Raw genomic sequence first — 461,373 nt, 5'->3', positions numbered from 1 at the left:
GATGTGATCGGTGTGTGCCATCTGTGCCTGATGACAAAGGATATCCGCCGGTCCTATGACGCTGTGAAAGCAGCCGGAGGGCCGCTGGATTCAGAAATCAGGAGAGGGAACTCCAAATGCTGGATGTTCTGGACCCATGATCCGGACGGGACGGAGATCGAAGTGATGGAAATGCCTCCGGAATCCCTGCAGGCCCAGGCGGATAAGCGGCTAGAGAATGATGAAAGGCAGGAAGGAAAAACATGTTCAGACCCATGAGACGGATCAGACAGCAGATCAGCGAGGCGGAATGCATCCGGATTCTGCAGGAGGAAAAGCGAGGCATCCTTTCCATGTACGGGGAGGATGGCTATCCTTACGGCATTCCCATGAACCACTGGTACAACGCGGAGGACGGGAAGCTGTATTTCCACGGAGCCAAATGCGGGCATAAAATGGATGCGGTCACGAAGGACAACCGGGTGAGCTTCTGTGTGCATGACGCCGGATACAGAAAAGAAGGCGAATGGGCGTTGAATATCAGAAGCGTTGTCGTTTTCGGACGGATCAGCCCGGTTACCGACGAGGAAAAGGCGAAAGCGATCTGCGCCAGCCTGTGCAGAAAATTTACGGATGATGAGGAATATATCCGGAGAGAGCTGGAAAACGCGCTGCCCAGGGTGCAGTGCCTGGAGCTGACCATTGACCATATGACCGGAAAGCTTGTAAACGAATCCTGAGGACGCAGCTCACCACCGTATCCCGATACGGATGTCCGGCTGAGACGCAGACAGCAAAAAAGCACCTCCACGGAGGTGCTTTTTGCGTTCGATGCCGGGCGCGTTTACAACGCGGCGATCATTCCCGCAGCGGCAGGAAAGATTTACTGCCCCAACCGTCCTGACCCCGTATAAAGATATGCCGGGCAGGAATCGGGTCCGGTGCTGACATTCTCCTGCGACCGAAGAAATGCGGTATGCTGCAGGCTGCGGGGAATGTGCAAATATAGCTGTAAAGTGCGTACACCGATCCGCGTACGGCCGAAGAAATGCGACAGGCTGCAGGCCGGTGAAAGCAATCCGCAGATCGGTCCTCCACAGAATGAGAAAAAGCAACCGAACGGTTGCTTTTTTCATGCTTTCAGCCCTTTGGCCATGCGGATGCCCGGCGGTTTATCACGCGTCCAGCAGGGCAACGTATTCTTCAATGGTGATGGAGTCGATGTAGTTTTTAAGCGGATTTCCGTCTATCTTATACCGGCTGACCAGGTCATAGGTATCGGAATAGTGCTTTACCGAATTCTGGCGCTGCCTTTCTGAAATGGTGAGCCAGTCCTCTTCATCCCGGTCGATCTGAAACTTTCTTCCGCTGATGGCTATGACCATCCTGAAAGCGTCTTCGATTTTACTGATCAGTTCTCCCTTGCTCACGGTTCATCTTCCTTTCGATCTGCACCTTTGTGCACAACTGAACTTTATTCCCGTTTCGTGAAAAAACCGTGAACACACAGTGAATTCATTCTATCTTCTGTTTGAACATATATTCAAAAAGGGAAATTCATTAACAAAAGCCCTCCTCACGGAGAGCTTCTGATGTTGTATTTCAACGGGTTACGGTTATTTTTTCCTCTGGGTGTAGACCACGAGCTGGACAGTGGGTTCAATTTTCAGCTCAAAGAACACTTTTTTATTGGAATCAACCACTTCCACATAGACCGTGTCCCCATCTGTCAGGGACTTCTGTACCTTGAGCTTTCCGATCTTTTCGAGCAGGTCAGGGTTGACTTCCTTCAGGAAGGAATCCACTTTATCCTGGATTTTCTTCATGGTGTCCTTGTCCAGCTTGGGATTCTCTTCCGGGGAGCCTTCTGTTCCTGCGTTGCTGGCCAGGGAAAGGACAGCGCCTTTGGGGGAGACATCGGCACCATAGTTTTTGCCTTTTTTTGTTTCCAGGGTGATATGGTAATAATCATCCATGTACCGGATATTGATGCTGCGGACGTCTTTCCAGTAGTCTGTCTTGTAGCCCTCATTCTGCAGGAGTTTGCAGATCCGCTGCTCCATGGCATCGGTCTCATCTTCCTCCAGCGGGGGGACTTTTGCAAAGGCCGCAGAAACGGAAACCATACAGAGAATAACCGCCATCAGGAAAACCAACCATTTTGACTTGCGCATAATTTCCTCCTTTACAAACAGAAAATATGGTTTGGTATATACCAACCATATAACGCTGCAAACCTGCAAATTATTCCAAATAAATTACAAAATATTACAGAATATAAAACAGACGCAACGGGATACGTAACAAATTGGTTTACATGCTTATCCGGGCAATGGCAGGAAGGAGATCATTCTCCCTCATCCGGGTTATGCTCCCGGATAAAGCGGATAAAGTTCTCCTCAGCCAAAGGACGGGAGAAGAGGAAGCCCTGCATATAGTCGCAGTCGTTTTCCCGGAGCATCTGCTCCATTTCTTTTGTTTCCACGCCCTCGACCACGGCTCTTTTACCGATACCCTTGACCGCACTGAGGGAGGTTTTGAGGATGGTCATGGCGGAAGGCTCCGTCATGGCTTTCCAGAGAATATCCCGGTCAAACTTTACAATGTTCACCGGATAGGTCAGGAGCGTACCGATGGTGGCGAAGCCGGAGCCGTAATCATCCAGGCTGAAGGCAACACCCTCCTCGCGCATGCGCTCCATGAAGGAGACCACCTGTTCCTTTTCCGACCGGGTGATCTCGGCGGTTTCTGTGATCTCCAGGTTGATGGCATCCGTGGAAAGACCGTATTTCTGAAGCATACCCAGCAGGTCATCCGCGAGGGACGGTTCCCGCAGCTGGCGGGGGGACAGATTGACCTGGATGCAATTGATGCCCAGGCTCTTCGTATCCCGGTCCCGGATCATGCGGCATACTTCTTCAAAAACGAACAGGCCTACGGCGTTGATGCGCCCGTTTTTCTCCGCGACGCGGATCAGTTCCTCCGGGTTGACAAAGGATCCGTTGCCGTCCCGGAGACGGATCAAAGCCTCCGCACTGCGGTAGGTGCCGGAGGAAACCTCCAGGATCGGCTGGTAAAAGACTTTGAAAGTCCGGTTTTCCAGGGCCTTATCGATCATGTGAAGGATCTGCTGGTCATGACGCATGGACTCCAGGACGGTGTCCACCGTTTCGTCGGACAGGGCGGCGGAAGATGTGTTTTCCGTGCCGGTCAGGTAATCCAGGAGAGCGTAGCCGTCCGGGAAACGCTCCGTAACGCGGATCGTCCGGATCAGGGGTGAAATCCGCGTGGTTTCTGTTTTATCCTGCAGGGTGAGGACAAAGGGGGCGGAAAAGTATTCCTGTATCTTTTCCCGCGCGGACTGGCCCCATGACGGAGAGGCGTCCTCCTCAATAATCGCGAAGCACTCATTGGACAGGACGTAGACCTTCCCGGCAAAAGCGCTGTCAACCCGTTCCGCAAGGAGAATCGTCAGCTGGTCAATGGTGGAGGGACGGGAGGCAACGGCGGAAGTGCGGATATAATCCATGTTCAGGGCCATAATCTGATACGGTGTCCTGCGCTTCTGCAGGCGGCGGACCGTGGTGATAAACGCGTAGCGGTTATAGCACATTGTGGTCTGGAACAGGTAATACGCGTGATTCTCAAAAGCGATAAAGAGGAAAAACAGGCTCAGGGTCGTCATGAAATTGCCGATGACGTAACGGGGGAAAATGATCTGGAAGATCTGTGCGATGAAATTGACCACGGCATACCAGAAAACGGAGACCTTCTGGTAATGGTTAAAGCGCTTCCGGCAGGCGGCGTAGAAAAGCAGGCCGGCCAGGATCTCCGCGTAGGCAATGGCGTAAAGCAGAGGATGGAGAATCCCGTGACAGTACAGCAGGTTTTCGTCAAAGTAGGCGATCCACCTTGTGGTGGGGGAGGTAAAGATCAGGAAGGTTTCCAGGAGATGGACCGAAAAGAAGAAGATCCGGACAGGAGTCTTAATCTGCGGGATCTTGGTGACATTATCCGCGTACAGCATGAAAACGCCGGCCAGCAGGTTATACAGCCACAGGTAAGTAAGGTTGATTGCATCCCGGAAAAAGGGGGTATACTGTTCGGGGTGGGATATGCTGTCGATCGAAACGATATTCAGCGCGGAGGCAAGCAGGTTGATGACGACCATGCAGAAAAAGAGCCGGTTATGCGGCGTATCATAGTTCCGTTTCAGGAAATACAGCGCAAAAAGCACCGCAGTACCCATTACTGCTGCAATGCAGAACTCGCTTATATATTGCATGAAACTCCTAATCCCCCTGCTGTAAAAAAAGATGCTTTATCTATTTTATATTCGCCGGGGAAAAGAAAAAACCTTCTGCGGGCAGAAAGCATAAACCGGTCGGACAGCACAGCGGCTGTCCGGCCGGCAGGGCAGGAAATCATACTATTATTGATCAGCAACCCATTTCATATAAGATTCCGGGAGCAGCATACGGCCTTCGCTTTCATCATTCGGATTGGTCGCTTTTCCGGTCAACGCATCCACGATGATGGGCTTGTAATAATAAGCCTCCGTATAAAAGCCGGTTCCGTTCACCGCGTCTGTTTCCAGTTCTTCCGTGGAGTCATCCGCCCAGTCCACCCAAACAACCCATGCGGGAACCAGGACATATTCGTATTTGCTGCCTTCCGGGAGATCATACTGGGCGTAACCCCAATCGATATGGCGGACACAGCGGATGTTTCCGCTCATGATCATCTCTTCCAGCGCCGGTTTCACGGCCTCGAAGGGCAGGCACTGGTCCGGGGTGCCCAGTTCGGCAACGGTGTCCCAAAGGGTGTAGGAGTATTCGAAATTGTTCTGATCTGTCACGAGACCCCAGGCAGAACCGAAACCTGCGATGACTGCGTCATGCCGGGTCCGTTCGTGTCTGAATGCGTCATGGATACTTCCGGCTACAGGGATGCCATCCATCAGCTGCATGCATCCAAGCTCATACTGGCCTTTATCATCCAACTTTTTCCCGGATTTCCGGTACTTCGTACGGTCATAGAGGACGATGTCCTGAATTTTGTAGTCCACGGACGGGTATATGAGCTGAATGTTCTTTCGGACCAGATCCAGCGCCTCATTAACGGTGAGGTCATTATCCTCGGCATAGGCTTTGTCCGGGTCGTATTCCGGCAGCATATGTGCTGGCGTTGTCACCAGACCGGGATTGGACGCATCGGGATGGGATTTGTGATCAAAATATTGGATGTGGATTAGGTTGTAACGGCTCTGGAAACAATTCTTTCTTCCACCTTTTTCCAGAGCTTCAAAGTACTCCTTGTACTTTTTTATATCTTCCGTGGATAGTTCTTTCATTTCCTCCACAGCCAGGATCGGAAAGATTGTTTTCTCCGGAACGGTGATTTCCGTATCCACTTTGATGGTGCGGCCATAGGCTTGGTATTCGCCCTGCCACCGGTCCGGAACCGCTGCTTCCGCGCAGACGCCTGTGAACAGGCAGGTTCCGCAAAGGGCCAGACCGGCCAGGAATGAGCATAAACGCTTTGTCAGACTCATGGTATTCTTTCTCCTGTATTTTTATTCATTCATTCTCAATAAACAGTGAAAAGGCTTGTTACAGCGGGACTTCACCTCCTCCGTGGATTTGCTGCTTCACCTATAAGACGAATCAGAAGCGGATCAGGTTTTCGTTCCGGAAATCTTTTTTTCGCAAACAAAAAAACGCCGATGAAAACATCGGCGTGGTATGGCAGTCATCAGGGGAGGGAGAGGAGGCTGCCCGTGATCCCTTTGGCACGGAGCCTGCGGGCAATGTCCTCCGGGACATCAGCGAGGAACCGCTCAAGCTTTGGACGGGGGTAATACGTGAAGCCGGAGATATCCGGCACAGGGGCATTGTACTGGACGTTCAGCAGGTGTTTTTTGATCTTCGCGGTGTCTTCCGCTGTGAAATAGTCCGTGAGGCTTTCTTCCTCTGCCGCAGCGAGCAGGGAACGGATCTCTCCCGTATGGGCACTGGTATGGTAAAGCCATTTGTCGATGGCTTTCGCTTCAGTGTAGAATGTCTCCCTGAACTGGCCGGGATCCATGGGCGGAACGTACTCCCGCCGGGTGGCGGTCCAGATGCTGATATCATTCCAGTAATCGGTGATGCAGTGAGTGAGGATGCCGGCGACAAGCATCCTTCTGCGGGGATCCGACACCGCTTCCCCAAAGGTTTCCCAGAACCGGTCCATGTTCCGCAGCCATCTGTCGTTGTCCCGGGTTTCACCCCAGGGGCCGCAGCCCTCAAACAGATGGGAGTGGATCTTGCTTTCAACGGTATAATCCGCCCGCATATGGACGGCATCCGGGGCAACAGAACCCAGCATAAAGGCTTCCCGGCCTTCCGTGAGGCTGAGCTTTTCCATAACCCTGTAGGCGATCTCCATGTGGATCATCTGAAAGGACATTGATCGTTACTCCAATAAATCAGAAATATCAGAAGGAGACGGTGCTTCCGGCGGGAATGTGTACTTCCTTTTCACCGTACGCGAACCACAGGTCCCGTGCGGTGGGATTGACGCAGAGCGTCATGGCTGTGTTGAAAACCAGCTGGCTGAACGCCCGGCAGTAGTCATAAATCTCGATGTTGGCCGCGTACCAGATATCCTCTTTGCCGCTGACAGCCTGGGCAAAGCGCTCAATCACATCCCAGTTATCATTGGCCTCAAATTCATAACTGTGGCCCCAGAGGTAAAAGAGCATGGGATCCCACCAGTTCCGGGCTTTGACAAATTTTTCCGCGAGATTCATCAGTTCCGGATCATTATGGTGGCAGGTGGCCTGCAGGCGGAGCCAGTCCTTCGGCAGATGGAAATCACGGGTGGACTGCACGGTCCGCGCGTAGCAGATGCCGCAGCTTTTCAGGACCCCGACACTCTGGTCATCAAAGGCGCCGTAGGGATAGGCAAAGCCACGGATCACCGTGTCGAAGAGACTTTCCAGTTCTTTCCGGTCCCGGAGTACTTCCTCCGCCGCAATGTTGGCGGGAAGGCCCACGAGGGAGGCGTGGGTATAAGCGTGGGCAGCGATCTCCCAGCTGCTTTTTGCGTATACTTCTTTGAGCTGGTTCAGGGGCATACGCCGGTGGATGGTTCCGGGAGCATAGGTGGTCCCTTCCGGCGGGAAGCATCCGCTGTTGATGTTGAAGGTGCCCTTCAGCCCGTATTTCTCCGCGATGGCGATCAGCTTTTCATCCTGTTCCACACCGTCATCGTAGCTTAGGGTAAGCGCCTTGGGCAGGCCGCCCGGGAAACGCATGATCATATTGGCCATAAGAATTCTCCTTGTTTTCTGTTTTTGATTATTCTATCAAAGAGGAAAGCGGTGGTCAAAAGCAAACGGAAGGAAATGACCGCAGCCTTTATTTATACCAGAACCAGCCGGAATTGTTGGATTGGATATATGCCTGTTTCGGAACCTGCTTGAGAATGTAATGGACGTCCATATAATCCGGTGACGGGGAAAGCAGGCCAAAGGCGGCAGCCGCCCAGCAAATAGCCGAGGGGATCTTCCATGAAATGGGGAAAACGCAAAACAGGATAAGTGGAATGATCCCCAGTATTGCAGGGAGGAGTGACATGACAATCGCCCTTTTCCTGCTCATGGGATAATGACACACACAGAAGGCTGAGAATTTGTTCAGACTGATGCCGTAGTAAGCAACAGAATCCGGAGGACAACATACAGCGTGAAGCAGCTCATGAACGGGGATCAGACAGAACCCCAGGAGAATACCCACAAAGACGTATGGTTTATCAAAAGGAAATTCTCCATACAATGCCTTTTTCAGGTACAGGCAGGCCAGACAGAGCAGAAAGGGAAGGATTCCATATATAATCGAAACACGCATTTTGTTCGCAGGCATTTCGATCATCTGCGCTTGTCCGGGCAGATCAACTTCAGGATAATCCTTATTCCAATCCTGGTTTCCCATCCACTGAATACGGGGCATACAGAACCTGCTCCTTTCATATGGCTTTTCCTTAACGACGTTATCAGGATTATACCACAAGGAGCAGGTGATTGCTGTGTCTTCTGTTGTACTGGATTCGGAACAGGAATACCTGTTCTCCTCAAAAAAAAGGGACTGAGCTGTGCTCAGTCCGTTCTGTAGCTGTACTCCAGCACGGTGCTTTCACCGTTTTCGGTCCAGACTACATTGTTGCTTTCATCATAGGAGAAGGTGACGGTGAAGGGCTCATCCGGATCAAAGAAGCCTTCCGCGGTAATGGTATCGGAAGCGGGATCATAGCTGCCCTTCAGGATGGCGTCCGCCAGGATCTCGTCATTCCTTCCGTAGGTGAAGCAACGAATATCGTACTCGCCTTCATACCAGTCATAGAAGATAACTTCCGTGTCACCCTTCATCCACCGTCCGCCGTAGAAATTGCCGATGGGCTCGAATTCCAGGCCTTTTCCTGCATCTTCCTTCAGGTCATTCCAGAGGAGCTTTCCGTTTTCGTTGATGGTGAAAACAGCGTCTCCGTCCTCGTAATAGGTTTCGTCCCAATCGTAAGAGACGGTATCCTGCCGGTAATGAAGGCCGAAGGGAACCGCAGTGAGCGCTGTCATGTCAGGATTAAGGGCAGTGGCGTATTCCCAGATATCCTCTTTATTGTCACCCAGCCGGTGGACGATCATGGGCTTAATGCCGCCGTCCTCGGCGTACATCTCGATCCGCCAGTCACCGTCTTCTGCAATCCAGGTGTTCACATATACTTTAGATTCCGGATACTCATCCGGATAATAGCCGAATTCTTCTTCCGCAACCGCCGCCGCGGTAAGGACGAGGCAGAGCATCAGCATCAGCGCAAACAGTTTTTTCATAATGGGAACCTCCTTTGGTACATAATCCGTTTCACTCATGTTCTGTTGACATATATTGGTACGATACAAAAATCCTCATGGCAATCAAAATATGTATTTCTTTTTACGGACTTTTCTTTGAGCCCATCATACTCTAAAACAGGCACCAGGTCAACGGGAACCGGAAAACGTATGAACGATGCACTTGCGGCAGCGGGAGAAACCGTGATATGATCGGCAGCGGAAGACATGAACCTATCAAGACTGATACCGCAGGCAGGAGTGTATGAGATACAGGAACATTACCCGGGGCGTTTTCCTGGACCGGCCCAACCGTTTCATTGCCCACGCGGAGATTGAAGGACGCAGGGAAACGGTTCATGTGAAGAATACCGGGCGATGCAGGGAATTGCTGCTGCCCGGGGCGGAGGTCTGGCTGACAGCCCCCGGAACCGAAGGACGAAAAACGAAATATGACCTGGTGGCGGTGCGAAAAGACAGCGGCCTGCTGGTCAACATCGACAGCCAGGCGCCCAATGCCGTTGTGAAGGAATGGCTGGAAAAGCAGGAATATGACAGGGTTGTTCCGGAATATACCTATGGCGATTCCCGGATCGATTTTTACCTGGAGCGGGGAGAAGAGCGTACCCTGATGGAAGTGAAGGGCTGCACGCTGGAGATTGACGGGATCGGGTATTTCCCGGACGCTCCCACAGAACGGGGCGTCAAGCACCTGCGGGAGCTGGCGAAGGCCGTGAAGAAAGGATACCGGGCAGTGATCGCCTTCGCGATCCAGATGGACGGGATCACAGAGGTACGGCCCAATACCGGGACCCATCCGGAATTCGGGGATGCGATGCGGGAAGCCCGGGAAGCAGGCGTGGAAGTGCTTTTTCTTCCGTGCCAAGTGGAACCGGACGGGCTGACGGTCAAATAAACGGATTCTGTCTTGAAGAATCCTGTGATTATGATAAGATACACATGCTAAAAAGCTTGGGGGATAAAGCCCGGAAAGAGGATCCAGTGAGCATTCGGATTAACGAAAAGGAAAGACTGTTTTCCCTGGAAACAATCCATACAGAATACCAGATGAAGGCGGATGAGACGGGCGTACTGCTGCACGTATGGTACGGCCTGAAAACCGGATCGGACATGAGCAGCCGGATCCGTACGGCAAACCGCGGGTTCTGCGGCAATCCCTATGAGCAGCAGACACGGTTTGACTATTCCCTGGACACGCTGCCCCAGGAATACTCCACGGACGGGGTGGGTGACTTCCGCTCCGCCGCGGTAAAGGTAAAGCTGGAAAACGGCAGCCGAAGCGTAGACTGGCGCTATGCGGGATACCGCCTGCTGAAGGGCAAGGAAAAGCCGCAGGGCCTGCCGGGACTGCGGGGCAACGCGGAAACGGAAGGGCTGGAGATCTGCCTGGAGGACAAAGTCAGCGGTCTGAACGCGTTCCTGATATACTGGCTGTTTGAAGAGCAGGATGTGATCGTACGGAGCGTACGGCTTGAAAACCGCGGGACTGAAGTCATTACTCTGGGAAAAGCAGCTTCGGTCTGCATGGATTTTCCGTACGGCAAGAAGGAAGTCATGCATTTCCACGGACGGCATGCCATGGAAAGGGTGCCGGAGCGGATGGGGATCCCGCAGGGCGGCCGGCTGGCCTTTGAGTCCAGACGGGGTATGAGCAGCCACCAGAGCAATCCGTTTATCATTCTCTGCGATCCGGCTGCCACGGAACGGCAGGGAGAATGCTGGGGCTTTATGCTGATGTATTCCGGAAACCATCTGGAAGAGGTCAGCATGGACCAGACGGGAAGCGTGCGCGTGGTGAGCGGGATCCATCCGGAGGGATTTGAATGGAAGCTGGCGCCGGGAGAGAATTTCCAGACGCCGGAGGCAATCCTTTCCTTCAGTGCGGAAGGCCTGAACGTTCTGAGCCGGAACTATCACCGGGTGATCCGGAAAGAAGTGATCGCACCCCGGTGGAGAAACGCGAAAAAGCCCGTGCTGGTGAACAGCTGGGAAGCCTGCTATTTTGATTTTGACGCGGAGAAGCTGCTGGATCTGAGCAAGGCCGCGAAAGATCTGGGCATGGAAATGCTGGTCCTGGATGACGGCTGGTTCGGCAAGCGCAATGATGATACTACCAGCCTGGGTGACTGGGTATGCAATGAAGGTAAGCTGGGCTGCAGCCTGAAGGAACTGTCCGAACGGATCCACGAAACGGGATTGAAGTTCGGCCTGTGGGTGGAACCGGAGATGATCAGCCCGGATTCCGACCTGTACCGGGCTCATCCGGACTGGGCACTGCAGGATCCCGGAAGGCTGCCGATGGTTTCCAGACGCCAGCTGGTGCTGGACATGGGCAGGGAGGAAATCCAGGATTATCTGTTTAACAGGATCAGCGCGATATTGAATGACGCGCAGATTGAGTATATTAAATGGGACTTCAACCGGAGTGTGGCCAACTGCTGGTCCGGCGCGCTTCCCGCTGACAGGCAGGGAGAGGCGGCGCACCGGTTTATGCTGGGCACCTACCGGCTGCTGGAACGACTGACAGCAGCTTTTCCGGATGTGATGATCGAAGGCTGCTCCGGAGGCGGCGGACGGTTTGACGCAGGGATGCTCTATTACTGCCCGCAGATATGGTGTTCCGACAATACGGACGCCATTGAACGGCTGGAGATCCAGAAGGGCACCTCCTATGGCTATCCGGTGTGCGCCATGGGATCGCATGTATCCGCGTGCCCGAATCACCAGACAGGACGGACAGTACCGCTGGAGACACGGGGCGTTGTGGCACAGACGGGTACCTTCGGGTATGAGCTGAACCCGGCGAAGCTGACAGATGAAGAAAAGCAGACGGTGAAGCAGCAGATTGAGGCTTTCCACCGCTATGAGACCCTGATTGAAGGCGGAGACTATTACCGGCTGGATGAGGGCGAAGAGGACTATACGGCCTGGATGGTGGTAAGCCCGGAGAAAGACGAGGCACTGGTGAGCTTTGTGGCGACGCATGTGCGATCGAACGGAGCGTTCCCGCTGGTACGGCTGCAAGGGCTGGAGCCGGAAACTGTGTATCGGAGAGAAGACACGGGGGAGACGGTAACGGGAGCCGCACTGCTACAAGGAATTAGTTTCGGGCAGATGCATGGAGACTATCCGGCAGTACAGGTGCGGCTGAAAGAAATGAAGAATGAAAAATGAAGAATAGTGGAAAAACAGCTTCCGGAGAATCCGGAAGCTGTTTTGTTGAATGGATGGTTTGGGTAGTGGAGGTAATGGAAAGGAACGTGACAGAGGGGACAGACGAAATGTCACGCTTCGCATTACATTTCATCTGTCCCGCAGTCACATTCCCGCCAGGGGCGATGGCTGTTTGAAAGTATGTTTGTATAATTGCAAGGCAAATGAAAAAGCTTCCAGAGGGAGACTTTTCACCATGAATCAGGTTTCTGTTTCGGGAACGGAATAGTGCGGCATCATGATGCCTTCCCGGTCAAAACGGGCTTTGATCCGGGTGCGGATTTCCCGCTCTATGCGCCAGTGTTCACCCACGGGACAGACCACCGCCACCTGAAGCCGGACGGAGTTTTTGTCAAAGGCCACGATGCTCATGACATCCGGAACGGTCCTTATGCCTTCGACTTCCTTCGCGGCGATCTCCATCTCTTCCTTCACCATGCTGACCAGGCGCTCCTGACTTTCCTCATAGGGGCAGGGAACGTTGACGATGGCCCGCTTGAAACCGCGGCTCATGTTGGTGATGGTCCGGATATCGCCGTTGGGGATATTGTAGATATTCCCATTATAGTTCCGGATGGAAGTGGTGCGGATGGTGATGGACTCCACGGTGCCGTCAAGATCGTTGATGCTCACCAGGTCGCCCACGGCAATGGTGCCTTCACCCCAGATGAACAGACCGGCAAGCAGGTCCTTGACCAGCGTCTGGGCACCGAAGGCCAGCGCGATACCAACAACCCCGGCAGCGGCCAGCAGAGAGGTCACGTCCACACCAAAGATGTTCAGGATGATCGTGACCAGGATAAAGAACATGATGTAGCTGAAAATACTGGTGATGATCGACCGGAAGGTTTCAGAACGCTGAGAATTGACCTTGCTGTTTTTGCTGCGGCGGCGGGCCAGGCCGGCAATGATCTTTTTACCCAGCTTGATGATCACCAGGCCGATGACCAGCACAATCGCTGAGATCAGCAGATGGCTGAAAAACTCGGGGAATTTATCCAGGATGCTTTTGGCACCCTCAGTGGCTGCTTTCAGGTCAGTTTCAACCTGCTCACCCACGCCAGGGGCAGGTGTTACCTTGGCGGCTATCATTCTGGCAGGACTTAACATACTGTATCCTCCGTTTGGTCCGGTTCAGTGTCCTGCCTGCGGGCATGGCCGTAGAGGCCCGCCTTTTCAAGCAGAACGGTAATGACGCCCACAAACAGGAACAGGTAATAGGTAAAGAAACGCCAGATCAGCAGGGCAAGGCCCTTGGTTCCGCCGGGAAAGATGCCGTCGAAATAACGCATGAAACCGCCTTCCTGAGCGCCGCTGGCACCGGGGAGAGGCGTATAGCTCGCACTGACGAAGAGCAGCAGTCCCAGGGTCAGCAGGTGATACCAGGGGGTTCCGGAAAGCCCGAAAGCATAATAGACGAAGACGATGGAACCGGTCAGAGCCAGCATGCTCAAGGCGCTGCACAGGCACTGCAGGAGCAGCTGCGCAGGGGAGCGGAACAGATCATAAATGGCCGTATGATAGGTATCCAGCACTTCATAAGTTTTTTCCAGCGCAGCTTCCCGGTCTTTGACCAGGCGGATCCGGGCGGCCAGGCCGATCAGGCCGGAGGCAAGACGGCGCACCAGGCTGCGCCTGAAGGCGGCCAGGAGCACCAGGGGAACCACGCTGAAATTGATGATCCAGCCGATGCGGACGAACCACATGGCATCACTCAGCTGCTGATACACAAAAGCGCGGTTGAACAGCAGGAACAGCAGGCTGAGCAGGGACACCATAAACTGATTGGCGATGAGGCGGATGGTGACCGCCGTGGTGCCGTTGCCAACCGGGACACCGGCCTTGCGCAGGGAATTAACCTGCATGGGCTGGCCACCGCTGGCACCGGGCGTGATATTGCTGTAATAAAACCCGGTCAGCGTTACGCTGATCACGGTCCAGAGGCCGAGCCGGAACCCCTGCTTTCGCAGGCAAAACCATGTTCCAAGGGCGTCAAAGAAAGCGTATCCGGCCCAGCAGAGGAAAACAACGGCGATCCACCTGGCATCCAGGCTGAAGAGCGCGTCCCAGGCGTTACTCAGCTCCGGGTTGCCGAAGGCGATACAGAAGACGGCGGCAAAGGTTACGAGGATGAACAGCGCGCTGAGTATTTTTTTCAGTTTCGGGTTCATGCCGGCGCCTCCTTTCCCGTTGAAATACAACAACTTATTTTATCCGCTTTTGATCTTTCTGTCCAGCCAAAGGGGAGGAAGAATGCTTTTCAAACAAGGGGAAGCATGGTAAAATACCATAAAACCAGAAGGACAATGACAGGAGATGAAGCCCTTGATCCCTGAACAGGACGAGGCCATGGTCAGTGTGGTCATTCCGGCCTACAACGCGACAGGAACCCTGGAAAGGCTGTTTGCCTGCCTGCTGAACCAGACGTGGCAGAACCTGCAGATCATCCTGGTGAATGACGGTAGCAAAGACGGGACCGAAGAGATGGCCAGGAAGATCGCGGAGGAAGATTCCCGGCTGACGGTGGTATCCCAGGGTAACCTGGGCATATCCTATGCCCGGAACGCGGGCGTAGCCCTGTGCAAGGGGAAATACATCCGCTTTATCGACGCGGATGATACGCTTCCGCTTGATTCCATTGAGCGGATGGTCCGCCGGGCTGAAAAGGACGGTTCCGAGCTGGTGATCGGCGGATATGACCAGTATTTTGGGGAACGGAAGAGCTTTCACAACCTGGCGGGACGGGACGATACGGTTCCCTGCGATGACATGATGCGCCACCTGTGCGATCACGCCAACTCCTACTTCTACGGCGTGCTGTGGAACAAGCTGTTCCTGCGGGAGATCATTGAGGAGAACGGCTGCCGGTTCCAGGAAGACCTGACCTGGGGCGAGGACTTCGCCTTTGTGATGGACTATCTCGCTGGCGTGAAGCAGGTGTCCTTTATGAAAGATTCCCTGTATGACTACCGCCGCACGGCGGGCAGTACCTCAATCCAGCAGGTGATCGACTGCGTGAAACATCCGGCGGAGAACACCCGGATCAAAGGAGAACTGTACCGGCACCTAAAGGATATGTACCGCAAACGCGGACTGTATGAGAAGTATAAGAACAGGCTGTGGATGTATTTGTTCAGAGTCGGATTGGGCTGACGGGGTCAGACCAGGTCCAACCCTGAACAATTAACAATAAATAATTAACAATTAACAATGGCGGAAAAAACTCCTGCGAAAATCGCAGGAGTTTTCACTTTTTTTGGAATGACAGCATTTATGCGGGCAGTGGAGAGCGTGAATATGACAGAGGGGACAGACCAAGTGTCACAGCGTAATGGCTATGACACTTGATCTGTCCCGCAGTCACATTCCCGCTTTGCGTGTCGGGTGCTTTGGTTTATAAGTGATTGAGTGAAAAGTGCAGAGTGAAGAGTGAGAAGTTTTCACTATTGGAGTTGACAAAAACCCCGTCCCTCTGTCAACTTTGGCGCTGGCGGGTTCCAAACAAAGCTATAACAGTGCCGACAGCGCAGATGGCGACGGCGGTGAGCATGGTGGGCTTTACGCCCACGGAGTCAAACATCTGGCCGCCGATAAGGCTGGCCAGCACTGAACCGATGGTGGTCATGCTGAAGGCAAGGCTCTGGGCTTTGGCCGAATCCTTGCGGGCGACCTGGCTGTCCGCGTAGCCGACAATGAGGACGGTATAGAGCGCGTAGCTGGGAGCCTGGAAGACGCGGGAGGCGAAGAACAGGGGAATGTTCGGCGCCAGGGCGTAAGCCAGGGCTTTGAAGACAAAGAGGACAAGAGCCAGGCGGATATACTGCACCGTGGACCAGCGCTTCGGAAGCCTGGAGGCAAACATCATGATCGGCACTTCCGTGATGGCTGTGAAGGCCGCCACATAACCCATGATGGCGGTATCGCCGCCCAGGGCGCGGATCTCATTGATCAGGAAGTTGCCGTCCATGTTATGGGCGATGAAAATGATGATGGTACCGAAGAGCATGAGGCAGAACATCCTGTTTTCCCGGATAAAGACGGGGAGGGAGGAGGACTGTTCCCGCACCTCGTTTTCAGAGGGCGGCAGGACCGCTTCGAACTGACGCAGATCCCGGTCGATGATCCGGTTGCCGATGAACTGCAAAAGCACCACTGCCAGCCCGGCAAAGGGCAGGGACAGATGCCCCCATTGGGCTGTAATGACGCCCAGAAGGGTGCTCAGGATCACGAAGGAGAAACTGCCCATGGAACGGGCAAGGCCGAAGTTCAGCGGTGCTTTCGCCCGCTCCAGCCGGACGCAGAGGTCCAGGTTGACGGCGTTGACCGGCATCATGGCGGTCATATAGAGCACATAGCAGGCGGCGTTCAGCAGGTCATGGCGGGGATGAATCCGCAGGAGAACGAGCAGGACCACCTGGATGGCCAGAAGCACATTGACAACCGTGGCATGACGGAGGTTCCGGTTCCGGTCGATCCGCGCGCCAAGCACAGGGCTGAGCAGGGCTCCGCCCACGTTGCCCAGGGCCAGGATAAGGCCCAGTTCCGCATTGGAACACCCGACACCCTGCAGATAGACGGCGGCATAGGCAGTGACCACACAGAAGGCCATCCAGAACCCGCCGGTGATGATCATGTAATGAAAGGTGACGGGAGAAAGAGATTTCTTATAATTCATAATTCACAATTCTGCGATCGCCGTTACCAAAGTGCCTTTGGCACTTTGACGGCTGTAGCATGGCAGTTGTTACCCAAATCAAAGATTTGGACAACGGCTCAACAATTCATAATACAACCATCAGAAGCCGAGGGTGTCGTTGACAAGGATCACGTGGATTCGGCCGGTGTGGCGGCTGAACCGGGTGATCAGGAACTGGCAGCAGATGGTATCAGGGCTCTTGCAGTCCATGCACTTACCGGTCTTCGCACAGGGCGTGGACAGGCCGAAACGCTGGGCGTTGGTCGGCGCGGCCACGTTGCGGGCCCGTTTCATGGCGCTGTCCAGGTCACCGCAGATCTTGTTCATTCCCACGATGAAGAGGACCTGCTTCGGTCCCTGGCAGATGGCGGAAACACGGTTGGAGTTCCCGTCGATGTTGACGAGGATCCCGTCATCCGTCATGGCGTTTACGCTGGACAGGAACACATCCGCGTCATAGGCGGCGAGCATGGCGGCACGCTTGTCTTCCGCGGTATCCCGGTCGATGAAATGATAATTGCCGGACTTTACGGCATTGACCAGGCCGATCTCATGAGCGCTCATGGCGCCGCCCATGGTAACGGTGCTGTATTCCGGAATCAGGCTGAGGGCGAGCTTCAGTGCTTCTTCCTTTGAGGCGGCGTAATAACCGGTCATATTGCGGGATTCCAGTCCCTTGATGACCTTTTGCGCGAGGAGTTCATTCCGTTTGGTGATGTTCGGATTCATTTCCATCCTCCTGTTATCGTGTCTGCAAATCACTCTTTATTGCGATAATAACAAAAAAGGAAAGGACCTTCAAGCCTGCCGGGCAGGAAAGCAGAAAAACGACAGACGGATCCGTATGAATCAGTTTGTCAACTGTGAAGCGACAAATTTCCACGCAGACTTGGTTGTTTTCTCTCCGGATATCAGATAATATGTTTTCGGAAGATGAAACAAACGGACTGCCGGAGCAAACGCGCCGCGGTCCTGTCAGAAAGGGCGGAATGAATATGACGCTTGGCCGTAAGATCCAGGAGATCCGCGTATCCCGCGGCATGTCCCAGGAAGAATTCGGAGAGATGCTCGGTGCGACAAGGCAGACTGTTTCCAAGTGGGAACTGGACCAGGCTGTACCGGATATCCGGAAGATCGTCGCTATCAGCCGACTGTTTTGCGTGTCAACCGACGATTTGCTTGTCAATGTTACCAACTTCGAAAAGGAAGGTGTCCGCTTTGTCTGTGGCATCTACCGCAAAGGCTGCTGCGAGATCGTTGAGACGGAAAAGCTGCTCCTGGAGTATTACGGCCGGGACAAGCATACGATCGGCGCCAGGGTATACAAGGGAAACGGTTCTGTGAAGAAACTGACCGCCATCTGTGAGCGGGACTGCAGGATAAGCCGCGAAGAGCCCACGTTCTATGCCTATCAGTATAATGACACAGTTTATACCAATCACCCGGAATTTGAAGCCCTCATGGGCGAAGAATTCCGGCGGGAACGGCTGGATCAGATGGACCGGCTGGACAGCTTCCTGATCAATCACGGCGACAAGCCGCTTCATACGGTTTCGGAGGTCGGTATCCGCCGGGCACTGGAAGAGTGGCGGAAGGGTGTTGTTATGTCTGTTTCGGATGATTCCTTCAGAATCAGTTTGTGTACCGGAAACGTTGAGTATATTTTCAGCATTTATCCGCAGGATACCAACATCTATTGCGGCTGTAGCTACAATGCGCCGTTTGAACTGGGCCTGAAATCCTCCGGGCAGTATTTCCGGATGCGGAACTATAAGGATAATTCCGACTTTTTCTGCGGTTTTTTCTTCGACTTCGGCCGCCAGCTCCAGGAAGATAAGGACGGCACTGTTACGATCAGCTACGGCCAGGATCAGCCGGATGCCTGCGGAATGATGCAGTGGATCGTTAAACGTTACAGCGATGATGAAATCATCCTTCAGGGCTGCAACGGGGATGAATATCCGTTCCATAAAGACGAAACCAAATTTGAGTACTTCCTCTGAAACCAACAGGGAAAGAAAAATGTATTATTCGGTATGACCTAACATTTACGAAAAAGGACAGACTATATAAGTGAGAGCGTTGATCAACACTCACGGAGATATGAATGGTTAAAAGAGATTTGCTGAAAACAATCGATGACGGACTGCTTGATAAGCTGTACGGATTTTGCTATGCCCGAACGAATGACAGCTATGAAGCGGAGGAGCTTTGCTCAGATATCGTTTATGCCCTCCTGAAGGCGGCGGATACTGACGGAGAGATCGGGAACGTTTATCCGTTCATATGGAAAGTGGCGCGAAATGTTTATGCCGATTATTCCCAAAAACGCAGCAAACATTCGGCTGTGTTCTATGAGGGAGATCCGGAAAAGGCAATGCAGGACACTGAAGCAGCGGAAGAAGACGATGCTTCGGACGCACTGATCCTGATCTGCCGACGTATTGCTTTCCTGACAAAGGCATACCGCGAAGTCATGATCGCCTTTTACCTGGACGGACTATCCACAGCAGAGATCGCGAAAAAACTGGATGTCGGGGAAGGCACTGTCCGGCAGCGTTTGTTTTCGGCAAGGCAGAAGATCAGAGGTGAGATGGAAGAAATGAAAGAGATGGATCACAGACCTGTGGCGCTGGAGAATATTGATTTTGTGATATGGGGAACCGGACGGCCTTCCTGGGGAGATCCGCGGCAGGTATGCACGCGGCAGTTTTCCAGGCATATCGTATGGCTTTGCCATCAGAAACCGAGAAGCGCGTCGGAGATCGCTGAAGAACTCAATGTGCCGACGGTGTATGTGGAAGAGGAACTGGAAATCCTGACAAAAGGCATGAATGGTGAGTACGGCCTGCTGCGCCGCCTGGACAACGGCAGATACGCGATCAACTTTATTCTCCTTGATAAAGATGTGATTGAAAAAGCAATGGAGCTGTATACAGCCCGGGTGCCCCAAATCTGCGACATTATCACAGAGCATATTGAAAAGCATAAGGAAGAGTATCTCGCTTTTCCGTACCTGAACAAAAAGGTGGATCTGAACCTGATCCTCTGGCAGCAGATAAAGCATCTGGCATCTGTATATCCCGGTGCCGTTGCTTCGATCCTGGAGCAGAAGTACCTAAAGGATATCCAAAAAACAAACAGGCCCTTTACGGTATACGGATATGTGGATATCGGGAAGTATTTCGGCGGGGGCTGTGACGGAACCGACGCTGACAACCTTTGCGGATATTCCCGGATTTACATGGAGAATATCTATATCACACGCATCCGGAAACACTTCTGTGCTGAAGCTGATATCTCCAAAGATCCGCAGATTCAGCTGGCTATCCGCGCGATCAAAGGACTGAATGTGGCAGCGATTTCTGAAAAGGATAAGGAGCACGCGGCCAAAGCTATCGAGAGCGGGTATCTGTACCGTGACGGTGATATGCTGTATACGAAGATCCTGGTCAGTGAACAAAAGGACAGCCATCTGTTTGATCTCAGTTACCGCCTTGACAGCAGCAGCCTGAAGAGCGCGGCGGAAAGCACAGCGGATGAACTGGCGGCGCTTTACAGGAAAGCGATTCCCGACTACCTGATGGGTGAATGGACCTATGCCAATTATCTTGCCAGCATGCCGGTACTTGACGCCGTGGTGGAGTGCCTGATCGAAAAAGGCCTGCTGACCCCGCCGGAAAACGGACTTGGCGCGGAAGGATGCTACATGATTGTTGAAAAGTAAAAGTCAAATCACTGTGTGTGGGAGAAACGAAAATGCTGACCGATGAACAAAAAATCTATGAGCTTTCGCTGATCTGGAAAGAAGCGGAATATAACTTTGCGTTCTGGGACAAGGTAAAGATCGACTGGGACGGAGAATACAGGAAGGCCCTGCCCAGGGTTCTGGCGGCAAAGGACAGGTATGAATACTACCGGGAGCTTACGCGCTTCCTCGCTCTCCTGGGAGACGGTCATACGGATGTCAGTATGCCGATGGATCTGATGCAGGATCCGGAGTACTGTTCGATGCTTCCGGTCGTGCTGTATCAATTCGATGAAGGGATTGCCGTACTGAATGTGACGGAAGAATACAAGGACAGAATCAGCCTGTACAGCATCCTGAAGAAGATAGACGGAATGGATGCTTCCGAGTATGTGAGAGAAAAGGTCTATCCCTATATCTGGCATGCCCATGAGGAGGCATGCCGGGTCAACGCAATGAACGGCCTGATGATCGGCAGGGCAGGAAGCAGGCTGAACTGCACCTTTGAAAAGGACGGGGAGCAGTTTGACATTGAACTGACCCGGGAGAATCCCGTGAATCTGCACTGGTGCAACATGGAGTATCTGTTCAACGCCAACAATAAGAACAGAACCATCCTGAAGGGGGATTTCCTGAAGGGAGACAGCTGCAGCATTGAAATGACTGAGGACGATATCGCGGTGATAACGATCAGTTCCTTTATGGACAATGATATGCCCGGCAAAGTATATGCCTGCTTTGACGAGTTGAAAAAGGCAAGGGGATATATTATCAATGTCAGGGGGAACGGCGGCGGGAACAGCGGGAACGGTGACGCGATCGCGGCGATGTTCATAGACGGTGATTTTGAAAGCTGCGGCGCCGAGACACAGGTTTATGAGCCGACTTTCAGGGCCTGGGCAGCGTGCAGGGATGATTTCAGGAACGCGACCGCTGAAGAACTGGAGGCAAAGCACCTGGATGAGGAAAGCCTGAGGGCCTTCAGAATGAGCCGCCATATCTGCTATAAAAGGGAAATCGGCACAAAGAAGAACCAGGCTCCCGGAAAGCTGAACGGGCCGGTTGCTGTGCTGATGAACGAACTGACATTTTCAGCAGCGGAGGATTTTGTGGATGTGATGAAGGCACATACCAACGCGGTGTTTATCGGAGGCAATACAGGGGGCTCTTCGGGACAGCCCTTATTCTTCAAACTTGAAAGCGGGGGATCATTCCGGATCTGCACCAGGCGGTGCTATGCCCAGAACGGCGAGGATATATACAATAAGGGCTTCTCGCCCGATATAAGGCTTCCGTGGACAGTAAGGGACGTGATCGACCGCCGCGATGCGGGAATGGCAAAAGCACTGGAATACCTCAGGAGCAAATAACCGGGAAAAAAGACAAAAAAGAGGATATCTCCGGCAGCTGTTACAAGCTGACGGAGATTTTCTTTGGGAAAACATGGCAAGTATGATATGATCATAGCCAGGAACCAATCAGAGCTTCAGCAAAACCACAGGCTTACTGCCTGATCAAAACCGCAGGGAGGGTTCTGTCATGGAAAAAGGACGGATCATCTATCTGAACGGGGTCACCAGCTCCGGTAAAACATCCATTGTGGAAGCGCTGCAGGCACGCCGGGACGTTTTCTTCTATGTTGTGGCCAACGACCTGTTCCAGGAGATGATCGGAGAGGAATACCTGCAGGGAGATTACTGGAAATACCTTGGCGAAGTGATCATCATGATGTACCATACCGCGAAACTGTTTTCGGATATGGGGAAAAACGTGATCATAGACAGCATCCTGGTGGAGCGTGAAGGCGTTGCGCCCCATTACGAACGCATGAAAGAGATCCTGGGGAATAACCCGCTGGACATCGTAGAGGTATATTGCCCGCTGGATATCTGCAGGCAGCGCAATATTGACCGGGGAGACCGGTATGAATCGCAGTCGGATGAACAGGCGGAACTGATGGCGAAGGATATCCGGTACAGCATAAGGGTGGATACGAGCCTGCTTTCCCCGGAAGAATGCGCTGACAAAATTCTCCGGGAGCTGTTCTGACTACAGAGGGAAACGCATATGGACATCAAAACCCATTATGATCTGCTGATTGAGGAAAATAACGACCCTTTCCGTGACCCGCCGGTTTTGCAGAAATACATGGAATCATGGGACGGGCAGGCATTTCTTGACCTGATGGAACTGGATCCATCGAAAGACGTGCTGGAAATAGGCGTCGGGACAGGAAGGCTTGCGGCAAAAACAGCCGGGCAATGCGGGCATCTGACGGGGATAGACCTGTCGGCAAAAACCATTGAAAGAGCGAGGGAAAACCTCCGGCCGTACCCGAACATATCCCTGATCTGCGATGACTTCTTAACCTGCCAGTTTACAGGGACGTTCGACGTGGTCTATTCCTCGCTGACGATGATGCATTTCCGGGACAAGGGACGAGTGATCGGAAAAGTATACTCACTGCTGAATGACAACGGGCTTTTCTGTTTGTCCATAGACAAAAACCAGAGCGAATGGATCGATATGGGGAACAGAAAGATCCGCGTTTATCCGGACACACCGGATGAGATCATTTCGCTTGCGGAGCAGGCCGGCCTGAAAACAAAAAAGAAAGCTGAGACAGAAAACGCTTATCTCTTTGCGTTTGTAAAGTGACTCTGATAAACAAACCAGGATATACAGGAGGATAAGTATGCGGGTTACTTATAAGAATCCGGGGTTTGAGCATTCCGTTGACAGCATTATGCTTTTCCAGACGGATGAAACGGCTCCGAATTACTCTGACGCGCTGCCGTATTTCTATCCCCAGGTTGATTTGGCTGTGTTACGGAGCAAGCCGTTCAGTGCGAGAAAAGAGTACCTGATAAATGTGCTTTCAGACGTATATGCTGAACTGGAACCGGAATTAAACAGAAAAGTTCTTCTTTACAATGAACATTTCAGCAGATACGAAAACCAGATCAACGATGCCCTGTCAGATGCTTTTGAAACAGAAGTAAAGGGCATATTCAATGACCTGGCGGGGAATATCTGCCTGAACCCTGTGAGCCCAAGGTTTCTGCCTGAAAGATGCTTTGATGTGTTCTGCAAAAACAGTGAGAGAGGCGCACTGGGAATCTCCATCCATGAGGTGATCCACTTTATATGGTTTTATGTCTGGAATAAAACCTTTGGGGACAGCTATGATGAATATGAGATGCCTTCGATGAAGTGGATCCTGAGTGAGATGGTCGTTGAAAGCATCATGAGGGATGAACGGCTGAGTTCCATCAATCCGTATTTCCCGAGAGAACATGGCGGCTGTGTATACAGCTATTTCCAGGATATGACCGTTGACGGGAAATATATCCTTGATACCCTTGAGGAACTGTACCGGAAGAATAAAATGACGGATTTTATGGCGAAGTCGTATGACTACTGCATTGGACATGAAAAGGAGATCAGAAGGCATATACAGGAGGCAGAGAAAACCTTCTGATCCCGGAACAGGAATTTGAGGAGACGTAACTAATGATTCAGGAAATCCGGTCTTTTGAACAGTATGAGGGATTTATCAGCGAACTGGCAGAAGATCCCTTATACTCTGACCCGCATTTCATTTATGACAGGGACAACCTTTATGGTTCGATAAACAGGAAAGACGAATACGCCTTTGCCATAACGGAAAACGGGACCACAGAGGGGATCTTCGTCTGGCTTGTTATTCCCGATGAACAGTTCATCGAGATGCTCATCGGATTCACCAGGAAAGAAGACACCTTTGCTGAAATGCTTTCCTATATGGAAAAGAATTGGCCGGGATACCAGATGGATTTTGTTTTTAATCCGCAGAATCCGGCTGTTGCACGGGTGCTTGAAAGGAAAGGCGCGGCCTTTGAACCGGAACAGCAGAAAATGGTATTCACCGGACCGGCACCGGATGTATCGACGAACGGAGTCGAACTGCTTTCTGAAAAGTGGGAAAAGCAGTACTGCGGGCTCCACAGAACAGACGTTTACTGGACCGCCGAGCGCATCCTTTCGGCCCAGGATCGCTTCAGGACACTGGTGGCCATAAAGGACGGCCAGGTGCAGGGCTATATTGATGTCACATACAGTTATGACGAGAATGAGATATACGACCTGTTTGTGAAACCTGAAGCCGCGCAGGAGGACTATGGACTGGCACTGCTGGCGAAAGCAACTGAACTGAACGGGCCGCATCAGATGATGGTGCTGGTCGATGCGGACGCCGGAGAGGATATTGCATTATATACTGCCGCCGGGTTTGCAAAGGTTGAGGGACAGAACAGCGTCTTTGCACAGATCCCAAAGGTATAACAGAATTCAGCGAGGAAACAAAAGATGGTTTTATTGGTTATAGACATTCAAAAAGGCATCACGGATAACAGATTGTACGATTTTGAGGGCTTCATAAACAACACAAAACGGATTATAGCGGCGGCAAGAGAGCATAACGTTGAAGTCATCTATGTCCAGCATGATGACGGCCCTGGAACGGGCTTTTCTGTCGGTGATGAGGCTTATGAGATCGCGGACCAGGTCGCGCCTGAAAAAACAGATAAGGTTTACGTGAAGGATATAAACAGCTGCTTTGGCAATCCTGAATTATCCGCGTATTTGCAGGGACTGGATGACAGGCGCCTGATGATCGTGGGACTGCAGACGAATTTCTGCATAGACGCGTCAGTCAAATCCGCGTTTGAAAAAGGCTTCAGGGTGATCATTCCGGAAGGAACAAATTCGACCTTTGATAACGAATACATGGATGCCGGGACAACATACAGGTATTACAACGAAATGATGTGGCCGAAGAGATTCGCCGAGTGTGTTTCCGTGGACGAAGCTATTTCTATGATGAAGTGATCTGCAGCCATCCCGAATGAACTGCTTCGACAGATGAAATGATGACGGAAGGCAGAAAGGCAGGCTTTATGCGACTGTTTACAGGGATACGGCCATCGGATGGCTTCCGCGCGGCGCTGGCGGTGCTGCAGGACAGGTTTCGAGCCGCCGGAATCACCGGGCGGTATCTTGAACCATCCAATCTGCATATGACACTGGCGTTTATCGGAGAATGGCCGGAGGATATTACTCAGGTTCTGCCGCCGGTTGAGCATCCGTTCACGATCACGCTGGCGTCTCCCGGAATCTTTCCGGAAGCAAAGGTGCTGTGGGCGGGAGTAGAGACTTCAGAAGAACTGAACCGTCTGGCACAGTGTGCCCGGGACTGTCTGGCTGAACATGGAATCCCTTTTGATCCGAAGGGGTTCAATCCGCACATTACCCTGGCGCGAAAGCCGGTGATTCCGGATGGTGTGAATGTGGCAGGGCTCGAAATACCCCAGGCATCCATGATCGTGGATGAGGTATGCCTTTATCGCTCTGAACGCGGAGAGAACGGCATGGTGTACACCGTGATCGGAAGTACCGGGGACAGAAAATAATACAGGAGCATCAAAAAACGCCCTTCACGTTTTGTGAAGGGCATTCTTGGTGTTATGGATTACTTATTGCTGCAGGAATGCTTGGGCATTGAACTCTTTTTCACCCCAGTGAGAAAAATGATAAGTATGGTCTCCCGGAAGCCAGATGTCGGAATACAGGAACGTGATGATATCGCTATCATCAAAGAGATCATAAATCCAGTCATTATTTATTTTTTCATCTTTACGATCAAAGACAACATTGGCGTCTATAGATTCGATATATCCCGCAGTTTCATCGTTGCATAGATAGATGATTAGCTCTTCCAGGACACTGCGTGCCTCCATAGATGCTCCGTTGCCGGCTCTTTTTCGCATGTTGATCAGTTCGCATCTCATCTGCCAAAGGAAGTTATAATCATAGCTTATCAGGAATTGCTGGGGAAGGATATCGGCCAGCGGGGATACAACCTGTCCGAGATGTGTTCCGGCAGGCTTGGTTTTCAATCCTATCAGATCTTGCTCTATCTCTTCCAGCAGGAAGTCACTGCCGAACGCGAAAGAAAGCGCGGCCCAGCTGCCAAAATGCTCTTCGAGAGATGCGGACCATGCTTCATGGTCACGATAGTCTTTTACAGCCAGGGTGGTATCGTCCTGAGAGTTGTTTTTTGTAGTGGATTTCATAGTGTTTTCCTCCTCAATTGTTTTTTCTGATTCGTTGGGTTTGTTCCGGGATTTCATGTTTGGTTCTTTGCTTGATGGCGTTGGTTTGTGTGCCATGCTTTTTTACCTCCTTTCACTTGGTAAGAGCAAAAAAACATGGCTTTGTTACCCATCTTTTGAAAAAATGTTTTTTGTAATTCAAGGATATCCCTCCTTTTTAGCAGTATTGCCCGGATGATCACATGGATGTTTGTGCCCCTCTTTATTAGAACAAAAGCAGCAGGGCATTTTTACCCCATCCTGTGAATCTCCTGACAACCAGAACAAGCAAAAAAAGAACCGGTATTCGTACTTCTTAGGTGAAAAAATACATATATCAGGAAGATGTTTCGTTGCGCTGTGTTTGAACGGTATGGTAATATATATAAAATGTGTAAAGGCAAATAACAGGCGGTGAACGACATGACAGATGTTCAGCAGCGAGCGGCAGCAAAGCATTTTGCGGAATACTGGAAGGGTAAAGGCTATGAAAAGGGAGAGAGCCAGAAATTCTGGCTATCTCTGCTTTCAGATGTCTTTGGCGTTGAACATGTTGCTGAAACCATAGAGTTTGAGGATCAAGTAGGATAACATGATTTTACTTGCTCTTCAATATGATCAAGTTTTCTGGTTATTCTATTTGTGCAATCTATGAAAGAATATCGAAAAACACCCTTCACGCTTTGCGAAGGGTGTTTGCTTTCAACAGATAATTACTTATCAAAGGCTGGGGGAACGGGCTTGGTGATCTCCTGCAGGCGGCGCTGGCGGCGGGTGAGCATATCAGGAGATTTGGCCTGAATGTCACCGGCTTTGGTCAGGGCCCACTTGGTGAGGGAAGGACCAACCAGTTCATAGATCAGCACGGAGAACAGGACGATGTTCCGGATCAGGGAACCTTCGGCACCGCCGAGTACCCGGTAGGCAGTGCTGCACATTCCCAGGGCCACACCGGCCTGGGGCAGCAGGGTGATGCCCAGGTACTTCTTCACGGTTTCCGGGCTCTTTGCCAGGACGGAAGAGAAGTGGGCACCGATGATCTTTCCGAAGGAACGGAAGATAATATAGACGACACCGATGATGACCACGGACAGATCCGAGAAAACGGTGAAGTCCAGCGCGGCACCGCTGAGCACAAAGAACAGGGTGATGGCAGGGCCGGACCAGCGGTCCGCCTGCAGCATCAGGTCCTCGCTGAGCGGGCAGAAGTTGCAGAAGATGGTACCGAGCATCATGCAGACCAGCAGGGAGGAGAAACCGAAGGTGAAAGAACCGATCGGGATCTTCAGCTGGCTGACGGCGACGGTCAGGATCACGCTGCCGACGATCAGGGCGTTACGGTTGCGGTGGGAGTGGAAGAACCGCTCCAGCCAGGTGAGGCCCAGGCCGACCAGACCGCCGAAGACCACGGAAAGGAAAACTTCCATCAGAGGCTCAATGATCAGCGCGGCAATGTGGGTGGTTCCGTTTTTCATGGACTGGGCAATACCGAAGGATACGGCGAAGATCACCAGGCCTACGGCATCGTCCAGGGCGACAACGGGCAGCAGCACGTCAGTCACCGGACCCTTTGCCTTGTACTGACGGACGACCATCAGGGTGGCGGCGGGAGCGGTGGCGGCAGCTATGGCGCCGAGGGTAATGGCAACGGGCATCGGGAGCAGGTCGGGCATCATGAAATGCAGCACGACCAGGGCAATGTCCACGCAGACGGTGGCGACCACAGCCTGCAGGATACCGATGATGGTGGCCTGCTTACCGGTCTGCTTCAGGGCAGAAAGCCGGAACTCATGACCGATGGCGAAGGCGATGAAGCCCAGGGCCACATCGGAAATCATGGACAGGGAGTCCACCTGGTCCGAAGTGTTGAAGCCCAGGCAGGGTACGCCAAGACGTCCCAGTACGCAGGGCCCGATCAGGATACCGGCCACCAGATAGGCTGTAACGTCCGGCAGGCGGAATTTGACAAAAAGCCGGGTCATCAGAAGACCGGCGAAGAGCGCGATCGCAATGAGCAGAAGAGTCTGCATAAAAGGCACGCATCCTTTCAGAAATCCTTGGTGTGCTTATTACACACGCCGGAGATTGTAGCACTAAATCTGAAAAATCTCAATGATTTTTCGGATTTGGCGCTAAATGAACAATTAATAATGAACAATGAACAATTGTGGAGAAAACAGCACCGAAAGGTGCTGTTTTTGTGAATAAATGCGTCCTTCGGACGTAGTAAGGGATTCCTCCCGCAACCTCAATCGATGCACTTACCGCAATCTCAATGGTCGCAACTCCCCACTGGGGAGATAGCTCCCTTTCGATTGACCTCTCGGGGCTGCCGCCCGTTTTTCGCTGAGAAAGAGCCACTGGCTCTTTCTCCGGGCGCTCCAAACCCTCTGATGATATTTCTTCCCGCAACTTCAATGGTCATGGCTCCCCACTGGGGAGACCATTCCCTTTCAGTTGACCTCAGAATCGATGAGATTCCCTCCACTGGAGGTCATCGGTTCTTCGCCCACTGGCGGTCATCAGAGGTTCGCCCTGGAGCGCTTCGCATTGCTTGTTTCGGTAAGGAAACGCACACGCACCGCGGACGGAATCCCCGTCCCGCGCACCGCGCGCGTCAGGACTCCACCTCGTTTTCGCCTGTGGCGAATGACCCACTGGGTCACCACTCGGATCGTTCCCCACTTTGCTCGGAATGACATTTTGGGGCATGCCTGCGGACATAGTTGTTTCATTCTGAACCCGTAGGAGATCCTTCGACTACGCCTACGGCTCCGCTCAGGATGACACCTGGAACCGGCAAAAGGTATTCAATGAATGCAGGAAACAGTCAATGATAATGATTGTTCCGTTTGCGGGCTTGTGGTAAAATTACATCAGAATGAATCCGGGAGGAAAATATAAGATGAATGTGACAAAGGATATCCGCTATATCGGTGTAAACGATCATGAGATCGATCTGTTTGAAGGTATGTATATTGTGCCGGAAGGCATGGCTTATAATTCCTACGTGATCATGGATGAAAAGGTTGCCGTCATGGATACGGCTGACCGGCACTTTGTGCAGGAATGGATGGGCAACCTGGATGCGGCGCTGGAAGGCCGGAAACCGGATTACCTGATCGTGCAGCATATGGAGCCGGACCATTCCTCCGGTATCGACGCTTTCATGAAAGCTTATCCGGAGGCTAAAGTAGTAGCTACCGCCAAGGCGTTCACCATGATGAAGAACTTCACCGGTACGGATTATTCCGCCCGGGGCATCGTGGCGAAGGAAGGGGATAAGCTGGAACTGGGCAGCCACACGCTGAACTTTGTGACCGCTCCCATGGTGCACTGGCCTGAGGTGATGTTCACCTATGACAGTTCGGACAAGGTGCTGTTCTCTGCGGACGCCTTCGGCAAGTTCGGCGCCCTGGACGCGGAGGACGAGGAAGGCTGGGCCTGCGAAGCCCGCCGGTATTACTTCGGCATCGTGGGCAAATACGGCGCCCAGGTGCAGGCTGTGCTGAAGAAGGCTGCGACGCTGGACATTCAGATTATCTGCCCGCTGCACGGCCCGGTTCTGAACGAGAACCTTGGATACTACCTGGACCTGTACAACACCTGGTCCTCCTACGGCGTGGAAACCGAAGGGGTTGCCGTTTTCTACACCTCCGTTTACGGACATACGAAAGAAGCGGCGGAATACCTGGCTCAGAAGCTTCAGGAACTGGGCTGCCCGAAGGTAGCTGTCAGCGACCTGGCCCGGGATGACATGGCGGAAGCCGTGGAAGACGCCTTCCGGTACGGAAAGATCGTACTTGCCACCACCACCTACAACGCGGACATCTTCCCCTTCATGAAGGAGTTCATTGAACACCTGACGGAGCGGAACTTCCAGAACCGGAAGATCGGTTTCATTGAGAACGGCAGCTGGGCGCCGACCGCCGCCAAGGTGATGAAAGGTATGCTGGAGGGCTGCAAGAACACTGCCTTCGCGGAGACGGAAGTAAAGATCCTTTCCGCAATGACTGAGGAAAACAAAGCACAGATCGAACAGCTGGCGAGAGAGATGCTGTAAGCAGGAAAATACAACGACAGGAAGCCGGAAAACCGGCTTCCTTTTTTGTGCCGGTGCCGTTGACAACAGAATACGGCTTTCCTATACTGTGAACAAGTTCCCAAAGTGTAAAAACAGGAGACAGCAAAAAAATGACAGAGAAAAAAGGATACAGCCAATATATCCTCGGAGATATGCTGCTGCAATACAATCTGGATGAACGGAACCGGATGAGCATGACCCTGATCCCGGCAGCTATGAAAGACCGGGTAACGGACAAGATATACACACCGGAGCCGCTGGTCCAGATCCACGCGAAGGGTGATCAGCTGCCAAACGGTTATGGCAACGGGCATACCATGGCCTGTACCACAGCCACGGACGCGATGAAGTTTGCGGGCCAGAAGCAGGAAGGCAATACGATCATCACAACGCTGGCGGACGAGAACGGCCGGACCGTGCACCACCAAGTCCGCTGGGAAGAAGGACTGCAGGCGGTGGTGGTTTCCTGCATGTTTGAAAACCGCGGAGAAAAGCCGGTTACGCTGAACCTGCTGTCCAGCGCCAATCTGAGCGGGATTACCCCGTTCACAGAAGGAGACGCGTCAGGCGCCCTGCGGGTACACCGGATCGGCAGTGCATGGAGCGCGGAGGGCCGCGTGATCACCGAAAACGTTGAACAGCTGATGCTGGAGAGGTCCTGGACAGGCCATGCCCTCCGGGTTTTCCGGTTCGGTCAGCTGGGGTCCATGCCGGTTCGCGGGTATTTTCCCTTCATGGCAGTGGAGGACACAAAAGCCGGGGTTACCTGGGCGGTGCAGCTGGCCTGTCCTTCCTCCTGGCAGATGGAGATCCGCCGGAAGGATGACTGCCTGAACCTGATGGCTTCCCTGCCGGATGAAGATTTCGGCCAATGGGCAAAGACCGTGAAGCCGGGAGAATGCTTCGAGACACCGGAAGCGTATGTGACCGCGGGGAAAGGCGGCCTGGATGAGGTGTCCCAGCGGCTGCTGACTGTACAGCGCAGGAACATGCCCCGGCCGGATATGACCCTGCCGGTGATGTTCAATGAATACTGCATGACCTGGGGCAATCCGACGCATGAAAACCTGAAAGAAATCGTGAAAAGCCTGGAAGGCCGCGGAATGGAATTCCTGGTGATCGATGCCGGATGGTACGGAAAACCGGGGAAAAACTGGTATGAATGCGGAGGAGACTGGATTCCGGAAGAAACGAAGATATTCCCGGAAGGCCTGAAGGCAACCGCGGATATGATCCGTGCCGGCGGGATGAAGCCCGGTCTCTGGTTTGAACCGGAGACCTGTGCCAGGGACGCGGACATATTCCAGCGGGAGGATCTGCTTCTGACCCGGGACGGAGTTGTGATCGACACGGATAACCGGCGCTTCCTGGATATGCGAAAGGAAGAGACTCACGCTTTCCTGGAGGAGCGGGTGATCGGCCTGCTGAAGCGCTGCGGGTTTGAATATATCAAGATCGACTATAACGACTGCATCGGCATGGGCTGCGATGATCCGGACGGTCTTGGAGAAGGACTTCGGAAGAACATGCAGGGAACGCTGCGCTTTTTCCGTCGCATTCGGGAAGCAATCCCGGAGATATATATCGAAAACTGCGCTTCCGGCGGACACCGCCTGGAGCCGTCCCTGATGGCCCTGTCTGACATGGCATCCTTCTCAGATGCCCATGAATGCCTGGAGATCCCGATCATCGCGGCGGCGCTGCACAGGGTGATCCTGCCGGCCCAGAGCCAGATCTGGGCAGTGCTGCAGGCAAAGGACAGCATCAGGCGGATCAATTATTCCCTGATCAATACCTTCCTTGGCGTCATGTGCATCTCCGGAGACGTGGTCCACCTTTCCAAAGAACAATGGAACAAGGTGGAGGAAGGAACAGACTTCTACCGGCAGGTTCGCGGTATCATCCGGGACGGCGTAAGCACCTTCCACGGGGAAGTATCGGAAAGCTGGCGCCATCCGGAGGGCTGGCAGGCGGTGGTCCGGACTGCGGAAGAGGGAAGCCTGGCAGTGATCCATACCTTCGGCGGTACCCTGCCGGAAAAGATCACCCTTCCGGTGAAGGCAAAGAAGATTCTCCGGGTCATGAGCTCGGAAGATAACCGAGTCACGCTGGCAGACGGTGAGCTGACGGTGGAACTGAAGGCGCCTTTCGAGGCGATCGCGGTTCACCTGGCGTAAGAAAGACATCCGGAGCAATAATGAAGAGTGAGGTGCGTACTATGATCGCTGATACACCGCCCATGGGCTGGAACAGCTGGGATTGTTACGGAGCAGCCGTGACAGAGGAACAGGTTTTACAGAACGCCGAATATATGGCAAAGTACCTGAAACAATATGGCTGGGAATATATTGTTGTGGATATCCAGTGGTCGGCTCCGGACGCGGACAGCCACGAATATCATGCGTTTTCGGAGCTCCGGATGGACGGGTTCGGCCGGCTTATCCCCGCAGAAAACAGGTTTCCCAGCGCGGCCGGAGGACGGGGATTCAGGCCGCTGGCGGATAAAATCCACGAAATGGGCCTGAAATTCGGCATTCATATTATGCGGGGAATGCCCCGGATGGCGGCGCACCAGCACCTGCCCATCAAGGACAGCGACGCCACCTGTGATCAGGCGGCGAATCCCCATTCCATCTGCCTGTGGAATCCGGATATGTACGGTCTGAAATGCGATACGCCTCAGGCACGGGCATATTATGACAGCATTTTCAGGCTCTATGCCGAGTGGGGTGTGGACTTTGTAAAGTGTGATGACATTGCCCGGGAGTATCCGCACTGCGAAAAGGAGATTGAGGTGATCTCCGCCGCCTGCAGGAAATGCGGCCGGGATATGGTTCTGAGCCTGAGCCCCGGACCGGCGCCGCTGGACAGGGCAGAGCACCTGAAAACCTGGGCGAATATGTGGCGGATCACAGACGATTTCTGGGACAAATGGGAACTGCTGAAGGGCATGTTTGAGCGGGCGGAAAAGTGGTGTATCCATGCCGGACCGGGCCACTGGCCGGATGCGGATATGCTGCCGGTAGGCGCGCTGCGGCAGTGCTATGATCCGGATAACCGGACGCAGTTTACCCAGGCGGAACAGCGGACGATGATGACGCTTTGGTGCATGATGCGCTCACCCCTGATGATCGGCGGGGAAATGACGAAAAACGACGATTTTACCCTGAAACTGCTTACCAACGGGGAAGTGCTGGCTATTGAGAAAGAAAGCTGGTCGGCCCATCCGCTTTTCACCACGGAGAAGGAAAGCGCCTGGATCGCCCCGCGCAGGGACGGTACAGGCTATTACCTGGCGCTGTTCAACCTCAGCGATGAGGAACGGACTGTGACGGTTTCCGCAAAGCAACAGGGACTGGCGGATTCATCCGAAGCCACGGAACTGTGGACCGGACGGAAAACCGCGGAGACGGAAAGCTATTCCGCAACGCTTGCCGCCCATGACGCGGCGGTGTTTCGGTGCTTTTCGTGAGGCGAAAAGCAATGAAACACAATTCATAATTCACAATTCATAATGGCGGAAAAAACTGCTTCCGGTTGATCTGGAAGCAGTTTTTTGAATTGAAGTTGGTTTTATCTGCGCATGCGATCGTCGCAGCCACGCCGGCTTCGCATATGCTTGCCACCGATGGGCTCCTGTAGCATGGCAGGTGTTACCAGAATCAAAGATTCTGACACCTGCGCATGCGATCGTCGCAGCCACGCCGGCTTCGCATATGCTTGCCACCGATGGGCTCCTGTAGCATGGCAGGTGTTACCAGAATCAAAGATTCTGACACCTGCGCATCGAGTTGATATCCACCAGCTCGGTGTTCTGCAGAGTGAAGCGGGAACCGAGAATGTCCATCAGAGCGTTGGCGGTGTCCAGGGAGGTCATGCAGGGAATGCCCAGGACCATGGCCTTACGGTGGAGCACGGTATAGTCGCCCACGGTGTCATCCTTGACGGCGCCGGTGTAGATGATGTAGTTTACGGAGCCGTTTTCCATCAGACCGATGATCTCATCGCTGATCTTCGGGTCAGCCACAGGCGTCACATGGATGCCGACGGCGGAGATAGCCCGGGCGGTATCCTTTGTGGCGTAAACGCTGATGCCCTGGTCATAGCAGCGTTTGGCTACGGCGATGGCATCCGGGAAGTCCTCATCCTCAACGGACAGGAGGACGCCGGTGTGCTCCTTCTCACGGACGGTAGGCAGGTGGAAACCCGCAGCGGACAGGCCCTTGAAGAGCGCTTCCGCCTTGGTGATACCGATGCCAAGCACTTCACCGGTGGATTTCATTTCCGGGCCGAGAATGGAGTCGGCATCATTCAGCTTCTCGAAGGAGAAGACCGGCACCTTGATGGCGCAGTAGGGAGGAGCGGGATAGAGGCCTGTGCCGTACCCGAGATCCTTCAGGGGCTCATCCAGCATGACGCGGGAGGCGAGATCCACCATGGGCACGCCGGTGACCTTGGAAATATAAGGAATCGTCCGGGAGGCCCGGGGATTGACCTCAATGACATACAGTTCGTTGTCATAGATCAGGTACTGGATATTCACCAGTCCCTTGGTACCCAGCGCCAGAGCGAGCTTGGTGGAGATATCGCAGATCTTTTCCTGGAACTTTTCGGTGAGGTTGAAGGGCGGATAGACAGCGATGGAGTCGCCGCTGTGGACGCCGGCACGCTCAATGTGTTCCATGATGCCGGGGATCAGAACATCCCGCCCGTCGGAGATGACGTCCACCTCCAGCTCAATACCGGGAAGGTACTGGTCCACAAGCACCGGATTCTCAATGCCGCCGGAAAGGATCCGGGTCATATAGTCCACGGTGTGCTTCCGGTTACGGGAGATGGTCATGTTCTGACCGCCGATGACGTAGGAAGGACGCAGCAGTACGGGATAGCCCAGGCCTTCCGCTGCGGCAACGGCTTCTTCCATGGTGCGGACGCCCATGCCGCGGGGACGGCGGATGTTGAACTGCTCCAGCAGTTCGTCAAAACGCTCCCGGTCCTCAGCGATGTCGATGGATTCAGCGCTGGTGCCCAGGATACGGATGCCCTGGGAGTCCAGGAACTGGGTCAGCTTGATGGCAGTCTGGCCGCCGAAGGCCACCACAACGCCCACGGGATTCTCCACGGCGATGACGTTCATGACATCTTCAGGCGTGAGGGGCTCAAAATACAGCCGGTCCGCGGTGTCATAGTCCGTGGAGACGGTTTCCGGGTTGTTGTTGATGATGACCACGTCATAGCCGATACGGCGCAGGGTCCACACGCAGTGGACAGAGGAGTAGTCGAACTCGATACCCTGGCCGATGCGGATGGGGCCGGAACCCAGCACGATGACCACGGGACGGCCGGAACGCTTCAGGCTCCGGGACTCGCAGGCCTTGTCCGTGCAGGAGTAGAAGTAAGGCGTTTCCGCGGCAAACTCCGCACCGCAGGTATCCACCATCTTATAGCTCATCTGCCAGCCGGGAACTTCCTTCGCACCGGTGATGCGCATGATGGCCTTGTCCGGATAGCCCATTTTCTTGAAGGTTTCATAGTCGCCGGGCTGCAGGCCTTTGCCTTCGGTCCGCATTTCCAGCTCCGCCATGGCACGCAGGCGGTAGAGGAAGAAGCGGTCGATCTTTGTGATGTCAAAGATCTCGTCCACGGTGATGCCCTGCTTCAGGGCCTCGAAAACCGTGAAGAGACGACGGTCATCCTGGCGGGCCAGGCGGTCGCGGATAGGTTCATCCGTCAGGGCAGGGGCATTCAGCGTATCCAGGGAGATCTCAGCGCCGCGGACAGCCTTCATCAGGGCTTCCTCGAAACGCTGGCCGATAGCCATGACCTCACCGGTCGCCTTCATCTGGGTGCCCAGGCGGCGGGAGGAACCGTAGAATTTATCAAAGGGCCACTTCGGGAACTTAACCACCACATAGTCCACGGTGGGCTCGAAGCAGGCACAGGTTTTGCCGGTAATATCGTTGGCAATCTCATCCAGAGAGTAGCCCAGGGCGAGACGGGTGGTAATCTTGGCAATGGGGTAGCCGGTGGCCTTGCTGGCCAGGGCGGAGGAACGGCTGACGCGGGGATTGACTTCGATGACCGCATACTCGAAAGAATCCGGATTCAGGGCGAACTGGCAGTTGCAACCGCCGACGATGCCGATGGCACTGATGATATCCAGCGACGCGGTACGGAGCATCTGGTATTCCTTATCGGACAGGGTCAGGGCAGGAGCCACGACCACGCTGTCGCCGGTATGGATTCCCACGGGGTCCACGTTTTCCATGGAGCAGACGGCAATGACGTTGCCCTGCGCGTCCCGCATGGTTTCAAACTCGATCTCTTTCCAGCCGGAGATGCATTTTTCCACCAGAATCTGGGTGATGGGAGAGGCATCCAGGCCGGCACGGGCGATAACGCGCATTTCCTCCACATCGGCCGCGATACCGCCGCCGCTGCCGCCCAGAGTGTAGGCGGGACGCACGATGACCGGATAGCCGATCTTTTCTGCCCAGTCCAGGGCTTCCTCCAGGGTTTCCGCGATGCCGGAGGGCACGCAGGGCTGGCCGGCCTTCAGCATGGTTTCCCGGAACTTTTCCCGGTCTTCCGCTCGCTCGATGGCTTCAATGGGAGAACCCAGCAGGCGGACACCGAATTCCTCCAGGGTACCGTCTTTGCTCAGCTGCATGGCCAGGGTCAGACCGGTCTGGCCGCCGAGACCGGCGATCAGTCCGTCCGGACGTTCCTTTTCGATGACGCGGCGTACAGTGGCGGCATTCAGCGGCTCCAGGTAGATCTCATCCGCCAGGTGCTGGTCGGTCATGATGGTGGCGGGGTTGGAGTTCACCAGGACCACGTTGATGCCTTCCGCTTTCAGCACGCGGCAGGCCTGGGCACCGGCGTAGTCAAACTCGGCGGCCTGTCCGATGACGATGGGGCCGGAACCGATGACAAGAACCTTTTGAATCGAAGTATCTTTAGGCATGATCAGTTCCTCCCTCCTGCCATATTTTCAACAAACCGGTCAAACAGAACCGCGGTATCCCGGGGACCGGAGGCGGCTTCGGGATGGAACTGGACCGTGAAGCATTTCAGGTCCGGATAATCCATGCCTTCGCAGCTGCCGTCATTGGCGTTCCGGAAGGATTCCGTGCCGATCCCCTTCAGGGAGTCCGCGACAACCGCGTAGCCGTGGTTTTGGGATGTGATATAGGTACGGCCGGCTGCCAGATCCTTGACGGGCTGGTTGCCGCCGCGATGACCGTATTTCAGCTTGATGGTGTCACCACCCAGGGCAAGGGCTGTCAGCTGGTGACCGAGGCAGATTCCGAAAACCGGCAGCTTTCCGATCAGCTTTTTCAGCTGGGCTATGCATTCCTTGTTTTCTTTCGGATCTCCGGGGCCGTTGGACAGCATGATGCCGTCCGGATCAGACTCCAGGATAGTTTCGGCAGTGGTACTGGAAGGCCAGACTGTGACAGAACAGCCGCGCTTCTCCAGACTGCGGATGATGTTGTGTTTGGCGCCGTAGTCGATCAGAGCGACACGACACTTTTCCACGCCTTCTGCGGGGAAGAATTCCTTTATATTGGATGAAACAGACGCAACGGCATCCTTCACGGTGAAGCTGCGGATTGCGCTGAGGTCTGCAGGCACTTCATCGCAGATCATGGCGTTCATAACGCCCTCTTCGCGGGTGATCCGTACAATCTCGCGGGTATCCACACCGCACAGGCCGGGTATGCCTTTGGCCACCAGGTAATCGTTCAGGGGATAGGCGGAACGGAAGTTGGAAGGCGTGTCGCACAGCTCCCGGACAATGTAGCCGAAGAGTGTGCTGTTGCCTTCAAAGTCTTCCTCAATGACGCCGTAGTTGCCGATCATCGGGAAGGTCTGGGTGACAATCTGGCCGTAATAGCTGGGATCTGTCAGGGTTTCCAGGTAGCCTTCCATGCCGGTGGTGAAGACCAACTCACCGATCCGGTCGACAGGCGCGCCGATACGCTTGCCTTCGAAGATGGTACCGTTGGCGAGAACCAAGTATGCCATACATGTTCCTCCGATACAATAAATGGAATCGTAATTCAGAATTCTGCGATCGCTGTTACCAAAGTGCCCAAGGCACTTTGACAGCTGTAGCATGGCAGTTGTTACTCAAATCAAAGATTTGGACAACTGCTCAACAATTCATAATTCATAATTATGAGTTTGTTTATGCACAAGCCTGCTTGATGACTTCAGCGGCTTTGATGAGCAGGTCATCCGGGATGTTCAGGGCGGGGAGGAGGCGGACTTTGTCCTTTGCGGTGAGGCAGAGGACGCCGCTCTCCCGGCAGGCAGCCAGCACTTCCGCGGCGGGCTTCACGGTCTTGATGCCGATCATCAGGCCGAGGCCGGTTACGCTCTCGATCCCGGGAGCGCCTTCCAGCAGGCTCCGGATCAGTTTGCTTTTGCGGGTCACATCCGCCAGGAGATCATCCGTCAGCCGTTCCACCACGGAGATGGCCGCGGCAGCCGCCACAGGGTTGCCGCCGAAGGTGGATCCGTGATCGCCGTAGGAAAGGACGTTGCAGACCTTCTCGCTCATCAGGGTTGCCCCCATGGGCAGGCCGCCGGCCAGGCCTTTGGCGGTGGAAACCACATCGGGATGCAGACCGTACTGCATATAGGCATAAAGGGAACCGGTGCGGCCGTTGCCGGTCTGGACCTCATCGATCATGAGCAGGATGTTCTGCTCCTTCAGGTAAGCATCCAGTTCCTTCACAAAAGCAGGATCCAGCGGGATGACGCCGCCTTCGCCCTGAACCAGTTCGATCAGCACCGCTGCGACCGTTCCGTTTGCACACAGGGCCTTCAGCGCGTCCATATCCCCGACAGCAAAGGAAGCAAAGCCGGGGGTCAGGGGCTGGAACAGCTCATGGAAGTGATCCTGACCGGTGGCAGCCAGGGTGGTCAGTGTCCGGCCGTGGAAGCTGTTCTTCAGCGTAACGATGGTGGAGCAGGCGGGGCCTTTGTTTTCAGCCGCCCATTTCCGGGCTACCTTGATGGCACATTCATTGGCTTCGGCTCCGGAGTTGGAGAAGAAAACCTTGGACATGCCGGTTTTTTCGCACAGGAGCTTTGCCAGGTTGGCACAGGGTGCGGTGTAAAACAGGTTGGACATGTGCTGGACGCTGTGGATCTGCTTTTCCACGGCGGCGATCCAGAGTTCATCCGCCACACCGAAGGAGGAAACGGCGATGCCGGACCCCATATCGATGTATTCCTTACCGTTTGCGTCCTGAACCAGGGAACCTTTGCCGCTGACGATTTCAACGGGGAAACGCTTGTAGGTGGAAGCGACAAACTGTTGGTCTAGTTCGATAGTATTCATTAAAACCTCCGGATAGTTATCAGAATTAAGAATTCAGAATTAAGAATTCAGAATTAATGGTGTCGCCTGCGGGCGGGGAGATTCTTCAACTCCGCCTACGGCTTCGCTCAGAATGACAGCTTGCGCCTGGAAGATTCTAATGCTCACTCCCAGCGATCGTCGCGGCCGCTCTGCCTTCGCCTACGGCTCGTCAATCGCGGGTTCCTGTAGCTGTGGGTGGCGTTACCAAAATATCTTCATCCTGCGGATTTGATATTTTGACGCTCACTCCCACCCGCTTTGACGGTCGTCAGGGGTTTCGCCGTTGGAAACCATAGTGCCGGCACCTTCGTCGGTGAGGAGCTCCATGAGGATGGAGTGGGGAACACGGCCGTCCATGATGACCACGTTGCGGACACCGCGGGAAAGAGCCTTCGCGCAGCATTCCACCTTCGGGATCATGCCGCCGGAGATAATACCGCTGTCATACAGGGAAGGCAGCTCCGGCAGAGTGATCTGCGGGATCAGGGTGGAAGGATCGTTCTTATCCTTCAGCACACCGGCGATGTCAGTCATCATGATCAGCCTCTCAGCACCCAGGGCGCCGGCGATATAGGCCGCGGTGGTGTCACCGTTGATGTTGTAGGCGTTGCCGTTCTTGTCGCAGCCGACGGTGGAGACAACAGGAATGTAGCCGCGGTCCAGCAGGTCCGTAACCGGCTGGATGTGTACCTTCTGGATCTCGCCCACATAGCCCAGGCGTTCATCCTTCATGCTGCACTGCAGCAGGCGTCCGTCCATACCGGACAGGCCGACGGCCTTGCCGCCCTTCATCTCCAGCAGGTTGACCAGCGTTTTGTTGATCTTGCCGGCCAGCACCATCTGAACGATGTCCATGGTCTCCTTGTCAGTGACCCGCAGACCGTCCACGAATTCCGGCTTTTTGCCGAGACGATCCATCAGATCATTGATCTCAGGACCGCCGCCGTGTACCAGCACGATGCGCACACCGATGAGCCACAGCAGAACAATGTCCTCCATGACCTGCTGCTTGAGCTGATCATTGATCATGGCGTTGCCGCCGTACTTTACAACAACCACTTTGCCTGCATAACGGCGGATGTAGGGAAGGGCGGCGGTAAGCACTTCAGCCCGTTCCATATTTGTCAGATCACTGTGCATAAAAACCCTCCTGGTTTTTAATGCATAATGCATAATGCATAATGCATAATGATGATTGCCTGAAAGCCTTTGTGTCGACCATCAGGTGCGGTAGTCGCCGTTGATTTTGACGTAATCGTAGGTGAGGTCGCAGCCGAAGGCGGTGGCTTCCTCACTGCCCATATTCATATCGCAGTCAAAGTGGACATCATGCTCGGAAAGGATTGCCAGGGCTTTTTCCTCATCAAAGAGCTGCACGCAGCCGTCCTTATAGAAGCAGACGGAACCGCTTTCACCGGTCATGGTGATCGTGATATCGGCAGGGTTGAAATCGGGACCGGCATAGCCCAGCGCGCAGAGCACGCGGCCGCAGTTGGCGTCCTTCCCGTAGATCATGGCCTTGACCAGGCTGGAACCAACCACGGAACGGGCAAGGATCCGGGCGTTCTCTTTCGTATCGGCGTTGAAAACCCGGGTCTCGATCAGGTGGGTGGCGCCTTCGCCATCGGAGGCCATGAGCCTTGCCAGGTCGTGGCAGACGCTGAAGAGCGCGGCACAGAACAGCTCATAGGATTCATCCGCGGCGATGATCGGCTTGTTGCCGGCCAGGCCGCTGGACAGGAGCAGCAGCGTGTCGTTGGTGCTGGTATCGCCGTCCACAGTGATCATATTGAATGTATCCTTGATCACGGCGCTGAGGGCTTTCTGCAGCAGGGCGGGATCAATGGCGCAGTCTGTAGCCAGATAGCCCAGCATGGTGCACATGTTTGGATGAATCATGCCGGAACCTTTGCTCATGCCGCCGAGATGAACGGTGACCGTTCCTTCACCGGAAGCAGCGGGCAGGTCGAACTCCACAGCATATTCCTTGTTCACTGTATCCGTGGTCATGATCGCCTTGCTGGCCAGGGTGGCGGCTTCAGCGGAATCGGAAAGATTCTTTGCCATGACGGAAACACCGGCGGTGATCCGGTCCAGAGGCACATTCGGGCCGATGACACCGGTGGAACCCACCAGGACTTCGCTGGCGGAGATGCCCAGAATCTCAGCGGTGTGCTTCGCGGTTTCGCTGCACAGGCGCATGCCTTCCGCACCGGTACCGGCGTTGGCAATGCCGGTGTTAACCACCACCGCGCGAACCGGTTTTCCAGACTTCACAATGTCCATATCCCAGAGTACCGGAGCGGCCTTCACTTTATTGGAAGTAAAGGTGCCGGCCACGGCGCAGGGAACATCCGTGAAGAGCAGGGCCATGTCCCGGCGGTTCTGGTACTTGATGGCCGCCTCACAGCTGGCCGCTTTGAACCCCTTGGCGGCGGTGAACCCGCCCGCAATCTTACGAATCTTCATTGTCTTCTCCTTCGCTGCATCTGATCTGTTACCCAAATCAAAGATTTGGACAGATCAAGATATAAACCGTGTGATGTTCTTTTCGTTCAGCACGAAGTCGTAGTAGTACACATCCGCCCGCTGGTTCCAGCCAATCTGCTTCCAGAAGGCGTTGCCCACGTCGTTGGCGGTGAAAGCGATCAGGGCCACCTTGTTGATGCCCATGGCTTTCAGCTGATGCATGCAGAAGCCGACCATGTGGGTGCCGATGCCCCGCCGCCGGTATTCCTTGGCGACGCAGACGTGGTAGAGATAACCCTGACGGCCGTCGGAACCGCAGAGGATCGTTCCGATGATCCGGTTCCCGGCCTTTGCCACCACGCTGGTGGTGGGATTACGTTGAATGAAACGTTCGATATCTTCCCGGGAATCGTCCAGGGCCCGGATGCCGAAACCGCGGATGGTCATCCACAGGGCGCGGACGTCATCGTAATCCTCGGGCTTCATCGGCATGATGTCGATCTCGTTGATAATCTGCTGATCCATCCCTAACTCTCCATTGAGTCTGATGATTTCTTAAATGACCAGGCCCTCTGCTTCATTGAATCCGAGGGCGATGTTCATGTTCTGGATTGCCGCGCCTGAGGCACCTTTGCCCAGGTTGTCGAAGCGGGATACCAGCAGGATCCGTTCATCGTTTCCGTAAACAGAAACTTCCAGGTCATCCCGGCCGGCGAAGGCACCGGCGGAGAGGAATCCGCCCTCATCCGACGTGTCCGCGAAACGGATCAGGCCGGACTGGTAATAAGCTTTGTAAACTTCCTTAATCTCCTCAACGGAGGCGGAGGTTTCCGCCGGCGTCAGCGGAACGGTGACTTCCATGCCGGCGTAATACGGCGCGACAATGGGAGAGAACACCGGCGCGTGATCCAGGCCGCAGAGCTTTGCCATTTCCGGCAGATGCTTGTGGGTCTGGCCGAGGCCGTACTGACGGGGTGCCTGGTAAAGCGGATTCACTTCGGGAGTTTCGTATTCCGCGATCATCTTCTTGCCGCCGCCTGAGTACCCGGTGAGGGAAAAGCAGGACAGCCGGACATCTTTTTTCAGGAGCCCGGCCGCAACCAGCGGAGCCACCAGGGAGATGAAGCCTGTGGCATGGCAGCCGGGATTGGCGATCCGCTTTGCGGCTTTCAGCTTCTCCCGCTGGCCGGACAGCTCCGGCATACCGTAAACCCAGTCATCCGCAACCCGGTGCGCGGTGGAGGTATCGATGATCACCGCATCCGGGCTGGTTACAAAGGAAGCAGCTTCCACCGCCGCTGCATCCGGCAGGCAGAGGAAGGAAACGGCGGCGCTGTTCAGCGCGTCCGCCCGGGCGGCGGGATCCTTGCGGGTTTCCTCCGGAAGGATGATCAGTTCGAGATCCTTCCGGGCGGAGAGCCTTTCGCGGATCCGCAGGCCGGTGGTTCCGGCACTGCCGTCAATGAAAACCTTTATCATGAAAGTTCCTTTCATTCCAATTAACAATGAACAGTTAACAGTGAACAATTAATAGTTGAGCCTATGATATGAAACCATCCCGCCGGCCGTACGGAGGGCGGGAGTGGTTAAGAATCTATGGAAGATTACTTCTTCTGATTGGCGGCGTCCACCATGGCCTGAACTTTGGTGGGCAGGCCGAACAGGGTGATGAAGCCGGCAGAGTCTTTCTGGTCGTAGTCGCTGGCACCGAAGGTGGCGATATCCTCAGAATACAGGGAATAGTCGCTCCAGACACCGGCCTTGATAATGTTGCCCTTGTAGAGCTTGAGCTTCACTTTACCGGTGACCTTCTCCTGGGTCTTGTCCACGAAGGCGGACAGCGCTTCCCGCAGGGGAGAGAACCACAGGCCGTTGTAAACCAGCTCAGCGAAGGTGATGGACAGCTTCTGCTTTTCATGCATGGTCAGCTTGTCCAGGCAGATGGACTCGAGGGTCTCATGAGCCTTGTACAGGATGGTTCCGCCGGGGGTCTCATATACGCCGCGGCACTTCATGCCGACCAGCCGGTTCTCGACGATGTCGATGATACCGATGCCGTTGGCACCGCCCAGCTCATTCAGCTTCAGGATGATGTTCTTGGCGGACATCTTCTCGCCGTCCAGCGCCACCGGGATGCCCTTTTCGAACTCGATGGTCACATAGGTGGGCTTGTCAGGAGCGTCAATGGGGGAAACGCCCATTTCCAGGAAGCCGGGCTTTTCGTACTGCGGTTCGTTGCCGGTGTCTTCCAGGTCCATACCTTCATGGCTCAGATGCCAGAGGTTCTTGTCCTTGGAATAGTTGGTCTCCCGGTTGATCTTCAGCGGGATGTTGTGGGCTTCAGCGTAGTCAATCTCTTCATCCCGGGATACGATATCCCACTCACGCCAGGGAGCGATGATGGGCATATCCGGAGCGAAGTGCTTCACAGCCAGTTCAAACCGGACCTGGTCATTGCCCTTGCCGGTGCAGCCGTGGCAGATGGCGTCAGCTCCTTCTTTCTTGGCGATCTCCACCAGGCCCTTGGCGATGCAGGGACGGGCGTGGCTGGTGCCCAGGAGGTAATCCTCATATACGGCACCGGCCTTCATGGTGGGGATGATGTAGTCATCCACATATTCTTCCGTCAGGTCCAGCACGTACAGCTTGCTGGCACCGGTCTTGATAGCCTTTTCTTCCAGACCGTCCAGTTCAGTGCCCTGGCCCACGTCGCCGGAGACGGCGATGATCTCAGGATTGTTGTAATTCTCCTTCAGCCACGGGATGATGATGGATGTATCGAGACCGCCGGAGTAGGCGAGGACGACTTTCTTGATGTCAGCTTTATTCATTGGGGTGACCTCCTTCTGCATGATTATGCAGGCAATATACACCGCCACAAACCCGTTGTCAAGAGGAAAACAATAGAAAATCAAAAGATTTTTTCACAATGCATAAAAATGAATATATGCATAAATGAATGAATATTTGCTTTTATTCATGCATACAATGTGTCCTGACAGCTTGCCAGAAAAGGCTTTTCTATGGTATATATATTACATTATGAGTCCCGGAGGAGAAGACGAGAATGCATACCGGAAAACACTGGATCCTGACCCTGATCATCGCGGCGCTGCTGCTGAGCATCCTGGTCCCGGCGACGGCTGAAGTGAAGCCCATCGCGACGGACATGCTGGAGCACGGAACGCCTCCCGCCAAGGAAGGATGGATCACGCCGGGCAGGGAATACCAGGATGAATCCATTCATGCTACTTTATATGAAAGAAAGAACTACAAGACCAAGTCCAGTGCCGGTCCCACCACGATCCACTGGGTGGTGATCGAGATCAAGGATCCCTCCCAGATCCGTACGGTGCTGAGCTATGACAGCTTTGAAGCCAAGAAGGGTGCTAATCCCCCTGAACTGGTGAAGTATATCAACCCGGTTGTTTCCTTTAATGACGACTATGTCAAGATGAACAACTACAAGGGTTATGTGGTCCGCCAGGGCGTGTTCTGCTGCGACAGCCTGGACGAGTGGAAGGAAGAGATGAAGCAGGACGTGCTGGTGATCGACAGCCAGGGCGATTTCTCTGTGATCCAGAAAGCTTCCTCCGCAGACGTGCAGGCGTTCATCGCGGACCTGGAAGGCCAGGGCAAGGAAGCGACAAACGTATTCACTTTCGGACCGGCCCTGGTGCTGAACGGTGAGGTGCAGGAGATCAAGGGATCCGACAGCACCCACGAGGTGGCCCTTTCCGCGGCCCGCACGGCTATCTGCCAGCTGGATACGCTGACCTATGCCGTATTCGCGGTGGACGGCGGAGACGGCGTCGGAACAAACTGCACGGAACTGGCGAACTTCATCGCCAAGACATTCCCGGACTGCAAAGTGGCGTATAACCTGGACGGCGGCGGTTCCTCCAAGCTGTACATGGGACAGAAGAAGGTCAACAGCGCGAAGGGACGCCGGGAGATTTACGGCATGATCTATTTTGCTTCTGCCGTATCGGAGGAGTAATCAATGACATCCTTTGGACTGGTGATGCTCGGCGCGGCCGCGGCCGCGCTGCTGCTGATGTTTTTCCTGAGGGAAAAGCATGACCTGAGGAAGCGGACCGTATTTGTGTTCGGGGCCCTGGCCGCGGTGCTCTGCATCCTGCTGGGACGTGCGGCCTTCTGGCTCTGCTCCCTGGAGTGGATCCCGGACAGCGGACTTTCCTTCTGGGATTTCCTGGGAAGCGGATACAGCTATATGCTGTACGGTGCTGTTATCGGCGGATTTGCCGCCGCGTTCATATCCTCGAAGATTACAGGACAGGCTTTCGGCAGGATCGCCGATGCCGCCGCGGCACCCGCCGCGCTGCTGATCGCCGCAGGCCGTTTCGCGGAATACCTGATCGAAGCCGGCTTTGGTTCCTCAGTGGAAGAATGGTTCGATCCCTTTGAGGATTGGAGCATGATCGCCTGGGAGAATCCGGAACCGATCTGCCGTTTCCCCTTCGCGGTGCAGAACTATTACGGCACCTGGCGCTTCTCCATCAACCTGCTGGAAGGCCTGGCCGCCATCGTGTTCCTGGTCGTGCTGCTGCGGATGAAGAAGCGGAAGACCGGCGGAGCCGCGTCGCTCCTGCTTCTGATGTACGCTTCCTGCCAGATCCTGTTTGAATCCATGCGGAAGGACGAGGTCATTATCTGGGGCTTCGTGAAGGCAAATCAGCTGATCAGCGCGCTGCTGGTGCTGGGGATCCTGATCTTCTGCTGGCTGAAGCTGCCGAAGCAGCAGCGGAGCAAGCGGGAACTGACTTTCAGGCTGGTGATGATATTCCTGGCTGCGGGCATCGTCATGCTGATGGAATTCGCCCTGGACCAGAAGGTTTCTTTCCTGATGTGGATGCGCGCGGACCTGAGCTACATTGTGATGGCTGCCTGCTGCGTCTGGATGCTGGCTGCAGTCGTGCCGCTGTGGAAGAAAGCCTTTCCGCGGGAAGACTGACCGGATCCGCTAATCAATAGACTGAAACGCCCGGCTTTGTTATACAGAACCGGGCGTATTTTTTTTGAAAGAAATTTTGATGAAATCCGATATTATTTTTTCTTTTTCTGTCTAATCAGGTGTAGGAGGTGAGCGAAACGTGAGCAATGTGAAGGGCCCAGACAATGCTCCGGATCGCAATCAGAGACTGGAACAGCTGGTTGACCGGTATCAGGAACAGGTCATGCGGATGTGCTTTCTCTATCTGTGCGACAAAACGCTGGCGGAAGACGCCATGCAGGAGACATTCCTGAAAGTATACCGGGCTTTGGATACGTTCCGTGGGGAAGCCAGTGAGAAAACCTGGATCATGAGGATCGCCATCAGGACATGCTATGACATGAACCATTCCGGATGGTTCCGGGTGTTCAACCGGCAGGTGACGCCTGACATGGTTCCGGAGACGGCTGTTCCCTTTGAAGAGAGTGATGATGAACTGATGAACGCCGTGATCCGGCTGCCGATCCGGCTTCGGGAAGTGATCCTCCTGTATTACTATCAGCATATGAATGTAAATGAAACAGCTGAATCGCTTGGTATATCGCAGTCCTCTGTTTCCGGAAGGCTGAAACGGGGACGGGAGAGACTGAAGGCGATGATGGAGGGGAGTGAGTTCGATGAGTAAAAGATATACGAAAGATACTTTTTCCGAAGCTCTTGACCGTCGGCTCTCCGGCTTTCAGGCGGATCCATGGCTTGCCCGGCGTGTGATCGGCGCAAGTGAAGGAGAAAAACCTGTGAAGAAACTATCTGTAGGCGCGATCCTGGTCATCGTGCTGCTGTGCATTCTGATCACCGGCGCGGTGGCGGCAGCGACACAGGGACTGACGCTTGATGATTTCTGGAAATGGCTTGAGGCAGGTGGGGAGACAAAACTGCCGGACAACTATGAGGAAATGATCCGGGATGAAGTGGTTCAGAAGGACGAGATTGTCGTTGAGGATGAGCATGCTGTCTATACGATTCCCGGATACTATTGCGATGGGAAGACGCTGACCCTTGTCGTCAATGTGGCTCCGAAGGAGGATGTCCTTCCGGTATGGTATATGGATGATGAAGAGATGAATGAACCTATCCAGGACAGATACTACCGAACTGACGTTACAGAAGAAGCAACGCTGGGAGAATATGCCTGGAAACACCATAACGGGAATGTGGCAGAGTTTTGCTTTGGGGAAGCAGATGACGGAAATGTATTCTGCGGTTACAGTGAAGGGGTTGTACTGAACGGAGATGGTTCCATATCCATCATCCAGGACATGATGGTCGATGGGCCGGCACTGACGGAACGGGATGTACAGATGCAGATTAACTACAAAAAGGGGAAAGTGTCCCGGGGCGATGCCGGATGGCATGTCGAAGCACTGGAAGAGGACACCACCATAATCCCGATGACCATTCGCACGGTGAAAGCCAGGAAGTATGTGTGTAAAGACGGGTTTGACGTCCCGGATGTCGGGGTCAGGGTTACAGAAGTGAGAATGGAAGTCAATCCACTGGAGATCTGGTGCGAAATGGACTTCAAGGTAACAGACGCCGAACAGTTCGGAAAACAGTGGGTGGAACGCGAGGTGACGGTTTATTCAGGGTTTGGCGATGTGACGTATGAGTCCAGGGAAATGCAGAGGATGGACGCTCTTGACTACGAGTTTGTTTATCCGGAAGGAACAGGGGAAGAAAAGATGGGAAAGACTGTGCCGCAGGGACCGGCAGGATGTTACTCCGGAGGATGCACTTATTCTGAGCCGTTTAAGGGTGCCATGTTCCACGCGGCATTCCCGATCAGTCTGGACGCCTTTGGCCCCCGCTTTGCCATGCGGGCCCGTAATATGGAAACAGGTGAGCGGTTCGGGACGGTGGAATTCACCGTGGAGCCGGTGGAGGAATGAACACTGACAAGCAGTGCCCTGCGGAAGCAATTCCGCAGGGCTTTTTCTTGCCCGGAAATATGCTGCTGCCGATTCCGGAAAAGTATGGTAAAATCAGCATCGGCTGCGGTCCGGAAAGGACTGCTGAAAAAAATAAAAAAGTTTCAGAAAAAAATGAGCAAAACTGGATTCCATGCGCATCTTTAAAGTGTATCCCAAAACGAAAGCGAGGACGAAGACGATGGATCGAGCCAAAGAGCAGGTCTTTATCGATGCGGTGCGTGAAAGACGCCATCAGATGTACCGTGTCGCGCTGGGTTACCTGCATTCCGCCCAGGACGCGGAAGACGCAGTTTCCGACGCGGTGGAATCCACATGGAAGAGCCTGAAACATATCCGCAATGAGGAAGCCATTCCAGCCTACCTGATCCGATGCACAATCAATGCCGCGAAAAGTATGCTTCGAAAGAAGAAGCGGACAGAGCCGTTAGAGCCTTATCAGGAGACGCTGGCCGTGGGAGAATCCGGAGATCCTATCACCGATTATCTGTCGGGGATGAAGGAAAAGGATCAGCTGCTGCTGGTTCTCAAGTACCAGGAAAACCTGCGGGAGGCCGACATCGCATCCATCCTCAACATTCCGAGAGGAACGGTCTCGTCCCGTATCAACACGCTGCTGGGCAGGATCAGGGAACAGATGAGCAAGGAGGGATTAAGCTGTGATTGAGGAAAGAATGAAATCCGCAATGCAGAATAAACTGCCGGACGTTCCGGAAGGTTTTGACGCAAGAAGCGATATGCAGCTGCTTGAGCTGACTACACCGGTTAAGGAAAAGAGAATGAGACTGAGCATCGGCTGGGTGATGGCGCTGGTGCTGGTATGTGTCCTGGCTACGGGAGCCGTTGCCGCCACGCTGAACCTTTTCGGCCTGGGAGACTTCATTGCCCGGTACGCGAAGGATGCCGGGATCACTCTGCCGGAAAACATAGAGGAATCCTTCCTGAAGGAAGACGTTACCGTGGAATCGGAGCACATGGTCTACACTGTTCACGAAACATATTATGATGAAGCCTATATCCGGATTGCCGTAACAATGCATCCCAAAAACAATGAACTCCTGGTAAACGAGTTTGGCATCGATGCAGAAGGGGATATCTGGAGTGTCTATAACCAGATGGAACCGGAAACAAAAACGGTTGCGGAATACGCAAAGGAACATTATGACGGGCATGTGGCACAGATTGGGGCATATCTGAACGCATGGCCTGAAAAGGAAAAGGACTGGGATGGCTATCCCAATGAAATGACCGATTTCATGATGAATGAAGACGGTTCTGTGACAGCTTACTATCACTGGAAACTGGCGGACTATGGGGATCCGACACCGGAAGACACGATTCTGCTGTATATGGAGTATACTCCGGACACCGCCGAGGAAGACGCGGAATACTTCGATTTTAACCTTGATAATACAGAACGTATAGAGATTCCGCTGAGGGTGAAATTCACCGGTAATGAAAAGTGGGTCTGTGAAGACGAAATGGAATTCCCGAGTGTTGGCGTGAAGGTCACCAGGGTCCAGATGATTGTTACCCCCCTGGATGTCCGCTGTGAAGTACAGGCTGTTGTTACAGATGAAGAACTGTACAACGCCCAGGAGGAAGAAGGAATGCTCGCATTCCAGTTTGTAACCCCTGACAGCACGGAAACGGATGGGTATAAGACTGTTAAAGCAGGATTGGATGGCGGTGTTGAGAAGAGTACTCCGGGACCGGAAGAGGGAGAACCGACCACCTTCCAGGTGCACTTCTCAATCAGCCGGGAAGCCATCGGAGATCATTATGCCCTCAGGGCGTTCAACCGGCTCATACGCCAGAAATATGAAACTGTAGAATTCACGATGAAGCCTCTGGAAGAGGAAACGCAGCATGCGCAGGATGAATAAGCAGGCCTTCCGAATGGGGAACGTCTGCAGAAATTACCCTGTCCGGTAACAGAAAAACAATTCAAGATGCATCCGGCTGTGAGAACAGCCGGATGTTTTTGTACTGTGAATAGTTTTATTTCTGTTTCACAAATATGGGCGGAAAAAGTCCTTGCAAATTGATCCGGCCTATGCTATAATCCCTTTCGCTGACCGTTTGGGATTATAGCTCAGTTGGTTAGAGCACCACGTTGACATCGTGGGGGTCATAGGTTCGAGTCCTACTAATCCCACCAAGAAAAAACAGATCCTTCATGGATCTGTTTTTTCTTAGTTTTGGGTCAGTCGACTCGAACCTATGACTACGGGGCCCCACGATCGTGGGGGCAAACGAAGGAAGCGTCTCCACAGTGTGGAGTGCCGAAGGCAAGCGACCTGAGTTTGTTGGCGCGAAACGAGCGGCGAGCCTGCTCCAAAGGCGGGCAGCGACGATTGAGCGAACGGAACATATGGTTCGAGTCCTACTAATCCCACCAAAGCGAAAAAGGCCATCCGAAAGGATTGGCCTTTTTGTTTTCGATACAGTATCGGATCGTAGATTTTTTCAGCGATATATTATTTGCCTATATATAACATACGCCAATACGGCAAATACTATGGCAAGAAACACAAAGAAGACGCTGAGGAGTTTTTTGCCTGAATTCCATACCTGATATGAGAACCATAGCGACCCAAGACAAGCAGCTATCAGAAATAAACTGGGGGCATAAACAAAAACATATACATAGAAAATTGAAGCATAGAGTAATGCATATTCCAGCCAATTCATAGGGCCATGATCACTCCTATACCAGTCTTTTTTGCCTTATCCATTACAATCTGTTTACAGTAACAGCAGACTGAACACCTTGTTTCAGCTTCAAAAACAGATTTCACTGTCAGATGCCGAATACAATATTTTGCCGTCTCAATGGACAATAATATAACGCTTCACAATGCTTGCAGCATCCTGACAATAAAAAGAGTACATAGATTCCCGCACCAAAGGAGATGGATAATTATTGAGCATGAGGAACACAGGTTCGAGTCCTGTTAATCCTACAAACAGAAAAAGACATCACTGAAGCATTGCCAGAGTGATGTCCATAGGCCTATTTACTTCCGGTTTTCCTGTTAAACATTTGTTCCGTCAATTGGGGTTTGCCATTTCTGTAATTCCGGATTTTAACGGTTTAAAGACATTACATATACCTGGCATGGATTCCATTCATCCCACAAGAGGGGAAATACTTCCAGCTCTTTAAATCCGCAGCTGATGTAAAAATGATTTGTCTTATCATAATCGTCATAAACTCCCATTTTTACGGTCTTAACCTGCATGAATTCATAACCCTGAGCCCTTGCAATTTCTTTTGCTTTTTCAACGAGCTGACGTCCTATGCCACGTCTATGATAATCCTTCAGCACTCCCATCACAGCCAGTTCAACAGTAGCTTTTCCCGTTTCCTTTAAACACAGAAAACCCACTACATTATGATCATCTTTGGCTGCTAAAAAAGTCCAGTCAGCACTGTGTGAAATGTAATCTTCTCTGCTTTCCTCTATTCCGAACCAATCAGTCAGAGCCTCCAGCACATTTCTAGCAATAGCTTGTTTTTCAGCGGGATCAGTTATCTCTTTAATCATAATATTTCGCTCCACAAACAGTGTTCTTTGATGATGCCGTAATTGATATTATAGTACTTTCTGCATGACTACAGCATCTTTATACATCCCGTTAACATAAAAATACTTTTTATATAATCCTATGTCAACAAATCCCATTTTATGGTACAGGTTAATGCCCCTCGCATTATCAGAAATGACTTCCAGTTCTATAACGCTGAGCTTCATCTTCTTTGCCTGTTCGACAATTCTTTTCATCATTTCGGTTCCTATTCCCTGATTCCAGTAATCCTTTCTTACTGAAATCGAGAATTTAGCCCTATGACGAATTCTTGCCGGATAATATCCCTCTAATTCTGCTCTCGCAATAATCTGTTCGTTATCAAGAGCTATCAGAACGATACTATTCTCCGAGTCTTTACTCATGGCCAGTTTTCGTTTTACGCCTTCAACCGGAACAGTAAATTCATTATCACCATGCAGCAAATTATCAGATTCTCCACCTACCTGATTCAGGTAAATAATCATTTTCTCTGCATCATCCGGAACAGCCTCTCGAATGATATATGTATTATTCATCTTATTTCTTTAACCTCCTGTTCGGTTATTCATTCCTGTCTGATGTTGAACGCCCGTAATACGGAGAATCTCCGTAATACCGGTCTTTCAGCGTGCAGCCGGACCAGTATCTGCGAAAATAGAAATAATCGTCTGCGTACCGGCTTAAGCTATAATCATAGACTGTTCTCTTTTCAAAGAGACGGAACCCGCTCTTCTCGGCCGTTTTACGGGAGGCTGGATTATCCACGTCCATGACCGCAGTCAGATAGTCAAACTTATGACTCCGGCAGAAATCCTCCGCAAACGCCTCCGCCGCTTCGGATGCATAGCCTTTCCCGGCATACTCACTGATCATCATCCAGCCAAGATCAAATTCATGGAGCATATTCTGCTTACAGAAAGTAAGTGCACCCATCACTTCGCCGGTTTCTTTGTTTTCAATAGCATAGCACCGCCATGTGTCAGTGTCGCCGGCATCTTCAATTCTTTGAAAGCCATGGATATAGCTGAGCATATCTGTCCGTTTTGCATCAACATCCAGAAAATCCGGGCAGAATTTTATCACCTGCGGATCGGTTTTGATCCTGTACAGTGCGTCAGCGTCTTCCTCCCGGAACGGACGGATGATCAGCCTTTTTGTTTCAATGATCATTTTTTTTGCCTCTGTCGTTTCCGTGATTGTATTTCCCGGAAAAAGCTTCGATGTATTTCATGGTGAACGGTTTCAGTTCACAGTTTGAATTTACCAGGGATGCATCCTCCCCGTGAAGCCATGAAACAATGTCATTTAAACCCCATGTTGTGAAAACTTCGATATCGTATTGCTTTGCAACTTCCGGGAAATTAACAAATATAGATTCCTGAATCTCTTTTGTGCTGTGGTTGCTTACGTCAAATTCCGTGATCTGTACTTTCACGCCCATATTTGTACAGAACGAGAACATTTCATCCATATATGCCCGGGTTTCATCTTCAGATCCCCAGAAATGGCATTGCATTCCGAATCCGTCGATCAGCCGGATCCCGTGTTCCTGCTCATATGTTTTGATCCGGTCGATCACCGTTTTGAAAATAATCTGTTTCTCCCGGTTTCCCTCATTGTTGTCATTATAGAATAATTTGATCTGACTTCCAAACACTTCACGTGCCAACCGGAAAACCTGGATGTAATAATGCTTTCCCAACAACCTATACCAATCATCGATCCGGACACCCTCGTCATCGACGTCATATACGGGCTTTTCTTCTTCACGAAGGGCTCTGATTTCATCCGGATCGGCAGCGATCTCATTGATCAGATCCATACTGTAAGCGTTGGGATACCGTTCTTTCAGACACTGCATATAGGTTTTGATAAACTTGTATGTCAGTTTTTTCCGGTCTTCCGCGCTTCTGTTTTCCAGATACTCCGTTAACTGCCTTGGGACGTGACAGTACCATATGATCGTGTGAATCCTGAGGCTCAGTTCATTTTCCTGCGCGAAAGCATATACCTTGTCAGCGTATGAAAAATTGAACAGGCGCGTATTGACTTCATCATGGATAAACGCCGGCTGATCCTGATTGAAGAATATCTCCATCTTCATTTCGTTCTCAGGTGTCACACTATCCAGATACCGGTCAATAAACTGAACCATCTTCTCCATCCGGTGATAGTCCAGCTGGCGGTAATAGGAAGCATCCGGCGGGTTTTCCGCAGCCAGATACTTGTCCCTGTTTTCTGCGAAATCATGTTCATTGCTGGATTTCCAGATTCTGATCAGATCAATTGTCAGATAGCTGATGCCACTACCAAACTTTATCAAATCTGTACCTCCATTAATTCGTCCTGATATGTGCTCTGTGTATAAACAAATCCCATCAAGATTATCTTAACAAGCATGAAACGCCGAAGAGCAGCAGGCTGATCAATGCTGCCAGGGCAGGAATCCAGGCCACTACCAGATAGTTACTGTTCAGGTTGTTTACAAACTGCAGCTTGCTGATATACCAAAGGCTGTCCTTTTCCTCCAGGATACCTGTTATCCTGATCGGAATGCGGAAATGAACGTAATCCAGCTTAATCTTTCCCCGCAGAACAAAGTACAGGGCACTACCGGCACGGAGGAGCGAGGTTTGATCCACATCAAGCGCCAGTTGTCCCCAGTGTTTCCAGTCACCCTGCAGCAGCCATGTGGCTCCCTGACGGCCATAAAAGATCTCGTCAGGATTGGTTCCCAGGATCCGCATATTGTCCGGAAGCATCGTTTCATCAATGCAGGCGTCCACGTGTTCGGGATCACGTTTTGCATAGTATTTGTTCAACAGCTTCAGGGGACGAAGAGCAGCTTCCCGCAGTGCTTCCGGGAGCTCTTCACCGGCGATCTCATGGGGTTTGCTTTGCTCCCGTCTGCCTTCCAGCCAGATGTGAAAGAGGAGATAAAACAGAAGCAGCAAAAAGAACAGGAATAATCCGCCTGTGATGTATTGCATCATAAATCACTCCAACTTCAAAACGTTTGTTGCTCGAAGAAAAACCAAAGACAGCGGCCGGTATTAGTCTGCATACAGTTCCAGATATGACTGGATTTTGGCTTTACAATACAGTTCATCTGTAAGCCCAAACTCAGGATCATAGTATTTTCCATGATAATACAATATCCAATGACTATAGCGGGGGAGTAAAACCTTCAATATGCATACCGGCGGCAGCGGCGTGCTGTTATCTGCCTTTGTCATGGTTTTTGCCTGCCTGATCCCATAATGCTCCAACGCTTTCTCAATGTCTTTTTTCCCGGTTGCTTTATCATTATTCATTACCCGGATGACATCATCCACGGACACATTGGCAATCATTGCGACACATGCCTGACCGCACAGGTACTCTGTCGGCTGCTGAATATACTGTATTTCCTTCACATTTATCTCCTCAAAAAATTATCTCTATAAATCTCGTTTATATTTCCAAAGGACTTTTGTAATGCATTGAAATACAGGTTTCAGTGAATCCAAGGCTCTTCCAGAATCGCAAGCCTGCTTCATTCCAGGGCAATACATCAATATCGATGGTATCCACCTGAAGAAGCTTCAACAATTCATGAAAAGCTTTTTCCCCATAATGCTTCCGCCGATATGCCCTGTCGATATAAAACTGTCTGAGATAAAGCGGCGAACAGGTATGTCTGATTAAGGCATATCCGATAATCTCTTCCGCCTCTTTGAAAAAGTAAGCATTGTATTCACTGGCGAGGAACGTCGTCATTCTGTTCTCCAGCTCTTCCAGGCCCATGGGGTTGTTGCTTTTTTCATCTTCAATCAGGCTTTTGTTCAGAACTGCCAATGTATGTATATCCTGACTTGTACACTGAATAATCAGCATTTTCCTGCCTCCGCGAGTATGGCTCAACAACAGAATTTTCTCAGTTAATGTCCTTTTTCAGCAGGAACCTGTTTCCATCATTCCTGAAGACAGAATACCCGTACCGCTCATAAAAGCGCATCGCTGACGTGTTTGCTTTCTCTACATGCAGGAGGACCGCCTTGCTGCCAAGCTGTCCTGCGTATTCTTCCGCAGCACGGATCAATGCTGAACCGATTCCTTTGTTCCGGTAAGCCGCTGTGACTGAAAAGTCATCCAGGTAGATATGGTCCACCGGGTCATGATGGACCTCCACGGACAGGAATGCGATCACCTGGCCGTCTTCCGCGACATAGATCCGATCCGGGGTTTCACTCCAGAACCTGTCCAGGTCGCCCTCTCCGTAGCCTTTCACATCATCTGTGTGATATATCGTCCGCAGCATTTCCAGAAACAGTTCGCGGATCTTTTCTTCATCTTCCGGGACTGCGGTTCTTATCTTATATTCCATCTCTTTCCTCAGCTCCTGAGATTCTTATAGTATTCAGCCAGCATATCCTGCGTCACCGGAACGCTGCATCCGGCCAGCTCCTGATAAATCAGCTTTGTCAGGTTCAGAAGTATCGTCCACAGGCTAGCCGGATCTTCTTCAGTCACAAACGTGCTTCTGATCGCTGCCTTTTCCGTTTCCGGCAGTCTGTCAATTTCCCGGTTCAGACTGCTTTCCAGCCGATATCGGTCTCCCAACAGATCAATGTACTGCCTCCGGACAGTTTCCAGCTCACCCACTGCGCGGAAATACTGACCGCGGTGAATGGCCACGGCCGCATGCATCAGCCGGATCCATACAGACCGGCAGGTTGCGTCAATGTCCTTCCTCTGCTTCTCGCCGTATATCCTGTCATCCATCCATGCCCGGGAACTGACCATCTTTTCCTCCACCACGCCGGAGTGATCGTACAGAACCCGAAAGGCAGGCTTCCATGCGGCTGCGTGTTCATAAGTGCCGTATCCGATATCTATCTCCAGGAGATTGGACAAGAGAAAACACTGGAGATGCCTGGACTCATCCTGATTGAAAAACGGAAGCCGGTATTCCCCGGATATCTTCTGATGCATATAGGACATGACTTCCGCCATGGCATCACCCGAATCCAGTGCAATCACAAAATCCAGGTCCGACCATTCGTCGTGATACCCCTGCGCGCCGGATCCTACCTGAACCAGTGCAACAATCCTCTTGCACTCCCTGGCTGCTGACAGCACAAAGTTAAAGGCGTTTTCCCGATCCTGAACGCTGAATATCTTCTCCATCCTGAAATATCCTCTCCCGCAGACGACGCTGTGCTGACGCTTTTTTAGCCCGCACAATTGTTTTTCGCTCTGGCTTCGACCATTTTCGTAACCGGTTCTTTGGGAATCTCATGTGGCCGGGGGGACGTTTCCGGGCCCCCCGGCTGAATTTCACTGTTTGCCGTAAAAGTCTTACATTTCCGGGCTACGGTTTTTCCGACCCTGGATGATCATGGACAGCGGGTATCCGCTGTGATCAATCGCCTCAAACCCACCGCTGATATCGCTGTCAAACTCCTGAAGGCCGGTAATCACCATTCCGTTGCTGCACATTCCGGATATAATCTCGGACATCGAATGGGTGAAGTCGGTGAAGGTTTTGGAATGATAGTTTTTCTGCGTCATATAATACATGCCGCCGTTGCCGGTCCACTCGTGTTCGAAATAGGAAAACCGGCATTCCGTCCTGTGTTCCGGGTCGAACTCTTCATCGCCTTCAGAAGCAAGCATATTCGTGCAGGGATGCTGTTCATTGATCACAATGACAGCACCCGGTTTCATGCATTTTGCGACAACGGCAAAAAAACGGTTCAGGTCATCAAACCAGCAGAGCGCGCCGATCGTGATGATCACAATATCAAACTGTTCCTTATACCGGTCATCAATATCATATACGTTTACAGCTTCAAACACGCAGGGGAGACCCAGCTCCTTTGCTTTTTCATTGGCAAAGGCCACCTGGTTTTCAGCAATATCAAAACCGATTCCTTTCGCTGCTTTTCCGCTTTTCACCAGGGAAAGCAGTTCACGTCCGTTATTGCAGCAGAAATGACCGATCACCTTTCCCTCAGTGTGTATTTTCCTCAGGGCCGCCGCCGTTTCCTGGTTGAAAAAAGGGTAGTCTTCCTTCTGAATGCGGTCTGTTATATCGGCTCCCCAGGAAGCATGCCTCTGATCAAATGCTTCCTCCCATGCCGCTTTATTTCCTGCGATATATTTATCCATAAAGTATTCCTCTTTTCATTGTTTTATGATACTACTGTATATCCTTCAGAAGCCAAAACGGTCAGTGCCCGTTCATAGTTTTCCTCTTTCACAAGGATATAATCCGTGTTGTATGTTGATACGGCAAAGATGCCGATTTTATGAGCCGCGAGTATGCCGGACAGTTTTGACAGAATACCAATCAATGAAAAGTCGAGAACTCCCTAAATACGAAAGCCTCTCCATCCATCATCCCGCTCGATCGTGTTCTGCGGCGTATCCTCCGTTTTGCACACCAGCGACAATTCTTCATCCGTTTTTCCAATAAAGTAGAAATCTGCATCCATATTAATATCGGATGTCCCGAATACTTTACAAACAGTAAGCTTATGTTCGATTTTCTTCAGTTCCATCTGTCTTGTTTCCTCCACAAACTGGAATTGTCAGCACATCATTTAAACGCAAACACGATATCATCGGAGGCGGCATTACAGATTCCTCCTGCTTTCTCGTAACACCTGCAGGCGGAAACATTGTGCTTATTGGTAAGCAGAAACATTTTGCGGCAGCCCAGGACTTTCGAATGTTCGTGAACAAACCGGACAAGTTCCGTTCCGTAGCCTTGATTCTGCCATCCTTCCATAACGTCAATTGCGTGCAGATAGTATACTTTCTGCCCATCCGGCTCATTGAGAACATAGCCGTAAGCAAATCCGACGGCTTTTCTGTTATCTACAGCAATATAACCGTATGCGTTCTTTTCCTCCAAAAACGCTTTCAGCACGGCCTCATCGTATTTCGTGTTCTCATCATCAATAAAGTCAAGCATCAGCGCAAGGTTTTGTTCTGCTAACAGTTCACACTTCATATCAACCGACCTCAAATTACGATTTATCGTTGGTTCTCAGGCTGCTTTTCAGCACAAACACCTGATTCGGATAACCAAATTCTTCCGTCAGTTCACTTTCGCGGAAACCGTATTTTCTGTACAGGGCACGAGGCGCAACACCTTTTTCATCATCTTCCCGGAAGGTTGATACTGTAATGTCCCGGTTCCTGTCCAGTTCATCAAGAGCTTTTTCCAGCAGCTTTGACGCGATTCCTTTCCTGCGCTGTTCCGGGGAAACGGCCAGACAGCAGATCATGTTCCGGTTCCTGGAAAACAAAAGGACACCGGTGATCTCCTCACCGTTTTTCGTGCACAGTGCCTGCTTCTTTTCCATGAACTTCAACACAGTCTGCCGGTGATCCTCCAAAGCCTTTTCTGTTTCCAGTCCGGGGAAATTCCAGCTGACACGCCGGACAAGATTCATCCAGCTTTCAATATCATCGGGGCTGCCAAAGGATACCTGATTTCCTTCGCCGGGTTTCCTGTCCGCAAGCCATTCCACTCCGGAAGCCTGCTGATCAACACCGGGATTCCGGTTTGTCATGACGACAGCGATCTCTCCAGTACGGAAGTGCATTTTCAGCATACATTGCCCGCTTTCGCCCCAACCCCGGGAGATGAGCGTATTATCCTCTCCGATAAACAGACCAAGGCCAGTCCAGGGAAACTTTTCCACGGGTTTTGCCATTTCCTGCACCGTTTTTTGCCGCAGCAAGCGGCTTCTGCCCTCATATGCTTTCATGAATTCCTTTGCGATGATCAGGAGTTCTTTCGGTGTGCTCCACAACCCGGAGGCCGCGAGATCGGGCACAGCAGGGAATCTGCCCGGGATGGGCAGACCTTCTTCATCATAACCTGTCGCCATCCTGCTTTCAAAACAGGCTATGTTGCCGGGTGTTGCAAAGAAGGTATTGCATAAACCCAACGGATCCAGCAGAATATCCCAGACAATATCGTCAAAGGATTTATGCATCACATCCTGCAGCAGCTGCTGCAGGACACAGTAACCGGCATCGGAGTACTCAAAAGCTTCTCCCTGGGGTTTTTCTGCACGGACAGGACGGTTGTTGTAGGTGGTTTTTCCTTCGAGGATATCCACCAGGCTGATTTCCGGATCATTCCGGCGCAGTCCGTAAAAAGCATCTTCTCCATCCATAATCCCGGCAGTGTGGCACAGGATCGACCGGATGGACGTATTGCTTTCACTTCCATCCAATGTGCGCAGTTTCCATTGCTGCAAATAAGTATTGGCAGGATGATCGATATCAATGACACCCTGTTCATACAATTTCATGACGCATATTGCGGTAATGAATTTTGAAATGGAGAACGCCGGGAAAATGGTGTCACTGCTTACCGGTGTATTGCTTTCCCAATCGGCAACGCCGCAGTATTCAGATGTCGTTTTCCCGGCCGCGTTTGTCCAGGCACATCCGATTCCGGGAAAGACTTCCTGTATGTTTTTGTATTCCATAATTCAGTCCTTTTTACTTCAGGATATATATTCTTCCAATCAATCTTTGTTTCACAGTTCCTTTCTCATATACCCGCATGTGAAAGGAAAGAAGTCGAATTTATGGGTCCCCAGATGTATTGCTCCGTTTTCTTCATACCACTTACGAAGCTTTGTGTTTTCTTCCACAATTCCGATATTCATAAGCTTGCAATCCTTCTCGCGAGCCACAGAATATGCATGCTCCAGCAGCTGCTTTCCTATACCCTTATGGCGGTATTCCGGCAAAACGGCCAGGTTGTTCAATTCACACTCATTATTCTCCTGTATGAGCAATGAGTAATATCCGCATAAAACACCGGCTTCCTCATAAACATACATAGGCCTGTGTTCACCATCCATGTGCCAGAGAAGTCTCTCCTCGTTCGTTGCAAACGCAGTAAATCTCGGAGCGTTTTCTTCCGTAAAACCGAACTCGTCAGCCACGGTCTTAAAACTCTGTTTTATGATGTTTACACACGCCGGAATATCTTCGTGAAAGACTTCTCTGATCATTTATAAGCTCCTCCTTATACGCACAATCATTTTCTTTTCCTGATATATATCAGAAGAAAATTCAGAATGTCATACAGCCCCTTATCCAAAAACTCCTTGTCACGCAGTCCGAATTCATGCCCTGACTGGAACCATTCCTGCCATGCAATATCATAGCAATCAGCCTCAAGAACACTGATGTCGCACTGGTCTCCGCATTCGTCCTTCAACAGGGCGTCCCACCAGGAAGCCGTTTTGAACAGTTGTGAATCATCACCCTCGGCCCATGTTTCAAACAACTGTTTCAAATCACCCTGTGGCTGCTCCTTCAACCCCGGAATGGCAATCATGACATGACCGTTTTCTTTGACATAAGGCAGTATTTTCTCTGCGAATACACCCGGCTTACAGCCGAAGTAATGATAAGAGTCCACGCTGACAATGCTATCGAAATAATCCTGTGCAAATGGCATATCCATTGCGTCACCATGAATCGGTATAATCTTATCTGCAAGCCCATTAGCCGTTATTCTTGTATAGTTTTCAGTTGCAGGAACCCATAGGTCAAACGCATAAACGTGCTTCGCATCTGTTTCATTGGCAATAAAAAGTGATGTTAATGCATATCCGCATCCCAGATCCAAAGTGCGGTCAAATTTCACATCCTCGGGACATCTGCTGATCAATTCATCAAGCAGCCTGAAAGAATTTGGACCCATCAGGTACTCCTTAGTAAAGTATTTTTTATACTTTTCTATATTACTCATTCCAGCCTCCACAAACTCCGATTTGCTGCTTAATCAACTTCAAACCTGCCAGTGATTTTCCCGTGTCCGTTACAGTCTGTTTATTACACCCAGTAAACAGAATACTTAGTTTCAGCCTCAAAACCGAATTTCTCTGCCAGATGCCGGGAGACTTCATTTTGCGCGTCCCAATGGACAGTGATGCCGCGTCTCATACAATCCTGCAGCATCCAGGCAATGCAGGCAGATGCCAGCTTTTTTTCCCGATGAGTTTCTTTTGTGGATACGTCCAGTTCCACTTCCTTGTTTACGCTCAGGAAAGAGGAGGCGGCCGCTACGATCTCGCCGCCATAATAGACAACAGCGCCGGAGCCTTCCGCATGAAAAGCGGCGAAGCTGGAATAATTCTCCCCGTGAGAAAACGGATGCTGTTCAAAAGAAACTTTATCCATACCGGTCAGGAAGTATCCTTTCGGGAGCTCCGTGTTTTCCGGTATGGTAAAGCGGCATGCCGGTTTCATCATTGTCCGCCAGTATACTGCCGCATCAGGATACTGCGCCTTAATCTGTTCTTCCCAGGCACCTGTCATGCATACCAGCGGCCTGTTCCTGAAATGGGATTCCACCCGGGCGATAGATTCCGGTTCCGGTTCTCCGTCCAGATAAACAAACAACGCATCTGTGATACTGCTCCGGGTGAACTGCTCCTGTTTGCCGTAAACGTTCTGCATAGCCGCCTGGTATAAAAGTGGTTTATTCATGTTCTTTCTCTCAGTCCTGCATAAGGGATGTCATTGATCAGGCATTCCACTGCGTCTTCAATATCTTCCCAGTCCAGCACTTCACCTTCCCGGGCACAGCATTCCAGCTCATCCACGATATTTTCGATCAGCACCATGTCGATGAACAGCGGCAGCTTTTCCAGCATCTCCTCGGGAAGATCCGTTTCGGTTTTGTAGCCCTGCAGCTGGAGGTCGAAGCACTGCTGCATCAGCTCGAAGCGCCTGCCCGGATCGGGTTCCTGTCTTGTCCAGCCTTCGTTATGAGTCCAGAGATTGGCAAGGTCGAACATATACCAGCAGTTCATGCAGTTGTCAAAGTCGAACACCGTGACCGCGCCTGTATCCATGTCGATATGGTAGTTTCCGTCGCTGAAGTCAAAATGTACCAGACCATAGCAGCTTTTGTCCATCGGGAGGGTGCGGAAAGCCTCCAGACGTTTTGCAATGGCTGTTTTGAGTTCACTGTATTCATCCGGGATCAGGCGGCCCAGGTACGTCATGTTGTATTTGTCGAAGTAGTCCGGGCGGGGAGAGACGGGCACATACGCTTTGGACAGCCTGTGGATCGCACCCAGAGCCTTGCCGGCGTTAAAGAAGTATTCACTCAGCGGTGCGCCTTCCCGGTAACGGTAGCCGTTATCCGCAAGCAGCATTCCTTTGGCGCAGGCAAACAGGCTGACATATACAGCCTTGCCATCCGCCTCCACGCACTCCACCAGCCTGCCCTGAACAGACGAAATCACATCCGCCACAGGCGCTCCGTTTTCAGCCAGGAAGCGGATAAACTCTGTTTCAGCAAGATAGTCTTTTTCCGTTCTGTCTCCGAGGGTGGAGAATCGGAGAATATACTGGTTATTGCCGTTCCGGCTGACGATCACGATTTGGTTCCGTCCGCCTTCATGGCCGGATACCGGGATGAAGGTGCAGCCTTCCAGGGTATACAGATGTTTTGCCTGTTCAAGAATACGCTTCAATCAGATACCTCCTGTTATGACCTTGTTTATTCATTCGCAGCATTGATCTGCTTTTTCATTTCTTTGACGATGTTCCTGATGCTCTTATTGTCTGTGTCAATGACGATATCCCCAGGGCAGGGCGGCAGGTGCAGCCAGTAATAATTCGTTTCGCCCTTGTCGCCCCGCTTGTCATGACGCTTTTTCAGTGTCTCCTCAGAGCAGGTGAGCGTGAAGGCAATGACCTCGTAGTCTTTGGCTGTAATTCCCTTCAGGATCCCTTCGCGGATCTGCGGATCCGTCAGTACAACGGAGGTGAAAAACACATATTCGAAATCCGAATCCAGATAGTTGGAAAGGATAAAGGACATGCTTTTGTCCCCGTTGCGGAGCCGGCTGTCCGTGACGGAAAAGGGATGAACGCACCAGCACCAGTCCCCGTCCAGATATGCGCTGTTGTCAAAGCTTTCAAAAAGCCGGGTGCCTGCGGCTGTCTTGCCTACACAGGGGGAACCGCTGATGAGGATGAGTTTCTTTCGCATGCTGGTTTCTCCGGTTTTATCTTACTTCTGTTTCTTTTTCACTGCATCCATTTCCGCAATGAGTTCCTCCAGCGGGCGGTATTCTCCGCCCCACCATTCAAACACATGCATCCCTTCCTCTTCGAGCACGGATTCCGTAAGCGTCATCTGAATGCCCAGCTGTTTCAGCAGGCCTTCGCGATCCAACGCCTGATAATCAAAAGGCAGCAGCTTGCAAAACTCTTTATAAGAGACGCCGCATACGATCTGATGCACTCCAAGGGACGCGATGGCTGCCAGGCACCGTTCACAGGGAGCGCAGCTGGAATATACGACAGCATTCTCCAGAATTTCATCGGAATACTTGTTGGCGCATTTGTGCACCAGATTGAATTCCGCATGCCCGAAGATCCTGTGAACATAGTCTGACGTGTTTTCCGCTTCCTCCAGGATTTTCCCGTTATGCACAAGAACTGCGCCAAAGGTATCATAGCCCTTTTTCCCGGCACTTATCGCCAGTTCATAGCATCGTTTCATGTGTTTCACATGTTCGTCATCCACAGGTGTTCCCTCCTGATACAATCAGACACTTGCACAGAACCGGAACAGCGGATCGCCGTTTTCTTCCGTGCCATACTGCACCATGCCGCCCTTCTCCATGGCCCGGGCGGAGGCGATATTCTCCTTGTCACAGCCGCCGTGCACGCCGGAAAGCGCGTATTCTTCAGCGGCAACCCGAAGGAGTTCTTTCACGCATTGGGTTCCGTATCCCTTGTTTCGGTATTCTTCATCCAGCAGAATGAAGATTTCAGGCTCCGCATGATTCCTCGTGCCATCCAGTCCGCACCATCCCATGATGGTTCCGGGATGATCTTTCCCGCACACCGCGAGGCAAAGGTGGAAGATGCTGCCTTTCATATTCCGTTCGTAATTCCCGCGCATATAGGCGATGGCTTCCTGTGCCTCTCCGTCTGAAAGCGGATGATGATCTGCGGGCCATGTCCGGGCGACTTCCGGCATATCGTCTTCTGTGACAAAACGGAGAAGCAGTTGTTCGGTTTCAAAATCCGCGTGCTTCAGATAGGATGCAAGTTGATTCTTGCTTTCCGCTGTATTCAAAACGATCACTTCCTTATCCATACCTGTATTCGTCCGGAAATATGCTGCTGGCTGTTCAGCCTTCATGGCCGCGAACATCCGCCCAGAGTTTCCGGAGTTCAGGGGCTTTGCCGCGCAGGATATATTCCACAGCGTCCATGGCCGTTTTCCAGAGCGGATCATGGGCGTTGGTTATTTCCGATTCGCGGACGTATTTCACCTGGTTCGCCGCGCAGTCCGGAGCAGCATCAAAGGCAAGGGCCAGGGACTTTGCCTTCCTGAGACAATCTTCTGCTCCTTTCACATCGCCGGATTTATGCTGAAAGACTGCCAGGAAGGTGTTGAAAACCACGATCATCTTGTCTATAAAGTCCGGTTTATTTGTCTTTTTCAGCCCTTCCAGGGTGGGAATGATCCAGCGCATCATTTCCATGCCGGATGCGTTGTCATTCTTTACGTCAAACAGCATCGCATAGCCGATCACCGTCTGGATGAGTGAGGAGATCGTTCGCAGAAAACCATCCTCCAGGTAATCATTTGCTTCTTTCGGATCCCTTCCATGAGCGAGCAGCATGATCCCGATCCTGTCATCAAAAACCGCGCCGGGGTTGTGGGCTTTCAGCAGTTCCAGCGCCTTGTCCGTTTCACCCAGCATCTCATGCATCTCCGCGATCATGCCGCAGATCCAGGATTCGTTTACCCGGGAATCCGTGCACTGAGATACCAGCAGGCGCGCACTGCCCAGCAGTTCTATGGCACGCCGGAACCAGGGCTCCTTTTTTGTTCCCGCGGCAAAGGTATAGTAAAGGTTGGCGGCAGCAAAGACCACATCGAAGGAATGAGGGTATTTCCGAACCGCCTTTTCCGCCTCCGAAACCGCATCGTAATCAAGACTGTTTCCCGCCATCCACAGACGCTCCACCATGGCGTTCAGCCGGTTGTCATTCAGATGATAGCCCAGAAGCGCATCCACGGAGATATCAAAGAAATCCGCCATTTCCATGATAAGCCGCAGTTCGGGCAGGGAGGACCGGGATTCCCACTTATAGACCGCACCGACGGATACCCCCAGCACTTCCGCCAGCTGTTCCTGGGTCAGCCCGCGCTGTTTCCGGTAGGACCGAATGTTTTCCGCAATACGTGTCTCCATGCCGTCCTCCTCCTTTCTGGTTATTCAAATATTATATGACAGAAGTCAGTAATGAAAAAGAGATCAGCAATATAATTATTTGGGTGAATACCCATACCAATGGTAGGAGTTTGCCTTGAGCCTCATTACAACTGAGCGCTGAAGAGCGATACCTGAAGAAGCATGAGAGGGAAGACGAATGAAAGGTCTTTTTCCCTCGTTCGTTATAGTACGCTGCCCATATGTTTCGTCATTGTAAAGAATTGTTCAACATGATCCCTGATTGCTTTCTCACATTCATCAGCCCTGTCCGGTTCTCTGTCCCATATTCCCATATACATGATTACCGGGGCATAAAACATCGCGGCGAGCACCTTTGGATTTCCAGGCTTTATGACGCCCGCTTTCATCAGCTGTTCAAAGAGCTTTTCATCATATCCCAGCATAGCGTCAACATATCGTCTCGTATACGTTTCGCCCAGTTCTCTGCTCTGGAACTGTGATATGGTCAGCATACGGCGCACCTGCCCTGAATATTCATCACTCATGGAAAAGCGGACGAATGCCAGAACATTTTCACATAATCCTTCTGATGTGATGCCGCTGTAGACATCCACATCCTGTTTGTTCATTGCTTCATGACTGCCAGTCAGAAAATGAACCGACAGTTTTTCGAAAAAGGCTTTATACTTTACTTCCGACTCCGCTATGATCTCCTCAAAGATCTGCTGCTTGCTTTCAAAGTGCTTATACAGCGCCGCTTTCGATATCCCCAGCGGGCCGGCAATGTCACTCATGGATGTTCCGTCGAAGCCTTTTTGCGAAAACTGTCTGAGTGCCTCTTCAAGAATCAATTCTTTCGTGCTCATTTGTTTTCCTCCACAAACTCATCCAGTACATGATTGATCTCTTCGCTGTTGCCGGTCATGAGATGGCCTCCGCCTGAAAAGAAAACAGAAACGCAATCGGGTATTTCATTGCTCCAGTACTTCGCTTTCTCCGGATCTGCCAGCTTATCGTCTTCAGAATGAATAATAAGAACCGGTACTTTTATATTTCGTAAATCATAGTTCTCATAGTGATCAGTATGATCCTTATTCACAACTTCTCCATCAAAGACTATGCCTGCCCTGCGTTCTTTCATCGGCATAATCTGCTTTATCACACTGCTTTCCATTCCCATGACCGGTTTAAACAAAGGACTGATCATCCACATGGCAATGTCATTACACAACATTTCCGGAGGTCCTGACATTCCTGCAGCCGGTTTGGCCGGTTTCTCCGATGCCGGATATCCTGAACAGTACAGCACCAGACCTTTGCATCTTTCGGGATACATCAACGCGAATCTCTGCGCGACTGTTCCTCCGGCGCTGGTAGCCACGATAAAGGTTTTCTCTATGCCAAGCGCATTCAGAAATTCAATAAATGCGTCTACCTGCATATCTACTGTGGCGTTTTCCGGCATATCTGTTCCGGGATATCCGAACCTTGATGGTGCAATAACCCTGTAATCGTCTGTACGTCCGCTCAACACATCAAAACCCTGGTCATACCCTCCGGTAATTCCATGACAGACAAGAAAGGGCTCTCCCTCACCCTCGTCTATATAACTGATCTTTCCATAGGAACTATTTATGCTTTGGGCTTTCGCCTCATAGACTGCAAATCTGTCCAGCGCTGTTTTCCTGACCAGTATAAAATCTACCGCAAGAGCCAAGACGATAATCCCCAATATACATAGTGCTATCATTTTATTCTTTTTCTTTCTTTTCATCTTCATTCCTTATTTCAACACGATCTTCGTTATTCCCAAGCAAAATAAAATAGTGACCGACCGGTAACCTTATTTTAGTTACCGATCGGTCACTTGTCAACTCGGCTCCTGTAAGCTGCCGTGGTTTACAATGCTTAGGAACGATGCTGTCAAAACCCCTGCAAATACATGATTCTTTTTTTATTTCGAAAAAACCACAACTAACAGCCATCCTCTTATAACAAGCGTATATATATATGGCTGGCGGAAAAGCCGGTCGGAAACAGAATGAAAGAAGCCCAAAGGGCAAGGAGGATACGAAAATGAACAACAAGATTACAGGAGCAATTTTCTGCCTGATCGCCGCAATTCTGGCCGGTGCCCGGTACGTGGCCGCTGCCATCTTCATGAGCAACACTTCTTCCTGGAGCGCTGAGCTGTTCGGGAACAGCCTGAGCTACGTCGGCCCGAACCTGCTGATTGCCACTATCGCCGCGCTGGTCGTTGGTATTGGTTTCCTTGTCTGCGGACTGCTGAAAGACGGTAAAAAGACTGATAAGTAAAGCTTACTCCGTAGGAGTTAACAGACGGAAAAAGGTTGCAGTATACCTGCATAGACCCGAAAAAGGGAGCAGACACAGAGAAGTGCCTGCTCCCTTTTTTGAATTAACACAGAAGGTGCCAATCACTGCCACGGAACATAAAGACGCCGGATGATGACCGGCCAGCCTGCTGAACCTTTAATGCGCTACTTTTCCCGGGTCCAAGTATCTTCCGCTTTCCGGGTTATCATGCCTCTCTCTTGTATACCAACATCCCATTACCGTAAGGATCATCTTCAGCCCCATATTCCTCATTGACAAACATGTATCCTGCTTTTTCCAGCACCCTTGCCGATGCCGCGTTTCCATGGACAACGCGTCCGTAACTGATCGTCGCGTTAAGCCGGGCGAATGAGAATGCTGTCATGGCATTAAGGACTTCTGTTGCCAGTCCTTTTCCGTTATATTTTTCACAAATCTGATAGCCGATCTCCAATGCGTCCGGTTCTTCCTCAACTTCACTGACCCCTGTGTCACCGATCAGTTCTCCGGTTTCTTTCAGCTGAATCGCAAGGACAAAAGGCAAGCGATTTTGATCAACACAATCCCTGAAAAAAAGAATGGCTTCTTTGGCTTCATCAATATCAGCATAGCTTTCGTTCGGGAACCATTTCTTCACTTTCGCCTCTGCGTGATTTTCATATAATCTCGCAGCATCTTCCGGTTCGAGTTTTCTCGCCAGGATCCGTTCCGTTTCAAAGAAAACATCCATATGCATTCTCCTGATTATCAATAAGTATAAAAACTCTGATAGTGATCAATTGCTATTATATGACAGAAGCAGGGGACGGAAAAGAGATTATATGGGATTGCCGGATCCTCATAATCCTGCATTCTCAGCACATGAAATCCCCTAAAGTTATACATGAAGAAGCCAGTGAGAGAGGATTATGGCGTGAAAGGGAGAGTATCTCCAGCTCCAAGGGAAGATGAACGAACGGCATTATTCAGTATGATCTGGATAGTTCTTTTTCTTTTTTGTGGGATGTGCTATGATGTGCTACAGAATAACAATGATTATGTAAATATATGATGACCTCAGCTTTAAGACTTAAGCAGGAGAATATATATGAAACGTATTGTGGCTTTAATTGTAGTTATAGTCTTGTCATTAATATGTCTTTCGGGACAAGCGGGTGGAGAAACAGCTTATTCTTTTAGAGAAGATTATGAAAAAATAGATCTAGCAGCAAAATCTTTGTTTTATGTTGAAACATATGATAGTCAACATAGTATTATTTCAAGTGCAAGTGGCTTTGTAGCTTTTGATGAACATCTTTTTGTTACCAATCAGCATGTTATCAAAGATGCTTCATATCTTAAGGTATGGGATGATGACAATAATATGTATATGATTGATAAAGTGGTTATGTCTGATGAAGCACATGATATAGCAATTCTGTTGTTTCCGGAAGGCAAACAGTATAATTCTTTGGAATTGAATGGGGATGAAATATTAAAACGAGGTCAACCAGTGGTAACGATTGGTAGCCCAAAAGGATTTCAGAATACCGTGGCATATGGCAATATTGGTGCGTTCCCTAAGATGGATGATATAGAATATATTCAGTTTACTGCTCCTATATCTCATGGAAGTAGTGGCGGCTGCTTGTTTGATGATATAGGCAAGGTAATAGGTGTAACTTCTGCTGGTATTGAAGAAGGACAGAATTTGAATTTTGCTATACCAATCAAATATGTTCTGGAGATGTATGATCAGTGGGACAAAAACAACTATGAACAATTAGGATCTGCACGATCATGGGATATGGTTGGAGTAACGCCGCCACCACCTTTAGTAGACACTTTACCGGTAGATGAATTCCTTAATCGGTATGGGATAATCAATCGTTTGGTCAATTTCCGAAATGGACCGTCTACGAATTCTCCTAAAAATGGAAATCCGATAGCAGCTGGTGAATATGTATATCTCATCATGAATGTGATGAATGATGCTGGTGAAGTGTGGTCAAGAATAAACTATAACGGCAAAGTAGGCTATGTTAGAAGTGATTGTATAAATCTTATTGATGAAAATGATGGTAAAAAATATGATAACGCTCAGCCCACGCCTGCTCCGATTTATTCATCAACTGACAAGTTGCCTTCCGGCGTGACTATCAATCTATTTGGAATTATTAATCATCTTGTCAATTTCCGGACTGGCCCTTCTATCGATTCGGCTTTAGCTGGAGAACCGCTTCCCGTTGGCAAGCGTGTATTTGTTTTATCCAATGAAACAAACGAACAGGGAGAAATGTGGTCAAGGGTAAGCTATAATATGATAGAAGGATATATAAAAAGCGAATATATATATTTGATCAATCAAGGCCAATAGAATTAGTTAAGTAGTAGATTGAGACTGCACAAAGGAGGAATTCGTCATGAAAAAAACGGGCTTACTGTTTGTTAGACTTATACTACCTGCGTGTAACGAATAAACATGTGGAATTTGAGAATAAATGATGTGTGTGGAAGGAAAGAGTATAAGAAAAAGGGGAGTCTGCCTTGCAGGCTCCCTTTACTTCGGGTAATACGGTTATCTCAGTAAAGTCAGCACGGACGGGATCCAGGCTGCGGAACCGTCAATGCGGTACTTTTCTTCATCTTCGTCTTCCCGCACAGTGACGGGCAACTCGGAAAGGATCTTCTCCACATCGTCAGTATTCATTTTCAGGGATTCGGCAATTTCACCGGCAGAAACATACCGGTCTGAATCCCGCATAGTCAGATCCTGCAGCGTGAAGAAGACTTTCAGTACTTTTTCATCGGCAAACTGTTCCAGCATGCAGGCAAGCTTCCTGATTTCTGCTTTTTTCAGCCTGCTCCAGGCCCTGCTGTCGGTGAAAAGGATCAGATCGCCGTCCCTGACGGAACAGCCTTCCGCTTCGCTCCGGGCGGAAAGTCCCCAATGGCTCACGGGTTCTTTGGCGTAGTTCTTTTCCTTCCAGTGGACACTGTTCCTGTATCCGCTGCTCATAACGATTTCGTGCAGCTGTGCGGCCAGACGGTACGCGCTGTCAAAGCATTCTTTTTCAGGCAGTTCTGAAAAGTACTTCTTCAGCGACAGGCACAGGGCTTCCAGGCTGGAATTCGGGGTGTGCCCAAGCAGTTCATCGATTGAGACTCCGAAGTAGTCCGCGACCCGCGGAAGAAACTGGATGTCAGGACAGCATTGGCCCGATTCCCATTTGGAGATCGTCTGGTTTGTGACGCCCAGGTGTTTGGCAAGGGCTTCCTGGGTAATCCCCTTCTGACGCCGTAAAAAACTGATCTGCTCACAGATTTTTATCGCGTTCATTTGATCATCTCCCATACATGTTTTTCCGGCCGGTGCTGAAAGTATATGCTGTAAACATATGGAAATCAATAACGCATAAGGTGAATTTTGGAATATTATCCAACTGGAGGTTGGAAGAAAGCATACGGGACACAACACCCGCGGAAAACAGAAAGCATGTTGATTTGAAAGAATGAATATGCAAAAATAGGAAACAGCAGGCCGGTGGTTCCGGTATTCCCAAAACAAAAAGACTGTTCCCCGTGAACAGGAGAGGCAGGAGAGAAGACATATGTTCCGAACAAAAGGAAAGATGATCATTGCCCTGATGCTGGTGCTGGCTGTGCTGACGATCCAGGTGTGCGCCGCGGCTGAGATCAACCTTGACGTGACTTTTGACGAGAACGGTTTTATCAGTGACCCGGAAAGCTGGTATTATTTCGGATATACCTATGGCGGGGTCACGTTCGCAATTCCGACTGACAGTTATTCCTATCCGCTGGATGACGCGCAAAAGGAAGCCGGCATCATCTTTGTGGCTGCCAATGAAGACTATACCCTGCAGCTTCGCTGTTTTGAACCCGAGGTTATGACGTACAAAGACCTGAAGAAGCAGATGAAAAAGGAGATCACGGCGGAAGTCCATACGGAGGAACGCTACGGTAAGGAAGTGCTGTTCTACCGGAACAAATATCCGACCGAGGTTTCCGAACTGTACGGGATCGGCCTGGAAGGACTTGACGGCAAGCTGTACAAAATCAGCATATTTACCGGGGAAAAAGAAGAGTATAAAAAAGACGCCGTGGTATGGAAGATTGCCGATATTATTGCAAAGAGCGCCAGGAACAGGGACTTTTCCGAATGGGGTCTCCCTGACCAGCCTGAGGGTCAGGGAGACTAAGGAAAAGCGCCCTGTATCACACGGGCCAGAGCAGGTGTAGTTTCGCGTAGAAATCCCCCAGGAGGTACCGGCTGTCCATATCCCGGTAGACCAGGATCTTCCTGGCAACGGGGAGCGGTGAATAACTGGTGTCTTCATTCACATGGCAGACCGTTTGCCATTCTGTCCTGCCACAGGCAGGATGCAATACAGCGGCAACGGAGGGGGAGTCTCCCAGGGCCCAGCTTTCACCCTGTGTCCATGAAGCGGCGGGGGTAGCGTTGTAGGCTACCATCTGGTCAAAGAGATATTGACCGATCGCTCCGTAAGGCATAACCTGCTCCTGCAGTTCCGCAAGGCCGACACGGATGCTGCCATAGACATTGGAGGGAATCTGCCAGACAGGGGCTTCTGACTGCAGCACCTGATTGGCGGCATCCGGATCATTGCCGAAGTTGAATTCCTTCCAGGGAATCTCCTGCATATCATACGGATGTCCGCCGATGGTGACGATGGTTACTTTATCCGCAATATCCGGCGCTTCCGCCAGCGCACGGGCTATGTTGGTCAATGCGCCCATGCAGAGCAGGAAAAGGGGATGGATATCCGGTGTGCGGGCTTCCCGGATGATGAACTGAACCCCTTCAGAGGGCTCTCCGGTTTCCCCGGGGCCTTCCTCGCCGTGAAGCACCGGCACATCCGATTCCATGGCCCGGGTAACACGCAGGGCGGCTTCCCGGCTTTTTTCCATGGAACCCGGCTGGGCAAAATGCTCCGCCACAATGGCCCTGACGATGAGCTTGGGACTCATGAGTGCATAGGCGATGGCAAAAGGATCATCCGCCTCACAGGCGGTGTCGGAATCGATGATCACCCGTACTTTTTTGGAATCCACAACATCATATTTCAGCATGGTTTTTCTCCTGAAAATGTATATTATCCACTGGCTCTGATGAGTGTATTGTATCAGAACGCAACCCGTCATGCCAGCGTGAAACTGCATGGACAGCACCGGAGGGGTATGATAAAATTCCGTATTGTGGCGGCCTTGTGCCGCGGCAAAAACGAGAAGGGTTAAAAACGACATGATTCAAAACAAACGTGACCTTGGAGGAATGAAGACAAAAGACGGTAAAGTGATCCGCAACGGCATGCTGGTTCGTTCAGCAAAGCTTGCCGAGGCGGAGGAGAATGACCTGAAAGGGATCGCGACGATCATAGACCTGCGGACCGAGGCGGAACGGGAAGAAATGCCGGACCTGACCTGCGGAAGGGAATATCTTCCCGTGCCGGTTTTCAATAAGATGAATGAGGGAATCAGCCATGAGGAAGAAGCGGAAAACAAAGCGATTCCCGACATGGCAGTGCTGTACGGCATCCTGATGCGGGTGTATGCCGATAACTTCCGGAAGATCCTGAAAACCATCCTGGAGCATGACTACAGCAAAGGCGCGGTCCTGTGGCACTGCACGGAGGGCAAGGACCGCTGCGGGATGACCACGGCGCTGGTCCTGGAAGCCCTGGGCGTTGACCGGGAAACTATCCTGGAGGATTACCTGAAAACCAACCTGATCAACCTGCCAAAGGCTGCCAAAGTCCGCGAGAAGCTGCTGGAGACCCATGGCGAGGAAGTAGCCGAAGGCGCCTACCGGGCCTATATCGCGGATGAGAAGTATATCCGGGCAGCATGGGAGGAAATGGGCAGCGATTACATCCGCGGAAGGCTGGGCATCACAGACGGGGAACTGGAAGCCTTCCGGAAAAAGATCCTGGAGTGAACAATAAAGGTCCATCGGTTATTAGCCGATGGACCTTTTTCTTTTCAGATCCGGATCTGGAAACCATCAAATTCAAACAGTCCGTTTCCCTGCCGAAGCAGGCCCTGCTGCTCGATCTGAGTGAACCCGTCTTCCACCCGGCTGACCAGGGAGACAGGTATATCCAGCCGGTGATGGCCGGGCAGGATCCTGCTCACCTCATACTGACTGATCCGTTTCACGGATTTGTACATGAGAATCGGATCCGTGGTCGGATAAAACGCGTCCAGGCAGCCTTCATAGACCAGATCGCCGGTGTACATATACTGACGGTCCGGCTCATAAAAGCAGCAATGGCCGGGAGAATGGCCGGGCGTATGAACGACCCGTATTTCCCGTCCGCCGGGGTCCAGGCAGTCACCGTCACGCAGAATGATCTGCGGTTCACCCTGGAATATCCGGTAATCCTCCGGGTTGAATCCATCGGGGAAGTCGCAGGGACGCATGGTGAGACTGTTTTTGACCGCCTGAAGCGGGAGAGGGAAGCGGACAGCCAGCCAGTCCTTTTCCAGCTCATGGACGGCGATGGTATCAAAAAGCCCGTGGCCGCCGATGTGATCCCAGTGGACATGGGTGGTTACCACTGTGACAGGCAGGTCTGTTAACCCTTCCACAACTTTCCGAATGCCGGAGATCCCAAGGCCTGTATCAATGAGAATGGCCTTTTCACGGCCGCAAAGCAGGTAGCAGTGGGTTTCCTCCCAATGCCTGTATTCGCTGATGGCATAGGTTTGGGAATCGATCGTTTCAACGGTGAACCAGCTGTCCATCTCAGGGTTTCCTCTCCGCGTCCTCAGTTTTGTCAGCCAAGCTTTTTCAGGTAGAAGTATTCCGAGAAACCGTCCTCTTTGTTGTCATAGTGGCCGACGCATTCATAACCGAGGGTCTCGTAGAATTCTTTACCCTGCCAGTCGTAGGTATCCAGACGGATGTTGTTGACGCCCATGGCGGCAGCCCGCTTTTTCATTTCACGCATCAGCCGCGCGCCGAGGCCCTTCCGGCGGTACTCTTCATCCACAAACACAGTGGATACGTACAGGACCTTAAAGTTGGTGACGCAGGCATCCAGGCCGGCAACCAGTTTTCCGTCATCCTCAATGCCAATCCGGATCTCGCCGTCCATTTTGTAGGTGATGTAGCTTTCATCGAATGCTTCCAGCCGTTCTTCGATGTCCTCTGCCTGTTCCTCAGTCAGATCAATGATAGTCATACGTGTTTTCTCCTCTCTGGTATTTATCGTCTGCGGCCTTCACGGTGGAAGAAGTAGCCCAGGTTAATCCTGACTTCACGCCGCCCGATATCATTGTTTGTGTAACAGCAGGTGTCAAAGCCGATGAGTTCAAATCCCTGGCTGAGATAAAAAGCGATGGCTTTGGTGTTACAGGACTGGGTTTCCAGAATGACCGCCCGCCGTTTCTGGTTTACAGCGATTTCCTTGGCTTTATCCATCAGGCGTTTCCCGATGCCCTTGCGGCGGAGTCCTTCAGAAACCCACAGTTCGGTGACCATCAGCCTGTTGGACCATTCCTCGGGGCAGACCTCAATGCAGGCCAGCATTTCCCCGCCAGGTCCGACAATGCCGTAGGCTTCAGCTTTTTCCCAGTGGTCCTGGTACAGTCCGTCCGGGAAATCATATTCCTCAGGTGTGTGAACGATGTCCTGCTCCGCGGGTTTCCGGACAATAGATATGGTGCATCCGTCATGGCCCAGCGGGCTGATCTCAAAATCATAATAGCTGTCGTTCCGGGTTGCCATCGGAATCGGAGTTCCTTTCCACTGTTCCTTCGGCAGCGCAACGATCTCGTATTGATTGTTTTCCATTTTATTCTCATCCTTTTGCAAGTATTGTTTTCAGATCCTCATAAGATTCCCTGATCCACCGGTGGGGCATCAGCAGAAGATTGTGGTCAAACTGATAACTGATATAAAAGAAACAGGCTTCGTCCAGGGACTGTTCAGCCAGCTGTTTCAGCATGTCATAATACGGCGGCAGTCCTTCCTGATCCCAGGAGATCTTATCCGCGATAAAGATGACCTTGTCATACAGACCGGCATTCTTTTTCAGCGTTGTATGGCATTCAACCGCATCCAGGATATCCGGGTCATGAATACCAAACTGTTCCTCAGCCAGGATACGGGAGATCCTCTGGTGAAGCAGGAAATGATACTTTTCCTCGGCGGGATCCAAAGGCATCCTGCGGCTGACAGCCAGGTCATACATTGCCTGCGGCGTCATGACGGCGCTGATATCATGGAGCAGCGCGGCCAGACGGACCTTGTCCTGATCCAGGCCATGTATGACAGCAAGCTGAACGGCTGTTTCAGCCACCTCTTCCACATGCTTCAGCGTTTTTACTTTCTGATGATCCAGATAGGTGTTCCTGATGGAATCAATCATGCCATATCCTCCGCAGCCGGCTTATTTATCCCCGGGTTTCCAGGGCTTCGGCGTCAGGAGGGAAGTTTTGCCTATATCCGGAAGCACATCATAGATGGAGCAGCCCATCTCTTTCTCAAAGGCGTCCTTGATTGCAAAAGCGATCTCCCAGCCTTTGATATAGCCTTCCATGATCCCGTGGCGCCTGACAATATCCACAAAACGTTTTTCCAGGATGACAAAGCCATAGTCAGCGGCCAGGGAATCACACAGCTGGATCAGCCTGTCGTAATCATTCGCCCGGCAGTCCATGATATAGGCCTTGATGGCTTTTTCAGTTTCGGTTTCCGGATCATAGTCAAACTCATCCTGCATCCGAAGGTAGGAATGGGTCATGCAGATCCTGGCAGCCTCGTCCCAGCCTTTTTGCATACAGTACCGGTAACCTTCGAGCACATGCGTGGGAATATCCACAATGCCGACCCGACGGCCGATATCGTGGAGCAGTCCGACAATATAGGCTTTTTCAGGATCCAGCGACGGCAGCTTTTCAGCGATATTCCGCGCGGCGATACCGGTGTTGACCGAGTGCCTGATCCAAGGTCCCGGATTCAGTTCCCCGGCCAGTTTCAGTTCTTTCAGTGCTTCTTCCACTGTCGGTAACATATCAGTCTCCAATGCTTACAGAATTCCCCGGCGTTTTGCCTCTTCGATCATCTTCGGCTGGATGAGGGGATAGGTCCAGCTGTCGGTCAGTTCATCTGTCAGGACGATCTTTTCGATCTCGCTGTGCAGTTCTTCGTCAAAGCGCCGGATATCCGAATAGTAAAGCATGCCGAAGGTTTCCTGACCGTCAAAGTTGTCCGGCGCGGTTACAGAGTAAACGCAGACAGGCGTAAGGCTGAAATCCAGCGCACCTGTTTCCTCATACAGTTCCCGGCGGGCGGTCTCAATAATCGCTTCTTCGTTTTCCCTGTGGCCTCCCGGAATCTCATAGGTATTCCGTTTCTTATGCTTGCAGAAAACCCATTTGCCGTTACTCCTGGCAATGATGACGGCGAACTTCAGCAGCGCGTCATCCACATTATCATAAAACCGGACTTCAACCATTGCCTTTGCTTGTTTTCCTTTCCGTGTTTCAGGACTCCATGATCCTGCCCGCGATACGTTCGACAGACAGGCCGGCGGTGTCCATTGGGTTTTCCATACCGGCAAAGGCAGGAAGGGAAGCCAGGCTGACTTTCAGCCATTCATCTGTTCGCCATTCGCAATTATGATCGTTTTCCCAGCGCCGGATCAGGTTCTCCCGATCACAAACCAGGGTAACGCTTTTCACTTCCGCCTGCAGGGCGGCAAGCCCGTCAGTGATGGCCCGAAGGGCCCACGGGTCATCCATGAGCCAGACCAGCACGATCATTTTGCAGACGGAGCATTTCATGTAGTTGCCGATCATGTGCAGGATATTATCGACAGCCATGGATTTCGTTTCCCGGTTTCCGACAAAGGGATGGAGATCCAGGCACCAGTCTCCGTCAATAAAGGCGGTGCCGGGATAATGGTCCGCGATGTATTTGCCCACGGTGGTTTTGCCCACACCCATCGGGCCGTTAAGGATGATCACTTTCATACTGAGCTCCCTGTTGTATACCTGACCCGGTTCAGAACTGTGAAAGGAAGATACTGAGCACCATCCAGGCGGCCAGGGAATAGAAATTGCCATGCTTATCCCGGCCGGTCCGGAAAATCTCCTGCGCCTGTTTCCGGTCCAGCAGTTCAAAGCCGTTGAACAGTTCAGAACCTTCCGCACCGTTCTGGTTCAGGTCATCCAGATTATCCAGCGTGATCTCCGCACAGAGGAAGGCATTGCTCTCGTCCGTCATGCCGGGGGAGGAGAAAGCACAGGGATTCAGGACATAGACCTTATCGCTTTCCTTGACTGTGAGACCAGTTTCCTCCCGGATCTCGCGGATCGCGGCGCTTACCAGGGGATCATCGTTTTCCCGGTCATCCGGATCCAGCAGGCCGGCCACAGGACTCAGCAGGAACTGTCCGACAGGGTAGCGGTATTCATAGGACATCAGGAGACGGGTTTCATTTCCAGACAGATGCAGCACAACGGCGATCGTCACGGCGTCCGGCAGCATCTCCCGGAATTCCGCATCGCTCTTTTTCGCAGTGAGGTTCTCTTTTCCCCGGCGGGTAGCCACAAAATAATGCTTACCTTCCGCGTACTGCAGGTCATACATGTTCAGGAACCGTGCTTCATACAGTGCCTCAATATGATCCTTGTTGATTTTGCGGTTCATCTGAGGATGCTCCTTTCCGTTGTGTGTCTCCGGGATGACGGCTGAACTGCCGCCGGGACAGTGCTGTGCTGCACAAACGATCTTCCAGATTATATCATAACCCGATCCATAAGAACATGATTTCCCTTGCGGTTATCAGTCCAGAAGACGGGCGATGACCGAGTCATAATCCGAATCGATCAGGACTACCTGTTCGCCCGCGTTCTGATAGCCCATGATCAGTTTACGGTTGGATTCCTTCAGGCTTGCGGCGCTGCAGTCCGAGTCATCCATCCTGTCTTCTATTTCAGAAGCATGACCGGCAATCTGTTCAAAATGAGTGTCGATATACCCGTCCGTCATGACAAGGCAGATAAACCGGAGGGAGGGCAGGTATTCATCGTCAAAATCCTTCTGCCAGTCAAAGGGGATATAGCAGCCTTCGACGATCAGGTTCTGCCGGTTTTCAACGGCGGTTTTGATCATTTCCCGGACGATGGGCCAGAGATATTCTGTCAGGGCATCGTCATCATCCGGAGTCAGAAGGGTGTTTCCGCTGCGGATCAGGCCCATTTTCAGGTGGTCAATGGAAAGATAAGGGTAATGGTATTTCTCCAGCATCCGCTGGGCCAGCAGCGTTTTACCGGTATGGGACGCACCGGCGATCAGTATAACCATATTCATTCTCCATCCGTTTTTATATCAGAGATACTTTCCAGCCGACGAAAATCGCCAGCCATCTTTTCATAGATCCCCCGCACCCTTCCGGTGTCCGCACCGCGGAGGAACTGATACCAGAAGAGGAAGGAGGTGATCACGTTGGCAGCGGCAATATGGCCGGCAATGGCGGCCGTATCCACCGTACGGCCGGTCAGTTCCAGCACCGCGTCCGCATAGGACTGTAGGAGGAAAGCAGGATCAACAGAAACTCCGTCGGAACCCAGGCGGCTCATGAAGAAGCTCAGGTCGCCGGAGGCTCCGCCCAGGTTTACACCCTGCCAGTCACAGACCAGGATGTTTCCCTGTTCATCCGTCAGTAGGTTATCAAAGTGGAAATCCCCGTGGGACAGGACACGCTCTTCTGTGTCATGCCACTCAATGATCCGGTTGATCTTTTCCGCAATGGCTTTGAGCGGCGCTTCGTCAAAAGCTCCGGGATGCTCATCCAGGATGCTTTTCCACCCGTCAAGGCATTCCTTAATGCGCCCGGTGGAAAGGCGTTCCGCAGGGGCTTTATCAGCGTTCAGGAAAGCGGGCACTGTATCTATATGGATCCGGGCCAGGGTGTGTGTGATCCCGCGAAGCAGGGTATCGTCAAGGGCACTGCGGTCCGGACTGCCGTATTTCTTCAGAAGCAGGATGATCTCATCCTCCGAGATTTCCACGTTCAGCACCTGCGGTAGATAGTCCGCAGTGCCTGCCTTAGCCTGATAAAACAGCGCTTCCCGGGAATAGGTATCGAACCGGGAGGGCTCCAGCCGGCTGCGCTCTATATGCTTCAGAACGGTATCATTGCCGATCTCCCAGACATCCGCGCCGCTCTGGCCGGTCCTGATCTCTTTTATCCGGTTTCCCCTGAGGTAATCCTGCATGTTCATAAACTGCATCCTTTCTGACAACAGACTGATAATCCATTGTATTACTTTTCCAGGATGATATTTATGATCTTACTTGTGATACTTTCCAGGTCCTTTGATCCGTCAACCACGTAATCCGAGGAGGGAAGTACAGCGTCCAGCATCTGTACGTAGGCAATGCGGGCATATTTGAGGTAGACATCCATCTCTGTCCGGATCTCATCGGCGGAGGCATCTTTCATGTCCCGGAGCACCCTCCTGGCCATGGCGATATCCAGCGGGGTATCAATGAAAACGGCGCAGTCGATATAGCCCCTGATCTGCGTGTTCAGATACGCAAATGGGTAATCCAGCAGCAGGTAATCATACGCGTTGCTGTCCATGATCTTTTCGATGTCCGCCTTCAGGGGTGAAAGATCCCATACGTCATAATCCGCTCCGTCCAGGACCCACTGATGGAAATCTTCCACTTCACCCTCAAAGGAATAATCATCAAAGTGCAGGGAAGCGCAGCGGGGCAGATGCTTTTTGATCTCATTGACCACGGTGGTTTTCCCACCGGCTGTTACGGCGGCTATGACGATGATCTTCACAGGCTTCACACCTTCCAGTCATTTCTGTTATCAGCAGTTCTGAATACAGTCGTTCAGTTCCCGGATCTTATATCCCACGTCTTCCGGACAATGGGCGTCCGAAGAAGTGATTATTTTCACGTTGTGCTTCTTCAGGATGCGGAGCAGTTCCGGTTCCATGCCAAGGGAAGTGCCGGGGCATCTCCTTTCAGCCCCGCTGTTCTGATCCGCGTACATATTGTTTTTCGCAAGCGCGGCAGCCAGGTCTTCATAATATCCGGTCAGCGGGTAGGAAGGTTTATGACCAAAGAGCTTTATAGTATCCGGATGACCGATACCGTCAAACAATCCGCTTTCAGCCAGTGCAACCGAATCTTCATAATACCTGCGGAAGATCCTGTCCACATCAATCCCGGCCCAGTGTTCCGCTTTATGGTCAAAAGCAAAATCATCAACGAAATGCATGCTCCCGAGCAGGAAATCAAAGCCTTTGCCTTTGGACTGCTCAGCGATGAAGGATTCATGTTCCCTGAAATAGCATATTTCAAGACCGAATCGAATCGTTACGGGATACTGCTCATTCCGGACCTTCCTGATCAGCTCCAGGTAATCCGCCAGTTTCAGCACGCCGGCCTGGCTGTGGAACCATTTGTTTACATAGTCGCTGTATGCGCATACGGAATCGTACATCGGGACGAATTCCTCAAACCGGTAGCAGTGCTCCAGAAGCCGTATTTCGTCAAGCTGCATCTCAACGGCTTTTTTCACAAACTCATTGATCCATTCCAAAGTATAGGGTCCGCGTTCAATATGGATATGACCATCCGTCATATGAGTCATCTGTTATCTCCCTAGTCTGTAATATTGCTGAATTGGTCATTTGCCGGGTTCCACCGCGTAAGCGACACAGTCCAGGATGAAACGCCGGGTCATTTCCCCGAAATCCGCACCGCCCCACTCCCAGGCAGGACTGTCCGCACTGAGCGGATGACGGTCGGAAACCATGAGGATCACAGTATTCCGGATGCCGTAAAGATTGCTGATGTTTACCAGCGCGGAGGCTTCCATATCCACAGCCACACAGCCCATTTCCCGCCAGCGCTGTTCCTTGCTCCAGGTCTGCCTGTAGACGGCATCGGTGGTTACGGTGGATTTCCGGCACACCTGATATCCTTTTTCCATGAAAAAGGAAGCGATGCTGTCAAAGGGGGCAGGAGGAGTGACCTGCGCGAACCCGGGAGATTCCAGGTAGTGCAGGGAGGCGCCTTCTTCACTCCATATTTTTTCAGGCAGGAGGATATCGCCGACAGACAGGTTTTCACCGAATCCGCCGCAAAGCCCGACGAGTATCACTTCCTGGACGCCAAGGACGCGGAGGGTTTCTATTGTACAGGTGATCTGAGGGGCAGCGTAGCCGCCGTGAAGAAAGCAGACACCGGGAATGCCGTTAATGCCAAGCACCTCGGAATGGGTGATGAAGCCGGGGAGTTTTTCCATGATCTGAAAACAGGAATAATGCTCCTTCAGAACGGGAATCCCTTTCCCCAGGCAGAAGACAACAGCCCTGGCCGGAAGTACCGGAACCTGCATTCCGGGGTATTTGCTTTTTATCTGTGAGACAGGATCTATGACAGGGGCAGAATGATCATCCGGATTATACCAGGGCATGACTTTCAGCTCCTTCCGTGTTCACCGCAGAATCTGTGTGAGTTTTGCAGGCCAGCTTTCGTCATTATACCTGATTGTGGGTATATGGATCAAAACAGCCCTGCCGCCGAATTTGCGCAGCAGTTCCCAATAAGCTTCGTTGCACAGGTATTTTGTCGGGCGTTCTGAAACACAAGTTCTGATTCCGGAAGCTTCCAGCTGTTTCCGAAGGGCATCTGTATCGAGACAGGTTTCAAACCGGCTGCCTCCTTTTTCCGCGACCTTTTCGATCCGGAACGAATCCTTCAGGTTTTTATCAACACCAAAAAGATACACAGAACCACAGTCTGCTTTGAGCGCTTCAATATCTTTCTTGAGCCCTGTAAAAGAATTTGTGAGCAGGGAATGGTCAGGTGAGACTGACCGGACCAGAACGGCAGAGGCGTTGCTTTTCCCCTTAAAGCCTATGAAAAACGCACTGCCGGTACGGTCATACCGATATCCGTCCGGAATCCTGATATACGCCCGGATATGTTCGCCCAGCGGACGTTCCACAATCTGCGATATGTTGTCCTTATTACCTTCCGCTACGATGAGGGTGTTTCCGCGTTTCCGCAGAACAATGCCGATATGGTCATGCTCCTGATTGTTGAAGACCCGGTCATAAAGAACAATATCACCGGCTTCCGGCACAAAGGTATCCGTTCCTTTATGATAACCGATCCGGTCATCGCCAATCGCCCACTCTTCCCAGGCAATACATCCCGCCAGATGGCAGGACCTGCATTCGTCCGGCCGGATGGGGAGATCAAACCCTGCTTCCCTGCAACAGTAGTACACGAAGGCTGCACACCATACGCCGTCTGCTTCCTGCAGGGTCCACCCGGGGAAAAACCGGATAAGGGGCTCAAGATTGGATTCCTTGCCTTCAATATACCCATGAAAGGGAAGCCGGGCTTTTTCTTCTGCGATCGTTGCCAACGCTTTTCGGGTTGCTTTTTCCATGACTGTCCCAACCTTCTTTATGGCTTCCTGGCCAGCTGCAGATCAATGGTATCATCAATTGTGATGGAACCGCCATACCGGTTGACTGCCTCTTCTATCGCGTCATGGAAAGGTTCCCGGACGCTTTCCACGATGGCAATATGGTCCGAGTAAGTTCCGATCAGCGATCGGTATTCAGCGGCTGTCAGGATCCGCTGCCTGTGAAACAGGGCATACCGCGTATCGGTAAACCCGTATTTATCCGCAATTTTCGCTATCGCTGCTGCCCGGTCTTCCGTAAACCCGGCAGGTTTTGCCGGCTGCTTTTTGTAATAAGGATAATAGTACTGAGCATAGGCATGCTGTATGGCTTCGGACAACTCCGGATTATCCTTTGCCTGGTACGGATGATTGGCAAACCTTGCAAAGGCACCGCCCGGCTTCAGGACCCGGAAAACCTTCGGATATCCGGTTTCCTCCGGAATCCAGTGGAAGGCGGTTGCAGAGTATACCAGGTCAAACGCATTCTCCGGAAGGCAGGCGTCCTCAAATTTGCCGGTAATCACTGAAAAACGGGGATAATCACGGAACTTTTCCCTGCACACCTGTGCCAGCCGATCACCGTATTCCACCGCAGTCAGTGCACAGCCGGTTTTCAGGACGGGCGGTGCTGCCTGTCCCGTACCGATGCCGATTTCCAGGGCTGTGCAGGCGGGACCAAGCTGAACATATGCGAATACCGCCTGATACAATTCCTCCGGATAACCGGGACGGAGCTTTTCATAGACCTCCGGTACAGCGTTGAAGGTCCAGCCTTTTCCATTGTTTATCTGCATCTGTTTCAGTCTCCCCGTCACAGCATTCAATCTTTTTTGGTTATTGCTTCAGGTAGTAGTCGACCCGGATTACCGTGCCGTCCGGGTAAGTGTTCGTTCCGGATTTTACAAGCTCCGTAAAACCCCAATGGGCGTAGATCGATTGATTGACCGTTTCTTCGGGTTCCACACCGAGGAGAAACTTCGTGAATCCCCGCTGCTTCAGGTCCTCCAGCATAAAGGAAAAGAGCCTGGAAAAATACCCTCTGCCCCGCCAGGCTTCCACGGTCCGGAAGGCTCCGAGATAAGCGGTGTGTTCATCCATCACATCCCTGCAGTCCGGAAGCAGATCCTGCCGGATGAAGGCTGTTGCCTCGCAAATGATGTTTCCGTCCAGAATGCCGTAGTAGGGAAGGGAAACGCCTGAAAGGCGGCCGCTGATCGCTTCGGCCTTCCAGGTGATCCAGTTATCCCGGTCAGAGGGATTGCTTTCGATCTCATAATCCCATTTCCGATCCATTTCCTCCGGGGACGCGATCTTACAGATAAACTTCTCTTCCATGGAAATCTCCCCGCACTGCAGTTTATCAAACCGTTTCCTGAGGCTTTTTTGCCAGATACAGGACGTAGGTATCATTGAAAACGATCCTGTTACCGGCATCCAGCACAGCTTCCTTCAGACCATTGAAGAACAGGCTTTTGTAAGGTTCCGGGATCACGAGGGAAGTGCAGTGGGTTCCGCAGTATGAAACGTATTCATCCGCGGTAAAGACGCGTTTTCCATAATATTCACGCCGTTCAAAATCCACATAGCCGTAAGCGGGGGCGTTGGTGTAGGAGAAGGGAGCATGCATTTCTGTATAGCGTGCTTCCGGCTTGAAATAATTGGCATAGACTTCCTGAATCCGGTTATACAATGCTTCGTTCGGAGTCCTGTAATCATCGCTGGTCAGCATCATCGCGAGTGTTCCGCCCGGCTTCAGCAGGTCAAAGGTTTTTGAGAAGGCAACAGCTTCCGGGATCCACTGGATCGTTGCCGCGGAATAGATCATATCAAACTTCTGTGTTCCGTAATCATGGGTGATGAAATCATCATTCACGATATGGAAGTTGGAACGGCTGCCGTATTTTTCCTTCATTTTCTCATACAGGTGTTCGCCCAGCTCGATCGCATGATAATCGCAGCCGGTATCCAGGATCGGATCTGTTGCCTGGCCTGTTCCGGGACCGATCTCCAGTACCGGCACATCGGGGCCTATCCCGGCATAGCTGATCAGATCAGCAAAGAGTTCGGCGCTGTATCGGGGTCTGAATTTGTCAAACTGGTCGGGGATCTTATCAAACACTTTCCTGTATTCCATCGTTTTTATGCCTCCTTTTATTTTCAATTTACAGATGTTCCCTGAAAAAGGAACGGTATTCAAAGAGCTTCCGGATGATCTGCTCCCTGTTGGCTGCATAGAAGGCCATAATCGTATCGGCAGTCCGCTTTGCCAGTTCGACCTGTTCCTGTGTGACGGCACCGCCCGCAAACGAATCCTCCAGTTCTTCCATATCCAGAACGACCGGTTTTCCGTCCCGCAGGATGACAACGTCCAGGAGCAGGTCGGTGAATACGGCATTTCCGTCAGCAGACACTTCGTTCTCCAGGGTGATGTCAATATACTGTTCGAACAGCTCATCATCCCGGAACATGGCGGTCAAAGCCCAGTGACCGTTTTCTGGGACGAGCTCCAGCCACTGGTACCCCTTGTCCGCGATACACATTTCACCCCGGACGGAATTGACATATTCCGGCTTTGGGAGACCTGTGAAGGTCAGCAGCCCGACCGCACCGGCAAAGCAGTCATCCCGGTGATACATACAGGCAAATTCCCGATCGGTATCGGAATACCATTCCCGCCTGTCCAGGTGCTTCTGTTTCAGCTCTTTCACGATGTTCCGCTCCTTATTTCCGCACTCATTCCTTAATCGCAATGGCGGTGAATTCGCCCGGCAGCCTGTCATCTTCCCAGGAGGGATGTTCATCAAACTGCTTCAGGGTGAAGCCGCTGCGGATGATGGCGTTCAGGATCTCGCTGATGGTGTATTTCCTGAGGCTGCACTTCGGCATCTGACGGCGGATCTCATCCTCAAAGAACCGGGAATGGGCCATTTCAGCCTCAATGATATCAGTGGAGAAATAACTCATAACAGGCATTCCCATTTTCAGGCTGTCATTGATCTTTGTGAAGGGATGGAAATCACTGCAGATCATTTTTCCGCCGGGCTTCAGCAGGGAATACATGATCCTCATAAACTCATCGATGTCATGGAAGTAATGGAGAATCCCGCCTTCCATAAACACTACGTCAAAGGAACTGCCATACTTCTCCAGGTCAATCTCCAGGACATCACACACTACATAATGGAGACAAACATGCGCGGCTTCCGCCGTTTCCATGGCGTACTGCCTGTTCTGCTCGGAGATATCGAAAACTGTCACATCTGCCCCAAGCAGTGCCAAGGGGATGGCCTTCTTTCCGCAGGAGCCGCAGATATTGGCGATCCGGATGCCTTCATAACGGTCGAAGTAGCGCGCGTACTTCCTCAGCATCTTTTCGGGGGCGGCCATATCTTCCTTTGCCCGTTCAGCCGGGGTTCCGGCGTGCGTGACCCAGAAATCATAGGCGTTGTACTCCCAGGCTTTCTTGTGCTGCTTGCTGTACTCTTCCATAGTTCCGCTCCTTTATGATATTTTTGACGGTCAGAGAAAAGAATTGCCGAGGGGAAAGAATCAGTTGTTTGCTGCCTGCTGCAGCTTCTCCCATTCATCACGGGTGATGGCAAACGCGTATGAGACGGTGTTCTTCGGGTCCGGATATTCCTTGATCTTTTTCATTCCGTTGGCCAAGGCCGTGAACCAGGATCCTATGTTTGTGTACTTCATATAGGAATAGAAGGTGTCGTAATCCGTGTTACGGAAACCCCAGTCCCGGACAGCCCGGGCTGCTTCCTTCGCGAACCCGCGCCTCCAGTACTTTTTATGAATATGATAACCGATTTCCGGCAGGATTTCACCATCGATATTCTGGAGGGTGATGCCGCAATCCCCGATGAATTCACCGGTTTCCTTCAGGATAATCGCCCAGAGACCGAAACCGTATTTCTCATAATTGTCCAGGTTCCAGGTGATCCAGAGCCTGGTTTTCTCCTCATCATAGGGAGCTGGATAATGCTGCATGGTCTCCGGATCGGACAGGATCTCGTAGAGGGAAGGGAAATCATCGAGGGTGTACTCGCGGAGGAGAAGGCGGGGAGTTTCGATCATGGGGGCCTCCTTGTATGGGATTTCCGGCTGAGGCCGGAAATTACTTAAAACTTAAGACTTAAAAATGAATAATGAATAATGAATAATGGCGGAGGAAAGCGCGTGGAACGCGCTTTCTTTGAATGTAATTTACGGAGTATTGGGCAGGAGGGGAGAAAGGTCGCCTTTGTGCCAGATGGCCAGACGGTGCAGGGGACGGGTCATCATGACATACAGGATGCGGCAGAGAAATTCATCATCCGGGAAGTTTTCGGCGGAGGCATCGCAGATACCCACGCAGTCAAATTCCATGCCCTTGACAATGCTGGCCGGGAGGATGAGCACGCCTCCCCGGTATTCGGCATCCGTTTCCGAAAGCAGATGGGCATCCAGTTCCTGACCGATCTGCCGGTACAGCTTCTTTGCCTGTTCCGCTGTTTTTTCGATCAGGGCGATGCTGTGATAGCCTTCCTGCCGCCAGACACGCACCTGGTCACAGATCCGGGAAAGACGCTCTTTTTCACTCTCTGCCCGGATGATCTTCGGGGCTTCACCATGCCGCAGCACCGGCTTTGTTTCACAGATGCCCGGGATTGGATAACGGGCGGAAACGGTCTGGGCCAGGTTCATGATCTCCACTGTGTTCCGGTAGCTGACGGTCAGCTGTTTCAGATTCGCCTTGTTTTCAAAGATGGGCTCCTTCCATTCCTCCCAGCTGCGGATGCCCTCATCCGCCAGGATCCCCTGATAAAGGTCTCCGACCAGGGTGAAGGTGGCCGCGGGATTGGCCTGCTTCAGCAATTCAATCTGGAAGGGAGAGAAGTCCTGGCATTCGTCAATGACGATATGCTTCATCTGCTTTGTCTTCAGCCCGAAGACCGCTTTGCAGATCATTACCAGCATCGGCAGGTCTTCCTGCCGCAGGGCTTCCTCTTCGGTATAAGCTTCCGGCACACATTCCCGGAGGAAAGCCCGGTAGAGACCCGGCAGATCCGGAAGGGCAAATCTTTCCCGGTACCGGTTCATATATTCTTCCGCCCGGGCATCAATCTCCTTATACCGCTGATCCCGGACCGTGTACAGGTCCTTGATCTTCTGCTGCCGCAGGGCGCTTTCCCGCATGTTGGCCCGGATCTTCAGAACCATCTGCTCCGCATTGGCGTTGTACCGTTCTTTCAGGATGGCCGCGGCGGACTGGACACGCTTCCGGACGATCTTTTTCAGCTCGCTGACGCGCTGCTCCAGCGGGAAATAACGGAGATCCCGGAGGAAGATGTTTTCCAGTTCCTTTCGGTCCATGAGGGGAACGCCGGCCATTTTGAAACCGTTCTCCGGCAGCACGGAATCCTGCAGGCGATCCAGCCAGTTTTCCAGCTTCTTCATGACGGAAAGGGAACCTTTCAGACGGAGCAGCCGGCCGGCTTTTTCCCGTTCCGCTTCCGTGAGGGACAGGTTCTTTTCCAGCCTGCTTTCCCGCAGGATCTTCGGCATCCGCCGTCCCATGCCTTCCCGGCACCAGCTTTCAAAGGTGGTCTGGACAACCCGTTCCACGCCCAGATCCGGAAGGACCTGGGAGATATAGGAGAGGAAGAGCGGGTTGGGGGCCAGGATCATCATGTTTTCCGGCCGCAGGGTTTTCTGGAAGGTGTAGAGAAGGTAGGCGATCCGGTGAAGCGCGATGGTGGTTTTTCCGCTTCCGGCCGCTCCCTGCACCAGCAGGTTGGAGGAGAGGGGATAGCGGATCACAATGTTCTGTTCCGCCTGGATCGTTGTGACGATCTCCTTCAGGCGGTCCGAGGAAATGCTGCCCAGCACGCTCTGCAGGTATGCCTCCTGGGAGACGATCCCGCTGTCGAACAGGCTGATCAGTTCCCGTTCCCGTACTGTCAGCATGCGCTTTAGGGTCAGTTCTCCCTCCACGTGGCCGTCCGGGGCCTCGTAATCCATTTTCCCGATCTGGCCGGAGTAGTACAGGTTGGCAACGGGGGAACGCCAGTCCACCACAACAGGGGTCAGCGCAACAGGATCCAGGACACCCCAGCGGCCCAGGTACCAGGTTTCCGGAGAACTGCCGGCGGGAGTGAAGTCCAGCCGGGCGAAGTATGCCTGGCCGATGGCCATGGCGAGCTGCCGCAGTCGGTCCAGCTTGGATTTGAACAGCTGGAGGTATACCTCCTCCTGGTCATCGGGAATAATGTTCGCGTGAACGTCCATCTCTTCGCCGGCTTTTGCCCCGGTGAGGGCTTCCACTTCCCTGATCTCCCGGTCAATGGTATCACAGGCCTGCTGAAGATGAAGATATTCTTCCTTCGCGGATGGATGTTCGGGTAATGTGACTGATTCCATAATCGTCCTTTCCCGGCAAAAATATAAAAGCCTCTGCCGTATTTTTTCTACGCAGAGGCTTACGGATTCTATGTCCTGCAAGCGTGTGGAAGTGCATAATAACAGAACGAAACCGGTTTTGTCAAGGACGATTTGCACATTTTTGCACAATTTACATTTTTTACAAAACAGCGATGCTCTGAAAGCTTTTTACAGGGTTTCCTCAGATTCCGGAACGTACCTGGCCCGTTCACCGCCGACCAGCAGGGGACGGGTACGGGCAGCGGTGATCCGTGCTTCGCCGACCCGGGAGATGCTGAGACGCACGGGTACAGCCACACGGCGCAGATGCATACCGATCAGGGTCTGGCCGATATCCAGACCGGCATCCGCCTGGACAGCCAGAACTGCCACGGGGTCTTTAAACCGTTTCCAGGCAGCAGTGGCCAGGGAACCGCCGGCTTTGATCCGCGGTATAACCCAGACGATCTCATAACCATAGCGTTCCGCGGTTTCCCTTTCCATAATGAGCGCCCTGTTCAGGTGCTCACAGCACTGGAAAGCGGGTGCCACGCCGGCTTCACGACATACTTTCATCACGGCTTCCACCACTGCTTCTCCATATTCATAGGTGGAGTTATGGCCGATGGTGCCGCCGGCGATCTCACTGGAACTGCCGCCGATGACCAGCAGTTTTACCGGATTAAAATGCGGCCGGTTTTCCTGAAGCAAAGCGGTGACAGCCTGCTCCGCCTGCGCAGATACCTGTTCTGTGGTGATACCCATAACGGATCAATCCTTTCAGGTTTCCCGTGATCCATCCCAGATGGAAAACGGAAGAAGATCATACCGGATATTATACATCACCGGGCGGGCACTTCAAGCCCGCCCGGTGATAAAGAATATCAGACCCATTCCCTGTTGATCCGGATATAGATCACCTTCATGATTTGTGCCAGGACAGTGTAGACAACCATCAGGCCGGCCATCCAGGCCAGGAAGGTGAGCGGCATAACCGGCAGACTGAAGAGCACCGCAATTCCGGTGAAGCCAATCAGCAGCGTGATGATACAGACAAGCACGGTGGACAGTGTCAGCTGTTTTGAAGCACGGTCCTGGATGAAGGGAATCTTCGGTGTGCGGATTGTATGGATAACCATGGTCTGGGAGATAACGCCGAACATGAACCAGCCGCACTGGAAGTATCCCGCGAGGGAAGTGTTGTTGTATTTGAACACAAACCACAGAACCAGGAAGCAAAGTACATCCAGCACCGTACTGAGCAGACCGAAGAAGATCATAAACTTCTTGATGCCCGGAATATCCCAGCGCTTCGGTTTTTCGATATACCGGTCTTCCACATGGTCGAAGGGCATGCCCAGCTGGGCAAAGTCATTCAGCAGGTTCTGCACCAGGATGTGGATCGGAAGCATCGGCAGGAAGGGCAGGAAAATACTCGCGATCAGCACGGAGAACATGTTGCCGAAGTTGCCGCTGACGGTCATCTTCAGATACTTGGACATGTTCGCAAAGGTCCGGCGGCCTTCGATGACGCCCTCCTCCAGCACCTGCAGGTCCTTCTCCAGCAAAATGATATCCGCAACTTCCTTGGCGATATCCACGGCGGTATCCACGGAAATACCGACATCCGACTGCTTGAGGGGCAGGCTGTCGTTGATGCCGTCACCCATATAGCCGACGATGTGGCCGTTGGACTGGAAGGCTTTTACGACGCGCTGCTTCTGATAGGGAGAAAGCTTGGAGAAAATATGGCATTTCTCGCAGGCTTCCTTCAGCTCCTCATCGTTCATGGCCTCCACTTTGGCACCCGTGAGGGTATAGCCTGTGTCAATGCCCAGGCGTCCGCAGATGGCAACGGCAACGCCTTCGTTGTCGCCGGTCAGGACCACGGTACGGACGCCGTTCCTCTGCAGGGCGGCAATAGCTGTGCCGGCGGAAGGCTTCGGCGGATCAAGGAAGCCGACAAAGCCGATCAGCACCATGCTGCTCTCGTCCTGTACACCGAAGGTTTCCACGTCATGCACTTCGTTTTTCTGGGCTACGGCAATGACGCGAATGCCTTCCGCGTTGTTTTCATCCGCAATCTTCTGCGCGTTGGCGACCAATTCAGGCGTGATGGGCTTTACTTCGCCGTCGATCTCGATGAAGGAGCAGATGGAAAGCATTTCCTCAACGGCACCCTTGGTGATCAGCTGGCGCTTACCCTGCTTGTCCCGCAGCACAACGCTCATCCGGCGGCGGCTGAAGTCGAAGGGGATCTCATCCTCACGGTTGTAAGCTTCCTTCAGGAAGGAAAGGTCTTCTTTTTCCGCCCGGCTGATGATGGCCAGGTCCATCAGGTTTTTCAGGCCGGTCTGGAAATAACTGTTCAGGAAGGCATGACGGAGGATCCGTATGTCTTCGCGTCCCAGCACGTCCATATATTTTTCCAGGACGATCTCATCCTGGGTCAGGGTGCCGGTTTTATCCGTACAGAAGACATCCATTTCGCCGAAGGTCTGGATGGAACTGAGACGTTTGACGATGGTCTGCTTGCGGGACATATTGACAGCGCCCTTGGCCAGGGAGGATGTCATGATCACGGGGAGCATTTCCGGCATGATGCCGACGGCGATGGTGATGCCGAACATCAGGGATTCAAGCCAGTTGCCCTTGGTGATGAAGTTGGCAATGAAGATGATGGGCACCATGATCACCATGAAGCTGATAAGCAGGCGGCTGATGGAACTCAGGTTTTCCTCAAAGCTGCTCTTGTCCTTATAGGTGTTCAGGCTTTTGGCCATACTGCCGAAATAGGTACTGTTTCCGGTGGCCAGGATCACGCCCTTCGCGCTGCCTGAAACAATATTGCTGCCCATGAAGCCGATGTTGTCGATATCCGTCAGGCTGTCGCCGTCCGGATCGGGCCCGGCAAATTTTTCGACGGGATTGCTTTCACCGGTGAGCTGGGACTGGTCAATGAAGAGGTCTTTGGATTCAACAAAGCGTACATCACCGGGGATCATGTCTCCGGAAGCGAGCTTCACGATATCGCCGGGAACTGCCTCATCAATGTCAATCTCCATGACGCTGCCGTTGCGGATGACGTCGATCTTGTTGGCGATCATCTTCTGCAGCTTCTGGGCCGCGTTGTTGGATTTTTCGGACTGGACGAAGGAGATGATGCCGGAGATCAGAATGATCAGCACCAGCATGATAAAGGTGGCGGGATTCGGCTGATCCGCCAGGATGACATCCGTAATCAGCGTGACGATCGCAACGATCATCAGGACAATATTGAATGGATTGATCAGGGCTTCCCTGATCCGGCTGAGAAGACTGTTCTCACTGCTGACGTCAATGATGTTCCTGCCGTACTCCTCCAGACGTTCGGCAGCCTCCACCTGGTTCAGACCGTCAGGTTCTGTTTTGAGCCGCTCAAAAAGCTGATCATCATTCAGACGGCTGACAGCAAGCAGGTTCTGCTCCACTTCACGAGCCTTGTCATTTTTCTGCTCGGCCATATTTATCATCCTCCCGATCAGTAATATGCCTGTTTTCGCCTGGTAACAGTATAAACCAACTGAACAGGCTGTCAATAAAAAACACAGGGTAAAAACCCTGTGCCTGAGCATGCACGGAAATATATGCTCTGTAAAGCATGATGGCTATTCCTGCCGGGCAAACATCCGGTCCAGCAGCTGACGGAGATCATTTTCCTTCTCCCGGATATACCGGATGCGGCTGAGGGTGCTGCGGACTTCCGAGATGCCCATTTCACGCTCGTTTTCGTCCCGGCACTGACCCAGGGCGCGGGTAATGTTGTATTCCAGCCATTCAATCCAGGTATAGGCAAGGCCCAGGACGTTTCCGTAATCCCTGAAACCGTTATCCCAGGTTTCCAGGTATCCGTCAAGGAAGGCTTTGGTTTTTACCGGATCCAGATCGCAGGTGGTGATGCCGGACCACTGCAGCGAAAGCTGGATGACACTGGATACAGGGTTACCGTAATCCAGACACTCCAGATCGATCATTACCGGCCTGCCCTCATCCCACATAACGTTCTTGGGATCCATATCGTCATTGGTGATGCACCCGATGTCAGGCAACGCCTGCCGGGCGTTGTTCAACGCTTTCTGCGCATCGTTCAGCAGCTGTTCATTTTCTCTCAGCAGGGGAGCGATGACGCTGTCCAGCCTGCAGGCTTCCGCAATGTATTCCGACCAGTGAATGGCGCTCAGCTCGGGATCATGATGATCTGTATGGCGGGGCTGCAGCGCGTGAATCCGGGCCTGCAGGATCCCAGCCTGCCTGCACTGATCCGGAGTGATGTTGTTCCAGTCTGTGATACTGCCGTTCTGCCAGCGGAAAATATAGAAGTATTCTCCGTCCAGTTCCTGCATTTTCCGGCCGCTGATCGATAAGGCGGCTACGACCGGAATCCCGGCATCTTCGATTATCTGTTCCAGTTTTTCTGCCCTGCGGTAGTTATCCATGACGCCCGGACGCTTCATGATGCCGGGGTTCAGATGCTTTACGGCATAGGAATGATCCAGCGTGTTTACCCGGTACATTCTGTGCATCAAACCGCCGGATACGGGGGATACGGGAGGCAGGACTGTTCCCAGACCTGTCAGCTCAAACAGTCTGGCTATAGTGTTTTCAATCATTTTCAGTCTCCGAAATATCATCAATGCGGTTTACATATGTACGCTGAAATGATGGGATTCATCATGCATATCATAGATTGTGTTTCCGGTGTCGGCAATGAAACGCTGCTGCCATTTCAGCACAAGATCCCTGATCCGGAAAAGCTGTTCATTGCCGGGATCTCCGTATTTCGCGGCGAGCTCCGGCAGGGAAGGCATCTGTGAAAGATACCGGTCATCCAGGCCTTCCATGAAGGACAGGACCTCTTCCGCAGGCATGGCTTCAAACCGGGCTATGTTTTCCTGATCCAGTACCAGTGTCAGTGCCCGCTCATCAAAGGCCCGGGATCCGATGTCCGCGATCCACTCCGCTTCTGTCTGATGAGGGATCTTCACAAAGGTGTTTCGGATTTCTTCCGGCAGGGTGTCAAATTCCCTGCGGGTGATCCGCTGGTCCTGCAGGGTCCGGCCCCGGCCTTTACTGTGGGGAAGAAAAAAACTGAATCGGATGCCGGGATAAGCGGAAAGCAAAGCCCGGAGTTCTCTCATCTGATCCAGGTTGCTTCGCAGGAGCGGAATGCTGATGTTCACCGGCAGTTCTGCCTGAACGGCTGCTGACAGCATCCGCGTCATAAACCGATAATCGCCCTTCCGGCCGGCAAAGCGGTCATGATACTCCTCTGTACCATAGAAGGTCAGGTCGATGAGTTTTACGCCCTCAGCGCGGATCCGGCACATGAGGGCCAGCAGCTCCGGGTCATCCCGGAAAGCGAAACCGTTCATCTGGAGGAAACCGGCGCCGGGAGCGTCAAACTCCCCGGAAAAACGGATGTATTCCCAGAGGTCCGGCGTGTCCATGCAGTATCCAATGTAGAAAGAACTGCCGAGCTCCGGGCGGTTTTCCTTCAGTTCAGTTATTACACGGCGCGCGAAGGCCGTGCTTCGATGGAAATCCACACCGGAGACCTGACCGCAGGAAGAAAGCAGACAATGATGGCAATGTGCCTGACAGGGCACGCAGTAATTTGCAATTCCAAGATAAGTGGTTTTCATAATGGCTGCCTCACTTTATTGATGCGCAAGACCCGCAATATAGTAATCAAGCAGATCGTATATCCAGTCCCGCAGCCGGGAAAAACGGAAGCCAAGCGCTGTGGCTTTGTCTGTGTTGATACTGTATTCCGGTTCGCCGTTATACGGGGCGGGATCTCCGGAGGCTTCAATGATGGCTTTTTTCCCGGTTTTCTGTTCAACGAAGTCCAGAATCTCCCTGACGGAAACCGTGCCTTCCGAAGCGCCGTTTACGGCACCGCAGCAGTCTTTTTCTGCAAGAAAAGCCAGAAACTTTCCGGCTTCATCAGACCGGATGAAACTCATCTGATGATCCGCGTTATCAATGTGCATGGGCCTTGAATGGATGACATGATCTACATAGAAGAGCAGACGCCTGGTGTAGTCATCCCTGCCGATGACAAAGGGATAACGAACCGCAATCCAGTTCCGGTCAGGATACTTCTGCCACAGGGCACATTCTGCCTGGCGCTTGATCTCAGCATAGGGGAAATCCGGCCTGCCGCACCAGATCAGTTCCTTTGACAGGGCATCAAAATCAGATTCCACCGTGTTGATGTGCTTCGGTTCATATACGGCGGTGGTGGACATCTGGATATACTGATCAAAGTCCGCCGCGTCCATGACAGATTTTATATCATTGGAGCAGTAGGCCAGTTTGTCGATAATGACGTCGAAGCGCCTGCCGGACAACGCGTCCCGGACGCTTTGGGCATCAGTCCTGTCAAGAATGAGCCGTTTGACCCTGCTGCCGAAAGAATCGGCAGACAAGCCGCGTGTGGCGATCGTTACATCATGCCCGGATTTCAGAAGCTCCTCAATCATGGGAATCCCGAAGAATCGCGTACCGCCGATTACCAGAATATTCATAGGTGTGTCTCCATGATTTCCCGCAGGATGGGTTTAATCACCATAAAGCAGATCCTGGATGATGAAGTCCCGGGACAGGGGCGCCCAGTGGCCGGGAAGGCAGGTTTCAGGATTAACCCGGCGTATGGTTTCCGCCAGCTTGCCGGCCAGTTCCTGATCCACTTTCCAGCCGGGGAATGCCCCGCCTGTACAGTCGCCCAGGATCAGCATTTTTTCACCGGGTACCTCGACCAGGGTGGAATCGTCCGTGTGGGGCGCTTCAGCCTGGAAGATGCGGACAGGGCAGTTTCCGGGGTCCAGCGTCATCTCGCCCCGGAAAACCATATCCGGAAGGGTTACGATGACCGGTTTGTTATCCGCGTATTCACGCTGGATCGTATCATGCATGGAGAGGAAAAAACCGGATCCCTCTTTGGCCAGGCGGTCACGGATATCCCGCAGGTATTGAGTTGTCCGTTCATTGGCCAGGGTGAGCCCGTGAACCGCATGCATGCCGAAAGTGTGATCCCAGTGCCAGTGGGTCAGCACGGTAAGCTGCGGCAGGGGCAGGCCGGATTCTTCCAGTTCCCGATAAAACTCCCGTGTGTGTTCTTCAGAGTGGCCCGCGTCCACTGCCAGGCTCCAGCGGTCTCCGCGGATATAGCTGAGATTCGGGCGGTCCCTTTCTTCTTCAAAAGGATATACCCAAATCCTTTCTGTAATCTGATTCAGTCTCATATTTCATTATTCTCCTTGTTTTTGTTTCAGGTAAGCGCGAATCATCTCGATATCTTTCAGATCCTTTTCCCGGCCGAGTTTATGTTTCATCCCGATCAGGCCCTGAAGCGATACGACCTGATAACCTTCTATTGTTTCAACCTTGTCCTGAAGCCAGTTTTCGAAGATCTCAATGCTGTCTCCGATCTTAAACTGCCGGTTTCCGGATTCTGTGTACCGAAACGGGTAACCGTCCGCTGACAGACGATCAGCCAGCTTTGAACTGCAGCCCAGGTCTATGTCAGCGGTCTGCTTTTTGATCCCCCAGAGCACCATGGCGCTGCCGGCTATCACCCAGTACCCGTTTCTGTCATAGGGAAAGGATCGCAGCTGATCCAGGATCTCCTGTTTGTCCATAATGTCCTCCGTCAGCAGCTGAGCCGCATTTCCAGCATGTTGTTCTCAAAAAGACCGGTTTCCCTGAACCCCATGGATTCATACAGCCTTTTTGCGACAACATTACCGGGGATCACACCGGTATAGACCTCATTCACGTGGAAGCGTTCCTTCAGGAACGCGATCCCAAGCCTGAGGGCTTCCTTTCCGTATCCGCGGTGCTGGTGTTCCCGGCTGATCAGCAGCTTCCACAGCGTATAATAGTTTTTTGCCTCATAATAACCCATCATGATGAAACCGACGACTTCCTGATCGCTGTAAACAGCGAAAGGGAATGCGGCCTCCCTGTAAACATAGGCCTCGGCCAGGGATTCGGCCGTGGAAGAAACAAAGCCGGCCTGGCTGTCATAGATTTTCAGGCTGAGAACTTCATCCAGGTTTTCCTTTGTGACCGGCTGCAGATGTACCATTTTCTCCTCCGAAATTACAGATTCAGTTTACTGTGATCTGACAGATTAATCCAGTAACGGCGAATGGGTTCTTCATCAGTATCAACGCGAACCGTGTTTTCCAGGATGCCGCCGCAGTGCTCGACCGTCTTCCGGGAAGGAATGTTTCCTTCGTGGACGCCGATCAGGACTTTGTCGATCTTCTTTTCACGGGCCTGTTCCAGCGCCAGACGGAGGGCCTGAATCCCATATCCTTTCCCCCGTTCTTCCGGACGGATACCGTAGCCTATATGGCCCCAGGTCCGGAAACCTTCCACGGTCAGGTAATGCCGCAGGCTTACCGCTCCGATCAGCCTGCCGGATTCATCCACGACAAAATAAGAAGTTGTGGCGGCAAAGCGGGGATCCACGATCCCGTGTTCACAGTTATCCAGCATCCGGACCAACTGCGCATACTCCTCAAGGCTTGCAAAAGGAGCGTCCAGGAACCACGGCGCGATCTGTGTTTTGCTCTCACACCATTCTGTCATCATTTCGTTATATTGTTCATAATAAGCCAGGTCAGGCTTTACCAGATGCAGCTTCATCGGAATCACCTCTCATTTTGCCGGGCGGGGATAACTGATATCGTCTCCCCAGCTTTGAAGTTCATCAAAGAACCCCTCCACAGTCATCAGGCCGTACTGCCATAAAAAGGCACGATCCCTTTCAGGAATCTCACTGAGCTTCATCCAGAGAACTTCCTTCAGGGGCGGATCATCCGCCGACTCTTCCGGGTCATAACCGGTTACCGCTTCCTGATCCGCGAGAACGCTGACCTCGAAGGCGTATTCCGCACTGCTGCCTTTTTTGTACAGTAACACCAAAGGCCGGATAATCGTGCCGTCCAGCCCGCATTCTTCCTTCAGCTCCCGGATGACCGCCTGCTCAGGCGTTTCGCCTTCTTCAATACCGCCGCCGGGGAGGGTGTAGAATTCATGACCGAAATAGAAAACCCGCTCCATCAGGATCTTTCCGCCGCGGACAACAACGGCCACGCTGCGGCTGCGCCGGTATAGGTATTCCTGTTCCTTTTCCTGCATTATGCTTCCTCCCTGTAAAAGTCCATGAAGGCGGTTTTGATCCTTTCAGCTGTATCCGAAACTGTTTTCCAGGTGCTTTTGTCCGCATGCTCCTTTGCGTATTCAGAGATATCCCGTAAATACCGTATGCCGGTTCCAAAGCGTTCGATCATCCAATCATACATCGGGAAGAGCCAGATATGAAAGTGTTCAGAACGCTCTTCCTGGACCAGGGTGATCTCATTCACAATATGCAGTTCCTTCAGGGCTTTTTCAGCACAGTAAAGGATACTGCCGATCTCGATTCTTTCTTCCTTTGTCAGATCTGAGAAGGCGCGGATATGCCTTTTGGCAGTGATGATCAGGAAACCGGGAACGGGAACATCGGGATCAGCAGCCAGAATAGCGGCTTTACCGTCATGGATGACCCCGCCGGGGAGTTCCTTCTCTCCCTTGATAATGCGGCAGCCGTAGCAGCCGGAGGTTTGTTCGTTATCCATACAGGCCTCCTGTTTACAGCAGGGTGATCTTTTTCAGGACGGTGTAGCCTGTTTCTTCCACCCGGGAAAATTCAATCTCGCTGATCCGCGTTTCAAACGGAACAAAATGCTTCCGTATCTCCGCACAGACCGCGTTCAGATCCGCTTCGGGATCGCAGTACAGCGTTGTATGCGGATACCAGAGATCCCCGGCAGTCCATTGATCCAGGGATTCATTGTACTGATCAGCAATGCGTCTGTGCAGGGAGATGAGTTCCGGAGATTTTGACGGCGCGGCAATGACGATGTCGGAAAGCACTTCAATCTGTTCATAGCTGACGGTGAAGGATCGGGTGTCTTTGAACATTTTTTCACACGAGCGGATAAACGTATCGGTATCTTCCGGGAGATACGTGGCGAGTGTAATATGCGCGTGAAGGGGACGGGTAAACCGAACCCCGGGAAGAGCCGTTTCGCGAAGCAGGGTCAGGGACTGATCTGCTTCAGGGGACAGCAACGCAATGACACAGAGCATTTTGTTTCCCTCCGAAAAGGTATGAAAGGCAGGATTATTTTCCGATCGCTTTCAAGAACGGGGCCAGCCTGTCCTTGTCTGAAAGGACCGGATCTTCACAGGGTAGTTCCAGGGCAATTTCCGGATCTTTCCAGTTGATGCTTCCGGAATACCCGCGGACAAACTCCCGGTCCGCGGCAAAGTACTGGATGGTGTTTTCCTCGAGGGAAAGGAAGGCATGGCCGAACCCCGAAGGAATATACACAAAAACGGGATCGGCAGCGTCCAGTTCCAGGGCCTGCCATTGCGCACAGGTCGCGGAGCATTTCCTCAGGTCCACCACATAGTCCAGTCCCTTACCCTGCAGGACGGAAATGAGCTTTGCCTGGGGATAAGGTTCTTTCTGGAAATGGATGCCGAAGAAGGTATGCCGTTCAGGCATGGTATAGATCCGCTGAACTTTCCAGTCTGCCTGCGGAACAGCTTCCCGGATCTGATCGGGGGAAAGATCCGTCATGCTTCCGCAGATGTCTGTACGGACAGCTGGTTCCAGTACCAGAACCTCATCAAACAGGCACTGCCTGATCTTCATTTCTTTATCCTCCGCATTCAGCCTTTATATACGATCCTGCGGTCTTCCGGCTGATAGGGATGGGCTCTGAAGACCTGCCCGAAACATTCATAATCAATATCGTTTTCGGTGTTCCCGGCTTCCAGATCTTTCAGCGCGGCCAGCATGGTGTCGAACAGCTCAATGCCGCAGGGCGCCTGGCAGTGGCCGTGCAGGATGGTTTCAAACTGATCCTTCAGGGGGAGCAGGCGTTCCATGCTTTCGATCTGCGTTTTTACGGGCAGGGATTCCTCCAGCTGCAGCCACAGGTGCTGTACCATACCGTCTCCTGCAAAAAGAATGCGATCCTTCCGGTCCAGGAGGACGATTTCTCCGGCAGTATGCCCGGGAAAATGAATCGCTTCCAGTTCAACTCCGCCCAGATCAAAAACCTGCCCGTCTTCAATGTTTTCAAAGGGCGGGAAATTGATCCCGAACTGTTTCATGGCAGCCTGCATCTGGGGCATGTTGATGGTTTCTTCTGTCAGGGGCAGATCCGCCAGGTTCATATAAGCTTTTTCGAAAGCCCAGTTTCCGCCCATATGGTCTCCGTGGCCGTGGGTGTTGATGCAGATCAGGGGCAGGGAAGTCAGGGCTTCCGCAACCGCCCGGATATTGCTCATACCGAGGGATGTGTCGATAACGGCGGCCTGCTTTGTGCCGGCAACCACATAGCAGGTGGCCTGGTGATTATCATCCAGCAGCCAGATATGGTCATTGATCGGGATCACATTCGGGATTCTCAGCTGGGGTGCGTTTTCCATGGTTTCTTCCTCCTGTTGAATGGATGTATCCTATCCTGAAAAGATTCAGTGATTTCAAGGGGTTATTCTGTTCGGGCTTGACCACCGGATGCTTCATGGGGCAGGCGGCGGACCGGAACGCTGATAACGGTGCAAAGTTGATTGTACAATATCAGTTTGACTCCCGGCTGTCAATGTCAGACACCGGGAAACTATTCATCAGGAATCAAAGATCATATAATGATGAAAGTTAAACAATTAACGATAAACATTAAAAATATATTGACAAGCGTATAAACAAGGTTTAGTATAATGGCTGTGAGTGAAAGGGAAAGTCTTTGCGGATAATAAGAATACAAAGGAGGAATATGCCATGGAAACAACGGACATTATGGAAAGAACGCTGGCACAGGAAAAAGGCCGGTATGAAAAATTCTGCAAGATAATGCATATTTTCAGTACGCTTATGTGCGTCCTGTTCGCTGCCGCTGCTGTTTTCTGCCTTATCGTGCCGATTGTCCAGGCCATCCAGTACCGGAACAACGGGGGAAAAGCAGATATTCCTTCGGTACTGGTTTCAGTGATATATGTATTCCTGGTGCTGGGCGGCATTGCCCTGCTGTGGAATGCGGCACGACACATTTTCCGTCGGCTGAGAACCGCGGAAACACCCTTCTGCTACGATATCGCGGACAAGATCAAAGGCGCCGGGTTCCTTGCCATACTGCTCGGAATCATCAGTCTCGTTTACAGGACGGTTGTTGAACTGATCTCGAAAAACGGGGGAAACTTCGTGAAATCAGACGGATATATGGATCTGGGTTATCCGTTCATCTATTCCGTGCTTATCCTGGGTGTGGTGCTGATGATCATAGCCTATGTGTTCAACTATGGCTGCAAGCTGCAGCAGGAATCAGACGAGACGCTGTGAAGGCGGTGAGCATATGATTATTTTACGCCTGGACAGGGTAATGGCGGACAGGAAAATGTCGCTGAACGAGCTTTCCGAAAAGGTGGGCGTGGCAAACGTTAACCTGTCAAAGATGAAAACCGGAAAGATCAGCGCGGTGCGCTTTTCAACACTGAACGCGATCTGCAAGGTGCTGAAGTGCCAGCCGGGAGAAATTTTGGAATACGCGGATGATGAGGAAAGCTGAAACGTGAGCGTTTCATCCTCATCGACCGCGTATTCCCAATGAAATATCGCAGCCGTAAACGGCTGCGATGTGAAATATTGAGCCTACGGCTCAATGTGAAATATTTCCCTTCGGGAAATGTGAAATATTTTGCCTTCGGCAAAATGTGATAGTTACTGGGGACAAGGGAATGAAAAAGAGACGTTTCTTGTCAGTCAGGGTATTGAAAGGAAACAGTATATTGTAAGTGAAATATCCCGCTGCGCGGGATGTGAAATATCGCAGCCGTGCACGGCTGCGATGTGATAGTTACTGGAAACCTGGTATGGTGAAGATGAAGGAAAAATATACCGGACGGGTTTGACAGAAGCTGAAACGAATGGTAGGATGTAAATAACGATTGATGAGAGGGGCGGGAAGATGCGCAAATAACGGATTTTGATGTCAGAGGAAACCGCTGAACAGGCGGTTTATTTCGGGCGTCAAAATACCGGAGCGCAGCTTCCGGCTTTTTTTCGTGCCGATCTGTTTCCGGGTTTGACGCCTCACCGGAGGTGTTGTGTATGCTAACAGTTCGAAATCTATCCATTCTTCATAACAAAGACTTAAGACCGCTGATCAAAGATCTTTCCTTTACGCTGGCCGGCAATGAACGCCTTGCCGTGATCGGAGAGGAAGGGAACGGAAAATCCGCCCTGCTGCAGGCCATTGCCTGTCCGGACAGGCTGAGGCAGTGGGCGGAGATCAGCGGAAATATCCATTATCCGGGCGAAAAAATCGGCTACCTGGCCCAGGAAGCTCCGACGGAGTGGAATGACCTGCCGGCTTATACGCTCTGCATGGGAAACCCGGCGTTCACGGATACGGATCCCGGAGACCTGGCTGAGCTTTGCCGGAAACTGTCCATGGATCAGGAGCTTTGCTGGTCGGAAACCTGTTTTGGCCTGCTTTCCGGCGGGGAGAAGGTGAGACTGCGCCTACTGCTGCTCCTTTGTGAGCAGCCCACCATGCTGCTGCTGGATGAGCCGGGCAACGACCTGGACCTGGACGCGATCCTGGCGCTGGAACGTTTCCTGCTCTCCTGTGAACTGCCGGTACTGTATGTAAGCCATGACGAGGGGCTGCTGCAGGCGACCGCTACCCAGGTGCTTCACCTGGAATCCCTGCACGGCCGGGCTGAACCCAGATGGACCTGGACAAAGGAACCCTACGCGGTATACGTCCGGAACCGGCGGGACCAGCTGGACCGGCAGGAACAGCTTTGGAAAAACGATCAAAGGGAACGGCGGATCCGGGAGGAAAAATTCAGAAAGATCGAGGATGCCGTTACCAGGGCACAGGAGAATATCTCCCGCCAGGATCCCCATGGCGGCAGGCTGCTGAAAAAGAAGATGAAAGCGGTCAAAAGCCTGGAACACCGCTATGAACGGGAAGAGAAATCCGCCATTGAAAAACCGGCGGAGGAACTCTCCATGTACGCGCTGTTTTCCGATATCCAGCCGGTTCCGGGCGGAAAGCATGTGCTGGACCTGGACCTGGACCGGCTGTCCGTCGGGGAAAGGACACTGGCAGAGGATCTGCACCTGCAGATCCGGGGCTCCGAAAAGGTGCTGATCACCGGCAGCAACGGCACAGGCAAAACGACCCTGTTACGGCAGATCGAAGAGAAACTGAAGCAGGATTCCAGTTTGAAGACGGCCCTGATGCCCCAGCACTATGAGGAAGGACTGGACTTTTCCATGACGCCGGTGGAATACCTGAATACAGACGGCAGCAAGGAGCAGATGACTTCCATCCGGGCTTCCCTGATCGCCATGAAGTTTTCCCGGGACGAACTGGAACATCCGATCCGGTCCCTGTCCGGCGGGCAGAAAGCGAAAGTGCTCCTGCTCAAACTGATGATGGCGCATCCGGATGTGCTGCTGATGGATGAACCCACGCGGAATCTTTCCCCGCTTTCCGCACCGGTGATGCGGGATATGATCCGCAGCTTTCCGGGTGCCGTGATCTGTGTAACCCATGACCGGCTGCTGATCAGGGACTGGCCCGGCAGGGTACTCCGGCTGACGGAACAGGGACTGTCCGCTGCCCAAACAACGGAAGATGAAGGGAGGAACTGATATGTCAAAGTTTGCTGTAATGCTTTATCCGGATTTTTCACTGCAGGAGATCACCTGCCTCACCTCTGTGCTGAGCGTGTGGTTTGGGGAGAAGATTGACTTTATTTCGAGCGGCGCGCAGGAAGTAACCAGCGAGGAAGGCCTGAAGGCGCATCCTACAAAAACCACAGCGGAAGCCAAAGTGACGGATTATGACTGCGTGATCCTGCCGGGTACAGTGAATCCGCTCCCGGCACTGTTTGACGATGAACTGATCCGGTTCCTCGGGGAAGGCGCCGGCTCAGAGACCGTGTTCGCGGCCATTTCCTCCGCTCCGATCCTGCTGTCCAAAGCGGGGATCCTTCGCGGCAGAAAGTTCACGTCTGGCTATTTTATGCAGATGGCGGAAACCTTCGATTTTGTGGAGAAGGAGAATTTTATTCATAAAGGGATCATCGAGGACGGAAACGTCATTACGGGGATCGGAATGTTCTTCCGGGAGTTTGCGGAAGCTGTCCTGCGGAGGTTCGATTATGACATCGGGGAGGAGCTTATGCGGGACAAGCCGGAGGACTTTACAGAGGAAGACCTGACGTTCCGCTGGTCTGATGAGGATTACCGGGAGTTCCTGGAGGAACTGAAAGAATACACCGGGGAAGTCTGAGATCCGGCGTGGACAAAAGGAACCTGAAACGCTACAATATAAAACAGAATAAAGCTGAACGGCACAATCACAGAACGGTCCCCAGGACAATGAACGGGAGGATGCTCATTGATGAAGAAGTCCGCTGCCGTACTCATCCTTGTTTTGCTGCTGCTTGCGGGGGCCTGTTCCGCCTGCGCGCTTGAGCTGAAAACACAGGGGATCAGGTCCTTTGACGATAACATACTGACTGTGAACACGGAAACAGGCGGAACGCTGACCATTGAGGCTGTCAGCGGAACGGTTCCGCTGAAAAATCCGGTGACCGGCCTGGAAATTCCGGCGGGGAAAACAGAGATTCTGTGGGACGGGCTGACCTTTGGCGGGGAGCCCCTGCAGCAGGGAAAGCTGACGCTCCGGGCCATCCTGGAACACAGTGACGGCACCAGCGAGGAAACAAGCGTTACCACAGCGGCCGCAAGGCCGCGTTCCGCCGCTGTATGCTGCCTGCCGGCGGCTGAATCAGTTTACCTGGACGGGAAAACTCCGCTGCGGATTGAGGTAGGTGTATCCGGAACGGGCACCTGCGAACTGAGCATTGCGTCCAAAGAGAATCCGGAGGAAGAACTCTGGCATATGAAAGACGCGAACGGCCAGAAATATCCTGTGGTGTTCTGGTGGGACGGACGGAACAGGCATCACGGGATCTGTGAACCGGGTGTGTATATTCTTTCCGCTTACACAAGCGTCTGCAGGGAACGGGTGATCCAGGCGGAGGTGACACTGCTTGCCGAACCGGTACCGGAACCGGAACTGGCCGTGACCGGCAGCCTGATCCCGACGGACCTGTCAGATGACGCGGTGGTCTGGGAAGCCCTGACGGCGCCTGTGGCTGTCGGCGCGGGAGAGGAAGGAAACGGGCTGTATATTGTCAGCGAAAAAAGCGCGTCTTCCCCCAAGGCAGGGACATGCTCCTGCCGGACAGTCGGCGTGGCGGTGCTGGAAATCTGCGGGGACGGATGGGTGAAGGTCGGTGCCTGGCGCCAACCCGACGGCGCTTATATTGAAGGCTATGTTAAAGAAGACAAGCTGCGGATGATCCGGCCGAACACCCGTTACGGGATCCTGCTGGACAAGAAAGAGCAGATGATGACCGTCTATGAATACGGAAAGCCCATTGGCACCGTGCTGGTGTCCACCGGACTGGTGGATGAAAAGCATCCCAAGGCGGATACGCACAGCGGCGTTTACCTGCTGGGGACGCGGATGGCCGGGTTTGAGCGGGACGGACATAATTACCAGTACCCGATCCGGATTGACGGAAGCAACCTGATCCACCAGCTGGGTTATGCCGTTCATAACGGGGAACGGTCATTTGAGGAGGAAATGGCGCTGCTTGGCAGCAAAGCCAGCCACGGCTGCATCCGCGTGGACCCGCGAATCACGGAGGCGGGCAACGGTATCAACAGCTGGTGGATCTGGACCCACCTGCCGCATGACACCAAGATCATCATCACTCCGGACGACTGAGAAGGGGCCCTTGTTCATTGAGGATGGATTGGATATAATATACAGGATGGAATGAACTGAATAATGACGAATGGGGGCAGGAGAATGAATAAGAGCCATCAGCTTCAGAAAGACGGCATTTCTCTGAAGACCTTGCACATAGCCATGATTATATGCGCTGTGGTCATCTGTCTGCTCCTGGTTTTCTCCACTTATGAATCAGCCAGTGTGTTCTCCTCCCTGTCTAAGGCCACCGGCAGCTATATTGTCCGGCAGAAAGCCGCCCATGAGCTGATGGAGGCTTCCGATTACCTGACGGAAATGGCGCAGCGTTTTACCCTGGAGGGCGATACCCAGTTCCTGGACAATTATTTTGAGGAAGCGTTCGTATCCCGCCGCCGGGAAGAGTCCATCACCAGCATGTCCGAAGGCGAAACGGAATCGGACCTTATGAATCAGCTTCAGGAAGCCATGGACGAATCCACTTCGCTGATGTACCGTGAGTACTACGCGATGAAGCTGGTGATCGAAGCCAAAGAGATCAGGGATTATCCGGACACACTCCGCGGCATTGAACTGAAGGAAGAGGACTCCTTCCTTTCCGCGGATGAAAAGATGGACCTGGCCAAGAAAATGGTGATGGGTACCGAGTACTACAACCGGAAGGAAACCATCCGCACAAAACTGAAGGCGGGGCTGGAAAGCCTGGACAGGCGGATGAGTACTACGCGCCAGAATACGTCTGATGAGCTGAACAGCAGGCTCACCCTGGTTCGGGTTGTGATCGCCATCCTGACAGCTGCGATCCTCCTGCTGATCTGGCTGACAGCCCGTCTTGGGACGATCCCGCTGATGGAAGCCGGGAAAAAGGCGGAGGCAGGAGAAGCAATTCCGGTGACCGGCGCGAAGGAATTTCGCAGGCTGGCCGGGAAATATAATGAGATGCTGGAGAAACTCCACGAAAGCAAGGAGGCGGATTTGTGAGTTACCGGATTCAGACCCTGACGTCCAGGGATGGGTACGAGCTTTCCCTCCGGTTTTATGAAGCGGATGCTCCGAAAGCAGTGGTCAAGTTTATACACGGCATGGAAGAGTACCAGGACCGGTATGAATCTTTCGCCGAATACCTGCGGGAGGCAGGATACACCGTTGTGACAGCGGACCTGCGGGGACACGGCAAAAACGCGCCTGTGCTGAGCCATATCGCGGACAAGGAAGGCCACCTGCGGCTGCTGGAAGACGAGGAAGTGATCCTGGATGAAATCCACGGACGCTGGCCCGGCATGCCGGTGATCCTTTTCGGCCATTCCATGGGAACTATTATCGCCCGGGCTTTCCTGCAGAAGCACAGCGAAGAATTCCACAAGGTTGTGCTTTCCGGATATCCGAATCCGAACGGCGCGGCTGGTGCGGGAATTGTGCTGACTGAAATGATCGCCGCGGTGAAGGGCGGCAAAGGCTATTCAAAAATGGTGGACGGCATGGTGCTGGGACCGTTTGCCAAAGCTGTTCCGAACGCGGTGACACCGCAGGACTGGCTTTCCGTAAACCGGGAGAATGTACAGCGCTATATCGCGGATCCCCTGTGCGGCGTGCGGTTCACCCTGGGAAGCTATAACGCCCTGTTCCACCTGATCCGGATGATGGACAGCCCGGAAAACTATGAGGAGGTCCGGAAGGATCTGCCGATCCTGCTGATCTCCGGTAAGGAAGATCCCTGCACCGGCGGCGAAAAAGGCCGAGGGGATTCAGAAAACCGGCTGCGCAGGGCCGGATTCCGGAATCTTGAGATCGTGACGCTGGACGGAATGCGGCATGAGATTCTCAACGAGAACGGACGGGAAGACGTTTACCTCAGGATCCTGGATTTCATCGAAAAAGAATAAGAACCGCAGGCCGGTTCGGCAAAGTGCCGCGGAGACGGCAGAAGGAGAGAAAGACAATGAGCAAGAAACTGGAAGAGTATGTAGTCACTATCCCGGATTTTCCGGAACCGGGTATTATGTTCCGGGATATCACCTCGGTGATCCAGGATCCGGACGGACTGCGGTTGGCTGTGGACGGCCTGGCAGACCTGCTGAAGGATACGGATTTTGACCTGATCGTGGGACCGGAATCCCGGGGCTTTATTTTCGGCGTGCCGGTTGCCTACCTGAAGGGCAAGGGATTCATTCCCGTCCGTAAAAAGGGCAAGCTACCGCGGAAAACCGTGAGCCAGAAGTATGACCTGGAATACGGCCAGGCTGAAATCGAGATTCATGTGGACGCGATCAAACCCGGACAGAAGGTGGTCATCGTGGATGACCTGATCGCCACAGGCGGAAGCGCGGAGGCCGCGGCAAAGCTGGTGGAAAAACTGGGCGGCCAGGTTGTGAAGATGATTTTTGTCATGGAACTCGCTGGACTCAAGGGCAGGGAGAAACTGAAAGGCTACGACGTGGAATCGCTGATCGTGTACGAAGGGAAATAATAATCAATTAACAATTAACAATGAAAAATGAAGAATTAAATGTTAAACCCCGGAGATAATTCTCCGGGGTTTTCTCTATTTTATGTTTGCTGGTCGGATCAGAAAACCAGATACTGTAATTATTCCTGATTGATTCAGTTGCCTACGTCAAAACTGACGGAATTGATGATGGATTTGATGGAGCGCTGGACGGAGGATTCATCATCCGAGTCATAGGTGAATTCCATGGTCACACAGTTGCCGCGGTCCATCCAGGTGTAGGCGATAGTAATGCTGCCGTATTCCTCTGTGCGGGTATAGAGCATGCTTGTACCGTTGATGCTCACGGAACCGTAGTCTGTTTCATAACCGGTGAGCACCTGGAAAAGGTCTGAACCGGCGACTTCACCCTGGTAGGAGACGTAAGCCTGAACAGTGAGCATATTTCCATGCCAGTTGAAGCACAGGTCCGGATCTCCGAAGTTATAGGCTTCCTCGACAAAATGATCCGGCAGGTTGACCGAAAAACCGCCAACAGCACACTCCGCCCTTTGCGCCAGGGCAGCGCTTACAGAGAAAACCAGGATCAGAGCCAGTAAAACCCCGGGGAAACGCTTCATGGAAAAACCTCCTTCGGGAATACAACGGGGGATAAGGATCATTTCTTGCAACCGGCACAAAAAAATGTATGCATCCTTATCCACAAGTCATTGTAGCACAGGAGATTCAGAAAGAAAAACTTTTTTTCACGAGATACCTTGACAGGCGAGGTACATTCGTGTATGATTTATCTCGAAAGGGGGATGAAACCATGACAATTTCAGCAGACCTGCTGCGCGGATATACAGATACGATCATCATGCGGCAGCTGGCAGACACAGACGGTTACGGATACGGCATCAGCCGGGCTGTCGCGGAAAAGAGCGACGGAATGGTGCAGCTGAAGGAAGCCACACTGTATACGGCTTTCCGCCGGATGGAAGATAACGGATATATCACCTCCTACTGGGGAGATGAAGCCACGGGAGCCCGACGCCGTTACTACAGCCTGACAGAACCCGGACGGGAAAAACTGGCGGATGAGAAATCCGCCTGGGAAGAAACCCGGCGGGTGATGGACACGCTGTTGGGATAACGCCGGAGGCGTTATCCAATGAACAATTAACAATGAACAATGAACAATGAACAATTAATACTGAAGCCAAAAACAGAAAATGAAGATGCGGGATGCATTCTTCAGAGAGGGGAATAAAAATGAACCAGACGGTAAAGAGGATCGTGGATATCCTGTTCCAGGACACGGTAGAAAACGACGAGACCCGGGCACTGCATGAAGAACTGATGAACAACTGCCAGGAACACTACCAGGACCTGATCAGCCGCGGACTGAGCGAGGATGAGGCGGTCGCTGAGGTTGTGGAAAGCCTGAAAGGCATGAAGGACGTTATCGGCCAGTATCCGAAGAAGACCTCCGGACCTTCCTCCTTCTCCGAAGATCAGGAAGAGGACGAGGGAAAGTGCTTTGTTTTCAACGGAGCGGATATGCTGAAGGTGGAAACAAAGGATCAGGATATCACCGTGAATCCTTCAGCGGACGGCGCAATCCATGTCTGGTGTGATGACGCAGCAGGCGTGAAGGCTGAGCTGGTGGACGGCGAAGTCCGTGTTACCGGACAGAAGAGTGAAAAAGTATCCGCGGCTTTCCAGTTTCCTGAAGGCGAAGAAGTCAGTATCAGCGGTATCCTGAACATGGTGGGCAAAGCCATCCGGAATATGGTTCCAAATATCCAGGGCGGTCCCCCGATCACTATTGAGGTTCCGGACGGACAGATGAAGGAAATTGAGCTGAACAGCCGCAGCGGCGATATCGAGTGCTGCTGCGCCATGGCCCGGAAGATGACGGTCCGTTCCACCAGCGGCGACGTGACCCTGCAGCCGGAAACTGAAAAGACCGCCGAGAAGATGATCGTGAGCACGGTCAGCGGTGAAGCGGAGGTTCACGGTTCCGCGCTGGAGGCTGAAGTCAGCAGCATGAGTGGTGACGTGACAGTGGACGGTGTGTTTGAAACGCTGGAGATGAAGAGCACGAGCGGCGAAGTGGAGTTCAACGGTTCCGTTATGGAAGTGAACGCCAGCGCCATCAGCGGAGATGTCAGCCTGACGATTGAAAACACAACGGTGAAGCAGATCGCCGGCAAAAGCACCAGCGGCGATGTGGAGATCTACCTGCCCCGCGGCCTGCGCAGCGTACACGCGGAATGCGCAACTGTCAGCGGTGACTGCTGCTCCCGGGTTTCCGATGCCGGTATGAACGCTGAAGTGCAGATCCGCGCGAAGAGCATCAGCGGCGACGTAACCGTGGAATAAAAGAGCATCTACAAAGATGTAACCATGAAATATTAAAAGTACAGAAAAAATGTAACTTAAAAATAGAAAATCATGGAAATGAAAAGGAATACCTGTTATAATGCATACAGATATTCCTTTTTTCATTTTTTGTTTATACACGGCGGCGACTGCAGGCGGGGGAGAAGCCTATGAAAAGACAGTATTTCCGCGCGCTGATTGGACTGGTCACAGGGCTGGCCCTTTGTTTTAGCGCTGCCGTTTATCCCGCCTCTTCCGAAATGTATTACGTTGAGAACGAATGGAATTATGTGGACGGTTCCATGGACGCGAAGCATGGCATCCCGGAGAATGCCACCGGGGTATTGGAGCGGATCCGCCGCAAGGGTGTGCTTCGTGTGGCTACGGAACCGTATTACGCGCCGCAGGAGTTTATCGATCCGGACCTGCTGGGACAAAACCGGTTTGTCGGCGCCGATATGGAACTGGCCAGGCTGATCGCGAAACGCATGGGTGTGGAGCTGCAGATCGTTCCCATGGAATTTACCCAGGTTCTGCCCGCACTGACAGACAACCAGGTGGACCTGACGATCTCCGCTATTTCCTTTACGCCCGGCAGGGCTTCTTCCTATACGATGTCCAAGGGCTACTATTTCTCTGAAGGCACAGCGACCACGGCCTTTGTGATCCGGGAAGCGGACAAAGACCAGTACACCTCCATGGAAGACCTGGCGGACAAGATCCTGGTTGCCCAAAGCAGTTCCCTGCAGGAGGCGCTGGTGGCGAAACATGTGCACAGTTACCGCGAGTTCCGGCGGCTTTCTTCCCTCCAGACGGTCTATGAGGCGGTCCGGCAGGGGAAGGCAGACGCCGGCGTGGTTGACAAGGAGACCGCTGAAACCTATATCCGCAATAATCCCACTGCGGGGCTGGCCCTGGCTGAAGACCTGTATTTTGTCCTGGAAGAGCAGTATCTCGGTGACCGCGTGGCTGCCAAAAAGGGAGAGGCACAGCTGATCTATTTTGTAAACGGCGTCATAGACGAGGTGCTTGCGGACGGTACTTACCTGAAATGGATTGAGGAAGCGCAGAAACGGGCGGACGAACTGGGAATGTAAGTTAACCGGGAGAATATGACAGACTGCGAAAGGAGGAACGCTTATGAAGAATAAGAAGATCTTCATACCTGTTTTCTGCCTGCAGATCGTGTTCTGTCTTTTCCTGGACTGGGGCGGAGACCTCCTGGCCACCCGCCTGAACTGGCCGGTCTGGCTGGATTCTCTCGGAACAGCACTGGCTGCTTACCTGCTGGGCCCCTGGCCGGGCGCTGTGGTCGGCGCGACATACAATATCGGAACGTTTATCCTTTACGGCAATCCCTGGTACTACGCGTTTGTCAGCATCCTGATCGCGGTTATTACCGGATACGCTGTCCGCAGGAAGCATATGGAGACCCTGCTCGGTACGCTGACCACCGGCGCGATCCTGAGCTTTGCCACTGCGGTCTGCGCCTATCCGATCAACCTGATCCTGAACGGCGGAAGCACCGGCAATGCCTGGGGCGACGCGGTGATCGGTTTCCTCGGGGAGGCGGGGATCTCCACCTGGTCAGGCCTCTTTATCGGTGAACTGTATGTGGAGATGCTGGACAAGCTGCTTGTGCTTGTGATCCTGTACATTATCTCCCTGATCCTTAAACGGTTCGGGTTTGTAAGGCCGGAAGAGAAAGAAAAAGGAAAAGAAAAGAAAGACATCAGTACTGCCGCGACGCGGGCGCTGATCCTGCTGCTTGCCGCGGGACTGTGCCTTTCCGGCGCGGGCGGGTTTGTGCCGCAGGCACAGGCGGAAGCCGCGGAGAATGCCGGCGATATCAATTACAATGACTACGTCCAGACCATCTATTCAAGCACCAACGGGCTGCCCTGCGGTGAGGCCAACGATATCAACATCACCAGGGACGGCATTATCTGGATCGGCACCTATGCCGGCCTGTACCGGTACAACGGACGGGAATTCCGCTGGATGGACGGTTTCGATTCGGTTCGGAATGTGAACTGCCTGTATGTGGATGAAGAGGGACGCCTCTGGATCGGCACCAATGACAACGGCCTTTCCATCGTCATTAACGAACAGGTGGTCAACGTCATTGACCAGAGCCAGGGCCTTCCGGCTAACTCTGTCAAATCCATCATCCGGAGTTCGGATGGCTACTACTATATAGGTACCACGGGCAGCATGCAGATCCTGACGCTGAACTGCGGCCTGAAGAAGCTGAATACCCTTTCCGAGGTGGCATACGCGGAACAGCTGACCGCGGACGACTGCGGAAACGTGGCTGCTGTCACCAATGAAGGAACGCTGTTCCTGCTGCAGCAGGGACGGATCGTATCGTCCAGGCAGCTTCCGGAACGCCAGACGGTGTTCAAGAGCTGCGCGTTTGATCCGGACGGATACCTGCTTGCCGCCACATCCGGCAATGAGATATTCCGTTTTGATATCAGCAAAGGCTGGTTTGACCTGCGCGGCACAACGGAATATCCCGGCCTTGTAAGCATCAAGAACATGCATTACATGGATAACGGCGGGATGTTCATCTGCGCGGACAATGGCATCGCCTATCTTTCCGCCGGCGGTGAATACGAAAGGATCAACACCAACAATTTCAACAATTCCATTGACAACATGCTGGTGGACTATCAGGGAAACCTGTGGTTCACATCCTCCCGGCTTGGCCTGCTGCGCCTTGCGGCTTCAGACTTCCGGGATATCTATTCCACTGCCGGTATGGAAAAACGGGTGGTCAATACCGTGGCCCAGTGGAACGGCGTATATTACATCGGCACGGACAAGGGCATGGACGCGGTGGACCAACGGGGAATGAACCGGGTCCAGGACAAGATCACCGAGCGGTTCAGTGGAGTCCGGATCCGCTGCATGACAGTGGATGACCAGAGCCACCTGTGGGTCTGCACCTATGGCGACGGCCTTGCAGAGTTTGATCCGGACGGAACGGAATATGTGTATAACCGGGATAACGGCGCGTTCGGAAACCGGGCGAGGGTGGTGGCCCAGCTGCGGGATGGTACGATCCTCGCGGCCGGCGATACGGGACTGAGCTATATCCGGGACCACAGGATCGAACACACCATCGTTTACGCGGAAGACCGGATCAGCAGCATGGTGCTGACCATTACGGAACTTCCGGACGGAAAGATCCTGGCCGGTACGGACGGAAACGGCCTGGCAGTGATTGAGAACGGCGACGTGGTCAGGATGCTGACCCGGGTCGACGGCCTGAGCAGTGAGGTGATCCTCCGGACGGTGCCGGACACCAAGACCGGCGGCGTCTTTGTGGTGACAAGCAACGGCCTTTGCTACATGAACACGGATGAAACCATCCGCAAGCTGGACAACTTCCCTTATTTCAACAACTATGATATCTGGATCAAGGGAACGGACAGCTTGTTTGTGCTGAGCAGCGCCGGTATCTATACCGTGGACCGGAATGAGCTGCTCAGCGGCAAGGATGAAATCTCCTATGACCTGCTGGATTCCCGGCGCGGGCTGAACAGCAGCCTGACCGCCAACTCCTGGACCTGGTTCAACGCTGAGAACGGCGACCTGTACCTGCCCTGCGACACCGGCGTGTTTGTGATCAACACCAACAGCTTTGCCTCCGGGGCCAAGGTGTACCGGATGAGCGTTCCCACCATCAAAATGGACGGTACGGTCCACCGGGTGGATCGCAGCGTGACCCAGAAGATCCCGCGGGGCGTCAGCCGCCTGGAGATCCTGCCGGAAGTGATCAACTACACGATCCAGGATCCGAACGTCGGCTATATGCTGGATGGCTTCGACACGAACTGGACCATTGTTCCGCAGAACTCCCTGGGTTCCATTTCCTATACCAACCTGCCCGCGGGGGACTATGTGTTCCGCCTGGCTGTTTTCGACAACAACCAGGAGAACATCATTGTTGAGCGTACCTACAACATCACGAAAGAAAAGGAGATGTACGACAACAACTGGTTCATCTTCTATATGCTTTCGGTTCCTATGTTTACAGTGGGCTGGGTGACATGGCTGCTGGTCAAGCGTCATGAGCGGAAGATGCAGGAACAGCTGGAACTGGCGAACCGTCAGATCGAGATGGGCAAACAGACAGTTATTGCCATTGCCCGTACGGTCGATGCCAAGGACCAGCGGACCAGTGACCACAGCAAGCGTGTGGCTATCTATTCCAAGAAGATCGCCCGTGAGTACGGACTGGACGAAAAACAGTGCAGGGATATTGAATGGTCAGCTCATATGCACGATATCGGCAAGATCGGTATTCCCGACGCTATCCTGAATAAGCCGGGCCGTCTGACGGATGAAGAATACGCCGTCATGAAATCCCATACGACCCGCGGCGCGGAAATCCTGAAGGACTTTACGCTGCTGGACAACGTTATTGACGGTGCGCAGTATCACCATGAACGGTATGACGGCCGGGGCTATCCCAAAGGCCTGAAAGGCGAGGAGATCCCGCTGTTTGCCCGGATCATTGGTGTGGCAGACGCCTTTGACGCCATGACAGCCAACCGTATCTACCGCCAGCAGATGGACTTCAGCTACGTGCTGGGCGAGATGGAACGGGGCAGGGGAACGCAGTTTGACCCGCAGTTTGTTGATATTCTGCTGAAGCTGATCAAGGACGGCACGATCGACCTGAACGAGATCTACCACGTATCCAGGGAAGCCAGCGAACAGGCAGAGAAGGAAGCGGCGGCCGCCCGGGAAAACGAAGCGAACAAGCAGGATGGAAGTCCTTTCAGTTCCGGCAGCATCTCGGAGAGGAAGGACCAGGAAGAAGGTGGTAAAGCGTGAAGAAGTTTTTTCTCCCGACTGTTATCATCTGCGTGCTTGTGCTGGCTGCTTTATCAATCATAACCGGGTTCTGGGACAACGCGCCGAAGATCAATGTGACCCGGGTAGGCTTTGTTTATTCCGAAGATGAGAGCACACCGTATACCGCCAACTTTGTCAAGGCGCAGCGGGCTCTGGAGGATGAATACGGCGACCGGGTACAGGTGCTGGTGAAGAGCAATGTGCTGAGCAGGGAATCGGAACAGCCTATGCGGGAACTGATCCGGGATGGCGTTAAGATTCTCTTTATTAACATGGATACGGATATTCCGATCACGCTGGCCAGGGAATTCCCGGACGTGCAGTTCTGCCAGGTGTCCCTGCCGACCATCAGCATGGACGGCACACCGGACAATTACCATACCTTCAACGGGGAAATATACCAGGCCCGCTATATCAGCGGTATCGCCGCCGGCATGAAGCTGCGCCAGCTGCTGGACAGCGGGGCACTGCTTCCGCGGGACGCACTGGTAGGGTATGTGGGCGCCAATGCCAGCACGGAGGTTATCTCCGGCTATACGGCGTTCCTGCTGGGCGTGCGCAGTGTGGCGCCGGAGGCGACCATGCGCGTGCGGTATACCGGCAGCTGGAGCAACTACGCCGCGGAAAAGGAACAGACCAGGGAACTGATCGAAGAAGGCTGCGTGATCATTGCCCAGCACGTGAACACCACCGCACCGGCTGTTGCCTGTGAGGAAGCGGCATCCGCCGGAAAGACCGTCTACCACGTGGGATACCACCAGAGCATGATGGATATCGCCCCCTCCTGCGCACTGGCCAGCATCAGGACCAACTGGGCCCCTTACGTGATCCAGGCGGTCCAGGCGGTCATGAGCGGTACCAGCATTGAAAACACGGTGGAAGCCCATGAACACGGCCGAGACCTGAGTGCCGGCTTTGAAAGCGGATGGGTGGAGCTGCTGGAACTGAATAAATTCATTGCCGCGGAAGGAACACAGGAAAAGATCGACAATGCCATTGAGGGCCTGAAAAAAGGGAAGATCAGGGTGTTCAGCGGCAACTACACCGGTGTAAATCCGCTCAACGCGTCAGACACCATTGACCTGAACGAAGGCTTTACGGAGAACCAGTATTCCTCCAATCCCTCCTTCGGCTATATCCTGAAGGATTACATTACGGTGGAGAACTGAGCAGCCAGGACCCGGAAGGGCATAAAAGAAGGAGCACGATCCGTGTGGATCGTGCTCCTTTGTTTATATCGGGTTTATTGTTCCCGGCTTTTTTCCCGGTGTTCACGGACCAGGCTGATGACCAGCGAGATCAGGAACAGGGGGAAACCGATGATGCCGGCAGGAAGCCATATACCGGCGCAGAACACGCCGAACAGTTCAAGCGCCCTGTCATATCCGTCATTCCGCATCAGCGCGCGGGGATTGTTGTCAACGGCCATTCCCGTGAAGAACACTACGATCAGGAACAAACCGATGAACATGGCAACAGCGCCGGATTTTCTTCCTTTCATGGCTGCGCTCCTCAGTTGAGGAATTCTTTATGGACCCAGCCGGTATAGCCGTTGTATTCGACCTTGGCCCAGCCGCCGGAGATCTCCAGCACCTTTACGGAGTCACCGGAGTTCAGCCGGCCGACGCCGTCCACGTTGGAGGACCAGTCACCTTTCTGCTTATGGAAGTTCAGCTGGTCAACCTTAACGGTGGTGGTGTACTGTTCAAAGGGCTTCGGGGTGGGAGTCACAACAGAGGGATCCTGCGTTTCGATGTTAGCCGCGTCAGCAGGCTTGGAAAGCTGCAAGTACTTGTTCATCATGTAGCCCTTCCGGCCGTTATACTGGATATAGTCCCAGGTGGTGTCGTGCTTCAGCACCAGGACGGGAGCACCGTAGGGAACGGAGAAAAGCTTAGTATAACCGCTGCCGGCACCCTTACGGACGTTAACACCCTTTTTGTTGTCTGTTACGGCGTAGGCGGTGTAGGAAGTATCGCTTTCGGGAGTGGGAGCCACTCCGGTGTCAGGCGTGGGAGCGGGAACCGCGGTGGAAAGGAAGCGGTTCATCATCCAGCCTTCATTGCCGCCGACCTGAACCTTGTCCCAGGTTTCTCCGTGGGAAACAACATGGACCTGGGTTCCGGAGGGGTACTGGGCGATCACAGCCGCATTGGTGTTCGGGTTCTTGCGGAGGTTAACCTTCCGGTCAGCCGCGTTGAACACCCAGGCTTCATAGTTACCGCCGGAGGCAGTGCCGGTGGATTCATTTCCGGAGGGGGCAATCTTTTTCTTGCTCAGCAGGCTGTTGACCACATAGCCCTGTCCCAGGTCACCGGCGCTGACATAGTCATACTTGGAGCCGTGGGAAAGAACGGTCACCTTTGTGCCCTGGGCGAGAGAAGCGATCGCCTGGAAGCTGCCGTCCGGACCCTTGCGCAGGGAGGTATCATCCTTATAGATCCAGGCCTTGTAGGAACTGGCCTTGGTAATGTACTTGGTCTGGACATAGCCCTGCGTACCATTGGAGAATGTAACATAGGACCAGCCGTCCTTGTAGTTTTTGTCAATGGTGCAGGCATAATCCTTGCGGTAGCTGCCGATTTCCTTGGCACTGGTATCAGGCAGGAAACGAACCCGCAGGGAAGTAGTGTTTACCCTGTACCAGGTGGCAGCAGAAGCAACCGCGGCCGGAATCAGCAGGGCCAGCACAAGCAGCAGTGCAATCAGACGTTTTTTCATCAGAGCTCCCTCCAAAAACAGTAATACCAATATGAATAACCACAGTGATTATATACAAATTTTATCGAAATGAAAAGTCTTTTTGAAGAAATTTTTACAAATATATTATAGAAAAACAACGAAATAGTTACCGTTGCGGAATAAGCATACAATATATTGTGGTAAAAAAATACTTGACTTTATCACGGTAAAGCATTATCATGGTAAAGAATTTTGGGGAGGGGCCGGAAAACGGCTTTTCCCGGATCCAGGAGGAGTACGTATGCAGATTGATGACAGCGTAATGAACGGTCAGGAACGGATCAGTTTCCGCCTTCGTTCCCTGTATTCCGGATATGGATATGAACGCTACCGGATGAGCAAGTTTGAGGAGTATGACCTGTACAGCCGGAACAAGGACTTCCTGTTTTCCGAAGGGGTCATCACCTTTACCGACACCAACGGCAGGCTGATGGCCCTGAAACCGGACGTGACTCTTTCCATTATAAAGAACAGGAAAGACACCCCCGGGGAGATCCAGAGGCTCTACTACCATGAAAACGTCTACCGCGTTTCCGCCGGTGCGGACGGATTCCGGGAGCAGACCCAGGTCGGCCTGGAATGCATGGGCGCTGTGGACGGTGCCTGCGTCGCGGAAGTGCTGAAGCTGGCGGCTGAAAGCCTGCGCCTGTGCTCCGAGCAGTTTGTACTGGAGATCAGCCATGTAGGTATTCTGGGCGCCTTTGTGGATGCCATCGCGCCGGACGTGAATGTGAAGGAGGAAATCCTACGCTGCGCCGGGCAGAAGAACCTGCACGGAATCAGCCGGGTTTGCCGGGACAACGGGATCAGGGAAGGAGCGGAAGACGCTCTGAAGGAACTGCTGAGCCTTTACGGTACGCCCCGCACGGTGATGCCGAAGATCCGGGCGCTGGCGGAAGAATACGGTGCCGGTGAGATGGCGGCGGAGCTGGGTCGGGCAGTGGCCGGGTTTACCGGCAGCGATATCGAGGACAGGATCCAGATCGATTTTTCCGCCACCGGCGACCTGAAGTACTATAACGGGATCGCGTTCAAGGGCTTCATCAGCGGTATCCCCGGCAGCGTACTGTCCGGCGGGCAGTATGACACGCTGATGAAGAAAATGGGACGGAAGGACCGGGCAATCGGTTTCGCCGTATTCCTTGACATGCTGGAAAGACTGACAGAGGAGGACGACTTCCGTGCTTAATATCGCGCTGCCCAAGGGAAGACTGGGCGAGAAAGTATATGCCATGTTCGCCAAAGCCGGCTTTGAATGCCCGGCACTGATGGAGAACAGCCGGAAACTGATCTTCGACAACGAGGAAGCCGGCGTACGTTATTTCTGGGTGAAGCCGTCTGACGTGGCGATCTATGTGGAACGCGGCGCAGCCGATATCGGCGTGGCCGGAAAGGATATCCTGCTGGAGTACCAGCCGGACGTCTATGAACTGCTGGACCTGAATGTGGGCAAATGCCGGATGGCAGTCGCCGCGCCGGCAGGATTCCGGGATGATCCGAACCGCACACTGCGCGTTGCCACCAAGTTTTCCCGGATCGCCCGGGATTACTACTCTTCCATCGGCAGGGATATCGACATCATCCACCTGAACGGTTCCATTGAGATCGCCCCGATCCTGGGGCTGTCCGATGTTATCGTGGATATCGTTGAGACCGGTACCACCCTGCGGGAGAATAACCTCTCCGTTATCGAAGAGATCGTTCCGATCTCAGCCCGGCTGATCGCCAACAAGTCCGGATTCAAATTCCGGACAGAGCAGATCGAGCGGCTGACCGAGGGACTCAGAAAGGAAGTGCAGGAAGCATGATCCGTATTATGAAATACGGCGAGGTATCCAATGATGAGATCTTCGCCCGGGCTATGCCTACCGTAAACGTGACAGACAAGGTTGCGGAGATCATCCGCAATGTGCGGGAGCGGGGAGACGAAGCCCTGCGTGAATATACCGAAAAGTTTGACGGCGCGAAGCTGGACAGCCTCCTGGTGACACCCGCGGAAATGGAAGAAGCGCTGGCGGCGACCACCCCTGAGTTTATGGCTGTTCTGGAAAAGGCCGCGGCCAACATCCGGAAATTCCACACCCGCCAGGTGAGGAATTCCTTCATTATCAATGATGAGCCCGGCGTGGTCATGGGCCAGAAGGTGATTCCTGTGGATCGGGCCGGCATCTATGTGCCGGGCGGAACGGCGCCGCTGTCCTCCACTGTGCTGATGGACGTGATCCCGGCGAAGATCGCGGGTGTGAAGGAAGTTGTCCTGGCAACGCCTCCCGGAAAAGACGGAAAGATCAATGCCGCGATCCTGGCCGCCGCCAAAGTAGCCGGAGCGGACAAGATCGTCAAGGCCGGCGGTGCGCAGGCAATCGCCGCCCTGGCATACGGAACGGAATCCGTGCCGAAGACAGACAAGATCGTGGGGCCCGGAAACGCCTTTGTGGCGGAAGCCAAGCGGCAGGTTTACGGTGTTGTTTCCATTGATATGATCGCCGGCCCCAGCGAGATCCTGGTGGCGGCTGACGGCAAGTCCAATCCCGCCTACCTGGCGGCGGACCTGCTGAGCCAGGCGGAACACGACAAAGTGGCCAGCGCGGTGCTGGTAACGGATTCCATGGAGCTGGCCGAACAGGTGCGGGATGAACTGGAAAAGCAGATCCCCGAACTGGATCGCAGCGAGATCGCCCGGGTATCCATTGACAACAATGGCAAGATCATTGTGGCGGAAGACCTGAAGACAGTGATCGATATTGCCAACGAGATCGCGCCGGAGCACCTGGAACTGTGCGTGGACAATCCTTTTGACTGGCTGGACAGCATCCGGCATGCCGGATCGGTCTTCCTGGGCAGGAACTGCCCGGAAGCGCTGGGCGATTACCTGGCCGGCCCCAACCACACCCTGCCGACCCAGGGAACGGCGAAGTTCTCCAGCCCCCTGTCCGTGGATGACTTTGTAAAGAAGACACAGTATACCTACTTTACAAAGGAAGCACTGGCTGCGGTGGCCGAGGATGTGGCTGCCTTCGCCCGGATGGAGGGACTGACGGGGCATGCGCGAAGTGCGGTCATTCGCACTTCGTGCAATGAAAAATGAACAATGAAAAATGAAGAATGAAAAATGATATATACTTTCAGCATAACGAGGTATATATCTGTGAAGTGGAGTGAGCAGCATGAGCCGGTTCTTTTCGGAAAAGTATAAAAACCTGGTGGCTTATGTTCCCGGTGAACAGCCCAGGGATCAGAAATACATCAAGCTGAACACCAATGAGAATCCCTATCCGCCGCTGCCGGAAGTGGCTGAGGCGGTCCGGGCGGAAAGCGAAAAGCTGTACCTGTATTCCGATACGGAATGCGTGGAACTGCGGAAGATCCTGGCGGAAAGGCTGAACGTATCCGCTGAGGAGCTGCTGATGACCAACGGCTCGGATGAGATCCTCAATTTTGCTTTCATGGCTTTCTGCGACAGCAAAACCCCGGCAGTCTTCGCGGACGTGACCTACGGCTTCTATCCGGTTTTCGCGGATATTAATATGCTTCCCTATGAGGAGATCCCCCTGAAGGAAGATCTGACCATTGATATCACCGATTACTTCGGAAAGAACGGGACGATCTTTATCGCCAACCCCAACGCGCCGACAGCCATTGCCCTGGGCCGGGATGAGATCGAGGAGATCGTGAAACGGAATCCGGGGAACATTGTGGTAGTGGATGAGGCATATGTGGACTTCGGCGCGGAAAGCTGTGTGCCGCTGATCCGGAAATACGACAACCTGCTGGTTACCCAGACATTCTCTAAGTCCCGCTCCATGGCGGGTGCCCGGCTGGGAATGGGAATCGGCAATCCGGAACTGATCCGGGACCTGAACACGGTGAAGTATTCCCTGAATCCCTACAATGTTAACCGGCTGACACACGCGGCAGGCGTTGCGTGCCTGAAAAAGGACGAATATAATATAAGAAACTGCGGGATCATCATGGAAACGCGGGACCGTACCGCCAAGGCGCTGCGGGACCTGGGCTTTGAAATGACAGAATCCCGGACCAATTTCCTGTTTGCCCGGCATCCGGCGGTTTCCGGTGAGGAGCTGTACCTTGAACTGAAGAAGCGGGGAATCCTGATCCGCCACTTCAGCAAGGAACGCATCAGGGACTATAACCGCATCACGATCGGAACACCGGAGCAGATGGACGCCCTGATCGCCAACATCAAAGACATCCTGGAGGAGAAAAAATGAGACAGGCTGAAGTGAACCGCAAAACAGGTGAAACGGATATCCGGATCCTGCTGAACATTGACGGAACAGGAAAAAGCGTGATCGACACAGGCGTTGGATTCCTGGATCACATGCTGACGCTGTTCGCCCGGCACGGGCGCTTTGACCTGGAGGTTTCCTGCAAGGGTGATACCTATGTGGATGACCATCACTCCGTTGAGGATATCGGCATCGCGCTGGGAAAGGCGTTTGAGCAGGCCATGGGCGACAAGAAAGGCGTGACCCGCTACGGCAGCACGATCCTACCCATGGATGAAAGCCTGATCCTGACGGCGGTGGATCTTTCCGGACGGGGCCTGCTGGTGTATGACCTGCAGATCCCGGCTGAAAAAGTCGGTACCTTTGACACGGAGCTGACGGAAGAGTTCTTCCGGGCCCTGGCTCACAACGCGGGCGCTACGCTGCACATCCGGCAGCTTGCGGGCGGAAACAGCCACCACATCATTGAAGGCGCTTTCAAGAGCGCGGCACGCAGCCTGCGGACCGCCGTGGCGATCGATCCGGCCTGTGCCGGAGAGATTCCTTCCACGAAAGGAGTTCTGTGATGATCGCGATCATCGATTACGGCGTGGGAAACCTGTTTTCCCTCCGCTCCTCCTTTGCGGCCATCGGACAGGAAGCGGTGGTGACCAGCGATATTGAGGAGATCCGCCGGGCGGACCGGCTGATCCTTCCCGGCGTCGGCGCTTTCCAGGACGCGGCGGAGAAGCTGCGGGCCTCCGGCATGGACCGGGCGGTGAAGGAAGAAACGGCCAAAGGGAAGCCGCTGATGGGCGTATGCCTGGGCATGCAGATGCTGTTTGAACGCAGCTATGAATACGGCGTACATGAGGGACTGGGCCTGCTGAAGGGTGAGATCCGGCCCATTGCCGAACGGATCCCGGAAGGCCTGAAGATTCCCCAGATGGGCTGGAACAGCCTGAAGATTGTGAAGGAATCGCCGCTGCTGAAGTATACCCGGGAAGGGGAGTACGTCTATTTTGTACACTCCTACAGCGCGGTGAACTGCGATGAAAGCCTGCTGGCCGTGACGGAATACGGCGCGGACCTGACCGCCTGCGTGGGAAAGGGCAATGTGTTCGGATGCCAGTTCCACCCGGAAAAGAGTGGAGAAGTCGGCCTGAGGATCCTAAAAGCATTCTGTGAAACGGAGGGAATCTGAGAAAGATGATTCTTTTCCCTGCCATTGATTTATATGAAGGTAAAGCTGTGCGCCTGTTCAAGGGCGATTACGCACAGATGACCGTATACAGCGAGCATCCCGAGGAGATCGCGAAGGATTTTGCCGCCAAAGGCGCGACCCACGCCCACCTGGTTGACCTGGAAGGCGCGAAAAACGGAACGACGCCGAACCTGGAAACGGTGCTGCGCATCAAAAACGCAGCCGGGCTTTTCTGTGAGATCGGCGGCGGTATCCGCAGCATGGAAACGGTGAAGACGTATCTTTCCGCCGGCCTGGACCGGGTGATCCTGGGGACCGCGGCGGTGGAAGACCCCGCTTTCCTTCGGGAAGCGGTGAACACATACGGCGAAAAGATTGCCGTGGGCGTGGACGTCCGTGACGGCTATGTGGCGATCAAGGGCTGGATGGAGAAATCCGCCCTGCCTTTCATGGATTTCTGCCGGGAGATGGAAAGCATCGGAGTGAAAACGCTGATCTGCACGGACATTTCCAGGGACGGCGCCATGCGCGGAACCAACCGGGAAATGTACCGGCAGCTGTCTGAAACACTGGGACTGCAGATTACGGCTTCCGGCGGCGTATCCACCCTGGAGGATGTGGAGAGCCTGCGGAAGATGAACCTGTACGGCGCCATTATCGGCAAGGCGTACTATACCGGGGATATCGACCTGAAGAAAGCGATTGAGGCTGCAAGATGATCACAAAACGAATCATTCCCTGCCTGGACGTGAAGGACGGGCGTGTAGTGAAGGGTGTCAACTTCCAGAAGCTCGGGGATGTGGCGTCTCCGGTGGAACTGGCGAAGTATTACAGCGAGAACGGCGCGGACGAGCTGGTGTTCTATGACATCACGGCTTCCGCGGAAGGCCGGGCGCTGTTTACGGATATCCTGACTGAAACCGCAAGGACGGTGTTTATTCCGCTGACTGTCGGCGGAGGCATCAATACCACAGCGGACTTTGACCGGGTGCTGAAGTGCGGCGCGGATAAGGTGTCCGTCAACTCCGGCGCGATCCGGGATCCCTCGCTGGTGGGAAAGGCCGCGAAGCTCTACGGCGATCAGTGCGTGGTGCTGAGCGTGGACGTGAAGCGGGTGGACGGTGTGTTCCGGATTTTCGCCAAGGGCGGCCGGGAAAATACCGGCATGGAGGCCATTGAATGGGTCCGCCGTTGCGTCGGGGAAGGTGCCGGGGAGGTTGTGGTCAACTCCATGGATACCGACGGCGTGAAACAGGGGTTTGACCTGGAGCTGCTGGAAAAGGTTTGCGATGTGGTGAAGGTGCCGGTGATCGCTTCCGGCGGGGCCGGATGCATCGGGGACTTTATTACGCTGTTCAAGGCGCTGCCCGGGGTGGATGCGGGGCTCGCTGCATCGATCTTCCACTTTGGAGAAGTGGCTATTAATGACCTGAAGCGGGAAATGCAGAAGAACGGAATTCCTGCAAGGTTATGATAGGCAGAAATGCTCGCTGTCAGGGGGGCTCTCCTGGCAGGCCTGATCTCGGAAGTCCCTCTCGCGGACCGTTCGCACTTGGTCCTAGTGTAGGGGTGCTAAACTCAAACTTCGCCAAGGCTCGTTTATCGTTAAGCACCCGCACTGCGGACGTCCTTCGAGGGACATTCCTCACGGCCTGCCGAAAGATTGTTGAGCTCGCCTAAGGAAAAATAAGAGAGTCTGAAATATCTCACAGTGAATTGTGATTATGAATTGGAGGAAGCATTATGCTGAACATCGATGAACTGAAGTTTGACGAGAAGGGCCTGATCCCGGCCATTGTGGTGGATGCCGTAAGCGGCAAGGTGCTGATGATGGCCTATATGAACAGGGAAAGCCTGAAGGTTTCCATGGAGAAGGGACTGACCTGCTTCTGGAGCAGGAGCCGCCAGGAACTGTGGCTGAAGGGCGAGACCAGCGGCAACTACCAGCATATTGTGTCCATCACGGCGGACTGCGACCGGGATACGCTGCTGGTGAAAGTGGAAAAGGACGGGCCGGCCTGCCATACGGGTACGGAAACCTGCTTCAATGACGTGATCTGGGAAAGCGATGAGCTGCATGAGTTCACCTATGAGGGACTGATGGAACTGATCGCCGGCCGGAAGACCGAAAAGAAGGAAGGTTCCTACACCACCTATCTGTTTGAAAAGGGCCTGGATAAAATCCTGAAGAAGGTGGGCGAAGAGACCACGGAAGTGATCATTGCCGCTAAGGACAAGGACAAGAAAAACACGGTCTATGAGATCGCTGATCTGGCGTACCATGTGATGGTACTGATGATCGAGGCGGGTATCTCCCTGGAGGATATTCACAAGGAACTGGCCTCCCGCCACGTGATCGACAAAAAGGTAAAGCAGGAGAAAATGGTCTGATGAAAGATCTGCACATGCACACGGTGTTTTCCGACGGAAAGAATACGCCGGAGGAAATGATCCTGGAGGCGATCCGGCTGGGACTGGATACGGTTGGTATCTCCGACCACAGCCACCTGGATCCCTGCGGCATGACCCTGGAAGCCACGGAGGAATACCACAGGGAGATCGCACGGCTGAAGGAAAAGTATGCCGGGCAGATCCGGGTGCTGTGCGGCCTGGAACGGGATTTCATCTCCGATGATTTTTCGGACTATGATTATGTGATCGGCTCGGTGCACCTGCTGACGATGCCGGACGGCCATCACGTTTCCATTGACTGGACCGCGGAAAAACAGCGGGAAGGCGTGGAAAAGTATTTCGGCGGCGACTGGTATGCCTTCGCGGAAGCGTATTACGCGACAGAGGCCAGGGTAGTGGAAGTGACGAAATGCGACATCATCGGCCACTTTGACCTGATCACGAAGTTCATCGAGCAGGAACCGGCGTTTGACGTACACCACCCCAGGTATGTGAAGGCCTGGCAGAACGCGGTGGATGAGCTGCTGAAGACCGGAAAGCCTTTCGAGATCAATACCGGGGCGATTTCCCGTGGATACCGGACAGAACCCTATCCGAGCCGGGAGATCCGGGACTATATCAGGGCACACGGAGGGAAAATGATCCTTTCGAGTGACAGCCACCAGGTTGAAACGATAGCGTATAAGTTTGAAGATTATATCGATGAGATATAATCTTCAAACAATGCATAATGCATAATGCATAAAGCATAATGATATAGTGTTTTTTCCTTTGCTGAACAGTAATCTGAGCGGTTGACAAAAAGTTTCCGGGAAATCCGGGAACTTTTTTTATTGGGGTGCGTCCTACAGAGTGAGGCCGGGAAAACCGGTACACTGAAAGGAGACGAAAACAATGAAGCGGATCATCGCGATTATTCTGGCGGCACTGATGGTGTTTGCCGCCGCGGCTTCGGCCATGGGAGAAGAAAACAAGATCTGGAAGAAAGGCGACCAGGGAGAAAAGGTCACCTGGATCCAGACCCGGCTGAAGGAACTGGAATACCTGGAAAAAGAACCTGACGGCATTTTTGATGAAGAAACGGAAATGGCCCTGATGGCGTTCCAGTGGGACCAGGGACTGCTGAAAAGCGGCATGGCGGACAGCATTACGATGAAGGTACTGGAAACCGCCACGGAAACCAAAACGGAGGCACACAGTTGTTATGATTTGGATTATTGGGAGGAAGCTGTGTGCTATGAAGCGGAATATGCCCCGTCGGCCACTGCTTCCATGGCGATGCCGTCAGCCACTTCCAACAAGGCTGACAGCTGGAAATGGAACACGGAGGAGTACACCACCTTTGAGAGCAACCGCTTCCTGAGCGTTTTGACTTCGCCCCTGTCCACCTTCGCGGCGGACGTGGATACCTCTTCCTACGCCCTGCTGAGGCGGAAGATCCTGAGCGGGGAACGGATTCCCGCGAACAGTATCCGCATTGAGGAAATGCTGAACTACTTCAGCTATGACTACGCGAAGCCGCAGAACGGCGAACCCTTTGGCGTGACCACGGAAATCGCTCCCTGCCCCTGGAACGCAAAGACCAGGCTGATGCTGATCGGCCTGCAGGCGGAGGAAGTGAAAAAGGATGAACGTCCCGGACATAACCTGGTTTTCCTGATCGATACATCCGGAAGTATGTTTGGCAGCGACCGGCTGGACCTGGTGAAGCGGGCGTTCATGCTCCTGCTGGAGGAACTGGATCCGGAAGACACCGTATCCATTGTCACTTACGCAAGCAACGACCGTGTTGTACTGGAGGGCACTCCGGCAGCCGACAAGACCCGGATCATGGAGGCTATTTCCGAACTGGAAGCGCGCGGCAGCACCAACGGCAGTGCCGGAATTCTCCGGGCGTATGAGATCGCCGCGAAGTATTACCGGGAAGGAGGCGTGAACCGGATCCTGCTGGCGACAGACGGCGACCTGAACGTTGGCGTGACCAGCGAAGGCGAACTGACCAGGCTTGTGACGGAAAAGAGGGAAAGCGGCATCAGCCTGACCTGCCTGGGATTCGGCATGGGCAACTACAAGGATAACAAGATGGAAGCCCTGGCGGATTACGGCAACGGCAACTGCCGGTATATCGACACCATCTATGAAGCCCGCAAGGCCCTGGTGGAAGAAGGCGGCGGCACGTTTATCACCGTGGCCAAGGACGTTAAGATCCAGGTGGACTTCAATCCTGCCAAGGTGAAGGGCTACCGGCTGATCGGCTACGAAGACAGGGTGATGGCCGCGGAAGATTTCGCCAATGACGAGAAGGACGGCGGAGAGATCGGCAGCGGTCACCGCATGACGGCCCTGTATGAGATCATTCCGGCAGATTCCGATTTCGAATTCGGTGAGGCGGAAAGCCGCTACCAGAATGCCCAGGTGTCCGACGCGGCGGAAAAGACCGACTGGCTGACAGTCTCCATCCGCGCCAAGGAGCCGGAAGGAACGGTAAGCAAACTGTATGAATATCCTGTGACGGATGAAGCCGTGAAGGAAAACATGAGCGAGAACCTGCGGTTTGCCGCGGCGGTTGCGGAAGCCGGTATGCTCCTTCGGGAAAGCGAGTGGAAGGGCACTGCGACCTATACCCAGGCACTGGAACTGGTCCGGGGCTGCGAAAGCGTTTCCGGAGACGCATATAAGGAAGAGTTTGTGTACCTGCTGACGCTGCTGGAACGGAGTCATTAAATTCAGAATTCAGAATTCAGAATTCAGAATTATATCAACTGATTCCGCAAATAAATGGACGGGAACACAAGTAAACAGCAGGAAAGCAAAAGGATATGACGAGCATAAAAAAAGAATGACAAAAACGGTTTAATTGAATATAATGGCATGGATGTATATCCGGAAGGAGAGACGCCATGCCATTTTTATATGAAACCCATATGCATACCTGCCAGGGAAGCGCCTGCGGAAAGGTGACGGGCAAAGAACAGGCCCGGGTTTATAAGGAAGCCGGTTTTACCGGGATCATCATTACGGACCATTTTTTCGGCGGAAACACCGCTGTGAACCGGGAACTGCCCTGGGAAGAACGGGTGGATCTGTTCTGGAAGGGATATGAAGACGCGAAGGAAGAGGGAGACCGGATCGGCCTGGATGTCTTCTTCGGCCTGGAGCAGAATATCCATTTTGATGAATACCTGATCTACGGTCTGACAAAAGAGTATATGAAAGCCCATCCGGAGATGGAACACTGGACCCGGCACGAGCAGCTGGAGGAAGTGCACAAGGCCGGGGGCTGCGTGGTACAGGCCCATCCGTTCCGGATGCGGAACTATATGGACCGGATCCGCCTGGGACTGAAGTACTGTGACGGTATCGAGGTGGCCAACGCGGGAAACGATCCCCTGGACGACGCCAGGGCCTGGCTTTACGGAAAGGAATTCAACCTGGTCATGTCCGCCGGATCGGATAACCACAAAGGTGCCGATTGGCCGCTTTACGGCGTATCGCTGGACCACAGGCTGACGGATATCAAAGACTACGCCAAAGTGATCCTGTCCGGAAAACAGCCGGAGCTGCTGATCCCGGAAGGACGCCTGATCATGCCGGCTGATCCCGTGATCGATGAACGGCATAAAGCCTACATGCTGGATGATGATGAGCAGGACGTTCCGACAACGAAGGAATGGACGGAGTGAATAAAGCCGGGGCGATGCCCCGGCTTTCAATGAAATATTGGCCTTCGGCCAATGTGATATATTTTTTCTGACGAAAAGATGTGAAATATCAGCCGCAGGGCGGCTGATGTGAAATATCCGCCTTCGGCGGATGTGATATATGGTTTTGGCCAGGTCGAAGGCACGAATTTGTTGAAATACTGGCCTGCGGCGGATGTGATAGATGGTTTAAGCCGGAGCGATGCTCCGGCTTTACTTGATGAGGGATCAGAAACGGCTGGCTTTTTCCATGAACCGGACGCCGCGGCGGTTCGGTTCTTTTTTATTTGGCGTTTCCGGCAGGTCGAACTCATAGGCCATGCTGGCGTTGATGACGGGAATACCGTTCCAGTTTCTTTCCCGGACGAAATGGGAACCGGTATAGGCCTGGTGAACATGTCCGTGAACCATCACGGCGGGGCGCCAGGTATCCAGCAGGGGACCGAAACACTGGAAGCCCCGGTGCGCCATATCCTCCTGGTCCCCGAAGCCGCGGATCGGCGAGTGGGTGAGCAGGATATCAAAACCGCCGGTGTTCCGCAGCATCCGCCGGTACGAAGCGATGCGGGAGGACATTTCCTTTTCGGTATACATATGGGTCCCGTCCGGCCGGTAGCGGACAGATCCGCCGAGGCCGAAAATCCGGACGCCTTTGATCTGGACTACCGTGCCTTCCGCACACAGGCAGCCTTCCGGGGGTTCCTTCTCATAACGGTCATCATGATTACCGTACACATAGATGATCGGCGCGTCGGTAAAACAGGTCAGGAAGGACAGATACTTTGCCGGCAGGTCCCCTGCGGAGAGGATGATATCCACGTCCCGGAGTGCATCCCGGCAGAGCTCTCCCCAGAGCCGGGGAGAGGGCTCGTCCGCAATAGCCAGAATCCGCATACTGTTCTCTCACTTTCTGTTCCAGCTGAAAGCTGAAAGCTGGGGTGTCAGTTCACCGTGAAGACCCTGGAGCTTGACCAGCGGGCGGGCAGTCTCGATGAGGTCATCGATTTCCGGAATGGTACCGATGATGTTATCCGCCAGATAATCCATACACAGGATCTCGGCAGGTGTGAGACGACGGTCCGCGTCGCAACGGAGCGTGCCGGCCTGGTCCCGCAGTTCGCCTTCAAAGGGAGAGAAAGAACCTTCCCGAAGCTGCTCACGGAAGTGATGAACGATCCGGGCAGCATAGGGATCGAAGCGGGAGGAGAAAGCCACGTCGAGGATGTTGGATCCCAGTCCCCACCAGTAGTTGGCAACGCTGTCCTTGCTGTCAGCGGGTTTGAGGGTGCCGTTCAGGAGCCGCTCGGTCATCATGCGGTAGAAAAGGCCCCAGCGGGGAACGAGGGTGGCCATGTGGAGAATGTCATCGCCTTCGCGGACATACAGGCCGTAGTCCCGGGCATCCCGGTTCGGTGCGGTGATATCCCGGTTGCAGATCACTTTGATCTCCGGATCCTCAAAGGGAAGGTCCGGGTCAAACCAGGAAGCGGAGAACCAGTTCATATAGATCTTCGCGTTGGGATTTACCATCCGGGCGCCCAGGGCAAACGCGTTGGCAGCCGCGGGGGCACCGTATATCGGGAAGTCCGCGATATAGCCGATCTTGCCGTTGTCAGACAGGATGCCGGCGGCGAGACCCAGCAGGAATTTGGCCTCATAGAACCGGATATAGTAAGTACGGATGTTGGTATAGTTGGACAGCTGGGCGCAGCACATGAAGCGGACTTCCGGGTGCTTGAGGGCCGGTTCCACAGCGCTGTTGAGCATGACAGGGGAGGTGGCAAAGATGGCGGTGTAGCCATCGGCAATGAGCTTGTCAATCTCCTCGGTAAAGTCCGCCCGGGAAGGCACGATGCAGGTGGTGGTTTCCAGCTTGTCGCCCAGTTTTTCCTCCGCTTCGAGGCGGCCCAGGTTATGCCAGTAGTTCCAGGCGGAATCCTGGATGGACCGGTTGAAGAGGAAAGCAGCCTTGACCTTTGACGGATGGAACAGGGCGGAGATCAGGGGAACCGGGGGCTCCACCTTTTCCATGACCAGGGTGACGCGGCCTTCGCGTTCCTCAAATTCCTTCGCCATCAGGCGGACGCGCTCCGCGGTCTTCCCCAGGTCATCATCCTTCACGTCCAGGTAACCGAAGGCGATCAGGTAGGTCAGGAAAGCATCGCCGCAGGGCATGACCGTCTTGCCACGGGTCAGGGTCAGGTAGCTTTCGGCAAAATAGTGATACAGCTTCCGCAGGGACAGAATCTCATCCTCTGTCCATTTTTCCCCGGCGCGGATACCGGGCAGGGACAGCAGCTTCTCATAGGAACCCGGCCTGGAGAAGAAGATGGCGTACAATCCGGTCTGCTTGCAGAAATCACAGTATTCATAATAGGAAACAACTTCCGGATCATCACTCTGGGGCGGATAAACACGGGTGACATCCGCCTCGATATCCCGGGAGTCCAGGTATTTCATGACAGAGGTGCGCTTGTTGCCTTCGATGACATAGTAGTATCCCATGTATTCCAGCACGGTGATCGGCTGGTTGACGCCTTCAGCTTCCACGCTTTCACACAGGTGGTCCCACTTGGCGGCAAACTCGCTGCCGCCTTCAAGGATCGGCATAAAGCCCTCGGTGAAGGCGTAGCTGCGGCCCCGCGACACGGAACCGACAACCCGGTCCAGCGGGATGGTCATGATGCCGAGGGAGAACCGGCTGAGCGCTGAAAGATTGGGAACCCGTTCCTCCAGTACCGGAAGATAGGGATCGGTATTGTTCTGTATAGCCGCCTGATAGATGCGGAGACCCTCGCGGCGGGCTTTGCTGTAATGATCCACTTTATCACTTCTTTTCCAATTAAAAATGTAGAATTAAGAATGAAGAATTATAAGTTCAGGTCCTGTCATCTGAATAAAATCATGGATTTTCAAGATCTTATACATTGTAACAGTTTTCAGGGAAAATGGCAAAAAGACGAACGATTTGGATGCATCTATATGGAAAGTGCGCTATTTGTCGGATTTGGGAGACTGTCCGCACAATTTATCGGTCTTGAGAAATAAAAACGGGAATGATAAAATATTTTCGTGTATTCTTGATTACGGAGGGACTCGGAATGCCGGAAATCGGGATGATTCTGCGGGAAGGCAAAGGCAAGAAAGTCTATGCCACGGATGACCCGGATAAGGCGATCGTCTATTTTAAAGATGAGGCGATGGCGTTTCACGGCCTGAAGCGGGGAAGGATCCTCGGCAAGGGCGAGGTTAACAATTCGGTGTGTGAACACCTTTTTCATCTCCTGGAGGAGAACGGGATCGAAAGCCACTACCTGGAGCACATTGACGCGCGTCACTGCCTGGTGAAACGCTGTGAGATGATTCCGCTTTCGGTGAAGATCCGCAACCGCTCAGCCGGACAGCTGGCGGAACGCACCGGGATTCCGGTGGGCACGAAGCTGGACCCCCCGGTGGTAGAGTTTGAACTGCGCAACACGGGAAATGATCCGGATCCGCTGGTCAATAATTCCCATATCTACGCGATGAAACTGGCCACCCCGGAAGAAATGGAAGAGATCAACCGGGTCAGCCTGAGGATCAACGAGATCCTGACGGCCTACCTGAAGGATATCAACATCGAGCTGATCGACTTTAAACTGGAGTTCGGACGCTATCACGGACGCATTATCGTCGCGGACGAGATTACTCCGGATACGGCCCGGTTCTGGGACGCCGGAACGCATGAGCCGCTGGATATCGACCGGTTCAGGAGAGACATGGACAATGTGGCGGAAGCCTACCAGGAAGTGCTTCACCGCATGATGGGTGTGAGCTGAGGAGATATGATAAAGAGAACACTTGGACTGCTGCTGGCACTGGTGCTCCTGTGGGGCGGACTGTGCGCGGAAGCCGAAGAAAAAGGAGAATTTCCGGCATTGAATGATGCCGGTTTTCTGGACTCCGGGGAGTTTGTCTGGGAAGACGAGGAGAACGGCGTCTGGCGGTACGCCAGCGAGACGCTGCGCATTGAGATCTTCCGCCGGGAACAGACGAAACCCGCCAGGGTCTGGTATGAGGCGGAGATCTTCTGCGCGGAAGGCTCCGAAGGCCCCCGGATGGTTGCCAATGATCCGGAAAACTGGAAATCCTCCACGGGTTATCCGCACAAGATCGCCCGGAAGAACGGAACAGTGCTGGCGGTCTCCAGTGACTTCGGTATGTGGCGGCTGAGAAAGAAGATCCGGAACCCGGGGATTCTGATCCGGAACGGCAAGGTCTGGTCTGACAAGACGAGGAAAAAGAACGCCAAGGGATTCCCGAACCTGGACTGCCTGGCCATCTGGCCGGACGGGGATATGAAAGTCTTCTACAGTGATGAGAAGAAGGCGGAGGAGTACCTGGCGGACGGTGCCGTGGACGTCCTGGCCTTCGGACCGATCCTGATCCGGGACGGAAAGCTGAATGAGGACGCGCTGAACAAATACGGAACCAGCCATGCGGAACGCACCGCGGTGGGCATGGTGGAGAAGGGCCATTACTTCTTCATGATGCTCGAAGGCCGGATCAAACGGAGCAAAGGCGACGGGATCCGGTTCCTGGCGGAGAAACTGCTGGATAAAGGATGCACGGTGGGGTTCAACCTGGACGGCGGGGATACTTCCTGCATTGTCTTCATGGGCCATCAGCTGTGTAAAATGCAGAACGGCAAGAAGAACAAACCCTCCCGCGCCACCAGTGATATCCTCGGCGTAGGGCACTCTGATCTGCTGCCAACCGTCTCCGATCCGTGGTAAACCGCAGAAACTGTTGCAATACAAGGAAACTTGTGATACAATGCCATGCGGTGTTTTATGCGCACCGCTGTTTTATGCTGAAATGATTCAGGAGGAAAGATATTCATGAGCCATACCTACGAGAAGCTGTCCGGAAACAAAGCTAAACTGACCTTTACCATCCCTGCGGAACAGTTTGACGAAGCAATGACGAAGGCTTTTCTGAAGCTGCGCAAGCGCATCAACGTTCCGGGTTTCCGGAAGGGCAAGGCTCCGAGAAAAATGATCGAGACCCTTTACGGTGAGAGCGTTTTCTATGATGACGCTTTTGAGATCATCTTCCCGGACGCGTACCGTGCGGCTGTTGAGGAATATGACCTGAAGCCCGTTGATCAGCCCCAGATTGACCTGGATGAGATCGGCGCCGGACAGGACCTGAAGTTCCATCTGGAAGTGTACGTCCGTCCCGATGTGACCCTGGGCGACTACAAGGGACTGACCGTTGAGGCCGAACTGCAGAAGCTGACGGACGAGATGGTGGATGCCCGCATTGAGGAAGACCGGAAAAAGGCCAGCCGTACCATTGATGTCGAAGACCGTCCTGTACAGGAAGGTGACACCGTGAACCTGGACTACGCCGGTTCTGTGGACGGCGTTGCGTTCGCCGGCGGCACCGCCAAGGGCCAGACCCTGACCATCGGCAGCCATCAGTTCATCCCCGGATTCGAAGAACAGATGGTCGGCATGCAGCTGGGTGAGGAGAAAGACCTGAACGTCAAGTTCCCCGATGAGTACCACGCTGAAGAGCTGAAGGGCAAGGACGCCGTGTTCCACGTGAAGGTGAACGGCATCCAGATGACCGAGGTTCCCGAACTGGATGACGATTTTGCCGCCGACATCAGCGACTTCAACACCTTCAAAGAATATAAGGAAGGCATCGTGAAGGAACTGACCGACCGGATCGCGAAGAACAACGAGATCGCCACCGAGAACGCGCTGGTTGAGAAGGCCGCCGAGAATGCCCAGATCGACATTCCCGAAGCCATGATCGATGACCAGGCGACCTACATGGTCCGTGAGATGGCCATGCGGATGAGCTACCAGGGCCTGCGGATGGAAGATTACCTGAAGTACACCGGCCAGACCGTGGACGGCCTGAAGCAGATGTACAAGCCCGAAGCTGAAAAGCGGGTCAGGATCGAACTGGTGATCGAAGCGATCCGCAACGCCGAGAAGCTGGAGCCCACCGAAGAGGACATCGAAAAGGCGATCGCCGAGCAGGCTGAACAGGTTGGCCAGGAAGTGGAAACCTTCAAGAAGAACCTGACCGATGAACAGAAGAACTACCTGAAGGATAACGCCGCCATTCGCCTGGTGCTGGACCTGCTGAAGAAGGACGCCAAGGTGGAGGAAAAGAAGGCTGAGGAACCGGCTGAAAAGAAGCCCGCCAAGAAGCCCGCCGCGAAGAAGACCACCAAGAAGGCCGAAACCGCTGAGGCTCCCGCTGAAGAGAAGCCCGCGAAGAAGACCACCAAGAAGGCTGCGGCTGCCGAAGCTCCCGCTGAAGAAAAGCCCGCAAAGAAACCCGCCGCCAAGAAGACGGCCAAGAAAACTGAAGCTGAATAAGTTTGCCTTTACGGCGGCCCGGCCGGGCCGCCGTTTCGGTCAAAGGAGGGATCAACATGCCGCTTATTCCGATGGTTATTGAACAGACGAACAGGGGAGAACGCTCCTACGATATTTATTCCCGCCTGCTGAAGGACCGGATTGTGTTCCTCGGAGGAGAGATCACCGATGACACAGCCAACCTGGTGGTAGCGCAGCTGCTGTTCCTCGAAATGGAAGACCCGGACAGCGATATCAGCCTGTATATCAACAGCCCCGGCGGCTCTGTGACAGCCGGCATGGCTATCTATGACACCATGAAGTATATCCGGCCCCAGGTCCGCACAGTGTGCGTGGGCATGGCAGCCAGCATGGGCGCTTTCCTGCTGATGGCCGGTGAAAAGGGCAAGCGGCTGGCGCTGCCCAATGCCGAGGTGATGATTCACCAGCCCCTGGGAGGTGCCCAGGGCCAGGCTACTGACGTGGCTATCCGCGCTGAGTGGCTGATGAAGACCAAGAAAAAGATGACCGCCATGATGGCCGAAATGACCGGCCAGCCCCTGAAGAAGGTGCAGGCGGATGTGGAACGCGACTATTTCATGAGCGCTGAGGAAGCGCTGGATTATCATATTATTGATGAGATCTATCAGCCGCGGGACAAACAGAAAAAGTGAGGTTGAGGCATGGCTAACAATTACGGCAGACAGACACCGCGCTGCTCCTTCTGCGGAAAAGAACAGCGGATGGTCAACCGGCTCGTGGCCGGCCCGAATGTCTATATCTGCAATGAGTGCATCGCCCTGTGCAACGAGATCCTGAATGATGAAGGCCTGTTTCCCGAAGATGTCGGCCCTGAATCCTTCGGTCCCGTAAAACTGCCCTCGCCCGCTGAAATGAAGAAGATCCTGGATGAGTATGTGATCGGCCAGGAACGGGCTAAGCGCGCACTGAGCGTGGCAGTATACAATCACTATAAGCGTGTCAACCGGAAACAGACACGGGATGATGTGGAGCTCCAGAAGAGCAACATCCTGCTGCTGGGCCCCACAGGAAGCGGTAAAACCTATCTGGCCCAGACCCTGGCCAGGATCCTGGAGGTTCCCTTCGCCATCGCGGATGCCACCAGCGTCACGGAGGCCGGCTACGTCGGTGATGACGTGGAGACCATCCTGCTCCGGCTGATCCAGGCCGCGGACTGGGATATCGAAAAAGCCCAGCGTGGTATCATCTATATTGATGAAATTGATAAGATCGCCCGCAAGGGAGAGAATATGTCCATCACCAGGGACGTCAGCGGCGAAGGTGTACAGCAGGCGCTGCTGAAGATCCTGGAGGGCACCGAAGCCGCTGTGCCGCCCCAGGGCGGACGGAAGCACCCGCACCAGGAGATGGTCCGCATCGACACGACCAACATCCTGTTCATCTGCGGAGGTGCCTTTGACGGACTGGTTCCGATCATTGAAAACCGTATCGGCAAAAAGACACTGGGCTTTGGCGCGGAAATCCAGAGCCAGCGGGATCCTGCCCGGACGGACGCTCTGAAGGACGTGCAGCCGGAGGACCTGACCAAATACGGTCTTATTCCGGAATTCGTCGGCCGTCTGCCGATCCTGGTTACCCTGGACGCCCTGGATGAGGACGCGCTGATCCGGATCTTGACGGAGCCGAAAAACGCGCTCTGCAAGCAGTATGAAGCGCTGCTGGATATGGACGGCATTCGCCTGACCTTTGAAGAGGAAGCGATCCGGGAGATCGCCAGGCAGGCCATTGACCGCAAGTGCGGCGCCCGCGGCCTGCGTGCCATCATCGAGAACGCGATGCTGGACACCATGTTTGAACTGCCCGGCCTGCCCGATGTGAACGAGTGTATTGTGACCAAAGAAGCGGTGAACGGCGGAAAGCCGACGCTGATCTCCGGTGTGGGAAAACGAACCGCAAGGCGCGCTGAGAAAAAAGCAGACGAAACAGACGCGTCCTGATCCGTAATATTTCAACGGTATAAGCCCCGATGCTCCCTGATAAAAGGGCACTTTGCCGTATATAAAAAGAGGATATCATGAAAAAAAATCAGACAATCGAATTGCCTGTATTACCCCTGCGGGGACTGATGCTCTTTCCGAACATGGTCCTTCATTTTGACGTGGGGCGGAAAAAGTCCCTGGCCGCGCTGGAACAGGGAATGATGGACAAGCAGAAGGTTTTCCTTGTCAGCCAGAAAAGCGATGACACGGAAGATCCGGAATGGGGCGACCTGTGCAAGGTCGGAACCATCGCCGAGGTCAAGCAGGTGATGAACCTGCCCGGGGAAAACATTCGTGTGCTCGTGGAAGGCACAGCCCGGGGCGTTGTGCAGGAAAAGCTCAGCGAAGAACCCTGCCTGAAGGCTGTGATCAAGGTCTGTGAAGACCGTACGGTCCGCTCCGCGGACGCGAAGGCGCTGCTGCGCACCGCGCAGGATCTGTTTGAGGAGTTCACAAAGACCTCCCAGCGGGTGAGCCAGGATACCGTGGAGCTGATCCGGGCGGTTGACAAGCCCGGTGAGGAAGCGGACCTGCTGGCAGCCAATGTGCTGACAAAGCGGGAAGACCGCCAGGCGATCCTGGATGAACTGAATCCGGTGGCCCGGCTGGAAAAGGTCTGCGCGATCCTGATGCGGGAAACCGACATCGCGGATACGGAAAAGCAGATCCAGGCCCGCATCCGGAAACAGGTGGAGAAGAACCAGAAGGATTATTACCTGCGTGAGCAGATCAAGGCGATCCAGACCGAACTGGGCGACGGGGACGAAACGGATACAGCGGATCTTCGGAAACGGCTGGCTGAAACGCCGCTGAACGAGGAAGCCCGCACCAAGTGCGAAAAGGAACTGGACCGGCTTTCCCGCATGGCGCCCGGCAGTCCTGAAAGCTCTGTCAGCCAGACCTATATTGAGTGGATCCTCGACCTTCCCTGGGGCAAGGAAACGGAGGACAACCTGGACCTGAACAGGGCCAGGGAAATCCTGAACCGGGACCATTACGGCCTGGAGGACGTCAAGGAGCGGATCATTGAGTACCTGGCAGTGCTGCGCCTGAAAAAGGATATGAAGGGACCGATCCTGTGCTTCGTGGGACCTCCCGGCGTGGGCAAAACCAGTATTGTGAAAGCAATCGCCGAGGCGGTTGGCCGGAAGTTTGTCCAGGTCAGCCTTGGCGGCGTCCGGGATGAGGCGGAGATCCGCGGCCATCGCCGGACCTATATCGGTTCCATCCCCGGACGGATCATCGCCGGGATGAAACAGGCGGGTACCTGCAATCCGGTGTTCCTGTTTGACGAGATCGACAAGATGAGCGGGGATTTCCGCGGTGATCCTGCGTCCGCCATGCTGGAAGTGCTGGATTCCGAGCAGAACCACGCCTTCCGCGATCACTATATGGAGCTGCCCTTTGACCTGAGCAAGGTGATGTTCATCACCACGGCCAATAATATGGAAACCATTCCCGCTCCGCTGCTGGACCGGATGGAACTGATTGAGGTTTCCAGCTATACGGAAGAGGAAAAGCTCCAGATCCTGAAACGGCACCTGCTGCCCAAACAGATCAAAGAGCACGGCATGAAGCCTAACGCCCTGAAAGCGGGTGATGAGGTGCTGAAAGCTATGATCGAGGATTACACCCGCGAGGCAGGCGTACGTACGCTGGAAAGAACTGCCGCCAAGCTTTGCCGTAAGGCGGCTGTGCGGATGCTGGACCAGGGGAAACACTCCATGACCGTGACAAAGAAGGCCATGCGGGAAATGCTCGGAGCGCCCCGGTACCTGCGCGAGCCTCCGGAAAAGGAGCCGCGGGTCGGCGTTGTGAACGGACTGGCCTATACCAGCGTGGGCGGCGAAATGCTGGAGGTGGAGTGCTCCACCATGACCGGCAAGGGCGCCCTGAAACTGACGGGCCAGCTGGGTAATGTAATGAAGGAATCCGCTGAAGCGGCATTCAGCTGGGTACGGGCCCACAGCGAAGAGCTGGGCCTCCAGAAGGATTTCTACCAGGATATAGATATTCATATCCATGTGCCGGAAGGCGCGGTGCCTAAGGACGGTCCGTCCGCCGGCGTGACCATGACCACGGCGCTGGTAAGCGCGCTGACCGGAAAGCCGGTGCGGCAGGATGTGGCCATGACCGGTGAGGTAACCCTGCGCGGCAGGGTGCTTCCCATCGGCGGCCTGAAGGAAAAGACCATGGCAGCCTACCGTGCGGGTATCCGGACCCTGGTGATCCCGGAAGAGAACCAAAAGGACCTGGAGAAGATTCCGGAGCACGTGCTGGAACAGTTTAAGGTTGTGAAGGTAAACGACGTGAAGGAAGTTCTTCGTATCGCGCTTTGCTGAAAGTGAAGAGTGAAGAGTGAAGAGTTAAGAGTGAACAGTGAAGAGTGAAGAGTTCCTTCGCTGCGCTCAGGAAGGGGGCAGAGAAAATGATGGAGATTAAATCAGCGGATTTCGTGACGTCCATGGCGGACTACGGTGATTTTACCGGAAAAGGACTGCCCCAGATCGCGGTGGCGGGGAAGAGCAATGTGGGCAAAAGCACATTGATCAACAAGCTGTGCCGGCGGAACAAGCTCGCGCGGACCAGCTCCACCCCCGGCAAAACCAGGCTGTTGAATGTCTTCCTGCTGAACGAAGAGTTTCATCTGGTGGACCTGCCCGGGTACGGCTTCGCCAAGGTGGATAAAAAGGAAAAACAGCGCTGGGGCCAGATGATGCAGGATTATTTCACCAAAGCGGACGAGCTGCTCCATGTGCTCTGCCTGGTGGATATCCGCCACGAGCCCACAGAGGATGACAAGCAGATGAACCGTTTCCTCCGGGAAATGGATATCCCTTTCTCCGTTATCGCCACCAAAGCGGACAAGATCAGCAGGGGAGCGCGGAGTAAATACCTGGCACCGATCTGCCGGGCGCTGAGCGTGCAGCCCTGGGAAATCATCTGTTTCAGCGGTGAGGACGGCACCGGCCGGGAAGATCTGCTGAACCTCATAGATAAAGTTTTGCATGCTGAAGAAGTATAGGTTTTGCTTTTTTTCCGAAATGTGTTTTTTCCTATTGCATATGTATCATATGCATAGTATAATCCATGTCCGTAGATTACGCAGTGCTTTCGGCTGAAAAGTGGGGGACAATGCCGGAAAAGTGGAAAGAAAAGCCGCTTTATCCTCTGTTTTTAGTGCCAAAGTGTAAAAGAAAGCATTGAAAGTGTCACGAAAGATCACAAATGTGGGAATTTGTTCACAAATGATCACATTGAGGAGGAAATGCCATGAACCTGGTCAAGTGTCCCCGCTGCGACCTGAACTACATCCGGGAGGATGAAAAGTACTGCAAGATCTGCCTGCAGGAGATGAAAGGGGAATCCCGCTCAGAGGAAATCGAACTGTGCAGCATCTGCAATGAAGAGCCCGCTCTGCCGGGAAAGGATGTATGCCTGTTCTGCCTGAGGGAAATGAACAAGAGCAACAGCACCGATGACAGCGATTCCGGCAGCGAAGCCGAAAACGTTGACACCTCCACCATCGGCGATATGGATGCCGTGAGCGGCATGGATGAGATCATCCCCGATGTTGAGGAGGAAGAAACGGACGAGTACGAGGAGATCGACCAGGAACTGAGCCTGGAAGATGTCCGGGAAGATGAAGAAAGAGACGCGGATGAGGACGCGGAGGACGACGAGATCTGACCGTGTTTCTTCCGTGAAATGACAAAGGAGATTTTATGCGCCTGTTTGCCATTGGAGACCTGCATATGTCCGGGGGAGACGATAAACCCATGGATATATTCGGGCCCCAGTGGGACAGGCACTTTTTTCATATCCGGGAAAACTGGCTGAACCTTGTCAGGGATGAGGACGTTGTGCTGGTTCCGGGAGACATCAGCTGGGCCATGCAGCTGCAGGACGCGGCGGAAGACCTGGCTGAGATCGGCAGGCTGCCGGGACGGAAGATCCTGTGTAAGGGGAATCATGATTACTGGTGGAATTCCATCAGCCGTGTACGGTCTGTAGTTCCCCCGTCCATTACGGTGCTTCAGCACAGCGCGGCGGATCTGAAGGATTTTGTGGTCTGCGGAACACGCGGATGGATGATCCCGACGAAGGACACCCCGCTTGGCGCCCAGGATGAAAAGATCTACCTGCGGGAGGCAGAACGGCTCCGCCTGGCGCTGGACGCCGCCGCGGGAATGGCAGACGGTCGGCCGCTGATCGCGATGATGCATTATCCGCCGCTGCTGAACGGCGAAATGGATTCAGCCTATACCGCCCTGATGGAGGAATACCATGTGCATACGGCTGTTTACGGACACCTGCACGGGGCCGGCATCCAGATTGGCTTTACAGGCGAACATAACGGTGTACGGTATGAACTGGTATCCTGCGACAGTATCGGATTTTCTCCGAAACTGATACTCGAAAAATAAATTATTAATTTTTTCAGTTTTTTTCTTTGAGAGGACATGCTTCTGATGGAAGTATGTCCTCTTTTTTCTACCAAATATAGCGGGAAATAAGATAAACAGGACACAATTGACTTTTAAAAGTTACAAAAGTATTACAAAAAGATTAACAAAATGCATATCGTCATATCGCGACCGTACAAATCGGGTATTGCAGAGAACGCATTCTTGTGTTAAATTTGTGGGGAAAAAGGGAAGATCATCCCAAAAACGAACATAAAAGTGGTAGAAAGGGGGAACGGTGTAGTGGACAACTCAGAAAACAACAACTCCGTCAATAACGCCGTAACCCCCGAAAACAACGGTGAAAAAAGGGCCAAACGGTTTATCGGCTCCTTTAACCACGGCCTGGACAGTAAAGGAAGACTGGTAATCCCCCAGGGATTCCGCGAAAAGCTGGGCGAAACTTTCTGTATCGCTCCATCTTTTGATTTCCAGTCTGTTGCTATTTATCCGACAGAGAAATGGGAGGAAAGAAACGAGACATATGAGAGGCTGGGCAAGCTGAACCCGGCACTGAACCGGTATCTTGAACAGTTTTACGCGCTGAGCTTTGATGAACAGACCTGCGACGCGCAGGGGAGGGTTCTCCTTCCGGCCAATATCCGGCAGAAGATCCTCCACGATGAGAAAGAAATGGAAATCACCGGCGCCAACGATCATGTGCGCATTGCCGCGGTATCCTCCAGCGGCGATATCTGGAACCGATTCAAGGATGAACTGCCCCAGCTTCTGGAAATGATAGCGGGGCTGGAAACACAGAAAGAGTGAAGGAGGTGAGCATGGATGACTGAAATGACCGCCAGGGTCAGGAATAAGCTGCAGGACGGCGTAATCAACTGGCAGGAAAGAAGATACAGGAATTCTGATTTCCGCCAGCAGCAGGCAGATATTCACCGGTCAAGAATGACATGCTCTGCCTCCCTGCCGTCATTCCACCAGACACAGGATTGGACAGGCGGGATCCCTGTCTGCGAACGCAAGCCCGCCATTGAGGAAACCAGACCCCAAAGAAAAATTGTTTCAAGTGAAGGAATCCGCTGGGATGCCGCGCTGGCGGCCCTGATTGTCATCGGCGTTATCCTGGCCGCTATCCTGGTCGCGGACCTGGCATCTGTCGGAATGGGCAGCAGGACGATCCAGAAGCTGCATACATCCATAGAAGAACAGCAGAACAAAAACGAAAGAAAAAAGGCGGAAATCCAACTCAGCGAAAGCAATACCAGCGTTCGTACCGAGGCGGTCAAACTGAATCTGATCTCCTCCAACGGCGCGAGGACAATCGTCCTGACCGCTCCGGAAAGCGCGCAGCTGGTAATGTCCACAGCGGCCCAGGCGGCTGAAAACGCTGATCTGGAGGGAAGACTGACCTCCTACGCGGGAGACTGATCAATCGGTCTCCCCTTCGTATTTCAGTCGGGTGGAAAAGAAAACCGTTTTGTGGTAATCTATTAGAAGGCCGGATCGGCCGATACAGAGAGGTGGACAGGAATGAAATTATGGGAATTGCTGACGGAACTCCCCTATGTTGAGGAGACCCGCGGCGATATGAATACAGAAATAAAGGAGCTTACCTCCTCCAGCCGGGACAAGACAGAGGCCGGGCTGTTTTTCTGCATTGTGGGCGCACGGTTTGACGCCCATGATTATGCCTGGGAAGCTGTGGAAAACGGATGCGTCGCGCTGATCGTGGAGCATTTTGTTGAAATGGATATTCCCCAGGTACTGGTGAACAACGGCCGCGCCGCCATGGCCCGGATCGCTGACGCGTTTTACGGACATCCGTCCCGTCAGATGCGCATGATCGGTATTACCGGCACAAAGGGAAAGACCACAACGACATACCTGCTGCAGAGCATCTGCGAAAAAGCCGGACTGAAGTGCGGCATTATCGGTTCCACCGGTACGGTTGTGGAGGAGCAGCACCTGGACAGCAAGCTGACCACGCCGGACCCCATCGACCTGCAGAAGATGCTCCGCATGATGGCGGACGAAGGCGTCAAGGTTGTCTGCATGGAAGTATCCGCCCACGCCATCGACATGAACCGGCTGGACGGAATGACCTTTGAGGTCGGCTGCTATACGAACCTGAGCCAGGACCACCTGGATTACTTCTATACCATGGAACGGTATTTCGAAACAAAGAAGCTGTTCTTTACAAGCGGAATGGTCAAGAATGCCGCGATCAACGCGGATGATGAGACTTCCGCCAAGCTGCGGGACGGCATCAGCAGCCCCTATATTACCTACGGCATCTGCGTGAACGCGGACGTTTTCGCCCGGGATATTGAGATCACCGAGGAAGGCGCACGCTTCAATGTCCAGCTGCACGGCATGAACCAGATCGCCATCCAGATGCGGATGACGGGTATGTTCAACGTCTATAACGCGCTGGCAGCCACCAGCTGCGCGCTGATTATGGGGATTGCCCCGGAGAAGATCAAGGCGGGCCTGGAGGCTGTGACCCGGGTGCCCGGACGGATCGAGGTGCTGCAGACCGGTACGCCTTATAAGGTCATCCTGGACTACAGCCATTCGCCGGACGCGCTGGAAAACATCCTGAAGACGGTGCGTCAGTTTACCCGTCACCGGGTGATCGCGGTGTTCGGCTGCGGCGGCGACCGGGACAAGGGAAAGCGCCCGATGATGGGCGAGATCGGCGGCCGTCTTGCGGATTACTGCATCCTGACTTCGGATAACCCGCGGACAGAAAACCCGATGGTGATTCTTGCCGCGATCGAAAAGGGTATCAAACCCCTGGGCAAGCCCTATGAAGTGATCGAAAACCGCCGGGAGGCCATCAACCGCGCGCTGCATATGGCCGAGGACGGAGACGTGATCGTGCTGGCCGGCAAGGGACACGAAACCTACCAGGAGATCATGGGCATCAAGCGTCCGTTTGATGAAAAGGTGATCGTAAGCGATCTGCTGCTGGAAATGCAGAAAGAGCAGGAATAAAGGAGAAACGGTATGTATTACAGGATGATCGGAGCAGCGCTTATCGCACTGGCAGCAGCACTGCTGATCGGGCCGGGGCTGATCCGGTATCTGAAGAAACTGCATTTCGGTCAGACGATCTACGAACTGGGTCCGAGCCACCAGCAGAAGCAGGGCACTCCCGTTATGGGCGGCCTGATGATGGCGGCCGGTATCCTGCTGGGTTCCCTGATCTTCCATCCTGCTGAATGGGACGGCAAATGGGATTTCATTTTCCCGCTGCTTGGCGTTTCTTTCCTGAGCATGGGTGTCGGTTTTGCGGACGACTATATCAAGGCAGTCAAAAAACGCCATGACGGACTGAACCCGTGGCAGAAGATTGCCGGACAGGTAATCGTCTCCCTGGGATTCAGCGTATACTGCTATTTTTCACCGCGCGTCGGCAGCGCCATCTGCCTGCCGTTCTGCGGAGCGGAATGGGACCTGGGTATTTTTTATATTCCGATCATGACTCTGCTGGTCATCTTTATTGTCAACAGCAGCAACCTGCAGGACGGCCTTGACGGCCTGCTGGGTTCTGTTACAGCTGTGGGTTCATCCGCCTGGGCGGTGATCTGCGCGATCCTGATCCTGACGGCTTCCCTGACGGGAAAAGGAAACCTGACCGGAGCCGCGACAACGGGCGTCTTCGCCATGAGCATGGCCGGAGCGTGCCTGGGCTTCCTCCGGTATAACCGTTATCCGGCCAAAACCTTTATGGGCGACACCGGAAGCATGCTGCTGGGAGGCGGAATGGCTGCCATGGCCATGCTGCTGCGCCAGCCGATCCTGCTGGTGCTGATCTGTTTCACGCCTATCATGAGCAGTGTGAGCGTGATCCTGCAGCGGTATTACTACAAGCTGACCCACGGGAAGCGCATCTTCCTGATGAGTCCGGTCCATCATCACTTTGAGAAAAAAGGATATTCTGAAACGCAGATTGTGAGCATGTACACAGGCATCACGTTGCTGCTGAGCCTCATCGCCGTGATCGCGGTCTGCAAGGCATTCTGAGGAGTATCATTATGAATTACGAAAAGAAAAAAGTACTGGTAGTCGGCATGGCCCGCAGCGGTGTGGCTGCGGCGCAGCTGCTGCGTGCCTCCGGAGCGGAGGTCACCGTCAATGATTCGAAGACGGAGGAGGAACTGGGCCAGCAGCTGAAGCCTCTGGAAGGCCTGCAGCTGGAGCGCCGGTTCGGATGCCCCGCCATGGAACTGCTGGAAGGGAAGGACTGCCTGGTCATTTCCCCCGGTATTCCGGATACCGCGCCTTTTGTTGTGAAGGCAAAGGAAATGGGCATCTATGTGATCGGCGAACTGGAACTGGCGGCACAGCTTTCCCGTGGTACGCTGGTATCAGTTACAGGAACAAACGGAAAAACCACGACCGTCTCCCTGCTGGGTGAGATCTTTGCCAACAGCGGCAAGGTTACCCATGTGGTGGGCAATATCGGTTATCCTTTCTCCCTTGCCTCCCTGGTCAGCCGCAAGGAAGACGTGATCGTGTGCGAAGTGTCCTCCTTCCAGATGGAAACTGCGGACACCTTCCATCCCCATGTGGCCCTGCTGACCAACATTACCGAAGACCACCTGAACCGGCACGGCACCATGGAGGTCTATACCGCCCTGAAGATGCGGATGTTCAAAAACCAGACCGCGTCGGATTACGCTGTGTTCAACGCGGATGATCCCGGCCTGGATGGACTGAGCAAACAGGTTAAGAGCAAGGTGCTCTTTTTCAGCCGGAAACAGGAAGTCAAGGAAGGCGCCTTTGTCCGCGACGGACAGATTATGCTGCGCCTGGATGGAAATGAGAAGAAGATCTGCGGGACGGAGGAAGTATTCATCCCGGGTCCCCATAACCTGGAAAACGCCCTTGGCGCGGTGTGCGTCGCCGCGGCGATGAATGTGCCTGTTCCGGTTATCCGCCACAGCCTGAAGACTTTCCGGGGTGTGGAACACCGGATCGAGACGGTGCGTGAACTGGACGGCATCGAGTATATCAACGACAGCAAGGGAACCAATGTGGATTCCACTATCAAGGCGGTTCAGACCATGAGCCAGCCGACCGTGATCATCCTGGGCGGGTATGACAAGCACACCTCGTTTGATCCGCTGTCCAGGGAAATCATCAACAGCCCCATGATCCGCCATGCGGTGCTGATCGGGGAAACGGCGGGACTGATCCGCAACAGCCTGGAACGGGTTGGTTTCACAAATCTGACAGATGCCTCAACAATGAAAGATGCGGTGGAAAAGGCGCGCACCCTTGCGGACAAGGGCTGGTGTGTGCTGCTGAGCCCCGCGTGCGCGAGTTTTGACATGTTTAAGGACTACGAAGAACGTGGTCGGGTGTTTAAAGAAATCGTAAAGGAGCTGAAATAAACAGACCAAAGTCTGTTTATTTCAGCTTTTCATGAATCAAGACAGGGATTAAAGGATCTCCGGTCGGAAAGGGAAAGGTAGGACACCGGTGGACGGACAGAACGGCGGCTACAGGCCGCGCACCGCAGGTGAACGGACGGGGTCGGCCGCAAACGGCGATCAGGGCGTCCGGGACTGGCAGAAAAACACCTGGTTCGGTCCTGCTCCTGTGAACAGCAATCCCTTTGATGAACCGGAAGACGCACCGGAACTGAAAGCAATCCGGTCGGAAAACGTCAATGAACATATCGGTGATTTCTGGAATTCCCCGGTTCAGGGGCCCCAGGACACAGGATCCTACCGGCAGAACACGCAGGCAGGATCCGTGGTGAAGCCGGTCAGAACAAAAACCAAAGTTACAGGCAAAAAGAACTCGCATCCGCTGCGTGTTCTTCTGCTTATCGCTGTATTTGTGACCGCTGTGATCCTGGTTCTCCGGTTTGCTGTCTTCAGCGTAAAGGAAATCCGCGTGATCGGCAATAAAAGCATCCCCGCCGCGGAGATCATCCGGGTCAGCGGCATTCACCTGGGCGACAGCATCTTCACGCTGAACGAGAAAAAGGTTGAGGAACATATCACATCTGACTACAGACTGCTTTTTGTCTATATGGACAGGGAAATGCCGGGAACGGTGACCCTTTCCGTCGCGGAAAGGGAGCCGCGCTGCTGGCTGACTTACTGCGGCATTATGTATGTGATGGACAAAAACCGGATGGTCCTGTATGAGTCGGAAAACCCGGATGAACGCCCGATCGACCTGGTGGAGGTCAAGGGACTTGAGGTCCGGTCCAATACGATGGTTGGCCAGTATGTCAACCTGGGCAACGAACAGCAGAAAAGCATCTTCAGGGAGCTGTTCCAGGAAATGAAGGTGCTGAGCTGCATTGACAAGATCGCTGACGCGGATATCAGCAACATTAATTCCATTCTGCTTGCCACCCGGTACGGATTTACGGTGGCCCTGGGGGACGCGAACAATATCCACGCCAAACTGCGCAGCATGCTGCTGGTCCAGGATAAGCTGGTCGAACTGGGCTATTCGGCAGGAACCATCAACGTTACAAACCCGGAAAAACCCATGTTTATTCCGGAATAATGACAGATCGTTCTGCCGGAAAGCGAAACAGGATGAAAATTGTTACAAAAAACGCAAATAATTGTAATAAAAAAGTGCAAAACCCTTGCAAAGACAGCCTGAAGAAGGTATAATTCTTGAAGGTGTACATTATTTTGTAGTGAAAGACCGTGGTGTTTCCACGGATCCGGAAAACGGGGGGCTAGAGAAACCTATGAAAACAACGGTTGCAGCCATTGATTTCGGTACGAGCAAAATTGTTACGCTCGTAGCTGAAAACAGCGGCAGTCAGCGCTGTGACATCACCGCCGCCGGCGTAACGAAGTATGACGGTTATCTCGAAGAGGGATGGAACAATCCCGGCATGCTGGATGAGGCGATCCGCCGCTCCATCGCGGACGCGGAAGAACAGTCCGGCAGCAAGATCAAAGAGATCAACGTCGGTGTTCCCGGTGCCTTTACCCATGTGTATGCCACCAAAGTAACCGTGCCCCTCAAGGGAACGGATCCGCGGGTGACCGCGGCTGACGTCAAGACCGCTTTCAGCAAGGCTGCTGAAAACCTGGCGAATGTGCCCGGTGTTGTAGTCCATTCCAGCCCTGCCTGGTTTATGGTGGACAGCGGCAAGAAGACGCTGGAGCCTGTGGGCATGAAGGGCCGTGAGATGACCGCTTTCATCAGCTTCGCGGTGGGCAACCGGTTCTTTATTGATGATGTGACCAACCGCATGGCGGACCTGGGCATCGTGGTGACCGGTTTCTACTCCACTTCCGCGGGTGAAGCGATGCTTTACCTGAACGAGCAGGAACGCGACCACACTTCCGTGCTGATCGATATGGGCTACCTGAACACTGAGATCATCGGTGTGGAAGGAGACGCCATCATCTATCACAAGGTGCTGGACGTGGGCGGCGGCGACCTGGCCGTGGCCCTGGCAGAGGAGCTGGATATCTCCCTTAGCGCCGCGGAAGACATTAAACGCAAGTTTATCTACGGAATCGAGACGACAGGGGAGACTTACGAGGTTCCCGGAGCGGACGGCCAGAAAGGCACCGCCTTCACCCGGGAACAGGTTAAGCCGGTCCTGTGCAAAGCGCTTGATGATATATGCGCCAGCATTAAAGAGGCTGTTGACGATGACTTCGGCGGCCTGGGCAGCTGGTCCAATGTGTTCCTGACCGGCGGCGGACTGAGCTTCAACCGCGGCGGCAAGGAATACCTGGCCGGACGCCTTGGAAGGCCTGTGCAGGAGACACCCCGCCGGACCACCAAGCTGAACAGCCATTGCTTCTCCAGCGCGCTGGGCCTGATGGACCTGATCATCGATACGATTGAACAGCAGCGTCAGCCGGCAGCCGGTGCAAGCGGCAAGATCAAAGACTTTTTCCGCAGTCTGTTGGGAGGTTAAGAGCATGATTGAGTTCCAGAACGAAGAACAGAACACCTTCGCTAGCATTAAGGTAGTTGGTTGCGGCGGCGGCGGCAACAACGCCGTTAACCGCATGGTCGACGCCGGCCTGCGGGGGGTGGAGTTTATCTCCGTGAATACGGACCGCCAGGCCCTGAGCCAGACCAACGCACAGGTGAAGATCCAGATCGGCGAAAAGCTGACCAAGGGTCTTGGTGCCGGCGCCATCCCTGAGGTGGGCCGCCGCGCGGCTGAAGAAAGCCGCGAAGAAATCGCTTCCGCCCTGAAAGGCGCGGACCTGGTGTTCATCACCGCCGGTATGGGCGGCGGCACCGGTACCGGCGCGGCTCCCATTGTGGCGGAAATCGCGCGGGATCTTGGCACACTGACCATCGCCGTTGTGACCAAGCCCTTCAATTTCGAAGGCAAACAGCGCATGAAGAACGCAGAAGCCGGTATTGCCGAGCTGAAGCAGCATGTGGATACGCTGGTTGTGATCCCCAATGACCGCCTGCTGCAGGTTGTCAACAAGGGAACCACCATGATCGAAGCTTTCAAGATCGCGGATGACGTGCTCCGCCAGGGCATCCAGGGCATCAGCGACCTGATCGCTGTGCCTGCCATGATCAACCTGGACTTCGCGGATGTGAAGACGGTTATGGAATCCGGCGGAATGGCCCATATGGGTATCGGCCTGGGAAGCGGCGAGAACAAGCTGGTCGACGCTGCCAAGAACGCCATTTCCTCTCCGCTGCTTGAGACGAACATCGACGGTGCCCGCGCTGTGCTGATCAACGTGACCGGCGGCGAGGACATCTCCATCGTGGATATCAACGAGGCGGCCAACCTCATTATGGAAGCGGCCGATCCGGACGCGAACATCATCTTCGGTGCCGGCATCGACGAAACCATGGGCGACGAAGTCCGCATCACGGTTATCGCCACGGGCTTCGAGAAGACGCCGTTCCCGGCCAAGGAGCCGGCACGCAAGCCGCGTGAGATCGAGCATGAACGCCTGTTCGGCTCCTTCGGAACGAATTTCTCCAGGACGGAAACCGCTGCCCACACCTCCTTTGATGCTCCGGCAGCCGCTCCGGCCAGCCCCTTCTCTTCCGGCAACACGGGTGAGGTTCCTACCTTCATGAGCAGCAGCCGTCCCAGCATGGGCGTTCCCGGCATGGTGAACACAGGCTCCTTCCAGACGGGCTTCAGCTATCAGCAGACCGCTCCGCAGCAGCCTGTCCAGGCCACACAGCCCTTTGCTCCCATGGGACAGAACCCCGGCATTCCGCAGGCTCCTGCCTTTGCCGCACAGCCCACCAATTACCAGCCGCAGTTTAACAGCAACGGCCAGGTGACCGGGCAGACCGGCAGCTTCCCGCAGGTGCCTCAGAGCCAGGCCCTGGAAACCGACACCCACGGTGTTCCCGGTTTCATGAAGCGGAAAAAATAAAAAGTCATTCACGGACGGCGGATCATAAACCGCCGTCCTTTCTTTATGCTCCGGAAAAAGACGACTGGAAAAAAGAACCGCGGTAGGATATAATATTAAGTTGAAATGTTGTGTATTCAGGAGGAACAGCTGTGCGTAAAGGAATTGTCTGGATCCTGGCATTGATGCTGCTGTTTTCCGCCGCCTGCGGCGAAAGCACGCAGAAGGCGCCGGATTATATTCTGGAAGGATATGACGGAAAAGTCAGCTACCGTGTATGGGACACAAACTCATTCTTCAGCCGGATGCAGGAAAAGACCGGTATTTCGTTCCAATTCCGCCAGTATACGGAGGCGGACGCTTGGGCCAGACGGAAACTGGAGCTGAAGAAGGGCACGGACCTTCCGGATGTGCTTTTCAAAGCGGAACTGAACAGTTCTGAAGTCCGCGACCTGTATCAGGCCGGTCAAATCATCGATCTTTCTCCCTACCTTGAAACATATGCCCCGGATCTGTGGAAAATGCTTGAAGAGCATCCGGAGTGGAAAAAGGCGATCACGATGGAAGACGGGGCCATACCGGCCCTGCCCGCGATCAACACGCTCCAGAACAACGACGCTATGTGGATCAACACTGCCTGGCTGAAAAAACTGAAGCTGGAGATGCCGAAGACGGCGGATGAGCTCACAGAGGTCCTGCGCGCTTTCAAAAATGATGATCCCAACGGAAACTACCAGAAGGATGAAATCCCGCTCGGCTTTATCGGCATGTGGGAACTCCGGTTCCTGGGCCATGCCTTCGGCATCATTGACAATGACTATTATGTGACGGAAAAGGACGGGAAGGTCACTTCCTCCCTTACATCAGATGAGAACAGGGCTTTCCTGACCTGGCTTCACCAGCTGTGGGAAGAGGGATTGCTTGATCATACCGGCTTCTCTACAACAGACGATGCCCGCCAGATCACGGATGAGAAAAAGGCTATTCCGTACGGACTGCTGATGTCCTCCACGCCCATGACCATCCTGCCCCAGACGGCACTGGAACAGTATGCCATCCTGGCTCCACTGGAATACAACGGCAGCCAGGTATACCGGGACCTTGCCGGGGACCTGATCCGCGGCACCTTCGCGATCACGTCCGCCTGCGCGGAACCTGAAAAGCTCGTTGCCTGGGTGAATTACCTTTATACGGAAGAGGGCAGCCTGACGGCCAGCTATGGCGTTGAAGGGGACGAATATATCTGGAACGAGGACGGGCAGTGGGAGTGGAACTACCCGCTGGAAACCGTCGCGGATGAAATCCTGCCTACCCATACCATCAGCGAGGGCGGAGTTGCTCCGGGATATACCGATGAGTTGTTCCAGAGCAAGTACCGGGATGAGGCAACCCGCCGGATCGTGAACGGAATGATCGGGCTGAAGCAGCTCAGCGTGATCCCGTATCCGCCGGTAACGCTGACGGCAGAGGAGGAAGCCCGGGTCGCGGAGATCCAGAACGACCTGTCCCGTTATGCTGAGAAGGCCATGGCCTGCTTTGTGACGGGAGATACGGAACTGACCGATGAAAACTGGAACACGTTCTGCAGCACAGTGGAAGAAAAAGGACTGCAGGAACTGATCGGAATCTGGCAGAAAGTTCTTCACTGAACGGAGGAGATTCAGATGGGTTATACGGAAGAGGCGATCCGCAAACTAAACACGACCGGCGTGCAGGAACAGCTCCGGTATCTTTACGGATCTGACGAAGCGGCGCTGGAGGAACAGACGAAGCGCTATGCCGGACTGCTCCGCAGGCACGCGGAAGTATTCGGGGAACAGACGGGTGTTCAGCTGGTCAGCGCGCCGGGACGAACAGAGATCGGCGGCAACCATACAGACCATAACCACGGGCGGGTGCTTGCGGCGGCGGTCAACCTTGACGCCCTGTGCGCCGTAAGCCCGCGGGATGACCTGGCTGTGCGCTTTCACAGCGAGGGATATGATCCGATCGAAATGGACATGACGGACCTTGCCGTGCATTCGGAAGAAAAAGGAACAACCCGGGCCCTGATCCGGGGCGTTGCGGCCGGAATGAGGCAGGCAGGATACCGCATCGGCGGGTTTGATGCTGTTGTGACTTCTACGGTGGCCGGTGGCAGCGGCCTGAGCAGCTCCGCGGCGCTGGAGGTCATGCTGACCGGTGTGCTGGACAGCTTGTACAACGCCTTTAATATGCCGTATGTGCTTCGCGCACAGATCAGCAAACAGGCGGAAAACGAATATTTCGGCAAGCCCTCCGGACTGCTGGATCAGATGGCCAGCGCGGCGGGTGGATTGGTGACCGTTGACTTTGGGGATACAAACCACCCGGCGGTGGAGGCGATCTCCTATGATTTCGCGAAAAAAGGTTATGCGCTGGTGGTGGTTGCCACAGGCGGTTCCCACGCGAACCTGACAGATCATTACGCTGCGATCCCGGCGGAGATGAAGGGCGTCGCGGAATGCTTCGGGCAGCCGGTTCTTCGCGGACTGACCGGGGAACAGCTCATGGAACAGATCGGCAGCCTGCGCGGAAAGGTCAGTGACAGGGCACTGCTGCGGGCCTTCCATTTCATTCGGGAGGACGCGCGGGTACCGGAACAGGTAGCCGCGCTGAAGGAAGACCGGATTGAGGATTTCTTCCGGCTGATCCTGGAAAGCGGACGGTCCAGCTGGATGTATCTCCAGAATATCTATGCGGATAACGGTGACCAGAGCCTGAGCCTGGCCCTGTGCATGGCGGAGGAAATGCTGCACGGCACCGGAGCCTGGCGCATCCACGGCGGCGGATTTGCCGGAACCACCCTGAACTTTGTTCCGCTGGACAAGGTTGACAGCTTTGTACAGGCCATGAACCGGGCCTTCGGGGATGATGCCTGCAGGGTGCTGAATATACGGCCGGTTGGAGCCGCAAGGATTGATCTCTGATCAATCCAATGAACAATGAACAATTAACAATGAACAATTAATGGTGTTTAAGATGATCATTACAAACAGCGCGGCGGAAACGCGGGAGCTTGGGAAACGGCTGGCGGGAATGCTGAAGGCGGGGGACGTGATCCTGCTGGAGGGAGACCTGGGAGCCGGGAAGAGTGAACTGGCGCGGGGGGTTGCCAAAGGCCTCGGCGTGCAGGAAACGGTGACCAGTCCCAGCTTTACGATCCTGAACGTCTATGAGAGCGGCAGCGTGCCGCTGTATCATTTCGACTGGTACAGGTTGGAAAGCTCCGAGGAACTGTATGAACTCGGGATGGATGAATACCTGGGCGGAAACGGCATCGCCCTGGTGGAATGGCCGGAACAGTGCCCGGACGCTGTGCCGGAGGACTGCCTCCGGATCCGAATCACGGCGGACGGGGAGAATACCCGGCATATTGAAGCGGAATCCTGCGGCGGTTTCCGGATGATTTCGCTGGAATGAGGCAGAAAGATGAAAATACTGGTGATCGATACTTCGGGCCCCGTATGCGGTACGGCTGTGATGGATGAGGAAAAGGTCTACAGCGAGTTCACAGCCCAGAACAAAAACACGCATTCAGCCAGCCTGATGCCGATGATCGAAGCCGCGCTGAACGCGGCCGGAACAGAGATCAGCGGCCTGGACGCGGTGGCAGCGGTGACGGGACCTGGCAGTTTTACCGGCGTACGCATCGGGGTGGCAACCGCGAAAGGCCTTGCCCACGGAGCGGGGCTGCCCTGCATTCCGGTGGATGCCCTGGAGGCGCTGGCTGCTTCCGCGGGGGATTTTGACGGAATCATATGTCCCATCCAGGACGCCCGGGCCGGACAGGTTTACGGTGCCGCGTTCCGGAAGGGAGAACGGCTGACGGGCGACGCGCCGATGAAGCTGGAGGATTACCTGGACACCGTGGAAAAGCTCGGTGAGCGTTTCCTGTTTATCGGTGACGGCGCTCCGGTCCACCGGAAGGCTGTTACGGAGCGGATGGGAGAGAAGGCGGTTTTCGCGCCCGCGTACCGCGGGTACCTGCGGCCTTCCGCCGCCGGTGCCATCGCGCTTTCCAAAGACGAGAGCACAGACTATCTCGGACTGCAGGCCACTTACCTGCGTCCGCCGAACGCCCAGAAAAACAAAAAGCTGCTGGAGGCCATGGGGCATGAGTGAAACGGTGGTCCGGTTCATGCGCCTGAAGGATGTGGACCAGGTGGCAGAGATTGAACAGGCCACCTTCGCGCGGCCCTGGAGCCGGGAAAGCTTCCGGCAGGAACTGACCCGGAACGCGGTGGCCAGGTACCTGGTGGCGGAAGAGGACGGCCAGATCCTTGGCTATGCCGGGGCCTGGGTGATCCTGGATGAAAGTCACATCACCAACATTGCGGTCCGGGAAGAGGCAAGGGGCCGTGGTATCGGCCGGAAACTGACAGCGGAGCTGCTTCAGATCCTGTCCAACCTCGGCGCTTCCTATGCCACGCTGGAGGTGCGGGTCAGCAACCTGCGGGCCCAGAACCTTTATAAAAGCCTCGGCTTTATTTCCGTGGGAAAGCGGAAACGGTACTATGAGGACAATAACGAAGACGCTTACCTGATGGTTTGCGAACATCTTCCGGACGTGGATCCGGATTATACAGAAGAACCCTGGATAGAAAAGGAGGAAGAATGATGAGCCGCGTTTTCCTGACTGTACTGGATGCTGTTGGCGCCGGTGAAGCGCCTGATGCCGCGGATTACGGCGATGTGGGTACCAATACCCTGGGTCACGTGATCGCCTCACAGAACCCCCAGCTGCCGAATATGGCATCGCTGGGCCTCGGAAAGATCCCGGGGACAGGATATCAATATGATGGAAAGATCATCGGCGCCTACGGACGCGCCATGGAGAAGAGCAAGGGAAAGGATACCACTTCCGGTCACTGGGAGATCGCCGGTGTTCCTGTGAAGACGCCTTTCCCGACATTCCCGGACGGCTTCCCGGCTTCCTTTATGGAGGCTTATGAGAAGGCCATCGGGCATAAATGTATAGGCAACAAGGCAGCTTCGGGTACCGTGATCCTGGAGGAACTGGGCGAGGAGCATATGAAAAACCATACGCCCATCGTTTATACCAGCGCGGACAGCGTATTCCAGATCGCCTGCCATGAAGATATCTTCTCCCCGGAGAAGCTTTATGAGTTCTGCCGGATCGCGCGGGAGATGCTCCAGGGCGAACTCGGCGTCGGCCGGGTTATCGCGCGGCCTTTCTACGGACGGCCCGGGCACTTCACCCGTTCCGGCCGCCGACGGGACTTTTCCATGCCGCCCTGCGGACGCACCCTGATGGATGTGGTCAAGGAAGCGGGTATGGAGAGCATCGGGGTAGGCAAGATCGAGGATATCTTTGCCCACCAGGGCCTGACGAAAAGCGACCACGCGGCGGGCAACCCTGCCTGTATCGACTCGCTGATCGGCTTTATGAAAACGGATTTTAACGGCCTTTGCTTCACCAACCTGGTGGATACAGATTCCCAGTACGGGCACCGGAATGATCCGGAAGGCTTTGCCTTTGCCCTGGAATCCTTTGACAGGCGGCTGGATGAGATGATGGAGCTGCTGAAGCCGGGTGACCTGATGATCATCACGGCGGACCACGGCTGCGATCCCTGCTTTATCCAGTCCACCGACCACTCCAGGGAATATGTTCCGATCATGGCGTGGACACCCGGCATGGAGAAAGCTGTTGACCTGGGTACCCGGGAAACCTTCGCGGATATCGGCGCGACCTGCGTGGAGTGGCTGGGCCTGGAAGAACGCTTCGGCGCGAAGTCCTTCGCGGACGCGCTGAAAAACAAATAACACTTGGTAACAAAGGATATGAAACGATGAACAAACTGAAAGTCCTGATTCCGGTTCTCCTGGTCCTCCTGCTGCTGGCTGTCTTTCCGGCCGCGGCTGAGGAGGCGGAAAACCTGACCGCGAACCTGAAGGTGAAGGTGGCGGACCAGCCCGGCAAGATCAAGGCGATTACAGACGGAAAATACACAACATTCTGGGAAAGCAGCAGCCGGAAGGAGCCCTGGGTGGTCATCTCTTCCGATAAGCCGATCTACGGCCTGTACCTGTGCTTCCAGAAAATGCCGGACACCTACGTGATCCAGAAGGAAAGCGGAGACGGATGGGTGACTGTGGCTGAGGGCGGAACGCCCCGCTACCACCACGCGTTTTTCGAACTGGACGGACTGAAGAAGGTCAGGATCCTCTCTACCATGGAAAAGAAGAACGTCATGGGCTTCAACGAGATCTTTGCCTTCGGCAAGGGCGAAGTGCCTGACTGGGTGCAGCGGTGGGAGGAACCTGCCGGTTCATCGGATATCCTGTTCCTGGCGACCCATCCGGATGATGACGTCCTTTTCCTGGGCAGCGCCATTACCTGGTATGCTTCGGAGCAGAAAAAGAATGTGACGGTCGCTTACCTGACCTATTCCAATACCACCCGCCGGAGCGAGGCACTGAACGGCCTGTGGGCCATGGGCGTCCGGACCTATCCGGAATTCGGACCCTTCAGCGACAAGTACAGCAACCCCTCCAAAATCGCCCGGGCCTATAAGGACATGGGCGGGGAGGACAAGGTGCTCAGCTGGGTGACGGACCTGTACCGGAAATACCGGCCTGAGGTTGTGGTAACCCAGGACGTTGACGGGGAATACGGCCATCCGCAGCACAAGATGCTGGTGGACGCGGCGATCAAATGCTGGGATAAGGCAGCGGACAGCACGGCCTATCCGGAATCCGGATCCCTGTTCGGACCGTGGGAAGTGAAAAAACTCTATATCCACCTGTATGGGGACGAGGCCGGTGCCACCGCCTTCAACTTTGACACACCCATGGAATCCATGGGAGGAAAGACCGCCAACGAGGTGTCGGAGGAAGCGTTTTCCCTCCATGTGACCCAGGCGGGTAAAGGACATAAGTTCAACGGAAAACAGGTGGTGTTTTCCGTGGCTGAATACGGCGTCCGCCGTTATCCGAACAACCGGTTCGGCCTCTATGCCAGCCGGGTGGGCGAGGATACCCTCCATAACGATTTCCTGGAGCATATCGAAACCGCCGCGAAACCGGCGGTAACGGAAGCGCCCGCGGAAGAAGAGGAAGAAGATCCCGCTGAGGAGGAACTTCCGGAGGAAGAGGACGAAGAGGAAGTCGTAGAGGAAATCGTGGAGGAGGAAGAACCTTCCACGCTGGAACCGGAGATAGAGGAAACCGAACTCATCGAAGAAGAACCGGATGCGGAAACCGGGGATGAACCGGAAACCGCGGAAGAGGAAACCGAAACGGCCCGGCCTTCCGGAAACGGAACAGCCGCGCCTGCCGCTCCGGACTGGGCGGACGTGAAGCTGAATGCCCGGGGCTATGTGGACGAGGGAGAATACATCCTGGAGGACGAGGAGAACGGCCACTGGATGTATGTATCCCCGACGCTGCGGATCCAGATCGAACGGAATTACCTGAAATTCAACAAAGTCAGGAAGTCCGATCCGGAGCAGGCGTTCTACTGCTTTGTGACCCATATCTGGTGCGACTATGAGGCGGGCGAGCTGCCCCATACCGTGTATTCCAATCCGGACAAGCCCCGCACAGGCGCGAAGTTTATCAAGGAGATCGCCCGGGAGCAGAAGGCGGTGCTGGCCTTCAGCACGGACTATTACACCTACCGGGCCGGCCGGGCCAAATCGGACAAGAGCAGCCACGTGGGCATTGTGATCCGGAACGGGGAGATCCTGTATGATGATCCCCAGATCAAGGAACGGACCATGCCGAACTATGAGACCCTGGCGCTGTACAGCGACGGGCATGTGGAAAGCCATGCCTCCCGGGACATGGGCGCGAATGAATACATCGCGAACGGCGCGACAGACGTTTACACCTTCGGTCCCTGCCTGGTCCGGGACGGAGCGTTTACCGATTATATCGCCAACGCGAACCGGGTGAACAATCCCCGCCACGCGTTTGGTATGGTGGAACCCGGTCACTATGTGGACGTGCTCTGCGAAGGCCGGGTCGGGAAGAAGAACGGCATGGAACGGTCCACCGGTGTTATGATGGAGAACCTGGCCCAGATCATGCTGGATGAGGGCTGCTCCATCGCGGTGAACCTGGACGGCGGGCAGACGGCAGTTGTCGCCTTCATGGGCAAACAGCTGAACCGCGTCGTGAAATCCGATCCTTCCGGACGGCCGGAGGTGGAAGTGCTCGCCTTCGGTACTTCCGAAAAGGTTGGAACGGATGAAAAATAAAGCTTGACACGCATAGGGTGCTGGTGATATCTTATTCAGGTAGCCGCTCGGGAGAGGTCTGTCCAAATGCGCTCCGCGCAACCTCAAAGTCCCGGCGAGATTGAATTAGGAGGTGCTGTCCCATGTACGCTATTATTGCAGCGGGCGGCAGACAATACCGTGTATCCCAGGGCGATGTGATTTACATCGACAAAGTGAACCAGGAAGCTGATTCCAAGATTTCCTTCGATGTGCTGATGATCGGCGGCGAAGACGACGTGAAAGTCGGCAATCCCACCATTGAAGGCGCTAAGGTCGAGGGCAAGGTCATTGCTCAGGTGAAGGGTGAAAAGATCACCGTTTACAAGTACAAGAGCAAGAAAGACACCAAGAGAAAGATCGGCCATCGTCAGCCCTACACCAAGGTGGAGATCACCGCGATCAACGCGTAATGATCACCGCAGTCCTGTACCGGGAAGGGGAGAACCTGACCGGCTGTAGACTTCAGGGTCACAGTGGCTGGGCAGAAGCCGGCAAGGATATTGTCTGTGCCGGTGCATCGATCCTGACATGTTCCTGTGTAAACACACTGGAAGGTGAATACGGTATCGCAGCACAGATCCGTGAGCAGAACGCCGAGAAGGGAATTCTCGATTTCGATCTTCCGGAGATGACGGAAGAGGAAAATCAAAAGGCGCAGATCCTCATGAGTATGCTCAGGCAGGGACTGAAAGATCTTGCGGAGACTTATCCGCAGAACGTGAGTTTTTCCATTAAAGAACGGAGGAAACAAAAATGATGAAGCTTAATCTTCAGTTTTTCGCTCATAAAAAAGGTATGGGCTCCACCCGTAACGGCCGCGACAGCGAATCCAAGCGTCTTGGACCGAAGCGTGCCGACGGACAGCTGGCTCTGGCCGGCAACATCCTCGTGCGTCAGCGCGGGACCCACATCCATCCCGGCCACAATGTAGGCATCGGCAAGGATGATACCCTGTTCGCCAAGACCACCGGTATCGTTCGTTTCGAGCGCCTGGGCAAGGACCGCAAGCAGGTCTCCGTATATCCTGTTGAGACCGCGGCCGAAGCTCAGTAAGAGCGGGTCAGATGATTCAGGGCTGTTGCGTCGCAACAGCCCTTTTCACTAATTTTACGGAGGAATGAACCATGAGTGAGAGCAAAAAGACGTTCTACATCACTACGCCGATCTATTATCCATCCGGCAACATGACCATCGGCCACACCTACACTACAGTGGCTGCTGATACCATGACCCGGTTCAAGAAGATGCAGGGCTATGATACATATTTCCTGACCGGTACGGACGAACATGGCCAGAAGATCGAGAAGAAGGCGGCGGAAGCCGGCGTGACCCCGATCGAATACGTGGACAAGATCGTCGCGGAAACGCAGGATCTCTGGAAACTCATGGACATTCAGTACGACGATTTCATCCGCACCACCGAGGAACGGCATACCAAGGTGGTACAGAAGATCTTCCGCCAGTTCTATGAGCAGGGCGATATCTACAAGGCCGAGTACGAGGGAATGTACTGCACTCCCTGCGAAAGCTTCTGGACGCCCACCCAGCTGGTGGAAAAGGACGGCGTGAAGGTCTGTCCCGACTGCGGACGTCCCTGCCAGCCCATGAAGGAAGAAAGCTATTTCTTCAAGATGAGCAAATACCAGGACTGGCTGATCGACTATATCGAGACCCATCCTGACTTCATCCAGCCGGCGAAACGGGCCAACGAAATGCTGACCAACTTCCTGCGCCCGGGCCTTCAGGACCTGTGCGTGAGCCGTACCAGCGTGAAGTGGGGCATTCCGGTGGACTTTGATGACAAGCATACCGTGTACGTCTGGATCGACGCGCTGAGCAACTACATCACTGCCCTGGGGTACGGAACGGATCATGACGAACTGTACAAAAAGTACTGGCCGGCGGATATCCACCTGGTAGGCAAGGAGATCGTGCGTTTCCACACGATCTACTGGCCGATCATGCTGCATGCCCTGGGCCTGCCCCTGCCGAAGCAGGTATTCGGCCATGGCTGGCTGCTCTTCGGCGCCGACCGGATGAGCAAGTCCAAGGGCAACGTGGTTTATCCCGGCCCCATCGTGGCCCGCTACGGCGTGGATCCGCTCCGCTATTACCTGATGAGGGAAATGCCTTTCGGCGCGGACGGCAACTACACCAATGAATCCTTCCTGACCCGCATGAACGCGGACCTGGCCAACGACTTGGGCAACCTGGTCAGCCGGACCGTTGCCATGATCGAGAAGTACTTCGACGGCGTGCTGCCCGCCTGGACCGATGCTGTTGATCCGGAACTGGATGCGCCCCTGAAGGAGCACTGTGCCGCCCTGCCGAAGCTGGTGGACGAGCAGATGGACAAGCTGCAGTTCTCCCAGGCCCTGGCAGAGGTCTGGAAGGTGATCGGCGAGTGCAACAAGTATATCGACCTGACCCAGCCCTGGGTGCTGGGCAAGGATCCGGAGAAGAAGGACCGGCTGGCCAACGTGATGCTGACCCTGGCGGAATGCGTACGTTTTGCCGCCGTGCTGATCGGACCCTTCATGCCCTCCACGCCCGCCCGCATTTTCGCCCAGCTGGGTGTGAATGACGAAGCCCTGAAGAGCTGGGACAGCCTGAAGACCTTCGGCATACTGCCTGCCGGCACCAAGGTGCAGAAGGGCGAGGCACTGTTCCCCCGCATTGACGTGAACAAGGAGCTGGAAGCCCTGGCCGGTGGCAAGGAAGAGAAGAAGGACGCCAAGGCTGAGGAGAAACAGCAGAAGAAGGAACAGAAGGCCGAAAAGAAGGCTGAGAAGAAGCACGATGAACCGGAATATCCGGCGGAGATCGATATCAACGATTTCTTCAAGTGCAAGATCCAGGTAGCCCGCGTGCTGGAATGCGAAAAGGTGGAGAAGAGCACCAAGCTGCTGAAGTTCCGCCTGGGCCTGGGCAAGGACGGGGAACGTACTGTGGTCAGCGGTATCCAGAAGTGGTATGAGCCGGAAACCCTCGTGGGAACACAGGTGGCGGTGATCACCAACCTGAAGACCGCCAAGCTGGCCGGAATCGAGAGCCAGGGCATGATCCTGTCCGCACTGGATGACAACGGCAACCTGCGGCTGGTCAGCGTCGGCGAAGGCGTTGAGGACGGCGCCCTGATCGGATGATGGAATGGTTTGACAGCCACTGCCACGTGGATGAAGAGGCCTTTGACGAAGACCGGGATGAAGCGCTGGCCCGCATGGCGGAGTTCGGTATTACCCGGTACGCGGTGATCGGTTCCGATATGGAAACCTCCCGGCGGGCGATCCGCTTTGCCCGGGAGCATGAGGGAGCCATTGCTGTCGGCGGGATCCATCCCCATGAGGCAAAAGGCTTTCAGGAAGAGGATCTCGCGGAGATGGCGGACTGGTACCGGAAGGGAAAGATCCGTGCCATCGGGGAGATCGGCCTGGACTTCTATTATGACCACAGCCCGCGGGACGTCCAGCGGGAGGTGTGCCTCCGGCAGATGGAACTGGCCTGGGAGCTTGGAGCTCCGGTGGCCTATCATATCCGGGATGCGCATGCTGAAATGCTGGAGATCATGAAAAGCATGAAGGCGAAGCTGACCGGGGGAATCATCCACTGCTTCTCCGGAAGCGCGGAGATCGCGAAGGAGTACCTGAAGCTCGGGTATTACATTTCCTTTGCAGGACCGCTGACCTTCAAAAAGGCGCCGAAGCTGCAGGAAGCCTGCAGGCTGGTGCCGAAGGACCGGCTGCTGATCGAGACGGACAGCCCCTATATGGCGCCGGAACCGGTCAGGGGACGGCGGAATGAGCCGGCGAATGTGCGGTATGTCGGGATGAAGATGGCGGAAATCCGGGGAGAAGATCCGGAAGAAGTCGCCGCTTATACGACAGAAAACGCGAAAAAAGTCTACGGGCTTGAGTAATTAAAGAACGGTCTTTCCGGCAGGAAAGGCCGTTCTTTTTCGCCCGAAAACGGGCGAATGATATATTTGCCAAGGGCAAACATGATATATTGAGCCGTTGTACGGCTCAATATGATATATCCCGCTGCGCGGGATGTGATATTTTCGCCTGTCGGTGAAAGTTTTGAATAGTGTGACTAAGCAATCTAACATAACCAAATCAGTCAGATGAATGGCAGAGCATATAAAGCATTCATCGAAGACGAATATATCATTACGGCAGAAGACAATGACTTCTGCTGTATATTATTCATAGGCAAAGCCCCGGAAATGTGGTAAAATAATATAGTTGGAGGTGCGGCATGGGAAAGATTGTAGTGGTGGCCGAGAAACCCAGTGTGGGCAGGGATATTGCCCGGGTGCTCGGATGCCGGACAGGCGGCGATGGCTGCCTGATCGGGGATCAGTACATCGTTACCTGGGCTGTGGGCCATCTGGTGACGCTGGTGGAGCCGAATGAACTGGATCCCAAGTACGAAAAGTGGTCCTTTGCCACGCTGCCAATCCTGCCGGAGACTATTCCGCTGAAGGTGATCTCCACCACGAAGGACCAGTTCAGCAAAGTTAAAAAGCTGATTAACGATAAAGAAACGGATTCCCTGATCTGCGCGACAGATGCCGGGCGGGAAGGAGAACTGATCTTCCGGTACATCTACGAAAAAGCCGGATGCAAAAAGCCTTTCCAGCGCCTGTGGATCTCCTCCATGACGGATGAGGCGATCACAGAGGGATTCCGGGATATCCGCCCCGGCGCGGATTATGACGGGCTGTATGAGAGCGCCCGCTGCCGGAGCAAGGCAGACTGGCTGGTGGGTATGAATGCCAGTCGGGCCTTTACACTGAAATACAATACGCTGCTTTCCATCGGCCGGGTCCAGACGCCGACACTGGCTATCCTGGTGAAACGGCGGAAGGAAATAGAGAACTTCAAACCGGAAGGTTTCTGCACGCTGACAGCGGACTTCGGGGATTACAGCGGTGTTTATTTTTCCGATAAGCTGGACCCGGATACACACCTGAAGGAAAAGCAGGACGCGGAGCAGATCGCCGCGGAAGTGAAAGGGAAAACCGGCACGGTCATCCAGGCGGAAACTGTCCGGAAGAAGGAACTGCCGCCGCAGCTGTATGACCTGACCAGCCTGCAGCGGGACGCCAACCGGATGCTGGGCTTTACCGCGGACAAGACGCTGAAGACGGCCCAGAGCCTGTATGAAAAGCACAAGGCCCTGACTTATCCCCGGACGGACAGTCGGTTCCTGCCGCCGGATATGATCCCGCGGGTGGTGCAGACCATGAAGCTGCTGCCGGAAAGCTACCAGAAGCTGGTGCCCGGCGCGCTGCCGGACGGGAAGCTGCCGGTGAGCAAGCGCACCATTGACAAAACCAAGGTAACGGATCACCACGCCATCATTCCTACGGCCAAACGCGCCGATCCCTCCAAATTCACCGAGGACGAGCGGAAGCTGTATGATATGGTGGCCAGGCGTCTCCTGGCGGCGTTCTATCCGGCCTGTGACTATGACGCGACAAAGATCATCACCCAGGTGGAGGAGCATCAGTTCCGTACCACGGGAAAGGTGATCGTAAACAACGGCTGGCACGACGTGCCGCCGCTGGAAAACCCGCCGAAGCAGAAGAAAAAGATCGTTGAGGAAGGGGAGAGCGAGAATCCGCTTCCGCCCCTCCAGGAGGGAGATACCCGGACGGTCGCGGGAACCAGGATCAAAGAGGACAAGACCAAGCCGCCGGCTCCCCACACGGACGCCAGCCTGCTGGCTGCTATGGAAACCGCCGGCAAGGAACTGGATGACGAGGAGCTTGTCCGGCAGATGAAGGGCAGCGGCATCGGAACCCCGGCCACCCGGGCGGCGATCATTGAGCGCCTGCTGAAGGTGGGCTATGCCCAGCGGAAAGGGAAGACCCTGAACGCGACAGACAAGGGCGTTATGCTGATCGACGTGGTGCCGGGAGAACTTTCCAGCCCGGAACTGACCGGACGGTGGGAACTGGCCCTGCATGATATTACCGACGGTGAACAGGATCCGCAGCGGTTTATGGACGGTATTGCCCGGATGAGCAGTTTCCTGGTAGACTATGCGCGGAATACCGCTGCCGCGGTCACGTTCCCGGCGGAAGAACGCCGGAAGGGAAAGGCAGGCGTCAAACGGAGCGCGCCGGTTGTGCTGCAGGGGGCGGTATGCCCGATCTGCGGCAAGGGCGGTGTCCGTGAAAGCTCCATGGCTTTCGGATGCACGGAGAAGGGCTGCAACTTTACGGTCTGGAAGGACTGCCTGCAGAAAGGCGGCGGACCGGCCCTGACCGGGAAGCTGATGCAGCTGCTGCTGGAAAAGAAACAGCTGCAGGGTTCCACAGGGATCCTGATGATCAAAGAGGGGAAGATCCTCTTCTATCAGAACGGAAATGAGGTCCCGTCGGTGGACCGTTCAATGATCTACGTGAAACAGCACTGAGAAAGGATGACAGGGTTATGATGAAGGGGTATGACAAACAGGAGGCACTGGAGTTCATTCTTGCGCGGATCCACGCGAAGGATCATCCCGAACTGGCGGATAACCTGGCGGACCTGATCAGCCAGACCATCGACGCGGACATGGCTTATATGCATGAGCATCACGTGATCGATGAGGAAGGCGGCGCCGGCACCGAGTATTATGAGGACGATGAGGCCTTTGAATACATGGTGGAGAAGCTGGCGGAGCAGAATAAGCTGGATCCCGTGAAGGCTGTGAAGCTGGCCTCCCTGGTGGATGACTACATGGACTACCAGCAGGAGTACCTTGAATCCAAAGGATTGGTGGACTGGGACGATGCCTAAGAAGATTATGCTGGTTTTCGGCACCCGGCCGGAAGCCATCAAGATGTGCCCGCTGGTCCGGGAACTGAAAAAGCGGGAAGACGTGCAGACACTGGTTTGCGTTACGGGACAGCACCGGGGCATGCTCCAGCAGGTGCTGGATGCCTTTGAGGTTGTGCCGGATTATGATCTGGCGATCATGCAGGACCGGCAGACCCTGTTTGACATTACCACCCGGGTGCTGCAGGGCATGAAGGGCGTCCTGGAAAAGGAACGGCCTGACGCGGTCCTGGTGCACGGGGATACCAGCACCACCTTCGCCGCGGCGCTGGCGTGCTTCTACCTGCAGATCCCTGTGGGTCATGTGGAAGCCGGACTCCGCACCTATAACCTGCTGTCCCCCTATCCGGAAGAGTTCAACCGCCAGTGTGTTTCCATCCTGGCCAACTGGAACTTTGCCCCGACCCCGCTGAGCCGGGACAACCTGATCCGGGAAGGAAAGAAAGCGGACAGCATTTATGTGACGGGCAACACGGTCATTGACGCGCTGAAGACTACCGTACGGGAAGACTTCAGCCATCCGGACCTGGACTGGGCCGCCGGAAGCCGCCTGATCCTGCTGACTGCCCATCGGAGGGAAAATCTCGGGGAGCCCATGCATGCCATGTTCCGTGCCATCCGCCGGGTGGTGGAGGAACATGAGGATGTGAAGGCCCTGTATCCGATCCATATGAATCCCGTTGTGCGGGAAGCGGCGGACGCCGAACTGGGCGGCTGCGAACGCATCCGGCTGACGGAGCCTATGGATGTGCTGGATTGTCACAACGTGATGGCCCGCAGTTACCTGATCCTGACGGACAGCGGCGGCATCCAGGAGGAGGCGCCGAGCCTCGGCAAGCCTGTGCTGGTCATGCGGGACACAACGGAGCGGCCGGAAGGAATCAAGGCAGGTACCCTGAAGCTTGTGGGAACCAACGAAGAAACCATATACCGCGAATTCACCAGGCTGCTGGATGACAAGGCGGCTTATGAGCAGATGGCCCACGCGGAGAACCCCTACGGAGACGGACACGCCTGCGAACGGATCGCGGACATCCTGACAGGCAGACAGACGCGGACGGAGTGAGAAAATGGCAGAAGCAGGGATCATTACCTTTCTGCATAACAACAATTACGGATCCGCGCTGCAGGCCTACGCGCTCCAGCGGACAGTGAGCGAGCTGGGCGTTGAGTGCGTGCACCTGGACTACAATCCGGACCGCCTGGAAAAGATCCGCAACCTGCTGACCAGCGGAAACAGCCTGAAACTGATCCTGGACGGCATCCGGAAGCGCAGCGTGATGGCGGACCAGAGCGGCGCACGCCGCAAAAGCGATGCCATTCCGGCGTTTTACCGGAAACGGATGAAGCTGAGCGCGCTTTGCCGGAACGGGAAGGACCTGCGGGAGCAGAGCCGGGACCTGGACCTGCTGATCTGCGGCAGCGACCAGATCTGGAATCCGGTATGGCTGAACCCTGCCTATTTCCTGACGTTTGCGGATAAAGAAACACCCAGGATCGCCTACGCGGCCAGCCTGGGCGTCAGCACCCTGCCTAAGGCTTCCAAAATCCGGAAGATCCGGCGGTGGACCAAAGGATTCCGTGCCGTTTCCGTCCGGGAACAGGAAGGCGCCGAACTGCTGGAACAGATGACAGGCAGGAAGGCGGAAGTGATGCCTGATCCGGTGTGCCTGCTGTCCCGGGACGAATGGAATGAGATCGCGGGACAGGCGCCGGAAGGCGAACCCTACCTGCTCTGCTATTTTATCGGGGAAAATGCCGGGTACTGGGAGAAAGTACGGGCCCTGCAGCAGGAGACCGGACTGCGGGTCCTGGTGATGCCGGTGACGGCGGAAAGCTACCGCAGCGGCTATGAGCTGCTGGACGGCGCGGGACCGGAGGAATTCCTGGCCGCTGTCCGGGACGCGGCCTGCTTCTGCACTGACAGTTTCCATGGCCTGGTCTTCGGAACGATCTTCGGTACACGGACGGAGCTGCTCCGCCGGTACAGGGAAGAAGATCCCGAAAGCAAGAACAGCCGCGTGGACCAGTTCCAGCGGCTGATCAGGGAAAAGGGCATGGAAGAGCTGCGGAGAGAGGGAAGAGAGTGGCTGAAGGGAGCAATGAACGGAGTTCATTGCTCAATGAAAAATGAAGAATGAAGAATGAAAAATGGTGGAGAAAACCGCTTACGGAACGTAAGCGGTTTTTTTGAATTTAGTGTAGAGTGAAAAGTGAAAAGTTGCCCGCGGGCGGGCAGTGAAGAGTTATCAGTTTAGAGTTTAGAGTTAAGAGTTTCTTTTATCTGTTTTGGAAAAACAGATAAAAGAAAACCCGCACTGTTGTACTGACAGGCGGGTTGAATGTGATCATTCCGGGGATTAGGCCTCTTCGTGGACCTTGGGCAGTGCGCGCTGCACATTACCGCTGCGCAGGCAACGAGTGCACACGTTCATCCGCTTGGCGGTGCCATTGACCATCACACGAACGCTCTGCACATTGGGCGCCCAGATGCGGTGGCTCTTGCGGTTGGAATGGCTGACGTTGTTGCCATTCAGCGTGCCCTTTTCGCAAATCTCACAAAACTTACCCATGGAAATCATCCTCCTCGTTGGAGTGTCACACATCAAGCCCGACTATGATATCACGTACGAATGTAAAATGCAAGCGGTTTTTTCGATTTCTTTCAGCCGAAAAGGATCTGACCGAGGCGCGTGACCGGGCTCTGCATCACGCAGTCCATCCGGCGGACGGCCAGGACGCGGCGGATTTTCCACATATGCCGGGTTGCAAGATAATCATCAACCGTCTTTTGGGCCGGGGCCGGCAGTTCGTCTCCATACAGCTTTTTAAACACTGCCGTATGGGTATAGGTCAGCAGGATCCGGCGCTTTGCGGCTTTCCCATTCCGCAGGGCGGAAAAGGCCCGGATCAGCAGCGGCTGCGTGCTGGCCCCGATCGTGTTGTCACCGTGCTGGCGGTAGCGGGTCAGCGGCCGGTCCACGAAGGAAATATGACCGAAGGCGGCAGCGGTCAGGGCGATAAACCAGTCATGCATGAAGAGCTCTTTGGCTTTGGCATGCGAGGCAACCAGTTTCCGGAGCGCCTCGTTCATGATCAGTGTACAGCCGGTGACGTTGTTCTGCACCAGCAGGCGGGGCAGGGTGACCGCGGCGGGATCCCAGCCCTGGCGGCGGAAAAAGCTTTCACCGATCAGTTCACCGCTTTCATCTATAAGGGAGCAGTCGGAATGGACAAGCAGGGGTGTGTTCGCACCATAGCGGGATTCCAGGGAGAGCATCTCCTGTTTCAGGAGAGCGATCTTTTCCGGTTCCCACACGTCATCCTGGTCGCACAGGAGGATATAATCAGCTTCCGCCTGGCGGACCAGGGAAAGGAAGTTTCCGGCGGCACCCAGGTGCTGACCCTGTTCAGCGCCAAAAACAAAACGGCTGTCTCGTCCTGCTGTTTCCTGAAGCAGGCCGGGCGTGCCGTCTGTTGATCCGTCATCCTGCATGATCACGGTAAAATCCGGATCAGTCTGGGCGCACAGGGAATCCAGCAAAGCGGGCAGGTAAGCGCTGCCGTTCCAGGCAGCCAGCAGCACCGCGGTACTCACCAGGTGACACCCCATTTCCAGAAGTATTTCCAGACGGAGCGAACCTGGCGCATGCGGCCTTTGAAGGTGCGGGTATTTTCCCGGGCCCACTGATGGGTGATGCGCATATCCGGATGATAAACAATACTGCCAAGGTTCTCTTCCAGGACCCGGCGACTCAGGTCTGAATCCTCCTGATAAAGGAAGAAACGGGGATCAAAGCCGTTAAGCTTTTTGAAGATTTCGGTCCGGATCAGCAGGAAGCAACCGGTGGCGAACTCAACGGGGACCGGATAGAAGATATCCATATCTGCCATGGTGAATTCATCACGCCAGCGGCGGAAGATGCCGCCGTACTTTTCCAGTAGGCCGCTGAGGAGGTAATGAACCGTGATCCGCTTCTTCGGCAGGTACTGCTCGGTTCCGTCCTCGTTCATGACCCGGGGCGTGAGGATCGCGATTTTGGGATGGGCTTCCATATACTGAACCATCCGGCTGAGAAGGGAAGGCTCAAACGTCACGTCCGGATTCATGATCAGATGGTATTTGCTCTGGAGGTAGGGGAGCACCGCGTTGTTGGCACGGCCGAAGCCGATGTTGCCCTTCTGCGGCAGGATGGTGACACCGGGGAAAAGCCACTGGACCTTTTCGGCGGTCATATCCTCCGGGGTGTTGTCCGCCAGGTAAACATCCACATTCAGATCCGCGTCCTGAATACACCGAAGGGCGTGAGTCAGTTCGTCCCCGCAGTGATAAAGCACCAGGCAGGCAGAAAGAATTGAAGCCATCTGAAAGACCTCCGGCATCTTAATTTCATATATGAATATTTTACCGTCATCTGCCGGTTTTGTCCATAACGGAAGCAGAAACGAAAATGACGCGGGGGAACAGGAACGGCCTTCCGATTGTCACAGGTGGATCACTTATGATAGAATACCCGCGCGGGAACCGCTGAAAAAGAGAAAAACGGAGTGTATGACCGATGAAGATGATATCCTGGAACGTGAACGGCCTGCGCGCGGTGATGGGCAAGGGCTTTATGGAAACTTTTGAACAGCTGGACGCGGATCTTTTCTGCCTGCAGGAAACAAAGCTGCAGGAGGGACAGATCGAGATGGAGCTGCCCGGCTATCACCAGTTCTGGAACTACGCGGAAAAGAAAGGCTACTCCGGCACCGCGGTTTTTTCGAAACAGGAACCGCTGTCTGTCCGCTACGGGATCGGGGAGGACGCCTTCGACCATGAAGGCCGGGTCATCACGCTGGAATTCCCGGATTTCTTCTTTATTACAGTTTACACGCCCAATTCCCAGGACGGCCTGGCACGCCTGCCGTACCGGATGGAGTGGGAGGACGCCTTCCTGGGCTATATCCGGAAGCTGGACAGCGAGAAGCCCGTTATCTTTTGCGGGGACCTGAATGTGGCCCATCAGGAGATTGACCTGAAGAATCCGAAATCCAACCAGCACAACGCCGGCTTTACCATTGAGGAAAGGGACAAGATGACGGCGCTCCTAGGCAGCGGTTTTGTGGATACCTTCCGGTATTTCTATCCGGACGTCCGGGATCAGTACAGCTGGTGGAGTTACCGCTTCCACGCCCGGGAGAAGAACGCAGGATGGCGCATTGACTATTTCATTGTTTCGGAACGGCTGAAGGACCGGCTGGAGAGCGCGGGGATCCACCAGGAGGTATTCGGCTCCGACCACTGCCCGGTGGAACTGGTTCTCCGGAACGGCTGAGGGAGACTGGTGCTTTCAGCCTGGAAATGTTATACTGACAAAACCGGCACAGCTTAAGGGCCGGAACTGAACGACACTGCCGCCGGTGTTTCCGGGCTCCGGAAGACGGCGTTAAGGAAGAAGGTTTTATTTCTGAGTAAATTTGCTGTATTTGTCGACCTGGAGAACTGCGGGGCGAAAATGGCTACGCTCAAGAGCATTCTTGAGAAGGTGAAGATCCGCGGCGATATCCTGCTGGGCAAAGTATACGGGTATACGGATAAGTTTGACGACCTGAAGGAAGTGCTGCTGAGCAATACCTTCACCGTGGTACCCAGCCTGCGCTACGGAATCAGCCAGAAGAACAACGCGGATATCCAGCTGGTGATCGACGCGCTGGAAGTTGCCTACAAGAACGAACTTATTGACAGCTTCTGCATCGTATCCGGCGACAGCGATTATGTTCCGCTGGTCGGCAAGCTGAAGAGCATGGGCAAATTCGTGCTGGGCATCAGCCGCAGTGAGGCTGCCAGCAACATCTTTATCAACGCCTGCAATGAGTTCCAGTTCCTGGAGACGGTGGGCAAACGCAATGTGGAGAAGCCGAAGAAGCAGAAGGTCAGCGTCAACACCGAGGAAGCGGCGGATGAGAGCGAGCTGAACAAGCTCCTGACCACCGTCCTGGAAGAACAGGACCAGGATGAGATCTATGCCAGTGAGCTGAAGGGAACCCTGCTGCGCCTGCGGCCGGACTTCAATGAAAAGGCTTATGGATGCGCTACCTTCTATAAACTGCTGACCAAGCTGGCAAATCGTTTCGGCGACCTGCGGGTGCATAACGACAATTTCAACGTCATGGTCGGGCTGACCAACGCGGCGGAATCCGGCGAAACGATCCCGCAGCTGACCCGTGACAACTGGAAGGAAGCTTTTGCTGCCCAGATTCGTGCTTATAAAGAGGGAGGATTTGACCGGGTCAATCCTTCCATCCTCAAAGCCGACATCATTACGGCTTATCCGGACTTCACCGAGCGGTCCATCGGCTTCAAGCGCTTTTCCGACGTGATGAAGCAGCTTGAAAAGGACGGCCTGGTGGTTGTGGAGATGGATGAGCAGAAGACCATGCTGATCAAGCTCCTCTGATGCCTGGATAATCAAGCAAATTCCTTTATGAAAGGAGAACAGACATGAAGTACCTGCGTCGGATCGTATGGTTTTTCGCGTACCGGCTGCTTGCTGTCTGCCTGATCCTTGGCCTGATCATGACCGTGTTCTACTATACGATGAACCTGAGCAATATCCAGATCGTCCTGAAGGACGGCATGGCGAGCCGGGCCAAGTATATTATGGGAATGGAAGACAACAAGAAGGAACTGGAGAAGTATTTCATGACGGTGAGCCTGCAGAATGACAGCGGGATCACCGCGGCGGAAAACGGGAATTCTCCCTATGAAGCCTACAACGTCCGCGGTATTGACCACCGGCTGGAAATGGGATTCGTGTGGATCTGGCCCTGGGACAACACCGCCCGCCTTACAATTAAGGAAAAGATCCCGCGGATCGACGGCCGTGTCAAGGGAACCCGGGCGGATGAGATCATTGCCAGGGACGGCGCGGACGCTGTCTATCCGCCTGCCTGGCAGGATGCCGAATACAACGCGTTCCTGACGCGTGAAAACGGCCAGTGGAAGATCAAAACCCTTACACCATCAGACCGATAAGCCATTTTCAACTTTTTTCAGAAAAACTGAAAAAAACTGCTTGACAAGTAGTAGTGGCTTTGGTATTATAGTCAAGCTCGCCCGAGCGAAAGCGAGGGAATGATGCAGAGCGAACCTTGAAAACGATACAGAGAAGAAACGCGCAAACATTAAGGAAAGACTAGCGAAGATTCCAAAGAGTGAAGCATCGAAAGATGTTAACAGGATTAAACGGAAGAGTTTGATCCTGGCTCAGGACGAACGCTGGCGGCGTGCCTAACACATGCAAGTCGAGCGGGGACATTGCGACGGACATGAAGTTTTCGGATGGATTGAAAGATGTAATGTTCTAGCGGCGGACGGGTGAGTAACGCGTGAGCAACCTGTCCCTTACAGGGGGATAACACAGCGAAAGTTGTACTAATACCGCATGAGACCACAGAGCGACATCGCTTAGGGGTCAAAGGAGCAATCCGGTAAGGGGTGGGCTCGCGTCCGATTAGATAGTTGGTGAGGTAACGGCCCACCAAGTCGACGATCGGTAGCCGACCTGAGAGGGTGATCGGCCACATTGGGACTGAGACACGGCCCAAACTCCTACGGGAGGCAGCAGTGGGGAATATTGGGCAATGGGGGAAACCCTGACCCAGCAACGCCGCGTGAGGGAAGAAGGTTTTCGGATCGTAAACCTCTGTCCTTGGTGAAGAGAAAGAGACGGTAGCCAAGGAGGAAGCCCCGGCTAACTACGTGCCAGCAGCCGCGGTAATACGTAGGGGGCGAGCGTTGTCCGGAATGATTGGGCGTAAAGGGCGCGTAGGCGGCCCGGTAAGTCTGAAGTGAAAGTCCTGCTTTTAAGGTGGGAATTGCTTTGGATACTGTCGGGCTTGAGTGCAGGAGAGGTAAGTGGAATTCCCAGTGTAGCGGTGAAATGCGTAGAGATTGGGAGGAACACCAGTGGCGAAGGCGACTTACTGGACTGTAACTGACGCTGAGGCGCGAAAGTGTGGGGAGCAAACAGGATTAGATACCCTGGTAGTCCACACTGTAAACGATGAATGCTAGGTGTAGGGGTATCGACCCCTTCTGTGCCGCAGTTAACACAATAAGCATTCCGCCTGGGGAGTACGGCCGCAAGGTTGAAACTCAAAGGAATTGCCGGGGGCCCGCACAAGCAGCGGAGCATGTGGTTTAATTCGACGCAACGCGAAGAACCTTACCAGGTCTTGACATCCAGTAAAACTTGTAGAGATACATCGTGTCTTCGGACATACTGAGACAGGTGGTGCATGGTTGTCGTCAGCTCGTGTCGTGAGATGTTGGGTTAAGTCCCGCAACGAGCGCAACCCTTATTTTCAGTTACTAACGGGTAAAGCCGAGGACTCTGAAGAGACTGCCGGGGACAACTCGGAGGAAGGTGGGGACGACGTCAAATCATCATGCCCCTTATGACCTGGGCTACACACGTGCTACAATGGCCACCACAGAGAGGAGCGAACCCGTAAGGGAGAGCGGATCTCAAAAAAGTGGTCCCAGTTCGGATTGTGGGCTGCAACCCGCCCACATGAAGTCGGAGTTGCTAGTAATCGCGGATCAGCATGCCGCGGTGAATACGTTCCCGGGCCTTGTACACACCGCCCGTCACACCATGGGAGTTGGGAGTGCCCAAAGTCGGTGAGGTAACCGCAAGGAGCCAGCCGCCTAAGGCAAGACCAATGACTGGGGTGAAGTCGTAACAAGGTAGCCGTATCGGAAGGTGCGGCTGGATCACCTCCTTTCTAGGGAGAAAGCAGAAGCCGAAAGGTGGACGCCGAAACCGAGGTCGATTGCGGACGAAAGTCCGTATCATTAAAAGCTTCAAAGAAGCAAAACGGAACGTCAACGAACGTTCGAAAAGAATAGTCGCTAATCCTTAAAGCGCGCGAAACTCTGTATCGTCTTCAGGGCTCGCACTGCCCGAGCAGCGCACCTTGACAACTGCACAGCAAAGAAAAAGATTCAGGAAAGACCAGTTTGAGGGTAAAAGAGATTTTACCAAACCGATTGGTCTCAGGATCAGAACGACGAGAAATCAAGCTACAAAGAGCACAGGGTGGATGCCCTGGCACCATACGCCGACGAAGGACGTGGCAAGCTGCGAAAAGCTACGGGGAGCCGCAAGCAGGCACCGATCCGTAGACATCCGAATGGGGAAACCCGGCAGTCGAAGAGGCTGTCACCGTAAGATGAATCCATAGTCTTACAGGAGGGCACGCGGGGAACTGAAACATCTAAGTACCCGCAGGAAGAGAAAATAAATAATGATTTCCTAAGTAGCGGCGAGCGAACGGGAAAGAGGCCAAACCGGGGGGCATGCTCCCCGGGGTTGTGGGTCAGTAACGTGTATGGAAGACTTTAGCCGAAGAGAGATGGAAAGCTCAGCCAGAGCGGGTAACAGCCCCATAAGCGAAAGAGTCAACCAGCTAACTGATACCAGAGTACCGCAGGGCACGTGAAACCCGGCGGGAAGCAGGGAGGACCACCTTCCAAGCCTAAATACGATATGGTGACCGATAGCGCATAGTACCGTGAGGGAAAGGTGAAAAGAACCCCGGGAGGGGAGTGAAAGAGAACCTGAAACCCTGTGTTTACAAGCAGAGAAAGTACATGTTATGTACGATCTCGTACTTTTTGTAGAACGGACCGGCGAGTTACGTTATGCAGCGAGGTTAAGGACTGAAGGTCCGGAGCCGAAGCGAAAGCGAGTTTGAATAGGGCGATAGTTGCATGACGTAGACCCGAAACCGGGTGACCTATCCATGGCCAGGTTGAAGTGGGAGTAAAATCCCATGGAGGACCGAACCAGACGTCTGTTGAAAAAGGCGGGGATGAGCTGTGGATAGGGGAGAAATTCCAATCGAACCCGGAGATAGCTGGTTCTCCTCGAAATAGCTTTAGGGCTAGCCTCATGGATAATTGATGGGGGTAGAGCACTGAATGGGCGCGGGGGACTCAAATCCTACCAAACTCTATCAAACTGCGAATACCATACAATGCAAACCATGGGAGTCAGTCCGCGAGAGATAAGTTCCGCGGGCAAAGGGGAACACCCCAGATCAACCGCTAAGGTCCCAAAGTACACGTTAAGTGGAGAAGGATGTGGAATTGCACAGACAACCAGGATGTTGGCTCAGAAGCAGCCACACATTTAAAGAGTGCGTAATAGCTCACTGGTCGAGTGGTTGTGCGCCGAAAATGTCCGGGGCTAAAACGTGACACCGAAGCGATGGATGCGCGAATGCGCGTGGTAGAGGAGCGTTCTGTCCGGGCTGAAGCTGTATTGTGAAGCACAGTGGACTGTACAGAAGAGAGAATGCCGGTATGAGTAGCGAGAGCGAAGCGAGAAACTTCGCCGTCGAAAGCCCAAGGTTTCCTGGGAAGGTTCATCCACCCAGGGTAAGTCGGGGCCTAAGCCGAGGACGGAAGTCGTAGGCGATGGACAGCAGGTGTATATTCCTGCACTACCGAAGAATGAAGCAGTGACACAGAAGGATAGTCTGAGCGGGGTGATGGTCAACTCCGTACAAGCATCGAGCTTGGGATGTAGTGAAGTACACATTCCTATAAGGTGAGGTGTGACAGTGGACCGAAATTTAGTAGGGAAGCAGATGAGTTCACGCTGGCGAGAAAAGCTGCTAGTATATCTGAAGGTACCCGTACCGGAAACCGACGCAGGTGGGCGAGGAGAGAATCCTGAGACGAACGGGAGAACCCTTGTTAAGGAACTCGGCAAAATGACCCCGTAACTTCGGGATAAAGGGTGCCTCGAGAGAGGCCGCAGAGAATAGGCTCAAGCGACTGTTTAGCAAAAACACAGGTATCTGCGAAAGCGAGAGCTGACGTATAGGTGCTGACACCTGCCCGGTGCTGGAAGGTTAAGGGAACATGTTAGAGCAATCGAAGCATCGAACCGAAGCCCCAGTAAACGGCGGCCGTAACTATAACGGTCCTAAGGTAGCGAAATTCCTTGTCGGGTAAGTTCCGACCCGCACGAATGGTGTAACGATTTGAGCGCTGTCTCAACAGGGGGCCCGGTGAAATTGAAGTATGGGTGAAGATGCCCATTACCCGCGACTGGACGGAAAGACCCCGTAGAGCTTTACTGTAGCCTGATATTGGATTTCGGTAACGGATGCACAGGATAGGTGGGAGGCTTGGAGACTAGGACCTCGGTCTTAGTGGAGCCGCTGTTGGGATACCACTCTTCTGTTACTGGAATTCTAACATGGACCCGTGAACCGGGTAATGGACAGTGTCAGGTGGACAGTTTGACTGGGGCGGTCGCCTCCGAAAGAGTAACGGAGGCGCCCAAAGGTACCCTCAGAATGGATGGAAATCATTCGAAGAGTGCAAAGGCAGAAGGGTGCCTGACTGCGAGAGTGACAATTCGAGCAGAGACGAAAGTCGGGCTTAGTGATCCGGCGGTATTGAGTGGAAAAGCCGTCGCTTAACGGATAAAAGCTACCTCGGGGATAACAGGCTGATCTCCCCCAAGAGTCCACATCGACGGGGAGGTTTGGCACCTCGATGTCGGCTCGTCGCATCCTGGGGCTGAAGCAGGTCCCAAGGGTTTGGCTGTTCGCCAATTAAAGCGGCACGCGAGCTGGGTTCAGAACGTCGTGAGACAGTTCGGTCCCTATCCATCGTGGGCGTAGGAGTCATGAGAGGAGCTGTTCCTAGTACGAGAGGACCGGAATGGACGCATCACTGGTGCAACTGTTGTCGTGCCAACGGCACAGCAGGGAAGCGAAATGCGGACGGGATAAACGCTGAAGGCATCTAAGCGTGAAGCCCACCTCAAGAATAAGACTCCCATTGCGCAAGCAAGTAAGACCCCCGGAAGACTACCGGGTAGATAGGTCATCGGTGGAAGTGCGGTAACGTATGGAGCTTGATGATACTAATAGGTCGAGGGCTTGATTTCAGAAAGATCTTGAGATCAATTAGAACAGAAAAACAGGTCACCAAATCCTGAATCTTATGGCTGTGCAGTTGTCAGGGTTGCGTAAGGCAATCCGAAGGGCCCTGGAAGAGGAAGAAAAGAACGACGGAAAGGGCCAATCGTTCCGCTAAAGGGACGAAGAAATCACGAAAGTGATTTCCTAAATAGCTCACAATTTCCGGTGGCTATGACGAAGAGGTTCCACCTGTTCCCATACCGAACACAGAAGTTAAGCTCTTCAGTGCCGATGGTACTTGACTGGCAACGGTCCGGGAGAGTAGGTCGCCGCCGGATTCCAATAAACTCTGTAGTGAAAACTACAGAGTTTTTTCATGGAATCCGGCGGTATTTGAAGATATAGAGTATTGGTATAAAAGATAAGACGCTCGCCTTATTCAATCTGGGTGATCGCTTCTATCCTTGCATTATATGCAAAAGAAGCGATCACCCAGATTGTTTCGTTCGCCTTTATAAGGCTCACTCACGGATTCCATAAATGGAATCCAGGCGAGCAGTGTAGGAAGCTTCGGGAACAGGTGGGAGGGGGAGAGACGAAGAGGTTCCTCCGCAACCTCAATCGTCGCACTGCTCCCTTGGAGCGGTCGCATTGCTCGTTTCGGTTGACTCGTTCGCCTCATTTCGGCTTCGCCGACAGCCCACTGGGCTGACATTCGGCTCGCTCCCCTGTTCCATACCGAACAACGTTACTAGTATCTGATGCTTTGAGAATAATAAGACACTTTACTCGTATGTTCCATACCGAACACAGAAGTTAAGCTCTTCAGTGTCGGTGGTATTTGATTGGTAACGGCCCGGGAGGGCAGATTGATCTGACCCTCCTTGACTGCCCTTCAGCACACTGATGGCAGCTGGTCAAGGGTGGCCGCAGGCCACTTGTGAAACCCTTGACCGGTTGTCAGAAGTGTGTTTTTGGCGTGCTTTGGAAAGCTGTATGGGTATGTGTTCCACACAGAACACTTGTGATAAAAGAAATGGCAGTTGCTAAAGCAACTGCTTATCAAGGGATTCCTCGACTACGCTCGGAATGACATTTTCGAGGACTGCCTGCGAACTTGCTTGCATGTATCTTGTAGAAGGAACGGGGCTTTGGGAGCATACTTGGAAAATGAGTATAAAAAACATCTGTCGAAGACGGATATTTCACATTGGCGAAGCCAATATTTCACATTCGGCGGAGCCGAATATTTCACGTTGACGAAGTCAACATTTCACTGACTGGTTTCTTGGAAGAGGATACGAAATTTGGATGATCATACGAGGCACGAAGCTGCGATGAGCAGCTGTGCGGCGTAGTAGGTGATCATGATGACCCAGTCGACGGCGTGGGTGGCGGTGAAGAGGGTGCGGCCTAGGATCATGGCGTCGCTCAGGAAGAAGAGGGCGCCGCCCAGGGCGATCATCTGGCCCTGCAGGGTATGGGCGGAAAGGCCGGCAATAGCGCAGGCTGCGGTGATGGAGAGAACAACAGCATAGATTGCAAAGAAGGGAAGCTGTTTACCGACCAGTCTCCGCCAGCGCCAAAGCAGGAAGACCACGATGCCAAGCAGGCAGAGCAGGGCGATCAGGTGCAGGCCGGAGACCGGGAACAGATGAGTAAAGAAACAGATATAGCAGATATGGCCGGCCAGGAAAAAGCCGGCGCCCAGGTACATATTGAACTCCATCAGGTAATCCGCGGCGGAATGCAGCAGCAGGGCCCCGAAACAGATCCAGCAGTACTGGTCCAGGCGCAGGGCGGCTGTCAGGGCCATGGAAGCAGCGCACAGTGTTCCAAGGGCCTTAAAGGAGGCGGCCAGATGATAGCGGAGTATTCGCTTGTAGTGCATAAAGAAGGGAAGACAGACAAAAAGGCAGAGAGCGGAGACCGCGTACATCCAGGGCATGAATGATTCCTCCGTTTCTGATGCGTCAGCCTTTTATTCGGCAGCGCCGTCCTCCGGGATCCAGGTCATCAGGAAGCAGGTGATATACCAGGGCTTTTTCTTGTTTTTGCCCTTATAGCGCAGGTCATAGGTGCGTGCCTTGCCGGTTTCGCCTTCCTGTTCGGCTTCAGGGACCGCGGAAAGGTTGCTGGTCTTGGGGGACCGCTTCTGCTCATGATAGACATCCACGGGCTCATAGTCCGCCACATACATGCGGACGGTGTTGGACATGTTGCCTTCGATGGTGGTCAGGCGGTATTTGCCGTTATCCAGCTTCTGCACGTCATAGACGATGCCCACATGGATCTTGTAGTTGCTTTCCTCTCCGTAGAGGACAATAAAGCCCTTCTGGGGGATCATGGTGGTCCTGTGCATGTGCAGGAAGGAGTGGATCAGCTTGGTGGGGCTGGAGGCCTTGCAGGAGTAGATGCCGTCCTGGTCGCCCTCAATGGTGCCTTCCTCCCGCTTGAGGATGGTTTTCTCGTCATCCTGGGGAATACCGGCTTCCAGGGTGCACCAGGTGGTAAAGCCGGCGCACCATTCCCATTCGTAGTTATTCCACCACTTGGTATACTTATTGCTCTTCTTCAGCTTCTTGCCCTCGGTGGTTTCCCACTCGGTGCGGGCGATATCCAGCATGTTCCGGATGATTTCCGGCGGCTCGGCAACCACGTCTGTTGTGATCTCAATAGGGGCAGGGGTGGGAGTGGCTTTCGGCTTGGCTGCCAGGGCGGAGCCGGACAGCAGGACCAGGGCACACATCAAAACAAAAAAGCGTTTAAAGACTTTCATTTCGCCATTACTTCCTTCCGGGAAAAGTGATCAGAGACCAAAGAGATTATACTCCGGATTCGGGGAATTGTCAGTCCCCGGAGCGGGTGTGGTTTCTGCGGGCGCGGGAGTGAATCCCCAGACAGACCAGGAATCCTGCGCATTGGACTCACCGGGAGAGACAGAAGCGTCAGGGGAAACGGAAGCATCCGGGGAAACCGACGGAGAAGGAGAAACGGACGCGCCGGGCTGGGGCAGCAGGGAAGACAGGGAATTGAGGTCAATTCCGGCAGTCTTCAGCACATTTCCGGTACAGAGCACCAGCACCAGCAGAAAGGCACAGGCCATCAGCAGGGTGAGCAGCCGGAAACGGGAACGCATCTGTTTCATGGGGGCATCCTTTCATCAATCAGGGAATCATCCTGCAACTATATAACGATGCTCACCTGGCCAGCATTGCAAGGTGGGCATCATCCGCCAGGTCAGCGTCATTCCGTCCGGAAATGCCGCACAGCATGCCGATGAGGAACAGCTGGCTCCACAGGTCCGGCAGGGAGGATGTGAGCAAGGGAAGGTCCGGGCCGGCGAATGGGATCACCTCAAAGGCACAGAGCAGGCCGGCGAAGGTACGCAGGGCAAGCAGCAGGCAGATCCCCATAGCCAAGGAGGAATGAAAACGGGTCCGGGCGGTGACGGAAACCGCCGCGCCGCGCAGGGTGAGCGGCAGGAAAAGAAGGACTGTCAGCCCGGCAAAGAGCAGGCCGAAATGACCGGTAAGGCGCTGGAAGAGCGGAATGCTTTCCGCTGCGGCGATCCCTTCCGGAAGGACATCCGCTCCGATGGCTCCGGAAGAGACCAGGGCATTCAGGGAAGAGGCGGACACGGTGACGGACATGCCGGGGAAAAGCCGGTATGCCCCAAAGAAAACCAGTGCCACCGCAGCCAGGGAGGGAAGCACGACAATAAGGCGTCCGTCCGCGGCAAAGAGCAGCAGCGTCAGGGTGATGCCCCAGAGCAGGGCTTCCTGCGTTTCACCGATAAAGAGCAGCAGGGCCAGCGCCGCGAGCCCCGTGAGGGCAGCGGAGATGGGTCCCTGGCGGGAAAGCAGGGAGGTAAAGGCGATCAGCAGGAGGGCCAGGGCGGCACCTGTGACCGAAACTGTCAGGGTCGGGGAAAGGATTTTGCCTGCGAGAAGCAGGATCCCCAGGAAGGCAGTGCAGACAGAGGTGAGCAGGGAATTGGAAAGGGAACGGATCAGGATTCCACCCACCAGGAGCACCGCCATTCCAGCGCCGCAGTTCAGGGCGTGGGCCAGGGCGGCAGCCGGATCCGTGAAAGCATAAGCAGCGATTCCGGCGGCACAGATCCAGAGTGTCAGGTTAAGGATCAGCCGGTCCAGGGAGAACACCCGGGCCAGCACTGTGCCGACCAGCAGCATTCCGCAGGGAACAAGCAGGGCCAGCAGGTAGAGCTGTTCATTGCCGTCCTTTACCGCCGGTACCAGGAAAAGCAGGGCGGAAAGCAGGATGGCTGCGCCGGTGAAGCGCAGGCGCGGGGAGGATTTCAGCTTACTCATTCGCTCCAGTCCTCCTTCCAGCGCTCACTGCGGCTCCGGCGGGGACGCGCGGGGGCGGGCTGCTGCGGTTCAGGCGGAACAGGTTCCGGCGCTGCCTGTACGGGCTCCGGCATATACTGAATGGTTTCAACATACTCCGGAGGTTCCTGCGGGACCGGCGCCTGCATGGGCTGAACAGCCCAGGGCTGCATTGCCGCGGCAGGATACTGCACCGGTGGCTGGGCCTGCGGCGTACCATAACCGGTCTCCGGTCCCTGGAAGGGAACGGGCGGGGTAAATGTACGGTTGGTATGAGAAAGGGCCGCATACAGCTGTAGGCGGAGTGCAGCGGTGCCCACCTGCAGCACAGAACCGTGCAGCAGCGGCTTATCCTGTGTGCCGAAACGACGGGTGACAGGCGTTCCGTCGATCAGGGCTTCACAGCCGACACGGGGACGGATCAAGAGGCCGGAACCGTCCTGCCAGGAAAAATCAAGATGCTGGGAACTGACGCCGGGGCAGGGGATTACCAGGTCACAGGAACGAAGGGAGCCGAGAACGCCTTCCCGCGGAACCGGGAACCAGGTTCCTTCGGCCAGCTCATCACTGCCGGAGAGGACGATCAGTTCTCCCACAGTGCCGGCGCCCGGCAGGTTTTTGAAACGTTCTTTGCGCTCTTTCCGCTCGGCATGATGCCAGACAAGGGCAAAAACGAGCAGCATGAGGGCAAAAAAGGCAAAAATCCAGCGTGAAGCAACGGAAAGAACCTCATAGATATCCGGGCTCACGCTGAACATAGATGATCCTTTCTTAATTCAGAATTCAGAATTAAGAATTCAGAATTATAAAGAGTTTTACTGAGCTATTGCGTTTAAAAGGGTTTGTACGTTCTGCATCATAATGGCTTCATAGTAATCCAGGGGCGGATTGTCCGGGCCGGAGGTCATGGGATCCAGCTCGCAGACCGGGATGCCGGTTTCATTGACCAGGGTGTTTACCGAAGGATCCTCTTCGGCCGATTTCAGGATCAGGGGCATCTTTTCTTCGGAACGGATCAGCTTTGTCACGGTGACAAGCTGGGCGGTGGGCAGGCTATCTTCCGGTTCCTTGTTGACGATGGCTGCGGGAGTCAGGCCGCAGGCTTCGGCAAAATAGGGGAGAGCCTCATGGAAGATGATTACCTTCCGGTCAATGCCCGCGGTTTCCTCCCGGACGGTTTCGTCCAGCGCTTTGAGACGTTCGCTGAACTTTTCCAGGTTATCCAGGATCTGCTGCTCCCGGTCCGGCAGGAGCTTCACCAGACCTTCCGCCAGGTTGGCGGCCATGCCGGCAGCACGCTGCGGATCCAGCCAGAGGTGGGAGTTGACGGCTTCGCCTTCTTCAGCCTCACCGATTTCCACGATATCCGATTCGCCGATGAAAGGCAGGCCGTCGGTGGCATCGATGACAGGAAGGTCCGGATAAGCGCCGGTGACGACAGGCAGGAAGGATTCCATTCCCGCACCGTTCACCAGCAGGGCATCCGCTTTGGACAGGGTGACCATATCTGAATTCTGGAGGGTATAGTCATGGAGACAGCCTGTTGTGGGCTCCGCCATGTTGACAACATCAAGACCTTCAATCCCATCCGTCAGGTTCAGAGTCAGGATCCAGACGGGATAAAAGCTTGTGACAAGCGTTTCCGCGGAGGCCAGGACAGGGAGGGAAATGAGGAGGAGTATAAGGCAAAGAAGTCTTTTCATAAGGTACCTCGTAATGTGCGAATGAACAATGAACAATGAAAAATGAACAATTAAGTGTTTTTACCGGGGAGGGAGAGGGGGGATGTCTTCGGGATCGAGCCAGTTTTCCCAGACGGAGCGGGGACGGTTATCCCGGATGATCCTGGCGATGATCTTCCGCTCTGCGGCCGGCATGAAATCCGCGTATTTTGTGTAAAGCACGCGCATGGCGGAGAAGGAACCGGTGTCGATACAGTACTGATGGAGGGATTCATAGGTAACGGAGTAAACCTTCAGCTGATCAAAAAGAACGCCCATCACATCATCGGCGGCGTCCTTCAGTTCAGCGGAGCGGATCCGGCGGAGGGAACCGTCATCCATTTCCACACCCATGGACGGGCCCAGCTGCTCATAGACGGTATTGAAGAGGACATCTTCCAGGCGGACAGCCAGGTCGGCAAAGGTATCCTTATACGGCGCGTAAGCCTGCAGAACTTTGGCTGCCCGGTCCCAGATCCCGGGAATATCCACCAGAGCGGAGCCAAAGCGGAAACGCAGGGCTTCCCTCACATGCCAGGCCTCGATCATGCCCATTCCTCCGTCCATGATTTCCTATATTATGTACTCCGTATCATATCATAAAATGAAGAAATTGTTAACTTTTCAAGTTGAATTTATCAGGGAATACATAAAACAATAAAAAAACGATACAAATAAATTTTTCAGACCATAAATCTTGTGGCATAAGGCCGGACGGGCACAAAACCTTGACTGAACAAATGAAGGAATCCTTAAATTTCAATATTTTTATCCACAGGGCAAGACCCTTGATATTCCATAATGTTTTTGTTATGATAGTCGGGCCGGTTTGCAAAAGGCGAGTTATCCACAGCCCGGTTATCCACAGCTCACGATCTCTCGTGCGCTTTTTTCGCCGCCTTTTGTAACAAGTGTAAAGTATATGATCGCGTATGCGTTTTATAAACAGATGAATGGAGAATGACTGATGAATATGGAGTCGCTCTGGGAGCAGACCTGTGCCCTGCTGTCGCGGGAAATGAACTTCGTGTCTTACAACACGTGGATCGACGGCAACATGGTTCCCGGACTGCTGGAGGATGATACCCTGTTCATCACGGTCAAAATGGAACGCATGATCTCCATGATCCAGAACAAGTATGCCGCCCTGATCGAGAAGAAACTGGGTGAAGTGGCGGGCAAACCTGTCCGGATCGTGCTGCTGAACAAGGAAGAGATGAAGGCCAAACTGGACACAGGCGACACGGAGAAGACTCCTGACGATACCGATCCCCACCTGAATCCGAAGTATACCTTCGAGAGCTTTGTTGTGGGCAACGGCAACCGTTTTGCCCACGCGGCCGCGCTGGCCGTAGCGGAAAGCCCTGCCGAAGCCTATAACCCGCTGTTTATCTACGGCGGTGTGGGACTGGGCAAAACCCACCTGATGCAGGCCATCGGCCATTTCATCCACCAGGCGGATCCCCAGAAGAAGATCCTGTACATGACCAGCGAGAACTTCACCAATGAACTGATCAGCGCCATCCAGATGAAGAAGACCTACGAATTCCGGGAAAAGATACGGAAGGTGGACGTGCTGATGGTGGACGATATCCAGTTTATCGCCGGCCGTGAAAGTACCCAGCAGGAGTTCTTCAACACCTTCAATGAACTGCATAACGAGAACAAGCAGATCATCCTGACAAGCGATAAGCCGCCGAAGGATATCCAGCGCCTGGAGGAACGGCTGTGCAGCCGGTTCGAGTGGGGCCTGGTGGCGGACATCCAGCGTCCGGACGTGGATACCCGCGTGGCCATCCTGCGGGAAAAGACCGTGCAGGAGAATATCGAAGTGCCGGATGAAGTGCTTCAGCTGATCGCCGGTAAGATCGACAGCAATATCCGTGAACTGGAAGGGTGCCTGACCCGGCTGGTGGCTTACTCCACGCTGGTGAAGGAGCCGATCACCGTGGACCTGTGCGAGCGGGCCCTGAAGGAGATCTTTGATTCCCGCAGGCATAAGCAGATCACAGCGGAACTGATCATGCAGACCGTCAGCGACTATTACGGCCTGACGATGGACGACCTGACCGGGCCCACCCGGAAACGGGAGATCACCGTGCCGCGGCAGATCGCCATGTACCTGACCCGGGAAATGACCGGCATGAGCCTGCCCCAGATCGGCAATGTGTTCGGCGGACGGGACCACACAACGGTTCTGCACAGCTGCAAGACGGTGGAAGCGAACACGACCGCGAACACCGACATCCGGGCAGTGGTGGAAGACATCAAAACACTGGTGAAGAACGCGCAATAATAATTCAGAATTCAGAATTCAGAATGCAGAATGAAGGATAAAACTCCTGCGATGTGATCGCAGGAGTTTTCCTGATTTATATGAAGGATGAAGGATATAAAGTCAATAACGGGAAGGACGGGGAAGCAGACTGCCTTTTTACAGAGCAGGGGAGCACTGAAAAAACCAAGAAATACAATAAAGAATTGACAATTCATTGTTCATAATCCATAATTACATGTTATGGTGAGCGGTGTATCACAGCGGCCGGAAGGCTCTCTTCCCTTCGCCGGGAGAAACACCGTTCACAGTTATGATGTCTGTGTTTTATATCATTCAGATACGGGAGTGGAACACATGGAGCAGAGGATCAAGGCACTGCGGGAACAGATGGAACAGAAGATCGGCCAGATCGACACCAAGGAAAAGCTGGCTGAGTTCTGGCAGGAGTTTCTCGGCAAGAAAGGCGCTGTCGCCGACCTGATGAAGGGCCTGGGCGCGGTGGCCAAGGAAGACCGTCCTGCCATGGGCAAGGTGATCAATGAGTTCAAGGTGCTGGTGGAAGAAAAGTACCAGGCCCTGAGCGCAAAGATGGATGAGCTGGAGCTCGCTGCCCGCAACCGCCGGGAACAGGTGGATATCACCCTGCCGGGCAAGGAGCAGCCGCTGGGCGGACTGCATCCCCTGACCCTGGTGAAGAATGAGATGATCAACGTTTTCGCTGGTATGGGCTTCGAGATCTTCGAAGGTCCGGAAATCGAGGATGACGATCACAACTTCACCCGCCTGAACGTTCCGAAGGATCATCCCTCCCGGGATATGCAGGATACCTTCTACCTGGACAATGAACTGCTGCTGCGCACACAGACCAGCGGCGGACAGATCCGGGTGATGGATATGGAGAAGCCGCCGATCAAGGTGCTGGTGCCCGGACGGGTGTTCCGCTCCGACAGCGACGCGACCCATTCCCCCATGTTCCACCAGATGGAAGGCCTCGTGGTGGACAAGGGGATCACGCTCTGCGACCTGCAGGGCATGCTGGACAAGTTTGTGCAGCAGATCTTTGACAAGGATGTGCGGACCCGCCTGCGTCCCAGCTATTTCCCCTTCACTGAGCCCAGCGTCGAAGTGGACGTGAGCTGCTTCGAGTGCGGCGGCAAGGGCTGCAGCCTGTGCAAACACACCGGCTGGATCGAGGTGCTGGGCGGCGGCGTTGTGCATCCCCATGTGCTGGAGAACTGCGGCATTGACCCGAACGTATACTCGGGTATCGCGTTCGGTATCGGTATTGAGCGGATCACGATGCTGAAGTACGGGATCAACAATATCGGGCTGTTCTTTGAGAACGACATGAAGTTCCTGAAGCAATTCAAAGAATGATTCATTCTTTGAATTGCCAATGAAGAATGAAGAATGAAGAATGAAAAATGATACAGTGTAAATCCAAAGTGGTTTATACTCATGATAAAGGCGAAAATGCAGGGCAGGAGAGATAAAAAATGAAGGTTCCGTACAGCTGGTTAAAGGAATATGTGGATATTGACATCACGGCGGAGGAGCTGGAAGAGAAGCTCTTCGGCTGCGGATTTGAAGTGGAGGAGCTGATCGACCTGGGGAAGGAGGTCAGCCGCGTGGTCGTGGGCGAGGTGCTCTCCTGCGAACCGGTGGAAGGAACCCACCTGCAGATCTGCCAGGTGAACTGCGGTTCCTACGGCAACCCGATCCAGATCGTGACCGGTGCCCCGAACGTATATGCCGGCATGCATACGCCCGCCGCGCTGGACAATTCTACCCTGCCGGGCGGGATCACTATCAAGGCGAAGCCCCTGAAAGGCATTCCCTCCGACGGCATGCTGTGCTCCGGTGAGGAACTGGGCCTGAACGATGACCTGTATCCCGGCGCGGAGGTTTACGGACTGATGGACCTGCCGAAGGATACCGTTCCCGGAACCGATATCCGCGAAGTGGTCGGAATGAACGATTATATCTTTGACATTTCCATCACGGCGAACCGTCCGGACTGCCAGAGCGTGCTCGGCATTGCCCGGGAGGTTGCCGCGGCACTGGGCAAGGAACTGAAAATGCCCGCCACGGACTACACCGTGAGCGACTACAAGTTCCCGGGCCTAGATATCACGGTGGAAGCGCCGGATCTGTGCCCCCGTTACCTGGGACACGGCGTGCGGAACATCACCGTAGGGGAGAGCCCCCGCTGGATGAAGCGCAACCTGGCCCTGTGCGGACTGCGCAGCATTTCCAACGTGGTGGATATCACCAACTACGTGCTGCTGGAGATCGGCCAGCCGATGCATGCCTTTGACATGGACCAGCTGCAGGATCGCCGGATCATCGTCCGCCGGGCAAAGGACGGGGAGAAGATCCAGACCCTGGATGAGAAGGAATTCACCCTGACGCCTGAAAACCTGGTGATCTGCGACGGCAACCGTCCGGTGGCCCTGGCGGGCATCATGGGCGGCCTGAACAGCGAAATTACGGAAAACACCACCCAGCTGCTGTTTGAAGCGGCGAAGTTCGCCCGGGACAACGTTCGCCGGACCTCCCGCGCGCTCGGACAGAGCAGCGATTCTTCCGCCCGGTTTGAGAAGGGCATCAGCGAATACATTACGGAGCTGGGCATGGCCCGGGCCCTGCACCTGATCCAGGAGCTGGGCTGCGGCGAGATCACCTCCAGCGCCTTTGACTGCAGCGCGGGCGCGCCGCGGACCGGCAAGCGTTTCACTGCCAGCCTGAAGCGGATCAACGACATCCTGGGCATTGAGGTGCCCGCGGAGGACGTGCTCCGGATCCTGAAGAACCTGAGCTTTGAAGTGAAGCAGGACGGGGACACCCTGGATGTAACCGCGCCCCGGTACCGTGAGGATATCGAGGTCGGTGAGCCGGACCTGGCGGAGGAAGTGATCCGTGAGTACGGTTATGACCATGTAACCCCCACCTTCCTGAAGAACGCCACCGTGACCACCGGCGGAAAGACTCCCGCACAGCAGCGGAAGGAACGGGTCTGCCGCATCATGTGCGGCCAGGGATACCACGAGGCCTACACGCTGTCCTTCTATGCCGACAGCGACCTGGATTTCATGCGGATCCCGGAGGACGCGCCGGAACGGAATGTGCTGCGGATCAAAAACCCGATCTCCGCGAACCTGGCCATCATGCGGCCCCTGCTGGTACCCAGCCTGATGAACGTGGTTGTGGAGAACCTGAAGAAGGGCAACAACGAAGGCCGGATCTTCGAGATCAGCAATATCTATATCCCGCGTGAGGGCGGGGAACTGCCGGACGAACGGCCGCACCTTGGCTTTGCCGCCTTCGGCGAGCAGGAAGACTTCTTCACCGTCAAGGGTACGGTGGAAGCCCTGGGGAAGGCGCTGGGCCTGAAGTTCGACGTGGAACGCGCCACGGACGTGCCGTGGCTGCATCCCGGCATCGCCGCCTACATCCTTTGCGAAGGGGAGCGGATCGGCTGCTTCGGCAAGCTGGCGAATGAAGTAACCGGCGAACTGAAGCTGCACAAGGATGCCAAGTCCAACCACAAGATCTTCCTGGGCGAGATCGACTACGGAACCATGATGAGCCATATGGCCGCCAGCTTCCGTTACCGTCCGCTGTCCGCGTTCCCGGCTGCCGTACGAGACCTGGCACTGACCGTTGCGGAGGAAACGCCCTGCGGCGACCTGATGCACGAGATCGCCCGGGCCTGCCCGAAGGTCAGCGATGTGGAGCTGTTCGATATCTACCGGGGCGAGCAGATCGGTGAGGGCCGCAAGAGCATGGCCTTCAAGATCACTTTTGAGGCGGATGACAAGCCCCTCCAGCCCGAAGAACTTGATAAATACATTAAAAAAATTCTTGGCAACCTGAAGTTCAAACTGGGCGCTGAGATCAGATAATCATAGGTTTTTCAACACTGAAAACATTTCCGGAAGGCGGTGCCGAAATGGCACCGCCTTGTTGTACGTACATTTGACATGCAACAGTAATATCTATATAATTAAAAAGGTTTATTTCTGGTGTAATTCCAACCAATTTAACAATCCCGGATACTTGATTTTTGCGGCGTCTCAACGCCGTGATTGGGAGAGATGAACTCATGTCAAGGAAATGGCGGAACATTCTCATCGGCGTCCTTGTCGCTGTTCTTGTGATTGGCGGAATCTGGCTGCTCAGCCGCTCCGAAAACAATTTCAAGAGCAAGTACGAGGGCGTCGACCTGTCCACCGATGTAACCGGTATCGGCCGGAGCAACACTTATACTGCCTACCTGGAGCAGTACAAGGACCTGCCGGCGGTTACAGAAGCCGTGGAAGTGGACCTGGCCTCCTTCGAAGGTGAAGGCGGCGAAGTCTGCGCGGACGGCATCATGACGGCGGACGAGTCTGACCTGACCTGGAAGGTTACTATGCCCAAGGCCGGCCTGTACAACATACAACTGGATTACCTTACCGTGGAAAGCCGCGGTATTGATATTGAGCGTGAGATCGCGATCAATGGGGAAGTACCCTTCTCCGGCGCGAGCACGCTTTCTTTTCCCCGGTTGTGGACGGACGCCGGCGAGGTGCGGAAGGACAACCAGGGGAATGACGTCCGTCCCACGCAGGTGGAACGCTTTGAGAAGCAGACTGCCTACTGCAAGGATGACATGGGTTACCAGACGGAGCCCTACGCCTTCTATTTCAATGAAGGCGAAAATGAGCTGACGATCCGGGCTGTCAACGAGCCTGTGATCCTGTGCGCCGTCCGGCTGCTGCCTATCGCAAAGTTCCCGACGTATGAGGAATATCTCGCGGCGCAGCCCGAGGTCACCATGACCGAGACGGGACTGAATTACAGCCAGACGATCCAGGGTGAGTCCTCCAAGCTGCGGAGCGAACCGAGCCTGTACGCCCGCTATGACCGCAGCTCCGCCCTGACAGAGCCCTATTCTGTCAGCAATACCATCCTGAACTATATCGGCGGCGATGCCTGGACCAACCCCGGTGAATGGATTGAATGGCCCTTCTCCGTTCCGGAGGACGGTTACTACAACATCTCCATCAAGGCAAGGCAGATGTACCAGCGCGGTGCCCTGTCCGCCCGGATGATCTACATTGACGGCGTGGTTCCCTTTGAAGACCTGGAAGCCGTGACTTTCAGCTACCGGAACAACTGGGAAATGCGCACCCTGAGTGACAAGGACGGAAATCCCTGCCGTTTCTATCTGACCAAGGGTGATCACACCATCCGGATGGAAGTCACCCTGGGCGAGATGGGTCCGATTCTGAAAAATGTGGAGGACAGCATCTACCGCCTGAACCAGATCTACCGCAAGGTGCTGGTGCTGACCGGTGTGAATCCGGACCGGTACCGCGATTACAAGCTGGACCAGGTTTACCCCGAAGTCATCGAGGGTATGGATCTGGAAAGCAAGCGCCTGTACAAGATCGTGGACGATACAGTGGCCACCACCGGTGAGAAGAGCGACCGGATCGCCGCGGCCCAGACGCTGGCCAACCAGCTGGAGAAGTTTGTGGAGCACAATGAAAGGATCACGGAATCCTTCTCCAACTTCAAGGACAATATCACCTCCCTGGGTACCGCCATGCAGAACATGTCCGAAAGCAAACTGGACGTGGACCTGATCATGGTGACCGGTGAGAACGCGAAGATCCCTGAAGTGAACAGCAATGTTTTCCAGGATGTGATCCATGAGATCCGCAGCTGCGTGAGCTCCTTCACGATCGACTACAACAGCCTGGGCGACAAATACGAAGATACGGATGACGTGCTGGAGATCTGGATCACCACCGGCCGCGACCAGAGCACGGTCATGAAGACCATGGTGGACGACTCCTTCACGGCAAAGACCGGCATTAAGGTCAACCTGAAGCTGGTGCTTCAGGACGCGATCCTGCCGGCGGTTGTGGCCGGTAACGGACCGGACATCACCCTGAACCTGAGCAGCTGGTTCGCCGTGAACTACGCCATGCGCCACGCGGTGGAAGACCTGACCCAGTTCGATGATTATGAGGAAGTCACCAAAGATTTCACCAGCAGCATCATCGAGCCGATGATCTACAACGATGGTACCCATTCCGGTGTTTACGGCCTTCCCGAGACCATGAACTACCCGGTGCTGTTCTACCGCAAGGACATCATGGAGGAACTGGGCCTGCCGATTCCCCAGACCTGGGATGAAGTGATTGCCCAGCTGCCGACCCTCCAGGGCAACAGCCTGGAGTTCGGTGTTTCCTTCCCGGATATCGTCAATGCGGACGCGTCGATCCTGGACTCCATGATCTTCCAGAACGGCGGATCCATCTATGACAAGGATGCCAAGCGGACGCTGGTCGACAGCGAAGCCGGCGTGGCGGGCTTCTCCCTGTACACGAGCCTGTATAACGATTACGGCCTGCCGACGGTGTTCGACTTCAAGAGCCGTTTCCGCAGCGGCCAGATGCCCCTGGGCGTATCCAACTATGACATGTACAACCAGCTGATGGTTTCCGCTCCTGAAATCCGGGGCCTGTGGGACTTCACCCTGCTGCCCGGCACGAAGAAGGAGGACGGCACCATTGATCATACCGGACAGACAAGCGGCCTTTGCTGCATGATGATCGCCACGGATGACGAAAAGGTGAAACAGAACGCCTGGGAGTTCATGAAGTGGTGGGTCAGCACAGACACGCAGGTCCGCTTCGGCCGCGAGATGGAAAGTATCCTGGGCGCTTCCGCCCGGTACCAGACCGCGAACCAGGAAGCGGTGAAGCAGCTGGCCTGGTCCGGCAAACAGCTGAAGGTGCTGCAGGAGCAGGCACAGTATACCAGGGGATGGCCTGAGATCGCCGGCGGTTACTCCACAGTCCGTCACCTGATCAACGCCATCCGCCGCGTGATCAACAACAAGGAAGACAAGCGGGAAACGCTGCTGACCTACGCGCGGACCATTAACGAAGAGATCAAGATAAAACGGCGGGAATTCAACCTGCCGATCGATTGAGGAAGGAAGGAGGAAGAGCAATCATGCAGTCACAGTCTTTTGCGTCAAGATTCCTGACCATGAAGCGGGAAAAGATGGCTCATGGCTGGACGCTGGCGAAGCGGAACAAGGGATGCTACCTGTTCCTCGCGCCGTATGCGATCCTGTTTTTCACCTTCTTTATCCTGCCGATCGCAACGTCCATCGTTCTGAGCTTTACCTATTACAACATCCTGGAGCCCCCGCGGTTTATCGGCCTCCAGAACTACATCAACCTGATCCTGCAGGACGAAGTGTTCCTGACTTCCATCAAAAACACCCTCGTCTGCGCGGTGATCGTCGGACCGGTGGGATATATCCTGTCCTTCCTGTTCGCCTGGTTTATCAATGAACTGCCGAAGTGGCTGCGGGCAATCGCGGTGATCGTTTTCTACGCTCCCTCGCTGGGCGCCGGCGCCATCACGGTTTTCAGCACCCTGTTCCGTGCCGATGCCTATGGCTGGCTGAACTCCATCCTGATCGAGCTGGGCATCCTGAACGCGCCGAACATGTGGCTGCTGGATCCCCGGTATATGCTGACCATCGTTATCATTGTCAGCCTGTGGATGAGCATGGGTACCGGCTTCCTGAGCTTTGTGGCCGGTTTCCAGGGCATCGACCGCAGCATGTATGAAGCGGGTTATGTGGACGGCGTCCGCAACCGCTGGCAGGAGCTGTACCATATCACGCTGCCCAGCATGAAGCCCATGCTGCTGTTCGGCGCGGTTATGAGCATCGCTTCCTCTTTCAATATCAGCGACGTTCCGCGGGCCCTGTGCGGTTTTCCCTCCACGGACTATGCCGCGCGCACGGTGGTTACCCACCTGTTCGACTACGGTTTCGTCCGGTTTGAGATGGGCTACGCCAGTGCCGTCGCGGTAATCCTGTTCCTGGCTATGATCATCAGTAAGAAAGCAATCGCCGCGTTGCTGGGAAGGGTGGGTACCTGATATGAGTGAGAACAATACGGTCAGATCCAGCGGTACCCTGCAGCTGATCAACGGAAAAAAATTCCGCGGCGAACTGGTCGCGGGTGAACAGGGTGCGGCATTCTATGCCAAGGGCAAAAAGGAGCCCATGGCCGAGTGGCATTACGCCCGGATGAACCGGATGGACAACATCCGCCGGGGCGGCACCACCAGCCAGATTACGGTCATCCTGAAGGATGACACCCGATATGTGTTTGAACTGGCCCAGGGCCTGAAGCTTCACAGCTTCATGGACAAGAACTGGGCGGATAAGCCTGTTGTGGTGAAGACCCGCGGCGATATTCTGCATGAGCAGGCGGAACGGCTGGGCCAGAAGATCGAAGTGCCGAAGAAGCATCTGATCACCCGGCGCCATCCCAACCGGTCCATCGGCGGCGATATCGTGATCTACCTGATGCTGCTGATCGTCGCTATGGCGATGTTCTTCCCGCTGTTCTTCATGATCGGTTCAGCGCTGAAACCGCTGGATGAACTGCTGCGGATTCCGCCGCCCATCTGGCCCAGCCATCCGACCCTGGACAACTTCTCCGACCTGTTTGTCACGATGGGGAAGAGCTTCGTTCCGTTCAGCCGGTACCTGATGAACACCATCTTCGTAACGGTTGTCGGTACATTCGGCCACCTGGTCGTTGCCGGCATGGCGGCCTTCGTACTGGCCAAGTATGAATTCCCCGGCGGACGGCTGTTCTTCGGCCTGGTCACCACCTGCCTGATGTTCTCCGGTTACGTGACCGGTATTCCGAACTACCTGATCATGAGCAAGCTGGGCATGGTGGATACCTACTGGTCCCTGATCCTGCCGGCCTTCTGCGCTCCGATCGGCCTGTTCCTGATGAAGCAGTTCATGGAAGGACTGCCCACAGCCCTGATCGAGGCGGCGACCATTGACGGCGCCAGCCGGTTCCGGGTGTTCTGGAGCATCGTGATGCCCAACGTCAAGCCTGCCTGGCTGACGATGATCATCTTCAGCGTGCAGGCCCTGTGGAACAACCCGGCCACAACGCTGATCTATTCTGAAGCGAAAAAGCCGCTGGTCTACGCCATGAACCAGATCCAGGGCCAGACCATGACCAATATCGCACGTACGGGTGAAACGGCCGCGGCCACAATGATTATCACAATGGTTCCGATCCTTATCTTTATCTTCAGCCAGAGCCGGATCCTGGAGACCATGGCCTCCTCCGGCATCAAGGACTAAGGGAGGGGAGTGAGTGATGATGAAAAAGGCAGTCTCCTTTCTGCTGATCCTGATGCTCCTGCTGCCCGCGGCCTGCGCCCTGGCAGACGACAGCTTCAACCTGAACAAGGATGGCTACAGCACCTCCTATACGTACGGATATGACTACTGGCGCGATGTGCAAGAGTCTCCGGACGCGTACCGGATCAAAACTGTGCTGGACAGCATCAGCCTTGGCCTGGAAAACCTGAACGGGAAAAAGCTGAACAAGCCCCAGGGCCTGTTTGTACAGGGAAACAACCTGTATGTCGTCGACACGGGCAACAACCGCATTATCCAGATCAAACATGAAAACGAACAGTATCATGTGGTCCGGGTGATCGACAAGGTTGAGGGAGCGTCGGTCAATGACTTCAACACTCCCTACGATGTTTTCGTGGATGATGCGGAAAACATCTATGTGGCGGACTATTCCAACCACCGGGTCGTGATGATGGACAAGGACCTGAACCTGATCCGGGAATACACCAAGCCTTCTGATCCCACCTTCAACCAGGCGCAGGATTACCTGCCGAAGAAGCTGACGGTGGACGTGGCCGGCCGCGTGTACGTGCTGGCCACGAACGTGAACAAGGGCCTGGTCAAATACGAGGCGGACGGAACCTTCACCGGTTTCATCGGGGCAACGCCGGTTAAATACAATATGGCGGAATACCTCTGGAAACGGTACTTCCAGACCGCGGAACAGCGGGCACAGTCCACGGCGTTCGTTCCCACGGAATATGAAAACCTTTATATGGACAAGGACGGCTTCATCTACGTCACCACGACGTCCTTCAAGGAAGCCGAACTGGACAGCGACCAGGCCAAGCCGATCCGCCGGCTGAACAGTCTGGGAAATGATATCCTGATTAAGAACGACAAATGGCCGCCCATCGGCGACCTGTGGTGGAAGGAAGCGGACTCCACCTATTACGGTCCCAGCCGGATGACGGACATCACCGTGTTCGACGATGATATCTACGTCGCGCTGGACCGGATCCGCGGCCGCCTGTTCGGATACGATCCTCAGGGCGTCATGCTGTGGGCCTTCGGTACCCGCGGAAGCACGGACGGCGCCTTCATGCGGGCTATCGCGCTGGAGCATATGGACAGGGACCTGTTCGTGCTGGACGAGGTGAAGAACAACATCACGGTGTTCACCCCCACCGAGTACGGCAGGACGATCTACCTGGCCAATGAGAAGTATCACGAAGGTGACTACGAAGGCAGCGCGGAAGTCTGGCAGGACGTGCTGAAGAACAACGCCAACTATTCCCTGGCGTTCCGCGGCGTTGCCCGCTCCATCCTGCGGGAAGACAAGTTTGAGGAAGCCATGGAATATTATAAGATGGCGCATGACCGGGAAAACTACGGTCGGGTCTTCAAACTGTACCGGAAGGAATGGGTGGAAAAGAACATCGGCTGGATTGTCGCGATCCTGGCAGCGGTGATCATCATTCCGCTGCTCCTGGGCCGGATCAAGAGAATGAAGTGGGAGGTGATCATGCATGAGCACAGCAAAGTCCGTCGTGAGCAGTGACGGTGTACTGAGCGCAGCCGGAAGCAATTCCTGGTGGAGCCGTTACACCCACGCGATCAAGTACGCGTTTCATGTGATCACCCATCCCTTTGACGGATACTGGGACCTGACCCGTGAGAACCATGGAACGGTCGGCGCGGCCAACACTTTCCTGGCCCTGTTCCTGATCACCTACGTGCTGAAGATCCTGTGCACAAGTTTCCAGTTCTATGATGTGGCTGTTCAGCATGTCAACATCTGGGAGCAGATGGCATCGCTGCTGCTGCCCTTCCTGGTTCTGTGCATTGCCAACTGGGCCATGACCACCCTGTTTGAAGGCAAGGGCAAGTTCCGCGATATCTATATCGCGATGTGCTACGCGCTGGTGCCCTATATCATCATCCAGCTGCCGATGATCCTGGTCAGCAACATGCTGACCTTTGAAGAGGGAAGCCTTTACAGTGTTATGCTGAGCGTCAGCGTGATCTGGTGCTTCTTCCTGGTATTTATCGGCCTGATGCAGATCCACGATTACGGTCCCGGCAAAACCTTCATCTTTATCTTTGTGACCATATTCGGAGGATGCGTGATCATTTTCCTGGCACTCACATTCTTCAGCCTGCTCAGCGATGCGATCGGCTTCTTTGTCAGCCTGTACCGCGAGATGGCATTCCGTTTGAATTAAGGAGGGATGATGAGTATGAAAAAGAAGAGCATCATCCGCCGGCTGCTTCCCTGGATCATTGTGCTGGTTGCACTTGCTGCACTGATCGTGTTCGTTATGGTTCCGATCTATTCCAGGCAGGAGCGTTCCTTCGGCAGGCCCACCTCCGTTTTCTACTATGACGGGGACAGCAAACCCCTGACCATGGAAAATGAATACCTGCTGTTTGAAATGGACGCGGCCAACACCCAGTTCACCGTGACCAACAAAGCTACCGGCAAGGTGTGGTATTCCAACCCGCCGGAAAGGGACAAGGACGCCCTGGCCCGCGGCGTGAACGCGGACGTTCTGTCCTCCACCCTCGGTGTGACTTACATCGATTCCATTACCACCATCGAACTGAACAACTATACCAACTCTGTTGCGTATCAGTCCTTCAACATCGTTCCGCTGGATGACGGTTCCATCCGGGCGGATTACGCGATCGGCAAACTGGAGAGGATCTATATGATCCCCAATGCCATCACCAAGGAACGGTATGAAAACTTCACCAACCAGCTGGACAAAAAGGACCGGAAAAAACTGTCCAACTATTATTCCCTCTATGAGCCCTCCAAGCTGGACAAGAAAAAGAACAAGGACGAAGTGATCGCCCTGTACCCCAGCGTGACGGAACAGCCGCTCTACATCCTCAAAGACGGACTGGACGCCAAGGGCAAGCAGACCGCGGAGGACTATTTCGCCAAGGTCGGCTATAATGCCGATGAGCTGGCGATCGACGAGGAACTGAAAGCAGGCGAGAAGGAAAAGAGCAGGGCAGTCTTCAATGTCAGTGTGATCTACCGCCTGGAAGGGAAGGACCTCGTGGTGGAGGTGCCTTATTCCGCGATCACCTGTGAGGGCGATTACCCGATCACCTACGTCAGCCTCCTGCCGATGTTCGGTGCGGGCGGAAAGAATGACGAAGGATTTATCCTGGTGCCCGAAGGCGGCGGGTCCCTGATCCGCTACAACAACGGCAAGGTTTCCCAGAGCGCCTACTATGCCAACATGTTCGGATGGGACTACGGTACCAAACGGACAGAAGTCATCAACGAAACAGAAGCTTCCTTTGACGCTTTCGGCATGAGCCAGCAGGACGGCGCGTTCCTGTGCCTGATGGAAGGCGCGAACTCCTACGGCGCCATCAGCGCGGATATTGCCGGACGGCTGACGGAATACAACACCGTCTATGCCAAGTACAACGTGATCCATTCCGATACCTATGACGTGACCAAGCGGTCTCCGCGGATGATGCTCATGTATGAGAACAAGATCCCGGATGACACGGTCATCCAGCGGTACAGGTTCCTGGATGATAACGGTTATGTGGCCATGGCCAAGGCTTATTCAGAATACCTGAAGGCCAAGCCGGGTATGAAACAGACCGAAGTCCGGGAAGATATGCCGGTGAATGTGGAGATCGTCGGCGCCATTGACAAGAAACAGGTCAGGTTCGGCGTTCCGGTGGATTCCATCGTTCCGGGAACCACTTTCAGCGAAACAGAGGAAATCCTGGATGAACTGACAGAAGCAGATATCAGGAATCTGAATATCCGCGTGACCGGATGGGCCAACGGCGGCGTACGCCAGCGGGTGCTGACCAGCGTCCACACAGTCGGTGAGCTGGGCGGCGACGCGGGCATGAAAAAACTGACGGATCATGCCAAAGAAAAGAACGTTGATCTGTATTATGACGGGATCACCTGCTTCGCCTACAACAGCGGCATCTTCAACGGCTTTATCCCGTTCACCAACGCATCCCGGTATACCACCCGGGAAGTCGCAAAGCTTTATCCCTATGATATCGTGACCTACCGGCTGAGCGAGTGGATGGATCCCTATTACCTGGTACGGCCGGAATACGCGCAGAGATGTGCGGCGAACCTGCTGAACGCGCTGAAGGACCGGCAGGCGGCCGGCGTAGCCTTCCGCGATATCGGCAATCTGCTGAGCTCCGACTATTATGACGGAGACACGGTCACCCGTGAGCAGGTGAAGGCTATGAACATCCAGACACTGAAGGATGCGGACGCCGGCGGTCTGAAGATCTCCATCAAGAAAGGCAACGAATACGCGCTGCCTTACGCTGACCTGATCACGGATATGGACCTGACAGGCAACACCTACGGTATCATCGATGAAAAGGTGCCTTTCTATCAGATGGCGATCCACGGACTCAAGAACTATACCGGCGCGCCGATCAACCTGGCCGGCAATTACCAGGATACTGTGCTGGAATGTGCCGAATACGGCGCCGGCCTGAACTTCACCTTTATGAAGACCAGCACCCTTGTGCTCCGGGATTCCACTTTCAGCTGCTATCATTCCGCCGGATATGATCCGTGGAAGGATCAGGCACTGGAGATCATCAGCCGCTACCAGAAGGAAATGGCCGGCCTGAACATCCAGGAAATGACCGGTCATGAGAAGCTGGCGGACGGCGTGTCCCTGACCGAGTATGCGGACGGCACCAAGGTATACGTCAACTATAACGATTATGAATACAGTGCCGGCGGTGTCCGTGTACCTGCCCGGGATTATCTCGTGAAAAGAGGTGGCGGACAATGAGCAAAAAGAACAGGGTGTACCGGGAACACTGGTACAGCGGGATCGTTGAAGCTTTCCAGATGATGATCCCGGGGAACAAGATCTACCGGACCATACCTGCCAGGAGGGCACGTACCGGATACCGGTTTATCCTTCCGTTTATTATCGGTTTCCTGGTCTTTATGATCCGCCCCATGATCCTTTCCGTCAGGATGAGCATGAGCCAGGTGAACATCCTGACCGGCGCCATGACGCCTATGGGCCTTGGCAACTATGAGTATGCCTTCGGAACGGATCCCAACTTCAATAAGTACCTGGTGGATGAGATCGGCCGGATGGCCATCAATGTGATCGCCACCCTGGTGCTGAGCTTCGTGATCGCGGTCATCCTGAACCAGAAATTCAAGGGCCGGATCATCTGCCGCATCATCTTCTTCCTGCCGGTTATCCTTTCATCCGGCGTGCTGCCCGGCATTGAATCCTCCAACGACATCCTGAACCTGATGAAGAGCATCAACGAATCGGTTCAGAACAGCTCGGGCGTGAACGTATCCGCTGCGCTGGAGGACCTGCTGAAGCTGTCCGGCGTGGGCAATGACGTTTTCAAAATCATTTTCCAGATGATCGATTCCATCTATGACATCGTCATGGCCAGCGGTATCCAGATCATCGTGTTCCTGAGCGGCCTGCAGTCCATTTCGCCCTCCCTGTATGAGGCGGCGGACGTGGAAGGCTGTTCCGCGTGGGAATCCTTCTGGAAGATCACTTTCCCGATGGTCAGCCCGCTGCTCCTGGTTAACTGCATCTACACGATCATCGACTTCTTCATGAAGAACGATAACAAGGTCATCGAACACATCAACGAGGTAATGTACGGCGTACAGATGGACCTGGGTGTGGCTTCCGCTGAAAGCTGGATCTACTTCGGCGTGGCGCTGGCGTTCATCGGTGTCAGCTCGATCATTATCACAGGGGCGGTGAAATCCTATGAATAAAGGCAACACGATCTTTATCGGTGAAAACAAAAGCTTCTGGGAAAGGAACCGCCGCAGCGGCGGCTACCTGATGAAGCGCCGCGGCAAGGAGATCGCAATCTCGGTTTTCCGCGCACTGCTGATGTTCGGTCTGTGCTTCATGATCATCCAGCCGATGGTGAACCGTTTCGCCATGAGTTTCATGGAGGAAAACGATCTTTACGATTCCACCATCGTGGTCCTGCCGCGACATGTGACGCTGCAGAATTATGTGGACGTGGCAGCCCTGACGAACTTCCCGGAATCCATGGTCAATACCCTCTGGATTTCCATCCTGATGTCCGTCTGCCAGGTGATCTCCACTACGCTGGTGGCTTACGGATTCGCCCGGTTTGAGTTCCCGCTGAAGAAATTCTGGTTTGCCTGTGTAGTGGCCCTGATCATCATTCCGCCCCAGACAATCCAGTCCGCCCTGTATATGACCTTCTCCAAGTTTGACATCCTGGGTATATTCAAGGCGACGACAGGGGACACGCTGAGTATCCGTACATCGATCTGGCCATACATCATGATGTGCCTGACCTGTATGGGCCTGAAGGACGGCCTGTACATCTACATGCTGAGACAGTATTTCAAGGGTGTTCCGGAAAGCCTGGAAGAAGCGGCCTATGTGGATGGCTGCGGAACGATGCATACCTTCCTGAAGATCATGCTGCCGGACGCTGTGCCGATCATTGCCAGCTGCTTCCTGTTCAGCTTTGTATGGCAGTGGACAGACCTGTTCTACAGCCGGAACTTCCTGAGCGGATATACGCTGTACGCTGTCCAGATGAGCACCATGACCACGCGGATGGGACGGTATTATTCCACATCCCTGACGGATGCCATCACCGTGACGAACGGGCGCTCCCTGCAGCTGATCTCCATCGCCGTGCTTTTCTGCTGTATTCCGCTGATCATCCTGTACTGCTTCACGCAGCGTACATTTGTGGAAAGCCTTGCGATGACGGGCTCCAAGGAATAATATCCGGGCGACAAAAAATGCTGAAAATGTACGAACCAATACTTGAAAAAATGTATAAACCGGTCTATAATTGTCCTGAACAGCGGGGGTCCCGCACTTACAACTGCACCTATACAGGTTTCCGCGGGAAATCTGTAGGGAAATAAAAAAGGAGGTTTTCTCGTATGAAGAAAATCATTGCCCTGGTATTGGCGGCTATGCTGCTGCTCGGCTGCTGCAGTTTCGCTGCTGCCGAAGAAGTTCCGGAAGGTTATCCGGCAATCATCGAAGGCCTGGACTTCGGTGGCGCGGATGTGTACTTCTATGACTGGTGGTCTGATGACACCCGTTCTGACGATCCTTCTGAAGACCAGCAGCTCCAGTATGACTATCAGGACTGGCTGATGGAAACCTACCATGTTAAGGTCCATCTGCAGGCTCTGTCCGACTGGGCAGGCAACCCCACCGAGCTGGCCAACATGGTCGCTAACAAAGACAACTCCAAGCTCTGCATCGTGGGCATCAGCTCCGGTTTCGCAGGCGCTCCTCTGGCCAACGGCCTGTATATGCCCTGGACCTACGGTCTGGATCTGGGCGTGTTCAATGACGCTACCGTTGATTTCATGACCAAGGACGGCGTGTGCTACGGCGTGACCATGGGCGCTGCTGTTGAACCCCGTCAGGGCGTGTTCTTCAACAAGCGGATCCTGGAAGAAGCGAACATCGACTGGAACGAGCTGTATGACCTGCAGGCGTCCGGCGAATGGACCTGGGCCAAGATGGAAGAGTACATGGACAAAGTGCAGCGCGACATCGACAACGATGGCGAACTGGACGTCTATGCTCTGACCGGTAACGGCGACGATGTCACCGTGGCTCTGGTTGTTTCCAACGAAGCTGACTTCTACAAGTACAATGATGCCGGCAAACTGGTTCCCGCTATCGACAGCGACGAGATGAAAGAAGCTCTCGAAACCCGTATTGCCTGGGGCAACAAGTACATGCGGCCTAACGAAGCCTGGGACGACTATCAGAGGTTCTGGCCGGAAGGCAACGTGGCCTTCATGATCGGTCAGTCCTACGAAGGCTTCAACGGCAACAGCACCATCAACCAGGTTGCTGACGAGTGGGGCTTCGTGGCTACTCCCAAGGGACCGCGCGCCAACCGTTACACCTCCGCTGCTGACAACAACGTCTTCGGCGTTCCGAACGTGTATGACGAAGAGACCGCTCTGAAGCTCGAGCAGCTGTTCACCCTGTGGGCCATGCCCACTCCCGGCACTGATGAAGATGCCTGGGCCACCAACTACTATGCTCTGACGGATGACCGCGCTATCGAAGAAACCTACGCCATGCTGCGTAAGGGCGAGAACGCCACCATCATGAAGTTCAACCTGATCGGTGACCGCAACAGCTCCATCACCGAGATCACCTGGAACCTGGGCGGCGGTACCCCCGCTGAGATCATCGAGGCTGCTCTGCCGGCATTCCAGGGCCGCTGCGACGTGTTCAACGGCGACAAGACTCAGGAAGAAGTTGACGCTGAGAAGGCTGCTGCTGAAGCTGCCGCTGCTGCCGAAGCTGAAGAAGCTCCCGCTGAAGAAGGCGCTGGCGAATAATCGTCTGTAAGCATTCCCGGACCGTCCGAAAGGACGGTCCTTTTTTTGTACTCAGCTAATCCTGAATCGTTTTTATCATGCACTTGAACTTGATTATTCCCGCGGGAGCAGGTAGAATATGTACGAACAACTTAAGCGGAAAGGAAGATATATACCATGATCAAGAAGCTGCTTGCTTTTCTGATGATCCTGTCCCTGCTCGGCAGCAGTATGCTTGCGCTGGCGGATGATGCGAAAACGGTTTATACCTCTGATTTCACAAAGGACGAGGACGGCTGGTACGGCCGTGGCGCCATGTCTTTCCATACGGCGGACGGCACCCTGAAGACCGTCGGCCGCCAGAGCGCCTGGAACTCCCCGGGCCGTGATTTCCCCCTGATTGAGGGCGGAAAGTATGACCTGAGCGTTGAAGTGAAGCAGGATGACCTGGACAGCGCGAACTTCATGATCTCCATCGCCCACACCATCGGCGGGGCTGAAACCTATGAGAACCTGGCCCATGGTACAGCGAAGAAGGGCGAATGGACCACGCTGACCGGCAGCTATACCGCCGGGGATTTTTCCCGCTATGTCCTGTATGTGGAGACCACCGGCGCAGATACACTGGATTTCGAGATCCGGAACTTTACAGTGACCGCTCCCGAAGGTGAACCGGAACCCAAACCCACCGAGCCTCCGATGGTGATCGAGGAAGCAGGCGAGGTTCCGAGCCTGAAAGAGATCTATGCTGATTCCTTTGATTTCGGATCCGCTGCGCCGCAGATGGTGTTCCGGGATCCGAAATGGCTGAACCTGATGAAGACCCAGTTCAGCATCCTGACCCCTGAAAACGAGATGAAGCCTGATTCCGTGCTGGACGTGAACGGCAGCCGGAAGCTCCTGAAAGAGACCGGGGATGAGACCGCGGTGGCGGTTCACTTTGACGCGGCGAAAGCCCTGCTGCGCTTTGCCCAGCAGAACGGCATCAAGGTGCACGGCCATGTGCTGGTATGGCACAGCCAGACTCCGGAAGCTTTCTTCCATGAGGGCTATGACACCAAGAAACCCTATGTGAAGCGGGATGTGATGCTGGGCCGCCTGGAAAACTACATCAAGGGCGTGTTTGAGTTCCTGGACGAAAACTATCCCGGCGTTGTGGTTTCCTGGGACGTCCTGAATGAAGCAATTGACGACGGGTCCAACTGGCTGCGGAACAGCAACTGGCGGAAGATCATCGGAGATGATTTCCCGAACTATGCCTACGCTTATGCCCGCAAGTACGCGCCGGAAGGCACAAAGCTGTATTACAACGATTACAACACCGCGATCCCCGGCAAGCTGAACGGCATTGTGAAGCTGCTGAAGAGCCTGATTCCGGAAGGCAACATTGACGGCTATGGCTTCCAGATGCATCACAGCGCGACATTCCCGTCCATCCAGCAGATCAAAACCGCGGTGGAGACCATTGCCGACCTGGGCATCAGCCTGCGGGTCAGCGAACTGGACGTCACCGTGGACAACAACAGCGAAGCGTCTTTCAAAAAGCAGGCGCATTATTATGCCGACGTAATGAAGATCCTGATCGCCCATAAGGACCAGTTTGAAGCGGTTCAGGTGTGGGGCCTGACGGACATGATGAGCTGGCGGGGAAGCCAGTATCCGCTGCTGTTTGACGGAAACGGCAACCCGAAGCCCGCGTTCTGGGCCGTGGCGGACCCGGAAACATATCAATAATTCAGAATTAAGAATTCAGAATTCAGAATTATCCGCCTGCGGGCGGGGAAGCACTGAAAAGCTGCGCTACTGTCCAAGTTTCTGAATTGGGTAACGGCTGCCGCCGAATGTGTGAGTTACTTTTAACCAGGAGGGAAGGATCCCTCCTGGTTTTTAGTTGTCTGCAGACGAGTGTACCGCATTTGGAAAAAACTTGAAAAGAAAACACAAAAGATATATACTCATCGTGGTATATTCTACAGATATTTTGATCATTTTTTCCGGTAAGCATCAGCGTCCGGATTGTTCCGGAATACCGGGCACAGGAGATACGGATGGAGATCTATCATCCCAGAGATGAAGAGCTGCTTCGGGAAATGCGGCGTGTGAGGCGTTCCGACAGAAGGAAACGCCTCTGCATCGGCCTGTCCATCCTGCTGATCCTGAGCATCGCCACAGGCTTGTTCGTTTTCCATCGCTATTACCAGCTGGCCGTGACGCACGGGGCCGCCATGGGCGGTACGCTTCCGGAAGGCACCGTGGTCCTTGTCCGGAAGCCGGAAACCGGCAAAACCTATGAGGCGGGGGATATTCTGCTGTTCGAAAAGCGGCTGGCAAAGCCGGTGGAACTGACCATCCTCAGCCCGAAGGGCAAGACTCGCAGGTACTGCAAATACATCCTTTACCGGGATGTGGGAACAACCAGGCAGTATTTTTCCACGGCCGGCGGTACCGCTGTATGGCTGGCGGACCAGACCAACGCCGATGTGTTCCAAAGCAGTGATGAGGGTACGGTTACCATCGCGACGGAAGACCTGAAGAACGGGGAATACCACCTGCAGGAAGTGATGGCCTCCTACGGGCAGGATCTGCTCAAGGATCCGATTCCGTTTTCCGTGAACAACCCGGTCCGCACCCAGATGAAGCGGGTGATTGCGGGTCCCGGGGAACGGGTTGTGCTGAGCCCCTATGCTGAAACCCGGGTAAACGGCCGGGAGATCGACCGGAGCTATACCTCCGGACGCACGGAAGACGCGGCGCCGGAAGGACGACGGGTCATCGTGCCCAAAGACCGGTATTTTGTGCAGGGAGACCAGCTGAGTCTTTCCATGGACAGCCGGGAAACAGATTACAATACCGTGGCGGATGAAGAGATCCTGGGCAGGGCGGAGTTCGCCCTGTGGCCGCTTCAGTACTTCGGGGACCTGACAGGCAGGCAGACCACTGTCGCCGGAAGTGAAACGGAGGCGGCAGAATGAAAAAGTTTCTGACGGTACTGATCCTGCTTCTGCTGGCTGCTGCCGTTATCGGATACTTCATTTATCCGACGATTTCCGACCAGCTCGGACGGCGGCGGGACGCGGAGATCATGACAGCCTACCGGGAGAAGACAGCGGCGCTGGACGCCGAAGGAAAGGCTGAATTGTTTGAACAGGCAAAGGCCTGGAATGACAGCCTGGAAAAGGTCCATACGGAAGACGTATTTACGGCAGGAACAATCCGGACCACCAGGGATTACCAGAACCGGATGAACGTGCATGACGGGGTGATCGGGGAACTGGTGATCCCGGCGATCCGGCTGTCGCTTCCGATCTGGCATCTGAGCACGGAAACACCGGCGACCCGGAAACTGGTACATGTGGATACCAGCTCCCTGCCGGCGGACGGAAGCGGGGAGAATATCATCCTGGCAGGGCCGGGCATCCTCCAGGCGGAAGGCCTCCTCGGGGAAATGGGCCTGACGGACGAGCGGATGCTGGAGGACCTGGACAGCATGATCCCGGGGACCCTGATCATCCTGAATGTGACAGACAGGACCCTGGTCTACCGGGTGTCCGGCATACAGATGCTGTCGGCCGCGGGACTGAAGGAAATGGACCTGACCCCGGGCGAGGGGGAGGAACGGCTGACGATCATCTCCCCGCGGAAAGACCGGCGGCTGATGGTACAGGCGGAGCGGATCCCCGTCCGGGAAGCCCGGACGCTGCTGGCGGAAGAGGACCAGGCAGCATTCCCTGAAAACTGGAAGAACGTGCTGTTCCTGGGCTGCCCGGTGATGATCGCGGGACTGCTGGTCCTGCTGGCTATAGAGCTGATCCGCGGACGGATCTACCGGCTGCCCGGCGAGAGAATGCCGGAAGACGGGGAACAACAGGAAATAACAGAAGAGAAGAAAGAAACAACGGAAAAGAATCCGGACAGGATCGAAGAGGTTGAGGAGCAATGAAGAGAAGCAGACTGAGGATGCTGGGCATCGCGATGGTTCTCGCGCTGCTGTTTTCCGCTGTGTCTGTTCCGGCCGGTACGGAGGAAACGAAGGACGGCTGGCTGAGCATCACCATAGGCGATGACAAGAACGAATTTGATCCGGGCGGGATCCATCTGGCCATCTACCTGATCGCCACAGGAGATTACGGCGACTGGACAATGGAGGATGATTTCCGGGATATCACTGTTTTCATCCGGAAGGACGGATCCGCTTCCGTGGACAAAACGCTGAGCCAGATCCGGCAGCGGATCGCGGACAGGAAGATCAAACCGACCGACAGCGCGGTCAGCGATGAAAACGGTAAACTGGAGTTCAGAAACCTGGTACATGGTATTTATTATACAGAAATGATATCGGGGCCGGAACGCCTGACGATGAGCGCGATGCTGCTGGCTGTGCCGAACAGCTCCGGCAATGTACAGGTTCGGGCAATGGCCAAGTATGAATATGAGACGCCCACACCCAGTCCAACGCCAACGGTGAAGCCTACGTTTACGCCTTTTGTGCCGCCGGATGTAACGCCGACGCCGACACCGGCGCCGACCGACGCTCCTTCTGAATCGCCGGACAATACGGCAACACCGTCCGTTTCCCCGGCGCCGACTGACAAAACCACACCCAAACCCGCATCCAAAGCCACGAAGAAGCCGGCGAGGGTTACCAGGGAACCGGTACCGACACCCGCGCCCGTAACAGACAATACGCCTGTGCCGAAACACGCGCCTACATTGCAGCCGAATCCGGGAGAAACAACCATAGCCATTGAGGATTATGAAGCTTCCCTGGGGCTTGGCAATATCCAGATCCATGTCGGTGTCTGCTTTGAGTGATGCCCGGAAGAAAAAGATCACGGGGGTTCAGGATTCATGAAAAGACTGATCGCATTGCTTGCTGCCGGAATGCTGCTGTTCAGCGGCATTCCCGCGTCCGCGGAGACGGCCGTGTCTGCTTATCCGGACAGGGACTATGAGGAGCTGACAGTGGGCAACCCCACCCGGATGGACGGGAAATTCTTTACCGATATGTGGGGCAACGCCACAACCGATATTGACGTACGGACGCTGGTCCACGCCTATTACCTGGTTTCCTGGGGCTATGACACCGGCTTTTTCCGGGCCAATCCGGTGGTGTGCGCCGCGCAGGGCGTGTTTGAGGACCAGCAGAATTACCGGATCTACCGGTTCCAGCTGATGGATGACCTGTATTATTCCGACGGAACCGAGATCACGGCCTGGGACTATGCTTTCTCCGTCCTGTTCCAGATCGCACCGGAGATCGCCGAGCTGGGCGGCCGGCCTATGGACCTGTCCTACCTGGAAGGCTATGAGGAATATATCTCCGGCGAGGTGCCTTACCTTTCCGGTGTCCGGGTGACGGATGACAGGATGATCGAATTCAGGGTGAAGCCGGAGGCTCTTCCGTATTTCTTTGAATTGTACCGGCTCGGGTTCCTGCCGTATCCGATCCATGAGATTGCCCCGGGCTGCAGGGTTTATGATGACGGGAAGGGTGTCTATATCGGCAATGAGGACCGGGAAGTGACTGAAAGGATCTTTACCCGGGACCTGCTCGAGGCCACGGTGATGGATCCGGACAGCGGCTACCTGTCCCATCCCACGGTGGGCAGCGGCCCGTATACGATCACTTCCTGGGACAGCGAAACCTGTACGTGTACGTTTGAGATCAACCCTTATTTCAAGGGGAACACGGAAGGCTTCAAACCCACGATTCCGAAGCTGCGCTTTACCCTCGCCAGGGACGAGGACATGGTCGAAAAACTGGAAAAGGATGAGTTCCAGCTGCTGAACAAAGTGGTTCGCCGGGATACGATCGATAAGGGAATGAATCTGGTTTCCTCCGGAAAAGGCTATACGATGACCAACTATCCCCGGATCGGCCTGACCTTCATCGTTTTTACGCCGGACAGCCCGGAAGTGCAGGCAAAGAACGTCCGGCAGGCGATCGCCTACTGTATGGACAAAAACGCCATGCGGGATGAATATACCTACCTGTACGGCATTCCCATGGACGGAATGATCGGTATCGGACAGTGGATGTACGGCATGGTCAAGGGAACGGAAGAGTATCCGGAAAGCCTGCCGGAAGATCCCACGCCGGAGGAGGAAGCCGAATACGAAGAACGGATCGGGCAGTGGGAATCCCTTTCCCTGGACGGTGTGAAACACTACGAGCCGGATATTGGAAAAGCATCCCGCCTGCTGGACGCGGACGGCTGGACAATGAATGAGCAGGGGAAACGGTTCCGCGAGGGACAGGATGACGTGCGCTGCAAGATCGTCCAGGGTGAACTGCTGACGCTGGATCTGACCTGCGCTTATCCGGAAAGCAATGAAATGGCGGAGGCGATGGAAAAGAGCCTGGTACAGCCCCTGCGGGAAGCCGGCATCCGCCTGACCCTGGTACCCATGGAGATGAATGACCTGGTGCACGCCTACCATGACCGGGAGATGGAAGGCATTGACATGTTCTATGTGGGCGATGACTTTAATATCGAATTTGATCCCCAGCTGTTTTTCCTGCCGGGTGATCCGAAGGCACCGGCGGAAGACAGCCTGGCCTGGGTTCATGCCCAGATGTATGAATACGCCCGCCTGATGTGCGAGACCATGCCGGATGATGCCCTGGGCTTTGTACAGAAGTGGATCACGTTCCAGGAAAAGCTGAGCGACATGCTGCCGCTGATCCCGGTATACTCCAACGTATACTATGATTTTTACACCAGCGACCTGATGAACTACGACATTATCCAGTACATCACCTGGGGCGATGCCATCGTGGCATCCAGTTACTATAACGTGTACCAGTCCATGGTAGACAGGGGCATCGATCCCTCCATCACGGATGATGATTATGAACTGCTGCCGTAAAACGATACGGCCGGAATGCGGAGGAACAGCGCATGGCAAAAAACATGCTGAAGAATCTCGGACGCTTTGAACTGCTGGAACTGATCTACAACATGCGGAAAGAGAACCTGGAACTGAAGGAACGCTGCGAGGCGGCTGAAAGAAAGGTTGCTGAGATCCGGGAACAGACGGACAAGCAACTGGATTACGCCCGCCGGGACTATGAAAACCGGATTGAGGAGCTCCGGATGCAGGGCGCCGCGAAAGACCTGCAGATCCGCATGAAGAAGATCGAGGAACAGCTGCGGCTGCTGCAGAAGCTGACCATGGTGGATATTGACCTGCCGGATCTGACAACTGAAGAAGAGAACGATCAGACGACCGGGCAGGAAACGCCGGAACGGCCGGAAAGAGCCGGAACGGAAGAAAACAAAGAAGAAGTAACTGAGTGAGGGATCAGCTATGGCCAGGAAGACCAGGAAAGCCGACAAGCTGCCGGAACTGAACGAGATCGAGACCGAGATGAGCCAGGTCCGGAGCAAGGGGAAGTTCAGGCAGGCACTGAAGGGAACCTTCGGGACCTTTGTCATCGTGGCGGCCCTGGCGGTGATCATCGCTTTCATTTTCCTGCCCGTGCTGCGGATTACGAACGGGCATAACATGGAGCCGGGCCTGCAGCCCGGGGACATTGTGGTCCTGGTGAAAACAGACGATGTGAAGACCGGGGATGTCTGCGGGTTTTATTTCAACAATAAACTGCTCCTGCGCCGGGTGATAGCCGGAGAAGGAGACAAGGTGGAGATCGACGAGAAGGGCTATGTGAAGGTAAACGGGGAATTCCTGGAGGAGGACGGCTATATTTCCGAGCACGCGCTGGGACAGTGCGATATAGACTTTCCCTTTCGCGTACCGGCGGGACAGTTTTTTGTGATGGGGGATAACCGGGACTTTGCCTTTGACAGCCGGGCGACCAACTTCGGATGCGTTTCGCAGGAGGAGATCTACGGCAAACCGATGGCCCGGATCTACCCGTTTGACAGGCTTACCTGGTTTGGGTTCTGACCGGGATGATCCGCTGAAAGTTACTATTTACCGCATATGTACGCAAAAGCATTGACAACTATTGGAAACACGCCTATAATTACATCACAATAGAACACGTATATACAATGTTACTCAACAAGAAGAATCCTGTAAGTAATTCAATATAAGCGTTAACCACGAACGGCAAAATAATGAATGAGGGGATGCTGACTATGAAGAAACTGTTTGCTTTGATGCTGGCACTGGCTCTGATGGTGACAGTGTTGTGTGCCTTCGCGGAAGGTGACGGAGGAGATACCGGGGGCGGACAGACAACAACCTCTACGGCTTCCACGCCGAGCATCACAATCAAGACCACTTCCAAAGACGCGGAAGCGGCAAAGGATACGACTGAGTATACGTATTACCGGATTCTGGAAGCGGATATCGGTACAGATCCGCAAATCAATGATGTCTATCAGTCCGGCGGGTCTGTATCCTACCATACGGACAGCCAGGCCAAGGCAGATGCCCTGGCGGCCGCGACAATTCCGGGCACAGAAACCAAAGTTTTCAAAGTGACCCGGGTTGGTGAATCAAGCAGGTGGTATGTGGAACTGATTGATCCGGATATCAGCGGCGCTCAACTCGCAGCTGCTATCGGAACGATGAACCTCAGCATTTTCCCGTCTGCCACATTCAGCCAGACAGAAGTCGCGGGCACCGCGACCAGCGGAACTGTCGATCCCGGCTATTACTACGTTACATCCACCGCCGGTAAAAACGTGGCTGTACAGACGCTGACCGCTGTGACCATCAGCGAGAAGAATGAATTCCCGACGGTCACCAAGGAAGTCGATGAGACGGACGAAAACGCCCAGATCGGTGATGATATCACCTTTACTATTAAGGTGAAGATTCCGTCCACGGCCAACGATCAGATCGTGCTGACGGATACCATGACCGCCGGACTGAGCTATAAGTCCATTGATTCGGTGAAGATGGGCGGATCAACAGGAACGGATGTGGCCTCGGACGCTTATACTGTGGCGACTACCTCGGACGGATTCACCCTCACCCTGCCCCAGGAGCTGGTCGTGGAAGCTGCCGGGAAAGCTGAGCTGGAAAGCACCAAAGTCATAGAAATTGAGATTGTCTGTACCGCAATGCTTGACAAGGATGCCCAGACAGCCAATCCTGAATCGAACTCCGTGGTGCTGGACTACGGCGAGAATTACACAACGAAGCCCAAGAAAGCGGAAGTCAAAACCTATGAGTTCAAGTTCAACAAGATCGACGGCACCACAAAGGACCCGCTGGCCGGGGCTGAATTCCAGTTCCTGCTGGACGGCACTCCCATGAAGCTGGTTGAGGTAACCGCAGGTAAGGAATACCGGATCGCCGAACCCAATGAAACAGGAACAACGACGACGATCACCACGACCGGCGAAACTGTGCGCATCTACGGCCTGGATACCGATGTGCAGGCCTACAGCCTGCAGGAGACAAAGGCGCCGACCGGCGGTTACAAGATCCTGAAGGACGCTGTTCCGGTCAAGGCATCGGAAGGCTCCTTTGGTGAGATCGACGTGGAGAACAACGAAGGAACAGTTCTTCCCAGCACCGGCGGATCGGGCACCACGATCTTCTATGTGATCGGCGGACTGCTGATCATCGGCGCGGGCATCGTGCTGGTGGCCCGCCGCAAGGTTCACGAATAAGGAATCCTGAAGCAAACCCTCTCCCCGGGCCCGGATGGGACCGGGGAGCCCTTTGATTCAGAATTGTTCATTCTGAATCAAAAAGCTCAATTCAAAATTCACAATTCATAATGTATTTGTACAAACGTTTGCTTGAAGAAACAGAATTCATCGCATATAATGACAGCAGAAAGAAAACCTTTGCACAACAGGAGGAACATACCGGATGCGTAACAGGAAAGTATGGGCGCTGCTGCTGGCCCTGAGCCTCATGATAACCGCGGCGGCGGGACTGGCGGAGCCGCCGGTACAGACAGAAGGGATCGAGATCCCGGTGATCGGGGATATGAAAAAGTTTGAAATTCCGGAAAACGACGCCATGGCCTTCATGGCGGACATGAAGTGCGGATGGAACCTTGGCAATACCTTTGACGCGTATAACGGGTACAGTATGCATTCACAGGGAACCAGCATGGAGTCCAGCTGGGTAGGTGTGAAAACCACTCCGGAGCTGATCGCCGCGATCAAAGAGGCCGGGTTCAATACCATCCGGATCCCGGTGAGCTGGCATAACCATGTGGACGAAAACAATATAATCGATCCGGAATGGATCGACCGGGTCCGGGAAGTGGCCGGCTGGGCGCTGGACCAGGGGATGTATGTGATCGTGAACACTCATCATGACAATGATGTGAAGTATTACTATCCGGATACGGTTCATTATGACCGGTCCGCTGCCTATCTTTCCGCAATCTGGACCCAGATGGCGGAAAAGTTCAAAGACTGCGACGATCACCTGATCCTGGAGTCCATGAACGAGCCCCGGCTGGTGGGTACCCAGTATGAATGGAACTGGAACAATTCCGTGGCGGAATGCCGGCTTTCAGCCAAGTACATCAACCAGCTGAACCAGCTGTTTGTGGACATTGTGCGGGGCTCGGGCGGAAACAACTCCACGCGCTACCTGGCGGTTCCTGCCTACTGCGCGGCACCCTGGAACGCGGTGGACCAGGCCTTCCAGCTTCCGAATGACATTGCCGAAAACAGGATCATTGTATCGGCACATGCCTATACGCCCTACAACTTCGCGCTGAATACCGGCAGCCAGGACAGGACTTTTGACCTGAAGATGGACCAGGGCAAGAAGGGCGAAATCGCCAGCTTTTTGAACAGCCTGTACAGCCGGTTTGTCAAATACGGCACACCGGTGATGATGGATGAATTCGGCGCGCTGGACAAGAACGGCAACCTGCAGGACCGTGTCAACTTCACCGCGTATTACGTCGCGTCCGCCAGCACCAGGGGCATTACCTGCGTCTGGTGGGACAACGGCAACTTTACCGGCGGCGGGGAACGGTTCGGCCTCATCCAGCGCAACACGCTGAAGTGGATCTGCCCGGACATCGCCCTGGCGATCCAGGCCAACTGCCTGTACAACCGGAAATAATAAGGGAAGCTGAAACATGAAGAAAGCGGGAAAAGCTCCGCAGGGCGGAACCGGAAAAAAGAAGAGCCACCGGGTGTCAAATACGATCCTGGTGCTGATTCTGCTTGCCGGTATAGCCATTGCGGCTTATCCCGCTTTCAGTGATTACTGGAACAGCATGCACCAGACCCGGGCCATCCAGAGCTACGCGGAACGCGTGGCGGAGATGGACAACGAGGAATACACCGCGGTCTGGGAAGCGGCGCTGGATTACAACCGGAGGCTTGCTGAGAATCCGAATCCCTGGGCCATGGAGGATGAGGATATCGAGGATTACGAACGGCAGCTGAACGTGGACGGGACGGGCAATATGGGATTTATCTCCATCCCGAAGATTGACGTGAACCTGCCGCTGTATCACGGAACAAGCGACGCGGTACTCCAGACTTCCATCGGACATATTGACGGCACCTCGCTGCCGGCCGGCAGCGTCCATCCGGATCCGGATGATTTCAGCAAAGTGGAGTATGCCTCCCACAGCGTGCTGAGCGGTCACCGGGGCCTGCCCAGCGCCAAGCTGTTCAGCGACCTGGACGCCATGGAAGTGGGGGACGTGTTCTACCTGACGATCCTGGACCAGACGCTGACCTACCAGGTGGACAAGATCAGCGTGATCCTGCCGGAGGACAGTTCCGAACTCTCCCTGTTTCCCGGGAAGGATTACTGCACGCTGATGACCTGCACTCCCTACGGCATTAACACGCACCGGCTGCTGGTCCGGGGTGTGCGGGTGGAGAACGATAAGGAGCTGCTGGACGTGCGTGTGACAGCGGACGCACTGAAGGTCGAACCGCTGTATGTGGTTCCGTTCATCGCGGCCCCGGTTCTGCTTCTGCTGATCCTCTGGGTGGTCCTTTTCCCGGGCAAAAAGAAGAGAAGATAGGAGCTTATAGGACAAATTGTCAGAAATATCCAAAGAAAAGCATAAAAATGTGTTCAAAATACAGGTTTAAAGCCTTTTAGTTACATGAATTCCATTGACAAATCGTAATAAAAAATACATAATTAAAGGTGGATAATTGTACAATCTCAGCAATACCTGAAAGCGTATAAGCTTACTTGTTTCAGAGAGGCTGTGTTTATGTTCAACCGAAATGATCCGGAGCGAAAAATCCGGCAGGTAAAGGGATGGAGGAGACTGACCGCTTTCCTCTGTGCTTTCATGCTGCTTTTTTCCTCCTGCGGGTTGAATGCTTTTGCACAGACAATATACTCTGATCCGGTTACAGTGCCCGCGCAGAATACAGAATCACCGGAAGAGACGCCCGCTCCTGCGGATGCGGCTGTGACCGGTGAGGACGCGGAGCCTGTCATCGACGAATCTGCCGCGGAAGATGCGGCGGAGGTTCCCGGAACGGATGAACCCGGCGAACCGGCAGGGGAAACACCGGCTGAAGACGTGCCCGCATCCGGAACGGACGTGGAGCAGCCGGAAGGTCCGGACGAAGAAGAAACAGCGGCAGAAGCCGGAGACAATACAAACAACGATCAGACAGAAGAGATCGGCGCGGAACCGGGGATCGAGTATTTCCCCGGAACGCTGACCCTGGAGACGGCGGAAGGTTCCGTCAGGATCGAATATCCCGCGGAGGCACGCCTCCCGGAAAACACCGTGCTGTCCCTTATGCCGGTGAAAGGCACGGAGCTTTATGCTGCCCTGAAATCCGCAGCGAAGCTGATCCGGAATGAGGAAAACGATACCTGGCAGCGCCAGGTGGCTGATGAGGGCAACCGTTTCTGGATGCCGGCCCTGAAAGACACGGACGGAAACGAGCTCCGCCCTCAGGCCGGCGTGACCCTGAGTTTCACAACGCATGAGGCGCCGAAAGGCGCGGAGTGGTTCCGGGCGGGGGACAATGCCGGAATCCTGGAGGTGCAGGACGGGACGGTCACCATCACGGATTACGGGATGGAACCCTTTGGCTATGCCCTGCTGGAACGGGTGCAGATTGGCACTGTGACCCAGGAGTATTCAGCAGGCGATTATACTGTGACCGCTTCCTACGGTCCGGACGCGGGCTTCCCGGAAGATACGGAAATGAAGGTTCGGGAGATCCGGCCGGGCACGCCGGAATACGCCCTTTACAGCGGCATGACCGAGGAAACGCTGGGTGAGGAGTGGAGCGAGATCACCCTGGAGCGTTATTTTGACATCACTTTCGTCAGCGGCGGCGAGGAAGTGGAACCGCAGGCGGATGTGGATGTACAGATCCTCTTCCGGGATATCATCGAACTGACGGAAGAGCACGACGTCCAGGCAGTTCATATTGAAAACCACGAGGCGGTTGTCATTGAATCCGAAACGGATTCGAATGAGGACAGCGCGAAACGGAACAGCGAAGCGATTGACACGGTATCCTTTACCGCGGACAGCTTCTCCGTGTTCGGCGTGGTGCAGCGGAAAAAGATCACACAGAAGGTCCTGGCTGCGGACGGAAATACCTATGAGATCAGCGTGATCTACGGGCCTGACGCGGAGATCCCGGCGGACGCGGAACTGGCGGTGACGGAGCTGCAACCCGGTGATCCGCAGTACGCGGAACATCTGCGGAAGGCCGTGAAGGCAGCCCTTGAGCAGTCTGACCGGATTTCCGGCGATGAGCCTGTATACATTAATGAAGACCAGTACGGGCGGTTCTTTGATATCGAAATCCGGTCCGGCGGACAGAAGATCGAGCCGGACGGCAATGTTTCCGTGAAGATCAGCCTGGCGGACGCTCCGGAAGAACGGACAGATGAACTGCTGGTGGTTCACTTCGCGGAAGCGGAGCCGGATATCCTTACCGCAGATATCGGTACAGAAACCGGTATTCAGTTCGAGGCTGATTCCTTCTCGGTATACGGTGTGATCACCATGCCTTCCAGCACACCCCAGAACGACCTGGGGGATCTGGACAGCAGAAGGTTCACCATGAGCCACAACGGCCAGTATGTGACGAGTACGGTTGATCTGGGCACCACAAACCAGCTCCATAAAACAAGAAACGCGAACGAAGCCACGGTCTGGACTTTCGAAGCGACAGACACCGCGGGCATCTATAATATCTTTACAACGGACGCCCAGGGAAACAAGCTGTATATGAATTTGAACCGCCGTGACCCAAGCCGCGCCCACGGAGCTGTGAGCAGTACGCCCCAGGGATTCGGGGTTACACGGGACAGTAACGGGAAATACCTGATCTCTGCCAGCATCGGCAGCGATACCTACTGGCTGAACGAGTTTAACGCCGGAACCGGGTTTGCCGGATGGTACCAGAGAAGCGCCGGCTATGACCTTCTTGATCTGCAGTTTGCCGATCCGGTGATGGAAAACGGCAAGGAATACATGGTTCTGGCGAAATATGACGGAAATTACTATATCGTCAACAATGACGCCACCCTGACGCCCGTCGATTATGACCCGGTGGCCAACCGTGTGGCGGTGGATAACCCCATGCTGTGGACAGTTGACGGAACCAATCCGAACAGGCATATCTACTTCAGGTCGGAAGCGGCCGGATATACTTCCGACCAGCTGCCGTCCGACTATTACCGGCGTTACCTGGATCCGAGCCAGGCTAACGCCCTGTCCGAGGAAAACAGCGGAAATGTTACCCTTGATCCGCATTCCAACCAGGCCTGGCGGGATGACGAGGGCCATATCAACTATCCCAACACCATCATCAGGCCTACGGACGCAGAACGCAGCTCCAACGTGAACTATTACAGCCAGCAGGTGTACACACAGCCCTGGAACGGCAATAATCACCTGGGAGTTGAACTGAACAGCCACGGAGTGCCTGTCCGCCTGGTGGGGCAGCAGTCGGCGGACAACGGTGTGGAGATCCTGTTCGCGGATCCGACGAAGGTCGGGGATCCCATCGCCCGGAACCATTCCGTAAACCATATCGACATCTCCATCGCCGGTGAATCCAGGGTTAATGTACCCCTGGCGTACGGTACATATTATTACCGGGATCCGGATACGGGCGCGATGATCGAATATAACGTCACTACGAACACGACGCTGAATCTGAGCACCAAAGTATCCATTGATCCCGAAGACATGAAACACGCCACGATCAAGGCGTATGACAAGAATAACAACGAACTGGATGACGCGTTCGTTATCACAGGCTATTCCTCCAACGCCCATAACGATGTCAGCGCCGTGCAGGTCCGCGTTGAAGGCCGGTTCAAGGTGGCGGAAGTCAGTACGGCCTATAACTGGTGGGAGGATACCAACTCCGACCGCATGAAGCGTGAACGGCTGAACAACCAGATCACCTATGTGGTCTCGGCGGTCAAGAACGAAGACTTCAACATGGTGGATCCAGACCGGGGCCAGCTGTATGAAAAGATGGCTGACGGCACCTATAAGCCGCTGTCCCTGAACATGGACGTGGATATGACGGCCAGCTTCACCTACTATGACAAACTCAATGAGTGTCCGCCTGTCCGCTGGAACTATGACCTGTGGCAGAGCGGCGGCATCATAGACGGAAGCGGCATGGACTTTGTCCTGGGCGGAGATACCGAAGCAGCCAGCACAAGCGTTGTGGCGCTGGAAGTGACAAAGCAGATCGTGGATGAAAACGGAATGCTGGTTCATCCGGCTGAGAAAATCATCCACAGCGTGGACATCTACGGAAACACGGCCAAGGACGCAAACGGCCTGGTCGCCAATCCCAATATTGTGGCGGAGGTCAACGTAAACCAGTACGGAACGGAATTCGTTCCTTCCGGCTACACAAAATACCACTCCAAGAATATCGCTGTCGGGCCGAACGGCATGACAGTCGTGTATGACTATGCCATCAAACCCGGCATGTATTACGTGACGGAAGATAAAAGCACCATCGCGCAGACCTTTGTGGACACATCGGGAGACACCTGGGAATACAAGGAAACCTACATCGCGACCGAGTACGTACGCCGCGGCAATAAGTATGATGACAAGGAAGCCTATCCGGATCCGCGCCATCTGAGCAAGATCTACACCATGGATGATCCGGTGTACGCTGCTGTTCCCGAGGTTGTCGGCACGTTCAAGACGCTGAACAATGTGGAAAAGAAGAACGGTATTGTCGAGTTCTACGTCTATAACGTTTATGTCAACACGAGCCATACCAGCCTGGAAGTGGAGAAGCTCTGGGCGGACGGCACGCCTGTTCCGGCAAATGCTGTGGTAACTTTCGACCTGTATTACGCGAAACGGCAGAAAACAAATAACGGCGAGCCGGTGGCAAACCTTGCCCCCTGGCCGGACTATGAGGAATACCTGCCCGTGGACGGCGATCCGATCTTTGACCCGACCATTCAGAAAGTGCTGACCATGAGCACGAACGAAGCCGCGGAGGACTGGACAGGTACGTTTACGGGTATGCCCGCGAACTGGCGGGATGCTGACGGCAATGAATGGGAACTGGATTATTTCGCCAAAGAAGCGGCTTTGACCGTGGACGGCGAGAATATCATCAGTCAGTACAACCAGACAGCCGAAAAGGAAGAGCCGGCCCCTGAGGAAGTTGATTTTTCGGACGGTAAGGTGATCATTACCAACGCGGCAGCCAGGACCGAAACAACAGTAAAAAAGAACTGGTCTGATGATGCTGCCCATTATGACGATGAATCGATCACCCTGAAGCTTGTCCGCTACAGGAAGGAAGCCCCGCCGGAACCGGAGGAGGGAGTCCTGCACATATCGCATATCACTTCCGGGATTCCGGCCTCTCCGGAACTGCCGGCAGGTTTTACAGCGACCTATTCCTACGTCGGTCCGGTCTCCGCATCCGGTGTGCCGGCAGGTTCCTATTCCGTACCACCGGGACGGTATACCGTAACCGCGACTGTAACCAACGGCGGTGCGCCCTTCGGATACACCTACAGCTTCACATCGGATCCGGTTACGGTCAACGTGCATGAAAACGGTGTTGTGACCACCGAGTTTACCAGCTTCTATTCCCAGAACGCCGGAACGCTGAATATCACGCATGCTTCCGCCGGCCTGTCCAATTCCCCGGCGCTGCCCGCGGGATTCGCGGTAACCTATTCCTGCACGGGCAACGGATCTACCTACCAGCTGCAGCCCGGGGAAAACACCCTGCCTGCCGGTACTTATGTTGTGACAGCCAATGTGTCGAACGGAGCGCCGCCTTCCGGCTACAGCTATGCCAGCACAACGGAGCCCATGACAGTTACTGTCTATTCGAACGGAACAACAAACGCCGCATTTACGAGCTATTACGGCCGCTTTGTAAAAGTGACCGCAAAGCATATCCAGCAAAGGGGCGTTTCCTGGAACATCATCACAGACGTTTATGAGAAGGAATTCGCGGTCGGAACCATCATCGAGATCGCATACTCCACCAATTACCTTGACAGCGAACTCTATATCAACGGCCAGCGGGTGACTACCTTCCACGGTGACGGCAGGCATACATACAGCTATACCATCCAGCGGGAAGGGGATATCCTGATCGAGGCACTGGATCCCTGGTTCCCCAACGGATTTACCACCAAAATCACGGTTGAAGCCATCGGCGTATCCGGGCGGACGGATGAACGGCACGGACTGACCGCCGGCTTAAGAGCGGCACGGTACACCGCTTCCGCCGGCTTCACATCAGGCGGCAGCAGACTGCGCGCCTCCGGACTGCCGGAAGGCTACAGCAGGGATGAAGACTGGTCAGAAACCGTTACGGTGAGCCTGTCGGAAGACTGGACAAAGGTTGTCAGTGAACTGGACGTCTATGATGAACACGGACAACCGTATTATTACGCGGTGGAGGAAGAGAACATTCCCGCCGGCTATGACTCGGAGGCAGGCGCGCCCGTTTCCGCTGTGGACATTGAAGACGCCGTGCTGACGGTGACCAATACCTATATCAATCCGACAACAGGCAACCTGATCGTTTCCAAAAAGATCACCGGTAACGCCGCGGACCTGACGGAGGAATTCACATTTACCGTGACCGTCACGGACGCGGAGGGACAGCCGATCCCGGACGGGGATTACGGCGCAATGACCTTCAGTGGCGGTACAGCGACTTTCACCCTGACGAACGGCGAAATGAAGAAAGCCCTGGAACTTCCGGAGGGCGCCATATTTACGGTCACTGAAGATCCTAAAGGCTATACGGCTGTACAGGCAGGCGGGGAAGACGGAGACAACGTCATTGAGGCAGGCGGGACAAAGCATGTTGACTTTACCAACACGCTGGATACCTTTGCGGACCTGAAGATCTCCAAGACAGTAACGGGCGAGGAGATCAATGAGGACCAGGTGTTCGTCTTTACCGTGACGCTGCCCGGGCACACGGGTGAGGAAACCTTTGATACCGTGATGGCTTCCGGCGGTGAAGACAGGGAAGGCAGCCTGACGTTTACGGACGGAACGGCCACCGTTGAACTGAAGCATAATGAGAGCCTGACCATTAAAAACCTGCCGAACGGTACGGATTACGTTATTACGGAAGACAATTACACACCGGAATACTATGAGCCTCAAATCGAAAATGCCAGCGGGACCATCGAGGGCGGCGAAAACGTCACGGTGGACGCGTCCTTTATCAACCCCAAAGTGCCTGTGGTAGACATTACCGCGAACAAGGACTGGGGAACCGCGGACTATATTCTGGAAGCCACCGCGGTACAGTTTGTGCTGAAGCGGACGGCAGGCGACGGAGAACCTGAGGTCGTCGACACCGTAACGCTGAAGGCGGAAGACAACTGGCAGGTATACTGGGAAGGCCTGGACAAGTATGTGAACGGAGAACTGCCGGAGGAAGAGCGGACAGCCTATACCTACAGCGTTGAGGAAACCGGTGTGTACTTCGGTGAGCTGGTGGACGGCGAAGTGCCGGAAGACGGCTGGGTTACGGACGGGGAAACGCTGGCCGCCATGTACAAAACCGAAGGCGGCGCAGTGACCATGACCGGGGATTACCTGAACCATGGCATGGCAACGATCACCAACGAGACTGAAACGGCAACGGTGATTGTGGAAAAGAACTGGCCTGACTTTGCGGATGATGATTCCTTCACCTGGGAAGCCGCTTTCCAGCTGCTGGCGGATGAAACACCGACAGGGGATCATCTCATCATCCGGAAGGATACACCCGCTGAGGAAAGGACTTTCGCAAACCTGCCGAAGTTTGCAGTCGATGAGAACGGAGAAGCGAAGCTGATCGACTATACGGTTCGGGAGACTTCCTACAGTGTTTATGAAAACGGAGAACTGCAGTTCAGCTATGACGGAACAAACTATATTCCCGATGACAGGTACAAGCGGTATCTCTCGTCTTACGACTCCGAATTCAATGAAGACGGCGAGGAAGTGATCACGGTTACCAACGTGACCACCAAGGTGAAGTCCATCCGGGTCACCAAGGAATGGATGGGTGTTCCCATCGAGGAGACAAAGGATCTTCCGGCCGCTTCCTTCGCGCTGGCCTATATTCCGGCAACAGGCTGGGGAAATCCGCAGCCTTATGAGGATGATACAGGATTTGACTATACGAGGATCTGGCTGAGTTACAAAAACAACTGGACCTGGGAATGCCCGGTAGACCTGCCGGAAGAATACCGGTATTTCGTTATTGAAACCCCGCTGACCAAGCCAAACTGGGATTCCGCGGACGAACATGTCCGGACGGATCCGCTGATCGATGAATTCCCGATCATGATCGAAGGCTATAAGTGCCGTGACGTTATCGATACAGGCAACTGGAGTTCCCTGGTTCACTTCCAGCAGCCGCGGAACGCGAATATCGGCAATCACGGGGAGATTAAGATCCTGAACAAGCTGCCCGGTTATATGCAGATGGACCTGAAGAAGAAATTCCTTGAATACAGGGATAACGGCAATGGCGGGCAGAGTCTGTATACCACCACGGGTGAGGACCAGGCCCAGAGCAATATGATCATTGAGCTGCAGATGATGCGGCGGACCATCGATTACAGTTCGGGAGAAGACGTCTACATTACCGGCTGGCAGAATTACGGCAAACCAATAAAGCTTGGCTATGACGCGGCAGGAAATGACTATGTTGACAATCCCAACCCGTTCTCGGTCAGCTCCCGGGGCTCCTGGAACTTCAATGTTGAGGACAATAACATATATCACGGCCTGCCTACCAAGGGACTTTACAGGAAAGCGGACAACTCGATCATTGTCGTCCGGTACCAGTATATCTACAAGGAAGTACAGGTGTATGACGGGAACCTGAACCCGATCGGCGGGCAGTGGACATCCTGGTTGCCTTATGCCTGGGACGCGAACGGCAACAAGGTGCGTGTTTCGGAACTGCAGACAGCGCAGGATCAGGACCGTATGCTGAACGCCCCCGGTACTTCTCTGGATATCGAGAAGGGCTGGGCGGACAACCGGGTGGCCGCCAATGTTGAAGAGGTTTACGTCCGGGTGGAACGCAGGGAATACGGCTCGAACGGACCGTATGAGGACTACCTGTCCGTGATCAGCACGGAAACGGAACTGGGCAGCCTTGGGCAGAACCACTTTATCACCAGCGGCCCCGATGTATACAACCCGGTTACAAACCGGATCGTGCTGAACAGGAACAATGACTGGAAAGCGACGATCGACAAGGTGCAGATCTTCCCGAACGGCAACGGTGCCAAACAGTATGAATACCGCATTATTGAAACGGGATATATGGATCTTGCCGGTAACGTATATCTGAACACTGAGGCGTTTGAACCCATCACCTACTATAAGCACGGGCATAATGAAGGAGACTGGGTGAAACAGGGCAGCGGTGTGCTGCTGAGCAGGGAAGGCCCAAACAAACTGAAGGTGGAAAACACTTCACACTTTGGCCCGCTGCAACTGACCAAACAGGTTCCTGAGGCAAGTACGGAAGCCGCAGAGGAGCAGACCTTTGAATTCCATGTTGAAATGCTGCTGCCTCCCGGAATGGAACTGAAGCCGCTGGATCTGGTTGTGGAGAACGGCACAATCAGCGATTTCACCTGTGAGGGCGAGGTTGCCGAATTTACCGTATCCATCCAGGGCCAGGGCACGGTATTCATTGACGGTATTCCGTTCGGAACAACCTACGAGGTAACAGAACCGTCCGTGCCGGAAGGCTGGAAGCAGGACGGCGAAACGGTTTACAGCGATGAGGAGGGTAAGCAGATCGCGCTTGGCGATGATCCTTTTGACAGCGTCATCATCACCAATATTGAGGTCACCTCCATCTCCGCGGAGAAAACCTGGAAACAGAACGGCGTGACTGTGGACTGGCCGGCTGAAGTGACGGAGATCACCGCGGGCCTGTACGGCAGTGTGAACGGCGGAGAACCGGAACCGGTTGAAGACGAGGAAGGCAATCCGCGCAGACTTACCTTCGGGCAAAACGCGAAGATTGCAGACCGGACCTTTACTGAACTGCCTGTCTATGATGAAGAAGGCAATCCCATTACCTACAGCATCCGGGAGGAAAGCATTTCCGGCGGTCAGGAAACAGCGGACATCACGGACGGAGTTGTTACGCTCGCAGGGAAAACCTGGCAGGCACTGGCAGGCGAGCCGGACGAGGATAACCATGTGGTCATCACGAACAGCCGGACGGAGATCCATCTGCTGAAAACTGACGCGAATACCAACGAGGCGCTGGCAGACGCGGAATTCCGGCTGATGAAACTGAACGGGGACAGCTGGGAAGTGTTCATGGACGGGATCACCGTTGGTTCGGAAGGAGAAGAAAAAGGCAGGGCTGCGGTTGACGGACTGACAGAAGGATCCTACACGCTGATGGAAATGAAAGCGCCTGCCGGCTATATCGCTCTGGGAATGCCTGTCGGATTCAGGGTGCGGAACGGTGAGATCCTCTTTGATAACACCGGCCACGTAACCTATGACGCAGATACAGCCACCTTTACCGTACGGAACAAACCGGGGCTCGCTCTGCCGAGCACCGGCGGGGAAGGCACGCTGGTATACACGGCATGCGGACTCGGGATGATCCTGCTGGCGGTGATCCTGCTGATGGTGAGAAGAAAAAAATGGAAAAATAATTGTATGTAACTGTGCGTGCAACTGTTTTTGGAGTATAATACAGGAGAACGAGAGTATAGGAACATAAACCGGACCTGTCACAAAAGGAGGTGACGGAAATGACCAGGCGCATCAGAATGATCCTGTCGATGATTCTGACTGTGGTCATGGTCTGTGTTTCCGTACCTTCCTTTACAGAGGAAGCAGTGGTATCCGAAGGGAACGCCGCTCCGGAGATAACGGAGGAACCCGTGGAAACGGTTCAGGAGGAACCGGAAGCAGCAGAAAAAACAGAGGATAGTTCCGAAACCCCGCAGACAACGGCTGTTCCTGACGGGGAACGGGAGGAAGCAACGCCTGAAGTCACTGACTCAGGCATCCCGGAAATCACCCCTGCAGAAGAACCGGCATCCGCTCCGGAAGAAGCTCCTCCGGAGACTCCGGCGGCAGAACCTGCTGAAGAAACGCCCGCGCCCGCTAAACCCGCTGCTGATGCCGCTGCTGCGGAAGCGCCAGCGGCTGAGGAAGCAGAAGACGCAGAACCCGGAGAAGAGCAGGAGCCCGGTGAAGAACCGGTAACGGAAGTCCCTGCTGACGAAACGCCGGATATCGCGGAAGGGAAAACGGAAACAACGGAAGCGCCCGCGGCGGAAGGCTGCGCGGCGGAAGATGCCGCGGATCCGGAAGGGGAAGACGAAGAGCCGCAGATCACCGTAACCGTGAAAGCTACCCTGATTGAGGACAACATCATGGTGCTGGATGCCATTGTGGATGATCCGGAGGGACGGAGCTTTACCTACCAGTGGCAGGTGTCTGAGGACGGCGGCCTGACCTATAAGGATATTGAGGACGCCACGGAAGCGGAGCTGCGGATCGAACTGACCGATGAGAACATCCACGATCTCTGGCGTGTACGGGTGGAAACGATCTGACAATGAAAAAGGAACGGGGACGGATCATGACAATGATCCGTCCTTTTTATGCCGTGATTCCTTTCATCAGTTATGGTATAATACACGGTGCCCGGGAACGGGCAAGGACATCAGGAAGGATGAGAAATACCCATGAAGAAAACCGTACTGAGGAAATATGCCCGGCTGATCGCTGAATGCGGCGCGAACGTGCAGAAGGGACAGGAAGTCTTTATCAACGCGGGCCTGGACCAGCCGGAATTCGTGAAGATGCTGGTGGAGGAATGCTACAAGCTGGGAGCCAGCCGGGTCGTGGTGGATTTTGACTACGCGCCCCTGCAAAAGATCCATGTGAAATACTGTGACGTGGAAACCCTGGGCAGCCTGACGAACTACCAGAAAGCCCGCTGGGAACACTATGTGGAGAAACTGCCCTGCAGGATCTACCTGGATTCCGATGATCCGGACGGCCTGAAGGGTATTGACCAGAATAAAATGCTCAAGGCACAGCAGATGCGCTATCCGCTGATCAAAGGCTACCGGGATGAAATGGACAACAAGTACCAGTGGTGTATTGCAGCTGTGCCTGGCGCGGATTGGGCGAAGAAGGTGTTCCCGGGCCTGACAACACACCAGGCCATCGAAAAGATGTGGGAAGCGATCCTTTTCACCAGCCGGGTAACCGATGATCCGGTGAAAGCCTGGAAGGAACACAACGCGGACCTGGCAGCCCGCTGCAAATACCTGAACAGCCTGGGTATTGAGGAACTGCACTATACAGCCGGGAACGGGACGGACTTTACGGTGGGCATGATCCCGGAAGCTGAATTCAAGGGCGGCGGAGATACCAGCCTGCAGAAGATCTTCTTCAATCCGAATATCCCCACGGAGGAATGCTTTATTTCCCCGATGAAGGGAAAGGCGGAAGGCCTGGTGGTGGCCAGCATGCCGCTGAGCAGGGAAGGACAGCTGATCGAGAACTTCAGCATCCGCTTTGAAAACGGCAAAGCCGTGGAATGGCACGCGGAAAAGAATGAACAGCTGCTGACCAACATGCTGACGTCTGATGAAGGCGCAAGCTACCTGGGCGAATGCGCGCTGGTGCCCTATGATTCCCCGATCCGCAACAGCGGCATCCTGTTCTATAATACGCTGTTCGATGAAAATGCCGCCTGCCATCTGGCGGTTGGCGCGGGCTTCGCGGATACGATCAAAGGGTTTGAGGAGAAGACCCTGGAGGAATGCAGGGCACTGGGGATCAACGACTCCATGATCCATGTGGACTTCATGATCGGTACGAAGGACCTGAATATCGACGCGAAAACCCGGGACGGGAGGACGGTACCTGTCTTCCGGAACGGAAACTGGGCTTTCTGATCGTTTGCACAGAGGCGGACCCGCAAGGGGCCGCCTTTTTTCATTATTGCATGTAAACGTTTTCCATGTTAAAATAAATGGATTTGAAAAAGAACACCCTGTGAAAGTCGATCAAATAAAGGTACCGCAGGAGGTCAGAGGAATGAATTACGGCTATTTTGATGAAAACGCAAGAGAGTATGTGATCACCAATCCCAACACACCCGCCCCCTGGGCAAATTATCTGGGATCGCCGGAATACGGCGCGATCGTAACAGTAAACGCGGGCGGCTACAGCTTCGTCAAGAGCGGCGCGGCCGGACGGATCCTGCGCTATACCTTCAACCAGTTTGACGAACCCGGACGGTATATCTACCTGCGGGACGAAGAAACCGGCGATTTCTGGTCCGCCAGCTGGAAGCCGGTGGCGAAGCCGCTGGACCAGTATAAGACGGAATGCCATCACGGCACCAGCTATACCGAGTTTGTGAGCGAATACAACGGGATCCGGAGCCGGGCCCTGTATTATGTGCCCATGGGTGCCACCCATGAGGTGTGGCGGATCAGCCTGGAGAACCTGACCGACCGGGAACGGAAGATCAGCGTGTTTGCCTACGCGGAATTCACGACAGAGAGCTATTATACCCAGGACCTGGTGAACCTGCAGTATACCCAGTTCATCACAAAGACAGAATTCCATGACAGCTTTATCCTGGAACAGATCAATGAGTTCAACTATCCGCGGCCGGACGGAACCACCGGGCGGGAACGCTTCTTCGGCCTGGCCGGCGCGAAAGTGGCCAGCTATACCGGACGCCGGGAGCAGTTCCTGGGCCGGAACCGCTTTGACAAACCCCAGGCGCTGCTGGACGGGAAATGCGACAACAGCCTGAACTATAACGGAAACCCCTGCGGCGCACTGCAGTTCAGCGCGGCGCTGAAGCCTGCCGGAAAGACCACGGCGGCGTTCCTTCTGGGGCAGAAGACCGTCTTTGAGGCGAAGGAGATCGTGGACCGCTACGCTGATACGGAAGCGACTGTGGAGAAGGAACTGGAAGAACTGAAGCAATACTGGCACGGGGAACTGGCCAACCTGAAGATCTCCACCCCGGACAAAAACTTTGACACCATGGTGAACACCTGGAACGCTTTCCAGTGCTTCATCACCTTTATCTGGAGCCGCGCTGCCAGCCTGTTCTACTGCGGTGAACGGAACGGCTACGGCTACCGGGATACCGTGCAGGATATCCAGGGCATCATGCACCTGGATCCGGAACTGGCCCGGAAACAGCTGACCTTTATGCTCAGCGCGCAGGTGCATCACGGTGCAGGCCTGCCGCTGGTGAAGTTCACCCATAACGCCGGCCACGAGGACACACCGGAGCAGGACAGCTATGTGAAGGCCACCGGCCATCCCAGCTACCGGGCGGATGACGCGCTGTGGCTGTTCCCGACGGTGTACAAGTATATCGCGGAAACCGGCAACACGGCTTACCTGGATGAAGAGATCCCCTTTGCGGACAAGGATACCGGAACGGTGCGGGAGCACCTGAAGCGGGCCATCAACTTCAGCATGACGCACCTGGGACCCCACGGGATGCCCGCGGGCCTGCATGCCGACTGGAACGACTGCCTCGTGCTGGGCTCCCAGGGTGAGAGCACCTTCGTGGCCTTCCAGCTCTATTACGCGCTGAACATCATGAAGGAATTCTGTGAAAACGAGCCGGAGTACCTGGCATACCTGAACGAGACGTCGGATAACCTGCTGAAGATCCTGAACAGCCTGTGCTACGAGGGAGACCAGTTCATCCGCGGTTTCCGTGATACAGGCGAGATCATCGGCAGCCGGAAAAACAACGAGGCCGCCACGTGGCTGAATCCCCAGAGCTGGGCCGTCATCAGCCGTGCCGCGACCCATGAGCAGGCTGAGATTATCCTGGAGACCGCCTGCAAGAAGCTGAATACGCCTTACGGCCTGGAGCTGATGCAGCCCAGCTACCGGTATGAATACTTTGAAGGCGCACGGATGCGGCTGTTCAACCCGGGCACCAAGGAGAACGGCGGTATCTTCTGCCAGCCCCAGGGATGGGCGATCCTGGCGGAAGCACTGTGCGGACACGGAAACCGGGCATTCCAGTACTTTAAGGAAAGCAGCCCTGCTTCCTTCAATGACGACGCGGACCGCCGGGTGATCGAGCCCTACGTCCACGGCCAGTTCATTGAGGGCCATGAGAGCCCCTTCGCCGGACGGAGCCATGTGCACTGGCTGACGGGTACCGCCAGCACGGTCATGGTCGGCTGCGTGGAAGGTATCCTGGGCCTGCGTCCCACAACCAAGGGCATTGAGATCTCTCCCGCGATCCCGCAGGAATGGGACGGCTTCACGATGGAGAAGGTCTTCCGTGGCCGGAAGCTGCATATCACCGTGGACAACAGCGCCCACAAGGAAGGCACGCCCGTGAAGGTGATCCTGAACGGCGTGGAACGCGCGGCCGGCGTGATCCCGGAAAGCGACCTGAAGGACGAGAACGACATCACGGTTGTAATGTAAGATGAAGATCATTGCCAGGATAAGGAACCCCTATGACGGGAAATTCGGTGTGCCCCGGCAGAGCGGCCTGGTGGAACAGGTAGTCTCCACCATCGTGTTCGAGCCGGAATACCGGGTGGCCGAGGCGCTGCGGGGAATCGAGGAGTTTTCCCACCTGTGGCTGATCTGGTCTTTTGACCGGGCGGAACGGGAAACCTGGTCTCCGACTGTGCGTCCGCCCCGCCTGGGCGGAAACGAACGGGTTGGCGTGTTTGCCACCCGGTCACCGTACCGGCCCAATGCCATCGGCCTGAGCTGCGTGAAGCTGCTGGGCGTGGAAAAGGGCAGGGAAGGCACGGTGCTGAAGGTAGCCGGGGCGGACCTGATGAACGGAACGCCGATCTATGATATCAAGCCCTATATTCCTTACGCGGACTGCGTACCTGATGCCACCGGCGGATTCACGGACAGGACGGAGAAACGGACTGTGGACGTGGTGATCCCGGAGGAATGCGCGAAGGGAATGGATCCTGAAACGCTGGAGGCACTGAAGGCGGTGCTGCGGGAGGATCCCCGGCCGGCGTATCAGGATGATCCGGAGAGAGTGTACGCGTTTGAGTTTGGGGGAAAGAACGTAAGGTTCAGGGTGGAAGGAAAGACACTGCATGTGATAAGAATATCCGCTGAAGCGGATATTCACTGAAAACTGAAAAATGAATACTTAAAACTTAAGAATGGTGGAAGAAATCGCACCCGGATGGGTGCGATTTCTTTGATTTAATGGGAGGACGGGTTTTCATCAATTCAAAAAAACAGCATCTTCTGATGCTGTTTTATCCATTATTTTTAAGTTTTCAGTATTCATTATTCATTTCCAAATACAATCCATGCCTTAACATGGATTGTATTTGGATTGCTTTTAGTATTGCAATTTTCAGAAATGTATGGCATACTGTTCGCGTGGTTAAAAAATAACCCTGTGGGACAAATGTGTCCCGCTCAATAAGAGGAGGATGAATCATGGAACGTGTTTATAACTTTTCTCCCGGACCTTCCCAGCTGGCTCTGCCTGTGCTTGAAAAGGCGCAGAAAGATCTGGTCTGTTACGGCGATACAGGTATGTCTGTGATGGAGATGAGCCATCGCAGCAAGATGTACACTGATATCTATGACAAGACTGTTGCCGATCTCCGCGACCTGATGAACATCCCCGAAGATTATGACGTGGTGTTCCTGCAGGGCGGTGCGACCCAGCAGTTCTCCGCTGTTCCGCTGAACCTGATGGTCAACAAAAAGGCTGACTATATCGACAGCGGTAACTTTGCCCACCTGGCTGCCGAAGAAGGCAAGCGCTACGGTGAAGTAAACGTTGTGGCTTCCAGCCGCGAAGACGTTTATACCTATATCCCGGACCTGGATGCCATCAAGTTCACGGAAGATGCTGACTATGTGCACATCACCCAGAACAACACCATCTACGGCACCCGTTTCGTGGAACTGCCCAAGTGCAAGGCTCCTATCGTCTGCGACGCCAGCAGCATGATCCTGAGCGAGGAAATGGATGTGACCAAGTATGGTGCCATCTATGCCGGCGCCCAGAAGAACATCGGACCCAGCGGCCTGTGTGTGCTGATCGTGAAGCATGACCTGGTTGGCCATGCCATGGATATCTGCCCGAAGCTGCTGAACTGGCAGATCCAGGTTGAAAAGGGAAGCATGTACAACACTCCCAACACCTGGGGTATCTACCTGGCCGGCCTGACCTTCGAGTGGCTGAAGAGCATCGGCGGCGTGAAGGCTGTTGAAGCTGTGAACATCCAGAAGGCTGCCATGCTGTATGACTTCCTGGACAACAGCAAGCTGTTCAAGGCTACTGCCCAGCCCAAGTACCGCAGCCGCATGAACGTGACCTTCGTCACCGGCGATGCTGATAAGGATGCTGCCTTCGTTAAGGCTGCCGCGGCTGAAGGCCTGGTCAACCTGAAGGGCCACCGTTCCGTCGGCGGTATGCGTGCCAGCATCTACAATGCCATGCCCATCGAAGGCGTGGAGAAGCTGGTTGCCTTCATGAAGAAGTTTGAGAGCGAAAACGCCTAATCAATTCAGAATTCAGAATTAAGAATTCAGAATTAATTGAAGGAGAACGTACTGATGTATAAGATTCAGACGCTGAACGCGATCTCGGATGTGATCTATACACAGCTGAGCGCTGACAAGTATACGGTAAGCAAGGACGAGCCCGTGCCGGACGCGATCCTGGTGCGCAGCGCCGCCATGCATGACATGGAGTTCAACAAGGAACTGCTGGCGATCGGCCGTGCCGGTGCCGGCGTCAATAATATCCCGATTGACCGCTGCTCCAAAGAAGGCATCGTGGTCTTCAATACCCCCGGCGCCAACGCCAACGCGGTGGCTGAGCTGGTGATTTCCGGCATGATGATGTGCGGCCGGAAGATCGCGGAAGCCCTGGACTGGGTCAAGACCCTGAAGGGCAAGGGCGATGAAGTAGCCAAGCTGGTGGAAAAAGGAAAGAGCCAGTTTGTCGGTGCTGAAGTACGGGGCAAGACCCTGGGCGTTATCGGCCTGGGCGCCATCGGTTCCATTGTGGCCAATGCCGCCAGCCGCGGCCTGGGCATGAATGTAATCGGCTATGACCCCGGAATCTCCGTGGAACGCGCCTGGAGCCTGAGCACCTCTGTGCACCGCGCCGCGTCCGAGGATGAAGTGCTTGCACAGGCTGATTTCATCACTTTCCATATCCCGCTGAACGACTCCACCCGCGGTTCCATCAACGCGGAAAAGTTTGCGAAGATGAAGGACGGTGCCTGCATCATGAACTTTGCCCGCGGCGAGCTCGTCAATAACGACGATATGCTGGCTGCGCTGGCCAGCGGAAAGATCGGCCGCTATGTGACAGACTTCCCGAATGACGCAATCATCGGCGCTGAAAATGTAGTGTGCATTCCGCATCTGGGTGCGAGCACGCCGGAGAGCGAAGACAACTGCGCCACCATGGCCGCCGCTGAAATCCGGGACTATCTGGAAAACGGCAGCATCCATAACAGCGTGAACTATCCGGAGCTGCAGCTGGGCGAGCCGGAAGCAGTCCGCGTCCTGGTTCTGCACGAGAACATTCCGAACATGATCTCCAACATCACCGCGGCCGCGGCGAAAGAGGGCATCAACATCGAGAACATGGTCAACAAGAGCCGCAAGGATATGTCTGTGACCGTGATGGAAATGACTGAGCTTCCTTCCGTTCATGCGCTGCAGACGCTGCAGGAACTGCAGGGGATCATCAGGATCAGAACTTTTACAAAGTTCTGATCCAATGAAGAATTAACAATGAACAATGAATAATTGTTGAAGAAATCGCACCCGAAAGGGTGCGATTTCTTTGATTAAATGCGTCCTTCGGACGGAGCGGGGGAACGATAGGGACGGTCCTTTTCGTTCCCATTTCAGCCTGAGAAGCAAATAAAGGAGAAGCAGGGAACGAAAAGGACCGTCCCTATCGTTCCCTTTTGGCCCTGGTAAACACTATATCATTATGCATTATGCATTATGAATTATGAATTATGCATTGTGCACTAAAAAAGGAACCGGATTGCTCCGGTTCCTTTTTTAATTCAATTAGAAGCTGTAGGAGTCCTTGATCTCGATATCCTTGTAGCGCTTCATGCCGGTACCGGCAGGGATCAGCTTACCAAGGATGACGTTCTCCTTCAGACCGATCAGCGGGTCGATCTTACCGCGGATAGCGGCTTCGGTCAGCACGCGGGTGGTCTCCTGGAAGGAAGCCGCGGACAGGAAGCTTTCGGTGGCCAGGGAAGCCTTGGTGATGCCCAGCAGGATACGCTTGGCGATGGCGGGGGTGCCGCCTTCCATGATGGCTTTCCGGTTGGCTTCCTCAAAGCGGAAGATATCCACGAGGGAGCCGGTCAGCAGATCGGTATCTCCGCTGTCTTCCACGCGAACCTTGCGCAGCATCTGGCGGATGATGATCTCGATGTGCTTGTCGCTCACGCCAACGCCCTGGAGGCGGTAAACGGAGAGAACTTCCTTCAGCAGGTATTCCTGAACGGCTTTCACACCGAGGATACGAAGCAGGTCATGGGGATTGACGGAGCCTTCAGTCAGCTCATCGCCGGCTTCCACATGATCGCCTACACCGACCTTCAGGCGGGAACCGTAGGTGATCTGGTAGGACTTGGTGTCCTTGGGATCTTCATCGGAGGTGATGACCAGTTCGCGGCGCTTCTTGGTCTCCTGGATGGAAACCGTGCCGGCGATCTCAGCCAGGATGGCGTCACGCTTCGGCTTGCGGGCCTCGAACAGTTCCTCAACGCGGGGAAGACCCTGGGTGATGTCGTCAGCACCCGCGATACCACCGGTATGGAAGGTACGCATGGTCAGCTGGGTACCGGGTTCACCGATAGCCTGGGCAGCGATGATACCGACAGCCTCACCGACATCCACCTTGCCGCCGTGGGCCATGTTCTCGCCGTAGCAGCGGGCGCAGACACCGTTTTCGGTACGGCAGGTGAGGACGGAACGGACAGTGGCCTTGGTGATGCCGCGGGCCACGATCTCACGGGCCATCATATAGTCGATGGGCTCGTTCATCCGGACCAGCACTTCGCCGGTGGCGGGATCGATGATGTCTTCAGCAGCGGTACGGCCGCGGAGACGGTCTTCCAGGGATTCAATGGACTGCTTGCCGCTCATGAGCTCGGCTACGCTGATACCACGGACCTTTTCACCACGGGATTCGAAGCAGTCATCTTCCCGGACGATCACTTCCTGGGAAACGTCCACCAGACGACGGGTCAGGTAACCAGAGTCAGCGGTACGCAGAGCCGTGTCGGCCAGGGACTTACGGGAACCGTGAGAGGAGAGGAAGAATTCCAGAACCGTCAGGCCCTCACGGAAGTTTGCACGAATGGGCAGCTCGATGGTCTTACCGGAAGGAGAGGCCATCAGACCGCGCATGCCGGCCAGCTGGGACACCTGTGCGGAAGAACCGCGGGCGCCGGAGTCTGTCATCATGCGGATCGGGTTGAACTTGTCCAGGTTCGGCAGAATCTGATTCTTCAGGTTGGCGGTGCACTCGGTCCAGATGTTGATGACGCGGTTGTAACGCTCATCCTCGGACAGAAGACCGCGGCGGTACAGGTTGTTGACCTTGCGGACAGACTCATCAGCCTCTTCCAGCATGGTCTTCTTCACTTCAGGCACCTTAATGTCCGCAACGGACACCGTGATGGCACCCACGGTGGAGTACTTGAAGCCCAGCGCCTTGATCTTGTCCAGCACCTGGGCGGTTTTGTGTTCGCCCTGGGTGTGGAAACACTGGTCAACGATTTTGGACAGCTGCTTCTTGCCGACCAGTTCGTCGATTTCCAGCTGGAACATGTCATCCAGGCACTCACGCTTCACGAAGCCCAGGTTCTGCGGCAGCGCGTCATTGAAGATCAGGCGGCCGAGGGTGGTGTCGATCAGCCTGGAGCCGGATTCCTCACCGAAGGTACGGAAGATCCGGACTTTGATGGGGGACTGCAGGGTGATCTGTCCCAGGGAGTAAGCCATGATGGCTTCATCCTCGGAGGAGAAGACCCGGCCGGATCCCTTGGCGCCTTCGTGAACGATGGTCAGGTAGTAGCAGCCGATAACCATGTCCTGAGAGGGAGAAATGACCGGGCGGCCATCCTGCGGCTTCAGGATATTGTTATGGGCCAGCATCAGGAAGCGGGCTTCCGCCTGGGCTTCCATGGACAGCGGGACGTGCACAGCCATCTGGTCGCCGTCGAAGTCGGCGTTGAAGGCGGTACAGGCCAGCGGGTGAAGCTTGATGGCTTTACCTTCGACCAGGATGGGCTCGAAGGCCTGGATACCGAGGCGGTGCAGGGTAGGCGCGCGGTTCAGCAGCACCGGATGATCCCTGATGACCTCTTCCAGGATGTCCCACACCTCGGGACGGACCTTTTCGACGGCCCGCTTGGCGGACTTCACGTTATGGGAGAGCTTCAGGGTGACCAGGCGCTCCATAACGAAGGGCTTGAACAGTTCCAGCGCCATTTCCTTGGGCAGACCGCACTGATACAGCTTCAGTTCCGGACCAACAACGATAACGGAACGGCCGGAGTAGTCAACGCGCTTACCCAGCAGGTTCTGGCGGAAACGGCCCTGCTTACCGCGAAGCAGGTCAGATAGGGACTTCAGGGCACGGTTTCCGGGACCGGTGACCGGACGGCCGCGGCGGCCGTTGTCGATCAGGGCGTCCACAGATTCCTGCAGCATACGCTTTTCATTGCGGACGATGATGTCCGGAGCGCCCAGCTCCAGCAGTCTCTTCAGGCGGTTGTTGCGGTTGATGACCCGGCGGTACAGATCGTTCAGGTCAGAGGTGGCAAAACGGCCGCCGTCCAGCTGGATCAGGGGACGCAGATCCGGGGGGATAACCGGCACAACAGTGAGGATCATCCACTCGGGTTTGTTATGGCTGGTGCGGAAGGATTCCACGACTTCCAGGCGCTTGACAGCGCGGGCGCGCTTCTGGCCTTCAGTTTCGCGGTCACGTTCCTTTTCGGTCAGCGTGGCGATCTCGGCCTTCAGGTCGGTGGCCAGCTGGTCCAGGTCCAGTTCCTTCAGCAGGTCCTGCACCGCTTCAGCACCCATCTTGGCGACAAAGGAGCCCTTGCCGCACTTGGCTTCGACTTCGCGGTAGCGGGCGTCATTGATCAGCTCCAGCCGCTTCAGGCCGGTCTCTTCGCTGTTGCCCGGATCCAGGACGATGAAGTTGGCAAAATAGAGAACTTTCTCCAGATTGCGGGGGGAGATATCCAGCAGCATACCCATCCGACTGGGGATGCCCTTGAAGTACCAGATGTGGCTGACAGGGGCAGCCAGCTGAATATGGCCCATGCGCTCACGGCGGACCTTCGCCCGGGTGACCTGCACGCCGCACTTGTCGCAGATCTTGTCCTTATCCTTGAACTTGATCCGCTTATACTTACCGCAGTTACACTCCCAGTCCTTGGTGGGTCCGAAGATGCGTTCGCAGTACAGACCGTCCCGTTCGGGCTTCAGCGTGCGGTAGTTGATAGTTTCGGGTTTGGTAACCTCACCGTGAGACCACGCAAGGATCTGCTCGGGGGAAGCCATCCCGATCTGAATAGAGTCCAGATTAGAAAGTTCGAACAAAAGGGGCACACTCCCTTCGAAAATATGTCAGCATCGTAATAAGGGACAGGATTCTTCGCTTCTTTCAGAAGGTCAGGCGGCCGGGTCAGATGTCATCATCCAGATCCAGGTCGGACAGGTCTTCAACGCTGAAGTCCTCAAGGTCTTCAGTGCCAGCGTTGGAAACGGAGAAGTCGTCTTCTTCGCTGCCTTCTTCATCAGCGCCGAAGGACAGATCGTCTTCGGACATGCTGAAGGCTTCGTCAGCGGCCTGTTCCATTTCCTCGGTCTCTTCGGCAACCGCTTCGCCTTCGCCTTCAGGCTTGGCGGAAACAGCAGCGCGCAGAGCGTCGGACTGGGGCATATCCTCGGGATCGAGCTCGGGAATTTCGATCTCGTTCCGGGCAGCATCCAGGACACGAATGTCAAGGCTCAGGGCCTGCATTTCCTTCAGGAGGACCTTGAAGCTCTCAGGCACACCCGGGTTCGGGATGTTCTGGCCCTTGATGATGGCTTCGTAGGTCTTGACGCGGCCGACGGTATCGTCGGACTTCACGGTCAGGATCTCCTGCAGGGTATTGGCGGCGCCGTAAGCTTCCAGCGCCCAGACTTCCATTTCACCGAAGCGCTGTCCGCCGAACTGGGCTTTACCGCCCAGAGGCTGCTGGGTAACAAGGCTGTAGGGACCGGTGGAACGGGCATGCATCTTGTCATCGACCAGGTGGTGCAGCTTCAGGAAGTACATGATGCCGACGGTGACAGGGTTTTCGAAGTAGTCGCCGGTACGGCCGTCCCTGACGCGGATCTTGCCCTGGCGGAAGAGGGCTTTGCCTTCCTCGTCCAGATCAAGGCGCAGGGGCTTTCCGTTATGGAAATGATATTCGTTTACGTGAGGATCGTTCTCATCTTCCGGAGCGGACATCTTCTTTTCAGCCTTGTCCAGGTGCTCCAGGATCTCCTCGTAGGTGGCGCCGTCGAAGACGGGGGTGGCGATGTGCCAGCCCAGCGCGCGGCAGGCCAGGCCCAGGTGCACTTCCAGAACCTGACCCAGGTTCATACGGGAAGGAACGCCCAGGGGGTTCAGAACGATCTGCAGGGGAGTACCGTCGGGCAGGAAGGGCATATCCTCTTCGCGCAGGATGCGGGAAACAACACCCTTGTTACCGTGACGGCCTGCCATCTTATCGCCGACGGAGATCTTTCTCTTCTGGGCGATGTAGATGCGGACCATTTCATTGACGCCGGGGGAGAGCTCGTCCTTGTTCTCACGGGTGAAGACTTTCACGTCAACAACGATACCGCCTTCGCCGTGGGGAACGCGCAGGGAGGTATCCCGGACCTCACGGGCCTTTTCACCGAAGATGGCGCGCAGCAGGCGCTCTTCAGCGGTCAGTTCAGTTTCACCCTTGGGGGTCACCTTACCGACCAGGATATCACCGGCGTGCACTTCAGCACCGATGCGGACGATACCGCCCTCATCCAGGTCCTTGACAGCGTCATCGGAGATGTTCGGAATGTCGCGGGTGATCTCTTCCGGTCCGAGCTTGGTCTCACGGGCTTCGGATTCGAACTCTTCAATATGGATGGAAGTGTAGATATCTTCCTTAACCAGCTTTTCACTCAGCAGGACAGCGTCCTCGTAGTTGTAGCCTTCCCAGGTCATGAAGCCGATCAGGGCGTTGCGGCCCAGGCCGATCTCTCCCTTTTCAGTGGAGGGACCGTCCGCCAGCAGGTCGCCCTTTTCAATCTTCTGGCCCGCGGAGACCACGGGATGCTGGTTGATGCAGGTGGACTGGTTGGAACGGGCAAACTTGGTCAGGGTGTAGGTGTGGCGCTCGCCGAAGTTGTCACGGATGACGATCTGTGTGGCGTCCACCTTCTCGACCACGCCGTCTTCCTTGGCAAGGATCACGACGCCGGAGTCATGCGCGGCGCGGTATTCCATACCGGTGGCGACGAGGGGAGCTTCGGGAACCAGCAGCGGCACAGCCTGGCGCTGCATGTTGGAACCCATCAGGGCGCGGGTGGCGTCGTCGTTCTCCAGGAAGGGAACCATGGCGGTAGCCACGGAAACGACCTGGCGGGGGCTGACGTCGATGAAGTCCACCTGGGAAACGGGCACTTCAACGATGTCGGCCTTGTCACGGACGGTGATGCGGTCCTTGACGAAGGTGCCGTCGGGATTGAGGGGCTCGTTTGCGGTGGCGACCTTGTACAGGTCTTCCTCGTCCGCGGTCATGTAGTCGATCTCATCCAGCACGCGGCCGTGTTCCTTGTCCACGCGGCGGTAGGGGGCTTCGATGAAGCCGTACTCGTTGATGCGGGCATAGGTGGCCAGGGAGCCGATCAGACCGATGTTGGGACCTTCAGGAGTCTCGATCGGGCAGATACGGGCGTAATGGCTGTAGTGCACGTCGCGGACTTCGAAGGAAGCACGGTCACGGTTCAGACCGCCGGGGCCCAGGGCGCTCAGACGGCGCTTGTGGGTCAGCTCAGCCAGGGGGTTGGGCTGGTCCATGAACTGGGACAGCTGGGAAGAACCGAAGAACTCTTTGATGGCGGCGCTCACGGGGCGGATGTTGATCAGGTCACCGGGCTTGATGTCGGTGGAATCCTGAATGGACATACGCTCACGCACAACGCGCTCCAGGCGGCTCAGGCCGATGCGGATCTGGTTCTGGAGCAGTTCACCGACGCTGCGCAGGCGGCGGTTGCCCAGATGGTCGATATCATCGGTGGTGCCGATGCCGTAGGGCAGGCCCAGCATGTAGTTGACGGAGGAAACGATATCGTCGGGGATGATGTGCTTCGGCACCAGGGCGGCGATGTTTTCCTTCACAGCGTCAAACAGCTGATCGGGCTCAACGGACTCAATGATCTGCTTCAGGGTGGGCAGGTGGACCATTTCCAGGATGCCGGCATCCTTGGGATCGAAGGGCAGGTAGCCGGAAGCGTCAACAAAGTTGTTGCCGACGACCTTGCGGATCTGGCCTTCGCAGTCCAGCATAACGGTGTTCACACCGGCGTTCTGCAGTTCACGGGCGATCTCCAGGGAGATGGTTTCGCCCTTCTTAACCGCGACTTCACCGGTCTGGGGGTTGATGATGTCTTCCGCCGCGATCTGGTTATGGATACGGGTCGCAATGGAAAGCTTCTTATTATATTTATAGCGGCCCACACGCATGAGGTCATAGCGCTTGGGATCAAAGAAGAGGGAATTGAAGAGATTGGTGGCGCTTTCGAGACTGGCGGGTTCGCCGGGTTTCTGGCGCTTGTAGATCTCGATGAGGCCCTCTTCCCTGGACTTGGCGTTATCACCCTTCTGGATGGTGGCCATCAGGCGCTCGTCTTCACCCATGATGTCGATGATCTCCGCGTCGGTGCCGTAGCCAAGGGCGCGCAGAATGACGGTGATGGGCAGTTTGCGGGCGCGGTCGATCCTGACCCAGAGCACATCGTTGGAGTCTGTCTCGTATTCGAGCCAGGCACCGCGGTTGGGGATAATCTGGGAGGAGTAAAGCTTTTTGCCAGCTTTATCGTATGCGACGTCAAAATAGACGCCGGGAGAGCGGACCAGCTGGCTGACGATCACGCGCTCGGCACCGTTGATGATAAAAGTGCCATGGTCGGTCATGAGGGGAAAGTCGCCCATAAAAACGTCGGATTCCTTGATTTCACCGGTCTCCTTATTCTTCAGGCGGACAAACACCTTCAGCGGCGCTGCGTAGGTAATATCCCGTTCACGGCAGCGGGCGATGGAATTTTTCGGCTCGTCCAGAGAATAGTCCACGAATTCCAGAACCAGGTTCCCATTGTAGTCAGTGATGGGAGACACATCGGCCAGGACTTCGCGCAGATCGGTATCGAGAAAGCGCTGATAGGAGTTCTTCTGCACCTCAATCAGGTTGGGCATCTCCAGAACTTCATCAATGCGTGAGAAGCTCATACGTTCGCGGAGCTTCCCCATGTGGACCTCGTGTACCATGTTTTGAAATCACCCCTTATTTCGTCCGACCAGACCGTCCGGGAGACCCGAAAAAATGGGACTTGCGTTTCACACAGAAGCTGTGTAAAATAAGGAAGTCATCATGGGTTTCCAGGCACCAAGACGATACTGATGCAATTATAAATTTTAACATGGCATCAGATAAAAGTCAACGGAAATTTATCTATATTTTATATATTTCTTATAATATATAATAGGAAGGAAAGACTTGTGAGAAAGCTGGGCTTTGCCGCGGTCGCGATTCTGGCCGCGGTGTTCCTGATTCTGTCGGCCAGTGCCGGCCCGGAGGAGACCGTATTTCCTCCGACACCGGAACCGGCACCGGCGGGAAGGGAAATGAGGCCCACCCCGGCGCCTACGGCCGAACCGGGGACAACGGTCATCGACCATGTGCATTCTCCGGGGGTCTGTCCTGATTTTTATTTTCCAAAGGGAGACAAACTCCTGGAGATCTGGATGCCGAACATCAAGGACGCTGATGAGGCGATCCTGATGTATGACGGACAGGTGTACATGATCGACTGCGGGGACGAGCGGGCGGCCAACCGGGGCGCGATCCTGCTGAAGCAGCTGGGAATAGAGAAAATAGACATTCTGTTCAACACGCATCTCCACCACGACCATATCAACGGCCTGGAAATCACGGATGATACGGCGAAAGTCGGGGAAGTGCGGATCTGCTTCAGCCCGGACCTGACGGAAAGCGGCCTGCGGCTGCTGCGGACCACCCAGGAGCGGAACATTCCCCTGAAGGAATACCGGGACGGGGATGAATACACCATGGGTGACGGGGAAGTGAAACTGCTCTTCCTGAAGAACAACGAGACTTACCTGGACATGAACAACCAGAGCGCCCAGACACTTGTCACCTACGGGGAACGGTCCATCCTGTTTATGGCGGACATGGAACAGGCCGGGCAGAACGCGATGATCAGGCGGATCGGAACGGATCTGCTGAAGTGCGATATTGTAAAGTATCCCCATCACGCCAAATCGGATATGTCGACGCCTTTCTTCAAAGCGATGGAGGCGAAGCTGGCGATTGTGACGTCCGTGGAGGGACGGGGAGATGCGGGGCAGGTTGCCCTGACAAAGCGGAAACTTCCGGCGGTGTACACCAGCGTGAAAGGGAAGTTCACGCACCTGGTGACAAACGGGAAATACTGGCTGGTGGAACAGGTTCCGGCTCAATGAGCCGGAACCTGTTCTACAATGCAGAAGGGGAACGATAGGGACGGTCCTTTTCGTTCCCTTTGAGCATGAAAAGCCAATAAATGAGGACTGAGGAACGAAAAGGACCGTCCCTATCGTTCCCCTGAAGGGCAAATGTGAAATATTGAACGGCAAGCCGTTCAATGTGAAATATTCGCCTGCCGGCGAATGTGATAGATGGTTTCGGCTGAGTGCGAAACTATGCGGTTCCCATGACTATTGTCTCATTCTGAATTCGTAGGAGATTCTTCGACTTCGCTCGCGGGCTCGCTTCGCTCAGAATGACACCGTGATAGAATGCCTTCGGTCCTAAAGTATATATCACATCGGCCGGGTACCGGCCGATATTTCACATCTGCGAAGCAGATATTTCACGTGCGAAGCACATTTCATATTCGGCGGAGCCGAATATTTCACTTACCAGTATCGCAAGAGCACAAACGTTCCTAATAATATATTTCTTTCTCTCATAACTTATTGACAATGCTTTACAACAATGATATGATAGTCCAGTTGCAGTATGTTCCGGGGTTTATTGCGCCCTTTTTTGAGGCGGAAAACCCGGGAAACGGGAGGAGGTTCCGAAAGGCATGGACATGCTGAAAGCGGCCGGCAGCCGGAAGGTAGTCGGTACGAAACAGGTGATCCGGGCGATCAAAGCCGGAACCGTATCCAAGGTATATGTCTGCAGCGACGCTGATACCTTCATCTACCAACAGGTGGTCCGGGCCGCGGAAGCGGCGGGTATCCCCTGTGTGAGGGCCGCGTCGATGAAAGAGCTTGGCATGATCTGCGGAGTGGACGTACCCACCGCTGCCGCCGGACTGCTCAAGGCATAAAGAAAGACCCGGGTACAATCAAAACGCCTTCCAGATCCTGAGGGTTGCGGGATCTTGAGGATATTATTCAGGAGGTGCTCTAATGCCCACAATTAATCAGCTTGTCCGTAAGGGCCGCGAACGGGTGACCAAGAAGCCCACCGCTCCTATTCTTCAGGGATGCCCCCAGAAGCGCGGTGTGTGCCTGAGCGTGAAGACTCAGACTCCTAAGAAGCCCAACTCTGCTCTGCGGAAAATCGCGAGAATCCGCCTGACGAACTCCATCGAAGGTACCTGCTACATCCCCGGTATCGGCCACAACCTGCAGGAGCATAGTGTTGTGCTGATCCGTGGCGGCCGTGTTCGTGACCTGCCCGGCGTTCGTTATCACATCATCCGCGGTGCTCTGGATACCGCCGGTGTTGCCAAGCGGATGCAGGCTCGTTCCCTGTACGGCGCGAAGCGCCCGAAGAAGTAAGCAGAAAGCTGCCGCCGCAGTCTGAAACGGTGATGATCCGCGCCTGACACGATGTTGTTCTTCGGAACAGGAATGACAGAGAGACAGGAAGCAGGCGGAGTAAGCCGGCCGGTCTATTCGTGACCGGGACCATGCGATGCTGACGCAGGGTCGGAAGAAGAGGAAGCAGAACACTTACATCAGGACTATTATTGAGGAGGGAAACCTATGCCCCGTCGCGGTTTTGTACCGAAGCGTGAAGTGCTGCCGGATCCCGTTTACGGAACCACGGTAGTTACCAAACTGATCAACCAGATTATGCTGGACGGAAAGCGCGGAGTTGCGCAGAACGTCTGCTATGAGGCTTTTGAAGCCGTTGCCGAAAAGACCGGCAAGGCTGCTACCGACGTTTTCCAGGAAGCCCTGAACAACGTTGCCCCGCAGCTGGAAGTTAAGGCCCGCCGTGTTGGTGGTGCCACCTATCAGGTGCCTATCGAAATCCGCCCCGAACGCCGTCAGACCCTGGCCCTGCGCTGGATCGTTGACTTCGCCCGGAAACGCGGTGAGAAGACCATGGCTGAGCGCCTGGCCGCTGAACTGCTTGACGCCTCCAACAATACGGGCGCCGCGGTAAAACGTAAAGAAGAAATGCACCGTATGGCCGAGGCTAACAAGGCATTCGCTCATTACCGCTGGTAATAAGCATTTCAACTGCACGAACAAAGCAGCATCTGAAAGGAGCAAATCCCAAGTATGCCCAGAAGCCATCCACTTGAAAGAGTCCGGAACATCGGTATTATGGCTCATATCGATGCCGGTAAAACCACCACTACCGAGCGGATCCTGTTCTACACAGGTAAGAATCACCGCATCGGTGAAACGCATGAAGGTACGGCCACCATGGACTGGATGGCCCAGGAACAGGAGCGCGGCATCACCATTACGTCTGCTGCCACCACCTGCTTCTGGCACGATCCCCATGACCCCCAGAATGCGAACAAACAGTATCGTATCAACATCATTGACACGCCCGGCCACGTGGACTTCACGGTCGAGGTGGAACGCAGCCTTCGCGTGCTGGACGGCGCTGTAAGCGTCTTCTGCGCAAAGGGCGGCGTTGAGCCCCAGAGTGAAACCGTATGGAAGCAGGCGGAGACCTATCATGTTCCCCGCATGGCGTACGTCAATAAGATGGACATCACCGGCGCGGACTTCTTCCGCGTGGTTGATATGATGAAGGATCGCCTCGGCGCCAATGCCGTTCCGATTCAGCTGCCCATCGGTAAGGAAAACACCTTCCGCGGCATCATCGACCTAGTGCGTATGCGCGCTGAGATCTACTATGATGACCTCGGACAGGATGTGCGTGATGAGGAAATCCCCGCCGATATGAAGGAGATTGCCGAAGAGTATCGCGCGAACCTGCTGGAGAAGGTCGCTGAGACGGACGACGCCCTGATGGAGAAATTCCTCGAGGGTGAAGAGCTGACCGAAGAAGAGATCCGCGGCGCCATCCGCAAGTGCACCATCGCCTGCACGATGAACCCTGTTCTGTGCGGTACCAGCTACCGTAACAAGGGCGTGCAGCCGCTGCTGGACGCGGTGGTTGAATATATGCCCAGCCCGCTGGATATTCCGGCGATTGAGGGTGTCGACCCCGATGACCATGAAAAGAAGATGGAACGTCATCCTTCCGACGACGAACCCTTCTCCGCACTGGCGTTCAAGATCATGGTTGATCCTTTTGTCGGTAAACTGGCTTTCTTCCGCGTATACAGCGGCAAGCTGGAGTCCGGCAACTACGTGATGAACTCCACCAAGCAGAAGAGGGAGCGCATCAGCCGTATCATGCTGATGCACGCCAATCACCGTGAAGAGGTTGATACCATCTACACCGGTGAGATCGCCGGCGCCGTGGGTCTGAAAGACACCACCACAGGCGACACCCTCTGCGACGAGAACCATCAGATCATCCTGGAAAGCATGGTCTTCCCGGATCCGGTTATCGAAGTAGCCATCGAGCCCAAGACCAAGGCCGGTCAGGAGAAGATGACCTACGCGCTTCAGCGTCTGGCTGAAGAGGATCCCACCTTCAAGACCTACACCAACCAGGAAACCGGTCAGACCATTATCGCCGGCATGGGCGAACTCCACCTGGAGATTATCGTGGACCGCCTGCTGCGCGAGTTCAAAGTTGAAGCAACCGTGGGTAAGCCCCAGGTTACTTACAAGGAAACCATCCGCAAGCCCGCCAAGGCCGAAGGACGTTACGTCCGTCAGACCGGCGGTCACGGCCAGTACGGCCACTGCTGGATCGAGATCGAACCCCAGGAGCCCGGCAAGGGTTACGAGTTCGAGAGCCGTATCGTCGGCGGCGTGATTCCGAAGGAATTCATCGGACCGATCGACGCGGGTATCCAGGAAGCAGCCAAGAGCGGCGCTATCGCCGGCTACGAAGTAGTCAACTTCAAGGCTGCTGTTACGGACGGTTCCTACCACGATGTGGACTCCTCCGAAATGGCGTACAAGATCGCCGCGAGCATGGCTTTCAAGGAAGCTGTCCGCAAGGCCGATCCCTGCCTGATGGAGCCCATGATGAAAGTGGAGATCATCGTACCGGATCAGTATCTGGGCGACGTGATGGGCAATGTGTCCAGCCGCCGCGGCCGGGTCGAAGGCACGGAAGTGCGCGGCCAGGACCAGATCATCCACTCCTTTGTTCCGCTGAGCGAGATGTTCGGCTACACGACCGACCTTCGTTCCCGTACTCAGGGCCGCGGCATGTTCACCATGCAGTTTGACCACTACGAGGAAGTTCCGAAGTCTGTCGCGGAAAAGATCATCGGCAAAAAGCAGCAGGACTGATTTTGTAACTAAATCGACGTGAGATTGATTTACAAGGAGGAAACCCCAAATGGCAAAGGGACATTATGAACGGACAAAGCCCCATGTAAACATCGGCACCATCGGTCACGTTGACCATGGCAAGACCACCCTGACCGCCGCGATCACCATGACGCTGGCTATGAAGGGTGAAGCGCAGGCTATGCGCTATGACGAAATCGACAAGGCTCCGGAAGAAAAAGCACGTGGAATCACCATCAACACCGCTCACGTTGAGTACGAGACCGCCAAGCGTCACTATGCTCACGTGGACTGCCCCGGCCACGCTGACTATGTTAAGAACATGATCACCGGTGCTGCCCAGATGGACGGCGCTATCCTGGTTGTGTCTGCTCCCGACGGCCCGATGCCCCAGACCCGTGAGCACATCCTGCTCGCCCGTCAGGTTGGCGTGCCCTACATCGTCGTGTTCATGAACAAGACCGACATGATGGATGACGAAGAGCTGCTGGAGCTGGTTGAAATGGAAATCCGTGAGCTGCTGAGCAGCTACGACTTCCCCGGCGACGACATCCCGATCATCAAGGGTTCTGCTCTGAAGGTTCTTGAGTACCTGCAGAACGGCGGCACCGACGTTGACAACGCTCCCGAGTGCAAGTGCATCTGGGAACTGATGGACGCTGTTGACAGCTACATTCCGGAACCGGAACGTGCTACCGACCAGCCCTTCCTGATGCCCGTTGAAGACGTGTTCTCCATTTCCGGCCGCGGCACCGTGGCCACCGGCCGTGTTGAGCGTGGTACCGTTAAGGTGTCCGACGCTGTTGAAATCGTCGGCCTGATGGAGAAGCCCCGTAACACCGTTGTTACCGGTGTTGAAATGTTCCACAAGCTGCTGGACCAGGCTGAAGCCGGCGACAACATCGGCGCGCTGCTGCGTGGTATCCAGAGGAACGAAGTCGAGCGCGGCCAGGTTCTGGCGAAGCCCGGCAGCATTCATCCCCATACCCACTGCATCGGCCAGGTGTACGTGCTGACCAAGGAAGAAGGCGGACGTCATACTCCCTTCTTCAACGGCTATCGTCCCCAGTTCTACTTCCGGACGACTGACGTTACCGGCAACATCAAGCTGCCCGACGGCGTGGAAATGGTGATGCCCGGCGATAACATCGACATGGAAATCACCCTGATCACCCCCATCGCTATGGAGCAGGGACTGCGCTTCGCTATCCGCGAAGGCGGCCGTACTGTTGGTTCCGGCGTTGTGGCGAAGGTCATTGAGTAATCTAGTCAGGAGGGATACCAAATGGCAAACGCCGCCCGTACAAAGATTTGCCTGGCTTGCACTGAATGCAAACAGCGCAACTACAACAACATGAAAAATAAGAAGAATACTCCGGATCGCATTGAGCTCCAGAAGTACTGTCCCTTCTGCAAGAAGCACACAACTCATCGCGAGACCAAGTGATCCAAACACCCTACTAACGCTGTGAGGATGTGAAAAAAGTGTCTGAGACGAAGAAAGCGGTTGAATCCGCTGAAAAAGCCGTCCGGAAGACCGGAGAGAGCAAGCTGAGCAAGTTCTTCAGCTGGCTCACTAATCTGCCCAAGCGCATCGCCAAGCCCTTCAAAAACATGTACTATGAGCTGAAGAAGGTTACCTGGCCCAGCAAAGAAAAGCTGATCGCCTATTCCATCATCGTGCTCGTGTTCATGCTCTTCATGGGCATCGTGATCGGTGTGCTGGACCTGGGCGCGTCCGCGTTGGTCAGTAAGCTGATCGCGTAATAGGAGAGAAGTAACATGGCTGAAACAAAGAAGGAGCCTTGCTGGTACGTTATCCACACCTACTCGGGCTACGAGAACAAGGTGAAGGATACGCTGGAAAAGTCCGTCGAAAACAACGGCATGCAGGATCTGATCCTCGAGGTTCGGGTTCCCATGGAAGAAGTTGTTGAGATCCGGAACGGAAAGCGCGTTAAGAGCACCCGTAAGGTTTATCCCGGCTATGTGCTGGTGCACATGATCGAAACCAGTGAGAGCTGGTACGTCGTGCGGAATACCCGCGGCGTTACCGGTTTCGTCGGCCCGGATTCCAAGCCTGTTCCGCTGACGCAGGAAGAAGTCGACATGATGCTCAATACTGAGCAGTCCAGTGTGGACTTCGGCTTCGCGATCGGCGAGCATGTCCGGATCCTGTCCGGCCCGCTGGAAAATTTCAGCGGTGTGGTGGAAGACGTCGATACCGTTCGCGGCAAGCTGACCGTCAAGGTACAGATGTTCCTTGGCCGGGAAATGCCCGTGGAGGTCGATCTCGACCAGGTCGAGAAGGAAGACTGATTCCCGCTCCTGTAATCTGTTTTGTTGCAAAGGGAACGGTCCTGACCGGGCCGTTCCCATGCATCGCCCTGCCTGATGGCAAGGCGCGACGTGGGAGGAAGCTGAACGCTTCCGCTCTACCACAATTTTTATGGAGGTGCCACTCAAATGGCAAAGAAAGTACAGGCTTACATTAAGCTGCAGGTTCCTGCCGGCAAGGCAACACCCGCTCCGCCTATCGGTCCCGCTCTGGGCCAGCACGGCGTGAACATCCCCGGTTTCTGCAAAGAGTTCAATGACCGTACCGCCAAGGAAGCCGGCCTGATCATCCCCGTGGTGATCACCGTCTACACCGACCGTACCTTCACCTTCATCACCAAGACGCCTCCGGCGCCCGTGCTGATCAAGAAGGCTCTGAATCTGCAGAAGGCCAGCGGCCGTCCCAACAAGGAAAAGGTTGGCCAGCTGACGAAGGAACAGGTTCGTAAGATCGCTGAAACCAAGATGCCCGACCTGAACGCCGGCAGCATCGAAGCCGCCATGAGCATGGTGGCCGGTACCGCCCGCAGCATGGGCGTGACCGTCGAGGAATAATGCGGCTCTGTCCGGAGATATGATCCGGATATAGCAAAGCATCGCGCAATGCTGCACAATGGGGCAATGCCCCTGACAATGTGGGAGGACAATGTGCCGCTAAGACCACACAGGAGGAATATATAATGAAACACGGTAAGAAATATACCGACAGCGTAAAGCTGATCGACCATCTGAAGCAGTATGACCCCGAAGAGGCCGTCGATCTGGTGCTCCAGACCGGCAAAGCCAAGTTTGATGAAACTGTCGAGATCTCCGTCCGCCTGGGCGTTGACCCCCGCCACGCTGACCAGCAGGTCCGCGGCGCCGTGGTCCTGCCTCACGGCACCGGCCGCACCATCCGCGTGCTGGTCATTGCCAAGGGCGAAAAGGCCAAGGAAGCTGAGGAAGCCGGTGCCGATTTCGTCGGTGCTGAGGATATGATCCAGAAGATCCAGCAGGAGAACTGGTTCGACTTCGACGTCTGCGTTGCCACCCCCGATATGATGGGTATGGTCGGCCGCATCGGTCGTGTGCTGGGCCCGAAGGGCCTCATGCCCAACCCGAAGTCCGGCACCGTGACCATGGACATCGCCCGTGCGGTGAACGACATCAAAGCCGGTAAAGTGGAATACCGTCTGGACAAGACCGCTATCATCCACTGCCCGATTGGCAAGGTTTCCTTCGGCAAGGAAAAGCTTCAGGAGAACCTGAGCGTGCTGATGGACGCCATCAACAAGGCGAAGCCCGCGGCTGCCAAGGGTACCTATATGAAGAGTGTTTATCTCTCCAGCACCATGGGTCCCGCCGTCCGCGTGAATCCGCTGAAGTTCTGATGAACATGATAAAGAGTCCGGCTGAAAAGCCGGACTCTTTTCATGTTTAATGAATAATGAAAACTGAAAACTGAAAACTTAAAAATAGTGGATAGGACAGCTTCCGATAATCGGAAGCTGTCCTTTTTGATTTGATGCAGTGTGAAAAACGGGATATGGAGTTCAACCATTAATTCTGAATTCTGAATTCTGAATTTTTACCGGGGAACGGATGTGGAACGTTGAGCAGCCCTTTTTGGAACATCCCGTCTGTAGAATATTGCATCGGGCGGCGGAATGCTGCCGGAATAAAAGACCGGAGGGAATGGACTATGTACTTTGAGGCTATCGCAAAAATCGTATCGGAACGGACCGGCGTGGATGTTGCCGCGATCAAACCGGAAAGCAAATTCGCCGAACTGGGGATCGACTCCCTGGACACTGAGGAACTGCTGATGAACCTGGAGGACGAGATCGGCATCGAGATCGAACTGGACCGGAAAGTGGAAACCATTGATGACCTGGACAAGTTTATCCAGAGCAGGCAGGGATAAGAACATGATACAGTCAGCCATTTGTGAGATGCTGGGGATACGCTATCCCGTTTTCCAGGGAGGTATGGCCTGGATCGCCGACGCAAAGCTGGCGGCAGCGGTGTCCAACGGCGGCGGCCTCGGGATCATCGCGGCCGGAAACGCGCCGGGGGATTACGTCAGGCAGCAGGTTCGGGAAGCCAGGAAGCTGACCGGAAAACCGGTGGGCGTCAACATCATGCTGCTCAGCCCTTTTGCGGAGGAAGTGGCCCGTGTTGTGACAGAGGAAAAGGTGGAAGTGGTCACAACGGGTGCCGGTAATCCTTCCGCGTATATCAAAGACTGGCTCGCGGCGGGCATAAAGGTCATTCCGGTGGTGGCTTCAGTGGCCATGGCGAAACTGATGACCCGTCTCGGCGCTTCCGCGCTGATCGCGGAAGGCGGCGAAAGCGGCGGCCATGTGGGGGAACTGACCACCATGGTGCTGGTTCCGCAAGTCTGTGACGCAACGAACCTCCCTGTGATCGCGGCGGGCGGTATCGCCGACGGACGGGGAATGGCAGCTGCCTTTATGCTGGGCGCCTGCGGTGTCCAGATGGGAACCCGCTTCCTGAGCGCGGAAGAATGTACCATTCATCCTTCCTATAAGGAGAAGATCCTGAAAGCTACGGATCTTTGCACCATGGTGACCGGCAGGCGGCTGGGCCATCCGGTCCGCAGCCTGCGTACACCTTTCGCCAGGGAATACGCGAAAGCGGAATACGGCGGAATGCCGGATGAGAACCTGGAAGCCCTGGGACGGGGAGCTCTCAGGCTTGCGGTGCAGGAAGGAGACAGCGAAAAGGGCTGTTTCCTGTCGGGACAGATCGCGGCCATGGTCCGTAAGGAACAGCCGGCTGCGGAGATTATCAGGGAAGTTGCGGAAGGAGCGGAACCGCTCCTCCGGAGGGCATCTCAATGGGTAAAATAGCATTCGTGTTTTCAGGACAGGGAGACCAGTATCCGGGCATGGGCAAGGAGCTGGCGGAAAAGTATGCGGCCGCGGAAGCAGTATTTGCCGCCTGCGATGCCATCCGCCCCGGCACATCCGCCCAGTGCTTCGCGGGCTCAGAGGAAGAACTGAAGGAAACCCGGAACACACAGCCCTGCCTCTTTGCCACGGAGCTTGCGGCTGCGTCCGTGCTGATGGACAAAGGCGTTGTGCCTGACGCGGCGGCGGGCTTTTCCCTGGGCGAGGTGGCGGCGGCCGCGGCCTGCGGGCTGTTTGATATGGAAACAGGTTTCCGGCTTGTCTGCAGGCGCGGGGAACTGATGCAGCGAGAAGCGGAAAAGCAGGATACGTCCATGGCTGCGGTGGTGAAGCTGACCGAAGAACAGGTTCGGGAGATCTGCGGCAGGCATGAGGAAGTGTATCCTGTAAACTTCAACTGCCCGGGGCAGGTCACGGTTTCCGGCCTTTCCTCACAGATGGCTGGATTTTTTGAGGATGTGAAAGCCGCGGGCGGCCGGGCTATTCCCCTGAAAGTGAAAGGCGCTTTCCATTCACCGTTTATGCGGAAGGCGGCCGATGATTTTGCCGAAGCGCTGGCGCAGGCGGAGATCAGGGAAAACACCATTCCGCTGTACTCCAATATGACAGCCGGGCTTTACGCCGGAAACGCGGCGGAGCTGCTTTCCGGGCAGATCTTCAGCCCGGTGCTGTGGGAAAAGATCATCCGCAATATGATCAAGGGCGGGGTTGACACCTTCATTGAGATCGGCCCCGGGAAGACGCTCTGCAATATGATCCGGAGGATCAGCAGCGACGTCACGGCGGTCAGCGTGACAGAATATCTTTCTGAGGTGGAAGCATGTTAAAGGAAAAAACAGCGATCGTGACCGGCGGTTCCCGGGGGATCGGCAAAGCCATCGCGCTGAAACTGGCCTCCATGGGAGCGGATATCGCCGTTATTTACGCGGGAAACACGGATGCGGCGGAAGCTGTCAGCCGGCAGTGCCGGGAGGAATACGGCGTAAACGCGAAGGCTTACCGGTGTGACGTGGCGGATTATGCCACTGTAAAAGAAAACGTGGCACAGATCAAAGCAGATTTCGGAACGGCGCATATCCTGGTGAACAACGCGGGGATCACCCGGGACGGGCTGCTGGCCATGATGAAGGAAGAGGATTATGACGCCGTCCTGGATACCAACCTCAAGGGCGCTTTCAACATGATCCGCCACTGTGCCGGCCTGTTTATCCGGAACCGGGAGGGCTGCGTGATCAATATCACTTCTGTGGCGGGGATCATGGGCAACGCGGGACAATGCAATTATGCCGCGTCCAAGGCGGGCCTGATCGGCCTGACGAAATCCGTCGCCAGGGAACTGGCACCGAAGGGGATTCGCTGCAACGCCATTGCCCCGGGGTTTATCGCGACGGACATGACAGAAAGCCAGGCGGAGAATCCGCTGCTGGAGAAGATCCCGCTGGGCCGGATGGGCAAGGCGGAAGACGTGGCCGACGCGGCGGCGTTCCTGGCATGCGCTGAATATGTGACGGGCGAAGTCCTCCGGGTTGACGGCGGAATCGCGATGTAAGGAGAAAAAGGATGAGCGAATACAGAAGAGTCGTTGTGACCGGGATCGGCGCGGTGACCCCGTTGGGGAACAGCGCGGCGGACACCTGGGAAGGCATGAAAAACGGGAAGAACGGCATCGGGCCGATCACCCTGTTTGATACGGAGAATTTCAAGGCGAAGCTGGCGGCGGAAGTCAGGAACTTCGATCCGAAGGAATACCTGGAAGTAAAGGAGATCCTCCGCACGGACCGCTACGCGCAGTTCGCGGTGGCCGCGGCGAAGCAGGCGGCTTATGAAAGCGGCATCGAAGGGACGGTTGAGCCGGAACGCTTCGCCGTCATTTTCGGTACGGGTATCGGCGGGATCAGCACCTTTGAAAAGGAACACAGCACGCTGCTGGAGAAAGGCCCACGCCGGGTTTCTCCGCTGATGGTTCCGATGATGATCGGGAACATGGCGGCCGGACTGATCGCCATCCGGCATGACTGCCGGAACTCCGTCATGCCGGCGGTAACAGCCTGTGCTTCCGGTTCCAATGCCATCGGGGAAGCCATGCACCTGATCCGCCACGGATACGCGGACGCGGCGATCACCGGCGGCGCGGAAGCCGCGATCATTCCTTCTGCCATCGCCGGCTTTGCCAATATGCAGGCTTTGTCTGTCTCACAGGATCCGGATGAAGCCTCACTTCCTTTTGATAAACGCAGGGGCGGTTTCGTCATGGGAGAAGGCGCTGCGGCGCTCATCCTGGAGGAATACGGCCACGCGAAAAAACGCGGAGCCAGGATCTACGGCGAGGTATGCGGCTACGGCTCCACCTGTGACGCGTATCACATCACCGCGCCCCATCCGGAAGCCCGCGGCGGCGCCCGGGCCATGGAGGATGCCATGAAGGAAGCGGATTACTCGGAAAAGGACATGGTCTATATCAATGCCCACGGTACCGGCACGCCGATGAACGATGTGATCGAGACCCTGGCGATCAAAAAAGCGCTTGGGGAAGAGGGCGCGAAGAAAGCCCTGGTCAGCTCCACCAAGTCCATGACCGGTCATATGCTGGGCGCGGCGGGAGCTGTGGAAGCCCTGGCCTGCCTGCTGGCGCTGGATGAAGGCATCATTCCGCCCACGATCAACCTGAAAGAACAGGATGAGGCCTGTGACCTGAACTGCACGCCGAATCGTGCGGTGAAAGCGGATATTACCCTGGCGCTTTCCAATTCCCTGGGCTTTGGCGGTCACAACGCGTGCCTTGCTTTCAGAAAGGTGTAAGGAAATGAAGGAAACAGATATTCGCAAATACGCGGGGCTGATGAAGGAACTGGGCCTGACCGGCCTGGAACTGACGGATGGGAACGGCACGGTCCGCCTGGAACGGGCGGTTCCGGCACAGGCGGAAAAAACCGTATACGCTGTTCCGGAGACGTCTTCCGCACCGGTACAGGCCGCTGAAAACAGGGACTATATCAGCGTAAAATCCCCGATCGTCGGCGTGTTCTATGCCGCGCCGGCGGAGAAGGCGGAATCCTTTGTGAAAGCGGGGGATTCGGTGAATAAGGGACAGACGCTCTGTATTATCGAAGCCATGAAGCTGATGAACGAGATCGTTGCCGAGGAAGACGGCGTGATCTCGGAAGTCTGCGTGACCAACGGGCAGGTTGTGGAATACGGAACAGAGCTGTTCCGGATCAGGAGATAAGGCTGTGAACAGAGACGAGATCATGCGGGTCCTGCCGCACAGGGAGCCGATGCTGCTCCTGGACGACGTGGAGGAACAGGACGGCGAATCAGTCGGGCATTACGCTGTGCGCGGGGATGAGTTTTTCCTGAAGGGGCATTTTCCGGGCAATCCGATCGTTCCCGGGGTGATCCTGTGCGAGATCCTGGCCCAGTCCGCCTGCGTGCTGCTTAAGGACGTGATGAAGGAAGGGGAGCTGACGGTCTACACAGGCCTCAACAACGTAAAGTTCCGTTCCCCTGTGAAGCCGGGGGACCGGGTGGAAACCCGCTGCCGCATCAAAAGGGTCAAGCATCCCTTTTACTTTGCGGAGGGCAGGGTCACTGTGGACGGCAGGCTCTGCGTGTCCGCTGAGTTCTCCGTAGCGATTACAGGAGCGTAAACGATGTTTTCAAAGATACTCATTGCCAACCGGGGAGAGATCGCTGTCCGCATCATCCGGGCCTGCAAGGAAATGGGCGTGGCCACAGTGGCGGTCTATTCAGAGGAGGACAGGAATGCCCTGCATGTGGCGCTGGCGGACCAGAGCTACTGCATCGGCGGCGCGGAGGCGTCCGGCAGTTACCTGAATGAAAACCAGATTATTTCTGTTGCCATCCTGGCGGGAGCCCAGGCGATCCACCCGGGCTATGGCTTCCTCTCGGAAAACGCGCATTTTGCCAGGCTTTGCAGGAAAAACGGGCTGGTCTTTATCGGCCCCGATCCCGAGAACATGGAACGTCTCAGCGACAAGGCGGTGCTGAAGGAACTGATCCGGGAGACGGGCCTTTCGGTAATCCCCGGTACCAAAGCCGTGGCATCCGCGGAGGAAGCGAAGAAGGCGGCGGCAAAGATCGGCTATCCTGTGATGCTGAAGGCCTGCGCGGGCGGCGGCGGCCGGGGGATCCGGCTGATCCACACGGAGGATGAACTGGAAGACGCCTACATGCAGGCGACCGCGGAAGCGGTCAGCGCCTTCGGGGACGGCAGCGTTTACCTGGAGAAATATATCTTCCCGGCCAGGCATGTGGAGCTCCAGATCCTGGCGGATGAGCACGGGAACGCGGTATGCCTGGGGGACCGGGACTGCTCTCTGCAGCGGCGGAATCAGAAACTGCTTGAAGAAACCCCTTCACCCGCGGTGAGTGATGAACAGCGCCGGCAGATCACGGAGCTGGCGGTGGACGCGGTGAAGAAGATCGGGTATGTGGGGGCAGGGACGCTGGAATTCCTGCTGGACGGGGACGGGAAGTTCTGGTTTATGGAGATGAACGTCCGCCTGCAGGTGGAACATTGCGTGACCGAAATGCTGACAGGCATCGATATTGTGAAATGGCAGATCCGGATCGCGGCGGGAATCCCGCTGAATTTTACGCAGGAGGAGATCCGGATGACCGGATCCGCTGTGGAATGCCGGATCAACGCGGGAAGCTGCGGACGGCTGAAAATGCTCCATGTACCGGGAGGCCCCTCGGTACGCTTTGATACCTGCCTGGTGGAGGGAACGGCGGTATCCCCGTATTACGATTCGCTGCTGGGGAAACTGGTGGTTTTCGCCAGGACCCGGGAGGAAACCCTGCGCAAAATGCGGGCAGCCCTTTGCGAACTGGTTATTGAGGGAATCCAGACCAATATTGTGGAACAGCTTCGGATTGTGGAGGATGAGCGTTTTATCTCCGGCAGGTATGATCTGTCATTTATGGGAAACAGGTGATGAGATGGCAATGCTGAATTTTATGAAACCCATGAATCAGCTGGAGGAGGGCGGACGCACTGCCGCGCCTGTCCAGCGTGATGACGGGGAGCCTGAAAAGAAGTGCCCGAACTGCCGTAAGGAAATCCCCCTGAGCCGCCTGTGGGCCAATGACCTGGTCTGTCCCTGCGGATATCATTTCCGGATGAAGGCACGCCAGCGCATCCAGATGATCGCCGACCGGGGCAGCTTCCGGGAACTGTTTTCCGGAATGAAATCGGATAATCCGCTGAATTTCCCCGGATACAGCGAAAAGATCGAAACAGTCCGGGTGGCCAGCGGGGAACAGGAAGCGGTTGTGTGCGGCACAGCGGCCATCGGGAAGCAGCCGTGCTGCCTGTTTGTCATGGAATCCTATTTTATGATGGGCAGCATGGGCAGCGCGGTGGGGGAAAAGATCACCTCGCTATTTGAGTATGCCGTCCGGTTCCGCCTGCCGGTGGTGGGCTTTAGCGTATCAGGAGGAGCCCGGATGCAGGAAGGGCTTCTGTCCCTGATGCAGATGGCCAAGACCAGCGCGGCGGTGAAGAGGCACAGCGACGCGGGACTCCTGTATATCGCGGTGCTGACGGATCCCACAACGGGCGGAGTTACGGCCAGCTTTGCCATGGAGGCGGATATCATCCTGGCGGAGCCCGGCGCGACGGTGGGTTTTGCCGGGGCGCGGGTGATCGAGCAGACCACGAAAAAACCGCTGCCGGAGGGGTTCCAGACGGCGGAATTCCTGCTGGAACATGGCTTCGTGGACAGCATTGTTCCGCGGCCGGGACAGAAGAAATACCTGGCCGGGATCCTGAAGATGCATGACGGGAGGACGGCCTGATGAGCGAGTCAGCATATAAGCGGGTCAGGATCGCCCGCAATAACGGCAGGCCGATGGGGCAGGATTACATCCGGAACATATTCAGGGAATTTACGGAATTCCACGGCGACCGGCGGTATGCGGACGATCCGGCTGTGATCGGCGGGATTGCCAGGCTGGATGGCGTTCCGGTAACGGTGATCGCCATTGAAAAAGGGCATACCGCAAAGGAACGTACCTGCCGGAATTTCGGCGCGCCGAATCCGGAAGGCTACCGCAAAGCCCTGCGGCTGATGGAGCAGGCTGAGAAGTTCGGAAGGCCGGTGATCTGCTTTATCGACACATCCGGCGCTTTCTGCGGGATCGGCGCGGAGGAACGGGGACAGGGACAGGCCATCGCCGAAAACCTGATGAGGATGTCCACGCTGTGCGTTCCGATCATTTCCATCCTGATCGGCGAGGGAGGCAGCGGCGGAGCCCTGGCCCTGGCAGTGGCCGACCGGGTGTGGATGCTGCAGAACGCGGTCTATTCGGTAATCTCTCCGGAAGGCTGCGCCAGCATTCTCTGGAAGGATCCGGAAAAGGCGGAAACCGCGGCGGAAAGCCTGAAACTGACCGCGGAGGACGCCCGGAGCCTGGGCGTGATCGAACGCATCCTTTCCGAAAAGGAGATCGGAAGCAAAGCATTCTATGACAGGATCCGTGATCTCCTGAAGGAGGAAACGGAAATCCTCGCGAAGGATGCCGACCTGGTTGGGAAACGCTATGAACGGTTCCGCAGGATCGGCACCGGTGCGGTCATGAAGGAGTCAGTATGAGTATCTACAGGGAATTCTGCCACGAGATTACCGATGAAAACGGGATGCTGAAGAAGATCACCCTGGATTATCCGGAGGATTTCAACTTCGGGTATGACGTGGTCGACCGGGTGGCAGGCGAAACCCCGGACAAAAGAGCAATCGTATGGTGCAACGCGGAAGGCGAAGAACATATCTTTACCTTCTCGGATATCAGACGCTGCAGCAACCGGATCGCGAACGTGTTCCGGGCCGCGGGCATCGGGCGCGGGAACCGGGTGATGCTGATCCTGAAGCGCCACTATGAATACTGGTTCGCGGCGGTGGCACTGCACAAGATCGGCGCGGTGATGATTCCCGTGACCCATATGCTGACCGTCAGCGACCTGGAATACCGCCTGAAGGCATCCGGGGTCAGGGCGATCGTGTGTACAGCGCAGAGCAATGTACCCGGAAAAGTGAAGGAAGCGCTGGCACAGGCAGGGCTTACGGCCCGACTCTGGTGCGTGCAGGGGAACGCGGAGGGCTTTGAAAACCTGACGGAAGCGATGCAGACGGCGCCTGAAGACCTGGAGCGGATCTCCACCAAAGCGGCTGATCCGATGATCCTGTATTTCACATCCGGCACCACCGGCTATCCCAAAGGCGTGATCCACTCCTATACCTATCCGCTGGCGCATATTGTGACAGCCCGGTACTGGCAGCAGGCGGAGGATAACGGACTTCACTTTACCGTTGCGGAAACCGGCTGGGCCAAGGCATCCTGGGGAAAGATCTACGGGCAGTGGCTGGTGGGCAGCGCTGTCATGGTCTATGACTTTGACAGCTTTGATCCGAAACAGCTGACCCAGATCATCAACAAATACGGCGTCACCTCTTTCTGCGCGCCGCCGACGGTTTACCGCTACCTGGTCCGGAAGGGGATTCCGGACATGCCGACGCTGAAGCACGCGTCCACGGCGGGTGAGATGCTGGCGCCTGAAGTGTTCCGGAAGTTTACGGAGCGCACGGGGCTGGAACTGTGTGAAGGGTACGGCCAGACGGAGACGACCCTGCTGCTTGCCAATTTCAGGGGAATGCCTGCCGCGGAAGGTTCCATGGGCGTGCCGTCTCCTTTCTATCACATCGAACTGCGCAACCGCCAGGGGAAGCCCGCGGGAGTGAACGAGACCGGGGAGGTTGTCATCGTTCCGGAGGAGCCCGGCAGGCAGACCGGCGTGTTCATGGCTTACCTGGACAATGAAAAGCAGTATGAATATGTGTGGCGCGGCGGCGTTTATCATACGGGAGACGCGGCCAGCATGGACGAAAACGGGCGATACTGGTTCCGGGGACGTTTTGACGATATCATCAAGACCGGCGGTTACCGCGTAGGCCCCTATGAGGTGGAGAACGTGCTGCTGGAGCATCCCGCTGTTGCTGAGTGCAGCGTGTTCGGGGTGCCGGACCCGCTCAGGGGCCAGGCGATCAAAGCGGTGATCGTTCCCGGACAGGAATACCCGCCCTCCAGGGAACTGGAGCATGAGATCAAGGAATTCTGCAACCTGCGGCTGGCCGAGTACAAGTGGATCCGCCTGATCGAATTCGCGCAGGAAATGCCGAAGACCATCAGCGGGAAAATCCGGAAGAATATCATGCGGAAGCAGGCCTGCGCGCGCTGAACGGGGATTGGGAAAAGGATGGATTTGCAAAAAAAACGAAAATCAGCTATAAATATGTACAATACAACTTTTCATTGCTTTCAAAATCAATTGGCAGGGAGATCCGTTTCCGCGAAAGGAGCTGTGATGAACAGATGCTGAATACAGAGGACATCCTCAGCCGGCAGATCAGCGGTTTCCATCAGTACAGGCTGGACGGGCCGGTTCATCTGACTTATGTGAGCCTGAATCTTTGCGATATGACGGGATATGCGGAAAACGAACTGCTTGATGAGAACAGGGACCTTTACGCGCAGCTTGTGCACCCGGCTGACCGGGAGCAGTATGCCGGGTTCATCACGGAACTGGCGAAAGGGGCGCAGAACCTGGCCGCGGAATACCGCCTTGTGAAAAAGGACGGCCGGGTTATCTGGGTGCGGGATACGGTTTCCGTCCGGAAAGAGGAGGACGGCACGCTGGCCGGCGACTCCGTGTTAACGGATATCAGTGACCTGAAAAAGGAAAACAGCGACCTGCGGTTCCTGAACGAGACCATCCCCTGCGGGTTTATGAAATATACCTGTGAAAAACAGCCGAAGATCACCTATATCAACCAGAAAATGATCGATATCCTGCGCTGTCCTCCTGTCCGCGAGGGCGAACTGGATTACCTGGAAATGTATAAGGGGAATATCTTCCTGATGGTTCCGATGGAGGAACGCCGCAGGTTTTCCAAATACCTGAACCGGGTCTATTCCGCGGACGCGCCTCTTGCCGGGGAGATGGCGCTCCTTCGCTGCGACGGGACCAGGGCCTATGTGTCCGGCTGGGTCATCAAGACTGTCAATGAGGAAGGCGTGGAGGAATTCCAGAGCGCCTGTATGGATATCACCGCCCGGCACCAGATGCGGAAGGATGCTGAGACCCGGCGGTACATGAAGGCCCTGACCGACGTCTATGACAAGATCTTTGAATTCAACCTGGACTCCAATACGGTGAAGTGCCTGCACTGCGAAGACAGCTCCTCCTTCAAGATGTTTGAGGATGTCCCCATGTTTATGGAAGAGGCGCTGGACAGGTGGATCCTGGGCGCGGTGGAGCCGGAATCCCGGGACCGCATCCGCGGGTTTTTCCGGGATTTCAGCCAGAAGAAACTTTACGAGCCGGACGCGAAGCCGCCGCAGATCACCTATACAGCGCGCTGCTCTACCGGCGAGATGAGGCAGTATCGGGGCATCTTTATCAAGGTGGATGACTCGGTCAGCTATTACTGCTGCCGCCATATCCAGGAAACCGGCCGGGAGAACGACCTGCAGACGGAAAACGATGAGCTGAAGCAGAAAATGAAGGATCTGGTCATGCAGTTTTCCGACGGCATCGCCGCCTTTGAGGTTTCGGCGGACGGCATGGTTAAGCCGCTGTATGCCAGCGATAACGTGCAGGAGTTCTTCGGCTATACGGAAGAGGAATGGCTTCCCCTGACCGAAAAGTACACGCCCATTGAAACCTTTGTGGCTTACAGCGAGGCGGCGTACGAAGATTTTGCCGAGCTGCTGAGAACCGGCGAGGCGGAGTATACCTATTTCGACTACGGTACGGAAACGGAACGGAAGATCAAGGCGATCTGCTCCCCGAAGGAAGCCGGAAACAGCTCCCCGCGGTATGTTATGCTGTACCAGGTTGAGGATACGGAAACGGACAGGAAAAAGAACCTGCCGGAGAACCGCACAGTGACGATCCGAACCTTCGGCTACTTTGACGTGTTTGTCGGGGATAAGCCCATCGCGTTCCGGAATAAAAAATCCAAGGAACTGCTGGCGCTGCTGGTGGACCGCAGGGGGGGCTATGTCACTTCGGAGGAAGCCATCGGCTTCCTGTGGGAGGATGAACCGGCCAATACGGTGACCATGTCCAGGTACCGCAAGGTGGCCCTTCGCCTGAAAAACACCCTGGAGGAATACGGCATTTCGGATATCGTTGAGGCGGTGGACGGAAAGCGCCGCATCGTGATGGAAAAGGTCCAGTGTGACCTATACCAGTACTGCACCGGCAGGGAGGAATATGCCGGCCTGTTCAGGGGCAGCTATCTGACGAATTACAGCTGGGGCGAAACCACCCTCGGCGAACTATCGAATAAACCGGAGTAAGCAATGAGCAGATATATCCATAAGGTCCATTATTATGAGACAGACAAGATGGGGATCACCCATCACTCCAACTATATCCGCTTCATGGAAGAGGCGCGGATGAACTACCTCAATGAAACAGGCTTTACGATGACCAGGCTGGAGGCGGAGGGCATCACTTCTCCTGTGGTCTCAGTCACCTGCGATTATAAGTATCCGAGCACCTATGACGATGAGATCGGGATCGAGGTCAGGCTGACGCAGTATACCGGGGTCAAGTTTGTGCTTTCCTATGTGATGAGGAATATCCGCACCGGGAATGTGGTGGCGGAAGCGACATCCGCCCACTGCTTTATCGACGCGGAGGGCAGGCCGGTGGCAGTGAAGAAAACCTGCCCGGACCTGGACGGGAAGATGAAAAGTATTATGCTGGAGGCATAATACTTTTCATCAATGCAGAATGCAGAATTAAGAATGCAGAATGATAAAGTGTTATAACAGTTATTGGGGATTCAGGCAGCTGCGTAAAAGCAGCTGTCTGTTTTTTTTGTTTTTGATTTATGGGTTAACAAAGCAGTTTCGCAAAAGGAAAAAGCAGGAGTGGGGGAGAATTATTATAGGTTCGATATTTTTGTGAGCGGGGAAGAGAGCATGAGACTGAATCCTTTGCTGATGGAAAAACTGGCCGGGGAAGAGGAATACGCCGCGGGACGGGACCTGGAAGAGATCGGCGCGGTGAAGACGGCTGAGGAAGACCGGGGAATGATCCGCTATACGGTGGCGGGTCAGCCGCCGCATTCCGTGACGCTGACACGGCGCCTGGTGATCCACTGCGACTGTGACGTCTTCCTGCATAAAGGCTGCTGCAGGCACGCGGTGGCGGTCTGGCTGTACGCGGACCGCCGGAAGGTGCCGGAAAGCATGATGAAGAAGCAGGCGCCTGAAACCGCCGCGGAGCTTTCCGAAATGATCCTGCAGGAAATGCCGGCGGAGGCGAACGTCCGCCTGGAAGTGACCCTTGTGCTGCCCCAGAAGGCGGGACAGGAACTGCGGGTCGGCCTGCGGACGGGTGAAAAGAAGCTCTATGTGATCAAGGATATCAGGCATTTTCTCACGTCCCTGGAGGCGGGAGAAACCATCGAACTGGGAAAGGATTTTGTTTACCAGCCGGAATGGATGCGCTATTCCGATGACGATATGCGGGTGCTGGAACTGCTGCGGAAGCTTTGCTCTGCCCGGGAACCCGGGACCACCGCCGGCAATCCGGCAGCCAACCGGCTGATGCGCCTGCCGGAACCCTTTGCGGAGGAACTGCTGGAAACCATCGGGGAGACAACCCTGCGGGTGATGGACCAGAGTGGAAAGATCCAGCACGGGAAACCTGTCCGCGGCGCGCAGGTGCCCCTGCACTTCGCGGTGAACCTGGGCCCCCGGGGCCTGCAGGTGAGCGGGCGGATCCCGCCGGACCTGCAGCCGGTGACAGCGGCCTGCACCTGGATCATTGCGGGCGGCAGCCTGATCCGGACGGAAAGGGAGCAGATCCGCCTGATCCGGCTGATCTATGAAAACCAGTATGAAGGCCGCTGCCTGATGGAATATCCCCTCAGCGATACGGAACGGGTCATCGGCGAGATCCTGCCGTACCTGAAGATCCGCGGGGCGGTGGAGATCGGCGAAACCCTGCGGAAGCGGCTGGTCCGCCTGCCGTTGAAAACAGAAGTATACCTGGACCGGGATGGCAAGAGCGTTATAGCCACCATCCTGTTCCGGTACGGCGATATCACCCTGAATCCCTTCGGGGCGAATGAAAAGAAGATCACCCTGGACAAGGGAGAACAGCTGCTGCTTCGGGACGCGGAGGGTGAGCACCGGGTGCTGGATATCCTGGCGAATGCAGGATTCCGCGTCGGAAAGGACAACATCCGCCTGAGCGGCACAGACGCTGTGTTTGACTTTGTCGGAAAGGGCGTCAAGCGGCTGCAGGAAGCGGCGGATGTGTTCCTGAGCCGGGAGTTCAAGCGCATTGTGCCCAGGCGGCCTATTATGTCCGGCAGCATGCGGATGAACGGCGACCGGATTGAGCTGATGCTGACCCGGGACGGGGAACCGATTGATGAGATCCTGGAGCTGATGGAAGCCCTGAGCCGGAAACGGCGGTATTTCCGCCTGCGCAGCGGCGAGTTCCTGGATCTGGAAGACCTGGCGGGATGGCAGGAAACCGCGGCGGGAATCTATGAGGCTGCGGTACGGGACGGAAATGAACTGAACCGGGATACCATCGTGCTGCGGGCGTACCGGGCCGGCTACCTGACCAGCATGCTGGAAAACAGCGGGATCAAAATTGAACTGGACGAAAAGGTCAGGGAGCTTTCGGAAAGCCTGGCTGCCGGCGGAAAGGAAACAGACGCGCCGGAGATGGCTTCCGGCGTGAGCCTGCGGGACTACCAGAAGCGCGGATATGAGTGGATGATCGCCCTGGACCGGATGCATATGGGCGGCATCCTGGCGGATGATATGGGACTGGGCAAGACCGCGCAGATCATTGCCCTGCTGATCGCCACCCGGGAAGCCGGGCGGACCAGCCTGGTGGTGGCGCCCACGTCCCTGACCTATAACTGGCTGAGCGAGTTCCGGAAATTCGCGCCGAACCTGAGCGTGACCGTACTCAGTGGCAACGGCACCCAGCGGGCGGGCCTGATCCGCCATATCATCAGCAACGGGGACGTGGATGTGGTGATCACCAGCTATCCGCTGATCCGCCGGGATATCGGCCTGCTGAAGGATCATCAATTCCGTTTTGTGATCCTGGACGAGGCACAGAATATCAAGAACGCCGGCAGCGTGGCGGCCCAGGCGGTGAAGCAGCTGCAGGCAGATACCCGTTTTGCCCTCACCGGAACCCCCATGGAGAACGGGGTGGGCGAGCTGTGGAGCCTGTTTGACTTTGTGCTGCCGGGATACCTGCCGGGCTACAACACCTTCCTGCGGAAGTACCAGGACGGGGAAAACGCGGATGACCTGCTGAAAAAGATCCATCCGTTCCTGATCCGGCGCCTGAAGCAGGACGTGCTGGAGGAACTGCCGGACAAGATGGAGACCACCCTGACGGCGCGGATGACACCGGAGCAGGAGAAGATCTACCGGGCGGCGCTGGAGCGTCTGCGTCCGCAGATCAATAAACTCCTGGAGGAAAAAGGCGCGGCGAGGGGACGGATCGAGGTTCTCAGCGCCATTACGGAACTGCGGGAGATCTGCTGTCATCCCTCCCTGGTGATGTCGGATTACCGGGGTGGAAGCGGCAAGGAGGAAATGCTCCTGGAGCTGCTGCCGGAAATGATCCGGGACGGACGGCGCGTGCTGCTCTTCAGCCAGTTCACCAGCATGCTGAAACTGCTGCGGGCCCGGCTGGAGGAAAACGGATTCAGCACGCTTTACCTGGACGGGGAGACCCCGGCAGGGGAGCGGCTGGCGCTTACGGAACGGTTTAACCAGGGCGAGGGACAGATCTTCCTCATCAGCCTGAAGGCGGGAGGCTCCGGCCTGAACCTGACCGGTGCGGATATGGTCATCCTGTATGATCCCTGGTGGAACCCGGCAGCGGAAGAACAGGCCACGGACCGGGCTCACCGGATCGGACAGGAAAAGAAGGTGACCGTGATCCGGATGGTGACCGGCGAGACCATTGAGGAGCAGGTGGTGGAGCTGGGAGCCCGGAAGAAGGCGCTGTTTGAACGGCTGATCACACCGGGAGAGACAGTGATCAGCGCTATGAGCGAACAGGAGATCAGGGCACTTTTCGAATAAGCTTTGCTTATTCGGAAAGCGCCCAATGAAATATTTGAGGAAGGTCCAGGTATAAGTGAAATATTTGAGGAAGGCCAGGAGGCCTTCCTCAAATGTGAAATATCGGCCTGACGGCCGATGTGAAATATTGAACGGCAAGCCGTTCAATGTGAAATATTCGTCTTCGACGAATGTGAAAGATGGATTTGGCCTGTAAGCGGAGCGCTTTGTATTTCCCTGCAAGAATGCGGAAGAAAAGGATGGTTTTGTTCGTTCATATATTCCGGGGGCATGATGAGGCAAAGACAGTAATAATTCTGAATTCTGCATTCTGCATTCTGCATTACTCATACCCTGTACGTGATTGCAGTGAGGTACAGTTTGTGGTATACTTTATAAGATTTGTGACTTACAGAAAGTGAGGGAGACGCATGGAAAGGGAACCGAATAACCAGGGCCGCCGTGCGGCTTCCCGCGCGACTAAGCTTCGCCGCCGGAAGAGCAGGATGAACTTTATCCTGCTGGCCGGTTTTATCGCGGTGCTCATCCTGCTGGTGCTCATCACGCCTAAAGAGCCGAATTACCGCGCAACCTATTCCGCCGCGACCGAGTCCGGCCTGGTGGAGGGCGAAGAGAACGAGGTTGTCGGCGCCTATAACGGACTGGTGATCAGTGAGGTTATGTCTGCCAATAAGGCTGCCGTGACCGATGAAAACGGCAAGTACGGTGACTGGGTCGAGATCTGGAATAGTTCTGACCGGAGGATGAAACTGGAAGGCATCGGCCTGAGCGACAAGGGCGACCGGATCCGTTTCCTTTTCCCGAAGATCAACCTGGAGCCGGGCGGACGGGTCGTTGTTTTCTGTGACAAAACCAACCAGGCTTCTCCCAACAGCACTTTCCATGCCAAATTCGGCCTGAGCAGCACGGGAGAGACCGTTTTCCTGTTTGATCAGAACGGATACCTGATCGACAGCTGCAAATACCCGATCATGGGCAGCGATGAAAGCTACGCCCTGACTGATGAAGGATTCCAGAAGGTTTCCTGGTACAGCCCCGGTTTTGAGAATACCGAGGAGGGCAACCGCCTGTACCGCGAGAGTGTCTCTGTGGCGGACGGCTCCATTATCATCAATGAGATCATGGCGGATCCGGTCACCGGTATCCGTGACGATGACGATGAACTGTGCGACTGGGTGGAACTGTATAACACCACCGGCCGGGATATTTCCCTGTCCGGTCTGGGCCTGAGCGACAATGAAGGAAAGCCGCTGAAGTGGCGTTTCCCGGATGACGCGGTGATCCAGGCTCACGGTTATTATCTTGTCTTCTGTACCGGCAAGGACCGGATGGATACGGCCAGAAAAAATGTACCCCATACGAATTTCAGGATCAGCGCGGAGCGCGAGACGATCATCCTGACGGACAGCAAGGGCCATGTGCTGGACCGGGTCATGATCGACAACCTGCCGCTGGACTGCAGCTGGGGACGGAATGAAAACGGACAGATGCAGGTTTTCCAGGTGCCGACCCCGACGCTCTCGAATAACCAGACAGGTTTTAACCAGATGGATTTTAACCTGCGAGCCATGAACAAAACCGGTGTTTACATCAGCGAAGTCCTGGCGAGCAATGATACGATCGTCGCTTATCCGAACGCTGCCAAATCAGACTGGATTGAGATCTATAACTCCAGCAGTAATTCAGTGGATATAAGCGGATGGGGGTTAAGCGACCGGCTTGATCACGGCCGGAAATGGCAGTTTCCGCAGGGAACTGTCATCGGCGCCGGCGAGTATAAGGTCGTCATGTGCGACAGGATGACCGACAGAAACAGCGCCGCGGAACCGCATGCGGCCTTTAAGGTCGGAAAGCAGAAAATGGAGACCATCACCCTGACAGATCCGACAGGCAGAGTGCTGGACAAGGTCAACCTGCCGGAAATGAGAACGGATGTCTCCTACGGCCGCACCCTCGGGATCGCGGGGCTTTTTTATTATGATACGCCCACACCTTTCCAGGCCAACGGGGAAGGTTTTACCGGGTATGCGGAGATGCCCTCCTTCACAACAGAACCCGGTCTGTATGACGGTGTGACCTATGTGCAGTTCAATATTCCGGAAGGGACCCAGGTCTTCTATACCACAGACAGTTCCGTGCCGACCCAGAATTCCAACCCCTATACAGGAGAACGGCTGGAACTGCGGGATATCACTGTGCTGCGGGCCAGGGCCTTCGCCGGCGGAAATATGAAGCCCAGCGATGTGCTGACGGGCACCTTCTTCATCAACAAGTTTCATTCGCTTCCGGTGGTTTCCATAGTGTCCGATCCGGATAACCTGTGGAATGAAAACACCGGCATGCTGACCGCGGGCAACAACGTGGATAAATCGAAGGGTATTCCCTTCAAGAATACGATATACCGTGCCATGAAAAAACAGGGTGCCCGGTATGAGTGCCATGTGGAACTGTATGATGACAGCGGCAACAACCTGATCAGCCAGGACGCGGAATTCTCCCTGATGGGCCAGTATTCCCTGGATATGCCGCAGAAGAGCATGAAGTTCCGGGCCAAGAGCAAGTACGGCAATAAGACCTTCGCGGCAAAACTGTTCCCTGACCGGAAGTTTACGGAATATAAGGGATTTGTGCTTCGCAACAGCGGCAATGACTGTGTGTGGACGCGCCTGCTGGACGGCCTCCAGAGCCGGCTGATGGACGATACAGGCTGTACCGTGGCTCACCAGGCCTGGAAACCTTACGTGGTATACCTGGACGGAATGTACTGGGGCCATATGAACCTGCGGGAACGGGCGGACAGGTACATGATCGCGCAGCAGGACGGTCTTCCCCTGGAAGAGGCAGACAATATGGACCTGCTGGAAGCCAGCGGCAAGGCCAACTACGGTTCGAACAAGGAATTCAAGGCAATGATCAAGAAGATCAAAGCCGGCAATCCCGCGAAGAATCCCGAAGATCTGCAGTACATCCTGGACAATGTGGATGTGGACAACCTGTTCGAGTACATGGCCTATGAAATGTTCTTCGGCAACAGTGATATCGGTAATACACGCTTCTACCGTTACAAGACGGAAGGAAGCAAGTGGCGCTGGGTGCTGTATGACCTGGACTACGGCCTGTTCTCTTCCAGCTTTAACAGTCCCAAGAGTTTTACAAACCCGAAGGGCATGGGTGACCAGAAGATTGACAACACGATTTTCCGCGCCCTGCTGAGCGTTCCGGAGTACAAGGATAAATACCTGACGATCTACGGAAACCTGTTCAAGCAGCTGACTACTGATTTTATGATGTACAGGCTGGAGAAACTGGTGGACCTGATCAAGCCGGAGATGAGCATGCACTTTGACAAGTGGGGCGAACTCAATGATAAGGCGATCATTGCTGAACTGCCGGTCACGTCTGACGGTGCTTACCGCTACTGGGAAAACCGGATCAACCGGCTGCGGAATACGCTGAAGAAACGCCCCAATCTCCTGTGGGAGATGAACCAGAACGTCTTCAACCTGACCAACGCGGAAATGGAAAAATACTTTGGACCGCGGCCGGAAATGCCGCCGGATGCCATTTAATTCTGATCTATTTTTCAAGGAGGGAATCCCATGTTTATCTCAACTGCCCTTGCGGATGGAATCAAATCAGCTGTGAAAAGTGACTCTGCCCTGAGCGAATACTTCATGAGTCAGTTTGAGAACCTGACTCCGTGGAAGATCGTGATCGGCCTGGTGATGGGTCTCATCGTCGGCCTGATCATCGCTTTCGTGTATAAGCGCTGCTACCGCGGCGTGCTGTACAGCCCCACCTTCGCCATGACGCTGATGATGCTGACGCTGATCACCACCCCGGTGGTTATGTGTATCAAGAGCAACATCTCCCTGAGTATGGGTATGGTCGGCGCCCTGAGTATCGTTCGTTTCCGTACGGCAGTGAAGGATCCCATGGACACGGCTTACATGTTCTGGGCCCTGACGATGGGCATTCTGCTGGGCGCTGAACTGTACGTTCACGCGGTGGCGGTTGTGCTGGGCATTGGCGTGATCCTGATGCTGATGACCTTCGTACGCTTCCGCAATCCCGATTCCTACCTGCTGGTGGTTCACTATGACGACTATGCCGAGCAGGATATCACCCAGCTGCTGCGGCGCACTGTGCGTCAGCGGAAGCTGCGCAGCAAGACCGTGACCCGCTCCGGCGCGGAAATGACCGTTGAAGTCCGTCTGGACAGCAAGCAGGACCTGGTCAGCGCTGTGCTGAACATCGAAGGCGTGCACGACGCTACACTCGTAGCATGTCAAGTAGAGGCAGGCACCTGAGAAACGCACAAAATCTGATTCTTCGAATCAGATTTTATGCGTAATGAATAATGAAAACTTAAAACTGAAAACTTAAAAATATTAGTGTTTTCGCCAATATTTTAATTCAGGATTCATCTTTTCATTATTCAATCTTAAAGCAGACATCCAGGACGATCAGTATAATATTATACGTTCTTAAGTTTTAAGTTTTAAGTTTTCATTAACCTTTTCCGGAGGAAAAGGTCATTTAAGGAGGTGATGGGTCCCTATGGCGATGAATACATTGCCGCTTCGGCATGAGCTGAAGTACTTTATCAACGAGCGGCAGTATTTTGTGCTGTCCGGCGTGCTGGACGGGATCCTGAACCGTGATCCCAACGGGGATGAGTATAACGAGTATCATATCCGGTCCCTGTATTTCGACACGGTATTCAACAACGCGTTCTATGACAAGATGAACGGTGTGCAGAACCGTGACAAGTACCGGATCCGGATCTACAACTTCAGCGATAAGATCATCAAGATGGAATGCAAGACCAAGGTGGGGAGCCTGATCTCCAAGCGGAGCATCACCATCCCGAAACTGCTGTGCGAGCAGCTGATGGCGGGAGATCCCACCGGCCTGGAGACCACGCGCAGCGGCCTGCTGAATGACGTTTACCGGGAGATGACGGTGAACCTGCTGCGCCCTGCGGTTCTGGTGGACTATGTGCGGGAAGCTTACCTGCACCCGGCTGAAGAGGTGCGGATCACCTTTGACAAGCAGTTGAGGACCGGCCTGTGGAGCAAGGACCTTTTCAATCCCTATGTTCCCACGATTCCGCCCTTCAATGAAAACCTGATGATCCTGGAAGTCAAGTATAACAAGAGCCTGCCCTCCTACATAAGGGATATCCTGAATACCTACTGCCAGGGCGCCTGCGCAAGCGCCATCAGCAAATATACCTGGTGCCGCCGATTTGAATTTCCGGGAGAGGAAGCATAACTATGCAAAAGAAGACCTTCCGCGCCGTCTGTGCGATCCTGCTGACCATGAGCCTGCTGCTGGCAACCGGTTTTGCCGCGGCGGAAAAAACCATTCTGCTGACCTTTACAGGCGACTGTACCATCGGCAGCGAGGAAAGGACCCGCGCGAGGGAAGATTCTTTTGACACCATGGCCGCTTCCCAGGGCTATGACTATTTCTTTGCCAACTTCCGGGAACTGTTTGAGGCGGATGACCTGACAGTGATCAACTTCGAGGGTGTCCTTTCAGACAGCCGTGCCCAGGAATCCCAGCGGAAGACCTACCGTTTCCGCGGACCGACGGATTTCGCGAAGATCCTGACAGGCAGTTCTATTGAAGCCTGCTCCCTGGCCAACAACCACATCGGGGACTTTGGCAAACAGGGCGAGGAAAGCACCAAGAAAACGCTGGAAGAGAACGGCATTTCCTGGTTTCAGGGCTTCAATGTCTATGTGTATGAAAAAGACGGAATAAAGATTGGTTTCATGGCGCTGGACAACATCACCTATAACAAGGGATCTGAAAAGCTCCGGAAGCTGATCAGCGATATGAAAGCCAGCGGCGAAGTCAATGCCTTTGTTGTCTGCTGGCATACAGGCCTGGAATACAGGGGCAACCACGAGGAAGGCACGGAGCGGAACGCCCGCAACGTGATCAAAGCCGGCGCGGACCTGATCATCGTCAATCATCCGCACGTGCTGCAGGGCATGAATGTGTTCAATAACCGGACCGTATTCTATTCCCTGGGCAACTTCGTCTTCGGCGGAAACAGCAAAATTGAGACCAGGAAGCACCTGATCGACCAGACGGTGACCTCCCTGTATACCGCGGTTGTGCAGGCCAAGCTGGTCTTTACCAATGACGGACGGTATATGGGCCAGCAGGTGACGATCCTGCCTGCCGTGACCACGGGCACAGACCCGGTGAACAACTACCAGCCCCGTAGGGCTACGGCTGAGGAGGCGGAAGCGGTCCGTTTTGCCATCCAGCGGGATACGGCCTTTGAACTGCCGCCGGTGACCACGGATGAGAACGGCATGACCCGGATCGAGATGGAATACCAGGCTGCTTTTGATGAAGTGCTTGTTCCGGAAGGGGAGCAGCAGATGACGCTGGGCGCCCCGGAAGCCCCGGCTGCCGCGCCGACACGGAAAACCAAGGGAGAATGACAAACTCCAAGGGAGATATCAGATATGAGCGAGAACACGGAAATCCTGATTCCCAAGTGGCACAGGGAACTTGAACTGTTCGGCGGGATCAAACCCCTGCTGATCCTGGAAGGAAACGTGCTGGACCAGTACCGTTATCCCCTGCATGGATCAGTGGCGCAGGATGAGATCATTCCGCTGAGCCGGTACCTGCATACCTTTTTCGCGGACAACGGCTATGACCAGGTGATCTTCTACAGCAACCTGGTGGGCTTTATGAGCCCTTATGATCCCTCCATGCTGACCCGTTACGCGGCGAACACCGGCACAACCATCAAGGATGGCGCCATCCAGTCTGAATTCAAGGGCAACGGCGCTGATACCGCGCCGAACGTCATCCGCCGGGCTATGTTCCAGCGGAAAGCGGCCACTGTGACCGTGATGGAGATGGCCAGCCATTATATCACCACACCCGAACGCATGGACCAGCAGGATGTGAACAGCTTCAACATCCTGATGCAGAGCGCCCTGAGCGCTTCCTGGGTCCGGACCACCCAGGGCAAGAAGCAGAACCTGCTGATCCTGCTGGTGAACAAGCTGAATGACCTGCCGGCCTGGTTCTACCTGAACAATCCGGTCTGCAAGATCCTGCGGCTGGAAGCCCCGGACCGGGAAGAGCGCAAGCGCATGATGACCGGCAACAACTTTGCCGCCTTCTTCTCCGGCACCGTGTACCGGCGGGACCTGCCTTACTACACGGAGCATCCGGATGAACTGGAGCGGATCAAGGAGCGTTTTGTCGGCCTGACGGAAGGCATGACCTTCACCGAACTGGACGAGATGCGCCTGCTGTGCAAGAAGGAAGAGATCCCGATCCGTGACCTGTGCACGGTGGTGGACCTGTATAAATACGGCATCAAGGAGAACCCCTGGAGCCGCCTGAACATGCAGAGCCTGAAGACGGCGAAGCAGGACTTTGAAAAGCGGATCAAGGGCCAGGATACCGCGCTGGAACGTACGCTGGACGTGGTGAAGCGCGCGGTGACCGGCATGAACGGGGTGAACTCCTCTTCCACCGGCAAGCCCAAGGGCGTGCTGTTCTTCGCCGGCCCCACCGGTACCGGTAAAACGGAGACGGCCAAGGCACTGGCGGAAAAGCTGTTCGGCGATGAGAGCACCTGTATCCGTTTTGACATGAGTGAATACGGCCAGAGCCATTCCGACCAGAAGCTGATGGGTGCGCCTCCCGGATATGTGGGATACGAAGCCGGCGGCCAGCTGACCAATGCCGTGAAGAAGAATCCCTTCTGTATCCTGCTGTTTGATGAAATTGAAAAGGCCCACTCCACCATCCTGGATAAGTTCCTGCAGATCCTGGAGGACGGCCGGATGACGGACGGGCAGGGGAATACAGTTTATTTCTCTGAAACGATCATCATCTTCACCAGCAACCTGGGTATTTACGTCAAGGATGCCTTTGGCAACCGGGAACCCAACGTGACCATGGATATGCCTTATTCCGAGGTCCAGACCAAGGTCCGTTCCGCCATTGAGGATTACTTCAAGCTGGAACTGGGACGGCCGGAGATCCTGAACCGTATCGGTGAGAACATCGTGGTGTTCGACTATATCCGCCGTGAAGCCGCGGAGCTGATCCTGAAGGGCCAGGTGAACAAGATCATCAGCCGCCTGCGGGAGCAGAAGAATATCCGTATCCGCATCGAGGATTTTGCCTACAGCAGCCTGCAGGAAGCGGCGACTTTCGACCTGTCCAACGGCGGACGTGGTATCGGCAACCAGGTGGAAAGCCTGCTGATCAACCCGCTGAGCCGCTGGCTGTTTGACAACGAGATCTCCGGGGACGCGGATATCGTAATCGAAGGCTTCAACACGACGGCGAATCCGCCGAGCGTGATCTGCCGCAGGGAGGAGGCCGGAAAAGATGAGTGAACAGAACAACAACCCCATGGACCAAAATGAGTTCATGAAGCGGATGAAGGCCATTGCTTCCGACCTGTGGGGCGGTGTGATGCCCGTGGCATCGGAAACGCCTGCCGCGCCCGCACAGCAGTCCAAGCCCGCTCCCAAGCCCCAGGAAAAGCCCGGAACGGATATCCGGAATCTCTGGAAGACCGCGGACGAAACCATTGACTGGACGGATGCCCTGTCCCACAGCGCGCCGACAGACGGGTTGACCGGACCGAAAATGTGGGCTTTCTATCACAAGAACGCGGAGAAAGTCCTCTCCGGCGACCTGACAGCCTATACCGAAGTGCTGCAGAAGGCGAACCCGCTGGGCGAGCTGACGGACTTTGCGGAACATATCAGCATGCGGGCCGTCACGGAAGCGCAGCTGGAAAGCGTCTTTGTCTGCAAGGGTGACCTGCTGGAGAAGAACCGGAAGCTGTATCTTTCCGCCATGGGTCTCCGGATCGCCCGGGACCTGCTGGCCTGCCTCCCGGTGGAGGAGGTTGTGGTGAAGGGCACTTTCGAGGAAAAGGACGTGTTTACCGTCACTTATCCCCGTCAGCAGCTGCTGCACCGCAACTTCATGTTCGTGGATCCCATCGAACTCTCCCAGGAATGCGGCGCCATTTTCGCCTGATCAACCCCAAATAGTTCAACCGCATCGGATTCTTCCGATGCGGTTTTAAAGTATCTATCATTATTCATTTTTAAGTCTTCAGTATTCATTTTTCAGTAAAAAAGGAGCAGATTAATCTGCTCCTTTTTCTTTATACTCCTCCGGTACAGGAACCGGCGTGGCCTCCGGATCGGGCCCCTCAATCTTCGGCCTTCCCTTAACTGTAGCGGGAGGCGTCGGAACCGGGGTGGAATCCGGGAAGACTTCCGGCGTCCGGATCACCGGCTCCTGTGCTGTTTTGTCCTCCACATAGGCCAGGCGGCAGGGATCAAAAAGGGAACCATTGCCGGAGATGACCTGGATCTTTGCGGTATCCAGCCGAACCGCGAGACGCAGGCCGACGGTGGTGCGGTTCAGGTAGCCGAAGCTCAGGTGGCCGATGTTGGTACCGCCCTGCTCATGGGGATCGGCGATACCGGCGCAAAGCTGCAGGTATTTGCCGGGGATCTGGTCACCGTTGCTGTTCCGCTTCAGGGCAGCCACCCAGTAGGAAGAGGTGCCGTATTTCCGGTCACGGGAAAGCTTGCTGCCGTAGTCGGGATAGAGCTTCCGGTCCAGGGCGTAGGGCGTGGCGAAGGCCCAGCGGGAACGCACCTCATAGAAACGCTGGTTGGTGAAGCCGTATTTTTCATTCATCAGGTCGGCATCGGTCAGGGGATACAGGCGGCCGTACTGCTCTTCTGTAACAGCGGCGAGGACAGGCTCGCTTCCCAGGAGGTCATTGATCATGACCTCGTTAAGCCAGCGGTTCAGGTCGGTATCGCCATAGTCGGAAATCTCGGGATATTTATGTTTCTCGGCGCTGGTGCCGGAAACTTCCGTAGGCTGGTGGACCTCGATGATATAGGTGGTATAGAGCAGCGCTTTGCCGTCTTCCACCGCCAGCACCTGCCAGAGGACAGGCGCTTTGGTGCCGTCCTTTTCATAGGGATAAACTCCCATGATGACATACTGGTAACCGGCATTCAGATCCCATCCGCGCAGGCCGCAGGGATCCACGGTGTAAGCAGCTTCTTCAGCCGGTGAAACAGCCGCGGAAAGCAGCAGTGCCGCAGTCAGCAGCAGCGCGATAAAATGCTTGATTCTCAAGGCCCATCCCCCCTGACGGGTATTATAGCAGAAAACAGGCGTAAAGGATACGTTTTAAGCGGTTTTATCCATCCGGGTGAGAATCAGGTCACTGAGGTAGACCAGGCCGCCTCCAAGCAGTACCAGGCCGCCGAAAAGCAGGACGGCGGAGCCGGTAAGCGGGACCAGGAAGAAGATATGCCCGAAGAACAGGAAGGCCAGGGTAAAGGCCGCGGCTGTCACGATCAGCAGGAGGGTGCGGAGCTGGTTCAGGGGCAGGCAGGAGCGTACCAGGACAATCCAGCAGACGGCACCGGCGGAAAGGACTGCAAGGGTGCTGCACAGCTCCCGGGACCAGCCGGCCCAGGACATAGCCATGGAGATGGAAGCGCAGCAGCAGGCGGCGATACCGCCGGGCAGGGCGCGCAGGAGCACCGTGCGCAGGAAGTTGCCTCGGATCCGTTCTCCGCTGGGTTCCAGGGCCAATACAAAGCCGGGCAGGCCGATCATCAGGGAAGAGATCAGCGTCAGCTGGATGGGCTGGAAGGGGTAAACGGCGGGCAGCACCAGCATCAGGACGCTCAGCAGGAAGCTGAAGATGGTTTTTGTGAGGAACAGGGAAGCGGCCCGGGTAATGTTGTTGATGACCCGGCGGCCTTCCAGCACGATCTCCGGCATGACGCTGAAATCAGAAGAAAGCAGCGTCAGCTGGGCGGCACTGCGAGCCGCGTCGGCGCCGCCGGCCATAGCGATGGAGCAGTCCGCGGCCTTCAGGGCGGGAATATCGTTCACGCCGTCGCCGGTCATGGCCACGTTGTGGCCTTTTTGCTTCAGGGCCAGCACCAGGGATTTTTTCTGTTCCGGTGTCACCCGGCCGAAGACGGTATATTTGTCACAGGCTTCCGCCAGGGCTTCCTCTGTGGTGAGGGTGGAAGCGTCCACCCAGCTGTCCCAGGAGGCAAGGCCGGCACGGCGGGCAATACGGGAAACCGTGAGGGGATTGTCGCCGGAGATGATCCGGATATCCACCTCCTGGTCCCGGAAATAACGCAGGGTCTGGTCCACGGACGGACGCAGCTGGTCTGTCAGCACGCACAGGCCGCAGATGGCCTTGATGGGCGGCAGGGTTTCCTCTGTCACAAGGCCCTGGCCTTCCGCGAGCACCAGCACACGGCGGCCTTCCGCGGCGTAGGTTTCCACCCGGGACCGCAGGGCAGGCGTATACAGATCACCCAGGACAAATTCCGGCGCGCCCATGACCAGCATGGTGCCGTCATAGAAGGTGGCGGCGGATTTTTTTCGTTCGGAGGAGAAGGGAAGGACTGCCCTGGGTTTCTCATCCGCGGGAGTGATCTTCGCCCGCAGTGCGTCCAGGGTAGCGCTCTTTTCGTCAAACACACCCAGCAGGCGGGCGAGGCCCCGCTCCGTTTCCTCCCGGGTGCGGTCGATGCCTTCAATGGATTCCAGTTCCATGGTGCCGGTGGTCAGGGTGCCGGTCTTATCCAGGCACAAAACGTCCGCCCGGGCCAGGGTTTCAATACCGGAAAGCTCCTGTACCAGCGCGTTGCGCCTGCCCAGCTTGACTACGCCTACGGCCATGGCAACGCTGGTCAGCAGGATCAGGCCTTCCGGGATCATGCCGATCATGGCGGCAATGGAGGAAGGAACAGCCACCGCGACAGAAACGTGCCTGAGCAGGATCTGCTTCAGGAAGAGCAGGAGGCCCAGGGGGATCAGGATCATGGAATCAAACCGGATCAGCCGGTTCAGGTCTGACATCAGCCGGGAGGCGGGACGGGCGTCCTTCCGGGCTTCGTTGGTCAGGCGGCCGGCATAGCTTTCATCGCCGACATAGACCAGCTGGGCGGTAAGACGGCCTTCCGCGATGTAGGAGCCGGAATAAAGCCAGCTGTTGACTGTTTTGTGAATAGCATTACTTTCACCGGTCAGCAGGGATTCCATGGCCGCTCCGGTGCCGTCCACCACGACGGCGTCGGCCACCACCTGGTCGCCGCCCCGCAGGATTACCAGATCACCTTCAACCGCTTCTTCCGCGGAGACCGTGATCTCTTTGCCGTTCCGCAGCACATGGACGGACGGGGCATTCAGCAGCTTCAGCTCGCAGATGGTCTTCCGGGCACGGAATTCCTGTACAGCGCCGATCACGGTATTGGAGACCACCACCAGCATGAACAGCATGTTCCGGTAGCTGCCCACCAGCAGCAGGCACAGCGCCAGGGAAAAGTTCAGCAGGTTAAAAAGGGTCAGCAGGTGGTTCAGCAGGATCCGCGGTAAAGTTTTTTGATCCGGGTCTGTCATTTTATTGCCGAGACCCAGGGAAAGACGCTCTTCCGCCTCGGCGGAGCCGAGGCCGGAAGGGTCGGTAAACTCAAAGTTTTCGGGCAGTTCAGAGGGCAGTGTCAGGTCTTTTTTCATCGGGTTCCTTTCCGAATGCGAAAGAGTGAAAAAAAGTCTTGCTTTTTCACATTCGTTATGATAGAATACGCACGTTGTCGAAAGACAGCATGCTGATATAGCTCAGTCGGTAGAGCGCATCCTTGGTAAGGATGAGGTCGCCAGTTCGAATCTGGCTATCAGCTCCATGAACCTGGAGCACGTTGCATCAATGGGCCCTGGGTTTTTTTGTACCCTTTTTCCGGTCCGGAGCCCGAAAGCACCCGCTTATTGTATCACAGGGCGGGGCAGAAGAACATGATAAAACGCTATATTTCAGATTAAAAACAGATAATCTTCACATAAAAGGATCCGCAGCAGACGGAAAACACGCTTTTGTTTTCATTTTCAACAGTTTCACTTGTTTTTCATTGACATAATTAACAAAATTAGTTTACTATTGAAAAGAGATGGTAAACGATTACAATCATCGGAAGGAAGGTTCGGGATATGGTAAAGCTGAAAGATATCGCTGAAGCATGCGGAGTTTCCATTGCGACGGTATCCCGCGCGCTGAACGGACAGGTGAATGAAAACCGGGAAAAAACCGCTTTCATCTGCAGAATGGCCAATGAAATGGGCTATTATCCGAATAATGCCGCGCGAACGCTCAAAACGAGCAGATCCAACAACATAGGCGTTATCTATCAGGACCTGATGACCCATGCATATTTCAGCAGGCTTTTTGACTCAATCCGGCGGGAGGCTGAGATACGGAAGCTGGATCTGACGTTTATTGACCGTGATGACTTTACAGGCCGGCATTATTATGAGCATGCCCGGCAGCGGAACATGGACGGAGTCATTGTGGTCCAGGCGGAGTTTGAGGCAGCGGGTATCCTGCGGCTTGCGACCAGCAGCATCCCTACCGTTGTGATCGACCATAGCTATGAAGGCGCCGACTGTGTCCTTGCGGACAACCGGGCCAGCATGGAACAGATCGTCCGTTATCTCTACGGACGCGGCCACCGCAGGATCGCTTTTATCCAGGGACAGAAGGGAACGGTCAGCTGTGAACGGCTTGCCGGCTTCTATAAGATCTGCACGGAACTGGGGATCCGCGTTCCGGTGGAGTACATCAAAGAAGGCCTTTTCCAGAATGCTTCCGAATGCTCTGAATATATTATGGAATTCCTCAGGCTTCCGCTGCCGCCCACCTGTGTCCTTTGTCCGGATGATTCAAGCGTTATCGGCGCGATCCTCCAGCTGCAGGCGAAAGGGATCCGGGTTCCGGAAGATATTGCCCTGGTCGGGTATGACGGGATCGCCATGGGACAGAATATCGTGCCGCGGCTGACCACGTACAGCCAGGATACGTTCCGGATTGCCCGGGAGGCTTTCCTCCTTCTGACAGACGCGATCGAGAATCCGGATCAGCATGTACCGAAAAAAATCACGGTGGCCGGACACCTGATCGAGGGTGAAACGGCCTGAGCAGGTAAAAGGATACCGGGGCTCATAAAAAGATACCATACGCCCGGAAGGACAGGCAGCGCGCTGATCCTCCGGGTGTTTTTCTTTCTGCCGCGGAAGCCGGCTTTCTGTCCGGTACAGGGGCAAAACACAGGCATACACCAGGAAACAGGGAGCCCGTCCCGGCAACAGAAAAGGAATTTACCGGATTGTTACAGATATTTACCACACTGTAACACCGTTCGGGAAATAACTATGCTATACTTTGTCATGCTGAAAGACCGGAAGCAGGGCTTTCAAAACTGAACAGAGGGAGTGTATGGGGTTGTTTAATAACATCAGCAGGGACATCAAGAAACTGGCAAAGCTTCTTTTCTGGCTGGGGATCATTTTCACAGTGGTTTATACCATCTGGATCTGGGCACAGGGCAATTCATGGCATAGTACCTTCCTGCTCGGACTGATCGGGCTGGCTGAGGGTCTGCTTGCAACTGTGATTGTCTCTTTTATGATGTATGGCTTTGGGGAACTGATCGAAAAGACAACGAACATTGACAAAAATATTGACAGAATGCTGAGGACTACGGAGTCGGTTGAAAACAAACTGGAGGAAGCCGGGAAAGAAGCCAGGGAAAAGAAGATACTGGATGAAGGCGGCTGGAAATGCTCGTGCGGACGGGTGAACAACAGTTATACAACTACGTGTGTCTGCGGTGTACATAAACGGGATGTGCAGGCAGGAGAAGATTGAGAACGAACCGGTTGGAAGGTGAAACGAAATGAAGAAGATCCTGGCAGGTATCCTGATGGTGATCCTGATGATGACTGTTGTGACGGTGTTTGCGGAAACCACTGTGGAAATGGCGACGGATCCGATCCTGGATCTGTATCCGGGGCTGGAACTGGGCATGTCACTGGATGAGGTATATGCGAAGTTTGGAGAAGACCAGTTTGAAAAGTACGCGTTTGACACGGACAGGATCGAGGTTCAGCTGGAAAACGGTGAAACCGCCACGGCGAGTGTGTCAGATCTTTATCTTCATGAGGTACGGGATTATCATGGCAAAAACCTGAATGTTGTGTTCGAGTTTGATGACAATCAGCTGATCCAGTTCGGAGCAGCCTTCGATGATGAGGATCTGGTGAATGAGATCATGCTCCAAATGGAAAAAGTATATGGTAAGGTTGAAATACCTGAGGAATTAGGAATGCTTCAATTGGTTAATATGATGAGCGGATCGGGCCCGATGTATGGCTGGGAAACCGATGCAATGAAGATTGATGTGTTCATCAAATACAAATTACATGAGATCAGGTACACACCGGTCCGGAAAAACTGAAGTGTCATGGGAATAAAAGAAAGCTGCCAGGGAGATAGCCTCCGGCAGCTTCTTTAGGATATCCATATTGCCGCAGGGGATTATATTTTACAGACAAACAGGAATCCTTTGTCTTATGCCGAAATACAATAACCATATGTTTGGATTTCGCTGCCCGGCATCAGTAATCAGGATGCCAAATATATGGAAAAGAGAGATTCGCTCATGAAAATGAAAATGGTGGCTTTCGGGCTGGTTCTTTCCCTGCTTCTGTTTACGGTTTATGCCGGCGCGGAAGAAACGATCATCGTCAATCCTGAATCTGCTCCGGGAACAGCAGAGGAAACGGCCGCCATGGTGGATGCCGTCCTGAAGGAAACCATGGAGAGCACAGAGATACAATCCTTTTTTGCGGATGAGGTCACTGTGGTGACAGAAACGGTTCCGAGCGATTGGTATGCCGATGAACCGCAGACCGTCTATACCCTGCGGCACGGAGGGGAGAAACTGCGTTTCATGAAAGAAACGGTGGGGGAAGCAGATGAATCCGGACGATATCCCCTTTATATTACCCTTCACGGTGGCGGAGGCGGCCCGGAGGAAATGAACAACGATCAGTGGATCGATATGTTTCACTATTACAGGAGAAGCGTGGAAAACGGTATCTATGTCTCCGTGCGCGGCGTATCGGATACCTGGGACCTGCATTTCCGGGAGGAAACCTATCCGCTGCTGGATGAACTGATCACGTATATGTCGGTCATGGAACATGCGGATCAGAACCGTGTTTACCTGCTGGGCTTTTCAGCCGGGGGAGACGGAGTATATCAGCTCGCCCCGCGGCTTGCGGATCGCTTTGCGGCGGTGAACATGTCTTCCGGGCACCCGAACGGGGTCAGCCTGCTGAACACAGCCAACTGTCCGATCTGCCTGCAGGCCGGGATCCGGGATTACTATACTGAAGACGCCAAAAGATCCGTGCGCTGCGCGGAGTTTGAGAAAACGCTGGAAGATTACCGGGATAAGTATGGCTTCGGGTATGAACACCAGGTATGGATTCATGTGCCGGAAGGCCACAATTATATTGACTATGCTGATTCACACGGCCTGGTGCTGGCTGATCCGACAGCCTTCGCGGAGAGGGAAGAAGCGGAAGACATGCTGACGGCCATGCTGCAGGTCACGCAGGAGAAGCTGGACACCGATGACATCATCTACCTGTCATATTGGGTCTACGGGGATGACGAAGCGTTTGACCAGGCTGTCACCAGCCTGGTTGGCGATACATTCGGCCTGGAACTGGCGGAGGCGAACACGAACGCGGTTCGCTGGGTTTCACAGTATGTACGGAATCCTGTTCCTCCGGAACTGGTCTGGGACCTGGGAACCCGGGCGGCAGGCAGGGAGATCACTTCCTGGTACTGGCTGGAGGCGGAACCTTCAGTAAACACGGGAATCATTCGCGCGTCTTTTGACAGCGTCAGCAATACATATACCGTTATACCGGACGAGGCGGTCAACGGCGATTTTGCGATTCTTTTCCTGGCCGGCATGGTGGATACCGGCCGTCCGGTTACCCTTATCACGCCCAAAGGCGAATATACCCTGCAGGTGAACCCTTCGGAAAAGCTGGCCCTCGAATCCTTCCGGGAACGGATGGATCCGGATATGATCTGCGTAGGGAAAATCCTGTACAGTGATTTAAAGTAAAATAAGCATTTCAGCAGTAAAACTGAAAAACAGATGTGAGTTTTGAATTATCTCGTTAACAAGATTGACGGAAAATAAACGTTTCTGGAGTATGCTACTTGTAAATATCGCGTTAATATGTTGCGTTTTTTATGTCTAAAACCTCATTGTAATTATTCCGTTAACAAAAAAACGCATTGTAATTATTGCGTTAACAAGGATATAGCAAATAAAAAAAAATTATTACCATGTATGAGTTTCATGCCAGAGAGGGAAAAACCCAGTTGCCTCAAGTTTTTTAATCTGTGTAATTGATAATAATTTATAGTTGATTTGATTGTAAAATACCCAATACCCCAATTTAAACCCATCAGGAGAAATATATCTTGCCGGAACTTTGACAGATTTATGAATTCTACAATAATCAATTAAGTGATTATAGCCATTCTCCCATGCAGGTTCGGGATTTGATCTATTTGTATCAAACGAAAACTTGATCTTTTTAAGCAATTCATATCTTTCGTGGTCTAAACGGTTGCGCTTAAAAACTTGTCGCTGTTGAAACACCCATTGACCCAAACGATAACCATCAGGAGAAATATAAGATTGCGGAACATTTACATTCCCACAATTATTGAAATAATCGATCAAATGATTATATCCGTTCAACCACATTGTATTTGTATTTTTAACGTTAAATCTGAAATTCAAGTTGGAAAGTAGTTCATACCTTTCACGGCACAATTTACCGCGCTTAATAGCAGTTCGCTGATTCTTTACCCACTGACCCAAATGATAACCATCTGGTGAGATATATCGGTGCGGAACATTTGCATCCCCACAGTTATTGTAATAATCGAGCAAATGATTGTATCCATTCAACCACATTGAATTGTAATCATTAACGATAAATGTAAAATGCAATTTGGAAAGCAGTTCAATCTTTTCATGAGATAATTTGCCGCGCTTAACAGCAGTCCGCTGATTCTGTACCCATATACCCAAATGATAACCATCTGGTGAGATATATCGGTGCGGAACATTGCAATGTCCATGTGATCCATAATACTCATTAAGATGAGAAAGCCCTATTTTCCATTTTTCATCGCGTGATACTATCATAATTGCTTCTCCATTTATGTAGATGAATTATTTAGCTTGCTGGCGAAAAACTCATCTTTGCTTGCAGGGTTGGTTTGTTTCTTGGCTTTCTTTCTTTTGGCACCAGTCAGTATTGTTATAGTCTCTTGACGCAAAGCGTCTTCAGATATCGTTTTTTTCTTGCTGGCAAGGTTGAGAGATGCGGAGAATACAGCATCACGCAGAACCTGGTCGTCATAATTATCCTTTAGCTGACTATGCAAATTGTTAAACACATTACATGCCAATTCGCAGCAAATATCTACATCGCGATCAGCGTCGCTTGGAATATCGTTGATGTAATAATCCTGAGAGATATCGTCTTTATCATATAGCGCGATACGCAGTTTGTGCTGGAAGGCATCTCTTGCTATCCGAGATTCCTTTTCCGAAATAAGTCCCTGCTGGTGCAATTTCAGATGAATGACTTTACGAACAAAATTCAAATCAATGTTTTCATTACGTCCATCCTCAATATATAGATTATTCATTTCAATCCAAAGTGATAAAATGGCACCGATCCTGCCCTGAGAGAAGTAATGTATTTCATCCAGTACGTCTGCATATTTTTCGTTGATTACAAATCTGGGGATATTGTTTGAGTCGATAATCATATCAACCATATGGATTTCTGGCTCGAAAAGCTGGTAATTACTCAACTCATAAATAATCGAATAAAACAGATTAGTATCTTGACAATAACGATCAGCTATATTTCCAACTCCAAAGCGGCGTATTACTTTTCTGTTGTCTTCGTTTACTTTATACTCAGGAAACAGGGGTTTTGTGCTGACAAATATAAAGTTGACTCCTGTGGTATTACTGATATTCACCAATTCAATGATTTCTTTGTCGGTAAGATTGAGATTTTGCGCTTCGTCCAGAATAATGATCCCAATGCCAAATGCGTTGACCAAATTGGTAAGTGTTGTAGATCTATTCGAGTTTGTTGTTCTATTGCTTCCTCTGAGCATGTTTTCAAATTCATGGCAATGCCTACGTTGCAGGATGTAATCGATTTGAATGCCTATTCTTCCATATAATTCCGAAACATTATTTACAGGACAATCAACTCTTAAATATACAATTTGTGTAAAATCACCGCCATTTGTAAGGAGATGTCGTATTCCTTGAGGATAGAAAGACAGTATCGGATCAAGGGATGTTGATTTGCCACAACCACTACCGCCTATAATCTGGCAGCCGCCATCAGTTCCATGTTTCTGTATTTCAGTTCTCGGATAAACATATAATGGATTTGTAATGTCATTTAGGTTTGTATCGTTCTTTGGGAAGCCTCTTCTTAAATAGGATGATTGCAGACAAGCACGGACATTTATACTCGAATCGTAATACATTGGAAGATATATATTTATGTTTTCTTTTATTTGTCCAATGATTTCATGTTGTACGACATCGGGCAATTTGATTATCTCGTTATGGTTGAAATCTATTCTCGTTGTTGCGGCCTCTGCAAGCTCTTCTTCTGTAGCAGCAGGAGGCAGGCAAGAATATAGAGGGTTGGGAAGAATGTATGGAATTTTAATATGTCTTGCTTCAACAATTTCTCCTTTTTCGAATATCCTTTTATCATATTGGTAACCATTGTGACCAATCTCAGAATAGGTAATAGGCTTTATAAAGCTTTGCAAATTAATTGACAAAATATCATCTCCTCTTTTATGTTGCTGAATCCATGTTCTTTCTTAATGCAATCATGCGTTGAGAAGCACTTTGGTTAAGCGTGTGTGAAGCTTCGACTTTGGGCAAGGGCTTGCTTTCAGCAATAATTGTACTTGCAGGTGCCTCAATGCACAGTGTAGTTGTATTTTCATTTTCCAACTCGTCTGCAATAGTATGGATTTTTGCAGTTGCTTCTTTTTCAAATATTGTATTATTTCTCATGAACTTTGTGCCGGGTTTAAACTTATGGGCAGAACGCGACAAGGAAATAGTTTGCTTTCCATGATATCTGGCAGCAACTTTCTGTTCCAAGCGCTTCCTCCGGTCATGGCGTTTTTTTGTATTTTCTTTTTCCCGTTTTTTCAAGTATTCATACAGAGTCGTATCAGCATAACTTCTGTATGCAGGTTTTAGATGTACTGGTGTAGGAACTCCATCTTTCAAGTAATAGACGTTTGCTATATTGCGAGGATCATATCGAACGGGGAACGGCTTTCCATTTTCACCCGCTGCCTCCATCATGTCAGAAAGTTCCTTGTTTTTTATGTCTGCATATTCCAAATCCCATTCTTTAATATGCAAAGCATGATTAGAAGAGATTGTTGATGTAACATCATCCATAAGTAAAGACCATAAAAATTGATTTTTGTTGATAATTGGAGTAGGAGCGCCATACCTTTCAATGCTGTACTGAAAAAGATCGAGGGGAGTAGTACCGATATTTTTCCTTCGCATGTCCTCTGTTCGTTTGAAGTTCAGGCGTGGCGTTTTTATGTAAGCAACAGTGAATTCAAGAATGATTTTAAAAAGTTGCTTTATTGTTAAGTGGGCCTTCTTTTCGGGGTGAGAGTTTGGCATTCCTGTTATATATCCATCATCTTCCAGAAGACTGGCGAGATAAGTATTAAGAGCCCCAAAAAATCGTTCAACATTGGGCTTGTACGAGCCACATCCAGGAGTTACAGGAACAGGGACTATGTCGTTCTCTTTGCAAAAACGAGCTGTGTTTATTGAAGTAAAGTCAGAGCCGGAATCAATACGCATACTTCTCGGCAAATATTGTGAAGGCCAGTCAGATTCACTCTCAAGGTGTACACCATATTCTTTACACAATTCCATTTTAGACCGCCCCAAAGATAGAACCATTGAAGTAAATGCTCTATTTGAGTTGTTATCAAAAGAAAGATTTATAGCAACAGGATGCCCAGTATAAACATCGATCATTACAGATAAAATCGCTTTTGAAACCGTGTCATTTGAAAACTGGGATATAAGATAAACAGGGACTTCCCAGTGGTCACTTTCGAAAAAATGCCCGGCTCCATGAGTGCAAGAGAAAGTGTCTCCATATTGCAGACGTCGTTCGTTTTTATATGCAAGAACGCCAATTTTAGCGGTTTCCCGTTCTCTGTATGTTGTGTTTTTTTTATACCAACTATAAAACTGAAAAAAAGTTGGAATAAGGGCGGGCGGAAGCAGTTTTACATCCAGATACAAAACACCTGCTTCATCACGGCTATAAAATGTTTGCAAGAAATACTTGCACATCATATCTTCATAAGCAGCAGTAGGCCCAAAAAAGTGTTTACTAAGAATTTTCTCCTTGTATTCATTAAAAATCGAAAGGATTTCAGGGTTATTTTGCGCAACAACTTCAGATTGCAGGTCTGCGTCTTTTGCCTTTGCTCCTCTACGGGCATAGGTTTTGTTTGGATCAAGATTTCGGTCTTTTGTTGTTTTGGGATACAATGCAGTTCTATCGCAGCCATTTTTCAGAAAGAGATGAATGATTTTCCAAGCAAGAACGCCTGAAATATTGTGCTTATGAATTATATCTTTAAGCTCCGGCTTGCTGTTTTTCCCAACAAGATCAAGATAGGTTGGCCCATAAGCATCAATTATGTCATTAAGAACAGCGAGGCGTTTAAGATAAATGGGATTGTTGTCGTTCGGAATGACAATATAATGATCGCCAGGGGTAACAGATACAGCTCCAATCAGGTATTCTGCAAAAAGATTTTCGGTGCTTTTAGTAATGCAACTAAGTTCGGAGCTGTATTTATCAAAAAGAACAACCTGACCATTGGCATGATCAACGAAAACAACAGAATATGTTTTATTTAGATATGCAACAACATCCCCGACATGAACCTGCAGTTTTAGTTTGCTTTGAACTTTATTTATTATAGATCCCATTTTTAACCATCTCCCCACAGCAGAGTATCTCAGACTCCATATCGACAACAATTTGCTTCGTTGCGATCAAATGCTTGAGGTAGCTTACATCATCAAATACTTTGCTTTTGTCAAAAAATCTTGTGACCATATCAATATTGTCGGCAAGAATAAAATTCTGTTTTGTGTAATAATCAAGAGACCACGACACGGGTCTTTCTTGCCATTCCCAGTATGCCTGTTCAATGGAAAGCCGCTGGCGCAAACGTTCTTTCTTTGGAGCAAATACAGCTTCCTCTGACGCTTTGAAACACACAACTTCAACGGAACCATCAGAATGAAAAACACGAAAATCAGATGTTGTGCATTTCTGTCCATTGCAAATCGCTCTTACTCCAAGTTTGTTTGCTATTTCAGTAGTTCCCATGACTTCTTTGCTGCTGTCTTTATACAGGACAACCTGCTCATTGATATCAAGAATACTATCGTCCCAACGATGAATAAGATACCATGCTCTCTCTCCCATAGAGAGACAGTGTACCTGCCTTCCGGTCTTCCAATCAATCAATATACTTCTGGTGCCAAGGGAAGAGAATTCAAAAGCTTTAATCCAAGGTATCCAGTCTTTTCCGAGTTTAGAACAACGGCCTTCTTTGAATTTTGTTTCATCGCTAATATGGTATTTACTCATGCGCCAACTACCTCCTCGTTATAATTGATTCTTAGAAATGGATATTTCCCTGTAGTACATTCCAGTTCATGATGTTTCTCAATGACTTCCATCAGAATGCGATGGCAATCTGCTTGGTTTAAAAGGCCAAACGAATTACGAGGTAACATAGGAAGCAACCTTCTGAGATCAATTTCAGTCACTTTCTTCGACTTGATTTCTCGAAGCACCGATTCACAGTAGCCGCTGAAGAGAGCGGCTTGATCGTTCTTTTTAATCGGAGGGCAATACTTTATATCTTCTGATTTGACTGGCAAGAACATATATATCTTGTTTTGAGATAAGTCATTTACGACTTCCTCATAGTTGAGCGTAAGAATTCGATGGCTGTTCTTGTCTAACATATATTTCTTAAACTGTTTACAGGGTGGCAATTCGTTATATCGAACAAAGCATTTCCCCTGATCGATGTGTGACAAGTAACAGTTCCCGTTTGTCTTTTCTTCTATCACATTACGAAGTTCATCGGTAGTCATTTTATTAAGTGTTTTGATGCAGTAATTAGAGTCGTTCCTCTGGTGATAGTCGTCAATAAAGGACTTTGGCGGTTCATAGTTTCTGTCCTCAAGAAAAGGAATGAACTTATCAAAAGACCCGACGAGATAGAGAAGGACACAAATCATGTTCTCTGGTTCATAGAGAAAGTAATTTAATGTTTCATCTTCATAGTAATTGTAAGTAATGCCGCTTGGATACCTGCGTACTTCAAGGCCCAAAAAATCGCTATCAATGTAGCCTTCGTGTATTATTGAACATAGTATGCGCCATGACGATACGCGGAGAGCTTTCTGCATTTGATAAACAGAGTATGTAAATGATGTAAGATCAATAGGGCGGTTTTCTTCTTGAACATATTTAATAAGGTCGTAGACAAAAGATGCATATTGAAGGTTTTCGGGCGGAATATGGGGATTTGCAACACGATAATCATTTCCCTGTTCCGTAATTCCGTCAGGAAAAACAACAAGTTCTTCGTTGTGAATAGGGCAGATGTACACATATGGGAAGTTATGAAACAAATGAGCAACAGGAGCGCCAAATGCGTTGATATCATCATTCATACAATGAGGACAGTAACGAAGTTCAGACCCATTCTGTGATTTGATTCTGTTTATGAAATCACATTTTGTGCATAGAATGTTGTCAATTCCTTGGAAATGGCAGAATTGATTGTATTCTTCGGTTATAGTGTCTCTATCTATTGGCAAGTCGAAATCAGTAATTGCTTTAAATTGTGCTTGTTGCGGTTTGCTGTAAAAGGCTGTGAATGCAGGAAAAAGAGTGTTGCCATATATTATCCGTCGTATATTCATGTCAGACTGTTCAGAACACAACATGTCGAGAGCGTAATCAATAGCAGCGTCCCGACCATACAAGGTTGGAAACAAGGCAGTTCTCGCTAACGATATTTTTCTATTCACCAGGCCGTTCCTCGTGAGATATTCTTTACGAAAGCTTAAAAAGGAGTCATAACAATTAACTTTGGCGAACAGATCCAACCATGATACAAGCATCATGCCAGGGTTAAGAGGCGGAACATTCAACAAAAAAACCACTTCCTTTTTGAAAATAATCCAAATAGAAGCGATTTTTTGTAAAACCATCGATTTTTATTTCAAATCGTGTATAATACATATAGATCGCTTCCTGTAACGAGGGGAGTATCTTTTCCCGGAATCAGCCGCAAACTGTACCGGGGCTGCCCAGAGTTGCCGCAAACAGCTCTGGGCTTTAATCTATCCGATGGATTACATACTTGACTACACCGTAAAGTGACCATTCATAATTGGGTCTGATGTCCGGATAAGCCGGGTTTTCCGCTTTCAAATACTGTCCTTTATCGTCCTTTGCCAGGGTCTTACATGTGGTTTCTCCATCAATCATGGCAATTACAACATCTCCCGGTTCGGCGTTTGGCTGTCTCTTTACAATCAGTTTATCGCCATTGTAGATTCCGCGCCCGGTCATGCTGTTGCCAGATGCGATAATAACGACCAAGTTGTGGCACATGCCTTCAAAAAGAGAAGAAATCAGATCTGCTCCTCTTTCCTCGACCGCTTCCGCCGGGTATCCACAAGAAACGGAACCAACGACAGACGGAGAAAATGGCTTCATTCCAACAATGGCAGTTCTCTTTTCGTCATCTTCGCATAGCCGTCCTTCTTCTTTGAGACGGTTGATGTCAGCGGTGATCGTTGCCATAGACGAATAACCAAGAGGCTCTCGAAGAATCCTTCTATACGTCGGAAGGCGACCGTATTCTTCAAAGTATGAACGCATGAATGTGTAAAGCTTTACCCTGCGTTCATGGTTGATTTTCCGCATTTTCAGACTCCTTTCTTGATTAATGGTGCAAATGTTCGTTTATATTATATCCAAATTATGGAGCTGCAGCAAGTGGGTAACTGATTACTTTATTACTGCGCTTTTATTATATTCTCGCTATGTGAATATAGCCATTACGCGTTTTTTCATGCGGGATTCATATTGTTTATGCTGGATTGATGTTGATCATGCGGGAAAGTTGTTGACCATGCGGGAAATGTATTGAAGTGAAGTATTAAAGCTTGTATACACATACAAATATGGATATACTTGTCAGTGATAGATGTCTTGATTGGAGCGATGGCCTATGAGCATTCATCTGAACCGCTACAAAGTTTTGGAGAGAGTCCAGAAAGAGAACGTTGTTTATACGAAGGCGGAATATATCGCGGAGCCAACTCGCTGCAAGGAAAAAAACTGTGATAGTCCGTATTTTGCGATATGGAACCCGGACTTGACTCCTCACAAAGTATTTGCGGTGCTTGACAAGCAGCCAACAGTTTTGCAAGTGTTTCGAAAACGCTGGCGTTGTAAGGGCTGCGGAGCAACATTTGGGGCAGACTATGAAGAAACATCCGAATGGAAAAACGGTATCAGCCCGGAATATCGCAATCTGGTTATAAATGCATGGATGAGCGGAAACTATAGATCAATAAGAAGCTGTTCAGCCAATTTTGGCATAGACGACTCAAACCTCGAACAATGGGAAACTGATCTTGCAGAAACATTTTATGATATTCAACATATTGACGGATATGAACAATTATACTTTGGTTCATTTTCCTGCGTCCATGATGAAACAAAGCATTGCGTTGTAGCAGAAACAAGTAATGGAAACGGCGGCCTGGTTGGTTTTGTTAAGGATTATTCAGAGAAGGGTTTTATCGACGAATGCAAACGGTTTGAAAACCGGGAAAAAGTGCGAAAAATACGATACGATTATGTTCCAGGTATAAACAAAGCATTACACGATGCGTTTCCTGAAGCGGAATTAGCTGTGAACCGACGTGAGTTACGACACGAATTTGAAAGATTATTACCTGAATACGATGGAGTGTCAGAATTATCAACACTATTACAGCCGGATAAAGACATAACCGACGAAAAGTTTATTTTACCGCTCCTACGCTGGGCAAATGGAATTCCAGACTCGGAATCAGGGAAGAAACAAGTAAAGAAAATAATAATGGAAATCAAGGGCGATATTTGCAATTCACGGCATTTCGCAGTCGAGAAAGCAGTTGTCGATACAATTCGAAGTGTTATAGACAAATGGGTTGGGAAAAAGGCATCATTCGAATCGATAATGCTGCATGTTATGTATGATAACGACATGTGGAGACAAAAAGTAAAATACGCAGGGAAAAGAACCGGATTTGTAATCCATAACGTGGTTGGGCCGATTGATCTGTATGAAAAAGAAAAAGACTTTGCTATACGGGAGGATATGGATATCAGAGGGTTTGAGATAACAGAAAAGGCACTTAACGGCTTACTCCCAGAATAAACACTCTTATCGTATTACTCAATACAATTTAGTTAATATCACTTTTTCGCAACAAGGTAAATAAACAGAAGAATTACAAGTATGAATGTCCCGATGCTTCCGAAGCAGGATCCAGAAGCCTTTTCGCCCGGGACTTCTTCTTCTATATCCATACCGCAGTAGTCACAGTATTCCTGATCGTCGTCAAGAATCACATGACAGCAGTAAGGACAAATTTCGGGATTCCTTTTCATAAACTCACCTCTAAAAGATATTATATTAATTAGGTTCAAAAAAAATATTTTCTTCGGGTTGCTGAAAAAATTAAAAAAATATGTAATATAATTAGTGGGATCCTTTTTTAAGGACAAATTTTCAATGAATCATATTGTCGAGAAGGTCATAGAAGATATGCCGGGCATATACCGTGATCTTGTCCAGTTCCGGTACCACCCGGTAAATGCGGAAGGGCTGATCCCGCAGCTGGCGTTCCTCTACCGTAGAAGAAACCGCCTGCGAAGCGGAGCCTTCCCTGTGATCAAACACCAGATAGGTGGTGGACATGTATCCGTGTTTTCCATCTGGCGCGGTTACCTCGTACCAGCTGCCGTTTGTTTTGGCCACGACCTGCACCATGGAACCGTGCTTATAGCTGGCCAGGATTTTGTATTTCGTGCCCGGCCCGGAACGGAGCCGGAGCGTGCCTTTCCGGGTTTCCGCACCGGAGAAATCAGTGTTCACCCGCCAGATTTCCGTTCCGCTGTCGTCGCCCGGCGCGGAGAAGTTCACGCGTGGCGTCATTGCGGCTGGAACTGGAGCGCGGAGGATGCAGCCCTCTACCAGCCGCTGCCATTTTCCGGCTTCATCGATGGGATGCACCAGTTGCAGTTCATATTCGCCGTTCAGGGTTTCCGTCACGTTCGCGGACAGCGGAGACAGGGTGCCGTTTCCGTTGGTGGAAAAGTCGGTGCAGTCGGCGGGATAGACACAGATCATGGGAATCATCTCCAATCCTGAAGAATTTAAAAAAGTGTCCTCTTCGGACACTGATCGATTATCTTAGGTGTGAGCATGCACTAAAGAATGTCCATATCGTTTTTTAGTACCGCAAACTGTTCTCTGATAATTTCAATAATCTCATCCGCGTTTTCCTTTCTGCCGCCTTTCAGCCAGGCAAGCAGGATGCTGATTGTGAATCCTGTTCTGACAGACACATAGTATTCCGTATGTGCCCGAGGCAAATTAGGAAGAACGCCGTATTTTTCTTCCAGAATATAAGCATTTTTCATGTGGCAGGTAAAAATGATGTCCAGACGATTGATCCTCATGAGTATTTCGAGGATTTTGTAATTCTGTATCCAGTAATTGACAAAATGCCGAGCCAGATCGAATTCGCCACGAAAGGCTGGCGGATGGTATGTGCTGAAAGCAGTATGAAATGCTTCATCGCATTTCCAGAGAAACACATCAGATATGTTGTCAAAGCAGCGATAAAAAGTAGTTCGCGCAATTCCTGATTTACGCTGTATATCAGTCACCGAAATCAGGTCATAGGATTTTTGATCCATCAATTTCAGAATACACTGATATATGAGTTCCGCCGATTGTGCTGATCGTTTGTCTTCCCGAATATGGTACATGCTATTCCTCCTGATGCGCTACAATTTTGTTATGACTGTAGCAGATGCCTGCGCTACTATTGTAGCGCAAAGTATTGAATGATACAATCCCTTTGTTGAAGCGCGAAGGGAGGCTTTGCAATGTTCACTCTTTCCTGTGAATCCACGGTAGATTTACCCTGGTCTTACATACAGTCCCGAAAGATCTCTGTGATCGAGTACTCCTATCTGGTAAACGATCAGGAGTATCCTGATGATATGGGAAGAAATCCAGACAGTATGCCTCAATTTTATCGCTTTCTGGAAGATGGCGTGATCCCGAAAACATCTCAGATTACAGAGATGGCGTATGAGGCATATCTCGAAGGACTCCTTCAGAAGGGTGATGTGCTTCACCTTGGATTCGGGACAGGGATGACGCCATCCATTCTGAATGGAATTGCAGCGGGAGAAAAACTGCAGGCGAAGTATCCGGATCGTCGGATTATTGTCATTGATACAACCTGTTCCTCTTCCGGTTATGGTATGCTGGTGGATGACGTTGCGGATCTGCGTGACGCAGGGAAAGACCTGGACGAAATTGTCGAATGGATCAAATGTCATAGCCGAAGACTGCATCATCAGTTTTTCTCAACCACGCTCAGTTATTATCGCCGCAGTGGAAGACTTTCCGGCCCTGCTGCTGCCATTGGCACATTGCTTAGTATTTGTCCGATCATGCGGCTGGACTATGATGGTAAAATTGTTGCTTACAATAAAGTCCGAACAAAGAAAAACGCGATTCTGCGCACAGCGGATGAAATGGAACAGCATGCTGACAGAGGGAAAGAGTACAGCGGGAAATGCTGGATATGCCATTCAAACTGTCTTTCTGTAGCAGAACAAATGAAAGCCGTCCTCCAGGAACGTTTCCCCAAAATCCACGGGGATATCCGCATTTGTGATATAGGCACGATTATTGCTTCGCACTGCGGGCCGGGAACTGTAGCGATATTCTTCTATGGAGATGAACGTCCCCAAATGAACGATTCATCAAAGAACGAAGGTGAACATGAATGAGATCTGCTGAACAAAAAAACGATATTTGGAAAGCCATCCGAATTATGACGGCTGCACCCATTCTGGCAATGGCTTCTCTCGCGTTGCTTTGGATACACAGGAGGAATGTTTTTTCAAACGTGCTGCAGTTGTGGGCTTTGATTGCTTGTCTTGGTCTCTTGCCGCTAATGGCATACCCGCTTCAAAGGTTCATACCGCATTTTAAAGATCAAGGTCGTATTGGGCAAAGATATCTCGCCATGATATTTGCGGTTGGAGGCTATATTCTTTCCATTCTTGTGTGCGTACTAAGCAATGCTTCACGTTCAATCTGGTTTTTCTGCCTTGAATACCTGTTGAGTGGAATCATAATCATCCTGTTCAACAAAGCTTTTCAACTGAAAATCAGCGGACATATATGCGGCGTAGTCGGGCCTATGCTATTATTGATTCAAAATGGTTTATGGCCAGCATTTCCCATCGGTTGCATCATTTTAGTGCTTGTTGCCATTGCAAGTTTAAAAACGAACAGACACACTATAATGCAGATTGTTGGCGGAGGCGTAGCGTCGTTGTTGGCATTCGTCATTTTATCATATCTGCTTGGTAAGTGACATTATAGATATCGCCAATTCGGCTTTATGACCACCTTCGTCACCGCTCCAGTCCAACTAATGGGATTCATCCCCGGCTTGAGTACCGGGAACTCTCCGGTCATATGGTCGTTCATCAGGGTGCTGCCCAGGTAGGCTTCCTTCAGAGCGCAGTCGAGAATGATGCTCCCGGAAATATCCTCCAGTTCCACAATGGTTGTACCCACCATGAGCGTAATGTCCCCGGAACCATACACCGTGAGGATCGGCTCGGAGTACACGCTTCCCGGATTCGTGATGATCGTCCCGGATGTGGTAACGGTGATGTCAGCGGCGGCATCGGCATAGAAAAACGGATAGCAGCGGAAGTTGACTGCAAAGGTACAGTGCGGATTGCCCCGGAGCACCTTTTCAAAAGGGATCTGGTTAGCGATCCGTGCTTTGTAGTAGCCGCCTGTCCGGTTGGCAAAGGTGACTGTTCCTGCTCCCTTCAGCCATGCGGCGATGGCCGGGATCTGCGCCGGATCAGAGATAAAACAGGTAGCGGTGAGGATCATATCGTCGTAGACGTCTTCGCCTTCCAGCTGTGTCAGGCTTCCCGGCCTGCCGGGCACATTGGTCTGGGTGCTTCGCTCAAGCGGTATGGTGATGGGAGGCTGCTCCGTCACGTGGATGCCGTAGATGCGGCAGTCCACCCCGTTCCAGAGAAAAAAGTCCTGCATGGTATTCCTCCAAATACGTCAAAAGGCCACCTTTTGACGGGTGGCCCTTTGGCGGTTGATTGTGATCAGTCGATTCTGCGGATGACGTCGATGCCGTGGATCGCAGCAAGGGTTGAGCCGTTTGACCAGGCGACATGAATGCCGCCCGCGTCATCCACGAACATGACCTCTCCGGTCAGTCCGGGAACCATGTCCTTGCGCGGTTCCTCAAACATCTGAATAAGCTCCACGCGGCATCCGGTCGGGTAATCCTCCCGGAGCTTTTTCAGCATCTCCGGCCTGATCTGCATCATGAATGGCCAGCGGCAAAAGATTGAAGAAACTGCCCAGATGATTCTGGACGCTCGTTCCAAATATCCGAACAGCAGCCTCGCGGATCTGTACGATGAATTGACCATGCCACCAGAACTGCGTACCGCCCACCAGAAGAACGACCGTGCTGTTATGGAAGCCTATGGATTCTGGGGCAAACTGAATTCTGAATCCGAGTGCGTTGCGGAACTGATGAAAATGTACCAGGCTATGACCGCAAAGGCAGAGGGCTGAGAGGAGAAGCAGTATGGATAATAAAAGATTCCTGAATGCAACAGACGTTGCCGAATACTTGGGTGTGTCAGAATCAAAAGCATATAAAATCATACAAACTCTTAACAAGGAGTTGAAAGAGAAAGGTTTCATTACTATAGCCGGGAAAATATCCAGAGTATATTTTCTTGAGAGAGTGTACGCAGGCGAAAAAGATAAATAAACTTATTAACAGAATAATTACAATGGAAAAATCTGTTAACGGGATAATTACAATGGAAATTATCTTGTTAACAGGATAATTACAATGGAAATTGGAAAAACAGTCCTTGTTAACAGGATAATTACAATGAACATGCAACATATTAACGGGATAATTGCAATATTAACGAGATAATTACAATCCGACACAGATCAGCACGTCATTTGATTTCCTGCCGGAGAAGTGGTAATATTGTTATGTTGTATTGAAATGTATCAATACATATTGACAAATGATCCCAGAGATCCGGAAGGTGTTATTCATGAAGAATTTACAGGCAGAAAGCTACAGCCCGCTGTATCATCAGCTGATGACGCGGATCAGGGCGGACATTGAGCAGGGAACCTATCCCATCGGCAGCAAGATCCCGCCGGAACACGAACTGGAACGGCTGTACCAGGTCAGCCGGGTGACAGTGCGCCGCGCGCTGGCGGAGCTGACCACGGAAGGCCTGCTGGAGCGGAAACAGGGAAAGGGGACCTTTGTGGCCTCGCCCAGGGGAAGCCTGCCGCTGAAAAGCCTGCATACCTTCCATGATTCCTGCAAGATGAACAAAATGCGTCCCTCCATCGATGTGATCCATGTGAAGGAAACGGATGCAGACGCTGACGCTGCGGAGGAACTGAATATGAGCCGGGGCGGAAAGGTGCTCGAAGTCCTGCGGGTGTGCAGGGGAGACGGCGTGCCGGTGGTGCTGGAACGGAATCACTTCTCCATGGCCTATGCCTGGCTGCAGGACCAGGACCTGACTGGAAGCCTTTACGGAATTCTGCGGGAATACGGTGTGGAACCGAAACTGGCGCTGCATGACGTTTCGATCCACTATGCCAGTGAAGAGGAAGCAAAGATACTGGAAATGGAGACAGGAGCTCCGCTGATCCGGCTGCATGAGGTGATCTACGACCAGCGGGGACGGCCCCTGCATACCAATGTCCAGCTGATCCGCGGTGATCGTTTTGTGTTCACTATCTGATAATCCCGGGAAGATTATTGAGTCAAAAGATTCGAATATGGTACAATTCAGGGGGAAGGGAGGCGTTTATATGGAAGAAGAAAAGACCCTCACTGCTGAGAAAACGAAGAAACCCACCCTGTGGGACGGCGCCCTGAAAATGGTCAAGGGCGAGAATACAAACCAGCTGATCGAACAGTTTACAGCGGAAATGACCCTCGTGGCGGAAGGCCTGTGCGAGGACCAGACCCGGCTGCGCAAGGAAGTGGACGGGATCGCCGCCCAGGAGGATAAGCGCATCCAGAAGCTGGAGAGCAGCATCGACGTGCTGGAGACTTCCCTTGAGGAAGAACGCCGGGAGCAGGATAAGATTGTGACAGAACTGCGGAGCCGCATTTCCCTGCTGGAAAAGCAGGCGAAGACAAGCGCGAAAGATAAGAAAAAGTCCGGCGGGATTATCAAAGGCATAACGCTGATCGTGAGCATCGCGGCAGCAGCGTGGATTCTCGTAACGGTGATCAATAAGTTTTTCTGATGGACACTCATAATGTTGTGAACGATTCGGCAATTTGGAACCGCAGCCGATTTAGCAAGGGATTCCTCGACTTCACTGCGTTCCGTTCGGAATGACAGCATGTAAGAATGCTTAACAGGAAAGAAAACACTATATAATTCTGAATTCTGAATTCTGAATTCTGCATTGAAGGAACAACAACCGAAGGCTGTTGTTCCTCTGGGCGGGAGGTGAGCCTGGATGAAAACGTACGAAGAACTCGTAAAAGAATACCGCAAGCGTCAGCATGATACCGTTGTGGATACGATCGCGACGGGACTGACTTATGTGGATGAGATCGCGGTGGATACGGGACTGCTGGAGGAAACCGGTCTGCTGACCGAACTGACCGAAAGCGTGTCCGGCATTCTGCCCTTTATGGTGATCTCCGTCAGTGAGGGATCGAAGGTTCTGCTTGGACGGAAACCGGGCAAAACAGGCCTGAAAGACGGCGCCTACCGCATGGTGAAGACCGGAGCGGCCATGGGCGTCGGAGCGGCTGTAACGGGCCTTACAGGCTTCTGGGCGGCCATCCCCGTGACCATGGGCGTACGGGCCCTGTTTGACCGCTACCGCAGCAAGGCGCTGACGGGGAAACGGGTGGAAGGACGCATTAAGCGCCTGCAGGAACTGAACAAGTTTATCCGCAGGGGACTCAAAGAAGAAGAAACCGAACTCCTGCCGGAAGTCACACCCGGCGCGGCAGTGGCGGCTACAGGAGAGATCAGATGAAGATTACCAAGATGCAGGGCCTGGGAAACGATTATATCTATGTAAACTGCCTGGAGGAAACGGTGGCGGATCCCGCGGCGCTTGCCCGGAAGATCAGCGACCGTCACTTCGGCGTGGGATCGGACGGCCTGGTGCTGATCATGCCCTGTGAGGAAGCGGATTTCCGCATGCGGATGTATAACGCGGACGGAAGCGAGGCTGAGATGTGCGGCAACGCGTCCCGCTGCGTCGGAAAGTATATTCATGACCGGGGCCTGAGCGACAAGACGGAGATCAGCCTGATGACCGGCGCAGGGATCAAGATCCTGAAGCTGGCCGTGAAGGACGGCGTCACCGAAACTGTACGGGTGGATATGGGCGAACCGGAGCTGGAAGGCGCGAAAATTCCGGTGAACGTGTCCGGAAATCCCGTTGTCGGGGCTGCCGTGGAAGCAAAAGGACAGCCTTTCCGCATGACCTGCGTGAGCATGGGTAATCCCCATGCGGTGATCTTTGTGGATGACGCGGACAGCTTTGACGTCCATGGCGTCGGCGCGGAGATCGAGGTGAACCCGCTGTTCCCCCGGAAGACCAATGTGGAGTTTGTGACCGTGAAAGACCGGACGCACCTGCGGATGCGGGTCTGGGAGCGGGGAAGCGGGGAAACGCTGGCCTGCGGCACAGGTGCCTGCGCCACACTGGTGGCCACTGTACTGAACGGTTTGTGCGACAAAAAAGCGGTCCTCGAACTGAACGGAGGACCGTTGACGGTGGAATGGGATACTGAAACCAATCATGTGTTCCAGGAGGGACCGGCCGAGTTTGTGTTCGACGCGGAGTATGACGCTTAATCCAGCAGCATGTTCAGCACGCCGCTGTCGGTCAGGTCATCCAGGAAACTCTGGCAGGCTGAAGTGGGCATCGCGTTCACAAAGGAAAGCACGCTCCTGAGGACCAGGGGAACCACCTTGTTCCGGAACTCCGCCAGCCGGGTTTCGTTGAAAGAAAAGACATTGTAATAAGTATCCAGGGACAGCTGCATATAATCCGGGATTTCCCGGGGTTCCGCGGGAACCATGGAGCCGCTGCAGCTGAAGATTTCTTCGGGTTCTGTCGGATCATCCGCAGGCTTGGGCTTGCGGAGGGAGAGCAGCAGATACCCGTCTTTTTTTGTTTCTCCGTGCAGGCAGAAGGAATAGTCCGGATAAACCTCTCCGAAGGTGGTGCCGGTCAGGTCAAAGGAGGAATCCGCCGGAAGCTCCTTGGGGAGGTTTTCGCCGTTGGCGTAGACGTGGAGCAGCAGGTCCGGCAGGGCGGCTACATCGTCAAAACCCTCTTCTTCGACATAGGAATCGAATTCCTCATCCTCATAATCGTAGTTGTAGTCGTCTTCGTATTCCTCGTAGACTTCCTCTACGATTTCTTCTTCCTCTTCCTCCGGTTCGATCACTTCCTCTTCCATGATCTCATCAGGAATATCCTCCGCTGCTGCATTGGAAGTTTTGGCTTTTTCGATGACGCCGTCCACAGGGATCTCGTAGCCTTCCTTGCACAGGTCGGCACGGAGCTCGAAGTTGTAGGTATCACCGTTGTCATTGCTGACCAGGGAGAGGGTCGGTACATAACCGTTCTCGGAAGCGGGAAGGTCAAGAAGCACAGACAGGGAATCAGATGTTTCCTCCCGGGAGAACAGTTTCTTTCCCAGTACGTTTTCCCAGGTGATGGAACCGTCGCTGACCGTTACTGTCAGCGGTTGGTTCATGGTGATCAGTTCATAATAATAGATCAGGTTGTCATAGAAACCTTTGTTGATCGCTTCAGCGGCCTGGCGGTTATCGGCGCCCTCGGCAAGGGCGTTGATCCAGCGCTGGACGTGCTCGTTGTATTCCAGGTCTTCATGCCACAGTTCCGCCAGGGTCTGGAACTGATCCAGGGTGACGGTTCCGCTTTCGGTGTAGTTTCCGATGGCTTCATCCCAGTGGGCGGACATGCTGGCGAAAGACCATTCCCAGACATAGGGGGAAAGGAAGGCAAAATAGGGAAGCGGAAGCCCCAGGGTGTTTTTCGCCTTGACGGCGAACTCCAGGGTGGCGGCCATGTTGAAGAAAATGACCTCATCCTTCAGCAGGGGGGAAGACAGGAACAGGCGTTCCTTTGTGCCGTAGAGACGGAACGGATAGGAAAGGGAGGGATTGTCTTTGAAATAGAGGACAGCATCCAGCTCCATACCGCGGGTTTCGTCACTCCAGGCGATGTTTCCCTTCAGGCCGAGGCAGTTTACCAGGGCCGCGTATCCGGACATCCTGGAACGCATGAGCTTTGGGAAGGCATCCGCGTTCATGGAGAATGACAGGTCAAAATCATAGCTGTGACAGCCGTCTGTACCGCCTTCAGCGGCGGCCGGGAGCACGGAAAACAGCAGGAATAACGCGCATAGCACGCACAGGATCCGCCTTGTCATGGCAATGATTCCTTTCATCAGGAAGTTGTTTTAACACTTTATTTTATCACACAGAAAAAGTGATTTCAAATCAGAAGTCTTCGTCATCATCCACAACGCCCCAGATATCCGGGTCGCTGTCATAGGCTTGTGTATACTCCGCGTCCAGTTTGGCCTGGGTCTGGAGGTTGGCGATGCCGTTTACCTTCAGCTTATGGGCTTCCTGGTAGGCCCGGACAGCTTCCACGGTGCCGTCACCGTAGCGGCCGGTGACCAGGGAGGGGTCCAGATAGCCCAGGTAGGCCAGCTTTTCCTGCAGGGTATAGACCTTTTCACCCAGGCAGCCGAAGGTCATGGTGATATCAGCCACGTCATGCACGGTGCCATAGCCCAGGATGGATCCGCTGTTCAGGTCATATTCATTGCGCTGGACAGAGGAGGGATTGTTGCCCTCGATCACGTGAACGGTGACATTTCCCAACCGGTCCCGGGTGCAGTATTCCACCATGGCCACATGCTCCGTGTCGGTGCCGCCGCCCCAGTTGAAGAAGACCCAGTCCCCGGGCTGGGGAATATAGTCTCCGGACTGGATGAAGGAATCGCTGCCCTTCAGCCATTCATAGCCCCAGCCTTCCACACGGCCCTTGCGGACCACATAGCGGCCCGCTTTGATGAACCAGTTTTTGCCCGTGTTGGAGGAGGTATAGTAGGGATAGACGCTCCGCAGAAGGGAAGTGCCGGTCCGCTGATCCACCTGGTCCACGCACCAGCAGACGAATTCCGCGCACCACTGGGCAGCGGGATCCCCGGCCCATTCACCGTACTTGGTTCGGCCGTGGTCTTCCGTGTAGCCCACTTCCTCCGAAGCGACCTCAAGCAGGGCCGTCACATAGTCCGGGACGTCCCAGGCAGGAGGGATGATTTCCTCTTCGGCGCAAACGGGTGTGAGGAAAAGCGCAAAGAGAAGGAGTAGGGAAAGGAAGCGTTTAAGATTACAATTCATAATTCATTCCGATCGTTGTTACCAAAGTTCCGTTCATTTACATTCCGGAACTTTGACAACTGTAGTATGGGGTTGTTACCCAGATCAAAGATTTGGACAACACCACAAATTCACAATTCATAATTGTTATTCCGGCGTTTCCTGTTGCGGGGTGAAATCAGAAACCGTCATGGATCAGATCTCTCCACGCGCATACCTTTGGTATGCTTGGTCGAGATGACACAGGGAGCGATGCTTCGTCCCTATCGTTCCCGGAAGATCCCTCGACTACGCTCGGGATGACAATAAACGAGTCAGATGATTGGTATTCTAGTGGGAACGAATATCGTTCCTCTTCAGCGGACTTGACTATTATAAAGTAAAAAAGGGTATAAAACAAGGCGGACGCGATTGCGTCCGCCCTGAGAGCACCGTTTGAAATTACTTGATTTCGACGGTAGCGCCAACAGCCTTGAACTGCTCGGCGATCTTCTCGGCTTCTTCCTTGGAGACGGCTTCCTTGATGGTCTTGGGAGCGGACTCAACGATGTCCTTAGCTTCCTTCAGGCCCAGGCCGGCAACGACTTCACGGACAACCTTGATGACCTTGATCTTCTCAGCGCCGGCATCCTTCAGCACGACGTCGAATTCGGTCTTTTCTTCTTCAGCAGCGGCAGCAGCACCACCGGCAGCGGGAGCGCCGGCAACGGCGATAGCGCCGGTCACGCCGAACTTTTCTTTCATTTCGTCAACGAGTTCTTTAACCTGAAGCAGAGTCATAGACTCAATGGCTTCGAGAATTTCCTGATTAGTCATTTTCATTTCCTCCATTTTTTTTCGTTCATGCGGCGATCATGCCGCGGTTGTCATCAGGCGGCGTCCTTCTTCTCGGCGATCTGCTCGAGAACGGAAACCAGGGCAGAGACGGGGGAGACCAGGCAGCCCACCATGGTGGCCAGCAGCTCTTCCCGGCTGGGGGTAGCGGCCAGTTCTTTGATGGCCTTGACGTCGATCACTTCGGTGCCCATCAGACCACCCTTGATCTCCAGGGAGGTCAGCTTGTTCTTCTCAATGAACTGAGAAATGATCTTGGGGCCGGCAGTAACGTCCTTTTCGCTGAACACGAAAGCGTTGGGGCCTTCCAGCAGACCTTCCAGACCTTCGATATTCAGTTCCTGCAGGGCACGGTTCACCAGGCGGTTCTTCAGAACACAGTAGTGAACATCGTTCTCACGGCACTGTTTACGCAGCTCGGTCACCTGTTCAACGGTCAGGCCGCTGTAGGAAACCACCATCATGCACTCAGCATTCTTCAGCTTCTCAACGATGTCGGATACAACCTGCTTTTTTGCTTCCAGATTAGCGCTCATTCTTCTTGCGCACCTCTTTTCCGGTTCAGAATAAAGAAACCCTTGCGTGCAGGCGCAAGGGAATAAAATCGAAATCCACTTACACCTCGGCAGGCGGGAAACCCCATTAAATCTTGCGATACCGGCTGTCTACGGCACTGGTTTCTTCGGAAACCGTTGGCTATATTACCATAGGAAGACTTATGTGTCAAGGATTTTCTGAAAACAGGAAGGGTTCGGAAGGGGTGAATGACCCGGATTTGTAAAAATTGTCAAAATTATTACCAAATGACCGTAATTATTACAAGTTTTTGCCTAAAATCCTTGACATTGTAACAAATGCGTAATAAAATAAGCCTGAATCAATTGAGGAAGGCAGGTGCGCAGGGTGAAAAAATGCAAACTCTTTTTGATCCTGACACTCCTTCTGTGCCTGATTCCCTGCTGTGTCGCCCTCGCTAAGACCGGCAAGGTTACAGCCACCTCCCTGAATATGCGCAAAAGCGCAGATTCCGACAGCAAAGTGGTCAAAGTCCTCAAGGAAGGGGCAGAAGTGACCATCAAGGATACCACGGGCAACTGGTACAAAGTGTCCGCTGGCGGGGAAACCGGCTATGTTTATAAGAAGTACATTAAAGTAACTGAAGAAAAAAAGTCTGACAAAAAAGAAGACAAGAAAAACGACTCAAAAGACAAAAAATCCGACAAGTCCGAAAAGAAAAAGGATGACGGGACTTGCGGACCGGGCGACACAGGCAGTGCTGTAAAAAAGGTACAGAAGAAACTGAAAAGTCTTGGCTATTACAGCGGAAGCATAGACGGGGATTACGGCAAAGGAACCAAAAGCGCCGTCAAGAGCTTCCAGAAGCGTAACGGCCTGGACGATGACGGAAAGGTCGGGGCGAAAACCCTGGCGAAACTGAATTCCAAAGACGCGAAGAAAGCCACCAAATCGGACAGCGCCTCCGGATCTGAGACAACAGGGAAGACCGAGAAGCTGGACTGGTTTAACGGCGGAAGCAAGAAGATTCCGAAAGGCGCCACCTTCAAGGTGAAGGATATCAAGACCGGCAAGGTGTTCACCTGCAAGCGGTGGAGCGGCGCCAACCACCTGGACGCGGAGCCCAAATCCAAGGATGATACTTCAACCCTGAAGAGCATCTACGGCGGATGGAGCTGGAAGCGCCGGGCGGTTCTGGTCAAGTATGACGGACATGTGTACGCGGCATCCATGAACGGAATGCCCCACGGAACCCAGACGATCGACGACAACAACTTCGAAGGCCACTTCTGCATTCACTTTTCCGGGAGCAAGACCCATGGAAGCAAGAAAGTGGACGATATGCATCAGCAGTGCGTGAAAGAGGCGCTGAAGCATAGCTGGTGAGAAAAAAGTAAGACCAAAAGGCGTGAGTTAAGGCTCACGCCTTTTTTACGGGTAAGTGAAATATTGAGCGGCTTTGCCGCTCAATGTGAAATATCTGCTTCGCAGATGGGGAACGATAGGGACGGTCCTTTTCGTTCCCTTTTTGGTTATAAGAAAGCATACTTTAGTTAAAAACATGATACTTATCTGTTGCGGGGAACGAAAAGGACCGTCCCTATCGTTCCCTTTTGGATTCCCTTCGGATCGAATTGTTTCGCTCTGAACTCGTAGGAGATCCTTCGACGCGCTCATTTCATTCGCTTGCTCAGGATGACACCTGTAACGCTTGTCCGTCAAAAGTAAATATCACATTCGGCGTCAGCCGAATATTTCACATCCCGCGTAAGCGGGATATTTCACATTGGCCGTAAGGCCAATATTTCACATTCGACGCAGTCGAATATTTCACTTATATGTAATTTCATCATTAATAGTATCTTTTCCAGCTATATATCTTGTGATATAATCAAGTTTGTTTATTTTGTAAGTGGGAAATGGGAGGAAATCTATGCTTACACAGGCACCTAAGGGGACAAGGGACGTTCTGCCGGCGGAGAGCTATCGCTGGCAATTCATCGAAGACAAGATGCGCAAGGCTGCCGCACTGGCCGGCTATCGTGAATCACGCACTCCTGTTTTCGAGCATACAGAACTGTTTCTGCGTGGCATCGGGGATACAACGGACGTGGTCCAGAAGGAAATGTACACATTCGAGGACAAGGGCAAGCGTTCAATCACCCTGAAGCCGGAAGGCACAGCCGGTGCTGTGCGCAGCTTCCTGGAGCACAACCTGTACGCGGAGCCGCTGCCCTGCAAGCTGTATTATATGTATTCACCCCACTTCCGTTATGAGAATCCCCAGAGCGGACGCCTGCGTGAACACCACCAGTTTGGTATGGAGTGCTTTGGCGCGAAGGAAGCCACTGTGGACGCGGAACTGATTCTGACGGCTTATCACCTGCTGCAGGACCTGGGCATCAGCAACCTGAGCGTGGAAATCAACTCCATCGGCTGCCCGAACTGCCGGCCGGAGTATCATAAACGGCTGAAAGAATTCCTGGGGGAGCGGATCCACGAAATGTGCCCCACCTGCCAGGAACGCTTCGAGCGGAATCCGCTCCGTGTGCTGGACTGCAAGGAAAAGCACTGCCAGGAGCTGACCAAGGACGCGCCCAGCATGCTGGACCTTTTGTGCGATGAGTGCAAGGATCACTTTGAGCAGCTGAAGAAGTGCCTGGACAGCAGCGGGATTCCGTACCGCGTCAATTCCCGCATTGTCCGCGGCCTGGATTACTACACCAAGACCGTGTTCGAGATTGTGACCGAAACGCCGGACGGCAAGCTGACGGTTTGCGGCGGCGGACGGTATGACAACCTGGTTCAGGAAATCGGCGAGCAGAGCATTCCGGCTGCCGGATTCGGCATGGGCGAGGAGCGCGTGCTGATGCTGCTGGAGGCGGAAGGCGTTGAGATTCCGAAACCGGAATGGTATGAAGTGTTCGTCACCTACATGGGTGAGAACAAGCAGCATGCCTTCTCCCTGGTGCAGCAGCTGCGGGCTGCCGGCATCAAGGCGGACATGGACCACTGCGGACGCAGCCTCAAGGCACAGTTCAAGTATGCCAACAAGACCGGCGCGCCTGTAACCGCGGTCATCGGGGACGATGAGGCGGCGAATGGTACCGTGAAGCTGAAGAAGATGGCGGACGGGACGGAGCAGGTTGTTAAGGTTGAGGAAGCGGCAAAGGCCGTAAAAGGTTTAATTCAGAATTAAGAATTCAGAATTCAGAATTATATCAAGGGATATTCGCAACGCTTGCGGCTTCGGTCGGAATGACACCTTAAGCAGGTAGGAGGCAGGAGTTAACACAGATCTCTCCACTCCGCCTGACGGCTTCGGTCGAGATGACATTATGGGATTTCCTTCGGATGGAACAGTGTGGAGATGAATCCGTGGGCGAACCTCTGAGGACTGCCGGTGGCAGAAATATCGTCAGAGGGTTTGGAGCGCCCGGAGAAAGAGCCAGTGGCTCTTTCTCAGCGAAAAACGGGCGGCAGCCTCGAGAGGTCAATCGAAAGGGAGTGATCTCTCCGGTGGAGAGTCACGACCATTGAGATTGCGGATAGATCTCTCCACTACGCCTGACGGCTTCGGTCGAGATGACAATGTGGAAGTAATTCCGTCTTAACTATTAAACGTTTGGGAAGCTATTTATTAGGTATTAAGTAATCATAATTATGCATTATGCATTATGCATTATGAATTGGAGAGATTGACATGCAGTATAGGACTCACACTTGTAATGAACTCCGTCTTTCCGATGTCGGGAAGCAGGTGAAACTGAGCGGCTGGATGGAGAACGTGCGGGAAGTCAGCGGAAACCTGGCTTTCATCGTGCTGCGGGACTTCTACGGCACCACCCAGCTGGTGGTGGAAGATGAGAAGATCCTGCAGGTTTTCCTGAACCTGAATAAGGAGAGCGTTGTCTGCGTGACCGGTACCGTCCGGGAACGGGCCAGCAAGAATCCGAAGATGGATACCGGCGACATTGAAGTGGTGCCGGACAGCGTGGAAGTGCTGGGCAAGTGCCGGTACAACGCGCTGCCTTTCCAGATCGGCCGCAGCACCGAGGCGGATGAGAGCATCCGGCTGAAGTACCGCTACCTGGATCTGCGCAACCCGGACGTGAAGAAGAACATCGTCCTGCGCTGCAACGTGGTAACCGCCCTTCGCCAGGCCATGAACGAGCATGGCTTCCTGGAAATCACCACGCCGATCCTGACCGCCTCCTCTCCGGAAGGCGCCCGGGACTACCTGGTGCCCGCCCGGAAGCATCCCGGCATGTTCTACGCCCTGCCGCAGGCGCCCCAGCAGTTCAAGCAGCTGCTGATGACCAGCGGTTTCGACAAGTATTTCCAGATCGCCCCCTGCTTCCGCGATGAGGACGCCCGCGGCGACCGCAGCCCCGGTGAATTCTATCAGCTGGACATGGAAATGGCCTTCGCCACCCAGGAAGACGTCTTTGCCGTAATGGAAGACGTACTGCCTCCGGTGTTCGCGAAGTACGGCGCTTACAATATCGCCTCCACCGCGCCTTTCCGCCGCATTCCTTACCTGGAAGCGATGGAGACCTACGGAAGCGACAAGCCCGACCTGCGCATTGACCTGACCGTGAAGGACGTGACCGACCTGCTGGGCGGCTGCGGCTTCGGACCCTTTGAAGGCAACGTGATCAAGGCTGTGCCGGTGACGAACTTCAACGCCACCCGCAAGCAGATCGACAAGCTGATCGCGGACGTGGAAGTGGTCAGCGGCAACAAGAGCTACTGGTTCCGCCTGGATGAGAACGGCGAGATCGTCGGCGGCATCGCCAAGTTCCTGCAGGAGAGCAAGGACGCGGTCATCGCGGCACTGAACCTGCAGCCCAATACCTTTGTGGCCCTGAGCGCCGGCAAGAAGGGCGCTGCCCAGAAGACCGCCGGCGTGCTGGTAAAGAAGCTGGGTGAGATGTGCCCGGATCACATGGACAAGGAACGCTATGAGTTCTGCTGGATCGTGGACTTCCCGATGTACGAGATCGGCGAGGAAAGCGGCGAGCTGGAATTCTGCCACAACCCCTTCTCCATGCCCAACGGCGGCCTGGATATCCTGGAAAAGGCAGCCAGCGGCGAAGTGGATCCGCTGTCCATTACTGCCTTCCAGTATGACCTGGTGTGCAACGGCGTGGAGCTGTCCTCCGGCGCTGTCCGGAACCATGATCCGGAGATCATGATCAAGGCCTTCCAGCTGGTGGGCCTGGGCGAGGAAGACGTGAAAGCGAAATTCCCGGCCATGTACAACGCCTTCTGCTACGGCGCGCCGCCGCATGCCGGCATCGCTCCCGGTGTGGACCGTATGGTGATGCTGCTGGTGGGCGCAGAAACCATCCGTGAGGTCATTCCGTTCCCGATGAACAAGAATGCCCAGGATATCATGATGGGCGCTCCCGGAACCGTAGAGCAGAAACAGCTGGATGAACTGCATATCGCCATCGTGAAGGACGAGGCGGAGCAGTTGTAATCCCGCCCGTATTCTGGTATAATAACTAGGATTTATCTGATACTCCGCTGATAAGGAGGATGTTCTTCTATGGCAGCAAAGACAGACAAAAAGGCACCCGGTTCCCTCCCGCTGAACACGGAGGACCTGACGCCCTCTTCCAACATTACATACAATAACGAAGTGGTAGCCATCATCGCGGGCCTGGCGGCCAACGAGGTGGAAGGCATTGCGGGCATGTGCACCGTCAGCGGCAGTCTCATGAGCAAAAACCGCAATGTCACCAAGGGCGTGAAGGTCGAAGTCGGCACGGAAGAAGTCGCCGTTGACCTTTATGTTATCGTTGAATACGGCATTCCGATCCAACGGGCCGCGGCTGACGCGCAGGAAAATGTACGCAAGGCGATCGAATCCATGACCGGCCTGCATGTGGTCCGGGTGGACGTGCATGTACAGTCCGTCAGTTTTGAGCAGGACAAGAAAGCCCTGCAGGCCGGCGCACAGCAGGCCGCCCTGGCCGCGGGAGAAGTTGCGGAAGCCGCACGTCTCCCGGAGACCGAGCCTGTGAAACCGGTTAAGGAAGAGAAAAAAGAAGAGCCCGCACCGGCACCCGCCCCGCAGGAGCCTGAAAAGAAACCCGCTCCCAAGGCAAAGCCCAAAGCCAAGGCTGAGAAGAAGCCTGAAGCAAAGGCTGAGAAACCCGCGGATGACGCCAAAGGCGATACACCCGCCGCGGAAGTCTGACATTGTCTGACAGGGGAGGAATCCTCTGTCTTTTTCCCATTTAAAGAGAGCTGATTTCCTCAAGGAATCAGCCCGGGAAAGCAAAGGAGGAAAAACGCGTGAAGATCCGTATTCTGGACAGGATCCTGGTTGCCCTCGCCGGGCTGCTGGTGCTTGCCGGCTGTGCCGGACTGGCTGCGCAGCTGTTCTTCGGAAAAGATGTGGCCGGGTATGCCACGAAACTGCTTACTGACCCCAATTACCGTATCTGGTTTATCATTGCCCTGGTGATCCTTCTGGTCCTGGGCCTCTACTGCCTGCTGATCCTGTTCCGCCATCGCGGCCGCAGGGACAAGTTTGTCATGCAGAAGACCGAGAACGGCGAGCTGTCCATCTCCCTGAAGGCGATGGAGAGCATGGTGCAGAAGTGCCTGGATCCCCATAAGGAACTGAGTGTTCAGTCCGTCCGCCTGGAAAACCAGAAGGGCGGCCTGCTGATCCGTATCCGCGGCACAGTGGCCGGCGGCGTCAGCATTCCGCTGACCGTGGACGCCCTGCAGCAACAGATCAAGCAGTATGTGACCGCCTGCAGCGGTGTGGAAGTGAAAGACATCCGCGTGCAGATTGAGTCCTCCGGTGAGGACGCGAAGGAATCCCTCTATGCCATTGAGGCACCGACGGCAAAGGCCCTGCCTGCTTCCCAGGTGAAGGAGGAGAAGGCTGAAGAGCCGAAGGAAGAGGAAGCCATTCCGGAAATCACTCCGGAAGAACTGGAGCAGATCAAGGCGGAAACCCCTGCCGCTTCTGAAAAAGAAGAAGAGCAGGAAGCCGAGGAAGAACCGCAGGTGGTGATCTCCGCGGCAGCTGCGGCGGCAGCGGAACTGCTGAAACAGGAAGCCCCGCAGGAAGAGGATGACCGGCCTATGCACCAGCGTCTCTTCTCCAGCCAGGAAGAACCCTGCGTGATGCCCATGCCCCCGGAACCTCCGGTGGAAGAGAAGACTGAAACCGCTGAAAAAGCAGTGGAAAAGGCTGCGGAAGAAGCGGAAGACAAGGCGGAAGATGCCGATAAAGAAGAAAACAAAGAGGAGCGTGAAGACAAATGAATCTGAAAAAAGGAACACCCGCTTTCGGTATTGCGTGCGGCGCTGCGCTGACGCTGCTGGGCGCGCTGGTGATGATCATCGGTTTCTGGAAGACCCTTGCCCTGTGCGTGCTGTTTGGCCTGGGCTACTTCTTCGGTACGGTGGAAAACAAGCGTGAGTTCATGAAGAACACCGCCAACAAGCTGATCCCGGATAAAGAGATCAAGGTGATCGATTTCAAGACCGAGCTGAAGCGGGAACAGGAACAGGCTGAGCCCGTGGAAGCGGAAGCGAAGAGTAAGGAGTAACAAGATGTCACGGACGACTGCGCGCGCTGCCGCCATGCAGATGATCTTTGAGAAGATCTCCGGCGGACAGGGCGGTGAAGACACGCTGAAAATGGTCTATGACGAGCTGCGGGAAGACGGCTTCCCCGGCGTCGAGCATATTGGCCGCAAGGAGCCGGACGGGGAAGACCGGGAGTATATCACGGCAGCCCTGGAGGGCGTACTGGCTCATATCGACGAGATCGATGAGCTGATCGGAAAGAACACCGCGGAAGGCTGGTCCATTGAACGGATCTCCCTGGTGAACCTGACGATCATGCGGCTGGCAGTCTGGGAGATCCTCTACGCTGAGGATGTGCCCGGCAATGTTTCCATCGCGGAAGCGATGGAACTGACGGAGCGGTTCTCCGATCCGGAGGACAAGGGCTTCGTCAACGGTATCCTTGGTACCATCCTTCGGGAGCACGAGGCGCAGGCGTGAGTCAGCTTGACGGAACGCCGGTAGTCATCGGCTTTGATACCAGCAACTACAGAACCTCGGTGGCGGCGGTCACGCTGGACGGAGAGATCCTGGTGAATCACCGGGAACTGCTGCCCGTGTCAAGCGGGGAGCGGGGGCTTCGCCAGAGCGACGCCGTTTTTGCGCATATCCGGCAGCTGCGAAACAGTGAGGAAGCGCTGCGGGAGAAGCTAAAGGGGACGCGGATCGCCGCGGTGGCGGCGAGCACGAAACCCCGGGACGGCGGGGAAAGCTACATGCCGGTGTTCCAGGTGGGTCACACCGCCGGAAGCATGATGGCGGCGGCACTGGGAGTTCCGTTTTATGAGACGACCCACCAGCGGGGACATCTGGCCGCGGCGCTGGCCGGAACGAAGCTGGAAGGCGCGGAGCGGATCCTGGCGGTACATCTTTCCGGCGGGACAACAGACCTGCTGGTGATGGACGCGGACAGCGTAACGCAGATCGGCGGAAGCGCGGACCTGCACGCCGGACAGCTGGTGGACCGGGCCGGAGTGGCCATGGGGCTGCCGTTTCCCTCGGGCGAGGAACTGGAAAAGCTGGCCGTGAAGGGGAAGAGCGGAGCTCTGCTGGGGGTAAGCCTGGAGAACGGGGACCTGACCTGCCACCTGAGCGGCGCCGAGACAAAGGTCCAGCAGTGGATCCGGGAAGGCAGCATGGTCCGGGAGGATATGGCCAGGGAGATCTATGACCTGCTGGCCAGGACCCTGGTGAGGATGCTCAAAGCCGGAGCAGAAAAGAGTGGGTGCAGGGAAGCGCTGGTGACCGGCGGGGTTGCCGCGTCGGCATTGCTGAGGCAGCTGATGGCGGAACGGAAGGCGAAGACCCGGGGGTGCCCGGAGATCGTATTCGGACGGCCGGAGATGTCAGGGGACAATGCGGTCGGCGTTGCGCTCATTGGAGTGCAACGCCTCCAATGCAGAATGCAGAATGCATAATGCAGAATGACAGAGTGTTACGGCTAATGGCGATAGGATAATAGGAAGTAGGAGGTAGGAGGTAGGAGATAAAACAGATCTCTCCACTCCGCCTTACGGCTCCGGTCGAGATGACACTTGGGCCTGCGGCCTTGGTCGGGATGACACTTTATACAGGTAGGAAGTAGGAGGTAGGAGATAAAACAGATCTCTCCACTCCGCCTTACGGCTCCGGTCGAGATGACATTTGGGCCTGCGGCCTTGGTCGGGATGACACTTTATACAGGTAGGAAGTAGGAGGTAGGAGGTAGGAGATAAAACAGATCTCTCCGCTCCGCCTTACGGCTCCGGTCGAGATGACATTTGGGCCTGCGGCCTTGCTCAGGATGACACCTGGGGCGATATGGTCGGCGAAACAGGTTTTATCAGTACACAGTAATCATAATTCTGAATTCTGAATTAAAACAACGCGGGAGGCAATTTCATGGCAGCAGAAATCTTGAGTGGAAAAATAATGTCTGAATCACTTAGAAAGGAAATTGCCGAGCGCGTTTCAGCGCTCAAAGAGCGCGGCCTCACTCCCGGTCTGGCGGTTATCCTGGTCGGCAATGATCCTGCAAGCGAGATCTATGTGCGGAACAAGGGAAACGGCTGCGCGGAAGTCGGGATGTATTCCCGGACCATCAACATGCCGGAAGAAACCACCCAGGAGCAGCTGGAAGCGGCGATTGAGGAGCTGAACAACGATTCCGCGATCCACGGGATCCTGGTGCAGCTGCCGCTGCCGAAACACCTGGATGAGAACGCCGCCCTGGCAAAGATCCTGCCGGAGAAGGACGTGGACGGTTTCCACCTGATCAACGCCGGCCATATGCTGACCGGAACGCCCGGGGTTGTGGCCTGCACGCCCAAGGGCGCCCTGTATATGATCAAGTCCACCGGTGTGGACCTGAACGGCAAGGAAGCCGTGGTGATCGGCCGGAGCAACATCGTGGGCAAGCCCATGGCCATGCTCCTGCTGCAGCAGAACTGCACCGTAACCATGTGCCACAGCCGGACGAAGAACCTGGCGGAGCATACCCGCCGGGCGGATGTGCTTGTGGCCGCGGTGGGCAAGGCAGGTTTTGTGACGGCGGATATGGTGAAGCCCGGTGCCATCGTCATCGACGTGGGCATCAACCGGGTGGACGGTAAAGTGAAGGGCGATGTGGACTTTGACGCGGTGAAAGAGGTGGCCGGGTACATTACGCCGGTGCCGGGCGGTGTCGGAAAGATGACGATCACGATGCTGCTGATGAACACCGTGGAAGCCGCGGAAAGGACGCTTGCGTGAATAATGAAGCAGGCTTGAGCGTATCGGAACTGAATCTGATCATCTCGGAAGCCGTGCGGCGGGATCCGCGGACGCGGAGCGTGCTTGTGCGCGGCGAGGTGAGCAGCTTCCGGAACCAGATCGCTTCGGGTCACTGGTATTTCAGCCTGAAGGACGCGAATGCCTCCATCACCTGTGCCATGTTCCGGAACGCCAATCTGCGGGCGAAGATCCGCCCGAAGGACGGCGACCAGGTGCTGGCGGAAGGCTATGTGGACTTTTACGCGCCCCAGGGGAAGGTCCAGCTGATCGTAACGGGCCTCAGCCCCGCCGGCCTGGGCGATATGTACGTCCGGCTGGAGGAACTGAAGCGGAAGCTGGCAGCGGAAGGCCTGTTTGATCCGGCTCGGAAGCGGCAGCTGCCCATGCGGCCCCGTAAGGTGGCGGTGGTCACCTCCCGGAGCGGCGCGGCCCTGCATGATATCCTGAATGTATCGGCGCAGCGGAGTCCCGCAATCCCGATCGTCCTTGTCCCTGTGACGGTACAGGGCGAAGGGGCGGGTAAGGAGATTGCTGAGGGGATCCGCAAAGCCAATGAAACTGACGCGGATGTGATCATTGTCGCCCGGGGCGGCGGCTCCGCGGAAGACTTGTGGTGCTTCAATGATGAGATTGTGGCGCGGGCTGTGGCGGAAAGCCGCCTGCCGGTGGTTTCCGGGGTGGGCCATGAGATCGACACCAGCCTGTGTGACCTGGCCGCCGATGTAAGGGCTTCCACGCCCAGCAACGCGGCGGAGATTGTATTCCCGGACCGGAGAGAACTCCAGGGCCGGGTGGACCTGATGCGGTCCGGCCTTGTGAGGGCCCAGTCAAACGGGCTGCGCCGGGCGGAACTGACGGTCAGTTCCCTGATGCACCGGCTGGCGGGCCTTTCGCCGGAAAAGCGGATTGCCCTGCTGCTGAACCGCCGGGAACTGGCAAAGATGCAGCTGTGCACCGCCATGGGCGCACGGCTGGAGAATGCCGCGGCGGAGATGAAGGACGCGAAGACAAACCTCTGGCTGGCAGTTACCAACCGGCTGAAGGACGTGGAACACCGGACTATAAGGCTGCGGGAGCGGCTGGAGGCGGTGAGCCCGCTGGCAGTACTGAACCGGGGATACGCCCTGGTATATGATCCGGAGGAGAAGATCATGACAAGGGCCGCGGAAGCGCAGCAGCAGAAGGAAATGACCCTGCAGTTCGCGGACGGCCGTGTGGCTGTGACCAGAAAGGGAACAACATGAGCGAAGAGAAGAAGTCTTTTGAGGATCGCCTGCAGGACGTGCAGGAGATCATCAGCCGGATCGAGGAGGGAAAGCTTCCCCTGGAGGATTCGGTGAAGCAGTTTGAGGAGGGCATGAAGACCCTCTCCGCCCTGGACGAGGAGCTGAAGGATATGAACCGCCGGCTTACCGTGCTGCAGGACGGGAAGGAACAGGAGCTTGAGACTCCGGGAGAATGAGCATGAAGACGTATGAGGAATACCGCGCCGAGGTGGAACTGGCGCTGGGGCCGATGCTGGAAAGCCTGGGAGAGATCCCGGACCGGCTGCTGGAAGCCATGCGTTACAGCCTGCTGGCCGGCGGAAAACGCCTGAGGCCGGTGATGCTCCTGGCTGCCTGCGACATGGCGGGCGGGGATATCACTACGGCAATGCCCTTTGCCTGTGCGCTGGAGATGATCCATACCTACAGCCTCATCCATGATGATCTGCCGGCTATGGACAACGATGACCTGCGCCGGGGTAAGCCCACGAATCACAAGGTGTTCGGTGAAGATCTGGCGATCCTGGCAGGAGACGGGCTGCTGAACGCGGCGGCGGAGCTGATGGCCCGCGCGGCGCTGCGGATGGCGGATGCCCGGGGAATCCACGCGCTGGAGATCATCATGCGCCATGCCGGCGTGACCGGGATGATCGCCGGACAGACGAAGGATGTGCTGTCGGAAGGAGATGATCCGCGGGAGGATCTGGTCTCCTATATCCATGCCCACAAAACCGCGGATCTGCTGGAAGCCCCGATGGAAGCCGGTCTGGCGCTGACCGGGGCGGATGAAGGACAGATCCGGGCGGCTTTTGAGTACGGCCTGCACCTGGGGCTGGCGTTCCAGATGACGGACGATCTGCTGGATGTGACCGGGGACGCGGCGCTGCTGGGAAAGAACACCGGCATGGACGCGGAGCTGAACAAGCTGACCTGGGTGGCCCTGAAGGGCGTTGAAGGCACCGCCAAAGACGCCGCGGAACAGGTTGACCTGGCGGAAAAAGCGCTCGATAACCTGCCTTGGAATGCCGATTTCTTCCGGGAACTGGCACGCAGTACACTGACCCGGAAAAACTAATGTGATATATACATGAACATTCCCTGAATTCTTGATAAACCATCTTGTCAGGGACATGTTCCTCAGTATATATAATGGTGTAACAAAAAATAATTCTGCATTCTGCATTCTGAATTCTGAATTGATTTTCCTCAATTCGTGATTCTGAATTCAGAATCACGAATTGGAGGAAAATCTTATGCCTTTCATGGATCACTTTCTGGAAGAAGTTGTTGTCAAGCACAAGAACGGTTTCAACCGCGCCCTGTACTACCTGAGCTGGATCGTGATCGTCCTCGCGGGCATCATTGCCAGTATGACGCTGGGGACGTTGAGCACCAATTTCAGCTGGTTCTCCGTTATTGTGATGCTTGTGTCTGCCGGTATCGCGGTGTATACCTACTGGATGCATGACAGGCTGCTGACAGAGTATGAGTATACTTTCACAAACGGCTCCCTGGATTTCGCGGAAGTGTATAACAACAAGAAGCGCAAGAGCCTGGGAAGCCTGAACGTGCGGAACGTGGAAGCCTTCGGAAAGGTTACCTCCTCTTCCTTCCAGCGGTACCTGAGCATGCCCGGCGTAAAGCGCATGAACTGGTTCCTGAACCGGGAAGCGGAGCTGTACTACTTCTATTTCACCAAGGAGCAGGACAAGAAGATGATCATCCTCGAGCCCAGCGATGAAATGGTGGATTATATCCGTAAATACCTGCCCAACGGGGCCTGGCGGGAGTAAGCGATGACTGTATATCTGGACAACAGCGCCACAACGAAGCCTTCACAGGCAGTCGCGGCGGCTGTTACGAAGCAGATGGAAAGCGGATGGTATAATCCATCCGCTTTATACAGGCCTGCCCTGGAAGTGCAGAAAGAGCTGGAAGCTGTTCGGGAAACCGTGCGGAAGGCGGCAGGCGCGGCGGGGCAGACCGTGATTTTCACATCCGGCGGAACCGAGGCGGATAACCTGGCGCTGCTGGGACACCTGAAGAGCCGGCGGAAGCCGGGCAGGGTGCTGATCTCCTCGGTGGAGCATCCGGCGGTGTCCGCCTGCGCGGATGAGATCCGGAAGATGGGCCATGCGGTGGACGAGATTCCCGCGGGGCCGGACGGCACGGTGGACCTGGCGAAGCTGGAGGAAATGCTGAGCGAGGACGTGCTCCTCATTTCCGTGATGCAGGTGAACAACGAGACCGGGGGCGTGGAGCCGCTGGAGGAGATCGTGAGCCTTCGGAACCGGCTGGCGCCGGAAGCCGCCATCCATGTGGACGGCGTACAGGGATTCCTGCGGATGCCGCTGGAATTCAACAGGCTGGGCATCCAGTCCTATGCCTTCAGCGGGCATAAGATCCACGGGCTGAAGGGAACCGGCGCGCTGATCGTACGGAAGGATCATCCGGTCCGGCCGGTGCAGTTCGGCGGCGGACAGGAAGGAAATATCCGGTCCGGTACGGAGAATACGTTCGGCATTATTGCCCTGGGTGAAGCCGTGAGGACCTGGGATCCGGAGGCGAATGACCGGATGCGGCGGCTGAAAATCAGGCTTAGGGACGCGCTGCTGGAGAAGGTCCCCGAGGCAGGAGTGAACGGGCCGGAAGAAAGCACGGAGCGGTGCGCGCCGCATATCCTGAATATCGCCCTGATGCCGGTGCGGAGCCAGACGATGCTTTTTGCGCTGGAAGGCGACGGGGTGTATGTGAGCGCCGGAAGCGCCTGCGCCAGCAGGAAGCAGAAGATCTCGCCGGTGCTGAAGGCCATGGGCGTCAGCACGGAGCGGGCGGACTGCTCGCTGCGGTTCAGCCTGTGCCCGTACACAACGGAAGAAGAAATTGACTATGCGGCCGCGTGCGTCGAAAAGCATTACAATATGCTGAAAAAGTTTACCCGGAGATAATTCAGAATTATGAATACTCAGGATGACGCTGACGAGTCTGGGTATGTATCGTGTAATTCTTAGTTACGGGTTATAATCTGAATCCGAAGGAGATCCTTCGATTCCGCCTGCGGCTTCACTCAGGATGACACCAATGAGTCTGGTTATGTATCCCTGATTATTAAACTATCGAGAAAAGGAACTGGTAAGCAATGCAGAATTTACTTCTTGTCCGCTACGGCGAAATCTTCCTGAAGGGACTGAACCGTCCTTACTTTATCCGCGCGCTGGTACGTAAGGTGCGTTATGCCGTGCGCGGCATGGGCGCGGAAGTGTGGGTCCATGATGGCCGGATCTTTGTCCGGGGCTTCAATGACCTGGAGGAGTGCATCAGCCGGGTGACGAAGGTTTTCGGTGTGCACAGCGTGTGCCCCGCGGTGGAGATGCCCAAGGAGGACTTTGAGGCCATTTGTGCCCAGGCGGTGGAGATGGCGAAGGACCTGAAAGGCACCTTCAAGGTCAATGCCCGCCGGGCGGACAAGCGGTATCCCATGAACTCCATGGCCATCAACGAGGAAGTGGGCTATCGCATTCTACAGGCCAATCCGAACCTGAAGGTGGACGTGCATAACCCCGAGCACCTGGTGAACATCGAGATCCGGGATATGGCCTATCTGTATGTGAAGGTGATCCCGGCGGTCGGTGGTATGCCCGTTGGTACCAACGGCAACGCGACGCTGCTGCTTTCCGGCGGCATTGACAGCCCGGTGGCGGGCTGGATGATCGCCAAGCGCGGCGTGCAGATCAACGCGGTGCACTTCCACAGCTATCCCTATACCTCTGACCGGGCGAAGGAAAAGGTGCTGGACCTGGCACGGAAGCTGTCCTTCAGCTGCTGCGGCATCAAGGTGTACATTGTACCCTTTACCGAGATCCAGATGGCTATTCACGAGAAGTGCCCGGAAGAATACACCACCCTGATCATGCGGCGGTATATGATGCGGATCGCGGAGCGCATTGCCCGGGATACGGAGAGCGAGGCGCTGATCACCGGCGAGAGTATCGGCCAGGTGGCCAGCCAGACCATGACAGCGCTTGGCACCACGGACGCGGTGGTGAACATGCCCGTATTCCGGCCGCTGATCGGCTTTGACAAGAGCGAGATCATCGACGTGGCCCGGAAGATCGACACCCTGGCCATCTCCGAGCTGCCCTATGAGGACTGCTGCACGGTGTTCACGCCCCGTCATCCGGCAACCCATCCCAAGATGGAGAAGATCCTGGAGGGAGAAGCGAAGCTGGACACGGAAGAGCTGATCGCCAAAGCCCTTGAAGGTGTGGAAATGGTAAGAGTATAAGCCAATTCATAATGGGCCATAGGGACGGTTCCGGTGGCCCATTTTAGGTGATGCTTGGTTTTTCCTGTTGTGTCGATTCGAAAATGGGCCACCGGAACCGTCCCTATGGCCCAATCCAACTGGCAAAAAAAGAAGATCTGGGATCAGATCTTCTTTTTCAGTGTCAGGATATTTTTGCCATCCGCTCGCTGGTATTCCATGGAATCCATGCTTTTCTTCACCATGTAGATTCCGAGACCGCCGATCTGGCGTTCGTCCGCGGAAAGGGTGATGTCCGGATCGGCTTTTGCAAGCGGATCGTAGGGGACGCCTTCATCCTCCAGGATAATGGTCACGATGGGGGAGTGTTCAACCCGGTCCAGCTTGATGGTGGCATTGCCGGTTTTCGGGGCATAGGCATAGCTGGCAATATTGACGAAGATCTCTTCCACTGCCACATCGATCTGCATCTGTGCTTTGGCGGAACAGTAGTTTTCTTCCAGAAAACTGTCCACAAAGCCCAGCACCTCGGACAGGTTATCCAGCGTGGCTTCCAGGGTCAGTTCTTTCAATGCGGTGCACCCTCCTTCCCGGGATGATCAGGAAATCACGTTAATCCTCCAGTGTCAGGATATCCGTGAAGCCGGTCACATCGAAGATCTCCATGATCTCCGGCTTGGAGTGGCGGACGATCATGCTGCCCTGCTTGTTCATCTTCTTCTGGGCGCTGAGCAGGACACGCAGTCCGGCGGAAGAAATATAGTCCAGATCGGCCAGGTCAAAGATCAGATCGGTAATGCCGTCCAGTGCGGTGGCCAGCTCGCCTTCCAGCTGCGGAGCGGTGGTGGTGTCCAGGCGGCCCTCAAGGGCGATCGTCAGTTTGGTGGATTCTGTGCTTTTCCGGATATTCATGTTCATACTTCCTTTACTGAATGGTTTGGGTGGGTATGTACAGATTATATAGGATAAGGCGTGAAGAATCAAGGGCTGAAAAGGGTTTGGACCGCCGTATCCTTCCGGTATGAATATAAAGAAGACAGGAGAGACCGGCTCTCCTGTCTGTTGTTTTGTCAGGTTATTTGGCGCAGGACCGCAGCACGGCGAGATCTGCTTCTGTGAACAGGAAGGAGAAACGTTCGCTGCCCACGATCAGGGTGAATTCACCTTTTTCGTTGATTGGCATTTCCAAACCGTCCGGTCCGATGAGATACAGAGTGCCATCACTGTACAGAGTGATCTTGCCTGTAAAAGTGGTGCGGCGGCCGTTCAGAAGGTGGATTGTGAAAGTGCCGCCGCGGAAGCAGTTCAGCTGTACGCTTCCGGTAAGGTCGGTTGCTGTGAGGAGAGGCCGGGCAACATAAACAGCAATTTCAGCGGGCTTGTTGATGGACTCGTCAATCGGCTGGGGTTCGGGCTGGGGTTCGGGTTTGGGTTCGGGTTTGGGTTCGGGTTTCGGCGCGGGCTTGGGTTCGGGATCGGGCTGGGGCTTGGGTTCCGGCTGGGGTTCCGGTTCAGGCTCAACATAATCCTTCAGGATTACGGAGAAGAGTACGCCGCCGCCGCGCGGAACGATCATGAAATAGTTGCCGTAGCTGTCCTGGACCAGCTTGTTATGGGCCTGGTCGCCGTATACCTCGTCGATCATCAGGCCAGCGGGCACGTCAATCTTCAGCACAATGATGTCGCCTTCATTGGCAACGTCGCGGCCTTTGTAATCCCTGGTGCCGTTTGTGTGGATGATGCCCTCCTGGCTGGGGTCAACCCGGATAATGTACTGGATGGCTTTTTCAGCTTCCCGGTCGGCAACAAGCTTCTTGCTGTCCGTGGTTTCGTCATATTCCTCACGCTTGACGTAGTCGCCGTCCCTGTCTGCCGTCATTTCCCATACGGTCAGGGTCAGGTTATTGCCGAGGGTCGTGTCGTCCTTGAGCACAACGCTGGTGCCGCCGGTGGCGACCAGGGAGCCGTCGATGATCAGGTCGGTCTTTTCTTCTCCGGCCGCGGTTAGTTCAACGCCGTTGCCGTCGCTGATCACGTCGCGCCCGATGACAATCTGGGTCGTGCCTTCGTTTGCCACGGTGACGCAGTCGTATACATTGCCTTCTTCGTCGTAATACAGCGCGGTGCCGTCTTCCTGTTCCGCTTCATACACTTGAACGACTTTGCCGTCGATGATCTGGTCGCCCAGGGAGATGCCGTTCAGATCCTCGGGGTTGACTTTTTCCGCGCTGCTGGCGGCAAATTCTTCATGGGCATGCCGGTTGAGGACGATACCGGTGTCGTTGACGCCGCCTTCGACCACCAGGTCAGTCGCGACGTTGATGTTGATGTCGCCTTCCAGGGCGTCCACGCGGATACCGGTGGCGGTGTGGTCACCTTCTTCATTGGTGTCCAGGGAGGTCACCTTCACGTTGTCACCGATGTTGATGTTGGTTTCATTGAATTTGTTATCGCTCCGGACGCTGATGCCCGTAAGCTCCCTGGATTCGCCTTTGACAATCAGGTCTTCGCCCACATTCACGTTTGTCACGTCTGTGTTTTCGTAGTCAATACGCTCACGGGCATAGGTTATCTGGGTTTCCGGTTTGTATTCCTCACCGGTTATTTCATACTTTTTGTATGTATTTCCCGGATAGACGACCGTGATATTTTGTTCGTCATTAATGCCCCATCTGGAAATGGTGGGGTTGTCCGGGTCGTTATCCTTGTGGAGGGGGATAGGAGTATCTGTATACACGTCTGTTGTGTATTCGTAGAGAATGTCGTCGTTGTATTGCTCGGTGTTTTCGTTGAGCGTGCTCTTGTGATCGAGCGTGAACGTCACCTCATCCCCTGTGGTGGCGGGGTTCAGAATGGATTTGAGCTCGTTGCGCCCTGCCGGCAGATCATCCACGTTGTCAAACGTGCCGGCTTCAATCCATTCAAGGTCGCCGACATTGTTCACGGCAATGCCGGTTCCGCCGTTGGAGGTAATGCTTCCCTGGACATCAACGTTGACTTCGGAATTGTTGTTCCTGATCTTCAGGGCGTCTTCCTTGGCTGTAATGTCTTCTTCGATCGTGACGTTGTATTTGCCGTCATGCTGGGAACCAATGCTGACTTCGCCTTCGACATTCGCGGCCTGCACATTGATGTTGGCGCCGTCAAGGTGATCTTCGTTTTTATTTTCGTTCAGATAAACATGGCCGTAAATGGTTCCGTCTACGTCATAATTAGCGGTTCCGCCTCCCTTGACCGTGGCGTTGATGCCGCCTTGTGAGGCATTGGGGTCGCCGACATTGCCGGTAATGTTTGCGTTGGCTTCGCCGCCTGCGAAGTAGGATTCTACCTGTATTTTGACGTCGCCGTTAATGTTCGCTTCACGCGTACCGTCTTCACCGCGGAACCGGATCTCGGACACATTGCCTTCCTTCAGGTTGAGCTGGGCCAGGCTGCCGTCGTCGTTGGAGGACAGCGTGGCGCGTCTGCCGAGACCCTGCCCCTCGTTGTCAATATTGATGACCGACGTACCGCCGTCCGCTGCGCTGATTTTCACATCGCCGTTGGCCGTGCTGAGCAGTGTAACGGCGGTGTTGCTGCCTTCACCCGTGGAGGAGGCGTTCACAAGTGTATGATCGAGGTATAGGCCTTCTGTGTCCTCGCCGGCAATTACCTGTCCCTCGGCCGTCACCGTGGTCTGGCCGCCGGAACTGGATTCTGCCTTGATGGCTGTGGGATCGCCGGGCACATTGGAACCGGCCGTTTCAGCGATAACCATGCCTCTCACGTTGATGTCGGCCGTGCCTTCATTTTCAGCGAAAACATGAAGGGCGGTGGGCTCGGATTGCGTTATCGGCTCTCCAGCGTAGCTGACGTGAATGTAGATGTTTGTTAAACCTACATTGTTTCTGTGTCCGTTCGCAGCGCCGAGCGTAACGGCAGTTTGCTCCGGGCCCTTTTCTTTACCGTCGTTTTCAATATAGACCCAGTTGACTAACTGGCCGGAGATGTTCCCTGTATCGGCCACATAATTAAGTGGATTTGTATGATTGATCGGGTAATAATCCCTTTCCGGGGCTGTGCCGCTGAGCTCTTCCTCCGGTATTTCTGCATCGATCATCTCTTCTGCGAAAGCAGGAATGCCGATGCTGCCCGTCAGGAGTGACAGGGTAAGAACCGAAGCCAGAAAGATCCGATAAAACTTTTTCATACAATACCTCCAGGACTTGATATGGTGTTGAAACAACTGTCCGTTTTACTATCCATACATAGATACGTACAAGTTTGAACAGCTGTCAGCAGACAATTAAAAAATCCGAAAAAAATCAGCAAAAGCCTTATAACGGTATCTCATTGTCTCAGAAAGCTTTTGCCTGTATAAAAATACCATGATTTAACAGTTTCATGCAAGGGGAAAATTGCAAAAAACGGAAGAAAAATGAAAAGGGTGACAGAGGGACGGGGTTTTTGTCAACTTTTTTGAAGGCCCGGATCGGGTGTTTGTTTTGGAAAAGTTGACAAAAACCCCGTCCCTCTGTCAACTCAGATTATTTTTTTGTTCGCCTTGAGTTCACGGAATAGACCACTTATACTGATACCAAGGGGGTGAGAATCATGCCCAGAACAGCGAGAATAAAAAGCGTAAGCGGGTATTATCACATTGTGGCAAGAGGAATTGCAAGACAGGTTCTTTTTGAAGAAGACGCTGATTATCTTTTTTTCTTGAAAATCTTAAAGAAATACAAAGAAGAAGAAAAGTTTAAGCTTCTCGCTTTCTGCCTGATGGAGAATCACTTTCACTTGTTGGTTCAAATTGACAGCGGGATGGATCGGGTGATGAATAAAATCTCAACCACCTATGCAAAGTATTATAATACGAAATATGAACGAATCGGATATCTGTTCCAGGACAGGTATAAGAGTAAGGCGATTGAAAGCGGATCCTATCTGCTGAGCGCGATGCGCTATATTCATAATAATCCTGTGAAGGCAGGGCTGTGTTCTGTGGATCAGTACCGCTGGAGCAGCTGGAAGTACTATGACGGGGTCACAGGAATGGTGGACGCAGATATTGTTCTGAATATGCTGGGTGGAAAAAGCGGTTTTATGGAATACAGTATGTATACGGGGCATGACCAGGATGATGGATATTTTGAATTCAAAGATCCAAGCCGACTGACTGATTCCCGGGCCCAGGAGAAGATCAGAGAATTGCTGCATATGGAAAGCGGTACAAAGATTCAGGAACTGGATCGAGTCAAGAGAAATAAGGCCTTGCGAATTCTTAAGGATGGGGGATTGTCCATCCGACAGATTGAAAGGCTGACCGGCATAACCCGCGGTATCGTGATGAAGGCATAGTTGACAGAGGGACGGGGTTTTTGTCAACTTTTTTGAAGGCCCGGATCGGATTTTATAGTTTGGAAAAGTTGACAAAAACCCCGTCCCTCTGTCAACTTCAACCAACTGAAAAGGAAGCTGTTGTTCATAAACAGCTTCCCTTTTTGATTCGAAGAGAGTTGACAAAAACCCCGTCCCTCTGTCAACTCTCGTTGCTGAGCTTCTGGCGCTCGACCAGCTCGGCAAAGATGCCGTTCTTTGCGATCAGCTCTTCGTATGTGCCGTCCTCGGCGATCTTTCCGCCGTCGATGACGAGAATGCGGTCGCAGTGCTTAATGGTGCTCAGGCGGTGGGCGATGACGATGCGGGTGCACTTCATCTTGTCCAGGGCTTCGGACACCTTGCGCTGGGTGATGTTGTCCAGGGCGCTGGTGGCCTCGTCAAAGATCAGGATGCGGGGCTTGGGGGCGATGGCCCGGGCGATCATCAGGCGCTGGCGCTGACCGCCGGAAATGGTGCCGCCGCCGTCCTGCAGGACCGTATGCATGCCCATAGGCATATCCCTGATGTCATCCGCGATGCCGGCGATCTCCGCGGCCTCCCAGGCTTCCTCCAGCTTGAGGGTGGGGGCGGAGATGACGATGTTGTCAAAGATGCTGCCGGAGAAGAGCCGGCCGTCCTGCATGACGGTACCGATCTGCCTCCGGACGGAACGCATGTCCAGCTGCTGCAGGTCCTTGCGGTCGTAGTTGATGACGCCGCGGGTAGGCTTTTCAAAACCCAGGAGCAGGCGTACCAGGGTGCTCTTTCCGCAGCCGCTCTTGCCGACGATCGCCACATACTGCCGGGCGGGAATGGTGAGGCAGAAGTCCTCAAAGATGGGCTTGCTGTCCGGATCGTAGCTGAAGGTGACGTGGCTGATCTCGATATTGCCGCTGAGGCGGGTCACGGTCTCCCGGTTGCCGCTGGCCTCGGGCGTTGCTTCCAGCAGGGGCTTGATCAGCTGGATGACCGGCTTGATGGACGCGGCGGACAGGGCCATGGTGGCCAGGGCGGAGAAAGCGGTGGAAATGTTCGCGTAGGACGCGTTGAAGGCGAAGTAGTCAGCGATGCTGACCCTGCTCTTCACGGCGATGAAATACATGACCGCCGTACCGATGAGGGAGATGGCTGTTGTCAGAACGCTGCTGAGCCGGATGATGGCCGGCGGGTTGAAGGTGGTGGAAGCGCTCTGGACATACAGCTCAGACCACTTGGCGAAGGCCCGGTTCTCCGCACCGGAGAGGCGGATCTTTTGGATGCCGTTGATGAGGCTGTATACCAGGCCCCGTTCCCGGGCGACCTGCACCATGGTTTCCTGGTCAATGCGCATCTGCACCCGGGCGGAGATCAGGCTCACGGCCAGTGTCAGCAGGGTGACGATCAGGCTGGGCCAGACAAGGCTCGGAGCGAAGGTCATGATCTGCCCTAAATAGATCAGGGAGAAAAGGCCTGTGACCGCGGTGCTGAACAGGCTGTCCACTAGAGTGGTGCACAGGCTGTCCATATAGCTGATGTACTGGTTGAGTTCACCCACGCTGTAGGACTTGAAGAAGGAGGCGGGCAGGCTCAGGATCCGCATCATGGTGGCGGCGCTGACGTTGATGTTCAGCTTATACCGGATGCGGGACAAAAGCATATTCCGGATAATGGTCAGAAGGATTCCGGTGATCGTGGCGAAGAGCAGGAAGCTCACCACGGCCAGCAGGAGCCTGGTGCTGCCGGTGGCAATGACCGTGCCGGTCAGGATCTGGTTCAGCTTCGGGATCAGCAGGCCCACCAGGGTGATGGCCAGGGCGGCGACGCCGAAGCTGACCAGGTCGCGGCCGGTGAGACAGCTCATCATATACTTCAGGAGGTCCCGCAGTTTCAGGGCCCGCATGGGCAGGGGACGGTAGAAGCACAGCGCTTCCTCACTGATGTTCGCGGCGGTATGGACGTTGACGCCCACCTTTTTGCCGGTGGCGGGGTCCATGTACTCATAGCCGCCCATCTCGCTGGGCAGCACGGCGATGACCGCACCGGAATCCTTCAGGCTTGCGATCATGGGGCCCATGGCGTCATTCTGCCAGCCCTTGGTGAGAATGATCTCACGGTACAGGATGCCCGTGGAGGACAGCAGGTAATCCAGCCGGTCCCGCAGGCCGCGGACGGTCGGGGGAACCTCTTTTTCCTTGACGCCCATGTGGCGCAGGAGGGCGCTGACCGCATCGCTGACGTCTTCCTGGTCGTTCAGCAGGCTCTTGCGGACTTTCCGGCCTGTGACGCTCCGGGCGATGTTCTCAAAGGAGTCGCTCAGCAGCTCCCGTTCATGTTTTTTTCGGAATTCAATCTGATCATCAAACCAGCCCATGCTTCGCGCCTCCTTTCTTACTCATTGCTGACCAGGGCAGTGTAATACCCGCCCTGGGCGTACAGTTCGTCATGGGTGCCGCGCTCCACGATCTTTCCCTTGTCCAGGACGATGATCTCATCGCAGTCCCGGATGGTGGAAAGGCGGTGGGCGATAATGATACAGGTGATGCCGCGGGCGTTGATGGACTTGATGACCTCGTACTCGGTCCGGGCGTCCAGGGCGCTGGTGGCTTCATCCATGATGCAGATGGTGGGATCCTGGGAAAGGGCCCGGGCGATCTCCAGGCGCTGGCGCTGCCCGCCGGACAGATCGCGTCCGCCATCCAGGAGCTTGTGCAGGAAGCCGCCTTCCCGGGTGACGATATCATCATAGATGCCGGCGTCCCGGGCGGCCAGGGTGACTTCAAAGTCCTCAATGGAGTCATCCCACATTTTGATGTTCTGGCTGACCGTGTCCTCGAACAGGGTGATATCCTGGTCGATGACGCTGACGGAACCGGTGAACACGTCCCGGTCGATCTCATCCAGGGAGGCGCCGTCGAAGGTGATTGTGCCGCTCCAGGGACGGTACAGGCCGGAGATCAGTTTGGCCAGGGTGCTCTTGCCGCAGCCGGTGCGGCCGACGAAGGCGATCTTCTGGCCGGGCTTCACGGTCATGGAGAAATCGGTGATCTGCGGTTTGCCCAGGCGGGAATAGCCGAAGGTGACGTTCTTCAGCTCAATGGCGCCGGAGAGCTTCTGGTACTCGGCGGTCTTCTCACGGGGTCTGAAGGAAGGATCTTCGGGATAGCTCATGACGTCGTCCACCCGCTCCATCTGGGTGGTCATCTCCTGCATGCTCTGGCCCGCGTTGATAAGGGCGCTGGCCGGGGCCATGAAGGAACCCAGGAAGCCCTGGAAGGCCATGACCATACCGGCGGTGAACCGGCCGCGGATGACCAGCAGCACGCCGAGACCCAGAACGGCGATATTGGCCGCCGCGGTGATGGCGCTGGGCAGGGTGCCCAGGAAGAGATTCAGTTTGGTATAGGAAACGCTCTGTGTGTTCACGCTGGCCTGGTAGCCGGCCCACCGGCCGAAGAAGCCGTTCTCCGCGCCGCTGGACTTGATGGTCTCGATCATGGAGATGCCGGACATGGTGGCGGAAGAGAGCTTCGCTGAGTCCCGCTGCTGTACGCGGGTGATGTTCAGGCGCCTGGCGGTGACCAGGGCGGAAACGATCAGGTTCAGGATGATGGCCCCGACGCCGATGGCCGCCAGCAGCGGGCTGTAATGGATCATGACCGCCAGGTAGAAGATCATCATGGCGCCCTGGATGACCAGGGGAGCGAAGATCTGCACCAGGGTGGTGGCGATGGTCGCGTTGGTGCTCTGGCGGTCGGCAATATCACCGCTCATACGCTGGGAGAAGAACTGCATCGGCAGGCGGAGCACCTTCCAGAGGTAGCTGCTGCTGCCGTAGGAGGTCATCTTGCCCTGGATGCGCAGGGAATAGGTGGCGGAGATCCAGGTGACCGCGATGCTGATCAGCGTGAAGAGCAGGAACAGCAGGATGAACGGGGTCAGCCAGTCCGGGTTGCTGCCGGAGAGCAGCCGGTCCAGGAAGGTCCGGGAGAAAGCCGGCTGGATGATGCCCATGAGGCTGGCGATGGTGGTGGTCAGCACCACAAAGGCGACGGCGGTGCCGCTGCCCTTCAGGCGCTCTTTGGCATAGGAAATAACGCTCTTGGGCTTGCCGGAGGGGACGAAGGCTTCTCCGGGCTCAAAGCACAGGCATACGCCGGTGAACTCCCGGTCGAACTCCTCCCATTCCACTTTCACACGGCCACGGGCAGGGTCGTTGATGACCGCGCGGTTTCCCTGGAAGCCGCACAGGACCACGAAGTGGTTGAAGCCCCAGTGGATGATGCAGGGGAAGGGGCCTTCCTTCTGCAGGTCTTCGGGCTCCACCCGCCAGGCGTTGGCGGTCATGCCGTAGCTGCGGGCCGCCACCATGATGTTCTTGGCGCTGGCGCCGTCCATGGAAACGCCGCAGTCCACGCGGGCCTGCTCCAGCGGGATCCACATTTTATAGTAGTGCATGATCATGGTCAGGGAGGCGGCACCGCATTCCAGCGCCTCCATCTGCATGACCACGGGTACGCGGGCCACGCCCTTCTCAATGGGCTTTGGCACCGCTTTCTTCAATCCAAACACGCCGAACCCTCCTTACTGCAGCAGCAGGGAGATGGGCTGCAGGTCCTCCGTGACAGCCACCCCGGCATAGACGCCGTCTTTGAGGTCCGTGTCCGCGGGGACGAGCACCACCGGATCGCCGATGTTCAGCTCTCCGGCCTTCATGACGCGCAGGGGAGTGTCCTTCTCGATCATGACGAGCTCACATTCCGCTTCCGTGTCCAGGGGGTATTCCCGGCCTTCCAGGGTGATCACGCCCTGGGCCATGACGCCGTCCACCTTGTTATAGGGGACATAGCAGACAGTCTTGCCTTCTGAAACGGAAACAGCGACCTTCGCCGTTGTGCGGATATGGCCGAAGATTCCCCACAGGATGGCGCCTACCAGCAGCACGATGACCGCGGCTAGGATCAGCCAGACTCCGGGGGAGGTCACGCGCAGGTAATCATTCAGGCTCTCGGGGGATTCCACGGCTTCCAGGCTTTTCTCCCGGAAAAGCTTTGTTTTTGTCTGTTCGGACATGAGTGCAGCCTCCTCGGCATCAAATTGTACAAAAACCTATGGACAAGTATAACAAAGTTCTTGCACCGGGACAACAGAAAAGTTACCGGGAGGGATGAAAAGATAGATTCAGGGACGAATGACAGGATTGGAAAAAACGGAACCCCGGGACGGTTCCTCTGTTCCACTTTTTGAAAATGGAACTAGGAACCGTCCCGGGGTTCCGTTTTCGGGTGCGGATTTGTCTCTTTCCGGTTGTAAATTTTAACAAAAGTATTAACAAATCTGAAAACGTGAAAGAAATGGGCGGCTCATTCGTCAGATTAATATACGGGCTTCAGGTGAAGCAGAAAGGATGTGACGAAATGAAAAGTCATTCATGGTGCAAAATCTGGACTCTGGTAATCTGTTTAATGCTTGTATGCCTGGCTTGCGCAGGCGCCGCGGGGGAAGCCGCGGAGGATGAGTTTACTATTGAAGGAACCACCCTGGTGAAATATAACGGCCCCGGCGGGGAAGTGACCGTGCCGGACGGGATTGAGAAACTGGGCACATGGGCATTCGATGGCGCCCGGGTGACAAAGGTCAACCTGCCGGAAACGCTGAAGGAGATTGACAGCTTCTGTTTCTTTGCGTGTTATGAACTGACAGATATTACCCTGCCGGCATCTCTGACAAACCTTGAGTATGATGAGAACGGAATAGAAAAATCACAGATTTTCGCGTTCAATTCGTCACTGAGCGAAATAAAGGTGGCGGAGGGCAATCCGAATTATAAATCCATAGACGGTGTGCTTTTTACCGCGGACGGCAAAAGACTGCTCTATTATCCGGATGGGAAATATAATGACGGAGAGTATGCCATTCCGGAGGGAACAGTGGAACTGGGATATTCCCCGTTCAGCTCCGCGAATCTGAAGTCGATCAGCATTCCTTCAACCATGGAGAAGCTGGATAAATACGATGAAAATCCTTTCACGGCCATACTGACACTGGAAGAAATCAATGTATCGCCGGATAATAAAAAGTATTATTCGATAGATGGTGTCCTGTATAAAGACAATACGTTGATTTCTTATCCGGCAAGCAAATCCGGGACAGAACTGGCGGCAGAGGTTTTTCCTGAAAAGGTGACGAATATCGCGCTGGAAGCTTTTGCGTGCAATCGTAACCTGGTTACCGTTGAAATACCGGAAGGAGTAGAATACGTCGGATGGATGAGCTTTTGCTCTTCTCTGTCCCTGGAAAGCGTTACGATTCCGGCTTCTGTAAAAGAGATCAGCGCGTATGCGTTTGATTCATGCCGGACCCTTCAGAAAGTTGTTATTCTGAATCCTCGTGTTCTGCTGCCTGACAACAGTTTCATTGAGGAAAAATATCGTGAAATCAATAAATATATCATCATACAGGATTCGGATCAGGCGGTGCTTTACGGGTATGACAACAGCACTACCCAGGCTTACGCCGAAAAATGGGGCCTGAAGTTTGAATCCCTGGGACCGGCACCGGAGGAAGTGTCGGCGAATACGGAAACGGAACCTGAGTGTGAGCCGGTGGACGTCATGGCCGAGCAGGAAGCCCGGTGGGCGGAAGAGTACAAGGACTTTGAGATCAAGGGAAACACCCTGGTCAAATATAAGGGATCCGGCGGAGAAGTGACCGTGCCCTATATGATTGAAGTGCTGGGTGAGTCCGCGTTTTATGACAGCATGGTCACGAAAGTGAATCTGCCTCGCGGGCTGAAGGAGATCAGAAGCTACTGCTTCTGGAACTGCCCTGAACTGTGTGAAATTACGCTGCCAGCATCATTGAGGAATCTGGAATACTATATTGATGCAACAACAGGTTATGTGCCAATACAGGCGCAGGTGTTCAGCAACAACCCGAAGCTTGAGGCAATCAACGTGGAGGAAGGCAACCCGCTGTACAAGTCGATTGACGGCGTATTGTTTTCCGCAGACGGGAAGACATTGATTTATTATCCGGACGGAAAGAAAACAGATCTGTATATCATTCCGGAAGGAACGGAAGAACTGGGATACACTGCCTTCAGTTATCCCGAAATATCAGCGATCCATCTTCCGTCCACGCTGAGGCAGCTGCACAGCGACGGCGGTGACTTTTCGGGAATATCCACACTGAAGGGTGTTTATGTTTCCCCTGAAAATCAATTCTATTATTCTGTGGATGGCGTACTGTACAGCCGTAACAGGAAATCACTGATTTTCTATCCGAACAACAGGGAAGAAACCGAGCTTAAACCGGAGGATTTCCAGAAGGGGATTATCAACATCGGAGCCTTTGCCTTCCAGCAAGATAAGAACCTGAAGACGGTTGAACTACCGGAAGGAATTGAAGTAATCGACTGGATGGCCTTTTCCTGGGCGAAATCCCTGGAAAGCGTGACGGTGCCTGCTTCTGTTGGGTATATTTCCGGATATGCCTTTGTTGACTGCCACAAGCTGGAAAAGCTCGTGATTCTCAATCCGAATGTCAACCTGCCGGATGACAACCTCATCACGGAAAATACACCCTGGGTGACACTGTACGGATATGAGAACAGCACGGTCCAGGCCTATGCGGAGAAGCATAACCTGAAGTTTGAGTCCCTTGGACCTGTACCGGAAGAATGAACATAGAATAAAAACGGAACCCCGGGACGGTTCCTCTGTTCCACTTTTTTGAAAATGGAACTAGGAACCGTCCCGGGGTTCCGTTTTTCCCCCTGGCCGATCCTTCATTCGGGTTCAGCAGATCCACTCATATTCCACGTAATCCGCAAACAGTTCTATATGGATAGAACAACGTGAACTAAGCCTGATGAACATGGCATTATAGTTGACATAATGCGCGTTGTACGAAAGACTGCCGTCCTTCGTTAATTCAGGAAGCTTTTTATAATCATAAACCCTGAAGTGAGATTTATGAGCATACGGATCCCGTGCCCACCAATGGTAGGCAATTGATTCCAGAAATATGATCTCTATATCATCCAGATCATAGATCAGGTGATACCGGATGATCAGGGATTTCGCTTCCGGTTTGATGGCCTGGATCGAATCATGCAGGTTAATATCATCTTCGAATGTGAATTCAAGGAACCCGTCCTTCAGGGCGACCTCCCTGATCAAACAGTCATGGGGAACGGGGATCCGGGGCAGGGTTTCTTTATTGAGATAATAGACTTCTTTCATAATTCTCCTTATGGTTCCTGTGTCTCAGGTTCGGCTTCCGCTGACCCGCCGGATACGTCTTCCCGGTTCATCCCGGGCTGGGTTTCCTGTTCCGGAACCGGAACAGGGGAATCGTCCCGGGGCTCCGGTTTCATGAAAGCCTTGCGCATCAGCAGGGCGGCACCGAGGCCGAGAAGCAGCGGGGCAGCGTAGATCAGCAGAGCCCAGGGCCAGTAGAGGCGTTCCATGCCGTATGCGGAGAATGAGCCGCTTGAACTGATCGTTTTGATATTCGCGATCAATCCATAATACATGTATGACAGCGTACTGACACGCTTGCTGGCACCGTAAATATATGCGCTGTACAGGCCGCTCCATGAGATGGCACCGGCAAGCAGTGCCAGCGCAGCCATCAGGCTTGCGGGACGATTGACCTTATGATTCCGCAGGATGAACGCCAGGATGATGATCACAAGCACCATGCGCCAGTCGAATATAACGGTAAGCACCTGGGGCAGAAGCGTATCATTTGAGATAACCCTATGGAAGAACATGAATTCCATGAAGGCACAGCTCAGGGCTGCTGCAAGCACGATCGCGATGATGCCGAGTGCTTTTCCGGAAGCGCGGCTCATGAGCCGGATCAGGCTCCAGGCAATCAGGCATCCGAAGGCTCCGGCACCGACAGCGAGCAGAATGCTGTTGGCGGCGGCAGAGACCCATTTATCGCCAATAACATCCGCCAGTTTGTTGCCGAACAGGATCGGGACCAGGCTGATGCCGGCAATCGGGAACAGCCAGAATTCACCGGAGGCTTTGCTCAGTTCAACATGATTTTCGCCGGCACGGCGGCGCAGGTATATAACAGGAATAATGCCGATCAGGACCTGCAGAAGGACCTTAATGACAGCAATGGCATTGCCGGCGCCTGTGCTACCGACAAAACTGTTGGTGAATATAGCCCAGTCAAAGGTGTTTGAATAAGGATAAGCATTCTGAAAAACGAACAGGATACCGTTTGTGGTCATATTGCCCAGGAGCCAGACAAGGATGGCAGTCAAAAGGCCTGAATACGCACCTTTTTCGGCTTCAATGCCTTTGCGCATGTGCAGATAAGCGAAGATGCCGGCGGTAAAGCAGAAGAGGGAAATCGTCTGCAGGCCTTCCGAGAGAAGATGGAGCAAGCCGGCACCGAGGATAGACGTGTGATCCGGCAAATGGATAAAAGCGAGAGTCAGCATGAAGGAGGGGAGCACCAGCGGAACCAGCCACAGGCAGGCAGCGGTCAGAACCGTTCCAGGCTTTTTCATGGCTTTATATATTGTGCACAGGGCTGCGGAAAGCACGCCGCACACAGCAAGCATAAAGACTTTGACCAGCAGGGTGTTCTGCAGGGCGGTGCCAATGATCCCGGATGCTACCTGGAAATTTCTGAGACCCGTACCCGGGCTGCCAAAGATCCCGTCGCGCACGTTGTACTTCTTTGTGGAAATGTAGGCGGTCAGCAGGAAGATGACCACCATGATCACCAGCGTGATGGCCGCCGGGATGAGGATCAGCTGAAACTTCTTCTTAGGGGGTTCTTCTTCCTCGGGAACAAAGATTTTGTCGGTATCCTGGATCTCGCTCATATGCATGCTCCTTAATCAATGGTTTACCTGATGATCAGATGATATCATGAAACACAGAAAAACGGTGTAACAACTCTGTAAATTATGTAAATCAAGGGAGAAAGGCAGTCCTGCAGAATCTTTACAGACGATGGATCCGGATGATATAGTTGAGCGGGTGATGATCTATGCCGAGAACAGCGAGAACAAAAAGCAGATCGAATATCTATCACATCATGATGCGCGGGATCAACAGGCAGGTGATCTTCCAGAGTGACGCGGATCGCCGGCATTTTATTACCATCCTGGGAGAATGCAAGGAGATCTCCGGCTTTAAGCTCCATGCCTTCTGCCTGATGCCCAACCATCTCCATCTGCTGCTGGAGCCGGCGGGGGACGAGCCGCTGGAGATCATCTTCAAGCGGATCGGCAGCCGGTACGCGGTCTGGTACAACCGGAAATACCAGCGGGTGGGTCATCTGTTCCAGGACCGGTTCCGCAGCGAGAACGTGGAAACGGACCGGTACTATATGACCGTCCTGCGGTATATCCTTCAGAACCCCATGAAGGCGGGCATGGAAAGCAAACCAGGCACCTACCGCTGGAGCAGCTATCTGGCCTATGAAAAAGGCGGCGGTCAGCTGACGGACACCGCCTATGCGGAGAAGATGTTCGGGGGCAGGGAAGCGCTCATCGACTTCGTGAACCAGGCCAATGACGATGAGGCGTTGGATGACACAGAGATCCGCTGGCGCATGACGGATGAGGAAGCGGAAGAGTTGTTCAGGGATATCACGGGGTGTACGTCATCGGATGAGTTTATGATGCTGGATAAACCTGTCAGAAGGCAATATGTCCAGAAATTATACCTGGCGGGGCTCTCTGTAAATCAGATAGAGCAGTATACCGATACACCCAAATCAAGTATATCCAGGGTTATTAACAAAATAGATTTAGAAGAAAGAAAAGAAAGAGAATCTTTTCAACTGCATGAGGATGTATGTGAGTATGTCGCATGTGACGAAGTGTGGTGAAGGAGGCGGCGGGGAAGCTGCCAAAAAACGGAACCCCGGGACGGTTCCTCTGTTCCACTTTTTTGAAAAATGGAACTAGGAACCGTCCCGGGGTTCCGTTTTATGTACCATCCAACCTCAATCTTTACATTTTTTCATAGGAAACACGCAATATCTTTACTTTTAAGCATTTTAGAGCTAAAATAAGTAAAGATTCAAGGAGGGGTTTGAATGGCAAAAATCTCATATGAAGGCCTCATCAAAGCAATGAAGGAAAAAGGGGTCGGGAAAACAGACCTTTCCCGCGACCTGGGCCTTTCAACCCGTACAGTGGCGAAAATCGCCAAGGGTGAAAAGCTGTCCCGTGCCAGCATTGGAAAGATTGCGGAATACCTGAACACATCTTCTGAACTGATCATGCGTGAGGAAAGCTGCAACCGCATCCTTCAGATCCTGCGGGATGAGAAAGAAATGAGACTTTCCGGCGGTCTTTACCATGAGCTGCAGGTCAGGATGACCTACAACTCCAATCATATCGAAGGCAGTAAGCTGTCTGAAGACCAAACAAGATATATCTTTGAAACCAATACCGTGGATATCGGTGACGGAATTCCTGTCGATGACATTCTGGAAACAGTTCATCATTTCAGGGCGATTGATTATGTGATCGATACAGCGGAAAAAGAACTGACAGAAGATATCATCAAGCACCTACACTATATCATGAAACACGATACAAAGGATTCCACTCTTCCCTGGTTCGCGGTCGGAGATTATAAAAAGCGGGCTAATGTTGTAGGCGGAAGGGAAACTGTTAAGCCTTCGGAAGTCCACATTCAAATGAAGAAACTTCTTGACACGTATAACGCGAAATCCTGTGCATCCATTGAGGATATTATCGCCTTGCATGCCGAGTTTGAATATATTCATCCCTTCCAGGATGGTAACGGAAGGGTCGGACGGCTTGTAGCGCTGAAGGAATGCCTTCGCCACAACATTATTCCGTTTATCATTGAGGATTCTAAGAAAAGCTTTTATTACCGGGGTCTTACCGAATGGCGAAATGAAAAAGGCTGGCTGATCGATACCTGCCTGGACGGACAAGACACCTTCACCCGTCTCCTCGACATGCTCGACATCCCGCATTGAAAAACGGAAAAAACGGAAAAACGGAACCCCGGGACGGTTCCTCTGTTCCACTTTTTTGAAAATGGAACCAGGAACCGTCCCGGGGTTCCGTTTTTGGCCATCAAGGCGCGATTTGAGGGAAAAGTGGAACTAGGAACCGTCCCGGGGTTCCGTTTTTATTCCACGATGGTGTAGGGGAGGTTGTTGTCGATGCAGTACTGCATGGCGCAGCTGTCTTTTTCAACGATAACTTCTTTCAGGTTTTCGCAGTCCCTGAAGATCCCGGGCTCCATTTTGGTAACGGAAGCCGGGATGATGACCTTTTCAAGGTTGGTGCAGCGTGAGAACAGTACAGCACCCAGCGTGGTGATGGATTCCGGAATGCGGATCTCCTTCAGGCTTGTACAGTTCTGGAATATACCATAATCCATCTCCTTCAGGGAGTCGGGGAGGGTAATGTTCTTCAGTTTGGGGCACGAAACAAACGCGTTCGCCCCAATGCTGGTCAGGCCTTCCGACAGGTTGATCTCCTCCAGGGACGGGCTGGCGCCGAACGCCATTTCCCCGATGGACTCAAGAGTATCAGGCAGGGATACGGAAACAAGCGCGTACCTGTTCCGGAAAGTGTTTTTCCCGATGGAGGTAATGCCGTTTTCGATCACAATACGACTGAAGTCCTCATTATCCCAGGGTGTGTTGCCACCCAGGAATTCACCTTTGTCAGTGGTTCCGTGGGTACCGAATACTTCGTTATAGTCATCCATGGCTCCGGTGCCGGAGATATACAGGGTTCCGTCCTCCACCTTCCAGGAAATACTGGTATTTCCCACAGGCACGTGTACGGAAGCGTCATCCCCGTAGTTATATGCCAGCATGTTTTTATTGCAGTATTCTTCGGCGTAACTGCCCTTCTCTACAGTGAAAACGGCATTCCCGCATTCATCAAAGGCTTCATATTCAATGGTGTGCAGGGATGCGGGAAGGTTGACATGCTCCAGCCTGGTACAGTTCACGAAAGCACGGTCTCCGATAATCTCAATCGATTCCGGCAGTATGACATCTTTCAGCTGGAGACAGTAATCGAATGCATTGGCTCCAATCCTGCGGACTGAACCGGGGATTGTGATCTTCTTCAGCGCGGTAGTATCAAACGCATAAGCTTCTATGTAAAGCAGGGAATCCGGCAGGACGGCATATTTCAGGTCTTTATGATTATAGAATGCCCGCTTGCCAATGGAAGTGATCCCTTCCTCAACGATAACACGCCCAAATACTTCATCGTCCCAGGGCGCGGTTGTGCCATTGACCGTACGACGGCCGGGTGTTGAAGATGATTCATCATAAGTATACTCGAAATCTTCCATAGGACCGTTTCCGGAGATGGTCAGGATTCCGTTTTTCACGTTCCAGGTAATCTCCGCCTTTGCGGCAGGCGCTGCCGCTTCAGGAAGCGTATCTACGCCGGTATACTTAATTCCGTTTTCCTTACAGAACTGTTCGGCATAGCTGCCATTAACAACGATGATGCTCTTCAGGCCTCGGCAGTCGCCGAAAGCATCCTGCGCGATCTCGGTCACAGAAGCAGGTATCAGGACCGTATCCATGCCTATGCATGCATAGAAGGAGTACCTGTCGATCGACATTACGGAATCCGGAATCCTTATCTCGGACAGTCCGTCACAGGACTGGAAAGTTCCGAATTCGATCTTTTCCAGGGAAGCGGGCAGGCTGAGACTCCGCAGGCTATGGCAGCCGGAGAACGCGTTCTGTCCGATACAGGTAATGGAATCCGGCAGGTTGATGTCCTTCAGGTGTCCGTCTCCGCCGAACATAAATTTCCCGATGGACACCAGAGTCTCCGGCAGGGATACGCTGACAATGGCGGTTTTGTTAAAAAACGCGTAATTACCCAGGGTAGTGACGCCTTCTTCCACAACGACCTTATCGAAGCTTCTGTTGCCATACCACGGGCTGTTGACGCCGATCCTGGTCCCAGACTCGCCGTCAGTACGCGGCATCCGGATCTCCTTATAGTCCTCCATGGGACCGGTGCCGGAGATATACAGGGTATTTCCCTCGATCCTCCAGGTGAGTTTCTCGCCGCAGGTGCCGTTCAGCTGTTCCTCAGCTTCCGCAAAGCAGAGGGAGGAAAGCATCAGCACAACACACATCAGGCAGGCAAACAGACGGGAAAACATTGTCTTCATGGTCATTTCTCCTTCCAGGCTATTACGGGTCTTTCTGTAAAAAGCATAACATGAACCGGAGAAAAACGGTGTAACATCTCTGTAAATTATGACCGGCCACAGGAACCATCCCCCTGACAGGTTACCCGGATGACAGGAACAACAGCAGCACCGGCATCCCGGTCCAGACCATCCACCAGTTCACGGATGACCCTGGCGTTCTCCAGGGACTCTTTGCGCGCCTGAATACGCCGGGCACGCTTTGCAGCGGTCAGGGAGGCGTGCTGCTTTTTCTCCTCCTGGCGGCGGATGTCATCTAACAGCGCATTCAGGTTAAAGACCTTTTTACCCGAAATCTTCGCATAATGCTTTTCCTCACGGAAAATGGCAACAAGCACAGCGCCAACGCCGATCGAGATAAACAGAACCGGATAAACAACGGTGTACATAACCTTACCTGCAATACGCAGCCTCCTTTACAAGCATCATACAATATCCCAAATAAAGGATACAGAATAGGTTTCGGAAAATAAGGCATGTTATTTTGCGGCGGACGGGGTGGGCCTGAGGGACGGTTCCGGTGGCACATGGTAATGGGCCACCGGAACCGTCCCTCAGGCCCAAAAATGGAACTAGGAACCGTCCCGGGGTTCCGTTTTTGGCCAGACGTTGGTTACACGCGGGTATACCGGCTTTATACCTTGTTGTATACAAAAACGCTATATATAATGAAAGGACAGGAAACCTGTATATATTTTTTCTTATTGTAAGGAGGAGGAACCCTAATGAAAAAACTTCTTTCTCTTGTCCTTGCCCTTGCGATGATGATGACCCTCGTCAGCGTCGCATCGGCGGATCCGCTGACGGCGAGTGTCGCCGGTTTCGGCGGGGACGTGACCATTACCGTGGAACTGGACGCTGACGGTGTGATCACCGCCATTTCCGCGGACGGATCCACCCAGACGCCTGAGGTGGGCGGCGCTGCTGCCGCGACCCTGAATGAGGGCGCCCTGGCAGCCCTCGTAGGCACGAAGCTTGCTGACGTGGACACGAAAGCCATCGACAGCGTGACCGGCGCCACCATCACCAGCGACGCGATCAAAACCGCCATCGATATGCTGAAGGCCCAGGCCGGCGGCGCGGAAGCGGCACAGGTCAAGGACGGCACCTACACCGTCACCGTACCCGGCTATTCCGTCACCGAGCAGATGACCCTGAACTTCACCTTCGAAGGCGGCAAGCTGACGAACATCGAGACCGTCACCGCGGGCAACACCCCGGTGATCTTTGCTACCGTGGAAGAGCGGCTCTATCCCCGGCTCATCGAATCCCAGAGCCTTGAAACAGACGCCGTCTCCGGCGCGACAGTCGCCTCCAGCGCCGTGAAGCAGGCACTTGCCATGGCCATCGAGCAGGCCGGCGGCAGCGCCGCCGACTGGCATACCCCCATCGAAAAGTCCACCGAAGTCATCGACCTGGACGGCTATGATGTGATCGTTGTCGGCCTGGGCGGCGCCGGCATGACGGCCTACCTCTCCGCCGCGGAGAAGGGCGCCACCGTATTCGGCATTGAAAAGGCCGCGAAGGTGGGCGGCAACTCCACCAACACCGCCGGCCCCATGGCCATCAACCCGCCGTCCCGCGTGGAGGCCAACGGCGGACAGATCGTTCCCCCGGAAGACCTCCTGAAGGACTGGGCGGAATACACCACCATCGACGGACAGCAGGACGCCAAGCTGGACGTGGTGGAGAAGTTCATCGCCGAATCCGGCGAGACCCTGGACTGGATGGAAAGCTATACCTTTGAGTTCGCTCCCCAGATGGCGGCCTTCTTCCATCCCGCCGGATGGCAGGTCTGGGCCACCTACGGCGGCAAGAACGGCGGCACCAAGGATGACGGCTATATCGCAGCCATCGAGACCGCCAAGGCCATGAATGAAAAGAACGACTACATGCTGGAACTGGAAGCCAAGGAATTGATCATGGAAGACGGCAAGGTTGCCGGCGTGAAGGCGGTTGCCTGGGACGGCACCACCTACAACATCCACGGCAAATCCGTTGTCCTCGCCACCGGCGGCTACGCCGGTGATCCGGAGCTCGAAAAGGAATACATCCACGGTGTCTGGAAGACGGAAGCCATGACCCAGTGCGACGGCGCCGGCATCCGCATGGCCCAGGAGGCTGTGAACGCCAACCTGTACAACATGGACGTGGTCCCGGTTTCCCACATCGCCCAGGTGTACAACATCATCAAAAACGATGACCTCACGAAGGACCAGAAAGCGGTCCTGACCTCCCTGGTCATCGACAACTCCTACCCGGTCATCGGCGAGAACGGCAAGCGGGTCAACGACCAGATCGGCATGTTCTTCTCCTTTGACTGCTGGGCAGCCGGCCCCACCTACTTTGTCATCTACTCCGAGGATGACATCAATGCCTTCAAAACGGAAGGCCTGAAGAACGCCAACGTTCCCATGTTCCTGGCCCAGGGCGGCACCGTGGAAGCGAACAAGCCCGTAACCGACCTGGACACCATCCTGGAAGTGGGCAAGCAGTACGGCGATGTCTACGAAGCCGCCAGCCTGAAGGAACTGGGCGAAGCGATCAACGTCCCGAACATCACCGAACTCGTGGAAGACAACGGCAAGGCCTACTACGCAGTCAAGGGCGCCTCTTACATCTACTCCACCTGCGGCGGCCTGGAAGTGGACACCAACATCAACGTCATTGACACAGACGGCAACCCCGTCCCCGGCCTCTACGCCACCGGCAATGACTCCATCGGCGTCCTCCTCGCCTCCGAAAAGGCCTACGTCACATACGGCGGTGCCGCAGCCGGCTGGTCCCTCACCAGCGGCAGACTCGCTGGCGCCAACGCAGCCGCCTACGCAAAAGGGGAGTAACAACACCACATAACAAACAACCACAACAAACAACCAAAGACAAACCACCCATAAAAAACAACCAATAACAACAAACAACGAAGGACCTCGCCCGAAAGGGTGAGGTCCTTTTATTGTACACAGAAGCAGAAACAAGAATGTACAAAATAAAACATACAAGCCCTTGACAAAGGAACAAAATGATATATACAATACATACAAATGCAAAAACCGTTTACACACCCCAAAACAAAGGAGCGAAGAAGATGAGCACATACGAAAAGCCCAAGGTTGAAGTCATCAAGCTGGATAAGGATGTAAGCTTTATGACTGAAAGTGTGCAGACCATTACCGGTGGAGGACAAAATGCTTCAGGATTCCAGCCCGGTCCTGCATTTCCGCCAACACAGACCGGTGGAGCCAGCGGACAAAACGTACAGGGATTTGAACCCTGAACAATAGAAAAGATTTAACAGGTGGCAGAAATGCCACCTATTTTGTATCAGGGGGATTCCTCCACACGCTGACGCTTGGTCGGAATGACATGCTAGGTGCGCTGCTGAATGAATCCTATGTGTGTTGTTTCGTTCTGAACCCGTAGGAGATCCCACCACGGTCGGGATGACAACGGGGGCGGGGATGAATGGTATATAGTTTGGCCGTCATATTATTACTAACAGGAACAGATCTCTCCACTCCGCCTTCGGCTTCGGTCGAGATGACATCAGGGGGCTGATTTTGTTTGGCTCCGGTCGAGATGACATCAGGGGCTGGTTTTATACGACTCCGGTCGAGATGACATCAGGGGGCAGATTTCCTGAGACTCTGATCGAGATGAAAAGGGAAGAGTGACCAGGGAATAATTATGAATTGTGAATTAAGAATTGCAAAAAAACTGTGCATTATTATTCGTTGCTGCATTTTTTGTCCCTTGGATTTTTGATAATGTATTTTGGGGGTTGTCGGCTCAACCCTATACAGATATTGTATAAAACGGGAAAAGTTACATAAAATATTGACAAAAAGAGCACGTAACTATACTATAATAGATACATAAAATGATCAACATTTGTATTTGGTTACGCATACTACCACAAAAATCAGGTCTTTTTGAACAAAAATGCAAACGATTGTACAACGTTCTGCAGAATATGCGTAAAATTGGTTTATACGATGCAGGATGTGCCTGTGGCACCTTGAAATCGTTGAAAAAACATAGGAAAAACCTGTCTTTTTATATTTACATTTGCAATTATCATATGCTAAAATACAATAGTTATATGGTGTAATTGATACAAAAGTGTTACATGTACCAAAAGAGGGAGAGGTAACCTGATGAACAAGCAGAGTGGAAGCATCGATCTGGCAAGACTCGCTGTATACATTCTCAAGCGTATCTGGCTTGTGATCATTTGCGCAGCCATAGGATTCGGCTTTATGTACTGGAGAGCATCCAAAGCCATAGATACGTATACCGCTTCTGGCACCATGTTCGTTACCAACAGCAACCCCAATTTGGTCAACTACGGCTACACCAGTACTTCTGATATTTCTAGCGCGGTACAGCTGGTGAATATCTACAGCGAGGTCGTAAAAAGCGAAACCGTCATGCAGAAGGTTCTGGAATACGCTATTGAACCTGCAGGCGAGAACGGGAATGAAAACGATCTTCTTCTGAGTCAAAAATACCCGGGGCTTTCCACAGACTTCATTCGGAACGTTATTTCAATGAACTCCGTTCATGAAACTCCTATGGTTCGGGTCAGCTGCACTACTCCATACCCTGAACTGTCTGCTGATATCTGCAACAGCGTATTACAGGTTGCACCGACTGCGATCAAGGATGTTGTTGCTGCTGGTGAAGCGAAAGCTCAGGATTATGCGACTATTCCAATGTTTGCGAACGGTCGCAATGACATGAAAAAAGGTATAATCGGTGCGCTTATTGGTGCTGTGATTGCATGCGCTCTTCTTACTTTATTATTCCTCATGAATCACCGTGTAGAAAAACCTGCAGAACTTACAGACAATTATACGCCACCAATCCTTTCTTATATCCGTCGGGCAAAAGGGGAAGAAAAGGATGCAGGCGTATTTCTTCTAAATGACAAAACCGACATGGATATGGTAGAGAGCTATGCGAAACTTCGCATGAACCTGCTATATACCATGAGTGAAAAAATGCGCCGGACTGTCCTGGTGACCAGTGCTATCTCCGGTGAGGGTAAATCCACCATTGCTGCTAACCTGGCTGTATCACTTGCTCTAAGTGGAAAGAAAGTGCTTCTTGTTGACGGAGATATGCGTCGCGCCTGCCAAAGCGAGATGTTCTACTATGATCCGAATTCTCCGGGCCTTTCTGATATTCTTACCAGTAACATAAAAGTAGAACAGGCCATTTTAAATTCCACCTGGGACAACCTGGATGTACTTCCAGCTGGTGCTGTTCCGACTAATCCCTGCGAATTGCTGGAATCCCCGGCTATGCAGGAACTACTGAAAGAACTGGAAGAAAAGTATGATCTGATTCTGATGGACGTTCCACCAATCAACATCGTATCTGATCCACTTGCACTATCTGGCCAATGCGCAGGCGCACTGTTCGTTGTGAGACAGAATTTCTCTGACCATAGGGAAATCCGCAGGGCACTGATCAGCGCGGAGATGACAGGTCTGGAAGTACTGGGGTTTGTATTCTATGGAGAAAATATCCATCAGGGCAGGTATTACAGCAAGAGATCCCAAAGGGGATATCAGTATTACAACAAGTATGACACGCGAATTCAGGCAAGCAGCCAAAAGCTAAGCCAGAATGACAACCGGAATCAGGAGACCCGAAACAATCGCAGGGGGAATAAAGAGTAATGAAAAAGCTGGCAAAGATCATCCCGGTCATTCTGGCACTGATGCTTGTATTCAGTGTACTTCATGGAGCGTCTGCTGCAACGACGCCCCAAAGTCTTCGTATGCCAAATGCAACCCGTACAGATTGTGAATGGGATGAAGATGGCAGGCTCATCAGCGAAACAGCTGTGGACTCGGACGGCAATCCTGCCATTAATGCTCGTGGATTCTATAAAGCTGAATACACTTGGGATGAAAAAGGAAATCCGCTGACGGAAGCATACACCGGACTGAATGGTGAACCGATAAATGCTGACGGCGGATATGCCAAAGCTGTGTTTACTTATGAAAATGACTCCAACAAAGTTCCTCATATCGTGGCTGAAGACCGTTATGCCGCTGACGGCAGCCGTGCGGATATTCCCGGTGGTTACAGCTATCGCAGGGATATTTGGGACGGAGATCAGATCTACTCTACAACGTATTATGATGCGCAAGGCAACATAACCCAGCCGACAGGCGGATATGCCCGTATTCTTTACAGCAGGGAAGAAGACGAGAACGCAATCGTTATTACAAAGCGTTATGAAGGTGTGGACAATATTCCTCTGCTGGGGGCGGAAGGCGGTTCCAAAGTAATATACATTTATGCCAAAGGCCTAACTGCCGCGGTTAACGCAAGAGTGGACAATATGGGCCTGGGCATGGTTATGTCCATGGGTGCACGTGATGAGTATTACCCGGCAAATGAACCGCTAAATAAGTATCATCAGAAGACTGAAGACAGAAAACCGATGCTGCTGTCTACGGAGATTTTTTCAACAGACGGGTCTGCGTCTCTTGGTGCAAAACGCTGGCAGCGTGAAATCTGTAGTTATGACGAGCGCGGAAATCTGATACGTAAAGACTACTATGATGCAGACGGAGATCCTGTAATCTCCGGATACGGCTACGCTTCTATTATCAATATATACGATGAATATGACCGCGTTATCCAGATTGACTATCTCGATAAAGAAGAGCATCTGATCAAGATGCTCAGCGGATATGCCCGTGTGACCTATGAATACTACGGCAGTAGTGATCGTGTACACTATATCCGCTATTTTGGCGCTGATGGCGAACGTACAATGGTCACAAACGGAATGTCCATGATCGAACGTGAATACGATGATAGTATAGATGGTGAATGGTCGGCTAGAGAAACCTATTATGATATTCTTGATGAATACACATTGACTGATGGTGGATATGCACGTATAGAATGGAAAATAATACCTTATAATAGCTTTGATGAAAAAACCAGGTCATCCTGGATTGTTGATCCAGATGAAGTAAAATGGGAAAAAGTATATGGCGTAGACATGCAGCTGATTAAACGTAAAGCTGGCTATGCAGGATATGAAAACTACAGGAATGAAAATGGACAGGTTATTCGTACAGTCTATAAAGATGATCAGTGGAAGCCTGTACGGAATGACGAAAAACAGTATGCGTGGATAGACTATACATATGATTCCAACGATCGTGAAGATCCTGCAGTATTTGAAGCTTACTTCGATGAAAACGGGAATCCTACTGAAGAGATTTCCGGTGCCTATGCCCGCAGCATGGTCTACGGTGGCCCCAAGAAGAACCTGCTTCTTGAGGAAGTTTTCTTTGACGCAGATGGCAATCCGGATACCAGCATAACGACCGGTGCCCACAAGGCTACCTATACCTATGACCTGAACCTGCTCCAGACTTCTGTTCATTATTACAACGCGGATGGCACTCTTTCTGCCACCCGTACCGGCGAAGCTGCCATGATGCGGGAATACAACAGCAAGGGAAGTCTTCTGTGGGAAATTACCTACGGTGATGACGGAAATCCCATGGCGGTGAACGGAACCAACGCCGCCCAGGTACACAGCTATGACTATGCCGGACACCACACCGGTGAAAAGTTCTTCGATGCTGAAGGCAATCCTGTTACCAACAGCAACGGATATGCCTCTGCCATCTATGAGTATGACAACCAGGGCAATATTACAGGTATTTCATACTATAATGCGGAAAATATGCCCACTCTGGTGAGCGGACGTGCTAAGGTTGAACGTGAATATGACAATGCTCATCACATGGTGTACGAAATGAACATCGGCACCAACGGCCGCCCGGTGCTCCAGACTGAAGGATACGCGGCCCGGAGACTGGCCTATGATCCGGAAACCGGTATGACTACCAAAGTGGAATATCTGGATGCGGACGGTAAACCTGCACTGATCACTCTGGGTTATGCCGCTTATGAAACAAAGTATGACCATGCCGGGAACCTGACCCTGCGTGCTTACTATGATGAGAACGGAAACCTGATCGCTCCTTCCACTCCTGGCTATGCCAAACTGGAGCGTCAGACCGACGCCCAGGGCAGGGTTACGGAAGAAGCTTTCTTCAATGCCGATGGTTCCCTGATGTTGAATCCCAACGGCTATGCTGTAACTCAAACCACATACGAAACCAACAAAACAACTATTGCCTACCTGAACGATAATCGGGAACCTGCGCAAACATCCTTCGGTTATGCCACCAAAGAAACTGAAACGGACTATATGGGTAATGTAAAGAGCATTGCTTACTACGGTACCCAGAATCAGCCCGTAAAAATCGCAGCCGGTTATCACAAGCAGGAAAACACCTGGGACAATGAAGGTCATCAGCTGAGTGAGAAATACTTTGACGAAAACAATAATCCCGCCGAATGCCCGGACGGCTATGCCGCCTTCGTCTGCGAGTATGACGCCAACGGCAATACAACCCGTGAAGTGTATTACGGTGCTGACGGCCACATCACTGACATCTATGCCGGTGCAGCTGAAGTCCGCAGGGAATATGACGCGGATAACCGCCTGCTGAGTGAAGAGTATTTTGACGAAACAGGAACACCCTACATGCTCCGTGGTGACTACGCCTCCACGAAGTGTGAATATGACGCGCTGGGCAACCTGCTCACAGAGGCTTTCTTCGGAACAAACGGGGAGCCCGTGATCTCCACCAAGGGCTATGCCCTGAAGAAGGATACCTACGATATCCGCGGTCATCTGCTGAGCGAGGAATACAGCGACGGCAAGGGCAACCTGCTGATGCAGCGCAGCGGATATGCAAAGAAGCTGCAGACCTGGGACAGTCACGGCAACCTGACCAGCGAAGCCTGGTTTGATAATGATAATCAGCCTGCTCTGCAGGAAAATACCTATGCCTACAAGACTTACAAGTATGATAACCACAACAACCTGACGGAAGAAGCCTGGTATCATCACGAAGACGCACCGACAGTCCTTGCGGACGGCTACAACAGGGTAGTCCACGTATATAATGCTCTGGACCGGAAGGCCCGCAGTGTCTGGTATTACAACATGGATATCGTGACCCTTCCGGACGGCTATGCCGCAACGGCGTATGAATATGATGCACGCGGCCGGGTCACCAAGACATCCTACCTGGATGACAAGATGGCACGCGTCATGACAAAAAAAGGCTATTCCGCCATCCAGAATGTTTATGACAACGCCAACAATGTACTCCAGGTTCGCTACCTGAACGAACAGGATAAGCTGACCCGCCTGCCGGAAGGCTTCAGTGTCTGGCAGCGTGAGTATGACAAATACAACCACGTTACTTTAGAGCAGTATCTGGATGAAAACGAGAGGATCGCTTCCCTGACCAATCTTGATACGGCAAGACGTTATTCATTCGATAATCGCGGAAACCTGATCCGTACAGAGTACTTGAATTCAGGTCTTCAGGCAGTTGAAACCAGATTCGGATATGCCACTATTGAATACACCTATGATGAGTATGACCGGCGTACAGGCATGAAATACCTGGATGCCAATGGCCTGAACACCATCATTTCCAGCGGTTATGCCGGAATCCGCTATGAATACAGTGACCAGGGCAAAGTTTGGCGTACCACCTACCTGGATATTTCCGGACAGCCCACTCTGTTCAAGGACGGTTACGCTGCCAGCGAATTCATTTATGATAAGGATCTGAATCAGGTCGGTACGATCTACCTGGATGATAAATACAACCGTACCTATATCAGCGCTGGTTATTCCGGTGTCCACCGTGAAGTGGACAAGAACGGGGATATCCTGACCGAAACCTTCCTGAACAACGAAGACCAGCCGGTTGCCGGCGCAGGCGGATATGCCACCCTGCGGAACACCTGGGATACAAGACGGCGTGTGACAAAGCGTGAATACCTGGATGTTGACGGCCAGCCGGCAAAGCTTTCCAGCGGCTACTGCACGGTCAGGTATGAATATGACAACAATGACAACAAGACCAGGGAATCCTACTATAACCAGGACAATGAACTGATCTGGTGCAATGACGGTTACTGCGAGATCCTGCTGACTTATGACGACCGGAACCACTGCATTGAAGAGCGCCTGCTGACTCGTGGTGGGAAACCCGCTCTCCATACCTACGGACGTTATGCTTCCATGACGAGGGAAGTGGATCAGGATGGCCGTGTTCTGGCAGTTCGTTTCTTCGATGAACAGGGACGGCCCACCTATTACGCCAGCGATTACGCGGAAGCTCATTACGTATACGACCTGGCCGGACGGCAGACAGAGGTTACCTACTACGATAACGAAGGCAAACCGATGAGCGTCCGCCGCGGCTTCGCAAAGAAGACTACAACCTATAACACCCTGGGTCTCATGACTGAGGAAGCTTACTTCGACGCTGATGATAACCTGGTTGATACCCAGATGGGTTACGCCAAAGCTGTATACACCTATGATGAACTGGGTAACCGGCTCACCGAACGGTATCTGAACACCTCAGACTTGCAGGTTGTTCCCGAAGGTTCCACCTACGCCTATTACCTGATGGCTTATGACGAGGCTGGCAGGATCCTGAGCGAAGAATACTACGATGAACTGGACAGGCCCGCTCTTTGCCGGGATGGTTATTACGGACACTATGCCACCTACACCGAAAGCGGTCATGTAAAAGAAGAAAACTACATTGACGCAGAAGAGAAACCGGTGGCAGTGAACGGCTACAGCAGACGCGAACTCCTGGAAGAGGATGAAGAAAACCGGACCTATATTCTCCGCGTCATGAACGAGGCTATGGACGATATCTCCTATATCGAAAGCCGCCAGACCTTTGACAAGTATGACCGGATGATCCGGATCAGCTACTTCGACAAGAAGGGGAATCCGGCAATCGGTGCCGAAGGTGCCAGCACCGTCGAAAAGGAATACACAGGACGCGGACAGCTGGCTTTGGAAAGATACTTTGACGCAACGGGAGACAAGACACAGGTAAATGGCGCTTATGGTGTCAGCATCGAGTACACTCCCTTCGGACGTATTGCCAAGGAAACCTGGTTAGATGAGAACGGCAATCCCGCTCCGAACGCAGACGGATACGCCGCTATGACTTATGATTATGATCTGACAAACGCGGCAAAGGTGGAGAAGTATTTCCAGTACTACTTTGATGCGAATGATGAGCCGACCACAGCCAACAACGGTGCTTACGGTATGAGCAGCCTCTACTATCCGGCTACCCGTGTGCACGAGATCACCTACCTGGATGAGGACGGGAAGCCCGCAAACATCGACAAAGGCTACGCACAGCTGCAGTACGAAGAAGACGAGAACGGCAACCGTACCTGGGAAGGCTACTATGACCGATTCGGGGGACAGACAAACTGCAATGATGGCTACTTCAGCTGTGAGCGAGAGTACGATTCCGCAGGACGCCTGATCTCCGAACGGTATCTCGACCGGTATAACAAGCTGACTAATAACGCGGAAGGCGTTGCCGGATGGAACGGCTATTACGACGCTGAAGGCAACCTGATCCTCACGAACAAGTACAACCAGGAACGGGAAGCACTTCCGACCAATAATCCTTGAAGGAGGGAAGCACCATGAAGAAGATCACAAGCACAATCATCAAGCTCACGGCCCTGCTTCTCCTCCTTAGTCTGCTTCCGTTGGCAGCGACAGCGGAAGCCAAGGAAGAAGAAGCCCATTGGGAAAGCTTCCTCCTGATCTGCAATGAAGGTATGAACAATGACAAGGGCAACGCCGGCAACACCCTGATGGTCGCTGCCATGGAGCCCAACCTTGGCAAGATCCACCTGATGATGTTCACCTGGGATACTTTCATTGACTATGAAGGCTATGATGTACCACAGAAACTTGACATGCCTTACCGGAACAACGGACCGGAAGAAGCAGTCCGGGTGTTCAATGAAAACTTTGGCCTGAACATTAATCATTACCTGAGCCTGAACTACCTGAATCTGGCTTCTCTTATCGATGAATACGGCGGAATCAATGTGGACATCACCCGTGCGGAACGCAACGCCCTGAACGGCATGGTGGCTTCCAAAAAGATCCGTCTACAGGAACAGGTTGCCAGCGGTGAACTGGGACAGACTGTTATTGATATGCTGGCCCAGGAATATTACCTGAACGATTTCGGCCCCAACACCCACCTGAACGGCCTTCAGGCTGTCGGTTTCGGCTGGCTTCAGTATGACAGCGTATACAACTGCTGTGAACGCGATTCAGAGGTCGTTGCGGCCCTGTTCCACAGCGCGGGCAGTTTTATCGCTGATAAAGTTGCACTTTATACCAACGAAAGTGGCGAACCTAAGGACACTTATGGCAGACGGGCTATCAATATGGATGATATCTCCGAGGAAGATTACAAGTTCCTCCGCCAACAGATAGCTCCTATCTTCAATATGTCTGTAAACAATATGGAAGAAGAAGAAATTCGTTCCATTACTCTGGCCCTTGCCCGCATCGCATACCAGGCGGAACGGGAAGGCACCAGCATTTTTGATCTGATCAAATCAACTGTTCTTCCCCTGGAAGCCACCAAACCCTATGACATGGTAGCCGGAACAAAAGGACACCTCATTGACAAGGAAGCCAACATCGCCGCTGTCAAGGAATTCCTCTACAGCGACAAGTAAGAAAGGGTAACCAAGTACTGACCGGACTGGCAGGCTGACGAACCCCTGGAGTATACGAAAGCCTGCCCGCAGTACCCACTGCGGGCAGCATTATATCCCGGCATAAAAACCCGGGACGGCGGAGCCTACCCAAAAATCAATGCACACAATGTGTCATTTCGACTAAGCGAAGCGCATGGAGAAATCTGATTCATAGGATTTATGAACGGAGGTGAGGGAGATACACGCATACTGTTTGTTCTGTGAGACACAGAAATGTAAGACAATCGCGGCAATGATCGAGCGTACACATGATATCCGCTGTATATCTCCCGAAATCATCCAGCGCAAATGGGTGAGGGGAATCTGTGAGGAGAAGCGGCATGACTGGCTTCCCGGGTATATATTCCTCTATACAGAAGAACCGTTAAAAGAGTCTCTTCGTATTCCCGGAATCATCCGGAGACTGGGAGACGGGGAGCTGCAGAACGAAGATCTTGCATTTGCCAATATGCTGTATGAGCATCAGGGCGTTATGGGTACAATTCATCTTGCAGAAGAAGGACAGTATTGTACCGTTGATGATCCCCTGTGGCAGAAGATGGAGGGAAAGGTCATCAAGATCGACCGCGGCCGGAAGCGCTGCTGTGTGGAATTTACATTCGACCAGGTGAAACGTACGGTCTGGCTAGGCTATGAACTGATACAGCTTGTCAAAGAAGAACAGAAAGATATATAATGTCATCCATCAACAGCTGTGACTGTTGCTTTTTACAATTTCAGTACCAGGCGGAGGATGATCAGATGGAGCAGATGAAAAAGGAAAACCGCGTTATTAAGTTTATAAAGAATAAAGGGTTTATCCTGCTGCTGGATATTATCGCGGTAAACCTGGCCTACATTGTCGCGCTCCTTTTGCGCTTTTTTGTACACGGAGAGTTCAAGGTCAGCGTTTCATACCTGGATTATTTCTGGAAGATCGCTCCGTTCTATACAGTCGGCGCTATCGCTGTGTTTTTCCTGTTCCGTCTTTACGGTGGCCTTACGCAGTATGCCGGGCTGAATGACCTGAACAGGATCATTAAAGCACATATTGTGACCACGATCCTCCATGTTGTCATTTCCATTATTGTGCTTGCGGTGATCAAAAAAGAGCATAACATTTACCGTATGCCTTTTTCCTATTATGTGATCGGCGCTGTTCTTCAGTTTATCTATGTGACTCTGATCCGGTTCTCACGCAGGATCTTCATGATCGAAAAAGCAAAGATCGACAGTAAACGTTCCAGCAATGTGCCGGCAATGATCATTGGCTCCGGAGATCTGGGACAGAAGGTTCTTCATCATCTTGAAAACAATACGCTGTATAAACCCGTAGCGATTGCCGGCAAGGACAGCGGCTGGATGATGGACGGAGTTCCGGTCATCTCCATGGAAGAAATTGAAAGCCAGATCAAGGAAAACGGTGTTAAGGCTGTATTTATCGCTGATAAGGATCTCAGCAAAGAACAGCGTGATCATGTCCGTCAGGTATCAGAAGGGCTTGAAGTGGAAGACTTTACCGGCTATATGAGCAACCAATCCGGCTTCCTGCCGCTGACAAACCTCCTGGATGTGATGGATATGCCCATTGTGGTGGATGTGGACGGAAAAGAACAGCAGTTTGCTTCCGCAGAGGAATGCCTTTCCACCCTGCCGGGCGAATATGACGTTATCAAGGTTCAGGCCACCAAACTGGTCCTGAAAAAGAGAGAGGAAGATACCAGCTGGATGAAGGTCTATCAGGAACAGACAGGCCATGAAGTCAGCTATTTCTGATATATAAACCAAATACCCAAACGCTAAACCTATCTATCAAAAACTAAAGACAGTAATTCTATCCGGTTACAGGAAGGAATGAGCATATGGATTTCCTGACAGATCCCCGGTTTCAAGGCATTATGCCGTTTGACGGCAGAATATGGCTTTCATCACCGACAATGCACGGTGATGAGCAGCGCTATGTGGACGAAGCGATCCGCACCAACTGGGTGAGTACCGTAGGCGCCAACATCAACGAGATCGAACGGGAACTCGCTGAGTATGTAGGCTGCAAATACGCGGTGGCCCTCAGCTCCGGCACAGCGGCGCTCCATCTTGCCACAAAGCTGGCAGGAGAACGGCTCTACAGCATGGCAAGACCGGACCAGGGAACCCTGGCGGGGAAAAGAGTTTTCTGTTCTGATGTCACTTTTGATGCCTCCATCAATCCGGTTGCGTATGAAGATGGGGAGGCTATCTTTATTGATACGGAGCGGGATACCTGGAACATGGATCCGGTCGCCCTGGAAAAAGCCTTTGAGATGTATCCGGATGTCAAACTGATCATCCTAGCCCACCTGTACGGAACCCCCGGGAAGATGGAAGAGATCCGGAAGATCGCTGATGCCCACGGCGCCCTGATTGTGGAGGACGCGGCGGAGTCCCTCGGAGCAAAATACAAGCTCAACGGCCAGTGGATTGAAACCGGTATGCTGGCGGACTACGGCTGCATCAGCTTCAACGGAAACAAGATCATTACCGGCTCTTCCGGCGGCATGTTCCTGACGGATTCCCTGGAAGACGCCAACAAGGTCAAAAAGTGGTCCACCCAGAGCCGTGAAAACGCCTCCTGGTATCAGCATGAGGAGATCGGCTATAACTACCGGATGAGCAACATCGTCGCCGGTATCATCCGGGGACAGATCCCGCACCTGGATGAGCACATCGCACAGAAGAAAAAGATCTGGGAAAGGTACAAGGAAGGCCTCAAAGATCTTCCGGTCTCTATGAATCCCTGGGACGAGGAAAAGTCAGAACCGAACTTCTGGCTTTCCTGCATGCTGATCAACGAAGAGGCTATGGCTCCGCACGTAAGGAGCGATAAGGAAGAACTCTGGCATCACGTGGAAGGCAAGAGCAGCCCCGGCGAGATCCTGGCAGCCTTGGCAGCCTTCCGGGCAGAAGGCCGTCCAATCTGGAAACCGATGCATATGCAGCCGATCTACCAGAACAACAAGTTCATCACTGTAGACGGTAACGGCAGGGCAAGGAGTAACGCCTATATCGAAGGACAAGCGCCGGACGTTGGCGCGGATCTGTTCAGGCGCGGACTGTGCCTGCCTAGTGACAACAAGATGACAGCACATCAGCAGGATATCGTGATTGAGATCATTCACAGATGCTTCAAGTAAATCAATAAGGAGATAACCTGATATGTCCTATAAAAAGCCCTGCGGCCCCTATGAGAGATTTCTGAAGCGTCCATTGGATTGTGTATTGTCAGCTATAGCCCTGATTGTATTCAGTCCGCTTCTCCTGATCATTTCCCTTCTGATCCGAAAGGATATGGGGAGCCCGGTTCTCTTCAAACAGCATCGTATCGGTCTGAATGACAGGGAATTCAGCATGTATAAGTTCCGGTCCATGACAGATGCCCGGGATGAGAACGGGATCTTCCTGCCAGATGATGAGCGTACCACCAGACTGGGAGCATTGATCCGTAAAACCAGTATTGATGAACTGCCCAGCCTCCTGAACATCCTGAAAGGGGATATGGCCATCATCGGACCCAGGCCGCTGCCTTCCAGGTATCTGGACAGATACACACCGGAACAACGCAGACGCCATGAAGTCCGTCCGGGTCTTTCCAACCCGTCCACCACGAACGGAAGGAACAGCCAGACATGGGAGCAGCAGTTTGCCGGGGATGTGTGGTATGTGGATCATGTGACTTTCCTGACAGACCTGAAGAGCATTATTGACACCATCAAAGTGGTGTTCAAACGGGACGGTGCTACGGCGGAGGATGGCGGAGCCCGCGGAGAGTTCATTGGAACAGCCAACATTGAAGACCTGAAGAATGATGCCGAAGGCAATTTTATGAAACTATAAAAGCGGAAGAGGGAACATATGAAGAAGATATACATTGTCGGTGCCGGCGGCTTCGGCCGCGAACTCCTCTGGTGGATCAAGGACATCAACAAAGTACAGCCAACCTGGGAGATCGCCGGTTTCCTGGATGATGATCCCCATGCCCTGGACAGCTATGAATGTGACTATGGCGTTGTTGGTTCCATCAAGGACTGGCAGCCCAAAGAGGATGAAGAATTCGCCCTGGCACTGGGTTCTCCGGCACTGAAACGGAAGATCGTTGCCATCCTGAAGGAAAAGGGAGCGAAGTTCGCCACAATCATCCATCCCACAGCCATGCTGTCGGAATTCGCCCATCACGGGGAAGGCTTCATCATGTTCCCGTATTCAAAGCTTTCCGCGAACTCCACGGTCGGTGATTTTGTGACGCTTCTTTCTTCACCGATCGGGCATGACACCTATATCGGAGATTATTCCGTGATCAGCGGCAACTGCAGTGTGGTCCGGAACGTGGTCATCGGCAAGGATGTGTTCCTGGCAGCCGGTGTCTGCATTGCCCAGGATGTCCACATCGGGGACGGAGCCTACCTTGGCCTTGGCTGTGTTGTCCTGAAGGACGTCAAAGAAGGAGATACCATGTTTGGCAATCCGGCCCGGCCGATGCCGAAGATGAAATAACGGGGGTATGACAATGAGAAGCAGACTGGCAAGCATGTTCTATGAAAACGCACAGAAAACACCTGACAAACTGGCGATCTGGTGCGATGGAAAAACAGCAACATATAAAGAAATGGCGAATCTTGTCAGCCGGTATTCCAATCTCCTGCTGAGCCAGGGAGCGGTATACGGCGACCATATCGCCATTCCTATGAATAACAGCATAGAATCGGTGGCATTGTTCTTCTCCGCCGCGGATCTGGGCATTTGCGTTGTACCGCTGAATCCATCCCTGCCGCTGGAAGCCATCAAAGCAGCGATGGCCGCAGGCGACATTAAGCATGTGATTGCCCGGAGGGCTTTCTTTGCCGACTGTGAAAAGAGCGGCGGACTGGATGTCCCCGGTTTTGCCATCTGCCTGGATAAGGAGTATCCCGGTACCGTTCCGTTTGAAAAGATCAATGAGATGCCTGCGGAAAGACCCGAGGTCAACCACGATGTGGACGGCTCGGAAAGCCTGATCCTGACCATGACTTCCGGTTCAACCGGGACGCCGAAGCCCATTGATATCAGCCAGGACAACAAGTATGAACGTTCCATGGCCCATATCCGGGTCTACAAGATCACGCAGGATGACAAGATCCTGGCGGCCACACCGCTTTACCACTCTCTTGCGGAACGCCTGGTGATTCTGCCCCTGATCCTTGGCGCGACTTCCATTCTGCTGCCGCGGTTCACCCCGGCCATCTGGCTCAAATGTGTGGAGGAACAGAAACCCACCTTCACCATTGCCGTATCTGCGCAGCTGGCACAGATTCTGGAACTGCTGAAGCAGCCTGACGCTCCCAAGATCACCAGCTTCCGCAGCATCGTTTCTTCTTCCGCCCTGCTGGAAGCTTCTGTGAAATATGAACTCATCGATCTGCTGCACTGCGAATTCCATGAGATGTACGGAACCTCGGAAGTATCCACGGTAACGGATATCTGCTTCCAGGAGACAAAGAACAAGCAGAACTCTGTTGGTAAACCCTTTGATGAAGCCCAGATCAGGATCCTCCGGGACGAGAGTGAATCCGATTTTGATACCGACTGCGCTCCCGGTGAAGTAGGAGAGATCGCTGTAAAATCCAAACTTCAGTGCAAAGGCTACTATAAGCAGGAAGCCATGATGCAGGCTGCCATGTTCGGTGATTATTTCCGGACCGGCGACCTGGGTTACCTGGACGAGGACGGATACCTGTACTTTGCCGGCCGCAAGAAGGAACTGATCATCACAGGCGCGATTAACGTCTATCCTCATGATATTGATGTGGTAGTTGGACGACTGCCGGAGGTGGAGGAATGCGCTGCTTTCGCTTATCCGGATGAACGGCTGGGAGAAGTGGTTGCCCTGGCGGTTGTGCCCAAGGAAGACCAGGAGATCAATCTTCGTGCCCTGAAAACCTACTGCGCCAGGAACCTGGCGGACTTCCAGCAGCCCCACAAGATCTTTATTGTCGATAAGCTTCCCAAGAACACTATGGGCAAGCTGCAGCGCATGGCCATTCTGGACTATGTCCGTGAGAACGGACTGGATCAGTAAACTGTCCACATCGAAAGGAGTAATGCTATATGGAAAAAGTAAGAGAGTTCATTATTGATTATATTCAGCGGGAATACGACATTCCGGATGATGTGGATATCCTGAACCTGAACTATGTGGAGGAAGGATATATTGATTCGCTCGGCCTGATCCAGTTCATTGCGGTCATCGAGGATGAATTCGGCATTACCTTTACGGATGAAGACCTGGAAAGCGAAGATATCAAAGTTGTCGGAAAAATGGCTGAACTGATTGCTTCAAAGATGGAGGGAGCGGCAGAATGACCGTTGATGGAATAAAAGTATTCGATGCCACGCTTCGCGACGGCGGCCTTGTGAATGATTTTTATTTCGATGATCAGTTCGTAAAGGCCCTGTACAAAGCGAACATTGAAGCCGGGATCGACTACATGGAGTTTGGCTACAGGGCAAGCAAAAAGCAGTTTGATCCGGCCAAATTCGGCAAATGGAAATTCACAAGCGACGAGGATGTATGGGCCGCTATCGGGGAGAAGGATCCCCGGATGAAGCTTTCCATCATGGTGGACGTGGGACGCACAGATTTCCGAGAGGATATCAAGCCCCGGAACGAAAGCCCCATCGATCTGTTCCGTGTGGCCACCTACATCGATACCATTCCCGAAGCCTGTGAGATGATAAACTATATCAGCGGCCTTGGCTATGAGACTACCTGTAATCTGATGGCCATCTCCAAGTGTACAGATGAACAGATCGCCCAGGCACTGTATCAGCTTGCCCAGACACCTGCTTTGGCCGTATATATTGTTGACAGCTATGGTGCCCTGTATCCGAAACAGACAAGAAAACTGACCAGACTTTTCCACAATATCCTTTCTCCAGCAGGGAAAGAAGTGGGTATCCATGGTCACAACAACCAGCAGTGCGCCTTTGCCAACACCCTGGAAGCGAAGGAACTGGGAGCCAAGTGGCTGGACGGAACAGTGTACGGCATGGGACGCGGCGCCGGCAACTGCCATTCGGAAGCCCTGCTGGGTTATCTGGACGGAAAGAAATACCATGTAGAGCCGATTCTTAACCTGATCTCCGAATGGATGCTCCCAATAAAGCAGTCCGGCATCGAATGGGGATACAACACCTCCTACATGCTCACGGGCCTGACCAACCAGCACCCGAGAACCGCTATTGCGGCTACCAAGAAAAAAGATACACAGTTTGCGGAACAGTTGAAGTTCCTGTCATATCAATAAACCGGAAAGGACAGAGAAGATGAAAGACAGAGTTACAGTCGGAGTAGTCGGCGCCGGCCGTGCCCTGGAACTGCACGCGTTCGGATACAAGCGTTCCAATATTCCCTGCAGGCTGAAAACCGTTATGGCCCGCAGATGGGAACAGATCAACAAAGCAGTAGAACTGTACGGCTTTGAGAAGGGAACCACCAATTATGACGATATTCTCAATGATCCGGAGATTGATGTGATCGATATCTGCACTCCGCCCTATGTGCATAAGGAAGAGATCATCAAGGCCATGCGGGCAGGGAAGCATGTCATCTGTGAAAAGCCGCTGGTAGGCTATTTCGGCCGCCCGGGAGATCCGGAACCCATCGGAGAAAAAGTCTCCAAGAAATTCATGTATGAGTGCCTCCTGGAGGAATTGGATGAACTGCGGGCAGTTCGTGCTGAAACCGGAAAGCGGTTCATGTATGCTGAAAACTTTGTCTATGCTCCCGCTGTCCTGAAAGCCGGAGAGATCATCCGGGCCAAGAAGAGCCGCATCCTGTACATGAAGGGCGAGGAAAGCCTGAAAGGTTCCAGCTCCGCCGTGGCCGGTGAGTGGAACAAGACAGGCGGAGGTATCTTCATGCGCAACGGCGTGCATCCGCTGGGCGCTATCCTTTACCTGAAGGAACAGGAATCCATTTCCCAGGGCCATAACGTAACTGTAAAAAGCGTCATCGGCGATATGGGCTACGCTACCAAGCGCCTCACCGAACATGAGCATCGCCACATCGCTGCAAGGCCTCATGACGTGGAAGACGCCGGTACCGCGGTTATCACCTTCACCGATGGCAGCAAGGCTACCATTCTCTCCACGGATAATCTCCTGGGTGGCAGCAAAAACTACGTTGAGATCTATGCGAATGATACTGCTATCAACTGTCGCCTGACCATGAACGACGCCATGGAAACCTACATGGTAGATGACGAGGGCATGGACGGCGTTTACCTCTCCGAAATGCTTCCTATCGTCACCGGATGGAACAAGCCCTTTGTCGCCGACGAAATGCTCCGCGGCTACTGCAACGAGATCGTTGACTTCATGGGTGCCATTCTCGAAGACAGAGAGCCTGAAGGCTGCTTTGATCTGGCAGCCCAGGTCATGAAGGTTATCTATGCAGCCTATTATTCTGACGAAGAAGGCCGCAGGATTGATCTTGTATAAAAAGAAGGTGAGCAACTATGGAAAACCAAGGAAAAACGTTTGAGAATAAAAAAGCAGTAAAAAAAGCAATACAAGAAGACAATACCCATATTAACTCTCTTCCTCAAACAGAAAGATTCTGGCTATATCTGATTCAAGATCATAGAATAGTGATAAAGAGATACATGAAACACCTTCGATATGAACAATACTATAGAGAAAAAGGAACACGCTTTATAGTATTACAAGCATATCATGCAAGACGAAAGAATCGCATAGGGAACCGTATTGGTTTCTTTATTGAAAGCAAGGGCTTGGATAGAGGTATAACAATATGGCATCATGGAACCGTAATCATAAATGGTGCAGCGCATATTGGCAGCGGTACAGTATTCCATGGAGATAATTGTGTAGGTACAAACGGAAAAGATAATAAAGCGCCTACTATCGGGAAGAACGTGGATATTGGATTTGGTGCATCAGTAATTGGTGATGTTGTTATTGCTGACAATTGTAAGATTGGTGCAGGAGCTGTTGTGGTTCATAGTTGTGACATACCTGGAGCAACATTAGTCGGTGTACCAGCCAGAGTTGTAAATAAAGAAGGATGAAAATATGAGCCTTATTACAGTCATTATTCCTGTATATAAAGTCAAAAAAGAATATCTGGATTGTTGTATTGAAAGCATATATAAACAAGATGTGAATGATATCGAGATTATTCTTGTTAATGATGGTTCACCAGATGACAGTGGAATTTACTGTGATGAATATGCTGAAAAAGATGATCGTATCAAAGTCATTCATAAAGATAATGGCGGATCCGCATCAGCACGAAATGTAGGTATAAAGAATGCTACAGGCAAGTGGATCATGTTCATTGATGCAGATGATTGGATTGAAAATGATTTGTTTCAGGATTTTGTAGCTTTATCACCGACGGACGATGTTGATATTGTCATATTCCCGGGATATACCGAATACATAAACAAGACTATTCCTGATCCTGTAGTTTTTGAGGATAAAAGAATATTTGCTACACGAGAAGAAATAGACGAAATAGCTATAAAAACTTTATCGAAGGCAGCTAACATACCCAACACAGCTTCGTTGACAAGCGTTTGGGGTAAATTCTATAGAAGAGAATTCCTTCACAAAAACAATCTGCTTCTGGATGAACAAATGAGATATAATGAAGATGTGATTTTTTGTTTGGAAACTTATGAAAAGGCATCAAAAATTATTTTTTTAGGAAAGAATTATTATCATTATCGAGAAGTAAGCAGTAGTAAAACAAATAAATATAGAAAAAATGTTGAAAAGGAACAAGAACTGGTACTCAAACGAATCAAGGGATTTATTGAAACAAACAAAAAGGGCAAGGGACTATTGCATGCTTATTATCTACGGGCGCTAATATCCATTCAGATGTGTTTCTTTCAAAAGTATTATCATCCAGAGTATTCGGATGGACACCGGAGAAAAACATTTATTGATTTTCTCTCTAGTAGTCCATATAAAGAGACACTTGATGAAATCAGTGTAGAAGAATTGAAAAAGTCATTCAAAGTGAAATATCTGTGCTTTAAAAAACATCTGTTTTTTGTATTACTTATCGTCCAGAAGGTATATAAGTATAAACAAAAGCTAGAACCCTATAGATAAGGTGATATTATGATCAGAATCCTATTGATAACTGGTTTGCATATTGAAAACAACAGTCCGAATGCACAATGCGTAAAGCAGGTAGTGGACAAAATATCAAATAACAAGAACATCAAGCTATCAGTTGTGAGTGCTGCTCAATGGGAAAAGCCCAATATACGTCTATGGCATAAAAATGTGATTATATCGTTGAAACGATTGCTCTACTGGCCATCAGTTAATCCAGATATCATTAAACAGCGATATCATCAAGCCATACGTGTAAGCCAAAATGATCCATATGATTTTGTAATAGGTGTCCATAAACCATATGAAGCATTATATGCTGCTTATAAGTACAAAAAGCGTTTTCCAAATGTAAAAATGATCATATATGAGTTAGACCCAATTGTGAATTCAATCGATTCAAAACTTGGTCTTGGCAAATATCTGACATGGCTTACAAGATATTCCGAACGGCGCATGTATCAAAGAGCAGACTGCATATTCCACATGAGATGCAATCAAAAACAGTTCAGCAGTAACACATATAAGTCATATGAAGCAAAATCGGAATATTTAGATTTTCCGCTGGTTATAAATGACAGGCATCAACAGCATGAAGCATGTCAGTATCAAGGAGGTCAGATTTCGTTTATATATTCAGGGATGCTTGATATGCTGATTCGATCTCCGGAATACCTGCTGAAAGTATTAGATCGGCTGAATCAATCAATACCGGTCATAGCACGCTTCTATTGCCGTGGCAATTGCCAGGAAATGCTGCAAAAGGTAAAAAGCCAAAGCTTATATATAAAAGTGAGCGATTATATACCAAAGGCAGACCTGGACAATGTGATTTCGCAAAGTGACTTTCTGCTGAATATATCAAATAAGTATTCTGATATGCTTCCATCAAAAGTTCTAGCGTATATATCGACAGGAAAACCAATAATTCATATTTGCAACCAAAAAAATGATGCATGCATTCCATATCTTGATAAATATGAAAACAGCGTAATACTATATGAGTGGGATGACATAGAGGTTAGTGTACAAAAACTCAAAGCTTTTATTTTTTCAAGTTATCAGCGAATAGTCTCATCAGATGATGTATATAATGCATTTTATGAGAATACCCCTGAATACTCAGCAGATAAGATTTATGATTATTGTAGAACTCATTTGACAGAATGATGCATTCGTATCATTTTTTTACAGTAATAATGTCTGCAGAGCCTAAGGTCGAAAAGAGCATCAGGATATTATTGGGTTATTTCAGGACAGATGAAAAGTGATCAATAGTCGCTTGGATATATCATGGAAGGATATAAATAGATGGGAAAGAACTATGGTATATATGTGAACAATTCACAGTCAGACAATCATAGTAAGTATATAATAATACCAGATTCCAGATCCAGTGAATTGACTAATACGTTATTGGTTTTTTTTCTGATGTTTTTCTCAAATGATACATATCTATTTGGTTCTAATAAAAACACATTATTCGTTAGCCTTCCCCGTTATATTTTATTGCTCTTTTGCTTGTTTGAATTTGTGTATTTTTTACGGCAAAAATCAATTCAAAAACATAAAAAGCAACTTGTTATGTATTGTATCATGCTGGTTACTTTTATCGTAATCAGTTTAATCAATAAAGAACTAATAAATCGAACAATTAACAAAATGCTATTTATGTCGGGCGGATTATTTGTTTGCATTCTCTTGAGCTTTAAAGACTATAGTAAGGCATTTCGAAACTCAATTCTATTGATATCAATTTCATCTACTGTGTTATGGATTTTATCATATTTAATTCCCGATTTAGTATTACAATTACCACGAATGGAGAATACGGCAGGAGTAAAGTTTGCCACAATTATTTTTGCTGGTCTCGATATATCAACTATCTATAGCCCGATGATTCGTACATTTGGTATCTTTTGGGAGCCAGGTGTTTTTCAGATGTTTATTAACTTGGCTATTCTATTTGAACTATTTGTTGAGAACCGGCCACGAAGAGTATATCTCATCGTTTATTGTATTGCTTTATTATCCACGTTTTCTACAACTGGATATATAGCATTTTTATGGATTGTTTTAATATATATTTTGTTCGGGGGAAAAAATACTACAATATCTAAAGCAAATAGATGGTTTATTATTTTACCTATTTTATTAATAATTTTATTGCAAATAATTACTAGGACATCTATCGGGCAAAAAGTCTTTGGTAAAGCAAACAACCTTAAAGAAGGAACGACCATGGTACGGTTTGCTTCATTCTTTGCCAGTATCAGTATAGCAAGGTCACATCCTCTTACCGGTGTCGGTATGGAAAATGTCGGAACTCAAATGTACACAATTACAAAAGCGTCTGATTTGTACTTTGGGTGGACATCGCAAAATACAAATACATTTCTTTATCAGTTTGCTGCACATGGCTGTATATTTGGAGGATTATTTCTAATCGGATCGTCATTGTTTGGAAGGGTATTTCATAAAGGGGCGTTATTTACATTCTCAGTATTTATTCTTTTGATTATTTTCTATATAGGTGAAAACTATTTGGTCTCTATGGTGCCATATGTTTTCATATTCTATGGATTTGAATCGGAAAGAACTGAAGACATGCAAAAAAGTGAGGAATACATATCAAATGAGAGAAAAACATGTAGATATTTTGTATATTAATACGGTTGATTATGGAAGTACTGGAAAAATAATGAAGCAGATGAGTGCAGCAGCAGAACTCTCAGGATATAAAACGTGTTGCGCAATTGCAGGGGAAAAGGAGAAAAAAAATAATGGTTGTCTCATAATATCATCATATACAGTTAGGCGTATTAATGAATTGTTTGATAGAGTATTCAGCGTTCGAGGGTATGATTCTTTTTTGTCCACATTGATTTTCCTGCGAAAATTAGATCGGCTTAATCCTAGAATAATCCATTTACACAATCTACATAGCAATTATATAAATCTGCCCTTGTTATTTCGCTATATAAAAAAAAGAAACATAAAGATTATATGGACATTGCATGATTGTTGGGCGTTTACGGGTAGATGTCCTCATTTTGTGGCTTTATCATGTGAAAAATGGAAAGACGGATGCAAAAGATGTATTTATCCAACAGAGTGTTACCCTATAGCAAATCATGACCGCTCAGCTTATATGTGGAAACAAAAAAAGAAATGGTTTACTGGTGTGAAGAATCTGACAATCGTTACACCATCACAATGGTTAGAAGGATTAGTAGAGCAATCTTTCTTAAATTGCTATCCTATCAAAGTTGTCACTAATGGGATTGATTTATCAATCTTTAAAAGGACAATAAGTACATTTAAGCAAGAGCATATAATTCCTGCAGACAGATATGTTGTTTTAGGAGTTGCATTTAGTTGGAATAATAATAAGGGGTTAGATTGTTTCATTGAATTAGCAAAAAGATTGAATCCAGAAAAATACGTGATTGTTTTAGTTGGGACAGATGAAAATGTTGAAAGTTATCTTCCGAAACATATTATATCAGTGCAGAAAACAAAGAACCAACAGCAACTAGCGGAAATATATTCTGTTGCAGATGTATTTGTTAATCCAACGAGACAAGAAGTGCTTGGACTTGTAAACTTGGAAGCCTTAGCATGTGGAACTCCTGTAATAACTTTTAATACGGGTGGAAGTCCAGAATGCGTGGATGAAACTTGCGGTTGTGTTGTGGATTGTAATGATGTTGATGGTTTAGAAAAGCAGATAAGATATATATGTGAGAATCATCCATTTACACATGAGATGTGCGAACAAAGAGCGAGAAAATTTTGTAAAGAAAATATGTTAAGCAAATATCTAGAATTATACAAAATTAGATGAAATAACATCAAATAACTAATCCCATTATTACATATATCAGGAAGGGAAAATATTATGAAAAACAGGCTGTGATTTTGAATACAGTAATTATCATAATAAAGCTAATAGATTAATATAACTTCATTTTCATGGAAACAAGACATGCAACAGATGGAATACAGATATGTCGATATGGAAAAACTTTGTATTTATTATATAGCATAGGAGGCATAAAATAATGAATAAATATTTCCATGGCGCTATAAAAATAATGAAAAGGCCAAGACTGATATTTTATTATATGAGTGTTATGGGATTTGGAATTCTAAACTTCTTATCAGATAAAGCATGTTTAAAACTACTTTGGTGGTCAGCTACAGGAAAAAAGTTGAATTTGAAGACACCAAAAGGGTTTAATGAAAAAATACAATGGCTGAAACTATATTACCATAAACCAGAATATACTGAATTGGCAGATAAAATACGCGTCAGGGATTTTGTCAAGAAAACTATAGGAGAAAAGTATCTTATTCCGCTTATTGCAACATATGACAATCCTGATCAAATTGATTACAACTCACTTCCAAACAAGTTTGTGATTAAATGTAATCATAATTCTGGTTGTGGTATGTGTTTATGTCGTGACAAGTCAGCAATTAATTTTGCAAGTGTAAATAATGAACTTAAAAAAGCATTACAAGAAAACTATTATTATAGATGTCGAGAATGGCAATATAAGAATATTGTTCCAAGACTTATTTGCGAAAAGTATCTTATAGATGATGACCCACAAAACACAACTGGGACATTAATTAATTACAAATTTTATTGTTTCTATGGTGAACCGAAGTTTCTTTATGTTTCGGTTGAAGATGTATCTAGTGGGGCAAAAGGCGTAGTGAAGCTGTCATTGCTAGATCTTGATTGGGAAACTCCTCCTTTTTTTCGCTCGGATCATGAGCCGCTTCCTTTTGATCTTGAAAAGCCAGCTCACTTTGATGAAATGATTGAAATTTCCAAGAAATTATCAAAAGGGATACCATTTGTCAGAGTGGATTTATATTGGGTTAACGATCAAATTCTATTCTCGGAGATGACATTTACACCAACAGGTGGTTTTAGTTTTTTTTCTCCAGAAGAATGGGAAGTTAAATTGGGAGAGTGGCTACCTTTACCCGACAAAATAGTAGAAAGATAATCGTTTAAGATGTGACTTATGCATATTAATCGAATCCATTGCAGGAAATGTGCATGACGTTATGGGCGCACAGAAAATGCTGGAGGCCGTCAAACTATGACCATAGATGGCCATTTTAGCAAAAAAAGCCTACGAGAAATGGGAATTGCGGGAGTTTATTACCAATCTCGGATTCAACAACGAGGCTATTATTGCAGAAAGTATGAAAATGTATATATGGAGGTACTGTAGATGATGAATAAGACTAAAGTTAGCGTCATAATGTCTGCATATAATGCTCAAGCGTTTATTCGAGAAGCTGTAGATAGTATATTAAATCAGACCATGGGTGATTTCGAACTGTTAGTTACAGATGATTGCTCTACAGACGATACGCTGAAAATACTAAAAAGCTATCATGATGATCGCCTAATTGTTATTGAGAATAATAAGCAGCAAGGACTTACAGCCAATCTTAACAGTATGATCGAAAGATCAAGTGGAGAGTATATTGCAAGATTGGATGCGGATGATGTTTCCGACTTATCCAGACTGGAAAAACAGGTGATCGTTCTCGATTCTAATCCGGACATATTTATGGTATGTTCATATGTAAAAGCAATTGGTAACAGGAGTGGGATAAATAAACCCCCATTAAAACATGATGACATAGCTGCAACCTTGTTATTTTTCAATCCTATTACACACTCGTCCGTAATGTTTAGAAATGACGGGACAAAATATAATATCAATTATAAGAAAGCTCAGGACTATGAATTATGGACGAGATTATTTCGTGAAGGCAAGCGCTTTTTTACAATAGCAGAACCACTTGTCTCATTTAGATATCATCATTTGCAAATATCAAACATAGGCAAAACAGATCAGTTGGCATTTGCAACACAAGTAAAGATCAATGAATTACAACAATTAGGTATTGATATTAACGATAAAGATTTTAGTTTTGTAATAAATTATCTTGAAACAGGCTTGATAGAGAACAGTAATGAATTATACAGAGTGCTTGCATTATTCAGTGAAATTGAAACGAAGAACAGACAAAATAAAGTGTACTCCAAAGTCGCATTAAAAAGAGTTATTAAAATTCGATGTGTAAGAATATATACGAGGCTGAAAGATAGGAATAGCATTAATATACGTGACAGAATAAATCTCTTTAGAAGAGCATTTTCATTGCTTTTGTTTAAAGCAATTATTGCGAGTAGATTTAATAGTCATATACGGGAAGGTCAATATGGACAATAAAAAACTCGCCTCTAATTTTTTGTGGCGCTTGATGGAACGCATGGGCGCGCAAGGAGTCACATTAATCGTATCCCTTGTGTTAGCGAGATTACTTGAGCCCAGTGTTTATGGCATAGTAGCATATGTATTAGTATTTACGACAATTCTCCAGGTTTTTGTCGATAGTGGACTTGGAACCGCGTTAATCCAAAAAAAGAATGCGGACGATTTAGACTTTTCTTCAGTTTTCTATTTTAACATTATAATCTGTTTTTCACTCTATGCTCTACTTTTTTTGGGAGCTCCTTATATTTCATTATTCTATGGCATAGACGAGCTCACACCAATAGTGCGAGTCCTTGGATTATCATTGCTGATATCTGGTATAAAATGTGTCCAGCAAGCATATGTTTCGAGATATCTGTTATTCAAAAAATTCTTTTATGCAACATTGGCGGGCACGGTTGGAGCAGCTATTATAGGAATCACAATGGCCTATATGGGATTTGGAGTGTGGGCGATAGTTGCACAGAATCTTTTTAACCAGACTATAGACACAATAATACTTTGGATTACTGTGAAATGGCGCCCTAAAAAGTGTTTTTCAATGAGGCGCTTGAAAGGACTGTTTTCATATGGGTGGAAACTTCTCGTGGCAAGATTATTATCTACAGTTTACACCGAAATTCGACAGTTATTGATAGGAAAAGTATACACAGCCGCCGATTTGGCGTTTTACAATAGAAGCTATGAGATACCCGCGAAAATAGTTCCGAATATTATTACATCCATTAATAGCGTTTTACTTCCCACATTATCCAAAGAACAAGACAACCTTTCTACGATTAAAAGTATAGCCAGAAGAGCGAATAAGGTTGCGAATTTCGTTATATGGCCTTTTTTGGTTGGGCTGGCGGTTTGTGGGAAAGCGCTGGTTGAGGTATTGTTGACTGAAAAATGGCTGCCATGTGTACCATATCTATTTATCTTTTGTGCAGATTATGCATTATGGCCTACTATTTATGTGTATAACAATGTTATCAATTCTATTGGTCGAAGCGATATCTATTTGAAATTACAGTTTATCCAAAAGGGAATTGGTATGATTTTGCTGTTCTTATCAATTAGATATGGGGTTATTTGGATTGCATTGACAGTTCCTATTATCAGTATAATAGAACTGATTATTTCGGCTAGTATTATACGAAAGCTTATTGGTTATTCTTTCACAGAGCAATTATCGGATGTTTATAAACCTATAATCTTTTCTATGATTATGGGTGCAATTGTTTGGGGACTGAGCCTTTTTGAGCTAAAAATGGTATTAATACTAGTTTTACAATTTATAATTGGTGTGATTACATATACCCTGCTTTCATTCATTTTCAATAGAGAGTGCTTTATGTTTGTAAAGACAATGATTGGTAAACTTATAAAAAAATAAAATGATGGAGACAATCTATGCATATAATTGATTATATTAAGCATCCGGAGCAAGTAATACTTGGTTTGCAAGAGCATGGGTTTGGATGTTTTATTCCAGATAAGTTATATATAAAATGCATGTTTTTAAAATCTTTTGGATACCCATTAGATCTCCATAATCCGCGAACATTTAATGAAAAGCTGCAATGGTTAAAACTATACGATCGCAAACCGTGCTACTCTGAAATGGTAGATAAGATTAGCGCCAAAAATTATATAGGCAAAATAATAGGGGAACAGTATATTATTCCATCTTTGGGGCAATGGAATTCATTCCACGAGATTGATTTCAATCAGTTGCCAGATAAATTTGTTCTAAAATGCAATCATGATAGTGGAGGGATTGTAATATGCAAAAGTAAAGAAGAATTTGATTACAAAAGCGCAGAAAGCATTATTCAATCCAGTTTGAAAAGAAATTATTATTTCCCTGGGAGAGAATGGCCATACAAACAAATTCAACCCAAAGTATTTGCTGAGAAACTATTAGTGGATAAATACTATGGAGAAGTCAGAGATTACAAGTTTTTTTGTTTTAATGGGAGAGTTAGGTGCTATAAGATCGACTTTGATCGGTTTATTAATCATAAAGCAAATTATTATGATGTTGACGCCAAACTGTTGCAAATCGGAGAAATTGTTTGTCCACCAGACCATTCCAAAGTAATTGATGCACCGAAAAATCTTAAATTAATGATTGAATTGGCTGAAAAACTATCAGTTTCTATTCCATTTGTAAGAGTAGATTTTTACGAAGTAGATAATAAGGTATACTTTGGTGAAATGACTTTTTATCCAGCTTCGGGATTCGGGAAATTTTATTATGAAGGTAATGATTCCCTATTAGGTAATTGGATTGAATTACCGTTGAATAAACGGAGGGAATAAGGATTTAAATCAATCTAGAACCTTAAATTAAACTTTCAACAAATAGCCTAAAACTACTGATTTTATGGGAGTTTAGATATGAGCGCTTTTAATCAAGCAACACTTTTAATTACTGGCGGTACTGGTTCCTTCGGTCACACCGTCCTGAAACATTTCCTGACTTCAGACATCGGCCAAATCCGTATCTTCTCTCGCGACGAAAAGAAGCAGGATGATATGCGCCATGAGATTCAAGCCAAATATCCCGAATACGCTTCCAAAGTGAAGTTTTATGTAGGAGATGTCCGGGATCCGCGTTCAGTGGCAGATGCTATGCCTGGTGTTGACTACATCTTCCATGCTGCTGCTCTGAAACAGGTTCCATCCTGTGAATTTTTCCCGATGCAGGCTGTGAAGACCAACGTGGAAGGAACAGACAATGTTCTCCACGCTGCCATAGATGCCGGTGTGAAACGTGTTGTTTGCCTTTCTACAGATAAAGCAGCATACCCGATCAACGCCATGGGTATTTCCAAAGCCATGATGGAACATGTTATTACAGCCAATGCTCGTGTGGCTGCAGATCGCGGAGGTACAGTGATCTGCTGTACACGTTATGGTAATGTTATGTGCTCCCGAGGATCAGTTATTCCGCTCTTTATTGACCAGATTAAAGCCGGCAATCCGATTACCATTACCAATCCGGCTATGACCAGATTCCTCATGAACCTGGATGAGGCAGTAGAACTGGTGCGTTTTGCCTTTGAACATGCAAATCCCGGTGATCTCTTTATCCAGAAGGCCGATGCCAGCACAATAGGAGACCTTGCCAAGGGTGTCCAGAGACTCTTTGGTGATACAGGTACCAACATCATCGGTACCCGTCATGGGGAGAAACTGTATGAAACTCTCATGACCAGGGAAGAACGACTTCGTTCCGAAGATATGGGCAATTACTTCCGAGTAGCAGCTGATACCCGTGATCTGAACTATGATAAGTACTTCGTCAAAGGCGAAGTTGTGACAGAAGCGGATGAGAGTTATACTAGTCATAACACAAGATTGCTGGATGTAGACGGCGTTGTTGAAAAGATCCTGACAACAGATTATGTAAAAGAAGCTCTGGCTAACAAGTGAGGATAAAAGTATATGACTGAATGGAAGAATAACGGTAAGATTAAGCTCCTGATTATCGTAGGAACCCGTCCGGAGATTATCCGTCTCGCTGCTACGATCAAACGGTGCAGGGAATACTTTGACTGTATCGTGGCCCATACCGGCCAGAACTATGACAAGAACCTGAATGATGTGTTCTGGAGTGATTTTGACCTGGGCGGTCCGGATATTTATATGGACGCGGTAGGAGAGAATCTGGGTCAGACTTGCGGAAACATTATTGCGAAGTCCTACGAACTAATGAACGAGATCAAACCGGATGCCCTGCTGATTTTGGGAGATACCAATTCCTGCCTTTCCGCCATTTCAGCCAAACGTCTTCATATACCGATTTTCCATATGGAAGCTGGAAACCGTTGCAAGGATGAATGCCTGCCGGAGGAAACGAACCGCCGTATCGTGGATGTTATCTCAGACGTGAATCTTCCATACAGTGAACCGGCACGGAAGTATCTGCATGAAATGGGAATGCCCAAGGAACGGACTTATGTAACAGGTTCCCCGATGGCGGAGGTCTTGCACGGAAACCTGGATAAGATTCTGGCAAGTGATGTACTGGACAGGATGGAACTCGAACCCAACAAATACATTCTTCTTTCAGCTCACAGGGAAGAGAATATAGATACAGACAAGAACTTCAATTCTCTGTTTACAGCAATCAATACACTTGCAGAGAAGTATAATGTTCCGATCCTTTATTCCTGCCACCCTCGTTCCAGAAAGAAGCTGGAAGCAAGCGGCTTTGAACTGGATCCCAGGGTAAGGGTCAATGAACCCCTTGGATTCAATGATTACAACAAACTGCAGATGAATGCCCTGGCCGTTGTTTCCGACTCGGGAACCCTGCCGGAGGAAAGCTCTTTCTATCTTTCCATAGGTCACCCGATCGCGGCGGTATGCATCCGGACTTCCACTGAGCGTCCGGAAGCCCTGGAAGCAGGAGACTTTATCCTGGCTGGCATCTCTACCCAAGAGCTGCTCCAGGCAACGGATATGGCAATCGATATGAAACAGAAGAATATCCTGGGGCAGCCCTGCGCGGATTATACAGATGAATGCGTCAGTATGAAGGTGGTCAGGATTATCCAGAGCTATGTCAATGTAGTGAACAAGATGGTATGGAGGAAAGAATCGTGAGGATTCTGGTAACCGGTGCCAAAGGCATGGTAGGTACTGCCCTTGTCAACAATCTGAAGAACATCCGGGACGGGAAGAACCGTACCAGGCCTGATCTGCAGATTGAAGAGATTTATTCCTATGACATAGATAATACGCAGGAAGAATTGAAAGAATACTGCCGGAAAGCAGACTTCGTATTCAACCTGGCCGGCGTAAACAGACCCAAAGACCAGTCTGAATTCATGACTGGCAACTTTGGCTTTGCTTCCACTTTGCTGGAAACACTACAGAAATGCGACAACAAAGCACCGGTAATGCTCTCATCTTCCATCCAGGCAACACTGATCGGCCGATATGGAGAAAGCGATTACGGCAAGAGCAAACTGGCTGGTGAAGAACTGTTCTTCAAATACGGGAAAGAAAAGAACGTAAAGATAGCAGTATATCGTTTTCCGAACCTTATGGGACACAGCAGACCAAATTACAATTCTGCAGTATCCACCTTCTGCAACGCGGTGGCCAATGATCTGCCCTATACCGTATCTGATCGAAATAACGTAGTGGAACTGCTCTATATTGATGACCTTGTCGAGGGTATGCTGGATCTTCTGGAAGGGAAAGAGAAGCACTGCGAATATGACGGGCTGGAACCCGTGGAGAATCCGAACGGCAGATACTGTTATGTACCGATAACACACAAGGTAACACTTGGAGAAATCATTGATCTTCTTCAGGAATTCAAACAGCAGCCGATCACCCTTCTGATGCCAAAGATGCCGGAAGGATCTTTCGCTAAGAAGCTGTTTTCCTTATATCTGACATATCTTCCTAAAGAAGCATTTAAATACCAACTAAAGATGAACTGCGACAACCGCGGAAGTTTTACGGAACTGGTTCATACAAAGGATTGTGGACAGGTTTCAATCAATATCAGCAAGCCCGGTATTACCAAAGGCCAACACTGGCATAACAGCAAATGGGAACAGTTTATCGTAGTTCACGGCCATGGACTCATCCAGGAACGGAACATCAATACCAATGAGATGGTCGAGTTTGAAGTGTCTGGTGACAAAATCGAAGCCATCTATATGATCCCGGGATGGACGCATAACATTATTAATCTGTCGGAGACAGAAGATCTGGTTACGGTTATGACGTGTAATGAAGTGTTTAATCCACAGAGGCCGGATACGTTTGGGGAACCTGTATAAGAACGGGTGGGGAAAATGACAAAAGAACAATCATTCTTCATACAAATCCTGTCAGATCACCTGAATGGACGGGAAACAGGGTGTGTAGATAATATGGATTGGAATGTTATACATTCATATGCTCTTACACACCAGGTGAGTGGCATTGTTTTTGAACAAGCCAGGAATTGTATGCCTATAGAAATGCAGCTGACATTTAGAAAAGAAGCTATGGCTACACTTTTTTATGCTGCTAAAAGAGATAATGATTTTGATTCTGTTAAAAAGGCGCTTTCAGAGAAAAATATATCGTATTTTGTTGTAAAAGGACCGATCATAGCAGAATTATATCCATCACCGAAACTACGTTCCATGGGAGATATAGATCTTGTTATACACAGAGAAGATCGAGATTCGTGTAATGATATATTAATACAAAACGGGTATGAGTGCAGATCAAAACAAGATGATAGAGAATGGCAGTATTATAAAAACGGAATAGAATTGGAACTCCATGATCGACTTGTATATGAAGAAAACGTAAATGAGGAAGGACATGATTTGTTTTTTAACAATTGTTGGAGATATGTGGAAAATCATGAGATAAACTGGAGTTTTCATTTACTTTTCCTTATTTTTCATCTACGTAAACATTTTATGAATTCTGGCGTTGGATTCCGTCAATTTATGGATTTAGCAGTTGTCGTACAAAAGATTGATATAGATTGGAACTGGTTAAAAGAACATCTTAAATCTACAGGCATGTATCGTTTTGCAAAAAAATGTTTTGGGTTTATTGAACGATGGTTTGGACTTCAAACACCAATGGCTGTAAAAATAGACGAAGTTTTTTTTGCAGAAGCAACACAGATAATCATAAGTAACGGTGTATTTGGATTTGATAACAAGGATAATATAATTGGTGCATCAGTAAATGAGATGCGTAATACCAGGTTTCCCAGGCTGGCATTAATATGCCAATACATGAAAGAATTTTTTCCATCATGGAAAGTATTAAGCAGAACAAATATTTATGGATATTTAAAACATAGCAAACTGTTGCTGCCTATTGCTTGGATACATCGATGGTGGCGACAAATAAAAAGACACGTATTTTTGAAGGAAAGAGTAACAATCCGAAAGCCTATAGCGTCTATGCAGGAATATGATAGCAGGATGATATGGATGAGAAGATGGGGCCTTTTGAATAAAAAATAAAGAAATGATATATATTCTGTTTAATAATAAATAATGATTACGATACAGATGGATTTTTCAAGATATATTTATGGGGAAAGCATCTTTGAAGAATAGAATAAGTATGTCAAATCAACAATGTATAAAGCAAATAATAAAACGATTAAGTTTGCTTTTTGGAGTATTATTGTTTATTTTCATATTTCATTTTGTTACCAATACATCAGAAAAGATGATTCGTTCATCTTCTTTGAAAAAGATAGTAACAAAAGGAGAAAAGAATGAGAGAATAGATTATGTTGATGATAATGGAACGATAACCTATGCAGCTGACAAACATTATGCGATGAAAATAATAACAAGAAATAACAATGAACAATTTGAAGAGTTTCTGGGAGTTGATGGAAAACCTGCCAAGCAAAATCTTGGATACTTTTATATTCGTAGGTTTTATGATCCTAATGGTAAAGAGTATAAAACTATTTATTTGGATGTTGATAATAAACCAATAATAAACAGGTTGGGCTATGCAATTGTTGAACGCTCTTTTAACGAAAACGGGAAAATAGATATAGAGCTATTTTATGATGAGAATAATAGACCTGTAGAATCAAATCAGTATGGGTATGGGTGTAAATATGAATATGATAATGATGGGCAAAATATTAAAACCACCTATTTAAGTATTGATGGGGAACCATTTATAACAGGTCAAGGATTTGCGATAATCCATAAATCATACTATAAAGAAGGGATTAACGCAGGAAGAGTTAAGAATGAATATTATTATAATGAAAAAGAAGAACCAATAAAACTAAAAAAAGGAGAATATGGTTTACATAAAGACTATGACAAAGAAGGAAGGACGAATACATATACTTATCTTGGTATTGATGGGAATCCTACGAACACTCTAGAAGGATACACAACAATTATTCGCACATATTATAATGATGACTCTGTAAAAAGTGATATGTATTATGATAAAGATGGATTGCCAATGGCTTTATCCGGAGGACAGTATGGTGTTTTGAAGAAAAATGGTCAAAGTATCTGGTTGGATATTAATGGAAATGAAATCAGGTCTTTCCGTAATCTGTTATTTGGCAGTGTTTGGTTCTCTTTAGCTGTGTGTATTGTGATTGTTTGCGTTTCATCATTTATAAGAAAAAAATATAATAAGATATTGATGGTCTTATATGGTGTATTTATCCTTTACATGACTATTATATACAGGTCTGAAAACACTGGCGGAATCAATTTGGTTCCGTTTTGGTCATATAGACAAATATTCAATGACAAAGAATTGACAATGGAAATATTAAAGAACATTCTATTGTTCATTCCTTTTGCTTCAGTTTTATATAATGTTTTCCAAACAGAAAAGATATTAATACCTGTTTTTATTCTTTCATTTCTGATCGAGACAGTTCAGTTAATATGGCATAAAGGATTATGTGAAATTGATGATGTAATCAGTAATACAATAGGTGGTCTCATTGGGTGGGGGCTTGCTAAACAGATTAAAAGGCAATTTCATGCCAAATTCTATAAAGAATAGAGAACTAGCAATTCACATATTATGTATATTAGTCTGCGAATAATACCAATCTGAGATGGAAACTGACGGAATATATTCAAGAAACGTATCAACTCTTGGAAACATATTTATATAGCGAAAAGAAGGTAATACTATGACGCTGAATCAGAAACAGTCACGCTGGAAACTATTCCTGTTTGACCTGGCTTTCTATCTGCTTGTGGGTATATTTATCTTTATTGTTTATCCAAGCACGATAGACAGATTAAACACGACTGAGCAGCTTTTGTATATCGCTTTAGGAGCAGTATGCGTTTTTGTGCTGCGTTTTGTTTTCAATGTCTATAAGAGAATCTGGAGATACGCTGGATCATCAGATTATCTGTGGCTGGTTGTTGCGGACTTTATTGCCGGAGTCATCTTTGTACTTCTTCGTGCTCCGCTTATGCCGCAAGGTATTACATTTGTACGCGCAGTTTCTCTGATCTGTCTTAACCTTCTTGGCGCAATCTGTATGCGTCTGACTTATCAGTTTGCTTATCAGAACCGGAATCAGACATCAAAAGGACAGCGAAGGATTCTCAGTTTTCTTCAGTTTATAACCGGCGTTAAGTTTGCCCAGGATGAGGCTCTTCCTGAAAACCGGAAGATCAGAGTTGCCATCATCGGAGCAGGAAGCGTTGGCGCGATGCTGGCTGATGAACTGCTTAATAATCCCAAAGCGGTTTATAAGCCTGTATGCTTCGTGGATGCTAACAAAGAAAAAGTCGGCAGGACGATTGCACGAGTGCCTGTCGTCAACAATGAGACGGATCTGAATAGCTTTGGAGTCCAGGAAGTTGTGTTCGCTCTTCCCAACATAACGAATGAGAGAAGAAAAGAACTATTCGAAGTATATAAAAATAAAGGGTATAAGATAAAAGTTTACGATTATCCGTCCCTCGAAAATACAGACGGTCGACGTCAGCTTCGCGACTTTGCTATTGAGGATCTGCTTTATCGTAATACGGTAGACGTTATTGATGAGAAAACAGCTGCGTGGTACAGGGGTAAGAATGTCATGATTACCGGCGGCGGAGGATCAATCGGCTCTGAACTGGCCAGGCAAATTGCTAAGATTGGACCGGGCAGACTAACGCTTCTGGATAACTATGAAAATGGTGTGTATGATATTCAACAGGAACTGTTGACTCGGTATCCGGGATTGAATCTGAAAGTAGAGATAGTAAACATCTGCGATGCTGACGGCATACAACGTGTTCTTTGCATTAACACACCGGATATTGTTCTTCATGCTGCAGCCCATAAGCATGTACCGCTGATGGAACGGAATGTTATGGAAGCTGTTAAGAACAACGTGTTTGGTACGCTGAACATGGTGGAAGCATGTGAACGGAATGGTGTAAAGCGTTTCATTATGATTAGCACAGATAAAGCTGTTAATCCTACAAACGTAATGGGTGCAACCAAACGTATGTGCGAGATGATCGTACAGAGTCGGAAAGGAGATAGGACATCCTTCTCTGCAACACGGTTTGGTAATGTGCTGGGCAGTAATGGATCTGTTATACCACTGTTCAGGAGGCAGATTGCAAATGGTGGCCCTGTGACCATTACAGATAAACGCATTACACGGTTTTTCATGACCATTCCGGAAGCCAGTCAGTTGGTGATGACCAGCGGCGCTATGGCCAAGAATGGGGAATTGTATGTGCTGGATATGGGTAAGCCAGTCAAAATCTATGACCTGGCAGAAGAAATGATCCGACTTTCTGGCCTTGAACCCTATAAAGATATTGATATTGTTGAGACGGGCCTTCGCCCTGGCGAAAAGCTATATGAGGAACTGCTTATCCGTACAGAAGAAATGGATAAGACAGAGAATGACCTGATCTTCATAGAACGTGATAAACCGTTAAGCGAAGAGGAAATATGGGAGAAACTAAACATATTGAGAGAAGCGTTGGCTACAGGACATAATACTGCTGTGAAGGAAGCACTGATGAAAGTTGTACCAACGTATCATACGCCGGAAGAAGTGAATGGAAAGTAAAAAAAATATTTCAATAAATTACAAGGAGTATTATATTGAAAGAGATTTCTATCGATCTGAATGAGCTTCTAATTAAGGAAGCTGATGGGTCTTTGAAAAGTGACGATTTCGATATGCTTTGGACGAATATCGTAATGCTACCTATTTATAGAATTGAGTATATTATAAATACTTCGAAACATACTGAAACCGGATACGATATTGATCAGGCGTTCTATTATGGACTACTTAATCGTATACGTGCTTTTCTTTGTTATGAAAGACGAATTGTATGTAAACATTTATTGAATCTAGAATTATCTTCTATTCTAAATCGAAGTGTTCTTGAGGATAATATTACGTTAAGGTATTTTTTGAATCATCCAGAAGAATTGGATGATTATCGCAAGTCATGCTTTCGAGCTGAAATAGAATTTGAAGACATTATCTACAAAAACAGGGAGAATAGAAAAGAAGATCCAGTTATGTATAATTGGGAAGAGGAATTGCTGAGATCGATACACAGAGCGTATTCAACTATAGGACTTAATAGTGAACAAATACGTTCTTTCAGACTTCCTAAATCGCCGATGATACTTGATATGGCAAGAGAGGTAGATCTGGAGATTGCTTATACTAGTTACAGAATGGAATGCCATAGTACACATGGAGATTGGTTTGATATATCGCGCTATTTTCTTATAGAAAAAGAAGGAAAGTTCTACCCTCGTTTTGCAGAGGATTATGCAGATATTCGCAAATTTAGCCCTATGCTGCTTCTAGTATATGAAACAATACATAGTTTTATAAATACAGTATTAGGACATGGCATAGATAAATGTATAGAAGATGAGATACAAAAAGATATTATAATGATTCAGAAATTTGAACACATGCATTTTAACTACACAAAAGGTCGCCCTCTTTTATTTCAACTCTAATAAAAAGGAGAAATCAAGATTATGAAAATCGCTGTAGCCGGAACCGGATATGTTGGGCTTTCCCTAGCTGTACTTTTATCCCAACATCATGACGTGACCGCTGTGGACATCGTGCCAGAGAAAGTTGAATTATTGAATAACTGGAAGAGCCCCATCCAGGATGATTATATTGAGACATACTTGGAAGAGCATGAGGCACGCGGGTTGAAGCTGAAGGCAACAACGGACGGCGCAGCGGCTTATTCGGAAGCGGATTATGTGATCATCGCTGCTCCAACAAATTATGATCCGCAGAAGAACTTCTTTGATTGCTCTGCAGTTGAGAGTGTCATCGAGTTGGTACTTGCTTCTTCCGATAAGGCGATTATGGTTATCAAATCCACGATCCCTGTAGGTTATACCGAAAGGATAAGGGAGAAGTATCATACAGACCGGATCCTGTTCAGCCCAGAATTCCTGAGAGAGAGCAAAGCACTGTACGATAACCTGTATCCTTCCAGGATCATCGTATCCTGTGATGAAAGTACTCGGAAAGCTGCAGAAACCTTTGCGGGTATGCTGGTGGAAGCGGCGGAGAAGAAGGATGTTCCTGTATTGCATATGGGCTTTACGGAGGCGGAGGCTGTTAAATTGTTCGCCAATACCTATCTGGCTCTGCGTGTTTCCTATTTCAACGAACTGGATACCTACGCAGAGATCAAGGGCCTAAATACGAAAGATATAATTGACGGCGTCTGCCTGGATCCTCGAATCGGAAACCACTACAATAACCCGTCCTTCGGTTATGGCGGTTACTGCCTGCCGAAGGATACCAAACAGTTGCTGGCCAACTATGACGATGTACCCCAAAACCTGGTACAGGCGATCGTGGAGAGCAACAGGACAAGAAAGGACTTTATTGCTGACCGGGTACTGACCAAGGCCGGGTATTATTCTGCCAACAGCATGTGGAACGCTGACAAGGAACGGCCCATTACGGTAGGCGTGTTCCGGCTGACGATGAAGGCCAACAGTGATAACTTCCGCCAGAGCTCTATCCAGGGGGTTATGAAGCGGATAAAGGCAAAAGGAGCAACGGTGATTATCTATGAACCGACGCTTCCGGATGGAACGACCTTCTTTGGTTCCCTGGTTGTAAATGATATCGAGAAGTTCAAGAAGGGATCTGACGCTATCATCGCCAACAGATATGACAGCTGCCTTGATGACGTGGAGGAAAAGGTATATACACGGGATCTGTTCAGAAGAGACTAATTACAGGGAATGATGATATGAAAACAAAGATCAGCCTTAACAACAAGATCATCTTGATCACCGGTGCTGCTGGTTTTATCGGCTCCGCCCTGACGCAGCGTATCCTGCGGGAATTTACAGGGGTCACTGTGGTCGGTGTGGACAACATGAACGACTATTATGATCCTATGCTGAAGGAGTACCGCAACCAGGCCAATAAATCCGCCAGGCTGGATGGTCATCTGAACGGATACAGGTTTATCCGCGGAAACATCGCGGATAAAGAACTGATAGATCATCTGTTCTATGAATGCAATTTTGATATCGTTGTGAACCTGGCTGCCCAGGCAGGAGTCCGGTACAGCATTGATCATCCGGATGTCTATATTGAAAGCAACATTATCGGTTTCTATAACATCCTGGAAGCATGCCGGAACAGCTATAAGGGCGGACATCCGGGAGTACAGCACCTGGTATATGCCTCCAGCAGCAGCGTCTACGGAGGAAATAAGAAAGTACCCTTCAGCACGGAGGATCCGGTAGATCATCCGGTAAGCTTGTATGCTGCTACCAAGAAGAGCAATGAACTGCTGGCACACAGCTATGCCAAGCTTTATAACATTCCCTGTACGGGACTGCGGTTCTTCACCGTATATGGGCCGGCGGGACGACCGGATATGTTCTACTTCTCAGCAACCAATAAGCTGAGAAAAGGCGGAACCATTGATATCTATAACTACGGCAACTGCAAGCGGGACTTTACGTATATCGATGATATCGTGGAAGGAATTATCCGGGTCATGCAAGGCGCTCCAGAGAGAAAGACAGGGGAGGACGGACTTCCGATTCCACCTTATGCCTTATACAACATCGGCGGAGGACAACCGGAGAACCTGCTGAACTTCGTGCAGACTCTCCAGGAGGAACTGGTCCGTGCCGGTGTGTTGCCGGAAGATTATGAGTTTGAGGAGCATAAACGGCTGGTGCCTATGCAGCCAGGAGATGTGCCGGTAACCTATGCAGATTCAACAGGATTGGAACGGGATTATGGATTCACCCCGAAGATCGGGATCCGGGAGGGACTCAGAAAATTCGCTGAGTGGTATGCAAATTTCTACTGCTACAGAGGATAATAATACGAGGGAGAACTGTATTTAACAAGCAGTGTCTTTATCGATAAATACAAATCTTATATAATCCTTGATAAATAACTGACACAGCGATTTTTTGTGCGTATCAATAGGTGAAAGCCGGTAAGGCTATAGCAGGATGGCCACCTGAAGAGAATGAATACGCATGAAGGGAATGATGTGTACAGAAAAAGATAGATTTCACCTATGCACGCAGTTGAACAGGATCACGGCAGATGTAATGATTCGAAACGGATACATACATATTGCTGTAATTAATTGTTGACAAAGTACGGAGTAGTTTGTACAATTAATATGATAAGCTATGATAACGATTACATGGCATATCATTGATTCTGTTGAAGAGGAGGTGGCGCCGGTTAGTGAAAACGATTGTGGAACCTCAGGAACACATAGCAAAACTTTGGGGGAAGCAACGAATTAAGGAAGAAAACACTTACCGGATGATGAAGTATGTCATGCGCGTTGACGGTGATGACAAAGTGGTTCTGCATAATGTTGTGACAGGACAACTGGTCGAACTTGATCCAACAGAAGCAGAAATACTGACACACCTCCCGGAAAAGTATTGTGATTCAATGGCTCAGCTTATTGATGATCATTATTTGGTTCCTAATGAATTTGATGAACATCAACAAGTTGTCAACATGCGCACAATCCTTAGGAAACTTGCTTCTGCAAAACCCAAAGAGGGGATTCGTCATTATACGATTCTTCCTACGACCGCATGCAATGCGAGATGCTATTATTGTTTCGAGCAAGGCGCAAAGATCGTAACCATGACCGAAGAAACAGCCAACGATGTAGTGGATTTTATTTCAACCCATTGCGGGGAAGAAAAAAAGGTATCCATTATGTGGTTTGGCGGTGAACCGACAGTTGCTTCGAAAAGGATAGATCAGATTTCGGAGGGACTGAAGCGCAGGGGTATTCACTTTAATTCAACCATGATATCAAATGCTTATTTATTTGATGAATCAATGGTTGAAAAAGCAAAAACCCTATGGAGGCTACAACGGGTTCAAATCTCAGTTGATGGTTTGGAAGAACGTTACAATGCGGTGAAGAACTATGTGAACCCGAAGGATAATCCGTATGAAAGGGTAATGCGTAATATCCAGTTACTCCTGGATGCTGGAATCCATATTGATTTACGACTGAATTTCGATTTAGCAAATTATATGGATTTTAAAGGCCTTGTCGAATATGCCAAAGAGCATTTCAAGGGCTATGACGATTTCCAGTTTTATGCATATCCGGTCATTGGTGAGTATCCGGACAATCAGGGTGAGGTTCTTCATGGCAATGATGAATGGAGAAAAAAGAAGTCTGTTGAGCTTAACGACCTTGCCAGAGAAGCAGGAGTATATCGCTCGAAACGTGAATTGCCTCATCTGGAATATAAAGGTTGTGGCGCAGATGATGATGCTGCTGTAACGATTAATGCGAATGGTACACTTGTTAAGTGTCCTGAACATTTTGAGGAAGAACAGAGCATTGGAAATCTGAAAGAAGGTATCGTTAATAACACACGTGTTCAAGAATGGAAAGAAATAGCAGATCATGAAACATGTAAAAACTGTGTTTTCTTTCCGAAGTGCATAAGGCTCAAATACTGCAGCGCACAGGACAGGTGTTATTTCCAGGACCGGAATCAGCAGTTTTATGAAACAGTTAAACGGCATTCTATGAATAATGGAGTGCAGTAATAAAATCTTTAGGAGGAATACGCATGATGATCAATGAGCCGAAGGTAGAGTTTGTCCCGATCGATCTGAATGACAAAGTGGTCACTGTATCGTGTACGGACGGTGTTACAGATGGCGGCACTTACTGCAATGATTCATCTGTAACCACAGATTGCGGAACGCCTATGATGGCAACGAACTAAAAGGAGGTTAAATCCATGCGCGAAGAACTGAAGGATTTTGAACTGAACGAGGTTACCGGCGGTCGCTATTATGTGAACGGTAATACTAAGAAAGTTGCCTGGGATACCATTTCCGGCGCTTATACGCTGAAGTGCTCTGTGTACCAGGCGATGGAATACATGGACGGCCTGAAGGGCACTTGCGCTACCCAGGCTGAATATGACAAGGCCTGCTACAACGGACTGAAGGCGAAGGGCTGGATCTGATTTTTATACATCAGAGATGTCCATAGGATAAACAGGGGGCATGTGGAGGGATATCTCTCAACATGCCCCTGTTTTAGATTACAGGGGGTATATAAGGTATGAAGTTTAGATATACATTTGAATGCATGGACATGGGCGATGAAACAATAGCAGTTCCGGTCGGAGACAATGCTAATGACTTGCATGGTGTAGTCAAACTAAATAAAGAAGGATTAGAGATATTCAAACTGTTACAGGATAATAAAACTGAGGAAGAAATTGTTAGCATCCTGGCGAATGAGTATAGTAATGATAAACAGCAATTAACTGATTATGTCCATAAGACGATACAGTCGATGATAGAAGCACAGCTGCTGGAAGAATAATTGTCAGGAGACTGATACATTGAACCGTTTTAAAATCAAAATAGCAAATAAGACTATAGAAATAGAGACAGTACATGTTCTTACCAAGGCGCTCAGCCGTAAATTTCTGTGTGATGGGACGCCGGATTTTAAGATTGTCAGCACGCAGGAAGATATAGATAAAGAAAGATATACATATGAAACAAGCAATGGTCTGAGTGCATCCTGGGATGGGAATATTGAGGCAACGGTTGTGCTGCGAAAACTGGCAGAAGTATTTCCTGATTATGGGGCTTTTGCAATGCATGGTGCTGCTATAGCTTATGATAATAATGCATATGTTTTCTCCGGCAGAAGCGGAATCGGGAAAACCACACACATTATGCACTGGTTAAAGAATTTGCCGGATGCATATGTTGTAAATGGAGATAAGCCATTCATACTTGCCGATGACGAACCGATGGTATGCGGATCTCCGTGGGCCGGCAAAGAAAGTATGAACTCGAATACAATAGTGCCTATAAAAGCTATGGCCTTTTTAGAAAGGGCTGAGGAAAACAGCATACAGCGTATTTCTTTTTCTCAAGCTTTTCCTATGCTTTATCAGCAAACATATCGCTCTACGGACTCAAATCATGTGAGAAAGACATTAAACCTTCTAAAAAAACTGGATGGAAAGGTTTCGTTTTATTTGTTTAAGATCAATAATTTCAAGGATGACTGTTTTCAAACCGCATACAATACGCTTGTGAGAGGTTTAGAATGAGTACTTTTAAGCCAAGCGTTCAATACTATACATTTGATGAACTGCTAAAAAAAGATGGATATTTGGTTTATACAAATGTTGGTATGAGCATGTTGCCATTGCTTCGTCAAAAAAAGGATGTAATAGAAATAAGGAAAAAAGAACCCGGCAGATGTAAGAAATATGATGTGGTTCTATATAAGCGTGGAGATAAGTATATTCTGCACAGGATCCTTAAGGTATTACCGGAAGGATATATTATTGCCGGTGATAACAATACATTCATAGAAAAAAATATCAATGATGATATGATTATTGGCGTAATGACCAGGGTAATAAGGAATGGAAAGGTTATTACGCCAGATAACTTTTTGTATAAAGTATATGTGCATCTATGGTGTGATGCGTATCCAGTGAGAATAATTGTGTTGAAAATACGATGGAGAATAATGTCGTTTATAGGTAAATGCTTGAGTTTTATGAAGAAAAGAATATTGAAGATTAAGGATTAAGAAGTTGAGAGCAAGCAGATCTGATGATCTACCTTGTTTTGTCTTTGAATAGATTGCTGTATAATATAAAAAAGAATTCATATTTATAAACATGTATGGAAAGGATGGAAAGCAATGAAATTCTACAAAGTTGACGGCAAAATCATTATCTCTGATATACCTATTGGCGAACCCGTTACTCCCAACACAACAGACGGCGCCCATGAGAAGCATGTTCCGGTTATTGAACAGCATGGTGATTTCGTTACGGTGAAAGTCGGATCTGTGGAGCATCCCATGCTGGATGTCCACTACATTGAATGGATCGTGCTGGAAACCGCAACCGGTTACCAGAAGCATGATCTGAAGCCTGGCGAGAAGCCGGAGGCACACTTTGCTGTGACGGAGCCGGTTGTTGCTGCGTATGAGTATTGCAATCTGCACGGCTTATGGGCGGCAAAAGCGTAAGCCTGCCGCCCAGGTAGGAGGTATGAGGTAGGAAGTAGGAGGTATACCGCCTACGGGCGGGATCAGATTTCTCCACTTCGGTCGAGATAACAAAACCCAAATGGCATCAAGAATACAGTGAACGGACAGTTGCTGGACACTTGAAAGACAGCGGGGGTCTGTGTTAGCATTAAAATGGAATTGACCAGAGATCAGTAAATTGATCTCTGGTCTTTCTATATTCGGATAAATGACGGATATGCGGTTCCCCTCAAAAAGGGTTCCCCTCAAGGGCTCAGGAGTACACCTGAGCCCAATTCAGAATGCGGAATGCAGAATTTAGAATTATACGCTGCGGCGGGATCAGATCTCTCCACTACGGTCGAGATGACAACACGGTCGTTGCTATGGGATCCTTTGCAAGGCGAAGGATGTCATTGGAATGCGAAATCGAGATGACAAATTAGCGATGTATTTTTTCCCGAAACCGTTAACAATGTTTTTAACCAATAGTGACATATCGATTACGTAACCGGAAAGGGCATCAATGAGCCCAAAGAGACTTAGTCACAAACTTTCTGAATTTGAGAACGGCAGGCTGAAGTGGTTGAAAATGAACGAATAGAGGTTGCAAACGTTTGTATGAGGCAAAATAACGGTAACCCGGCATGGTTTGTTACATAGTTACGCGACTTTTGGAGAAAAAAGTTACATGGATGGATTGAACAGAGGGTAGTGTAACAATATAATAAATACAGGCAGTAAAGCCGCCCAAACACGTCCTTACAGGACAGATGCGGAGGGATTACCATTACTCAGGCAGTTGTTGAAAAAGACCTTGATCTCCAGATGATGGCATACCGGCAGTATAACCAGCAGAAACACATGTTCGCGGCTGAGATCGCCGGTGTTCCGATCGGTATTATCAGCCGGTTTAAATCCACCAAAGAGTTTTTCCTGGATTACCTGACCGACCAGCTGCCGACGACGATCGTTTCGGCCACGGATGAGGAAATGATGATGGAAGACGATGAGATCTCTGAACGCACCGAGAGAATGGTGATCAACAGCAAGATTGCATCTGCGCTAGCGGATTATGATGCTTTCCTGATGCATACCGCGGTGGTCAGCGTAGACGGACTTGGCGTGGGCTTCGCGGCCGCAAACGGCATCGGGAAGACCACCAGGGCACTGCTGTGGAAGAAAGCCTTTGGCGAAAGAGTAAAGGTTATTAACGGCGCAAGACCTGTGCTCAAATTCCGGGATAACAGGATCTATGCTTATGGTTCCCCCTGGAGAGGCCGGGAAAGACTGGGATGCAAGGAAAGCGTTCCCATGAAGGCCATGTGCTTTATTGAGCGCGGAGAAGAAGTATCCCTGAAAAGGATGACTCCGGATGATGCCGCACTAAGGCTCATGCAGCAGGTGATGATTCCGAAGGAACCGAAGCAGATGTATATGCTGATCTCCATGCTGGAGCAGTTTGTGCACACGGTGCCGTTCTATCTGTATACCTGCAACATGGATAAGGAAAAGCCGGAAGTGCTGTGGGAAGAAATGAAAAGGAATTAAGAATTCAGAATTCAGAATTCAGAATTCAGAATTATCCGCTGCGGCGGTGAGCTACTTAAAACTGAAGACTTAAAACTGAAAAGTGAATAATGGTGGAGAAAACAGCACGATGTGCTGTTTTTTCTGAATTAATGAAATGTATTGACAAGGATGTATAGCGTACAATAAACTTATAAAAAGAGTAGTAAATATATACGAATTCATAAGAGATACGCTCAGGACCGCGAACGGGTGGGACGGTTCTCTCGTTCGGGATAAACCCTAACGCGGAGAACCGTCCCAGCAGTTCACTTATTAGCTTCGTTTCTCAAATAGATGTTGTGTTTTTCTATTGGATAACAAAGGGGTATAGTATGAGCGGAGAAGAGAAGAAAAAGATGGAGTGCCTGCATCCGGGGGATCCACGGGTTTGTGTTCTGCTTGGAAAACAGTCGCTGATCGCCGGCGGGAAACAGCTCCGGTGGAGCCGCTTCGTGTACAGAATGGACACGGAAGGGCAGACCCTGCTGTTTCATACGCTGACACGGAAATTGTATCTGATTCATGATTCCGCGTTCATGATGCACCACTACTTTGACGATACGCCCGCTCCGCCACTGTATTCTGTTGCGATACTGGATGACAAGTGGATGAAGGAACTGTATGAAGAATACTTTCTGGTTCCGGAAGGAACAGATGAGAGCCAGCTGTACCTGCAGGTAAAGAACATCATTGTCATCAAAGAAGAACTGCCGAAGGGGATCACCCATTATGTGATCCTTCCGACAACAACCTGCAATGCCAGGTGCTTCTACTGCTTTGAACAGGGAATGGAATACCGGAAGATGAGCAGGGAAACCGTAGAGGAGGTATTACGGTTTATCCTGGAACATAAACCAAAGGAACATAAGAAGATCCATATTCACTGGTTCGGCGGGGAGCCGATGTGTGCAGCGGATAACATAGACAGGATCTGTGACGGGCTGAATGAAGCGGGAATAGAGTATACAGCGGAGATGACCAGCAACGGCAGCCTGTTTGATGAAGAAAGTGTAAAGAAGGCCGCAAAGAAGTGGAAGGTCGGGGAGATCCAGATTACCCTGGACGGGCTGGCAGAAGAATACGCAAAACGGAAACGGTATGTTGGAATTGAAAAGCCTTTTGAAACCGTGATCCGGAATATCCATCTGCTGACCGCGGCGGGGATCAGGGTAACAGTAAGGATAAATATAGATGATGATAATGAGAAAGAAGCATATCGTCTGATTGATTACCTGAAAGAAGAGTTTTCCGAAAAAGAAAAGGAAAAGATGAGGGTGTACGCCCACTCCCTGTTCGGACAGGAAGGTGAAGGATTGGATTCCTGTCCGATAAGCAACGCGTCGGATGAACTGGAAGAAAAGGTACAGGAGATCAATAACAAGCTGTTGAGAGAAGGACTGATCTCCAAGGATCTTGGAGAACTGTTTTCTCTGAAGAGCCACTACTGTATGGTAACGGCGCCGGAATGCAATGTGCTGATCGATTCCACAGGGAATCTGTTTGCCTGTGACGCTATGCCGGAGAACATGCGGTACGGAGACGTGAAGACGGGAATCGATCCGGAAAAGTGGAGAAAAGTAGCCAGCATATGCGATGTACGGGAAGAATGCCGGGAATGCGTATTTCTGCCGCAATGTACCGAGTTTGATCGGTGCCCGAACAGGTTGACGTATGATAACTGCTATAAGCAAGAGAAACGTAAAATCGAAAGTGATTTACGATTCGCTTATGCGGTCGCAATTCAGAACATGAAATGAATGCGCCTTCGGCGAAGTAAGGGATTCCTCGACGTTGCTCGGAATGACATGCAAGATGCGAAATAATAAGAGTCCCATGCCTATAGTATTAGTCTGAATCCGCGGGAGATCCTTCGACTGCACTCAGGATGACACAATGAGAGGCAATACATAAGGAAGAAACAAATAGTATAAAGGCGAATGTGAAAATATTTGGAGGACATTAGGTGTTTCAGATTGAAGTGGCGGGGCTGGTGATCCGCATAGAGAACCGGTATCCGGACGTACGAGAGCTATGCCGGGACTATATCACCGGAGATGACCGGAAGGCGGATATCTGTGTTTCTGTCAGTGAGGAAGAACTGCAGACAGAGATCGATAAGTCGCCGGAATACTTCTTCGGGAAAGGATATGCGGAAGGCGTTGTCGCCTATGAGAAGATCAGCAATGCACTGCCGGCCTTTGATGCTTTTGTGATGCACGGCTCTGTGGTTGAAGTGGACGGGGGAGCATATGCGTTTTCCGCAGAAAGCGGGACGGGGAAGACTACGCATACGAGATACTGGAAGGAAGTACTAAAGAATCGTGTATCGGTTATCAATGGAGATAAACCGATACTACGATTCAATGCAGAATTCTGCGATCGCTGTTACCAAAAGTCTGGAAAGACTTTTGACAGCTGTAGCATGGCAACTGTTCCCCAAATCGAAGATTTGGACAGTTGCTCAACAATTCAGAATTCAGAATTATCGGATTCGACCGGGGAAAACCCTTCGAATGCGCTTTCTTCGGACACGTTGCTGGTGTATGGGACGCCGTGGTGCGGGAAGGAAGGGTGGAATACCAATACATGCGCGCTGTTGAAGGCATTATGCTTGCTGGAACGGGGAGAAAAGAATGAGATATTCCCGATAGACGCATTTGAACACCTGGGAGAACTGATGGGGCACTTTCATCTGCCGGGGAATGGTCAGGTGGATATGTTGAAACTGATGCAACTGATCGACCGTATGGTGAACATCGTGCCGGTATACCGGCTGCGCTGCACGAATGATATATCCGCCGCGGAGACGGCGATCAAATACTTTAGATTGTGAGGGATGGGGAATGAAGATTAAGGAAGGATATGTGATCAACAAGCTGGGCGGAGGATATGTTGTTGTTACCGTGGGAGACGCCAGCAGGGACTTTAACGGCCTGATCCGGCTGAACAATGCCGGGGCTTTTCTGTGGGAGAATATCCGGGACGGACTGAACACAAAAGAAAAGCTTATTCGAGCTATGCTTGATTATTATGATGATCTCGATGAAGAAACGGCAAGAAAGGATCTTGATGAGTTCCTGGAAGTAGTGGAGTTTGCGATAGAAGAGTAAAAACTAATTCAGAATTCTGCGATCGCTGTTACCAAAAGTCTGAAAAGACTTTTGACAGCTGTAGCATGGCAACTGTTGCTCAAATCACAGATTTGGACAGTTGCTCAACAATTCTGAATGGTGGAGAGAACGACGCGAAGCGCCGTTCTTTTTATTTTGGGCCGGGAAAAGATTTCTCCGCTACGCCAGCGGCTCCGGTCAAGATGACAATATGGGCTTAAAACAATGAACAATTAAGAATGCACAATTAAGAATGAGATCTCTCCGCTACGCCTGCGGCTCCAGTCGAGATGACAAAACACGCTGCCAAGATGACGTACATAAAAATGGGAAATCGGGAAACGATTCTTTCTTTTTTGCAGTGTTTGCAAGGCAACGTGACCAAAGATGCAGAAAATGGGGTTAAAACGTACAAAAACTGCAAAAGTGCTATGAAATAAGTACAATACAAATTAGAAAGTTACATTAAGTAATGATAAATGTTAAGAATTTATAAAATGTAACCAATATTGTTGACAGAAAACGTTTACCATGTTACTATCTACAAGTAAATGTATCAAAACCAACAGACAAGAGGCGACGTGAAGTTACAGGAGAGGAGAAAAGCACGATGACGTACCAGAAGCCGGAAGTGGAAATTGTATTATTCGACTTTGAAGGATTTATGACCGGATCCCTGATGGGTGGAGAATGCGCCGGATACACAGACTCAGTTGGTCACAACTGCGGTACATATACTGTTGGCCAGAGCTGTACATCCTGGACGACTCCCTCATTTGGCGGCGCAACATGTGCCAGTTATAACGGACGTATATGCACAGGATATACCGACAATAGTCATAATTCTTGTAAGAGTTATGGCACTTCCTGTAAAGTTTTCTGATTGATAGCACAGAGGGATTATTATGACGTATCAGAAACCTCAGGTAGAAATAGTTAAGTTTGACTTTGCCGGATTTATGACGACAAGCACATTTGCCAGTGCGTCTGATGTTTTGAATAATAGCAACTACTGCGCCACATATAATGGCGGACCAACAAATAACTTTCAATGTACCGGGTTTGGCGGTGCTCAGAATCCAAGTAATGGGACAACGGTAAAAGTTGGCGGATATACTTTTGTATCCCGTGGAAACAATAAAGGACAACATTGGCAGTTACAGTAATTCACCCTATTAAACGTATAAACTTATAAACCCAGCGCCTCCAAGCATTCATGAAGGCGCTTTTTCATTCCTCACTTCTATATGAAAGGATAAGGTATGCAGTCAGAAACGCTGAGTTCTCTGAAGGAACGCTGGCAAAAGGGTACCTTCGGTGAGATCTTTACGGACTGGAAATGGATATTTTCCTATTCCAAACGTTTCAAAGGGCCTATTGCGGCATATACCGTACTGGGTCTTTTAAGCAGCACCCTGGCATTGGTGGCATCCATTGCAGGGAAGTTTCTGGTGGATGTGGTAGTCGGACATAAGGTGGATCAGCTGTGGCTGGCTGCCCTGGTCATGGCAGGAAGTGCACTGTTATCACTTTTTATCACCAACCTTACGGGACGGATCCGGCAGAAGCTGGATGTGGATATGACCAATGTGATCAGGGCAGATGTATTCAACAGTGTAATGGATGCCGGATGGCAGTCGCTGAACCAGTTTTCCAACGGAGATATTCTGAACCGCTTCCATGGGGACATTGGCACGGTGGCGAACAACGCCATCAGCTGGCTGCCCAGTGTGATCATCTCTGTATATACCTTTATAACCACTTTTGCGGTGATCTGGCATTACAGTCCTGTGATGAGTCTGATCGCTCTTTCCAGCGCACCTGTGATCCTACTGATGAGCCGATACCTGGTACAGAAGCAGAAGGAACACCGGGAAGAGATGATGGAAACCACCAGCAAGATGTATTCTTTTGAGACGGAAGCGTTATATAATCTGGATACGGTAAAGAGCTTCGGCATCATGGATTCCTTCAGCAGCCAGCTGAAGGAACTGCAAAACCAGTATAGACGGATTACCCTGGCCTGGAACATGTTTCAGATCAGGACGAATGTGTTTATGGCAATCCTGAGCCTGATTGTGGAATATATTGCATACGGATATGCCCTGTTTCTTTTGTGGGGAGGATCTATCACTTACGGTACCATGACCTTGTTCCTGCAGCAGCGGAGCTCCCTGAGCGGAGCGTTCCACAGCGTGGTGGGTATTATCCCGGGATTCATTACCAGCAGCGTATCGGCCCATCGTATCCAAGAGCTGATGGCTCTGCCGAGGGAAAAGCATGAAGAAGGGGGAATACCGGATGAATACTATAAGGGCGGCCTGACCCTGAAAATGGATAAAGTGGACTTTGCCTATGACAACGGGGAACAGGTGATCGAGGAATCAGACTTTGAGGCTAAGCCAGGGCAGATCACGGCACTGGTGGGCCCCAGCGGAGAAGGAAAGACAACGGTGCTGCGTCTGCTGCTGGGGATCCTGGAACCGAAGGACGGAAGCTGCGCGTTTATTCCGGAGAACGGGGAACCGCTGGGCATGAGCGCGGAAAGCCGGAGCCTGATCTCTTATGTGCCCCAGGGGAATACACTGCTGAGCGGAACGATAGCGGAAAACATGCGGCTGGCGAAAAAGGACGCGACGGACGAGGAAATCATCGCGGCGCTGAAACTGGCCTGTGCCTGGGAGTTTGTGGAGAAACTGGAAAAGGGAATCAATAATGATATCTATGAACGGGGTAGAGGCCTGAGCGAAGGACAGGCACAGCGAATTTCCATTGCCCGCGCGCTGCTGCGGGACGCACCGGTGATGCTGATGGATGAAGCCACCAGCGCACTGGACGTGGAAACCGAGCGGAGTGTGCTGCGGAATATCCTGCAGAAGTCACCGGGAAGAACGTTTATTATCACTACACATAGGCCGACAGTATTGAGTATGTGCGACAGGGTATACAGGGTAGTGGAGAAGAAGATCACCAAGCTCGGGGATGAGGAAGTGGAGAACATAGTGAGAAACTTCTGATATGGTCAGAAGTTTCTTAATAGACTATGTTTTATAGAATGACAAAGAAACAGGGATTGTAGTATAATGTACGGAGTTGATACTACAATCCTTTTTGATTAACATACAGGAGCGATATGGAAAGCAATCTGAAGAGAGTAAAGGCTGTGTTCAGCAGTCCGGTGTATAAGTCAATACACCGGTGGATGAAGCCGTTCCGTCTGCCTATATGTGCTATTTCGCTGCTTGGCATTTCGGGAACGGCATTATCCCTATGCATGACCATGGTAACGAAGGAACTGATCGATGGGGCGACAAGCCACGACAGCAGCCTGCTTTGGAAGTACGGGATCCTGCTGGTGGCGATTATTGCCATTGAGCGGGGAATTTCTGTTTTTACATCATATCTGCGGACAAGGACGTCGGCACGGATGCAGCTGGAAATGCAGCGACAGGTAACCGAAAGCCTGATGAGCAAGGAGTATCCGGCTTTGAAACCATTCCACAGCGGTGAATTGGTGAGCCGGGTGTTCTCTGACGTGAGTGTGGTGCGGGACGGTGCTCTGAATCTGCTGCCCAGCGTATTGAGGCTGTCTGTGTCGTTCTTTGGTGCGGCAGGTATATTGATCAGCATGGATTGGCGTTTTGTGCCTGTACTGATCGTGACAGGTGTGGCGGGCGTTATCCTGACGGCTGCATTCCGGAACCCGATGAAACGGCGCCATAAGCGGATGCAGGATGCCCAGGCAAAATTACATGCCAGTACGCAGGAAACACTGGAGAATGTACGGTTGATCAAGGCGTCCGTTTCTGAAGAACGGGCACTGGAAAACATGGATGAACACCGGGAACACCTGGCTAAGGAACAGATCCGGAACGGAAAGCTTTCCATCGCCATGAACAACGGCATGGGAAGCCTGTTTGACATCAGCTGGCTGATCTGCAACCTGTGGGGATGTGTAAAGATCTATCAGGGGACATTTACATACGGCGGATTGGCAGCACTGATCCAGCTGGTTGGACGCATCCAGACACCTATTGCCAACGCGGTGAGCCTGATCAGCCAGGCGTACGGTGTGGTGGCATCCGCGGAGCGGCTGCAGGAAGTGATCGGGCTGCCAGATGAAGAGGCAGGAACGCCCCTTAAGGCCTTTGATGAGATACGGCTGGAGAATGTAGGGTTCCAGTATGAGGAGAGCCCGGAAGACGTGCTGAAGGGCGTTAGCGCGGTGATCAAGCGCGGGGACTTTGTGGCGCTGACAGGAATCAGCGGCGGGGGCAAGACAAGCCTGTTCCAGCTGCTGCTGGGGATCTACCGGCCCAATACGGGCAGTGTGACTTTTGTGAACGGAAATGAAAGCGTACCGGCGAGCAAAGGGACACGGAGCCTGTTTGCCTATGTTCCTCAGGGCAATATGCTGATGAGCGGAACACTGAAGGATAACCTGACCATGTTTACGGATGAAGCCAGTGATGAAAAGATCGAGGCAGCGGTGCAGGCTGCCTGCCTGGATGAACTGGTGAAGAAGGTCGGGATGGACGCGAAGCTGGGCGAACGCGGCATCGGACTGAGTGAAGGACAGGCGCAGCGGCTGGCGATCGCCAGGGCGCTGCTGAGTGACGCACCGATCCTGCTGCTGGATGAAGCGACAAGCGCGCTGGATGAGGAAACGGAAGCGACAGTGCTACGCAATATCGATGCGATGCGGGATAAGACGGTGATTATTGTTACGCATCGACGCGCAGCACTGAGCATTTGCGATAGAGTGTTTAATCTGGAAGATGGAAGATTGATCGCAAATGCTCAAATGAATACTGAAAACTGAAAACTTAAAAATGAATAATGGTGGATGAATGACTACGTCATTCCTTGAATTGATATCCGCTTACGCGGGGAAAAGTGGAAACTTGATTAAATGAGAACGATTATTATTGGGGATGTACATGGATGCGCAAAGGAATTGAGCGCATTGTTTGATAAAGTAAAAGCCGATCCTGAAAAGGACCGGCTGATTATGCTTGGGGATCTGTTTGACAGGGGTCCGGAGTCTTATGAAGTGTTTCAGATCGTACAAAAACTGGATCAGGAATTCGGGGAACGGTTTGTGCTGCTGCTGGGGAACCATGAGGATTTCCTGCTGGCGGAGAAGCTGACGCTAAGGCAGAAGATGATCTGGGACAAGGTGGGCCGCGGAACCACCGTGAAAAGCTTCAAAGATCATGGCGGGAAGATGGAAGATGCCATTCCGTGGATCCAGGCACACTGCAGGCTTTACTGGAAGGGAGAAGGATACCAGTGCGTGCATGCCGGGGTGAAGGTGGAACCGATCGAGGCGAATGACCGGCAGACGCTGATCCATGATCACGGGGTTATCTTTGAAAATGAGTATAAGGGAATATTGACCATTGTGGGTCACGTTGGAATCGAAAAGCCGATGTATTTTGACGGTCAGGGCGGAGAAGGAAAGGAACTCGTGTATGGGGAGGAAACAGCCCTTCCTGAGCATGGGGTTATATGTATAGATACTGGTTGCGGAAAAGGGGGAAGGCTGACAGCAATGGTAGTAGAAGGAAGGGCGTTCAGGGTTTTCGCCTGAGGACGAAAACTACTTAAAACTGAAGACTAGATCCTTCGACTACGCTCACTTCGTTCGTCTTGCTCAGGATGACATTTTTTAAGGAAATGGTGGAGTAAACAGCACGGGGTGCTGTTTTTTCGAATTGATCAGATCTCTCCGCTCCCTTCGGTCGGTCGAGATGACACGGGAAGTTGATTGAGTGGGTCGTTGGAACGCCGGGACGGTTCTGCCGGTCAGCAGCTTCGTGCACCGGCAAAACCGTCCCGTTATTCCGCGAACGATGCTTGAAATATTGAGATTATTATGGGTAACGTTATATTGAAATTGATGACAGTTGAAATGGAAAGATATTTAGGATAAAATACAATTTGAAAGATGTTCCACTGGCGGAAAGCCAGGCCCGCAGGAAAAGTATCATTTACAAAGTACTTATTCTATGGAGCAGCTGCCATCTTTCAAAAGCGCACGTATAAAACTGTGACGGGAGGTTACGGGACAAAGTTCCGGGGCTCCCGGTGCGAATGAAGATGGAAAGGAGGCGCAGCACAACAATTGGAGAAAAAACTGAGAGCACTGTTTGATTTCCAGAAATACGAGCAGAATGAAGATCTTCAGAAAGTTATCGACAGGGTGCATGCCCGGTACAGCGGCAGCGCACGGATGCTGAGCGATGATGAAGCTGATCTTGTGGCAGCGGCGGGGATGCCGGAGACAGCGATGAAGCGTAAGAGTCTGCTTGACAAAGACGATGACAACTCCTGACTGGGAGAAGATATATGAAACATACAGCGGCAAGGTAATGGGGTACATCGCAGCCCGGGTGCAGCGCCGGGCAGACGCGGAAGACCTGTGTGCTGATGTGTTTGAGAAGGCCTATAAGAAGATTGATGCCTATGATGAGAAGAAGGCGTCAATGAGTACCTGGATCTTCACCATTACGCGGAATACAGTGATCGACTATTTCCGCCGGAACAAGGTGATGGATGAGCCGGACGAGAACATCGCGGCGGAAGGCGAGATTGACGATGAGCTGCTGAGCCAGGAAACGCTGAGCGAGCTGGCTGCGGCACTGAACAAGCTGCCGGAAGAGCTGCAGGACATCATCGTGCTGGCGTACTATGACGGGAAACCGCTCACGGAGATCGCGATGATGATGAGGCTGAGCTACGGGGCGGTGAAGATACGGCATCAGAAGGCCTTGGCCCTTTTGAAGAAGGAAATGACTATCCTATAATCTGGTAAGTGAAATATTAAACAGAAAAGCTCCATCGGATGATGGCGCTTTTTGTTTAATGTGAAATATTTGCCTTCGGCAAATGTGAAATATCGGCCTATAGCCGATGTGAAATATGGCCTACTGGCCATGTGATATATACTGTGCTTCGCACGGGATATTTGCCAAAGGCAAATATGAAGACATTAAGGCGAGGAGATACGTTATAGCGCTCGAATGTGACAGAGGGACAGACCTAATGTCACACTACGCATGACAATACGTCTGTCCCGCAGTCACATTCCTGCGTCAGAGGCTCCGATAGATGCTTGAATGAATGAGACTACGGAGGAGATCCCTCCACGGTCGGGATGACAAAAGCGGGAAATGCATTGTATTCCCGCTTTTAGTACACTATGTATTCGAGTCAGGGGATCAGGACTGCTGAGGGCCGTTATATTCCAAACACAGCATGGTGAGGTCGTCGAACTGCTCGGTGGGGCCGACGAAGTCCTTGACAGACTGGCTGACGGCGGAGAGGATTTCCTGCGGGGTGCTGTCCTGTTTCTGACGAAGGGCTTCGAGCATCCTTTCGGTGCCGTACATGTTTTTATTGGCGTCGGTGGCTTCAGGGACACCGTCTGTGTAGACGAAGAAGCGGGAGCCGGGTTCCAGCTGGAGGGTGTAATCCCGGTAGCGGACGCCCTCCATGCCGCCGAGGACGAAACCATGTTTATCCCGGATGAGCTCAAAGGAGCCGTCCGGCTTTTTCATGGCGGGGAACTCATGGCCGGCACTGGCAGCGGTCAGGATACCGGTGGAAATCTCCAGGACGCCCAGCCAGACGGTGACAAACATCTCTTCCGGATTACGGGAGCAGATCTCCTCGTTGACGGAGGTGAGGATCTTCGCGGGAGAAAGCTCATGCATGGCCACATGGTGGATCAGGGCGGAAGACAGCATCATGAAAAGGGACGCGGGAACGCCTTTGCCGGATACGTCGCCGATAACCATGCACAGATGATCCTCATCAATGAGGAAGAAGTCATACAGGTCACCGCCGACCTCCCGGGCGGGAGTCATGGAAGCATAGAGATCAAACTCATGCCGGTCCGGGAAAGGCGGGAAGACCTTGGGCAAGAAACTGGACTGGATCCTGGTGGCCAGGGAAAGCTCTGTGGTGACGCGCTCCTTTTCCAGCTCCAGGGCATGACGCTCCATGGAGGTACGGACATAATGGGCAATAACAGAAGCCAGGTAGAGCATGACGATGGCTACAGGCAGCCAGAGGACATGGACGACCCAGCCGCCCAGCCAGAAGCCCCAGGAACCGATGAGGGACATCACAATGATGGAGATACAGATGATACCGCTGATGCGGGTGTTCAGCCGGAAGAAGAGGAAAGTGACGCCCACACAGAACAGGGCCATGGCGATAAACTGTATCAGGTCAGGAGCCTCGGTCTTCAGGTTTTTCTGCAGGAGGGACTGGATGACATTGGCCTGGTACTCCACACCGTTCATGGGAACACCACGGTTGGCGGAAGTGATATAGGCATCCTGCATGGCCGGAGCATAGGGACCGATGAGAACCACTTTATTGGCCCAGACATCTGAAGTGATCTGGCCCATCAGGAGGTTCAGCAGGGAATAGCCGTCATCGAAAGCACCGGGCTGACCGGCAAAGGGGACATAATAGTGACCGGCAGCATCCACGTCCGGAAGGGTGAAGTCCTTTCCGATTCGCTCCATATAGATCTTCGCGGTCTGGGCGGCCATGGAATAGACTTTTTCACCGCCGGGTTTGGTCACATAGAGCATGGCATGGCGTAGAACACCATCCACCTTATCCGCCATGGCGTTGATATGGCCCTGGGTTGTGACAGATTTGAGGGATTCATACGGATCGACAAAGCTGATGACCGCGGAAGCATCCAGGGAAACAGCATGGCCGTTTTCCCAGGTGATCTCAGAGCCGTACTCCGCCATACAGGCGGTGACCACGGTGCCGAGCTTTTCGGCTGCCCGGGCCAGCTGCTCATCCGCAGCGGGATCGGTCTGGCCTTCATAAAGGATATCTACCGCAACGACAGCGGGAAGGTGATCCGGATCTGAGGCAATTTTTTCCAGGGCATAGGCGATATAGGTGCGGTAGCCGGGACCGTAGGTGCCCAGCTCGGCAAGAGTCTGGTTGTCGATGCCGATGATGATAATGTCATTGGAAGCGTGGCCCTGGCCCTGATAAAGGGCATCCTGGGCCTGACGGTCCAGGTAATGGAGGGCACCGGCGTAGATGATGGAAAGGGTAAGGATAGAGATGAGAAGAGGGATCAGGAAGAAACGGAAAAGGGAATGTTTCATAGATGACGCCTCTTTTCAATGTTGATTGGGGAGAGCCCGCCACGGGCGGGGAGAACTGAAAATGAATACTGAAAACTGAAAACTTAAAAATGGTGGAGAAAACAGCACAGGAATGTGCTGTTTTTTTGAATTCATGCGCCTGCGGGCGGGTTAGATCTCTCCGTGCGCTTCGCTTAGTCGAGATGACACTGAAAAGCGGTTTGATTGGGTCGTTGGAACGCCGGGCCGGTTCTGCCGGTCCATATACTTCGTATGCAGGACCGTACAGAACGGCTTGGAACCGATCCGAAACCTCAATCGACGTGACTCCATACTATAGAGATCACTTGTTTCGGTTGACCTCAGAATCGATGAGATTTCCTCCACTGGAGGTCGTCGATTCTTCGCCCCATTATCCGCGAAAGATGCTTACGTGTGGTCCGATACTTATAGGACTGGGGTTAACCATCATCATTATTCGTAAGGGTGCCTGGTTCGACGATGGTGAAGGTATAGTTGGTGAAGGAGACGGAATAGTTGCCAGGATTTGCGGAGTCGATTGTGGCAGTGTGGCCAATGGTGTATGTATTCGGCGGAGCGTCATAGGGAGGAATATCTGTGAGATCAACAGTGATGATATCACCATTGTAAAGCTTAAACTTGTAAAAACTACCGTCTACTTCTGTCGTCAGAGAACCATTTACGTAAACAAACGGATATGTGTCATACCAATGGCCTTGCTCAACGGTAGCGTCATAAACGCAGTCAATAACTACTGTGGCGGGTGTGACTTTCAGCTTGCCTGCAATAACATTGACGTTTTGATTAGGGAGCCTGTCAACAGGCTGGCCGTTTTCATCAAGAATCTGATAAGAAGTAATCGTATTTTCACTTTCACCGACATTGGTCTGACTGCCCTCTACCGTGGCGGTAACTGTATATCCATCCGGGAACTCATAACATGTGTAGCCGGAGTTTGTCAGCGGGCTGCCGTCATACTTTTTCTCGTCGCTATTGGCTACGATTCTGGCACTCACATAAGCTATGATTTCAATTTGCTTCACAGAGAGGGTACCATATTCCTCGGTGATCTCATAGTTATCCTTATTTGTGCCTGAGTTCATCGTATAAGTGAAGATGTTATCACTGGAACCGACATCAGTCTGGGAACCGGTGACAGTAAAAGCAGCTCCTTCACCCGGGGCGAATCCGGAACCGGATACGGTAACTGCATCATTTGTGAGAGGCTCACCATCGTAGTATTTTTCGGCGCTGCCGCTGGTAAAGGTGACGGGACGTTTGGTAACGGTGAGGGTACCGAAGGTGGCGGTGATATCGTAGTTGTCGAGGTTGGTGCCTTCCCAGGCGGTATAGGTGAAGGTGTTATCACTGGTGCCGACGTCAGTCTGGGAACCGGTGACATTGACTACTACATTTTCACCTTCGACAAAGCCGTCCTGATAATAATCTCCGTTTTCAAGGGCAGTGCCGTTGTAGACCTGTTCCTGAGTGTCACTGATGATGACGGCAGGACGCTTGTTGATGGTGACGGTGCCGGGATGGCACTGGACGAGGTAGTTGTTCTGCTCATCCTCATTGACAAACATATAATAGTCGATCTCGTTGTCGTAGGTGCCCGCATCAACATTGTCACCGGAGCCCAGGGTCCAGGCCTGGAGCAGTTCCGGATAATCGCTCAGGTCATCCGTGCACCCATCGTAATTTTCGCCGTCATAGACCTTGGTTATATCAGGCGAATACACGTTGAGGATCATCGGGGTGATGGTGATCGAAGTATTGGTGTATGTGGGTTCCGCGTAGGCGGTGGATCCGCCGGAAACAGAGGCGGAACCGGTCAGGATGTAGGTGCCGACGCCGCTGTCATAGGTGAAGCCGCCCGTGGAAACGGACAGTGTGGCGGTGGCACCGTCCGGCAGGGTGAAGGTGGCGGTATAGGAACCGTCATCCATAGTCATACTCGTGGGATCCAGGACAGTGCCGTTCGCGTTAAGGGAAGGACGGATATCGAAATCACTGTTATATTCGTAGGAGCCGCCACCCAGGTTGAAGACGAGGGTGGGTGCCGGAGTGGGAGTCGGCGTGGGGGTAGGCGTCGGAGTAGGAGTGGGAGTGGGGGTCGGCGTCGGTGTTTCCGCCGGGGCCTTCACGGTGAGGGTGCCCAGGTTTTCGCTTACGGTGTAGTTGTTGACATTGGCGTTATCCCAGACGATGACGCACTTGTTCCTGCTTTCACCGATCTCGGTCTGGGTGCCAGTCATCTTGACGGTGACGGTGTCATCACCCTGCAGCCCCTCAATGGTGTACTTGTCACAGGTGAGGGGAGTGCCGTCATAGACCTTCTCCGCGGATTCGGTGGTGATGATCAGCTCAGCGGGCTCAATGGTCAGGGTGGTGTTGGCAAAGGTGAAGTCCATATTGGAGATATTGGCCGACGCCATGGTGATGGTTCCGGTCAGAGTATAGGAACCGGCGTCGGTGCCCATGCCGGAGATCAGAACCTCAATGCTGTCCCCGGTGAAGAGGGTGAAGCGGTAAGTCATACTTCCGGATTCGGACATGGACGCAGACGCGGAAGCGCCTTCCCTGATCTGACCGGAAGCGGATGCTTCACGGACGGCGGTGACAGTCTCGCCCGCGTGCGCGCCGTTCCGGTAGGTGAGCACGGGGGCTGGGAGATAGGTGCTTCCGTCATAGGACGCGGAAGTCCCGCCGCAGCTGATAGAGACGTTCAAAGCCTTGACGGTCAGCTTGCCGTTCTTCGTAGTGACCGGGAAGGAATTGGTGACGTCCCTGCCGGTGGGGTCAAGGATTTTATAGGAAGTAATCTTTGATTCGCTTTCGCCGACTTTGGTCTGGGAACCGGAGACAGACGCCTCGAAGGTGTAGCCGAGGGGCAGGCCGTCCGCGGACGCTTCGTCCGCTTGCAGGGGCTGGCCGTCATAGACCTTCTCCAGGGTAGGAGCGGAGATGGTCACCCGGCCGAAGTTAGCTTCCTTTTCCGTGACCTTCAGGGTACCCAGGTCCTCGGAGAGGGTATAGTTATTCTTATCCGCGGTGCCCCAGTCGATCTCATAGGTGTTCTTGCTCTCACCGACTTCGGTCTGGGAGCCGGTGGCGGTGACCTTGATGGACGGATCGACAACGATGGGCCTGAAGTCTGCTTCCTTGCTGGTCAGGGCACGGGTGCTGTAATTGGTGATCCGGGTATCAACGGTGATCCGGACGTTGGCCGAGTCGTTCATGAGGCCGTCTTTGGCGGAACCGGGAACCTGCAGGCCGTTGACGATGACGCTGGATTCTTCCGATGCGGGAAGTTCGGCAATGCGCTTTTCGATCTTTTCCGGATCCCAGCCGGTATCCGTACAGGCCTGGGCCAGAAGATCCGGGTTCTGGGCATAGATCCGCAGGATTTCCACGGGGAGGTCATCCTCGGACAGGTTATCGATCTGGAAATCAAGGCTGTCGCCGGATCCGTTGTTATCCAGGGCGACGGAAAGGCGCTGGCCGGCATGCAGGGTGAGCTCCTTGGTTTCACCGGTGATGGGGTTGGTGCCGTGAATCAGCATGCAGCCGCTGACAGCGATCATCTGCTCGCTGCCCAGGGCGGTTTCGGTTACCAGGGAGGTGTTCTGCCAGGAGGGCATATCGGAAGTATATCCGGAGATGGTCCTGATGCCGGCATCCTCACAGGTGAGGGGTTTGCCGTCATATTCCTTTTCGGCACTGCCGGTCCATACGGTGACGGGCGCCGGATCAACGACCAGGCTGCCAGCAATGGTCTGGATATTCGGGAAGTGGCTGGTGACGTTCTCCCCGCGAGAGTTGGAGATGCCGTAGGAAGAAACCACGTTGGAGGTGCTGCCGGCATCGGTGATGGAGCCGGTGCAGCCGACAGAAATATTGAACTCGGCGGGCAGGCCGTAGACCAGGGCGTCCGAGGGACGGGTCAGGGGAGTGCCGTCATACAGCTTACTGGCGGACTGGGCAGCGATGGTGATGCCGCTGGTGACGGTCCAGTCTCCGTCAGCAGGGAAGGGATACTCCTCCTTATCCTCTTCACCGACGGTCTCAACGATGAGACCGTCGAGAAGATCCGCACCGTTTTCAAAACCATCGATGATACGCTGCATATCGTCCTGCGCGACGATCTGCTCTTTCACAAAACCATCGATATCTTCAGAGGTTAAGGGGGAGACGGAAACTGTACCGTCTTCTTTTATTACTCTCTGTTTGATAATGACCTCGCCTTCTTTAACGGCCTCAGAAGTCTCCTGTCTGCCTTCAATACTATGCTGGAGAACTTCGCTAAGGGTTACCTTGCTGCCGGCGGGGACGGGAAGAACACGGTTGGAACCGGCCTGATCCACATAGTTGACCTCAGCTGTGCCCTCCAGAACACCGAGGGTGACCGCTTCGGTGCCGGTACCGGGATCCTGCCTGCTGCTGGCGAAGACGATGGTACCGCGGATACCGACTGTCATGGTGGTGGTTTGGATATCCAGGGCCTCATTCATGTCCAGCTTTTTGGATACATCCAGGAAAATGGAGCCCTCGGTCAGGTTCAGGAGAATATGCTCCGCCTCCTGGACGAATTCCACCCGGGTATCATGATCCAGGGTGACGATCTTGCTGTCATCCAGGCCGACAGAAGCCAGGCCGTCCGCACCGGTCCGCATGGCTTCGCCGCTGGCGAAGCGGACGTTGTCCAGCAGGAAACGGGGATTGCCCTGGACGTCAAAGATCTCCACCGTACCTTCATGGCGAAGGAGGCGCATGGTATCGGCCTCATAGGATTCCGCGGAAGCGGAACAGGCCAGGGAGAGCACCAGCGCCAGCACCAGAAGGAGGCGGAGAAGAGTTGATGATTTAAGATGGTTCAGAGTCATAAGGAGCTCCTTTCCCATGAAATAAGCAGGGCTAAAGAAAAGGGGAATCTACATATTTATACGCATTAATTTTATCGCAAGCAGAAGAGAGTGTCAATTTACATCCTTATGATGAAAATTGACAATGAATTATTGAACGACAAGTCGTTCAATATGAATTATTCGCTTACCAGCGAATATGATATATGGTGTTGCTTCGCAACGTGATATTTGCCGTTGGCAAATATGTAATGTGACAAAGGGACAGACCTAATGTCACACTACGCATGACATTACGTCAGTCCCTGTTGCCACATTCGGCTGCGGCCGGATCAGATCTCTCCACTTCGGTCGAGATGACAAAAAGAGTGGATTGATTGGATCGTTGGAACCCCGGGACGGTTCTGCCGGTCAGCAGCTTCGTGCACCGGCAGAACCGTCCCGGGGTTCCGCGAACGATACTTGAATGAGTTAGACTGCGGAGGAGATCCTTCGACGCCGCCTACGGCTCTGCTCAGGATGACATTTTTTATCGATTATTCTTGTAAAGAGGAAATCAATATGATAAAATAACCGTTGGGACACAAATCACCCTTGCGGGCAAAAAACGTCCCGGTTAATCAGAAGGAGGCGGGCAGATGGATCCGGGTTTTATTACCCTGATGAGAAAACTGGCGCCCGACCTGATTGACGAGATCACAAGGCGGGCGCTGATCCTGGAAAGGATCGCGGCCCTGCAGCCGGTAGGGCGGCGGCAGCTGGCCGCAAAGCTGAACCTGCCGGAGCGGGAGATCCGCAATACAGCGGCGATCCTGAAAGACCTGGGATACATTGACCTGGACGCGTCCGGAATGTCGCTGAGCGGCAAGGCGGACGAAGTGCTGGAAACCTCCCGGGCATTCTCCAAGGCCATGAGCGGCCTGACGGAAACCGAGAAGCGGCTGTGCGAACTGCTCCCCGCGGACAGGGTGCTGATCGCTCCCGGAAACGCGGATGAGGATGAGCAGGTGCTGGCGGATGTCGGACGGCTGTGCGCGAGCAAGCTGCGGAGCATCCTGATGAGCGGCAACACGCTGGCGGTCACCGGCGGACGGACGATCGCGGCAGTGGCCCGGAGCCTGCAGAGCCCCACACCGCTGAATGTGATGGTGGTTCCCGCACGGGGCGGACTTGGCCGGTCGGTTGAGATCCAGGCCAACACGCTGGCGGAAGAGATCGCCGGAAAGCTGGGCGGCCATTACAGGCTGATCCACCTGCCGGATACGATGGATGCCGCAGCCTTGCAGGAAATGATGAAGCTGCCGGAAGTCAGCGAAGCCATGGAACTGCTGGAGCGGGCTGACGTGATCCTGCACGGGATCGGAACGGCCAGCGAGATGATGAAGCAGCGCAGGCTGCCCCACACGACAGTCAGCAAGCTGATCTCCGAGGGGGCAAAGGGCGAAAGCTTCGGAGCCTACTACGACCTGGACGGCCGGTGCCTGATGGAAAGCACGAACGTGGGCGTTGACCTGGCCAGGCTGAAACCGACCTGTGAGATGGTCGCTGCGGCGGCAGGAGCCAGCAAGGCGGAAGCGATTATCGCGATCCTGAGGCACACGAGGCACTACCTGCTGGTGACCGATCAAGGAGCAGCGGAAAGAATGCTACGCATTCTTACGGAATAAAGGCCTTGATCGGAATGAATTATTTCAAAACAACCCAGTTGTTTTGAAATATGAATTATTGAACAGCAAGCTGTTCAATATGAATTATCGGCCTTTGGCCGATATGAATTATTCGCTAATGCGAATATGATAATTCCGCTGCGGCGGGGGTGCTACTGAAAACTGAAGACTGAAAACTTAAAACTTAAAAATGATCCGCTGCGGCAGGGAAGAGCCTTCGGCCGCATAAGAATCGGTTAAGGAATCGGAGTATATAATTGATTGTTCACCCCATAAGGGTTACAATACAAACGGAAATCATAAAAAAGGAGAGAATAGACAATGGCAAAGAAAACAGTTGACGACATTCAGGTAAAAGGCAAGCGGGTTCTGGTTCGCTGCGACTTCAACGTCCCCATGAAGGACGGCAAGATCACGAACGACAAGCGCATTGTGGCTGCCCTGCCCACGATCAAAAAGCTGATCGCTGACGGCGGCAAGGTTATCCTGTGCTCCCACCTGGGCAAGCCGAAGAACGGTCCGGAAGAAAAGTTCTCCCTGGCTCCTGTTGCTGTCCGCCTGAGCGAACTGCTGGGCCAGAACGTTGTTTTCGCCAACGATGACAACGTGGTCGGCGAGAACGCCAAGGCCGCTGTTGCCGCTATGAAGGACGGCGATGTTGTGCTGCTGCAGAACACCCGCTTCCGCGCTGAAGAAACCAAGAACGGCGAAGCTTTCAGCAAGGATCTGGCGTCCCTGGCTGACGCTTATGTGGATGACGCGTTCGGCTCCTGCCACCGCGCTCACTGCTCCACCGCCGGTGTGACCGCTTACACCAGCCCCAACGTGGCCGGCTACCTGATCGGCAAGGAACTGTCCATCATGGGCAAGGCCCTGGAGAACGCTGACCGTCCCTTCGTGGCTGTGCTGGGCGGCGCTAAGATCGAAGACAAACTGAACGTGATCAACAACCTGCTGGAAAAGGTTGACACCCTGATCATCGGCGGCGGTATGGCTTTCACCTTCCTGAAGGCGAAGGGATACGAAGTCGGTAAGAGTCTGCTGGACGAGAGCAAGATCGACTACTGCAAGGACATGATGGCCAAGGCTGCCGAAAAGGGCGTGAAGCTGCTTCTGCCCATCGACACCGTGTGCGCTGCCGGCTTCCCGGATCCGATCGACGGACCTGTGGATGTGACTGTTGTTGATTCCGACAAGATTCCCGCTGACGTCGAAGGCCTGGATATCGGACCCAAGACCCGCGAACTGTTCGCCGATGCCGTGAAGACCGCCAAGACCGTGGTCTGGAACGGACCGATGGGCGTGTTCGAGAATCCCACCCTGGCTCAGGGCACCCTGGCTGTGGCTCAGGCGATGGCGGACAGCGACGCTGTGACCATCATCGGCGGCGGCGACAGCGCGGCTGCTGTTGAACAGATGGGCCTGGGCGCCAAGATGACCCACATCTCCACCGGCGGCGGCGCTTCCCTGGAGTTCCTGGAAGGCAAGACCCTGCCCGGCGTTGCGTGCCTGGACGAGAAGTAATTCAGAATCGGAGATTCCGAATTACTTCAGTGAAATATTCCACTCCGCGGAATGTGAAATATCCGACTTCGTCGGATGTGAAATATTTGCCTTCGGCAAATGTGAAATATGCCCTCCGGGCATGTGATAGTTACTGTGCTCCGCACGGAGATCCCTCCACTACGGTCGGGATGACAACGTGGCAGTTTGGAAAAAAGCTTTCAGATGTCATTTCGACCGGAGCGGCAGCGGAGTGGAGAAATCTCGTTTTCCTGTGTAAGAGTATTTAACAATAAGGAGAAGATTACAATGCGTAAACCGATCATTGCCGGTAACTGGAAAATGAACAAGACGCCCGAAGAGGCGAAGGCCCTGGTGACCGAACTGAAGCCCCTGGTGAAGGATGCCAACTGCGACGTAGTCGTGTGCGTTCCCGCCGTGAACTTCGCGGCCGTGAAGGAAGCTGCCAAGGGCAGCAAGATCAAGCTGGGTGCTGAGAATGTGCACTGGGCGAAGAGCGGTGCCTACACCGGCGAGCTGAGCGCTGATATGCTGAAGGCCTGCGGCGTGGAATACGTCATCATCGGCCACAGCGAACGCCGTCAGTACTTCGGTGAAACCGACAAGACCGTGAACCAGCGCGTGCTGGCCGCTGTCGAAGCCGGCCTGAAGGTCATTATGTGCGTTGGCGAAAACAAGGAAGAGCGCGAAGCCGGCTACACCGACGCGCTGGTTGAATACCAGACCCTGATCGGCCTGAACGGCCTGACCAAGGAACAGGTTGCCAAGGTCATCATCGCTTACGAGCCCGTGTGGGCTATCGGTACCGGCCTGACCGCCACCGATGAGCAGGCGAATGAGACCATCGGCGTCATCCGTGCCGCCGTGGCCCGCAAGTATGGCAAGGGCACCGCGAACAAGGTCCGCATCCAGTACGGCGGCAGCATGAATCCCAAGAACGTTAAGGGACTCATGGCCCAGCCCGAAATCGACGGCGGCCTGATCGGCGGCGCAAGCCTGAAGGCTCCTGACTTCAGCCTGGTTGTGAATTACGACAAGTAATTGTTCCAAGATTCATGATCTAAACTTAGTTTGGAGTAAGTGAAATAAAAAGGACATCGATGAAAATCGATGTCCTTTTTGTGAAATATCAAATAACACAAGATCCATCAATGTAGTACTATAAAAGTGCAAATAGTTTTATTACGTTAGTCTTATCATTTTGGATTAATTAATTTTTTAGTTCTTCAGGGAGGCATTGCAAGAGAAATCTTTCGTTTTCATAGCTTTCATGTCATTTATTTCTATCTCTAGTTTTTTCTCTTCATCGAATGAATATTCTAATTTGCTTAGTTTACTAGATTCCCTTTTGTTAAGAAAGATATCAATACTTTTACGTAAGTTTAATGATGTATTTTTATGACATAAACTATATATAATCGACAAAAGGTATCCAATTGCAGGAAGCAGAGTAAGTAATAAAGTTACAAGCGGAGAATACCAGTCTTTTTCTTTTAAAATAAAATATGACACTATAGATAACAATGACAATAATATGAATAGGATACATATAGACACAATAAATATTTGCCAGTGTTTTCTTGCTTTTGCACCTTTTTCTTTTTTTGCTTGCATAGTTTTTAGTTTATCTTCCTTTAACTCGAGTAAGTTGCTTGACAGCATATGAATTGTTTCAGCTAAATAAGCTTCATGTGAAATATGAGTGCTTTCAATATTTGCTTTTTCTCTAATATGCTCTTCTTTTTGCTTTTCCATTTCTTTTGTCATTTCATTTCTTGCTTTTTCTGCGGCTTCATCTTGTATTTCCTTAAGAATTTCCATAGTGGTAGAATCTGTAAAAGCATCTGGATTACCAAGCGTTTTTTGAGCCAGCTTTTCACTGACAAGTCTACTACTACGTAGCATATAGCATAATTCACTTGAAATATCACCTTTTTCTTCTAGCTTATTAACAGAATTAACAAGCTTTTCCAGTAGTTCATCACTTGGTTGAAATGCTAAATATGCCTGGGTCATTATTTGTTGCTCATTCATTTGGGATATTTTTACAGGATCCCCTAGCCATAAATATGTTCCAAGAAATACATCTGTTATAGTGGGAGGTAAGGAATTATTTGAATCCTCATAGGTGTTATGGTAGTCAGTAGCAACTTTGGCTAGGGTTTTATTTGCTGTTATGAATAAATAATTAGCATCTTGTATATGCATGGGCTTTTGTTTTTTTCTTAAAAAGTACGACATTGCAATGGATTTTACATCAAGATCAATAGATCTAATTTGTAGATCCAAATCAAAACTTTTGCTTGTTTTTTGATACTGTTCAATGATCATCTTTGTTAATATATCTTCAGATATTTGATATGGATGATTTTCGGGGTCATAAGAAGGATCTATTATTTCTATACCTAGTTCTTGTATGCTTTGTCGAAGAGAATTGCTTATCTCCTCTACATCTTCTTTATTAGCACCAATACTTCTAAAATATTCAGTTGCTGCTGATGCTTTCGTAGGGTCATAATTAAAACTTTCTACCCATTCTTTGGATCCACTTAGAATAAACTGCATTTCATTATAAGAGTGCTCGAACATAGTCAATCTAACACCCTTATTTTTTAAAGATGATAATAGGTTCTCGTAGTATTCTTTTCTATTTGCGATATCGAACCCCAATGCTATAAATACAGGTGTAGTGTCCAAGATAACAGTTAATCCATCTAGTTGTTTTCCATTTTCTAATATTTCATGAAACACAAGACAATCGGCCAATACTGCACCAATAACCATACTATTAAGATAATCGAAGAGCATTGTATTATTGGCTTTTAAGTCATAAACAAATTGTCCAAACAAATAATCAATACGCTTATCATCAATTGTGTTAGGTATATGACCTGATATGTGTTCAAGTTTTTGTGTGTTTATGTATGAAATGACAATTTCTTCTGCTTTATCTAATGTGTATGAAACATGTCTTTTTTGACAGAATGTTATAAATGATTGCATTAGTCTTTGATGGTTTTTTTCGCTTTGTCTTATATCATCTTCAACGTTTTTAAATTCAGCGATACTTTCAGTGGAAACATATTTTTTTCGGTTGTGCTCTTTTACAAGATATCCTTTTTCTGTGGCAATACTGAGTATTTTCAGCATAGGAAAATAATCAATTTTGTAATGGTATTCGTCAAAAAAATCATTCATTAGTATTTTGGGCTCTATAATTTGATATCTCTTTTTATAAATAAGAAGCAATACTAAACGCATATGTGAAATAAGATAATTTTCACCAGAAAGACCAGTACGCAGAACAGCATAGCAACTAAGCTTTTTGATTTCCGATTCTTGATTCATACGTATATGCTCCTTACATAGTTTTTTCTACATATATCACATATTGTACAAATTATCCATATAAATATTTACAAATAATGAAAAAGAAAACTATATTTTGCATGAAGATAAATATTCTATTATATAAAGCAATGATAAATATATAACGCAGAGAAAAAAACCAACTTTGAATATGGTTTGTTATCAATCCCGTCCGAAGAGGTCGCGGGTATAGACTTTGGCCTTTACATCGTCAAGGGCGGGATCATAACGGTTGGCGATGATGACAGCGGATTGATGTTTGAAGGAAGCCATGTCGTTGACAACAAGGCTGCCGAAGAAGGTGGTTCCGTCTTCCAGGGCAGGCTCATAGATGATAACCGTTGCACCCTTGGCTTTGATGCGCTTCATGATTCCCTGGACGGAAGACTGACGGAAGTTATCGGAGCTGGTTTTCATGGTAAGACGGTATACGCCGATGACGACCTTCTTTTCCTTATCCTCACTCCAGGATTCGTTATCATGATAGGCACCGGCCATCTCCAGAATGCGGTCAGCAATGAAGTCTTTACGGGTGCGGTTGCTTTCCACGATGGCGGACATCATGTTCTGGGGGACATCCTCGAAGTTGGCCAGGAGCTGGCGGGTGTCTTTCGGCAGGCAGTAACCGCCGTAGCCGAAAGAAGGATTGTTATAGAAATCACCGATGCGGGGATCCAGGCAGACTCCACGGATGATATCCCGGGAGTTCAGGCCCTTGGAAACGGCATAAGTGTCCAGTTCATTGAAATAGGAAATGCGCAGGGCCAGGTAGGTATTGGCAAAGAGCTTGACGGCCTCAGCTTCAGTGAAACCCATGAGGAGGGTTTCTGTATCCGGCTTCAGGGAGCAGTTCTTCAGCATGCCGGCGAAGGCCAGTGCCTTTTCCTTTGATGCTTCATCGCAGCCGACAATGATCCGGCTGGGATACAGGTTGTCATACAAAGCTTTGGATTCCCGCAGGAATTCCGGGGAGAAAAGGATATTATCCGTATGATATCTTTCCCGGATGGAGGCTGTGTAACCGACAGGAACCGTGGATCTGATGACCATCACCGCATCCGGATTGACAGAGAGAACGGTTTCAATGACGTTCTCCACGGCGGAAGTATCGAAGTAGTTCTTCTGCGGATCATAGTTGGTTGGTACGGCGATGACGACATATTCAGCGTTTTCACATGCGGCTTTGCCATCCAGGGTGGCGGTGAGGTTCAGGTCCTTTTCCGCGAAGTACTTCGTAATATAATTATCATGAAGAGGGCTGATCCGCCGATTGATCTTCTCCACCTTATCCGGCTGGATATCCACGAGGGTGACCTGATGGCATGAAGAAAGGAGAGCCGCAAGGGAGAGACCAACGTAGCCGGCACCAAAGACTGTGATGCGATGAAGGGGGGACATACAGAGCCTCCTTGTCGGATACTAAGTTTCGCATAGTGTCCGAAATGCATAATTCATAATGCATAATGCATAATGGCGGAGATGACATCTTCTGAAGGAAGATGTCCTTTTGATTTCATGTGCTTGCGGTTAGTATAGCAGGATGTAATGAAAAACGGAACCCCGGGAGGGGGTTCCGTTTTAATGAATTATTCGGCTTTGCCGAATATGAATTATTGCTTCGCAATATGAATTATTGAACGGTGAACCGTTCAATATGAATTATGGAACCCCGGGACGGTTCCTAGTTCCACTTTTAAAGATGGAACAGAGGAACCGTCCCGGGGTTCCATTTTCCTTGGTGAGCTGAACGCTAAACTGTTTTACAGTTTGGCGAGCATTTTGTTGTTACACTTGCGGTAGAAGAAGAGACAGAGGACAAGAGCAACGAGTTCGGCGATGGGGAAGCACCACCAGACGGCTTTGACGTCGCCGGTGAGGCGGGCGATGAGCCAGGCGACAGGCAGGAGCACAGCCAGCTGGCGCAGGATGCTGATGAACATGCTGTAGGAGCCGCGGCCCACAGCCTGGAAGACGGTAGACAGGATGATGCCCACAGCAGCCAGCAGGAAGCTGGAGGAGATGATCCGCATGGCGACGATACCGATATCCGTCATCTGGGCGGTGATCTCCGCCTCAGCCTCGGACTCAAAGATGGACATGAGCTGGCCGGGGAAGACCATGAAGACAAATGTACCGATGAGCATGATGACGCAGGCCCAGCAGAGGGCAACCTTGATACAGCTGTAAACCCGTTCCTTGATCTTCGCACCGTAGTTGTAGGCCAGGATGGCGATGATGCCGTTGGAGAGACCGAAGACCGGCATGAAGATGAAGGACTGGAGCTTGAAATAAACGGACATGACGTTCAGGGCGGCGTTGCTCTGGGCAAAGCCGGAAAGGATGGCGTTCATGCCGATATTCATGACGGAACCGATGGAGGCCATGATGGTGCTGGGAAGACCGACGGAGACAATGCCGGAAAGATCGTGACGGTTGATCTTCAGGTACTTCCGAACGAGCTTCAGTTCAGGATTCTTCCGCTGGTTCAGGGTGAAACCGATGCCGGCGGAAACAAACTGGCCGACGACTGTGGCGATGGCAGCGCCGGAAACACCCATCTTCGGGAAGCCGAGGAGGCCGAAGATCATAATCGGGTCCAGGATGATGTTGGTAATGGCACCGCTCATCTGGGAGACCATGGAAAGGATAGAGTTGCCGGTGGCCTGGAGCATGCGCTCAAAGAAGATGGCGGTGAAGAGGCCGATGCTGAAGGTGGTCACGATGGACAGGTAACTGGTGCCCATGGAAAGGATGCTTTCTTTGTTCGCCAGGTTGTCGGAAACAACAAGGCCCATGGTCTTACCAGCCAGGAAGAGACCGAAGATGATGAACAGGCAGGAACCCAGGACCTCGATCAGAAGACCGTTCCAGGCACCGCGCTTGGCACCTTCCACATTGCGCTCACCCAGGCGGCGGGAAAGCAGGCTGTTGATACCAGTGCCCATACCGGTGGAAAGCGCGATCATGAGCATCTGGAAGGGCATGGCCAGGGAAACGGCGGTGAGGCCGTTGGGGTCAAAGCGGGAAACGAAGATGCTGTCCACGATGTTGTACAGAGCCTGGATCAGCATGGAGAACATGATAGGGATGGAGACCTTGGGAACAAGGCGGGTCATGGGCATTGTGCCCAGGAGCGTGGAGCGATCGTTAGCAGCCATAGCAGAAACCTTTCTTTCATTTCATACTTACATTTATTCTATTAACGGGATGTATTGTACATAGAAATAGGAAAAAAGCAAGAAAAGGTTTCTGCTTTGGCTTCGGACAAGCCGCCTTGTTCCCAAGGTCTCAATGAAATATTGATCGGCATAGCCGATCAATGTGAAATATTCCGCTTCGCGGAATGTGAAATGTTGACTTCGTCAACGTGAAATATTCGCTACCGCGAATGTGAGAATTACTGTGCTTCGCCAGGTCCCTCGACTGCGCTCTCTTCGTGTTAACGCAACCTCAATCGTCACGACAGCTCACTGGGCTGCTCGTTCGTTTCGGTTGACCTCAGCTCTGATGATATTTCTGCCACTGGCAGTCCTCAGAGCTTCGCCTTGCTCAGGATGACATTTTATGCGGAAGCAAATATGTAATGTGACAAAGGGACAGACCTAATGTCACACTACGCATGACATTACGTCAGTCCCTGTTGTCACATTCGACTGCGGGCGGGACATCTCTCGATTACGTGCGAATCAGATTATAACGGAGACGAAAAAAAGTATAATGACCTGCGGACAAATGTTGTGATATAATGCCATCAGAAAACATGAGAGGAAAACAATTATGCTGCAGGCTGTTAAGGGGAAGGACACAAAAATCCTGCCGGGAATATTCGCGCGGCGGATGAAAATCAATGAAGACTACCTGATGGAGCTGGACCCGGGATGCCTGCTTCAGAACTTTTATATTGAGGCGGGGATCATCCCGCCGGGCGGCCAGGTGATCAACGATCCGGATAAGGCGAAGATGCACTGGGGCTGGGAAGCACCGAGCTGCCAGCTGCGGGGACACTTCCTGGGCCACTGGCTGAGCGCTGCCGCGGCGCTGTGCGCGGGCGGGGATAAGCCGGAACTGAAGGCACGGGTGGAATATATCGTGAATGAACTGGCGCGGTGCCAGGAGATGAACGGCGGGGAATGGGTCGGAAGCATTCCGGAGAAGTACTTCGCCATGATGAAGCCCGGAAGGTATATCTGGAGCCCCCAGTACACAATGCACAAGACGATCATGGGCCTGAAGGACGTATATGACCGGATGGGCAATGAAACCGCGATCGGCATCCTGAACAGGCTGGCGGACTGGTATGTGCGCTGGGTAAAGGAAATGCAGGAAGAAGATCCGGCGGCTATCTACAGCGGCGAGCAGGCCGGCATGCTGGAAGTATGGGCAGACCTGTATGCCCTGACAAAGGATAAAAAGTATAAGTTCCTGGTGAAAGCTTACGAAAACAACGCACTGTTTGAACGGCTGGACAAAGGCGGGGACGCGCTGAGCGATGATCACGCGAACGCTTCCATCCCGCTGGCGCACGGCGCGGCGCGGATGGCGGAAGTCATCGGGGGCCGGAAGTGGGAAAAGCGGCTGGAAGCCTTCTGGAAGACCGCGGTGACGGAGCGGGGCATGTTTGCCACGACCGGAAGCAACGCCGGAGAATTCTGGATCCCGCCCCACAGTCACGGAAGGTATATGGGGAACGAAGACCAGGAATTCTGCACCGTATATAACATGGTACGGGCGGCGGAATACCTGTTCCGCCGGACAGGGAAAAAGGAATACGCCGACTATATTGAGCGGGCGATCTATAACGGCTTCCTGGCACAGCAGAACAAGGAAACCGGCATGCCGACCTATTTCCTGCCGATGCTTCCGGGAAGCAAAAAGAAGTGGGGAAGCCGGACACGGGATTTCTGGTGCTGCTTCGGCACGATGGTGCAGGCCCAGACCATGTATCCGGAACTGGTATGGTACACGGACGGGAAGGACATCACCGCAGGGCAGTACATTCCCAGCGAAGCGGAGATCTCCCTGGACAGCGGAAAGGTCTGTGTGAGCCAGCGGGTCCACATGAAGGATTACAACAACCAGGTGCTGTTTGACGAACACGGCGGCGGAAGGGTATCCCGGTGGAGCCTGCGGTTTACGGTGAAGGCTGAAACGAAAGGCAAGTGGACACTGCGGCTGCGGGTGCCCGGATGGATCGCCGGAGAACCGAGCATATCCGTGAACGGGGCTGAAGCCGAAGCGGATATCCAGGAAGGATATATCAATATCCGCCGAGAATGGGGAAAAGAGGACACCGTGGATGTGTTCTTCCCGAGCAAGGTACGGTTTGAGCAGCTGGAAGGCGCGGAAGAAATGGTGTGCGCCGTGGAAGGACCGATCGTGCTGGCGGGGATCACTGACAGGGACTGCGGGATCACCGGTGACCTGAGCAAGCCGGATGAAATCCTGCTGCCGGAGCTGAGCCATACGTATGGAGCGTTTGTGTGGACGCAGAGCACGTATATGACGAGGAAGCAAAAACCAAACTTCAGACTCATACCGTTGTATGAAGTTACAGATGAAAAATATACAATATATTTTTCATCTGTAACCTAATGAATTAAATTCACTGCGTGAATTTATGAATTATTGAACCGCACGCGGTTCAATATGAATTATCCGACTTTGTCGGATATGAATTATTCGACTGCCGTCGAATATGAGAGTTACTGTTGCTTCGCAACGGGACGTTCGCTAAAGCGAACGTGAGAAAGCGAACGTGAGATATACAGGAGGTCGAAGAGTATGTTATTTATCGGGATATGCGGGGCGAGCGGAAGCGGGAAGAGCACACTGGCAGACGCGCTGCGGGAAAGGCTGGGAGATGAGCGCTGCCAGGTGCTGCAGCAGGACGCGTATTACCGGGATCACTCACACCTGACGTTTGAGCAGCGGGTAAAGCTGAACTATGACGAGCCCGGGATCTTCGACCATGACCTGCTGCTGGAGGATATACAGCAGCTGATGCGGGGCGGCGGGATCACCCGGAAAGCATACAACTTCTCCGAGCACAGGCGTGATGACAAGCCGGATGAGATCATCCTGCCCAAAGACGTGCTGATCCTGGAAGGTATCCACTGCTTCCATGACAAGCGGCTGACGGACCTGATGTTCCTGAAGCTATATATGCAGGTGGAGCCTGATATCTGTCTGCTGCGGAGAATGGAACGGGACATCGTGGAACGCGGCAGGGATGTGGAAGGCGTTCGGGAACAGTACCTGAACAGCGTGAAGCCGATGTTTGACAGGTATATCCGGAACTATATCCAGGACGCTGATGTGATCGTGGCGAATGGAGGGAAAAATGCACGGATTGTGGATATATTGACAGGGTATGTGCAGGATGAACTGAGTAGTAAGTAAAAGAGAAAGAGTCAGCCGATGGCTGACTCTTTTACTGAAAACTGAAAAATGAAAACTTAAAACTTAAAAATGGTGGAGAACACAGCATTAATAGATGCTGTGTTTTTGAATAAATGCGCCTTCGGCGTAGTAAGGGATTCCTCCACTCCACTTTGTTCCGGTCGGAATGACAACCTGGTGCATAACGATAGAAATCCCATGTTTATAGAAATAATCTGAATCCGTGGGAGATCTCTCCACTTAGGTCGAGATGACAATGGGGCGGTGCAATAGAATTCCCATGTTTATGATATTAGTCTGAATCCGTAGGAGATTCTTCACTGCGTTCAGAATGACACGCATACCAGGTAGGAGGTATGAGGTAAGAAGTAGGAGGTTTATTCCGAAGATTTGAGTCTGTCGTCGAATGATGACAGACTCCTTCATTTTTCAAAGAAAAATATTGTATTTGTATTGTATCGATAAATCGATAAAAATGGGGTCAAAACAAGAAATTTTGGAAAAAATGACGAAAAATTGACCGGAATGAACATGTTGAAAAATAAGGGAAATATTGCTTTTTTGGTCAAATTATAAAAATTTTGTTACATGGCAGGAAATAGGGGAAAAAAGTTGAATAAGAGAAATTGGGTTACATTGGGATGTGAATAAAATGTGGCCCAGAAATGTATTTTTCAGGAGGTGCCCTATGGCAGCTGTGGATCTTACCAAATACGGGATCACCGGTGCAACGGAGATCATTCATAACCCTTCTTACGAAGCTCTCTTCGAAGAAGAAAACAAGCCGGAACTGACTGGCTATGACAAGGGTCAGCTGACCGAGCTGGACGCGATGAACGTCATGACCGGTATCTATACCGGACGGAGCCCCAAGGACAAGTACATCGTCATGGACGAGAACAGCAAGGACACCGTCTGGTGGACCACTGAGGGCTACAAGAACGACAACCATCCCCTGAGCCAGGAAAACTGGGAAATCCTGAAGAAGCTCGCCCAGAAACAGCTGAGCGGCAAGCGCCTGTTCGTCATGGATGCCTTCTGCGGCGCCAACAAGGACACCCGCATGGCTATCCGCTTCATCATGGAAGTGGCCTGGCAGGCTCACTTCGTCAAGAACATGTTCATCCAGCCCACCGAAGAAGAACTGGCCAACTTTGAGCCGGACTTCGTTGTCTACGCCGCTTCCAAGGCCAAGGTTGACAACTACAAGGAAATGGGCCTGAACAGCGAGACCGCTGTTGCCTTCAACATCACCAGCCGTGAGCAGGTTATCCTGAACACCTGGTACGGCGGCGAGATGAAGAAGGGTATGTTCTCCATGATGAACTACTACCTGCCCCTGAAGGGCATTGCCGCGATGCACTGCTCCGCCAATACCGATATGGAAGGCAAGAACACTGCCATCTTCTTCGGCCTGAGCGGCACCGGCAAGACCACCCTGTCCACCGACCCCAAGCGTCTGCTGATCGGCGATGACGAACACGGCTGGGACGACAACGGCGTGTTCAACTTCGAAGGCGGCTGCTACGCCAAGGTTATCAACCTGGACAAGGACAGCGAGCCCGACATCTACAACGCCATCCGCCGCGACGCCCTGCTGGAGAACGTTACGGTTGATGAAAACGGCAAGATCGACTTCGCCGACAAGAGCGTGACCGAGAACACCCGCGTGAGCTATCCGATCGAGCACATCGAGAAGATCGTTAAGAACGTGAACCCCGTGTCCGCCGGCCCCGATGCCAAGAACGTTATCTTCCTGAGCGCTGACGCCTTCGGCGTGCTGCCGCCCGTGAGCATCCTGACCCCCGAACAGACCAAGTATTACTTCCTGAGCGGCTTCACCGCCAAGCTGGCCGGTACCGAGCGCGGCATCACCGAGCCCACCCCCACCTTCTCCGCCTGCTTCGGCCAGGCCTTCCTCGAACTGCATCCCACCAAGTATGCTGAGGAACTGGTTAAGAAGATGGAAAAGAGCGGCGCCAAGGCCTACCTGGTCAACACCGGCTGGAACGGCACTGGCAAGCGTATCTCCATCAAGGATACCCGCGGCATCATCGACGCGATCCTGAACGGCGATATCCTGAACGCGCCCACCAAGAAGATCCCGTACTTCAACTTCGAAGTGCCCACCAAACTGAACGGTGTGGACACCGGAATCCTGGATCCTCGCGACACCTACGCGGATGCTTCCGAGTGGGAAAAGAAGGCCAAGGACCTGGCAAAACGGTTCATCACGAACTTCGCCAAGTACGAGAGCAACGAAGCCGGCAAGGCGCTGGTGGCTGCCGGCCCGCAGCTGTAATCCTGTATCATTCGCATGGAACAGGGGGACGGTTCTTAGTTCCACGTTCGAGGAACGTCAGAACCGTCCCCGAGTTCCAGCGTGAGCGGCTGAGCCGTTCAATGTGAAATATTTGGCTGACGCCAAATGTGAATTGTAGGTTTTTTCGGAACGGCGGGGGACCGCCGTTCCGAAATACTGCATAAAGGTCTTACTAATCTTAATCGGATCGGAGCGTATGGTTCATGAAGAAAGTACAATTCACCGAAACCGTCCTGCGGGACGCAAACCAGTCCCTGATGGCCACCCGGCTGCCCTATGCCGACTTCGAAGAGATCCTGCCCACCATGGACAAGGCCGGATACTACTCCGTTGAGTGCTGGGGCGGCGCCACGTTCGACAGCTGCCTGCGGTATCTGAACGAAGATCCCTTCGAGCGGCTGCGCAACATCCGCAAGAACATGCCCAACACCCGCCTGCAGATGCTGCTGCGCGGCCAGAACCTGCTGGGCTACAAACACTACCATGATGACGTGGTGGAGAAGTTCGTTGAGCTGAGCATCAAGAACGGTATCGATGTGATCCGTATCTTCGACGCCCTGAACGACTTCCGCAACCTGGGCACTGCCCTGGACGCCGTGAAGAAGTACGCCACGCCCCGGACCGTAGCTTCCGGCTGCATCAGCTACACCCAGAGCCCCGTGCACACCGTTGAAAAGTATGTCGAGATGTGCAAGGACCTGGTGAAGATGGGCTTTGACACCCTGTGCCTGAAGGACATGGCCGGCACGATGAGCCCCTTCGAAGCTGAACACCTGATCAAGGGCATCAAGGATGCCGTCGGCGATGTGCCGGTTATCCTGCACACCCACTGCACGACCGGTATGGCCTACATGACCCTGACCAAGGCCATCGAGAGCGGCGTTGACGTGATCGACACCGCTACCAGCTGCTTCTCCAACGGTACCAGCCAGGCCGCTACCGAGACCATGTTCTACGCGTGCCAGCAGTACGGTATCGAAACCGGACTGGACGAGAAGGTCATCAACAAGGTGAATGACTTCTTCAAGCCCGTGAAGCAGAAGTATGTTGACAACGGCACCATCAATCCCAAGAGCATGGCGACCGACAGCCAGGCGCTGGTGTACAAGGTACCCGGCGGCATGCTGAGCAACATGATCGCGAACCTCAAGGATATGAACGCCATGGACAAGTTCGACGAAGCGCTGCTGGAGATCCCGGCTGTCCGCAAGGACCTGGGCTATCCTCCGCTGGTAACCCCCCTGAGCCAGATGGTCGGCAACCAGGCCGTGACCAACGTGCTGGTGGGCGAGCGCTACAAGAACATCTCCAATGAAGTGAAGAACTACTTCAAGGGTGAATACGGCATTGCTCCCGCTCCCGTGAACGAAGAGCTGCAGGCCAAGATCCTGGGTGAGGGCGGACAGCCCATCGACTGCCGGATCGAGGACAGCAAGCGCACCGGTGAGGACTTCGAGAACGCGAAGAAGGCCCTGGGCGACCTGGCCGAGAGCGAAGAGGACCTGATGAGCTGGATCTGCTTCCCGAAGCAGGCTGAGGATTACCTCAAGTTCCGCAAGGAAAACCGTGAAAAGAAAGTCCAGTACACCATCGAAGAGGCGTAAGGAGGAAACATAAGATGACAAGTCGTTTGACACTTGGCATTGGCAACAATCTTCTTGATGCCATCCTCGGTTATGCTGTGGTCTTCATCGGACTGACCCTGCTGATGACGGTTATCGTGATCGTCGGCAAGATCTTTACCGCGAAGAAGGCAGCCCCTGCCGAAGAAAAAGCCGCTCCCGCGGCCGCGGCTCCCGCCGCTCCCAAGAAGCTGGCTCCCGGCAGCGCCGGCGATGTGAAGCTGTATGACACCGATCCGCGCGACGCGGCGATGATCATGGCCATCGTGGCGAATAAGCTGGACAAACCCCTGAATGAGCTCCGGTTCAGATCCATCAAGGAGGTTAAGTAAGATGAAGTATAAAGTAACCCTGAAGGGCAAGACCTATGAAGTAGAAGTGGATCAGGGCGAGGCCATGATCCTGGATGAATATGAAGCGTACGCGCCGGCTCCCGCCGCCGCTCCCGCTCCTGCTGCTGCTCCCGCTGCCGCTCCGGCCGCCGCTCCCGCGGCTCCCGCCGTTGCCGCTGTTGCCGGCGAGCAGGTGAACTCTCCCATGCCCGGCACCATCGTCAAGATGAACGTGAAGGCCGGCCAGGCCGTGAAGAGCGGTGAAGTGCTGGCTGTGCTGGAAGCCATGAAGATGGAGAACGAGATCATGGCGCCCCATGACGCGACTGTTGTGCAGGTGCTGACTGATGTCGGAGCGAAGGTCGATACCGGTACTCCGATCATCGTTCTGGGATAAGGGAGGAAACTGAAAGATGTTAGAATCCCTCGGAAAACTGGTTACTGAATCCGGCTTTGCCGGTTTCTTCAGCAACCCGGACGGATGGCGCAACCTTGTTATGATCGCCATCGCGTGCGTGCTGCTGTACCTGGGTATCAAAAAACAGTATGAGCCCCTGCTGATGGTCGGTATCGCTGTCGGCTGCCTGCTGGCGAACGTGAGCTCCGTGTTCATGACCGCTGACGGATCCCTGCCGGACGCCCTGTATCATCAGAGCCTGTGGGACGCTTTCCTGGACAACACCAGCCCGTATTATCACAGCTACGGCCATATCATGGCCCACGGCGGACTGATCGATATCCTGTATATCGGCGTTAAGGCTGGTATCTACCCCTGCATGATCTTCATCGGTATCGGCGCCATGACCGACTTCGGTCCGCTGATCTCCAACCCGAAGAGCCTGCTGCTGGGTGCTGCCGCTCAGTTCGGTGTATTCTTCGCCTTCTTCGGCGCGAACCTGCTGGGCTTTGACGCGCAGCAGTCCGCTTCCATCGGCATCATCGGCGGCGCGGACGGCCCCACCGCCATCCTGACCACAACGAAGCTGGCTCCCGAACTGCTGGGACCGATCGCTGTGGCTGCCTACAGCTACATGGCCCTGATCCCGATGATCCAGCCGCCCATCATGCGCGCGCTGACCACCGAGAAAGAACGCGCCGTGAAGATGACCCAGCTGCGTGAAGTGAGCAAGACCGAAAAGATCCTGTTCCCGATCATCGTGACCATCTTCATTGTTCTGCTGCTGCCCTCCACCGCTCCGTTGATCGGCTGCCTGATGTTCGGTAACCTGCTGAAGGAAACCGGCGTCACCGAGCGCCTGAGCGATGTGGCCCAGAACGCCCTGATGAACATCGTTACCCTGTTCCTGGGCATCAGCGTCGGCGCCACCATGGTTGGCTCCCGCTTCCTGACCCTGGACACCATCAAGATCGTTGTGCTGGGCCTGATCGCCTTCTCCTTTAGCACCATCGGCGGCCTGCTGGTAGGCAAGCTGATGTACAAGCTGAGCGGCGGCAAGATCAACCCGCTGATCGGTTCTGCCGGTGTGTCCGCTGTTCCTATGGCTGCCCGTGTTTCCCAGCGTGAAGGCCAGAAGGCCAATCCTTCCAACTTCCTGCTGATGCACGCTATGGGCCCGAACGTGGCCGGTGTTATCGGATCCGCGATTGCGGCGGGATTCCTGATCTCCATGTTTGGCTGATAAAACAAATGAACAAGAGGCGACGTCCAAGACGTTCGCCTCTTTTCATTTGCAGCCAAAAGGAGATCAGGAAAATGAATTATGAAAAAGCACCTCATGTGCTTTTTCATATGAATTATCTGCTTCGCAGATATGAATTATCCGCCCTATGGCCGGATATGAATTATTCGCTGCGCGAATATGAATATTAGAGCGGAGAAGGGAAGTATTAATGTACTTCTAATCTTCTGTCCCTTATTTTCAAAGAAAGGATCAGTATAATCATAGATGTAAACGATGAGTTTACCGATTCGACTGAGATTAAAGGAGATATGAAACAATGAAGAAACTGCACAAGAGCAACAAGGACCGGAAGATCAGCGGCGTTTGCGGCGGTATTGCTGAATATTTCAATGTAGACTCCACCCTGGTTCGTCTGGGATTCGTGGTGATCGGCGCCATGGCCGGCTGCGGCATTATTGCATATATTGTGGCGAGCCTGGTGATGCCGGAAGCGAATGAAACTGAAGATTAATCTTCAGTTCATTCGCAATGAATTATGAAAAAGCACTACATGTGCTTTTTCATATGAATTATCTGCTTCGCAGATATGAATTATTGGCCTTTGGCCAATATGAATTATTCGCTCCGCGAATATGATATATACTTTGAACAAACACACGAACACAATAAAGACACGGGGATAAGTAAAACAATGACGAAGACGTGATGTCTTCGTCATTGTAAGTGAAGAGTGAAGAGTTAAGAGTGAAGAGATAGACAAACTTACAGTTTGTCTGAAAGGGTGGCAGCCATGATGGCTTTGATGGTGTGCATACGGTTCTCGGCTTCATCGAAGACGATGGAAGCAGGAGATTCAAAGACCTCGTCGGTAACCTCCATGCAGTCGATGCCGAACTTTTCGAAGATGGAACGGCCGATGGAAGTTTTGAGGTCATGGAATGAAGGCAGGCAGTGCATGAACACGCACTGTGATCCGGCCTTGCGCATCACATCAGCGGTGACGCGGTAGGGAAGCAAGTCGTGGATGCGCTCTTCCCAAACGCTGTCAGGCTCACCCATGGAGACCCAGACGTCGGTATAGATGACGTGGGCACCGGCAACAGCCTTATCCACATCCGCCTCGAACTCCAGCACAGCGCCGGTTTCAGCAGCGATCTTCCTGCAGGTATCGATGAGGGCGGAATTGGGCCAGTACTTCTCCGGAGCGCAGGCAACGAAGTGCATACCCATCTTGGCGCAGCCAACCATGAGGGAATTACCCATGTTGTAACGGGCATCGCCCATGTAGACCAGCTTGATGCCCTTCAGGGAACCAAAGCGTTCACGGACGGTCAGGAAGTCAGCCAGGATCTGGGAGGGATGATACTCGTTGGTCAGACCGTTCCAGACCGGAACGCCGGAATAACGGGCAAGGTCCTCAACGATCTGTTGACCGAAGCCGCGGTATTCGATACCGTCATACATGCGGCCCAGTACACGGGCAGTGTCCGCGATACTTTCTTTTTTACCGATCTGGCTGCCGGACGGATCAAGATAGGTACAGTTCATACCCAGGTCATAGGCAGCAACCTCAAACGAGCAGCGGGTACGCGTACTCGTTTTTTCAAAGATCAGGGCAACATTTTTCCCGGCACAGCAGGCATGCGGAATGCCTGCTTTCTTTTTGGCTTTGAGATCAGCAGCCAGGTCAAGCAGGGAAGAGATCTCATCGGGAGTAAAATCGAGAAGCTTTAAAAAGCTTTTACCTTTAAGGGAAGACACGTTAATCACCTCAAAAAGCAGAAATATAAAGTAAGTATAAAGGGAACAGACGGGGGAATGCAAGCGAATTCAGAATGCAGAATTCAGAATTCAGAATTAATACTGAAAAAAAGCAAAGGGCTGCGAAGCAACGAGATCCTTCGACTGCGCTCGCTATGCTCGTCCCACTTCGTGGCCCGGGGCTGCCGCCCGTTCTCCACTGAGAAAGAGCCACAGGCTCTTTCTCCAGGCGTTTCGAACCCCAGGATGACATTTTTATCGGAAACCAATATGAATTATTCGCTTACCAGCGAATATGATAATTTGTCATTATAGATAAACAAAGAATTTGTGCTTTGGGAGAAAAGCACAAAATAGTTCTTTACAAGCACAAGAAAATTGTGCTATAATGCAGACAAGCAATAGAAAGAGGGGAAAAGCATATGGCCAGAAGTGATCAGAACGGAATGACCAATGCGGCGGGAATCGCGTACGGAGAGCTGATCAGGCGGCAGCGGAAAGAAAAGAAGATGAACCAGGAAGAGCTTGGCGCCCTGGTAAAGGTCGGAAAGAACGCTGTCGGTGCCTGGGAAGCCGGGCGCAGCCGTCCGGACGTGGGAAGCGTTCCTGTGATCTGTGAAGCACTGGGCCTTTCACTGGAAGAATTCTTCGGTTTTCCGGATAAGTCCGGGGAAACGGGAGAATACAGCGGGATCAGCGGTGAAGAACGGGCAGACCTGCTTCGCCGGTACGGTGTGCTGAATCCCTATAACCGGCAGGTCATCATGAGGCAGATGGATATGCTTCATCAGATGCAGGAAGATACCCGGAAGCCCAGGAAGATCATCCGGCTGTTCCGGAACGAACTGGCAGCATCCGCCGGTCCCGGCGAAACGCTGGAAGCTACCCGCGGTGAAGAGGTATATCTGTTCGCTGACCAGGCTACAGAGACCGCGGATGAAATCATCCGGGTCAATGGTAATTCTATGGAGCCCACCTTTATGGACGGGGACCTGGTGCTGGTAAAGCATGCCTCGAGGGTACGTCCCGGAGAAATCGGTGTGTTTATCTGCGGGGATACAGGTTATATCAAGGAATACCGGGAAGACGGCCTGCACAGCCACAATCCCGCGTATGCCCCGCTTGTTTTCAGTGAGAATGAACCGGTACACTGTGTCGGCAGGGTGCTGGGACGTGTGAGAGAAGATGCCTGGGCGGACGATGAGAGCGTTCGTGCCTGGCAGGAGTACGAGCAGAAAGGAAGATGACAATGCAGAAGCATCCGCCGAGAAACCCCCAGAAAAGAAAACAGATTATGGAATATATGCTGAATTTCGCCACAGAGCAGGGCAGGCAGCCGTCCGTTCGGGAGATCGGAGTGGCGGCAGGACTGCAGAGCACGTCCACGACGGCAGGATACCTTCGGAGAATGGTGAATGAAGGACTGCTGGCCAAGGACGGGAAGGCACACAGGAGCTATTTTGTGACGGAATATGCAAAAGAGCGCTTATTAGCATAAGCACTCTTTAAGTGAAATATTGAAAAGGCATCTGCGACAGCAGATGCCTTTTCAATGTGAAATATCGGCCTATGGCCGATGTGAAATATTCGGCTGCGCCGAATGTGAAATGTGGCTTATCAGCCACGTGATATAATGTGTCGCTTTGCGACGGGATTCCCTTAACAGGGAATGAATTATATGAAAGCAACAAAGTTGCTTTCATATATGAATTATCGGCTTTCAGCCGATATGAATTATTGGCCTGCGGCCAATATGAATTATTGGCCTAAAGGCCAATATGAATTATTCGCTACCGCGAATATGTAAGTTACTGTGCTTCGCCAGGTCCTTCGACTGCGCTCTCTTCGCACCGCCCACTTCGTGGCCCGGGGCTGCCGTCCGTTCTCCACTGAAAACGAGCACACTGGCTCGTTTTCCGGGCGTTTCGAACCCCAGGATGACAATTTTATCGGAAGCAAATATGAATTATGCCCTTTGGGCATAAAATAATTATCAGGAACGTTGCTTGAACTGGTGGCCGCAGCGGACACAGGTGATATCCTTTTCGCCGGCACCGCGCTTGATGCGAAGGAGAACCTTGCAGTTGGGGCACTTGAAGTATTTATAGTCCTTACGGTTCTTCATGCGCTTGGCGAACTGGGCGGACTTCAGCTTCCAGTTAGAGGTGAGGTCGATATATTTGCGGTTTTCCGCAATGCGCTTCTCGTTATTGCGGGAGAGCATACGGAAGATCGTAGTGACATAAAGGGCCAGGCCGATGAAGGACAGCAGGCCGCTGCCGATAAAGCTGCTCAGGATGGAAAGGACAAGACCGGTGATGAAGGTAAACATACCGAGATTGTCGAGACCATGACGGCCGAGCATGAAACGGGAAAGAGATTCACGGAGACGCTGGAGAAAGTTCATTGTTGGGGACTCCTTTCGGAAATGGTTTATGGGAATCCGCCGTAGGCGGATTTACTGAAAACTTAAGACTTAAAAATGAATAATGAATAATGGTGGAGAAAACAGCACAGGGTGCTGTTTTTTTGAATTGATAATACCAGGGAGTCTGGCTCAGGACCGCGAACGGCGGGACGGTTCTTTCGTTCCGGGCAAGCCGTAACGCATAGAACCGTCCCAGCAGTTCACTCATCAGTTACGGGTTGCAATTAGCCATATCGACGGATCGTTCCGCTCCGGATATGGTATATTCTTAACAGAACATACCATATCTTCCACAACCGCCGAGACAGCAGTTGCAGAACATGTTGGCGACGAAGCAGGTGAGGCAGGGATTGGAGCAGATGGCTCCACGGAAATCGTAGCCGCTGCTTCTTGCCTGGCGGTAGGCCCGGCGGCCGGACTCGATGGTGTTCAGCAGGGCCTGGAAATCGGGATCGTTGGGCTCCATCCGGACCGCGGCACGGGCATGGTCCAGGGCGGAGATCCGGTTGCCGAGGCCCAGGTCAGCCCGGGCATAGAGGGCATGCCAGTCAGCGTCATGGGTGGGAACCCGGTTCAGCAGGGTGATGGCGTCATGGTACCGGTTGGCCAGGACGTGGTTTTCAGCGGTCTTGAGTTCCGGATTTGAGTAGCTGCGGGTACGGTACTGGGTCCGCTGCTGCTGGTACTGCTGGCCGCCGAAGAAAGCGGAGAAGGGATCAAAGCCAAACCCGAAATCCCCGAAGGGATCCTGCTGCTGACCGCCGCCGTAATTGCCCTGGTTATAGCTGTTCTGGCTGTAGCCGCCCTGGGAACCGCCCCAGGCGCCGCCGAAGGGATTATAATAACCGGAAGAACCGGAAGTGCCGGACGAGCCATAGGGATTCTGATATGGATCGCGGCCGGTCTTTTTGATCTGGAGGGCGCGGGTATAGGCCTCGTTGACCTCCTTCATCTTTTCCTCGGCTGTTTTATCGCCCGGATTCAGGTCCGGGTGATATTTCTTGGCCAGCTTGCGGTAAGCTGACTTTATTTCATCCTCAGTGGCGGAAGAAGAGAGACCGAGGACCGCAAAGGGATCATTCGCCACGGGCATCCTCCTTTCCGCGCATCTGTTTGGTTTTCAGCGTGTAACGCTGCCAGACGCCGCTGTAAAGTACATTCCTGAGAAGGTCCAGATCCTGTTCCAGGGGAAGGATCTCGAAGCTCTCTGTCGCTTCAGCGACCAGGAGCTCCAGGGTTTCGAGGCAGAAGGCCTCATAATCCGGCCGGTCATGCCAGCCCTTGAGGGGATTGAAGCGGCCTTTTCTGATATCCGCGTCATAATCCTCCCAGGCATCCATCCAGTAGATGAAGCGGCCAAGGCCGTTGCCTACGGACCGGAGAACAGGACTCCAGGTGTCCGCGGGTTTGGGAACGAAGACCGAGCCGAGCATTTCACCGGAAAGATTACAAAGCCTGTCCGGATCCGGAGAGGAGGAAGATTCCTCTTCCCACAGCTCTTTCAGGGCTTTTTCAACGCCTTTGGCCTGTTCCGGCCAGAGGGAACGGACTTTATCCGCGGATTTGCGGAAGAGGGCTTCTCCGGCCTTTCCGCGCAGGGAATGATCATCCATGTGCTGGTCCTCACACTTCCAGAAGAAGAGGAGGGCATTCATATCCGCCGCGTAGTCGATCATGGGTGAAGAGAAATACTCATGAGACTTCACCGGATGAATGGCGCAGCGGGAACGGGCATTTTCGGATTCCGGCTCATAAAGCGAGGAAAGCAGCAGGGCCAGGAATGTCATATCATTGCTGAGGGAAAGACGACCGGTCTGGCCGTGACGCTTCCGCAGGGCATGACAGACACCGCAGTAGAAAGCCCGGTACCGCTGCTTCTGCTCATCCGTCAGCACGGAGAGCACAGGGGCAATATAACCGAACATGCAGGGCCTCCTCAGGCGTCATAGGCGCCGTCGTCATTCTCTCCCTCCGGATTGGAGGTATAGGTGCCGACGGAGCGAAGGATCGTATCCAGGTCCTCGGAAGCGGTTTTCATGCGGTATTCGTCATTGGCGCGGATGGCAGCCTCCAGGGCAGCGATGGAGCTGTCCAGGCGGGATTTGTCATCATCCTTCAGCTTCTTGCGGGCACGCTTTGCCTGATTGAGCAGGTTTTCCGCGGCGTCCTTTGCCTGCTGGGACTGCTTGCGCTGCTTATCCTCAGCAGCGTAACGCTGGGCATCCCGGATGGCACGGTCGATCTCCTCCCGGCTCATGTTGCCGGAACCGGAGATGGTGATATCCTGGCTGCGGTTGGTGCCCAGGTCACGGGCAGTGACATGGACGATACCGTTGGTATCGATGGAGAAGGTGACCTCAATCTGCGGGATGCCGCGGAGTGCCCGGCGGATACCGGTGAGGCGGAACTTGCCCAGGGACTTATTGGCAGAAGCGATCTCCCGTTCACCCTGCAGAACGTTGATCTCCACGCTGGTCTGGAAATTAGCCGCGGTGGTGAAGACCTGGGAATGCTGGCAGGGCAGCGGAGAATTGCGGTCTATGATCTTGGCGAAGACGTCGCCCAGGGTCTCAATACCCAGGGAAAGGGGCGTGACGTCGATCAGAACAATGGAGTTGACGGTGCCGGTGAGCACGCCGCCCTGCAGGCAGGCGCCCATGGCAACGCATTCATCGGGGTTGATATCCCGGGCCGGCTCCTTGCCGGTAAGCTTCCGGACTTCCTCCTGGACGGCAGGGATACGGGTGGAACCGCCGACGAGCAGGACACGGCTGAGATCCGAAGCCTTCACACCGGCATCCTGCATGGCCTGCTGCACAGGCCCGCGGGTGGCGGACACCAGGTGGGCGGTGAGGTCATCGAAGCGGGCACGGGTGAGGGTGCACTCCAGGTGCATGGGGCCGGAAGCATTCTGCGCCAGGAAGGGCAGATTGATGACAGTAGACGTGGAAGCGGAAAGCTCGATCTTGGCTTTCTCGGCAGCTTCCGCCAGGCGCTGCATGGCCATGGGATCCTTTGAGATATCCACATGGTGCTCCTTGCGGAATTCCTCCAGCAGCCAGCCGACGATGCACTGGTCAAAGTCATCGCCGCCGAGGTGGTTGTTGCCGGCAGTGGCAAGGACCTCGATGGTGTCGCTGTTGATCTCCAGGATGCTGACATCGAAGGTGCCGCCGCCCAGGTCATAGACCATAACGCGGCAGGGCATGCCCTTATCAAAACCGTAGGCCAGGGCCGCGGATGTGGGCTCATTGATGATCCGCAGGACGTTCAGACCGGCGATAAGGCCGGCATCCTTGGTGGCCTGGCGCTGGGCATCCGAGAAATAAGCGGGAACGGTGATGACCGCGTCTGTGACGGTCTCACCGATATAGGCTTCAGCATCCGCCTTCAGCTTCTGCAGGATCATGGCGGAGATCTCCTGGGGCGTATAGCTCTTGCCGTCCACCTGGAAACGCTTGTCCGAACCCATATCCCGCTTGACGGAAGAGAAGGTGCGGGAAGCGTTGGTGACGGCTTGACGCTTGGCGGTCATGCCGACAAGGCGCTCACCGGACTTGGTGAAAGCCACAACGGAAGGAGTGGTACGGCCGCCCTCCGCATTGGGGATGACAACCGCGCGGCCGTTTTCCATGAAGGAGACGCAGGAGTTGGTGGTGCCGAGGTCAATGCCGATTGTTCTTGCCATGGGATAACCTCCTAAGGGAGATGTAAGTGAAATATTCGGCTTCGCCGAATGTGAAATACGCCTTCGGCGTGTGAAATGTTTTCCGCAACCTCAATGGTCGTGACTCTCCACTGGAGAGCTCACTCCCTTTCGGGTGACCTCACCTCTGATGGTATATCAGCCACTGGCTGCCCTCAGAGGTTCGCCCTGCGGGCGGGGAGAGTGAAACCTTCGGTTTCTGTCAATGCAGAATTCAGAATTCAGAATTCAGAATGGCGGAAGAAAAATCCCGGGCGGGATTTTTCCTTGTATATATTATTGTAGATATTTCATGAATGTGAGTATGATATGTGAAATGTAAGTGAAAAAAGCGCTGAAGCGCTTTAATGATATAAATCCGCAAAGCGGATTTGTGATATATTCGGCAAAGCCGAATGTGATATATTGACCTGCGGTCAATATGATATATTTTGCTGCGCAAAATGTTTTAGTTAGTTATGCCTTTTATCTGGTCATAAACGGGCAATGTATTTATATTGTTTTTATGTGGGCGTGGTGATAAGATAGGGCATAAGGAGTGTGAGAGCATGGAAAGACCCAATGCATGGAAAAACTACACAAAGACGGACCTGAAGAAGCTGGAGGACATCGCGAAGGAATACAGGGCATTTATCGACGCCGGAAAAACCGAGCGTGAATGCGCTGTGGAAGCGGTGGCCATGCTGGAAAAGGCCGGATATATCAACCTGGAAAGCCTGATCGGCGGCGGGAAAAAGCTGAAGGCAGGCGACAAGGTATACCTGAACAAGATGGGCAAGGCCATCCTGACCTTCCATATGGGCAAAAAGCCTATGGCAGAAGGCATGAACATCGTTGGTGCCCATATCGACAGCCCCCGGCTGGACATCAAGCAGAACCCGCTGTATGAAGACAGTGATTTCGCCCTTGCGGACACCCACTACTACGGCGGCATCAAGAAGTACCAGTGGACTGCCCGGGAACTGGCACTGCACGGCGTTGTGGTGAAGAAGGACGGCACCAAGGTACAGATCAGCATCGGTGAAAAGGATGATGACCCTGTTGTGGGCATCAGCGACCTGCTGATCCACCTGAGCCAGGAACAGATGGGCAAGAAACTGGGGGAAGCCATCACCGGTGAAAACCTTGACATCATCCTGGGCGGAAGGCCCCTGAAGGGTGAGGAAAAGGAACCGGTCAAGGCCCAGGTGCTGCAGATCCTGAAGGAAACCTACGGCATTGAGGAAGAGGACTTCATCTCCGCGGAGATCGAGGCCGTTCCCGCCGGAAAGGCACGGGACTTCGGCCTGGACCGCAGCATGATCATGGGCTACGGCCATGATGACCGTGTATGCGCTTTTGCTGAACTGAAAGCGGTGCTGAGCCTGACAGCCACTCCGGAATACACCTGCTGCGGTATGCTGGTGGATAAGGAAGAGATCGGCAGCGTCGGCGCGACCGGCATGCAGAGCAACTACCTGGAGAACGCGGTGGCGGAGATTCTGGAGCTGCAGGGCAATTACAGCGAGCTGAATGTCCGCCGTACCCTGCGGAACAGCCGGATGCTGAGCTGCGACGTGAGCGCGGGCTTTGATCCCCTGTACGCTTCCGCCTATGAAAAGAAAAACGCCGCCTGGCTGGGCAGGGGCGTATGCTTCAATAAGTTTACAGGAAGCCGGGGCAAGAGCGGATCCAACGACGCGAACGCCGAGTTTATGGCGAAGCTGCGCAGGATCATGGATGACAACAAGGTGTTCTGGCAGACCGCGGAACTGGGCAAGGTGGACCAGGGCGGCGGCGGAACCATCGCCTATATCTGCGCGCTGTACGGCATGGAAGTTATCGACAGCGGTGTGGCGGTGCTGAACATGCACGCTCCGATGGAAGTAATCTCCAAGGCGGACCTGTATGAAGCCGTGAAGGCCTACAAAGCCTTTATGCTTGACGCGTAAGGACTTTGACAGCGGCGTTCATGGCTGCCGGAAGGGTGAGATCCTTCAGGTGATCCAAAGGAATAAACTCGTAACCCGCAGGCGCGGAAGCAGACGCTTCCGCGTCTGTTTCGTATATCCGCATCTGCCAGACCTGGTGGGTGAACACATGACGGGCCGGACCGGCATCCCGCAGGGAAGAGAGGGAAAGGTGCAGCTTTTTACTGACCACAGGCAGCAATTCATCAGCATGAGATTCGCCTTCAAACATGGGGAAGCACCAGAGACCCTGGAGGAGGCGTTCCGTGCGCCGGCGCATGAGGACGCGATCGCCGGAGCGAATCAGCAGAACCGCGTACGGGATGACTTTCTGGGGTTTGGCCTTAGGCAGGACGGGCAGATCCGACGCGTCCCCGGCCTTACAGGCGTCACAGAAGGCGGAAAGGGGACAGACAGCACAGTCCGGCGTACCGGGTACGCAGACAGTGGCACCCAGGTCCATGACGGCCTGATTGTGATCCCCGGGGCGCTCCTCCGGCACAAGGGCTGCGGCCAGCTCCTCAATATGTTTCCGGGTATCCGGCTGGAGGGCATCCGTGCGGATACCGTAAATACGGGAGAGAACGCGGATGACGTTGCCGTCCACGGCGGGAACGGGGACATCATAGGCGATGGAGGCGATGGCACCGGCGGTATAGGGTCCGATGCCGCGAATCTTCTTCAGCTTTTCCGGATCCCGGGGCAGGACACCGCCGTACTGTTCCATGACATCCATGGCTCCGTTATGGAGATTCCGGGCACGGGAATAATAACCCAGACCTTCCCAGGCTTTCAGGACATCCGCTTCCGGGGCTTCCGCCAGGGCAGGAAGGGTCGGGAAGCGGGAAAGAAAACGATCATAATAGGAAAGAACCGTTTCCACACGAGTCTGCTGCAGCATGGCTTCACTGACCCAGGTACGGTAGGCGTCATGAAAGCCGCGCCAGGGAAGATCCCGGGCACAGCGGTCATACCAGTCAAGCAGGGCAGCGGTCAGCGGATGCATATATCAAAAGCTCCTTCCGAACAGGTCAGAAGGATTGTAACACAAGGCTTTCAGCAGGAGAAACGAAGAAATACGGCGAAAACGGGAGATCGCAAAAGAAAATCAACGTAAAAACAAGAAAAATACATGATAACGGGCGGACAAACACTTGCGGAAAAAGGGTAAAAGCATTATATTACTCTCTGGTTGTTAGCACTCCATCAGTTTGAGTGCTAAAAACAAGCAAACGAACGACAGGAGGAATTAATCCATGACTGTGAAGCCGTTGGGTGACCGTGTTGTCATCAAGAATTGCGAAGCAGAAGAAACCACCAAATCCGGCCTGATCCTGACCAGCGCCGCTAAGGAAAAGCCCCAGATGGCTATTGTTATCGCTGTAGGTCCCGGGGGAAACGTGGACGGTAAAGAGATCACCATGCACGTGAAAGCGGGCGAGAAAGTTATCTATTCCAAGTATGCCGGCACCGAAGTGAAGGTGGACGGAGAAGAACTGATCATCGTAAGACAGAGCGATATTCTGGCTGTTGTTGAATAATTTGCCTGCAAATTATTCAACAAGGTGAAATATTGAACCGCTGTGCGGTTCAATGTGAAATATTCGGCTAAAGCCGAATGTGATGAATACTTTTTACTCCATGTGTATGAAGGCTATATTGACTGATCTGCCTGACAGAACATGAGAGAAAGATAATAAAGGAGTAATGAGCTATGGCTAAGAAGATTCAGTATGGCGAAGAAGCGCGCCGGAGCCTGGAAAAGGGCGTTAACGCGCTGGCCGATACCGTGAAGATCACCCTTGGACCGAAGGGCCGCAATGTGGTCCTGGACAAGAAATACGGTGCTCCCCTGGTCACCAACGACGGTGTGACCATCGCCAAGGAGATCGAGCTGGAAGACCCCTTTGAAAACATGGGCGCCCAGCTGGTGAAGGAAGTTTCCACCAAGACCAATGACGTTGCCGGCGACGGCACCACCACCGCCACCCTGCTGGCCCAGGCCATCATCCGTGAAGGCCTGCGCAACCTGGCTGCCGGCGCGAATCCCATGATCCTGCGCAAGGGCATCCAGAGCGCTACCGACGCCGCTGTTGAAGGCCTGAAGGAACAGAGCCAGCCCATCAACGGCAAGCAGGCTATTGCCCAGGTTGCCGCCAACTCCGCTGCTGACGAGAACATCGGCAAGCTGATCTCCGACGCTATGGAGACCGTTGGCGCTGACGGCGTTATCACCGTTGAAGAAAGCAAGACCATGACCACCGGCATGACCACCGTGGAAGGCATGCAGTTCGACCGCGGCTACTCTTCCGCCTACATGGTCACCGATACCGAAAAGATGGAGGCTGTTCTGGACGATCCGCTGATCCTGATCACCGACAAGAAGATCAGTGCCATCCAGGAAGTCCTGCCCGTTCTGGAGCAGGTTGTGCAGACCGGCAAGAAACTGCTGATCATCGCTGAGGATGTTGAAGGCGAAGCCCTGAGCACCCTGGTGGTCAACAAGCTGCGCGGCACCTTCACTTGCGTGTCCGTCAAGGCCCCCGGCTTCGGCGACCGCCGCAAGGAAATGCTGCAGGATATCGCCATCCTGACCGGCGGTACCGTGATTTCCTCTGAGACCGGTATGGAACTGAAGGAAGCCACCGTTGACATGCTGGGTAAAGCCCGACAGGTCAAGGTGAACAAGGAAAACACCACGATCGTGGACGGTGCCGGCGACAAAGAAGCCATCAAGAACCGTGTTGCCCAGATCCGTGCCCAGATCGCTGAGACCACCAGCGACTATGACCGTGAGAAGCTGCAGGAGCGCCTGGCCAAGCTGGCCGGCGGTGTTGCGGTGATCCAGGTCGGTGCCGCTACGGAAGTCGAAATGAAGGAACGCAAGATGCGGATCGAGGACGCCCTGAGCGCCACCCGTGCCGCTGCTGAAGAAGGTATCGTTCCCGGCGGCGGAATCGCCCTGCTGAACGTGATCCCGAAGGTTGCCGCCCTGCTGGACAACTGCGCCGGCGACGAGAAGACCGGTGTGCAGATCGTCCTGCGCGCCCTGGAAGAGCCGATCCGTCAGATCGCCCTGAACGCCGGTATCGACGGCAGCGTGATCGTTGACCACATCAAGTCCGCCCGGAAGCCCGGCTACGGCTACGACGCCCTGAAGGGTGAGTACGTTGACATGGTGGAACGCGGCATCATCGATCCTACCAAGGTTACCCGCAGCGCGCTGCAGAACGCGGCGTCCATCGCGGCGATGATCCTGACCACTGAATCCCTTGTGGCTGATATTCCTGAACCCGAACCCGCAGCACCCGCTGGTGGAGGAATGGGAGGCATGTACTAATAAATTCTGATCTCTGAACAGAATTTATTAGTAAATGAAATATGAAAAGAGCATCTGCTTTCGCAGGTGCTCTTTTCATGTGAAATATTGGACGTCTGCGACGTCCAATGTGAAATATTCCGCTTCGCGGAATGTGAAATATTCGGCTGCCGCCGAATGTGTGATAATGTGTCGCTTCGCGACGTGATATTTGCCTGCGGCAAATATATAGCGCTGCGCTGGGCTTTTGGGGAACGAGGAGATTGGGGAAGAAAGAAAGAGACTGATGAGTGAACTGCCGGGACGGTTCTAAACGTTTCCGGCGAGCCGGAACGGGAGAACCGTCACGCCCGTTCGCGGTCCTGAGCCAAGCTCAGTCCCGGGGTACTCATCAGTCAGGAAGGATGCGGGAGAGGGTATTATTGCAATGTTGGCGGAGAAGTATACAATTCGGTAGTTATACCGGGAGTAGAAAAAGGGAACAAAATAGAGATACGGGGAGTTGAGCGTATTCACAGGATGTTCATATGGTTTTCAGGGAAGAAAACTTGATAAATACGGGGGTAAAAGGTACAATATGCGTCAGTACACCGAATAATACCAGTCACTGGGAATACGGAGTAACATAAAAGCCGCAGGCTGATATGAAACCTGTTACGGAAGGATGATGCGCAATGCCGATCAAGATCTCGAACGAACTGCCGGCGTACAAAACGCTGACGGATGAGAACATCTTCGTGATGACGGAAACACGGGCTACGACCCAGGATATACGTCCGCTGAGGATCGCCATTGTGAACCTGATGCCTACCAAGATCGATACGGAAACGCAGCTGCTGCGGCTTCTGGGCAACACCTCGCTGCAGGTGGAAACGGAACTGGTGAAGATGCAGAGCCATGTTTCCAAGAACACCTCCGCGGAACACCTGACAGCGTTCTATAAGACCTTTGATGAGATCAAAGACCAGAACTTCGATGGTATGATCATCACCGGGGCGCCGGTGGAACAGATGGCCTTTGAAGAGGTGGAATACTGGGACGAGCTGTGCGGGATCATGGAGTGGAGCAAGACACACGTGCACTCCACCTTCCATATCTGCTGGGGAGCGCAGGCAGCGCTGTACTACCACTTCGGGATTCCGAAGGTACCGCTGGGAAAGAAGCTGTTCGGCGTATTCCCGCACAAGGCAGAGCGGAAAAACTACATCCTGCTGCGGGGCTTTGATGACGTGTTCATGGCACCCCACAGCCGGCATACCACTGTGCGGCGGGAAGACATGGAAGCCTGCGGAAAACTGAAGATCCTGGCCTCCTCCGAAGAAGCGGGTGTGTACGCGGCCATCACGGAAAACGGCCGGCAGGTGTTCATCATGGGCCACAGCGAGTATGACCCGCGGACACTGGAAAAGGAGTACCTGCGGGACAAGAACGCGGGCCTGCCGATCGAGGTGCCGAAGAACTACTATCCTAATGACGATGATACCCAGGAACCGCTGGTAACCTGGAGAAGCCACGCGAACCTGCTGTACGCGAACTGGCTGAACTACATGGTATACCAGACAACACCGTATGACCTGAAAGAAATCAGCAAATGAAAGGAAAAACAAGATGCTGAAAGACATACTGACAAACAAAAAAGGATTATTTGAAACCGGAGTTCATACCGAACTGCGGGGACAGATCAACCGGAACCGCCGGGTGGTACTGGTGAACGGCGATGTGATGGGCAATGTGCGATCTGAACAGTCTGGCGTTTCCGCCCGGGTATACCGGGGCGGCGTTTACGGATTCTCCTCCATGGCCGAATACACCGATGAAGCGGCTGAAATGGTGCTGAAAGCGGCGACCGAAAACGCCGCCTTCATGGACAAGCACGCAGGCATCGGCAAGCCCGCCCTGCCGGCAATGACCCTGAAGCAGCTGCCAACACAGGAAGATATCCGCGACTGCGAACAGAAGATCTATGTGGACTTTGCCCGGGAGATTGACGCGTATATCGCGAAGAACTGCCCGAAGCTGGTCTCCCGCGCGGTGGTTTCCATGGAAGACTCCATGGAGAAGCTGATCGTAACCTCTGACGCGGCCAGCGGACATATCCTGGCACCCCGGTCCTATGTATATGTGGAACTGACAGCGATGACAGACGCAGGAAATCCTGTGGTGCTGTATGTTCCCTTCGGCGGCAAGGGCACATTTGACAAAAACTTCAGTGATTCCGCTGCCTACTACGCTCAGATCGACAAGCTGTATGAGCGGCTGATGCAGAAGCGGGAAGGCGTATACGCGGAAGCCGGTGAGAAGACTGTCGTCCTGGACGGCATGATGACCGGTATGCTGAGCCATGAAGCTGTGGGACATACGGTTGAAGCCGACCTGGTGCTGGGCGGCAGCGTGGCGGCCCATAACCTGAACAAGAGAGTTGCCAGCGACCTGGTCACCCTGAGCGACTTCGCCCATACCGCGTTCGGCAAGGATTGCCCGCTGCCGGTGTATATTGACGATGAAGGCACCGAAGCGAAGGACGTAACGCTGATCAAGGACGGTATCCTGACCGGATACATGAACAGCAGGGAAAGCGCGCAGCACTTCGGCATGGAAGCCGCCGGAAACGCCCGGGCCTGGTCCTTCTCCGACGAGCCGCTGATCCGGATGAGGAACACCACCATCCATCCCGGCAAGGACAAGCTGGAAGATATGATCGCGTCCGTGGATGATGGTTATTACCTCATTGACTCCAACAACGGACAGGCAGACACCACCGGCGAATTCATGTTCGGTGTGACCATGGGATACGAGATCAAGAACGGTAAGCTGGGCAAGGCCCTGCTGGACACCACGATCTCCGGTGTGGCATTTGAGATGCTGAAGACCGTTGACATGGTGGGAGACGAAATCTGCTGGGTCAGCTCCGGTATGTGCGGAAAGAAACAGCCGATGCCTGTTGGCATGGGCGGACCGGCGCTGCGCTGCAAAGTGAAGATCGGAGGCCGTTAAGGATGGATAAACTGAATAAACTGGCGCAGGAGATCCTGGCCGAAGCGAAAACGCAGGGCGCGGACTACGCCCAGAGCAGCGTTATAGAAGAAGAGAAAAAAGAATTCAACGTGGACGGCGGCCGTTTCTCCCTGATGCGGACCCTGTTTAACCGTACCGTGGTCATTACCGTGATGAAGGACCAGCGGAAGGGTACAGTGTCGATCAACCGGTTTGACAGCGAAGCCGTAAAGAATGCCGTGAAGGACGCCATTGCTGCCGCGGAAAGCGGACAGCCGGACGCTGCCTGGCAGTTTGAAGACAAGCCGGTGGAAACGGAATATACCGAAGGCGCGCCGGAATGCGATACGGATAAGCTGTTTGAGCGGACGAAGGAACTGCTGGAGACGATCAAGGTAAAACATCCCACGATCATCATGGAACAGATGATCACGGTGCATACCAGCTGGAAGATCGTGTACATGACCAGCAACAACGTGATCTACCGGTCCAAATCCGGTAACTATCACTTTGACCTGATGTATTCCGCCCACGAAGGCGAGAAGGGAACATCCTTCTTCGGCAGCGGCGTGACGCTGAAAGACCTGGACAAGCCAGTGATCGAAACCGGACTGATCGAACGGGACCTGGCGAGCATCGAACAGCAGCTGGATCCCAAAGCGCTGGAAGGCAAGTTCACCGGAACGGTGGTCATGGCCCCGTACGCGCTGTCCGGAGTTGTGCTCAGCACCATTATGAGCAATTTCGTGAGCGATATGTGCCTGATCGACGGCACCAGCATCTGGAAGGACAAGCTGGGCGAACAGGTTGCGGATCCCCGTCTGACCATCAGCTTTGAACCCTACAGCGATGATGTTGTCGTGCGCGAGCGGCATACCGGAGAAGGATACCCGACCGAGAACTTTGACCTGATCAAAGACGGCAAGCTGAACAGCTTCTGCCTGAGCCAGTACGGCGCCAACAAGACCGGCAGAACACGGTCCGGAAATGATGGAAGCAATATCCGGATCAAGGCCGGCGAAAAGACGCTGGAAGAGATCATTGCCGGTATCGATAAGGGAATTCTTGTGATGCGGTTCTCGGGCGGACAACCCGCGTCGAGCGGAGAATTCTCCGGTGTGGCGAAGAACAGTTTCTATATTGAGAACGGAAAGATCGCATACGCACTGACGGAAACAATGATCAGCGGATGCGTACCGGAAATGCTGCAGAATATTGTTGATATTAGCAGTGACAGGCTTGTTGACGGGGAAGTCAGTGTGCCGTATGTGGCGTTTGATGGAGTCACGATAAGCGGTAAATAACCGCTTATCGTGAATGAATTATAGGAGAAGCACAAAAGTGCTTCTCCTATATGAATTATTGAGGGACAATACATGAAAGTATTGCCCCTCAATATGAATTATCCTGCTTACGCAGGATATGAATTATTCGGCTGCCGCCGAATATGTAAGTTACTTTTTTAATTGGTTGATCCAAAGATTGATCAACCAATTATTTGTTTCCTTTAGCGGTATTTATAGATGAAACAAGGATACGCCGTATCGTATCACATTCATTGCGAAGCCTCTGGATTGAATCGTTATCGCATAATGAGGCTCTGGAAAACAACTCCAGCCAGTATTTTGTTTCGTGGCATTCCTTTAGCGCAATCTGAAGCTTGGAAATAAAATCAGGCTTGCTTTGAGCATAGCAGGATTCATGTATATTTGCGCCTACAGATGTGGCGGATCTTTCCAGCTGATTAACAAGAGATGAATGACCTTTTATTTTTCCGGTTAGCTGCAGAATAGAAACAGAGAAATTCATCGATAAATCCAACAGTTTATTCTCCTGCATAATATCACCTCTTTATGAGTATACAGGAAGAATACAAAAAGGTGCAACAAGAAGTGGAAGAAACAGAGATTATGGGAAAAATAAACCTTGACAAAAGGGGCAGAATTTTCATATAATGCCACTGTTGCGAATGCAATAGGGGCATGGTGTAATGGTAACACGTGGGTCTCCAAAACCTTTGTTGAGGGTTCGAATCCTTCTGCCCCTGCCAAGAGAAAACCTCCACATCTTGTGGAGGTTTTTTCGCAGGCAAAATGAAATAAAGGATTCGAACAGAGCCGTAATGAATGACAGCCCGGTGGGCTGTCAGAACGGCGAACGGCTTTTCCGCAGAAAAGTCGAATCCTTCTGCCCCTGCCAAGAAAAAACCGTTGATGAAAATCAACGGTTTTTTCAATGATATTCGGCTTACGCCGAGTGATATTGCTTCGCAATGATATTCACCTTCGGTGAATGATATTGCGCTTTGCGCAGTGTTATAGACTTTTACGCTATATTCAGCGTGGAAACAGACTATAGTCTAATGCGGATAAGGTAATTAAGAAAAGAAGCCCGTTGATGCGTATCAACGGGCTTTTAGTATTCATAGGAATGGATCAGGTTTTGTCGCCGCGTTTTTGGTGGAGTCGGACCTGGGCACGATACTCACTGGGGGAAACGCCGGTGAGTTTTTTGAAGGAACGAAGGAAATTGGAATAATCGCCGAAGCCGCAGAGATAGGAGATCTCACTGAGCGTCAGGGGCTCAAAGAGCTTCTGCTTGGCCAGGATGACGCGGCGGTAAAGGATATAGTTATAGACGCTGTGATGGATATAGCGCATGAACTCATGGGACAGGGTGGAGACACTGATGCCGAAGGTTTCGGAAAGGCTTTCCAGGGTCAGAGGCTCCATATAGTGCTCATTGATATAGACAAGGACCTGATGCATCATCGGGTTCGCCGTGACAGCGGGAAGCTGGGGAGAGGAACCGCGCAGGGTATCCAGGATGATGCGAAACAGGGGAAGGATATAGGTGAGATCCCGGAAACGGTCCACAGGAGCATTATTCTCACCGTTTTTCATGACGGTGGACATGTAGTTCATGCATTCATCCGCAATCTCGCGTTTCAGGGAATAGATGAGGCAGCCCTGACCCTTTGTGCGCTCGGAGAGGAACTGGATCAGGTCAATCTGGCCGCAGCCGACAGTGGCCAGGAAATCCGTGGAGCAATAGAGGTAAGCCCGTTCATAGCGGGGAAGGGTCTGCTCACACATGAGGCCGTGCATGTGGAACGGAGGAACGATGATGAGCTGATCCGGCTTGAGCATATAGACTTCGTTGTCTACGCCAAACTGGCGGGCACCGCTGATATGGAGATAGATCTCATAAAAATCATGACAGTGGAAACCGTAGTGCTGACGATTGAAGGAGATACCGTAGAAGCCTTCATAATCACTGCGTCCATGGCTCATGGAACAATAACCGAAGTTGGATACCTGCTGGGAATAGCTCATGTTTTCCTCCGGCAGTATTTTTATAGTCGTACATATTATATTGCCAGAATCGCATAAACTCAAGCCTGTATTGCATGGCGAAAACAAATTGCGCTCACTATCATTATGCTTAAGAAACGGGAAAACCGAAAATCCAGCATCGTTGAGGGCAAAGAGAACATGAAGACACAAAGGCGGAAATCCAAACTGAAGATACAGCTTAAAAGAGACTGGCGGCTGTATGCCATGCTGGCAATTCCGTTTATCTGGTATATCATTTTCTGCTACAAACCCATGGGCGGTGTAATCATCGCTTTCCAGAAATACAGCATTTTCAAGGGCATTACCGGCAGCAAGTTTGTCGGACTGGATAACTTCAAATTCGTATTCGGCATGCGGGACTTCGGCATCGCGCTGGGGAACACGCTGCTGCTGAACTTCATGGACCTGGTGTTTGGATTCCCGATGCCGATCATCCTGGCCATTATGCTCAATGAGATGCGGGCTAAGCGGCTGAAGAAGTTTTCCCAGACCATGCTTTACCTGCCGCACTTCCTGAGCTGGGTTATCATCGGCGGCATGGTGCTGAAGATCTTCGCCCCAACCACGGGCGTGATCAACGCTTCGCTGCTCAAGAGCGGCCTGGTAGACAAGAATGTGCCGTTCCTGACCCAGGGCAACTGGTGGCAGTTCACCTATGTGCTTGTTGGCGTATGGCAGAACATGGGATGGGGAACCATCCTGTACCTGGCAGCCATTACGGGTCTGGACATGAACCTGTTTGAGGCGGCACAGATCGACGGTGCCAACAAGCTGCAGCAGATCTGGCATGTGACCCTGCCGGGCATCCGGAGTACGATCATTATCCTGCTGATCCTGAACATCGGCCGGATGATGAGCATCGGATTTGACCGGCCCTATATTATCGGAAACACCATCGTGAAAGACTACTGCGACGTGATCTCCACGTTCGTTTACCGCGTTGGTATTGTGAACACCAAGTTTGACCGGGCGACAGCTGTGGGCCTGTTCCAGTCCGTGATCGGCATGATCCTGGTGACGGTGGCCAATACCATTTCCCGGGCATTTGACGAACAGGGTATCTGGTAAGGAAGGAGGAGAATGAGATGAGTTATCCGACTTCCGCCATCGCGGTGAAAAGTAAGAAAAAAGAACACAAAACAGGCCAGATCATCCTGAATATCCTGATCCTGGTGTTCGTACTGGTGTGCACGCTGCCGTTTATCAACGTGATCGCAATTTCCCTTTCCTCCAAGTCTGCCATCCTGCGGGGAGACGTATCTTTCTGGCCGGTGGAATTCAGCACCAGAGCCTATGAGGTCATCATCAACGATCCATCCATGTTCCACAGCCTGGGATATACGGTTAAGATCACGGTGATCTACACGCTGCTGGCGATGGTCATGACCATCCTGTACGCTTTCCCGATGACCATGAAACGGCTGAAGGGCAGAAAATTCTTCATGTTCTTCATCGTTTTCACGATGTATTTCTCCGGCGGAACGATTCCGATCTACCTGAACGTGAAGGAACTGGGAATGATCAATACCCAGTGGAGCCTGATCTTCCCCGGACTGATCTCCACATTCAACATCATCATCCTGAAAAACTTCTTTGAAGGCCTGCCGTATGAGCTGAACGAAGCGGCCTATATTGACGGAGCGAATGACTTCCAGATCCTGCTGAAGATCTACCTGCCCCTGAGCTTCTCGTCCATCGCGACGCTGTCACTGTTCTACGCGGTAGGAAAGTGGAACAGTTTCTCCGATGCCCTGTACTACATCAACTCCCGGGACTTGCAGCCTCTGCAGCTGAAATTGTACAACCTGATCAAGGGCGGACAGGCGGTGGAAGTGTCCGTGCAGGAGGGAAGCAGCAACGATCTGGCATCGTCAATCTCCGCGTCCATCGAGTCAGCGACGATCATCTTTGCCACGGTGCCGATATTGGTGGTGTACCCGTTTGTGCAGAGGTACTTTGTGGCGGGAGTGACGCTGGGAGCAGTTAAAGGATGAATCCTTTAACTGCTCCCAGCGAATGAATTATTCGACTGCGTCGAATATGAATTATCGGCTAAGGCCGATATGAATTATTGAAAGGCAAGCCTTTCAATATGAATTATTCGCCTACGGCGAATATTGATATATGTAAACAGGCGGGGAGAGAACAATAGACCCGCTTGAAATAAGGAGGAAAAGAACATGAAGAAACTGTTGGCTATGGTACTGGCGCTGAGCCTGATGCTGGGGCTGATCCCGGCGATGGCGGCTGCTGAAGACGACTGGGTAACCCTGCGGGTGGAAATGTATGACCGTTCCACTGCCGGATTCAACGTGGAAGACTGCTGGCAGCTCCACTACATCCAGGAAAACTTTGGTGACCCGAACCACATCAAGGTTGTGTGGGTTCCCGTGTCCCGCTGGGAAGAGGGCGAAATCATCAGCCGCTACCTGGCCGGTAACGAAGCTCCCGACCTGTGCATGACCTACGGCACCGCGAACCTGGAATCCTACATCACCGACGGCGGCATCAAGCCCCTGGATGAGCTGATGGCGGAATACGGCCCGGACATCGCTCCCTTCCTGGGAGACGAAGTGCTGCAGTACGGCCAGTTTGACGCGAACGACGGACGCGGCAAGCTCCAGTATTACATCCCGGCCCGCCGGATCATCGTGGCTACCCAATCAGAATACATCCGCGGCGACTGGCTGGAGAAACTGAACATGGAAGTTCCCACCAACGTGGAACAGCTGTACGCCTACCTGAAGGCGGCGAAGGAACAGAACCTGGGCGGTGATCAGACGATCCCTTATTCTTCCGACCTGTACGCTGCTGATCCCTTCTACGGATGGATCTACCAGATGGATGCCTTCACCGATTACTCCCAGGTGACAGAGGAAGACTGGATCGCTTACCATGACTTCCACTACCTGCTGCCCGGCGCCAAGGAAGCCATTCGCTGGATGAACAAGTTCTTCAATGAAGGACTGGTTTCCGACTACTTCGGACTGAGCAACTCCGAGCAGACTGACGCCAACCGCGTCCAGGGCTATGACGGCTTCTGGGTCGGCAACTGGGACGTGGCCTGGAGACAGGAATACCTGTATTCCCAGGACCTGGCCAAGAACGTGCCCGGCGCTTACTGGGTAGCCTGCGATCCCTTCCGTCCCGAAGGTTCTCCCATTGTCCATGAAACCTACAACGCGAACGGCCAGGCGCTGTTCATTCCGGAAAGCACCAGCGATGAAGCCGCGATCGCCGCGATCAAGTACCTGAACTGGATGGTGAAACCGGAAAGCCTGTTTGCCCTGCAGAACGGTGAAAAGGGCTATACCTACACGCAGGTGGACGCCAACGGCATTCCCACCGACCTGAAGAACATCAGCGACACTGAAGACGCCTATAAGATCCACGCTGTGGACGGCTGCCCGATCTGCAACGGCTTCTTCTACGGCTCCGATGAACTGAACTACGCCGCTTCCGCGAATGCTTATCCCGGATACGAGGAAGCGGTGGCCCACAGCCTGGAGATCTCCAACGAGGGCGGCTACCAGCCCGTAACCTTCACGAAGACCATCGAAGCCCGTGTTGACTATGGCTCCACCGTGATCTCCAAGGAAGCTGACCTGCTGGTGAATGCTGTGACCTGTGCTGAAGCTGACTTTGATGCCGTGTGGGAAAAGTACACCCAGGAAATCCTGAACAACGGCGGACAGCAGATCATTGATGAACAGCGCGCCGCTTACCAGGAAGGTGCCTATCGCGGCTCCTATCCCATGAAGTAAAATCCTTCTGATAATCCCTTCCAAAGCAGGTAAAAACTGCTTTAAAGGGAAACCAACCCCCGGTTTAACCCCTTTCCGCAGCAATGCGGAAAGGGGTTTTATATACCTATTTGTACAGAAAAGAAAAAACAAATAAGAAATGATGAAAGCAGGATATGCATAGTAGAAAGCATTTTTCACATAGAATGAGGACAAGGATTGACTATACAATAAGCCTGCAAGATATGGTTGATTTGGGTAAATAAAAACACAGAAAACTCTCCTGAAACGGTCAGAAATGAAGAGGAGGGAGCCCATTGACAGATATTGCCGTAAGCAAGAAGGCAAAAGCTCCTATGAAGAACCTGCACAAGGGATATTCCTTGAAAACGTACCTGAAGAGATACTGGACGCTGTACCTGCTGCTGGTTCTTCCGGTTGCGTTCTTTATTCTTTTCCGCTATACCCCCATGGCGTACATTCTCCAGGGATTCAAGAAGAACAACATCCTGATCCCGCCGTGGAAGGTTGAATGGGCCAAAAACAACGGCATGCAGTGGTTCATGAAGGCGTTTAAGGACCGTGACTTCCTCAACGCACTGAAGAACACGATCTTCCTGAACCTGCTGGACCTGGTCATCGGTATGCCGATGCCGATCATCATGGCCCTGCTGCTGAACGAACTGGCTTTCCCGAAGTATAAGCGGATCACCCAGACGGTGCTGTATCTGCCGCACTTCCTGAGCTGGGTTATTATTTCCAGCATTACGCTGCGGATGTTCGCCACTAATGACGGTATCGTGAACAAACTGCTGGGCACAAGCATTCCATTCTTCGGAGACGCAAACCACTGGAGGGCATCCTATATTGTCCTGGGTATATGGAAGGAATGCGGATGGAATACCATCATCTACCTGGCAGCGCTGACCGGCATCAACCCTGAACTGTATGAAGCGGCTGAAGTGGACGGCGCGACAAGGCTCCAGAAGATCTGGCATGTGACCCTGCCGGGAATCCGGTCCACGATCATCATCCTGCTGATCATGAACCTGGGCCATATCCTGGGATCTGAATTTGACAGACCGTTTACACTGCAAAACCCGCTGGTGAAGGAAGCCAGTAAGACCATATCGATCTACGTATATGAAAAAGGTATCAACGGACAGCAGTATTCACTGACAACCGCCGTTGGCCTCTTCCAGAGCGTTGTATGCGTCATCTTCCTGCTGATGTCCAATTCTCTCGCGAAGAAATTCGGCGAGCGCGGAATCTGGTAAGGAGGGAAGAAAAGATGAGTGTTGTCAACGAAACCAGAGGCTTTTCCTCCCGCAAACTCCATGACGGTATGATCAAGAGCCGCGGAAGAAAAGCCGGAGACCTGGTCATTGCCGGAATCTGCCTGGTAATGATGATCGTGTGCCTGCTGCCGATGCTGCATGTGCTTGCCTGCAGCCTGTCCTCCGCGGACGCGCTGGTGAAGAATGAAGTGTTCATTATTCCGAAAGGATGGAACACAGAAGCCTACAAGACCGTGCTGACCACACCGAAGTACGTGCGCTCCCTGGGCTGGACCGCGATCCTGACCGTGATGTGCACGCTTCTGTCCATCACCCTGACCATCTGCGCCTCCTATCCGCTGATCTACAGCGAGCTGAAGGGCGGCAAGTTCATCAACATTCTGATTCTTTTCACGATGTATTTCAGCGCCGGTACGATCCCGAGCTACCTGCTGCTGAGCCGGCTGGGGATGCTGAACACGCCGTACGCGCTGATCTTCCCGAACTGTATCAGCGTATTCAACGTGATCATCATGAGGTCGTTCTTCTACGGCGTGCCGGACAGCCTGAAAGAGGCGGCGGAAATAGACGGCGCGGGTCCGATCCGGGTGCTTGTAAAGATTTACCTGCCGCTGAGCCTGCCGGTCATCGCAACACTGAGCCTGTTCTACGCCGTTGGCCGCTGGAATGGATTCTCCGATGCGCTGATGTACCTGAAGAAGTCCGAATCCGAACCCTACTGGCCGATCCAGCTGCTGCTGTACAACGTGATCAAGAATTCCACCCAGACCAACGAACAGGCGGCACAGGAAGGATTCTACGCCAACGGTGTCAGCAAGACGATCCAGATGGCGACGGTTATGTTCGCAACGGTGCCGATCCTGCTGGTATATCCGTGGCTGCAGAGATACTTTGTGTCGGGAGTGACTATTGGTGCTGTAAAGGGTTGATTCCCTTCGGATGCAGCTGGTAAGTGAAATATCTCAAAGCAACAGCGTTGCTTTGAAATGTGAAATATCGGCCCAAGGGCCGATGTGAAATATTGAACGGCGAGCCGTTCAATGTGAAATATTCGGCTACCGCCGAATGTGAGAGTTACTTAGGCGCGGAGCGCCAAATGAATTATTCGATTACATCGAATATGATTATTAACAGGATTCCTAAGGGCAGAAGCCCTTGAGATAAAAAAAGGAGGAAAAGACCTATGAAACGTATCCTTTCCCTGGTCCTGGTTCTGGCGCTGATCGCCTCCCTCGGCATCAGCACTGCGTTCGCGGCGGATGACGGTTTTGTGGACGGCAAGTTCACCGAAACCCGAAAGATCACCGTGGAAATCTACAACCGGAACAACGACGGCGGCACCGACCCCACCAACAACGTGTGGACCGAGTACCTGAAGAAGGGCATGCTCGAGAAATACAATGTTGAAGTCGAATATGTGTCTGTCGGCCGCTGGACCGAAACAGATGATATCGCCCAGCTGATGGCTGACAAGCAGGCTCCCGATATCAGCTACACCTACGGCGCCAACACCATCATCTCCTACGCCAACATGAAGGATGAAAACGGTAACCCCGGCGTCATCGACCTGGCTCCCTACCTCGAAGAGTACAAGGACTACATCGGCAACGTGATCAACCTGCTTGGCGGTGAAGACAACCTGTACTATGACAAGGATCCCGCCACCGGCGCTGTGTGGATGATCGAAGGCATCCGCGCTGACACCTCCCGTATCACCACCTTCATCCGCAAGGACTGGCTGGATACCCTGGGCCTGGCTCTGCCGACCACCGAAGAAGAGTTCTACAATGCCCTGGTTGCCTTCCGTGACAACGCGGACAAGCTGCTGGGCGAGAACGCTGACAAGATGATCCCCTATACCACCTCCACCGATATCGGCTGGCGGAATGACCTGATGAGCATCAGCAAAGTTGCTGAAGACATCGACGACGCGACCTTGTTCGTGTACGGCTACGATGACCGTCACCTGCTGGTTCCCGGCTACAAGGAAGGCATCCGCGTGCTGAACAAGTGGTACAACGAAGGCCTGGTCTGGAAAGACTTCGGTCTGTACACCGACAGCACTGTTGAAGATGACAACATGAAGGCCGGCTATGTTGGCGCTTTCATGCACAACTGGGACTATCCTTTCCGTAACGGCGAAGACTGCATCAACCTGAACCTGCAGCGCAATGTGGGCGAAAACGCGATGTTCGTTCCGATCGACTGCTTCCAGAATGACGCCGGTATCACCCGTAAGTACTTGGGCGCTGCTGTCGGTTCCGACCGGAAGATCTTCCTGCCCTCCACCAACAAGGAGCCCGTTGCCTCTCTGCTGTACATTGATTTCATCTCCAGCCCTGAAACCATCAAGTTCCTGCAGACCGGCGAAGAAGGCGTGAACTTCACCATGACCGAAGACGGCGCCTACCAGATCCTGCCCGCCACCGGCGAATGGGTCAAGAACTCCGGCAACAACATCGACTACACCATGACCTGCAACGGCCTGTACCTGGGCGAAGCCACCGGTGCCACCACCGCGCTGAGCTATCCCGGCATCCCCGCTGAGATCGTCATCCAGGCCAATGAGTTCGGTAAGAACAACGGTCGTTATCCGGCCCACTACAACGTCGGCACCATCGAAGCCGAAACTGACGTTGGTTCCAGCCTGACCGCGAAGCGCGACGAGCTGCTGACCAAGGCCGTGACCGCTTCCGTCGAAGAGTTTGACGCCGTGTATGACAGCAACATGGAAGACTACATGAACATGGGCGGCCAGGACATCATCGATGAGCGCATCGAAAAGCTTCAGGAAGTCTACGGTATCGCCTTTGAAAAGTGATCCGGACGGACATTGACTGAGTGATCAAATGAAAAGGAGGGATGCCGATATTGCTTCGGCATCCCTCTGTTTTCCAGGGCGTGATCACAATTCATGCCGCTGGTACTGACTGAGATTCTTACGGTATTGACTGGGAGAGATTCCCGCGATCTTTGTAAAAGCACGAAGAAAACCTGAATAGTCGCTGAAACCGCACTGGTAGGCGATCGTGTTAAGGCTGTCCTCTCCGAGCATCAGCCGGCGGGAAAGCATGACACGGCGATAGAGAATATAGTTGTAGACGCTGCGGTTGGTAAACCGGACAAACTCATGGGCAAGCCAGGATTCACTGATGCCGAAATGACGTGCCAGATCCGTGATGCTCAGGTCCTGGGTGTAGTGATTGTTGATATAGGTGAGCACGTCCTGGATGACATTGCCGGACGCTGATTCAGCCCGGACAGGGATGGTACGGCGGATAACCTGGCAGAGCAGGTTTACCAGGGTGATCATGTGGGCATAGTCCTGGAAGCGGTCCACCGCGTCGTTGATATTGGACTGGGCGGTTTCAATCTGGCGGATACAGTGGACAAAGCGGTCGGCGTCCTTGTCCGACAGCTGATAGGTATAGTGTCCGCCGGCAGCATGGGCCTGCAGAAACTGGTTCAGGTCCAGCTGGCCGCAGCTGAGGTTGCGCATGACCTCAGGGGAAACATTCAGGAAAGCACGCTCGTAGTTATGCATCTCACGGGTGCAGGACAGGCCGTGCATGCAGAAGGGCGGCAGGATGAAGACCTGGTTGGGCTTGAGCATATATAGCTTATTGTCCACGCCCATGTAATCACCGCCGCGCAGATGGATATACAGTTCGTAATAGTCGTGACAATGGTACTGGGTTACCTGCATGTGCTCGTTAAACCGGTAACGGGCCTCGTATCCCTGACCGCCCGGATCCATGGGCATAAAAGGGGTATTCTGGTCATAGGATTCCAAGTACTTCACCTCTCAGGCAGGTTTTGCCAAATTTGCATACTCCCGAACAGGAATCGTATAGCGGACAAAACATCGTCAGATTTATACTGTAAACAACGCATGACAGTATGTGTAATGATATAAGAGGTAACAAAAATGATCAATGTAGCGATTATCGGTACAGGCGGAATCTCCCACGCGCATATCAAGGCATATCTTCAGTTTCCTGACCGCTGCAGGATAGCGGCCCTTGTGGATATTATCCCCGGAAAAGCGCAGCGTGTCAAGGAACAGTACGGCCTGGACGCGGACGTATACCTGGACCACCATGAGATCCTGGATAAGGATATTGACCTGGTGGACGTATGCACACCGCCGTTTGTGCACGCGGAAATATCCATCAACGCACTGCGGAGCGGCAAGAACGTGGTATGCGAAAAGCCCATGGCCGCTTCGCTCGAGGAATGCGACGCGATGCTGAAGGCGCGGGACGAAAGCGGGAAAAAGCTTTCGATCATCGCCCAGAACCGTTTCCGGCTGCCGGTCCGAAACCTGAAGGCGCTGCTGGACAGCGGCATGGCCGGAAAGGTACGGCAGGTGACGGTGAACTCCCTGTGGTTCCGGGGACACAGCTACTATGACCTGTGGTGGCGCGGAACCTGGGAGACAGAAGGCGGCGGATGCACGCTGAATCACGCGGTGCACCATATCGACATGCTGGGCTGGATGATGGGCACTCCGGAGAAGGTGACCAGCGTGCTGGCCAACACCGGACATGATAACGCCGAGGTGGAAGACCTTTCTGTTTCCGTGATGGAATATCCTGGAGCACTGGCCACGGTGACAGCGTCCGTGGTTTCCCACGGGGAGGACCAGGCGCTGATCTTCCAGTGCGAGAAGGCAAAGGTTGCCTTCCCGTACAGTGTGTATGCCTCCCAGCCGCAGCCCAACGGATTCCCGCTGGCGGAGCCGGACAAGGCATTTGAGGAAGAAGCGGACGCGTATCTGGCAGCCCTGCCGCCGGTGCCCTATGAGATGCATGTGGGGCAGCTGGAGGACGTGCTGAGCGCGCTGGAAAATGACCGGGAGCCAGCAATCACCGGCGAGGATGGACGGCGGACGATCGAGCTGATCTGCGCCATCTATAAATCCGGATCCCTGCGGACAACCGTGTCCCTGCCGATGGGAAAAGACGATCCTTTCTACACCGTGGAGGGAATCCGGGCCAATGTGCCGCATTTTTACCAGAAAACCGCCTCAGTGGAGAACCTGGAGGGTGAACTCTCCTTTGGGAACTTCAAGAAAGGGGAAAAGTAAATGAACGTCTCAGATGGAATGACCTACGCGCCGAAAGGCAAGCCGCAGCCTGTTGTGAAGCCGGGAGAGTTTGTGTTCTCCGCGGTCCGGCTGGACCACGGCCATATCTACGGCATGTGCAACGGCCTTACAGAAGCGGGCGGCACACTGAAATATGTCTATGATCCGGATGAGAAAAAGGTGGCGGCATTCCTGAAAGCGTTTCCGCAGGCAAAGGCTGCCCGCAGCGAGGAAGAAGCCCTGGAAGACGCGGAAACTCATATGATCGCCGGAGCCGCTGTGACCAGTGAGCGCTGTGCCCTGGGACTGCGGGCCATGAACGCGGGAAAGGACTACTTCACCGATAAGGCGCCTTTTACCACCATGGAACAGCTGGAATCCGCACGGAAAGCCGTGAAGGACACCGGGAAGAAGTATATGGTGTATTACGCGGAACGGCTGCATGATGAGGGTTCCATCCTGGCGGGATACATCGCGGAGAGCGGGGAGATCGGTAAGGTGATCTCCGTGACAGGCTTTGGCCCGCACCGCCTTGGCGCGCCGGGACGGCCCGCCTGGTTCTTTGAAAGGGAAAAATACGGCGGTATCCTGTGCGATATCGGCAGCCACCAGTTTGAGCAGTTCCTGTATTACACAGGAGAAGAGGAAGCAAAGGTGACCGCAAGCCGGATCGCCAACTTTGCCCATCCGGAGTATCCGGAACTCGAAGATTTCGGAGACGCGCAGCTGACAGGCAAGAATGGATCAGCGGGATATTTCAAACTGGACTGGTTTACACCGGACGGCCTGCGTACCTGGGGAGACGGAAGAATGTTTATCCAGGGCACGAAGGGATACATTGAGATCCGTAAATATGTGAATATAGCTTCCGAACAGAACGGAGGAGGACACCTGTTTGTGGTCAATGACAGCGGAGAAAAGTATATCAACGCTGTTGGTGTGACCGGATATCCGTTCTTTGGAAAGCTGATCCTGGACTGCCTGGAAAGAACGGAAAACGCGATGACACAGAAGCACGCGTTTCTGGCGGCAGAGCTGAGTCTTCAGGCGCAGGAGAATGCGGTCCGGCTCAAGTGAGCCGGAGCGCATTCTCAATGAATTATTTCAAAACAACAGGATTGTTTTGAAATATGAATTATTGTACAGCTGCGCTGTTCAATATGAATTATCGGCCGATGGCCGATATGAATTATTCGCCTGCCGGCGAATATGAAGATTTGTGGCTGCTAAAGCAGCCGAATGAATTATTCGAATGCGTCGAATATGATGATATGGATAAGATTATGGGTACAAGTAAGGTTAGATTAGGGGTCATCGGGATCGGGAATATGGGTACAGAGCACTGCAGGAATATCCTGGCGGGAAAGTGCCCGGAGATTGAGCTGGCGGCGGTGGCGGACGTTCGGCCGGAGAGGGTTGAATGGGCCAGGAAAGAGCTGCCGGCAGGCGTCAGGGTATACGATTCCGGGCGGGAGCTGATCCGGGACCAGCAATGCGACGCGGTGCTGGTGGCCGTGCCGCACTACCTGCACGAGCAGATGACCGTGCAGGCGCTGAGCAACGGCATGCACGTGATGTGCGAAAAGCCTATCGCTGTGGAAGCGGCGGCGGCAAAGCGCATGATCCGGGCGGCGGAAACCAGCGGCAAAACCCTGGCCCTGATGTTTAACCAGCGAACCAACAGCCTTTACCGGGCCATCAAACAGATCCTGGACAGCAAGGAACCTGGAGAGATCAAACGGGTAAACTGGATCGTGACGGACTGGTACCGGACACAGAAATATTATGATTCCGGATCCTGGCGTGCTACGTGGGCCGGAGAAGGCGGCGGCGTGCTGCTGAATCAGTGTCCGCACCAGATCGATCTGCTGATCTGGCTGTGCGGGATGCCGAAAACAGTTCATGCCCATTGCCATGAAGGAAAATGGCATCATATTGAAGTGGAAGATGACGTGACAGCCTACCTGGAGTTCATGAACGGAGCGACAGGCGTATTTATCGCGTCCACAGGAGATCTGCCGGGAACCAACAGGCTGGAGATCGACTGCGAGAAGGGAAAGATCGTCTGCGAAGACGGTAAAGTACTGTATACCCGGCTTGATGAGAACGAGCGGGAACTGTGCTTCAGGAGTGATGATCCCTGGTACAGGGGACACACAAAGGAAGAGGAAGTAAAAACAAACGGGGAGAACCCGCAGCATGTAGGTGTGCTGAACGCGTTTGCCGGACACCTGCTGCACGGAACACCCCTCATCGCGGACGCGGAAGACGGACTGCGGGCACTGCAACTTTCCAACGCGATCCATTACTCCGGATGGACTGGCAAGGCGGTATCCGTGCCGGTGCCGCAGAAGAGTTTTCATGAAGAACTGGAAAAGAAAATCGCCGGTTCCCACAGCAGGAAAACCGGCGATATCACCTACGAATCTGATCATAGCGGAACTGGATCCAGACGATAAAGGTCAGCGGGTCAGGTCATACATCATGATCCCGGCAGCAGAGCGTGCCTGAGTCCAGGCCCGCAATGATATGTTGACTTCGTCAACATGATATATTTGCCAAAGGCAAATATGATATTTTCGACTTCGTCGATAGTGATATGTTCGCCTGTTGGGCGAACGATACAGATGGTTTAAGCTTTTTTGGAAGGTTAACGGGTGAGATCGTACATCATGATCCCCGCCGCGACGGCGGCGTTCAGGGATTCGGCACCGCCGCGCATGGGCAGGCACAGACGATGGGTAGCGACAGCTTTTACCTCATCGGAGATGCCGTTTCCCTCGTTGCCGATGACGAGGACGAAGGAAGAACCGATATCCTTCCGCTCATAGAAGG

397 protein-coding genes, 3 tRNA genes, 3 rRNA genes, 3 pseudogenes and 1 other annotated feature (2 of these 407 only partly in view) are annotated in these 461,373 nt (G+C 52.8%); of the genes and pseudogenes, 264 read left to right on the top strand and 142 right to left on the bottom strand.

Going from position 1 to position 461,373, the window contains the following annotated elements:
* Positions 1 to 258: the 3' portion of a VOC family protein gene (locus JYE50_RS06975; protein WP_084096832.1), read on the top strand. The gene continues 237 nt to the left of window position 1, outside the view; 258 of the gene's 495 nt are visible here — the last part of the coding sequence; the start codon falls outside the window, past its left edge; the stop codon is at positions 256 to 258.
* A complete protein-coding gene (locus JYE50_RS06970) occupies positions 243 to 719 on the top strand; it encodes a pyridoxamine 5'-phosphate oxidase family protein (protein WP_084096833.1) in 477 nt (158 codons plus the stop codon). The genes JYE50_RS06975 and JYE50_RS06970 overlap by 16 nt, the downstream gene beginning before the upstream one ends.
* A 435-nt stretch (positions 720 to 1,154) precedes the next feature.
* On the opposite strand, the gene JYE50_RS06965 is transcribed toward JYE50_RS06970, so the two are convergent.
* The 8 genes from JYE50_RS06965 to JYE50_RS06935 form a co-directional block, all read right to left on the bottom strand.
* Entirely contained in the window at positions 1,155 to 1,409 is a 255-nt protein-coding gene (locus tag JYE50_RS06965; RefSeq protein ID WP_084096834.1) for a hypothetical protein, read from the bottom strand.
* A 186-nt stretch (positions 1,410 to 1,595) separates the two neighbouring features.
* A complete protein-coding gene (locus JYE50_RS06960) occupies positions 1,596 to 2,153 on the bottom strand; it encodes a hypothetical protein (protein WP_084096835.1) in 558 nt (185 codons plus the stop codon).
* A gap of 173 nt (positions 2,154 to 2,326) precedes the next feature.
* Complete coding sequence (locus JYE50_RS06955; protein ID WP_084096836.1) at positions 2,327 to 4,264, bottom strand: EAL domain-containing protein; 1,938 nt, start codon at positions 4,262 to 4,264, stop codon at positions 2,327 to 2,329.
* 147 nt (positions 4,265 to 4,411) lie between these two features.
* Positions 4,412 to 5,533 carry a hypothetical protein gene (locus JYE50_RS06950; RefSeq protein ID WP_084096837.1) on the bottom strand — a complete coding sequence of 374 codons (1,122 nt, stop codon included), beginning with the start codon at positions 5,531 to 5,533 and terminating at the stop codon, positions 4,412 to 4,414.
* A gap of 200 nt (positions 5,534 to 5,733) precedes the next feature.
* Positions 5,734 to 6,429 carry a zinc dependent phospholipase C family protein gene (locus JYE50_RS06945; RefSeq protein ID WP_084096838.1) on the bottom strand — a complete coding sequence of 232 codons (696 nt, stop codon included), beginning with the start codon at positions 6,427 to 6,429 and terminating at the stop codon, positions 5,734 to 5,736.
* Positions 6,430 to 6,457: 28 nt separating this feature from the next.
* Positions 6,458 to 7,294 (bottom strand): polysaccharide deacetylase family protein, encoded by an 837-nt coding sequence (locus tag JYE50_RS06940; RefSeq protein WP_084096839.1) that lies wholly within the window; start codon positions 7,292 to 7,294, stop codon positions 6,458 to 6,460.
* A gap of 88 nt (positions 7,295 to 7,382) precedes the next feature.
* Positions 7,383 to 7,871 (bottom strand): DUF3267 domain-containing protein, encoded by a 489-nt coding sequence (locus JYE50_RS15505; RefSeq protein ID WP_369413452.1) that lies wholly within the window; start codon positions 7,869 to 7,871, stop codon positions 7,383 to 7,385.
* 248 nt (positions 7,872 to 8,119) lie between these two features.
* Positions 8,120 to 8,848, bottom strand: a complete 729-nt coding sequence (locus JYE50_RS06935) for a hypothetical protein (protein ID WP_084096841.1) — start codon at positions 8,846 to 8,848, stop codon at positions 8,120 to 8,122.
* Positions 8,849 to 9,113: 265 nt separating this feature from the next.
* On the opposite strand from JYE50_RS06935, the gene sfsA reads away from it, so the two are divergent.
* Positions 9,114 to 9,764: a DNA/RNA nuclease SfsA gene (gene sfsA / locus JYE50_RS06930; protein WP_084096842.1), complete on the top strand. Its 651-nt coding sequence runs from the start codon at positions 9,114 to 9,116 to the stop codon at positions 9,762 to 9,764.
* Positions 9,765 to 9,850: 86 nt separating this feature from the next.
* Positions 9,851 to 12,043: an alpha-galactosidase gene (locus tag JYE50_RS06925; RefSeq protein WP_084096843.1), complete on the top strand. Its 2,193-nt coding sequence runs from the start codon at positions 9,851 to 9,853 to the stop codon at positions 12,041 to 12,043.
* A 240-nt stretch (positions 12,044 to 12,283) separates the two neighbouring features.
* On the opposite strand, the gene JYE50_RS06920 is transcribed toward JYE50_RS06925, so the two are convergent.
* Positions 12,284 to 13,192: a mechanosensitive ion channel family protein gene (locus JYE50_RS06920; RefSeq protein ID WP_084096845.1), complete on the bottom strand. Its 909-nt coding sequence runs from the start codon at positions 13,190 to 13,192 to the stop codon at positions 12,284 to 12,286.
* Positions 13,186 to 14,253, bottom strand: coding sequence for a lysylphosphatidylglycerol synthase transmembrane domain-containing protein (locus tag JYE50_RS06915; protein ID WP_084096846.1), 1,068 nt, complete (start codon positions 14,251 to 14,253; stop codon positions 13,186 to 13,188). The genes JYE50_RS06920 and JYE50_RS06915 overlap by 7 nt, the downstream gene beginning before the upstream one ends.
* Before the next feature lie 154 nt (positions 14,254 to 14,407).
* On the opposite strand from JYE50_RS06915, the gene JYE50_RS06910 reads away from it, so the two are divergent.
* Positions 14,408 to 15,235 (top strand): glycosyltransferase family 2 protein, encoded by an 828-nt coding sequence (locus JYE50_RS06910; protein WP_179138420.1) that lies wholly within the window; start codon positions 14,408 to 14,410, stop codon positions 15,233 to 15,235.
* 322 nt (positions 15,236 to 15,557) lie between these two features.
* Here JYE50_RS06910 and JYE50_RS06905 read toward each other — a convergent pair whose 3' ends face one another.
* Both JYE50_RS06905 and JYE50_RS06900 read right to left on the bottom strand, forming a co-directional pair.
* Positions 15,558 to 16,757, bottom strand: a complete 1,200-nt coding sequence (locus JYE50_RS06905; protein WP_084096848.1) for an MFS transporter — start codon at positions 16,755 to 16,757, stop codon at positions 15,558 to 15,560.
* A 120-nt stretch (positions 16,758 to 16,877) separates the two neighbouring features.
* On the bottom strand, positions 16,878 to 17,507 hold the full coding sequence (locus JYE50_RS06900; protein ID WP_084096849.1) for a lactate utilization protein: 630 nt from the start codon (positions 17,505 to 17,507) through the stop codon (positions 16,878 to 16,880).
* 260 nt (positions 17,508 to 17,767) lie between these two features.
* Between JYE50_RS06900 and JYE50_RS06895 the strand changes: the two genes are divergently transcribed.
* The 9 genes from JYE50_RS06895 to thpR all read left to right on the top strand — a co-directional run bounded on the left by JYE50_RS06895 (position 17,768) and on the right by thpR (position 25,976).
* On the top strand, positions 17,768 to 18,781 hold the full coding sequence (locus JYE50_RS06895; protein WP_283399249.1) for a helix-turn-helix transcriptional regulator: 1,014 nt from the start codon (positions 17,768 to 17,770) through the stop codon (positions 18,779 to 18,781).
* 104 nt (positions 18,782 to 18,885) lie between these two features.
* Positions 18,886 to 20,505, top strand: a complete 1,620-nt coding sequence (locus tag JYE50_RS06890) for an RNA polymerase sigma factor (protein ID WP_084096851.1) — start codon at positions 18,886 to 18,888, stop codon at positions 20,503 to 20,505.
* Positions 20,506 to 20,537: 32 nt separating this feature from the next.
* Positions 20,538 to 21,896 (top strand): S41 family peptidase, encoded by a 1,359-nt coding sequence (locus tag JYE50_RS06885; RefSeq protein WP_084096852.1) that lies wholly within the window; start codon positions 20,538 to 20,540, stop codon positions 21,894 to 21,896.
* A gap of 169 nt (positions 21,897 to 22,065) precedes the next feature.
* Positions 22,066 to 22,575, top strand: coding sequence for a phosphotransferase-like protein (locus JYE50_RS06880; RefSeq protein ID WP_084096853.1), 510 nt, complete (start codon positions 22,066 to 22,068; stop codon positions 22,573 to 22,575).
* 18 nt (positions 22,576 to 22,593) lie between these two features.
* Positions 22,594 to 23,184: a class I SAM-dependent DNA methyltransferase gene (locus tag JYE50_RS06875; protein ID WP_084096854.1), complete on the top strand. Its 591-nt coding sequence runs from the start codon at positions 22,594 to 22,596 to the stop codon at positions 23,182 to 23,184.
* Between the two features lie 37 nt (positions 23,185 to 23,221).
* Positions 23,222 to 24,007 (top strand): hypothetical protein, encoded by a 786-nt coding sequence (locus tag JYE50_RS06870; protein WP_084096855.1) that lies wholly within the window; start codon positions 23,222 to 23,224, stop codon positions 24,005 to 24,007.
* A 32-nt stretch (positions 24,008 to 24,039) separates the two neighbouring features.
* Entirely contained in the window at positions 24,040 to 24,849 is an 810-nt protein-coding gene (locus JYE50_RS06865) for a GNAT family N-acetyltransferase (protein WP_084096856.1), read from the top strand.
* Positions 24,850 to 24,873: 24 nt separating this feature from the next.
* On the top strand, positions 24,874 to 25,395 hold the full coding sequence (locus JYE50_RS06860; RefSeq protein ID WP_084096857.1) for a cysteine hydrolase family protein: 522 nt from the start codon (positions 24,874 to 24,876) through the stop codon (positions 25,393 to 25,395).
* Between the two features lie 68 nt (positions 25,396 to 25,463).
* Positions 25,464 to 25,976, top strand: coding sequence for an RNA 2',3'-cyclic phosphodiesterase (gene thpR, locus JYE50_RS06855; RefSeq protein ID WP_179138421.1), 513 nt, complete (start codon positions 25,464 to 25,466; stop codon positions 25,974 to 25,976).
* Positions 25,977 to 26,039: 63 nt separating this feature from the next.
* Here thpR and JYE50_RS06850 read toward each other — a convergent pair whose 3' ends face one another.
* Complete coding sequence (locus JYE50_RS06850; protein WP_084096859.1) at positions 26,040 to 26,735, bottom strand: hypothetical protein; 696 nt, start codon at positions 26,733 to 26,735, stop codon at positions 26,040 to 26,042.
* Between the two features lie 345 nt (positions 26,736 to 27,080).
* Between JYE50_RS06850 and JYE50_RS06845 the strand changes: the two genes are divergently transcribed.
* Positions 27,081 to 27,248, top strand: coding sequence for a peptidase associated/transthyretin-like domain-containing protein (locus JYE50_RS06845; protein WP_179138422.1), 168 nt, complete (start codon positions 27,081 to 27,083; stop codon positions 27,246 to 27,248).
* A 122-nt stretch (positions 27,249 to 27,370) separates the two neighbouring features.
* Here the strand turns inward: JYE50_RS06845 and JYE50_RS06840 are convergent, their stop codons facing one another.
* Together JYE50_RS06840 and JYE50_RS06835 are read right to left on the bottom strand one after the other, a co-directional pair.
* The gene (locus JYE50_RS06840) at positions 27,371 to 28,687 is read right to left on the bottom strand and encodes a cation:proton antiporter (protein WP_084096860.1); all 1,317 of its coding nucleotides are present in this window, start codon (positions 28,685 to 28,687) and stop codon (positions 27,371 to 27,373) included.
* A 79-nt stretch (positions 28,688 to 28,766) separates the two neighbouring features.
* Positions 28,767 to 29,075 carry a hypothetical protein gene (locus JYE50_RS06835; protein WP_143763679.1) on the bottom strand — a complete coding sequence of 103 codons (309 nt, stop codon included), beginning with the start codon at positions 29,073 to 29,075 and terminating at the stop codon, positions 28,767 to 28,769.
* A gap of 487 nt (positions 29,076 to 29,562) precedes the next feature.
* On the opposite strand from JYE50_RS06835, the gene JYE50_RS06830 reads away from it, so the two are divergent.
* The 3 genes from JYE50_RS06830 (at position 29,563) to JYE50_RS06820 (ending at position 34,213) form a co-directional block, all read left to right on the top strand.
* Positions 29,563 to 30,720 (top strand): FprA family A-type flavoprotein, encoded by a 1,158-nt coding sequence (locus JYE50_RS06830; RefSeq protein ID WP_084097149.1) that lies wholly within the window; start codon positions 29,563 to 29,565, stop codon positions 30,718 to 30,720.
* 131 nt (positions 30,721 to 30,851) lie between these two features.
* Complete coding sequence (locus JYE50_RS06825; RefSeq protein ID WP_084097147.1) at positions 30,852 to 32,918, top strand: glycoside hydrolase family 36 protein; 2,067 nt, start codon at positions 30,852 to 30,854, stop codon at positions 32,916 to 32,918.
* 41 nt (positions 32,919 to 32,959) lie between these two features.
* The gene (locus tag JYE50_RS06820; RefSeq protein WP_143763689.1) at positions 32,960 to 34,213 is read left to right on the top strand and encodes a glycoside hydrolase family 27 protein; all 1,254 of its coding nucleotides are present in this window, start codon (positions 32,960 to 32,962) and stop codon (positions 34,211 to 34,213) included.
* A gap of 291 nt (positions 34,214 to 34,504) precedes the next feature.
* Here JYE50_RS06820 and carB read toward each other — a convergent pair whose 3' ends face one another.
* The 8 genes from carB to JYE50_RS06780 all read right to left on the bottom strand — a co-directional run bounded on the left by carB (position 34,505) and on the right by JYE50_RS06780 (position 45,417).
* A complete protein-coding gene (gene carB / locus JYE50_RS06815; RefSeq protein WP_084097143.1) occupies positions 34,505 to 37,708 on the bottom strand; it encodes a carbamoyl-phosphate synthase large subunit in 3,204 nt (1,067 codons plus the stop codon).
* Between the two features lie 2 nt (positions 37,709 to 37,710).
* Complete coding sequence (locus JYE50_RS06810; protein ID WP_084097141.1) at positions 37,711 to 38,772, bottom strand: carbamoyl phosphate synthase small subunit; 1,062 nt, start codon at positions 38,770 to 38,772, stop codon at positions 37,711 to 37,713.
* Between the two features lie 163 nt (positions 38,773 to 38,935).
* Positions 38,936 to 40,096 (bottom strand): acetylornithine transaminase, encoded by a 1,161-nt coding sequence (locus tag JYE50_RS06805; RefSeq protein WP_084097139.1) that lies wholly within the window; start codon positions 40,094 to 40,096, stop codon positions 38,936 to 38,938.
* A gap of 264 nt (positions 40,097 to 40,360) precedes the next feature.
* Complete coding sequence (gene argB / locus JYE50_RS06800; RefSeq protein ID WP_084097137.1) at positions 40,361 to 41,257, bottom strand: acetylglutamate kinase; 897 nt, start codon at positions 41,255 to 41,257, stop codon at positions 40,361 to 40,363.
* An 81-nt stretch (positions 41,258 to 41,338) separates the two neighbouring features.
* On the bottom strand, positions 41,339 to 42,586 hold the full coding sequence (argJ, locus tag JYE50_RS06795; protein WP_084097135.1) for a bifunctional glutamate N-acetyltransferase/amino-acid acetyltransferase ArgJ: 1,248 nt from the start codon (positions 42,584 to 42,586) through the stop codon (positions 41,339 to 41,341).
* Between the two features lie 54 nt (positions 42,587 to 42,640).
* Entirely contained in the window at positions 42,641 to 43,111 is a 471-nt protein-coding gene (locus JYE50_RS06790) for a GNAT family N-acetyltransferase (protein ID WP_283399252.1), read from the bottom strand.
* A gap of 30 nt (positions 43,112 to 43,141) precedes the next feature.
* The gene (gene argC, locus JYE50_RS06785) at positions 43,142 to 44,065 is read right to left on the bottom strand and encodes an N-acetyl-gamma-glutamyl-phosphate reductase (protein ID WP_143763688.1); all 924 of its coding nucleotides are present in this window, start codon (positions 44,063 to 44,065) and stop codon (positions 43,142 to 43,144) included.
* 125 nt (positions 44,066 to 44,190) lie between these two features.
* A complete protein-coding gene (locus JYE50_RS06780; RefSeq protein ID WP_084097131.1) occupies positions 44,191 to 45,417 on the bottom strand; it encodes an argininosuccinate synthase in 1,227 nt (408 codons plus the stop codon).
* Between the two features lie 236 nt (positions 45,418 to 45,653).
* On the opposite strand from JYE50_RS06780, the gene JYE50_RS06775 reads away from it, so the two are divergent.
* The 7 genes from JYE50_RS06775 to JYE50_RS06745 all read left to right on the top strand — a co-directional run bounded on the left by JYE50_RS06775 (position 45,654) and on the right by JYE50_RS06745 (position 51,689).
* Positions 45,654 to 46,586, top strand: coding sequence for a phosphodiester glycosidase family protein (locus JYE50_RS06775; protein ID WP_084097129.1), 933 nt, complete (start codon positions 45,654 to 45,656; stop codon positions 46,584 to 46,586).
* A 3-nt stretch (positions 46,587 to 46,589) separates the two neighbouring features.
* Positions 46,590 to 47,561, top strand: a complete 972-nt coding sequence (locus JYE50_RS06770; RefSeq protein WP_084097127.1) for a prolipoprotein diacylglyceryl transferase family protein — start codon at positions 46,590 to 46,592, stop codon at positions 47,559 to 47,561.
* Positions 47,562 to 47,700: 139 nt separating this feature from the next.
* Positions 47,701 to 48,225: a sigma-70 family RNA polymerase sigma factor gene (locus JYE50_RS06765; RefSeq protein ID WP_084097125.1), complete on the top strand. Its 525-nt coding sequence runs from the start codon at positions 47,701 to 47,703 to the stop codon at positions 48,223 to 48,225.
* Positions 48,218 to 49,489 (top strand): DUF4179 domain-containing protein, encoded by a 1,272-nt coding sequence (locus JYE50_RS06760; protein WP_084097123.1) that lies wholly within the window; start codon positions 48,218 to 48,220, stop codon positions 49,487 to 49,489. Before JYE50_RS06765 ends, JYE50_RS06760 begins: the two co-directional genes overlap by 8 nt.
* Positions 49,490 to 49,709: 220 nt before the next feature.
* Entirely contained in the window at positions 49,710 to 50,195 is a 486-nt protein-coding gene (locus JYE50_RS06755; RefSeq protein WP_179138442.1) for an RNA polymerase sigma factor, read from the top strand.
* Positions 50,188 to 51,414: a hypothetical protein gene (locus JYE50_RS06750; RefSeq protein WP_084097119.1), complete on the top strand. Its 1,227-nt coding sequence runs from the start codon at positions 50,188 to 50,190 to the stop codon at positions 51,412 to 51,414. The genes JYE50_RS06755 and JYE50_RS06750 overlap by 8 nt, the downstream gene beginning before the upstream one ends.
* Before the next feature lie 198 nt (positions 51,415 to 51,612).
* A tRNA-Val gene (locus JYE50_RS06745) sits at positions 51,613 to 51,689 on the top strand.
* Between the two features lie 928 nt (positions 51,690 to 52,617).
* Here the strand turns inward: JYE50_RS06745 and JYE50_RS06740 are convergent.
* The 23 genes and pseudogenes from JYE50_RS06740 to JYE50_RS06630 form a co-directional block, all read right to left on the bottom strand.
* Complete coding sequence (locus JYE50_RS06740; RefSeq protein WP_179138441.1) at positions 52,618 to 53,079, bottom strand: GNAT family N-acetyltransferase; 462 nt, start codon at positions 53,077 to 53,079, stop codon at positions 52,618 to 52,620.
* A gap of 48 nt (positions 53,080 to 53,127) precedes the next feature.
* On the bottom strand, positions 53,128 to 53,637 hold the full coding sequence (locus JYE50_RS06735; RefSeq protein ID WP_084097115.1) for a GNAT family N-acetyltransferase: 510 nt from the start codon (positions 53,635 to 53,637) through the stop codon (positions 53,128 to 53,130).
* 25 nt (positions 53,638 to 53,662) lie between these two features.
* Positions 53,663 to 54,271 (bottom strand): GNAT family N-acetyltransferase, encoded by a 609-nt coding sequence (locus JYE50_RS06730; RefSeq protein ID WP_084097113.1) that lies wholly within the window; start codon positions 54,269 to 54,271, stop codon positions 53,663 to 53,665.
* Complete coding sequence (locus tag JYE50_RS06725) at positions 54,261 to 55,424, bottom strand: endo-1,4-beta-xylanase (protein WP_084097111.1); 1,164 nt, start codon at positions 55,422 to 55,424, stop codon at positions 54,261 to 54,263. The genes JYE50_RS06730 and JYE50_RS06725 overlap by 11 nt, the downstream gene beginning before the upstream one ends.
* A 61-nt stretch (positions 55,425 to 55,485) precedes the next feature.
* Complete coding sequence (locus JYE50_RS06720) at positions 55,486 to 56,094, bottom strand: hypothetical protein (protein ID WP_143763687.1); 609 nt, start codon at positions 56,092 to 56,094, stop codon at positions 55,486 to 55,488.
* A gap of 60 nt (positions 56,095 to 56,154) precedes the next feature.
* A complete protein-coding gene (locus tag JYE50_RS06715; protein ID WP_084097107.1) occupies positions 56,155 to 56,517 on the bottom strand; it encodes a cysteine peptidase family C39 domain-containing protein in 363 nt (120 codons plus the stop codon).
* A 37-nt stretch (positions 56,518 to 56,554) separates the two neighbouring features.
* The gene (locus tag JYE50_RS06710; protein ID WP_084097105.1) at positions 56,555 to 56,977 is read right to left on the bottom strand and encodes a GNAT family N-acetyltransferase; all 423 of its coding nucleotides are present in this window, start codon (positions 56,975 to 56,977) and stop codon (positions 56,555 to 56,557) included.
* Between the two features lie 40 nt (positions 56,978 to 57,017).
* On the bottom strand, positions 57,018 to 57,467 hold the full coding sequence (locus tag JYE50_RS06705) for a GNAT family N-acetyltransferase (protein ID WP_084097103.1): 450 nt from the start codon (positions 57,465 to 57,467) through the stop codon (positions 57,018 to 57,020).
* 8 nt (positions 57,468 to 57,475) lie between these two features.
* Positions 57,476 to 58,270: a hypothetical protein gene (locus tag JYE50_RS06700; RefSeq protein ID WP_084097101.1), complete on the bottom strand. Its 795-nt coding sequence runs from the start codon at positions 58,268 to 58,270 to the stop codon at positions 57,476 to 57,478.
* A 171-nt stretch (positions 58,271 to 58,441) separates the two neighbouring features.
* Complete coding sequence (locus JYE50_RS06695; protein ID WP_084097099.1) at positions 58,442 to 59,254, bottom strand: class I SAM-dependent methyltransferase; 813 nt, start codon at positions 59,252 to 59,254, stop codon at positions 58,442 to 58,444.
* A gap of 23 nt (positions 59,255 to 59,277) precedes the next feature.
* Positions 59,278 to 59,646: pseudogene (locus tag JYE50_RS06690) on the bottom strand (ACT domain-containing protein).
* Positions 59,647 to 59,684: 38 nt separating this feature from the next.
* Positions 59,685 to 60,101, bottom strand: a complete 417-nt coding sequence (locus JYE50_RS06685) for a GNAT family N-acetyltransferase (protein WP_084097097.1) — start codon at positions 60,099 to 60,101, stop codon at positions 59,685 to 59,687.
* A gap of 16 nt (positions 60,102 to 60,117) precedes the next feature.
* A complete protein-coding gene (locus tag JYE50_RS06680) occupies positions 60,118 to 61,596 on the bottom strand; it encodes a GNAT family N-acetyltransferase (protein ID WP_084097095.1) in 1,479 nt (492 codons plus the stop codon).
* A gap of 51 nt (positions 61,597 to 61,647) precedes the next feature.
* Positions 61,648 to 62,130 carry a GNAT family N-acetyltransferase gene (locus JYE50_RS06675; RefSeq protein WP_084097093.1) on the bottom strand — a complete coding sequence of 161 codons (483 nt, stop codon included), beginning with the start codon at positions 62,128 to 62,130 and terminating at the stop codon, positions 61,648 to 61,650.
* Between the two features lie 26 nt (positions 62,131 to 62,156).
* A complete protein-coding gene (locus JYE50_RS06670; protein ID WP_084097091.1) occupies positions 62,157 to 62,876 on the bottom strand; it encodes an SAM-dependent methyltransferase in 720 nt (239 codons plus the stop codon).
* Positions 62,877 to 62,959: 83 nt separating this feature from the next.
* Positions 62,960 to 63,616, bottom strand: coding sequence for a GNAT family N-acetyltransferase (locus JYE50_RS06665; protein WP_084097089.1), 657 nt, complete (start codon positions 63,614 to 63,616; stop codon positions 62,960 to 62,962).
* On the bottom strand, positions 63,613 to 64,611 hold the full coding sequence (locus tag JYE50_RS06660) for a phosphotransferase enzyme family protein (protein ID WP_084097087.1): 999 nt from the start codon (positions 64,609 to 64,611) through the stop codon (positions 63,613 to 63,615). Before JYE50_RS06660 ends, JYE50_RS06665 begins: the two co-directional genes overlap by 4 nt.
* A 26-nt stretch (positions 64,612 to 64,637) precedes the next feature.
* Positions 64,638 to 65,132, bottom strand: a complete 495-nt coding sequence (locus JYE50_RS06655; RefSeq protein ID WP_084097085.1) for a DEAD/DEAH box helicase family protein — start codon at positions 65,130 to 65,132, stop codon at positions 64,638 to 64,640.
* A 21-nt stretch (positions 65,133 to 65,153) separates the two neighbouring features.
* Positions 65,154 to 65,672 (bottom strand): deaminase, encoded by a 519-nt coding sequence (locus JYE50_RS06650; RefSeq protein WP_084097083.1) that lies wholly within the window; start codon positions 65,670 to 65,672, stop codon positions 65,154 to 65,156.
* Positions 65,673 to 65,693: 21 nt separating this feature from the next.
* On the bottom strand, positions 65,694 to 66,296 hold the full coding sequence (locus JYE50_RS06645; RefSeq protein WP_179138440.1) for a GNAT family N-acetyltransferase: 603 nt from the start codon (positions 66,294 to 66,296) through the stop codon (positions 65,694 to 65,696).
* On the bottom strand, positions 66,286 to 67,359 hold the full coding sequence (locus JYE50_RS06640) for a helix-turn-helix transcriptional regulator (RefSeq protein ID WP_084097079.1): 1,074 nt from the start codon (positions 67,357 to 67,359) through the stop codon (positions 66,286 to 66,288). Before JYE50_RS06640 ends, JYE50_RS06645 begins: the two co-directional genes overlap by 11 nt.
* Before the next feature lie 203 nt (positions 67,360 to 67,562).
* Positions 67,563 to 68,207 (bottom strand): TetR/AcrR family transcriptional regulator, encoded by a 645-nt coding sequence (locus JYE50_RS06635; protein ID WP_084097077.1) that lies wholly within the window; start codon positions 68,205 to 68,207, stop codon positions 67,563 to 67,565.
* Positions 68,204 to 69,115, bottom strand: coding sequence for an alpha/beta fold hydrolase (locus tag JYE50_RS06630; protein ID WP_179138439.1), 912 nt, complete (start codon positions 69,113 to 69,115; stop codon positions 68,204 to 68,206). Before JYE50_RS06630 ends, JYE50_RS06635 begins: the two co-directional genes overlap by 4 nt.
* Before the next feature lie 302 nt (positions 69,116 to 69,417).
* Between JYE50_RS06630 and JYE50_RS06625 the strand changes: the two genes are divergently transcribed.
* Entirely contained in the window at positions 69,418 to 69,657 is a 240-nt protein-coding gene (locus tag JYE50_RS06625; protein WP_084097075.1) for a hypothetical protein, read from the top strand.
* 226 nt (positions 69,658 to 69,883) lie between these two features.
* Here JYE50_RS06625 and JYE50_RS06620 read toward each other — a convergent pair whose 3' ends face one another.
* The gene (locus JYE50_RS06620) at positions 69,884 to 70,408 is read right to left on the bottom strand and encodes a GNAT family N-acetyltransferase (RefSeq protein WP_179138438.1); all 525 of its coding nucleotides are present in this window, start codon (positions 70,406 to 70,408) and stop codon (positions 69,884 to 69,886) included.
* 357 nt (positions 70,409 to 70,765) lie between these two features.
* Here JYE50_RS06620 and JYE50_RS06615 point away from each other — a divergent pair, with 357 nt between their 5' ends.
* Positions 70,766 to 72,034 (top strand): trypsin-like peptidase domain-containing protein, encoded by a 1,269-nt coding sequence (locus JYE50_RS06615; RefSeq protein ID WP_084097071.1) that lies wholly within the window; start codon positions 70,766 to 70,768, stop codon positions 72,032 to 72,034.
* A 201-nt stretch (positions 72,035 to 72,235) separates the two neighbouring features.
* Here JYE50_RS06615 and JYE50_RS06610 read toward each other — a convergent pair whose 3' ends face one another.
* Positions 72,236 to 72,997, bottom strand: coding sequence for a helix-turn-helix domain-containing protein (locus JYE50_RS06610; RefSeq protein WP_179138437.1), 762 nt, complete (start codon positions 72,995 to 72,997; stop codon positions 72,236 to 72,238).
* A 271-nt stretch (positions 72,998 to 73,268) separates the two neighbouring features.
* On the opposite strand from JYE50_RS06610, the gene JYE50_RS06605 reads away from it, so the two are divergent.
* Complete coding sequence (locus JYE50_RS06605) at positions 73,269 to 73,877, top strand: hypothetical protein (protein ID WP_143763686.1); 609 nt, start codon at positions 73,269 to 73,271, stop codon at positions 73,875 to 73,877.
* Between the two features lie 16 nt (positions 73,878 to 73,893).
* Here the strand turns inward: JYE50_RS06605 and JYE50_RS06600 are convergent, their stop codons facing one another.
* A complete protein-coding gene (locus JYE50_RS06600; RefSeq protein WP_084097065.1) occupies positions 73,894 to 74,769 on the bottom strand; it encodes a nucleoside hydrolase in 876 nt (291 codons plus the stop codon).
* A gap of 172 nt (positions 74,770 to 74,941) precedes the next feature.
* Between JYE50_RS06600 and JYE50_RS06595 the strand changes: the two genes are divergently transcribed.
* Positions 74,942 to 75,634 carry a tyrosine-protein phosphatase gene (locus tag JYE50_RS06595; RefSeq protein ID WP_084097063.1) on the top strand — a complete coding sequence of 231 codons (693 nt, stop codon included), beginning with the start codon at positions 74,942 to 74,944 and terminating at the stop codon, positions 75,632 to 75,634.
* Positions 75,635 to 75,678: 44 nt separating this feature from the next.
* Here the strand turns inward: JYE50_RS06595 and JYE50_RS06590 are convergent, their stop codons facing one another.
* The 35 genes from JYE50_RS06590 to JYE50_RS06420 all read right to left on the bottom strand — a co-directional run bounded on the left by JYE50_RS06590 (position 75,679) and on the right by JYE50_RS06420 (position 103,103).
* Entirely contained in the window at positions 75,679 to 76,443 is a 765-nt protein-coding gene (locus JYE50_RS06590) for an MBL fold metallo-hydrolase (RefSeq protein ID WP_084097061.1), read from the bottom strand.
* A gap of 32 nt (positions 76,444 to 76,475) precedes the next feature.
* Positions 76,476 to 76,883 carry a GNAT family N-acetyltransferase gene (locus JYE50_RS06585; protein WP_084097058.1) on the bottom strand — a complete coding sequence of 136 codons (408 nt, stop codon included), beginning with the start codon at positions 76,881 to 76,883 and terminating at the stop codon, positions 76,476 to 76,478.
* 23 nt (positions 76,884 to 76,906) lie between these two features.
* Positions 76,907 to 77,494, bottom strand: coding sequence for a GNAT family N-acetyltransferase (locus JYE50_RS06580; protein ID WP_084097056.1), 588 nt, complete (start codon positions 77,492 to 77,494; stop codon positions 76,907 to 76,909).
* A 7-nt stretch (positions 77,495 to 77,501) separates the two neighbouring features.
* Positions 77,502 to 78,071 (bottom strand): bis(5'-nucleosyl)-tetraphosphatase (symmetrical) YqeK, encoded by a 570-nt coding sequence (gene yqeK, locus JYE50_RS06575; RefSeq protein ID WP_084097054.1) that lies wholly within the window; start codon positions 78,069 to 78,071, stop codon positions 77,502 to 77,504.
* 21 nt (positions 78,072 to 78,092) lie between these two features.
* Positions 78,093 to 78,716, bottom strand: a complete 624-nt coding sequence (locus tag JYE50_RS06570) for an HD domain-containing protein (protein WP_084097052.1) — start codon at positions 78,714 to 78,716, stop codon at positions 78,093 to 78,095.
* A 15-nt stretch (positions 78,717 to 78,731) separates the two neighbouring features.
* A complete protein-coding gene (locus tag JYE50_RS06565) occupies positions 78,732 to 79,160 on the bottom strand; it encodes an NUDIX hydrolase (protein ID WP_084097050.1) in 429 nt (142 codons plus the stop codon).
* A gap of 28 nt (positions 79,161 to 79,188) precedes the next feature.
* Positions 79,189 to 79,677 carry an AAA family ATPase gene (locus JYE50_RS06560; RefSeq protein ID WP_179138435.1) on the bottom strand — a complete coding sequence of 163 codons (489 nt, stop codon included), beginning with the start codon at positions 79,675 to 79,677 and terminating at the stop codon, positions 79,189 to 79,191.
* Between the two features lie 31 nt (positions 79,678 to 79,708).
* Positions 79,709 to 80,356: an NUDIX hydrolase gene (locus JYE50_RS06555; RefSeq protein WP_084097046.1), complete on the bottom strand. Its 648-nt coding sequence runs from the start codon at positions 80,354 to 80,356 to the stop codon at positions 79,709 to 79,711.
* Between the two features lie 135 nt (positions 80,357 to 80,491).
* Positions 80,492 to 81,013 (bottom strand): ATP-binding protein, encoded by a 522-nt coding sequence (locus JYE50_RS06550; RefSeq protein WP_084097044.1) that lies wholly within the window; start codon positions 81,011 to 81,013, stop codon positions 80,492 to 80,494.
* 2 nt (positions 81,014 to 81,015) lie between these two features.
* A complete protein-coding gene (locus JYE50_RS06545; RefSeq protein ID WP_179138434.1) occupies positions 81,016 to 81,933 on the bottom strand; it encodes a phosphotransferase family protein in 918 nt (305 codons plus the stop codon).
* A 41-nt stretch (positions 81,934 to 81,974) separates the two neighbouring features.
* A complete protein-coding gene (locus tag JYE50_RS06540) occupies positions 81,975 to 82,505 on the bottom strand; it encodes a nucleoside/nucleotide kinase family protein (protein ID WP_084097040.1) in 531 nt (176 codons plus the stop codon).
* 30 nt (positions 82,506 to 82,535) lie between these two features.
* A complete protein-coding gene (locus JYE50_RS06535) occupies positions 82,536 to 83,324 on the bottom strand; it encodes a histidinol-phosphatase (RefSeq protein ID WP_084097038.1) in 789 nt (262 codons plus the stop codon).
* A gap of 36 nt (positions 83,325 to 83,360) precedes the next feature.
* Positions 83,361 to 84,152, bottom strand: coding sequence for a nucleoside phosphorylase (locus JYE50_RS06530; RefSeq protein WP_084097036.1), 792 nt, complete (start codon positions 84,150 to 84,152; stop codon positions 83,361 to 83,363).
* 21 nt (positions 84,153 to 84,173) lie between these two features.
* Positions 84,174 to 85,136, bottom strand: coding sequence for a CHAP domain-containing protein (locus tag JYE50_RS06525; protein ID WP_084097034.1), 963 nt, complete (start codon positions 85,134 to 85,136; stop codon positions 84,174 to 84,176).
* Between the two features lie 17 nt (positions 85,137 to 85,153).
* Positions 85,154 to 85,951, bottom strand: coding sequence for a class I SAM-dependent methyltransferase (locus tag JYE50_RS06520; protein WP_084097032.1), 798 nt, complete (start codon positions 85,949 to 85,951; stop codon positions 85,154 to 85,156).
* A gap of 40 nt (positions 85,952 to 85,991) precedes the next feature.
* Positions 85,992 to 86,492 carry a GNAT family N-acetyltransferase gene (locus JYE50_RS06515; protein WP_179138433.1) on the bottom strand — a complete coding sequence of 167 codons (501 nt, stop codon included), beginning with the start codon at positions 86,490 to 86,492 and terminating at the stop codon, positions 85,992 to 85,994.
* Positions 86,493 to 86,517: 25 nt separating this feature from the next.
* Positions 86,518 to 87,291, bottom strand: coding sequence for a class I SAM-dependent methyltransferase (locus JYE50_RS06510; protein WP_084097028.1), 774 nt, complete (start codon positions 87,289 to 87,291; stop codon positions 86,518 to 86,520).
* Positions 87,292 to 87,319: 28 nt separating this feature from the next.
* Complete coding sequence (locus tag JYE50_RS06505) at positions 87,320 to 87,865, bottom strand: DUF402 domain-containing protein (RefSeq protein ID WP_179138432.1); 546 nt, start codon at positions 87,863 to 87,865, stop codon at positions 87,320 to 87,322.
* A gap of 25 nt (positions 87,866 to 87,890) precedes the next feature.
* Complete coding sequence (locus JYE50_RS06500; RefSeq protein WP_084097024.1) at positions 87,891 to 88,646, bottom strand: class I SAM-dependent methyltransferase; 756 nt, start codon at positions 88,644 to 88,646, stop codon at positions 87,891 to 87,893.
* 60 nt (positions 88,647 to 88,706) lie between these two features.
* The gene (locus JYE50_RS06495) at positions 88,707 to 89,240 is read right to left on the bottom strand and encodes a GNAT family N-acetyltransferase (protein WP_084097022.1); all 534 of its coding nucleotides are present in this window, start codon (positions 89,238 to 89,240) and stop codon (positions 88,707 to 88,709) included.
* 129 nt (positions 89,241 to 89,369) lie between these two features.
* Positions 89,370 to 91,565: a HelD family protein gene (locus JYE50_RS06490; RefSeq protein WP_084097020.1), complete on the bottom strand. Its 2,196-nt coding sequence runs from the start codon at positions 91,563 to 91,565 to the stop codon at positions 89,370 to 89,372.
* Positions 91,566 to 91,754: 189 nt separating this feature from the next.
* Positions 91,755 to 92,330 (bottom strand): TIGR01440 family protein, encoded by a 576-nt coding sequence (locus JYE50_RS06485; RefSeq protein WP_143763684.1) that lies wholly within the window; start codon positions 92,328 to 92,330, stop codon positions 91,755 to 91,757.
* A 119-nt stretch (positions 92,331 to 92,449) separates the two neighbouring features.
* Complete coding sequence (mgtA, locus tag JYE50_RS06480; protein ID WP_143763683.1) at positions 92,450 to 95,077, bottom strand: magnesium-translocating P-type ATPase; 2,628 nt, start codon at positions 95,075 to 95,077, stop codon at positions 92,450 to 92,452.
* A 135-nt stretch (positions 95,078 to 95,212) separates the two neighbouring features.
* Positions 95,213 to 96,214, bottom strand: a complete 1,002-nt coding sequence (locus JYE50_RS06475; RefSeq protein ID WP_179138431.1) for a phosphotransferase enzyme family protein — start codon at positions 96,212 to 96,214, stop codon at positions 95,213 to 95,215.
* Between the two features lie 30 nt (positions 96,215 to 96,244).
* Complete coding sequence (locus JYE50_RS06470; RefSeq protein ID WP_084097014.1) at positions 96,245 to 97,246, bottom strand: hypothetical protein; 1,002 nt, start codon at positions 97,244 to 97,246, stop codon at positions 96,245 to 96,247.
* Between the two features lie 15 nt (positions 97,247 to 97,261).
* Entirely contained in the window at positions 97,262 to 98,134 is an 873-nt protein-coding gene (locus JYE50_RS06465) for an NAD-dependent epimerase/dehydratase family protein (protein WP_084097012.1), read from the bottom strand.
* 33 nt (positions 98,135 to 98,167) lie between these two features.
* Positions 98,168 to 98,851 carry an MBL fold metallo-hydrolase gene (locus JYE50_RS06460; RefSeq protein ID WP_084097010.1) on the bottom strand — a complete coding sequence of 228 codons (684 nt, stop codon included), beginning with the start codon at positions 98,849 to 98,851 and terminating at the stop codon, positions 98,168 to 98,170.
* A gap of 6 nt (positions 98,852 to 98,857) precedes the next feature.
* Positions 98,858 to 99,247 (bottom strand): hypothetical protein, encoded by a 390-nt coding sequence (locus JYE50_RS06455; protein WP_084097009.1) that lies wholly within the window; start codon positions 99,245 to 99,247, stop codon positions 98,858 to 98,860.
* 11 nt (positions 99,248 to 99,258) lie between these two features.
* The gene (locus JYE50_RS06450) at positions 99,259 to 99,696 is read right to left on the bottom strand and encodes a GNAT family N-acetyltransferase (protein ID WP_084097008.1); all 438 of its coding nucleotides are present in this window, start codon (positions 99,694 to 99,696) and stop codon (positions 99,259 to 99,261) included.
* 14 nt (positions 99,697 to 99,710) lie between these two features.
* Positions 99,711 to 100,262, bottom strand: a complete 552-nt coding sequence (locus tag JYE50_RS06445) for a GNAT family N-acetyltransferase (protein WP_084097007.1) — start codon at positions 100,260 to 100,262, stop codon at positions 99,711 to 99,713.
* A gap of 12 nt (positions 100,263 to 100,274) precedes the next feature.
* On the bottom strand, positions 100,275 to 100,757 hold the full coding sequence (locus tag JYE50_RS06440) for an NUDIX hydrolase (protein WP_084097006.1): 483 nt from the start codon (positions 100,755 to 100,757) through the stop codon (positions 100,275 to 100,277).
* Positions 100,757 to 101,236, bottom strand: a complete 480-nt coding sequence (locus JYE50_RS06435; RefSeq protein ID WP_084097005.1) for an HIT family protein — start codon at positions 101,234 to 101,236, stop codon at positions 100,757 to 100,759. Before JYE50_RS06435 ends, JYE50_RS06440 begins: the two co-directional genes overlap by 1 nt.
* 13 nt (positions 101,237 to 101,249) lie before the next feature.
* The gene (locus JYE50_RS06430; RefSeq protein ID WP_084097004.1) at positions 101,250 to 101,750 is read right to left on the bottom strand and encodes a 2'-5' RNA ligase family protein; all 501 of its coding nucleotides are present in this window, start codon (positions 101,748 to 101,750) and stop codon (positions 101,250 to 101,252) included.
* Positions 101,751 to 101,784: 34 nt separating this feature from the next.
* Positions 101,785 to 102,321 (bottom strand): dTDP-4-dehydrorhamnose 3,5-epimerase family protein, encoded by a 537-nt coding sequence (locus tag JYE50_RS06425; protein WP_084097003.1) that lies wholly within the window; start codon positions 102,319 to 102,321, stop codon positions 101,785 to 101,787.
* 17 nt (positions 102,322 to 102,338) lie between these two features.
* Complete coding sequence (locus tag JYE50_RS06420) at positions 102,339 to 103,103, bottom strand: MBL fold metallo-hydrolase (protein WP_084097002.1); 765 nt, start codon at positions 103,101 to 103,103, stop codon at positions 102,339 to 102,341.
* 352 nt (positions 103,104 to 103,455) lie between these two features.
* Between JYE50_RS06420 and JYE50_RS06415 the strand changes: the two genes are divergently transcribed.
* The 8 genes from JYE50_RS06415 to JYE50_RS06380 all read left to right on the top strand — a co-directional run bounded on the left by JYE50_RS06415 (position 103,456) and on the right by JYE50_RS06380 (position 110,939).
* The gene (locus JYE50_RS06415) at positions 103,456 to 104,013 is read left to right on the top strand and encodes a DUF2975 domain-containing protein (RefSeq protein ID WP_084097001.1); all 558 of its coding nucleotides are present in this window, start codon (positions 103,456 to 103,458) and stop codon (positions 104,011 to 104,013) included.
* 13 nt (positions 104,014 to 104,026) lie between these two features.
* Entirely contained in the window at positions 104,027 to 104,239 is a 213-nt protein-coding gene (locus JYE50_RS06410) for a helix-turn-helix domain-containing protein (RefSeq protein WP_084097000.1), read from the top strand.
* Positions 104,240 to 104,781: 542 nt separating this feature from the next.
* Positions 104,782 to 106,338: an ATP-binding cassette domain-containing protein gene (locus JYE50_RS06405; protein ID WP_084096999.1), complete on the top strand. Its 1,557-nt coding sequence runs from the start codon at positions 104,782 to 104,784 to the stop codon at positions 106,336 to 106,338.
* 1 nt (position 106,339) lies between these two features.
* The gene (locus tag JYE50_RS06400) at positions 106,340 to 106,981 is read left to right on the top strand and encodes a DJ-1/PfpI family protein (RefSeq protein WP_084096998.1); all 642 of its coding nucleotides are present in this window, start codon (positions 106,340 to 106,342) and stop codon (positions 106,979 to 106,981) included.
* A gap of 111 nt (positions 106,982 to 107,092) precedes the next feature.
* Positions 107,093 to 108,490 carry a L,D-transpeptidase gene (locus JYE50_RS06395; protein ID WP_143763682.1) on the top strand — a complete coding sequence of 466 codons (1,398 nt, stop codon included), beginning with the start codon at positions 107,093 to 107,095 and terminating at the stop codon, positions 108,488 to 108,490.
* 84 nt (positions 108,491 to 108,574) lie between these two features.
* Positions 108,575 to 109,453 carry a hypothetical protein gene (locus JYE50_RS06390; protein WP_084096996.1) on the top strand — a complete coding sequence of 293 codons (879 nt, stop codon included), beginning with the start codon at positions 108,575 to 108,577 and terminating at the stop codon, positions 109,451 to 109,453.
* Positions 109,450 to 110,355: an alpha/beta fold hydrolase gene (locus tag JYE50_RS06385; RefSeq protein ID WP_084096994.1), complete on the top strand. Its 906-nt coding sequence runs from the start codon at positions 109,450 to 109,452 to the stop codon at positions 110,353 to 110,355. The genes JYE50_RS06390 and JYE50_RS06385 overlap by 4 nt, the downstream gene beginning before the upstream one ends.
* 56 nt (positions 110,356 to 110,411) lie before the next feature.
* On the top strand, positions 110,412 to 110,939 hold the full coding sequence (locus JYE50_RS06380; protein WP_084096992.1) for an adenine phosphoribosyltransferase: 528 nt from the start codon (positions 110,412 to 110,414) through the stop codon (positions 110,937 to 110,939).
* Between the two features lie 134 nt (positions 110,940 to 111,073).
* On the opposite strand, the gene JYE50_RS06375 is transcribed toward JYE50_RS06380, so the two are convergent.
* Positions 111,074 to 111,538, bottom strand: coding sequence for a hypothetical protein (locus JYE50_RS06375; protein WP_084096990.1), 465 nt, complete (start codon positions 111,536 to 111,538; stop codon positions 111,074 to 111,076).
* Between the two features lie 191 nt (positions 111,539 to 111,729).
* On the opposite strand from JYE50_RS06375, the gene JYE50_RS06370 reads away from it, so the two are divergent.
* The 5 genes from JYE50_RS06370 to JYE50_RS06350 all read left to right on the top strand — a co-directional run bounded on the left by JYE50_RS06370 (position 111,730) and on the right by JYE50_RS06350 (position 119,323).
* Positions 111,730 to 112,053 (top strand): PadR family transcriptional regulator, encoded by a 324-nt coding sequence (locus JYE50_RS06370; RefSeq protein ID WP_084096988.1) that lies wholly within the window; start codon positions 111,730 to 111,732, stop codon positions 112,051 to 112,053.
* Between the two features lie 119 nt (positions 112,054 to 112,172).
* Positions 112,173 to 113,285 (top strand): DUF4097 family beta strand repeat-containing protein, encoded by a 1,113-nt coding sequence (locus JYE50_RS06365; RefSeq protein ID WP_179138430.1) that lies wholly within the window; start codon positions 112,173 to 112,175, stop codon positions 113,283 to 113,285.
* Between the two features lie 170 nt (positions 113,286 to 113,455).
* Positions 113,456 to 114,382: a substrate-binding periplasmic protein gene (locus JYE50_RS06360; RefSeq protein WP_084096984.1), complete on the top strand. Its 927-nt coding sequence runs from the start codon at positions 113,456 to 113,458 to the stop codon at positions 114,380 to 114,382.
* A gap of 43 nt (positions 114,383 to 114,425) precedes the next feature.
* Entirely contained in the window at positions 114,426 to 118,133 is a 3,708-nt protein-coding gene (locus tag JYE50_RS06355) for an HD domain-containing phosphohydrolase (protein ID WP_084096982.1), read from the top strand.
* On the top strand, positions 118,130 to 119,323 hold the full coding sequence (locus tag JYE50_RS06350) for a BMP family ABC transporter substrate-binding protein (protein WP_084096981.1): 1,194 nt from the start codon (positions 118,130 to 118,132) through the stop codon (positions 119,321 to 119,323). The genes JYE50_RS06355 and JYE50_RS06350 overlap by 4 nt, the downstream gene beginning before the upstream one ends.
* A 74-nt stretch (positions 119,324 to 119,397) precedes the next feature.
* On the opposite strand, the gene JYE50_RS06345 is transcribed toward JYE50_RS06350, so the two are convergent.
* On the bottom strand, positions 119,398 to 119,655 hold the full coding sequence (locus tag JYE50_RS06345; RefSeq protein WP_084096980.1) for a hypothetical protein: 258 nt from the start codon (positions 119,653 to 119,655) through the stop codon (positions 119,398 to 119,400).
* An 11-nt stretch (positions 119,656 to 119,666) separates the two neighbouring features.
* Positions 119,667 to 120,875, bottom strand: a complete 1,209-nt coding sequence (locus tag JYE50_RS06340; protein ID WP_084096978.1) for an SH3 domain-containing protein — start codon at positions 120,873 to 120,875, stop codon at positions 119,667 to 119,669.
* 262 nt (positions 120,876 to 121,137) lie between these two features.
* Between JYE50_RS06340 and JYE50_RS06335 the strand changes: the two genes are divergently transcribed.
* The 12 genes from JYE50_RS06335 to JYE50_RS06280 all read left to right on the top strand — a co-directional run bounded on the left by JYE50_RS06335 (position 121,138) and on the right by JYE50_RS06280 (position 132,424).
* On the top strand, positions 121,138 to 122,085 hold the full coding sequence (locus tag JYE50_RS06335; protein WP_084096976.1) for an ATP phosphoribosyltransferase regulatory subunit: 948 nt from the start codon (positions 121,138 to 121,140) through the stop codon (positions 122,083 to 122,085).
* The gene (gene hisG / locus JYE50_RS06330; RefSeq protein ID WP_084096974.1) at positions 122,078 to 122,704 is read left to right on the top strand and encodes an ATP phosphoribosyltransferase; all 627 of its coding nucleotides are present in this window, start codon (positions 122,078 to 122,080) and stop codon (positions 122,702 to 122,704) included. Before JYE50_RS06335 ends, hisG begins: the two co-directional genes overlap by 8 nt.
* Positions 122,701 to 123,984 (top strand): histidinol dehydrogenase, encoded by a 1,284-nt coding sequence (gene hisD / locus JYE50_RS06325; protein ID WP_084096972.1) that lies wholly within the window; start codon positions 122,701 to 122,703, stop codon positions 123,982 to 123,984. The genes hisG and hisD overlap by 4 nt, the downstream gene beginning before the upstream one ends.
* 79 nt (positions 123,985 to 124,063) lie before the next feature.
* Positions 124,064 to 125,128, top strand: coding sequence for a histidinol-phosphate transaminase (hisC, locus tag JYE50_RS06320; protein WP_084096970.1), 1,065 nt, complete (start codon positions 124,064 to 124,066; stop codon positions 125,126 to 125,128).
* Positions 125,125 to 125,712 (top strand): imidazoleglycerol-phosphate dehydratase HisB, encoded by a 588-nt coding sequence (gene hisB, locus JYE50_RS06315; protein WP_084096968.1) that lies wholly within the window; start codon positions 125,125 to 125,127, stop codon positions 125,710 to 125,712. Before hisC ends, hisB begins: the two co-directional genes overlap by 4 nt.
* A complete protein-coding gene (hisH, locus tag JYE50_RS06310) occupies positions 125,712 to 126,329 on the top strand; it encodes an imidazole glycerol phosphate synthase subunit HisH (protein WP_084096966.1) in 618 nt (205 codons plus the stop codon). The genes hisB and hisH overlap by 1 nt, the downstream gene beginning before the upstream one ends.
* A 5-nt stretch (positions 126,330 to 126,334) precedes the next feature.
* The gene (gene hisA / locus JYE50_RS06305; RefSeq protein ID WP_084096964.1) at positions 126,335 to 127,048 is read left to right on the top strand and encodes a 1-(5-phosphoribosyl)-5-[(5-phosphoribosylamino)methylideneamino]imidazole-4-carboxamide isomerase; all 714 of its coding nucleotides are present in this window, start codon (positions 126,335 to 126,337) and stop codon (positions 127,046 to 127,048) included.
* Positions 127,045 to 127,803 (top strand): imidazole glycerol phosphate synthase subunit HisF, encoded by a 759-nt coding sequence (gene hisF, locus JYE50_RS06300; protein ID WP_084096962.1) that lies wholly within the window; start codon positions 127,045 to 127,047, stop codon positions 127,801 to 127,803. The genes hisA and hisF overlap by 4 nt, the downstream gene beginning before the upstream one ends.
* 269 nt (positions 127,804 to 128,072) lie before the next feature.
* Complete coding sequence (hisIE, locus tag JYE50_RS06295; RefSeq protein ID WP_084096960.1) at positions 128,073 to 128,720, top strand: bifunctional phosphoribosyl-AMP cyclohydrolase/phosphoribosyl-ATP diphosphatase HisIE; 648 nt, start codon at positions 128,073 to 128,075, stop codon at positions 128,718 to 128,720.
* Entirely contained in the window at positions 128,720 to 129,454 is a 735-nt protein-coding gene (locus tag JYE50_RS06290) for a histidinol-phosphatase (protein WP_084096958.1), read from the top strand. The genes hisIE and JYE50_RS06290 overlap by 1 nt, the downstream gene beginning before the upstream one ends.
* A gap of 181 nt (positions 129,455 to 129,635) precedes the next feature.
* Positions 129,636 to 131,465: a YfbK domain-containing protein gene (locus JYE50_RS06285; protein WP_084096956.1), complete on the top strand. Its 1,830-nt coding sequence runs from the start codon at positions 129,636 to 129,638 to the stop codon at positions 131,463 to 131,465.
* 176 nt (positions 131,466 to 131,641) lie between these two features.
* Positions 131,642 to 132,424: a PHP domain-containing protein gene (locus JYE50_RS06280; RefSeq protein WP_179138429.1), complete on the top strand. Its 783-nt coding sequence runs from the start codon at positions 131,642 to 131,644 to the stop codon at positions 132,422 to 132,424.
* A gap of 246 nt (positions 132,425 to 132,670) precedes the next feature.
* Here JYE50_RS06280 and JYE50_RS06275 read toward each other — a convergent pair whose 3' ends face one another.
* Together JYE50_RS06275 and JYE50_RS06270 are read right to left on the bottom strand one after the other, a co-directional pair.
* On the bottom strand, positions 132,671 to 133,336 hold the full coding sequence (locus tag JYE50_RS06275; protein WP_084096954.1) for a metallophosphoesterase family protein: 666 nt from the start codon (positions 133,334 to 133,336) through the stop codon (positions 132,671 to 132,673).
* A gap of 9 nt (positions 133,337 to 133,345) precedes the next feature.
* Positions 133,346 to 135,265: a BMP family ABC transporter substrate-binding protein gene (locus JYE50_RS06270; RefSeq protein WP_084096952.1), complete on the bottom strand. Its 1,920-nt coding sequence runs from the start codon at positions 135,263 to 135,265 to the stop codon at positions 133,346 to 133,348.
* 278 nt (positions 135,266 to 135,543) lie between these two features.
* On the opposite strand from JYE50_RS06270, the gene JYE50_RS06265 reads away from it, so the two are divergent.
* From JYE50_RS06265 to JYE50_RS06105, 33 genes and pseudogenes are all read left to right on the top strand, one after another.
* Positions 135,544 to 136,260 carry a phosphoribosylaminoimidazolesuccinocarboxamide synthase gene (locus JYE50_RS06265; RefSeq protein WP_084096950.1) on the top strand — a complete coding sequence of 239 codons (717 nt, stop codon included), beginning with the start codon at positions 135,544 to 135,546 and terminating at the stop codon, positions 136,258 to 136,260.
* Between the two features lie 6 nt (positions 136,261 to 136,266).
* On the top strand, positions 136,267 to 137,217 hold the full coding sequence (locus JYE50_RS06260) for a phosphodiester glycosidase family protein (RefSeq protein ID WP_084096948.1): 951 nt from the start codon (positions 136,267 to 136,269) through the stop codon (positions 137,215 to 137,217).
* A 105-nt stretch (positions 137,218 to 137,322) separates the two neighbouring features.
* Positions 137,323 to 138,822, top strand: a complete 1,500-nt coding sequence (gene tig, locus JYE50_RS06255; protein WP_084096946.1) for a trigger factor — start codon at positions 137,323 to 137,325, stop codon at positions 138,820 to 138,822.
* A gap of 56 nt (positions 138,823 to 138,878) precedes the next feature.
* A complete protein-coding gene (clpP, locus tag JYE50_RS06250; protein WP_084096944.1) occupies positions 138,879 to 139,475 on the top strand; it encodes an ATP-dependent Clp endopeptidase proteolytic subunit ClpP in 597 nt (198 codons plus the stop codon).
* Between the two features lie 9 nt (positions 139,476 to 139,484).
* Positions 139,485 to 140,780: an ATP-dependent Clp protease ATP-binding subunit ClpX gene (clpX, locus tag JYE50_RS06245; protein ID WP_084096942.1), complete on the top strand. Its 1,296-nt coding sequence runs from the start codon at positions 139,485 to 139,487 to the stop codon at positions 140,778 to 140,780.
* Positions 140,781 to 140,857: 77 nt separating this feature from the next.
* Entirely contained in the window at positions 140,858 to 143,164 is a 2,307-nt protein-coding gene (gene lon / locus JYE50_RS06240) for an endopeptidase La (protein ID WP_084096940.1), read from the top strand.
* A gap of 86 nt (positions 143,165 to 143,250) precedes the next feature.
* Positions 143,251 to 143,847, top strand: coding sequence for a ribosome biogenesis GTP-binding protein YihA/YsxC (gene yihA / locus JYE50_RS06235; protein WP_084096938.1), 597 nt, complete (start codon positions 143,251 to 143,253; stop codon positions 143,845 to 143,847).
* Positions 143,848 to 144,095: 248 nt separating this feature from the next.
* Complete coding sequence (locus JYE50_RS06230) at positions 144,096 to 144,512, top strand: hypothetical protein (RefSeq protein ID WP_084096936.1); 417 nt, start codon at positions 144,096 to 144,098, stop codon at positions 144,510 to 144,512.
* A gap of 35 nt (positions 144,513 to 144,547) precedes the next feature.
* The gene (locus JYE50_RS06225; RefSeq protein WP_084096934.1) at positions 144,548 to 145,249 is read left to right on the top strand and encodes a metallophosphoesterase; all 702 of its coding nucleotides are present in this window, start codon (positions 144,548 to 144,550) and stop codon (positions 145,247 to 145,249) included.
* A 282-nt stretch (positions 145,250 to 145,531) separates the two neighbouring features.
* On the top strand, positions 145,532 to 146,056 hold the full coding sequence (locus JYE50_RS06220) for a division/cell wall cluster transcriptional repressor MraZ (RefSeq protein WP_143763681.1): 525 nt from the start codon (positions 145,532 to 145,534) through the stop codon (positions 146,054 to 146,056).
* A 15-nt stretch (positions 146,057 to 146,071) separates the two neighbouring features.
* Positions 146,072 to 146,674, top strand: a complete 603-nt coding sequence (locus JYE50_RS06215; protein ID WP_084096930.1) for a hypothetical protein — start codon at positions 146,072 to 146,074, stop codon at positions 146,672 to 146,674.
* A gap of 102 nt (positions 146,675 to 146,776) precedes the next feature.
* A complete protein-coding gene (locus JYE50_RS06210) occupies positions 146,777 to 148,243 on the top strand; it encodes a UDP-N-acetylmuramoyl-L-alanyl-D-glutamate--2,6-diaminopimelate ligase (RefSeq protein ID WP_084096928.1) in 1,467 nt (488 codons plus the stop codon).
* A 12-nt stretch (positions 148,244 to 148,255) separates the two neighbouring features.
* A complete protein-coding gene (gene mraY / locus JYE50_RS06205) occupies positions 148,256 to 149,275 on the top strand; it encodes a phospho-N-acetylmuramoyl-pentapeptide-transferase (protein ID WP_084096926.1) in 1,020 nt (339 codons plus the stop codon).
* A gap of 11 nt (positions 149,276 to 149,286) precedes the next feature.
* The gene (gene murD, locus JYE50_RS06200) at positions 149,287 to 150,648 is read left to right on the top strand and encodes a UDP-N-acetylmuramoyl-L-alanine--D-glutamate ligase (protein WP_084096924.1); all 1,362 of its coding nucleotides are present in this window, start codon (positions 149,287 to 149,289) and stop codon (positions 150,646 to 150,648) included.
* Between the two features lie 88 nt (positions 150,649 to 150,736).
* The gene (locus tag JYE50_RS06195) at positions 150,737 to 151,783 is read left to right on the top strand and encodes a cell division protein FtsQ/DivIB (protein ID WP_179138428.1); all 1,047 of its coding nucleotides are present in this window, start codon (positions 150,737 to 150,739) and stop codon (positions 151,781 to 151,783) included.
* 193 nt (positions 151,784 to 151,976) lie between these two features.
* Positions 151,977 to 153,170 carry a cell division FtsA domain-containing protein gene (locus JYE50_RS06190; protein ID WP_084096920.1) on the top strand — a complete coding sequence of 398 codons (1,194 nt, stop codon included), beginning with the start codon at positions 151,977 to 151,979 and terminating at the stop codon, positions 153,168 to 153,170.
* Positions 153,171 to 153,174: 4 nt separating this feature from the next.
* Positions 153,175 to 154,170: pseudogene (gene ftsZ / locus JYE50_RS06185) on the top strand (cell division protein FtsZ); the annotation flags it as partial.
* Positions 154,171 to 154,754: 584 nt separating this feature from the next.
* Complete coding sequence (locus JYE50_RS06180) at positions 154,755 to 156,251, top strand: extracellular solute-binding protein (RefSeq protein WP_084096916.1); 1,497 nt, start codon at positions 154,755 to 154,757, stop codon at positions 156,249 to 156,251.
* Positions 156,252 to 156,266: 15 nt separating this feature from the next.
* Positions 156,267 to 157,550 (top strand): galactokinase, encoded by a 1,284-nt coding sequence (locus JYE50_RS06175; RefSeq protein WP_084096915.1) that lies wholly within the window; start codon positions 156,267 to 156,269, stop codon positions 157,548 to 157,550.
* 52 nt (positions 157,551 to 157,602) lie between these two features.
* Complete coding sequence (gene tsaE / locus JYE50_RS06170; protein ID WP_084097153.1) at positions 157,603 to 158,043, top strand: tRNA (adenosine(37)-N6)-threonylcarbamoyltransferase complex ATPase subunit type 1 TsaE; 441 nt, start codon at positions 157,603 to 157,605, stop codon at positions 158,041 to 158,043.
* Between the two features lie 9 nt (positions 158,044 to 158,052).
* The gene (gene tsaB / locus JYE50_RS06165; RefSeq protein ID WP_084096914.1) at positions 158,053 to 158,745 is read left to right on the top strand and encodes a tRNA (adenosine(37)-N6)-threonylcarbamoyltransferase complex dimerization subunit type 1 TsaB; all 693 of its coding nucleotides are present in this window, start codon (positions 158,053 to 158,055) and stop codon (positions 158,743 to 158,745) included.
* Positions 158,738 to 159,241 (top strand): ribosomal protein S18-alanine N-acetyltransferase, encoded by a 504-nt coding sequence (rimI, locus tag JYE50_RS06160; protein ID WP_283399251.1) that lies wholly within the window; start codon positions 158,738 to 158,740, stop codon positions 159,239 to 159,241. The genes tsaB and rimI overlap by 8 nt, the downstream gene beginning before the upstream one ends.
* A complete protein-coding gene (locus JYE50_RS06155) occupies positions 159,241 to 160,410 on the top strand; it encodes a phosphopentomutase (protein WP_084096912.1) in 1,170 nt (389 codons plus the stop codon). Before rimI ends, JYE50_RS06155 begins: the two co-directional genes overlap by 1 nt.
* Before the next feature lie 26 nt (positions 160,411 to 160,436).
* Complete coding sequence (locus tag JYE50_RS06150; RefSeq protein WP_084096910.1) at positions 160,437 to 162,848, top strand: phosphodiester glycosidase family protein; 2,412 nt, start codon at positions 160,437 to 160,439, stop codon at positions 162,846 to 162,848.
* A gap of 122 nt (positions 162,849 to 162,970) precedes the next feature.
* Complete coding sequence (gene rplU, locus JYE50_RS06145) at positions 162,971 to 163,279, top strand: 50S ribosomal protein L21 (protein WP_084096908.1); 309 nt, start codon at positions 162,971 to 162,973, stop codon at positions 163,277 to 163,279.
* A complete protein-coding gene (locus JYE50_RS06140; RefSeq protein WP_084096906.1) occupies positions 163,279 to 163,626 on the top strand; it encodes a ribosomal-processing cysteine protease Prp in 348 nt (115 codons plus the stop codon). Before rplU ends, JYE50_RS06140 begins: the two co-directional genes overlap by 1 nt.
* Positions 163,623 to 163,922, top strand: a complete 300-nt coding sequence (rpmA, locus tag JYE50_RS06135) for a 50S ribosomal protein L27 (protein ID WP_084096904.1) — start codon at positions 163,623 to 163,625, stop codon at positions 163,920 to 163,922. Before JYE50_RS06140 ends, rpmA begins: the two co-directional genes overlap by 4 nt.
* Before the next feature lie 71 nt (positions 163,923 to 163,993).
* Positions 163,994 to 166,015 (top strand): methionine--tRNA ligase, encoded by a 2,022-nt coding sequence (gene metG / locus JYE50_RS06130; RefSeq protein ID WP_084096902.1) that lies wholly within the window; start codon positions 163,994 to 163,996, stop codon positions 166,013 to 166,015.
* Entirely contained in the window at positions 166,012 to 166,785 is a 774-nt protein-coding gene (locus tag JYE50_RS06125; RefSeq protein ID WP_084096900.1) for a TatD family hydrolase, read from the top strand. The genes metG and JYE50_RS06125 overlap by 4 nt, the downstream gene beginning before the upstream one ends.
* 341 nt (positions 166,786 to 167,126) lie before the next feature.
* Complete coding sequence (locus JYE50_RS06120; protein ID WP_084096898.1) at positions 167,127 to 169,295, top strand: DNA topoisomerase III; 2,169 nt, start codon at positions 167,127 to 167,129, stop codon at positions 169,293 to 169,295.
* 17 nt (positions 169,296 to 169,312) lie between these two features.
* Positions 169,313 to 169,660 (top strand): hypothetical protein, encoded by a 348-nt coding sequence (locus JYE50_RS06115; RefSeq protein ID WP_084096896.1) that lies wholly within the window; start codon positions 169,313 to 169,315, stop codon positions 169,658 to 169,660.
* Positions 169,653 to 170,765, top strand: coding sequence for a non-hydrolyzing UDP-N-acetylglucosamine 2-epimerase (gene wecB / locus JYE50_RS06110; protein WP_179138427.1), 1,113 nt, complete (start codon positions 169,653 to 169,655; stop codon positions 170,763 to 170,765). Before JYE50_RS06115 ends, wecB (JYE50_RS06110) begins: the two co-directional genes overlap by 8 nt.
* Positions 170,766 to 170,769: 4 nt before the next feature.
* On the top strand, positions 170,770 to 171,840 hold the full coding sequence (locus JYE50_RS06105; RefSeq protein ID WP_084096894.1) for a polysaccharide pyruvyl transferase family protein: 1,071 nt from the start codon (positions 170,770 to 170,772) through the stop codon (positions 171,838 to 171,840).
* Between the two features lie 219 nt (positions 171,841 to 172,059).
* Here the strand turns inward: JYE50_RS06105 and rpmB are convergent, their stop codons facing one another.
* The 3 genes from rpmB to JYE50_RS06090 form a co-directional block, all read right to left on the bottom strand.
* The gene (rpmB, locus tag JYE50_RS06100) at positions 172,060 to 172,272 is read right to left on the bottom strand and encodes a 50S ribosomal protein L28 (protein ID WP_084096892.1); all 213 of its coding nucleotides are present in this window, start codon (positions 172,270 to 172,272) and stop codon (positions 172,060 to 172,062) included.
* Positions 172,273 to 172,364: 92 nt separating this feature from the next.
* Entirely contained in the window at positions 172,365 to 173,297 is a 933-nt protein-coding gene (locus tag JYE50_RS06095) for a glycosyltransferase family 2 protein (RefSeq protein WP_179138426.1), read from the bottom strand.
* A complete protein-coding gene (locus tag JYE50_RS06090; RefSeq protein WP_179138425.1) occupies positions 173,294 to 174,064 on the bottom strand; it encodes a glycosyltransferase family 2 protein in 771 nt (256 codons plus the stop codon). Before JYE50_RS06090 ends, JYE50_RS06095 begins: the two co-directional genes overlap by 4 nt.
* Before the next feature lie 194 nt (positions 174,065 to 174,258).
* Here JYE50_RS06090 and JYE50_RS06085 point away from each other — a divergent pair, with 194 nt between their 5' ends.
* From JYE50_RS06085 to rrf, 6 genes are all read left to right on the top strand, one after another.
* Entirely contained in the window at positions 174,259 to 175,017 is a 759-nt protein-coding gene (locus JYE50_RS06085) for an exodeoxyribonuclease III (protein WP_084096886.1), read from the top strand.
* Between the two features lie 66 nt (positions 175,018 to 175,083).
* The gene (locus tag JYE50_RS06080) at positions 175,084 to 176,139 is read left to right on the top strand and encodes an NYN domain-containing protein (protein WP_366212501.1); all 1,056 of its coding nucleotides are present in this window, start codon (positions 175,084 to 175,086) and stop codon (positions 176,137 to 176,139) included.
* Between the two features lie 44 nt (positions 176,140 to 176,183).
* Positions 176,184 to 176,717, top strand: coding sequence for a hypothetical protein (locus JYE50_RS06075; RefSeq protein WP_084096882.1), 534 nt, complete (start codon positions 176,184 to 176,186; stop codon positions 176,715 to 176,717).
* A 208-nt stretch (positions 176,718 to 176,925) separates the two neighbouring features.
* A 16S ribosomal RNA gene (locus tag JYE50_RS06070) occupies positions 176,926 to 178,471 on the top strand.
* Between the two features lie 291 nt (positions 178,472 to 178,762).
* Positions 178,763 to 181,656 (top strand): 23S ribosomal RNA (locus JYE50_RS06065).
* Between the two features lie 195 nt (positions 181,657 to 181,851).
* Positions 181,852 to 181,968, top strand: a 5S ribosomal RNA gene (gene rrf / locus JYE50_RS06060).
* Together the 16S, 23S and 5S rRNA genes form the textbook arrangement of a ribosomal RNA operon.
* Positions 181,969 to 182,945: 977 nt before the next feature.
* Here rrf and JYE50_RS06055 read toward each other — a convergent pair.
* Genes JYE50_RS06055 through JYE50_RS06025 form a run of 7 tightly spaced genes read right to left on the bottom strand, consistent with a single transcriptional unit; the run spans position 182,946 to position 188,252 of the window.
* A complete protein-coding gene (locus JYE50_RS06055) occupies positions 182,946 to 183,578 on the bottom strand; it encodes a lysoplasmalogenase (protein ID WP_084097494.1) in 633 nt (210 codons plus the stop codon).
* A gap of 33 nt (positions 183,579 to 183,611) precedes the next feature.
* Complete coding sequence (locus tag JYE50_RS06050) at positions 183,612 to 184,409, bottom strand: CHAP domain-containing protein (RefSeq protein ID WP_084097496.1); 798 nt, start codon at positions 184,407 to 184,409, stop codon at positions 183,612 to 183,614.
* A 30-nt stretch (positions 184,410 to 184,439) separates the two neighbouring features.
* Positions 184,440 to 184,778 carry a hypothetical protein gene (locus JYE50_RS06045; RefSeq protein WP_084097498.1) on the bottom strand — a complete coding sequence of 113 codons (339 nt, stop codon included), beginning with the start codon at positions 184,776 to 184,778 and terminating at the stop codon, positions 184,440 to 184,442.
* Positions 184,779 to 184,830: 52 nt separating this feature from the next.
* Positions 184,831 to 185,964, bottom strand: coding sequence for a hypothetical protein (locus tag JYE50_RS06040; RefSeq protein ID WP_084097500.1), 1,134 nt, complete (start codon positions 185,962 to 185,964; stop codon positions 184,831 to 184,833).
* Positions 185,961 to 186,740: an FHA domain-containing protein gene (locus tag JYE50_RS06035; protein WP_084097502.1), complete on the bottom strand. Its 780-nt coding sequence runs from the start codon at positions 186,738 to 186,740 to the stop codon at positions 185,961 to 185,963. The genes JYE50_RS06040 and JYE50_RS06035 overlap by 4 nt, the downstream gene beginning before the upstream one ends.
* A 57-nt stretch (positions 186,741 to 186,797) precedes the next feature.
* On the bottom strand, positions 186,798 to 187,685 hold the full coding sequence (locus JYE50_RS06030; RefSeq protein ID WP_084097504.1) for a metal ABC transporter substrate-binding protein: 888 nt from the start codon (positions 187,683 to 187,685) through the stop codon (positions 186,798 to 186,800).
* 60 nt (positions 187,686 to 187,745) lie between these two features.
* A complete protein-coding gene (locus tag JYE50_RS06025; RefSeq protein WP_084097506.1) occupies positions 187,746 to 188,252 on the bottom strand; it encodes a hypothetical protein in 507 nt (168 codons plus the stop codon).
* Between the two features lie 418 nt (positions 188,253 to 188,670).
* Between JYE50_RS06025 and dnaA the strand changes: the two genes are divergently transcribed.
* The 29 genes from dnaA (at position 188,671) to JYE50_RS05880 (ending at position 237,726) form a co-directional block, all read left to right on the top strand.
* Positions 188,671 to 189,999 carry a chromosomal replication initiator protein DnaA gene (dnaA, locus tag JYE50_RS06020; RefSeq protein WP_084097508.1) on the top strand — a complete coding sequence of 443 codons (1,329 nt, stop codon included), beginning with the start codon at positions 188,671 to 188,673 and terminating at the stop codon, positions 189,997 to 189,999.
* 336 nt (positions 190,000 to 190,335) lie between these two features.
* A complete protein-coding gene (pheS, locus tag JYE50_RS06015; RefSeq protein ID WP_084097510.1) occupies positions 190,336 to 191,358 on the top strand; it encodes a phenylalanine--tRNA ligase subunit alpha in 1,023 nt (340 codons plus the stop codon).
* 119 nt (positions 191,359 to 191,477) lie between these two features.
* Positions 191,478 to 193,886, top strand: coding sequence for a phenylalanine--tRNA ligase subunit beta (gene pheT, locus JYE50_RS06010; protein WP_084097512.1), 2,409 nt, complete (start codon positions 191,478 to 191,480; stop codon positions 193,884 to 193,886).
* A 200-nt stretch (positions 193,887 to 194,086) separates the two neighbouring features.
* On the top strand, positions 194,087 to 196,972 hold the full coding sequence (locus tag JYE50_RS06005) for an extracellular solute-binding protein (RefSeq protein ID WP_084097514.1): 2,886 nt from the start codon (positions 194,087 to 194,089) through the stop codon (positions 196,970 to 196,972).
* Between the two features lie 23 nt (positions 196,973 to 196,995).
* On the top strand, positions 196,996 to 197,940 hold the full coding sequence (locus JYE50_RS06000; protein WP_084097516.1) for a carbohydrate ABC transporter permease: 945 nt from the start codon (positions 196,996 to 196,998) through the stop codon (positions 197,938 to 197,940).
* A 1-nt stretch (position 197,941) separates the two neighbouring features.
* Positions 197,942 to 199,177 carry a carbohydrate ABC transporter permease gene (locus JYE50_RS05995; RefSeq protein WP_283399263.1) on the top strand — a complete coding sequence of 412 codons (1,236 nt, stop codon included), beginning with the start codon at positions 197,942 to 197,944 and terminating at the stop codon, positions 199,175 to 199,177.
* Between the two features lie 13 nt (positions 199,178 to 199,190).
* Positions 199,191 to 200,738, top strand: a complete 1,548-nt coding sequence (locus JYE50_RS05990; protein WP_179138457.1) for an NHL repeat-containing protein — start codon at positions 199,191 to 199,193, stop codon at positions 200,736 to 200,738.
* Complete coding sequence (locus JYE50_RS05985) at positions 200,707 to 201,402, top strand: Yip1 family protein (protein WP_084097520.1); 696 nt, start codon at positions 200,707 to 200,709, stop codon at positions 201,400 to 201,402. The genes JYE50_RS05990 and JYE50_RS05985 overlap by 32 nt, the downstream gene beginning before the upstream one ends.
* 15 nt (positions 201,403 to 201,417) lie before the next feature.
* Positions 201,418 to 203,991 carry a DUF5696 domain-containing protein gene (locus JYE50_RS05980; RefSeq protein ID WP_084097522.1) on the top strand — a complete coding sequence of 858 codons (2,574 nt, stop codon included), beginning with the start codon at positions 201,418 to 201,420 and terminating at the stop codon, positions 203,989 to 203,991.
* Positions 203,988 to 204,965, top strand: a complete 978-nt coding sequence (locus JYE50_RS05975; protein WP_283399264.1) for a carbohydrate ABC transporter permease — start codon at positions 203,988 to 203,990, stop codon at positions 204,963 to 204,965. Before JYE50_RS05980 ends, JYE50_RS05975 begins: the two co-directional genes overlap by 4 nt.
* On the top strand, positions 204,958 to 205,968 hold the full coding sequence (locus JYE50_RS05970; RefSeq protein ID WP_084097524.1) for a carbohydrate ABC transporter permease: 1,011 nt from the start codon (positions 204,958 to 204,960) through the stop codon (positions 205,966 to 205,968). The genes JYE50_RS05975 and JYE50_RS05970 overlap by 8 nt, the downstream gene beginning before the upstream one ends.
* A 164-nt stretch (positions 205,969 to 206,132) precedes the next feature.
* Complete coding sequence (locus JYE50_RS05965; protein ID WP_084097526.1) at positions 206,133 to 207,566, top strand: ABC transporter substrate-binding protein; 1,434 nt, start codon at positions 206,133 to 206,135, stop codon at positions 207,564 to 207,566.
* 156 nt (positions 207,567 to 207,722) lie between these two features.
* Positions 207,723 to 209,279: an endo-1,4-beta-xylanase gene (locus JYE50_RS05960; RefSeq protein WP_084097527.1), complete on the top strand. Its 1,557-nt coding sequence runs from the start codon at positions 207,723 to 207,725 to the stop codon at positions 209,277 to 209,279.
* Positions 209,280 to 209,593: 314 nt separating this feature from the next.
* Entirely contained in the window at positions 209,594 to 210,517 is a 924-nt protein-coding gene (lepB, locus tag JYE50_RS05955; RefSeq protein ID WP_084097529.1) for a signal peptidase I, read from the top strand.
* A complete protein-coding gene (locus JYE50_RS05950) occupies positions 210,514 to 211,485 on the top strand; it encodes a sortase domain-containing protein (RefSeq protein WP_084097531.1) in 972 nt (323 codons plus the stop codon). The genes lepB (JYE50_RS05955) and JYE50_RS05950 overlap by 4 nt, the downstream gene beginning before the upstream one ends.
* A complete protein-coding gene (locus JYE50_RS05945) occupies positions 211,482 to 212,357 on the top strand; it encodes a hypothetical protein (RefSeq protein WP_143763697.1) in 876 nt (291 codons plus the stop codon). The genes JYE50_RS05950 and JYE50_RS05945 overlap by 4 nt, the downstream gene beginning before the upstream one ends.
* Positions 212,358 to 212,393: 36 nt before the next feature.
* Positions 212,394 to 214,415 (top strand): ABC transporter substrate-binding protein, encoded by a 2,022-nt coding sequence (locus JYE50_RS05940; protein ID WP_084097533.1) that lies wholly within the window; start codon positions 212,394 to 212,396, stop codon positions 214,413 to 214,415.
* Between the two features lie 32 nt (positions 214,416 to 214,447).
* On the top strand, positions 214,448 to 214,846 hold the full coding sequence (locus JYE50_RS05935) for a hypothetical protein (RefSeq protein ID WP_084097535.1): 399 nt from the start codon (positions 214,448 to 214,450) through the stop codon (positions 214,844 to 214,846).
* Positions 214,847 to 214,856: 10 nt separating this feature from the next.
* A complete protein-coding gene (gene lepB / locus JYE50_RS05930; protein ID WP_084097537.1) occupies positions 214,857 to 215,456 on the top strand; it encodes a signal peptidase I in 600 nt (199 codons plus the stop codon).
* 194 nt (positions 215,457 to 215,650) lie between these two features.
* A complete protein-coding gene (locus JYE50_RS05925; protein WP_179138458.1) occupies positions 215,651 to 217,138 on the top strand; it encodes a SpaH/EbpB family LPXTG-anchored major pilin in 1,488 nt (495 codons plus the stop codon).
* Positions 217,139 to 217,343: 205 nt separating this feature from the next.
* Positions 217,344 to 218,564: a glycoside hydrolase family 5 protein gene (locus JYE50_RS05920; RefSeq protein WP_084097541.1), complete on the top strand. Its 1,221-nt coding sequence runs from the start codon at positions 217,344 to 217,346 to the stop codon at positions 218,562 to 218,564.
* A 16-nt stretch (positions 218,565 to 218,580) separates the two neighbouring features.
* The gene (locus JYE50_RS05915; protein WP_084097543.1) at positions 218,581 to 219,486 is read left to right on the top strand and encodes a class C sortase; all 906 of its coding nucleotides are present in this window, start codon (positions 218,581 to 218,583) and stop codon (positions 219,484 to 219,486) included.
* A gap of 198 nt (positions 219,487 to 219,684) precedes the next feature.
* Positions 219,685 to 229,632 carry a DUF7601 domain-containing protein gene (locus JYE50_RS05910; RefSeq protein WP_084097545.1) on the top strand — a complete coding sequence of 3,316 codons (9,948 nt, stop codon included), beginning with the start codon at positions 219,685 to 219,687 and terminating at the stop codon, positions 229,630 to 229,632.
* A gap of 89 nt (positions 229,633 to 229,721) precedes the next feature.
* On the top strand, positions 229,722 to 230,534 hold the full coding sequence (locus tag JYE50_RS05905; protein ID WP_084097547.1) for a hypothetical protein: 813 nt from the start codon (positions 229,722 to 229,724) through the stop codon (positions 230,532 to 230,534).
* A gap of 132 nt (positions 230,535 to 230,666) precedes the next feature.
* Entirely contained in the window at positions 230,667 to 231,890 is a 1,224-nt protein-coding gene (locus JYE50_RS05900) for an aminopeptidase (protein WP_084097549.1), read from the top strand.
* Positions 231,891 to 232,032: 142 nt separating this feature from the next.
* Complete coding sequence (locus JYE50_RS05895) at positions 232,033 to 234,420, top strand: glycoside hydrolase family 94 protein (RefSeq protein ID WP_084097551.1); 2,388 nt, start codon at positions 232,033 to 232,035, stop codon at positions 234,418 to 234,420.
* A 1-nt stretch (position 234,421) separates the two neighbouring features.
* Entirely contained in the window at positions 234,422 to 235,102 is a 681-nt protein-coding gene (tsaA, locus tag JYE50_RS05890; protein ID WP_084097553.1) for a tRNA (N6-threonylcarbamoyladenosine(37)-N6)-methyltransferase TrmO, read from the top strand.
* Positions 235,103 to 235,419: 317 nt separating this feature from the next.
* Positions 235,420 to 236,496 carry a 3-phosphoserine/phosphohydroxythreonine transaminase gene (gene serC, locus JYE50_RS05885; protein ID WP_084097555.1) on the top strand — a complete coding sequence of 359 codons (1,077 nt, stop codon included), beginning with the start codon at positions 235,420 to 235,422 and terminating at the stop codon, positions 236,494 to 236,496.
* A gap of 54 nt (positions 236,497 to 236,550) precedes the next feature.
* The gene (locus JYE50_RS05880) at positions 236,551 to 237,726 is read left to right on the top strand and encodes a 3-phosphoglycerate dehydrogenase family protein (protein ID WP_084097557.1); all 1,176 of its coding nucleotides are present in this window, start codon (positions 236,551 to 236,553) and stop codon (positions 237,724 to 237,726) included.
* A 306-nt stretch (positions 237,727 to 238,032) separates the two neighbouring features.
* On the opposite strand, the gene rpoC is transcribed toward JYE50_RS05880, so the two are convergent.
* Both rpoC and rpoB read right to left on the bottom strand, forming a co-directional pair.
* The gene (rpoC, locus tag JYE50_RS05875; RefSeq protein ID WP_084097559.1) at positions 238,033 to 241,602 is read right to left on the bottom strand and encodes a DNA-directed RNA polymerase subunit beta'; all 3,570 of its coding nucleotides are present in this window, start codon (positions 241,600 to 241,602) and stop codon (positions 238,033 to 238,035) included.
* Positions 241,603 to 241,687: 85 nt separating this feature from the next.
* Complete coding sequence (gene rpoB / locus JYE50_RS05870) at positions 241,688 to 245,566, bottom strand: DNA-directed RNA polymerase subunit beta (protein WP_084097561.1); 3,879 nt, start codon at positions 245,564 to 245,566, stop codon at positions 241,688 to 241,690.
* Between the two features lie 231 nt (positions 245,567 to 245,797).
* Here rpoB and JYE50_RS05865 point away from each other — a divergent pair, with 231 nt between their 5' ends.
* From JYE50_RS05865 to JYE50_RS05715, 31 genes are all read left to right on the top strand, one after another.
* Positions 245,798 to 246,781, top strand: a complete 984-nt coding sequence (locus JYE50_RS05865; RefSeq protein WP_084097563.1) for a ComEC/Rec2 family competence protein — start codon at positions 245,798 to 245,800, stop codon at positions 246,779 to 246,781.
* Positions 246,782 to 247,389: 608 nt separating this feature from the next.
* Complete coding sequence (locus JYE50_RS05860; protein WP_084097565.1) at positions 247,390 to 247,638, top strand: ribosomal L7Ae/L30e/S12e/Gadd45 family protein; 249 nt, start codon at positions 247,390 to 247,392, stop codon at positions 247,636 to 247,638.
* An 82-nt stretch (positions 247,639 to 247,720) separates the two neighbouring features.
* Positions 247,721 to 248,095, top strand: coding sequence for a 30S ribosomal protein S12 (gene rpsL, locus JYE50_RS05855; RefSeq protein WP_084097567.1), 375 nt, complete (start codon positions 247,721 to 247,723; stop codon positions 248,093 to 248,095).
* Positions 248,096 to 248,302: 207 nt separating this feature from the next.
* On the top strand, positions 248,303 to 248,773 hold the full coding sequence (gene rpsG, locus JYE50_RS05850; RefSeq protein ID WP_084097569.1) for a 30S ribosomal protein S7: 471 nt from the start codon (positions 248,303 to 248,305) through the stop codon (positions 248,771 to 248,773).
* Positions 248,774 to 248,827: 54 nt separating this feature from the next.
* Positions 248,828 to 250,939 (top strand): elongation factor G, encoded by a 2,112-nt coding sequence (gene fusA / locus JYE50_RS05845; RefSeq protein ID WP_084097570.1) that lies wholly within the window; start codon positions 248,828 to 248,830, stop codon positions 250,937 to 250,939.
* A gap of 49 nt (positions 250,940 to 250,988) precedes the next feature.
* Entirely contained in the window at positions 250,989 to 252,203 is a 1,215-nt protein-coding gene (tuf, locus tag JYE50_RS05840; RefSeq protein WP_304588086.1) for an elongation factor Tu, read from the top strand.
* Positions 252,204 to 252,224: 21 nt separating this feature from the next.
* Complete coding sequence (gene rpmG / locus JYE50_RS05835; RefSeq protein ID WP_084094935.1) at positions 252,225 to 252,386, top strand: 50S ribosomal protein L33; 162 nt, start codon at positions 252,225 to 252,227, stop codon at positions 252,384 to 252,386.
* Between the two features lie 38 nt (positions 252,387 to 252,424).
* Positions 252,425 to 252,706, top strand: coding sequence for a preprotein translocase subunit SecE (secE, locus tag JYE50_RS05830; RefSeq protein ID WP_084094934.1), 282 nt, complete (start codon positions 252,425 to 252,427; stop codon positions 252,704 to 252,706).
* Between the two features lie 15 nt (positions 252,707 to 252,721).
* On the top strand, positions 252,722 to 253,258 hold the full coding sequence (nusG, locus tag JYE50_RS05825; protein ID WP_084094933.1) for a transcription termination/antitermination protein NusG: 537 nt from the start codon (positions 252,722 to 252,724) through the stop codon (positions 253,256 to 253,258).
* Positions 253,259 to 253,405: 147 nt separating this feature from the next.
* Entirely contained in the window at positions 253,406 to 253,831 is a 426-nt protein-coding gene (gene rplK / locus JYE50_RS05820) for a 50S ribosomal protein L11 (RefSeq protein ID WP_084094932.1), read from the top strand.
* Positions 253,832 to 253,956: 125 nt separating this feature from the next.
* Entirely contained in the window at positions 253,957 to 254,646 is a 690-nt protein-coding gene (gene rplA, locus JYE50_RS05815) for a 50S ribosomal protein L1 (protein WP_084094931.1), read from the top strand.
* Between the two features lie 311 nt (positions 254,647 to 254,957).
* Complete coding sequence (locus tag JYE50_RS05810) at positions 254,958 to 255,179, top strand: acyl carrier protein (RefSeq protein WP_084094930.1); 222 nt, start codon at positions 254,958 to 254,960, stop codon at positions 255,177 to 255,179.
* 4 nt (positions 255,180 to 255,183) lie between these two features.
* Positions 255,184 to 256,128, top strand: a complete 945-nt coding sequence (gene fabK, locus JYE50_RS05805) for an enoyl-[acyl-carrier-protein] reductase FabK (protein ID WP_084094929.1) — start codon at positions 255,184 to 255,186, stop codon at positions 256,126 to 256,128.
* Positions 256,116 to 257,015, top strand: coding sequence for an ACP S-malonyltransferase (locus JYE50_RS05800; protein ID WP_084094928.1), 900 nt, complete (start codon positions 256,116 to 256,118; stop codon positions 257,013 to 257,015). The genes fabK and JYE50_RS05800 overlap by 13 nt, the downstream gene beginning before the upstream one ends.
* Entirely contained in the window at positions 257,009 to 257,737 is a 729-nt protein-coding gene (locus JYE50_RS05795; RefSeq protein ID WP_084094927.1) for a 3-oxoacyl-ACP reductase family protein, read from the top strand. Before JYE50_RS05800 ends, JYE50_RS05795 begins: the two co-directional genes overlap by 7 nt.
* Positions 257,738 to 257,748: 11 nt before the next feature.
* Positions 257,749 to 258,987 (top strand): beta-ketoacyl-ACP synthase II, encoded by a 1,239-nt coding sequence (gene fabF / locus JYE50_RS05790; RefSeq protein ID WP_084094926.1) that lies wholly within the window; start codon positions 257,749 to 257,751, stop codon positions 258,985 to 258,987.
* Between the two features lie 4 nt (positions 258,988 to 258,991).
* Positions 258,992 to 259,414, top strand: a complete 423-nt coding sequence (gene accB / locus JYE50_RS05785; protein ID WP_084094925.1) for an acetyl-CoA carboxylase biotin carboxyl carrier protein — start codon at positions 258,992 to 258,994, stop codon at positions 259,412 to 259,414.
* Between the two features lie 4 nt (positions 259,415 to 259,418).
* Positions 259,419 to 259,835 (top strand): 3-hydroxyacyl-ACP dehydratase FabZ, encoded by a 417-nt coding sequence (gene fabZ, locus JYE50_RS05780; protein WP_084094924.1) that lies wholly within the window; start codon positions 259,419 to 259,421, stop codon positions 259,833 to 259,835.
* Between the two features lie 3 nt (positions 259,836 to 259,838).
* Complete coding sequence (locus JYE50_RS05775) at positions 259,839 to 261,146, top strand: acetyl-CoA carboxylase biotin carboxylase subunit (RefSeq protein ID WP_084094923.1); 1,308 nt, start codon at positions 259,839 to 259,841, stop codon at positions 261,144 to 261,146.
* A gap of 10 nt (positions 261,147 to 261,156) precedes the next feature.
* Entirely contained in the window at positions 261,157 to 262,008 is an 852-nt protein-coding gene (gene accD / locus JYE50_RS05770) for an acetyl-CoA carboxylase, carboxyltransferase subunit beta (protein WP_084094922.1), read from the top strand.
* Entirely contained in the window at positions 262,008 to 262,805 is a 798-nt protein-coding gene (locus tag JYE50_RS05765) for an acetyl-CoA carboxylase carboxyltransferase subunit alpha (RefSeq protein WP_084094921.1), read from the top strand. Before accD ends, JYE50_RS05765 begins: the two co-directional genes overlap by 1 nt.
* The gene (locus JYE50_RS05760) at positions 262,802 to 264,445 is read left to right on the top strand and encodes an AMP-binding protein (RefSeq protein WP_084094920.1); all 1,644 of its coding nucleotides are present in this window, start codon (positions 262,802 to 262,804) and stop codon (positions 264,443 to 264,445) included. Before JYE50_RS05765 ends, JYE50_RS05760 begins: the two co-directional genes overlap by 4 nt.
* 134 nt (positions 264,446 to 264,579) lie before the next feature.
* Positions 264,580 to 266,571 carry a PAS domain-containing protein gene (locus JYE50_RS05755; RefSeq protein WP_143763527.1) on the top strand — a complete coding sequence of 664 codons (1,992 nt, stop codon included), beginning with the start codon at positions 264,580 to 264,582 and terminating at the stop codon, positions 266,569 to 266,571.
* Between the two features lie 3 nt (positions 266,572 to 266,574).
* On the top strand, positions 266,575 to 266,991 hold the full coding sequence (locus tag JYE50_RS05750; RefSeq protein ID WP_084094918.1) for an acyl-CoA thioesterase: 417 nt from the start codon (positions 266,575 to 266,577) through the stop codon (positions 266,989 to 266,991).
* Between the two features lie 210 nt (positions 266,992 to 267,201).
* Entirely contained in the window at positions 267,202 to 270,354 is a 3,153-nt protein-coding gene (locus JYE50_RS05745; RefSeq protein ID WP_143763525.1) for a DEAD/DEAH box helicase, read from the top strand.
* A 410-nt stretch (positions 270,355 to 270,764) separates the two neighbouring features.
* On the top strand, positions 270,765 to 273,923 hold the full coding sequence (locus JYE50_RS05740; RefSeq protein WP_084094916.1) for a lamin tail domain-containing protein: 3,159 nt from the start codon (positions 270,765 to 270,767) through the stop codon (positions 273,921 to 273,923).
* Between the two features lie 30 nt (positions 273,924 to 273,953).
* Positions 273,954 to 274,664: a DUF4956 domain-containing protein gene (locus tag JYE50_RS05735; RefSeq protein ID WP_084094915.1), complete on the top strand. Its 711-nt coding sequence runs from the start codon at positions 273,954 to 273,956 to the stop codon at positions 274,662 to 274,664.
* Between the two features lie 250 nt (positions 274,665 to 274,914).
* Positions 274,915 to 275,631, top strand: a complete 717-nt coding sequence (locus JYE50_RS05730; RefSeq protein ID WP_084094914.1) for a polyphosphate polymerase domain-containing protein — start codon at positions 274,915 to 274,917, stop codon at positions 275,629 to 275,631.
* Between the two features lie 2 nt (positions 275,632 to 275,633).
* Positions 275,634 to 276,821 (top strand): CapA family protein, encoded by a 1,188-nt coding sequence (locus tag JYE50_RS05725; RefSeq protein ID WP_084094913.1) that lies wholly within the window; start codon positions 275,634 to 275,636, stop codon positions 276,819 to 276,821.
* A gap of 24 nt (positions 276,822 to 276,845) precedes the next feature.
* The gene (locus JYE50_RS05720) at positions 276,846 to 278,750 is read left to right on the top strand and encodes an AAA family ATPase (RefSeq protein ID WP_084094912.1); all 1,905 of its coding nucleotides are present in this window, start codon (positions 276,846 to 276,848) and stop codon (positions 278,748 to 278,750) included.
* Complete coding sequence (locus tag JYE50_RS05715) at positions 278,743 to 279,405, top strand: hypothetical protein (protein WP_084094911.1); 663 nt, start codon at positions 278,743 to 278,745, stop codon at positions 279,403 to 279,405. Before JYE50_RS05720 ends, JYE50_RS05715 begins: the two co-directional genes overlap by 8 nt.
* 111 nt (positions 279,406 to 279,516) lie before the next feature.
* On the opposite strand, the gene JYE50_RS05710 is transcribed toward JYE50_RS05715, so the two are convergent.
* Together JYE50_RS05710 and JYE50_RS05705 are read right to left on the bottom strand one after the other, a co-directional pair.
* The gene (locus JYE50_RS05710) at positions 279,517 to 280,533 is read right to left on the bottom strand and encodes a hypothetical protein (RefSeq protein WP_084094910.1); all 1,017 of its coding nucleotides are present in this window, start codon (positions 280,531 to 280,533) and stop codon (positions 279,517 to 279,519) included.
* Positions 280,534 to 280,587: 54 nt separating this feature from the next.
* Complete coding sequence (locus tag JYE50_RS05705; protein ID WP_084094909.1) at positions 280,588 to 282,948, bottom strand: HAD-IC family P-type ATPase; 2,361 nt, start codon at positions 282,946 to 282,948, stop codon at positions 280,588 to 280,590.
* Between the two features lie 91 nt (positions 282,949 to 283,039).
* On the opposite strand from JYE50_RS05705, the gene JYE50_RS05700 reads away from it, so the two are divergent.
* From JYE50_RS05700 to JYE50_RS05680, 5 genes are all read left to right on the top strand, one after another.
* Positions 283,040 to 283,115: transfer RNA gene (locus JYE50_RS05700), tRNA-Thr, on the top strand.
* 301 nt (positions 283,116 to 283,416) lie between these two features.
* Positions 283,417 to 284,400, top strand: a complete 984-nt coding sequence (locus tag JYE50_RS05695; RefSeq protein ID WP_084094908.1) for a LacI family DNA-binding transcriptional regulator — start codon at positions 283,417 to 283,419, stop codon at positions 284,398 to 284,400.
* 304 nt (positions 284,401 to 284,704) lie between these two features.
* A complete protein-coding gene (locus JYE50_RS05690) occupies positions 284,705 to 285,130 on the top strand; it encodes a hypothetical protein (protein WP_084094907.1) in 426 nt (141 codons plus the stop codon).
* A gap of 28 nt (positions 285,131 to 285,158) precedes the next feature.
* Entirely contained in the window at positions 285,159 to 285,719 is a 561-nt protein-coding gene (locus tag JYE50_RS05685) for a hypothetical protein (protein ID WP_084094906.1), read from the top strand.
* Between the two features lie 183 nt (positions 285,720 to 285,902).
* Complete coding sequence (locus JYE50_RS05680) at positions 285,903 to 287,408, top strand: alpha/beta hydrolase family protein (protein ID WP_084094905.1); 1,506 nt, start codon at positions 285,903 to 285,905, stop codon at positions 287,406 to 287,408.
* Between the two features lie 222 nt (positions 287,409 to 287,630).
* On the opposite strand, the gene JYE50_RS05675 is transcribed toward JYE50_RS05680, so the two are convergent.
* From JYE50_RS05675 to JYE50_RS05650, 6 genes are all read right to left on the bottom strand, one after another.
* Positions 287,631 to 288,509, bottom strand: coding sequence for a helicase associated domain-containing protein (locus JYE50_RS05675; protein WP_084094904.1), 879 nt, complete (start codon positions 288,507 to 288,509; stop codon positions 287,631 to 287,633).
* A 14-nt stretch (positions 288,510 to 288,523) separates the two neighbouring features.
* Positions 288,524 to 290,191 carry an ATP-binding protein gene (locus JYE50_RS05670; RefSeq protein WP_084094903.1) on the bottom strand — a complete coding sequence of 556 codons (1,668 nt, stop codon included), beginning with the start codon at positions 290,189 to 290,191 and terminating at the stop codon, positions 288,524 to 288,526.
* A 16-nt stretch (positions 290,192 to 290,207) separates the two neighbouring features.
* Entirely contained in the window at positions 290,208 to 292,406 is a 2,199-nt protein-coding gene (locus tag JYE50_RS05665; RefSeq protein WP_084094902.1) for a TnsB C-terminal domain-containing protein, read from the bottom strand.
* A complete protein-coding gene (locus JYE50_RS05660; protein ID WP_084094901.1) occupies positions 292,387 to 293,076 on the bottom strand; it encodes a PDDEXK family nuclease in 690 nt (229 codons plus the stop codon). Before JYE50_RS05660 ends, JYE50_RS05665 begins: the two co-directional genes overlap by 20 nt.
* Positions 293,073 to 294,719: a hypothetical protein gene (locus tag JYE50_RS05655; RefSeq protein ID WP_084094900.1), complete on the bottom strand. Its 1,647-nt coding sequence runs from the start codon at positions 294,717 to 294,719 to the stop codon at positions 293,073 to 293,075. The genes JYE50_RS05660 and JYE50_RS05655 overlap by 4 nt, the downstream gene beginning before the upstream one ends.
* 127 nt (positions 294,720 to 294,846) lie before the next feature.
* The gene (locus JYE50_RS05650) at positions 294,847 to 295,440 is read right to left on the bottom strand and encodes a LexA family protein (RefSeq protein ID WP_084094899.1); all 594 of its coding nucleotides are present in this window, start codon (positions 295,438 to 295,440) and stop codon (positions 294,847 to 294,849) included.
* Between the two features lie 307 nt (positions 295,441 to 295,747).
* Between JYE50_RS05650 and JYE50_RS05645 the strand changes: the two genes are divergently transcribed.
* Positions 295,748 to 296,947 (top strand): hypothetical protein, encoded by a 1,200-nt coding sequence (locus JYE50_RS05645; protein WP_084094898.1) that lies wholly within the window; start codon positions 295,748 to 295,750, stop codon positions 296,945 to 296,947.
* Positions 296,948 to 297,301: 354 nt separating this feature from the next.
* Here the strand turns inward: JYE50_RS05645 and JYE50_RS05640 are convergent, their stop codons facing one another.
* Together JYE50_RS05640 and JYE50_RS05635 are read right to left on the bottom strand one after the other, a co-directional pair.
* On the bottom strand, positions 297,302 to 297,922 hold the full coding sequence (locus tag JYE50_RS05640; RefSeq protein WP_179138230.1) for an SH3 domain-containing protein: 621 nt from the start codon (positions 297,920 to 297,922) through the stop codon (positions 297,302 to 297,304).
* Between the two features lie 80 nt (positions 297,923 to 298,002).
* Positions 298,003 to 298,566 (bottom strand): TetR/AcrR family transcriptional regulator, encoded by a 564-nt coding sequence (locus tag JYE50_RS05635; RefSeq protein ID WP_084094895.1) that lies wholly within the window; start codon positions 298,564 to 298,566, stop codon positions 298,003 to 298,005.
* Positions 298,567 to 298,686: 120 nt separating this feature from the next.
* On the opposite strand from JYE50_RS05635, the gene JYE50_RS05630 reads away from it, so the two are divergent.
* Entirely contained in the window at positions 298,687 to 299,604 is a 918-nt protein-coding gene (locus JYE50_RS05630; protein WP_084094894.1) for a DegV family protein, read from the top strand.
* Positions 299,601 to 300,197: a hypothetical protein gene (locus JYE50_RS05625; RefSeq protein WP_084094893.1), complete on the top strand. Its 597-nt coding sequence runs from the start codon at positions 299,601 to 299,603 to the stop codon at positions 300,195 to 300,197. Before JYE50_RS05630 ends, JYE50_RS05625 begins: the two co-directional genes overlap by 4 nt.
* A 2-nt stretch (positions 300,198 to 300,199) precedes the next feature.
* Here JYE50_RS05625 and JYE50_RS05620 read toward each other — a convergent pair whose 3' ends face one another.
* Together JYE50_RS05620 and JYE50_RS05615 are read right to left on the bottom strand one after the other, a co-directional pair.
* Complete coding sequence (locus JYE50_RS05620; RefSeq protein WP_084094892.1) at positions 300,200 to 300,898, bottom strand: hypothetical protein; 699 nt, start codon at positions 300,896 to 300,898, stop codon at positions 300,200 to 300,202.
* A gap of 65 nt (positions 300,899 to 300,963) precedes the next feature.
* Positions 300,964 to 301,191, bottom strand: a complete 228-nt coding sequence (locus JYE50_RS05615; protein WP_084094891.1) for a DUF4314 domain-containing protein — start codon at positions 301,189 to 301,191, stop codon at positions 300,964 to 300,966.
* A 7-nt stretch (positions 301,192 to 301,198) separates the two neighbouring features.
* Between JYE50_RS05615 and JYE50_RS05610 the strand changes: the two are divergent.
* The 6 genes and pseudogenes from JYE50_RS05610 to dapF all read left to right on the top strand — a co-directional run.
* A pseudogene (locus tag JYE50_RS05610) lies at positions 301,199 to 301,444 on the top strand (type IIL restriction-modification enzyme MmeI); the annotation flags it as partial.
* Positions 301,445 to 301,457: 13 nt separating this feature from the next.
* Positions 301,458 to 301,646, top strand: coding sequence for a helix-turn-helix domain-containing protein (locus JYE50_RS05605; RefSeq protein WP_084094890.1), 189 nt, complete (start codon positions 301,458 to 301,460; stop codon positions 301,644 to 301,646).
* A gap of 301 nt (positions 301,647 to 301,947) precedes the next feature.
* The gene (locus JYE50_RS05600) at positions 301,948 to 302,658 is read left to right on the top strand and encodes a GntR family transcriptional regulator (protein WP_179138229.1); all 711 of its coding nucleotides are present in this window, start codon (positions 301,948 to 301,950) and stop codon (positions 302,656 to 302,658) included.
* A 70-nt stretch (positions 302,659 to 302,728) separates the two neighbouring features.
* Positions 302,729 to 303,172: a hypothetical protein gene (locus JYE50_RS05595; RefSeq protein WP_084094888.1), complete on the top strand. Its 444-nt coding sequence runs from the start codon at positions 302,729 to 302,731 to the stop codon at positions 303,170 to 303,172.
* A 219-nt stretch (positions 303,173 to 303,391) separates the two neighbouring features.
* A complete protein-coding gene (locus JYE50_RS05590) occupies positions 303,392 to 303,922 on the top strand; it encodes a hypothetical protein (protein ID WP_084094887.1) in 531 nt (176 codons plus the stop codon).
* The gene (dapF, locus tag JYE50_RS05585) at positions 303,919 to 304,752 is read left to right on the top strand and encodes a diaminopimelate epimerase (RefSeq protein WP_084094886.1); all 834 of its coding nucleotides are present in this window, start codon (positions 303,919 to 303,921) and stop codon (positions 304,750 to 304,752) included. The genes JYE50_RS05590 and dapF overlap by 4 nt, the downstream gene beginning before the upstream one ends.
* Here the strand turns inward: dapF and JYE50_RS05580 are convergent.
* From JYE50_RS05580 to rplJ, 4 genes are all read right to left on the bottom strand, one after another.
* A complete protein-coding gene (locus JYE50_RS05580; RefSeq protein ID WP_084094885.1) occupies positions 304,749 to 306,362 on the bottom strand; it encodes a hypothetical protein in 1,614 nt (537 codons plus the stop codon). The genes dapF and JYE50_RS05580 overlap by 4 nt on opposite strands.
* Positions 306,363 to 306,432: 70 nt before the next feature.
* Positions 306,433 to 307,344, bottom strand: a complete 912-nt coding sequence (locus tag JYE50_RS05575) for a peptidoglycan-binding protein (RefSeq protein WP_084094884.1) — start codon at positions 307,342 to 307,344, stop codon at positions 306,433 to 306,435.
* A 420-nt stretch (positions 307,345 to 307,764) separates the two neighbouring features.
* Positions 307,765 to 308,139: a 50S ribosomal protein L7/L12 gene (gene rplL / locus JYE50_RS05570; RefSeq protein ID WP_084094883.1), complete on the bottom strand. Its 375-nt coding sequence runs from the start codon at positions 308,137 to 308,139 to the stop codon at positions 307,765 to 307,767.
* Between the two features lie 53 nt (positions 308,140 to 308,192).
* A complete protein-coding gene (gene rplJ / locus JYE50_RS05565; protein WP_084094882.1) occupies positions 308,193 to 308,693 on the bottom strand; it encodes a 50S ribosomal protein L10 in 501 nt (166 codons plus the stop codon).
* Between the two features lie 24 nt (positions 308,694 to 308,717).
* Positions 308,718 to 308,846 (bottom strand) — a sequence feature (ribosomal protein L10 leader region).
* A gap of 214 nt (positions 308,847 to 309,060) precedes the next feature.
* Between rplJ and JYE50_RS05560 the strand changes: the two genes are divergently transcribed.
* From JYE50_RS05560 to thiI, 15 genes are all read left to right on the top strand, one after another.
* Entirely contained in the window at positions 309,061 to 310,059 is a 999-nt protein-coding gene (locus JYE50_RS05560) for a peptidoglycan-binding protein (protein WP_143763523.1), read from the top strand.
* Positions 310,060 to 310,606: 547 nt separating this feature from the next.
* Positions 310,607 to 311,872 carry a histidine--tRNA ligase gene (gene hisS, locus JYE50_RS05555; RefSeq protein WP_084094880.1) on the top strand — a complete coding sequence of 422 codons (1,266 nt, stop codon included), beginning with the start codon at positions 310,607 to 310,609 and terminating at the stop codon, positions 311,870 to 311,872.
* A gap of 504 nt (positions 311,873 to 312,376) precedes the next feature.
* Positions 312,377 to 314,158 carry an aspartate--tRNA ligase gene (gene aspS, locus JYE50_RS05550; RefSeq protein ID WP_084094879.1) on the top strand — a complete coding sequence of 594 codons (1,782 nt, stop codon included), beginning with the start codon at positions 312,377 to 312,379 and terminating at the stop codon, positions 314,156 to 314,158.
* A gap of 69 nt (positions 314,159 to 314,227) precedes the next feature.
* Entirely contained in the window at positions 314,228 to 314,881 is a 654-nt protein-coding gene (locus JYE50_RS15500; protein WP_084094878.1) for an Asp23/Gls24 family envelope stress response protein, read from the top strand.
* A 98-nt stretch (positions 314,882 to 314,979) separates the two neighbouring features.
* Positions 314,980 to 315,966: an alkaline shock response membrane anchor protein AmaP gene (amaP, locus tag JYE50_RS05540; RefSeq protein ID WP_084094877.1), complete on the top strand. Its 987-nt coding sequence runs from the start codon at positions 314,980 to 314,982 to the stop codon at positions 315,964 to 315,966.
* Positions 315,963 to 316,253, top strand: a complete 291-nt coding sequence (locus JYE50_RS05535; RefSeq protein WP_084094876.1) for a DUF2273 domain-containing protein — start codon at positions 315,963 to 315,965, stop codon at positions 316,251 to 316,253. Before amaP ends, JYE50_RS05535 begins: the two co-directional genes overlap by 4 nt.
* A 4-nt stretch (positions 316,254 to 316,257) precedes the next feature.
* Positions 316,258 to 316,713 (top strand): transcription antitermination factor NusB, encoded by a 456-nt coding sequence (gene nusB / locus JYE50_RS05530; protein WP_084094875.1) that lies wholly within the window; start codon positions 316,258 to 316,260, stop codon positions 316,711 to 316,713.
* Entirely contained in the window at positions 316,710 to 317,690 is a 981-nt protein-coding gene (locus JYE50_RS05525; RefSeq protein ID WP_084094874.1) for a tRNA (adenosine(37)-N6)-threonylcarbamoyltransferase complex transferase subunit TsaD, read from the top strand. The genes nusB and JYE50_RS05525 overlap by 4 nt, the downstream gene beginning before the upstream one ends.
* A 463-nt stretch (positions 317,691 to 318,153) precedes the next feature.
* On the top strand, positions 318,154 to 319,002 hold the full coding sequence (gene folD, locus JYE50_RS05520; RefSeq protein ID WP_084094873.1) for a bifunctional methylenetetrahydrofolate dehydrogenase/methenyltetrahydrofolate cyclohydrolase FolD: 849 nt from the start codon (positions 318,154 to 318,156) through the stop codon (positions 319,000 to 319,002).
* Positions 318,999 to 320,267: an exodeoxyribonuclease VII large subunit gene (gene xseA, locus JYE50_RS05515; protein ID WP_084094872.1), complete on the top strand. Its 1,269-nt coding sequence runs from the start codon at positions 318,999 to 319,001 to the stop codon at positions 320,265 to 320,267. Before folD ends, xseA begins: the two co-directional genes overlap by 4 nt.
* Positions 320,264 to 320,485: an exodeoxyribonuclease VII small subunit gene (gene xseB, locus JYE50_RS05510; protein ID WP_084094871.1), complete on the top strand. Its 222-nt coding sequence runs from the start codon at positions 320,264 to 320,266 to the stop codon at positions 320,483 to 320,485. The genes xseA and xseB overlap by 4 nt, the downstream gene beginning before the upstream one ends.
* 2 nt (positions 320,486 to 320,487) lie before the next feature.
* Complete coding sequence (locus tag JYE50_RS05505; RefSeq protein ID WP_283399154.1) at positions 320,488 to 321,363, top strand: polyprenyl synthetase family protein; 876 nt, start codon at positions 320,488 to 320,490, stop codon at positions 321,361 to 321,363.
* A 178-nt stretch (positions 321,364 to 321,541) separates the two neighbouring features.
* On the top strand, positions 321,542 to 322,081 hold the full coding sequence (locus JYE50_RS05500; protein ID WP_084094869.1) for a DUF6106 family protein: 540 nt from the start codon (positions 321,542 to 321,544) through the stop codon (positions 322,079 to 322,081).
* A gap of 3 nt (positions 322,082 to 322,084) precedes the next feature.
* On the top strand, positions 322,085 to 323,236 hold the full coding sequence (locus tag JYE50_RS05495; RefSeq protein ID WP_084094868.1) for a cysteine desulfurase family protein: 1,152 nt from the start codon (positions 322,085 to 322,087) through the stop codon (positions 323,234 to 323,236).
* Between the two features lie 191 nt (positions 323,237 to 323,427).
* Positions 323,428 to 324,573: a tRNA uracil 4-sulfurtransferase ThiI gene (thiI, locus tag JYE50_RS05490; RefSeq protein ID WP_084094867.1), complete on the top strand. Its 1,146-nt coding sequence runs from the start codon at positions 323,428 to 323,430 to the stop codon at positions 324,571 to 324,573.
* 143 nt (positions 324,574 to 324,716) lie between these two features.
* On the opposite strand, the gene JYE50_RS05485 is transcribed toward thiI, so the two are convergent.
* From JYE50_RS05485 to JYE50_RS05475, 3 genes are all read right to left on the bottom strand, one after another.
* A complete protein-coding gene (locus JYE50_RS05485) occupies positions 324,717 to 325,124 on the bottom strand; it encodes an ATP-binding protein (RefSeq protein WP_084094866.1) in 408 nt (135 codons plus the stop codon).
* A 40-nt stretch (positions 325,125 to 325,164) separates the two neighbouring features.
* A complete protein-coding gene (locus tag JYE50_RS05480; RefSeq protein ID WP_084094865.1) occupies positions 325,165 to 325,464 on the bottom strand; it encodes an STAS domain-containing protein in 300 nt (99 codons plus the stop codon).
* A 163-nt stretch (positions 325,465 to 325,627) separates the two neighbouring features.
* Positions 325,628 to 328,741, bottom strand: a complete 3,114-nt coding sequence (locus JYE50_RS05475) for an autotransporter outer membrane beta-barrel domain-containing protein (RefSeq protein ID WP_084094864.1) — start codon at positions 328,739 to 328,741, stop codon at positions 325,628 to 325,630.
* A 404-nt stretch (positions 328,742 to 329,145) separates the two neighbouring features.
* Here JYE50_RS05475 and JYE50_RS05470 point away from each other — a divergent pair, with 404 nt between their 5' ends.
* Entirely contained in the window at positions 329,146 to 329,892 is a 747-nt protein-coding gene (locus JYE50_RS05470) for a transposase (RefSeq protein WP_084094863.1), read from the top strand.
* A gap of 181 nt (positions 329,893 to 330,073) precedes the next feature.
* On the opposite strand, the gene JYE50_RS05465 is transcribed toward JYE50_RS05470, so the two are convergent.
* Genes JYE50_RS05465 through JYE50_RS05455 form a run of 3 tightly spaced genes read right to left on the bottom strand, consistent with a single transcriptional unit; the run spans position 330,074 to position 334,962 of the window.
* Positions 330,074 to 332,263: an NHLP bacteriocin export ABC transporter permease/ATPase subunit gene (locus JYE50_RS05465; RefSeq protein ID WP_084094862.1), complete on the bottom strand. Its 2,190-nt coding sequence runs from the start codon at positions 332,261 to 332,263 to the stop codon at positions 330,074 to 330,076.
* 17 nt (positions 332,264 to 332,280) lie between these two features.
* Positions 332,281 to 334,461, bottom strand: a complete 2,181-nt coding sequence (locus tag JYE50_RS05460) for an NHLP family bacteriocin export ABC transporter peptidase/permease/ATPase subunit (RefSeq protein ID WP_283399153.1) — start codon at positions 334,459 to 334,461, stop codon at positions 332,281 to 332,283.
* A gap of 12 nt (positions 334,462 to 334,473) precedes the next feature.
* Positions 334,474 to 334,962, bottom strand: coding sequence for a hypothetical protein (locus JYE50_RS05455; protein ID WP_084094861.1), 489 nt, complete (start codon positions 334,960 to 334,962; stop codon positions 334,474 to 334,476).
* Positions 334,963 to 335,306: 344 nt separating this feature from the next.
* On the opposite strand from JYE50_RS05455, the gene JYE50_RS05450 reads away from it, so the two are divergent.
* Complete coding sequence (locus JYE50_RS05450) at positions 335,307 to 337,574, top strand: leucine-rich repeat domain-containing protein (RefSeq protein ID WP_179138228.1); 2,268 nt, start codon at positions 335,307 to 335,309, stop codon at positions 337,572 to 337,574.
* Between the two features lie 114 nt (positions 337,575 to 337,688).
* On the opposite strand, the gene JYE50_RS05445 is transcribed toward JYE50_RS05450, so the two are convergent.
* Both JYE50_RS05445 and JYE50_RS05440 read right to left on the bottom strand, forming a co-directional pair.
* Entirely contained in the window at positions 337,689 to 338,135 is a 447-nt protein-coding gene (locus JYE50_RS05445) for a hypothetical protein (protein ID WP_084094859.1), read from the bottom strand.
* An 8-nt stretch (positions 338,136 to 338,143) separates the two neighbouring features.
* On the bottom strand, positions 338,144 to 339,745 hold the full coding sequence (locus JYE50_RS05440; RefSeq protein ID WP_084094858.1) for a hypothetical protein: 1,602 nt from the start codon (positions 339,743 to 339,745) through the stop codon (positions 338,144 to 338,146).
* Between the two features lie 167 nt (positions 339,746 to 339,912).
* Here JYE50_RS05440 and JYE50_RS05435 point away from each other — a divergent pair, with 167 nt between their 5' ends.
* The gene (locus JYE50_RS05435; protein ID WP_084094857.1) at positions 339,913 to 340,758 is read left to right on the top strand and encodes a transposase; all 846 of its coding nucleotides are present in this window, start codon (positions 339,913 to 339,915) and stop codon (positions 340,756 to 340,758) included.
* A 210-nt stretch (positions 340,759 to 340,968) separates the two neighbouring features.
* On the top strand, positions 340,969 to 341,886 hold the full coding sequence (locus tag JYE50_RS05430) for a Fic family protein (RefSeq protein ID WP_084094856.1): 918 nt from the start codon (positions 340,969 to 340,971) through the stop codon (positions 341,884 to 341,886).
* Between the two features lie 155 nt (positions 341,887 to 342,041).
* Here JYE50_RS05430 and JYE50_RS05425 read toward each other — a convergent pair whose 3' ends face one another.
* Together JYE50_RS05425 and JYE50_RS05420 are read right to left on the bottom strand one after the other, a co-directional pair.
* Positions 342,042 to 344,072, bottom strand: a complete 2,031-nt coding sequence (locus tag JYE50_RS05425) for a leucine-rich repeat domain-containing protein (RefSeq protein WP_179138227.1) — start codon at positions 344,070 to 344,072, stop codon at positions 342,042 to 342,044.
* Positions 344,073 to 344,158: 86 nt separating this feature from the next.
* On the bottom strand, positions 344,159 to 344,500 hold the full coding sequence (locus tag JYE50_RS05420; protein WP_084094854.1) for a hypothetical protein: 342 nt from the start codon (positions 344,498 to 344,500) through the stop codon (positions 344,159 to 344,161).
* A 336-nt stretch (positions 344,501 to 344,836) separates the two neighbouring features.
* Here JYE50_RS05420 and JYE50_RS05415 point away from each other — a divergent pair, with 336 nt between their 5' ends.
* From JYE50_RS05415 to JYE50_RS05175, 49 genes are all read left to right on the top strand, one after another.
* Positions 344,837 to 346,954 carry an FAD-binding protein gene (locus JYE50_RS05415; RefSeq protein WP_084094853.1) on the top strand — a complete coding sequence of 706 codons (2,118 nt, stop codon included), beginning with the start codon at positions 344,837 to 344,839 and terminating at the stop codon, positions 346,952 to 346,954.
* Positions 346,955 to 347,199: 245 nt separating this feature from the next.
* Positions 347,200 to 347,388 carry a hypothetical protein gene (locus tag JYE50_RS05410; protein ID WP_084094852.1) on the top strand — a complete coding sequence of 63 codons (189 nt, stop codon included), beginning with the start codon at positions 347,200 to 347,202 and terminating at the stop codon, positions 347,386 to 347,388.
* A gap of 880 nt (positions 347,389 to 348,268) precedes the next feature.
* Entirely contained in the window at positions 348,269 to 349,798 is a 1,530-nt protein-coding gene (locus tag JYE50_RS05405; protein ID WP_084094851.1) for a tyrosine-protein kinase domain-containing protein, read from the top strand.
* Positions 349,798 to 355,701, top strand: coding sequence for an RHS repeat domain-containing protein (locus tag JYE50_RS05400; RefSeq protein ID WP_084094850.1), 5,904 nt, complete (start codon positions 349,798 to 349,800; stop codon positions 355,699 to 355,701). The genes JYE50_RS05405 and JYE50_RS05400 overlap by 1 nt, the downstream gene beginning before the upstream one ends.
* A gap of 14 nt (positions 355,702 to 355,715) precedes the next feature.
* Complete coding sequence (locus JYE50_RS05395; protein WP_084094849.1) at positions 355,716 to 356,774, top strand: LCP family glycopolymer transferase; 1,059 nt, start codon at positions 355,716 to 355,718, stop codon at positions 356,772 to 356,774.
* Between the two features lie 274 nt (positions 356,775 to 357,048).
* Positions 357,049 to 357,492: a hypothetical protein gene (locus tag JYE50_RS05390; RefSeq protein WP_143763519.1), complete on the top strand. Its 444-nt coding sequence runs from the start codon at positions 357,049 to 357,051 to the stop codon at positions 357,490 to 357,492.
* A 65-nt stretch (positions 357,493 to 357,557) separates the two neighbouring features.
* A complete protein-coding gene (locus JYE50_RS05385; protein WP_084094847.1) occupies positions 357,558 to 358,571 on the top strand; it encodes a nucleoside-diphosphate sugar epimerase/dehydratase in 1,014 nt (337 codons plus the stop codon).
* A gap of 86 nt (positions 358,572 to 358,657) precedes the next feature.
* Positions 358,658 to 359,965 carry a DegT/DnrJ/EryC1/StrS family aminotransferase gene (locus JYE50_RS05380; protein WP_084094846.1) on the top strand — a complete coding sequence of 436 codons (1,308 nt, stop codon included), beginning with the start codon at positions 358,658 to 358,660 and terminating at the stop codon, positions 359,963 to 359,965.
* A 22-nt stretch (positions 359,966 to 359,987) separates the two neighbouring features.
* Positions 359,988 to 360,665, top strand: a complete 678-nt coding sequence (locus tag JYE50_RS05375) for a sugar transferase (RefSeq protein ID WP_084094845.1) — start codon at positions 359,988 to 359,990, stop codon at positions 360,663 to 360,665.
* A gap of 18 nt (positions 360,666 to 360,683) precedes the next feature.
* Entirely contained in the window at positions 360,684 to 361,322 is a 639-nt protein-coding gene (locus tag JYE50_RS05370; RefSeq protein WP_084094844.1) for an acetyltransferase, read from the top strand.
* 13 nt (positions 361,323 to 361,335) lie between these two features.
* A complete protein-coding gene (locus JYE50_RS05365; protein WP_084094843.1) occupies positions 361,336 to 362,883 on the top strand; it encodes a class I adenylate-forming enzyme family protein in 1,548 nt (515 codons plus the stop codon).
* A gap of 29 nt (positions 362,884 to 362,912) precedes the next feature.
* Positions 362,913 to 363,167, top strand: coding sequence for an acyl carrier protein (locus JYE50_RS05360; protein ID WP_084094842.1), 255 nt, complete (start codon positions 362,913 to 362,915; stop codon positions 363,165 to 363,167).
* Positions 363,164 to 364,111 (top strand): aldolase catalytic domain-containing protein, encoded by a 948-nt coding sequence (locus JYE50_RS05355; protein ID WP_084094841.1) that lies wholly within the window; start codon positions 363,164 to 363,166, stop codon positions 364,109 to 364,111. Before JYE50_RS05360 ends, JYE50_RS05355 begins: the two co-directional genes overlap by 4 nt.
* Positions 364,112 to 364,130: 19 nt before the next feature.
* Positions 364,131 to 365,306, top strand: a complete 1,176-nt coding sequence (locus JYE50_RS05350; protein ID WP_084094840.1) for a Gfo/Idh/MocA family protein — start codon at positions 364,131 to 364,133, stop codon at positions 365,304 to 365,306.
* A gap of 17 nt (positions 365,307 to 365,323) precedes the next feature.
* Positions 365,324 to 365,896, top strand: a complete 573-nt coding sequence (locus JYE50_RS05345; RefSeq protein WP_084094839.1) for a serine O-acetyltransferase — start codon at positions 365,324 to 365,326, stop codon at positions 365,894 to 365,896.
* Positions 365,897 to 365,900: 4 nt separating this feature from the next.
* Positions 365,901 to 366,950 carry a glycosyltransferase family 2 protein gene (locus JYE50_RS05340; RefSeq protein ID WP_084094838.1) on the top strand — a complete coding sequence of 350 codons (1,050 nt, stop codon included), beginning with the start codon at positions 365,901 to 365,903 and terminating at the stop codon, positions 366,948 to 366,950.
* Positions 366,951 to 366,959: 9 nt separating this feature from the next.
* Positions 366,960 to 368,126: a glycosyltransferase family protein gene (locus JYE50_RS05335; RefSeq protein ID WP_084094837.1), complete on the top strand. Its 1,167-nt coding sequence runs from the start codon at positions 366,960 to 366,962 to the stop codon at positions 368,124 to 368,126.
* A gap of 141 nt (positions 368,127 to 368,267) precedes the next feature.
* Positions 368,268 to 369,626 (top strand): O-antigen ligase family protein, encoded by a 1,359-nt coding sequence (locus JYE50_RS05330; RefSeq protein ID WP_084094836.1) that lies wholly within the window; start codon positions 368,268 to 368,270, stop codon positions 369,624 to 369,626.
* Positions 369,592 to 370,803, top strand: coding sequence for a glycosyltransferase (locus tag JYE50_RS05325; protein WP_084094835.1), 1,212 nt, complete (start codon positions 369,592 to 369,594; stop codon positions 370,801 to 370,803). Before JYE50_RS05330 ends, JYE50_RS05325 begins: the two co-directional genes overlap by 35 nt.
* 217 nt (positions 370,804 to 371,020) lie before the next feature.
* Positions 371,021 to 371,980: an ATP-grasp fold amidoligase family protein gene (locus JYE50_RS05320; RefSeq protein WP_084094834.1), complete on the top strand. Its 960-nt coding sequence runs from the start codon at positions 371,021 to 371,023 to the stop codon at positions 371,978 to 371,980.
* A gap of 231 nt (positions 371,981 to 372,211) precedes the next feature.
* On the top strand, positions 372,212 to 373,225 hold the full coding sequence (locus tag JYE50_RS05315) for a glycosyltransferase family 2 protein (protein WP_084094833.1): 1,014 nt from the start codon (positions 372,212 to 372,214) through the stop codon (positions 373,223 to 373,225).
* On the top strand, positions 373,215 to 374,648 hold the full coding sequence (locus JYE50_RS05310; RefSeq protein ID WP_084094832.1) for a lipopolysaccharide biosynthesis protein: 1,434 nt from the start codon (positions 373,215 to 373,217) through the stop codon (positions 374,646 to 374,648). The genes JYE50_RS05315 and JYE50_RS05310 overlap by 11 nt, the downstream gene beginning before the upstream one ends.
* A 17-nt stretch (positions 374,649 to 374,665) precedes the next feature.
* Positions 374,666 to 375,577: an ATP-grasp fold amidoligase family protein gene (locus JYE50_RS05305; RefSeq protein WP_084094831.1), complete on the top strand. Its 912-nt coding sequence runs from the start codon at positions 374,666 to 374,668 to the stop codon at positions 375,575 to 375,577.
* Positions 375,578 to 375,655: 78 nt separating this feature from the next.
* Positions 375,656 to 376,693, top strand: a complete 1,038-nt coding sequence (locus JYE50_RS05300) for a polysaccharide biosynthesis protein (protein ID WP_084094830.1) — start codon at positions 375,656 to 375,658, stop codon at positions 376,691 to 376,693.
* Positions 376,694 to 376,705: 12 nt separating this feature from the next.
* Positions 376,706 to 377,869, top strand: coding sequence for a non-hydrolyzing UDP-N-acetylglucosamine 2-epimerase (gene wecB / locus JYE50_RS05295; protein ID WP_084094829.1), 1,164 nt, complete (start codon positions 376,706 to 376,708; stop codon positions 377,867 to 377,869).
* Positions 377,866 to 379,062 carry a polysaccharide biosynthesis C-terminal domain-containing protein gene (locus tag JYE50_RS05290; RefSeq protein ID WP_084094828.1) on the top strand — a complete coding sequence of 399 codons (1,197 nt, stop codon included), beginning with the start codon at positions 377,866 to 377,868 and terminating at the stop codon, positions 379,060 to 379,062. The genes wecB (JYE50_RS05295) and JYE50_RS05290 overlap by 4 nt, the downstream gene beginning before the upstream one ends.
* A gap of 15 nt (positions 379,063 to 379,077) precedes the next feature.
* Positions 379,078 to 380,259, top strand: coding sequence for a nucleotidyltransferase domain-containing protein (locus JYE50_RS05285; RefSeq protein ID WP_084094827.1), 1,182 nt, complete (start codon positions 379,078 to 379,080; stop codon positions 380,257 to 380,259).
* A gap of 229 nt (positions 380,260 to 380,488) precedes the next feature.
* Positions 380,489 to 381,799, top strand: coding sequence for a VanZ family protein (locus JYE50_RS05280; RefSeq protein WP_179138226.1), 1,311 nt, complete (start codon positions 380,489 to 380,491; stop codon positions 381,797 to 381,799).
* A gap of 133 nt (positions 381,800 to 381,932) precedes the next feature.
* Entirely contained in the window at positions 381,933 to 383,831 is a 1,899-nt protein-coding gene (locus JYE50_RS05275) for a polysaccharide biosynthesis protein (protein ID WP_084094825.1), read from the top strand.
* A 35-nt stretch (positions 383,832 to 383,866) separates the two neighbouring features.
* Positions 383,867 to 384,751: a DUF5677 domain-containing protein gene (locus JYE50_RS05270; protein WP_084094824.1), complete on the top strand. Its 885-nt coding sequence runs from the start codon at positions 383,867 to 383,869 to the stop codon at positions 384,749 to 384,751.
* A gap of 21 nt (positions 384,752 to 384,772) precedes the next feature.
* Positions 384,773 to 386,005 carry a nucleotide sugar dehydrogenase gene (locus tag JYE50_RS05265; protein ID WP_084094823.1) on the top strand — a complete coding sequence of 411 codons (1,233 nt, stop codon included), beginning with the start codon at positions 384,773 to 384,775 and terminating at the stop codon, positions 386,003 to 386,005.
* 17 nt (positions 386,006 to 386,022) lie between these two features.
* Positions 386,023 to 387,117, top strand: coding sequence for an NAD-dependent epimerase/dehydratase family protein (locus JYE50_RS05260; protein ID WP_084094822.1), 1,095 nt, complete (start codon positions 386,023 to 386,025; stop codon positions 387,115 to 387,117).
* A 380-nt stretch (positions 387,118 to 387,497) separates the two neighbouring features.
* The gene (locus JYE50_RS05255; protein WP_084094821.1) at positions 387,498 to 388,844 is read left to right on the top strand and encodes a radical SAM/SPASM domain-containing protein; all 1,347 of its coding nucleotides are present in this window, start codon (positions 387,498 to 387,500) and stop codon (positions 388,842 to 388,844) included.
* A gap of 23 nt (positions 388,845 to 388,867) precedes the next feature.
* Positions 388,868 to 389,026, top strand: coding sequence for a hypothetical protein (locus tag JYE50_RS05250; protein ID WP_179138225.1), 159 nt, complete (start codon positions 388,868 to 388,870; stop codon positions 389,024 to 389,026).
* A gap of 15 nt (positions 389,027 to 389,041) precedes the next feature.
* Positions 389,042 to 389,272 carry a hypothetical protein gene (locus JYE50_RS05245; RefSeq protein ID WP_084094820.1) on the top strand — a complete coding sequence of 77 codons (231 nt, stop codon included), beginning with the start codon at positions 389,042 to 389,044 and terminating at the stop codon, positions 389,270 to 389,272.
* A gap of 98 nt (positions 389,273 to 389,370) precedes the next feature.
* Positions 389,371 to 389,637 carry a PqqD family protein gene (locus tag JYE50_RS05240; RefSeq protein ID WP_084094819.1) on the top strand — a complete coding sequence of 89 codons (267 nt, stop codon included), beginning with the start codon at positions 389,371 to 389,373 and terminating at the stop codon, positions 389,635 to 389,637.
* Between the two features lie 19 nt (positions 389,638 to 389,656).
* The gene (locus tag JYE50_RS05235) at positions 389,657 to 390,382 is read left to right on the top strand and encodes a hypothetical protein (protein WP_084094818.1); all 726 of its coding nucleotides are present in this window, start codon (positions 389,657 to 389,659) and stop codon (positions 390,380 to 390,382) included.
* Entirely contained in the window at positions 390,379 to 390,873 is a 495-nt protein-coding gene (locus JYE50_RS05230) for a hypothetical protein (protein ID WP_084094817.1), read from the top strand. The genes JYE50_RS05235 and JYE50_RS05230 overlap by 4 nt, the downstream gene beginning before the upstream one ends.
* A gap of 114 nt (positions 390,874 to 390,987) precedes the next feature.
* Complete coding sequence (locus JYE50_RS05225) at positions 390,988 to 391,320, top strand: desulfoferrodoxin family protein (protein ID WP_084094816.1); 333 nt, start codon at positions 390,988 to 390,990, stop codon at positions 391,318 to 391,320.
* 828 nt (positions 391,321 to 392,148) lie between these two features.
* Positions 392,149 to 392,871: a hypothetical protein gene (locus JYE50_RS05220; protein WP_084094815.1), complete on the top strand. Its 723-nt coding sequence runs from the start codon at positions 392,149 to 392,151 to the stop codon at positions 392,869 to 392,871.
* Positions 392,872 to 393,224: 353 nt separating this feature from the next.
* Complete coding sequence (locus JYE50_RS05215; protein WP_084094814.1) at positions 393,225 to 394,649, top strand: radical SAM protein; 1,425 nt, start codon at positions 393,225 to 393,227, stop codon at positions 394,647 to 394,649.
* A gap of 206 nt (positions 394,650 to 394,855) precedes the next feature.
* Positions 394,856 to 395,725: a hypothetical protein gene (locus tag JYE50_RS05210; RefSeq protein WP_084094813.1), complete on the top strand. Its 870-nt coding sequence runs from the start codon at positions 394,856 to 394,858 to the stop codon at positions 395,723 to 395,725.
* A 10-nt stretch (positions 395,726 to 395,735) separates the two neighbouring features.
* A complete protein-coding gene (locus tag JYE50_RS05205) occupies positions 395,736 to 396,002 on the top strand; it encodes a PqqD family protein (protein ID WP_084094812.1) in 267 nt (88 codons plus the stop codon).
* A gap of 905 nt (positions 396,003 to 396,907) precedes the next feature.
* Positions 396,908 to 397,168, top strand: coding sequence for a hypothetical protein (locus JYE50_RS05200; protein ID WP_143763517.1), 261 nt, complete (start codon positions 396,908 to 396,910; stop codon positions 397,166 to 397,168).
* Positions 397,169 to 397,264: 96 nt separating this feature from the next.
* Positions 397,265 to 399,019: an ABC transporter ATP-binding protein gene (locus tag JYE50_RS05195; RefSeq protein WP_084094811.1), complete on the top strand. Its 1,755-nt coding sequence runs from the start codon at positions 397,265 to 397,267 to the stop codon at positions 399,017 to 399,019.
* 116 nt (positions 399,020 to 399,135) lie between these two features.
* The gene (locus tag JYE50_RS05190; RefSeq protein ID WP_084094810.1) at positions 399,136 to 400,824 is read left to right on the top strand and encodes an ABC transporter ATP-binding protein; all 1,689 of its coding nucleotides are present in this window, start codon (positions 399,136 to 399,138) and stop codon (positions 400,822 to 400,824) included.
* 90 nt (positions 400,825 to 400,914) lie between these two features.
* Entirely contained in the window at positions 400,915 to 401,595 is a 681-nt protein-coding gene (locus JYE50_RS05185) for a metallophosphoesterase family protein (RefSeq protein WP_084094809.1), read from the top strand.
* Between the two features lie 534 nt (positions 401,596 to 402,129).
* Positions 402,130 to 402,339 (top strand): hypothetical protein, encoded by a 210-nt coding sequence (locus JYE50_RS05180; protein WP_084094808.1) that lies wholly within the window; start codon positions 402,130 to 402,132, stop codon positions 402,337 to 402,339.
* The gene (locus JYE50_RS05175) at positions 402,314 to 402,811 is read left to right on the top strand and encodes an RNA polymerase sigma factor (protein WP_143763515.1); all 498 of its coding nucleotides are present in this window, start codon (positions 402,314 to 402,316) and stop codon (positions 402,809 to 402,811) included. Before JYE50_RS05180 ends, JYE50_RS05175 begins: the two co-directional genes overlap by 26 nt.
* 414 nt (positions 402,812 to 403,225) lie before the next feature.
* On the opposite strand, the gene JYE50_RS05170 is transcribed toward JYE50_RS05175, so the two are convergent.
* Positions 403,226 to 405,151, bottom strand: a complete 1,926-nt coding sequence (locus JYE50_RS05170; RefSeq protein WP_084094806.1) for a SpoIIE family protein phosphatase — start codon at positions 405,149 to 405,151, stop codon at positions 403,226 to 403,228.
* A 440-nt stretch (positions 405,152 to 405,591) separates the two neighbouring features.
* Positions 405,592 to 410,037 (bottom strand): FecR domain-containing protein, encoded by a 4,446-nt coding sequence (locus JYE50_RS05165; RefSeq protein WP_179138223.1) that lies wholly within the window; start codon positions 410,035 to 410,037, stop codon positions 405,592 to 405,594.
* Between the two features lie 617 nt (positions 410,038 to 410,654).
* Between JYE50_RS05165 and JYE50_RS05160 the strand changes: the two genes are divergently transcribed.
* From JYE50_RS05160 to tpiA, 3 genes are all read left to right on the top strand, one after another.
* On the top strand, positions 410,655 to 411,683 hold the full coding sequence (locus JYE50_RS05160; protein ID WP_084094804.1) for a sugar-binding transcriptional regulator: 1,029 nt from the start codon (positions 410,655 to 410,657) through the stop codon (positions 411,681 to 411,683).
* Between the two features lie 321 nt (positions 411,684 to 412,004).
* Positions 412,005 to 413,207 carry a phosphoglycerate kinase gene (locus JYE50_RS05155; protein WP_084094803.1) on the top strand — a complete coding sequence of 401 codons (1,203 nt, stop codon included), beginning with the start codon at positions 412,005 to 412,007 and terminating at the stop codon, positions 413,205 to 413,207.
* Positions 413,208 to 413,495: 288 nt separating this feature from the next.
* The gene (gene tpiA, locus JYE50_RS05150) at positions 413,496 to 414,248 is read left to right on the top strand and encodes a triose-phosphate isomerase (protein WP_084094802.1); all 753 of its coding nucleotides are present in this window, start codon (positions 413,496 to 413,498) and stop codon (positions 414,246 to 414,248) included.
* A 177-nt stretch (positions 414,249 to 414,425) separates the two neighbouring features.
* On the opposite strand, the gene JYE50_RS05145 is transcribed toward tpiA, so the two are convergent.
* The 3 genes from JYE50_RS05145 to JYE50_RS05135 all read right to left on the bottom strand — a co-directional run bounded on the left by JYE50_RS05145 (position 414,426) and on the right by JYE50_RS05135 (position 419,734).
* A complete protein-coding gene (locus JYE50_RS05145) occupies positions 414,426 to 416,555 on the bottom strand; it encodes a hypothetical protein (RefSeq protein WP_084094801.1) in 2,130 nt (709 codons plus the stop codon).
* A gap of 183 nt (positions 416,556 to 416,738) precedes the next feature.
* A complete protein-coding gene (locus JYE50_RS05140) occupies positions 416,739 to 417,974 on the bottom strand; it encodes a nucleotide sugar dehydrogenase (RefSeq protein ID WP_084094800.1) in 1,236 nt (411 codons plus the stop codon).
* A gap of 362 nt (positions 417,975 to 418,336) precedes the next feature.
* On the bottom strand, positions 418,337 to 419,734 hold the full coding sequence (locus JYE50_RS05135) for an MATE family efflux transporter (protein WP_084094799.1): 1,398 nt from the start codon (positions 419,732 to 419,734) through the stop codon (positions 418,337 to 418,339).
* A 619-nt stretch (positions 419,735 to 420,353) separates the two neighbouring features.
* Here JYE50_RS05135 and JYE50_RS05130 point away from each other — a divergent pair.
* The 8 genes from JYE50_RS05130 to JYE50_RS05095 all read left to right on the top strand — a co-directional run bounded on the left by JYE50_RS05130 (position 420,354) and on the right by JYE50_RS05095 (position 429,406).
* Positions 420,354 to 422,168, top strand: coding sequence for a beta-L-arabinofuranosidase domain-containing protein (locus JYE50_RS05130; protein ID WP_084094798.1), 1,815 nt, complete (start codon positions 420,354 to 420,356; stop codon positions 422,166 to 422,168).
* Between the two features lie 189 nt (positions 422,169 to 422,357).
* Positions 422,358 to 422,975, top strand: a complete 618-nt coding sequence (udk, locus tag JYE50_RS05125) for a uridine kinase (RefSeq protein ID WP_084094797.1) — start codon at positions 422,358 to 422,360, stop codon at positions 422,973 to 422,975.
* 688 nt (positions 422,976 to 423,663) lie between these two features.
* Positions 423,664 to 425,277 carry a phosphoenolpyruvate carboxykinase (ATP) gene (pckA, locus tag JYE50_RS05120; RefSeq protein WP_084094796.1) on the top strand — a complete coding sequence of 538 codons (1,614 nt, stop codon included), beginning with the start codon at positions 423,664 to 423,666 and terminating at the stop codon, positions 425,275 to 425,277.
* 224 nt (positions 425,278 to 425,501) lie between these two features.
* Positions 425,502 to 426,902, top strand: coding sequence for a pyruvate carboxylase subunit B (locus JYE50_RS05115; protein ID WP_084094795.1), 1,401 nt, complete (start codon positions 425,502 to 425,504; stop codon positions 426,900 to 426,902).
* A gap of 14 nt (positions 426,903 to 426,916) precedes the next feature.
* On the top strand, positions 426,917 to 427,252 hold the full coding sequence (locus JYE50_RS05110) for an OadG family transporter subunit (RefSeq protein ID WP_084094794.1): 336 nt from the start codon (positions 426,917 to 426,919) through the stop codon (positions 427,250 to 427,252).
* A 1-nt stretch (position 427,253) separates the two neighbouring features.
* Positions 427,254 to 427,649 carry a biotin/lipoyl-containing protein gene (locus JYE50_RS05105; RefSeq protein ID WP_084094793.1) on the top strand — a complete coding sequence of 132 codons (396 nt, stop codon included), beginning with the start codon at positions 427,254 to 427,256 and terminating at the stop codon, positions 427,647 to 427,649.
* 16 nt (positions 427,650 to 427,665) lie between these two features.
* Positions 427,666 to 428,892, top strand: coding sequence for a sodium ion-translocating decarboxylase subunit beta (locus JYE50_RS05100; RefSeq protein ID WP_084094792.1), 1,227 nt, complete (start codon positions 427,666 to 427,668; stop codon positions 428,890 to 428,892).
* Positions 428,893 to 429,211: 319 nt separating this feature from the next.
* A complete protein-coding gene (locus tag JYE50_RS05095) occupies positions 429,212 to 429,406 on the top strand; it encodes a PspC domain-containing protein (protein WP_084094791.1) in 195 nt (64 codons plus the stop codon).
* A 251-nt stretch (positions 429,407 to 429,657) separates the two neighbouring features.
* Here the strand turns inward: JYE50_RS05095 and argF are convergent, their stop codons facing one another.
* On the bottom strand, positions 429,658 to 430,656 hold the full coding sequence (argF, locus tag JYE50_RS05090) for an ornithine carbamoyltransferase (protein ID WP_084094790.1): 999 nt from the start codon (positions 430,654 to 430,656) through the stop codon (positions 429,658 to 429,660).
* Positions 430,657 to 431,078: 422 nt separating this feature from the next.
* Between argF and JYE50_RS05085 the strand changes: the two genes are divergently transcribed.
* Together JYE50_RS05085 and JYE50_RS05080 are read left to right on the top strand one after the other, a co-directional pair.
* Complete coding sequence (locus JYE50_RS05085) at positions 431,079 to 431,903, top strand: XRE family transcriptional regulator (RefSeq protein ID WP_084094789.1); 825 nt, start codon at positions 431,079 to 431,081, stop codon at positions 431,901 to 431,903.
* 2 nt (positions 431,904 to 431,905) lie between these two features.
* Positions 431,906 to 432,154, top strand: a complete 249-nt coding sequence (locus JYE50_RS05080) for a LexA family protein (protein WP_283399152.1) — start codon at positions 431,906 to 431,908, stop codon at positions 432,152 to 432,154.
* A 495-nt stretch (positions 432,155 to 432,649) separates the two neighbouring features.
* Here JYE50_RS05080 and JYE50_RS05075 read toward each other — a convergent pair whose 3' ends face one another.
* The 4 genes from JYE50_RS05075 to dnaK all read right to left on the bottom strand — a co-directional run bounded on the left by JYE50_RS05075 (position 432,650) and on the right by dnaK (position 436,772).
* Positions 432,650 to 433,063, bottom strand: a complete 414-nt coding sequence (locus tag JYE50_RS05075) for an Rcat domain-containing protein (RefSeq protein WP_084094787.1) — start codon at positions 433,061 to 433,063, stop codon at positions 432,650 to 432,652.
* A gap of 289 nt (positions 433,064 to 433,352) precedes the next feature.
* Positions 433,353 to 434,171, bottom strand: a complete 819-nt coding sequence (locus JYE50_RS05070) for a DnaJ domain-containing protein (RefSeq protein WP_179138222.1) — start codon at positions 434,169 to 434,171, stop codon at positions 433,353 to 433,355.
* A complete protein-coding gene (locus JYE50_RS05065) occupies positions 434,161 to 435,009 on the bottom strand; it encodes a DUF5685 family protein (RefSeq protein WP_084094785.1) in 849 nt (282 codons plus the stop codon). The genes JYE50_RS05070 and JYE50_RS05065 overlap by 11 nt, the downstream gene beginning before the upstream one ends.
* An 11-nt stretch (positions 435,010 to 435,020) precedes the next feature.
* Positions 435,021 to 436,772 carry a molecular chaperone DnaK gene (gene dnaK / locus JYE50_RS05060; protein WP_084094784.1) on the bottom strand — a complete coding sequence of 584 codons (1,752 nt, stop codon included), beginning with the start codon at positions 436,770 to 436,772 and terminating at the stop codon, positions 435,021 to 435,023.
* A gap of 566 nt (positions 436,773 to 437,338) precedes the next feature.
* Here dnaK and JYE50_RS05055 point away from each other — a divergent pair.
* Complete coding sequence (locus JYE50_RS05055; RefSeq protein ID WP_084094783.1) at positions 437,339 to 438,721, top strand: aminopeptidase; 1,383 nt, start codon at positions 437,339 to 437,341, stop codon at positions 438,719 to 438,721.
* Here JYE50_RS05055 and mutY read toward each other — a convergent pair.
* Complete coding sequence (gene mutY, locus JYE50_RS05050; protein ID WP_084094782.1) at positions 438,705 to 439,745, bottom strand: A/G-specific adenine glycosylase; 1,041 nt, start codon at positions 439,743 to 439,745, stop codon at positions 438,705 to 438,707. The genes JYE50_RS05055 and mutY overlap by 17 nt on opposite strands.
* A 250-nt stretch (positions 439,746 to 439,995) precedes the next feature.
* Between mutY and JYE50_RS05045 the strand changes: the two genes are divergently transcribed.
* The 5 genes from JYE50_RS05045 (at position 439,996) to JYE50_RS05025 (ending at position 446,356) form a co-directional block, all read left to right on the top strand.
* Entirely contained in the window at positions 439,996 to 440,280 is a 285-nt protein-coding gene (locus tag JYE50_RS05045; RefSeq protein ID WP_084094781.1) for a co-chaperone GroES, read from the top strand.
* 173 nt (positions 440,281 to 440,453) lie between these two features.
* Positions 440,454 to 442,079: a chaperonin GroEL gene (gene groL, locus JYE50_RS05040; RefSeq protein WP_084094780.1), complete on the top strand. Its 1,626-nt coding sequence runs from the start codon at positions 440,454 to 440,456 to the stop codon at positions 442,077 to 442,079.
* Between the two features lie 653 nt (positions 442,080 to 442,732).
* Positions 442,733 to 443,653 carry a homoserine O-acetyltransferase MetA gene (gene metA / locus JYE50_RS05035; protein WP_084094779.1) on the top strand — a complete coding sequence of 307 codons (921 nt, stop codon included), beginning with the start codon at positions 442,733 to 442,735 and terminating at the stop codon, positions 443,651 to 443,653.
* A 13-nt stretch (positions 443,654 to 443,666) separates the two neighbouring features.
* The gene (locus JYE50_RS05030) at positions 443,667 to 445,052 is read left to right on the top strand and encodes a TldD/PmbA family protein (protein ID WP_084094778.1); all 1,386 of its coding nucleotides are present in this window, start codon (positions 443,667 to 443,669) and stop codon (positions 445,050 to 445,052) included.
* 2 nt (positions 445,053 to 445,054) lie between these two features.
* Positions 445,055 to 446,356 (top strand): TldD/PmbA family protein, encoded by a 1,302-nt coding sequence (locus tag JYE50_RS05025; protein ID WP_084094777.1) that lies wholly within the window; start codon positions 445,055 to 445,057, stop codon positions 446,354 to 446,356.
* 190 nt (positions 446,357 to 446,546) lie between these two features.
* Here JYE50_RS05025 and JYE50_RS05020 read toward each other — a convergent pair whose 3' ends face one another.
* A complete protein-coding gene (locus JYE50_RS05020) occupies positions 446,547 to 446,891 on the bottom strand; it encodes a four helix bundle protein (RefSeq protein ID WP_084094776.1) in 345 nt (114 codons plus the stop codon).
* 137 nt (positions 446,892 to 447,028) lie between these two features.
* Here JYE50_RS05020 and JYE50_RS05015 point away from each other — a divergent pair.
* Positions 447,029 to 447,102: transfer RNA gene (locus JYE50_RS05015), tRNA-Trp, on the top strand.
* 385 nt (positions 447,103 to 447,487) lie between these two features.
* Here the strand turns inward: JYE50_RS05015 and JYE50_RS05010 are convergent.
* Positions 447,488 to 448,387 (bottom strand): helix-turn-helix domain-containing protein, encoded by a 900-nt coding sequence (locus JYE50_RS05010; RefSeq protein WP_084094775.1) that lies wholly within the window; start codon positions 448,385 to 448,387, stop codon positions 447,488 to 447,490.
* A gap of 159 nt (positions 448,388 to 448,546) precedes the next feature.
* Between JYE50_RS05010 and JYE50_RS05005 the strand changes: the two genes are divergently transcribed.
* From JYE50_RS05005 to JYE50_RS04980, 6 genes are all read left to right on the top strand, one after another.
* The gene (locus JYE50_RS05005; protein ID WP_143763513.1) at positions 448,547 to 449,476 is read left to right on the top strand and encodes an ABC transporter permease; all 930 of its coding nucleotides are present in this window, start codon (positions 448,547 to 448,549) and stop codon (positions 449,474 to 449,476) included.
* 17 nt (positions 449,477 to 449,493) lie between these two features.
* Positions 449,494 to 450,402 carry a carbohydrate ABC transporter permease gene (locus JYE50_RS05000; RefSeq protein WP_084094773.1) on the top strand — a complete coding sequence of 303 codons (909 nt, stop codon included), beginning with the start codon at positions 449,494 to 449,496 and terminating at the stop codon, positions 450,400 to 450,402.
* A gap of 186 nt (positions 450,403 to 450,588) precedes the next feature.
* The gene (locus JYE50_RS04995) at positions 450,589 to 452,172 is read left to right on the top strand and encodes a type 2 periplasmic-binding domain-containing protein (protein WP_084094772.1); all 1,584 of its coding nucleotides are present in this window, start codon (positions 450,589 to 450,591) and stop codon (positions 452,170 to 452,172) included.
* A 296-nt stretch (positions 452,173 to 452,468) separates the two neighbouring features.
* Complete coding sequence (locus tag JYE50_RS04990) at positions 452,469 to 453,428, top strand: ABC transporter permease (RefSeq protein ID WP_283399151.1); 960 nt, start codon at positions 452,469 to 452,471, stop codon at positions 453,426 to 453,428.
* Positions 453,429 to 453,442: 14 nt separating this feature from the next.
* A complete protein-coding gene (locus JYE50_RS04985) occupies positions 453,443 to 454,378 on the top strand; it encodes a carbohydrate ABC transporter permease (protein ID WP_283399150.1) in 936 nt (311 codons plus the stop codon).
* Positions 454,379 to 454,632: 254 nt separating this feature from the next.
* Positions 454,633 to 456,270, top strand: coding sequence for a type 2 periplasmic-binding domain-containing protein (locus JYE50_RS04980; protein ID WP_084094771.1), 1,638 nt, complete (start codon positions 454,633 to 454,635; stop codon positions 456,268 to 456,270).
* 84 nt (positions 456,271 to 456,354) lie between these two features.
* Here JYE50_RS04980 and JYE50_RS04975 read toward each other — a convergent pair whose 3' ends face one another.
* Positions 456,355 to 457,242 (bottom strand): AraC family transcriptional regulator, encoded by an 888-nt coding sequence (locus JYE50_RS04975; protein ID WP_084094770.1) that lies wholly within the window; start codon positions 457,240 to 457,242, stop codon positions 456,355 to 456,357.
* A 135-nt stretch (positions 457,243 to 457,377) separates the two neighbouring features.
* On the opposite strand from JYE50_RS04975, the gene JYE50_RS04970 reads away from it, so the two are divergent.
* From JYE50_RS04970 to JYE50_RS04960, 3 genes are all read left to right on the top strand, one after another.
* Complete coding sequence (locus JYE50_RS04970; protein ID WP_084094769.1) at positions 457,378 to 458,538, top strand: Gfo/Idh/MocA family protein; 1,161 nt, start codon at positions 457,378 to 457,380, stop codon at positions 458,536 to 458,538.
* Complete coding sequence (locus JYE50_RS04965) at positions 458,539 to 459,615, top strand: Gfo/Idh/MocA family protein (RefSeq protein ID WP_084094768.1); 1,077 nt, start codon at positions 458,539 to 458,541, stop codon at positions 459,613 to 459,615.
* 194 nt (positions 459,616 to 459,809) lie between these two features.
* Positions 459,810 to 460,997, top strand: coding sequence for a Gfo/Idh/MocA family protein (locus JYE50_RS04960; RefSeq protein ID WP_283399149.1), 1,188 nt, complete (start codon positions 459,810 to 459,812; stop codon positions 460,995 to 460,997).
* Between the two features lie 191 nt (positions 460,998 to 461,188).
* Here the strand turns inward: JYE50_RS04960 and JYE50_RS04955 are convergent, their stop codons facing one another.
* Positions 461,189 to 461,373 carry the 3' portion of a TrmH family RNA methyltransferase gene (locus tag JYE50_RS04955; RefSeq protein ID WP_084094767.1) on the bottom strand. Its footprint extends 562 nt past the window's final position, so only the last 185 of its 747 coding nucleotides appear in the window; the start codon falls outside the window, past its right edge; the stop codon is at positions 461,189 to 461,191.

Source organism: Aristaeella lactis (assembly GCF_018118585.1).
Taxonomy (GTDB): Bacteria; Bacillota; Clostridia; order Christensenellales; family Aristaeellaceae; genus Aristaeella; species Aristaeella lactis.
Note: the sequence above shows the minus strand (reverse complement) of the source record. Positions and strands in the feature narration are given on the sequence as shown.

Excerpts from the sequence above, each read along its gene's own strand:
- JYE50_RS06375 (WP_084096990.1), bottom strand. The coding sequence starts at position 111,538 with ATGAAGCGTTTCCCCGGGGTTTTACTGGCTCTGATCCTGGTTTTCTCT.
- JYE50_RS05355 (WP_084094841.1), top strand. The coding sequence starts at position 363,164 with ATGACCGTTGATGGAATAAAAGTATTCGATGCCACGCTTCGCGACGGC.
- fabK (WP_084094929.1), top strand. The coding sequence starts at position 255,184 with ATGATACAGTCAGCCATTTGTGAGATGCTGGGGATACGCTATCCCGTT.
- JYE50_RS05320 (WP_084094834.1), top strand. The coding sequence starts at position 371,021 with ATGAATAAATATTTCCATGGCGCTATAAAAATAATGAAAAGGCCAAGA.
- JYE50_RS06045 (WP_084097498.1), bottom strand. The coding sequence starts at position 184,778 with ATGAAACAGATGCGTTCCCGTTTCCGGCTGCTCACCCTGCTGATGGCC.
- JYE50_RS05680 (WP_084094905.1), top strand. The coding sequence starts at position 285,903 with ATGGAAAAGAGAGATTCGCTCATGAAAATGAAAATGGTGGCTTTCGGG.
- JYE50_RS05340 (WP_084094838.1), top strand. The coding sequence starts at position 365,901 with ATGAGCCTTATTACAGTCATTATTCCTGTATATAAAGTCAAAAAAGAA.
- JYE50_RS06935 (WP_084096841.1), bottom strand. The coding sequence starts at position 8,848 with ATGAAAAAACTGTTTGCGCTGATGCTGATGCTCTGCCTCGTCCTTACC.
- JYE50_RS05410 (WP_084094852.1), top strand. The coding sequence starts at position 347,200 with ATGAGCACATACGAAAAGCCCAAGGTTGAAGTCATCAAGCTGGATAAG.
- JYE50_RS06600 (WP_084097065.1), bottom strand. The coding sequence starts at position 74,769 with ATGCTGAAATATGATGTTGTGGATTCCAAAAAAGTACGGGTGATCATC.
- JYE50_RS06500 (WP_084097024.1), bottom strand. The coding sequence starts at position 88,646 with ATGGAAGAGTACAGCAAGCAGCACAAGAAAGCCTGGGAGTACAACGCC.
- lepB (WP_084097537.1), top strand. The coding sequence starts at position 214,857 with ATGGCCAGGAAGACCAGGAAAGCCGACAAGCTGCCGGAACTGAACGAG.
- JYE50_RS06960 (WP_084096835.1), bottom strand. The coding sequence starts at position 2,153 with ATGCGCAAGTCAAAATGGTTGGTTTTCCTGATGGCGGTTATTCTCTGT.
- JYE50_RS06405 (WP_084096999.1), top strand. The coding sequence starts at position 104,782 with ATGCTAACAGTTCGAAATCTATCCATTCTTCATAACAAAGACTTAAGA.
- yqeK (WP_084097054.1), bottom strand. The coding sequence starts at position 78,071 with ATGATTGATTCCATCAGGAACACCTATCTGGATCATCAGAAAGTAAAA.
- JYE50_RS05205 (WP_084094812.1), top strand. The coding sequence starts at position 395,736 with ATGAAGATTAAGGAAGGATATGTGATCAACAAGCTGGGCGGAGGATAT.
- JYE50_RS05195 (WP_084094811.1), top strand. The coding sequence starts at position 397,265 with ATGCAGTCAGAAACGCTGAGTTCTCTGAAGGAACGCTGGCAAAAGGGT.
- JYE50_RS05225 (WP_084094816.1), top strand. The coding sequence starts at position 390,988 with ATGAAATTCTACAAAGTTGACGGCAAAATCATTATCTCTGATATACCT.
- JYE50_RS06005 (WP_084097514.1), top strand. The coding sequence starts at position 194,087 with ATGTCAAGGAAATGGCGGAACATTCTCATCGGCGTCCTTGTCGCTGTT.
- JYE50_RS05705 (WP_084094909.1), bottom strand. The coding sequence starts at position 282,948 with ATGAAAAAAGACCTGACACTGCCCTCTGAACTGCCCGAAAACTTTGAG.
- hisB (WP_084096968.1), top strand. The coding sequence starts at position 125,125 with ATGAGACAGGCTGAAGTGAACCGCAAAACAGGTGAAACGGATATCCGG.
- JYE50_RS05465 (WP_084094862.1), bottom strand. The coding sequence starts at position 332,263 with ATGGGCTGGTTTGATGATCAGATTGAATTCCGAAAAAAACATGAACGG.
- rplA (WP_084094931.1), top strand. The coding sequence starts at position 253,957 with ATGAAACACGGTAAGAAATATACCGACAGCGTAAAGCTGATCGACCAT.
- dnaA (WP_084097508.1), top strand. The coding sequence starts at position 188,671 with ATGAATATGGAGTCGCTCTGGGAGCAGACCTGTGCCCTGCTGTCGCGG.
- JYE50_RS05470 (WP_084094863.1), top strand. The coding sequence starts at position 329,146 with ATGCCCAGAACAGCGAGAATAAAAAGCGTAAGCGGGTATTATCACATT.
- JYE50_RS06555 (WP_084097046.1), bottom strand. The coding sequence starts at position 80,356 with ATGAACCGCAAAATCAACAAGGATCATATTGAGGCACTGTATGAAGCA.
- argJ (WP_084097135.1), bottom strand. The coding sequence starts at position 42,586 with ATGAAGATTCGTAAGATTGCGGGCGGGTTCACCGCCGCCAAGGGGTTC.
- JYE50_RS06760 (WP_084097123.1), top strand. The coding sequence starts at position 48,218 with ATGAGTAAAAGATATACGAAAGATACTTTTTCCGAAGCTCTTGACCGT.
- JYE50_RS05365 (WP_084094843.1), top strand. The coding sequence starts at position 361,336 with ATGAGAAGCAGACTGGCAAGCATGTTCTATGAAAACGCACAGAAAACA.
- metA (WP_084094779.1), top strand. The coding sequence starts at position 442,733 with ATGCCGATCAAGATCTCGAACGAACTGCCGGCGTACAAAACGCTGACG.
- JYE50_RS05030 (WP_084094778.1), top strand. The coding sequence starts at position 443,667 with ATGCTGAAAGACATACTGACAAACAAAAAAGGATTATTTGAAACCGGA.
- JYE50_RS05675 (WP_084094904.1), bottom strand. The coding sequence starts at position 288,509 with ATGATAGTATCACGCGATGAAAAATGGAAAATAGGGCTTTCTCATCTT.
- JYE50_RS06460 (WP_084097010.1), bottom strand. The coding sequence starts at position 98,851 with ATGAGACTGAATCAGATTACAGAAAGGATTTGGGTATATCCTTTTGAA.
- JYE50_RS05260 (WP_084094822.1), top strand. The coding sequence starts at position 386,023 with ATGAAAACAAAGATCAGCCTTAACAACAAGATCATCTTGATCACCGGT.
- pheT (WP_084097512.1), top strand. The coding sequence starts at position 191,478 with ATGAAGGTTCCGTACAGCTGGTTAAAGGAATATGTGGATATTGACATC.
- JYE50_RS06075 (WP_084096882.1), top strand. The coding sequence starts at position 176,184 with ATGAAGTACCTGCGTCGGATCGTATGGTTTTTCGCGTACCGGCTGCTT.
- JYE50_RS05970 (WP_084097524.1), top strand. The coding sequence starts at position 204,958 with ATGAATAAAGGCAACACGATCTTTATCGGTGAAAACAAAAGCTTCTGG.
- JYE50_RS05335 (WP_084094837.1), top strand. The coding sequence starts at position 366,960 with ATGATCAGAATCCTATTGATAACTGGTTTGCATATTGAAAACAACAGT.
- JYE50_RS05110 (WP_084094794.1), top strand. The coding sequence starts at position 426,917 with ATGACAAGTCGTTTGACACTTGGCATTGGCAACAATCTTCTTGATGCC.
- hisD (WP_084096972.1), top strand. The coding sequence starts at position 122,701 with ATGATCCGTATTATGAAATACGGCGAGGTATCCAATGATGAGATCTTC.
- JYE50_RS05605 (WP_084094890.1), top strand. The coding sequence starts at position 301,458 with ATGGATAATAAAAGATTCCTGAATGCAACAGACGTTGCCGAATACTTG.
- JYE50_RS05315 (WP_084094833.1), top strand. The coding sequence starts at position 372,212 with ATGATGAATAAGACTAAAGTTAGCGTCATAATGTCTGCATATAATGCT.
- JYE50_RS05450 (WP_179138228.1), top strand. The coding sequence starts at position 335,307 with ATGAAAAGTCATTCATGGTGCAAAATCTGGACTCTGGTAATCTGTTTA.
- JYE50_RS06050 (WP_084097496.1), bottom strand. The coding sequence starts at position 184,409 with ATGAAAGTCTTTAAACGCTTTTTTGTTTTGATGTGTGCCCTGGTCCTG.
- JYE50_RS06230 (WP_084096936.1), top strand. The coding sequence starts at position 144,096 with ATGAACCTGGTCAAGTGTCCCCGCTGCGACCTGAACTACATCCGGGAG.
- JYE50_RS05750 (WP_084094918.1), top strand. The coding sequence starts at position 266,575 with ATGAGCAGATATATCCATAAGGTCCATTATTATGAGACAGACAAGATG.
- JYE50_RS06885 (WP_084096852.1), top strand. The coding sequence starts at position 20,538 with ATGCTGACCGATGAACAAAAAATCTATGAGCTTTCGCTGATCTGGAAA.
- JYE50_RS06535 (WP_084097038.1), bottom strand. The coding sequence starts at position 83,324 with ATGACTCATATGACGGATGGTCATATCCATATTGAACGCGGACCCTAT.
- JYE50_RS06090 (WP_179138425.1), bottom strand. The coding sequence starts at position 174,064 with ATGGCTTCAATTCTTTCTGCCTGCCTGGTGCTTTATCACTGCGGGGAC.
- JYE50_RS06030 (WP_084097504.1), bottom strand. The coding sequence starts at position 187,685 with ATGAAAAGACTTCTTTGCCTTATACTCCTCCTCATTTCCCTCCCTGTC.
- JYE50_RS05475 (WP_084094864.1), bottom strand. The coding sequence starts at position 328,741 with ATGAAAAAGTTTTATCGGATCTTTCTGGCTTCGGTTCTTACCCTGTCA.
- JYE50_RS05730 (WP_084094914.1), top strand. The coding sequence starts at position 274,915 with ATGGCGATGAATACATTGCCGCTTCGGCATGAGCTGAAGTACTTTATC.
- JYE50_RS05760 (WP_084094920.1), top strand. The coding sequence starts at position 262,802 with ATGAGTATCTACAGGGAATTCTGCCACGAGATTACCGATGAAAACGGG.
- JYE50_RS05285 (WP_084094827.1), top strand. The coding sequence starts at position 379,078 with ATGACAAAAGAACAATCATTCTTCATACAAATCCTGTCAGATCACCTG.
- JYE50_RS05005 (WP_143763513.1), top strand. The coding sequence starts at position 448,547 with ATGAAGACACAAAGGCGGAAATCCAAACTGAAGATACAGCTTAAAAGA.
- JYE50_RS05725 (WP_084094913.1), top strand. The coding sequence starts at position 275,634 with ATGCAAAAGAAGACCTTCCGCGCCGTCTGTGCGATCCTGCTGACCATG.
- JYE50_RS06870 (WP_084096855.1), top strand. The coding sequence starts at position 23,222 with ATGCGGGTTACTTATAAGAATCCGGGGTTTGAGCATTCCGTTGACAGC.
- argC (WP_143763688.1), bottom strand. The coding sequence starts at position 44,065 with ATGATAAAGGTTTTCATTGACGGCAGTGCCGGAACCACCGGCCTGCGG.
- JYE50_RS06620 (WP_179138438.1), bottom strand. The coding sequence starts at position 70,408 with ATGGATGTTTTCTTTGAAACGGAACGGATCCTGGCGAGAAAACTCGAA.
- JYE50_RS05895 (WP_084097551.1), top strand. The coding sequence starts at position 232,033 with ATGAATTACGGCTATTTTGATGAAAACGCAAGAGAGTATGTGATCACC.
- JYE50_RS06685 (WP_084097097.1), bottom strand. The coding sequence starts at position 60,101 with ATGAAGTGTGAACTGTTAGCAGAACAAAACCTTGCGCTGATGCTTGAC.
- JYE50_RS05430 (WP_084094856.1), top strand. The coding sequence starts at position 340,969 with ATGGCAAAAATCTCATATGAAGGCCTCATCAAAGCAATGAAGGAAAAA.
- JYE50_RS06655 (WP_084097085.1), bottom strand. The coding sequence starts at position 65,132 with ATGCGAAAGAAACTCATCCTCATCAGCGGTTCCCCCTGTGTAGGCAAG.
- JYE50_RS05645 (WP_084094898.1), top strand. The coding sequence starts at position 295,748 with ATGAGCATTCATCTGAACCGCTACAAAGTTTTGGAGAGAGTCCAGAAA.
- JYE50_RS06215 (WP_084096930.1), top strand. The coding sequence starts at position 146,072 with ATGACTGAAATGACCGCCAGGGTCAGGAATAAGCTGCAGGACGGCGTA.
- JYE50_RS06735 (WP_084097115.1), bottom strand. The coding sequence starts at position 53,637 with ATGAATAATACATATATCATTCGAGAGGCTGTTCCGGATGATGCAGAG.
- JYE50_RS05140 (WP_084094800.1), bottom strand. The coding sequence starts at position 417,974 with ATGTCCCCCCTTCATCGCATCACAGTCTTTGGTGCCGGCTACGTTGGT.
- JYE50_RS05350 (WP_084094840.1), top strand. The coding sequence starts at position 364,131 with ATGAAAGACAGAGTTACAGTCGGAGTAGTCGGCGCCGGCCGTGCCCTG.
- JYE50_RS06755 (WP_179138442.1), top strand. The coding sequence starts at position 49,710 with ATGGATCGAGCCAAAGAGCAGGTCTTTATCGATGCGGTGCGTGAAAGA.
- JYE50_RS05420 (WP_084094854.1), bottom strand. The coding sequence starts at position 344,500 with ATGTACACCGTTGTTTATCCGGTTCTGTTTATCTCGATCGGCGTTGGC.
- JYE50_RS05100 (WP_084094792.1), top strand. The coding sequence starts at position 427,666 with ATGTTAGAATCCCTCGGAAAACTGGTTACTGAATCCGGCTTTGCCGGT.
- JYE50_RS05810 (WP_084094930.1), top strand. The coding sequence starts at position 254,958 with ATGTACTTTGAGGCTATCGCAAAAATCGTATCGGAACGGACCGGCGTG.
- JYE50_RS05265 (WP_084094823.1), top strand. The coding sequence starts at position 384,773 with ATGAAAATCGCTGTAGCCGGAACCGGATATGTTGGGCTTTCCCTAGCT.
- JYE50_RS05715 (WP_084094911.1), top strand. The coding sequence starts at position 278,743 with ATGAGTGAACAGAACAACAACCCCATGGACCAAAATGAGTTCATGAAG.
- JYE50_RS05400 (WP_084094850.1), top strand. The coding sequence starts at position 349,798 with ATGAAAAAGCTGGCAAAGATCATCCCGGTCATTCTGGCACTGATGCTT.
- JYE50_RS05075 (WP_084094787.1), bottom strand. The coding sequence starts at position 433,063 with ATGAACTTTCTCCAGCGTCTCCGTGAATCTCTTTCCCGTTTCATGCTC.
- JYE50_RS04980 (WP_084094771.1), top strand. The coding sequence starts at position 454,633 with ATGAAACGTATCCTTTCCCTGGTCCTGGTTCTGGCGCTGATCGCCTCC.
- JYE50_RS05615 (WP_084094891.1), bottom strand. The coding sequence starts at position 301,191 with ATGATGCAGATCAGGCCGGAGATGCTGAAAAAGCTCCGGGAGGATTAC.
- JYE50_RS05440 (WP_084094858.1), bottom strand. The coding sequence starts at position 339,745 with ATGAGCGAGATCCAGGATACCGACAAAATCTTTGTTCCCGAGGAAGAA.
- rpmA (WP_084096904.1), top strand. The coding sequence starts at position 163,623 with ATGATGAAGCTTAATCTTCAGTTTTTCGCTCATAAAAAAGGTATGGGC.
- JYE50_RS05720 (WP_084094912.1), top strand. The coding sequence starts at position 276,846 with ATGAGCGAGAACACGGAAATCCTGATTCCCAAGTGGCACAGGGAACTT.
- JYE50_RS05390 (WP_143763519.1), top strand. The coding sequence starts at position 357,049 with ATGATCGAGCGTACACATGATATCCGCTGTATATCTCCCGAAATCATC.
- JYE50_RS06290 (WP_084096958.1), top strand. The coding sequence starts at position 128,720 with ATGAAAGATCTGCACATGCACACGGTGTTTTCCGACGGAAAGAATACG.
- JYE50_RS05665 (WP_084094902.1), bottom strand. The coding sequence starts at position 292,406 with ATGGGATCTATAATAAATAAAGTTCAAAGCAAACTAAAACTGCAGGTT.
- carB (WP_084097143.1), bottom strand. The coding sequence starts at position 37,708 with ATGCCTAAAGATACTTCGATTCAAAAGGTTCTTGTCATCGGTTCCGGC.
- JYE50_RS06190 (WP_084096920.1), top strand. The coding sequence starts at position 151,977 with ATGAAAACAACGGTTGCAGCCATTGATTTCGGTACGAGCAAAATTGTT.
- hisF (WP_084096962.1), top strand. The coding sequence starts at position 127,045 with ATGATCACAAAACGAATCATTCCCTGCCTGGACGTGAAGGACGGGCGT.
- JYE50_RS06780 (WP_084097131.1), bottom strand. The coding sequence starts at position 45,417 with ATGAATAAAGCTGACATCAAGAAAGTCGTCCTCGCCTACTCCGGCGGT.
- JYE50_RS06430 (WP_084097004.1), bottom strand. The coding sequence starts at position 101,750 with ATGCTCTGTGTCATTGCGTTGCTGTCCCCTGAAGCAGATCAGTCCCTG.
- JYE50_RS06635 (WP_084097077.1), bottom strand. The coding sequence starts at position 68,207 with ATGAGCACGAAAGAATTGATTCTTGAAGAGGCACTCAGACAGTTTTCG.
- JYE50_RS06265 (WP_084096950.1), top strand. The coding sequence starts at position 135,544 with ATGCCGGAAATCGGGATGATTCTGCGGGAAGGCAAAGGCAAGAAAGTC.
- JYE50_RS05155 (WP_084094803.1), top strand. The coding sequence starts at position 412,005 with ATGGCAAAGAAAACAGTTGACGACATTCAGGTAAAAGGCAAGCGGGTT.
- rimI (WP_283399251.1), top strand. The coding sequence starts at position 158,738 with ATGAGTGAAACGGTGGTCCGGTTCATGCGCCTGAAGGATGTGGACCAG.
- JYE50_RS05575 (WP_084094884.1), bottom strand. The coding sequence starts at position 307,344 with ATGAATTGTAATCTTAAACGCTTCCTTTCCCTACTCCTTCTCTTTGCG.
- JYE50_RS06260 (WP_084096948.1), top strand. The coding sequence starts at position 136,267 with ATGATAAAGAGAACACTTGGACTGCTGCTGGCACTGGTGCTCCTGTGG.
- JYE50_RS06700 (WP_084097101.1), bottom strand. The coding sequence starts at position 58,270 with ATGGAGAAGATATTCAGCGTTCAGGATCGGGAAAACGCCTTTAACTTT.
- JYE50_RS05020 (WP_084094776.1), bottom strand. The coding sequence starts at position 446,891 with ATGCAGGAGAATAAACTGTTGGATTTATCGATGAATTTCTCTGTTTCT.
- JYE50_RS06425 (WP_084097003.1), bottom strand. The coding sequence starts at position 102,321 with ATGAAGATCAGGCAGTGCCTGTTTGATGAGGTTCTGGTACTGGAACCA.
- JYE50_RS05480 (WP_084094865.1), bottom strand. The coding sequence starts at position 325,464 with ATGAATATCCGGAAAAGCACAGAATCCACCAAACTGACGATCGCCCTT.
- rplJ (WP_084094882.1), bottom strand. The coding sequence starts at position 308,693 with ATGAGCGCTAATCTGGAAGCAAAAAAGCAGGTTGTATCCGACATCGTT.
- JYE50_RS06730 (WP_084097113.1), bottom strand. The coding sequence starts at position 54,271 with ATGATCATTGAAACAAAAAGGCTGATCATCCGTCCGTTCCGGGAGGAA.
- JYE50_RS05305 (WP_084094831.1), top strand. The coding sequence starts at position 374,666 with ATGCATATAATTGATTATATTAAGCATCCGGAGCAAGTAATACTTGGT.
- accB (WP_084094925.1), top strand. The coding sequence starts at position 258,992 with ATGAAGGAAACAGATATTCGCAAATACGCGGGGCTGATGAAGGAACTG.
- JYE50_RS06525 (WP_084097034.1), bottom strand. The coding sequence starts at position 85,136 with ATGGAAAAAGCAACCCGAAAAGCGTTGGCAACGATCGCAGAAGAAAAA.
- serC (WP_084097555.1), top strand. The coding sequence starts at position 235,420 with ATGGAACGTGTTTATAACTTTTCTCCCGGACCTTCCCAGCTGGCTCTG.
- JYE50_RS05500 (WP_084094869.1), top strand. The coding sequence starts at position 321,542 with ATGCCTTTCATGGATCACTTTCTGGAAGAAGTTGTTGTCAAGCACAAG.
- JYE50_RS05085 (WP_084094789.1), top strand. The coding sequence starts at position 431,079 with ATGGCCAGAAGTGATCAGAACGGAATGACCAATGCGGCGGGAATCGCG.
- wecB (WP_084094829.1), top strand. The coding sequence starts at position 376,706 with ATGACTGAATGGAAGAATAACGGTAAGATTAAGCTCCTGATTATCGTA.
- JYE50_RS05395 (WP_084094849.1), top strand. The coding sequence starts at position 355,716 with ATGAAGAAGATCACAAGCACAATCATCAAGCTCACGGCCCTGCTTCTC.
- JYE50_RS06485 (WP_143763684.1), bottom strand. The coding sequence starts at position 92,330 with ATGGGTATCACCACAGAACAGGTATCTGCGCAGGCGGAGCAGGCTGTC.
- JYE50_RS05935 (WP_084097535.1), top strand. The coding sequence starts at position 214,448 with ATGGCAAAAAACATGCTGAAGAATCTCGGACGCTTTGAACTGCTGGAA.
- JYE50_RS06475 (WP_179138431.1), bottom strand. The coding sequence starts at position 96,214 with ATGATTGAAAACACTATAGCCAGACTGTTTGAGCTGACAGGTCTGGGA.
- tig (WP_084096946.1), top strand. The coding sequence starts at position 137,323 with ATGAGCCATACCTACGAGAAGCTGTCCGGAAACAAAGCTAAACTGACC.
- hisC (WP_084096970.1), top strand. The coding sequence starts at position 124,064 with ATGAGCCGGTTCTTTTCGGAAAAGTATAAAAACCTGGTGGCTTATGTT.
- JYE50_RS06645 (WP_179138440.1), bottom strand. The coding sequence starts at position 66,296 with ATGAAGGCTGAACAGCCAGCAGCATATTTCCGGACGAATACAGGTATG.
- JYE50_RS06560 (WP_179138435.1), bottom strand. The coding sequence starts at position 79,677 with ATGAAAGTGATCATCCTTAACGGCCCGATGGGTGTGGGCAAAACCACC.
- JYE50_RS05905 (WP_084097547.1), top strand. The coding sequence starts at position 229,722 with ATGACCAGGCGCATCAGAATGATCCTGTCGATGATTCTGACTGTGGTC.
- JYE50_RS06895 (WP_283399249.1), top strand. The coding sequence starts at position 17,768 with ATGAATATGACGCTTGGCCGTAAGATCCAGGAGATCCGCGTATCCCGC.
- JYE50_RS05190 (WP_084094810.1), top strand. The coding sequence starts at position 399,136 with ATGGAAAGCAATCTGAAGAGAGTAAAGGCTGTGTTCAGCAGTCCGGTG.
- thiI (WP_084094867.1), top strand. The coding sequence starts at position 323,428 with ATGCAGAATTTACTTCTTGTCCGCTACGGCGAAATCTTCCTGAAGGGA.
- JYE50_RS06510 (WP_084097028.1), bottom strand. The coding sequence starts at position 87,291 with ATGGAATACAGGAAAGTGTTTGATAAGATCCCCGACCAGTTTGACAAA.
- JYE50_RS05600 (WP_179138229.1), top strand. The coding sequence starts at position 301,948 with ATGAAGAATTTACAGGCAGAAAGCTACAGCCCGCTGTATCATCAGCTG.
- JYE50_RS05160 (WP_084094804.1), top strand. The coding sequence starts at position 410,655 with ATGGATCCGGGTTTTATTACCCTGATGAGAAAACTGGCGCCCGACCTG.
- JYE50_RS06845 (WP_179138422.1), top strand. The coding sequence starts at position 27,081 with ATGACAGATGTTCAGCAGCGAGCGGCAGCAAAGCATTTTGCGGAATAC.
- JYE50_RS06125 (WP_084096900.1), top strand. The coding sequence starts at position 166,012 with ATGATGGAATGGTTTGACAGCCACTGCCACGTGGATGAAGAGGCCTTT.
- JYE50_RS05170 (WP_084094806.1), bottom strand. The coding sequence starts at position 405,151 with ATGAAACATTCCCTTTTCCGTTTCTTCCTGATCCCTCTTCTCATCTCT.
- JYE50_RS05630 (WP_084094894.1), top strand. The coding sequence starts at position 298,687 with ATGTTCACTCTTTCCTGTGAATCCACGGTAGATTTACCCTGGTCTTAC.
- JYE50_RS06940 (WP_084096839.1), bottom strand. The coding sequence starts at position 7,294 with ATGGCCAATATGATCATGCGTTTCCCGGGCGGCCTGCCCAAGGCGCTT.
- JYE50_RS06860 (WP_084096857.1), top strand. The coding sequence starts at position 24,874 with ATGGTTTTATTGGTTATAGACATTCAAAAAGGCATCACGGATAACAGA.
- JYE50_RS06440 (WP_084097006.1), bottom strand. The coding sequence starts at position 100,757 with ATGCAGGAAAAGGAACAGGAATACCTATACCGGCGCAGCCGCAGCGTG.
- JYE50_RS06465 (WP_084097012.1), bottom strand. The coding sequence starts at position 98,134 with ATGAATATTCTGGTAATCGGCGGTACGCGATTCTTCGGGATTCCCATG.
- JYE50_RS05965 (WP_084097526.1), top strand. The coding sequence starts at position 206,133 with ATGAAGAAAATCATTGCCCTGGTATTGGCGGCTATGCTGCTGCTCGGC.
- JYE50_RS05310 (WP_084094832.1), top strand. The coding sequence starts at position 373,215 with ATGGACAATAAAAAACTCGCCTCTAATTTTTTGTGGCGCTTGATGGAA.
- JYE50_RS05740 (WP_084094916.1), top strand. The coding sequence starts at position 270,765 with ATGGAAAGGGAACCGAATAACCAGGGCCGCCGTGCGGCTTCCCGCGCG.
- JYE50_RS05055 (WP_084094783.1), top strand. The coding sequence starts at position 437,339 with ATGGAAAGACCCAATGCATGGAAAAACTACACAAAGACGGACCTGAAG.
- JYE50_RS04985 (WP_283399150.1), top strand. The coding sequence starts at position 453,443 with ATGAGTGTTGTCAACGAAACCAGAGGCTTTTCCTCCCGCAAACTCCAT.
- JYE50_RS06905 (WP_084096848.1), bottom strand. The coding sequence starts at position 16,757 with ATGAATTATAAGAAATCTCTTTCTCCCGTCACCTTTCATTACATGATC.
- argB (WP_084097137.1), bottom strand. The coding sequence starts at position 41,257 with ATGCACAGTGATCTGACAAATATGGAACGGGCTGAAGTGCTTACCGCC.
- JYE50_RS04960 (WP_283399149.1), top strand. The coding sequence starts at position 459,810 with ATGGATAAGATTATGGGTACAAGTAAGGTTAGATTAGGGGTCATCGGG.
- JYE50_RS06850 (WP_084096859.1), bottom strand. The coding sequence starts at position 26,735 with ATGGCACACAAACCAACGCCATCAAGCAAAGAACCAAACATGAAATCC.
- JYE50_RS06445 (WP_084097007.1), bottom strand. The coding sequence starts at position 100,262 with ATGAAGCTGCATCTGGTAAAGCCTGACCTGGCTTATTATGAACAATAT.
- JYE50_RS05880 (WP_084097557.1), top strand. The coding sequence starts at position 236,551 with ATGTATAAGATTCAGACGCTGAACGCGATCTCGGATGTGATCTATACA.
- JYE50_RS06670 (WP_084097091.1), bottom strand. The coding sequence starts at position 62,876 with ATGAGTAATATAGAAAAGTATAAAAAATACTTTACTAAGGAGTACCTG.
- JYE50_RS05000 (WP_084094773.1), top strand. The coding sequence starts at position 449,494 with ATGAGTTATCCGACTTCCGCCATCGCGGTGAAAAGTAAGAAAAAAGAA.
- JYE50_RS05635 (WP_084094895.1), bottom strand. The coding sequence starts at position 298,566 with ATGTACCATATTCGGGAAGACAAACGATCAGCACAATCGGCGGAACTC.
- JYE50_RS06150 (WP_084096910.1), top strand. The coding sequence starts at position 160,437 with ATGAACAAACTGAAAGTCCTGATTCCGGTTCTCCTGGTCCTCCTGCTG.
- hisH (WP_084096966.1), top strand. The coding sequence starts at position 125,712 with ATGATCGCGATCATCGATTACGGCGTGGGAAACCTGTTTTCCCTCCGC.
- JYE50_RS05370 (WP_084094844.1), top strand. The coding sequence starts at position 360,684 with ATGAAGAAGATATACATTGTCGGTGCCGGCGGCTTCGGCCGCGAACTC.
- JYE50_RS05745 (WP_143763525.1), top strand. The coding sequence starts at position 267,202 with ATGAGACTGAATCCTTTGCTGATGGAAAAACTGGCCGGGGAAGAGGAA.
- JYE50_RS06395 (WP_143763682.1), top strand. The coding sequence starts at position 107,093 with ATGAAGAAGTCCGCTGCCGTACTCATCCTTGTTTTGCTGCTGCTTGCG.
- JYE50_RS06345 (WP_084096980.1), bottom strand. The coding sequence starts at position 119,655 with ATGAAAGGAAGAAAATCCGGCGCTGTTGCCATGTTCATCGGTTTGTTC.
- metG (WP_084096902.1), top strand. The coding sequence starts at position 163,994 with ATGAGTGAGAGCAAAAAGACGTTCTACATCACTACGCCGATCTATTAT.
- JYE50_RS06880 (WP_084096853.1), top strand. The coding sequence starts at position 22,066 with ATGGAAAAAGGACGGATCATCTATCTGAACGGGGTCACCAGCTCCGGT.
- JYE50_RS05620 (WP_084094892.1), bottom strand. The coding sequence starts at position 300,898 with ATGCAGGACTTTTTTCTCTGGAACGGGGTGGACTGCCGCATCTACGGC.
- JYE50_RS05230 (WP_084094817.1), top strand. The coding sequence starts at position 390,379 with ATGAGTACTTTTAAGCCAAGCGTTCAATACTATACATTTGATGAACTG.
- JYE50_RS05445 (WP_084094859.1), bottom strand. The coding sequence starts at position 338,135 with ATGAAAGAAGTCTATTATCTCAATAAAGAAACCCTGCCCCGGATCCCC.
- JYE50_RS05655 (WP_084094900.1), bottom strand. The coding sequence starts at position 294,719 with ATGGTTTTACAAAAAATCGCTTCTATTTGGATTATTTTCAAAAAGGAA.
- JYE50_RS05065 (WP_084094785.1), bottom strand. The coding sequence starts at position 435,009 with ATGTTCGGTTATATTGCCCCTGTGCTCTCCGTGCTGACGGATGAGCAG.
- JYE50_RS05360 (WP_084094842.1), top strand. The coding sequence starts at position 362,913 with ATGGAAAAAGTAAGAGAGTTCATTATTGATTATATTCAGCGGGAATAC.
- JYE50_RS04970 (WP_084094769.1), top strand. The coding sequence starts at position 457,378 with ATGATCAATGTAGCGATTATCGGTACAGGCGGAATCTCCCACGCGCAT.
- JYE50_RS06055 (WP_084097494.1), bottom strand. The coding sequence starts at position 183,578 with ATGCCCTGGATGTACGCGGTCTCCGCTCTCTGCCTTTTTGTCTGTCTT.
- JYE50_RS05695 (WP_084094908.1), top strand. The coding sequence starts at position 283,417 with ATGGTAAAGCTGAAAGATATCGCTGAAGCATGCGGAGTTTCCATTGCG.
- JYE50_RS06820 (WP_143763689.1), top strand. The coding sequence starts at position 32,960 with ATGATCGCTGATACACCGCCCATGGGCTGGAACAGCTGGGATTGTTAC.
- rpmG (WP_084094935.1), top strand. The coding sequence starts at position 252,225 with ATGGCAAACGCCGCCCGTACAAAGATTTGCCTGGCTTGCACTGAATGC.
- JYE50_RS05735 (WP_084094915.1), top strand. The coding sequence starts at position 273,954 with ATGTTTATCTCAACTGCCCTTGCGGATGGAATCAAATCAGCTGTGAAA.
- JYE50_RS06565 (WP_084097050.1), bottom strand. The coding sequence starts at position 79,160 with ATGGTTGAAGTCCGGTTTTATGATAATGTGGATGACGCGCTGCTGAAG.
- rplU (WP_084096908.1), top strand. The coding sequence starts at position 162,971 with ATGTACGCTATTATTGCAGCGGGCGGCAGACAATACCGTGTATCCCAG.
- JYE50_RS06570 (WP_084097052.1), bottom strand. The coding sequence starts at position 78,716 with ATGTTACCGACAGTGGAAGAAGCACTGAAAGAACTGAAACTGGCCGGG.
- JYE50_RS06840 (WP_084096860.1), bottom strand. The coding sequence starts at position 28,687 with ATGCAGACTCTTCTGCTCATTGCGATCGCGCTCTTCGCCGGTCTTCTG.
- JYE50_RS06950 (WP_084096837.1), bottom strand. The coding sequence starts at position 5,533 with ATGAGTCTGACAAAGCGTTTATGCTCATTCCTGGCCGGTCTGGCCCTT.
- nusB (WP_084094875.1), top strand. The coding sequence starts at position 316,258 with ATGTCACGGACGACTGCGCGCGCTGCCGCCATGCAGATGATCTTTGAG.
- JYE50_RS05185 (WP_084094809.1), top strand. The coding sequence starts at position 400,915 with ATGAGAACGATTATTATTGGGGATGTACATGGATGCGCAAAGGAATTG.
- mraY (WP_084096926.1), top strand. The coding sequence starts at position 148,256 with ATGTATTACAGGATGATCGGAGCAGCGCTTATCGCACTGGCAGCAGCA.
- JYE50_RS06890 (WP_084096851.1), top strand. The coding sequence starts at position 18,886 with ATGGTTAAAAGAGATTTGCTGAAAACAATCGATGACGGACTGCTTGAT.
- clpP (WP_084096944.1), top strand. The coding sequence starts at position 138,879 with ATGCCGCTTATTCCGATGGTTATTGAACAGACGAACAGGGGAGAACGC.
- JYE50_RS05435 (WP_084094857.1), top strand. The coding sequence starts at position 339,913 with ATGCCGAGAACAGCGAGAACAAAAAGCAGATCGAATATCTATCACATC.
- murD (WP_084096924.1), top strand. The coding sequence starts at position 149,287 with ATGAATTACGAAAAGAAAAAAGTACTGGTAGTCGGCATGGCCCGCAGC.
- JYE50_RS05640 (WP_179138230.1), bottom strand. The coding sequence starts at position 297,922 with ATGATCTGTGTCTATCCCGCCGACTGCACCGACTTTTCCACCAACGGA.
- clpX (WP_084096942.1), top strand. The coding sequence starts at position 139,485 with ATGGCTAACAATTACGGCAGACAGACACCGCGCTGCTCCTTCTGCGGA.
- JYE50_RS06610 (WP_179138437.1), bottom strand. The coding sequence starts at position 72,997 with ATGAACGCGATAAAAATCTGTGAGCAGATCAGTTTTTTACGGCGTCAG.
- JYE50_RS06040 (WP_084097500.1), bottom strand. The coding sequence starts at position 185,964 with ATGAGTAAGCTGAAATCCTCCCCGCGCCTGCGCTTCACCGGCGCAGCC.
- JYE50_RS05660 (WP_084094901.1), bottom strand. The coding sequence starts at position 293,076 with ATGAGTAAATACCATATTAGCGATGAAACAAAATTCAAAGAAGGCCGT.
- JYE50_RS06435 (WP_084097005.1), bottom strand. The coding sequence starts at position 101,236 with ATGGATAACGAACAAACCTCCGGCTGCTACGGCTGCCGCATTATCAAG.
- mgtA (WP_143763683.1), bottom strand. The coding sequence starts at position 95,077 with ATGATAAATATGGCCGAGCAGAAAAATGACAAGGCTCGTGAAGTGGAG.
- hisIE (WP_084096960.1), top strand. The coding sequence starts at position 128,073 with ATGCTGAACATCGATGAACTGAAGTTTGACGAGAAGGGCCTGATCCCG.
- tpiA (WP_084094802.1), top strand. The coding sequence starts at position 413,496 with ATGCGTAAACCGATCATTGCCGGTAACTGGAAAATGAACAAGACGCCC.
- JYE50_RS05080 (WP_283399152.1), top strand. The coding sequence starts at position 431,906 with ATGCAGAAGCATCCGCCGAGAAACCCCCAGAAAAGAAAACAGATTATG.
- lon (WP_084096940.1), top strand. The coding sequence starts at position 140,858 with ATGAAAAAAAATCAGACAATCGAATTGCCTGTATTACCCCTGCGGGGA.
- JYE50_RS06285 (WP_084096956.1), top strand. The coding sequence starts at position 129,636 with ATGAAGCGGATCATCGCGATTATTCTGGCGGCACTGATGGTGTTTGCC.
- JYE50_RS05685 (WP_084094906.1), top strand. The coding sequence starts at position 285,159 with ATGAAGAAGATCCTGGCAGGTATCCTGATGGTGATCCTGATGATGACT.
- xseB (WP_084094871.1), top strand. The coding sequence starts at position 320,264 with ATGAGCGAAGAGAAGAAGTCTTTTGAGGATCGCCTGCAGGACGTGCAG.
- JYE50_RS06805 (WP_084097139.1), bottom strand. The coding sequence starts at position 40,096 with ATGAATACTATCGAACTAGACCAACAGTTTGTCGCTTCCACCTACAAG.
- JYE50_RS05405 (WP_084094851.1), top strand. The coding sequence starts at position 348,269 with ATGAACAAGCAGAGTGGAAGCATCGATCTGGCAAGACTCGCTGTATAC.
- JYE50_RS05940 (WP_084097533.1), top strand. The coding sequence starts at position 212,394 with ATGAAAAGACTGATCGCATTGCTTGCTGCCGGAATGCTGCTGTTCAGC.
- JYE50_RS06775 (WP_084097129.1), top strand. The coding sequence starts at position 45,654 with ATGCATACCGGAAAACACTGGATCCTGACCCTGATCATCGCGGCGCTG.
- JYE50_RS05995 (WP_283399263.1), top strand. The coding sequence starts at position 197,942 with ATGAGTGAGAACAATACGGTCAGATCCAGCGGTACCCTGCAGCTGATC.
- JYE50_RS06770 (WP_084097127.1), top strand. The coding sequence starts at position 46,590 with ATGACATCCTTTGGACTGGTGATGCTCGGCGCGGCCGCGGCCGCGCTG.
- JYE50_RS05505 (WP_283399154.1), top strand. The coding sequence starts at position 320,488 with ATGAAGACGTATGAGGAATACCGCGCCGAGGTGGAACTGGCGCTGGGG.
- hisA (WP_084096964.1), top strand. The coding sequence starts at position 126,335 with ATGATTCTTTTCCCTGCCATTGATTTATATGAAGGTAAAGCTGTGCGC.
- JYE50_RS05625 (WP_084094893.1), top strand. The coding sequence starts at position 299,601 with ATGAGATCTGCTGAACAAAAAAACGATATTTGGAAAGCCATCCGAATT.
- JYE50_RS06410 (WP_084097000.1), top strand. The coding sequence starts at position 104,027 with ATGATTATTTTACGCCTGGACAGGGTAATGGCGGACAGGAAAATGTCG.
- udk (WP_084094797.1), top strand. The coding sequence starts at position 422,358 with ATGTTATTTATCGGGATATGCGGGGCGAGCGGAAGCGGGAAGAGCACA.
- JYE50_RS06120 (WP_084096898.1), top strand. The coding sequence starts at position 167,127 with ATGGGAAAGATTGTAGTGGTGGCCGAGAAACCCAGTGTGGGCAGGGAT.
- JYE50_RS05900 (WP_084097549.1), top strand. The coding sequence starts at position 230,667 with ATGAAGAAAACCGTACTGAGGAAATATGCCCGGCTGATCGCTGAATGC.
- JYE50_RS06530 (WP_084097036.1), bottom strand. The coding sequence starts at position 84,152 with ATGCCCTGGTATAATCCGGATGATCATTCTGCCCCTGTCATAGATCCT.
- JYE50_RS06920 (WP_084096845.1), bottom strand. The coding sequence starts at position 13,192 with ATGTTAAGTCCTGCCAGAATGATAGCCGCCAAGGTAACACCTGCCCCT.
- JYE50_RS06545 (WP_179138434.1), bottom strand. The coding sequence starts at position 81,933 with ATGAACATGCAGGATTACCTCAGGGGAAACCGGATAAAAGAGATCAGG.
- JYE50_RS05975 (WP_283399264.1), top strand. The coding sequence starts at position 203,988 with ATGAGCAAAAAGAACAGGGTGTACCGGGAACACTGGTACAGCGGGATC.
- JYE50_RS05415 (WP_084094853.1), top strand. The coding sequence starts at position 344,837 with ATGAAAAAACTTCTTTCTCTTGTCCTTGCCCTTGCGATGATGATGACC.
- JYE50_RS06585 (WP_084097058.1), bottom strand. The coding sequence starts at position 76,883 with ATGACTATCATTGATCTGACTGAGGAACAGGCAGAGGACATCGAAGAA.
- JYE50_RS05650 (WP_084094899.1), bottom strand. The coding sequence starts at position 295,440 with ATGCGGAAAATCAACCATGAACGCAGGGTAAAGCTTTACACATTCATG.
- folD (WP_084094873.1), top strand. The coding sequence starts at position 318,154 with ATGGCAGCAGAAATCTTGAGTGGAAAAATAATGTCTGAATCACTTAGA.
- JYE50_RS06360 (WP_084096984.1), top strand. The coding sequence starts at position 113,456 with ATGAAAAGACAGTATTTCCGCGCGCTGATTGGACTGGTCACAGGGCTG.
- JYE50_RS05330 (WP_084094836.1), top strand. The coding sequence starts at position 368,268 with ATGGGAAAGAACTATGGTATATATGTGAACAATTCACAGTCAGACAAT.
- tsaA (WP_084097553.1), top strand. The coding sequence starts at position 234,422 with ATGAAGATCATTGCCAGGATAAGGAACCCCTATGACGGGAAATTCGGT.
- JYE50_RS05925 (WP_179138458.1), top strand. The coding sequence starts at position 215,651 with ATGAAGAAACTGTTTGCTTTGATGCTGGCACTGGCTCTGATGGTGACA.
- JYE50_RS05375 (WP_084094845.1), top strand. The coding sequence starts at position 359,988 with ATGTCCTATAAAAAGCCCTGCGGCCCCTATGAGAGATTTCTGAAGCGT.
- JYE50_RS06865 (WP_084096856.1), top strand. The coding sequence starts at position 24,040 with ATGATTCAGGAAATCCGGTCTTTTGAACAGTATGAGGGATTTATCAGC.
- groL (WP_084094780.1), top strand. The coding sequence starts at position 440,454 with ATGGCTAAGAAGATTCAGTATGGCGAAGAAGCGCGCCGGAGCCTGGAA.
- JYE50_RS06625 (WP_084097075.1), top strand. The coding sequence starts at position 69,418 with ATGAACAACAAGATTACAGGAGCAATTTTCTGCCTGATCGCCGCAATT.
- JYE50_RS05250 (WP_179138225.1), top strand. The coding sequence starts at position 388,868 with ATGATGATCAATGAGCCGAAGGTAGAGTTTGTCCCGATCGATCTGAAT.
- rpsL (WP_084097567.1), top strand. The coding sequence starts at position 247,721 with ATGCCCACAATTAATCAGCTTGTCCGTAAGGGCCGCGAACGGGTGACC.
- JYE50_RS05025 (WP_084094777.1), top strand. The coding sequence starts at position 445,055 with ATGGATAAACTGAATAAACTGGCGCAGGAGATCCTGGCCGAAGCGAAA.
- JYE50_RS06640 (WP_084097079.1), bottom strand. The coding sequence starts at position 67,359 with ATGGAGACACGTATTGCGGAAAACATTCGGTCCTACCGGAAACAGCGC.
- pheS (WP_084097510.1), top strand. The coding sequence starts at position 190,336 with ATGGAGCAGAGGATCAAGGCACTGCGGGAACAGATGGAACAGAAGATC.
- JYE50_RS05045 (WP_084094781.1), top strand. The coding sequence starts at position 439,996 with ATGACTGTGAAGCCGTTGGGTGACCGTGTTGTCATCAAGAATTGCGAA.
- JYE50_RS05960 (WP_084097527.1), top strand. The coding sequence starts at position 207,723 with ATGATCAAGAAGCTGCTTGCTTTTCTGATGATCCTGTCCCTGCTCGGC.
- lepB (WP_084097529.1), top strand. The coding sequence starts at position 209,594 with ATGGAGATCTATCATCCCAGAGATGAAGAGCTGCTTCGGGAAATGCGG.
- JYE50_RS05775 (WP_084094923.1), top strand. The coding sequence starts at position 259,839 with ATGTTTTCAAAGATACTCATTGCCAACCGGGGAGAGATCGCTGTCCGC.
- JYE50_RS06825 (WP_084097147.1), top strand. The coding sequence starts at position 30,852 with ATGACAGAGAAAAAAGGATACAGCCAATATATCCTCGGAGATATGCTG.
- JYE50_RS06515 (WP_179138433.1), bottom strand. The coding sequence starts at position 86,492 with ATGGAAGAGAAGTTTATCTGTAAGATCGCGTCCCCGGAGGAAATGGAT.
- JYE50_RS05095 (WP_084094791.1), top strand. The coding sequence starts at position 429,212 with ATGAAGAAACTGCACAAGAGCAACAAGGACCGGAAGATCAGCGGCGTT.
- JYE50_RS06450 (WP_084097008.1), bottom strand. The coding sequence starts at position 99,696 with ATGGTACATCTGCAGCCGGTCACAAAGGAAAACCTGGATGAAGTTCTC.
- JYE50_RS05380 (WP_084094846.1), top strand. The coding sequence starts at position 358,658 with ATGGATTTCCTGACAGATCCCCGGTTTCAAGGCATTATGCCGTTTGAC.
- JYE50_RS06830 (WP_084097149.1), top strand. The coding sequence starts at position 29,563 with ATGAATGTGACAAAGGATATCCGCTATATCGGTGTAAACGATCATGAG.
- JYE50_RS06455 (WP_084097009.1), bottom strand. The coding sequence starts at position 99,247 with ATGGACAAACAGGAGATCCTGGATCAGCTGCGATCCTTTCCCTATGAC.
- JYE50_RS04995 (WP_084094772.1), top strand. The coding sequence starts at position 450,589 with ATGAAGAAACTGTTGGCTATGGTACTGGCGCTGAGCCTGATGCTGGGG.
- JYE50_RS05325 (WP_084094835.1), top strand. The coding sequence starts at position 369,592 with ATGAGAGAAAAACATGTAGATATTTTGTATATTAATACGGTTGATTAT.
- JYE50_RS05800 (WP_084094928.1), top strand. The coding sequence starts at position 256,116 with ATGGGTAAAATAGCATTCGTGTTTTCAGGACAGGGAGACCAGTATCCG.
- JYE50_RS05580 (WP_084094885.1), bottom strand. The coding sequence starts at position 306,362 with ATGACAAGGCGGATCCTGTGCGTGCTATGCGCGTTATTCCTGCTGTTT.
- JYE50_RS06025 (WP_084097506.1), bottom strand. The coding sequence starts at position 188,252 with ATGATCGAGGCCTGGCATGTGAGGGAAGCCCTGCGTTTCCGCTTTGGC.
- JYE50_RS06355 (WP_084096982.1), top strand. The coding sequence starts at position 114,426 with ATGAAGAATAAGAAGATCTTCATACCTGTTTTCTGCCTGCAGATCGTG.
- JYE50_RS06400 (WP_084096998.1), top strand. The coding sequence starts at position 106,340 with ATGTCAAAGTTTGCTGTAATGCTTTATCCGGATTTTTCACTGCAGGAG.
- JYE50_RS05165 (WP_179138223.1), bottom strand. The coding sequence starts at position 410,037 with ATGACTCTGAACCATCTTAAATCATCAACTCTTCTCCGCCTCCTTCTG.
- JYE50_RS06035 (WP_084097502.1), bottom strand. The coding sequence starts at position 186,740 with ATGTTCAGCGTGAGCCCGGATATCTATGAGGTTCTTTCCGTTGCTTCA.
- mutY (WP_084094782.1), bottom strand. The coding sequence starts at position 439,745 with ATGCATCCGCTGACCGCTGCCCTGCTTGACTGGTATGACCGCTGTGCC.
- JYE50_RS06900 (WP_084096849.1), bottom strand. The coding sequence starts at position 17,507 with ATGAATCCGAACATCACCAAACGGAATGAACTCCTCGCGCAAAAGGTC.
- rpsG (WP_084097569.1), top strand. The coding sequence starts at position 248,303 with ATGCCCCGTCGCGGTTTTGTACCGAAGCGTGAAGTGCTGCCGGATCCC.
- JYE50_RS06155 (WP_084096912.1), top strand. The coding sequence starts at position 159,241 with ATGAGCCGCGTTTTCCTGACTGTACTGGATGCTGTTGGCGCCGGTGAA.
- JYE50_RS06615 (WP_084097071.1), top strand. The coding sequence starts at position 70,766 with ATGAAACGTATTGTGGCTTTAATTGTAGTTATAGTCTTGTCATTAATA.
- JYE50_RS05300 (WP_084094830.1), top strand. The coding sequence starts at position 375,656 with ATGAGCGCTTTTAATCAAGCAACACTTTTAATTACTGGCGGTACTGGT.
- JYE50_RS05345 (WP_084094839.1), top strand. The coding sequence starts at position 365,324 with ATGGAAAACCAAGGAAAAACGTTTGAGAATAAAAAAGCAGTAAAAAAA.
- JYE50_RS06490 (WP_084097020.1), bottom strand. The coding sequence starts at position 91,565 with ATGGAATCAGTCACATTACCCGAACATCCATCCGCGAAGGAAGAATAT.
- JYE50_RS06810 (WP_084097141.1), bottom strand. The coding sequence starts at position 38,772 with ATGGCATACTTGGTTCTCGCCAACGGTACCATCTTCGAAGGCAAGCGT.
- hisS (WP_084094880.1), top strand. The coding sequence starts at position 310,607 with ATGCTTACACAGGCACCTAAGGGGACAAGGGACGTTCTGCCGGCGGAG.
- JYE50_RS15505 (WP_369413452.1), bottom strand. The coding sequence starts at position 7,871 with ATGCGTGTTTCGATTATATATGGAATCCTTCCCTTTCTGCTCTGTCTG.
- JYE50_RS06695 (WP_084097099.1), bottom strand. The coding sequence starts at position 59,254 with ATGGATAAATATATCGCAGGAAATAAAGCGGCATGGGAGGAAGCATTT.
- JYE50_RS06105 (WP_084096894.1), top strand. The coding sequence starts at position 170,770 with ATGGCAGAAGCAGGGATCATTACCTTTCTGCATAACAACAATTACGGA.
- JYE50_RS05240 (WP_084094819.1), top strand. The coding sequence starts at position 389,371 with ATGAAGTTTAGATATACATTTGAATGCATGGACATGGGCGATGAAACA.
- JYE50_RS06605 (WP_143763686.1), top strand. The coding sequence starts at position 73,269 with ATGTTCCGAACAAAAGGAAAGATGATCATTGCCCTGATGCTGGTGCTG.
- JYE50_RS05765 (WP_084094921.1), top strand. The coding sequence starts at position 262,008 with ATGAGCGAGTCAGCATATAAGCGGGTCAGGATCGCCCGCAATAACGGC.
- JYE50_RS06970 (WP_084096833.1), top strand. The coding sequence starts at position 243 with ATGTTCAGACCCATGAGACGGATCAGACAGCAGATCAGCGAGGCGGAA.
- tsaB (WP_084096914.1), top strand. The coding sequence starts at position 158,053 with ATGAAAATACTGGTGATCGATACTTCGGGCCCCGTATGCGGTACGGCT.
- accD (WP_084094922.1), top strand. The coding sequence starts at position 261,157 with ATGCTGAATTTTATGAAACCCATGAATCAGCTGGAGGAGGGCGGACGC.
- JYE50_RS06580 (WP_084097056.1), bottom strand. The coding sequence starts at position 77,494 with ATGGAAAACAATCAATACGAGATCGTTGCGCTGCCGAAGGAACAGTGG.
- JYE50_RS05135 (WP_084094799.1), bottom strand. The coding sequence starts at position 419,734 with ATGGCTGCTAACGATCGCTCCACGCTCCTGGGCACAATGCCCATGACC.
- JYE50_RS05105 (WP_084094793.1), top strand. The coding sequence starts at position 427,254 with ATGAAGTATAAAGTAACCCTGAAGGGCAAGACCTATGAAGTAGAAGTG.
- JYE50_RS06210 (WP_084096928.1), top strand. The coding sequence starts at position 146,777 with ATGAAATTATGGGAATTGCTGACGGAACTCCCCTATGTTGAGGAGACC.
- JYE50_RS06140 (WP_084096906.1), top strand. The coding sequence starts at position 163,279 with ATGATCACCGCAGTCCTGTACCGGGAAGGGGAGAACCTGACCGGCTGT.
- JYE50_RS06705 (WP_084097103.1), bottom strand. The coding sequence starts at position 57,467 with ATGGAATATAAGATAAGAACCGCAGTCCCGGAAGATGAAGAAAAGATC.
- JYE50_RS06675 (WP_084097093.1), bottom strand. The coding sequence starts at position 62,130 with ATGATCAGAGAAGTCTTTCACGAAGATATTCCGGCGTGTGTAAACATC.
- JYE50_RS15500 (WP_084094878.1), top strand. The coding sequence starts at position 314,228 with ATGGCAGCAAAGACAGACAAAAAGGCACCCGGTTCCCTCCCGCTGAAC.
- rpmB (WP_084096892.1), bottom strand. The coding sequence starts at position 172,272 with ATGGGTAAGTTTTGTGAGATTTGCGAAAAGGGCACGCTGAATGGCAAC.
- JYE50_RS06365 (WP_179138430.1), top strand. The coding sequence starts at position 112,173 with ATGAACCAGACGGTAAAGAGGATCGTGGATATCCTGTTCCAGGACACG.
- JYE50_RS05200 (WP_143763517.1), top strand. The coding sequence starts at position 396,908 with ATGACGTATCAGAAACCTCAGGTAGAAATAGTTAAGTTTGACTTTGCC.
- JYE50_RS05535 (WP_084094876.1), top strand. The coding sequence starts at position 315,963 with ATGAATCTGAAAAAAGGAACACCCGCTTTCGGTATTGCGTGCGGCGCT.
- rpoB (WP_084097561.1), bottom strand. The coding sequence starts at position 245,566 with ATGGTACACGAGGTCCACATGGGGAAGCTCCGCGAACGTATGAGCTTC.
- JYE50_RS06085 (WP_084096886.1), top strand. The coding sequence starts at position 174,259 with ATGAAGATGATATCCTGGAACGTGAACGGCCTGCGCGCGGTGATGGGC.
- JYE50_RS06945 (WP_084096838.1), bottom strand. The coding sequence starts at position 6,429 with ATGTCCTTTCAGATGATCCACATGGAGATCGCCTACAGGGTTATGGAA.
- dapF (WP_084094886.1), top strand. The coding sequence starts at position 303,919 with ATGAAGATTACCAAGATGCAGGGCCTGGGAAACGATTATATCTATGTA.
- JYE50_RS06710 (WP_084097105.1), bottom strand. The coding sequence starts at position 56,977 with ATGCTGATTATTCAGTGTACAAGTCAGGATATACATACATTGGCAGTT.
- aspS (WP_084094879.1), top strand. The coding sequence starts at position 312,377 with ATGCAGTATAGGACTCACACTTGTAATGAACTCCGTCTTTCCGATGTC.
- JYE50_RS05915 (WP_084097543.1), top strand. The coding sequence starts at position 218,581 with ATGAAGAAAGCGGGAAAAGCTCCGCAGGGCGGAACCGGAAAAAAGAAG.
- JYE50_RS06175 (WP_084096915.1), top strand. The coding sequence starts at position 156,267 with ATGGGTTATACGGAAGAGGCGATCCGCAAACTAAACACGACCGGCGTG.
- JYE50_RS06335 (WP_084096976.1), top strand. The coding sequence starts at position 121,138 with ATGCAGATTGATGACAGCGTAATGAACGGTCAGGAACGGATCAGTTTC.
- JYE50_RS06955 (WP_084096836.1), bottom strand. The coding sequence starts at position 4,264 with ATGCAATATATAAGCGAGTTCTGCATTGCAGCAGTAATGGGTACTGCG.
- pckA (WP_084094796.1), top strand. The coding sequence starts at position 423,664 with ATGGCAGCTGTGGATCTTACCAAATACGGGATCACCGGTGCAACGGAG.
- JYE50_RS05385 (WP_084094847.1), top strand. The coding sequence starts at position 357,558 with ATGGAGCAGATGAAAAAGGAAAACCGCGTTATTAAGTTTATAAAGAAT.
- JYE50_RS05920 (WP_084097541.1), top strand. The coding sequence starts at position 217,344 with ATGCGTAACAGGAAAGTATGGGCGCTGCTGCTGGCCCTGAGCCTCATG.
- JYE50_RS05755 (WP_143763527.1), top strand. The coding sequence starts at position 264,580 with ATGCTGAATACAGAGGACATCCTCAGCCGGCAGATCAGCGGTTTCCAT.
- fusA (WP_084097570.1), top strand. The coding sequence starts at position 248,828 with ATGCCCAGAAGCCATCCACTTGAAAGAGTCCGGAACATCGGTATTATG.
- rplK (WP_084094932.1), top strand. The coding sequence starts at position 253,406 with ATGGCAAAGAAAGTACAGGCTTACATTAAGCTGCAGGTTCCTGCCGGC.
- JYE50_RS05945 (WP_143763697.1), top strand. The coding sequence starts at position 211,482 with ATGAAGAGAAGCAGACTGAGGATGCTGGGCATCGCGATGGTTCTCGCG.
- thpR (WP_179138421.1), top strand. The coding sequence starts at position 25,464 with ATGCGACTGTTTACAGGGATACGGCCATCGGATGGCTTCCGCGCGGCG.
- JYE50_RS06390 (WP_084096996.1), top strand. The coding sequence starts at position 108,575 with ATGAATAAGAGCCATCAGCTTCAGAAAGACGGCATTTCTCTGAAGACC.
- JYE50_RS05910 (WP_084097545.1), top strand. The coding sequence starts at position 219,685 with ATGTTCAACCGAAATGATCCGGAGCGAAAAATCCGGCAGGTAAAGGGA.
- JYE50_RS05595 (WP_084094888.1), top strand. The coding sequence starts at position 302,729 with ATGGAAGAAGAAAAGACCCTCACTGCTGAGAAAACGAAGAAACCCACC.
- JYE50_RS06740 (WP_179138441.1), bottom strand. The coding sequence starts at position 53,079 with ATGATTAAAGAGATAACTGATCCCGCTGAAAAACAAGCTATTGCTAGA.
- fabF (WP_084094926.1), top strand. The coding sequence starts at position 257,749 with ATGAGCGAATACAGAAGAGTCGTTGTGACCGGGATCGGCGCGGTGACC.
- JYE50_RS06420 (WP_084097002.1), bottom strand. The coding sequence starts at position 103,103 with ATGGAAAACGCACCCCAGCTGAGAATCCCGAATGTGATCCCGATCAAT.
- JYE50_RS05145 (WP_084094801.1), bottom strand. The coding sequence starts at position 416,555 with ATGAATCAAGAATCGGAAATCAAAAAGCTTAGTTGCTATGCTGTTCTG.
- tuf (WP_304588086.1), top strand. The coding sequence starts at position 250,989 with ATGGCAAAGGGACATTATGAACGGACAAAGCCCCATGTAAACATCGGC.
- JYE50_RS06665 (WP_084097089.1), bottom strand. The coding sequence starts at position 63,616 with ATGAATAAACCACTTTTATACCAGGCGGCTATGCAGAACGTTTACGGC.
- JYE50_RS05495 (WP_084094868.1), top strand. The coding sequence starts at position 322,085 with ATGACTGTATATCTGGACAACAGCGCCACAACGAAGCCTTCACAGGCA.
- JYE50_RS06280 (WP_179138429.1), top strand. The coding sequence starts at position 131,642 with ATGCCATTTTTATATGAAACCCATATGCATACCTGCCAGGGAAGCGCC.
- JYE50_RS05220 (WP_084094815.1), top strand. The coding sequence starts at position 392,149 with ATGATGGCATACCGGCAGTATAACCAGCAGAAACACATGTTCGCGGCT.
- JYE50_RS06415 (WP_084097001.1), top strand. The coding sequence starts at position 103,456 with ATGGAAACAACGGACATTATGGAAAGAACGCTGGCACAGGAAAAAGGC.
- JYE50_RS05590 (WP_084094887.1), top strand. The coding sequence starts at position 303,392 with ATGAAAACGTACGAAGAACTCGTAAAAGAATACCGCAAGCGTCAGCAT.
- JYE50_RS06370 (WP_084096988.1), top strand. The coding sequence starts at position 111,730 with ATGACAATTTCAGCAGACCTGCTGCGCGGATATACAGATACGATCATC.
- JYE50_RS04965 (WP_084094768.1), top strand. The coding sequence starts at position 458,539 with ATGAACGTCTCAGATGGAATGACCTACGCGCCGAAAGGCAAGCCGCAG.
- JYE50_RS05985 (WP_084097520.1), top strand. The coding sequence starts at position 200,707 with ATGAGCACAGCAAAGTCCGTCGTGAGCAGTGACGGTGTACTGAGCGCA.
- JYE50_RS06000 (WP_084097516.1), top strand. The coding sequence starts at position 196,996 with ATGCAGTCACAGTCTTTTGCGTCAAGATTCCTGACCATGAAGCGGGAA.
- JYE50_RS06520 (WP_084097032.1), bottom strand. The coding sequence starts at position 85,951 with ATGCAGATAAACAATGGAAAAGGCTGGACCTTCAACGCTGTACCGGAG.
- JYE50_RS05115 (WP_084094795.1), top strand. The coding sequence starts at position 425,502 with ATGAAGAAAGTACAATTCACCGAAACCGTCCTGCGGGACGCAAACCAG.
- JYE50_RS06915 (WP_084096846.1), bottom strand. The coding sequence starts at position 14,253 with ATGAACCCGAAACTGAAAAAAATACTCAGCGCGCTGTTCATCCTCGTA.
- nusG (WP_084094933.1), top strand. The coding sequence starts at position 252,722 with ATGGCTGAAACAAAGAAGGAGCCTTGCTGGTACGTTATCCACACCTAC.
- JYE50_RS05130 (WP_084094798.1), top strand. The coding sequence starts at position 420,354 with ATGCTGCAGGCTGTTAAGGGGAAGGACACAAAAATCCTGCCGGGAATA.
- JYE50_RS06550 (WP_084097044.1), bottom strand. The coding sequence starts at position 81,013 with ATGGTTATACTGATCGCCGGTGCGTCCCATACCGGTAAAACGCTGCTG.
- JYE50_RS05950 (WP_084097531.1), top strand. The coding sequence starts at position 210,514 with ATGAAAAAGTTTCTGACGGTACTGATCCTGCTTCTGCTGGCTGCTGCC.
- sfsA (WP_084096842.1), top strand. The coding sequence starts at position 9,114 with ATGAGATACAGGAACATTACCCGGGGCGTTTTCCTGGACCGGCCCAAC.
- JYE50_RS05795 (WP_084094927.1), top strand. The coding sequence starts at position 257,009 with ATGTTAAAGGAAAAAACAGCGATCGTGACCGGCGGTTCCCGGGGGATC.
- JYE50_RS06720 (WP_143763687.1), bottom strand. The coding sequence starts at position 56,094 with ATGATGCAATACATCACAGGCGGATTATTCCTGTTCTTTTTGCTGCTT.
- JYE50_RS05275 (WP_084094825.1), top strand. The coding sequence starts at position 381,933 with ATGACGCTGAATCAGAAACAGTCACGCTGGAAACTATTCCTGTTTGAC.
- JYE50_RS06790 (WP_283399252.1), bottom strand. The coding sequence starts at position 43,111 with ATGGATCAGCAGATTATCAACGAGATCGACATCATGCCGATGAAGCCC.
- JYE50_RS06875 (WP_084096854.1), top strand. The coding sequence starts at position 22,594 with ATGGACATCAAAACCCATTATGATCTGCTGATTGAGGAAAATAACGAC.
- JYE50_RS06630 (WP_179138439.1), bottom strand. The coding sequence starts at position 69,115 with ATGAAAAGAAAGAAAAAGAATAAAATGATAGCACTATGTATATTGGGG.
- JYE50_RS05245 (WP_084094820.1), top strand. The coding sequence starts at position 389,042 with ATGCGCGAAGAACTGAAGGATTTTGAACTGAACGAGGTTACCGGCGGT.
- JYE50_RS06275 (WP_084096954.1), bottom strand. The coding sequence starts at position 133,336 with ATGCGGATTCTGGCTATTGCGGACGAGCCCTCTCCCCGGCTCTGGGGA.
- yihA (WP_084096938.1), top strand. The coding sequence starts at position 143,251 with ATGATGGAGATTAAATCAGCGGATTTCGTGACGTCCATGGCGGACTAC.
- JYE50_RS06595 (WP_084097063.1), top strand. The coding sequence starts at position 74,942 with ATGATTCAAAACAAACGTGACCTTGGAGGAATGAAGACAAAAGACGGT.
- JYE50_RS05980 (WP_084097522.1), top strand. The coding sequence starts at position 201,418 with ATGAAAAAGAAGAGCATCATCCGCCGGCTGCTTCCCTGGATCATTGTG.
- tsaE (WP_084097153.1), top strand. The coding sequence starts at position 157,603 with ATGATCATTACAAACAGCGCGGCGGAAACGCGGGAGCTTGGGAAACGG.
- JYE50_RS05010 (WP_084094775.1), bottom strand. The coding sequence starts at position 448,387 with ATGAGCTATTCCCAGCAGGTATCCAACTTCGGTTATTGTTCCATGAGC.
- dnaK (WP_084094784.1), bottom strand. The coding sequence starts at position 436,772 with ATGGCAAGAACAATCGGCATTGACCTCGGCACCACCAACTCCTGCGTC.
- JYE50_RS06470 (WP_084097014.1), bottom strand. The coding sequence starts at position 97,246 with ATGAAAACCACTTATCTTGGAATTGCAAATTACTGCGTGCCCTGTCAG.
- JYE50_RS06340 (WP_084096978.1), bottom strand. The coding sequence starts at position 120,875 with ATGAAAAAACGTCTGATTGCACTGCTGCTTGTGCTGGCCCTGCTGATT.
- JYE50_RS06225 (WP_084096934.1), top strand. The coding sequence starts at position 144,548 with ATGCGCCTGTTTGCCATTGGAGACCTGCATATGTCCGGGGGAGACGAT.
- JYE50_RS05455 (WP_084094861.1), bottom strand. The coding sequence starts at position 334,962 with ATGTCCGAACAGACAAAAACAAAGCTTTTCCGGGAGAAAAGCCTGGAA.
- rplL (WP_084094883.1), bottom strand. The coding sequence starts at position 308,139 with ATGACTAATCAGGAAATTCTCGAAGCCATTGAGTCTATGACTCTGCTT.
- JYE50_RS06495 (WP_084097022.1), bottom strand. The coding sequence starts at position 89,240 with ATGATCGAAACTCCCCGCCTTCTCCTCCGCGAGTACACCCTCGATGAT.
- JYE50_RS05425 (WP_179138227.1), bottom strand. The coding sequence starts at position 344,072 with ATGAAGACAATGTTTTCCCGTCTGTTTGCCTGCCTGATGTGTGTTGTG.
- JYE50_RS06115 (WP_084096896.1), top strand. The coding sequence starts at position 169,313 with ATGATGAAGGGGTATGACAAACAGGAGGCACTGGAGTTCATTCTTGCG.
- JYE50_RS06380 (WP_084096992.1), top strand. The coding sequence starts at position 110,412 with ATGAGCAAGAAACTGGAAGAGTATGTAGTCACTATCCCGGATTTTCCG.
- wecB (WP_179138427.1), top strand. The coding sequence starts at position 169,653 with ATGCCTAAGAAGATTATGCTGGTTTTCGGCACCCGGCCGGAAGCCATC.
- JYE50_RS05860 (WP_084097565.1), top strand. The coding sequence starts at position 247,390 with ATGGACATGCTGAAAGCGGCCGGCAGCCGGAAGGTAGTCGGTACGAAA.
- JYE50_RS06590 (WP_084097061.1), bottom strand. The coding sequence starts at position 76,443 with ATGGACAGCTGGTTCACCGTTGAAACGATCGATTCCCAAACCTATGCC.
- JYE50_RS05215 (WP_084094814.1), top strand. The coding sequence starts at position 393,225 with ATGAGCGGAGAAGAGAAGAAAAAGATGGAGTGCCTGCATCCGGGGGAT.
- JYE50_RS06680 (WP_084097095.1), bottom strand. The coding sequence starts at position 61,596 with ATGGAATACAAAAACATACAGGAAGTCTTTCCCGGAATCGGATGTGCC.